Origin of the sequence: Thioclava sp. F36-7, from assembly GCF_002020075.1 — a bacterium.
In the GTDB taxonomy this organism is placed as follows: Bacteria; Pseudomonadota; Alphaproteobacteria; order Rhodobacterales; family Rhodobacteraceae; genus Thioclava; species Thioclava sediminum.
This window is the reverse complement of the sequence record NZ_MPZR01000005.1, coordinates 1-367,454: the sequence shown is the minus strand read 5'-3', so window position 1 is coordinate 367,454 and position 367,454 is coordinate 1. Positions and strand designations below refer to the sequence as shown.

General features: G+C 64.5%; 347 protein-coding genes, 3 tRNA genes and 2 riboswitches. Of the genes, 149 read left to right on the top strand and 201 right to left on the bottom strand.

The annotated features are described in order from the left end of the window. Positions 1-741 precede the first annotated feature (741 nt). Positions 742-2,031: a plasmid recombination protein gene (locus BMI89_RS11935; protein WP_143593896.1), complete on the top strand. Its 1,290-nt coding sequence runs from the start codon at positions 742-744 to the stop codon at positions 2,029-2,031. Next, the gene (locus BMI89_RS11930; RefSeq protein ID WP_143593895.1) at positions 2,018-2,542 is read left to right on the top strand and encodes a hypothetical protein; all 525 of its coding nucleotides are present in this window, start codon (positions 2,018-2,020) and stop codon (positions 2,540-2,542) included. Before BMI89_RS11935 ends, BMI89_RS11930 begins: the two co-directional genes overlap by 14 nt. Before the next feature lie 189 nt (positions 2,543-2,731). On the opposite strand, the gene BMI89_RS11925 is transcribed toward BMI89_RS11930, so the two are convergent. The 4 genes from BMI89_RS11925 to BMI89_RS11910 form a co-directional block, all read right to left on the bottom strand. Further along, the gene (locus tag BMI89_RS11925; RefSeq protein WP_078571093.1) at positions 2,732-3,808 is read right to left on the bottom strand and encodes an ABC transporter ATP-binding protein; all 1,077 of its coding nucleotides are present in this window, start codon (positions 3,806-3,808) and stop codon (positions 2,732-2,734) included. Between the two features lie 11 nt (positions 3,809-3,819). Further along, positions 3,820-4,629 carry an ABC transporter permease gene (locus tag BMI89_RS11920; protein ID WP_078540909.1) on the bottom strand — a complete coding sequence of 270 codons (810 nt, stop codon included), beginning with the start codon at positions 4,627-4,629 and terminating at the stop codon, positions 3,820-3,822. Between the two features lie 7 nt (positions 4,630-4,636). Then, positions 4,637-5,533 carry an ABC transporter permease gene (locus tag BMI89_RS11915; protein ID WP_078571068.1) on the bottom strand — a complete coding sequence of 299 codons (897 nt, stop codon included), beginning with the start codon at positions 5,531-5,533 and terminating at the stop codon, positions 4,637-4,639. A gap of 160 nt (positions 5,534-5,693) precedes the next feature. Beyond that, a complete protein-coding gene (locus tag BMI89_RS11910; RefSeq protein WP_078571067.1) occupies positions 5,694-7,112 on the bottom strand; it encodes a PLP-dependent aminotransferase family protein in 1,419 nt (472 codons plus the stop codon). A gap of 87 nt (positions 7,113-7,199) precedes the next feature. Here BMI89_RS11910 and BMI89_RS20605 point away from each other — a divergent pair, with 87 nt between their 5' ends. Further along, positions 7,200-7,388 (top strand): DUF1127 domain-containing protein, encoded by a 189-nt coding sequence (locus BMI89_RS20605; RefSeq protein ID WP_078550323.1) that lies wholly within the window; start codon positions 7,200-7,202, stop codon positions 7,386-7,388. 87 nt (positions 7,389-7,475) lie between these two features. Here BMI89_RS20605 and BMI89_RS11900 read toward each other — a convergent pair whose 3' ends face one another. From BMI89_RS11900 to BMI89_RS11885, 4 genes are all read right to left on the bottom strand, one after another. Next, positions 7,476-8,213 (bottom strand): Hint domain-containing protein, encoded by a 738-nt coding sequence (locus tag BMI89_RS11900; RefSeq protein WP_078571066.1) that lies wholly within the window; start codon positions 8,211-8,213, stop codon positions 7,476-7,478. Positions 8,214-8,422: 209 nt separating this feature from the next. Continuing rightward, complete coding sequence (locus BMI89_RS21230; protein WP_078571065.1) at positions 8,423-10,699, bottom strand: Hint domain-containing protein; 2,277 nt, start codon at positions 10,697-10,699, stop codon at positions 8,423-8,425. 868 nt (positions 10,700-11,567) lie between these two features. Further along, a tRNA-Leu gene (locus BMI89_RS11890) sits at positions 11,568-11,651 on the bottom strand. A gap of 46 nt (positions 11,652-11,697) precedes the next feature. Further along, positions 11,698-12,564 (bottom strand): neutral zinc metallopeptidase, encoded by an 867-nt coding sequence (locus BMI89_RS11885; RefSeq protein ID WP_078571064.1) that lies wholly within the window; start codon positions 12,562-12,564, stop codon positions 11,698-11,700. A 135-nt stretch (positions 12,565-12,699) separates the two neighbouring features. Here BMI89_RS11885 and BMI89_RS11880 point away from each other — a divergent pair, with 135 nt between their 5' ends. The 5 genes from BMI89_RS11880 (at position 12,700) to BMI89_RS11860 (ending at position 16,432) form a co-directional block, all read left to right on the top strand. After that, entirely contained in the window at positions 12,700-13,278 is a 579-nt protein-coding gene (locus BMI89_RS11880) for a YqaA family protein (RefSeq protein WP_078571063.1), read from the top strand. 8 nt (positions 13,279-13,286) lie between these two features. Next, a complete protein-coding gene (locus tag BMI89_RS11875; protein WP_246831677.1) occupies positions 13,287-13,781 on the top strand; it encodes a disulfide bond formation protein B in 495 nt (164 codons plus the stop codon). A gap of 51 nt (positions 13,782-13,832) precedes the next feature. Next, the gene (locus BMI89_RS11870) at positions 13,833-14,735 is read left to right on the top strand and encodes a PfkB family carbohydrate kinase (protein WP_078571062.1); all 903 of its coding nucleotides are present in this window, start codon (positions 13,833-13,835) and stop codon (positions 14,733-14,735) included. After that, on the top strand, positions 14,732-15,652 hold the full coding sequence (locus BMI89_RS11865; protein WP_078571061.1) for a pseudouridine-5'-phosphate glycosidase: 921 nt from the start codon (positions 14,732-14,734) through the stop codon (positions 15,650-15,652). The genes BMI89_RS11870 and BMI89_RS11865 overlap by 4 nt, the downstream gene beginning before the upstream one ends. 78 nt (positions 15,653-15,730) lie before the next feature. Beyond that, positions 15,731-16,432: a DUF502 domain-containing protein gene (locus BMI89_RS11860; RefSeq protein ID WP_078571060.1), complete on the top strand. Its 702-nt coding sequence runs from the start codon at positions 15,731-15,733 to the stop codon at positions 16,430-16,432. On the opposite strand, the gene BMI89_RS11855 is transcribed toward BMI89_RS11860, so the two are convergent. From BMI89_RS11855 to BMI89_RS11805, 11 genes are all read right to left on the bottom strand, one after another. Then, positions 16,414-17,451, bottom strand: a complete 1,038-nt coding sequence (locus BMI89_RS11855) for a patatin-like phospholipase family protein (protein WP_078571059.1) — start codon at positions 17,449-17,451, stop codon at positions 16,414-16,416. The genes BMI89_RS11860 and BMI89_RS11855 overlap by 19 nt on opposite strands. An 86-nt stretch (positions 17,452-17,537) precedes the next feature. Next, positions 17,538-18,758 carry a cysteine desulfurase gene (locus BMI89_RS11850; protein ID WP_078571058.1) on the bottom strand — a complete coding sequence of 407 codons (1,221 nt, stop codon included), beginning with the start codon at positions 18,756-18,758 and terminating at the stop codon, positions 17,538-17,540. An 8-nt stretch (positions 18,759-18,766) separates the two neighbouring features. Beyond that, positions 18,767-19,360 (bottom strand): YIP1 family protein, encoded by a 594-nt coding sequence (locus BMI89_RS11845; protein ID WP_078571057.1) that lies wholly within the window; start codon positions 19,358-19,360, stop codon positions 18,767-18,769. Beyond that, positions 19,360-19,851 carry a Yip1 family protein gene (locus tag BMI89_RS11840; RefSeq protein WP_078571056.1) on the bottom strand — a complete coding sequence of 164 codons (492 nt, stop codon included), beginning with the start codon at positions 19,849-19,851 and terminating at the stop codon, positions 19,360-19,362. Before BMI89_RS11840 ends, BMI89_RS11845 begins: the two co-directional genes overlap by 1 nt. Before the next feature lie 9 nt (positions 19,852-19,860). After that, positions 19,861-21,138 carry a Fe-S cluster assembly protein SufD gene (gene sufD / locus BMI89_RS11835; RefSeq protein ID WP_078571055.1) on the bottom strand — a complete coding sequence of 426 codons (1,278 nt, stop codon included), beginning with the start codon at positions 21,136-21,138 and terminating at the stop codon, positions 19,861-19,863. Then, entirely contained in the window at positions 21,138-21,911 is a 774-nt protein-coding gene (sufC, locus tag BMI89_RS11830) for a Fe-S cluster assembly ATPase SufC (RefSeq protein ID WP_075774850.1), read from the bottom strand. Before sufC ends, sufD begins: the two co-directional genes overlap by 1 nt. Positions 21,912-21,920: 9 nt before the next feature. Further along, positions 21,921-22,235, bottom strand: coding sequence for a heavy metal-binding domain-containing protein (locus BMI89_RS11825; protein WP_078520716.1), 315 nt, complete (start codon positions 22,233-22,235; stop codon positions 21,921-21,923). Positions 22,236-22,287: 52 nt separating this feature from the next. Continuing rightward, entirely contained in the window at positions 22,288-22,821 is a 534-nt protein-coding gene (locus tag BMI89_RS11820; protein WP_078571054.1) for a hypothetical protein, read from the bottom strand. Between the two features lie 99 nt (positions 22,822-22,920). Then, positions 22,921-24,441, bottom strand: a complete 1,521-nt coding sequence (sufB, locus tag BMI89_RS11815) for a Fe-S cluster assembly protein SufB (RefSeq protein ID WP_078571053.1) — start codon at positions 24,439-24,441, stop codon at positions 22,921-22,923. Between the two features lie 18 nt (positions 24,442-24,459). Continuing rightward, positions 24,460-25,503 (bottom strand): cysteine desulfurase family protein, encoded by a 1,044-nt coding sequence (locus BMI89_RS11810; protein WP_078571052.1) that lies wholly within the window; start codon positions 25,501-25,503, stop codon positions 24,460-24,462. Positions 25,504-25,646: 143 nt separating this feature from the next. Beyond that, positions 25,647-26,105, bottom strand: coding sequence for an Rrf2 family transcriptional regulator (locus BMI89_RS11805; RefSeq protein ID WP_078520720.1), 459 nt, complete (start codon positions 26,103-26,105; stop codon positions 25,647-25,649). Between the two features lie 255 nt (positions 26,106-26,360). Between BMI89_RS11805 and BMI89_RS11800 the strand changes: the two genes are divergently transcribed. From BMI89_RS11800 to BMI89_RS11775, 6 genes are all read left to right on the top strand, one after another. Then, the gene (locus BMI89_RS11800) at positions 26,361-27,038 is read left to right on the top strand and encodes an alpha/beta hydrolase (RefSeq protein ID WP_078540872.1); all 678 of its coding nucleotides are present in this window, start codon (positions 26,361-26,363) and stop codon (positions 27,036-27,038) included. After that, positions 27,038-27,301: a hypothetical protein gene (locus BMI89_RS11795; RefSeq protein WP_198453180.1), complete on the top strand. Its 264-nt coding sequence runs from the start codon at positions 27,038-27,040 to the stop codon at positions 27,299-27,301. Before BMI89_RS11800 ends, BMI89_RS11795 begins: the two co-directional genes overlap by 1 nt. After that, the gene (locus tag BMI89_RS11790) at positions 27,298-27,735 is read left to right on the top strand and encodes a hypothetical protein (RefSeq protein ID WP_078571051.1); all 438 of its coding nucleotides are present in this window, start codon (positions 27,298-27,300) and stop codon (positions 27,733-27,735) included. Before BMI89_RS11795 ends, BMI89_RS11790 begins: the two co-directional genes overlap by 4 nt. After that, on the top strand, positions 27,732-28,322 hold the full coding sequence (locus BMI89_RS11785) for an HD domain-containing protein (protein WP_078571050.1): 591 nt from the start codon (positions 27,732-27,734) through the stop codon (positions 28,320-28,322). Before BMI89_RS11790 ends, BMI89_RS11785 begins: the two co-directional genes overlap by 4 nt. A 146-nt stretch (positions 28,323-28,468) precedes the next feature. After that, the gene (locus BMI89_RS11780; protein WP_078571049.1) at positions 28,469-30,673 is read left to right on the top strand and encodes an NADP-dependent isocitrate dehydrogenase; all 2,205 of its coding nucleotides are present in this window, start codon (positions 28,469-28,471) and stop codon (positions 30,671-30,673) included. A gap of 90 nt (positions 30,674-30,763) precedes the next feature. Next, positions 30,764-31,978 (top strand): NADP-dependent isocitrate dehydrogenase, encoded by a 1,215-nt coding sequence (locus BMI89_RS11775; RefSeq protein WP_078571048.1) that lies wholly within the window; start codon positions 30,764-30,766, stop codon positions 31,976-31,978. 253 nt (positions 31,979-32,231) lie between these two features. Here the strand turns inward: BMI89_RS11775 and BMI89_RS11770 are convergent, their stop codons facing one another. After that, complete coding sequence (locus BMI89_RS11770; RefSeq protein ID WP_078571047.1) at positions 32,232-32,453, bottom strand: hypothetical protein; 222 nt, start codon at positions 32,451-32,453, stop codon at positions 32,232-32,234. Positions 32,454-32,878: 425 nt separating this feature from the next. On the opposite strand from BMI89_RS11770, the gene BMI89_RS11765 reads away from it, so the two are divergent. The 10 genes from BMI89_RS11765 (at position 32,879) to gluQRS (ending at position 44,870) form a co-directional block, all read left to right on the top strand. After that, complete coding sequence (locus BMI89_RS11765; protein ID WP_078571046.1) at positions 32,879-33,496, top strand: YitT family protein; 618 nt, start codon at positions 32,879-32,881, stop codon at positions 33,494-33,496. 119 nt (positions 33,497-33,615) lie between these two features. After that, a complete protein-coding gene (locus BMI89_RS11760) occupies positions 33,616-34,263 on the top strand; it encodes a YitT family protein (RefSeq protein WP_078521032.1) in 648 nt (215 codons plus the stop codon). Positions 34,264-34,281: 18 nt separating this feature from the next. Beyond that, positions 34,282-34,617, top strand: coding sequence for an SMR family transporter (locus BMI89_RS11755; RefSeq protein ID WP_078520728.1), 336 nt, complete (start codon positions 34,282-34,284; stop codon positions 34,615-34,617). Between the two features lie 98 nt (positions 34,618-34,715). Next, complete coding sequence (gene typA, locus BMI89_RS11750) at positions 34,716-36,533, top strand: translational GTPase TypA (protein ID WP_078540857.1); 1,818 nt, start codon at positions 34,716-34,718, stop codon at positions 36,531-36,533. Positions 36,534-36,681: 148 nt separating this feature from the next. Further along, the gene (gyrA, locus tag BMI89_RS11745; RefSeq protein WP_078571045.1) at positions 36,682-39,498 is read left to right on the top strand and encodes a DNA gyrase subunit A; all 2,817 of its coding nucleotides are present in this window, start codon (positions 36,682-36,684) and stop codon (positions 39,496-39,498) included. A gap of 324 nt (positions 39,499-39,822) precedes the next feature. Continuing rightward, positions 39,823-41,433, top strand: a complete 1,611-nt coding sequence (locus BMI89_RS11740; RefSeq protein WP_078571044.1) for a BCCT family transporter — start codon at positions 39,823-39,825, stop codon at positions 41,431-41,433. Positions 41,434-41,630: 197 nt separating this feature from the next. Beyond that, complete coding sequence (locus BMI89_RS11735) at positions 41,631-42,407, top strand: hypothetical protein (protein ID WP_078571043.1); 777 nt, start codon at positions 41,631-41,633, stop codon at positions 42,405-42,407. A 52-nt stretch (positions 42,408-42,459) separates the two neighbouring features. Further along, positions 42,460-43,809: a methylenetetrahydrofolate--tRNA-(uracil(54)-C(5))-methyltransferase (FADH(2)-oxidizing) TrmFO gene (gene trmFO, locus BMI89_RS11730; protein ID WP_078571042.1), complete on the top strand. Its 1,350-nt coding sequence runs from the start codon at positions 42,460-42,462 to the stop codon at positions 43,807-43,809. Then, positions 43,806-44,000 carry a hypothetical protein gene (locus tag BMI89_RS11725; protein ID WP_078520734.1) on the top strand — a complete coding sequence of 65 codons (195 nt, stop codon included), beginning with the start codon at positions 43,806-43,808 and terminating at the stop codon, positions 43,998-44,000. Before trmFO ends, BMI89_RS11725 begins: the two co-directional genes overlap by 4 nt. Positions 44,001-44,021: 21 nt before the next feature. Further along, positions 44,022-44,870, top strand: a complete 849-nt coding sequence (gluQRS, locus tag BMI89_RS11720; RefSeq protein ID WP_078571041.1) for a tRNA glutamyl-Q(34) synthetase GluQRS — start codon at positions 44,022-44,024, stop codon at positions 44,868-44,870. A gap of 28 nt (positions 44,871-44,898) precedes the next feature. On the opposite strand, the gene hisI is transcribed toward gluQRS, so the two are convergent. Beyond that, positions 44,899-45,261 (bottom strand): phosphoribosyl-AMP cyclohydrolase, encoded by a 363-nt coding sequence (gene hisI, locus BMI89_RS11715; protein WP_078540842.1) that lies wholly within the window; start codon positions 45,259-45,261, stop codon positions 44,899-44,901. 61 nt (positions 45,262-45,322) lie between these two features. Between hisI and BMI89_RS11710 the strand changes: the two genes are divergently transcribed. Beyond that, entirely contained in the window at positions 45,323-45,751 is a 429-nt protein-coding gene (locus BMI89_RS11710) for an iron-sulfur cluster assembly scaffold protein (protein WP_078571040.1), read from the top strand. 168 nt (positions 45,752-45,919) lie between these two features. Here the strand turns inward: BMI89_RS11710 and BMI89_RS21225 are convergent, their stop codons facing one another. The 5 genes from BMI89_RS21225 to BMI89_RS11690 all read right to left on the bottom strand — a co-directional run bounded on the left by BMI89_RS21225 (position 45,920) and on the right by BMI89_RS11690 (position 51,543). Continuing rightward, positions 45,920-46,042, bottom strand: coding sequence for a hypothetical protein (locus BMI89_RS21225; protein ID WP_255266459.1), 123 nt, complete (start codon positions 46,040-46,042; stop codon positions 45,920-45,922). 112 nt (positions 46,043-46,154) lie between these two features. Continuing rightward, on the bottom strand, positions 46,155-48,245 hold the full coding sequence (recG, locus tag BMI89_RS11705) for an ATP-dependent DNA helicase RecG (protein ID WP_078571091.1): 2,091 nt from the start codon (positions 48,243-48,245) through the stop codon (positions 46,155-46,157). Then, on the bottom strand, positions 48,242-50,365 hold the full coding sequence (gene ligA / locus BMI89_RS11700; RefSeq protein ID WP_078571039.1) for an NAD-dependent DNA ligase LigA: 2,124 nt from the start codon (positions 50,363-50,365) through the stop codon (positions 48,242-48,244). The genes recG and ligA overlap by 4 nt, the downstream gene beginning before the upstream one ends. A 90-nt stretch (positions 50,366-50,455) precedes the next feature. Further along, complete coding sequence (locus BMI89_RS11695; RefSeq protein ID WP_075774873.1) at positions 50,456-51,169, bottom strand: response regulator transcription factor CtrA; 714 nt, start codon at positions 51,167-51,169, stop codon at positions 50,456-50,458. Positions 51,170-51,264: 95 nt separating this feature from the next. Further along, positions 51,265-51,543: a DUF1153 domain-containing protein gene (locus BMI89_RS11690; RefSeq protein WP_078520740.1), complete on the bottom strand. Its 279-nt coding sequence runs from the start codon at positions 51,541-51,543 to the stop codon at positions 51,265-51,267. Between the two features lie 131 nt (positions 51,544-51,674). Here BMI89_RS11690 and mnmA point away from each other — a divergent pair, with 131 nt between their 5' ends. Then, positions 51,675-52,811, top strand: coding sequence for a tRNA 2-thiouridine(34) synthase MnmA (gene mnmA, locus BMI89_RS11685; RefSeq protein WP_078571038.1), 1,137 nt, complete (start codon positions 51,675-51,677; stop codon positions 52,809-52,811). A 127-nt stretch (positions 52,812-52,938) separates the two neighbouring features. On the opposite strand, the gene BMI89_RS11680 is transcribed toward mnmA, so the two are convergent. Then, positions 52,939-53,310, bottom strand: coding sequence for a phasin family protein (locus BMI89_RS11680; RefSeq protein ID WP_165756948.1), 372 nt, complete (start codon positions 53,308-53,310; stop codon positions 52,939-52,941). A 171-nt stretch (positions 53,311-53,481) separates the two neighbouring features. Here BMI89_RS11680 and BMI89_RS11675 point away from each other — a divergent pair, with 171 nt between their 5' ends. Both BMI89_RS11675 and BMI89_RS11670 read left to right on the top strand, forming a co-directional pair. Continuing rightward, positions 53,482-54,483: a ligase-associated DNA damage response exonuclease gene (locus BMI89_RS11675; protein WP_078571037.1), complete on the top strand. Its 1,002-nt coding sequence runs from the start codon at positions 53,482-53,484 to the stop codon at positions 54,481-54,483. Continuing rightward, complete coding sequence (locus BMI89_RS11670; protein ID WP_078571036.1) at positions 54,480-56,054, top strand: cisplatin damage response ATP-dependent DNA ligase; 1,575 nt, start codon at positions 54,480-54,482, stop codon at positions 56,052-56,054. Before BMI89_RS11675 ends, BMI89_RS11670 begins: the two co-directional genes overlap by 4 nt. On the opposite strand, the gene BMI89_RS11665 is transcribed toward BMI89_RS11670, so the two are convergent. Further along, a complete protein-coding gene (locus BMI89_RS11665; protein ID WP_078571090.1) occupies positions 56,051-57,865 on the bottom strand; it encodes an alpha/beta fold hydrolase in 1,815 nt (604 codons plus the stop codon). The genes BMI89_RS11670 and BMI89_RS11665 overlap by 4 nt on opposite strands. Positions 57,866-58,374: 509 nt before the next feature. On the opposite strand from BMI89_RS11665, the gene BMI89_RS11660 reads away from it, so the two are divergent. The 4 genes from BMI89_RS11660 to BMI89_RS11645 all read left to right on the top strand — a co-directional run bounded on the left by BMI89_RS11660 (position 58,375) and on the right by BMI89_RS11645 (position 63,397). Beyond that, complete coding sequence (locus tag BMI89_RS11660; RefSeq protein WP_078571035.1) at positions 58,375-59,850, top strand: MFS transporter; 1,476 nt, start codon at positions 58,375-58,377, stop codon at positions 59,848-59,850. A 69-nt stretch (positions 59,851-59,919) separates the two neighbouring features. Further along, positions 59,920-60,402: an Lrp/AsnC family transcriptional regulator gene (locus tag BMI89_RS11655; protein ID WP_075775114.1), complete on the top strand. Its 483-nt coding sequence runs from the start codon at positions 59,920-59,922 to the stop codon at positions 60,400-60,402. A gap of 102 nt (positions 60,403-60,504) precedes the next feature. Further along, positions 60,505-61,980, top strand: a complete 1,476-nt coding sequence (locus BMI89_RS11650; protein WP_078571034.1) for an NAD-dependent succinate-semialdehyde dehydrogenase — start codon at positions 60,505-60,507, stop codon at positions 61,978-61,980. 46 nt (positions 61,981-62,026) lie between these two features. Then, complete coding sequence (locus tag BMI89_RS11645) at positions 62,027-63,397, top strand: aspartate aminotransferase family protein (RefSeq protein ID WP_078571033.1); 1,371 nt, start codon at positions 62,027-62,029, stop codon at positions 63,395-63,397. 21 nt (positions 63,398-63,418) lie between these two features. On the opposite strand, the gene BMI89_RS11640 is transcribed toward BMI89_RS11645, so the two are convergent. The 14 genes from BMI89_RS11640 to pyrH form a co-directional block, all read right to left on the bottom strand. Beyond that, positions 63,419-63,682, bottom strand: a complete 264-nt coding sequence (locus tag BMI89_RS11640) for a hypothetical protein (RefSeq protein WP_078571032.1) — start codon at positions 63,680-63,682, stop codon at positions 63,419-63,421. After that, positions 63,682-64,833 carry a lipid-A-disaccharide synthase gene (gene lpxB, locus BMI89_RS11635; RefSeq protein ID WP_078571031.1) on the bottom strand — a complete coding sequence of 384 codons (1,152 nt, stop codon included), beginning with the start codon at positions 64,831-64,833 and terminating at the stop codon, positions 63,682-63,684. The genes BMI89_RS11640 and lpxB overlap by 1 nt, the downstream gene beginning before the upstream one ends. Beyond that, positions 64,830-65,645 (bottom strand): UDP-2,3-diacylglucosamine diphosphatase LpxI, encoded by an 816-nt coding sequence (lpxI, locus tag BMI89_RS11630; protein WP_078571030.1) that lies wholly within the window; start codon positions 65,643-65,645, stop codon positions 64,830-64,832. Before lpxI ends, lpxB begins: the two co-directional genes overlap by 4 nt. After that, positions 65,642-66,439, bottom strand: coding sequence for an acyl-ACP--UDP-N-acetylglucosamine O-acyltransferase (lpxA, locus tag BMI89_RS11625; RefSeq protein ID WP_078571029.1), 798 nt, complete (start codon positions 66,437-66,439; stop codon positions 65,642-65,644). The genes lpxI and lpxA overlap by 4 nt, the downstream gene beginning before the upstream one ends. Before the next feature lie 4 nt (positions 66,440-66,443). After that, positions 66,444-66,905: a 3-hydroxyacyl-ACP dehydratase FabZ gene (gene fabZ / locus BMI89_RS11620; RefSeq protein ID WP_078520753.1), complete on the bottom strand. Its 462-nt coding sequence runs from the start codon at positions 66,903-66,905 to the stop codon at positions 66,444-66,446. Positions 66,906-67,027: 122 nt separating this feature from the next. Next, positions 67,028-67,915 carry an OmpH family outer membrane protein gene (locus BMI89_RS11615; protein WP_078571028.1) on the bottom strand — a complete coding sequence of 296 codons (888 nt, stop codon included), beginning with the start codon at positions 67,913-67,915 and terminating at the stop codon, positions 67,028-67,030. Positions 67,916-67,924: 9 nt separating this feature from the next. Further along, positions 67,925-70,177 carry an outer membrane protein assembly factor BamA gene (bamA, locus tag BMI89_RS11610; RefSeq protein ID WP_143593893.1) on the bottom strand — a complete coding sequence of 751 codons (2,253 nt, stop codon included), beginning with the start codon at positions 70,175-70,177 and terminating at the stop codon, positions 67,925-67,927. A gap of 289 nt (positions 70,178-70,466) precedes the next feature. After that, positions 70,467-70,640 (bottom strand): hypothetical protein, encoded by a 174-nt coding sequence (locus tag BMI89_RS20860; protein WP_166741394.1) that lies wholly within the window; start codon positions 70,638-70,640, stop codon positions 70,467-70,469. 111 nt (positions 70,641-70,751) lie between these two features. Further along, complete coding sequence (gene rseP, locus BMI89_RS11605) at positions 70,752-72,092, bottom strand: RIP metalloprotease RseP (RefSeq protein ID WP_246832023.1); 1,341 nt, start codon at positions 72,090-72,092, stop codon at positions 70,752-70,754. Positions 72,093-72,095: 3 nt separating this feature from the next. After that, positions 72,096-73,274: a 1-deoxy-D-xylulose-5-phosphate reductoisomerase gene (dxr, locus tag BMI89_RS11600; protein ID WP_246832022.1), complete on the bottom strand. Its 1,179-nt coding sequence runs from the start codon at positions 73,272-73,274 to the stop codon at positions 72,096-72,098. Between the two features lie 3 nt (positions 73,275-73,277). Continuing rightward, positions 73,278-74,075: a phosphatidate cytidylyltransferase gene (locus BMI89_RS11595; protein ID WP_281478280.1), complete on the bottom strand. Its 798-nt coding sequence runs from the start codon at positions 74,073-74,075 to the stop codon at positions 73,278-73,280. Beyond that, entirely contained in the window at positions 74,072-74,830 is a 759-nt protein-coding gene (gene uppS, locus BMI89_RS11590; RefSeq protein ID WP_093477136.1) for a polyprenyl diphosphate synthase, read from the bottom strand. The genes BMI89_RS11595 and uppS overlap by 4 nt, the downstream gene beginning before the upstream one ends. A 51-nt stretch (positions 74,831-74,881) precedes the next feature. After that, a complete protein-coding gene (gene frr, locus BMI89_RS11585; protein ID WP_078550245.1) occupies positions 74,882-75,445 on the bottom strand; it encodes a ribosome recycling factor in 564 nt (187 codons plus the stop codon). 89 nt (positions 75,446-75,534) lie between these two features. Beyond that, positions 75,535-76,266 (bottom strand): UMP kinase, encoded by a 732-nt coding sequence (gene pyrH / locus BMI89_RS11580; RefSeq protein ID WP_078550242.1) that lies wholly within the window; start codon positions 76,264-76,266, stop codon positions 75,535-75,537. Positions 76,267-76,384: 118 nt separating this feature from the next. Between pyrH and miaA the strand changes: the two genes are divergently transcribed. Beyond that, positions 76,385-77,269, top strand: coding sequence for a tRNA (adenosine(37)-N6)-dimethylallyltransferase MiaA (gene miaA, locus BMI89_RS11575; RefSeq protein WP_078571026.1), 885 nt, complete (start codon positions 76,385-76,387; stop codon positions 77,267-77,269). Between the two features lie 108 nt (positions 77,270-77,377). Continuing rightward, entirely contained in the window at positions 77,378-78,271 is an 894-nt protein-coding gene (locus tag BMI89_RS11570) for a helix-turn-helix domain-containing protein (protein WP_078571025.1), read from the top strand. A gap of 103 nt (positions 78,272-78,374) precedes the next feature. Here the strand turns inward: BMI89_RS11570 and adh are convergent, their stop codons facing one another. From adh to BMI89_RS11550, 4 genes are all read right to left on the bottom strand, one after another. Then, entirely contained in the window at positions 78,375-79,901 is a 1,527-nt protein-coding gene (adh, locus tag BMI89_RS11565) for an aldehyde dehydrogenase (protein ID WP_078571024.1), read from the bottom strand. 267 nt (positions 79,902-80,168) lie between these two features. Further along, positions 80,169-82,544, bottom strand: a complete 2,376-nt coding sequence (locus BMI89_RS11560) for a S8 family peptidase (protein WP_168176801.1) — start codon at positions 82,542-82,544, stop codon at positions 80,169-80,171. A gap of 482 nt (positions 82,545-83,026) precedes the next feature. Then, positions 83,027-83,845 carry a GNAT family N-acetyltransferase gene (locus BMI89_RS11555; protein ID WP_078571022.1) on the bottom strand — a complete coding sequence of 273 codons (819 nt, stop codon included), beginning with the start codon at positions 83,843-83,845 and terminating at the stop codon, positions 83,027-83,029. Next, on the bottom strand, positions 83,842-84,528 hold the full coding sequence (locus BMI89_RS11550; RefSeq protein WP_078540812.1) for a GntR family transcriptional regulator: 687 nt from the start codon (positions 84,526-84,528) through the stop codon (positions 83,842-83,844). The genes BMI89_RS11555 and BMI89_RS11550 overlap by 4 nt, the downstream gene beginning before the upstream one ends. 228 nt (positions 84,529-84,756) lie before the next feature. On the opposite strand from BMI89_RS11550, the gene BMI89_RS11545 reads away from it, so the two are divergent. The 5 genes from BMI89_RS11545 to BMI89_RS11525 all read left to right on the top strand — a co-directional run bounded on the left by BMI89_RS11545 (position 84,757) and on the right by BMI89_RS11525 (position 89,458). Further along, on the top strand, positions 84,757-85,731 hold the full coding sequence (locus BMI89_RS11545; RefSeq protein ID WP_078571021.1) for an ABC transporter ATP-binding protein: 975 nt from the start codon (positions 84,757-84,759) through the stop codon (positions 85,729-85,731). A 31-nt stretch (positions 85,732-85,762) separates the two neighbouring features. Beyond that, complete coding sequence (locus BMI89_RS11540) at positions 85,763-87,028, top strand: extracellular solute-binding protein (protein WP_078571020.1); 1,266 nt, start codon at positions 85,763-85,765, stop codon at positions 87,026-87,028. A 75-nt stretch (positions 87,029-87,103) separates the two neighbouring features. After that, positions 87,104-87,961: an ABC transporter permease gene (locus BMI89_RS11535; protein WP_078540809.1), complete on the top strand. Its 858-nt coding sequence runs from the start codon at positions 87,104-87,106 to the stop codon at positions 87,959-87,961. Between the two features lie 3 nt (positions 87,962-87,964). Continuing rightward, positions 87,965-88,801 carry an ABC transporter permease gene (locus BMI89_RS11530; protein ID WP_078571019.1) on the top strand — a complete coding sequence of 279 codons (837 nt, stop codon included), beginning with the start codon at positions 87,965-87,967 and terminating at the stop codon, positions 88,799-88,801. Positions 88,802-88,807: 6 nt separating this feature from the next. After that, on the top strand, positions 88,808-89,458 hold the full coding sequence (locus tag BMI89_RS11525; RefSeq protein ID WP_078571018.1) for an aspartate/glutamate racemase family protein: 651 nt from the start codon (positions 88,808-88,810) through the stop codon (positions 89,456-89,458). Between the two features lie 49 nt (positions 89,459-89,507). Here BMI89_RS11525 and BMI89_RS11520 read toward each other — a convergent pair whose 3' ends face one another. The 4 genes from BMI89_RS11520 to BMI89_RS11505 all read right to left on the bottom strand — a co-directional run bounded on the left by BMI89_RS11520 (position 89,508) and on the right by BMI89_RS11505 (position 93,674). Beyond that, positions 89,508-90,479 carry a GAF domain-containing protein gene (locus BMI89_RS11520; protein ID WP_078520769.1) on the bottom strand — a complete coding sequence of 324 codons (972 nt, stop codon included), beginning with the start codon at positions 90,477-90,479 and terminating at the stop codon, positions 89,508-89,510. 125 nt (positions 90,480-90,604) lie between these two features. Beyond that, the gene (locus tag BMI89_RS11515; protein ID WP_078520770.1) at positions 90,605-91,339 is read right to left on the bottom strand and encodes an RlmE family RNA methyltransferase; all 735 of its coding nucleotides are present in this window, start codon (positions 91,337-91,339) and stop codon (positions 90,605-90,607) included. Further along, the gene (locus BMI89_RS11510; protein ID WP_078520771.1) at positions 91,339-92,484 is read right to left on the bottom strand and encodes a Ppx/GppA phosphatase family protein; all 1,146 of its coding nucleotides are present in this window, start codon (positions 92,482-92,484) and stop codon (positions 91,339-91,341) included. The genes BMI89_RS11515 and BMI89_RS11510 overlap by 1 nt, the downstream gene beginning before the upstream one ends. 131 nt (positions 92,485-92,615) lie before the next feature. After that, on the bottom strand, positions 92,616-93,674 hold the full coding sequence (locus BMI89_RS11505) for an ATP-binding protein (protein ID WP_078571017.1): 1,059 nt from the start codon (positions 93,672-93,674) through the stop codon (positions 92,616-92,618). 245 nt (positions 93,675-93,919) lie between these two features. On the opposite strand from BMI89_RS11505, the gene BMI89_RS11500 reads away from it, so the two are divergent. Next, entirely contained in the window at positions 93,920-94,327 is a 408-nt protein-coding gene (locus BMI89_RS11500) for a hypothetical protein (RefSeq protein ID WP_143593891.1), read from the top strand. Here BMI89_RS11500 and BMI89_RS11495 read toward each other — a convergent pair. From BMI89_RS11495 to BMI89_RS11485, 3 genes are read right to left on the bottom strand one after another with little or no spacing between them, the layout of a single operon-like run. Beyond that, the gene (locus BMI89_RS11495; RefSeq protein WP_078571015.1) at positions 94,324-94,845 is read right to left on the bottom strand and encodes a gamma carbonic anhydrase family protein; all 522 of its coding nucleotides are present in this window, start codon (positions 94,843-94,845) and stop codon (positions 94,324-94,326) included. The genes BMI89_RS11500 and BMI89_RS11495 overlap by 4 nt on opposite strands. Beyond that, positions 94,842-95,486: a guanylate kinase gene (gene gmk, locus BMI89_RS11490; protein WP_078571014.1), complete on the bottom strand. Its 645-nt coding sequence runs from the start codon at positions 95,484-95,486 to the stop codon at positions 94,842-94,844. Before gmk ends, BMI89_RS11495 begins: the two co-directional genes overlap by 4 nt. Before the next feature lie 5 nt (positions 95,487-95,491). Beyond that, positions 95,492-96,427: a YicC/YloC family endoribonuclease gene (locus BMI89_RS11485; RefSeq protein WP_246832021.1), complete on the bottom strand. Its 936-nt coding sequence runs from the start codon at positions 96,425-96,427 to the stop codon at positions 95,492-95,494. A 174-nt stretch (positions 96,428-96,601) separates the two neighbouring features. On the opposite strand from BMI89_RS11485, the gene BMI89_RS11480 reads away from it, so the two are divergent. After that, positions 96,602-97,378, top strand: coding sequence for a PAS domain-containing protein (locus BMI89_RS11480; protein ID WP_078571012.1), 777 nt, complete (start codon positions 96,602-96,604; stop codon positions 97,376-97,378). A gap of 104 nt (positions 97,379-97,482) precedes the next feature. Here BMI89_RS11480 and BMI89_RS11475 read toward each other — a convergent pair whose 3' ends face one another. Next, a complete protein-coding gene (locus tag BMI89_RS11475; RefSeq protein WP_078571011.1) occupies positions 97,483-98,853 on the bottom strand; it encodes a 3-deoxy-7-phosphoheptulonate synthase class II in 1,371 nt (456 codons plus the stop codon). Between the two features lie 222 nt (positions 98,854-99,075). Between BMI89_RS11475 and BMI89_RS11470 the strand changes: the two genes are divergently transcribed. The 6 genes from BMI89_RS11470 (at position 99,076) to BMI89_RS11445 (ending at position 105,482) form a co-directional block, all read left to right on the top strand. Next, positions 99,076-100,104, top strand: coding sequence for a GlxA family transcriptional regulator (locus BMI89_RS11470; RefSeq protein WP_093477140.1), 1,029 nt, complete (start codon positions 99,076-99,078; stop codon positions 100,102-100,104). A 191-nt stretch (positions 100,105-100,295) separates the two neighbouring features. Continuing rightward, a complete protein-coding gene (locus BMI89_RS11465) occupies positions 100,296-101,480 on the top strand; it encodes an ABC transporter substrate-binding protein (RefSeq protein WP_078520779.1) in 1,185 nt (394 codons plus the stop codon). A 104-nt stretch (positions 101,481-101,584) separates the two neighbouring features. Next, positions 101,585-102,445, top strand: a complete 861-nt coding sequence (locus BMI89_RS11460; RefSeq protein ID WP_078571009.1) for an ABC transporter ATP-binding protein — start codon at positions 101,585-101,587, stop codon at positions 102,443-102,445. Then, a complete protein-coding gene (locus BMI89_RS11455; RefSeq protein WP_078540796.1) occupies positions 102,442-103,146 on the top strand; it encodes an ABC transporter ATP-binding protein in 705 nt (234 codons plus the stop codon). The genes BMI89_RS11460 and BMI89_RS11455 overlap by 4 nt, the downstream gene beginning before the upstream one ends. A gap of 3 nt (positions 103,147-103,149) precedes the next feature. Continuing rightward, a complete protein-coding gene (locus BMI89_RS11450) occupies positions 103,150-104,157 on the top strand; it encodes a branched-chain amino acid ABC transporter permease (RefSeq protein ID WP_078550208.1) in 1,008 nt (335 codons plus the stop codon). Next, positions 104,154-105,482: a branched-chain amino acid ABC transporter permease gene (locus BMI89_RS11445; RefSeq protein WP_078571008.1), complete on the top strand. Its 1,329-nt coding sequence runs from the start codon at positions 104,154-104,156 to the stop codon at positions 105,480-105,482. Before BMI89_RS11450 ends, BMI89_RS11445 begins: the two co-directional genes overlap by 4 nt. A 101-nt stretch (positions 105,483-105,583) precedes the next feature. Here BMI89_RS11445 and BMI89_RS11440 read toward each other — a convergent pair whose 3' ends face one another. Genes BMI89_RS11440 through dusB form a run of 5 tightly spaced genes read right to left on the bottom strand, consistent with a single transcriptional unit; the run spans position 105,584 to position 112,756 of the window. Then, positions 105,584-106,984 (bottom strand): sigma-54 dependent transcriptional regulator, encoded by a 1,401-nt coding sequence (locus BMI89_RS11440; RefSeq protein WP_078571007.1) that lies wholly within the window; start codon positions 106,982-106,984, stop codon positions 105,584-105,586. Further along, positions 106,981-109,278 carry a PAS domain-containing sensor histidine kinase gene (locus tag BMI89_RS11435; protein WP_078571006.1) on the bottom strand — a complete coding sequence of 766 codons (2,298 nt, stop codon included), beginning with the start codon at positions 109,276-109,278 and terminating at the stop codon, positions 106,981-106,983. The genes BMI89_RS11440 and BMI89_RS11435 overlap by 4 nt, the downstream gene beginning before the upstream one ends. A gap of 59 nt (positions 109,279-109,337) precedes the next feature. After that, a complete protein-coding gene (locus BMI89_RS11430) occupies positions 109,338-110,708 on the bottom strand; it encodes a response regulator (RefSeq protein ID WP_078520785.1) in 1,371 nt (456 codons plus the stop codon). 3 nt (positions 110,709-110,711) lie between these two features. Next, entirely contained in the window at positions 110,712-111,779 is a 1,068-nt protein-coding gene (locus tag BMI89_RS11425; RefSeq protein ID WP_078520786.1) for an ATP-binding protein, read from the bottom strand. Beyond that, a complete protein-coding gene (gene dusB / locus BMI89_RS11420; protein WP_281478276.1) occupies positions 111,776-112,756 on the bottom strand; it encodes a tRNA dihydrouridine synthase DusB in 981 nt (326 codons plus the stop codon). Before dusB ends, BMI89_RS11425 begins: the two co-directional genes overlap by 4 nt. Before the next feature lie 216 nt (positions 112,757-112,972). On the opposite strand from dusB, the gene BMI89_RS11415 reads away from it, so the two are divergent. The 4 genes from BMI89_RS11415 to BMI89_RS11400 all read left to right on the top strand — a co-directional run bounded on the left by BMI89_RS11415 (position 112,973) and on the right by BMI89_RS11400 (position 116,442). Further along, on the top strand, positions 112,973-114,100 hold the full coding sequence (locus BMI89_RS11415) for a bifunctional 2-C-methyl-D-erythritol 4-phosphate cytidylyltransferase/2-C-methyl-D-erythritol 2,4-cyclodiphosphate synthase (RefSeq protein ID WP_078571005.1): 1,128 nt from the start codon (positions 112,973-112,975) through the stop codon (positions 114,098-114,100). A gap of 4 nt (positions 114,101-114,104) precedes the next feature. Then, complete coding sequence (locus BMI89_RS11410; protein ID WP_078571004.1) at positions 114,105-114,614, top strand: phosphatidylglycerophosphatase A; 510 nt, start codon at positions 114,105-114,107, stop codon at positions 114,612-114,614. After that, the gene (locus tag BMI89_RS11405) at positions 114,611-115,084 is read left to right on the top strand and encodes a CinA family protein (RefSeq protein WP_078571003.1); all 474 of its coding nucleotides are present in this window, start codon (positions 114,611-114,613) and stop codon (positions 115,082-115,084) included. The genes BMI89_RS11410 and BMI89_RS11405 overlap by 4 nt, the downstream gene beginning before the upstream one ends. A 179-nt stretch (positions 115,085-115,263) precedes the next feature. Continuing rightward, positions 115,264-116,442, top strand: a complete 1,179-nt coding sequence (locus BMI89_RS11400) for an ammonium transporter (RefSeq protein WP_078571088.1) — start codon at positions 115,264-115,266, stop codon at positions 116,440-116,442. 77 nt (positions 116,443-116,519) lie between these two features. On the opposite strand, the gene BMI89_RS11395 is transcribed toward BMI89_RS11400, so the two are convergent. Continuing rightward, on the bottom strand, positions 116,520-116,978 hold the full coding sequence (locus BMI89_RS11395; protein ID WP_078550191.1) for a type II toxin-antitoxin system RatA family toxin: 459 nt from the start codon (positions 116,976-116,978) through the stop codon (positions 116,520-116,522). A gap of 84 nt (positions 116,979-117,062) precedes the next feature. Between BMI89_RS11395 and hpt the strand changes: the two genes are divergently transcribed. Together hpt and BMI89_RS11385 are read left to right on the top strand one after the other, a co-directional pair. Then, positions 117,063-117,611 carry a hypoxanthine phosphoribosyltransferase gene (hpt, locus tag BMI89_RS11390; RefSeq protein WP_078520791.1) on the top strand — a complete coding sequence of 183 codons (549 nt, stop codon included), beginning with the start codon at positions 117,063-117,065 and terminating at the stop codon, positions 117,609-117,611. Further along, positions 117,608-117,790, top strand: coding sequence for a hypothetical protein (locus tag BMI89_RS11385; RefSeq protein ID WP_078571002.1), 183 nt, complete (start codon positions 117,608-117,610; stop codon positions 117,788-117,790). Before hpt ends, BMI89_RS11385 begins: the two co-directional genes overlap by 4 nt. A gap of 143 nt (positions 117,791-117,933) precedes the next feature. Here BMI89_RS11385 and BMI89_RS11380 read toward each other — a convergent pair whose 3' ends face one another. From BMI89_RS11380 to BMI89_RS11360, 5 genes are all read right to left on the bottom strand, one after another. Continuing rightward, positions 117,934-118,854 carry a branched-chain amino acid ABC transporter permease gene (locus tag BMI89_RS11380; protein WP_078521040.1) on the bottom strand — a complete coding sequence of 307 codons (921 nt, stop codon included), beginning with the start codon at positions 118,852-118,854 and terminating at the stop codon, positions 117,934-117,936. A 94-nt stretch (positions 118,855-118,948) separates the two neighbouring features. Next, a complete protein-coding gene (locus BMI89_RS11375; protein WP_246831903.1) occupies positions 118,949-119,845 on the bottom strand; it encodes a branched-chain amino acid ABC transporter permease in 897 nt (298 codons plus the stop codon). Between the two features lie 63 nt (positions 119,846-119,908). Continuing rightward, positions 119,909-120,616 carry an ABC transporter ATP-binding protein gene (locus BMI89_RS11370; RefSeq protein ID WP_198453301.1) on the bottom strand — a complete coding sequence of 236 codons (708 nt, stop codon included), beginning with the start codon at positions 120,614-120,616 and terminating at the stop codon, positions 119,909-119,911. Positions 120,617-120,627: 11 nt separating this feature from the next. Next, positions 120,628-121,401 carry an ABC transporter ATP-binding protein gene (locus tag BMI89_RS11365; RefSeq protein WP_078540781.1) on the bottom strand — a complete coding sequence of 258 codons (774 nt, stop codon included), beginning with the start codon at positions 121,399-121,401 and terminating at the stop codon, positions 120,628-120,630. Between the two features lie 72 nt (positions 121,402-121,473). Then, positions 121,474-122,691 carry an ABC transporter substrate-binding protein gene (locus tag BMI89_RS11360; RefSeq protein ID WP_078520796.1) on the bottom strand — a complete coding sequence of 406 codons (1,218 nt, stop codon included), beginning with the start codon at positions 122,689-122,691 and terminating at the stop codon, positions 121,474-121,476. A gap of 373 nt (positions 122,692-123,064) precedes the next feature. Here BMI89_RS11360 and BMI89_RS11355 point away from each other — a divergent pair, with 373 nt between their 5' ends. Then, positions 123,065-123,979: a LysR family transcriptional regulator gene (locus BMI89_RS11355; protein ID WP_078520797.1), complete on the top strand. Its 915-nt coding sequence runs from the start codon at positions 123,065-123,067 to the stop codon at positions 123,977-123,979. A gap of 54 nt (positions 123,980-124,033) precedes the next feature. On the opposite strand, the gene BMI89_RS11350 is transcribed toward BMI89_RS11355, so the two are convergent. Further along, positions 124,034-124,474, bottom strand: coding sequence for a hypothetical protein (locus tag BMI89_RS11350; RefSeq protein WP_078571001.1), 441 nt, complete (start codon positions 124,472-124,474; stop codon positions 124,034-124,036). Between the two features lie 315 nt (positions 124,475-124,789). On the opposite strand from BMI89_RS11350, the gene BMI89_RS11345 reads away from it, so the two are divergent. The 11 genes from BMI89_RS11345 (at position 124,790) to BMI89_RS11305 (ending at position 134,711) form a co-directional block, all read left to right on the top strand. Continuing rightward, positions 124,790-125,101: a virulence factor gene (locus BMI89_RS11345; protein WP_078520799.1), complete on the top strand. Its 312-nt coding sequence runs from the start codon at positions 124,790-124,792 to the stop codon at positions 125,099-125,101. A gap of 14 nt (positions 125,102-125,115) precedes the next feature. Beyond that, positions 125,116-126,009 (top strand): 5,10-methylenetetrahydrofolate reductase, encoded by an 894-nt coding sequence (locus tag BMI89_RS11340; RefSeq protein WP_078571000.1) that lies wholly within the window; start codon positions 125,116-125,118, stop codon positions 126,007-126,009. After that, complete coding sequence (locus tag BMI89_RS11335; protein ID WP_078540773.1) at positions 126,006-126,992, top strand: methyltetrahydrofolate cobalamin methyltransferase; 987 nt, start codon at positions 126,006-126,008, stop codon at positions 126,990-126,992. Before BMI89_RS11340 ends, BMI89_RS11335 begins: the two co-directional genes overlap by 4 nt. Before the next feature lie 385 nt (positions 126,993-127,377). After that, a complete protein-coding gene (locus BMI89_RS11330; RefSeq protein WP_246832020.1) occupies positions 127,378-128,868 on the top strand; it encodes a DUF2927 domain-containing protein in 1,491 nt (496 codons plus the stop codon). Positions 128,869-128,920: 52 nt separating this feature from the next. Further along, positions 128,921-129,088 (top strand): hypothetical protein, encoded by a 168-nt coding sequence (locus BMI89_RS20855; RefSeq protein ID WP_165756950.1) that lies wholly within the window; start codon positions 128,921-128,923, stop codon positions 129,086-129,088. A 13-nt stretch (positions 129,089-129,101) separates the two neighbouring features. Beyond that, positions 129,102-130,283 (top strand): VWA domain-containing protein, encoded by a 1,182-nt coding sequence (locus BMI89_RS11325; protein WP_078570999.1) that lies wholly within the window; start codon positions 129,102-129,104, stop codon positions 130,281-130,283. Further along, positions 130,280-130,654 carry a hypothetical protein gene (locus BMI89_RS20850; RefSeq protein ID WP_078540766.1) on the top strand — a complete coding sequence of 125 codons (375 nt, stop codon included), beginning with the start codon at positions 130,280-130,282 and terminating at the stop codon, positions 130,652-130,654. The genes BMI89_RS11325 and BMI89_RS20850 overlap by 4 nt, the downstream gene beginning before the upstream one ends. Beyond that, positions 130,651-131,283, top strand: coding sequence for a DedA family protein (locus BMI89_RS11320; protein WP_168176800.1), 633 nt, complete (start codon positions 130,651-130,653; stop codon positions 131,281-131,283). The genes BMI89_RS20850 and BMI89_RS11320 overlap by 4 nt, the downstream gene beginning before the upstream one ends. Before the next feature lie 34 nt (positions 131,284-131,317). After that, positions 131,318-132,010, top strand: coding sequence for a M48 family metallopeptidase (locus BMI89_RS11315; RefSeq protein ID WP_078521041.1), 693 nt, complete (start codon positions 131,318-131,320; stop codon positions 132,008-132,010). Between the two features lie 56 nt (positions 132,011-132,066). Then, on the top strand, positions 132,067-133,341 hold the full coding sequence (locus BMI89_RS11310) for a hypothetical protein (protein WP_078570997.1): 1,275 nt from the start codon (positions 132,067-132,069) through the stop codon (positions 133,339-133,341). Continuing rightward, complete coding sequence (locus BMI89_RS11305) at positions 133,338-134,711, top strand: cytochrome P450 (RefSeq protein ID WP_078570996.1); 1,374 nt, start codon at positions 133,338-133,340, stop codon at positions 134,709-134,711. The genes BMI89_RS11310 and BMI89_RS11305 overlap by 4 nt, the downstream gene beginning before the upstream one ends. A gap of 61 nt (positions 134,712-134,772) precedes the next feature. On the opposite strand, the gene BMI89_RS11300 is transcribed toward BMI89_RS11305, so the two are convergent. Together BMI89_RS11300 and BMI89_RS11295 are read right to left on the bottom strand one after the other, a co-directional pair. Further along, positions 134,773-135,447 (bottom strand): AAA family ATPase, encoded by a 675-nt coding sequence (locus BMI89_RS11300; RefSeq protein ID WP_078570995.1) that lies wholly within the window; start codon positions 135,445-135,447, stop codon positions 134,773-134,775. Beyond that, a complete protein-coding gene (locus BMI89_RS11295) occupies positions 135,447-136,064 on the bottom strand; it encodes a thiamine phosphate synthase (protein ID WP_078520808.1) in 618 nt (205 codons plus the stop codon). The genes BMI89_RS11300 and BMI89_RS11295 overlap by 1 nt, the downstream gene beginning before the upstream one ends. Before the next feature lie 100 nt (positions 136,065-136,164). On the opposite strand from BMI89_RS11295, the gene BMI89_RS11290 reads away from it, so the two are divergent. From BMI89_RS11290 to BMI89_RS11260, 7 genes are all read left to right on the top strand, one after another. Next, positions 136,165-136,920, top strand: coding sequence for an RNA methyltransferase (locus BMI89_RS11290; protein ID WP_078570994.1), 756 nt, complete (start codon positions 136,165-136,167; stop codon positions 136,918-136,920). 47 nt (positions 136,921-136,967) lie between these two features. Next, positions 136,968-137,669: a hypothetical protein gene (locus tag BMI89_RS11285; RefSeq protein WP_143593890.1), complete on the top strand. Its 702-nt coding sequence runs from the start codon at positions 136,968-136,970 to the stop codon at positions 137,667-137,669. A gap of 69 nt (positions 137,670-137,738) precedes the next feature. Then, positions 137,739-138,788, top strand: a complete 1,050-nt coding sequence (gene alr, locus BMI89_RS11280; RefSeq protein ID WP_078570992.1) for an alanine racemase — start codon at positions 137,739-137,741, stop codon at positions 138,786-138,788. Next, positions 138,785-139,576 carry an ABC transporter permease gene (locus BMI89_RS11275; RefSeq protein WP_078520812.1) on the top strand — a complete coding sequence of 264 codons (792 nt, stop codon included), beginning with the start codon at positions 138,785-138,787 and terminating at the stop codon, positions 139,574-139,576. Before alr ends, BMI89_RS11275 begins: the two co-directional genes overlap by 4 nt. Continuing rightward, the gene (locus tag BMI89_RS11270; RefSeq protein ID WP_078570991.1) at positions 139,573-140,319 is read left to right on the top strand and encodes an ATP-binding cassette domain-containing protein; all 747 of its coding nucleotides are present in this window, start codon (positions 139,573-139,575) and stop codon (positions 140,317-140,319) included. The genes BMI89_RS11275 and BMI89_RS11270 overlap by 4 nt, the downstream gene beginning before the upstream one ends. A gap of 127 nt (positions 140,320-140,446) precedes the next feature. Further along, complete coding sequence (locus BMI89_RS11265) at positions 140,447-141,220, top strand: DNA repair protein (RefSeq protein WP_246832019.1); 774 nt, start codon at positions 140,447-140,449, stop codon at positions 141,218-141,220. Between the two features lie 36 nt (positions 141,221-141,256). Beyond that, the gene (locus tag BMI89_RS11260; RefSeq protein WP_078570990.1) at positions 141,257-141,694 is read left to right on the top strand and encodes a paraquat-inducible protein A; all 438 of its coding nucleotides are present in this window, start codon (positions 141,257-141,259) and stop codon (positions 141,692-141,694) included. Positions 141,695-141,726: 32 nt separating this feature from the next. Here BMI89_RS11260 and BMI89_RS11255 read toward each other — a convergent pair whose 3' ends face one another. After that, on the bottom strand, positions 141,727-141,954 hold the full coding sequence (locus BMI89_RS11255) for a DUF1150 family protein (RefSeq protein ID WP_078570989.1): 228 nt from the start codon (positions 141,952-141,954) through the stop codon (positions 141,727-141,729). A gap of 23 nt (positions 141,955-141,977) precedes the next feature. Continuing rightward, a complete protein-coding gene (locus BMI89_RS11250; RefSeq protein WP_078540722.1) occupies positions 141,978-142,388 on the bottom strand; it encodes an Hsp20 family protein in 411 nt (136 codons plus the stop codon). A gap of 232 nt (positions 142,389-142,620) precedes the next feature. Between BMI89_RS11250 and BMI89_RS11245 the strand changes: the two genes are divergently transcribed. The 3 genes from BMI89_RS11245 to BMI89_RS11235 all read left to right on the top strand — a co-directional run bounded on the left by BMI89_RS11245 (position 142,621) and on the right by BMI89_RS11235 (position 144,483). Then, positions 142,621-142,839, top strand: a complete 219-nt coding sequence (locus tag BMI89_RS11245; RefSeq protein ID WP_078520817.1) for a DUF465 domain-containing protein — start codon at positions 142,621-142,623, stop codon at positions 142,837-142,839. A 101-nt stretch (positions 142,840-142,940) separates the two neighbouring features. Beyond that, on the top strand, positions 142,941-143,426 hold the full coding sequence (gene purE / locus BMI89_RS11240; protein WP_078540720.1) for a 5-(carboxyamino)imidazole ribonucleotide mutase: 486 nt from the start codon (positions 142,941-142,943) through the stop codon (positions 143,424-143,426). After that, positions 143,419-144,483, top strand: a complete 1,065-nt coding sequence (locus tag BMI89_RS11235; RefSeq protein ID WP_078570988.1) for a 5-(carboxyamino)imidazole ribonucleotide synthase — start codon at positions 143,419-143,421, stop codon at positions 144,481-144,483. Before purE ends, BMI89_RS11235 begins: the two co-directional genes overlap by 8 nt. Positions 144,484-144,527: 44 nt before the next feature. Here the strand turns inward: BMI89_RS11235 and BMI89_RS11230 are convergent, their stop codons facing one another. Together BMI89_RS11230 and BMI89_RS11225 are read right to left on the bottom strand one after the other, a co-directional pair. After that, positions 144,528-145,331: a VOC family protein gene (locus tag BMI89_RS11230; protein ID WP_078570987.1), complete on the bottom strand. Its 804-nt coding sequence runs from the start codon at positions 145,329-145,331 to the stop codon at positions 144,528-144,530. Positions 145,332-145,343: 12 nt separating this feature from the next. Then, on the bottom strand, positions 145,344-145,748 hold the full coding sequence (locus BMI89_RS11225) for a DoxX family protein (RefSeq protein WP_078520821.1): 405 nt from the start codon (positions 145,746-145,748) through the stop codon (positions 145,344-145,346). Positions 145,749-145,875: 127 nt separating this feature from the next. Between BMI89_RS11225 and BMI89_RS11220 the strand changes: the two genes are divergently transcribed. Beyond that, positions 145,876-146,769: a LysR family transcriptional regulator gene (locus BMI89_RS11220; protein WP_078570986.1), complete on the top strand. Its 894-nt coding sequence runs from the start codon at positions 145,876-145,878 to the stop codon at positions 146,767-146,769. A gap of 4 nt (positions 146,770-146,773) precedes the next feature. Here the strand turns inward: BMI89_RS11220 and BMI89_RS11215 are convergent, their stop codons facing one another. The 15 genes from BMI89_RS11215 to BMI89_RS11145 form a co-directional block, all read right to left on the bottom strand. Continuing rightward, a complete protein-coding gene (locus tag BMI89_RS11215; protein WP_078570985.1) occupies positions 146,774-147,331 on the bottom strand; it encodes a LuxR C-terminal-related transcriptional regulator in 558 nt (185 codons plus the stop codon). A 30-nt stretch (positions 147,332-147,361) separates the two neighbouring features. Further along, positions 147,362-147,871 (bottom strand): hypothetical protein, encoded by a 510-nt coding sequence (locus BMI89_RS11210; protein WP_078570984.1) that lies wholly within the window; start codon positions 147,869-147,871, stop codon positions 147,362-147,364. Positions 147,872-147,953: 82 nt separating this feature from the next. Beyond that, positions 147,954-148,487, bottom strand: a complete 534-nt coding sequence (locus BMI89_RS11205; protein WP_078570983.1) for a PepSY domain-containing protein — start codon at positions 148,485-148,487, stop codon at positions 147,954-147,956. Positions 148,488-148,626: 139 nt separating this feature from the next. Further along, positions 148,627-149,859, bottom strand: a complete 1,233-nt coding sequence (gene trpB / locus BMI89_RS11200; protein WP_078570982.1) for a tryptophan synthase subunit beta — start codon at positions 149,857-149,859, stop codon at positions 148,627-148,629. A gap of 105 nt (positions 149,860-149,964) precedes the next feature. Next, positions 149,965-150,651: a phosphoribosylanthranilate isomerase gene (locus tag BMI89_RS11195; protein WP_078570981.1), complete on the bottom strand. Its 687-nt coding sequence runs from the start codon at positions 150,649-150,651 to the stop codon at positions 149,965-149,967. A gap of 1 nt (position 150,652) precedes the next feature. Continuing rightward, on the bottom strand, positions 150,653-151,009 hold the full coding sequence (locus tag BMI89_RS11190; RefSeq protein ID WP_152844360.1) for a LapA family protein: 357 nt from the start codon (positions 151,007-151,009) through the stop codon (positions 150,653-150,655). A 6-nt stretch (positions 151,010-151,015) separates the two neighbouring features. Next, positions 151,016-151,303 carry an integration host factor subunit beta gene (ihfB, locus tag BMI89_RS11185; protein WP_075774953.1) on the bottom strand — a complete coding sequence of 96 codons (288 nt, stop codon included), beginning with the start codon at positions 151,301-151,303 and terminating at the stop codon, positions 151,016-151,018. A gap of 301 nt (positions 151,304-151,604) precedes the next feature. Then, positions 151,605-153,284: a 30S ribosomal protein S1 gene (rpsA, locus tag BMI89_RS11180; RefSeq protein WP_078520828.1), complete on the bottom strand. Its 1,680-nt coding sequence runs from the start codon at positions 153,282-153,284 to the stop codon at positions 151,605-151,607. A gap of 197 nt (positions 153,285-153,481) precedes the next feature. Beyond that, a complete protein-coding gene (locus BMI89_RS11175) occupies positions 153,482-154,087 on the bottom strand; it encodes a glutathione peroxidase (RefSeq protein ID WP_168176799.1) in 606 nt (201 codons plus the stop codon). A 96-nt stretch (positions 154,088-154,183) separates the two neighbouring features. Continuing rightward, a complete protein-coding gene (locus BMI89_RS11170; protein WP_078550138.1) occupies positions 154,184-154,750 on the bottom strand; it encodes a hypothetical protein in 567 nt (188 codons plus the stop codon). Positions 154,751-154,759: 9 nt separating this feature from the next. After that, complete coding sequence (locus BMI89_RS11165) at positions 154,760-155,368, bottom strand: d(CMP) kinase (RefSeq protein ID WP_078570979.1); 609 nt, start codon at positions 155,366-155,368, stop codon at positions 154,760-154,762. Continuing rightward, entirely contained in the window at positions 155,365-155,874 is a 510-nt protein-coding gene (locus BMI89_RS11160; protein WP_078570978.1) for a hypothetical protein, read from the bottom strand. Before BMI89_RS11160 ends, BMI89_RS11165 begins: the two co-directional genes overlap by 4 nt. After that, positions 155,871-157,220 (bottom strand): 3-phosphoshikimate 1-carboxyvinyltransferase, encoded by a 1,350-nt coding sequence (gene aroA / locus BMI89_RS11155; RefSeq protein WP_078570977.1) that lies wholly within the window; start codon positions 157,218-157,220, stop codon positions 155,871-155,873. The genes BMI89_RS11160 and aroA overlap by 4 nt, the downstream gene beginning before the upstream one ends. A gap of 59 nt (positions 157,221-157,279) precedes the next feature. Continuing rightward, the gene (locus tag BMI89_RS11150; protein ID WP_078570976.1) at positions 157,280-158,026 is read right to left on the bottom strand and encodes a tRNA (guanine(46)-N(7))-methyltransferase TrmB; all 747 of its coding nucleotides are present in this window, start codon (positions 158,024-158,026) and stop codon (positions 157,280-157,282) included. Positions 158,027-158,059: 33 nt separating this feature from the next. Then, entirely contained in the window at positions 158,060-158,506 is a 447-nt protein-coding gene (locus BMI89_RS11145) for a DMT family transporter (RefSeq protein WP_078570975.1), read from the bottom strand. Between the two features lie 195 nt (positions 158,507-158,701). Here BMI89_RS11145 and BMI89_RS11140 point away from each other — a divergent pair, with 195 nt between their 5' ends. Then, positions 158,702-159,133: a DoxX family protein gene (locus BMI89_RS11140; protein ID WP_078540679.1), complete on the top strand. Its 432-nt coding sequence runs from the start codon at positions 158,702-158,704 to the stop codon at positions 159,131-159,133. Between the two features lie 99 nt (positions 159,134-159,232). Here the strand turns inward: BMI89_RS11140 and queF are convergent, their stop codons facing one another. The 6 genes from queF to BMI89_RS11110 form a co-directional block, all read right to left on the bottom strand. After that, the gene (queF, locus tag BMI89_RS11135; RefSeq protein WP_078520836.1) at positions 159,233-159,694 is read right to left on the bottom strand and encodes a preQ(1) synthase; all 462 of its coding nucleotides are present in this window, start codon (positions 159,692-159,694) and stop codon (positions 159,233-159,235) included. A 310-nt stretch (positions 159,695-160,004) separates the two neighbouring features. Next, positions 160,005-161,171, bottom strand: a complete 1,167-nt coding sequence (metK, locus tag BMI89_RS11130; RefSeq protein ID WP_078550123.1) for a methionine adenosyltransferase — start codon at positions 161,169-161,171, stop codon at positions 160,005-160,007. A 7-nt stretch (positions 161,172-161,178) separates the two neighbouring features. Further along, positions 161,179-161,228: riboswitch (SAM-SAH riboswitch) on the bottom strand. 10 nt (positions 161,229-161,238) lie between these two features. Beyond that, a complete protein-coding gene (lnt, locus tag BMI89_RS11125; RefSeq protein ID WP_078570974.1) occupies positions 161,239-162,804 on the bottom strand; it encodes an apolipoprotein N-acyltransferase in 1,566 nt (521 codons plus the stop codon). 18 nt (positions 162,805-162,822) lie between these two features. Then, the gene (locus BMI89_RS11120; protein ID WP_232621786.1) at positions 162,823-163,590 is read right to left on the bottom strand and encodes a hemolysin family protein; all 768 of its coding nucleotides are present in this window, start codon (positions 163,588-163,590) and stop codon (positions 162,823-162,825) included. Positions 163,591-163,752: 162 nt separating this feature from the next. Continuing rightward, entirely contained in the window at positions 163,753-164,250 is a 498-nt protein-coding gene (gene ybeY, locus BMI89_RS11115) for an rRNA maturation RNase YbeY (RefSeq protein WP_078570973.1), read from the bottom strand. Next, complete coding sequence (locus BMI89_RS11110) at positions 164,240-164,575, bottom strand: DUF6476 family protein (RefSeq protein ID WP_078570972.1); 336 nt, start codon at positions 164,573-164,575, stop codon at positions 164,240-164,242. The genes ybeY and BMI89_RS11110 overlap by 11 nt, the downstream gene beginning before the upstream one ends. Between BMI89_RS11110 and BMI89_RS11105 the strand changes: the two genes are divergently transcribed. The 3 genes from BMI89_RS11105 (at position 164,574) to rpoH (ending at position 168,143) form a co-directional block, all read left to right on the top strand. Further along, on the top strand, positions 164,574-165,626 hold the full coding sequence (locus tag BMI89_RS11105; protein ID WP_078570971.1) for an RluA family pseudouridine synthase: 1,053 nt from the start codon (positions 164,574-164,576) through the stop codon (positions 165,624-165,626). The two genes, BMI89_RS11110 and BMI89_RS11105, sit on opposite strands and share 2 nt — an antisense overlap. Next, on the top strand, positions 165,623-167,065 hold the full coding sequence (gene cls, locus BMI89_RS11100; RefSeq protein WP_168176798.1) for a cardiolipin synthase: 1,443 nt from the start codon (positions 165,623-165,625) through the stop codon (positions 167,063-167,065). Before BMI89_RS11105 ends, cls begins: the two co-directional genes overlap by 4 nt. Before the next feature lie 178 nt (positions 167,066-167,243). After that, on the top strand, positions 167,244-168,143 hold the full coding sequence (rpoH, locus tag BMI89_RS11095) for an RNA polymerase sigma factor RpoH (protein WP_078570969.1): 900 nt from the start codon (positions 167,244-167,246) through the stop codon (positions 168,141-168,143). Positions 168,144-168,237: 94 nt separating this feature from the next. Here rpoH and BMI89_RS11090 read toward each other — a convergent pair whose 3' ends face one another. Further along, on the bottom strand, positions 168,238-168,471 hold the full coding sequence (locus BMI89_RS11090) for a hypothetical protein (RefSeq protein ID WP_078570968.1): 234 nt from the start codon (positions 168,469-168,471) through the stop codon (positions 168,238-168,240). Between the two features lie 118 nt (positions 168,472-168,589). On the opposite strand from BMI89_RS11090, the gene BMI89_RS11085 reads away from it, so the two are divergent. Together BMI89_RS11085 and BMI89_RS11080 are read left to right on the top strand one after the other, a co-directional pair. Then, a complete protein-coding gene (locus BMI89_RS11085; RefSeq protein ID WP_078570967.1) occupies positions 168,590-169,564 on the top strand; it encodes a Gfo/Idh/MocA family oxidoreductase in 975 nt (324 codons plus the stop codon). A gap of 51 nt (positions 169,565-169,615) precedes the next feature. Next, the gene (locus tag BMI89_RS11080; protein ID WP_078570966.1) at positions 169,616-170,524 is read left to right on the top strand and encodes a formate/nitrite transporter family protein; all 909 of its coding nucleotides are present in this window, start codon (positions 169,616-169,618) and stop codon (positions 170,522-170,524) included. A 21-nt stretch (positions 170,525-170,545) separates the two neighbouring features. Here BMI89_RS11080 and BMI89_RS11075 read toward each other — a convergent pair whose 3' ends face one another. Together BMI89_RS11075 and BMI89_RS11070 are read right to left on the bottom strand one after the other, a co-directional pair. Further along, the gene (locus BMI89_RS11075; RefSeq protein ID WP_078570965.1) at positions 170,546-171,346 is read right to left on the bottom strand and encodes an SseB family protein; all 801 of its coding nucleotides are present in this window, start codon (positions 171,344-171,346) and stop codon (positions 170,546-170,548) included. Beyond that, a complete protein-coding gene (locus BMI89_RS11070; protein WP_078570964.1) occupies positions 171,343-171,924 on the bottom strand; it encodes a uracil-DNA glycosylase family protein in 582 nt (193 codons plus the stop codon). Before BMI89_RS11070 ends, BMI89_RS11075 begins: the two co-directional genes overlap by 4 nt. A 155-nt stretch (positions 171,925-172,079) precedes the next feature. Between BMI89_RS11070 and BMI89_RS11065 the strand changes: the two genes are divergently transcribed. Genes BMI89_RS11065 through kdsA form a run of 3 tightly spaced genes read left to right on the top strand, consistent with a single transcriptional unit; the run spans position 172,080 to position 175,402 of the window. After that, on the top strand, positions 172,080-172,733 hold the full coding sequence (locus tag BMI89_RS11065) for an ATP-binding cassette domain-containing protein (protein ID WP_078540654.1): 654 nt from the start codon (positions 172,080-172,082) through the stop codon (positions 172,731-172,733). Beyond that, the gene (locus BMI89_RS11060; protein WP_078570963.1) at positions 172,717-174,531 is read left to right on the top strand and encodes a capsule biosynthesis protein; all 1,815 of its coding nucleotides are present in this window, start codon (positions 172,717-172,719) and stop codon (positions 174,529-174,531) included. The genes BMI89_RS11065 and BMI89_RS11060 overlap by 17 nt, the downstream gene beginning before the upstream one ends. Positions 174,532-174,568: 37 nt before the next feature. Continuing rightward, positions 174,569-175,402, top strand: coding sequence for a 3-deoxy-8-phosphooctulonate synthase (kdsA, locus tag BMI89_RS11055; RefSeq protein ID WP_078570962.1), 834 nt, complete (start codon positions 174,569-174,571; stop codon positions 175,400-175,402). 61 nt (positions 175,403-175,463) lie between these two features. Here the strand turns inward: kdsA and BMI89_RS11050 are convergent, their stop codons facing one another. Together BMI89_RS11050 and BMI89_RS11045 are read right to left on the bottom strand one after the other, a co-directional pair. Continuing rightward, complete coding sequence (locus BMI89_RS11050; RefSeq protein WP_078570961.1) at positions 175,464-176,309, bottom strand: fumarylacetoacetate hydrolase family protein; 846 nt, start codon at positions 176,307-176,309, stop codon at positions 175,464-175,466. A gap of 60 nt (positions 176,310-176,369) precedes the next feature. Continuing rightward, the gene (locus BMI89_RS11045) at positions 176,370-176,831 is read right to left on the bottom strand and encodes a DUF202 domain-containing protein (protein WP_246832018.1); all 462 of its coding nucleotides are present in this window, start codon (positions 176,829-176,831) and stop codon (positions 176,370-176,372) included. A 500-nt stretch (positions 176,832-177,331) separates the two neighbouring features. Between BMI89_RS11045 and BMI89_RS11040 the strand changes: the two genes are divergently transcribed. From BMI89_RS11040 to modC, 7 genes are all read left to right on the top strand, one after another. Then, a complete protein-coding gene (locus BMI89_RS11040) occupies positions 177,332-178,906 on the top strand; it encodes a cbb3-type cytochrome c oxidase subunit I (RefSeq protein WP_244176647.1) in 1,575 nt (524 codons plus the stop codon). Further along, positions 178,903-179,556: a cbb3-type cytochrome c oxidase subunit II gene (locus BMI89_RS11035; protein WP_078540647.1), complete on the top strand. Its 654-nt coding sequence runs from the start codon at positions 178,903-178,905 to the stop codon at positions 179,554-179,556. The genes BMI89_RS11040 and BMI89_RS11035 overlap by 4 nt, the downstream gene beginning before the upstream one ends. 16 nt (positions 179,557-179,572) lie before the next feature. Next, on the top strand, positions 179,573-180,853 hold the full coding sequence (locus BMI89_RS11030; RefSeq protein WP_168176797.1) for a c-type cytochrome: 1,281 nt from the start codon (positions 179,573-179,575) through the stop codon (positions 180,851-180,853). Next, a complete protein-coding gene (locus BMI89_RS11025) occupies positions 180,850-181,950 on the top strand; it encodes a c-type cytochrome (protein WP_078570959.1) in 1,101 nt (366 codons plus the stop codon). Before BMI89_RS11030 ends, BMI89_RS11025 begins: the two co-directional genes overlap by 4 nt. Positions 181,951-182,090: 140 nt before the next feature. Then, positions 182,091-182,840: a molybdate ABC transporter substrate-binding protein gene (modA, locus tag BMI89_RS11020; protein ID WP_078570958.1), complete on the top strand. Its 750-nt coding sequence runs from the start codon at positions 182,091-182,093 to the stop codon at positions 182,838-182,840. Next, positions 182,837-183,532, top strand: coding sequence for a molybdate ABC transporter permease subunit (gene modB, locus BMI89_RS11015; RefSeq protein WP_078570957.1), 696 nt, complete (start codon positions 182,837-182,839; stop codon positions 183,530-183,532). The genes modA and modB overlap by 4 nt, the downstream gene beginning before the upstream one ends. Beyond that, positions 183,532-184,608: a molybdenum ABC transporter ATP-binding protein gene (modC, locus tag BMI89_RS11010; protein ID WP_143593889.1), complete on the top strand. Its 1,077-nt coding sequence runs from the start codon at positions 183,532-183,534 to the stop codon at positions 184,606-184,608. The genes modB and modC overlap by 1 nt, the downstream gene beginning before the upstream one ends. 6 nt (positions 184,609-184,614) lie before the next feature. On the opposite strand, the gene putA is transcribed toward modC, so the two are convergent. Then, entirely contained in the window at positions 184,615-188,034 is a 3,420-nt protein-coding gene (putA, locus tag BMI89_RS11005; protein ID WP_078570956.1) for a bifunctional proline dehydrogenase/L-glutamate gamma-semialdehyde dehydrogenase PutA, read from the bottom strand. 114 nt (positions 188,035-188,148) lie between these two features. Between putA and BMI89_RS11000 the strand changes: the two genes are divergently transcribed. After that, on the top strand, positions 188,149-188,616 hold the full coding sequence (locus tag BMI89_RS11000) for an Lrp/AsnC family transcriptional regulator (protein ID WP_075774978.1): 468 nt from the start codon (positions 188,149-188,151) through the stop codon (positions 188,614-188,616). A 198-nt stretch (positions 188,617-188,814) separates the two neighbouring features. Here the strand turns inward: BMI89_RS11000 and BMI89_RS10995 are convergent, their stop codons facing one another. The 5 genes from BMI89_RS10995 to BMI89_RS10975 form a co-directional block, all read right to left on the bottom strand. Continuing rightward, positions 188,815-190,335: a bifunctional UDP-sugar hydrolase/5'-nucleotidase gene (locus tag BMI89_RS10995; protein WP_078570955.1), complete on the bottom strand. Its 1,521-nt coding sequence runs from the start codon at positions 190,333-190,335 to the stop codon at positions 188,815-188,817. A 206-nt stretch (positions 190,336-190,541) separates the two neighbouring features. Beyond that, positions 190,542-191,966 (bottom strand): GTPase, encoded by a 1,425-nt coding sequence (locus tag BMI89_RS10990; protein ID WP_078570954.1) that lies wholly within the window; start codon positions 191,964-191,966, stop codon positions 190,542-190,544. A 13-nt stretch (positions 191,967-191,979) separates the two neighbouring features. Then, on the bottom strand, positions 191,980-194,121 hold the full coding sequence (locus BMI89_RS10985; RefSeq protein WP_078570953.1) for a dynamin family protein: 2,142 nt from the start codon (positions 194,119-194,121) through the stop codon (positions 191,980-191,982). Then, complete coding sequence (locus tag BMI89_RS10980; protein WP_078570952.1) at positions 194,118-195,194, bottom strand: dynamin family protein; 1,077 nt, start codon at positions 195,192-195,194, stop codon at positions 194,118-194,120. Before BMI89_RS10980 ends, BMI89_RS10985 begins: the two co-directional genes overlap by 4 nt. Beyond that, positions 195,191-197,131 carry a dynamin family protein gene (locus tag BMI89_RS10975; protein ID WP_078570951.1) on the bottom strand — a complete coding sequence of 647 codons (1,941 nt, stop codon included), beginning with the start codon at positions 197,129-197,131 and terminating at the stop codon, positions 195,191-195,193. The genes BMI89_RS10980 and BMI89_RS10975 overlap by 4 nt, the downstream gene beginning before the upstream one ends. 474 nt (positions 197,132-197,605) lie before the next feature. Between BMI89_RS10975 and BMI89_RS10970 the strand changes: the two genes are divergently transcribed. The 5 genes from BMI89_RS10970 to BMI89_RS10950 all read left to right on the top strand — a co-directional run bounded on the left by BMI89_RS10970 (position 197,606) and on the right by BMI89_RS10950 (position 203,258). After that, on the top strand, positions 197,606-198,445 hold the full coding sequence (locus BMI89_RS10970) for a helix-turn-helix domain-containing protein (RefSeq protein WP_078570950.1): 840 nt from the start codon (positions 197,606-197,608) through the stop codon (positions 198,443-198,445). A gap of 10 nt (positions 198,446-198,455) precedes the next feature. Then, positions 198,456-199,454: an ArsJ-associated glyceraldehyde-3-phosphate dehydrogenase gene (locus BMI89_RS10965; RefSeq protein ID WP_078570949.1), complete on the top strand. Its 999-nt coding sequence runs from the start codon at positions 198,456-198,458 to the stop codon at positions 199,452-199,454. Then, complete coding sequence (arsJ, locus tag BMI89_RS10960; RefSeq protein WP_078570948.1) at positions 199,451-200,728, top strand: organoarsenical effux MFS transporter ArsJ; 1,278 nt, start codon at positions 199,451-199,453, stop codon at positions 200,726-200,728. The genes BMI89_RS10965 and arsJ overlap by 4 nt, the downstream gene beginning before the upstream one ends. Positions 200,729-200,817: 89 nt before the next feature. Beyond that, positions 200,818-202,494 (top strand): AMP-binding protein, encoded by a 1,677-nt coding sequence (locus tag BMI89_RS10955; RefSeq protein WP_246832017.1) that lies wholly within the window; start codon positions 200,818-200,820, stop codon positions 202,492-202,494. Next, positions 202,491-203,258 (top strand): enoyl-CoA hydratase-related protein, encoded by a 768-nt coding sequence (locus tag BMI89_RS10950; protein WP_078570946.1) that lies wholly within the window; start codon positions 202,491-202,493, stop codon positions 203,256-203,258. Before BMI89_RS10955 ends, BMI89_RS10950 begins: the two co-directional genes overlap by 4 nt. A gap of 367 nt (positions 203,259-203,625) precedes the next feature. Here the strand turns inward: BMI89_RS10950 and BMI89_RS10945 are convergent, their stop codons facing one another. The 8 genes from BMI89_RS10945 to BMI89_RS10910 all read right to left on the bottom strand — a co-directional run bounded on the left by BMI89_RS10945 (position 203,626) and on the right by BMI89_RS10910 (position 215,911). Further along, entirely contained in the window at positions 203,626-204,468 is an 843-nt protein-coding gene (locus BMI89_RS10945; protein ID WP_078540628.1) for a dipeptide ABC transporter ATP-binding protein, read from the bottom strand. Then, positions 204,465-205,298, bottom strand: a complete 834-nt coding sequence (locus BMI89_RS10940) for an ABC transporter ATP-binding protein (RefSeq protein ID WP_078520872.1) — start codon at positions 205,296-205,298, stop codon at positions 204,465-204,467. Before BMI89_RS10940 ends, BMI89_RS10945 begins: the two co-directional genes overlap by 4 nt. Positions 205,299-205,302: 4 nt before the next feature. After that, positions 205,303-206,202, bottom strand: a complete 900-nt coding sequence (locus tag BMI89_RS10935; RefSeq protein WP_078570945.1) for an ABC transporter permease subunit — start codon at positions 206,200-206,202, stop codon at positions 205,303-205,305. A 5-nt stretch (positions 206,203-206,207) separates the two neighbouring features. Continuing rightward, entirely contained in the window at positions 206,208-207,215 is a 1,008-nt protein-coding gene (locus tag BMI89_RS10930; protein WP_078520874.1) for an ABC transporter permease subunit, read from the bottom strand. A gap of 160 nt (positions 207,216-207,375) precedes the next feature. Continuing rightward, positions 207,376-208,974: an ABC transporter substrate-binding protein gene (locus tag BMI89_RS10925; protein ID WP_078540627.1), complete on the bottom strand. Its 1,599-nt coding sequence runs from the start codon at positions 208,972-208,974 to the stop codon at positions 207,376-207,378. Positions 208,975-209,196: 222 nt separating this feature from the next. Continuing rightward, positions 209,197-210,075: a transglutaminase family protein gene (locus BMI89_RS10920; protein WP_078520876.1), complete on the bottom strand. Its 879-nt coding sequence runs from the start codon at positions 210,073-210,075 to the stop codon at positions 209,197-209,199. Between the two features lie 4 nt (positions 210,076-210,079). Continuing rightward, a complete protein-coding gene (locus BMI89_RS10915; RefSeq protein WP_078570944.1) occupies positions 210,080-212,515 on the bottom strand; it encodes a circularly permuted type 2 ATP-grasp protein in 2,436 nt (811 codons plus the stop codon). 21 nt (positions 212,516-212,536) lie between these two features. Beyond that, positions 212,537-215,911 (bottom strand): transglutaminase family protein, encoded by a 3,375-nt coding sequence (locus BMI89_RS10910; RefSeq protein ID WP_078570943.1) that lies wholly within the window; start codon positions 215,909-215,911, stop codon positions 212,537-212,539. A 231-nt stretch (positions 215,912-216,142) separates the two neighbouring features. On the opposite strand from BMI89_RS10910, the gene BMI89_RS10905 reads away from it, so the two are divergent. Then, positions 216,143-217,144: a Fe(3+) ABC transporter substrate-binding protein gene (locus tag BMI89_RS10905; RefSeq protein ID WP_246831898.1), complete on the top strand. Its 1,002-nt coding sequence runs from the start codon at positions 216,143-216,145 to the stop codon at positions 217,142-217,144. Between the two features lie 85 nt (positions 217,145-217,229). Here BMI89_RS10905 and BMI89_RS10900 read toward each other — a convergent pair whose 3' ends face one another. Then, positions 217,230-218,003: a hypothetical protein gene (locus BMI89_RS10900; RefSeq protein ID WP_078570942.1), complete on the bottom strand. Its 774-nt coding sequence runs from the start codon at positions 218,001-218,003 to the stop codon at positions 217,230-217,232. A 195-nt stretch (positions 218,004-218,198) separates the two neighbouring features. Between BMI89_RS10900 and BMI89_RS10895 the strand changes: the two genes are divergently transcribed. After that, positions 218,199-219,134 carry a nucleoside hydrolase gene (locus BMI89_RS10895; protein ID WP_078570941.1) on the top strand — a complete coding sequence of 312 codons (936 nt, stop codon included), beginning with the start codon at positions 218,199-218,201 and terminating at the stop codon, positions 219,132-219,134. A gap of 160 nt (positions 219,135-219,294) precedes the next feature. On the opposite strand, the gene BMI89_RS10890 is transcribed toward BMI89_RS10895, so the two are convergent. Beyond that, positions 219,295-219,900, bottom strand: coding sequence for a peptidylprolyl isomerase (locus BMI89_RS10890; RefSeq protein WP_078540620.1), 606 nt, complete (start codon positions 219,898-219,900; stop codon positions 219,295-219,297). Beyond that, positions 219,893-220,399 (bottom strand): peptidylprolyl isomerase, encoded by a 507-nt coding sequence (locus tag BMI89_RS10885; RefSeq protein WP_078540619.1) that lies wholly within the window; start codon positions 220,397-220,399, stop codon positions 219,893-219,895. The genes BMI89_RS10890 and BMI89_RS10885 overlap by 8 nt, the downstream gene beginning before the upstream one ends. A gap of 181 nt (positions 220,400-220,580) precedes the next feature. On the opposite strand from BMI89_RS10885, the gene BMI89_RS10880 reads away from it, so the two are divergent. The 3 genes from BMI89_RS10880 (at position 220,581) to BMI89_RS10870 (ending at position 223,886) form a co-directional block, all read left to right on the top strand. Then, on the top strand, positions 220,581-221,777 hold the full coding sequence (locus BMI89_RS10880; RefSeq protein ID WP_078570940.1) for a phosphoglycerate kinase: 1,197 nt from the start codon (positions 220,581-220,583) through the stop codon (positions 221,775-221,777). 223 nt (positions 221,778-222,000) lie between these two features. Continuing rightward, positions 222,001-222,894 carry a fructose bisphosphate aldolase gene (locus BMI89_RS10875; RefSeq protein ID WP_078570939.1) on the top strand — a complete coding sequence of 298 codons (894 nt, stop codon included), beginning with the start codon at positions 222,001-222,003 and terminating at the stop codon, positions 222,892-222,894. Between the two features lie 290 nt (positions 222,895-223,184). Continuing rightward, positions 223,185-223,886, top strand: a complete 702-nt coding sequence (locus tag BMI89_RS10870) for a glycosyltransferase (protein ID WP_078570938.1) — start codon at positions 223,185-223,187, stop codon at positions 223,884-223,886. Between the two features lie 35 nt (positions 223,887-223,921). Here the strand turns inward: BMI89_RS10870 and BMI89_RS10865 are convergent, their stop codons facing one another. Beyond that, positions 223,922-224,596, bottom strand: a complete 675-nt coding sequence (locus BMI89_RS10865) for a hypothetical protein (RefSeq protein WP_143593888.1) — start codon at positions 224,594-224,596, stop codon at positions 223,922-223,924. A gap of 55 nt (positions 224,597-224,651) precedes the next feature. Then, on the bottom strand, positions 224,652-225,569 hold the full coding sequence (locus tag BMI89_RS10860; protein WP_168176796.1) for a glycosyltransferase family 92 protein: 918 nt from the start codon (positions 225,567-225,569) through the stop codon (positions 224,652-224,654). 278 nt (positions 225,570-225,847) lie between these two features. Between BMI89_RS10860 and BMI89_RS10855 the strand changes: the two genes are divergently transcribed. The 4 genes from BMI89_RS10855 (at position 225,848) to BMI89_RS10840 (ending at position 230,138) form a co-directional block, all read left to right on the top strand. Continuing rightward, positions 225,848-226,144, top strand: coding sequence for a septum formation initiator family protein (locus BMI89_RS10855; RefSeq protein ID WP_152844401.1), 297 nt, complete (start codon positions 225,848-225,850; stop codon positions 226,142-226,144). A 182-nt stretch (positions 226,145-226,326) separates the two neighbouring features. Beyond that, positions 226,327-227,352, top strand: coding sequence for a pyruvate dehydrogenase (acetyl-transferring) E1 component subunit alpha (gene pdhA / locus BMI89_RS10850; protein ID WP_078520888.1), 1,026 nt, complete (start codon positions 226,327-226,329; stop codon positions 227,350-227,352). Positions 227,353-227,366: 14 nt separating this feature from the next. After that, complete coding sequence (locus BMI89_RS10845; RefSeq protein ID WP_078570935.1) at positions 227,367-228,755, top strand: pyruvate dehydrogenase complex E1 component subunit beta; 1,389 nt, start codon at positions 227,367-227,369, stop codon at positions 228,753-228,755. 12 nt (positions 228,756-228,767) lie between these two features. Continuing rightward, positions 228,768-230,138, top strand: a complete 1,371-nt coding sequence (locus tag BMI89_RS10840) for a pyruvate dehydrogenase complex dihydrolipoamide acetyltransferase (RefSeq protein WP_078570934.1) — start codon at positions 228,768-228,770, stop codon at positions 230,136-230,138. A gap of 72 nt (positions 230,139-230,210) precedes the next feature. Here the strand turns inward: BMI89_RS10840 and BMI89_RS10835 are convergent, their stop codons facing one another. The 16 genes from BMI89_RS10835 to BMI89_RS10760 form a co-directional block, all read right to left on the bottom strand. Next, entirely contained in the window at positions 230,211-230,651 is a 441-nt protein-coding gene (locus BMI89_RS10835; RefSeq protein WP_078570933.1) for a DUF4174 domain-containing protein, read from the bottom strand. 125 nt (positions 230,652-230,776) lie between these two features. After that, a complete protein-coding gene (gene cysE / locus BMI89_RS10830) occupies positions 230,777-231,583 on the bottom strand; it encodes a serine O-acetyltransferase (protein WP_078570932.1) in 807 nt (268 codons plus the stop codon). Between the two features lie 29 nt (positions 231,584-231,612). Beyond that, on the bottom strand, positions 231,613-231,957 hold the full coding sequence (locus BMI89_RS10825) for a hypothetical protein (protein ID WP_078570931.1): 345 nt from the start codon (positions 231,955-231,957) through the stop codon (positions 231,613-231,615). Between the two features lies 1 nt (position 231,958). Then, complete coding sequence (locus BMI89_RS10820) at positions 231,959-234,424, bottom strand: glycoside hydrolase TIM-barrel-like domain-containing protein (RefSeq protein ID WP_078570930.1); 2,466 nt, start codon at positions 234,422-234,424, stop codon at positions 231,959-231,961. Continuing rightward, positions 234,354-234,719: a hypothetical protein gene (locus BMI89_RS10815; RefSeq protein WP_246832016.1), complete on the bottom strand. Its 366-nt coding sequence runs from the start codon at positions 234,717-234,719 to the stop codon at positions 234,354-234,356. The genes BMI89_RS10820 and BMI89_RS10815 overlap by 71 nt, the downstream gene beginning before the upstream one ends. Positions 234,720-234,876: 157 nt before the next feature. Next, positions 234,877-236,043, bottom strand: a complete 1,167-nt coding sequence (gene mltG, locus BMI89_RS10810) for an endolytic transglycosylase MltG (protein ID WP_078570928.1) — start codon at positions 236,041-236,043, stop codon at positions 234,877-234,879. Beyond that, complete coding sequence (fabF, locus tag BMI89_RS10805) at positions 236,043-237,305, bottom strand: beta-ketoacyl-ACP synthase II (protein ID WP_078570927.1); 1,263 nt, start codon at positions 237,303-237,305, stop codon at positions 236,043-236,045. The genes mltG and fabF overlap by 1 nt, the downstream gene beginning before the upstream one ends. A 122-nt stretch (positions 237,306-237,427) precedes the next feature. Further along, a complete protein-coding gene (locus BMI89_RS10800; protein ID WP_078570926.1) occupies positions 237,428-238,837 on the bottom strand; it encodes a GGDEF domain-containing protein in 1,410 nt (469 codons plus the stop codon). Between the two features lie 121 nt (positions 238,838-238,958). Then, positions 238,959-239,531 carry an RNA 2',3'-cyclic phosphodiesterase gene (gene thpR, locus BMI89_RS10795; protein ID WP_078570925.1) on the bottom strand — a complete coding sequence of 191 codons (573 nt, stop codon included), beginning with the start codon at positions 239,529-239,531 and terminating at the stop codon, positions 238,959-238,961. A 106-nt stretch (positions 239,532-239,637) separates the two neighbouring features. Beyond that, complete coding sequence (locus BMI89_RS10790; protein WP_075775036.1) at positions 239,638-239,871, bottom strand: acyl carrier protein; 234 nt, start codon at positions 239,869-239,871, stop codon at positions 239,638-239,640. 254 nt (positions 239,872-240,125) lie between these two features. Continuing rightward, the gene (fabG, locus tag BMI89_RS10785) at positions 240,126-240,863 is read right to left on the bottom strand and encodes a 3-oxoacyl-[acyl-carrier-protein] reductase (RefSeq protein ID WP_078571083.1); all 738 of its coding nucleotides are present in this window, start codon (positions 240,861-240,863) and stop codon (positions 240,126-240,128) included. Positions 240,864-241,084: 221 nt separating this feature from the next. Beyond that, a complete protein-coding gene (fabD, locus tag BMI89_RS10780) occupies positions 241,085-242,014 on the bottom strand; it encodes an ACP S-malonyltransferase (protein ID WP_078570924.1) in 930 nt (309 codons plus the stop codon). Between the two features lie 64 nt (positions 242,015-242,078). After that, a complete protein-coding gene (locus BMI89_RS10775) occupies positions 242,079-242,633 on the bottom strand; it encodes a sugar O-acetyltransferase (protein WP_078570923.1) in 555 nt (184 codons plus the stop codon). An 81-nt stretch (positions 242,634-242,714) separates the two neighbouring features. Then, positions 242,715-243,146, bottom strand: a complete 432-nt coding sequence (locus BMI89_RS10770; protein WP_078570922.1) for a glyoxalase superfamily protein — start codon at positions 243,144-243,146, stop codon at positions 242,715-242,717. A gap of 298 nt (positions 243,147-243,444) precedes the next feature. Beyond that, positions 243,445-244,851 (bottom strand): type I glutamate--ammonia ligase, encoded by a 1,407-nt coding sequence (gene glnA / locus BMI89_RS10765; RefSeq protein WP_078520902.1) that lies wholly within the window; start codon positions 244,849-244,851, stop codon positions 243,445-243,447. Positions 244,852-244,922: 71 nt separating this feature from the next. Then, positions 244,923-245,261 carry a P-II family nitrogen regulator gene (locus tag BMI89_RS10760; RefSeq protein ID WP_075775041.1) on the bottom strand — a complete coding sequence of 113 codons (339 nt, stop codon included), beginning with the start codon at positions 245,259-245,261 and terminating at the stop codon, positions 244,923-244,925. Positions 245,262-245,447: 186 nt separating this feature from the next. Here BMI89_RS10760 and BMI89_RS10755 point away from each other — a divergent pair, with 186 nt between their 5' ends. From BMI89_RS10755 to BMI89_RS10745, 3 genes are all read left to right on the top strand, one after another. After that, the gene (locus tag BMI89_RS10755; RefSeq protein WP_078570921.1) at positions 245,448-247,013 is read left to right on the top strand and encodes an NAD(P)H-hydrate dehydratase; all 1,566 of its coding nucleotides are present in this window, start codon (positions 245,448-245,450) and stop codon (positions 247,011-247,013) included. A 129-nt stretch (positions 247,014-247,142) separates the two neighbouring features. Further along, the gene (locus tag BMI89_RS10750; protein ID WP_246832015.1) at positions 247,143-248,873 is read left to right on the top strand and encodes a type I secretion system permease/ATPase; all 1,731 of its coding nucleotides are present in this window, start codon (positions 247,143-247,145) and stop codon (positions 248,871-248,873) included. After that, positions 248,870-250,174: an HlyD family type I secretion periplasmic adaptor subunit gene (locus BMI89_RS10745; protein WP_078570919.1), complete on the top strand. Its 1,305-nt coding sequence runs from the start codon at positions 248,870-248,872 to the stop codon at positions 250,172-250,174. The genes BMI89_RS10750 and BMI89_RS10745 overlap by 4 nt, the downstream gene beginning before the upstream one ends. A gap of 184 nt (positions 250,175-250,358) precedes the next feature. Here BMI89_RS10745 and BMI89_RS10740 read toward each other — a convergent pair whose 3' ends face one another. The 4 genes from BMI89_RS10740 to BMI89_RS10725 all read right to left on the bottom strand — a co-directional run bounded on the left by BMI89_RS10740 (position 250,359) and on the right by BMI89_RS10725 (position 255,367). Continuing rightward, the gene (locus BMI89_RS10740) at positions 250,359-250,964 is read right to left on the bottom strand and encodes a hypothetical protein (RefSeq protein WP_078520906.1); all 606 of its coding nucleotides are present in this window, start codon (positions 250,962-250,964) and stop codon (positions 250,359-250,361) included. A gap of 26 nt (positions 250,965-250,990) precedes the next feature. Continuing rightward, positions 250,991-253,408 carry a calcium-binding protein gene (locus BMI89_RS10735; protein ID WP_078570918.1) on the bottom strand — a complete coding sequence of 806 codons (2,418 nt, stop codon included), beginning with the start codon at positions 253,406-253,408 and terminating at the stop codon, positions 250,991-250,993. A gap of 284 nt (positions 253,409-253,692) precedes the next feature. Further along, a complete protein-coding gene (locus BMI89_RS10730) occupies positions 253,693-255,093 on the bottom strand; it encodes a surface lipoprotein assembly modifier (protein WP_078570917.1) in 1,401 nt (466 codons plus the stop codon). 76 nt (positions 255,094-255,169) lie between these two features. After that, positions 255,170-255,367, bottom strand: coding sequence for a hypothetical protein (locus BMI89_RS10725; RefSeq protein ID WP_078550005.1), 198 nt, complete (start codon positions 255,365-255,367; stop codon positions 255,170-255,172). A gap of 215 nt (positions 255,368-255,582) precedes the next feature. Here BMI89_RS10725 and BMI89_RS10720 point away from each other — a divergent pair, with 215 nt between their 5' ends. Beyond that, positions 255,583-256,338, top strand: a complete 756-nt coding sequence (locus BMI89_RS10720) for a Crp/Fnr family transcriptional regulator (protein WP_078570916.1) — start codon at positions 255,583-255,585, stop codon at positions 256,336-256,338. 6 nt (positions 256,339-256,344) lie between these two features. Here the strand turns inward: BMI89_RS10720 and BMI89_RS10715 are convergent, their stop codons facing one another. Both BMI89_RS10715 and BMI89_RS10710 read right to left on the bottom strand, forming a co-directional pair. Continuing rightward, the gene (locus BMI89_RS10715) at positions 256,345-257,076 is read right to left on the bottom strand and encodes a Crp/Fnr family transcriptional regulator (RefSeq protein ID WP_078570915.1); all 732 of its coding nucleotides are present in this window, start codon (positions 257,074-257,076) and stop codon (positions 256,345-256,347) included. 211 nt (positions 257,077-257,287) lie between these two features. After that, on the bottom strand, positions 257,288-257,827 hold the full coding sequence (locus tag BMI89_RS10710) for a Hint domain-containing protein (RefSeq protein ID WP_168176795.1): 540 nt from the start codon (positions 257,825-257,827) through the stop codon (positions 257,288-257,290). Between the two features lie 173 nt (positions 257,828-258,000). Between BMI89_RS10710 and BMI89_RS10705 the strand changes: the two genes are divergently transcribed. The 3 genes from BMI89_RS10705 to tig all read left to right on the top strand — a co-directional run bounded on the left by BMI89_RS10705 (position 258,001) and on the right by tig (position 260,965). Further along, a tRNA-Leu gene (locus tag BMI89_RS10705) sits at positions 258,001-258,084 on the top strand. A gap of 119 nt (positions 258,085-258,203) precedes the next feature. Next, positions 258,204-259,136 carry a hypothetical protein gene (locus BMI89_RS10700; protein WP_078570913.1) on the top strand — a complete coding sequence of 311 codons (933 nt, stop codon included), beginning with the start codon at positions 258,204-258,206 and terminating at the stop codon, positions 259,134-259,136. A gap of 500 nt (positions 259,137-259,636) precedes the next feature. Then, a complete protein-coding gene (gene tig / locus BMI89_RS10695) occupies positions 259,637-260,965 on the top strand; it encodes a trigger factor (RefSeq protein ID WP_078570912.1) in 1,329 nt (442 codons plus the stop codon). A gap of 97 nt (positions 260,966-261,062) precedes the next feature. Here the strand turns inward: tig and BMI89_RS10690 are convergent, their stop codons facing one another. The 6 genes from BMI89_RS10690 to BMI89_RS10665 form a co-directional block, all read right to left on the bottom strand. After that, positions 261,063-261,353, bottom strand: a complete 291-nt coding sequence (locus tag BMI89_RS10690; RefSeq protein WP_078570911.1) for a hypothetical protein — start codon at positions 261,351-261,353, stop codon at positions 261,063-261,065. An 87-nt stretch (positions 261,354-261,440) separates the two neighbouring features. Next, positions 261,441-262,604 (bottom strand): YihY/virulence factor BrkB family protein, encoded by a 1,164-nt coding sequence (locus BMI89_RS10685; RefSeq protein ID WP_078570910.1) that lies wholly within the window; start codon positions 262,602-262,604, stop codon positions 261,441-261,443. 209 nt (positions 262,605-262,813) lie between these two features. Next, positions 262,814-263,437, bottom strand: coding sequence for a 50S ribosomal protein L9 (rplI, locus tag BMI89_RS10680; protein ID WP_078520923.1), 624 nt, complete (start codon positions 263,435-263,437; stop codon positions 262,814-262,816). A 12-nt stretch (positions 263,438-263,449) separates the two neighbouring features. Continuing rightward, positions 263,450-263,674: a 30S ribosomal protein S18 gene (gene rpsR, locus BMI89_RS10675; RefSeq protein WP_038073027.1), complete on the bottom strand. Its 225-nt coding sequence runs from the start codon at positions 263,672-263,674 to the stop codon at positions 263,450-263,452. Between the two features lie 22 nt (positions 263,675-263,696). Beyond that, positions 263,697-264,050, bottom strand: coding sequence for a 30S ribosomal protein S6 (gene rpsF / locus BMI89_RS10670; RefSeq protein ID WP_078520924.1), 354 nt, complete (start codon positions 264,048-264,050; stop codon positions 263,697-263,699). 204 nt (positions 264,051-264,254) lie between these two features. Beyond that, positions 264,255-265,097, bottom strand: a complete 843-nt coding sequence (locus tag BMI89_RS10665; protein ID WP_246832014.1) for a DUF1223 domain-containing protein — start codon at positions 265,095-265,097, stop codon at positions 264,255-264,257. A gap of 307 nt (positions 265,098-265,404) precedes the next feature. Between BMI89_RS10665 and acnA the strand changes: the two genes are divergently transcribed. From acnA to BMI89_RS10650, 3 genes are all read left to right on the top strand, one after another. After that, positions 265,405-268,155: an aconitate hydratase AcnA gene (acnA, locus tag BMI89_RS10660; protein ID WP_078570909.1), complete on the top strand. Its 2,751-nt coding sequence runs from the start codon at positions 265,405-265,407 to the stop codon at positions 268,153-268,155. A 230-nt stretch (positions 268,156-268,385) separates the two neighbouring features. Then, the gene (locus tag BMI89_RS10655) at positions 268,386-268,721 is read left to right on the top strand and encodes a TM2 domain-containing protein (protein WP_078570908.1); all 336 of its coding nucleotides are present in this window, start codon (positions 268,386-268,388) and stop codon (positions 268,719-268,721) included. Between the two features lie 290 nt (positions 268,722-269,011). Next, positions 269,012-269,623, top strand: coding sequence for a thioredoxin family protein (locus BMI89_RS10650; RefSeq protein ID WP_078570907.1), 612 nt, complete (start codon positions 269,012-269,014; stop codon positions 269,621-269,623). Between the two features lie 63 nt (positions 269,624-269,686). On the opposite strand, the gene BMI89_RS10645 is transcribed toward BMI89_RS10650, so the two are convergent. After that, positions 269,687-269,893, bottom strand: coding sequence for a cold-shock protein (locus BMI89_RS10645; RefSeq protein WP_078520927.1), 207 nt, complete (start codon positions 269,891-269,893; stop codon positions 269,687-269,689). 327 nt (positions 269,894-270,220) lie between these two features. Here BMI89_RS10645 and BMI89_RS10640 point away from each other — a divergent pair, with 327 nt between their 5' ends. Continuing rightward, the gene (locus BMI89_RS10640) at positions 270,221-271,039 is read left to right on the top strand and encodes an alpha/beta hydrolase (protein WP_078570906.1); all 819 of its coding nucleotides are present in this window, start codon (positions 270,221-270,223) and stop codon (positions 271,037-271,039) included. Between the two features lie 111 nt (positions 271,040-271,150). Then, positions 271,151-271,735 (top strand): hypothetical protein, encoded by a 585-nt coding sequence (locus BMI89_RS10635; protein ID WP_078570905.1) that lies wholly within the window; start codon positions 271,151-271,153, stop codon positions 271,733-271,735. 9 nt (positions 271,736-271,744) lie between these two features. Here BMI89_RS10635 and BMI89_RS10630 read toward each other — a convergent pair whose 3' ends face one another. From BMI89_RS10630 to BMI89_RS10615, 4 genes are all read right to left on the bottom strand, one after another. After that, a complete protein-coding gene (locus BMI89_RS10630) occupies positions 271,745-272,536 on the bottom strand; it encodes a hypothetical protein (RefSeq protein WP_078570904.1) in 792 nt (263 codons plus the stop codon). 69 nt (positions 272,537-272,605) lie between these two features. Next, positions 272,606-273,358, bottom strand: coding sequence for a protein tyrosine phosphatase family protein (locus BMI89_RS10625; RefSeq protein WP_078520931.1), 753 nt, complete (start codon positions 273,356-273,358; stop codon positions 272,606-272,608). Positions 273,359-273,399: 41 nt separating this feature from the next. After that, the gene (locus BMI89_RS10620; protein WP_078540567.1) at positions 273,400-274,050 is read right to left on the bottom strand and encodes a DUF6691 family protein; all 651 of its coding nucleotides are present in this window, start codon (positions 274,048-274,050) and stop codon (positions 273,400-273,402) included. After that, entirely contained in the window at positions 274,047-274,562 is a 516-nt protein-coding gene (locus BMI89_RS10615; RefSeq protein ID WP_078540566.1) for a YeeE/YedE thiosulfate transporter family protein, read from the bottom strand. Before BMI89_RS10615 ends, BMI89_RS10620 begins: the two co-directional genes overlap by 4 nt. 154 nt (positions 274,563-274,716) lie before the next feature. On the opposite strand from BMI89_RS10615, the gene BMI89_RS10610 reads away from it, so the two are divergent. Next, a complete protein-coding gene (locus tag BMI89_RS10610; RefSeq protein ID WP_246832013.1) occupies positions 274,717-275,607 on the top strand; it encodes a serine hydrolase domain-containing protein in 891 nt (296 codons plus the stop codon). 279 nt (positions 275,608-275,886) lie between these two features. Here BMI89_RS10610 and BMI89_RS10605 read toward each other — a convergent pair whose 3' ends face one another. From BMI89_RS10605 to speB, 9 genes are all read right to left on the bottom strand, one after another. Next, positions 275,887-277,497: an FMN-binding glutamate synthase family protein gene (locus BMI89_RS10605; RefSeq protein WP_078570902.1), complete on the bottom strand. Its 1,611-nt coding sequence runs from the start codon at positions 277,495-277,497 to the stop codon at positions 275,887-275,889. 77 nt (positions 277,498-277,574) lie between these two features. Next, the gene (locus BMI89_RS10600; protein WP_078570901.1) at positions 277,575-278,366 is read right to left on the bottom strand and encodes a cobalamin-binding protein; all 792 of its coding nucleotides are present in this window, start codon (positions 278,364-278,366) and stop codon (positions 277,575-277,577) included. Next, on the bottom strand, positions 278,366-279,112 hold the full coding sequence (locus BMI89_RS10595) for an ABC transporter ATP-binding protein (RefSeq protein WP_078570900.1): 747 nt from the start codon (positions 279,110-279,112) through the stop codon (positions 278,366-278,368). Before BMI89_RS10595 ends, BMI89_RS10600 begins: the two co-directional genes overlap by 1 nt. Further along, positions 279,112-280,095: an iron ABC transporter permease gene (locus tag BMI89_RS10590; protein WP_078570899.1), complete on the bottom strand. Its 984-nt coding sequence runs from the start codon at positions 280,093-280,095 to the stop codon at positions 279,112-279,114. The genes BMI89_RS10595 and BMI89_RS10590 overlap by 1 nt, the downstream gene beginning before the upstream one ends. After that, positions 280,092-280,841, bottom strand: coding sequence for an ABC transporter substrate-binding protein (locus tag BMI89_RS10585; protein ID WP_168176794.1), 750 nt, complete (start codon positions 280,839-280,841; stop codon positions 280,092-280,094). The genes BMI89_RS10590 and BMI89_RS10585 overlap by 4 nt, the downstream gene beginning before the upstream one ends. 103 nt (positions 280,842-280,944) lie before the next feature. Then, the gene (locus BMI89_RS10580; RefSeq protein ID WP_078570898.1) at positions 280,945-282,768 is read right to left on the bottom strand and encodes a TonB-dependent receptor; all 1,824 of its coding nucleotides are present in this window, start codon (positions 282,766-282,768) and stop codon (positions 280,945-280,947) included. A 136-nt stretch (positions 282,769-282,904) separates the two neighbouring features. Further along, positions 282,905-283,099: riboswitch (cobalamin riboswitch) on the bottom strand. 29 nt (positions 283,100-283,128) lie between these two features. Beyond that, on the bottom strand, positions 283,129-284,175 hold the full coding sequence (locus BMI89_RS10575; protein ID WP_078520941.1) for a DUF475 domain-containing protein: 1,047 nt from the start codon (positions 284,173-284,175) through the stop codon (positions 283,129-283,131). Positions 284,176-284,288: 113 nt separating this feature from the next. Continuing rightward, positions 284,289-284,714 carry a DUF1499 domain-containing protein gene (locus BMI89_RS10570; protein WP_078520942.1) on the bottom strand — a complete coding sequence of 142 codons (426 nt, stop codon included), beginning with the start codon at positions 284,712-284,714 and terminating at the stop codon, positions 284,289-284,291. Next, positions 284,711-285,682 carry an agmatinase gene (speB, locus tag BMI89_RS10565; protein ID WP_078570897.1) on the bottom strand — a complete coding sequence of 324 codons (972 nt, stop codon included), beginning with the start codon at positions 285,680-285,682 and terminating at the stop codon, positions 284,711-284,713. Before speB ends, BMI89_RS10570 begins: the two co-directional genes overlap by 4 nt. 337 nt (positions 285,683-286,019) lie before the next feature. Here speB and BMI89_RS10560 point away from each other — a divergent pair, with 337 nt between their 5' ends. Continuing rightward, entirely contained in the window at positions 286,020-286,985 is a 966-nt protein-coding gene (locus tag BMI89_RS10560; RefSeq protein WP_078570896.1) for a homocysteine S-methyltransferase family protein, read from the top strand. 12 nt (positions 286,986-286,997) lie between these two features. Here BMI89_RS10560 and BMI89_RS10555 read toward each other — a convergent pair whose 3' ends face one another. After that, the gene (locus BMI89_RS10555) at positions 286,998-288,008 is read right to left on the bottom strand and encodes an SLAC1 anion channel family protein (protein WP_078571080.1); all 1,011 of its coding nucleotides are present in this window, start codon (positions 288,006-288,008) and stop codon (positions 286,998-287,000) included. A gap of 324 nt (positions 288,009-288,332) precedes the next feature. Between BMI89_RS10555 and BMI89_RS10550 the strand changes: the two genes are divergently transcribed. Then, positions 288,333-288,812 carry an Rrf2 family transcriptional regulator gene (locus BMI89_RS10550; RefSeq protein WP_078520944.1) on the top strand — a complete coding sequence of 160 codons (480 nt, stop codon included), beginning with the start codon at positions 288,333-288,335 and terminating at the stop codon, positions 288,810-288,812. A gap of 557 nt (positions 288,813-289,369) precedes the next feature. After that, positions 289,370-289,729 (top strand): TfoX/Sxy family DNA transformation protein, encoded by a 360-nt coding sequence (locus BMI89_RS10545; RefSeq protein WP_078570895.1) that lies wholly within the window; start codon positions 289,370-289,372, stop codon positions 289,727-289,729. Position 289,730: 1 nt separating this feature from the next. On the opposite strand, the gene ndk is transcribed toward BMI89_RS10545, so the two are convergent. Next, positions 289,731-290,153 (bottom strand): nucleoside-diphosphate kinase, encoded by a 423-nt coding sequence (ndk, locus tag BMI89_RS10540; RefSeq protein ID WP_078520946.1) that lies wholly within the window; start codon positions 290,151-290,153, stop codon positions 289,731-289,733. A 274-nt stretch (positions 290,154-290,427) separates the two neighbouring features. Here ndk and BMI89_RS10535 point away from each other — a divergent pair, with 274 nt between their 5' ends. After that, entirely contained in the window at positions 290,428-292,281 is a 1,854-nt protein-coding gene (locus tag BMI89_RS10535; protein ID WP_078570894.1) for an ABC-F family ATP-binding cassette domain-containing protein, read from the top strand. A gap of 144 nt (positions 292,282-292,425) precedes the next feature. On the opposite strand, the gene BMI89_RS10530 is transcribed toward BMI89_RS10535, so the two are convergent. The 4 genes from BMI89_RS10530 to BMI89_RS20600 form a co-directional block, all read right to left on the bottom strand. Then, positions 292,426-293,892, bottom strand: a complete 1,467-nt coding sequence (locus BMI89_RS10530; RefSeq protein ID WP_078570893.1) for a carboxypeptidase M32 — start codon at positions 293,890-293,892, stop codon at positions 292,426-292,428. Further along, complete coding sequence (gene ctaA, locus BMI89_RS10525) at positions 293,889-295,043, bottom strand: heme A synthase (RefSeq protein WP_078570892.1); 1,155 nt, start codon at positions 295,041-295,043, stop codon at positions 293,889-293,891. The genes BMI89_RS10530 and ctaA overlap by 4 nt, the downstream gene beginning before the upstream one ends. Before the next feature lie 143 nt (positions 295,044-295,186). Next, the gene (locus BMI89_RS10520) at positions 295,187-295,867 is read right to left on the bottom strand and encodes an FAD-binding oxidoreductase (RefSeq protein ID WP_078570891.1); all 681 of its coding nucleotides are present in this window, start codon (positions 295,865-295,867) and stop codon (positions 295,187-295,189) included. A 142-nt stretch (positions 295,868-296,009) separates the two neighbouring features. Further along, entirely contained in the window at positions 296,010-296,993 is a 984-nt protein-coding gene (locus tag BMI89_RS20600) for a hypothetical protein (RefSeq protein ID WP_143593885.1), read from the bottom strand. A 234-nt stretch (positions 296,994-297,227) separates the two neighbouring features. Between BMI89_RS20600 and infC the strand changes: the two genes are divergently transcribed. The 5 genes from infC to BMI89_RS10490 all read left to right on the top strand — a co-directional run bounded on the left by infC (position 297,228) and on the right by BMI89_RS10490 (position 303,679). Then, positions 297,228-297,770 (top strand): translation initiation factor IF-3, encoded by a 543-nt coding sequence (gene infC / locus BMI89_RS10510; protein ID WP_078540547.1) that lies wholly within the window; start codon positions 297,228-297,230, stop codon positions 297,768-297,770. 659 nt (positions 297,771-298,429) lie between these two features. Next, on the top strand, positions 298,430-300,745 hold the full coding sequence (locus BMI89_RS10505) for a glycosyltransferase family 2 protein (protein ID WP_078570889.1): 2,316 nt from the start codon (positions 298,430-298,432) through the stop codon (positions 300,743-300,745). Positions 300,746-300,810: 65 nt separating this feature from the next. Beyond that, positions 300,811-301,476 (top strand): SDR family oxidoreductase, encoded by a 666-nt coding sequence (locus BMI89_RS10500; protein ID WP_078570888.1) that lies wholly within the window; start codon positions 300,811-300,813, stop codon positions 301,474-301,476. A gap of 44 nt (positions 301,477-301,520) precedes the next feature. Then, positions 301,521-302,564: a glycosyltransferase family 2 protein gene (locus BMI89_RS10495; protein ID WP_078570887.1), complete on the top strand. Its 1,044-nt coding sequence runs from the start codon at positions 301,521-301,523 to the stop codon at positions 302,562-302,564. Positions 302,565-302,740: 176 nt separating this feature from the next. Beyond that, a complete protein-coding gene (locus BMI89_RS10490; RefSeq protein WP_078570886.1) occupies positions 302,741-303,679 on the top strand; it encodes a hypothetical protein in 939 nt (312 codons plus the stop codon). Between the two features lie 93 nt (positions 303,680-303,772). Here the strand turns inward: BMI89_RS10490 and BMI89_RS10485 are convergent, their stop codons facing one another. Then, positions 303,773-303,985 (bottom strand): DUF1127 domain-containing protein, encoded by a 213-nt coding sequence (locus tag BMI89_RS10485; protein WP_078540538.1) that lies wholly within the window; start codon positions 303,983-303,985, stop codon positions 303,773-303,775. Between the two features lie 172 nt (positions 303,986-304,157). Between BMI89_RS10485 and pyrC the strand changes: the two genes are divergently transcribed. From pyrC to BMI89_RS10470, 3 genes are all read left to right on the top strand, one after another. After that, positions 304,158-305,198 (top strand): dihydroorotase, encoded by a 1,041-nt coding sequence (gene pyrC, locus BMI89_RS10480; protein WP_078570885.1) that lies wholly within the window; start codon positions 304,158-304,160, stop codon positions 305,196-305,198. Between the two features lie 109 nt (positions 305,199-305,307). Beyond that, complete coding sequence (locus BMI89_RS10475; RefSeq protein WP_078571079.1) at positions 305,308-305,985, top strand: orotate phosphoribosyltransferase; 678 nt, start codon at positions 305,308-305,310, stop codon at positions 305,983-305,985. Positions 305,986-306,220: 235 nt separating this feature from the next. Further along, on the top strand, positions 306,221-307,720 hold the full coding sequence (locus BMI89_RS10470) for a replicative DNA helicase (RefSeq protein WP_078540536.1): 1,500 nt from the start codon (positions 306,221-306,223) through the stop codon (positions 307,718-307,720). Positions 307,721-307,872: 152 nt separating this feature from the next. Here the strand turns inward: BMI89_RS10470 and BMI89_RS10465 are convergent, their stop codons facing one another. The 3 genes from BMI89_RS10465 to BMI89_RS10455 form a co-directional block, all read right to left on the bottom strand. Continuing rightward, entirely contained in the window at positions 307,873-310,440 is a 2,568-nt protein-coding gene (locus BMI89_RS10465) for a PBP1A family penicillin-binding protein (protein WP_078570884.1), read from the bottom strand. A gap of 167 nt (positions 310,441-310,607) precedes the next feature. Then, on the bottom strand, positions 310,608-311,822 hold the full coding sequence (locus BMI89_RS10460) for an N-acetylmuramoyl-L-alanine amidase (RefSeq protein WP_246832012.1): 1,215 nt from the start codon (positions 311,820-311,822) through the stop codon (positions 310,608-310,610). Positions 311,823-311,977: 155 nt separating this feature from the next. Next, a complete protein-coding gene (locus BMI89_RS10455) occupies positions 311,978-313,117 on the bottom strand; it encodes an aminotransferase class I/II-fold pyridoxal phosphate-dependent enzyme (RefSeq protein WP_078570883.1) in 1,140 nt (379 codons plus the stop codon). Between the two features lie 204 nt (positions 313,118-313,321). Between BMI89_RS10455 and BMI89_RS10450 the strand changes: the two genes are divergently transcribed. From BMI89_RS10450 to BMI89_RS10440, 3 genes are all read left to right on the top strand, one after another. Beyond that, complete coding sequence (locus tag BMI89_RS10450; protein WP_078570882.1) at positions 313,322-314,092, top strand: DsbA family protein; 771 nt, start codon at positions 313,322-313,324, stop codon at positions 314,090-314,092. Positions 314,093-314,276: 184 nt separating this feature from the next. Then, positions 314,277-314,573: a hypothetical protein gene (locus BMI89_RS10445; protein ID WP_078570881.1), complete on the top strand. Its 297-nt coding sequence runs from the start codon at positions 314,277-314,279 to the stop codon at positions 314,571-314,573. 112 nt (positions 314,574-314,685) lie between these two features. Further along, positions 314,686-316,329, top strand: a complete 1,644-nt coding sequence (locus tag BMI89_RS10440; protein WP_168176793.1) for a methyl-accepting chemotaxis protein — start codon at positions 314,686-314,688, stop codon at positions 316,327-316,329. A gap of 195 nt (positions 316,330-316,524) precedes the next feature. Here BMI89_RS10440 and BMI89_RS10435 read toward each other — a convergent pair whose 3' ends face one another. The 4 genes from BMI89_RS10435 to hemA all read right to left on the bottom strand — a co-directional run bounded on the left by BMI89_RS10435 (position 316,525) and on the right by hemA (position 321,194). After that, positions 316,525-317,223: a DUF1236 domain-containing protein gene (locus BMI89_RS10435; protein ID WP_078540526.1), complete on the bottom strand. Its 699-nt coding sequence runs from the start codon at positions 317,221-317,223 to the stop codon at positions 316,525-316,527. Positions 317,224-317,378: 155 nt separating this feature from the next. Beyond that, positions 317,379-318,500: a flavodoxin-dependent (E)-4-hydroxy-3-methylbut-2-enyl-diphosphate synthase gene (gene ispG / locus BMI89_RS10430; protein WP_078570879.1), complete on the bottom strand. Its 1,122-nt coding sequence runs from the start codon at positions 318,498-318,500 to the stop codon at positions 317,379-317,381. A gap of 84 nt (positions 318,501-318,584) precedes the next feature. Then, positions 318,585-319,856: a helix-turn-helix domain-containing protein gene (locus BMI89_RS10425; RefSeq protein ID WP_078570878.1), complete on the bottom strand. Its 1,272-nt coding sequence runs from the start codon at positions 319,854-319,856 to the stop codon at positions 318,585-318,587. Between the two features lie 108 nt (positions 319,857-319,964). Further along, positions 319,965-321,194: a 5-aminolevulinate synthase gene (gene hemA / locus BMI89_RS10420; protein WP_078570877.1), complete on the bottom strand. Its 1,230-nt coding sequence runs from the start codon at positions 321,192-321,194 to the stop codon at positions 319,965-319,967. A 222-nt stretch (positions 321,195-321,416) separates the two neighbouring features. Between hemA and BMI89_RS10415 the strand changes: the two genes are divergently transcribed. Next, positions 321,417-322,793: a dipeptidase gene (locus BMI89_RS10415; protein ID WP_078570876.1), complete on the top strand. Its 1,377-nt coding sequence runs from the start codon at positions 321,417-321,419 to the stop codon at positions 322,791-322,793. Between the two features lie 182 nt (positions 322,794-322,975). On the opposite strand, the gene BMI89_RS10410 is transcribed toward BMI89_RS10415, so the two are convergent. The 3 genes from BMI89_RS10410 to BMI89_RS10400 form a co-directional block, all read right to left on the bottom strand. Then, a complete protein-coding gene (locus BMI89_RS10410) occupies positions 322,976-324,367 on the bottom strand; it encodes a peptidoglycan -binding protein (RefSeq protein WP_078570875.1) in 1,392 nt (463 codons plus the stop codon). 3 nt (positions 324,368-324,370) lie between these two features. Then, the gene (locus tag BMI89_RS10405) at positions 324,371-325,567 is read right to left on the bottom strand and encodes a biopolymer transporter ExbB (RefSeq protein WP_078520972.1); all 1,197 of its coding nucleotides are present in this window, start codon (positions 325,565-325,567) and stop codon (positions 324,371-324,373) included. Between the two features lie 62 nt (positions 325,568-325,629). Further along, positions 325,630-326,175, bottom strand: coding sequence for a gamma-glutamylcyclotransferase (locus tag BMI89_RS10400; RefSeq protein WP_168176792.1), 546 nt, complete (start codon positions 326,173-326,175; stop codon positions 325,630-325,632). A 47-nt stretch (positions 326,176-326,222) separates the two neighbouring features. On the opposite strand from BMI89_RS10400, the gene BMI89_RS10395 reads away from it, so the two are divergent. After that, entirely contained in the window at positions 326,223-327,278 is a 1,056-nt protein-coding gene (locus tag BMI89_RS10395) for a DUF2125 domain-containing protein (protein ID WP_078570874.1), read from the top strand. A gap of 3 nt (positions 327,279-327,281) precedes the next feature. On the opposite strand, the gene BMI89_RS10390 is transcribed toward BMI89_RS10395, so the two are convergent. From BMI89_RS10390 to rpsD, 4 genes are all read right to left on the bottom strand, one after another. Continuing rightward, the gene (locus BMI89_RS10390; protein ID WP_143593884.1) at positions 327,282-327,887 is read right to left on the bottom strand and encodes an extensin family protein; all 606 of its coding nucleotides are present in this window, start codon (positions 327,885-327,887) and stop codon (positions 327,282-327,284) included. Continuing rightward, positions 327,884-328,810, bottom strand: a complete 927-nt coding sequence (locus tag BMI89_RS10385; RefSeq protein WP_078570873.1) for a prephenate/arogenate dehydrogenase family protein — start codon at positions 328,808-328,810, stop codon at positions 327,884-327,886. Before BMI89_RS10385 ends, BMI89_RS10390 begins: the two co-directional genes overlap by 4 nt. Continuing rightward, positions 328,807-329,907 (bottom strand): histidinol-phosphate transaminase, encoded by a 1,101-nt coding sequence (gene hisC, locus BMI89_RS10380; RefSeq protein ID WP_078570872.1) that lies wholly within the window; start codon positions 329,905-329,907, stop codon positions 328,807-328,809. The genes BMI89_RS10385 and hisC overlap by 4 nt, the downstream gene beginning before the upstream one ends. A gap of 376 nt (positions 329,908-330,283) precedes the next feature. Beyond that, positions 330,284-330,904 (bottom strand): 30S ribosomal protein S4, encoded by a 621-nt coding sequence (gene rpsD / locus BMI89_RS10375; RefSeq protein ID WP_078540514.1) that lies wholly within the window; start codon positions 330,902-330,904, stop codon positions 330,284-330,286. A gap of 442 nt (positions 330,905-331,346) precedes the next feature. Between rpsD and BMI89_RS10370 the strand changes: the two genes are divergently transcribed. The 4 genes from BMI89_RS10370 to BMI89_RS10350 all read left to right on the top strand — a co-directional run bounded on the left by BMI89_RS10370 (position 331,347) and on the right by BMI89_RS10350 (position 335,775). Then, the gene (locus tag BMI89_RS10370) at positions 331,347-332,528 is read left to right on the top strand and encodes a substrate-binding domain-containing protein (protein WP_078570871.1); all 1,182 of its coding nucleotides are present in this window, start codon (positions 331,347-331,349) and stop codon (positions 332,526-332,528) included. Positions 332,529-332,534: 6 nt separating this feature from the next. Further along, a complete protein-coding gene (locus BMI89_RS10365) occupies positions 332,535-334,640 on the top strand; it encodes an ATP-binding cassette domain-containing protein (protein ID WP_078570870.1) in 2,106 nt (701 codons plus the stop codon). Positions 334,641-334,828: 188 nt separating this feature from the next. Continuing rightward, a tRNA-Ser gene (locus BMI89_RS10360) sits at positions 334,829-334,918 on the top strand. 440 nt (positions 334,919-335,358) lie between these two features. Beyond that, positions 335,359-335,775: a universal stress protein gene (locus BMI89_RS10350; protein WP_078520990.1), complete on the top strand. Its 417-nt coding sequence runs from the start codon at positions 335,359-335,361 to the stop codon at positions 335,773-335,775. A gap of 296 nt (positions 335,776-336,071) precedes the next feature. Here BMI89_RS10350 and BMI89_RS10345 read toward each other — a convergent pair whose 3' ends face one another. From BMI89_RS10345 to BMI89_RS10305, 9 genes are all read right to left on the bottom strand, one after another. Next, positions 336,072-337,121, bottom strand: a complete 1,050-nt coding sequence (locus BMI89_RS10345; RefSeq protein ID WP_078540498.1) for a betaine/proline/choline family ABC transporter ATP-binding protein — start codon at positions 337,119-337,121, stop codon at positions 336,072-336,074. 10 nt (positions 337,122-337,131) lie between these two features. After that, the gene (locus tag BMI89_RS10340; protein WP_078540496.1) at positions 337,132-338,175 is read right to left on the bottom strand and encodes an ABC transporter permease subunit; all 1,044 of its coding nucleotides are present in this window, start codon (positions 338,173-338,175) and stop codon (positions 337,132-337,134) included. Between the two features lie 114 nt (positions 338,176-338,289). Further along, positions 338,290-339,285 (bottom strand): ABC transporter substrate-binding protein, encoded by a 996-nt coding sequence (locus tag BMI89_RS10335; protein WP_078570868.1) that lies wholly within the window; start codon positions 339,283-339,285, stop codon positions 338,290-338,292. A 494-nt stretch (positions 339,286-339,779) separates the two neighbouring features. After that, positions 339,780-340,823 carry an ABC transporter ATP-binding protein gene (locus BMI89_RS10330; RefSeq protein ID WP_078570867.1) on the bottom strand — a complete coding sequence of 348 codons (1,044 nt, stop codon included), beginning with the start codon at positions 340,821-340,823 and terminating at the stop codon, positions 339,780-339,782. 1 nt (position 340,824) lies between these two features. Beyond that, the gene (locus BMI89_RS10325) at positions 340,825-342,093 is read right to left on the bottom strand and encodes a hypothetical protein (RefSeq protein WP_078571075.1); all 1,269 of its coding nucleotides are present in this window, start codon (positions 342,091-342,093) and stop codon (positions 340,825-340,827) included. Positions 342,094-342,099: 6 nt separating this feature from the next. Further along, positions 342,100-343,314 (bottom strand): carbohydrate ABC transporter permease, encoded by a 1,215-nt coding sequence (locus BMI89_RS10320; protein WP_078570866.1) that lies wholly within the window; start codon positions 343,312-343,314, stop codon positions 342,100-342,102. Further along, positions 343,311-344,546: a sugar ABC transporter permease gene (locus BMI89_RS10315; RefSeq protein WP_078570865.1), complete on the bottom strand. Its 1,236-nt coding sequence runs from the start codon at positions 344,544-344,546 to the stop codon at positions 343,311-343,313. Before BMI89_RS10315 ends, BMI89_RS10320 begins: the two co-directional genes overlap by 4 nt. 81 nt (positions 344,547-344,627) lie before the next feature. After that, positions 344,628-345,989 (bottom strand): extracellular solute-binding protein, encoded by a 1,362-nt coding sequence (locus tag BMI89_RS10310; RefSeq protein ID WP_078570864.1) that lies wholly within the window; start codon positions 345,987-345,989, stop codon positions 344,628-344,630. 30 nt (positions 345,990-346,019) lie between these two features. Beyond that, positions 346,020-347,045: a LacI family DNA-binding transcriptional regulator gene (locus BMI89_RS10305; RefSeq protein ID WP_168176791.1), complete on the bottom strand. Its 1,026-nt coding sequence runs from the start codon at positions 347,043-347,045 to the stop codon at positions 346,020-346,022. A gap of 569 nt (positions 347,046-347,614) precedes the next feature. Between BMI89_RS10305 and BMI89_RS10300 the strand changes: the two genes are divergently transcribed. Together BMI89_RS10300 and BMI89_RS10295 are read left to right on the top strand one after the other, a co-directional pair. Continuing rightward, positions 347,615-348,694 (top strand): type III polyketide synthase, encoded by a 1,080-nt coding sequence (locus tag BMI89_RS10300; RefSeq protein WP_078570862.1) that lies wholly within the window; start codon positions 347,615-347,617, stop codon positions 348,692-348,694. After that, complete coding sequence (locus tag BMI89_RS10295; RefSeq protein ID WP_078570861.1) at positions 348,694-349,191, top strand: isoprenylcysteine carboxylmethyltransferase family protein; 498 nt, start codon at positions 348,694-348,696, stop codon at positions 349,189-349,191. Before BMI89_RS10300 ends, BMI89_RS10295 begins: the two co-directional genes overlap by 1 nt. Positions 349,192-349,250: 59 nt before the next feature. Here the strand turns inward: BMI89_RS10295 and BMI89_RS10290 are convergent, their stop codons facing one another. The 10 genes from BMI89_RS10290 to pcaD are packed head-to-tail and all read right to left on the bottom strand — an operon-like array spanning position 349,251 to position 358,004. Continuing rightward, entirely contained in the window at positions 349,251-350,606 is a 1,356-nt protein-coding gene (locus BMI89_RS10290) for a TRAP transporter large permease subunit (protein WP_078521001.1), read from the bottom strand. Further along, the gene (locus BMI89_RS10285) at positions 350,606-351,088 is read right to left on the bottom strand and encodes a TRAP transporter small permease subunit (RefSeq protein WP_078521002.1); all 483 of its coding nucleotides are present in this window, start codon (positions 351,086-351,088) and stop codon (positions 350,606-350,608) included. Before BMI89_RS10285 ends, BMI89_RS10290 begins: the two co-directional genes overlap by 1 nt. A 20-nt stretch (positions 351,089-351,108) precedes the next feature. After that, positions 351,109-352,158: a TRAP transporter substrate-binding protein gene (locus BMI89_RS10280; RefSeq protein WP_078570860.1), complete on the bottom strand. Its 1,050-nt coding sequence runs from the start codon at positions 352,156-352,158 to the stop codon at positions 351,109-351,111. Between the two features lie 47 nt (positions 352,159-352,205). Next, a complete protein-coding gene (gene pobA / locus BMI89_RS10275) occupies positions 352,206-353,375 on the bottom strand; it encodes a 4-hydroxybenzoate 3-monooxygenase (RefSeq protein ID WP_078570859.1) in 1,170 nt (389 codons plus the stop codon). After that, positions 353,372-354,691: a lyase family protein gene (locus BMI89_RS10270; protein ID WP_168176790.1), complete on the bottom strand. Its 1,320-nt coding sequence runs from the start codon at positions 354,689-354,691 to the stop codon at positions 353,372-353,374. The genes pobA and BMI89_RS10270 overlap by 4 nt, the downstream gene beginning before the upstream one ends. Further along, a complete protein-coding gene (locus BMI89_RS10265; RefSeq protein ID WP_078571074.1) occupies positions 354,688-355,530 on the bottom strand; it encodes a 3-keto-5-aminohexanoate cleavage protein in 843 nt (280 codons plus the stop codon). The genes BMI89_RS10270 and BMI89_RS10265 overlap by 4 nt, the downstream gene beginning before the upstream one ends. Before the next feature lie 3 nt (positions 355,531-355,533). Further along, positions 355,534-356,133, bottom strand: a complete 600-nt coding sequence (gene pcaG / locus BMI89_RS10260) for a protocatechuate 3,4-dioxygenase subunit alpha (protein WP_143593882.1) — start codon at positions 356,131-356,133, stop codon at positions 355,534-355,536. Then, a complete protein-coding gene (pcaH, locus tag BMI89_RS10255; protein WP_078570857.1) occupies positions 356,133-356,855 on the bottom strand; it encodes a protocatechuate 3,4-dioxygenase subunit beta in 723 nt (240 codons plus the stop codon). The genes pcaG and pcaH overlap by 1 nt, the downstream gene beginning before the upstream one ends. Continuing rightward, the gene (gene pcaC, locus BMI89_RS10250; protein WP_098411280.1) at positions 356,852-357,202 is read right to left on the bottom strand and encodes a 4-carboxymuconolactone decarboxylase; all 351 of its coding nucleotides are present in this window, start codon (positions 357,200-357,202) and stop codon (positions 356,852-356,854) included. Before pcaC ends, pcaH begins: the two co-directional genes overlap by 4 nt. Before the next feature lie 16 nt (positions 357,203-357,218). Then, positions 357,219-358,004, bottom strand: a complete 786-nt coding sequence (gene pcaD, locus BMI89_RS10245; RefSeq protein WP_078570856.1) for a 3-oxoadipate enol-lactonase — start codon at positions 358,002-358,004, stop codon at positions 357,219-357,221. 76 nt (positions 358,005-358,080) lie between these two features. On the opposite strand from pcaD, the gene BMI89_RS10240 reads away from it, so the two are divergent. Further along, complete coding sequence (locus tag BMI89_RS10240; protein WP_078570855.1) at positions 358,081-359,001, top strand: LysR substrate-binding domain-containing protein; 921 nt, start codon at positions 358,081-358,083, stop codon at positions 358,999-359,001. Between the two features lie 47 nt (positions 359,002-359,048). On the opposite strand, the gene BMI89_RS10235 is transcribed toward BMI89_RS10240, so the two are convergent. Then, positions 359,049-359,978: a hypothetical protein gene (locus tag BMI89_RS10235; RefSeq protein WP_078570854.1), complete on the bottom strand. Its 930-nt coding sequence runs from the start codon at positions 359,976-359,978 to the stop codon at positions 359,049-359,051. A gap of 331 nt (positions 359,979-360,309) precedes the next feature. Between BMI89_RS10235 and BMI89_RS10230 the strand changes: the two genes are divergently transcribed. Both BMI89_RS10230 and BMI89_RS10225 read left to right on the top strand, forming a co-directional pair. Beyond that, a complete protein-coding gene (locus tag BMI89_RS10230) occupies positions 360,310-361,155 on the top strand; it encodes a hypothetical protein (protein ID WP_078570853.1) in 846 nt (281 codons plus the stop codon). A gap of 253 nt (positions 361,156-361,408) precedes the next feature. Then, complete coding sequence (locus tag BMI89_RS10225) at positions 361,409-361,639, top strand: hypothetical protein (RefSeq protein WP_348638853.1); 231 nt, start codon at positions 361,409-361,411, stop codon at positions 361,637-361,639. Positions 361,640-361,789: 150 nt separating this feature from the next. On the opposite strand, the gene BMI89_RS10220 is transcribed toward BMI89_RS10225, so the two are convergent. Further along, the gene (locus BMI89_RS10220) at positions 361,790-362,686 is read right to left on the bottom strand and encodes a LysR family transcriptional regulator (protein WP_078570852.1); all 897 of its coding nucleotides are present in this window, start codon (positions 362,684-362,686) and stop codon (positions 361,790-361,792) included. Between the two features lie 144 nt (positions 362,687-362,830). On the opposite strand from BMI89_RS10220, the gene BMI89_RS10215 reads away from it, so the two are divergent. Genes BMI89_RS10215 through BMI89_RS10205 form a run of 3 tightly spaced genes read left to right on the top strand, consistent with a single transcriptional unit; the run spans position 362,831 to position 367,211 of the window. Beyond that, a complete protein-coding gene (locus BMI89_RS10215) occupies positions 362,831-364,060 on the top strand; it encodes an aromatic ring-hydroxylating dioxygenase subunit alpha (protein ID WP_078549847.1) in 1,230 nt (409 codons plus the stop codon). A gap of 4 nt (positions 364,061-364,064) precedes the next feature. After that, entirely contained in the window at positions 364,065-365,135 is a 1,071-nt protein-coding gene (locus tag BMI89_RS10210) for a hybrid-cluster NAD(P)-dependent oxidoreductase (RefSeq protein ID WP_078570851.1), read from the top strand. A 39-nt stretch (positions 365,136-365,174) separates the two neighbouring features. Then, positions 365,175-367,211 carry an NADH:flavin oxidoreductase gene (locus BMI89_RS10205; RefSeq protein WP_078570850.1) on the top strand — a complete coding sequence of 679 codons (2,037 nt, stop codon included), beginning with the start codon at positions 365,175-365,177 and terminating at the stop codon, positions 367,209-367,211. Positions 367,212-367,454: the final 243 nt, after the last annotated feature.

Sequence of the window (367,454 nt, the reverse complement as noted above, 5' to 3'; positions counted from 1 at the left end):
TCAACCAATCCGGTCAGCAGGTGCAACGAGTAGCTTAATTTACGCCAGATCCTGTCCAAGAGTCGGGGAGTAGCTCAATACCCTGTTGCTCGCGCTCGACAAGAACTACCACGATGACGTTTGGCGATCTCTTCGTGAAGGAATTTCCAACGTTTCTGCGCCATCGTTGGGTCGTGCGATGGTTCTTTGTCCCGAGCTAATCTCGAATGTTGCACAACGTGGAGAGCGAATTATGCGGACTGAGAAAGACAACGTTCTGCGACACCTTCTTGTGCCTGCGCTGGAAGGAAGACACGACAATGCACTTCGGATTTTTGTTGATATGGGCTACTCGAAGCTAAAGGACTTTCAGAACGCTGCCCAGGACAGCACAACGACTATGGTCGAAGGCGCGTGGAAGAACTTTTCTGACGCAGACGTGGACAGAAGTCTTAAGCGCGACTTGGGCGAAGTTTTGCTTGGAAAACGAAAAGCGAAGTCAATTTTGGACCCTAGCTTTTGGTTTTCATCGTCACATGAATAGCAATTCCAACGTTCGCTGTTCGGTGCTCGACCAAACTGTTTTGCGCCCGCAGCGAACTTCCGGATCGCGCCCTTTGTTTCTGAGCCTCCCGTAGTCGCCTAGCTGTCCCGACACCCGCCTCGCAGGCGCCTCCCGGAGAGATACCGGGGGAAATTCACAGCGATTTCCGCGTCAAATGGCATGAACCCACCTCGATCTCACAAGCACGGAGATCGACAATGTCATCAGCAACGAAAACCCGCTACCCAATCGTCATGCGCATGCAAGGCATGCACCCTCGCAATCTTGCCGGCTATGAAAAGCACCGGATGCGCAGTGGGGGCGATCACGGCCATTGCGACACCAGCCGCATGGCGCAAAATCGGCGCCTCATCGGCTCGAAAACCTGGGCACAAGATGCGTGGGACGAGATCCAAGACATGCGCCATGCGAACCATCTCCTCGAACTCGAGCAGTTGCGCCGTCGACGCCGGAAAACGGAGCTTAAGAATGCGCTTTTTCGGGGGCCGCGCGATCCCTGGCGCGCAACCCGGCACGGTCCGCTGCGCGAAATCATTCTGACGGTAAACAAAGAGTGGTTCGAAAAGGATCTTACCGAGTTTTTCGGGGAGAGCGGACCTACGCGAGAGATGCAATTCGAGACGCGAGCCAAGGAGTGGCTCTTGACCAATTTCGGCGACGACTGCGTTCATGCACGCGCCGATCTCGACGAAACAGCATATCATATCCATGCCGTGATCATTCCCCGCGCAGTGACAGCGGATGGTCGGCGTATGCTGCAGCCGGCGGTTCACCCGTTGATCCGCAGTTACGAGAAGGCGCAAGATAGCGTCGGCGAATGGTTCGAGGAGATTGGGCTCCGGCGCGGCGAGCGGCGCAAGCAAGCCATGCGGGAGGCCCTTAAACACAACAGGAAAGTCCGCGAAGCGCGTGCGAATGGAGTGGCCGATCCTGGAACCGAGATCGCGCTGCCAGAACATCGCGAACACGTCAGCCCACGGAAATGGCGCGAGAGCCAGGAGATTGAGCTGGCCAGCCGCGACAAGGCGGTGAAGCAGACCGAGGAAACCCTCGCTGCCGAAAAATCAGCGCTCGCAGATCAAGAGCGTACCGTCACGCGGCAGCAACAAGACGCACAGTCCGTGCTCGATGTCGCGGCTGCGGTGGCCGATGGCCGCGTAGATATCGTAACCGCCACGGACGAGACGTCTCGACAGGACGCTCAATTCGATACGACTTCGCCGGTGCAGGCCATATTTGGGCGCGCGCTAGCAGTTCTCCGGCAACGCGCACGCAAAGAAGCACGCGCCGAACTCGCAGATGAGTTCGCGCAGATTGCGGCGGCGGACGCTGCGCTTCTCGAGATTGCGAAAACGCTGCCCAACAAAGCCCGGCAGCGTCTCGCTCAAGCGCGCAGATCTCTTTCGTTGCCGCTGAATGCGCTTCGGCGCCGCTTGTCGCCCGCCCGGTTCGACGACGTCGATCGGGGCTCTGATGAGAAAACGTGAAAAAGTTCGCGAATTCGATTTCCGCGCGCAGCGCGATGAACCCACCTCATCATCAGCAACCAAGAAGCCTCGCGACAGGCGCGCGGCAGACGCTGCAAAGACCGTCAGAAAAGGATTAGACTACATGGCACAGAAGAACCGACATCCTGTCATCGACTGGAACCGCATGACCGACCGCCAACGGCAAATGAAAGCCCGCGCGGAAAACCTCACGGCCCAGATCGCTCTTGATCAGCACCGCGAACATGACCGCGCGAATAAAGCCCTTTTCGCAAGCCTCGAGAGCGTCTTGGCACAACTTGCGGGTACGCCCAAAGCGGAAGAGTTTTTCCGCCTGTTCAGCGAAACCGCCACGCTCGCGAACGCCAAACGGATCGCGAATCATCCTGACTGCCCGGACGTCGTGCGCGACGAGATCGCGCACCGGATCGAGAAGGCTGGTGCCACCCGTGGCCACGAAGGCGCTGCAAGCGCTGCGCTCGGGAAGCCGGATAACGCCAGCGAAGGCTGACGGGGCTTAAATCATCCAAGACGAACAGAAAGGGCGCGGTGTATTCCGCGCCCTTTCTCGTTGTCACGGGTTGCGCAACAAGTAGCCAAAGACGGAAACGGGCCAGTTCAAGCCGATACCGCCAGTCAGTGGTAGAAAGCGGGAATATCTCGCTGACAACTATCGGTCGGGTTAGGCCCCCTGCCCGGTTCACCGGAACAGAACCAGCGCCCCGGGCGACCATGCGACGCGGGTGCGTGTGCCGACCTCCAGCACGGGCCGTCCGAAGACGTTGCGCATCGAAATGCGGACCGGCTTTTCGGTACCGTCGAGCCGCACATCGTAATAGGTCATGTCGCCGTAATAGACGACCTCGTCGATCGTGCCGGGTGCTTCGCGATCCGAGGCCTGTTGACCTTCGTAAAGGAGCGTTAAGGTTTCCGGTCGGAAACCCACCGCGGCGCCGTCGCCTGCGGGAGCGCTCGAAATCTGGCTCGGCGCGACTTCGAGCCGACCGAGTCCTGCGACCTCGGCCGTGACCGCGTCGCCCGGCCCGTCCGTCACCGAGGCGGGCAGGAAGTTCATCACCCCGATGAAATCGGCCACGCGGCGCGAATTCGGGCGACCATAGAGCACTTCCGGATCGGCGAGCTGAGCGATCTCGCCCTCGAACATCACCGCGATCCGGTCCGACATGACCAGCGCCTCTTCCTGATCGTGGGTCACGAGAACAAAGGTAATACCGACCTCGCGCTGCAGCTTGATCAACTCGACCTGCATCTGCTCGCGGATCTTGCGGTCGAGCGCGGAGAGCGGCTCATCGAGCAACAAAACCTTAGGCTTGAGGATCAGCGCACGGGCTAGCGCCACACGCTGCCGCTGCCCGCCCGAGAGCGCATGGGCTGCGCGGGCGCCATAGCCGGAAAGCCCCACCATCTCGAGCGATTCCTCGACCAGCTTGGCTTTCTCCGATTTCGAGCGCGGATCGCGGCGCAGGCCGAAGCCCACATTCTCGGCCACGCTCAGATGCGGGAAGATCGCGTAGGACTGGAACACCATGTTCGTGGGCCGCTTGTTCGGCGGCACGCCCACCATCGTCTTGCCGTCGATCAGCACCGCGCCCGAGGAAATCTCCTCGAACCCCGCGATGGTGCGCAGAAGCGTAGTCTTGCCACAGCCCGACGGACCGAGCAGCGAGAAGAACTCGCCCGCGCGGATCTCGGCGGTGATGCCGCGCAGCGCGTGATAATCGCCGTAATATTTGTGAACGTCCTGAAAGGCGATCATCGGTTTATCGGTCACAGGAAACCTCCGGTATCCTTGGCGCCGGTCCGTTTGACCCCGCGCCGGCGGAAGAATTCGGCCACGCTCAGAAGCAGGATCGAGGCCGCGACGAGGCAGGTGCCAAGCGCCATGATGACCGGGATCGCCGAGGGGAAACGCAGCTGGGAAAAGATGTAGGTGGGCAGCGTGGGCTGATTGCCCGCGAGGAAGAAGGCCACGATGAACTCGTCGAGCGAGATCGTGAAAGAGATCAGGAAGGCCGAGATGATGCCGGGCATCACCAGCGGCAGAACGATCAGCCGGAAGGTGGACATCCGTGTTTCGCCCAGATCGACCGCCGCCTCTTCCAGCGACTGATCGAGCGTCGCGAAAGCCGTTTGCAGCACCGCGATCGCATAGGGCAGCGAGATGATCACATGGCCCAAAATCACCGTCGCGATCGACAGGTTCACCTTCAACACTTCGAGCATCACCAGAAGCAGCGACATCCCCATCAGAATATCGGGCAGCACCATCGGCAGCAGGATCAGCCCCATGATCCCACCCTTGCCCTTGAAGCGATAGCGCGTCGAGGCGCGGGCGGCGAAAATCGCAAGGATCGTGGCCCCCGCCGAGGAGGTCAGCGCGATGATCAGCGAATTCGACAGCGCGTGGCGCAGCGTGTCGTTCTCGGCCATCTTCGCGAACCAGTCGGTCGTAAAGCCCTTCAGCGGAAAGGCGATGATCGTGCCGTCATTGAAGGCGAATAGCGGCAGCAGGAAGATCGGCGCATAGAGGAAGATCAGGTAAGCGATCGCGTAGATCTTGAGGGACGGGATTTTCATGCGCGGCTCACTTTCCGACCTTCAGGAAGCGGCGGTTGAGCCACAGGAACACCAGCGACAGCGCAGCGACCACCAGAAGCGAGCTGACCGCGATGGCCGAACCCATGGGCCGGTTGTCCAGCGGCAGCATCTGCGCCTGAATGAGGTTCGCGACCATCGGCATCTTGCCGCCCCCGATCAACTCGGGCGTGACGTAATCGCCCACCGTCGGGATGAAGACGATCAGTGTCGCGGCCACCACGCCCGGCATCGCCAAGGGAAGCGTCACGCGCAGGAAGGTGCGCCAGCGGCTCTCGCCCAGATCCTGCCCCGCCTCCAGCAGCGAGCGGTCGATCTTCTCGAGGCTCACGAAGATCGGCAGGATCGCAAACGGCGCATAGGCATGGGCCAGCGTCAGCGCGATCGCCCCCACTGAATTGAGCATCTGCAACGGGTCAGCGATCAGCCCGTTCGGCCCGATGATCCCGATACTTTCCAGCGCCGAGTTGATCACGCCGTTATAGCCAAGGATCACCTTCCACAGGAACACGCGGATCAGGTAGGACGTCCAGAAGGGAATCGTGATCAGGAAGATCCAGCGCGCCTTGCGGTTCGGCGCCAGACCGAAGCTCAGATAATAGGCAATCGGGAAGGCCAGCGCGACCGTGACCAGCGTCACCAGCCCCGCCACCAAGAGCGAGCGGACCAGAATCACGCGAAAGATCGGATCGGTCCATGTCGCGATGTAATTCTGCACGGTGAATTCATGCACCACCGTCAGATAGCCGTCCTGGAAGAAGGAATAGGCAAGGATCGTGACCAGCGGCGCGGCCAGCAAAAGAACGGCATAGAGGAAGGGCGGCGAGATCAGCGCATAGCCCTGCGCGGACTCGCTGCGCAGCCATCTCTCCCCTTTACCCGCCATCCATCTCTCCCGATTTGCACCCGTCTCGGGCGTCGTTGGATGTCACGAAAGCACAAGGTCGCGGGCGTGAAAAGAGGGCAACCGCCCCCGCGCGCGCAAGGGCAAGGCAGGTGCCGTAAATTTGTGCAGTGCGACCGGGTGCCGGGTCTGGCACCGAACGTCAGACCGGCAGATCGTCGGGCATCCGCTCAAGCAGCCCCGTCAGCGTGCGCAGAGCCGAGCGGAAGCGCTCCTCCGGCACCGAGCCCGCCATCGCGATGCGCACCGCGTTGGGCGCCTGCCCGTCCTGCACGACATATTCGTCGGCCGAGCGCAGCAACACGCCTTCCATCTCCGCCATGCGCGCGAAAGTGGAGCCGCGCCAGCCCATCGGCAGTTTCAGCCAGAGGAAGCTCAGCCCCGGCAGCCAGTTGAAATCCTGACCCGCCAGCGATTGCACCGTCATCTGCAGCCGCCGCCCCATCTCCTCCTGCGCGGCGTAACGCAGGCGCATCGCCTCGCCGCTCTCGAACAGCAGCGCGACCATGTCGGTGATAGGACGCGCGAGGCCAAAGAAGCTGTGCTGGGCGGCCAGCCGCCCCACCTCGCCCATGCCCTCGGGCGCGGCCACAATGCCGAAACGCATGCCCGCCGAGATCGTCTTCGACAGCGAGGTCACATGCCAGCTGCGCTCCGGCGCAATGACGCGAAAGCTCGGCAGGCCGGTCACCGGCGCGGTGTAGCAATCGTCCTCGATGATCTGCAGATCGTGGCGGCGCGCGACCTCGGCCAGCGCTTCGCGGCGCGCGGCGTCCATCCGTCCCGCCGTGGGGTTCTGCGCATCGGGCGTGATGCAGACGATTTGGCCGCCATGTTTGCGACACGCCGCGTCGAGCGCATCGGGGATCATGCCCTGCGCGTCGATCGCAACCGGATGCACCTCGGCGCGGTTGAGCCGTGCCGCGTGCCGGAAGCCGGGATAGGCAAGCTCCTCGATATAGACGCCGGGCCGGTCGCCGCGCAGGCAGGTCTGCATCACGAGGTTGATCCCGTTCTGCCCGCCATGGGTAAGTACGAGGTCGTCGGCATTTAATTCCGACGCGAGCGAGCAATCCTTCGGAAACCAGTCCATCACCGCCTCGCGGCAATACGCATCCCGGCGCAGACCCGGATATTGCAGATAGGTCTTGCCGATGTCGCGGGCGGCTTCGGTCATCGCCCATTGTAGCGCTTTTGTCTGGCCGACATCGGGCAATTGTGGCGATCTGAGATTGACCAGATCGTCCGGGGTGGCGTCGATATCCTCTCCGGTATGGCGATAAAGGGGTTCGCGTGGGCCGAGTCGCTGCGTTTGTGTCGATACAAAGGTGCCGCGCCCCACCTTGGCCTCCAGCAACCCCTCCTGCGTGGCGATCTGATACCCCCGCGCCACGGTGCCCGGAGTGACCCCCAAAGACCATGCCAAGTCCCTGACAGTAGGGAGTTTAGTTCCCGGCTTGAGGTCACCGCGGCGGATGCCTTCGCGCAGCGCACGGACCAGTGCGAGATATTTCGGGCCGGAGATATGGGCGAGCTCGGGAGACCAGCTTGTATCAGTCACAATATTTCTCTGGTTGCCAAAAAGGAGTCATTGTATCCCTTATATAGCAACAAAGATCACATTGTATCAATACAGAAAGGCATCGCAATGTTTACCCTGTCGCGGACCCGTCCCGTTCCCGCCCGTCATGGCCGTCTGAGCCTGATCGCGCGCGTTGCGCGCGTCCTCGAAGCGCGCCGTTCGCGGATGGCGCTGGGGAAACTCGATGACCATCTGCTCGAAGATATCGGAATTAGCCGGGAGATTGCCCGGCAAGAAGGGCGCCGCTTCCTGTGACGTGAACGATCCGGGCAATTCCCCTGACCGGAATCGTCTTTTGGCCGGGCCTCGCGCCCGGCTCTTTTTTTGCCGTTTAGTGGTAGTTCAATCGCTGGACTGCATCTCGGCGGGTGCGGCCCCCGCATCGCGCCGTGACAGATCGGGGCGCAGCGACAGCAACTCCGCCCGCTGCGCCGCATCGAAACCTGCCAGCATGGCGGTTTCGGGGCGGAAACTCTCGACCCACAAACCTTCGCAAAGCAGCATCTCCGGCGCGTCGAGCAGCAACTGCAGATAGCGCACGCCGCCCTCCGCGTGATCGACCTCGACCCCGTCCAACCCGACAAGCTCCTGTGCCATAACGACATTTCCGCGCAGCGGCGCGAGCAACCGGTGATTGGGCGACACGCGCAGATCCTGCGCCGGATGCCCCTCGCCAAGCGCGCCAGCGCGGATGCACACCGGGCGCAGCAGCGGATTGAGCGCGAGATCGGTCTCGGTGAAGACGCGCGATCCGATCCAGCGCAGCGCCTGAACGCCGGACTCCCGGGTCACGAGCCGCGCACCGGGGCGCAGTTCGCCCGCCGCGACGCCACCGGCCTCGGTCGCCACACTCGTCTCGGGTGTCACGCAGGGAATGGCCGCGCGGAACGCCGCGATGGAGCCGGAAAACACCGTCTCGCCCGCCGCGTCATAGCCGCTGATATGGCCGTCGGTCTCGTCATGGCTATCGAATTCCAGACGCAGCGCCTCGGTACGCGCCATCGCGGTGCAGCGCAGGCCCTGAGCCGGCGATTGCGCCAAAATCTCCGCGATATCCGTTGCGCGCATGCTCCGCGTCATCCGATCCTCCTGCCTCCCAACAGTCGAGATCCAGAATGCCACGATAGCGACAAAACTCTAAGGCGAAAACGTGTTTTACCACTTCTACGTGTGGAGTAGCGGAAACGAAGTGTTCGAGCCGTGGAAACAACACGAAAGCGCCGCGCCAGGGGAAACCCCGGACGCGGTCGCTATTTTCGCTTGGGCGAGGCCCCGATAGGGCGCGCGACTTAGCTCATCAGCAGCACGTTCGCTTCGTGCTTCTTCAGCGTCTTGCGCGCCGCATGATAGGCATCGCGGCCCTTCGCGGTCTGCAGGTCGGGGAAAATCTCGAAGATTTCCTGACGCTGCGAATTGCCCATGCCACCCAGAGTCTGATCGCCGGGCTGGAAGCTTTCGGTCCAGGAGCCGTTGGCGAGCAGCACTTCGTGGCGGTCGAACATGAAGTGCAGGTAGCTGGTGCCCAGCGTCTCCACCGTATCCACGCCCTGATTGGCGACGAGATGCTTGGCCGCGACGAGAACCTCATGCTCTTCGAAATAGAGTGCGGTCTTGTCGTTTGCGACGAGCATCCGGTGGTTCGGCGAGACCATCATGTCGCGCTCGGGCAGATCGTTGCCCAGCGAGCCTTTGCGGATCAGCACCGGCTTGAGATGCGGCGCGTGCATCAGACGCTCGCGGCTCATCTCGGCGCGGCCCGCCCAGCGAACGACCTGAATGCCGTTATCGCGGGTCAGGACCTTGTCGCCTTCGCGCAGCGTCTCGGCCGGAACCTCGCCGCGCGGCGTCGCGATCAGCGTGCCCGGCGTGAAGCAGGGAATGACATCCTCCATGTTGGAGAATTCAAGCGTGCCGGTGACATTGCCGCTGCCATCGAGGAAATCGACCGTCCCGGCATAGGTGCTGACACCCGAGACCGGATCGTAATCGGTGACCGTCGAATGGACACGCAGCGGGCCCGCGCCTTGCAGGTCGAGCGTGTCGTAATCGTCGCCGCCCTCGCCACCGTCCAGCGTGTCGCCGATCCCGTCCTCGGACGAGCCGACGATGAACAGGTCGCGATCGTCGCCGCCATAGACGGTGTCGGCATCCGCGCCGCCGTCGAGCGTATCGTTGCCTTCGCCGCCGTCGAGGCTGTCCGACCCCGCGCCGCCTTCCAGCGTATCCTCGCCCTGCTGACCGTAGAGCACGTCATCGCCCAGACCGCCCATGATGCTGTCATCGCCGGGCTCGCCCGGGTCATCTTCTACCGGGCAGGTGTCATAGGTCATGTCGGTGATCGAGATCGCCTGATCCGTATCGCCACCGTTCGAGTAGGCGATGGTCAGCTTCGCGGTCGGATCATTGATCGTGACCTTGACCGAACCGATCTTGTCGTCTTGATCGAGATGGCCGGTGTCCTGATCGCCGCCGGTGATCGTATAGGTGCCGTCGCCATTGTCGGTGACGGTCTGGTTGCCCTCGGGGTCGATCGTGATGTCGACCGGGTTGCCATCGGCATCGACCGCGGAAAGCGTCACGATATCAACGTGATCGTCATAGCTGTCGGAGCGGTCGAGATCGTTAATCCGGAAGCTCAGCCCCTGAACTTCGCCGGTGTAATCGCTGTTGTCCGACGAGAAGGTCAGAACGGTCGTCGAAGTCGGCGAGACGCCATCCCCGCAATCGCCGCCCGCACCATAGAGTTGCAGCGCCGAGCAGCTGTCGAAGTTCTCACCCGCTTCGGTATATTGCGCGGCGGTGGTCAGCGTCGCCTTCGCCCCGGCATCCTGCGACTGGAAGTCGAAATGGACCTTGGTCTCGCCCAGGTCGACGGTTTGGTCCTTCACCTCGCCGCAATCGGTCTGGAAATGGCTCCAGTCCACGGTCTCCGAGACCGGATCGCAGGCCGGACCACCCGCGGGATCGTTGTCGCCATAGATCGTGTCGTTGCCAGCATCGCCTTCGAGCGTGTCGTTGCCGCCCTCGCCAAAGATCAGGTCATTGCCATTGCCGCCCTCGACGGAGTCGTCGCCCTGACCGGCATAGACCGTGTCATTGCCGTCGCCCGCGATGATGTAGTCGTCATTCGGCGCAGCCCCCGGCAGGATCGCGTCGTTATTGTCGACCATGTCGCCTTCGGGATCACCGGTATAGTCGTCATCGATCAGATCGCCGCCGGAGGTGCCTTCGACGATGCCGTCGGGCGCGCTCACGTCGATCGTGACGGTCGCGGTGTCGTAGCCGCCCTGCCCGTCATAGATCTGGTAGGTGAAGCTGTCGGTGCCGGAATAGTTGGGATCGGGCGTGTAGGTGATCGTGCCATCGGCATTCACCGTGACCGAGCCATGCGCCGGATCGCTCGCCCAGGTCACCTTGAGCGGATCGCTGTCGGGATCGCTGTCATTCGAGAGCACGGCGATCGTCTGCGCGGTGTTGTACTTCACGTTCGCGCTGTCGTTGACAGCGTTCGGATCGGAGTTCTTGTCGCAATCATCGTCGTCGTGATGATAGTAATAATAAGTCATCCCCAACTCTCCTTTACCGTCCGCTTGGCTCCATGGCCCCGCGCCGTGTCTTCCCTTTGGCGCAAAGCGGCAGCGCCATGACGTGGCCGGACCCGAAGTCCGAACGTGAATGTCGAGAAGAATTGGCCAGCGTCAGCGCGCGCGGGCGCTGCCAGCAAAGTCGCCGCAGATCGCTCCGCGTCTCCTTTGCCCTAAAGGTCGAGGCCGTTATGGATCGGTCCCCTTGGCAGCGCCGGGCGAGCTCTCTTTCGACAACTCTTCTCTTCGGCCACCCCCATGGCCAAAAGCCCCCCAGCAGGGCATGCCTCAATTTGCCCTTCTGATCGCCACAAAGAAAAGGGGAATTTGCCGCTTTCTTGCCTCATTTCGGGGGATTGCTTGGAAAACGAGCACCAATAATCCGAATCGCGAAGTGACTGTTTTCAAACGACGTTTCTATTTTGCAAAAGATCGACCTATCTTTTTGTCGGAAAACTTGCCAAAGTTTTGCCACATTTAAACTAGAGGTTGCGTGGCGATTGTAAGGCGCATCTCTAAAGGCGAAAAACTGTCTTCAATTGAGCGACAATACCATGATCGATTTGTTTCCCGGAGCCGCCCAAATCGCGACCATATTTCTGCCGCGAATATGTCCCAATTGTCCTCAATATCGCCGCAATGCGGCATCTGATGCGCGTTTGTTCTGAGAACGAAACGAGATTTCTCCGAATCATCTTTTGATAACCACGTTTCACAATGCCGGGTTCTGCCCCAATTTCGCCAAATTTGGACAAAGGGGTCCCGGGCACGGAAAACACCCGCGCAGGACATGGCAAAACGCGCCGGTCGGATCACCGTCGGCGCATGGATCTGTCATTTTCGGAAGGTCTGGTGCCCGAGGTCGGATTCGAACCGACACGCATTGCTGCGGCGGATTTTGAATCCGCTGCGTCTACCATTCCGCCACTCGGGCCCAGTTCGAGTCCTCTAGCGCGCAGCCGCGCCCGAGGCAAGTACGCTTAGAGGTTACGCGTTGAAAACGTGTCGCATTGCTTGAGATCGCCGCTCTGATAGCCCCGCTCGAACCAGCGCTGCCGCTGGGCGGAACTGCCATGGGTGAAGCTGTCGGGCATCGGCACCCTGCCCGCCTCGCGCTGCAGCGTATCGTCGCCGATCTGCGCGGCGGCGTTCATCGCCTCGGAGATGTCACCCGGTTCGATCGCGCCAATCTGATCCTCGGCGCGGCGCGCCCAGATCCCCGAGAAGCAGTCGGCCTGCAACTCGATCCGAACCGAGAGCGCGTTGGACTGCGCCTCGGAGCTTTGCGCGCGCACTTCATTAACCTTACCGAGAATCCCCAGCTCATCCTGCACATGATGGGCCACCTCATGCGCGACCACATAAGCGGCGGCGAAATCGCCCCGCGCGCCGAGCTGCTGGCTCAGCGTGTCGAAAAACGCGGTGTCGAGGTAGACCTTCTGATCGCCCGGGCAGTAGAACGGCCCCGTCGCGCCGCTCGCGTTGCCGCAGGGCGATTGCGTGATGCCACTATAGAGGACCAGCACCGCCGGATCGTATTGCCGCCCCAACTCGGATTCGAACACGCCCTGCCAAACCTCCTCGGTATCGGCCAGCGTCACCGAGACGAAATCGCCCATCGCCTTCTCGCGATCGCTCAGCTCACCCGATTGCGTGACCACCTGCCCCGAGCCGCCCGACCCGCCGTCAAGCAGCGGCGTCAGATCGATCCCGAGGAAATAGGCCACGACGACGATCGCGACGACGCCCAGGCCACCGCCACCCAGACGGATTGCGCCGCCCCCTGCCCTGCGCTGGCCGCGCCGGTCTTCGATATTGCGGCTGCCGCGCCGTCCTCGCCATTGCATTCGCGAATGCCTCCCTCGCTTTTATGTGAAGTCTAGCGTGAGGCCGGGAAAAGCAAAGGTGCAACGCGCGTGACTTGACCTTGCGGCCCGCGCGGGAGATGAAGCGAACCGAGCAGCAAGGAAAAGGATGCCGCCATGATCCGCCGCATCTACGACTGGACGATGGCCCGCGCGAGCCACCCGCATGCGATGTGGTATCTCGCCGCTGTCGCCTTTATCGAAGCCTCGGTCTTCCCGATCCCGCCCGACGTGCTGATGATCCCGATGATCCTCGCGCGCCCCTGGGCGGCATGGCGCATCGCGCTGGTAGCGACCCTGTCGTCGGTCGCGGGCGGCTGTCTGGGCTATCTGATCGGCTATGGCTTCATGGATGCGATCGGCAAGCCGGTGCTGGATTTCTACGGCAAGGCCGATGACTTCAACTCGCTCGCCGCCCGGTTCAACGAGATGGGCGGATGGGCCGTGCTGATCGCGGGTGTCACGCCCTTCCCCTATAAGGTGATCACGATCTTCGCCGGTGCCACGAACCTGAGCCCGGTGCTCTTCCTCGGCGTCTCCGTCATCGCCCGCGCACTGCGCTTCTTCGTGGTGGCGGGCCTCTTGTGGAAATTTGGCGAACCGATCAAGACCTTCATCGAGCGCTGGCTCGGTCCGCTCTTCACCATCTTCGTCATCCTGCTGATCGGCGGGTTCTATCTTCTGAAATATCTCTGAGGCCCCCGATGCAAGATCGCATGCAAAACCTGACTTCCTTCCGCAGCCTCGTAGGCCTTGCCGCCGCGGGCTCCGCCTTCGTGCTGGCCGGGGCCTTCGTCTTTCAGGCGTTCGGCTACGCGCCCTGCCATCTGTGCCTGCTGCAACGCTGGCCGCATCTGGCCGCCGCGATCATCGGGATCGTGATCCTCACCTTCCGCCTGCCCGGCTGGACTGCCCTTCTCGGGATGCTGGCCGCGCTGACCACCTCGGTCATCGGCTTCTATCACTCGGGCGTGGAGCGGAAGATTTTCGAAGGCCCCACCGATTGCACCTCGAGCGCCGTCGACACCACCGTCTCCGCCGCCGATCTGCTCAAGCAAATCAACGACGCCCCGCTGGTGCGCTGCGACGAGATTCCGTGGGACATCTTCGGCATCACCATGGCGAACCTCAATGCGGTCGGCTCGCTCGTGCTGGCTGGCATCTGGCTCTGGGCTTTCCTGAAATCGCGCCGCGCCTGAGCGGGGGCAAAGCCCCTTGCTCCGCCCGGGAAACCGCGCCAAGAACCGCGCATGAGCGAATCCAGACCTGATATTCTGTGCATCGGTTCGGTCCTGTGGGACATCATCGGCCGGGCTTCGGTGCATATGCATGAAGGCTCCGACGTGCCGGGGCGGATCGAGCGGCTGCCCGGCGGCGTTGCGATGAATATCGCGATGACGCTGCGCCGCTATGGGCTGAAGCCTGCGGTGCTGACCGCGCTGGGGCGCGACAGTCAGGGCAACGACCTGATCCAATCCGCCGAGGTTATGGGCGTCGATTGCAACTATCTCTACCGCTCCGAGGATCTGCCGACCGACCGCTATATGGCGATCGAGGGCGCGAACGGGCTGATTGCGGCCATTGCGGATGCGCATTCGCTGGAGGCTGCGGGCGAGAAAATCCTCGCGCCGCTCGCGGATGGGCGGCTCGGCACGGAAAACGAGCCATGGACCGGCGCCATCGCGCTCGACGGCAATCTCACCGAAGCGCTTCTGAGCCAGATCGCGCATTCGCCGCTTTTCGCCAAGGCCGATCTGCGCGTGGCCCCCGCCAGCCCCGGCAAGGCGGAACGGCTGACGCCACTGCTGGCCCATCCCGCGGCGACGCTTTACGTCAATCTCGAAGAGGCGGGCATTCTGTGCCAAGGCCGCTTCGACAGCGCTGAACATGCCGCCGAGAGCCTGCTGGAGCGCGGAGCGCAACGCGTGCTGGTGACCGACGGCGGCAAGGCGGCAGCCGACGGCAGCGCTGCGGCAGGCAATGTCATCGCCTCGGCCCCGCCCCCTGTCCTCGTAACCCGCGTGACTGGCGCGGGCGATACTTTCATGGCCGCGCATCTCGTGGCCGAACAGCGCGGCGCGGACCGCATGGAGGCGCTCGAGAGCGCCCTGACCGCCGCCGCGCGCTATGTTTCCGGAGAACTCGCCACATGACCGCTCCCCTCACCTTCGCCGCCGAAGTCGCTGACGCGAAAGCCAAAAATCGTCCCATCGTCGCGCTGGAATCGACGATCATCACCCACGGGATGCCCTATCCGCAAAACCTCGAGACCGCGCAGGCTGTCGAGGCCGAAATCCGCAAGGCGGGCGCGGTGCCGGCCACGATCGCGGTGATGGGCGGCAAGATCCATATCGGGCTGGAGCCGGAAGAACTGGAAACGCTCGCTCAGACCAAGGACGCGATGAAAGTCAGCCGCGCCGATCTTGCGGTCTGCCTTGCGAAGGGCGCGACCGGCGCGACTACCGTCGCTGCGACCATGATCTGCGCGAACCTCGCGGGCATCGACGTCTTCGCCACCGGCGGGATCGGCGGCGTCCATCGTGGCGCGGAAGACAGTTTCGACATCTCCGCCGACCTTCTGGAACTCGCGCAGACCCCGGTCAGCGTGGTCGCGGCGGGCGCCAAGGCGATCCTCGATCTGCCGAAGACGCTCGAAGTGCTGGAGACCCACGGCGTGCCGGTCATCGCCTATGGGCACGACGCCTTCCCCGCCTTCTGGTCGCGCAATTCCGGCCTGCCCGCGCCGCTGCGCGCAGACAGCGCAGCCGAGATCGCCAAGTCGCAGCTCGCACGCGCAGCCCTCGGCCTGCCGGGCGGCCAGCTGATCGCGAACCCGATCCCCGCAGAGGCCGAGATCGCCCGCGAGGAAATCGTTCCGGTCATCGAACAGGCGCTGCAAGAGGCCGAGGCGCAGGGTATCGCCGCCAAGGCGGTCACGCCCTTCCTGCTATCGCGCATTTTCGAGCTGACCGAAGGCCGCTCGCTCGAGGCCAATATCGCCCTCGTTCTGAACAACGCCCGTCTGGCTGCCGCAATCGCGGGCGAAATCATCACAGCGCGGGCCGCCTGATACGCGGCCCATTGCCCATCGTGGCGGCGCTGCCTAGATAGCAGGCAACGCATCGCCACGAGAGGGCGCATCCAGATCATGACAAAAGACGACCCCCATCCGCGCCGCCGCTCGCGTTTTGCCGCGCTGCGCGCCTCCTTCTTCACCGGGTTGATCGTCGTTGCGCCGATCGGTCTGACGATCTGGCTCATGTGGACGATGGCCGGCTGGGTCGACGGCTGGGTGCTGCCGCTGGTGCCGCCAGAGCTTCGCCCCGAACGCTATATCGGCATCAATGTGCGCGGGCTCGGCGTCATCATCTTCCTTGTCTTCACCGTGATCGTCGGCTGGCTCGCCAAGGGCTTCTTCGGGCGCACGATGCTGCGCTTCGGCGAGAGCATCGTCGACCGCCTACCCTTCGTGCGCACGGTCTATAGCGGGCTCAAGCAGATCGCGGAAACGGTGCTGAGCCAGTCCGAGGGCAAGTTCGACCGCGCCTGCATGATCGAATACCCGCGCGAGGGACTGAAAGCGGTCGCCTTCGTCTCCTCGACCGCGAAGGGCGAAATCGCGGCCAAGGCAGAAGACGGCGATCCGTTGATCTCGGTCTTCCTGCCGACGACGCCGAACCCGACCTCGGGGTTCCTGCTCTTCGTCCCACAATCGCAGGTGACCTATCTCGACATGTCGGTCGAGGATGCGGCGAAGCTGATCATCTCCGCCGGTCTGGTTTACCCGCAGCCGAAAGAGGCGAAACCTGCGAAGAAAACCAAGGTGAAACTTCAGTCGAACAAGGCCTGAAGATCGGTAGACGCCTCTTTGCCGATCTTGTCCGCATGGGCGTCGAGCCAACGATCCGCCGCCGCCCGGCCCGCCAGTTTCAGCTTCGCGAGCATCCCCCATTCGGGCAGGATCTTCGACTTTGCGCTCAGCTCGCCCATGACGTCGTCATCGGCGATCATATGGATCAGCACATCCTTCATCGCCCCTTCGGGGAGCCGGTCCTCCCGGATCAGCCGATGTACGAAATTGATCGCTCGCAATTCGCGCAACAGCGAGGAGTTGAAGCTGATCTCGTTGACCCGCTCGTCGATCTGCGCGGGCGTTTTCGGGATCTCGTCGCGCCAGAGCGGGTTGATCGAAATCACCACCACGTCGCGCGGATAGGCCGGTTCGAACAGCGGGAAAAGCGGCGGATTGCCGGTATAGCCGCCATCCCAATAGGCCTCGGTGCGGCCGGTTTTCGGGTCCTCGATCTCGACCGCCTGAAAAATCTCCGGCAGGCAGGCCGAAGCGAGGATCGCATCCGCCGTAATCTCTTCACCCGTGAAGACGCGGATCTTGCCGGTGCGCACATTGGTGGCCGAGACATGCAGCCGCGGCCCTTCTTCGGCGCAGACATCGCGATAGCGAAACCGTTCGACCACCGAACTCAGCGGATTGACGTAGAACGGCCCCGCGTCATAGGGCGAGAAGACCCGCGACATGCCGTCGATGAAGGCCGCCGGCGTGAATGCGTCGAACCAGCGCGTCAACGCCTCGGTGCCGGGCAGTTGCGCAGGCATCAGCCGCTCGAGCCGCAGATCGACGCTTTCGGCGACCTGGCTCCAAAGCTCATCCAGAGACGCACGCGCCCCTTGGCGACCGGCACGGGCATAGCCTGCCTTGAAAGCAGCCCCGTTCAGCGCCCCGGCAGAGGTGCCCGAGATCGCCGCGTAGTCCAGCCAGTTTTCATCCAGAAAACGGTCGAGAACGCCCCAGGTGAACGCGCCATGCGCGCCCCCACCTTGCAACGCGAGGTTAATGCTCTTGCGGTTCATCGGCTCGGCCCTTTCGCTGCCTGCCTCCCTGCCGCAGAGTTATGCTGCATCGCAGCAAAAGCAAGTCCCCTCGCCGAGCGGCGCCCTTAGCCTAGCAGATCGTGGCACAATTCGAGCGCGGAAATCAGCGCATCGGCCTCTTCGCGGGTGTTGTACATCCCGAAAGACGCACGCGCCGTGGCCGTGACCCCAAGCCATTCCATCAGCGGCCCAGTGCAATGCTGCCCCGCGCGCACCGCGACGCCCCGCTTGTCGAGGATGGTCGAGATGTCATGCGGATGGGCCGGACCGTTCAGCGTGAGCGAGAAGATCGCGCCCTTATCCGCCGCGGTGCCCTGCTGGTTGAGCCAGTTCAGCCCGTTCAGTTTCTCGGTGGTGTAGTCGCGCAGATCGCGCTCATGCTCGGCGATATTCTCCATCCCGATCCCCATCAGGTAATCGAGCGCGACGCCCATGCCGATCTGCTGCACGATACCGGGCGTGCCCGCCTCGAACTTCATCGGCGGCGTGTTGTAGATCACCGTGTTGCGGGTGACGGTGTCGATCATGTCGCCGCCGCCAAGGAACGGAGGCATCTCCAGCATCCGGTCACGACGGATGAAGAGCGCCCCGGAACCGCTTGGTCCGTATAGCTTATGTCCAGTGATGACGTAGAAATCGCAGCCCAGATCATCGACATCGACGGGGCCATGCACCGCCGCCTGCGAACCGTCGACCAGCGTCGCGATCCCGCGCGCGCGTGCGGCCTGCGCGATCGGTTTCACATCGACGCGGGTGCCCAGCACGTTCGACATATGGGTGATCGCGATCAGCTTGGTGCGCGGCGTGATCGCCTCCAGCACCTTTTCGGGCGGCAGCGAGCCGTCGGCCTCGGGCTCTACCCAGACCAGCTTCACCCCCTGCCGTTCGCGCAGGAAATGCCACGGTACGATATTGGCGTGGTGCTCCATCACCGACAGGATGATCTCGTCGCCCGGCTCGAGGTTCGGCGCGCCCCAGGCGTAGCTGACGAGGTTGATCCCCTCGGTCGAGCCAGTGGTGAACACGATCTGCTCTTCGTCGGCGACATGCAGGAAGCGCGCGACGATCCCGCGCACGCTCTCGTATTTCTCGGTCGCGATATTGGACAGCGTATGGAGCCCGCGATGCACGTTGGAATAGTCGTGCTCATACATCCGGGTCATTGCATCGATCACAACGCGCGGCTTTTGCGCCGAGGCCCCGTTATCGAGGTAAACCAAAGGCTTGCCGTTCACTTCTCGCGTCAGGATCGGGAAATCCACGCGGATTTTTTCGATATCATACATGGAGCACCTCAGAGTGACGCGGGGTCTGCGGGCATTTGCACGAGGCCGGTCGAGACCAGCACGATCCCCGCGATCATCGCCGAGCCCAGAAAGGTCAGGATAACCCCGAAGCCGGTCGCCACGGGGTTTTCGAACCCGTGCAGAACCATCGTGAACTGCACCAGCAAGTAGAACATCAGCGCCACCAGCAGCACCGACATCAGCGTGGCCGAGATCGGGAAGAAGACCATCAGCACGACCTGGATCATCTGACCGATCATCAGAACGAATTCGATCCAAGTCAGAAGCAGCAGCGCATCCGGGAACTTCCCATGCCCGCCAAAGCGTTGTCCGACGAAAGACATGGCGAAAGCGCCATAGACCAGAAGCGCGCCCTGCAGCCCCACCACGGTCAGCGGCGGCGTCACCGTGCCGATATTCACCTTGGTGATGAAGGAGAACACCAGCTGCGCGAGCGTGCCGAGGATCGCGGTCATCACGACCACCAGCACCATCGCCATGAACCGCGCATTGGCGTTCAGATCCAGCCCGATCAAATCGCGCGCAACCGATTTCGGATCGGTGAAGCTACGGACAAGCCATTCTTTAAGATCGGGCTGCATCAGTTTGTTTTTCCTTCGAATTCTACCACGCGCAACGCTGCGCCCCATAGCAGGACGAAGGCTACGGTCACAAGCGCGGAGACCAGCGAAAGTTCCCCGCCGCGCCCGATGAACCCCGCCACGAGCCCTTGCAGCAGCATCAGCGGCGAGACCGCCAGAAGCGACCAGAACAGCGCGACCCGCGCACCATACCAGCTTCCCTGCCCGCCGAGGAGCCTCAGCACAAGGTGGCTCAGTGCCGCAATCGCGTAGAAGACGGGCACGGTCGCGAGCAGCGCCAGCACCGTGCCCATCATCAACCCGACCATCGGCTGGTCGGGCATCTCATGGGCGATCCGCGACAGTCGCGGCCATTGCGCGATGAAGATCACGGTCAGCGCCGCAAGCAGGAAGACCAGCGCGCGCGGCTCGGAGGCCGGGCGCGCGAGATGCTCGCGCATCACCACGCGCGGACGCCGATAGCTGCGCCGGATATCGTCTGTCGCGGACATCGCAGCGCCTCAGCCGCGATGGCGTGCAAGCCACCCTTCCAACCGGGTCAGGATCGCATCGCGGAACCGCTCTTCCTCAATCTCTTCAATGGCATCGGCCACGAAGCTCAGAACCAGAAGCGCGGTGGCTTCCTCTTCCGGCACGCCGCGCGAACGCAGGTAGAAGAGCGCGGTCTCGTCGATCGCACCAGTGGTCGAGCCGTGCGAACACTGCACGTCATCGGCATAGATCTCGAGTTCCGGCTTGGCGAGGAACTGGCTATTCTCGTCGAGCAGCAGCGACTGGCTGATCTGGTAGCCATCGGTCTTCTGCGCGCCCGGCTTCACGAGGATCTTGCCCTGGAAGATGCCCTCGGCGCCGTTCTTCAGCACTTTCTTGAAGACCTGACGGCTCTCGCCGCGCTCGGCCCCGTGGGTGATGAAGACGGTGTCGTCGTGGTGGAACTTGCCGGTCTTGCCATCGCCAAGAGCCGCGCCCGCGACATGGGCATTCGCGTCGTCGCCCACGATGTCGATCACGCATTCATTGCGCGTCAGCACCCCGTTCGAGGTCAGCGTGAAGCTCTTGAACAGACCTTCTTCCGCGACGCGGGTGAAGATCGAGGTGATCGCCCGACGCTCATGGTCGCGGCCCTGCACGCGGATGTGGTGGAATTTCGCGCCCTTGGCGACATCCACTTCCATCAGCTTGTTGAAGCGCGCGCCAGCCGGGCCGTTTTCCAGAACCGTGATCTCCGCGCCCTCTTCCAGCTTCACGAGGTGATGCAGGATCGGGTCGGAAGTCTCTGATTCATGGGTGTAAATCAGGCTCACGGGTTTCTCGGCGGCACCGGTCACGCGGATCAGCACACCATCGGTGGCGGACGCCGTGTTGAGCGCCGCGAAGGGACGTTTCACCGGGTCCTGACCGTTGGTTTCCAGCGTGCCGTAAAGGCTGCTGGCCCAGTTCACGTCGGGCGCATCGGCCAGACGCAGGATCTCAACGCCGGACATCGACAGATCGTCGGAGGCTTCGGCATCGAACACGCCGTCGCGGAACACGATCTTCAGACGATCGATCTCGCCGAAGATTTCCGGCTCGTCATCGCTGAACGGCGCTGCGGGCACCGGATCGGGCGCGATGAAATCGGTCGGGTTGGTCCAGCGCCAGTATTCATCGCGACGGCCCGGCAGGCCCATCGCGTTCAGACGTTCCAGGGCGGCGCGGCGTTGCGGCCCGAACCCGTCGGGCAGAGAAACGCGCGCCAGCCGCGTCTCGGCGGGGGTCATTTTCTCGACTGCCGACATTACGCCATCACCTCCGAGATCCCGTGTTTCGCGAGCAGGTCGGCATAGCCGTTCTTCTCGACTTCGAGGGCCAGTTCCGGCCCGCCGGTCTCGATGATGCGGCCATCCGCCATGATGTGGACGACATCGGGTTTGATGTGGTCGAGCAGGCGCTGGTAGTGGGTGATCACGAGGAAGGAGCGGCCCTCGTCGCGCAGCGCGTTCACGCCTTCGGCCACCAGACGCATCGCGTCGACGTCGAGGCCGGAGTCGGTCTCGTCGAGGATGCACATCTTCGGCTCGAGGATCGCCATCTGCAGAATTTCATTCCGTTTTTTCTCACCGCCCGAGAAGCCGACATTGACCGGGCGCTTGAGCATGTCCGCGTCGATCTTGAGCGATTTCGCTTTGCCGCGCACCAGTTTCAGGAAGTCGCCCGCGGAGATTTCCTCCTCGCCGCGCGCCTTGCGCTGCGCGTTGAGCGCGGTGCGCAGGAAGGTCATGTTGCCGACGCCGGGGATTTCCACCGGGTATTGGAACGCGAGGAACAGGCCTGCGGCCGCGCGCTCTTCGGGCTCGGAATCCAGCAGGTCGGTGTCGTTGAGATGCGCTTCGCCTTCGGTGACCTCGTAGCCATCGCGGCCCGAGAGCACATAGGACAGCGTGGACTTACCCGAGCCGTTCGGCCCCATGATCGCATGGACCTTCCCGGACTCGACGCTCAGGTTGACGCCCTTGAGGATCTGCTTGTCCTCTTCTTCCAGTTTGACGTGCAGGTTCTTGATATCAAGCATGGTTCTTCCTCAGGATACGGTTACAGCGGTGCCGGAGGCCGACACCATAAGCATGGATTGGCCGACGACCTCGTAGTCGAGATCGACGCCGACAACGGCATTCGCGCCCAGCTCGCGGGCGCGGTCTTCAAGCTCGCCGAGCGCCGTGGCGCGCGCGTCTTGCAATTTGGATTCGTACGCGCCGGAGCGGCCGCCGATGATATCGGTGACTTGCGCGAAGATATCGCGGACGACATTGGCGCCCATGATGGCTTCGCCCACGACGATGCCATGATAGGTCGCGATCGGGCGACCCTCGATGCTGGGGGTGGTGGTGACGATCATGCGCGCCCTCCCGTTTGGCGACCCATGCGGGCCGCGGCGGGCGCGCGAAGGGTCAGAAGCGGATGGTGGTCTCGGCGTAGCGCAGGGTGCGCGGCTCGAATTGCGCGGTCTGCTGCTCCACCCAGTCGGGCGTGAAGGCGAGCGCCGCCATGTCCGGTTGCCAGAAGGCGATATTGTGCAGCCCCACGAAGGCCAGCGCGACGCCCAGCAGCTGCACCGCCATCAGTTTCACCGACGCCAGCCGCAGCACCATTCCCAGCCCGAAGGCCGTCAGCACCGCCGCAACCACGAGGACCAGATCCGGGTTGGAACCGACCTTCTCGGCGAGTTCCGGCGTCAGAAAGCGCATCTTGAGCGCTGTCACGATCACCATTCCCAAGACCCCGACCATCAGCGCCGGCACGACCTTCAGCACAGCGAACCGCGAGTGACGCGGCTTGGCCATGACTTGACGCAACATCTCGGCATCGTTCGCCACCCAAGCTTCCTGATCCCCGATATGCAGCTGAATCCGGCCCTTCGCCGTTTTCCGCGTTTGCTCGATCCGCGCGAGGCGGTCGTTGAAACTGGCGCTCGATACCGTCATGGCCCTCACCTATCCATTTGGACAGGTTAAGACATGCATAAGGATTATGCCCGAAATGCGGCAGATCCTCGGCAATTTCGATATTTGCGCGCGTGAAGATCACCCGACGCTCCCCTCCAGCGAGATCGCCACAAGGCTTTGAGCTTCCATCGCGAATTCCATCGGCAGCGCCTGAAGGACTTCGCGGCAGAACCCGTTGACGACGAGCGCCACGGCCTCTTCCTCGTCCATCCCGCGGGCGCGGCAGTAGAACAGCTGATCGTCGTCGACCTTCGAGGTCGTGGCCTCGTGCTCGACCCGGCTCGAGTTGTTCTTCACCTCGATATAGGGAACCGTGTGCGCGCCACATTTGTCGCCGATCAGCAGCGAGTCACATTGCGTGTAGTTGCGCGAGTCGGTCGCTTTCGGGTGCATCGAGACGAGACCGCGATAGGTGTTCTGCGCCTGACCGGCCGAGATCCCCTTCGACACGATCCGCGAGCGGGTGTCCTTGCCCAGATGGATCATCTTGGTGCCGGTATCGGCCTGCTGCCAGTTATTCGCGATGGCGATCGAGTAGAACTCGCCCTGGCTCTCGTTGCCGCGCAGGATGCAGGACGGGTATTTCCACGTGATCGCGGAGCCGGTCTCGACCTGCGTCCACATCACCTTGGCGCGGTCGCCGCGGCAATCGGCACGCTTGGTGACGAAGTTGTAGATGCCGCCCTTGCCGTCTTCATCGCCCGGGAACCAGTTCTGCACCGTGGAATATTTCACCTCGGCGTCTTCCTCGACGATGATCTCGACCACGGCCGCGTGCAGCTGCGCGGTGTCGCGCTTGGGTGCGGTGCAGCCTTCGAGATAGGACACGTAAGAGCCCTTGTCGGCGATGATCAGGGTGCGCTCGAACTGCCCGGTATTCTCCGCGTTGATGCGGAAATAGGTCGAGAGTTCCATCGGGCAGCGCACGCCCGGCGGCACGTAGACGAAGGAGCCGTCCGAGAACACAGCCGAGTTCAGCGCGGCGTAGAAGTTATCCGCCTGCGGCACGACCGAGCCGAGATATTTCTTCACCAGCTCCGGGTGTTCCTGGATCGCTTCCGAGATCGAGCAGAAGATCACGCCCGCCTCGGCCAGCTTGTCCTTGAAGGTGGTGCCGACGGAGACGGAGTCGAACACCGCGTCGACCGCGATCTGGCGGTCTTCGAGGTTGATGTCTTCCGCGCCTTCGACGCCCGCGAGGATCATCTGCTCCTTCAGCGGAATGCCGAGCTTCTCATAGGTGGCGAGCAGCTTGGGATCGACCTCGTCGAGCGACTTGGGCTTCTCGACCATGCTTTTCGGGCGCGCGTAGTAATACTGGTCCTGAAAATCGATTTCCGGAACCTTCAGCAGCGCCCAGTTCGGCTTGGGCATATCTTCCCAGCGCGAGAACGCCTGCAGACGCCATTCGGTCATCCACTCGGGCTCTTTGTTCTTGTCCGAGATGAGGCGGACGATATCCGTGTTCACGCCTTTGGGCGCGTATTCCATCTCGATATCGGTGTTCCAGCCGTATTTGTAGGTGCCCATATTCTGGACGGTCTCGACCGTCTCGCGATCGACGCCTTCACGTACTTCCACCTGATCAACGCCCGCCATATCCGGCTCTCCCATCTCTTACCCGCGCCGTGCGCGGTGTTTCGCTTCGCATTTCAGCCAGTGTTCGGCGAAACGCATGACATCTTCTTCGCGGCTCTGCGGCCCCAGCGAGACCCGCAAGGCCGATCCCGCCTCGGTTTCCGAAAAGCCCATCGCGACCAGCGCAGCAGAGCTTTTGACCTTCCCGCTCGAACAGGCGGAGCCTGCGGAAACCGCGAACCCGCCCAGGTCCATCTGCATCACCTGCGTCTCGCCCTTCCAGCCGGGCGTGATGAAGCAGGAGGTGTTCGGAAGCCTGTGCGATTCATTCCCGACAAAAATAGTCTCGCTTGCCCGATCCGCAATGGCGTTTTCTAGAATGTTTCTAAGTTTTTCGATCTCGCGCCAGATTCCGCCCTCAAGATCACGCGAGGCGGCTTCGGCTGCCGCACCGAAGCCCGCGATGCCGATCAGGTTCTCCGTGCCGGCCCGCCGACCCATCTCCTGACCGCCGCCTTTGAGCTGCGCCGCGATATCCGTGCCGCGCTTCACGATCAGCGCGCCCACGCCTTTCGGCCCGCCCAGCTTATGCGCCGAGACGATGCCGCAGGTGGTGCCGAGCCAGTTGAACGCAAACGGGATCTTGCCGAAACCTTGGGTGAGATCGCTCAGATACAGCCCCTCGGGCAGTTCCTGCACCACGCCGGTCTCGGAATTGGCCAGCTGCAGGGCCGAATTTGCCGGATCGGTGACGGTGATCCGCCCTGCCCGATCGACGGGCAGATCCTCGACGCACCAGCTGCGGATCGCGTCATGCTCGACGCCCGCGCAATGCACCTCGCGCCCGCCAAGCGCCAGCGCCGCCGCCTCGGTCGCGCCCGAGGTGAAGATCACATCCTGACCTTCGGCCCCCAAAGCGGCCGCGACCTGAGCGCGCGCGCGCTCCATCAGCGCCTTCGCCGCGCGGCCCTCGGAATGCACCGAGGACGGGTTGCCGACCACATCCATCGCTTCGATCATCGCCTGACGGGCCTCTGCCCTCAGCGGCGTTGTCGCGTTCCAATCGAGATAGCTGCGCGCCATGATACGCTCCGCTTAGTTGGGTGTCGGATAGCTGCGGCGGGGATAGGGCAGCCGCGCCCCAGAAGAAAGGGCGTGCCTTCGACTTGGCAAAAATATCCCCCGCGGAGCGTCCGCGAGAAGCCATCACGCCCCGGCGGTCGGAGTTACTCGTCGACGACCGAAAACAGGCTCGGCACGGCCGGACAGGGTTTCATGCGGTTCTTCACCACATCGTCCAGCGTCGTCTGGTGCAGGAAGACGAAGACCTGCGCCGACAGGCTCTCCCACAACCGGTTCGCCATCGACTGCGCCCGCGAGCCCGAGATCGCCCCTGACGCGCCAGCGCCGACATGCATCGCCGAGACGGTCTCGTCCACGGCCTCGAAAATCTCCGAGATGCGGATCTCCGACGGGCAGCGCGCCAGCCGGTAGCCGCCACCCGGGCCGCGCACCGAATTCACCAGCCCCGCCCGGCGCAGCCGCACGAAGAGCTGCTCCAGATAAGGCAGCGAGATATCCTGACGCTCGGACAGCGCCGCCAGAGAGGTCCGGCTGCCTTCGCCCGCCAGCGCGAGATCAACCAGCGCGACCATCGCGTAACGGCCTTTCGTCGACAGTTTCATGCACCCTCCTCGGCCCGAGACCCATCCGAACCCGTATTTAGCCGAAAATCGGCCCGAAAACACCGCCCGCGCAGGAGTGAATCATTGCTAAAGCATTGACGCAAGCGCGAGGGCCGATTACCTCCACCAATGCCCGATCTCCCGGCATGGCGCCGGGGGAGGCTTTCTCCTAGGCCAGCCGCGCCGACCCGTCAAGAAAGGCAGGAGCGCAGGCGCCCAAGGAACCCAGAGCTGGCGCAATAAAAACGAGAGACGATGCCCGAAGTCATTTTTCCCGGTCCCGAAGGTCGCCTCGAGGGGCGCTACCACCCGCAGCCCGCACCCGACGCGCCGATCGCGATCATTCTGCACCCCGATCCGCAATTCGGCGGCACGATGAACAACCGCGTCGTCTACAACCTGCACTACGCCTTCTTCAAAATGGGCTTCACCGTTCTGCGCTTCAACTTCCGGGGCGTGGGCCGCAGCCAGGGCGAATACGATCAGGGCGTGGGCGAATTGTCCGATGCGGCTTCGGCGCTGGACTACCTGCAGACGATGAACCCCAATTCGAAGCATTGCTGGGTCGCGGGCCATTCCTTCGGCGCGTGGATCGGCATGCAACTTCTGATGCGCCGTCCCGAGATCACCGGCTTCATCTCCGTGGCCCCTCCCGGCCCCTCGTCGCCCGGCCCCGGCAATTACGACTATTCCTTCCTCGCGCCCTGCCCGTCCTCGGGTCTGATCATCAACGGCACGAACGACCGGATCGCGCAGCCCAAGGAAACCGAACAACTGGTCTCCAAGCTGCAGGAGCAGAAGGGCATCACGATCACCCATGAGGTCATCGAAGGCGCGGACCACTTCTTCAAGAACGAAGAAGCCCATATGCAGCCGATGATCGACACGGTTCAGACCTATGTCCGCCGCCGCCTGACGGAGGGTACGCGCTAATGGCGCTGATCGACGAACTGGCCGAAAAACTCGCCACCGACACGATGGAGGCGATGCGCAAATACGACGACGAACGCCTCTTCATGGAGGTGAGCAACTATATCGGCACGTCGTCGCCCTCGCTGCAGGAGGCCTACATAACGGCCTGTCGCCTGCATATGGCCGAGCAGCGTGGCCGCGAATTCTTCGAGCGCAAGCTGGTGGAACTGGAAAAGCGGGCGCAGGCAGCGGCGAAGACACCGGATTCCGGGACCGGGTCATGAGCCCGGGGGCCGCGCGCGTCGTTTTCGCGGCAGCCCTCTCCCTCGCCCTGTCGCTGATCATCGCGACAGCCTTTCATGCAAGCCACATGATTTGCGACGGAGAGTGGAGCGGCGCGTCGTCGCGCGGCGCGGCGCTGGTCATGGGCCTCGGCGAACTCCTCGCGAACCCGATGCATCTGATCCTTGTTGTGGCCCCGCTCTGGCTGGGCTGGACCGGGTTGTTGCTCGCGGCCGCGAACCGCGCGATCCCGCCGGTTCTGGGGATGGGCATCGTCGTCTTTTCGATCCTCGCCACGGTTCTGTTCTACGCCTTCGCCGCCCCGAACCTCGACTGTTCCGGCTATACCGACCGCGCGATGAGCTGGCGCGCTGGCGGTCTTTTCGCCTTCGTGGCGCTGCTTTTGCTTCTGCCCCGGCTCTGGAGACGTACATGACCCGGCTCGATCAGCAATTCACCTTCCTCGCCGAGACCGAGAAACTGAAATCGGTGACCCGCGCGACGCCGATCCACGATGCCTCGCGCCCCGAGAATTCCGGAGAGCATAGCTGGTCGCTCGCGCTCTATGCGCTGACGCTGGCCGAGCAGGCGCCCGAAGGCGTCTCGATCGACCGGGTGATCCGCATGCTCCTGCTGCACGATCTGGTCGAGATCGACGTGGGCGATGTGCCGATCCATTCCAAGGGCGGCACGGCGCATGGCGCGGAAGACATCCTGAAAGCAGAAGCCGCCGCCGCCGAACGTATCTTCGGGTTGTTGCCCGGGGATCAGGGAGCGCAGATGCTGGCGCTCTGGCAGGAATTCGAGGCCAACGAGACCCCCGACGCGATCTTCGCGAAATCGCTCGACCGGGTGCAGCCTGTGCTGCTCAACCACCAGTCGGGCGGTGGCTCGTGGATCGATTACGATGTCAGCTTCACCCAACTCGAAGAGCGCATCGGCACCAAGATCGCCCGCGGCGCGCCTGCGGTGTGGGACTGGGTACGGGATCGGGTCGAAGGCTGGTTCGCCGCACGCAGCTAAGCCACACTCGGCCCTTGCCCCCTATTCCGAGGCGTTCCTCCGGGATTTCGCGGAACCTCCGTATACAATCGCATACCGTCTAGCCAAGCGCATCTGAATCGGGTAAGAGGCAGCAAACCGAGGCTTCAACCGAAGAGGGCTGTGCCATGAGCGACAAGAACACTCCTGACATCATTTACACCAAGGTCGACGAGGCCCCGGAACTGGCGAGCGCATCGCTGCTGCCGATCGTGCGCAAATTCGCGCAAGCGGCCGGGATTTCGGTCGGCACCAAGGATATCTCGCTCGCGGGCCGTATCCTCGCCACCTTCCCCGAAGCGCTTACCGAAGAGCAGCGCCAGTCGGACGATCTGGCATGGCTCGGCGATTACGTAAAGACGCCGCAGGCCAACGTCATCAAGCTGCCGAACATCTCGGCCTCGGTGCCGCAGCTGGTCGCCGCCGTGCGCGAGCTGCAGGGTCAGGGTTACGCCCTGCCCAACTACCCCGAAGAGCCGAAGACGGACGCGGAAAAAGCCGTCCGCGCGAAATACGACTCGATCAAGGGCTCGGCCGTGAACCCGGTGCTGCGCGAGGGTAACTCGGACCGCCGCGCCGCCGCTGCCGTGAAGAAATTCGCGCAGAACAACCCGCACCGCATGGGCGAGTGGACCGCCGACAGCAAGACCCGCGTGGCCACCATGTCGGAGGGCGATTTCTTCTCGAACGAACTCTCGGCCACCCTGCCGAAAGCGTCCACCGCGAAGATCGTTCTGGAAGGCGCAGATGGCGAGACCGTTCTGAAGGACGGCGTGAGCTATCCCGAAGGCACCGTGGTCGACGCGACCTACATGTCCGCTGACAAGCTCGACGCGTTCCTCGCCGAGGAAATCAAGAAGACCAAGGACGAAGGCGTCCTGTTCTCGCTGCATATGAAAGCGACGATGATGAAGGTCTCCGACCCGATCATCTTCGGTCATGCGGTGAAGGAATGGCTCAAGCCGGTCTTCGAGAAATACGGCGACAAGATGAAGTCGCTCGGCGTCGATCCGGCTTCGGGCATGGGCGATCTGCTGGAGCGCGTCAAAGGCGAGCCGGAAATTCTCGCCGCGATCGAGGAAGTCCGCGACCAGCGTCCGCCGATGTATATGGTGAACTCGGACAAGGGCATCACCAACCTGCACGTGCCCTCCGACGTCATCATCGACGCCTCGATGCCCGCGCTGATCCGCGCCGGCGGAAAAGGCTGGGGCCCGGACAACAAGGAACACGACTGCGTCTGCGTGATCCCGGACAGCTCCTATGCGCCGGTTTACGATGCGACGATCGAGTATTTCAAAGCCAACGGCAAACTGAACCCCGCCACCGCGGGCACCGTTCAGAACATCGGCCTGATGGCGCAGAAAGCCGAGGAATACGGCTCGCACCCGACCACCTTCGAGATCCCGACCGACGGCACCGTGAAGATGGTGCTCGACGACGGCACGGTTCTGCATTCGCATGACGTGAAGAAGGGCGACATCTGGCGTTCGGCCTCGGCCCGCAAGGCGCCGATCGAAGACTGGGTGAACCTCGCCATCGACCGTCAGAAAGCGACCGGCTACCGCGCGATCTTCTGGCTCGACGAGACCCGCGCCCACGATGCGGAGCTGATCTCCTTCGTGAAGCCGATCCTTGAGGCCAAAGGCGTGGCCGACAAGTTCGAGATCATGGCCCCGCGTGAGGCGACCATCGCCTCGCTCGAGACCATCACCAAGGGCGAGAACACCATCGCGATTACCGGCAACGTGCTGCGCGATTACCTGACCGACCTGTTCCCGATCCTCGAGCTGGCCACCTCGGCCAAGATGCTCTCGATCGTGAAGCTGATGCAGGGCGGCGGTCTGTTCGAGACCGGCGCTGGCGGCTCGGCGCCCAAGCACGTCCAGCAGCTGGTGGAAGAGAACCACCTGCGTTGGGACTCGCTTGGCGAATTCTGCGCCCTCGGCGAGAGCTTCAAGTTCTTCGCCGACCAGACCGACAACGCCAAGGCGCGCGTGCTGGGCGAAACCGTCGAGACCGCGACGCAGGGCATTCTCGACAACGATCGCTCGCCTTCGCGCAAAGTCGGCGAGCCCGACAACCGCGCCAGCCACTACTGGTTCGCCCGCTACTGGGCCGACGCGCTGGCGGCACAATCGAGCGATGCCGAGCTGGCCGCCGAATTCGCCCCGATCGCCAAGGCGCTGGCCGATGGCGAAGCGAAGATCGTGGCCGAACTGGCAGAGGTTCAGGACAAGCCCGCCGATATCGGCGGCTACTACCACGCCGATCCGAAAAAGCTCTCGGCGGTGATGCGCCCGAGCGAAACGCTCAACGCCATCATCGGCTGAGAGCACTGAGACAGAGGGGCGGCGCGGGCCGCCCCTTTCGATTCCCGGCCTCCCCGGAACACAAACCCGTGAATTTTGGAAGGAACGCGCATGACCAAGATCAAGGTAGACAACCCCGTCGTCGAACTCGACGGCGACGAGATGACCCGCATCATCTGGGACTTCATCAAGCAAAAGCTGATCCTGCCCTATCTCGATATCGACCTGAAATATTACGACCTCGGCATCGAGAGCCGCGACGCGACCGACGACCAGATCACCGTCGATGCGGCCGAGGCGATCAAGCAATACGGCGTCGGCGTCAAATGCGCGACGATCACGCCCGACGAGGCGCGCATGGAGGAGTTCAATCTCAAGCGCATGTATCGTTCGCCCAACGGCACGATCCGCAACATCCTCGGCGGCGTCATCTTCCGCGAGCCGATCATCTGCAAGAACGTCCCGCGCCTCGTTCCGGGCTGGACCAAGCCGATCGTCGTGGGTCGTCACGCCTATGGCGACCAGTACAAGGCCACCGATTTCCGCTTCCCCGGCAAGGGCACGATCACGCTGAAATTCGTGGGCGACGATGGCGAAGTGATCGAGAAGGAAGTGTTCAAGGCCCCCGACGCGGGCGTCGTGATGGGCATGTACAACCTCGACAAATCGATTATCGACTTCGCGCGGGCCTCGCTGAACTACGGCCTGCTGAAGGGCTGGCCGGTGTATCTCTCGACCAAGAACACGATCCTCAAGGCCTATGACGGCCGCTTCAAGGATCTGTTCCAGCAGGTCTTCGAGGAAGAATTCGCCGAGAAGTTCAAGGAAGCGGGCATCTGGTACGAGCACCGCCTGATCGACGACATGGTGGCGAGCTCGCTGAAATGGTCGGGCGGCTATGTCTGGGCCTGCAAGAACTACGACGGCGACGTGCAGTCGGATACGGTCGCGCAGGGCTTCGGCTCGCTGGGCCTGATGACCTCGATCCTGATGACGCCCGATGGCAAGACGGTGGAAGCCGAGGCCGCCCACGGCACGGTGACGCGTCACTACCGCCAGCACCAGCAGGGCAAGGAGACCTCGACAAACTCCATCGCCTCGATCTTCGCCTGGACCGGTGGCCTGAAGCACCGCGCCAAGCTGGACGACAACGCGCAGCTCCAAACCTTCGCGGAAACGCTCGAGAAGGTCTGCGTGCAGGCGGTCGAAGACGGTCACATGACCAAGGACCTCGCGCTGCTCGTCGGCCCCGATCAGAAATGGCTGACCACGATGGGCTTCCTCGAGAAGATCGACGAATACCTGAACAAGTCGCTGTCGCTGTAAAGCGCGCGAAACGGGTTGAGGAAGGCGGAGGAAACTCCGCCTTTTTTCGTTTCTGGCACGGGGAGACCAGCCCCGGGCCGCGCCCGACCTCCCCCCGGGAGGGCGCATTGGCGAAGACATCGCAGGCACGACCGACACACGGGCCTGCACGAAAAAGCGTCAAGCCACGAACGAGGCACAGCGCCCACCCGAGGTCGGGCGCGTCCCTCAATCCTTAGTCGGGCCGGGCGCATCACACGCCCGGCCCTTTCTCTTACCGCATCATGCTCCACGGCTCTGGCGGAGGCTCGGCGGGCCCGAGCCCGATATCTCTGCGCAAATGATCGCTGAGCTGCCCCGCATCGAGCGGGCGCGGTTTGCCGCCACGCGCGATCAGCGCAAACAGCGCCGCGCGGAGAACTTTGCCTGCGCCGAATTTGGCAATCGTGGCTTCGATGGTGAATGCGTCGCGCGGACGCTCGAGAGTCTGGATCATGTCATGTCCCGGCGCGGGTCTCCGCCCGCAACCGGCCTTTCTTCTACTGATGTGAAAGAAGACCCGACGGGGACCGCGAGAACGCGGCCAAGATGCGTCACGACAGGATCGGGACGCGGAAATCGGGTCAGTTTGCGGGAGTGGGGCCTAGGCCCCGGGGCGTATCGGGAGGGTCAGTCCTGGCGTCGTGCGACGCGAGTGGTGCCCGAAAAACCGATACGGGTTTCGCACTGCGATGCGAGGGCTTGGCGATATGACATCATGGCGGCCCTCCTCTTGTCTTGGGCATTGCGAATGGCGCCAATTGGCCCGATCCAGAAAGCCGCGGCAACTCACGCGACTGTGATCCGCAGGTATTCGAGCACCTCTGTTGCCGATGCGCCTCAGTTCTTGCACTTGACGTTGCCGCGTGGCATCTGAGCGCCATGAGCGAGACCCGTATCCAAGACCCGCACCGCCACACCCTGCCCGAGGACACCCAAGGGCTTCTCACCGGCACCTTGCTGGTGGCGCTGTCGGTGTCGCTGCTGCATGGCGCGGGGCTGTTCACCGGTCAGATCGCGGGCCTGTCGCTGGTGCTGTCTTACGTCACCGGATGGAGCTTCGGCGCGATCTTCTTCACGCTCAACCTGCCCTTCTACTGGCTGGCCTTCCGCCGCATGGGCGCGCGGTTCACGGTGAAGACGGTGCTCTCGGTCGCACTCCTATCCGGATTTACCGAAATATTCCCGCATTTTCTGAGCTTCGCCATCCTCCACCCCGGTGCTGCCGCCGTGCTGGCGGGCGTGACCGCAGGCGCGGGCCTTCTGGCGCTGTTCCGCCACGGCGCGAGCCTTGGCGGCGTGGGGATCGTGGCGCTTTACCTGCAGGACAAGACTGGCTTCAAAGCGGGCCGCACGCAGATCCTGTTCGATTGCGGCGTGTTCCTCTTCGCGCTCTTCGTGCTGCCGCTCGACAAGGTGCTGTGGTCGCTGCTGGGCGCGATGGTTCTGAACGTGATCATCCTGATCAACCACCGCCGCGACCGCTATATCGCCACCTGATCCGGGCGTGATCTGCGGGCAACGGGTCCGCGCACCCTGCCCCGACCCTTTCGCGCGATGCAAAGCCGACCTGCGCCCAGCGATTTGGTAGGTCAGCTATTATGCCCTATTATTGGGTCATGACCACTGACGCACATATCACCGCCGACCAGATCGCAGCCAAAGAGGCGACCCGTCCGCATTACTCGAAGCTCGAGGATCTGCAGGGCCTTGTCGTGGCCGCCGCACAGGCCGCGCTGGGGATTCACCTGCTGCGCGCCGCAGGCCTCGTGACCGGGGGCACCGCGGGCGCCGCGCTGATCCTGTCCTATATCACCGGGTTCAGCTTCGGGGTCGTGTTCTTCGTGATCAACATCCCCTTCTACGCCTTCGCCTATTTCGCGCGCGGCGCAGGCTTCGCGCTGAAAAGCCTCGTGACCGTGACGCTCGTGTCGCTGATGGCCGAGGCGCTCAAACCCGTCCTGCATGTCGCCGAAATCCACCCCGCCGTGGCCGCCGTGCTGTTCGGGATCTCGGCAGGCGTCGGCCTTCTCGGCCTCTTCCGCCACAAGGGCTCGCTCGGCGGTGTCTCCATCGTCGCCGTGATCCTGCAAGACAAGTTCGGGTTCCGCGCGGGCTGGACGCAGCTGATCCATGACCTGTGCCTGTTTGTCATCGCGAGCTTCATCCTCGCGCCGCCGCTGGTGCTCTACTCGCTTTTGGGCGCACTCGTGTTGAACTTCATCGTTGCGATGAACCACCGTCGCGACTGGTATATCGCCGAGTGATCCGGCAGACTGCCGGACATGTTCAACACCTACCTCTTCCTGCTCATCGCGGTCGCCTTCGAGACCTTCGGCTCGGCCTGTCTGCAGGCGAGCCAGCAATTCTCGCGGTTCTGGCCGACGGTGGGCGTGGCGGTGGGCTTCATCGGCGGGCTCTATTTCTTCACGCTGGTGCTGAAGGTGCTGCCGCTCGGGATCACCTATGCGCTGTGGTCCGGGATCGGCATGGTGCTGATCGCGGGCGTGGGCTGGCTGATGTTCAATCAGCGGCTGGATTTGCCCGCTCTGATCGGGATCGCGCTGATTCTGACGGGGATCATCGTGATCAACCTGTTCTCGAAATCGCATTTCCACTGACGTGATGCCGCATCGCGGCGCGATTGCCGCGCTGGGGGCTAGCCGAGAGGCGATCTTTCCTTTATGGGCGGGGCAACTCAAGAACAGGACGACCTCCCATGGACCTTCGCAACATTGCGATCATCGCTCACGTGGACCACGGCAAGACGACGCTCGTGGACCAGCTTCTGCGCCAATCGGGCGCTTTCCGTGAAAACCAAGCCGTCGCCGAACGCGCGATGGACAGCAACGACATCGAACGCGAACGCGGCATTACCATTCTCGCCAAGGCCACCTCGGTCGAGTGGAAAGGCACCCGCATCAACATCGTCGACACCCCCGGCCACGCCGATTTCGGCGGCGAGGTGGAGCGTATCCTGTCGATGGTAGACGGTGTAGTGCTGCTGGTGGACGCAGCCGAAGGCCCGATGCCGCAGACCAAGTTCGTGACCTCGAAAGCGCTCGCGCTCGGCCTGAAGCCGATCGTGGTGCTCAACAAGGTCGACAAGCCCGCCGCCGAGCCCGATCGCGCGCTCGACGAGGTGTTCGACCTCTTCGCAAACCTCGACGCCGATGAAGAGCAGCTCGACTTCCCGCACCTTTATGCTTCCGGCATCGGCGGCTGGTGCGACGAAGAGCTGGACGGCCCGCGCGAGAACCTCGACGCGCTGTTCGATCTGATCCTGAAGCATGTCGAGCCGCCGAAGCAGGAATTCCGCGCTGACGAGCCCTTCCAGATGCTGGCCACCACGCTCTCGGCCGACCCGTTCATCGGGCGTATCCTCACGGGCCGCATCGAGGCGGGCACGCTGAAGGTCGGCGATCAGCTCAAGGCGCTCTCGCGCAAGGGCGACCGCATCGAAGCCTTCCGCTGCACCAAGATCCTCGCCTTCCGTGGCCTGTCGCAGCAGCCGATCGACGAAGCCGTCGCAGGCGACATCGTCACCGTCGCGGGCATGACCAAGGCGACCGTGGCCGACACGCTCTGTGCGCCCGAAGTCGACACCCCGATCGACGCGCAGCCGATCGATCCGCCGACGATCTCGGTGACCTTCGGCATCAACGACTCGCCGCTCGCCGGTAAGGACGGCTCGAAGGTCCAGTCGCGCATCATTCGCGACCGCCTGATGAAAGAGGCCGAAACCAACGTCGCGATCCGCGTCGAGGACACCCCCGGCGGCGACGCCTTCGTAGTCTCGGGCCGTGGCGAACTCCAGATGGGCGTTCTGATCGAGAACATGCGCCGCGAAGGGTTCGAGCTGTCGATCTCGCGTCCGAAGGTGATCTTCCGCGAGGAAGACGGCCAGCGCATGGAGCCGATCGAGGAAGTCATCATCGACGTGGATGAGGAATATTCCGGCGTCGTGATCGAGAAGCTGACCGGCTACCGCAAGGGCGAGCTGGCCGAGATGCGCCCCGCCGAGGGTGGCAAGACCCGCATCGTGGCCCATGTCCCCTCTCGCGGCATGATCGGCTATCAGGGCGAGTTCCTGACCGATACCCGCGGCTCGGGCGTGCTCAACCGCCTGTTCCACGGCTGGACCCCTTACAAGGGCCCGATTGACGGCCGCCGTCAGGGCGTGCTGATCTCGATGGAGAATGGCGTATCGGTCGCCTACGCGCTGTGGAACCTCGAAGAACGCGGCAAGCTGTTCATCGGCGCGCAGGAGCAGGTCTACACCGGCATGATCATCGGCGAGCATTCGCGCGAGAACGATCTCGAAGTGAACCCGCTCAAGGGCAAGAAACTGACCAACGTCCGCGCTTCGGGCACGGATGAAGCGGTCCGCCTGACCCCGCCGACGCGGATGTCGCTCGAGGAAGCCATCGCCTATATCAACGATGACGAACTCGTCGAGGTCACGCCGAAATCGATCCGCCTGCGCAAACTGCACCTCGATCCGCACGAGCGTAAGCGCGCCGCGCGCGAAGCGTGATCGGTTGCGGCCCGCGCCGCACCGGAACACCGCAAGCTGACGTCACGAAGAAGGCCCCGCGCACCCGCCGGGGCCTTCTCCATGATTGCACCCGCCGCTTGCGGCCTTTATAAGGTTCCACAACAATATCTAGAATATCGAGGCGCGCGTGACCGACACTCCTGAACCGCCGGAAACCGAAGAAGAAGGCCCCGGGCGGCCCGCTTATCTCGGCCCCACTGTGTCCATCGCGGACGAGATGAAAACCGCCTATCTCGATTACGCGATGAGCGTGATCGTGAGCCGCGCAATCCCCGATCTGCGCGATGGTCTGAAGCCCGTTCACCGGCGCATTCTCTTTGCGATGCACGAGACCGGGAACACGTTCGACAAGCCCTATCGTAAATCGGCACGTCCGGTCGGCGACGTGATGGGTCAGTATCACCCTCACGGCGACGCCGCGATCTACGACGCGTTGGTGCGCATGGCGCAGCCCTTCTCGATGTCGCTGCCGCTGCTCGACGGTCAGGGCAACTTCGGCTCGATGGATGGCGATAACGCGGCAGCGATGCGCTACACCGAAGTGCGCATGGCGAAACCGGCCAATTACATTCTCGCCGATATCGAGAAAGACACGGTCGATTTCCAGGACAACTACGACGGCAAGCAGGAAGAGCCGACGGTGCTTCCGGCGCGCTTCCCGAACATGCTGGTCAACGGCGCGGGCGGTATCGCTGTCGGCATGGCGACCAACATTCCGCCGCATAACCTCGGCGAGGTCTGCGACGCGACGCTGGCGCTGATCGACAACCCCGACATGTCGGACGAGGCGATCATGGAGATCGTCCCCGCCCCCGACTTCCCCACCGGCGGCCTGATCATGGGCCGTGGTGGCGCACGCAAGGCTTACCTTGAAGGTCGTGGCTCGGTCATCATCCGGGCGAAAACCCGCGTGGAAGAGATCCGCAAGGACCGCTTCGCGATCGTGCTGGACGAGATTCCCTATCAGGTGAACAAGGCGGCGATGATCGAGAAGATCGCCGATCTCGTGCGCGAGAAGAAGCTCGAAGGCATCTCCAACATCGCCGACGAATCCGACCGCGTCGGCGTCCGCGTCGTGATCGAGCTGAAGCGCGACGCGACTCCGGATGTGGTGCTCAACCAGCTTTTCCGCTTCACGCAGATGCAGACCTCCTTCGGCTGCAACATGCTGGCGCTGAACGGCGGCCGCCCCGAGCAGCTGACGCTGCGCCAATTTCTCAGCTATTTCATCAGCTTCCGTGAGGAAGTTGTCGCACGCCGCACCGCGTTCGAACTGCGCAAGGCACGCGAGCGCAGCCACGTTCTGTGCGGTCTGGCCGTGGCAGTGTCGAACGTGGACGAGGTCGTCGCCACCATCCGCTCCTCGGCCGATGCGGCAGAGGCTCGCGCCCGCCTGATGGAGCGCCGCTGGCCCGCGCATGACATCGTCGAATATCTCAAGCTGATCGACGATCCGCTGCATCCGGTCAACGATGACGGCACCTACAACCTGTCGGAAACGCAGGCCCGCGCGATCCTCGATCTGCGCCTGCAGCGCCTGACCCAGATCGGCGTGAAGGAAGTCACGGATGAGCTCGCCCAACTGGCCGAGAAGATCCGCGAATACCTCGCCATCCTCGCCTCGCGCGAGCGGATCATGGCGATCATCGCCGACGAGCTGCGCGAAGTGCGCGAGCTCTTCGCCGTGCCGCGCCGCACCGAGATCATCGACTGGGCCGGCGACATGGCCGACGAAGACCTGATCGAGCGCGAAGACATGGTCGTGACGGTCACGCAGGGCGGCTATATCAAGCGCACGCCGCTTGCCGATTTCCGTTCGCAGAAGCGTGGCGGAAAGGGGCTCTCGGGTGGCGCGCTGAAGGACGACGACACCGTCACCACCCTGTTCGTCGCCAACACCCACACGCAGCTTCTGTTCTTCACGACCGAAGGCATGGTCTACAAGATGAAGTGCTGGCAACTGCCGCTCGGCTCGCGCCAGTCCAAGGGCAAGGCGATCGTCAACATCCTGCCGATCCCCACCGGCGTCTCGATCGCGGCGATCACGCCGGTCGATCGCGACGAGGCGGAATGGGACGACCTGCAGATGGTCTTCGCGACCTCCAAGGGCACTGTGCGCCGCAACCGCCTGTCGGATTTCACCAACGTCATGCGCAACGGCAAGATCGCGATGAAATTCGAGGACGAGAACGAAGGCATGCGCCTGATCAATGCGCGCATCTGTTCCGAGGATGACGACGTGATGCTGGTCACCGCCAGCGGTCGCGCGATCCGCTTCCCGGTGCCGGAAGTGCGCGTGTTCAACTCGCGCAATTCGGTCGGTGTGCGCGGTATCAAGCTGAAAGGCGATGACGAGGTCGTCTCGATGTCGGTCATCCGCCACTTCGAGGCCACTTCGGAAGAGCGCGTGGCCTACCTCAAGCAGCGTCGCCTGATGGCGGGCGTGACCGAGGAAGAGATCGAGCCCGACGAGGACGAGGAAGCCGTGGCCGAAGGTCAGCTGTCGACCGAGCGCTACGCCGAGATGTCCGCCGCCGAGGATCTGATCCTGACGATCACCTCGAAAGGCTCGGGCAAGATCTCGTCGAGCCATGACTACCCGACCCGCGGTCGTGGCGGTCAGGGCGTGACGGCGATCGACAAGGCGATGCGAGGCGGCCCGCTTCTGGCCTCCTTCCCGGTCGAGATGAGCGATCAGATCATGCTCGCTACCTCGACGGGTCAGTCGATCCGCTGCCCGGTGGAAGACATTTCCTTCCGCTCGCGCTCTGCCGGTGGCGTGCGTGTGTTCAACACCGCCAAGGGCGAGGTCGTGGTCTCGGTCGCGCGGATCGCCGATCAGGGCGATGACGACGATCTGGATCCGGAGGCCGAAGGGCCGACCGATGCGCCGGACGCGCCCGACACGTCGGGTGACGGCGGCACGCCGGATAGCGAAAGCTGATCCCGTACGGGCTGTTCCCAATTCGGAACGGCTTCGCAAAAAGCAATGAAATCAAGCCCCCGCTCCGCAAGGACGGGGGCTTTTTCTTGTTACAGGACGGGGTCGACGTCTGGAACTTCGGCGGGCGCGTGGCGCTCGGCAAAGGCTCGAACAAGAAGCTGTTCCGCTACCGACCCACCTTCTGATTGCAGACGCATTCCGATGTTGCGGCCCGGCCACGCGCCGGGCCGTTTCCATTTTTTCTTTTCTCCAATATCCCGTCTGCGCGGAACCACCCCTGAAGCCACCCGTTGCGGTTGCACTATTAGAAACAGGGAGAGTTTCATGAAAGCCTTTGCAGACAGGCTCGGCCTACGAACCGACCCCACCATTTTTTTCGTATCAGCAGGCTTCACGATCCTCTTCGTGCTCGCGCTTGTCATCTTCCCCGGCCCGATTGGCGATGCGTTCGCCACGGGCCGTTCTTGGATTGTCACCAATCTCGGCTGGTTCTTCATCCTCGGCGTAAACATCTGGCTCGGGTTCCTGATCTGGGCCGCACTGTCGCGCCACGGCCATATCCGGCTGGGTCCGAGGGACAGCCGCCCCGAATATGGCAATCTGTCATGGTTCACGATGCTCTTCGCGGGCGGCATCGGCACGGTGCTGATGTTCTGGGGCGTGGCCGAGCCGATCAGCCATTTCTCCAAGCCGCCACTGCCGGGCGTCGCGCCCTATTCCGACGAGGCCGCGAAAGACGCGATCTCCATCGCGGTCTATCACCTCGGCCTGCATACCTGGACGATCTTCACGCTGCCCGGTCTGGGGTTCGCCTATTTCATCAACCGCTACGACCTGCCGGTGCGGGTCTCTTCGGTGTTCTATCCGCTGCTGAAGGAAGGCATCAACGGGCCGATCGGCAAGGCGATCGACATCGCCTCGATCCTCGGCACGCTGTTTGGCGTGGCCGTCTCGCTCGGCCTCGGCTCTAGCCAGATCGCCGCCGGTCTGGATGCGCTTCTGGGCACGGGTGACGGCACGTTCGTCAAGATCGCGATCCTGACGGTGCTGACCGCCGTTGCGATCACCTCGATCGTGGCGGGGCTCGACAAGGGCGTGAAGCTGCTGTCGAACATCAATATCGGCATGGCCGTGGGCCTGATGGTCTTCGTGCTGATCTTCGGCTCGACCCTGTTCCTGCTGCGCGGGATCGTGCAGACCGTCGGCCTCTATCTCACCAACCTGCCGCATCTGGCCTTCTGGAACGACATGCTGGCCAACGAGAACCCCGACACGCCCGGCTGGGGCTGGCAGGGCTCGTGGACGGTGTTCTACTGGGCCTGGACGGTGACTTGGTCGCCCTTCATCGGGTTGTTCGTGGCCCGCATCTCGCGCGGCCGCACGGTGCGCGAATTCGTCTTTGGCGTGCTGCTGGCGCCCTCGCTCTTCACTCTGATCTGGTTCGCGATCTTCGGCTGGCAGGCGATGGAGTTCGACGGCATCGGTCAGGCCGCCCGCGATGCGATGGGCGATCAGGCGGGGCAATTGTCGCAAGCGGTCTCGGATAGCGTTCCGCTCGCGATGTTCGCCTTCTTCGAGCACTTCCCCTTCGTCCATATCGTCCAAGGCATCGCGGTGATCGTGGTCGCGATCTTCTTCGCAACCTCGTCGGACTCGGCGTCCCTCGTGGTCGATATGCTCTGCACCGGCACACCGACGCCGGGCCCGGTCCATCAGCGCGTCTTCTGGGGCGCAGCAGAGGGCCTCGTCGCGGCGATGCTGATCGTGCTCGCAGGCGATGCGGGGCTAACGGCGCTGCAACAGGTCATCACGGTCGTAGGCCTGCCGATCTTCATCCTCGTGTCGATGATGATCCCCTCGATCATAAAGGGCTTCGCGCTGGAGGATATCGACCACGTCTCGATCGGCAAGCGGCCCAAGCTGGACGATTTCTGATCGCGCGATCCCGAGGGCAGACCCTATCGAACGGCCCGGAGTGGAAACGCTCCGGGCCGTTAACCCATTAGAAAGTTTAACCCTTCCTTAAGACCCACCCGCCTGCCAAAAGAGATCAAAGCCGCAGCGGAGCATGGGCCCGAAGCGCAGCCGGCGAAGATCGGCCTTGTTCAGTTACCGCGTCACGAGGTCCGATCATGCGCCACACTCCTGTCTCTGCCCTGCGGGGCGCCGTATTCTGTCTCGCCGCAGCCGTCAGCGCTGCCCCCGCGCTTGCCCAAAGCGCGCTTGGCTTCACCGGGGCCGAACTGACGATCCAAAACACCACCGGCGACTTTGGAGCCGCCCGCGCCGATCTGAGCGCCGATTTCGCCCTGACCCCGGCGCATGGGCTGCAACTCGATCTCGGCGCAAATGATGCCGGTCCGCGCTGGCGCGGCGATCTCGCGGCGCATCTCTACATGGCGCCCACGGAGCGCGCCAAATACGGGCTCTTCGCCGCCGTCTCCGACACCAGCCACGCTAGCCAGACGGCCTATGCGGCGGGCGCGGAAGCGATCTGGGCTGTCGGCGCGCGCGGCAGCATCTCGGCACGCGCCGGGCTCGGCACCGTCAAACCCGGCAGCAACGATTACGTCTTCGCAGGCCTCGGCGGACGATGGGACGTCAGCCCGCGCACGACGCTCACCGCCGACCTTTCCGTCGTGGACATCTCCGAACTCGCCTTCAGCACCCGCGAGACCACCGCCGCGCTCGGCATAGGCCACCGGCTGGGCGACGGCCCCGCGACGCTCTTCACCCGCATCGAGCGCGCCCATTTCACCGGTCGCCCCGACAGCCGCGACGAGACCCGTCTCGCCCTCGGCCTCACAGTGCACTTCGGCTCGCGCGGCCACGGCGTGCGCAACCAGAGCTTCGCGCCGATCCACCCGCTCGACGGGCTATTTGCGCGCGGCACCTTCGCCCTGGACTGAGCCGCTGCGATCGGCCTTCCCTTTTGCCGCTTTGACCACTACATGAGCGGCCATGACAGAAGAACTCCATATCGTCGGCGGTGGCATGGCGGGCTCGGAAGCAGCCTGGCAGGCGGCGAATGCCGGCATCCGCGTGGTGCTGCACGAAATGCGGCCCAAGGTCGAAACCTTTGCGCACCAGACCGGCAACTATGCCGAGATGGTCTGCTCGAACTCGTTCCGCTCGGACGATCACGAGCGCAATGCCGTGGGCCAGCTCCATTGGGAGATGGGCGCTGCGAACGGGCTGATCATGGACACGGCGCGCAAGCATCGTCTGCCCGCAGGCGGCGCGCTGGCCGTGGACCGCGAGGCGTTTTCGCAATCCGTGACCGAGGCGCTGCGCGCCCATGAGAATATTTCCTTTACCGAGGAAGAAGTTACGGAGCTTCCTTCAAGCGGAAAATGGATCTTCGCGACCGGCCCGCTGACCTCGGAATCCTTGGGCAAAGCGATCCTGCAAGCGACCGGCGAAGAGCGTCTGGCCTTCTTCGACGCCATCGCCCCCATCGTCTATGCCGACACGATCGACATGTCCGTCGCGTGGCGTCAGTCGCGCTACGACAAGGGCGAGACCGAGGAAGAGCGCACGGCCTATATCAACTGCCCGATGACGAAGGACGAATACGAGGCCTTCATCGACGCTCTGCTTGAGGCCGACAAGACCGAGTTCCACGAGGGCGAAACCGCGGGCTATTTCGACGGCTGCCTGCCGATCGAGGTGATGGCCGAACGCGGCCGTGAAACCCTGCGCCACGGGCCGATGAAGCCCGTCGGTCTGACCAATGAGCACGACCCGCAGACCAAGGCCTGGGCCGTGGTGCAGCTGCGCCGCGACAACGCGCTTGGCACGCTCTACAATATCGTGGGCTTCCAGACCAAGATGAAGTACGGCGCGCAAGCCGCTGTTTTCCGGATGATTCCGGGCCTTCAGGATGCCAAATTCGCGCGGCTGGGCGGCATCCACCGCAACACGTTCATCAACTCGCCGACGCTGCTCGATGCGCAGATGCGTCTGAAATCGCACCCGAACCTGCGCTTCGCGGGCCAAATCACCGGCGTGGAAGGCTATGTCGAGAGCGCCGCGATGGGGCTGCTGGCCGGTCGTATGGCCGCTGCCGAGCTTCAAGGCCGCGAACTGCCGCCGCCGGGACCCGAAACCGCGATGGGGGCGTTGATCACACACATCACCGGCGGGGCCGAGGCGAAGACATTCCAACCGATGAACGTCAATTTCGGGCTCTTCCCGCCGATCGACGCCAAGGGCGGGCGGCGTGGCCGCAAAGACCGCTACAAGGCCTATACCGATCGCGCCAAGACGGTCTTCGGCGACTGGCTTGCGCAGCAAGGAGAGACTGTATGAATTACGTTCTGGCCCTGTTTCTGCCGCCGCTTTCTATCGTTCTGATCGGACGCATCTTCCTCGCGATCCTCGTCTTCGTGATCTGGATTCCGGCGATCATCTTCTCGGGCGGGCTGACGCATCCGATGTTCATCCTGCTCGCCTGGATCCTGATCTATCAGGCGCATGCGGATCGCCGCGCGGGCGGCTGATTTGGCGGGGTGCGCGCGTCAATGATCACACGCTTCGCCCCCTCGCCAACGGGCCCGCTGCATCTGGGCCATGCCTATAGTGCGATCTTCGCGCATGACATGGCACGCAAGGCCGGCGGCCAGTTCCTGCTGAGGATCGAAGATATCGACCAAAGCCGCGCGCGACCGCATTGGGAAGAGCAAATCTATGACGATCTGCGCTGGCTTGGGCTGACCTGGGACGGGCCGGTTCTCCGCCAATCGGACCGCTTGAACATCTATCGCGAAGCCCTTGAAACACTTTGGGAAAGAGACCTTCTCTTTGCCTGCACCTGCACGCGGCGTGATATCGAGGCGGCAGCCTCCGCACCGCAGGAAGGCGTGCAATACGGGCCCGACGGTCTGATCTACCCCGGCACCTGCCGCGAGCGCGGCGCGCGTCGCCCCGGGGCTCCGCTGCCCGACAGCGCGCTACGCCTGAACATGATCCGTGCCGCCCGCGATATCCGTTTCGAAGAAATCTGCGCGCTGCACAAAGGCACGCATAACGTCTCCCGCGCCGATCTGATCGACAAGGTGGGCGATGTCGTGCTCGCGCGGCGCGAGATGGGCACGTCCTATCATCTCGCAGTCGTGCTCGACGATGCCGCGCAAGCCATTACTCATGTCACCCGCGGCGCGGACCTGTTCGACGCCACGCAGATCCATGTTCTGCTTCACGCGATACTTGAACTTCCGACGCCAACTTATTGCCATCACGACCTAATTCGTGACGAGAACGGCAAACGCCTCGCCAAGCGCGACGACGCCCGAGCCATCGCGAAATACCGCGAGGACGGGGCCACCCCAGACGACATTCGCCGCATGGTCGGGCTGCCCGCTTCCTCTTGACGGAAATATCCTCCCCGAAGGGCCGGTCTCAATCTTCCATCGGCGTGAGGATCTCGACCTCTTCGCCATCGCGGATCGCGGTATAGAAGCACGACCTGCGATTGGTGTGGCAAGCCGGGCCTTCCTGCTCGACCAGCACCAAAAGCGCATCGCGGTCGCAATCGACCCGCATCTCGCGCAGGCGCTGCACATGGCCCGAGGTCTCGCCCTTCACCCAGAACGATTTCCGCGAGCGCGACCAATAGGTTACGCGCCCTGTTTCAAGTGTCTTCGCGACGCTTTCCGCGTTCATCCATGCCATCATCAGGATATCGCCCGAGAGCGCATCCTGCGCGATCGCGGGGATCAAACCGTTGGCGTCATAGGTCAAGCTGGCGGGATCGAATGGCATCGGCTCTTTCCTTCCTGTGGCTCAGGTTCTATCTACGCCGGACGGGCCGAAGGGGAAAGAGATGAGCGACACCGATCTGATCAAGCTCTATTCGCAGCGTATTCTGGCGCTCGCCGCCGATATGCCGGGCACCGATCCGCTCCCCGCGCCTGATGTGACCGTACGCAAGCGCGCGCCGCTATGCGGCTCCACGGTCGAGGTCTCGCTGACCTGCACGGATGGCCGCGTGACCGGCTATAGCCAGACCGTGCACGCCTGCGCGCTGGGTCAGGCTTCGGCTGCGATCTTCGGGGCACAGGTGGTGGGCCGCACGCGTGACGAGGTAGCAAAGCTGCGCGATCAGCTGGCCGAGATGCTCAAGGGCGGCCCCGTCCCCGATGCGCCTTTTGGCGAGTATGAGGTTCTGCAAGCCGCGCGCGACTATCCCAACCGGCACGGCTCGATCCTGCTCGCGCCCGAGGCGACGCTCGAAGCGCTCGAGCAGTGCTGAGCCGCTAACCCCTCTCTCCATCGCGATGAAAAAAGCCGCCACCCGAAAGAGCGGCGGCTGAAGTTGCGCTTTACGGACAGGCGGGCCTGGGGGACAGGCGAAGCCGCAGGTTTGGGACAGGTGCGGCAGCCAAAAAGCGCGAGGCAGTAACGATGAGACAGGTCGGGCTTAGAGGAGCCCCGGCAGCCAAAGCGCCATGATGAAGCTTGCGCAAAGCGCGATGCCCCCCACGGCGTCGGCCAGCAGCGTGCTGTGATTGCGGTCGAGAAGTTCCTTGATTTCCTTGGCCATCTGGCACCTCCATTCCCTCTGTTGCCCCTTTGTTCTCATAATTGACGTCGCGGGTAAAGAACTTTTTAGGAACATTTGAGAACACTGGGGGAGAACGCGAGTCGAACGGGGCTCAGCCGATGCCGATCAGACGGATCGCGCGGTCCTGTTCCATCAGCCACAGCAGCACCCGCGCCGCCTGTCCGCGCGGGCCGCTCAACTCGGGATCGTCGGACAGGAGCTTGCGCGCATCCGACTGCGCCACCGCCATCAGACCGGCCTGGCGTTCGAGGTCAGCCACGCGAAAGCGCGGCAGGCCCGATTGCGCCGTGCCGATCACATCGCCCGCCCCGCGCATGGCGAGGTCTTCCTCGGCGATGCGGAACCCGTCCTCGCTTTCGCGCAGGATCGACAGGCGCCGTTCGGCCGTCTCGCTCAAGGGCGTCTGGTAGATCATCAGGCAGGTCGAGGCCGCAGCCCCGCGCCCGACCCGCCCGCGCAGCTGATGGAGCTGCGCGAGACCGAAGCTCTCGGCCCGCTCGATCACCATGATCGACGCGTTGGGCACGTTCACGCCCACCTCGATCACCGTCGTCGCGACGAGCACCCGGGTCTGCCCCTTCACGAAGGCCGCCATCGCGGCGTCTTTCTCGGCCGACGGCATCTGGCCGTGAACCAGCCCCACGACATCGTCGCCAAGCGCCGCGCGCAGCGCCAGAAAACGGTCGGTCGCAGAGCTCAGGTCAACCCGCTCGCTTTCCTCGACCAGCGGGCAGACCCAATAGGCCTGCCGCCCCTCGGCCACCGCCTTGCGCAGATGCTCGACCACCTCGCCCATCCGCTCCATCGCGACGAGCGCGGTCTTGACGGGCGTCCGGCCCGGCGGCTTTTCGTCCAAGAGGCTCACATCCATGTCGCCATATTGCGCCAGCGCGAGCGAGCGCGGGATCGGCGTCGCGGTCATCACCAGCACGTCGACCGCCTGCCCCTTGGCGCCCAGCTCCATCCGCTGCGCCACGCCGAAGCGATGCTGTTCGTCGATCACGGAAAGCCGCAAATCCTGAAATTCCACGTCTTTCTGAAAAACCGCATGGGTGCCGACGAGGATGCCGATCGCACCCGAGCCCAGATCGGCGAGCTTGCGCGCCCGCTCCGCCCCCTTGTCGCGCCCGGTCAGGATCTCCAACCGGACGCCCGCCGCCTCGGCCAGCGGCGCCAGACCTTCGAGATGCTGGCGCGCGAGGATTTCCGTGGGCGCCATCATCACGCCCTGCCCGCCAGCCTCTACCGCCGTCAGCAGCGCCATGAAGGCGACCAGCGTCTTGCCCGCGCCGACATCGCCCTGCAGCAGCCGGTTCATCCGCCGCTCGGAGCCCAGATCACCCGCGATCTCGGCAATCGCGCGGGTCTGAGCGCCGGTCGGCTTGTAAGGCAGGCTCGCCAGCACCTGCGCCGAGAGCTTGCCCGTGCCACGCGTCACCCGGCCCTTCTTGCGCCGCGACTGACGCCGCGCGAGCGCGAGCGTCATCTGGTGGGCGAAAAGCTCGTCATAGGCGAGACGCGCGCGCGCCGGCGCGGTGGCCGAAAGATCGTCAATCTTTTCAGGGTGATGCGCTGTTTTCACCGCGTCCTGCCAATCCGGCCAACCCTCGCGGCGTTTCAACGCATCGTCGATCCATTCCGGCAGGTCGGGCGCGCGCGCCAAGGCCCCCTCCGCCGCCTTCGCCATCAGCTTTTGCGTGACGCCCGCGGTGAGCGGATAGACCGGCTCGAACCGCGGCATCTCACCCGCATTTTCGGGCGCCAGGATGTAATCGGGATGCACGATCTGCGCCTGCCCGTCATAATTCTCGAGCTTGCCCGAAATGATCCGCCGCGCCCCGTTGGGCATCTGTTTCGCGAGCCAGTCGCCGCGCGCGCGGAAGAAAACCAGCGTGATGTCGCCCTGCGCGTCATGGCACAGAACCCGATCCGGCGCGCCTTGTTTGCGCGCGGGACTATGGGCGCCGATGGTCACCTCGACGGTGACGGTGGTGCCCGCTGGCACGCCTTGCACGGTCGCGACGGGGCGGCGGTCGATCACCGAATAGGGCAAGGTGAACAGCACATCGCGCGGGCGGGTGATCCCCAACCCTTCGAAATGCTTGGCCGTTTTCGGGCCGACGCCCGCGAGACTGTCGAGCTCGGCGAAGAGCTCGAAAAGCTCTGCGGGCCGCGTGCTCATGCGCCCCTCGCGAGCGCGATCCATTCATCCTCGTCGATGACGCGGATGTTCAACTCGGCCGCTTTCTTGGCTTTCGAGCCCGCGCCGGGCCCTGCGACGAGCAGGTCGGTCTTGGCGCTGACCGAGCCCGAGACCTTGGCCCCAAGCGCCTCGGCGCGCGCCTTCGCCTCGGCTCGCGTCATCTTCTCCAGCGTGCCGGTGAAAACGACGGTGAGGCCCGAAACCGGACTGTCGGATTTCGGCTTTTCGGCCTCCTCGACACTCAGATGCGCGGTGAGACGGTCGATCGAGGCGCGCTCGGCCTCTTGCTGGAACGTCGTCACGACGGATGTTGCGAGCGTCTCGCCGACGCCGTCGATCGAGATCAGATCGTCCCATTCCGCGCCCTGCCCGCACTCGGCCTGCGTCATCGCGGTCTCGAACGCGTTCCAGGTGCCGTAATGCGTGGCGAGCATCCCGGCGCTGGTCTCGCCGACATGGCGAATTCCGAGCGCGAAGATCAGCCGTTGCAGCGGGATCGTGCGTTTCTCGGCGATCGCGGCAAAGAGGTTGCGCGCGGATTTCTCCCCCCAGCCCTCGCGGTTCTTGAGTTGCTGGAGGCCCTGCCCGTAGCGCTCTTCCAGAGTGAAGATGTCGGCGGGCTCCTTGATCCAGCCATCCTCGTAGAATTGCTCGACCTGTTTCGCGCCGAGCCCTTCGATGTCGAACGCCGCGCGGGAAACGAAATGTTTCAGCTTTTCCACGGCTTGCGCGGGGCAGATCAGACCGCCCGTGCAGCGGCGCACCGCATCGCCTTCTTCGCGGATCGCCTCGGATCCGCAGCGCGGGCAATGGGTCGGAAAGTCGTAGGGCACCGCATCGTCGGGACGACGCGTGAGGTCCACATCGGCGATCTTCGGGATCACGTCCCCCGCGCGATAGACCTGCACCCAGTCGCCAATGCGGATATCCTTGCCGCCGCGGATCTCGGCGCCCTTGGAATCGCGCCCGGCGATGTAATCCTCGTTATGCAGCGTAGCGTTCGAGACGACGACGCCGCCCACGGTCACCGGCGTCAGCCGCGCGACCGGCGAGAGCGCCCCGGTGCGACCGACCTGAATGTCGATCCCTTCGAGCTGCGTCCAGGCAAGCTCGGCGGGGAATTTATGCGCGATCGCCCAACGCGGCGTGGTCGAGCGGAAGCCCAGACGCCGCTGCAGCGCGAGGTCGTTCACCTTGTAAACGACGCCGTCGATATCGTAGCCGAGCGTGGCGCGCCTGGCCTCGATCTCGCGGTAATGGGCGAGCATATCGGCCGGACCATCGCAGAGTTCCGTCAGCGGATTGGTCTGGAAACCGAGCGATTGCAGCCGCGCGATGGCGTCGATCTGGGTGTCGGCCAGTGGCGCGGACAGCTCGCCCCAGGCATAGGCGAAGAATTTCAGCGGGCGCGACGCGGTAACTTTCGGGTCGAGCTGGCGGAGCGATCCGGCGGCGGCGTTGCGCGGATTGGCAAAACGCTTTTCGCCCGCGGCTTCGTTGCGGGTGTTGAGCGCCTCGAAATCGGCATGGCTCATATAAACCTCGCCGCGGACTTCCAGCACGTCGGGCGCATCCGCGATCGACGTCGGAATGTCGTCGATGGTGCGGGCGTTTTCGGTGACGTTTTCGCCAACCGCGCCGTCGCCGCGCGTGGCCGCGTGGATCAGCTTGCCGTGTTCGTAGCGGATCGACAGCGACAGACCGTCGATCTTCGGCTCGGCCGTGTAGTTGAGCGGGGCATCCGTTTTCAGGCCGAGGAAGCTGCGGATGCTCTCGTCGAATTCGGTCACGTCCTCGTCGGAGAACGCGTTGGCGAGGCTCATCATGCGGACGGCATGGGTGATCTTGCCGAAGCCTTCGGCCAGTTGCCCGCCCACCTGTTCGCTGGGCGATTGGTCTGATTTCAGCGCGGGGAATTTCGCCTCGATCGCCGCGAGCCGCTGCTTGAGCGCGTCATACTCCGCATCCGAAATCTCGGGCGCGTCATGGGTGTGATAGGCAGTATTGGCCGCCGCGATCTTCGCGATCAGCTCGGGCAGCTCGGCGCGGGCCTCGGCCTCGCTCAGCGCGTCGATCTCGGTGCGGCTTGGCTCGGACATAAAAAGACCCCCTCGTGCTGACCTTGGTTTAGGCAAGCACCGAGGGGGCGTAAAGAGCCGTGACGACGGAGATCATCGGCTTTCGAGACGTCAGGCACCCATCGCGATGCGCCGCTCCAACTCGGACGGGTCGGGATCGCGCAGCACATAGCCGCGGCCCCAGACGGTTTCGATGTAATTTTCGCCCTCGGTGGCATCGGCGAGCTTCTTGCGCAGTTTGCAGATGAAGACGTCGATGATCTTCAATTCGGGCTCGTCCATGCCGCCATAGAGGTGGTTGAGAAACATCTCCTTCGTCAGGGTCGTGCCCTTCCGGAGGCTGAGCAGTTCGAGCATCTGGTATTCCTTGCCGGTCAGATGCACCGGCTTACCATCGACCTCGACCGTCTTCGCATCGAGATTGACCGAGATCTTGCCGGTGCGAATGATCGATTGGGCATGGCCTTTGGAGCGGCGGATGATCGCGTGAATGCGCGCCACCAGCTCCTCGCGATGAAACGGCTTCGTCATGTAGTCATCGGCGCCGAAGCCGAAGCCCTTGATCTTGTTCTCGGTGTCGTCCGCGCCGGTGAGAATCAGGATCGGCGTGTCGATCTTCGACAGACGCAATTGCCGCAGCACCTCGTGCCCGTTCATATCGGGAAGATTGAGGTCGAGAAGGATCAAATCGTAATCGTAGAGCTTCGCGAGATCGATTCCTTCCTCCCCCAGATCGGTGCAGTAGACGTTGAGATTCGCGTGCGTCAGCATCAATTCGATACTGCGCGACGTCGTCGGGTCGTCTTCCACCAATAAAATCCGCATCCTGGGTTCTCCGCATTAATCCCTCGATCGGGGTCGAGACTTACACCAAATGGTTAACACCGGGTTACCTTGTCACGATTCCGTTACGTCGCAATCTAAAGTTGTTTTAATTTCTGGATCGCGGTGACTTTAAGACCTTGAATCCCGTGCCTTTCGACACCCTCGATCCAAAGATCCAATTCCTCGTCAGAGAGCGCGTAACGCTCCAGAACCTCGTCGCGGGCGATCAACCCATGCGCGACCGCCTGCACGATCACCGCTTTCCGGCTCGCCACCCATCGTCGGGTTTTCGGAGAGGGCAGATCCGCGCGCGTCAGGATCGTGCCGTCGGCGAGGGTCACCGCGCGCGGACCATCGACTTTCTTGAGATACATGGGCTCACCCCTTCAAGCTCTTCACGCCGGCCACACTGGCGCGCGGGCCCTTAACACTGCGTGAAACGCGGGGTTGAGAGTGGGTCGCATTTTCCTATATTGCTGCACGTCTCGTTAAAGGACGCTTCATCATGCCCAAGGATCTGCCGCTCAATTCGCTCGGTTTCGCCAAACCGCCCGCGGAAACCCGCGTCGTCGTCGCCATGTCGGGCGGCGTCGATAGCTCGGTCGTGGCCGCCAAACTGGCCGAGGAAGGCTATGACGTCGTGGGCGTGACGCTGCAGCTTTACGACCACGGCGCGGCGCTGGCCAAGAAAGGCGCATGCTGCGCCGGGCAGGACATCCACGACGCGCGCCGCGTGGCCGAGGAGATGGGCTTTCCGCATTACGTGCTCGATTACGAGAACACCTTCCGCGAGGCGGTGATCGACGAATTCGCCGACGCCTATCTTGGCGGCGCGACGCCGGTGCCCTGCATCCGCTGCAACGAGCGCGTGAAGTTCAAGGACCTGCTGGAGACGGCGAAGGATCTCGATGCCGATTGCATGGCGACGGGCCATTACATCCAACGCAAGGACGGTGCGGCCGGGCCCGAGCTGCATTGCGCAGCCGATGCGAACCGCGACCAGAGCTATTTCCTGTTCTCGACCACGCCCGAGCAGCTCGATTACCTGCGTTTTCCGCTGGGCCACCTACCCTCGAAGGATGCGACGCGGGAGCTGGCTGCGAAATACGGGCTGGCGGTGGCCGACAAGCCCGACAGTCAGGATATCTGCTTCGTGCCGAACGGGAATTACGCGAGCGTCATCGAGAAGCTGCGCCCCGGCGCGGCCGATCCCGGCGATATCGTCGATATGGAGGGCAATGTGCTCGGCCAGCATCGCGGTGTGATCCATTACACGATCGGCCAGCGGCGCGGGCTTGGCATCGGCGGGCTCGAAGACCCGCTCTATGTCGTGAAGCTCGATCCGGACACCCGCCACGTGGTCGTCGGCCCGAAAGAGGCGCTCTCCACCCGCACCATCCCTGTGCGCGAGATCAACTGGCTCGGCGACGAGCCCTTCACCTCGCGCAAGGAATGGCATCTGAAGGTCAAGGTCCGCTCGACCCGCCCGCCGCGCGAAGCGATCATCCGGCCCATCTCGGAAACCGAGGCGGAAGTCGAACTGGTCGTGCCGGAGGAAGGCGTCAGCCCCGGACAGGCCTGCGTATTCTACGCGCCCGAAGACAGCCGCATCTTCGGCGGCGGCTGGATCTACAAGAAGTAAGCGCCGAACAGGCCCGCAGACAGCACTGCGCGCAGCGAGCCCACCAGCTTGCCGCGCCTATCGCGTCTTCGGATCACTCAGACCGGCACGTCTCCGAGGCTTACCCCGTGCTTGCCGACCCGAGTCGTCACTTTTTTCCGACCGCCTTGGCGAGCGCTTCGCCCTCTTCGGTGGCCGAGCGCACTGCGCGTTCCGCAATCCCCGTCATCGAGGTCGCGAGCTTCGTCATCTCGGCGGTGTAATCGCTGGCCGTGCGCTGCCAGAATTCGCCCCAGAGGCTCATCGCGCGCATCGGATCGGGCGTTTCCGCCAACTGAGTGACCATCTCCTGATCGCGCTCGAAGCGGGTTTTCAGAAACTCGAGCAGCTCGATATTCTGCGCGATCATCGATTCCATCATCTTGAGCTGCGGTGCCATCACCGAGCTTACCGACCCCATATCCGGCACTGGCATACAGCCAGCCATGTTCATACCGGGTGCGGATTTCTTCTGTGCCATGTCAGCCTCCCTTGTGACTGGATGGCGCGAGCGTAGCATGGGTGCGGCGCACAGCGTTTGATTTGGAACAATCGTAGCGCGAAAAGCTTGGCTCAGGGCAAATGCCGAAAATTTGGGCCGAGAACGCGCGCCCGCGTATGCATTTCACGCATTAGCTTAAGTGAAGGACCGATGGCCGAGCCGCTTCTGATCCCGCGCCCCGAGGGGCTCTACTGCCCTAGCGGCAACTTCTACATCGACCCGAGTCGCCCCGTGGCGCGCGCGCTGATCACGCATGGCCATGCCGATCACGCGCGCGCAGGCCACGGGCATGTGCTGGCCACGCGCCAGACGCTGGAGATCATGGCGATCCGCTATGGCGAGGAATTCACCGGTCAGCGGCAAGCCTATGAGGGGCCGCTCTCCGTAGGCGGCGTGGATGTCAGCTTTCATCCGGCTGGCCATGTGCTGGGCTCGGCGCAGATCGCGATCACGCATCGCGGGCAGCGGATCGTGGCGTCGGGCGATTACGCGCGCGTCTCGAACCCCTCCTGCGCGCCCTTCGAGCCGGTGCCCTGCGATACGTTCATTACCGAGGCGACCTTCGCGCTCCCGGTGTTCAAACATCCCGACCCGGCTGACGAGATGGCCAAGCTGATGGCTTCGATGCGCGCAGCCCCCGAGCGCCCGCATCTGGTGGGTGCCTATGCACTGGGCAAGGCGCAGCGGGTCATCATGCTGGCGCGCGAGGCGGGCTATGACGCGCCGATCTACATCCACGGAGCGCTGCAAAAACTCTGCGACTATCACATCGAGCAGGGCATCCCCTTGGGCGATCTGCGCCCCGCCACGATGGACAAGGCCGAGGCGCGGGCGCTGCGCGAGGCGCTGGTGATCGCGCCGCCCTCCGCCTTTTCCTCGCCTTGGGTGCAGCGCTTCGCCGATCCGGTGATCTCTTTCGCCTCGGGCTGGATGCAGATCCGGGCGCGCGCCCGCCAGCGCGGCGTCGAACTGCCGCTGGTGATCTCGGACCATATCGATTGGGTCGACCTGACGCGCACGGTGCACGAGGTCGATCCGACCGAGCTGTGGATCACCCATGGCCGCGAGGAGGCGCTGATGCGCTGGGCGGAACTGGAGGGGCGCGTCGCCCGGCCGCTGCACCTCGTGGGCTACGAGGAGGAACCGGAATGAAAGCCTTCGCGGTCCTTCTCGAACGGCTGGCCTTCACGCCGGGGCGCAATGCCAAGCTCGACGTTCTGGCCGACTACCTGCGCCACGCGCCTGACCCCGAGCGCGGCTATGCTCTGGCGGCCCTGACCGGAGAGCTGGAGCTGGGCCGCGCGCAGCCTGCGGTCCTGCGCGCGATGGTGGGCAAACGGGTCGATCCCGAGCTGTTCGCGCTCAGCTACGACTATGTCGGCGATCTGGCCGAGACGATCGCGCTGATCTGGCCGCAGGAGAACACGTCGCAGGACGTCGATCTGGTCGAGATCGTCGAGACCCTGCAGGACACGCCGAAAACCCGCGTGGGGCCGCTGATCGCGGGTTGGCTGGATCGGCTGGAGCCCTCGGAACGCTATGCGCTGCTGAAACTCGCGACCGGCGGGCTGCGCGTCGGTGTCTCGGCGCGGCTCGCGCGGGTGGCGCTGGCCTCGGTCGGCGCGCCGGAACTGGAGGAGATCGAGGAAATCTGGCACGGGCTTTCGCCGCCCTATCAGCCGCTCTTCGACTGGATCGACGGCGGCGAGAAACCCGAGCGCGCGGGCTTTGCGCCCTTCCGGCCGGTGATGCTCTCGACGCCGACCGATCTCGACGCGCTGACCGATCTGCCGCCGGGAGACTTCGCCGCCGAGTGGAAATGGGACGGCATCCGGGTGCAGGCCGTGGCGGAGGGCGGCGAGCGGCGGCTCTATTCGCGCACCGGCGAGGATATCTCCGGCGCTTTCCCCGATGTCGTCGCGCATATGGGCTTCGAGGGCGCGCTCGATGGCGAGTTGATCGTGCGGCGCGGCGATCGGGTCGCGCCCTTCGGCGATCTGCAAAAGCGGCTGGGGCGGAAGTCTCCCGGTAAGGCGCTGCTGGCCTCGCACCCGGCGGCGCTGCGGCTCTACGACATCCTGATCGAAGGCGAGGAAGACCTGCGCCCCCTACCCTTCGACGACCGTCGCGCCCGGCTGGAGGTGTTTGTTGCTGACCTCAATCCCGACCGCTTCGACGTCTCGAAGCTGCTGCCTTTCGAGACGTGGGACGACCTTGCCGCCCTACGCGAAGCGCCGCCCGAAGTGGTCATCGAGGGCGTAATGCTCAAACGCCGCGACACGCCCTATATGGCGGGCCGCCCCAAGGGGCCGTGGTTCAAGTGGAAACGCGATCCGCGCATCATCGATGCGGTGATCCTCTACGCTCAACGAGGGCATGGCAAACGCTCGGGCTTCTATTCCGATTTCACCTTCGGCGTCTGGGACGGTGACCGGCTCGTGCCCGTGGGCAAGGCCTATTCCGGCTTCACCGACGAGGAGCTGCGCAACCTCGACCGTTTCGTGCGCAATCACACCGTGGAACGCTTCGGCCCGGTGCGGTCCCTGTCGCCCGATCTGGTGGTGGAGGTCGCCTTCGAGGGGCTCAACCGCTCCACCCGGCACAAATCCGGCGTCGCGATGCGTTTCCCGCGCATCTCGCGCATCCGCTGGGACAAGCCCGCAGGCGAGGCCGACCGGATCGAGACGCTGCGCGCAATGCTGCCCGAGGTCGAGCAGCCCTAGCGGGTCAGCACATAGGACCCCGGCGCGTCGCAGAGCGGGCGATACTTGCGCCCCTTGCCCATGGGCGGCGGCGCGATCTCCTGCCCGTCGCCCGTCTTGCGCAGCCATTTCGCCCAAGGCTCCCACCATGACCCTTCGCGCGGCGCACATTCCGCAGCCCAGTCCGATGCGGAGGGGTGCAACATGCCGGGGCGATGCTCCATCAAGCGGTAGCTCGCCCGCGGCGCACCCGGCGGGCGCACGATCCCGGTATTGTGCCCGCCCGAGACCAGCGCGAAGGTGACGGCGCCCGGCAGCGACCATGTCAGCTTGAAGACCGAATGCCAGGGCGCGATGTGATCGGTCTGGGTCGCGACGGCGAAGACCGGCGTCTCGATGTCCTGCAGGAAGACCGGCGCGCCGCGCGTGTCCATCCGCCCCTCGGCCAGATCGTTGTCGAGGAACAGACGGCGCAGATATTGCGAGTGCATCTTGTAGGGCATCCGCGTCGCGTCGTGGCTCCACGAGGCCATCGCGCCATCCGTCTCGCGCTCGCCCATCAGATAGGTATGAACAGCCTGCGACCAGATCAGGTCCTTCGATTTGAGCATGGTGAAAGTGCCCGCCATCGCGGTCTTGTCGAGATAGCCCTCCTCCCACATCATGTCTTCGATCAGGCTGAGCTGGTCTTCATTGGTGAACAGGCTCAATTCCCCGGCCTCGGTGAAATCGACCTGCGCCGCCAGCATCGTCAGCGAGGCCAGCCGTTCATCGCCATCGCGCGCCATCGCCGCCGCCGCGACCGACAGAAGCGTGCCGCCAAGGCAATAGCCCAGCCCGTGAACCTTCTCCGCCCCGGTGATCTCGCAGACCGCATCGAGCGCCGTCATCACGCCCTCTTCGCGGTAATCGTCGAAGCCCAGATCGCGGTCGCCCTCATCGGGGTTCTTCCAAGAGATCGCGAAGACGGTGAAACCCTGCCCCACGAGCCAGCGGATCAGCGAATTCGTCTCCTCCAGATCGAGGATGTAATATTTCATGATCCATGCCGGGACGATCAGCAGCGGGACCGAATGGACCTTCGGCGTGCTGGGCTCGTATTGCAGCAACTCGATCAGATCGTTGCGCAGCACCACCTTGCCCGGCGTCAGCGCCACGTCGGTTCCCGGGATCAACGTGGGCTCCGGCTTGGTGTCGCCGGTCATCACCTTGAACGCATCCTCGCCCCAATAGCGCGCCCCGCGCATGAGGTTCACGCCGCCCTCTTTCAACGTCTGGGCAAGGACCAGCGGATTGGTCGCGATGAAATTCGTGGGCGACGCCATGTCGAGCCATTGCCGCGCGTAGAACTGCATCATCTGCTCGTGGCGTGCCTCGACCCCGCGCACATCCGTCGTGGCGTTGTGCCACCATTGCTGGGCGTGGAGGAAACTCTGCGCGTAAAGGGAATAGGGAAACTTCTGCCAATCGGGCGCAGAGAAGCGGCGGTCCTGCGGCAGCGGCTCGAGCGGCTGCGCGCCCTCGTCATCGCTCCGGTGCGGTGCCATCTCGCGTAACAGGTGCATCCATTTGCGACCCGCTTTCCAGCCCAACTCGGCCTGCTTGCCGGGGCTGAGCGCAAGATGGGTCGCCCAATCGGAAAACGCGAGCCCGAGCGAAATCGGAGACAGCCCGCCCTCGGCCCGGCCCATCAGCGCGTGAGACAACCGGTCGAGCCGCTCGAACGAGGCCAGTGCAGCGCTATGCTCCTCGGCCTGAGGCGTGTCGGCCTTGGCAGCCTTGCCCGCAGCTTTCCCTGCGCCCTTGCGCGGCGGCGTTTTGTCCCCGGCCATATCCTTCATCCCGCAGCCTCCTAGCGTTGCGATTCCGCGCAGAACTTACCGCAAAAACGATGACAGCGGTTTGACCTGACGCAAGAGAACGCGCCTTCGCGACTCTTCACGCAAATAAGAGCCGATCTCACATGGGCGGGAGGCGCATGAAATATCGGAACTGAGGCATTGCTGCATCGGTTCACCCTGCACATCTCGAGACGCAAGGGCATAGGCGAGATGGCAAACCGGGACACGCCACCCCCGGGGACCGCTGTCCACTGCCGATGCCCGACGACATACGGAAAGACCGGGTTTTCTCTCTCCACCCCTCCCTGCCCGGGTTTCCGACCGACCTGCTTCCGGGTTCTCCTGTCTCTCTTGCCCGGAAGCAGGCCCCTTCACTCCCAACTCCCCGCCCCTCTCGGGCGGGGCTTTTCTTTGCCCGCCTTACCTGCGCGATAGAGCACGCAAGCCTGCGCGCGGCCGCGGGGTGACTCCGTGCGCCCGCGTGCTAGCTATGCCCGGTCATGTTGAGCAGGCTTCGAGACAATATCATTCCGCTGACGGTGGCGCTGTCGCTCCTGATGGAGCTGATCGACGCGACCGTTCTGGCGACCGCGATCCCGGTGATCGCGCGGGACCTGTCGGTGCCGGTGCTGTCGCTCAAGATGGCGATGGCGACCTATCTGATCGCGCTCGCGGCCTTCGTGCCGATCTCGGGCTGGATCGCGGACCGGATCGGGGCGCGGCGGACCTTCCTCGCGGCGATGGGCGTGTTTCTCGTGGCCTCGCTTCTCTGCGCCATCCAGACGAGCCTGCCCGGGCTGGTGCTGGCCCGCGCACTGCAGGGCATCGGGGCGGCCATGATGAGCCCGGTGGGCCGGCTGATCGTGCTGCGCCACACCTCCAAGGAGGAGATGACCCGCGCGATGGTCTATGTCACCCTGCCCGCGCTGATCGGGCCGGCGCTGGGCCCCTTCGTGGGCGCGACAGTGACGACCTTTCTCGGCTGGCGCTCGATCTTCCTGATGAACTTGCCGCTCGGCGCGCTGGCGATCTGGCTGACGCTGCGCCACATGCCCGCCGACGGCCCTCCCGAGCCGAAACCGTTCGACTTCCCGGGCTTCCTGCTGTCTGCCGTGGGGCTGGCGGCGGTGATGACTGGCTTCTCCGCGCTGGGCGAGCATATCCTGCCATGGCAGGCCGCCGCGGGCCTTAGCGTTGCGGGTCTGGCGCTTTTGGTGCTCTACTGGCTACGCGCGCGCAACACGGAGGAGCCACTTCTCGAACTGCGGCTGTTCCGGCACCGTACCTTCGATGTCTCGATCACCGGCGGGCTGATCTTCCGGCTGTCGAACGGGGCGATCTCACTGCTGCTGCCGCTGTTCTTCCAGCTCGGCCTCGGGGCCTCGGTGATGGTCTCGGGCGCGTTGACGGGTCTGAACGCAGTGGGCGCGGTCAGCCTGCGAACCTTCGTGCCGCGCATCCTCGACCGTTTCGGCTTCAAATGGGTGATGATCTGGGCGGCGGTGATCCGGGGGGCCACGATCTTCGGCTTCCTCACCGTGACGAGCATCCATGACTGGCAGCTGATCCCGCTTCTGCTGATCGGCGGCGCGGCGCAATCGGTCGTCTTCACGGCGATCAACTCCATCGGGTTCGCCGATCTCGATACGCGCGAGATGAGCCCCGCCACCGCCTTCACCGCGATGAGCCGTCAGGTCTCGCTCGCGCTCGGCATCGCGCTGGCGGGCGTGGTGCTGGAACTGACCGCAGGCTCGGCGGCGACCACGACAGGGGCCGAGATGATCCCGATCCACGCCTTCCTCTGGGGCTTTGCGATTGCGGGCGCGACGGGGCCGCTCTCGGCGCTCTATTTCCTGCGCCTGCGCCGGGGCGATGCCGACGGGCTGCGCCGCAAGCGCCGGACGGTGGAGCCCTACGGTTCGGCCAAGGAGCGCTTCCGCGCGCCGCAATCCAAGCAACGTGAACCAGCCGAATGAGCAGTGCTGCACCGGACCCGAAAAATCGGGGATGCGCAGGGCGTTAACCCGGTGTAGCGTGGCGCCATGATCAAGCTCGACCCCCGCGATATCGAAATTCTGCGCGTGCTGGCGCGCGAGGGCCGCATCACCAAGGCGGCGCTGGCCGAGAAGATCAACCTCTCGCCCACGCCCGCCTGGGACCGGCTGAAAAAGCTGGAGAAAGCGGGCCTGATCGCGGGCTATCGCGCGACCTTCAACCTCAAGAAGCTCGGGCCGCATGTGACGCTGTTCGTCGCCGCCGAACTGGCCGACCACACCGCTGCCAGCTTCCAGACCTTCGAGCGCTCGCTGGACCAGCACCCCGAGGTCGTGGGCTGCTGGGCTTTGGGCGGCGGCTTCGACTATCTGATGCAGATCGTGACCCGCGACATCGACGCCTATCAGCGGCTCATCGACTCGATGCTGGACGCGCGGATCGGCATCGCGCGCTACTTCACCTATATCGTCACGAAAGAGGTGAAGAACGCCGCCATGCCCCCCTTCGACCTCTTCGCAGACCAAATGGACTGACGGACGGCGCTATTTCAGCCCAAATCCGGGGTGCGCGCAGTCCATTCGGACTATTACCCTGTGAAATCGGGCGCAGAGTGATCTCAACCAAGGAGGTCTCTCATGCTCGATACCGCCATTTCCGCCCGCCCCGATATCGCCGACAAGCGCCTGCTGCGCAGCTTTTCCTATGTGAACGGTCGCTGGATCGCGGGCGAGACGGGCGAGGTCATTCCCGTCACCAACCCCGCCAACGCCGAACGTCTGGGCGATATCACCGCGCTCAACCGCAGCCAGTCGCGCGCGGCGGTCGATGCCGCCCAAGCCGCCTTTCTCGACTGGTCGATGACTCTGCCGCAGGAACGCTCCGCCATTCTGCGCCGCTGGTTCGACCTGATCATCGAGGCGAAGGACGATCTGGCGCGGATCATGGTGCTCGAACAGGGCAAGCCGCTGAGCGAAGCTCTGGGCGAGATCGACTATGCGGCGAGCTTCATCGAATACTATGCCGAAGAGGCCAAGCGCCCGAATATCGAGGGCGTCACCTCGCATCTGCATGACGCCGAGGTGGAGCTGTGGCTCGAACCCGTGGGCGTCGTGGGCCTCGTCACGCCGTGGAACTTCCCCGCCGCGATGCTGACCCGCAAGGCCGCCGCCGCCATCGCGGCTGGCTGCACCGTGGTCGCGCACCCCTCGCACGAGACGCCCTACTCGGCGCTGGCGCTGGCGGAACTGGCCGAACGCGCGGGTCTGCCCGCAGGCGTGTTCAACGTTCTGACCGGCCACGCCCCGGAAATCGTCGAGCCGTGGTGCGACGACACCCGCGTGCGCGCGCTCTCCTTCACCGGCTCCACCGAAGTGGGCCGTCTGCTCTATCGCCAATCGGCTCAGACCGTGAAGCGGCTGGTCCTCGAACTGGGCGGCCACGCCCCGGTGATCGTCTTCAAGGGCGCCGATCTGGATCAGGCCGTGGAAGAGGTGATCAAGGCGAAATTCGCGACCTCGGGCCAAGACTGCCTCGGCGCGAACCGGATCTATGTCGAGCGTCCCGTCTATGACGAGTTCTGCCGCCGCTTCACCGAGGCCACGCAGGCGCTCAGCGTGGGCATCGGCATGGAGGACCCCGATATCGGCCCGCTGATGAACGAAAAGGCGGTGGCCAAGCAGGAAGAGCACGTGGCCGACGCACTGGCCAAGGGCGCGAAACTCGCCTGCGGCGGCAAGCGGCTAGACCGCGGCCCGCTGTTCTTTGCACCGACCGTGCTGACCGACGTGCCCGACAATGCCAAGATCATGCAGGAGGAGACCTTCGGCCCGGTCGCTCCGATCACCGTCTTCGACACGGAAGAAGAGGTCTTCGCCAAAGCCAACGCCACCGAATACGGCCTCGTCGCCTACGTCCACAGCCAGAACCCGAAACGCATCTACCGCGCCACCCGCGCGCTGCAATTCGGCATGGTCGCGGTCAACCGCACCAAGGTCACCGGCGCGCCGATCCCGTTCGGCGGCATGAAGCAATCGGGCTTGGGCCGCGAAGGCTCGCGTCGCGGAATGGAAGAGTTCATGGAAATCAAATACGTCTGTCGCGACTGGGGTTAACTCCCCCGCCCGCCCGGACGCCCAAGACAAGAAGAAGGAGAGAAAATTGCTGACCAATGACCAACTCGACAAGTGGGATCGCGAAAGCTTCTTCCACCCCTCGACGCATCTCGCCCAGCACGCGCGCGGCGAGTCCCCCAACCGCATCGTCACCGGCGGCAAGGGCGTGTTCATCGAGGATCGCGACGGCAACAAGCTGCTCGACGCCTTTGCGGGCCTTTACTGCGTGAACGTGGGCTACGGGCGCACCGAAATCTCCGAGGCCATCGCCGAACAAGCGAAGGAGCTGGCCTATTACCACGCCTATGTCGGCCACGGCACCGAGGCTTCGATCACGCTGGCGCATATGGTCCTTGACCGTGCGCCCGATCACATGTCGAAGGTCTATTTCGGTCTGTCGGGCTCGGATGCGAACGAGACCAACATCAAGCTGGTCTGGTATTACAACAACATCCTGAACCGCCCCGAGAAGAAGAAGATCATCTCGCGCTGGCGCGGCTATCACGGCTCGGGCCTGATGACCGGCTCGCTGACGGGTCTGGAGCTGTTCCACAAGAAGTTCGATCTGCCGCTGAGCCAGGTGATCCACACCGAGGCGCCCTATTACTTCCGCCGCCCCGATGAGGCGATGTCGGAAGAGGCCTTCACCGCCTATTGCGCGTCCGAGCTGGAGCAGCTGATCGAACGCGAAGGCCCCGACACCATCGCCGCCTTCATCGGCGAGCCGGTTCTGGGCACCGGCGGCATCGTGCCCCCGCCCGCGGGCTATTGGGAAGCGATCCAGAAGGTGCTGAACAAATACGACATCCTGCTGATCGCCGATGAGGTCGTGACCGGCTTCGGGCGTCTGGGGAGCATGTTCGGCTCGGATCACTACGGCATGAAGCCCGACCTGATCACCATCGCGAAAGGCCTGACCTCGGCCTATGCGCCGCTCTCGGGCACCATCGTGAGCGACAAGATGTGGAAAGTGCTCGAGCAAGGCACCGACGAGAACGGCCCGATCGGCCACGGCTGGACCTACTCGGCGCACCCGATCGGGGCTGCGGCCGGTGTCGCGAACCTCGAGCTGATCGACAAGCTCGGCCTCGTCGAGAATGCGGGCAAAGTCGGCAAATACCTCAATGACCAGATGCGCGCCGCCATCGGCGAGCACGCGAATGTCGGCGATATCCGCGGCGAAGGGATGCTCTGCGCGGTGGAATTCATGGCCGATCGCGACAATCGCAGCTTCTTCGACGCCTCCGACAAGATCGGCGCGAAGATCGCAGGCGCGATGGTCGAGCGTGGCGTGATCGGGCGCGCGATGCCGCAGGGCGACATCCTCGGCCTTGCCCCGCCGCTGTGCCTCACCGAGGCGGAGGCCGACAAGATCGTCGAAGTCACCGCCGACGCCGTGAAATCGGTTCTGGGCTAAGGCCCCTCGGCAGGGGTCGTCTTACGAGGCGATCCCTGCCAGCCATTCGGCGATCGCCGCGCGGCTGTCTGGATCGGGCGAATGGTGACGCACCATGAAATCGTCGAACCAGTCGCGCCGCGCCTCGGGCGTTTGTATATCTGCAGACCAGTCGATCTTTGCGACCATCCGCTCTGCATCGCGATGACAGCGCCCGCAGGATTGCGCGAAAAGCTGCGCGGGATCGGTCTCGGCCAAGGCGGCCCCGGCCCAGATTGTCAGAAAAACAGTCAAAAAGACGCGCATCACGCCCTCCCGAGAAACTCCAGCACCGAACGCGCCGCGCGCAGGCCGGGCGGCTCGCCGCCCTCGCCCAAACGGCGCATCACTTCTTCCATCGCGGCCATCTGCTCGTCGCGGGTCGCGTCTTCTTCCAGCAATTCCAGCATCTTCGCCGAAATGTCACGCGGTTTGCAGTCGGGGCCGAGGAATTCCGGGATTACCCGGGTATCGGAGACCAGATTGACCAGCGTCACCGTATCGATCTTGAGCATCCGCGAGATCACGTGCCAAGTCAGGAAATTCGCGTCATAGGCGATCACCATCGGCACCCGGTTCGCAGCCAGTTCCAGGCTGACCGTGCCCGAGGCCGCCAGCGCGATATCGGCGGCGGCAAAGGCCGCGCGCTTGTCATCGGCATTCTCGACCACGATCGGGGCGACCGGCCAGCGCGCCGTCATCTCGCGCACCATCGGCGCGACGCCCCGCACGGTGGGCAGCACGACGCGCAGCCCCGGCTCACGGTCGCGCAGCTGCATCAGCGCTTCGTCGAACCGCGCCCCGAGCCGCTTGACCTCGCCGCGCCGCGATCCCGGCAGACACAGCGCGAGCGGTTGTTCCTCGCCGATCATATGGGTCTCGCGGAAGGCTGCGGCATCTGCCCCGGTCGCGCGCGGCTCGGCCACGACCGGATGGCCCACGAAATCACAGCTCATCCCGGCGGCTTCCATATAGGGCGGCTCGAAAGGCAGCAGCGCAAGCACATGATCGACGACCTGCGCCATCTTCGCCGCGCGCCCCGGACGCCACGCCCAAACCGACGGCGCGACATAGTGGATCACCTTGAGATCAGGGCGCTTTTCCTTCACCAGCCGCGCAACGCGCAGGCAGAAATCGGGGCTGTCGATGGTGATCAGCGCCTCGGCGCCGCTTTCGATCACGTGATCCGCCGTCTCGGCGATGCGGCGCTTCAGATGGCGGTATTTCGGCAGGACCTCCATCAGGCCCATGACCGAAAGCTCTTCCATCGGGAACAGGCTGGTCAGGCCCTGCGCGCCCATCTCCTCGCCGCCGATGCCGGACCAGTCCACGCCCGGCGCAAGCCCGTTGATCCCCGCCATCAGGGCGCCGCCGAGCTTGTCGCCCGATGCCTCGCCCGCGATGACGTAGAGCCTCATGACGCTCGCGCCCAGAGAAAGAGACCCGCAGCCTCGGCGGCCTCGATGACCGCATCGCGATCGAGAAGCATCACGCCGCCCGCCTCGAAAGCGATGCCGGACAGGCCAGCCGCGGCGGCGTTCTTCACCGTCTCGACGCCAATCGCAGGCAGATCGGCGCGACGGTCCTGATCGGGTTTCGGCGCCTTGTAGAAGACCCCTTTCACCGCTTTAAGATCGCCGCGCAAGCCTTTGTGGTGACGCACGAAATCCAGCATCGCATCGGTACCCGGCAGGGTCTCGACCGCAAGGCAAAGCCCGCGCCCGACCACTGCGCCCTGACCGATATCCGACGCCCCAAGCGCGGCCACGATTTCGGCCCCACGCTCGGCGTCTTCTTCGTCCACGACGGACGGCTTGCCGCACAGTACGCCCGCCTCGGGCAGCAGCGCGGGCGCGATCTCATGCGCGCCCACGACCTCTAGATCGAACTCCTCGAAGACTTCGATCACCGCGCGCAGCGTCGCATCGTCGCCTGCCTGCATCGCCATCGCGAGCCGCGGCACCAGCTGCGCCGAGCGGGGATCGAACTGCTCGGGATCGATTGCCGGACGCTGCATCGCGCCTGCGAACACCACCCGCTCGATCCCGCGATCAGCCAATTCGTCGAGAAACGGCACCAGCCGCTCGATCCGGAAGCGCAGATGCTCGCCGTCCAGATCGCAAGGTGCGCCGATCATTTCGCAGACCAGAATATCCGGCGCGGCCTCGGTAAGGATCGCGGGCAGACGGCCAGCCCCGGCGATCAGCGCGGTATGCGTGCCCCCGCTCATTTGCCGGGCGTCAGGAAGCTGCGGTCGGACGGACCGAGGATGAAATCGAGCACTTCGCGCGCCAATTCGCCCTCGACGCCCTCTTCCGAGAGGGTTCGCGCGCTTTCGCGGAAGCTGCCCTGACCGAGCGCCTCGACGGTTTTACGCAGCGACGTGATTTCCTCGCGCGGCGTGCCACGACGCTTCAGCCCCACGAGGTTCAACCCTTCGAGCCCCGCGCGCGGTCCTGCCACCAAGGCATGCGGGATCACATCCGCCGTCACCATCGACAGCGCACCGATGATCGCGCCGCGCCCGATCCGGACGAACTGGTGCACGCCCGACAGACCGCCGACGATGACGTCATCCTCGAGCTGACAATGCCCCGCGAGCGCCACGGAATTCACAAGGATCACACGGTCGCCGATCTTGCAGTCATGCCCGACATGGCAGGACGACATGAACAGCCCGTCATCACCCACCTGAGTGAGCCCGCCGCCGCCATCCGTCCCGGTGTTCATCGTGACGTATTCGCGGATGCGGTTGCGCTTGCCGATCTTGAGCCGCGTCTTCTCGCCCTTGAATTTGAGATCCTGCGGGATCTGCCCCAGTGAGGCGAAGGGAAAGATCTGCGTCTCGTCGCCGATCTCCGTCGCGCCCTGAAGCACGACATGGCTTTGCAGGCTGACGCCCCGGCCCAGCACGACCTCGGGACCGACCACGCAGAACGGGCCGATCCGGCAGTCCGGACCGATTACCGCGCCGGGTTCGATCACCGCGGAGGCGTGAATCTGCGCACTTGGGTCAATGCTCATGCATTCAGCCCTGAAGGTCCATCATGGCGGTGAACTCGGCTTCGGCGGCCAGCTCACCATTCACCGTGCCCCGGCCTTCGAATTTCCAGATCTTGCCGCCGCCGCGCTTCACGGTGACATGCAGTTCGAGCACGTCGCCCGGCACCACCTTGCGGCGGAACTTGCACTTGTCGATGCCCATGAAATAGGTCAGCAGCGGCTTGTCGATCACGTCGAGCGAAATCCCCACCACCACGGCAGAGGTCTGCGCCATCGCCTCGACGATGGTGACGCCGGGCATGATCGGCTCTTCCGGGAAGTGGCCCTGGAAATGCGGCTCGTTCGCGGTGACGTTCTTGATGCCGACCGCGCCCTTGTTCGGGACGATGTCGCGCACCTTGTCGATCAACAGGAACGGATACCGATGCGGAATGATGCGCTTGATGAGCGACAGATCGGCTTCGGTATAGGGGGCGGGTTCGGTCATGAGCTGTCCTCGTTCTTGGGCGCACTGCGCCTGCGGCGGTATCAATTTGCCGCATCACGCGATCATCGCTTTTGGATTGTTGCTAGCAATCGCGGCCCCGCTTGGCAAGCAGCGCGCGCCTGCTATTGCGCTGGCGCGGTGTCGGTCGGCGCAACCTGATTGTTATCTTCGACCGGCAGACCGAGCGGTAGTCCCGGCGCGTCGCGGGTCGCCCCGTCGAGCGTAGAATTGCCGCCCGATTTGCCTGCGGAGTTGGGGCTGCTGTCGACAAAGACACCCGCCTCGCCGCTTTGATCCGCGCCTGCGCCGCTTGACGATTGGCCCGAAGCGGGCTGGTTCGAACCAGGCTGGTCCGGCGTCGCGGGCGCGCCTTGAGCCGCATCCGCCGAGTTCCCGTTCGACGTCGGCGGAACCAAGGGCGTCACGCGCCCGGCCCCGTCCCCGATCTCCTTATCGACGCGCGCGCCGAGTTCGGCCGTCACATCGGCCTGCGCGAGCCCGCGAATGATCGCGCGGGAATCGAGCACCACGACTGCGCCGCGCGCCTTCAGCACCTCGTCGAGCAGCGGCACCACGGTCTGCACGAAAGTCTGGTGCTCCTGATTCAACTGGCGCTGGATCGCATCGGCCTTGGCCTTCTGGGCCTTGCGAATATCGGTCGCCCGCGTGTCGAAGGCATCGGCGGCTTGCTGGAACTGATCCGAGGGCATCGTCAGCCGCTCCTCGGTGAGCTTGCGCTCTTCCGCCTCGAGCTGACTGGCGATCCGGTCGTTTTCCTTGCGCAGCGCGCTCGACGCGGACTCGATCTCGGATTGCACCCGCTTGCCCCACAGCGAGTTGTCGTAGAGCCGCTCCCAATCGAGGGTGAGGACCGCGCTTTGCTGGACGCGCGGCCCGGCTGCGGGCGCCTGCGTGTGGGGCGTCTGCACCGCCGATTGCGCGACAGCCGCGCCGGGCCCGAAGGCCAGCGCGGCTGCAATGAAGGAAGCGGTGACGCTGCTCAGACGCATCGCGCGCCCTTAGAACTGCGTGGAAAGCGACAGATCGAAGTTCTGGGTCTTGTCGTAGCTTTCTTTCTTGATCGCCCGCGAGAAGTTCAGACGCAGCGGACCGATCGCGGATTTCCAGAAGATCGAGACACCGACCGCCGAGCGGACATGCATCGAGTCGTCGACTTCGTTGCCGCCGGTCCCGGTCGTGTCGTCCAGACCCCAGACCGAGCCCACGTCCCAGAACACGCCGCCGGTGATGCCGTATTCCTCGGGCAGACCGATCGGGAATTCCGCTTCGACCTTGCCGACCCAGTAGTAATTGCCGCCGAGCGCGTCGGTATTGCCCGCATTGAGGTCACGCGGACCGATGCCGTAGCTCTCGAAGCCGCGGATCTGGCTGCCCGAGAAGCGTTGCAGGATCGTCGAACCGTCCGTGGCATCGACCGCGCCGCCTTCGAGCGAGGCGCGCAACGTCGCTTCCTCGTTGAAGATCTTGCGCTCGCCGACGATCTTCGCGGTGGTCTGGCCGCCTTTCACGTCGCCGCCGACGCCCCAGAACTGCTGATCGACGTTGAACCGCCAGGTGAAGCGCGGGTCGATCTGTTCGCGCGCGGTATCATAGCTGTAGCGCAGACCCGGGCCGCTGTAACGCTGCGTGCCCTTGTCGGCTTCTTCGTTCAGCAGGATTGCCGAGGAGTCGCTCGGCACGTTGTTCAACGTGTCTTCGCCGATCTTGTAGCTCACCTGCAGACGGCCGCGCTCGGAGACCGGGAATTCCAGTGCCGGCTCGACGCTGATGCGGCGCGTGTCGTAAGCGGTGTTCGACGCCGAGCTCGAGGTCGCATAGGCGGCCGAGAACTTCAGCGCCACGTCACGTCCGAGGAACGCCGGCTCGATGAACCGGAAGCTGGAGCTGTTATTGTCCTTGGTCGTGCCGATCGACACGCCGAGATACTGCCCGCGACCGAGGAAGTTCTTCTCTTCCAACGAGGCGTTGAAACCGATCCCGTCCGAATTCGAATAGGAGGCGCCGAAACCAAGCGAGCCGGTGGGCTGCTCTTCGACATTCACGTCCACCACGACCTGATCGGAGCTCGAGCCCGGCTTCGTGTTCACGTCGACCGACTTGAAGTAGCCGGTGCCGCGGATGCGGTCGGCAGCGTTCGAAATCTCGCGCGGGTTGTAGGGGTCGCCTTCAACCGTCCGGAACTCGCGCCGAACCACCCGGTCGAGCGTCGCGGTGTTGCCCTCGATGTCGATGCGCTGCACGAAGACGCGCGGGCCACGGATCAGCACGAAATCGACATTGACCGACTGCGTGCGCGGGTCGTCGGTGATGCGCGGCTCGACGCGGGCGAATTGGATGCCCTTCTTGATCGCAAGCTGCTCCATCCGGGTCACGGCCAGCTCGATCGCTTTCGGCGAGAAGGTCTGACCCTGACGGATCTTGGTAAGCGGCGCGAACTCGTCAGGCGCGACCCCGTCGATCTCGGAACTCGTGTCGATCGAATTGAAGTGGTATTTCTGCCCTTCGATGATGTTGAAGGTCATGAAGAACGCATCGCGCTGGCGCGACATCTGCGAGGACACACCCGTGACCTGAACGTTCTTGTAGCCACGCGCCTGGTAGAAATCGATCAGCTTCTGGCGATCCACCGGGATCCGGTTCGCGTTGAAGGTGTCGTTCTTCACGAAGGTGCGGAAGATCCCCGCCTGCTTCGTCTCGAGCACCTGACGCAGGCGACGGTCCGAATAGGAGCGGTTGCCGGTGAAGGTCACGCGCTCGATCGAGGTGACCTTGCCTTCCTTGATCTCGAAGGCGACGTCGACGCGGTTATTGTCGCGGCGGATGACCTTCGGCACCACACGGGCGGCCATGCGACCATCCTCGGAATAGGCGCGCGCCAGACGCTGGGCGTCGGCTTCGATCTGGGCCGGGTTGTAGACGCGGTTCGGCTTCGCCTGAATGATCGTGGCGAGCTGCTCGTCCTTGATGATCTTGTTGCCTTCGAAATTGATCACGCTGATCGTCGGATATTCGGTCACGGCGATCTTGAGCGTGTTGCCCTGCGGCGTGATTGCAACGTTTTCAAACAGGCCGGAATTCGTCAGGCGCTGGTAAGCGGCATTGAGATCGGCGTCGGTCACGGGCTGATTGCGGGCGATTCTGGCGAAGGACAGAATCGTCGCCGCGTCGACGCGCTCGTTACCGGTGATCACCACCTGCGAGAAACTGTATTGCTGCGCCTGAGCGATCACGGGAACCGCAAGGCAACTCATTGCAACTGCTGGAAATACTACGCTGGCCCGCAGTGCCTTTCGCGTCGCACAGAGTCTCAGCATAGTTTGCACGCTCATAGACATCGCCCTCTCCCGCCGGAAGTTCACTTTTTCCCTTTGATAAGGGTCGTACCGAAGGGCGTAAGCGATGTCAAAGCTGGGATGGGGGCTCAGACCCGAGATTTTGTGGAGCGCGATCATCTTGCCACGAAAGAAAGGGCCGCGAAGGCAGCCCCGGGATCGAAGATGAAGGGATTTTGCGGGCGTTTCGTGCCCTTTTCGGTCCGGCTCAGATGCGCTGGAAGCTGGAAGCGTCGCCGCCGAGAATGTCGATCAATTGAATACCGATCAGCGCCGCGCCGAACAGCGCGACCAGAACCGCCGCGATGAACAGCAGCCGGTCCCCGACGATTTCCACCAACGGGCGAAGTTCGCGATAGTGATGCGCGATGATCTCGGACATGAGCGGTCTCCTTCGCGCGATTTGCGCTAAGAGTTCCCTACCCTGTCTTCGTGACCGCATTGCGAGGCAATTGTGGCGAAATCTGGGCCGCCACCGCCGTCACGGGCCCGCTCAGCAGGTCAGATCGTTCCAGAGCCCGAAGACCATCAGCGTCAGTACCAGCGCCAGCCCGATCGACATGAAGACGTTCATCAGCTGATCGGAGGGCGGCTTGCCCGTGATCGCCTCGTAAAGGTGGAACATCAGATGCCCGCCATCGAGCACCGGAATCGGGAAGAGGTTCAGGAAGCCCACCGCCGTCGACAGAACCGCAATGAACCAGATGAAATCGAGCACACCCGATTTCGCCGCCGCCGCCGAGGTCTCGGCAATGCGCAGCGCGCCGGTCAGGTTACAGCTGGAAATCCGCTGCGCGATCATCGCCTGAATGCCCGAGACCGATTGCGTGATGATGCCCCATGTCTGTCTTGCACCGCCCACCAGCGCATCGACCGGACCGACCGATTGCGTCACCGGCTCGAACATGAACGAGCCCGTCGCCCCGATCAGGAACCGCGTCTCGAACTGCCCGTCGCCCACCGGCAGATCGGTCCGGCGCGGCGCCAACGTCACGGAGAAGGTCTCGCCGCCATCGCCCGCAGGCCGCCAGATATCGAGCGAGACCGCCTTGCCCTCGCCCGCCTTCACCGCGTCCTGCAGATCGACGAAGCGATAGACCGGCTTGCCGTCGATCGCGGTGATCACATCGCCCGCGCGCAGCCCGGCATCATAGGCGGCAGAGCCCGGCTGAACCCCGGCAAACCGCGCCGGGAAGAGCTGCGGCCCCGTCGCGTCGGTTTTGCTTCCGTCGCGGGTCACGGTGTAATCGAGCGTCGGCCCTGCGGGCAGTTGATCGACCACATCAGAGAGCGCCTGATAATCCGGCGTGGGTTTGCCCGCCACCGCGTCGATCACATCGCCCTTCTGCAGATCGCCCGACCCGCCGGGCAGCGCCACGACAGTCTGGATCGCGGGCGTCTCGGTGGCCTGCCCCGTCCAGAGGCTCAGCCCCGCGATCACGCAGATCGACAGGATGAAGTTGAAGACCGGCCCGGCCGCCACGGTGGCCGCGCGTGCCCAAAGCGGCGCGCCATGCATCGTGTGGCGGCGTTCCTCGGGGCTCAGATGGGCCATTTCCTCGGAATCGACCCCGGCAGAGGCCGCATTCGCATCGCCCAGAAACTTGACGTAGCCGCCAAGCGGCACGGCGGCGATCTGCCAGCGCGTGCCATGCTTGTCGACGCGGCTGATCAGCTTCGGCCCGAAGCCGAGCGAGAAGACCTCCGCCTTGATCCCGGAAATCCGCCCGATGATGTAATGGCCGTATTCATGCACCGCGACGATGATCGAGAGCGCGACGACGAAGGCCACAACCGTATAGAGCAGATTGCCGAATTGGGGCAGCAGGTCCAAAACTCAGATCCTTCCGTGTTCACAAATCGCCATCGCGCGCGCCCGCGCTTCGGCGTCGCAGCTCAGAACCATATCGAGGTCTTTTGCGGCGATTCCAAGACCCTGGTCCCGCGACATCTCGCCCAGAACTCTCTCGACCAGCGTGGCCATGTCGAGAAATCCGATCCGGCCCGCGATGAACAGATCGAGCGCGACTTCCTTGGCGGCGTTGAACACGGTGCCCGCCAGACCGCCCGTTTCCATCACCTCGTGCGCCAGCCGCAGCGCGGGGAACCGCTCCAGATCCGGGGTGCGGAAATCGAGCTGTCCGATCTTCGCCAAGTCGAGCTTCTCGACCGGCAGAGGTTTTCGCGCGGGCCAGTTGAGCGCATAGCCGATCGCATGGCGCATGTCGGGCACGCCCATATGCGCCATCAGCCCGCCATCGTGGAACCCGACCAGCGAATGGACGATGCTCTGCGGATGGACGAGGACTTCGATCTGCTCCGGCGCGAAGCCGAAGAACTCTTTCGCCTCAATGACTTCCAGAGCTTTGTTGAACATAGACGCCGAGTCGATCGTGATCCGCTGACCCATGTCCCAGTTCGGATGTGCCGAGGCTTCGGCCACGGTGGCATGGGCGAGTTTCTCCATCGGCCAGTCGCGGAACGCGCCGCCCGAGGCGGTGATGATCACCCGCTCGACCGCGGCGATATCCTCGCCGACGAGCCCTTGGAAGATAGCCGAATGCTCGCTGTCGACCGGCAGGATCGTCGCGCCATGCGCGCGCGCCTCGGCCATCAGCAAGGGGCCCGCGGTCACCAGCGATTCCTTGTTGGCCAGCGCCAGCGTCGCGCCTTGCGAGAGCGCCGCGAAGCCCGGTGCGAGCCCCGCCGCGCCGACGATCCCCGACAGAACCCAATCGGCCGGACGGTAGGCCGCCTCGATCAGCGCCTGCGACCCGGCAGCGACTTCGATCCCGGTCCCGGCCAGCGCATCGCGCAGCGCGGGCAGACACTCGTCGAAGGCCGTCACGGCCAGATCGGCCTCCAGCGCCACGGCCTGCTCGGCCAGTCGCGCGACATTGCGGCCTGCGCTCAGCGCGACCACGTCGTAGGCCTCCGCCCCGCCCTGTGCCATCAGCAGATCAAAGCAGCTTTCGCCGATCGAGCCGGTCGCCCCGAAGACCGAAACCTTCCGCATCGTTCAGCCTTCCGTCAGCGGCAGGGTCATCACCTGCGAAATCAGCATCAGGAACACGACCGCGCCGGTCAGCGCGTCGAAGCGGTCCAGCACACCGCCATGGCCCGGGATCAGCGAGGAGCTGTCCTTCACGCCGGTCGCGCGCTTGATCGCGCTTTCGGCGATGTCGCCCAGCTGGCCTGCGAAGGCCAGAAGCGGCGAAATCCAGATCATCGCGAGCCCGCCGCCCATCTGGGCGAAGAGAAAGCCCACGAGCGCCGCACCGACCCAACCGCCGACCGTGCCCGACCATGTCTTCTTCGGGCTGACCTTGGGCCAGAATTTCGGCCCGCCCACCGTGCGGCCCACGAAATATCCCATGATATCAGAGACAACGACCACCGCGACGATCCATGTGATCGCGCCGAGCCCTGCCCCTTCGCGCAGCGCCACGAGCCCATAGCCCGTCAGCATGATCGCCAGCGCATAGCCCGCGCCAAGCCAGCGCCGCCCGGTGCAGATCACCGCCGCCATGATCGGCACGATCAGCAGGTAAAGCAGGCCATAAGGCTCATGGATCGCGAAAACGAAGGTCAGTGTCGCCGCCGCGACCAATCCCAGGCCGACCGCCTTGCCGGGGCGTTCGGGGCGCAGCATCGCGGTGAGTTCCCAGATCATCAGACCCGTCACGAGCACCGAGAGCGCCGCGAAGACCGGACCGCCCCACCAGATCGCGGCGAGGCCGATCGCGACCATCGCAAGCCCGGAGGCGAGCCGCGGGACGAGATCGCCCCATTTGCCGGACCGCGGCGTCTCCGTCACGAGGCAACCCCGCCGAAGCGCCGCTCGCGCCCGGCAAACCGATCGAGAATATCGGACAGCTCGTCCGGCGTGAAATCGGGCCAGAGCGTCGGCGTGAATTCATATTCCGAATAGGCCGCCTGCCACGGCAGGAAATTCGAGGTCCGCGTCTCGCCCGAGCTGCGGATCACCAGATCGGGATCGGGCATGCCCGCGCTGTCGAGCCGCGACGAGATCATCGCTTCGTCCACCTCGTCGGCCGTGATCTTGCCCTCGGCGACGTCGCGCGCAATCGACTGGGCTGCGCGTTTCAGCTCGTCGCGCCCGCCGTAATTGATCGCAACCGCCAGCGTCAGCTTGGAGTTGCCCTTGGTGCGCGTCTCGATCGCGTCCATCGTCTCGCGCAGCAGCGGGTCGAGCGGCGTGCGGTCGCCGATAAAGCGCAGCTCGACGCCCTGACGCGACAGCTCCGCCGCCTCGCGTTTGATCATCAGCCGGAACATCTTCATCAACCCGAGAACTTCCTGCGTCGAGCGCTTCCAGTTCTCCGTCGAGAAGGCGTAGATCGTCATGTAGCGGATGCCCAGATCGGGCGCGGCCTGCACGACCTTCTTGATCTGCTCGGCCCCTTTGCGGTGACCGGCCAGACGCGGCCAGCCCCGCTGGGTGGCCCACCGCCCGTTGCCATCCATGATGATCGCGACATGCAGCGGCGCCGGGGCGCCCCCCTCATGCCCCTGCGGGGTCTGGGCGATATCGGGAATGCTAGGGGCCATCGGCAATGTGATCCTTTTCGCTCAAGACGCAGGGGGGCTGAGGCAAAAGCCTCAGACCTGCATGATCTCGGCTTGCTTGTCTTCGAGCGCCTTGTCGACCTTGGCGATATGCGCGTCGGTCATGTCCTGAACCTCGCTCTCCCAGATCTTCACGTCGTCTTCGGACATGCCATCGGCCTTGGCCTTCTTGATCTGGTCCATGCCGTCGCGGCGCACGTTGCGGATCGCGACGCGGGCGTGCTCGGCATATTGGGCGGCGACCTTGGTCAGCTCGCGGCGGCGTTCCTCGTTCAGCTCCGGGATCGGCAGCATGATGATCGTGCCATTGGTCTGCGGGTTGATGCCCAGACCGGATTCGCGGATCGCTTTCTCGACCTTGCCGACCATCGACTTGTCCCAGACGTTGATCGTGACCATCCGCGGCTCGGGCACGTTCACGGTGCCGACCTGGTTGATCGGGGTCATCTGGCCATAGGCTTCGACCTGAACCGGCTCCACCATCGAGGCCGAGGCGCGGCCCGTGCGCAGCGACGCGAATTCATGCTTGAGCGAGCTCATTGCGCCATCCATGCGGCGGGCAAGGTCATCGGTGTCGATCTCGATATCGTCGGACATTGGGTATTTCCCCGTTCTTGTTGAGCCTCGGGCCGAGCTTTAGCGCAGCTCGCAGGCGAAAACTAGCATTTGTGACCGTCGCGCGGCGCTCAGCCCTGCACTTTGGTGTAGGTGCCTTCGCCTGCCAGAATGCCGCGGAAGCCACCCGGCTCGTCAAGCGAGAACACGATGATCGGCTTATTGTTGTCGCGTGCGAGCGCGATCGCCGAAGCATCCATCACGCCGAGGTTCTTCTGCAGGACCTCGTCATAGCTGACGGTGTCATACCGCTTGGCGTCGTCGAATTTCACCGGGTCCTTGTCATAGACCCCATCGACCTTGGTGCCCTTGAAGATCGCCTCGCAGGACATCTCGTTGGCGCGCAGCGTGGCGGCGGTGTCGGTCGTGAAATAGGGATTGCCGGTGCCGGCGGCGAAGATGCAGACCCGCTTCTTCTCGAGGTGGCGCACGGCGCGGCGGCGGATATAGGGCTCGCAGACCTGATCCATCGGAATCGCGGAGATCACGCGGGTGAAGACGCCGAGGCCTTCCAGCGCGGATTGCATCGCCAGTGCGTTCATCACCGTCGCGAGCATCCCCATGTAGTCGGCCGTCGTGCGCTCCATCCCCTGAGCCGAGCCCGCAAGGCCGCGGAAGATGTTGCCGCCGCCGATCACCATGCAGATCTCGACGCCCAGATCGCGCACCGATTTCACTTCATGCGCTATACGCGAGACGGTCGGCGGATGCAGGCCGTAGCCCTGATCGCCCATCAGCGCCTCACCCGAGATCTTCAGTAGCACGCGATTGTATTTGGCCGCGGGATGCGTCTCGGTGCTCATCTGATCCTCCGATGGGCTGTTGTCATTGGCGCGCAAAATGATCCAAATAGAGCCGGGGTTCAACCTCTTGCGAAAGCGTAGAGCCCCGAGCCCGCCAGAAAGCCTGCAAGAGCCACCAATGCCGACTGCCCTGCCCGAAATATCGCCGCGAACGCCCGTGCTGATCGCGGGAGCGACGGCGAGCGGGAAATCGGCGCTGGCGCTGTCGATCGCTGAGGCCGAGGGCGGCGTGGTGATCAATGCCGACGCGCTGCAGGTCTGGTCCTGCTGGCGGCTACTGAGCGCGCGCCCGTCGCCCGAGGAAGAGGCCCGCGCGCCGCATCTGCTCTACGGTCATCTCGATCCCGGCGCGGACTATTCGGTCGGCCACTGGCTGCGCGACGTCACCCCGTATCTGGAGGCCTTCCGCGCAGGCGGGCCGCGCCCGATCATCGTGGGCGGCACCGGGCTCTATTTCACCGCGCTGACGCAAGGCCTGGCGGAAATCCCTGAAACGCCACCGGAAATCCGCGCCGAGGCCGATCAGCGGCGGCTCTCGGAAGGCCATGCCGGGATGCTGGACGAGCTCGACGATGCGACCCGCGCGAAGATCGACGCGCAGAACCCGATGCGGGTGCAGCGCGCGTGGGAGGTGCTGCGCGCCACCGGTGAGGGGCTCGCCGCGTGGCAGGCCCGCACCCCGCCGCCGCTTCTGCCGCTCGACACCGTGGCGCCGCTTCACCTCGATCCGGATCGCGACTGGCTGGCCGAGCGCATCGACCGCCGCTTCGATCTGATGCTCGAACAGGGCGCGCTCGACGAGGTCCGCGCGGTGGAGCCGATCTGGGATCCGAACGCGCTCTGGGCGAAGGCGATCGGGGCGCCGGAACTGATCGCGCATCTGCATGGCGAGCTCGATCTGAGCGAGGCGCGAGAGCGCGCACAGGCGGCAAGTCGCCAATATGCCAAGCGGCAACGCACCTGGTTTCGTGGCCGCATGAAGGCGTGGCACAAGATCACGTAGACTGTGACCCTGCGGCAACTGGGCGCCGGGGCTTCTGTGGAAAATTCCTTGGTTCACGCGAGAGTTGCGGGCTATCCTCCCGCCGAAATCGCGTAGGATCAAAGCATCGTGAAGCTCTTTTCGACACCGCCCCTCTCCCAGCTCTCGCAGGCCAAAACCGTGAAGCCCGGTGCAAGCGGCTCGCCCGGCCCGGCGCAGACCGCGACCGACCTGCCGAGCCCCCCGAGTGAGCCGCGGCTGGTGCAGATCGCCCATCTCGCCAAGGGCGGGCGCTGGCGGGTCGAGGCGATGCGCGCCCATTCCGAACCCTGCCTGCTGTGGTTCTCGCGCGGCCAAGGCCGGATCACGCTGGGCGGCGTGACCCGCGGCTACGGCCCCAATAACGCGATCTTCATTCCACCGGGCGTGATGCACGGCTTCGAGATTTCCAACCAGACCCACGGTCAGGCCCTGTTCTTCGGCCGCGACACCGACATCACTCTGCCGCCTGCCGCCCATCACCTGCGCATCCGCGAAGCGATCGCGCAGGGCGAGATCGGCTCGATCTTGGAGGCGATCCAGCGCGAAAGCGAAAGCACGCGCCCTGCTGCCGACCGCGCGCTGCGCAGCCATCTGGGCCTCTTGAGCGTCTGGCTCGAGCGACAGATCGCGAGCAACGCGAACGAGGCGATCCGCCCGAGTGCTGCGCGCCGTCTGGTCACGCGCTACGCCGTTCTGGTCGAGCGCGAGTATCGCGCGGGAACGCCAGTCGCGGATATCGCGCGCGAGTTGGGCGTCACACCCACGCATCTGTCGCGCGCCTGCCGCGATGCCTGCGGGAAATCCGCGCTGGAACTGATGCAGGAGCGTCGTCTGTATGAAGCGCGTCGCCTGCTGCGCGACACGCCCGTCCCGATCAAGGATATCGCACAGCTTCTGGGCTATCGCAGCCCGGGCTATTTCTCCCGCGCCTTCCAGGCCGGAACCGGCAGCACGCCTAACGCCTTCCGCCGCGCGAGCTGACCCGCGCCGCGACAGGCCGCCTGCCCGATCCATCCGCCCCCGCGACACGAAAAAGGGCCGCGCCTTTGCAGACGCTGCCCGGGGTTTGGGGAGGTAAACCCTATCAGAAGAACCCGAGCTTGTTCGGGTTGTAGCTGACCAGCATGTTCTTGGTCTGCTGGTAGTGATCGAGCATCATCTTGTGGGTCTCGCGACCGATGCCCGACTGCTTATACCCGCCAAAGGCCGCATGGGCCGGATAGGCGTGGTAGTTGTTGACCCAGACGCGCCCGGCCTCGATACCGCGCCCGAAGCGATAGGCACGCGAGCCGTCACGGGTCCAGACACCGGCGCCAAGGCCGTACATCGTGTCATTGGCGATCTCGAGCGCCTCGGCCTCGTCCTTGAAGGTCGTGACCGACACCACCGGGCCGAAGATTTCCTCCTGGAAGACCCGCATCTTGTTGTGGCCCTTCAGGATCGTCGGCTGGATGTAGAAGCCGTTCGCCAAATCGCCGTTGAAGCGCGCGGCGTCACCGCCGGTGAGCACCTCGGCCCCCTCTTCGCGACCGATGCTCAGATAGGACATGATCTTGTCATGCTGCTCCTGGCTGGCCTGCGCGCCGACCATCGTCTCCATCGCGCGGGGATCGCCCTGCTTGATGGCTTCGACGCGGGCGATGCAGCGCTCCATGAACTTCTCGTAGATGTCTTCCTGAATGAGCGCACGGCTCGGGCAGGTGCAGACCTCGCCCTGGTTGAAGGCGAACAGCACGAAGCCTTCGACCGCCTTGTCGAGGAAGGCATCATCTTCGGCCATCACGTCCGAGAAGAAGATGTTGGGCGATTTGCCCCCCAGTTCCAGCGTGACCGGGATCAGGTTCTCGGTCGCGGCCTGCATGATCTTGCGGCCCGTCGCTGTGGAGCCGGTGAAGGCGATCTTGGCGATACGCGAGGAGCTCGCGAGCGCCGCGCCGACTTCCGCGCCATAGCCGTTGACGATGTTCAGGACACCATCGGGCAGCAGGTCGGCGATGACTTCCATCACGACGAGGATCGCCGCCGGGGTCTGCTCGGCCGGTTTCAGCACCACGCAGTTGCCCGCCGCCAGAGCCGGCGCCAGTTTCCATGCCGCCATCAGCACCGAGAAGTTCCACGGGATGATCTGACCCACGACGCCCAGCGGCTCGTGGAAGTGATAGGCGACGGTGTCGTTGTCGATCTCCGACATCGTGCCTTCCTGGCTGCGCAGAACGCCCGCGAAATAGCGGAAATGGTCGACGGCGAGCGGAATGTCGGCCGCCGTGGTCTCGCGGATCGGCTTGCCGTTGTCCCAGGTTTCGGCCGCAGCGATCAGGTCGAGATTTTCCTCGATCCGGTCGGCGATCTTGAGAAGGACGTTCGAGCGCTCGGCAGCCGAAGTCTTGCCCCAGGCGTCTTTCGCGGCATGGGCTGCGTCGAGCGCGGTTTCGATATCCTCCGCCGACGAATGCGCGACTTCACAGACCTTGCCGCCGGTGATCGGCGTGATGTTGTCGAAATATTTGCCGTTTTTCGGGGGCACGAACTTGCCGCCGATGAAGTTGTCATAACGGTCGCGGAACGGCGAAACCGAAACGCCCTTGAATTCAGGTGCCATATCGTTGGCCATTGGTCTTCCTCCCAGATTGAACGCAGCCGACAGGGCTGCGCGCCATAGAGATCAGACTGCCCAACCGCGCGCTCTGCGCATAGCCGCTCTGCGCTGGTGGAATGCATCATCTGTCTCGCGCCTGAGACAGGTGCAGCCGCAGCATTGAGGATTTGCAGGCGCGCTGAGACTATCGAAGACGGCGTGTGTCGCGCTCGCGTCAGGAAGCGAAGTCCTGAGACACGTGGATATCACGACGGCAAGTCGTTCAGGACCGCCCGAGCCGGATCAGAAACGCGCCGTCCATCCCAGCGAAACCCCCATCGCCGAACTCTGCCCCGGCTCGTAGACGAGCCCGGCACCGAGGCGCCCGATCCCGGCCTTGCGCGAATAGCCGATCTGCAGGTCGGGCTGGGGGGCCGCGCTTTCAATATTCACCGAGGCTGTCGTCATCACGACCTTTTCGGACCGCGTATTTCCGACGGCTGCGCCGACAGCGGTCGGAACGCTCATCGTCAATTTTCCCGAGGCGAGCGCGATCGGCGTCGAAACCCCGACAGAGAGGCGGTCGTCCCCGGTCAGAAACCCGGACTTGCTCAGGCCAATGGCATAGGCATTCGACCGCAACCCGCTACCCGATTGAAGCAAACCGTTCCCGGAGAAGCTGGAGTTGCCATTCGCTGCGGTAAGCTCGAGAGTCGTCCCGTCGCCGAGAGAGACATTCATCCCCAGCTGTACGAAATGGGTATTGCTCGAAAGCCCGCCGCCGAACGCGCCCCCCACCGAGGTGCCCAGGAAACCGCCGTCTTCGTGCAGGTTGCCGACGGTCATCGAAAGCGTGCTGGCGCCGAACCGGGCATTGAGCGAACCGGCGATATATTGCGAGCTAACATCGCCCGCGCCGCCGCCTGCCTGCGAAATCGAGGCCGATACGCCATCGCCGAGACCGATTTCGTAGTGAAGCGCGGAGGCGGTGTCGAAAGATTTCAAATAAGGCGCGGCCATCGCGGCACTGTCGACCCATTTCGTTCCGGCAATCGCGGAGCTGTCGCCATGCGACAGAGACAGGGTGCCGGTGCCTGCGCTGAAATTGACCGGAGCGGTCGCCCCCATCGCGAAAGTCTCGGTGGAGGCTTGCGCGGCGCGGGCATCGGCATAGTCGGCCACGAAGCTGCTCGCCGCCACGTGATAGCCGCGATCATAGGCATCCGTGACGATCATCCGCTGACTGGAGAGTGTCGCGCGCAGCGCGCCTGCGACGCCGCGGGTTGCGCTGATCGTGCTCTGGGTTGCCGGCACGGACGGGCCGTCGAGCGAACTTGTCGTCTCGACTTTCAGCGTTCCGGCCGGTGCCTGAGCCTGCCGGAGATTGAGCTCGCCCCAACCATAGATCGGGTCGATCCCCACCGCACCGAGATCGGTTGCGCTGTTTTCGAGGATCTGCACGATCTGCTGACCGGTGAGCTCGGGGAATTCGCTCTTGAGCACCGCGACCGCGCCGGTGACATAGGGCGTCGCCATCGAGGTCCCGCTCATATAGGCGTAATCGCTCCCAAGATCGCTCGGGTAGGTCGAGAGGATATCCACGCCCGGCGCGGCGAGGCAGTAATTCATCGCCTCGCCACAGCGGTTGGAAAAACTGGCGATCTGGTGGTTGCTGTCCACGGCCACTACGCCAAGTATCGAGCCTTCCATTTCCGGGAAATACTCCGGCAGGCCCGCCATCAGGCTCGGATTGGCTCCACCGTCATTGCCCGCGGCGAACACGCTGACCATGCCCGCCTTTGCCGCCGCGTCGAGCGAGTCGATGGTGGCCGACCCAAGCTGTTGGCGGATCTGGTCGGCGCTCGAAAACTGGTCGATCGTGAGTGTCTTGTTATTGCCGTCGACATAGGCCCAGCTGTTGTTCATCGAGACCGCACCGGCATTGACCGAGCGCGTGACCGCATCGGCGTAGCTGCCCGCAGGCACCGAGCCTCCGACGCCTTGCAGGATCATCAGCTTGGACCCCCAGGCGATCCCCTCGATCCCCTGCCCGTTCTGCACACCGGCAACGATCCCGGCCACATGCGTGCCGTGCCCGTCGGTGTCGGTGACGTCAGAGGTGTTGTCGAAATAGCTGTAGGAGAGCGCGCCATCGATGTTGTCAGCGAGATCGGGATGGGTCACATCCGCGCCGGAATCGTAGATCGACACGAGCGTTCCAAGCCCATAGGCCCCCTCGGCATAGCGATAGGCCGCCTCGGTCTGCGCAAGGCCGCCGCTTGCATAATACTCGTCAGTCTCAAAACTGCTGACGCTGCCGCCAGTGCCGGTATACGGCGCGTTGCCCGAGGGTGGCGGCTGGGTGTTGCTCGAGGAGCCGGATGAGCTCGAGGACCCGCCTCCTCCTCCCCCCGCAGCGGCGGCCAGCCCCACCACACCAAGGCCAAGGAGCAAGAGCATGCTGTTGGAGCCGGTCACCGATGTCGTGCTGGCCGCGGCAGTGTCCGCAGTATTTCCCGAAGTGGTATCAGGCGAACCGGGCGCGGCGGCGGGAGCCTGCGCGAGTCCGTAGGAGACCGTCGTGCGACCCGCGAGCGCGATCCGTTGAGTGAGATCCTGTGCATGCACCTGTGTGACGGCAAGCGAGGTCAAAGCCGTCGCCGCCAGAATACGTCCCATCGTCATCAAGATCCCTTTCGCGGAAAAATGCCTGCTTCGCGGAGGTCCGGTCTTCTTTTTGTCTGGATAGCCTCAGCGATACTGTGCTTCTCCCCTTGCTTCAACGACACTTGAGTTAAGCATCGGTTAAACGCGCTGGCATGTGTTGATCGCGACGCAGGGAGCCCTCGGAAAATTCATCAGGGCGCGCTTGGAAACGCAGCGGACACGGTGCGAAATCTCAATGTTTCTTGGCCCGCCTTCGCGAAGTCGCGGATGGCGGGACGTCGGATGCGCTGCGCCTCGCAAGCATGCCGGTCGCTTCGGATACACGAACAATTGAAACGTCATCGCGGCGCTCGGTCGGGTTGCATCGGCCCCTTTCGGCACAATCTGCAGCGTAGCGGGTCGCGTTCCGCGGCGCGCTATGTTCAGTGAACCGCGCGCATCTATGACAGAACAGGCGGCCAAACGCCCCGCGTCTGAGCTACGTCGATGCGCGCTCAACCAAGCTCCATCGTTGCGATGGCCTGCAAGGACGCCGTCGTCTTCGGAGCGGTGCCGCGATACATGCGCGCCGTCTCGAAAACCGGGGTGAAGCCGCACTCCGACAGACGGGCCCTGAGTGCCGCGTTGCTCTCGGGCAGATCGATCGAGACGGGCGCAGTCGGAAAGCGGTTTGCCGCGGCGCGCGCCAGCCGCATCGCATCGTCACTCCGCTCGGCAATGACGGGCCCGATCTTGAGCCCCTCACGACATTGCCTGACGGTCGCGAAGCCTGTGCCATCGCTGAGCCGGACGGTCTGACGGGATGGGCTGGGCGCGAGCCAGCGGCTCAGAAAAGCGTCGCGCTGCACGCCACCGGCCTGCGCATCGAGCGCAATGAGCTGCTCGAGGTCGGCATGCTCGGCCAGCACGATGCCCGTGTCGTCTTCGGATGACAGCACCCCCGTGAGCCGCAAGCTCGCGCCCTGACGTCGGAACCCGGAACGCGCGTAATTGTCCTGCTGCGCGGCCACGCCATCGAGGCCGACGCTGCGATCTCCCGCATGGCGCAGCGCATGTTGCCACAGGGCGAACCCGATGCCCTGCCCCCGGACTTCGGGCTTGCAGATGTAGAGCCCCAGAAACGCATTCTTCGCATCATGATTGACCACAGAGATCGCAGCCACCGGCGCGCCATCCGCCTCCGCGACGAAGAACCCTTGGGGATCGGTTGCGTAGAATGCCTCGGCATCTGCGAGGCCGGGATTCCAGCCCTCGGCGGCGGCCCAGTCGAGAACCGTTTCCAGCTCTGAGAGATCGGCATTGCGCAAGATCATGCCCCCAAGGCCTCGCGCAGGCTGGCAGGAGCGGAGGTGCGGTTTCGCAAGTCGAGAGAGCTGAGGAGGTCGAGAAGGTGATTTTTCATCAGCTCCTCCGCCAAATCGGCATCGCGTTCCGCGAAGGCGCGCATCAAGGCATGGTGCGCATGGCTTTCGCACAGGGCCCCGCGCCGGTGCCAATAGAGCGCGATGATCAACGAAGACCGCGCGACCAGCTGGGTGATGAATTCGGTGATCGTGGCCTGATCGGCAATCCGTGCGATCTCGAGATGGAACTGCCCCGAGAGAAAGAGTGCCCGGCCCGCCTCGCCCTCATCAATCGCCGCGTGTTCTTCGTCGATATGACGTTGGAGGGCCGCGAGGTCGTCCTCAGTGATCCGCTCGGCGGCCGAGCGCGCGGTGCGCGGCTCGAGCAGAGCGCGCGCCTCGAACACCTCGCGCGCCTCGCGCACCGTGGGCTGCGCGACATAGGCCCCGCGGTTGCGTTTCAGCTCGACCAGCCGGTCATGGGCCAGCCGCTGCAGCGCGGCGCGGATGATGGTCCGCGAAACGCCATAGATCTCCCCCAGCTCCTCTTCCGACAGCTTGGTGCCCGGCATCAGGCGATGCTCGTGAATCGCGAGCGCCAGATCATTGGCGATCGTATCGGGCATCGGGGCGGCGGGGAGCGGATCGTTCATCTTGAGTTCCTTTCGCTCACACGATGCCCCGGGCGATCTGCGGAGGACAAGCTGGATCGCTTCGATTCGAATTGTATACAATGTTGTGTCGTAATTTTGCGCATGCAGAAAATTTTTCTGCTCAAATTCGAGGCAAGGTCGGATTCACGGCACCGTGAGTTCGGAAAATGATGGCGAGCTGTCCGGTTCGCACCGAAGGCTGAACCCAGATCGAAGGGAAGCGATGCGATGCGAACGGCACATGATCTCGAGTTAGTGAATCTGACGAAGCGCTACGGCGACACGGTCGCGGTGGACGCGATCAACCATGTCTTCGCGCCGGGCAGCTATGTCTGCCTGCTCGGCCCCTCGGGCTGCGGCAAGAGCTCGACCCTGCGGATGATCGCGGGCCATGAAAGCGTGAGTGAAGGCGCGATCCGTCTGAACGGCGTGGATATCTCCGCCCTGCCCCCGGCCAAGCGCGGCACGGCGATGATGTTTCAGAACTACGCGCTCTTCCCGCACCTTTCGGTCAAGGACAATGTCGCGTTCTCGCTGCGGATGAAAGGCGTCGACAAGACCGCGCGCCATGCCAAGGCGATGGAGCTTCTCGAACTCGTCGATATGGCGCATCTCTCCGAGCGTCTTCCCACGCAGCTCTCCGGCGGGCAGCAGCAACGCGTCGCGCTGGCGCGCGCGCTGGTCACCGAACCGGAAGTGCTGCTTCTCGACGAACCCCTTTCCGCACTCGACCCCTTCCTGCGGGTGCGGATGCGTGCCGAGCTCAAGCGGCTGCAGCGCGAGCTCGGCATCACCTTCCTTCATGTCACCCACGGGCAGGACGAGGCGCTCGCGCTCGCCGACGAGGTCGTGGTTATGAACAATGCTGTCATCGAACAGGCCGGACCCGCGCGCGAGGTCTTCAACACGCCCCGGACCGAATTCGTGGCGCGCTTCATGGGCGGCCACAACGTGGTCACGCTCGACGGAAAGCTCCATGCGATCCGCTCGGATGCGGTGCGCCTTGGCGCCGAGGGGATGCCCGCGACGGTCAGTGCGATCGAATATCAGGGCGACCGCGTCGCGGTGACGGCCCAGGCCGAAGGCCAGGAACCGATCATCGCGCTGATGAGCGACGAGGCCTTCTATTCCAACGACATAAACCCGGGCGAGCAAGTGCGTCTTGCTTGGGATGAGGGGCGGCTGCACCGCCTCCGTGCCTGAAATCGACACTCCAACAGAGGGATACGTGACAATGTCGAAAACCGGTTATACCCGCCGCTCGATTCTGAAAACCGGGGCCGCCGCGCTTGGCGCCTCCGCCCTGCCCGCGCCGATGATCTGGGCGCAGGAAATCAAGAACATCACGCTGCGCCAGTTCGGCACGGGCGTGTCGAACCTCAATGACGTGGCCAACAAGGTGAAGGAAGACCTTGGCTTCTCGCTCGAGATGACCGCGCTCGACTCCGACGCGGTGACCCAGCGCGCGGCAACCCAGCCCGACAGCTTCGACATCGCCGATATCGAATACTGGATCTGCAAGAAGGTCTGGCCGACCGGCAACCTGCAGGCGATGGATACCTCGAAGATCAAGAATTACGACAAGATCGTCGGCATCTTCAAATCCGGCAAGCTGACGCCCGAGAGCGAGATCGCCCAAGGCACCGCGCCCTCGACCGTCGGCTTCGTCGAGGGCCCCGGCGGCACCACCTTTGCCGATCAGGAAACCGGCTGGATGACGCTGATCCCGACCATCTACAACGCCGACACGCTGGGCATCCGCCCCGACCTGATCGGTCGTCCCATTGAGAGCTGGACGGAACTCCTGAACCCCGAGTTCAAGGGCAAGGCCTCGATCCTCGACATCTCCTCGATCGGCATCATGGACATGGCCATGGTCTGCGAGGCGATGGGCGAGATCCAGTATGGCGACAAGGGCAACATGACCCGCGAAGAGATCGACAAGACCATGGCGATCTTCACCGAGGCGAAGAAGAACGGCCAGTTCCGCGCCTTCTGGAAGACCTTCGACGAAAGCGTGAACCTGATGGCCTCGGGCGAAGTGGTGATCCAGTCGATGTGGTCGCCCGCAATCACCGCGGTGAAATCGCGCGGCATCGACTGTGTCTACCAGCCGCTGAAAGAGGGCTATCGCAGCTGGGGTGGCGGTCTCGGCCTGTCCAAGTCGCTCTCGGGCATGGAGCTCGATGCGGCCTATGAGTACATCAACTGGTATCTCTCGGGCTGGGTCGGCGGCTACCTGATGCGTCAGGGTTATTACTCGGCCGTGCCGGAAACCTCGAAGGACTTCATGTCCGACAACGAGTGGGGCTACTGGTTCGAAGGTAAGCCCGCGACGGATGTCATCACCAGCCCGACCGGCGACAAGCTGGCCGAAGCCGGCGAGACCCGCGACGGCGGCTCCTTCTACGACCGCATGGGCCATGTCGCATGCTGGAACGCCGTGATGGACGAGAACCAGTACATGGTTCGCAAGTGGAACGAGTTCATCGCCTCGTGATGACCGAAGGTGGGGGGCTGTCCGCCCCCCACACCCCCCGAGGATATTTGAGCCAAGTCGAAGGGCAGGATCGCGATGAAAGTGACCCGCGAGACGGTGACGGGATGGTTACAGGCGGCGCCGCTGACGGTGGTGTTGCTGGGCTTTCTGGTCGCGCCGATCATTACTATCGTGATCGTCAGCTTCTGGCAGGCGACCGAGTTTTCGATCATCCCCGCCTTCAGCTTTGAGAATTACGAGTTCCTCTTCGGCTCGCCGGTGACCTACAAGGTCTTCGCCGCGACCTTCAAATACGCCTTCCTGACATGGGCGATGACGCTCGCGATCGGCTTCACGGTCGCCTATTACCTCGCCTTTCACATTCGCAGCCAGACGATGCAGATCGCGCTGTTTTTGCTGTGCACGATTCCGTTCTGGACCTCGAACATCATCCGCATGATCTCGTGGATCCCGTTCCTCGGGCGCAACGGGATTGCCAACCAGACGCTGATTTCATGGGGCGTGATCGACCAGCCGCTGGAATGGCTGCTCTATTCCGATTTCTCGGTGATCCTCGCTTTCGTACATCTCTACACGCTGTTCATGGTCGTGCCGATCTTCAACACGATGATGCGGATCGACCGCAATCTGATCGAGGCGGCGCGCGACAACGGTGCGAGCGGCTTCCAGACGCTGGTTCATGTGATCATCCCGCTGACCAAACCCGGCATCATGATCGGCACGATCTTCGTGCTGACGCTGGTGATGGGCGATTTCATTACCGTGCGGTTCATGTCCGGGTCGCAGCGGGCCAATGTGGGGCGGCTGATCTCCAACGATATCGCGCTGCTGCAATACCCCTCCGCGGCCGCCACGGCGGTGGTGCTGCTGTGTACCGTGCTGATCGTGATCGGGATCCTGCTGCGCTTCGTCAACATCCGCAAGGAGCTCTGAGCCATGGAGAAACGTCCGCGCAGCTTCTATGTCCTGACCGTCATCTTCGCGCTTTTCGTGCTGTTCCTTTACGGGCCGACGATCACCATCGGCATCCTGAGCTTTCAGGGCCCCGAGGGCGGGCTGACCTTCCCGATGCGGGGCGTCTCGCTCAACTGGTTCCACGAGCTGTTCCAGCAGCAAGCGGTGGGCGATATCTGGGGCGCGTTCCGGCGGTCTTTCGTGCTCGGGTTGTTGGTCATGGTAACGACGGTCGTCGTCTCGGTCATGGCGGGCCTTGCCTTTCGCAAGAAATTCCCGGGCTCCGGCATTCTGTTCTACCTGACGATCGCCTCGCTGGTGATCCCCTCGATCCTGATCTCGCTGGGCGTGGGGCTGATTTTCAACCAGCTCGGATTGAAGGTGCATTGGGCGACCTCGGGCTTCGGCTCGCAGCTGACCTGGACGCTGCCCTTCGGTCTGCTGATCATGTTCGCCGTCTTCAACCGTTTCGACAAAAGCTTCGAGGAGGCCGCGCGCGATCAGGGCGCGAGCGCATGGCAGACGATCCGCTTCGTGGTGCTGCCGATCATCGCGCCGTCGCTAATCGGTGTGGCGCTGTTTGGCTTCACGCTGAGCTATGACGAATTCGCGCGCACGCTTCTGACGGCGGGCAGCTACAACACGCTGCCGCTCGAGATCTTCGGGATGACGACGAATGTGACGACGCCCGTGGTCTATGCCCTCGGCACGCTGACCACGGCGTTTTCGCTGCTGATCATCGGGGCGTTCCTGATCGCCGCCTGGATCATGGCGCGGCGGCGCGCCCGGCTTGGCTCGGATGCCGGAAAAGGCGTTTGATCCCAGATGCGCATTCTCTACATCAACCCGAATTCGACGGCGTCGATGACCGATCAGATCCTGGGCATCGCGCGGGCAGCACTACCTGACGCAGAGATCGTCGGCTGGACGAATGCGGAAGGGCCACCCGCCATCGAGGGGCCCGAGGATGGCGCGCATGCCGTGATCGGGCTGAAGAAACTGCTGCCGGAGGCGAAGGGGATTGGCGCCGATCTGATCGTCATCGCCTGTTTCGACGATACCGGGCTCGAGGAGTTGCGCGCCGCCGCCCATTGCCCGGTGATCGGGATCGGTCAGGCCGCCTATGTGATCGGCGCGCTGGCGTTCGGGGCGTTCTCGGTGGTGACCACGCTGCCGGTATCCGTGCCCGTCCTCGAGGAGAACATCGCGCAGTACGGGCTTGCGGGCGCGTGCATCGCCGTGCGCGCAAGTGGCGTGCCGGTGCTGGCCGTCGAAGAGGGATCCGAGCCGGTCCGTGCGCGCCTCTCCGAGGAGATCGCCGCAGCCAGGCAGGAAGGCGCGCGCGCTGTTGCGATGGGATGCGCAGGCATGTCGCATCTGCGCGCCGATCTCTTCGAGAGAACCCACGTTCCGTTGATCGACGGGGTGATCGCCTCGGCGCATCTGGCGCGGGCGATCCGGGCGACCCTCACTTGAGATCACAAGCGTCCCTGAGGCCTAGGCACCCTGCCCGTCGACCTGCCACTCAGACGCCGAGATTGAGCGCCTTGGCCTTGCGGTAGAAGGTCGCCCGGCCGATGCCGAGATCGCGCGCCGCCGCCGAAACATTGCCGCCGTTGCGGGCCAGCGCGCGGGCCATTTCGGAGCGTTGCGCCTCTTCCAGCCCGTTGCGGATGCCGTGCTCCAGCAGGTCCGACGCCGGAAGCTGGCCGATCTGCCCCGCCTCAATGCCGAGATGCCGCCGCGCGGCGCGGGTGGCGCCGACGACCAGATCGTCGCGGTCGAGCGCCAAGAGCATCACGCCCTGCGCCCCGGTCTCGCCCGAGCCGGTCGAGAGGATGCGCGCGCCGTCATAGGAGGCACGAAACAGGTCCGCCTCGATCCGGTGCGCCGCGTCCTGCACGGTCAGCGCCACGAGGCGTGCATAGCCCTCGGTCATGTCCGAGCGCGCCGAGCTGACATCGATCACCCCCGCGAGATCGCCCTGCGCGCCGAAGATGGGCGAGCCCATGCAGGTCAGCACGGTGTTGCGGGTGCGGAAATGCTGATCGCGCCAGACGGTGACGGGGCGCGCCTCGGCCACGCAGGTGCCGATGCCGTTCGTGCCCTCGACCCCTTCGGACCAGTCCGAGCCGGGTGCGAGGTTCGAGGAATGGAAGTCATCGACATCCGCGTCGCGCAGGCGCTCATCCAGCACCAGCCCGCCCGCATCCGACAGAAGCACCGTACAGCCCGCATCGCCTGCCGCCCGCGACAGCCGATCGAGCACCGGCGAGGCGATCCGCATCATCAGCCCTGCCCGCTCGCGGCGCTCGCGCATCTCGGCCTGTGTCAGGCGCTCGTTGCGCCCGCCGGTTTCGGGGTCGATGCGGTGATGGATCATCGAGCGGCGCCAGCTTGCCGCGAACCCCGCCCGCGTGGCGGATTTCGGCGAAGAGACGACCTCGCGCACGATATCGGCATGTTGGCGCGGAACGCCCGTATGCAGTGACGGCATGCGAAAGCCTCCCTCTCTTGCGCAGCCTATGAAAGCTCAAGCAGGTTAGGCCGATTCGGACCTTACACAACGTAAATTCCCGCTGAGCGGCCCGGCACCTGTCTCAGGCGTGAGACAGTCGCGGCTCAGTCCTCCTCGTGCCGCCGCCCGCGAAAACCTTGGGCGACCACGAATTTCTCCGAGCTGTCCGAGCGCGAGGCCGGTGGTTTCACATTCGCGACCTTGGTGAAGTTTTTCTTCAGGATCGTCATCAACCCCTGCTCCGCCCCGCCTGCGAGGACCTTGGCCACGAAAGTGCCGCCCTCTTCGAGCACGTCGAAGGCGAACTCCGCCGCCGCTTCGCACAGCGTGATGATGCGCAGGTGATCGGTGTTCTGGTGCCCCGAGGAGGAGGCCGCCATATCCGACATCACCACATCCGCAGACCCGCCAAGCCATTCCTTGACCTTGTCGTCGGCGCCTTCTTCGAGGAAATCGAGCACGTGGATCTCGGCCCCCGGGATCGGATCGACCTCCTGCAGATCGACGCCCAGAACGGTGCCGACCTTCTTGCCCGATTTCTCGCCCAAGGCGTTCACGCGCTTGACCGCCACCTGACACCAGCCGCCGGGCGCGCAGCCCAGATCGACCACCCGCGCGCCGGGCACGAGGAAGCGATACTTGTCATCCAGCTCGAGGATCTTGTAGGCCGCGCGTCCGCGATAGCCCTCTTTCTTGGCGCGCTGCACGTAAGGGTCGTTGAGCTGCCGCTCCAGCCAGAGGGTCGAGGACAGCCTGCGCCCCTTCGCCGTCTTCACGCGCACGCGCAGGTCGCGCTGCCCACGTCCGGAAGTGTTCTTGCCGCTGGGTGTCTTCGCCATCATTTCATCTCTTCTAACACGCCGTCTCCGGCCATTTGCGCATAGAGGAGCCCCTCGCGCAGGCCACGGTCGGCAATGGACATCTGGTCGGTGGGCCAGACCCGCATCAGGGCCTGCAGGATTGCAGCCCCCGACATAATCAAAGTGTGCCGGTCGCGCCCGATCCGCGGATCCGAGCGCCGCCCGGCGGGGCCGAGTTGCAGGAAGGAGCGGATCACCGCGTCGATCTCTCCCGAGGTCATCGTCAGCCCGTCGACCCGGTTGCGGTCGTAACGCTTCAGGTTGAGGTGGCAGGCCGCAACGGTGGTGACGGTGCCCGAGGTGCCGATGATCTGGAAACCGTCCTGCGGGCTGCCCGCCGCATAGGGCGTGAAGTCCGCGAGCTTCTCTTCGAAGAACCAGCTCATCAGGGCAAAACGCGCGGCATCGTCCTCGACATCGGCGAATTGATCCTTGAGCGTCGCGACCCCCAGCGGCACCGAAATCCAGTCCACCACCCGCGCCGCCGGGTCCGGCCCGTCGGGCTGGTTGAACCCTTGCGAGAGCCGCATGATCGCGCGGGCGCGGTCGCCGGGCGGCACGTCTTCGAGGTCGATCCAGACCAACTCGGTCGAGCCGCCGCCGATATCGACCACCAGCACCTGCTCGGAATTGGGCGACACCAGCGAGGCGCAGGAAATCACGGCCAGCCGGGCCTCTTCCTCGGGCGGGATGATCTCCAGCGGCAGGCCGGTCTCGCGGCGCACATAGCGGATGAAATCGCGTGCGTTCTTGGCGCGGCGACAGGCCTCGGTCGCCACCAGCCGCATCCGGGTGACCCCATGCGTTTCGATCTTGCGGCGGCAGATTTGCAATGCCTGAACGGTGCGCGACATCGAGCTGCGCGACAAACGGCCATAGGTTTCAAGACCTTGGCCCAGCTGGACGGCTTTTGAGAAGCTATCCACCACCTGAAACTGAGAACCCCTTGGACGGGCAATCAGCATCCGGCAACTGTTGGTGCCAAGGTCGAGAGCGGCATATAGCCCCTCGCCGGACTTGGCGGATTTGGTCGCGGGGGACTCGACCTGAGCCGGTTTCACCGCCCGCGCGGGCGATGCAGCTGTCGGGAGCGCGCCCGCCGACCGGGGACGCTTGGGCGCCATGATTACGCCCTCCGATTTGAAGTTGCTCTAAAGCTATCGGTTTGCGTCTCCCGGTTCAAGGGAGCGCGACGCGGAAGTGATAGAAGGTCAGACGTTTTCGCGGGTCGCAACCGGATCGCCCCGGCGCGCCCTCAGACCGCGGGCAGGATCACCGTGAAGCAGCTGCCCTCGCCCTTCTTGCTGTCGACGCGGAACCGGCCACGGTGGCGCGCCACGATATGCTTGACGATGGCGAGCCCTAACCCGGTGCCGCCCTTCTCGCGCGAGCGGTGGGTGTCGACGCGGTAGAAGCGCTCGGTGATGCGCGGCAGATGCTGTTCGTCGATCCCCTCGCCCCGGTCGATCACATCGACGCGATAGGCTTTGCCGCGAAGCACAGGCTCATGCGCGATCGCCGAGACGCGCAGCCGCACCTCGCCGCCCTGCCCGCCATATTTGATCGCGTTCTCAACGAGGTTCGAGAAGACCTGCGTCAGCTGATCGGGGTCGCCCTGCACCGGCAAAGCCCCGGTCTCGCCCTCGCAGATCAGCTTGACCGACGCCGCCTCTGCCACGGGTTCGAGCGTCTGCGTGATCCCCTTGAGCACCAGCGCCAGATCGACCTTGGTTGTCGGGCGCATCCGTTCTTCGCCCTCGACGCGGCTCAGCGAGAGAAGATCGCCCACCAGTCGATTCATCCGCGCCGCCTCGCGCTCCATGATCGACAGGAACCGATCCCGCGCCGCCGCATCGTCGCGTGCGCTCGAGCGCAGCGTCTCGATGAATCCCATCAGCGCGGTCAGCGGCGTGCGCAGCTCGTGGCTGACATTGGCCACGAAATCGCGCCGCATGGCTTCGGCGGATTCGAGCGCCGTGATGTCCTCGAAACTCGCCAGAACCGAATTCGTGGCAAGCGGCCCTTCCGGCGCGGGCGGCAGCGGCGAGAAATGCACAAGCGTGATCGTCTCGGCCTGACCGGTGGGATGCAGCCGCAGGCGCACCGGATCGGGCCGCGCGCCGCGAAGTGCCGCGCTCACCGCGGCCCCGAAACCGGGCTGGCGCAGCACCGTCACATAGGGCCGCCCGAGAAACTGCGTGCCGAAAAGCCGGTTGGCCGCGACATTGCCCTGAGCGATCCGCTCGTCGCGCCCGATCAGCAACACCGCGCTCGGCAGCGCGTCGAGAACCTGTCCGATCGCCCCTTGGCTCATTGCCATGCCTCCCCGCCTGCCATCGCTGTCGCGGCAAGGTTTGAGCGATGCGACGCAACCTGTAAAGCCTTGCCATGCGCAAAAAATCGAACCCCGCTTCGGTTCTGCAACTCACGCTTCGCGATTAACAATCAGTGCCTTGTGAAATAAGTGAAAAAACGCTAAACCTAGGCGTGTATTTACATGGAGCCTTTCTGGTATCCTGCCATTTACACCATCGGGGGCGATGAGGTTTGTATAACACTATGCCAAGAACCCCCGGTACCCGTCTCGCGTTACAAGCCGTTCTCTTCCAATGTGTGAAGACAGCCGAGAGCAGCAACCTGCTGCTGATCGATCCTGCGCGCGAGCTGCCGTCTTCGCTTAAAGAGATCTCCGGTCAAGCGATCCAGGTGCTTCAATACGACCAGATCACCGCGAAAAACTTGGTGAAGCTGCGCCCCGAACTGGTGCTGGCCCCGCTTTTGACCGAGAGGTTCGACATTCTCGATCTCGCCAAGCGGCTCGAGGAGTTCGGGTTCACCGGCAAGCTGCGGGCCTATTCCCGCCCGCTGCCGAATATCGCCGCCATCCGGCAGGAAGTGCGCGCCGCGCATCCCCAACTCGATTTCGACATCTTCACCCTGCCGACGGATCAGCGTCGCGACAATTAACCGATCGCTTTCAGCCCCTTGGAGAAGCGCGCCGCGTTCTCGCGGTAATGCGCGGCCGAGCCCAGAAGCGCTTTGCGCGCTCCCTCGTCAAGCTCGCGGACGACTTTGCCCGGGGCACCCATCACGAGGCTGCCATCGGGGACTTCCTTGCCCTCGGTGATCAGCGCGCCCGCGCCGATCAGGCAGCCCTTGCCGATCTTCGCGCCGTTGAGCACCGTCGCCCCCATGCCGATCAGCGAGCCGTCCCCGATAGTGCAGCCATGCAGCATCGCCTTGTGGCCGATCGTGCAATTCGCGCCGATGGTCAGCGGAAAGCCCATATCGGTGTGGCAGACGACGTTTTCCTGAATATTCGAGCCCGCGCCCACGCGGATTTCCTCGTTATCGCCGCGCAGCGTGGCGCCGAACCAGACCGAGGCTTCGGCCTCAAGGACAACCTTGCCGATCAGATTGGCGTCCGGCGCGACCCATGCGTCTTCGGCGATTTCGGGGGCGATCCCGTCCAGTTCGTAAATCATCTTGCCTCGAACTCCCTGTTCAGTTTTCGCACGAATTCATTCAGCCCGGTCTGACGGTCGCGGCGGCTGCGCTCGGCGGTCAGGATGGTGCGCAACTGCTCTTCCGCGCGGTCGAGATCGTCATTGACCAAAACATAGTCATATTCCGACCAATGGCTGATTTCGGCGAGCGATTTTTCCATCCGGCCGTTGATCACCGCATCGCTGTCCTGCGCGCGGCTGCGCAGCCGCTCTTCCAGCGCCGCAATCGAAGGCGGCAGGATGAAGATCGAGACCACGTCCTTGCCCAGCGAAGAGTTGCGGATCTGCTGCCCGCCCTGCCAGTCGACGTCGAACAGCGTATCGCGCCCCTCGCCCATCGCGGCCTCCACCGGACCTTTCGGCGTGCCGTAGAAATTGCCGAACACCTCGGCATGTTCCAGCATGTCGCCCTGATCGACCATCTTCTCGAACTCGGCGCGGGATTTGAAGAAATACTCCACCCCGTTGCTCTCGCCCGGACGCGGATCGCGGGTCGTGGCCGAGACCGAGAAGCGTAGCGTCGAGTCCCAGGTCATCAGCCGCTTGGCCAGCGTGGATTTGCCTGCGCCCGAGGGCGAAGAAAGGATAATGAGAAGGCCGCGGCGGTTGGTATCGGGCATTGGAATTACTCTACGTTCTGGATCTGCTCGCGCAGCTGGTCGATCGCGTATTTCAACGCCAGACCGATCCGCGTCAACTCCGCATCGCCCGATTTCGAACACAGCGTATTGGCCTCGCGGACGAATTCCTGCGCCAGAAATTCGAACTTGCGGCCCACGGGCCCGGTCTCGGCCAGAAGCGCACGAGCCGCCTCGACATGGACGCGGAGGCGCTCGATTTCCTCGGTGACATCGGCCTTGATCGCGAGCAAGGCCAGTTCCTGCGCGACGCGATCCGGATCGACATCGGTGGCCTCCATCACCCGCGCAAGCGCGGCCTTCAGCGTCTCTGCAGCCTTCGGGGCACGCGCGGCGGCAGCCTCTGCGGCCTCATCGGTCAGCGCGGCGATCTCGTCAATGCGCGCGGCCAGCAAAGCGCCGGTTCGGGCGCCTTCCTCGCGGCGCATCGCGACGAAACTCTCCAAAACAGGCTCGAAACTCTCCAGCAGCGCGGCCAGCAGCGCCGCGGGATCCTCGATCGTGCCGGCCGAGTGATCGACCACTCCGCGCATCGCCATCAGATCGCTCGGCTTGAGCGGCGCCAGCGCCACGCCCTTGCGCTCGGCGGCGCGCTCGACCTTGTCGACGGCGGCAAGGGCGGCATTGAGCACGTCGGGCTCGATCCGCATCGCGGCACTGCCTGCGGCCTGCGTGAGTTTGAGGTTCAGCGTGACATTCCCCCGCGCGACGCGTTCGCCGACCGCCTTGCGCAGAGCCGGCTCCAGCCCCTCGATATCGGGCAGCCGCAGCCGCAGGTCGAACCCTTTGCCGTTGACCGAGCGCAGATCCCAGCTCCAGTCATGCCCCGCGCCGCTCCCCTGTCCGGCGGCAAATCCGGTCATCGAGACGGTAGCGGCGGCGGGCGCCCCCTCCGGGCGCGGCTCTGGAGCGGGTTTAACCATTTAAGAGTTTCTTTCCCCATGTGACGAAAAAATGGCCTAACTTGGCCTTGGTAAGAGTTCAGTAACGATTTCGCCCTGACGGTCAACCGCAAGGCGGCACATGCCGCCCGATCGCCGGGCGCGAGACAGCCACCCCGCGCCCGTGCCGCGCGGGACGAAGTAAGGGTGATTGAAATGGATCGCGAGACCGACAGCAACGCCGCATCCCCCGCCTCGGCCAAAGGTCGCCGGATCGGCAACGAGCTACGCGCCTATTGGGAGGCGCTGCTGGCAGGCCGCCCGATGCCCGCGCGCGCCGATATCGATCCGCGCGGCATCGACCGTGCGCTGGAATTCGCCTTCATCCTCGAACGGGTCGCGCCGGGCATGGGGCGGTTTCGTCTCGCAGGGCAGCATATCTGCGACCTGATGGGGATGGAGGTGCGCGGGATGCCCCTGACCTCGCTTTTCGCGCCCGAAGGCCGCAAGCAGATCGCCGATCTGACCGAGGCCGTCTTCGCGCGTCCCGCCATCGCCGAGGCGCAGCTGGTCTCGGAGGCCGGGATCGGCAAGCCGGGTCTGGCCGGTCATCTTCTGATGCTGCCGCTCACGGATGATTTCGGGGCTGTGACGCGGGTGCTGGGATGTTTCGTGGCAGAGCCCCTGCGCAATACGGGCGAGGCGGAAGACATTCACGATGCAGGCCGCGCTCCGCGCCGTTTCACCGTCACGGGCGCCCGGATCAAGCCGCTGGAGATGCCGCCGCTGAGCGAGCCCCGGCCCAAACCTGCCGGACGCGATTTCCGCGCCGCGCCCCAATTCGAGCAGCCCGCACCGATGCCCGCCAGCTCGGGCTTCGCCGAGAGCCAGACGCCCTACACGCCACGCCCGAAATCCCGCGCCGAGCATCTGGCAGAGATGACGCCGGACGAGCGCCGCGCGATGTTCAGGGTAGTGCGTCAGGAGGGCTGAGACACTTAATGCATGAGCCCTGCCTCGCGACGCAAAAAAGAAGGCCCGGACACAAAGGTCCGGGCCAATCAATCCGTTGAAACCTGCCGCAGTGCGGCGCGCGCTTATTGCGACGCGGCTTTCGCGAACTTGCGGCGGTCCTGCAGTTCCTCGGCCACGAGGAAGGCCAGTTCCAGCGACTGGCTCGCATTCAGACGCGGGTCGCAGGCGGTGTGGTAGCGCGAGGACAGATCGCCATCGGTCACGGCGCGCACGCCGCCGGTGCATTCGGTCACGTCCTTGCCGGTCATCTCGAAATGCACGCCGCCCGGGATCGTCCCCTCGGCTTTGTGGATCGCGAAGAATTCCTTCACCTCGCGCAGCACGGACTCGAAGGGCCGGGTCTTGAAGCCCGAGGCCGATTTGATCGTGTTGCCGTGCATCGGGTCGCAGGACCAGACGACATTCGCGCCCTCGGCCTCGACCGTGCGGATCAGGCGCGGCAGGTGATCGCCGACATTGCCCGCGCCGAAGCGCGCGATCAGGGTCAGACGGCCCGCCTCGTTTTCCGGGTTCAGCTTCTCCATCAGCACCTTGAGGTCGTCCTCGGTGGTGGTGGGGCCGCATTTCAGGCCGATCGGGTTCTGCACGCCGCGTGCGAATTCGACATGCGCGCCGTCGGGCTGACGGGTGCGGTCGCCGATCCAGAGCATGTGGCCGGTGCCTGCGATCGGCAGGCCGGAAGTGGAATCGATGCGGCAGAGCGCCTCTTCATATTCCAGCAGCAGCGCCTCGTGCGAGGTGTAGAAATCGACCGAAGCCAGCTCATGTGCGGTTTCCGAGGTCACGCCCGCGGCCCGCATGAAGTCCATCGCCTCCGAAATCTGATCGGCGACCTGACGGTATTTCTCGGCGTCGTCGGCATCGGTGAAGCCCGCGATCCAGCTTTGGACGCGGTGGATGTCGGCGAAACCACCGGTCGAGAAGGCGCGCAGCAGGTTCAGCGACGCGGCCGCCTGCGTGTAGGCCTGCAGCATCCGGTTCGGATCGGGCAGACGCGCCTCAGAGGTGAATTCGAAGCCGTTGATGATGTCGCCGCGGTAGCTCGGCAGCTCGGTGCCGTCGATGGTCTCGGTCGGTGCCGAACGCGGCTTGGCGAACTGCCCCGCCATGCGGCCGACCTTGATGACCGGAACCTTCGCGCCCCAGGTCAGCACGACCGCCATCTGCAGCATCACCTTGAAGGTGTCGCGAATGTTATCGGCCGAGAATTCCCCGAAGGACTCGGCGCAATCGCCGCCCTGAAGCAGGAATGCCTCGCCGCGCGCGGCTTTCGCCAGCTCCGCCTTCAGCGTACGTGCCTCGCCCGCGAAGACCAGCGGCGGCATCCGCGACAGCTGTGCCTCGACAGCGTTCAGCGCCCCCTGATCGGGATAGTCGGGCATATGAACCCGCGGTTTCGCGCGCCAGTCCGATTTGCTCCAACCCTTGCCCATCTGATCCTCCAAAAGCGTGGTCGTTTCATTCGGCGCCGCTTATAGACGGCGCGGGTCGGGGAAACAAACCCGAATTTGCATTTCGACAATCCGATGGAACTCTCCGTAAGTTCCCCCTCTTGCGGCGCGCCCCAATTTCCTGTTTCGGTGATTCACCACAGATGACGGATTGAAGACATGCCTGATCCCCGCCCCACCCGTCGCCCAGCCCCTTCGCAGGGGATGATCCGGATCGCCCCGGACGCGCGCCAGCGCTCGGTCGTCTTCATGCTTCTCGACAGGTTCACGATGATGGCCTTCGCCAGCGCGATCGAACCGCTGCGCCTCGCCAACCAGGTCTCGGGCCGCACGCTGTATACGTGGAAACTGGCCTCGGAAACCGGCGAGGATGTCACCTGTTCGAACGGCACGACCTTCCGCACCGATATCGGGCTGGAAGAATTGGGCCGCGATACGATGGTGCTGGTCTGCGGCGGCATCGATGTGGCCGAGGCGGTCACCAAGCCGCTTCTGAACTGGTTGCGGCGCGAGGCACGACGCGGTGCGGTGATCGGGGGCCTGTGCACCGGCTCTTATGCACTGGCCCGCGCAGGGCTGCTCGACGGCAAACGCGCGACGATCCACTGGGAGAATGTCGACGCCTTCGCCGAGGATTTCCCCGATATCGAGCTGACCAAGGGCGTTTTCGTGATCGACGGCAACCGCGTGACGACGGCGGGCGGCACCGCCTCGATCGACCTGATGCTGCGGCTGATCGCCCGCGATCACGGCGAGGAACTGGCCAATACGGTCGCCGATCAGCTGATCCATTCCTCGATCCGCTCGGATCGCGACACGCAGCGGCTGTCGATTCCCACCCGGATCGGGGTGCGTCACCCCAAGCTCGCGCAGGTCATCGGCCGGATGGAGCGCAATATCGAGGACCCGATCAGCCCCGCGACGCTCGCCACCGAAGTGGGCATGTCCGCGCGCCAGCTGGAGCGGCTGTTCCGTCGCTACCTCAACCGCTCGCCGAAGCGCTACTACATGGAATTGCGCCTGCAAAAGGCGCGTAACCTGTTGATGCAAACGGAAATGAGCGTGATCAACGTGGCCATGGCCTGCGGCTTTGCGAGCCCGTCGCATTTCTCGAAATGCTACCGCGCGCATTACCAGACCACACCCTACCGTGAACGCGGCGCGAGCGCTGCGGGCGAAAAGGAAAGCCTCGACTCCACCGTGGATTTAGGGCCGGAAGACTCGCTCGACTGAAAATTGCGCAATCGACCCTCGCGCCTTTCACGAATTTGCACATAACCCCAAATTGCCGTTACGTCGCATTGCGCGCACCTTGACCTTCGGGTCCGTTTTTCGCGTCATCGCGCCACTCGCGGTTCTTCACATTTGACAAACCGCGCACTAACCTCGCGCAAGAACGCGAGTTCCAACACGGGAGTGAACACATGAAAAAACTGCTTCTGGCTTCGGCTGCGATCGCGCTTGGCGCGACTGGCGCATATGCCGATGACGTGAAGATGGGCGTCCTGCTGGGCTTTACCGGCCCGCTTGAATCGCTCGCCCCGCCGATGGCGCAGGGTGCCGAGATGGCGATCAAGGAAGTCTCCGATTCCGGCAAGCTGCTGGGTGGCGACACCGTGACCGCAGTCCGCGGCGACTCGACCTGCGTCGACGCAGCAGCCGCGACCGCGGCAGGCGAAACGCTGGTCACTACCGACAAGGTCGCTGGCATCATGGGCGCAATGTGCTCGGGCGCGACCACCGCTGTCCTGCAGAACGTCGCAATGCCGAACGGCGTCGTGATGATCTCGCCCTCGGCAACCTCGCCGGCACTCTCGACGCTCGAGGATGATGGCCTGTTCTTCCGCACCGCTCCGTCGGATGCGCGTCAGGGCGAAGTCATGGCCGACGAGATCCTCGAGAAGGGCATCAAGAACGTCGCCGTGACCTACACCAACAACGACTACGGCAAGGGTCTCGCCGACAGCTTCGAGAAAGCCTACAAGGCCAAGGGCGGCACCGTGACCATCTCGGCCGCGCACGAAGACGGCAAGGGCGACTACTCCGCTGAAGTCGCCTCGCTCGCCTCCGCAGGTGGCGACGCGCTCGTCATCGTCGGCTATATCGATCAGGGCGGCTCGGGCATCCTGCGCGGCGCGCTCGACACCGGCGCCTTCGAGACCTTCGTCTTCCCCGACGGCATGGTCAGCCAGACGCTCGAAGACAATTTCGGCTCGGAAATCAACGGCTCCTTCGGCCAGCTTCCCGACTCGGCAGGCGACGGCATGAAGACCTATCTCGGCATGGCCGAGAAAGCCGGCTTCGACGGCTCGTCGGCTTATTCGGGCGGTGCCTATGACGCGGCGGCTCTGATGCTGCTGGCGATGCAGGCGGCGGATTCCACCGACCCGAAAGTCTACAAGGACAAGGTCATGGAAGTCGCGAACGGCCCCGGCGAGAAGATCTATCCCGGCGAGCTGGGCAAGGCGCTCGACCTGATCAAGGAAGGCAAGCCGGTCGACTATGAAGGCGCGACCGCTGTCAACCTGATCGGCAATGGCGAAGCCGCGGGCACCTTCCGCGAAATCGCGATCAAGGACGACAAGATCGAGACGGTGAAATACCGCTAAGCGGTCATCAGAGCTGAAGCAGCCCGGAGCGATCCGGGCTGTTTTCAATTATAAAACAACAAGATGTGGCGTGAAGCTAACGCGCCTACAACTCAGGGGACCCTATGATCCGGGTTGAAAACCTAGTCAAATCCTTCGGCGGATTCCGCGCGGTCGATGGCGCGAGCCTCGAAATCGCGACCGGCTCGATCACCGGGCTGATCGGCCCGAACGGCGCCGGCAAATCCACGCTCTTCAACGTCATCGCAGGCGTACACGAACCCACCGCGGGCCGTGTCACGATGGATGGCGAGGACATCACCGGGCTTGCCCCGCACGAGCTGTTCCACAAGGGGCTGCTGCGCACCTTCCAGATCGCGCATGAATTCCCCTCGCTCACCGTGCGCGAGAACCTGATGATGGTGCCCACCGGACAGGCGGGCGAGACGCTCTGGAACACATGGTTCGGGCGAAAACACATCCGCGACGAGGAAGCGGCGCTTCTGAAGAAGGCCGATGAAGTGCTTGATTTCTTGACGATTTCTCATCTAAAGGACGAGAAGGCAGGCAACCTCTCGGGTGGTCAGAAGAAGCTTCTGGAGCTGGGCCGCACGATGATGGTCGAAGCCAAGATCGTCTTCCTCGACGAGGTCGGCGCAGGCGTGAACCGGACGCTTCTGAACACGATCGGCGATGCCATCGTGCGCCTCAACAAGGAACGCGGCTACACCTTCTGCGTGATCGAACACGACATGGATTTCATCGGACGCCTCTGCGACCCGGTCATCGTGATGGCCGAGGGCAAGGTGCTGGCCCAAGGGTCTGCCGAGCACATCATGGAAAACGAGGCCGTCATCGAGGCCTATCTGGGCACCGGGCTGAAGAACAAGGTCAAGGCCGAGGAAACCGCCGAGACCGCCGCCCACGAAGACCACGGCGCGCAGCCCGGTCTGGGCGACGAAGCCGGCCATGGAGGCGACCAATGAGCTATCTCAACGCCTCCAACATGACCGGCGGCTACGGCAAGGCCGACATTCTGCACGACTGCACGCTGACCGTCGAAAAGGGCGAGATCGCCGTGATCGTCGGCCCCAACGGCGCGGGCAAATCCACCGCGATGAAGGCGGTCTTCGGCATGCTCGGCCTGCGCGAAGGCAAGGTCACGCTCGACGGGCAGGACATCACCGGCCTCTCGCCGCAGGACCGCGTTAAGAAAGGTATGGGCTTCGTTCCGCAGGTGAACAACGTCTTCCCGACCATGACGGTCGAGGAAAACCTCGAGATGGGCGCCTTCATCCGCGACGACGATTTCCGGGGCACGATGGATCAGGTCTTCGACCTGTTCCCGATCCTGAAGGAAAAGCGTCGCCAGAACGCAGGCGAGCTGTCCGGCGGGCAGCGTCAGCAGGTGGCCGTGGGCCGCGCGCTGATGACCCAGCCGAAACTGCTGATGCTCGACGAGCCGACCGCGGGCGTCTCGCCCATCGTGATGGACGAGCTGTTCGACCGCATCATCGAAGTCGCCCGCAGCGGCATCTCGATCCTGATGGTCGAACAGAATGCCCGCCAAGCCCTTGAGATCGCGGATAAAGGCTATGTCCTCGTGCAAGGCGCGAACAAATACACCGACACTGGCGAGGCCCTTCTGGCCGACCCGGAAGTCCGCCGCACCTTCCTGGGGGGCTGAGGAATGGAACTCATCAACGCGCTTGTCGCGGTTACCAATTACGTCATCATCCCCGCCACCGCCTATGGCGCGCAGCTCGCGCTCGGCGCGCTCGGGGTCACGCTGATCTACTCGATCCTGCGGTTTTCCAACTTCGCCCATGGCGACACGATGGCCTTCGGCACCGGGGTCGTGATCCTGATCACCTGGGGCTTTCAGGCGATGGGGATCAGCTTCGGCCCGCTGCCGACCGCCCTTCTCGCCCTGCCCTTCGGCATCGCAGTCACCGCGGCGCTGATGCTCGGGACGGACAAGGTCGTTTACCAATATTACCGAAAAGTCAGGGCCGCGCCCGTGGTCATGGTCATGGTCTCGGTCGGCGTGATGTTCGTGATGAACGCGCTCACGCGCTTCCTGATCGGCGTCGACCAGATCAACTTCGACGACGGCACCCGCTTCGTCATCAACGCCCGGCAATGGCGCGACATGACGGGACTGCACGAGCCGCTGACGCTGCGCTCGACCCAGGTCATCACTGTCGTCACCGCGATCATCACCGTGGCCGCGCTGTTCTGGTTCCTCGGCAAGACGCGCACCGGCAAGTCCATGCGCGCGTTTTCCGATAACGAGGATCTGGCGCTGCTGTCGGGCATCGACCCGAACAAGGTCGTGGCGGTCACCTGGATCATCACCGGCGCGCTCGCGACCATCGCAGGCACGCTCTATGGGCTCGACAAGTCGTTCAAAGCCTTCACCTATTTCCAGCTTCTGCTACCGATCTTCGCCTCGGCCATCGTCGGCGGCATCGGCAACCCGGTGGGCGCGATCGCAGGCGGCTTCGTGATCTCCTTCTCGGAAGTGGGCCTCACCTACGCATGGAAGAAGGTTGCGACCTATCTGGTCCCGAGCTGGGAGCCGGACGGCCTCGTTCAGCTTCTCTCCACCGATTACAAATACGCAGTCAGCTTCACGATCCTGATCCTCGTCCTGATCTTCAAGCCGACCGGCCTCTTCAAGGGGAAAATCGTATGAGCAGCAATCGTCAGGCTGGCGAGACTAGCCGTCTCCGCGCCCCCCTCTTCTTCGCCATCATGGCCGCGCTCATCCTGCTCGAGGGCTTCACCTCCGGCTGGAACTCGGCGCTCGGCATTCTCAACATGGGGCTTCTGTCGGCGATCATGGCGCTCGGCGTGAACATGCAATGGGGCTATGCGGGGCTGTTCAACGCGGGCGCGATGGGCTTCCTCGCGCTTGGCGGCCTCGCCCCGGTGCTGATCTCCATGCCGCCCACCCCCGGGGCCTTCTCGGGCGGCGGTCCGGGCATCATGGCGGCCTTCTTCGTGGCCATCGTCGCGGTGCTGGCGGCGGTCTGGATCTGGCGCAACCTGCGCGGCAAGACGCGCGGCCTCGCCGTGACCGCCGTGCTGATCGTCGGCTTTTTCACCTATCGCTGGCTGTTCGATCCGGCGGTCGAGGTGATCGAGGCGATCAACCCCTCGGCACAGGGCAACCTCGGCGGGCTGGGCCTGCCGACGCTGATCTCCTGGCCCGTGGGCGCGGTTCTGGCCGCAGGGGCTGCGTGGCTGGTCGGCAAGACGGCCCTCGGCCTGCGCTCGGATTACCTCGCGATCGCCACGCTCGGCATTGCAGAGATCATCGTCGCGATCCTGAAGAACGAGCAATGGCTCGACCGGGGCGTGCTGAACGTCAACGGCATCCCGCGCCCCTGGCCGGTACCCTACGAGATCGACCTGCAGAACTCGCCCGATTTCGTCGCGCAGATGCAAGCTTGGGGTCTCGACCCGCAGCTGGGCTCCACCATCGCGGTGAAGCTGGCCTTCCTCGTCCTGTTCGTGATCGTCATCCTCGCACTGATCTGGCTGACCGAGATGTCGCTGAAATCGCCCTGGGGCCGGATGATGCGCGCGATCCGCGACAACGAGATCTCGGCTGCGGCAATGGGCAAGAACGTCACCCGCCGCCACCTGCAGATCTTCGTGCTGGGCTCGGCGGTGATCGGTCTTGCGGGCGCGATGATGATCTCGCTCGACGGGCAGATGACGCCGACCTCCTACAACCCGCTGCGCTACACCTTCCTGATCCTCGTAATGGTGATCGTGGGCGGCTCGGGCAACAACTGGGGCTCGATCCTCGGCGGTGTGCTGATCTGGTATGTCTGGGTCAAGGCAGGCGACTGGGGCCCGGATATCATGGGCGCGCTGGCCGCACCCTTCCCCGATGGCGGGCTCAAGGATCACCTGATCCAGTCGGCCCCGCATATGCGGATGCTGGTGATGGGGATCATCCTGCTGATGGTGCTGCGCTTCAGCCCACGCGGGCTCTTGCCGGAGAAATAAAAACGAGGGGCTCTGCCCCTCGCCCGTTCCGGGCTCACCCCGGGATATTTCTTCCAAGCCGAAAACAAACGCGCGCCCCGCAAGGAGGCGCGCGTTTTTCGTTACTCCTCGCCGCCGTCGAATTGGGCGACGCGGGTGCCCGCCTTGTTCGTGGTGACGACGCCGAGCGATTTGAGTTTGCGGTGCAATGCCGAGCGCTCCATGCCGACGAAATTCGCGGTCCGCGAGATGTTGCCGCCGAAGCGGTTGATCTGGGTGAGCAGGTATTCGCGCTCGAACAGCTCGCGCGCCTCGCGCAAAGGCAGCGTGGCGAGCGCGCCGCCCAGAACGATGCGCCCCTCATCCGCCGGGCCTTCCTGACCGGGCAGCTCGCGCGCCTCGATCGCGCCCGTGCCTTCACCGAGGATCAGCACCCGCTCGATCACGTTGCGCAGCTGGCGGACATTGCCCGGCCAATCCATCGTCTGCATCAGCGCCGCAGCCTCTTCCGAGATTTCACGCAGCGGCAGGCCCTGGGTCTCGTTGAAGCCGCGCAAGAAATGATCGGCCAGAAGCGGCACGTCCTCGCGACGCTCCGAGAGCGGCGGCACCTCGATCGGCACGACGTTCAGCCGGTCGTAGAGCTCCTGCCGGAAAAGCCCCTCGCGGATCTGCGTCATCAGATCGCGGGTCGTCGACGAGATCACCCGCAGATCGACGCGGACCTTGTCGGCCCCGCCGACGCGCAAGAATTGCTGCTCGGTCAGAACGCGCAGGATTTTCGACTGCGTGCCGAGCGGCATCTCCGCCACCTCGTCGAAATAGATCACGCCGCCATGGGCCTGCTCCAGCAGCCCCTTCTCGACACCACGCTCGGGGGTTTCGCGCCCGAACAGCACCTCTTCCATCCGGTCGGGCTCGATCGAAGCGGAATTCACGGTGATGAACGGCCCCGCCGCACGGGTCGAGAACTGGTGGATATAGCGCGCGGCCATCTCCTTGCCCGAGCCCGGCTCGCCCGTCAGCATCACCCGGCCATTGGACTTGGTCACCTTGTCGAGCTGATCCTTCAGCCGCCGGAACGCAGCCGAGTCGCCGATCATCTCGCCCGAGGACATGTCGCGGCGCTTGAGCGTCGAGTTCTCGCGCCGCAGCCGCGCCGTCTCCATCGCGCGCGAGATCACCACCATCAGCTGGTCGATGTTGAAGGGCTTCTCGATGAAGTCGTAGGCGCCCTGCTTGATCGCGGCCACCGCGATCTCGATATTGCCGTGGCCCGAGATGATGATCACCGGCACGTCCGGGTTGTCGCGCTTGACCGTCTTGAGGATGTCGATCCCGTCCATCTTGCTGTCCTTCAGCCAGATATCGAGGATCATCAGCGCCGGTTCCTGCGCGTTGATCTCGTCCATGCACTCGTTGGAATTCGCCGCGAGGCGTGTCTTGAAGCCTTCGTCGCGCAGGATGTCGGCGATCAGCTCGCGGATGTCTTTCTCGTCGTCGACGATCAGAATGTCGCTCATGTCACTTCCCCGGGGGCTTCGCCCCTCTCCTTGATGGCTCTGAGCGCTGCTCGGGCGCGTGGGAGCCTGATTTCGGCGAGCGCCCCGCGATGGGCACCCTCTGCAAAGGCGGGCGCATCGCTCAGGGTCAGCGTTCCACCATGTTCCTCAATGATCTTCTTGACGATGGGAAGGCCCAGCCCGGTGCCTTTCTCGCGCGTCGTCACGTAAGGCTCGAACAGCCGCGAGCGATCGGGCGGCAGGCCGATCCCGTTGTCCGCGATATGGATCGTCACATGCTCGGGCGCGACCTGCATATCGAGGCGAACCTCGGGCGCGAAGCCTTCTTCCACGTCCCCTTTTTCCGTATAGGATTCAATCGCTTCGCCTGCGTTCTTCACAAGGTTCGTCACCGCTTGCGAGATCATCGTCGCGTCCAGTTCGACAATCACCGGCTCGCTCGGGACATCCGTCACCAGTTTCGCGCCATGCAGGCTGTCTTGCTGCAGGGTCGCGGCGTCGCGCACGAGCTGCGCCAGATCGTGATCGGCGCGGTCGGGTTCCGGCATCCGGGCGAAGCGCGAAAACTCGTCAACAATGCGCCGCAAGTCATTGGTTTGCCGCACAATCACGCCGGTGAGCTGATTGAGCGTCTCGAGATCTTCGCCCTCGGTCATCTTGCCGAATTTGCGCTTGATCCGCTCGGCCGAGAGCTGGATCGGTGTGAGCGGGTTCTTGATCTCATGCGCGATGCGCCGGGCCACGTCGCCCCACGCCGCCATCCGCTGCGCCGAGACCAAATCGGTCACATCCTCGAAGGCCACGACATAGCCCTCGGGCGTGCCCAGATCGTTGCGCCGCACCGCCATGCGCACCAGCAGGCTTTCCAGCCGCCCACCGCGCGAAACCCGGATTTCCTCTTGCGCGACCTCGTTAAGACCGTCCTGCAAGCGATTGTAAAGTCCGACGAATTCCGGAACGGCGGTGGAGAGTTCGCGGGCATTGTCACGCGCACTATCGAGCGCCAGCAAAGTCATCGCCGCCCGGTTCACGAAGTCTATCCGCCCGTCCGCATCCAGCCCGATCACCCCGGAAGTCACCGAGGACAGCACGGAATCGAACATCCGCCGACGTTCCTCGGTCTCGCGGTGGTTCTCGATCAGGGCCATGCGTTGGCCCTTCAACTGCCCGGTCATCCGGTTGAACGCCTCGCCGAGGGTCGCGATTTCGTCGTCGCCCTCGGCCTCGATGACCCGCGCATCCAGATCGCCCGAGCCGACGCGCTCTGCCGCAGCGGCAAGCCGCCCGATGGGGCGCGACAGGCGCTCGGCGAACCACAGCCCCATCCAGAGCGCGGCGAGGATTAGGATCAGCGCAAAGCCGAAATAGAGCAGCCCGAACTCAAAGATCACCCGGCCGCGCGCGCTCTCCAATTGCTGATAGAGCGTCACCGTCTCGCGCGTCTTGTCCAAGAGCGCGAGGATCTGCCCGTCCACCTTGCGCGAGATATAGAGATAGCGGTCCACGAAGGCATCGAGCCGGATCAGCGCGCGCAGTTCCGAGTTCGGCCAATCCTCGATCAGCACCGTCTCTCCCTTCTGCGCCTCGACAATGTCGCGCGGGGAAGGTTCTTCGTAATCAAAGAGATAGGAGCGATCGCCGCGGGCCACGATCCGGCCCGTGCCGTCGATCACATAGGCCTCTTTCACGCCGCGCTGGATGCCCGCCTGCCCGGTGATCAGCAATTCGCGCAGTTCGCCATCCGACATGAAGGTCGAGGCCTGCCGCCGCAGATTGAGGAAATTCGCGAGCGCCCGGCTATCCTGCACAAGATCGCGCTTATGCTCGGACTGATACGCCTCGGCGGCCTGAAGCGACGTGCCCACGACCGAGCGCACGCGATCCGAGAACCAGCCCTCGAGACCGATATTCACGGTAAGGAAAGCGAAGACCGCGACGAGGATTGTCGGCACCAGCGCGATGCCCGCGAAAACGCCAGTGAGGCGCAGGGTCAGCCGCGATCCGGCGGAATGCGCGCGCCTTGCGGCGATGATCTGCACCAGCCGCATCAGGATCAGACCGGCGAGCAGCAGAAAATAGACGAAATCGGCGAGCAGGATCAGGCGCAGCGCGGTGCTGTCCGCCCCCTGTCCCAAGGGGCCAAGGACTATGAAGGTCGCAATCGCGAGCGCCGGGCCCAAAACGACCAGACCGAAGGTAAACAGGTTGCGCACCCGCTTCTGGCGGCGAAAGCGCGCCAAACGGTCCCAGCCTGAGCGATATGCCGTGCTGCCCTGCACTAATGCCCCCTTCATTCCAGACCGTGGCTCGCGAATCCGTGTGAACGGAAAAGCCACAGGCCCCTGTTGCGGGTTTACATCAGTTTGCGGCGGCGTGTCACCTGAATATCAAGATCGGTGATCTTTTTACGCAACGTATTGCGGTTGATGCCGAGCAGATCGGCACATCTGGCTTGGTTGCCACCGGTCGCATCGAGCGCGATTTCGATCAGCGGCGCCTCCATTTCCTTCAAAATCCGGTCGTAAAGGCCCGGAGGCGGAAGCGTGCCGCCATGAAGGTCGAAGTAGCGCCGCAGATGCCGCGCGATGGAGGCCGAGAGCTTCTCGCCCTCGCCGCCTTGGCGCAGCGGCTCGATCGCGGGCTGGTTGCCCAGCACGAATTCCGCCTCGGCGCGGGTGATCTCTTCCTCGGGCGAGGTCACCGCAAGACGGCGGATCGTGTTCTCCAGCTGGCGCACGTTGCCGGGCCAGGAATAGGCGCGCACGAGTTGCAGAGCCTCGGGCGTGAAGCGGCGCAGGCCCAGCCCGTCGCGCTCGGCGCGGGCAAGGAAATGCTCGGCCAGAAGCGGGATATCCTCGACCCGCTCGCGCAGGCTCGGCACGTTCAGCGTCACGCCGCCCAGCCGGTAGAACAGGTCCTGACGGAACTTGCCCGCCTCCATCAGCCCCGCGAGGTCGATCTGCGTCGTGGCCATGATCCGCGGCGCGGGATCGGGCAGCGCGTCGAGCATCCGCACGATCCGCGCTTGCGTGTCGTCGTCGTAATCGCCAACCTCGTCGAAGACGAGCGAGCCGCCCTTGGCTTTCGCCACCAGCGCCGCCGGGCCGTCCGCACCCTGCAGATCGCCCGCCTGTGCCACCACGAAGGGCAGCGTGCGGCGATCCGAGAAGTCATGAATAGCTTTCGCGATCAGGGACTTGCCGGTGCCGCTCTCACCCGCGATCAGCACCGCGAGATCGGCATTCATCACCCGTGCGACAAGCCGATAAAGCTCCTGCATCGCCGGCGTCCGCCCGACCAGAGGCAAATCGCCCGCATCGCCGCCGCCTTCGATCTCGCGCGGGGCGATCGGGCTACGGCGCTTCTGCTCCAGCGCCTTTTGCGCGCGCTTCATCAGGTCCGGCAGATCGAACGGTTTGGGCAGATAGTCGTAAGCCTCGGCCTCGGCTGCCTGGATCGCGGTCATGATCGTGTTCTGCGCAGAGATCACGATGACCGGCAAACCCGGGCGCTCCTCGGAGATTTTCGGCAGCGCCTCCAGCCCGTTACCGTCAGGCATGATCACGTCCGAGATCACCAAGTCGCCTTTGCCCTCTTCGACCCAACGCATCAGCGTTACCAGCGAAGCAGTGGCATGAACCTTACAGCCCGCCCGGGTCAGGGCCTGGGTCAGAACGGTGCGGATTGTGCGATCGTCATCCGCGACAAGTACGGTGCCGTCCATGGATCAGGCCTCCTTTGGCGCAACGGGAAGTGAAATGCGAAACCGGGTCTTTCCCGGGACCGAGTCGAGCGTGACCCAGCCGTCGTGATCGTTGATGATCTTCGAGACAAGCGCGAGACCAAGCCCCGTGCCGTTCTCACGGCCCGAAACGAAGGGCTCGAAGATTTCGTTGGAGATTTCCGGCGGGATGCCGGGGCCGTCGTCGATGATCTCGATCTGCAGCGGCAGAGGCTGTCCCGATCCATCGGCGCGACGCAGGCGCAGGCTGTGTTCGTAGAAGGTCCGGATCTTGATTTCTCCATTCCCTTCCGAGGCTTCTGCAGCGTTCTTCAACAGGTTCAGGAAGACTTGAGTCAATTGATCCGCATCGCCCAGCGTCGGCGGCAGCGAAGGATCGTAATCCTCCTTGATCGTCATATGCGCGCCGAAGCCGACGCCTGCGGATTTGCGCGCGCGGTCGAGCACGTCATGGATATTGACCGCTTTCTTCTCGGGCGCACGGACGTTTCCGAACTGTTCGACCTGTTCGAGCAGCTTCACGATCCGGCGTGTCTCGTCGACGATTAAGTCCGTTAATTCAAGGTCTTCGCCGGACAAGTTCATGCTCAGAAGCTGAGCCGCCCCGGCAATCCCGGCGAGCGGGTTCTTGATCTCATGGGCCAGCATCTCCGCCATGCCGATGGCCGAGCGCGCTGCCGATTTCACGAGGCTCGCGCGACCCAACCGGTCAGCCAGCTCGCGCGGCTCGATCAGCAGCAGCACCCGGTCGGGGTCTTCGCCCACGGGGGCGGCTTGCAGATTGCATTGCACCGGGGCTTTCTCGCCCGTCGTCAGCTCGACATCGTTAACGAAGAGCGAGGCGCGGTTCTTCCGAACCCGGTAGAAGATTTCCTCCAAAGGCGCGGAAATCGCGAGCCTTTCGCCGATCGCCTTACCTCTCAGCGCCTTGGCGGAGAGGTTAAGGAACAGCTCGGCGGCGGGGTTCACCTCGTCGACAAGATCATCGCCATCGATCAGCAAAGCCGGGGTCGGCAGCGAGGTCCAGATGATGCCGGGGGCCGGAAGGTTCATGCGGCGCACCTTTCCCCGAAAGCGCGCTCGATCAGCGACAAGGTCGCCTCCGGCGTCTGGCTGACCATCATCTCGGCGCGCAGCGGCGCATTCGCCGCCTCGCAATACCAGCCCAGATGCTTGCGCGCGAGACGCAGCCCGAGATCACGTCCGTAGAAACTCAAGATCGCCTCGTAATGCTCTGAAATGTAATCGCAAAGCGCATTTCCATAAGGAACCTGCGGCTTCGGCGATCCAAAGATTTCATGCCCGATTTCAGCCAGCCGCCACGGCGCGCCCTGCGCCCCGCGACCGACCATCACACCCGCCGCGCCCGATTGCGCAAGCGCTGCGCGCGCGGAGCTCGCATCGACCACGTCGCCATTGGCGATCACCGGGATCGAGACCGCGTCGACCGTCTCGGCAATCGCTTCCCAATCGGCGCTGCCCTTGTAGAACTGCATCCGCGTGCGCCCATGCACGACGATCATCTTCACGCCCGCAGCCTCGGCCCGGCGCGCGATCTCGGCCGCGTTATGCGTGTCGTCACACCAGCCCAGCCGCATCTTCAGCGTCACCGGCAGGTCGACCGCGCCCACCGTCGCCTCGATCAGGCGCAGCGCATGATCGGGATCGCGCATCAGCGCCGAGCCTGACGCCCCGCCCGTCACCTTCTTGGCCGGACAGCCCATATTGATGTCGATGATCCGCGCGCCCATGTCGGCGACCATCTTTGCGGCCTCCGCCATCGGTTCGGGCTCGCGCCCGGCGAGCTGCACCGAGGTCGGCAGTTCCAGCCCCATCTCGACCCGCGCTTTCGCGCGCACCGAGGGTTTCGCGGTCAGCATCTCCCCCGAGGCCACCATCTCGGACACGACAAGACCCGCGCCGAAACGCGCCACCATCCGCCGGAACGGAAGGTCGGTGATCCCGGCCATGGGCGCGAGAAAGACCGGAGGGGTCAATGTGATGTCGTCGAGAACCAAAATCTTCGGCACGGAGGTGTCCTGTCACTCGTCTTCCTTCGAATTAGGCGTTTGACCAAAGAATCACAATTGCGTCCACCCCTTTTTAGGTGGGAAAATCAGCATCCGCCTATTTTTTAATCACCTAACTGTGGCCAGTTGTCACATCGCGCGACGTATCGCGTCCAGCGGCACCGATTGCGCAGAGCCGCGTCTTCGCCTAAGCCCTTGGGCGATCAGGGAGCCGCCATGAGCAACGCCATCATCATCGTCGCCGCCGGGCGTGGCACCCGCGCTGGCGGAGAAACCCCGAAGCAATGGCAGAGCCTCGCGGGGCAGCCGGTGCTCGCCCATACCGTTGCCGCTTTCAAAGGCATCGGGCGGATCGTGGTCGTTCTGCATCCCGAAGACATGACGCGCGGCATCGCGCAGTTTCAGGGCGAGGTCGCGCTTTGTGCGGGCGGTGCGACCCGCGATGCCTCGGTGCGCAATGCGCTGGAGATGCTCGAGGGCTCGGGCGTCGAGAAGGTGCTTATCCATGACGGCGCGCGCCCGCTGGTGAGCCGCGCGGTGATCGACGGCGTGCTCGACGCGCTGGACAGCGCACAGGCGGCAGCGCCCGCCCTGCCCGTGTCGGATGCGCTCTGGACCGGCGAGAACGGTCAGGTCACGGGCACGCAGGATCGCAACGGGCTCTACCGCGCGCAGACCCCGCAAGGTTTCGAGTTCGACGCCATCCTCAGTGCGCACCGCGCCCATCCCGGCGGGTCTGCCGATGACGTGGAAGTGGCCCGTGCGGCCGGTCTTTCGGTTGCGATCACGCGCGGCTCGGAAGACAATCTGAAGATCACCTACCCGGAGGATTTCGCCCGGGCCGAGAGACTGTTGGGAGACAAGATGGATATCCGTTTGGGCCACGGCTACGACGTGCACGCATTCGAGCCGGGCGATCATGTGACGCTCTGCGGGGTCGCGGTGCCGCATGACAAGAAGCTCAAGGGTCATTCCGACGCCGATGTCGGCATGCATGCGCTGACCGATGCGATCTATGGCGCGCTGGCCGAGGGCGATATCGGACGGCATTTCCCGCCATCGGACCCGCAGTGGAAAGGCGCCGCGTCGGAGATCTTCCTCGACCACGCGGTGAAACTGGCCGAAGCGCGGGGCTTCCGTCTGGGCAATGCCGATGTCACGCTGATCTGCGAGCGCCCCAAGATCGGCCCGCATGCCGCGGAAATGGCGCAGGCTCTGGCCCGGATCATCGGGATCGAGCCGGGCCGGATCTCGGTCAAGGCCACCACCTCCGAGCGTCTGGGCTTCACCGGGCGCGAGGAAGGCATCGCCGCCATCGCCACCGCCACGCTGATCAAGGAGTAACCCCATGCTGCGCGTCCTCAACACGGTCGGATTTGTCGGCTTGCTGAAACCCGCGCCGGGCACCTGGGGCTCGCTGGTGGCGGTGCTGCTCGGCTGGGCGATCGAGCATTGGCTGGGCTTCATCCCGCTGGTGATCGCCACTGTCGCCGTCACCGCGCTTGGCTTCTGGTCGGTGCGCGCGCAGCTGGGCGACAGCACCGACGACCCCTCCGAAATCGTCATCGACGAGGTGGCGGGCCAATGGGTGGCGCTCCTCTTCCCCGCCTTCGGCTTCTGGCAGCGCGGTCTCTCCACGGGCGTCGATCTGCACATGGTCTGGCCCGGCCCGGTCGCGGCATTCCTGCTGTTTCGGCTGTTCGACATCTGGAAGCCGTGGCTCGTGGGCCGCGCCGATCGCCGCCATGACGCGACGGGCGTGATGCTCGACGATATCTGGGCCGGGGTCTTCGCCGGGATCGTGTCGATCATCCTCGCAGGCCTCTACCACATCGTCTTTCTGGGCATGATGGGATGAGCCGCGCGTCGGACGTTCTCGACGCCTGCAAGGCGCGCGGCCTGATGGTCGCGACCGCCGAGAGCTGCACCGGCGGCATGGTCGCCGCAGCCCTCACCGACATTCCGGGATCGTCTGCGGTCGTGGAGCGCGGCTTCGTCACCTACACCAATGACGCCAAACGCGAGATGCTGGGCGTCAGCGCCGAAAGCCTCGACGCCCACGGCGCGGTCTCCGAGCCTGTCGCGCGCGAGATGGCCGAGGGCGCGCTGAGCCACTCCCATGCCCAGATCGCGGTCGCGATCACCGGTATCGCGGGACCGGGCGGATCGGAGTTCAAACCCGAGGGCCGCGTCTGTTTCGGCCTCGCGCGCGAGGGCGCCGAGACGCAGGTAGAGACGGTCGAATTCGGCGCACTCGGCCGCGACAAGGTGCGCGAAGCGGCCCGCGATCACGCGCTCACCCTGCTGCTGTCGGCGGCGCAAGCCTGACTCCTAACCGCCCACGTCATAAGCATACGCACCCCGTATCGCCCATTTTTCGCGCAGTTACAAAAGTGACGCGCGAATAGGCGGGTTTTGCGCAAAATGTCTCTTTATTGCGCGCGGCGCTTATGGCCCCTGCCCTCCAGAGGGAATTTCGAGGAGGATATGTCGAGATGGAAGCGGGGATGAACGCGGCCGATACCGCGTGGATCATGGTGGCGACGGCGCTGGTTTTGCTGATGACGCTGCCGGGGCTGGCGCTGTTTTATGGCGGGCTCGTGCGGGCGCGCAACGTGCTGTCGATCTTCATGCAATGTTTCTCGATCGCGGCGCTGATGAGCGTGCTGTGGCTGCTGTTCGGCTATTCGATCGCCTTCGGGGACGCCAACGGCTACTGGGGCGGCTTGGGTAAATTCGCGCTGCTGGGCATCACGCCGGACACGCTGTCGGGCTCGATCCCCGAGATCGTCTTCTTCGCCTTCCAGATGACCTTCGCGATCATCACGCCCGCGCTTATCGTCGGCGCCTTCGTGGAGCGGATCAACTATGGCTTCGTGATGGTCTTCACCGGCCTTTGGATGCTGCTGATCTATGCGCCGGTCGCGCATTGGATCTGGGGCGGTGGCATCATGTCCGATGGCGGCATCTGGGGCGCGGTCGGCACCAAGGATTTCGCAGGCGGCATCGTGGTGCACGAAACCGCGGGCCTTGCGGCCCTCGTGCTGGCGCTGATGATCGGCCCGCGGGTGAAGCGCACCACGCCGCCGCATAACCCCGGGATGGTCGCGATGGGCGCTGGCCTTCTGTGGGTCGGCTGGTTCGGCTTCAACGGCGGCTCGGAGCTGGCGGCCGATGGCGTGGCCGGCATGGCGATCACCGTCACCCATATCTCCGCCGCCGCCGCCTCGCTCAGCTGGGCGCTGTGGGAGCGCATCAAGTTCGGTCGCGCCTCGATGGTGGGCCTCGTGACCGGCACGATCGCAGGCCTCGCCTCGATCACCCCCGCCTCGGGCTTCGTGGGTCCGATTGAGGCACTGGTGATCGGCTTCGCCGCCGGGATCATCTGTCAGGAATTCGTCGTGCTGATCCGCGAGAAGCTGCATGTCGATGACAGCCTCGACGTCTTCGCGGTCCACGGCGTGGGCGGCATCTTCGGCACGATCATGATCGCGGTGTTCGGGCATGGCAGCTTTGTCGCCCAACTCGGCGCGCTGGCCGTCGTCGGTATCTTCACCGTCGCGGGCAGCTGGGTTCTGGCGATGCTGGTGCGGTTGGTCTTCCCGCTGCGCGTCAGCGACGAGCACGAGACCAACGGGCTGGACCTGTCGACCCATGGCGAGCGTGCTTATGACATGAACTCCTGATCGCAGGGGTTTGACCCGAAATGGAAATGGCCGCCCCGACGGGCGGCCTTTTTCGTGGCACTTGAGCTGAGATGCCCTCAGCCCTTCGGCCCGTACAGCTCCTCGGCGCGCTTCTCGAAAGCGCGCACGATCCGCTGCATCGCCTCGTTGAAGACGACCCCGATCACGCCCTGCAGGATCGCGTTCTTGAACTCGAAATCGACGTGGAAATCGACCTCGCAGGAGCCGTCGTCGCGATCGGACATGCGCCAATGGCTGTGCATGTATTTGAACGGCCCGTCGAGATATTCGGTCTCGATATGGTGCTCCTCGGGATGCAGCACCACGCGCGAGCCGAACTTCTCGCGGAACACTTTGAACGAGATCACCAGATCGGCCAGCATCAGGATCGAGCCGTCCGGGCGCTCCTCGCGCGAGCGCACGCGGGCTGCCGAATTCCACGGCAGGAATTTCGGATAGCTCCCCACATCGGCCACCAGATCGTAGATCTGTTGCGCGCTATAGGGCATGACCCGGTTCTCGTGATGCTTAGGCATGTCTCTCCCGTTTTCTTGCGCCTCTTGATGCGCTAAAGCTAAGCCCGAGTTCAAGCCCTACAACCCGTTTCGAGGCCCGACATCATGACGCAGCGCCCCTATGTGATCGACCAGATGATTTCGGCCAAGCAGATCGCGGCCCGGGTCGAGGAATTGGCCGCCGAGATCACCCGGACATTCAAGGGCACCGACAAGCTGGTGGTGGTGGGGCTCTTGCGCGGCTCCTTCGTGTTCATCGCCGATCTGGTGCGCGAAATCGACCTGCCGGTGGAGGTCGATTTCCTTGAGGCGTCGAGCTACGGCGACGCGATGACCAGTTCGCGCGAGGTGCGCATCCTCAAGGACCTGCGCGCAGGCATCGAAGGCCGCGACGTGCTGGTGGTCGAGGATATCGTCGATACCGGCTTCACTCTGCACCACGTGATGGGGATGCTGCGCGCGCGCAAACCGGGGCGGATCGAATGTTGTGCGCTGCTCGACAAGCCGTCGCGCCGCGAGGTCGATGTGCGCGCGACCTGGACCGGCTTCGAGATCCCCGACGAATTCGTCGTGGGCTACGGGATCGACTTCGCGCAGCGCAATCGCAACCTGCCCTTCATCGGCAAGGTGCGTTTCACCGAGGATGCTTCGTGAATTACACGTGGCTGCTGCGCATGGCGCGGTGGGCACGTCGCCCGCCGTCGATGACGCAGGTGAAGATCGTGGCCGTCGTGGCGCTTGCCGTGATCGCGATCGTTGTCATTGAAAAGCTGGGATATTGGCCGGACTGGGCGACGGTGAACCCGCACGCCCTGCGCGCGCCCAGACCCTGAGCGCCCTCTTCCTCTTGGCGTAAATATCCCGGGGGGGGGTGAGGCGGAAAGGCGGCCTTCCAGTGGAAGGACGCCCCGCCGAACGCCCGACGCGCAAGCGGCGGGCCGTGACGCGCGGGGGCAGAGCCCCCGCCACGCCGGTTTTACAGCGACGAAATGCGCAGCAGACGCGCGATCTCGCCGACGATGCCGCGGCGGAACAGCAGCACGCAGGCGATGAAGGTGCCGCCGATCACGACCTGCACCCACGAGCCGATGCCCGACAGGAAGTGCTGCAGCGTGACCACGATGAACGCGCCCACGACCGGGCCGAAGATCGTGCCCATGCCGCCCAAGAGCGTCATCAGGATCACCTCGCCCGACATCTGCCAATGCGCGTCCGTCAGCGAGGCGAACTGGAACACCAGCGCCTTGGTCGAGCCCGCAAGCCCTGCCAGACCCGCCGAGAGCACGAAGGCCAGCAGCTTGAACCGGTCCACGTTATAGCCCAGCGACAGCGCGCGCGGCTCGTTCTCGCGGATCGCCTGCAGCACCTGACCGAAGGGCGAATGCACGATGCGGTAGATCGCGAGGAAGCCGACGATGAAGACGGCCGCCACGAAGTAATACATCGTGATCGGATCGCTGAGGTTGAAGATGCCCAGCAGGTTGCCGCGCGGGATGCCCTGCAGGCCATCCTCGCCCCCGGTGAAGGGCATTTGCAGCGCGAAGAAATACACGATCTGCGCGAGCGCCAGCGTGATCATCGCGAAATAGATGCCCTGCCGGCGGATCGCGAGCGAGCCCACGACCCAGCCCATCGCAGCGGCTGCGAGCGTGCCTGCGATGATGCCGAGGATCGGCGGGAAGCCCCAGACCTTCAGCACATGGCCCGCCACATAGGCCGCGCCCCCGAAGAAGGCGGCATGGCCGAAGCTGAGCAGGCCCGTGAAGCCGATCAGCAGGTTGAAGGCCGCCGCGAACAGCGCAAAGCACAGCAGCTGCATCACGAAGACCGGGTAGAGGAAGAACGGGGCGACTGCGAGGAAGCCCAGCAGCACCACCCAGAACACCGCCTGCACCATGCGGCCGCGCTTATGGGTCTCGGGGCTGACGTCGTCCTGTTCAAATTCGCCGATTTCGCTCGTCGTACTTGTCGTATTGCTCATGTCTTCACCCTCACCCTTGACGTCCGAAGAGGCCCGACGGGCGCACAAGAAGCACGATCACCATCAACAGGAAGATCACCGTATTCGCAGCGGGCGCGTAGAAGACCTTGGTCACGCCCTCGATCAGCCCCAGAGAGAAGCCGGTAATCACCGCCCCCGCAATCGAGCCCATGCCGCCGATCACGACGACCGCGAAGATCACGATGATCAGGTTCGCCCCCATCAGCGGGCTGACCGAGTAGATCGGTGCCGCCAGCACCCCTGCGAGACCCGCAAGGCCGGTGCCGAAGCCGAAGGTCAGCATCACCATCAGCGGCACATTGATCCCGAAGGCTTTCACCAGCTCGGGGTTCTCGGTGCCCGCGCGCAGCCGTGCGCCGATCCGGGTCCGCTCGATCACGAACCAGGTCACGAAACACACGACGATCGAGAAGACGATCACGAAGAGGCGGTATTTCGGGAACATCATGAAGCCGAGATTGGTCACGCCCTTCATGCTCTCCGGCATCCCCGGATAGGGCGTGCCCGACGCGTTGAAGAAGTTGATGAACAGGCCCTGCAGCACCAGCGTGATCCCGAAGGTCAGCAGCAGCGAGTAGATCGGGTCGAGTTTATAGAGCCTGCGCAGCAAGAAGCGCTCGATCAGCATCCCGAAACAGGCCACCAGGATCGGCGCGAGGATCAGCGCCGGCCAGAAGCCGATATGCAGGTCCGCCATGCCGATCCACTGACCGACATAGGAATACATGATCAGCGCGAGGAACGCGCCGAGCATATAGAGCGCGCCATGCGCGAAATTGACCACGTTCAAGAGGCCGAAGATAACCGCGAGCCCGAGGCTCAGCATCGCGTAGAACACGCCGTTGTTTAGGCCCAGCATCCCCTGGGCAAGAATAAGTCGGATCATCGGATCCATCGGGGTTGTCCTCCCTGTCGGGTCACGGGCGCCTGAGCCCGGCCCGGTTTCTCGTTACACGCTCAGGTAATGGTTCAGCCGGTCCATCGAGGCTTCGACCTGATCGGCTTCGATCACGTCGATCACCTCGCCATGTTCGATGACGTAATGGCGGTCGGCGAGCGGGGCGGCGAAGCGGAAGTTCTGCTCCACCAGAACGATCGTATAGCCGCGCGATTTCAGGTCGCGGATCACGCGGCCCAGCGTTTTCACGATCACGGGCGCAAGACCCTCGGTGATCTCGTCGAGCAGCAGCAGCCGCGAGCCGGTACGCAGGATGCGCGCGATGGCCAGCATCTGCTGTTCGCCGCCCGAAAGCCGCGTGCCCATCCGCTTGCGGACATTGGCGAGGTTCGGGAACATCTCGAAGAGTTCCTCCACCGACATGCCGCCCTCGCCCACGCTCGGCGGAAGCATCAGGTTTTCCTCGACATTAAGCGAGGCGAAGATGCCGCGCTCCTCGGGGCAATAGCCAATCCGCGCATCGGGCGAGATCTTGTGCGTGGGTTTCGTCAGGAACTCCTCGCCATTGATCTTGATCGAGCCTTCGCGGCGATCGACCATCCCCATGATCGAGCGCAGCGTGGTCGAACGACCCGCGCCGTTGCGGCCTAGAAGGGTGATCAGCTGCCCCTCGCCCAGTTCGAGATTGATCCCGTGCAGGACGTGGCTCTCGCCATACCATGCATGCAGGTTCTCGATCTTGAGCATCGGTTTGATCATCGTTTCGGTGCTCATGCGACCTCCTCCTGCTCATCGGCGGAGACGCCCATATAGGCCTCCATGACAGCCGGGTTCTTCGACACTTCGGAATAGGGCCCTTCGGCCAGAACTTCGCCGCGCGCCAGCACGGTGATCGTGTCGGCCAGTTCGGCCACGACGCCGAGGTTATGCTCCACCATGACGATGGTGCGCCCCTCGCGGACACGGCCGATCAGCTCGGTCACGGCGCCCACGTCCTCGGTGCCCATGCCCTGGGTCGGCTCGTCGAGCAGCATGAGTTCCGGCTCCAGCCCCAGCGTCGTCGCAATCTCCAGCGCGCGTTTGCGCCCGTAGGGCAGCTCCACCGCCTTGAGATGGGCGAACTCCTTCAGACCCACCTGATCGAGCGCCGCCACCGCTTTCGCGTCGAGATCGTGCAGCACCGATTTGGAGCGCCAGAACTGGTAGCTCACGCCCAGCGAGCGCTGCAGCGCGAGGCGCACGTTCTCCAGCGCCGTAAGGTGCGGGAACACGGCGGAAATCTGGAACGACCGAACGATGCCCATATTGGCGATCTCGGCGGGTTTGCGATTGGTGATATCGCGATCGTTGAAGAGGATCTTGCCCGATGTGGGCGTGATGAATTTCGTCAGCAGGTTGAACATCGTCGTCTTACCCGCGCCGTTCGGGCCGATGATCGCGTGGATCGCGCCGCGCTTGATGCGCAGGTTCACGTCATTGACGGCCACGAAGCCGCCGAAACTCTTGGTCAGGTTCTTGGCCTCGAGAATGATATCGTCGCTCATGGTCTCGCTTTCGGACTGATACGCAGGCGCAGGGCGGTCGCAATGCCGCCCTGCGCCAAGGATTTGTTCAGATCACTTGTTGACCAGCTTGCAGCCGCCCGCTTCGAGCGAGGCATAGGCCTCGTTGCCCGGAATCGTGCGTGCCACGTCGGCCACATCCCACGGATCTTCGCCGCCGTCCTTCACCTTGAGCAGATACATGTCATGCTCGAGAAGGCCGTCGGGACGGATGGTGCCGCCCTTGGCGAAGAAGTCGTCGATCTTCATCTTGCCAAGCTGCTCACGCACCTTGTCGGCGTCGTCGGTGCCAGCCGCCTTGATCGCCTCGAGATAGGCCATGGTCAGCGAGTAGTCGGCTGCGTGCACGAAGGTCGGCGCTTCGCCGCCCGAGAACTTCTCGTACTCCGCTTTCCACTTCCGGCTCTCGTCATCCATGTTCCAGTACCAACCGCTGGTGAACTGGAGGCCCTTGGCGACGTCGGTGCCGAGCGACTTCACGTCCGAGATCAGCACGAGCATACCAGCGAGCTGCTGGCCGCCTGCGACGATGCCGAATTCATGCGCCTGCTTGATGGCGTTGACGGTGTCCTGACCCGCATTCGCGAGACCGATCACCTTCGCGCCCGAGCTTTGCGCCTGTAGCAGGTAGGAAGAGAAGTCGGTGGTTGCCAGCGGCACGTCCGAGCTGCCCACAACCGAGCCGCCCAGATCTTCCACGACCGAGGACGTGTTGTCCTGCAGCGCGTGACCGAAAGCGTAGTCGGCGGTGATGAAGTACCAGCTGTCGCCGCCATTCTTCACAACGGCCGTCGCAGTGCCGACCGGCAGCGCGTGGGTGTCGTAGCCGTAGTGGATACCGTATTTCGAGCAGTTCTCGCCGGTCAGGGCCGCGGTGGCAGCGCCGGTGGCGAAGGTGATGGTCTTCTTCTCGGAAGCGAGCTGCTGAACGGCTAGCGCCACGGCCGAGTTGGTCAGGTCGGCGATCATGTCGACATGCTCTTGGTCGATCCACTCGCGAGCGGTGGCCGAACCGACGTCCGCCTTGTTCTGGTGGTCGGCCGAGATCACTTCGATCGGCTTGCCGAGAACTTCGCCGCCGAAGTCGCGCACGGCCATCTTGACCGCGTCGACCGCGCCCTTGCCCGAGAAACCGGTCGAATAGACGCCGGACATATCGCCCAGCACACCGATTTTCACGGAGCCGTTCGAGATCGCGTCCTGCGCCATCGCGCCGCCTGCGGCCAAGCTCAGCGCCGCGGCACTCACACCTGCGTAAATAGCTGATTTCATCAACATTCCTCCCATTGGTTGATAGATTCGGCTCCCCGGCGCGCGGCGCCATGAGAGCACACCGACGGGACGCATTTTCGGTCCCTGCCGGAATAAGATCTTGTGTTTCTCCTCGTGCGGCCGTCCCTGCTCCTCAACGCGGCCGCCAGTGAATTCAGCGTGGAAACGGACGGACATTCAAGTGCTTGCGCCGCCGCGGTTCCCGATGACCCGATAAACTTCCCGTCAGTGCACGCACCTTAGGCAGAAACCGGCCATGTGCAAAAGGCTAGGTGGGAAAATGCACGCGACCATGCCACGTATTGCCAAACGCATGTGCGGAAATGCCCATACTACCCGTTTTTCCGACACGAGACCGCAAAAAGGACCGTCAATGAGCTTCGATTGGGACGATCTCCGATTCTTTCTCTCGGTGGCGCGGGCCGGTCGCCTGACCGTCGCCGCCCGCGCGATGGGCACCGATCATGCCACTGTATCACGTCGGGTCAAATCTCTGGAGACCCAGCTTGGCGCGCAATTGTTCGAGCGCAGCCCGCGCGGCTATGCGCTCTCGGAACATGGCGAGCGGCTATTGGCGAAGGCCGAGCAGATCGAGAATGTCGCGGCGCGCGTGCAGGATGAACTGTCGGGCACGCTCTATGCCTTGTCCGGCACGGTGCGGATCGGCGCGCCCGATGCGTTCGGGGCGTTCTTCCTCGCGCCGCGTCTGGCGGAATTCATCAAGGCCAATCCCGAACTGGAGGCGCAGCTGGTCGCCACGCCGCGCCTCTTCTCGCTATCCAAGCGCGAGGCGGATATCGCGATCACCCTGTCGCGGCCCGAAAAGGGGCGGCTCGTGTCACGCAAGCTCACCGAATACACGCTGCATTTCTATGCGTCCCCCGATTACCTCGCCCGCAATCCGGGGATCAACCGCAAGGAGGATCTGCTGAAGCACCCGTTGGTCGGCTATATCCCCGAGCTGATCTACACGCCGGAGCTGGACTACCTCTCGGTCACGCTGGGCGATCACACGCCGCGCCTGTCCTCGACCAACCTCTTCGCCCATAAGCATGTCGCCGAGGCCGGACGCGGGATCGCGGTGCTGCCCGACTTCCTCGCCCGCCATTCGACGAAGCTGGTGCCGATCCTGCCCGACGAGATCGAGATCCGCCGCACCTTCTGGCTGGTGACCCATGAAGACCTGCACGAGATCGCCCGGGTCCGTGCCGCGATGCGCTTCATTGCCGAGGAGGTCTCCAAGAACCGTGCAGAGTTCCTGCCCCGGATCACCGCCACCAGCACCTGACCACCCGACCGCAAGGCGACCGGGCGTCGTGGCGCTGTCATTCCTGTGCGGGCATTACTGTGCGGGCTTGCGCGCGAAATCGTCGATGGTGATCCCGCCATCGGCATTCTTGTCGAGCTGGGCGAACCACTTGGCCGTGCTGGTCTGGAACTCGGCCAGCGTCACCAGCTTGTCGCCATCGGCATCGGTCGCGGTCATGGTCATGCCATCTGCCATCTTCTGCATCTGTGCGCGCTGCTGGCCCTCGTAGCCCGCCACGTCATTGGCGCGCGCCTCGTCGAAGACCGCGTGTTCCTCGGCGTCGAGCTTGCCGTCTTCATTGGCATCGAAAGAGGCGAAGACATCCGAGCGCATCTGCTCCAGCTCGGCCAGCGTCGCGGTGCCGTCGCCATCGAGATCCCAGGTGGACATGTACTGCTCGCCGGGGGTCTCGGCCTGGGAGGCAAAGGGGAGCGCGGTGAAAAGCGCCGCGATAAGAATGGAGGTCTTGGTCATCTCGGATCATCTCTCTGACTTGGCCGCACAACAGAGGGGCGACCTGTTTTCGGGTTGCCCGGAGGATGTAGACAGTGCCGCGCGTCACAGAATGTGCCAGATCGCCGCGCGGCGTTTGTGCCGCAGGCAGCTTGAGCGGCGCTCATGATCTTGGCGCGGATTATTCCGATGCACAGAGGTGGCCCAGCCCCCTGCCCGGCTGCTATCACCTGCCCCACAGTCACCGGCACGTCGCTCAGCCGCGACGGAATGTCGAAAATCCACCCTGTCCCGCGTCGGTTTCGGGCAATTCTGCGCATACGAGGAGAGATTCGCATGGCACAGATCACCTTGGTCTATTGGCGTGACATCCCGGCCCAGATCATTGCGGGCAAGGGACGGCGTGGCGTCAAGAAACCGCTGCCCGAACGGTTCGAGCAGGCGATCGACCGCGCGGCTATGAAGATCGGCGCCCGCGACAGCGACGCCTATCTGGCCGAGTGGCGCAAGGTGGCTTCGGGTGAAGAGCCCGGCGACGATGCCGAAGCGGCCGAAGCCGTGCTGGCGCGTATTCTCTCTGACTATGACGACGCGCGGTTGCGTGCGTTGATTGCCAATGACGGCTGGAACACCCAGCCCGACGCGTAAGGGAGAATAGGCGCATGGCTCTTGTGAATTTCCGCCGCGAGGCCAAGACCCCGGCCCGTCCGCCGGTGAACGGCAAGATGGCGGCTCTGCTGGAGGGCGCCTCGGTCGAGGTGATGCCCCGCACCGCCGCCAAGGTGGAAAGCTTCGCGCCTTTGTTCGCGAAGGGCTCCCGCGTCTATATCGCCCATATCGACGGCACCCCGATCGAGGAGATGCTCGCCACCGCCAAGCGTCTGCGTGACGAAGGCTTCGAACCGAAGCCGCACTTCCCCGCGCGCATTATCCGCGACGAGGCGCAGCTCAACGACTGGGTCGCGCGCTATCGCGGCGAGGCAGGCGTCGAGCAGGCGCTGCTGCTGGGCGGCGGCGTGGCCGAGCCGAAGGGAGACTTCCACTGCGCGATGCAGATGATCGAGACCGGCGCGTTCGACGGCTTCGCCCGTCTGCACGTCGCCGGCCACCCCGAGGGCAACCGCGACATCGACCCCAAAGGCGGCGAGGCCGAGGTGATGGCCGCGCTGAAGCTCAAGCAGGATTTCGCGAACCGCACCGATGCGGATATGGCGATCGCCACGCAATTCGCCTTCGAGGCCGGTCCGATCCGCGACTGGGCCAAGCGTCTGGAAGCCAACGGCATCGAAATGCCCGTCCATCTGGGCATCGCGGGCCCCGCGAAACTGCAAACGCTCCTGAAATTCGCCATCGCCTGCGGCGTCGGCCCTTCGCTGAAAGTGCTGCAAAAGCGCGCCCGCGACGTGACCAAGCTGCTCATGCCCTTCGAGCCGACCGAATTGCTGGCCGATCTGGCCGCCGATTGCCCGTCGAATATCGAAGCCGTGCATTTCTTCCCGCTGGGCGGTATCACCGCCACAGCCAATTGGATCGCCGAACAGAGAGGCCATGAATGACCCGCACCGTCCTTGAGTCCAAAACCAAAACCGTCGTGATCGGCTTTGACGAGCCCTTCTGCGTCATCGGGGAGCGGATCAACCCCACGGGCCGCAAGAAGCTGGCCGCCGAGCTGGAGCAAGGCGATTTCTCGACCGTCGAGAAAGACGCGCTCGAGCAGGTCGCCTGCGGCGCCACGGTTCTGGACATCAACTCGGGCGCGGTGTTCTCGAACAAGATGGCCGAAGACCCGCGCTATGCGGATAACAACTTCGTCGAACCCTCGCTGATGCGCGACCTGATCAACTGCGTGCAGGGCGTGATCGACGTGCCGCTGTGCATCGACAGCTCGGTTCCGGCGGCTCTCGAGGCGGGTCTGGAAGCCGCCGAAGGCCGCCCGCTTCTGAACTCGGTCACCGGCGAGGAAGAGCGTCTGGAACTGGTTCTGCCGCTGGTGAAGAAATACAACGTGCCGGTCGTCGCGATCTCGAACGACGACACGGGGATTTCCGAAGATCCCGACGTGCGTTTCGCCGTGGCCAAGAAGATCGTCGAGCGCGCCGCCGATTTCGGCATCCCCGCGCATGACATCGTCGTCGATCCGCTCGTGATGCCGGTGGGCGCGATGGCCTCCGCGGGCCGTCAGGTCTTCACGCTGGTCAACCGCCTGCGCGACGAGCTGGGCGTGAACACCACCTGCGGCGCGTCGAACATCTCCTTCGGCCTGCCGAACCGTCACGGGATCAACGGGGCCTACCTGCCGATGGCGATCGGCGCGGGCATGACCTCGGCGATCATGAACCCGGTCCGCAATCAGGAGATGGAGGCGATCCGCGCCGCCAACCTGCTGATGAACCACGACCCGAACGGGATGGAGTGGATCCGCCTGTCGAAGACGCTCGACGCGATGAAAGAGGGCGGTCTCAGCTTCGCCGAAGCCTCGGCAGCCGCAGCGACCTCCTCGGTCGGTGGGCGTCGTGGCGGGCGCCGTCGTCGCGCCTGATCAGCCCTACGAAGACAGTCGAACGCCCGGGGCTCGCTCCGGGCGTTTCGCATTTTGCGCATCGCGTTTCTTTCGCGTTTCTTTCGGCCCGGATTTGCGGCCCATCCAGCGGCGATTGTTGCGAAACCGGGCACAAATCGTCCGCAAATCCACGACGATGGCGATTATCACGGCGCGATTCGCGGATCCGTGATCAATCCGAGCGCCCACGCACAGAAACCGTCTCACTCAGCGCTTTGCAGCCTTGGCTGTGCAGCAAACCGGCGGGATGTCGCCGCTTCAAGGCGCGCAGGCTCAAAATTCCAATTATAAGGCAAAGATTTACTGGCAGGACTTAAACCCGTATGTGTACCTTTGCGGCAACGAACAGGGATCACACGCTGCCATGCGCTTAGCATTCAAAACGCTCAGCGCGGCCTCCCCGGCGCCGATGCGCCTCGGGACGGCACCGCGCACAGGCCTGCTGAAAGGCGCGTCCCCCGGACGTGCTGCGGCGCGGGCGGGCACGCTTGCTGCGCTGATCATCGCGGGCGCCCTCGCCGCCTGTTCGACCAACAGCCCCGAAGTGACGACGGCCCGCGGCACGGCCCAGTTGCTCGACCTGTCCGCGCCCGATCTGGCGCCGGGGCTGAAGAACGGTCCCCCGTCGGAGCGGCTCCCCGATAACAGCCATCTGGGCGCCGACTTCATGGAACTCAGCTTCTTCCTCGAATCCGGTCGCGCCCTGCCGCGCTTCACCCGGTTCGAAGGCCCGGTCTCGATCACGCTCGCAGGCAACGCGCCGCCCGTGGCGCAGACCGAGCTTGGCCATCTGGTCCACCGGCTGCAGAGCGAGGCGGGGCTGAATGTCTCGACCGAGCCGGGCAATGCCAACACGATCTCGGTGCAATTCGTACCCAAACGACAGATGCGCCAAGAGGTTCCAAATGTCGCCTGTTTCGTGGTGCCGAACGTCGAGAGCTGGACGGACTACCGCAATTCGCATGGCGACGAGGCCAGCGATTGGGCCAAGCTGACGCAGCGCCAATCCGCCACCGTATTCATCCCCGCCGACTCCACGCCGCAGGAAATCCGCGACTGCCTGCACGAAGAGGTCAGCCAGGCGCTCGGGCCGGTGAACGATCTCTACCGCCTGCCCGACACGGTCTGGAACGACGACAATTTCCACACCGTCCTGACCAAATTCGACATGACGATCCTGCGCGCCTATTACGATCCGGCGCTGCATACCGGCATGAGCCCCGCCGAAGTGCGTGCGGCCTTGCCCGCGATCCTGTCGAAGATCCACCCGTCGGGCGGTTCGATGCACGCCCTGCCCGCCGATCCGACGCCGCGCGCCTATGTGAAGGCGATCACCACCGCGCTCGGCCATGGGGCAAGCGACAAGCGCCGCCGCGCCGCTGCCGAACGCGCCACGAAGATCGCCACCAGCCGCGGCTGGCATGACAGCCGCGCGGCCTTCGCGTGGTTCGCGGTCGGACGCCTGACGATGAAGACCGACCCCGAGAAAGCCGTCGCCGCCTACAAGAAAGCGGGCCAAATCTATCGCGCGACGCCGGGCGCGGAAATTCAGGCCGCCCATATCGACATGCAGCTGGCGGCCTACGCGCTTGGCACGGGCCGCGCGCAGCAGGCGGTGACGCTGGTGAACCGCGCGCTGGCCTCCGATGTCTCGACCGAGAACGCCTCGCTGATGGCCACCCTCTACATGATCCGCGCCGAAGCCTATGGCCAACTTGGTGACGCAACGAAGGAACATCAGGCCCGTCTCGACATGCAGCAATGGGCGCGCTATGGCTTTGGCTCTGACGCGGCGGTGAAACGCCGCGCGGATGAGGTGGCGGCCCTCGCCAATGCGGGCGCTCGCGTGAACTGACCGCAAAAGGCGGACCGGGCGCGCCCGGACCAAGACCGTAAGGGGGCGCAGCATGTATGTTCTGGCAGGGGTCGTGATCGGGCTGATCTGGGGCGACTGGAAGGCCCGCAAACGCGGCGGCAACAAGCTCGACCGGGCGCAATATGCCGCCGTCCATGCGATCGGGCTGGCGCTGGTGGGCCTCTTCGTCACCGTGATCATCAACCGCATCTGGGCATAATCGGAGGGCGGCGATGTTCCTGCCATTCTTCGATGCTCTGCGGCGCGGCGGTGTCCCCGTCTCTCTACGCGAATATCTGAGCTTCCTCGAAGGGCTGGCCGCTGGCCTGTGCACCTACGATATCGACGGCTTCTACTATTTCGCCCGCGCCGCGATGGTGAAGGACGAACGTTTCCTCGACCGGTTCGACCGGGCATTTTCTGAAGCCTTTTCGGGGCTCGAGGCGATCACGCCGGACGATGTGCTCAACGCCGTCGATCTGCCCGAAGAATGGCTGCGCAAACAGCTGGAGAAACACCTCACCGACGAAGAAAAAGCGCAGATCGAGGCGCTTGGCGGGTTCGACAATCTGATGGAGACGCTGAAAAAGCGGCTCGAAGAGCAGAAAGGCCGCCATCAGGGCGGCAACAAATGGATCGGAACGGGGGGCACCTCGCCCTTCGGCGCTTACGGCTACAACCCCGAAGGCGTCCGCATCGGCCAGAAAGAGAGCCGCCACCAGCGCGCCGTGAAGGTCTGGGACAAGCGCGAGTTCCGCGATTTCGACGACACGGTCGAACTGGGCACCCGCAACATCAAGGTAGCGCTGAAACGCCTGCGCCAATGGGCGCGGCACGGCGCGAACGAAGAACTGGACCTGCCCGGCACGATCCGCGCCTCGGCCGAAGCGGGCTATATCGACGTCAAAACCCGCCCCGAGCGACACAATGCGGTGAAGGTCGTGCTGTTTCTCGATGTGGGCGGCTCGATGGACGCCCATGTGCAGCTGGTGGAGGAACTGTTCTCCGCGGCCAAGTCCGAGTTCAAACATCTCGAGCACTGGTATTTCCACAATTGCCTCTACGAGGGCGTCTGGAAATCGAACAAGCGCCGCTGGAACGAGGCGACGCCGACATGGGACGTGCTTCACCGCTATGGTCCCGATTACAAATGCATTTTCGTGGGCGACGCCTCAATGTCCCCCTATGAGATCACCCATCGCGGCGGCGCGAACGAGCATTGGAACGACGAGGCGGGCCATGTCTGGCTGACCCGCGCGCGCGAGCAATGGCCCGATCACACATGGCTCAACCCGATCCCGGAGCGCGGCTGGAATTACACGCAGTCGATCCAGATCATTCGCGAGATTTTCGAGAACCGGATGCATCCGCTGACCCTCGAAGGGATCACCGCGGCAATGAAGGAACTCGGATGAACCGGCTGCGCTATCTCTGGGGGCATCACAAGATCGCCTCGCTGGGCTTCATCCTCGCGGTCGCCCTGTCGCTGTTCTTCGGCGCAAGGTTCGTCTCGCGCGCGATCTACTGGTCCGACCCAGCCCATCTGCATCAAAGCCCCGAGGAATGGATGACGCCGGGCTATATTGCGCGCAGCTGGCATCTGGAGATCGAGGAGGTCGACGCGATCCTCGGCATCGAGGATGGGCGTGCGCTGGTCGGCGCGGGCCGCCCGACCTTGGAACGCATCGCAAAGGCCAAGGGCGAGCCGCTGCAGGATCTGATCCGCAAACTCTCGCTCGGCCTGCCCAAGACCATCGCCGACAAAGAGGCGCAGCCAGAGCAATGAGCTTCTCCGACCTCTCAGATTGGCTGCTCGCACAGGTGCCGCTCTACGGGCCGTGGCTCTTGGGTCTCACGACCTTCCTCAGCTGCCTCGCGATCCCTGCCCCCTCCTCGCTGATGATGATCGCAAGCGGAGCCTTCGTGGCCTCGGGCGATCTGGACCTCGCGACCGTCGGCGGCGCGGCCTTCACCGGCGCGGTGATCGGCGATCAGGTGGGCTTCCAGCTCGGCCGCCGGGCCGAGCGCTTCCTACCCCATCCCGACACGAAACGCGGCGCACTTGTCGCGAAAGCGATGGCCGCCCTGCGCAAACGCGGCGCGGTTACCGTCTTCTTCACCCGCTGGATGTTCTCCGCGCTCGGGCCTTGGGTGAACCTCGCAGCCGGCGCGTCCGGCTTCGCGCATCGCCGCTTCACCCTGGCCGATCTCGCGGGCGAAGCGGTCTGGGTCACCACCTATGTGGGCCTCGGCATCACCTTCGGAGCCAATCTGGACGCCGCCGCCGAGCTTGCAGGCAACGCGCTGGGTTTGCTGGGCGCGGGTGCTGCCGCCTTCGCCTTCGGCTGGTGGCTGTGGTACGCGGCCAAGCGCGCCCCGAAAATCCCCGATCCGACACCTGATCGCGACGCTTGATCACGGGCCTGCGAGCCGCCATATCCTTCCCATGTTGTTGCGCCTTCTCCCCATCCTGCTGCTGGTCCTCTACGGCTTCGCCATGTGGCATTTCTCGACCTGGCAACTCAAACGCCAGCTGAACGGGAATTCGCGCCGGTTGCGCGACAGCAAGCTGGAGCCCTATCTCGACCGGCTCGCCGCTGCGCTCGAGGTCTCGGAAATTCCGGTCCATGTCTATCAGATCGAGCCGGTGAACGGTCTCGCCGCCCCCGATGGCCGCGTCTTCATCACCGAAGGCTTCATGCGCAAATATCGCAGCGGTGAGGTATCCCCGGAGGAACTGACCTCGGTGATCGCGCATGAGCTGGGCCATGTCGCCTTGGGCCATTCGCGCCGCCGCATGATCGACTTCTCAGGCCAGAACGCCCTGCGCGCCGTGCTGATGACGGTGCTTGGCCGCTTCATCCCCTTCATCGGCCCGTGGATCGCCAATCTGATCACCGCAGCACTCGCCGCCCGCCTCAGCCAGCGCGACGAGTTCGAGGCGGATGAGTTTGCCTCCGCGCTGATGATCAAGGCGGGCTTCGGCACCGAGCCGCAGGTCACGCTGTTCCACAAGCTCGACGCGCTGACCAAAAACGCAGGCCAGACCACGCCCGCCTGGCTGCTCACCCACCCCAAGACCGAAAAGCGCATCGCCGCAATCGAGGCGAACCAGCTGCGCTGGTCGCGCGCAGAGCACTGATTTTCCTTACTTTCGCCGCGCAGGGCCGCTAATCTGCCCGCGAGGAAGGGCAGTGAATGACAAGCGGGTCTCTAGCGCGGGTGCACAGGCGCCGGGTGTTCTACATCCCCGGCTACGACCCGATTCATCCCCGCCGCTACCGCGAGCTCTACCGCAAGGAAGGCGCAGACCAGGCCCGCATCTCCGGCTACGAGATCGCGCTGGCCCCGAAACGCGCGGGCGGCCCCTATGGCTGGCATGTCACGTCGACGCAGGATGGCGCCGAGGTCGAGGCCGATGTCGAGGTGCTGGTCTGGTCCGATATCGTGCGCTCATCCATGGGCAAATCGATCCCCGCGACCTACGCGCAACTGGTCCGCACGGCTTGGGCCTATATCGCCTCCGGCGCGCTGTTCCGGCTGATGCGGTTGCGCAAAGGCCCGGTGATCGCCGCGCTCTACCCGATCGTCGCGCTGATCGTGCAGGCGCTGATCGGGATCGGCCTCGGTTGGGCTGCAGCCGCACTCGCATTGACGCTCCTGCCCGACTTCCCGCTCGACGGGCTCGCAGGCCTCATCCTCGGCGCCGCGATCCTCACGCTGACCCTGCGCTGGTTCCGGGCCAAGGACGGCAAGCTCTTCGCCTATTACCTGATGCATGACTACGCCTTCACCGCGCGCTGGGGCGGCGCGAACCCGCCCGAGCTGGAGGCCCGCATGGCCGAGTTCGCCGCACGCATCGAAGACGCCATGCGCGAGGACTGGGACGAGGTGCTGATCGTCGGCCATTCCTCGGGCGCCCATCTCGCCGTCTCGATCCTCGCCGACCTGATCCGCGAGAACCGCCTCCCCCCTTCCTCTTGGCAAAAATATCCCGGGGGGAGGCCGTCAGGCCGGGGGGCAGCGCCCCCCGCGCTCTCCTTCCTGTCGCTCGGTCAGGTCGTCCCGATGGTGAGCTACCTGCCCCGCGCGACCCGCCTGCGCGCCGATCTCGCCTACCTCGCCACCCGGCCCGAGTTGTTCTGGCTCGACGTCACCGCGCCGGGCGATGGCTGCGCCTTCGCGCTTTGCGATCCGGTTGCGGTCTCGGGCGTGGCCCCGGAGGGCCAGATCCACCCGCTGGTAATCTCCGCCGCCTTCACCCAGACGCTGAGCCCCGAACGCTGGCGCAGCCTCCGCTGGCGCTTCTTCCGGCTGCATTTCCAGTATCTCTGCGCCTTCGACCGGCCGGGTGATTACGACTATTTCCGCCTGACCGCCGGTCCGTTGACACTGGCCGAGCGCTTCCACGGCCGCGCCCCGTCGAAAAGCCGGATCACGACGCCCGCGAACCGGTTCACGAGCGTCACATGAACCAACCGTCCCGCCTGCCCCCGAAACCGACCCCGCGCCCGGATCGCGTGTCGCTCTGGCGCTATTTCCGGCTGTTCAAATCCGACATCCTCTCGGCTCAGCCCGCGCGCCTTTATCGCGCATGGATGGCCGAATTCCGCACGCCATTCTTCCGCTCCTATATGTGCAACGACCCCGATCTGGTCGATCTGGTGCTCAACAAACGCCCGATGGATTTCCCGAAATCCGACCGCGTGCGCGAGGGGCTGAAACCGCTTCTGCGCGAGAGTGTCTTCATCACCAATGGCGCGCAATGGCAGCGCCAGCGCCGGATCATCGACCCGGCCTTCGAAGGCGGCAAGCTGCGCGAGACCTTCCCCGCGATGTGGGCGGCGGGCGAGGCTTGCGTCGAGAGAATGAAGGTGAAGACCGGCGCCGAACCGATTGATATTGAAACGGAAACCTCTCACGTCGCCGCCGATATCATCTTCCGCACCCTGTTCTCGATCCCGATCGAGGATGCGACCGCCAGCGCCGTGTTCGCAGCCTTCAAGCGCCATCAACGCGCCTCCCCGGTGGTCAATCTCGGTGCGCTGCTGCCGCTGCCGCGCTGGTTTCCGCGGTTCCATGCGCGCGAGACGAAACGCACCGCGGCCCATATCCGCGCGCTGATCGAGCAGCTGACGACAGAGCGCGCCGCCCGGATCGCCGCTGGCACCGCGCCCGACGATCTGGCGACCAAGATCATGACGACCGCCGATCCCGAAACCGGCGAGACCTTCGACACGGCCGAGATGGTCGATCAGGTCGCGATCTTCTTTCTTGCGGGCCACGAGACTTCGGCTTCGGCGCTGGCTTGGGCGCTCTATCTGCTGGCGACGCATCCCGAATGGCAGGATCGGCTGGCCGAAGAAGCCGAGAGCGCGCTGGAAGAAAGCTCTGACTTTTCCGTACTTTCCAAGCTGAAGTTGAACCGCGCCACCTTCCGCGAAGCGATGCGGCTCTACCCGCCCGTCCCGATGTTCGTGCGCGAGGCGAGCTGTCCGGAAACCTTCCGCAAGCGAGCGGTCAAACCGGGCAGTCAGGTGGTGATCTCACCTTGGCACATGCATCGCCACGAGCGGCTCTGGGACAATCCCGACGGGTTCGACCCGAGCCGTTGGGAGACCGAGAACGGCAAGACCTGCCAGCGCCGCGCCTATATCCCGTTCTCCTCCGGCGCGCGGGTCTGTCCCGGCGCGGGCTTCGCAATGGCGGAGGGGCCGCTTCTGCTCGCGATGCTGCTGCGGGCGTTTCGGTTCGAGGCTGTCGAGGGGCGCGAACCGGTCCCTGTCGCGCATCTGACGGTGCGCGGCAAGGACGGGATTTACCTTAGGATTTCCGAGCGTTGAGGGGGCTCTGCCCCCGCTGGCCCTCCCAGCCCCCCGGGATATTTCGGCCAAGCCGAAGGGATCAGTCGCGCACGACCAGATCGGCGGCGCGGCTCTCGCGCGTGATGGTGCGGCCATTGGGCAGGTCGTTTTCCTCGACGCGGCGGCGCGTCTCGGCCAGATCACAGCCCTGATCGCGCCAGCGTCGGGTCAGCCGCTCGCGCAGCACCTCTTCGGGCAGGTCGATGCGGATCGTGAGGTCGAAGAGCGGGTAGAGATCGCTCCAACCGGGCCGCGTCAGCAGCAGGTAATTGCCCTCGACGATCAGATATTTCGCCGAGCCCGGCACGCTTGCGCCGCCCGGAACCGTGGCGTCCAGATCACGGTCGAAGGTCGGCACCGGCTCGTCCTGACGGCTCGATTTGAGCCGCGCGAGAAGCTTCGAAAACCCTCCCGTATCAAAGGTTTCCGGCGCGCCCTTCACGTTGCGCAAGTCGCGCGAGTCGAGCCAGTCATTGTCGCGGTGAAACCCGTCCATCGCGACGATGGCCGATTGCTCCCCGAGCGCCTCGGCCAGCTCATGCGCGAGATGCGACTTGCCCGCACCGGGGCCGCCGACCAGCCCGATCAGCAGCCGCTCGCCCGGAAGCTGGCGGATATGGGAGGCCAGATCGGCGCGCGGCACCTGCAGCTCGCTCTCCATGAAGGCCCCATGATCGCCCATCGGGCCGTCGCTATCGCCGAGCCAATCCGGCATCACGACATCGCCTTGATGAACCGTCCCAAAGCTGCGGCCGGGTCGTCCTCGCGCCAGACCTCGTCGCCGAAGGCGAACCAGTCGGTGACGGGGGCGAATTTCGTGACCAATTCTTCGGTGAGCGCACCTTCGGCCACCACCGGCACTTCGATCACTTCCGACCACCAGGCGAACAGCTCATGTTCGGCGGGTTCGGCTGTGCCGAGATTGGTCTCGCCGATCGGGCCGAAGCAGACATAGTCGGCCCCCGCCTCGCCCGCGTTCATCCCCTCATGGCGGGAATTGCCGCAGTAGCTGCCGACGATCGCGTCGTCACCCAGCTCCTTGCGGCCGTAGCGGATCTGCTTCGCGCCGTCGGTGAAATGCACTCCGTCGAGCCCGTGGCGTTCGACGAGGGCCACATGGGATTCGATGACCAGCGCCACGTCGCGCGCATGGGCCACTTCGCGCATCGCATCGGCGATCCGACCGATCTCGTATTCGTCGCGGCTGGCCAGCGACAGGCGGATGCAGGCGATGTCATGCGCATCGAGCACCGAGGCCAGTTTCGGCGCGAATTCCTCGGCGTCGAAAGCGGGCGGCGTGATCAGGTAAATCTGCGGGCGGTCTTCGGCCATGGGCAGGCTCCTTTGCGGGTCTTGGCCGCCTATTAACGCAAGCGGCGCGGCCTTGCCAGTGCCAGCTTGCGCGACTAGGAGAGGCGCGAAAGGACCGCCCATGCCCCACACGCCCGAAATTCCCGACCCCGCCCAGCCCGCCTTCATCCTCGTGCGTCCGCAGATGGGCGAGAATATCGGGGCGGCGGCGCGCGCGATGCTGAACTTCTCGCTGCGCAAGATGCGGCTGGTGGAGCCGCGCGACGGCTGGCCCAACCCGAAAGCGGTGGCGATGGCTTCGGGAGCTGCCGGTCAGGTGCTCGATTTCGCGGGCGTCTATGACAGCGTGGCGGAGGCGGTGGCCGATTGCGATTACGTCTTCGCCACCACCGCGCGGGGCCGCGAATTGCCCAAACCGATCTACACGCCCGAGGCGGCGATGGAAGAGGCGAGGAAGCGCATCGTCGCGGGCCAGAAGGTCGGCGTGCTGTTCGGGCCCGAGCGCACCGGGCTGGAAAATGACGACATCCTGCGCGCCAATGCGATCATCACCGTGCCGGTGAACCCGGAATTCTTCTCGCTCAACCTCGCGCAGGCGGTGCTCCTGTCGGCCTATGAGTATTCGCGCCACACGCTCGAGTCGGTGCCGGTCGATCCCGGTCTTGCGGGCCATGATCCGGCGAGCGCGGTCGAGGTCGAGAAGCTGGGCGATCACTTCGAGCAGCGGCTCGAGGAGGCGGGCTTCTTCCACCCGCCCGCGAAGGCGCCGATGATGAAGCGCAACCTGCGCAACATGTGGACGCGTTTCGCGATGACGCGCTCGGAGGTGCAGACGCTGCACGGCGCTCTGCGACAAATTCTCCGCCCGCGCGACTGACGCTTGGTCAAATACGCCGCTTGCGCCATCTTGGCAGCATGTGGCGCGTGATCCGGGTCTCAGTATTGGCACTTCTGGCGGGTGGGCTTTTGGGTCTGCTCGCGCTGTTGTGGTTCTACCCGGTGCTGGCGGCGGGGCTGTGCCCGCGCTGTTTCGGGATGGACCGGGCCGCGCCGGGCATTTTCGTCGAACATGAGATGAGCCGCACAGAGCGGCGCGTTCTGGTCGAGACGGTCGATGCGGCGCGCGATACCGTCGGCCAATTCTACCCGACGCGCGAAGCCCATACCCGCATTCTCGCCTGCACGAGCGATGCCTGCGACCGCCGCCTTGGCGGACGGGGGGCTGCGGCGGTGACCTATTCGCTCGGGGCCTGGGCGGTGGTTCGCGTGGCTCCGCGCGGGCTGACCGAGACGATCCTCGCCCATGAGTTGACCCATACCGAGACCCATGCCCGGCTGGGCGTTCTGGGTCAGGTGCGCGGTCGGATGCCCGCGTGGTTCGACGAGGGGCTCTCTGTTCTGGTCTCGAACGATCCGCGCTATCTCGGGCAGGGCTCGGGTATCGAGCGCTGTCAGGCGCTGCCGCGCGCCGACCTGCCCAGCTCGCCTTTCGACTGGGCGCCGCAGGCCGGGCGCGACAACGGGCTTTATGCCGAGGCCGCCTGCGCGGTGCTGATCTGGGAGGCGCATCAGGGCGGGCCGGAGGCCATCCTTGCGCGGCTGGAAGACGGGCGCAGCTTTCCCTGAAACGCAGCCATGCGCGCGGCTTGCGCGGATTGCCCTTGACCTGAGGCCGTGTGCGCAGAAAAAGGGGCCATGGCACAGGCAAATCTTCATATCGACCTCGACGCAGTGGTCAGCAATTGGCGCGCTCTCGATGCGCAATCGGGCACGGCGACGCGCACGGCGGCGGTCGTGAAAGCCGACAGCTACGGGCTGGGCGCAGGGCGCGTGGCCCCGGCTTTGTATCAGGCGGGTGCGCGGGACTTCTTCGTCGCGCTGGCCGAGGAAGGCGCGAAGCTCCGGCCGCATCTGGGCGAGGACGCGCGGATCTTCATCCTCGGCGGTCATATGGCGGGCGATGCGGGTTTCCTGCGCGACGCGCGGCTGATCCCGATGCTGAACTCCGCCGAACAGGCGCAGCGGCATCTGCAGGCGATCCCCGAGAGCCCCGTGGGCGTGCAGCTCGACACCGGGATGAACCGGCTCGGGATGGAGGCAGCCGAGTGGCAAGCCACCGCCCCGCAGTTGATGGAGCGCGGGATCGAACTGGTGATGAGCCACCTCGCCTGTTCCGACGAGCCCGATCACCCGATGAACGCCAAGCAGCTGGCCGAGTTCAAACGCATGACCGACGGCATGGGGCTGAGCCGCTCGCTCGCGGCGACGGGCGGCATCCTGTTGGGGCCGGACTATCATTTCGACGTGACGCGGCCCGGCATCGGCCTTTACGGCGGCCGCCCCTTCGAAGACGCGCGCCACGTGGCGACCCTGTCGCTGCCGGTGATCCAGACCCGCGTGGTCCAACCCGGCGAGACCGTGGGCTACGGCAACACCTGGACCGCCGAGCGCGAGACGAAGATCGCGACCCTCTCGGCGGGCTATGCCGACGGGATCCACCGCGTGCTGTCGAACATCACCGCGCTTTACGCAGGCGATATCGCGTGCCCGCTGCGGGGCCGCGTCTCGATGGACCTGTTGACGGTGGATGTGACCGATCTCGATACGGTGCCCGACACGCTCGATCTGCTTAGCGCGCATCAGGGCGTCGATACGCTGGCCGATCTGGCGGGCACGATCGGCTATGAGATCCTGACTTCGCTCGGTCCCCGCTATGCCCGGAATTACGCGGAGCCCACCGCATGAATGCAGCGGCGCTCAGCCGACCGCTGGCCGCGCTGGGGCGGGCTACGCTCGCGCTGATGGCGGCGACGGGGCGGCTGTCGCTCTTTGTGGGCGAGACGCTGAGCCACCTGCTCCGCCCGCCCTTCTACCTGCGCGAATTCTGGCTCGCGTGCCTCAATATCGGCTGGCTGTCGCTGCCGGTCGTGGGGATGACCGCGCTGTTTACCGGCGCCGCGCTGGCGCTGCAGATCTACGCGGGCGGCGCGCGCTTCTCGGCGGAGCAGGTCGTGCCCTCGATCACCGCAATCGGCATGGTGCGCGAGCTGGGCCCGGTTCTGGGCGGTTTGATGGTGGCCGCGCGGGTAGCCTCCTCCATCGCCGCCGAGATCGGCACGATGAAAGTGACCGAGCAGATCGACGCGCTCACCACGCTCTCGACCAATCCGATGAAATATCTCACCGTGCCGCGCGTGCTGGCCGCGACGCTCTGCGTGCCGATGCTGGTCGGCGTCGGCGACGTGATCGGGATCATGGGCGGCTGGATGGTCGGCGTGAACCGCCTCGGCTTCAACTCGGCCACCTATCTCAAGAACACATGGGATTTCCTCGAGTTCTGGGACGTGGGATCGGGCCTCGTGAAGGGCGCGGCCTTCGGCTTCATCGTGGCCACGATGGGCTGCTATCACGGGATGAATTCGGGCCGCGGCGCGCAAGGCGTGGGCCGGGCCACGAAATCGGCGGTGGTCGCCGCCTCGGTCGCGATCCTCGCCGCGAATTACGTGCTGACGGAGGCCTTCTTCTCGGCATGATCACCCTCGACGCCATAACCCGCAGTTTCGGATCGAAACACGTCCTGCGCGGCGTCGATCTCGTGGTGCCGACGGGGCAATCCACCGTCATCATCGGCGGCTCGGGCACCGGCAAATCTGTGCTGCTGAAATGCATCCTCGGGCTGATCGAGCCCGATGGCGGCAAGATTACCCTCGACGGGATCGATGTCCACGAGGGCGAGCGCGACGCGTTCCTCGCCCGCTTCGGGATGCTGTTTCAGGGCGGCGCGCTGTTCGACAGCTTCTCGGTCTGGGAGAACGTGGCGTTCCGCCTGCTGCGCGGCGCGCTGAAACGACCCAAGGCGGAGGCGCGCGAGATCGCGGTGGAGAAGCTGCGCCGGGTGGGTCTGTCGCCCGATGTGGCGGACCTGTATCCGGCGGAACTGTCTGGCGGGATGCAGAAACGCGTGGGGCTTGCCCGCGCCATTGCCGCAGAGCCCGAGATCATCTTCTTCGACGAACCCACGACCGGGCTCGACCCGATCATGGCGGGCGTCATCAACGAGCTGATCCGCGAGATCGTGACCGAGATGGGCGCGACCGCGATGACGATTACCCATGACATGTCCTCGGTCCGGGCGATTGCCGACCGCGTTGCAATGCTCCATGCGGGCAAAATTCGCTGGGAAGGTCCGATCGCGGAAATGGACGAAACTTCAGACCCTTACGTCCAGCAGTTCATCCATGGACGCGCCGAAGGGCCGATCGAAACGCTTCGTTAACACACAGGCTGCGGAACCAAGCGAATTTCCGCGCATTCTCCCCAAGTGCTTGATCCGCCAACGAGACTCAATCTCGGACCGGAACGGGCCGCTATCTTCAATATGGGAACCGGGGGGAGGTCACATCATGCAAACCGAACAGGTAGGAAGCGCCAATCTAGACCGTTTCAACGCGGCGATTGGCCAAACGCTCACCGTCACTGTCGCAGTCACCGCGCTTGCCGCCATCGGCGCGGTCGCAGCCGCCTCGCTCGGGCTGATGCCGTGGCTCAGCCTCGAGGCGCAATTCGGCGAAACCGCCCTGCCCGATTTCGGTGTCTGGCTGCAGGTGGGCGCGGCCTTGCTTGCGCTGATCCTGTTGCTCTATCTGCCCTCCTGCTCGCGCGTGTCGAAGCTCGAAGGCAGCCATCGCCGCTTTCATGTCGGCATGGATGACGTGGCCCGCGCCTATCGCAGCGCGCATGATGCCGACCGCGCGGGTGTCTTCGCGCTCTCGGGCGAGTTCGACGCGGTGCGCGAGCGGATCACCCATCTGCGCCAGCATCCCGATCTGGGCGGGCTGGAGCCGGAACTTCTGGAACTGGCCGCACAGATGAGCCTGCAATCGCGCGATCTCGCTGAGGTCTATTCCGCCGAGAAAGTCAAACGCGCCCGCGCCTTCCTCGAACAGCGCCAGCAAGAGGCCGAGACTCTGAGCGATCAGATTTCTGTCGCCCGCCGGACCTGCTCGGAGCTGCGCGAATGGCTGACCGATGTCGAGACCGAAGAGCGCGAGGTCAGTGCCGAGTTCAGCCTGCTGGAGCGCGACCTGCGTGACATCCTGCCGCTGCTGGGCTACGAAATCGAAGACGGCCCGCAGCCCAACGTGGTGCCGATCGCGAAGAAAGAATCCAAGTCGTAACGGGGCCTGAGCGCCCCTTGGGGTGAGCTCCGGCCGATGCTGAAATACGCCAATCTGGCGCTCTTGCTACTCTTCCCCCTCGCCTGGGCCGCGCCGCTTCTGCGCGCGGGGCTGTTGCCCTTCTTCGGGCTGGAGGAGATTTCGGTGCTCAGTGGGTTGCAGACGTTGTGGCGGACCGATGTGTTCCTCGCCCTGCTCGTCAGCTTCCTCGCCCTGTTTGCCCCCTATCTGAAGGTGATCGGCGTCGCGCTGATCCAGTTCAATCTCGCCTCCGCGCGCCTGCTGCCCACGCTGAACGTCTTAGGCAAGCTGGCGATGGCCGATATCTTCCTGATCGCGATCTATATCGTGGTGGCGAAAGGTGTGGGCGTCGGGCGGCTCGAGACGGCTTGGGGGCTTTACCTGTTTACCGGATGCGTCGCCGCCTCTTTCGCGATCTCGCATCTGGAAATGAAAAAGGCGCCGCGAGGGTAATCCCCGGGCGCCTTTCGCGTCCTTTCAGCCGATCAATGGACCGAGACCGGGTCCAGATCGTTCTGCCGTGCGAGCGAGAAGGCCAGCTTGCGGTCCTTCACCAGCGCGAGCCGCTCGCCATCGCTGTCATGCACCGCATAGAGGTGTTCGACATCGTCCAGCTCGGCCCGGATTTCCTCGGGCAGATCGACGACCGCGACTTCGCGGACATAGACGATGGGATGCTCGGCATTATCGCCGAAATCATATTCCGTATTCATTGCGCGTTTCCTTTCCTGCCTGTTCATTTCCGCTCGATCGGGATGGTCTGCACGATCGTCTCGGGCGGGGCCCGGTTCAGATCGACATGTAGTAGACCGTTCTCGATCGTGGCGGCTGCGACCTCGACCCCTTCGGCGAGCACGAAGCTGCGCTGAAAGGCCCGTGCGGCGATCCCGCGATGTAGGAACAGGCGTTCGCTGTCCTCTTCGCTCTGACGGCCGCGGATCACGAGTGCCCGGTCTTCGAGCGTGATCGCGAGGTCTTCCTCGCGGAAGCCTGCCACTGCGAGCGTGATGCGGAACGCATCCTCGCCGCGTTGTTCGATGTTATATGGCGGATAGGCATCCGATCCCTTGGCGGTGCGTTCCACCAGCCGTTCCAGCTGGTCGAAGCCCAGCAGGTAGGGATGTGCGCCAAAACTCAGTTTCGTCATTCGGCAAGCCCTTGATCAAGCGACGTTGCAAGTTCGGGCCCCGATCTTCGGCAGCCCACTGGTCAAATATGGGCGGCGTGGAAGCCCCCTGCAAGACCCCGCCGACCATTTACGCTGACGGCAAATTTTCTCCTAACCCGTTCGAAACCTGTTATATTGACCCTCCCACCTGACGGCCGAGGCCGAGTCGGGCGGATGATATTTTGCGCAACCAGAACCGGACGATACGGATATGAACGCCCATCTCGAGATGGATCATGAAGAAGTGCTGCGGGTAAAACTGGAAGTGCTGCGCCGCGAACACCGCGATCTGGACGAGGCGATCCTGGCGCTCACGCAGGCCGTGCATTCCGATCAGCTGCGCCTTGTGCGGCTGAAAAAGCAAAAGCTGGCCCTGAAAGACGAGATCGCGCGGATCGAAGACCAGCTCACCCCCGACATCATCGCCTGAACCTGACCTCCGACCAATCCGATCGGCGCCTGCGCGCCTCCGGGGCTTGCCGCGACGGCACAGATTCCTATAGTGCGCGCTCCATCTGCAAAGGGGGCGTCATGAGCGTGAAAGTGGGAATCATCATGGGCAGCCAGTCCGACTGGTCCACGATGAAAGAGGCGGCGGAAATTCTCGACGAACTCGGTGTGGAATACGAGGCGAAGATCGTCTCGGCCCATCGCACTCCCGACAGGCTCTGGTCCTATGGCAAGACCGCGGTGGAGCGTGGGCTGCACGTCATCATCGCAGGCGCTGGTGGTGCGGCGCACCTGCCGGGCATGATGGCATCAAAAACCCGCGTGCCGGTGATCGGCGTACCGGTGCAGACCCGCGCACTCTCGGGCGTCGACAGCCTCTATTCCATCGTGCAGATGCCCAAGGGCTTCCCAGTCGCGACCATGGCGATCGGGGCTGCGGGGGCTGCCAATGCCGGTCTGATGGCGGCTGGCATCCTCGCGGTGTCGGATGAAGGTCTGGCGAAGCGCCTCGACGACTGGCGCGAGAAGCTCTCGGCCTCGATCAAAGAGGAGCCGGAAGATGAATGAGCCCCTGCCCTATGGATCGGTGATCGGCATCCTCGGCGGCGGTCAGCTGGGCCGGATGCTCTCGGTCGCGGCCTCGCGTCTGGGCTACAAGACCCATATCTTCGAGCCGGGCGCGAACCCGCCCGCAGGCGACGTGGCCCATGCGGTGACCACCGCGCCCTATGAGGACGAGGCCGCGCTGCGCGCCTTCGCCGAGGCCGTGGACGTCATCACCTACGAATTCGAGAACGTGCCGACCTCGGCGCTCGATCTCCTGGAAAGCCTCAAGCCAATCCGCCCCAACCGCAAGGCGCTCGCCGTCAGCCAGGACCGTCTGGTCGAGAAGGCCTTCCTCAACGATCTGGGCCTCGCCACCGCACCTTTCGCCGCCGTGGACGATCTCGAGGACCTGCAGGAAGCGATCGCCGAGATCGGCTGCCCCGCGATCCTGAAAACCCGCCGTTTCGGCTATGACGGCAAGGGGCAGGTCGTGATCAACGCGCCCGAAGAGGCCGCTGCCGCGCTGGAGGATATGAAGGGCGCGCCTGCGATCCTCGAAGGCTTCGTGGAGTTCTTCAAGGAGATCTCCGTGATCGGTGCGCGCGCCGAGGATGGCGCGATCTCCTGCTTCGATCCGGGCCAGAACAAGCATGAGGGCGGCATCCTGCGCACGACGCTGGTGCCCGCCGCGATCACCGACAACCAGCGCACCGATGCGGTTCTGCTGGCGGCCAAGATCCTGAACAAGCTCGATTATGTCGGCGTGATGGGGGTCGAGCTTTTCGTCACCCGCGACGCGCTGATCGTGAACGAGATCGCGCCCCGCGTGCATAATTCCGGCCACTGGACGCAGGCGGGTTGCGCTGTCGATCAGTTCGAGCAGCATATCCGCGCCGTGACCGGCTGGCCGCTGGGCGACGGCTCGCGCCATTGCGATGTCGAGATGGAAAATCTGATCGGCGACGATATGGACCGGGTGCCGGGACTGGCGAAGCTCGCGCGGTATCAGGTGCATCTCTACGGCAAGGCCGAGGTGAAGCCGGGCCGCAAGATGGGCCATGTGAACCACATCCTGTAAGTGAAAAAGGCGCCCATCGCGGGCGCCTTTCTCTTATCTCGCGATCACTTCGCGGACCATGTGAAGCGCGTGCCCCACGGGTCGGCCACGCTGTCGCCATAGGCCTCGCGGAAGGCGGCGAGCGGTTCGGCGTCCGCCTTCAGCCCCACTTCGACCAGACCGGTCACGGGTTGGTGACGCTCTTTGGCCCCGCGGCTGTTCCAGACATTGGTCGCGAGGTGGTGGTGATAGCCACCCCAGCCGTGGAAATTCGCCCCCGGATAGCGGGCCATCACATCCGCGCCGAGCGTCTCGGCATAGAACGGCTCCGCCGGATCGAGCGCGCCCACCTGAAGGTGAACGTGGCCGATCACCGTGCCTTTCGGCGCGCCGCGCCACGGGCCACGGGCCTCTGCCATCACGTCGCGCAGGTCGATCGGATCGGTCACCATCGCGATCATCCCGTCCTTGCGCGGCCAGTCTTCGCGGGCGCGGTCGCGGTAGATCTCGATGCCGTTGCCCTCGGGGTCGTGCAGGTAGACCGCCTCGCTCACGAGGTGATCGGACGCCCCGTCGAGCCGGATACTTTTCTCGGCGGCGTGGGTCAGCCACGCGCCCAGATCGGCCCGTTCGGGCAGCAGGAAGGCGGTGTGAAACAGCCCCGCTTCCGACCGGCTCGATTTGCGCGCCGATGCGTCGGCCTTGAGGATCACGAGGACCTTGCCGTCGACTCCGTAGCGTGCCTCTGTTGCGTCGGCTGCGATCCGCTCCAGCCCGAGCACGCTCTCGTAGAACGCACCCACCGCCGGGAGGTCATGCACCACGAGGGTCACATGGCCGATTTCGACATTTGCATCACTGCTAGCCATCGTCTCCTCCTGTCACTTCAGTTTGGTCGGGCGCAGCGCATAGAGGCCGTCACCCAGAGCCGCGAGCGCGAATTGCACGATGGCCCACATCACCGGATATTCCCAGCCGCCGCCCTGGTTCGAGAAGCCGAAGCCGTTGCCCCAGTGTGCCGTGAAGGCCGCGCCGAGCAGGATGAACCCGAGCCCGAAGGATACGATCCGCGCATAGATGCCGGTGATCAAGGCGATACCGCCGAGAATTTCCGCCGCCATCGTGAGGATGCCGAGCCAGCCGGGCAGGCCCAGCGATTCAAAGAAGCCCATCGTGCCGGCTGGGGTGAAGACGAACAGCTTCGTCAGCCCGTGGACGAGGAACAAAGCGCCGGTCAGAAGGCGCAGGACGAGGATGCCGTAGGGGGCGAGTTTGGTGTCGATCATGGTCTGTCTCCTGTAGCCGCAACCTTTGTGCGGTGTGTTCGCGTTACAGCGAGGAAATTAGCCATTCCGTTAGCGAATAAAATGGATATTATCAGGAATGACTTTTACCATTTTGTTCTGAATAGCGATGGACATCACCGAACAACTCCGCGCCTTCGTCGCCACCGCCCGCGCGGGCTCGTTCACCGCGGGGGCTGAGCAGCTGGGCATCTCCAATCGGCTCGCCTCGAAATACGTGGCCGAGCTGGAGGACCGCCTCGGCACACGCCTTCTGCAACGCACGACGCGGCGGATCGGGCTGACCCCCGCGGGCGAGCGTCTGCTGGCCGAGGCGCCAAGCGTGCTCGACGGGCTCGACGATCTTCTGGGCGCGGTGTCGGAACAATCGCGCGGGTTTTCGGGCGTGCTGCGGATCTCCGCGCCGGTCACTTTCGGCGAGGTCTATCTGGCGGAAATGCTCGCGCGCTTCGCAGCCCCCCACCCCGATCTGGTGATCGACTTGACGCTCTCGGATGCGGCGACCGATCTGGCCGCCGAGGGGATCGACCTCGCTTTTCGGATCGGGCAACTGCGCGATCAGGCCCTGCGGGCGCGCAAGCTGGGCGAGATCGGAATGCGCGTCGTGGCCTCTCCCGCCTATCTCGACCGCGCGGGCCGCCCGGACCAGATCGCCGATCTCGCCGATCACCGCTGCATCCATGACACCAATCACAGCGCGATCCCGCATTGGCGCTATCGCGCGGGCGGAGACATCGCCACCCTGCCCGTTCCGGCGCAGATCCGCGTCAATAGCGGGCGCGCCGCCTGCGAATTGGCACTGGCGGGGCATGGCATCACCTATGGGCCGGACTTCGTGCTGGAGCCGGAGATCGTGGCGGGGCGGCTGGTCTCGCTGTTTCCGCCCGAGACGCTGCTGCGCATCCCGCTTCATGCGGTCTATCTCGACGGGCCGCGCCTGCCGCGCAAGCTGCGCGCGCTGATCGATTTCGCCTATGAGGATACGCGCGCCCTCCGGGCCTGAGCGCTCAGCCCTTGGCCACCGCCGTCACGCTTTGCTTCGTCGCCGTATCTTCGCGCTGCGCCGCCTCCGCGCGCTGGTCCATCATATCCTCGACGAAAAGGCTCAGAAGCGCGCCGCGCCCGTTCACCCCCGCCTTGCGATAAATCGCGGCGCTTTGCGCCTTGGCGGTGCCTTCGGACGTCTCGCGGAGCGCCGCGATTTCCGCCGTGCTCAGCCCCTTGATCGCAAAAAGCGCGACCTCACGCTCTGCCGCCGTGAGGCCCCAGTCGGAGAAACGCTCTTCCAGGAGATCCTCAAAAGCCGAAGTCGCCCGGCGCAGACGCGCCTTCGCCCGCGCGCCCTCGCGCAGCGCACCCGCCAGGGCGAACGCGCCAAGCGCGAGCCCCAGAATGAGACCAAGCGCCGCCCCGAGTTCGAGGATTTCGCGGTTCTGCCAGCTGATCGGCGCGGGATAGAGGCCGAAGACCGACAGCAGGATATCGGAGATGAAGAACAGCGCGCAGACCGCCTGAAACAGCAAGATCGCCCCGACAAACACCGCACGGCGCAGCCGCGACGTCATAGCGCCGCTCCCGCCGGTCGGTCCGAGGCGTCAATCATCGTCGCTTTCCCCGCCGCCATCGTCGCCGCCACCGCTGTCGCCGCCGCCGCCACCGCTACTGTCGCTGTCGCTGCTGTCATGGCTTCCGCCATCGTCGCTGCCCGACGCGCTGCTGCTATCGTCCGAGGAGTCGTCGGAGGAGTCGCTATCGGAGGTCGTCGTTGTGCGGTCGGAGGTGGAGGTCGCGGTATAGCTCCCCGAGGCGGTGCCGCCCAGAGGGCTATTGTTCAGGATCGGCGTACGGCTGGAGCGGGACAGGTCGCGCAGAATCTCGCCGCTGCGCGGATCGAGGACGATTTCGCGCTCGACGCCTTTGCGCGTGCCGGTGATGCGCACGCGGCCCAGCAAGGTCCGGTGCACGTCGATATTCTGGTAGCCGTAGGATTTGAGCTGCCGGGTAACCGCTTCGCTCGCGGTCTCGGCCCGCGCGAGCCCTGGCGCCACGGGCACGCTCAGCGCGCCGATCAGCACGGCTATCGCCAGATCTCTGCGCAGTCTCATCGGCAAAACTCCCCCCGCGCGCGAACGCGGCATTTCAGAGGATTATGCCCGGTGCGCATGGCACCGGGCAAGTCCGTTCGGATCAGTCGTCGTCGCCGCCGTCGTCGCCGCCGCTGTCATGCGACCCGCCGCCGTCGGAGCCACTGTCGTGCGAACCGCCGTCGTCAGAGCCGCTCTCATGCGAGCCGCCGTCATCCGAGCCGTGATCGGAATCGGACGTGGTGTGGTCGTCGTCGTGGCTGTCATCCATGTGATCGTCGCTGCCCGAATGGTCGTCGCCGTGATCGTCCATATGGTCGTCGTCGCTGCCGTCGTAGAAATCTTCCGACTGCTGACGGACGCTGACGCCCTGCGTCATGTCATAGCCGGCGCGCGTCCGCGACATTTCCTGCTTCTGGATCTTGCCGGTGGCGCGGTCGTAGACCACTTCGATCTTGGTGCCGTTCGGGTTGTAACCCTCGGCTTTCACCTGGGTCGGGCCGACCTTGATCTCGACATTGGTGAAGCCATTGGCCTGCAGATCGGCAGCGATACCGTCCGTGGACACTTCAGCCTGTGCCATATGCGCCGAGACCGCGAGAGCCGCCAGCGCGGCGAGGGTGGATTTCATTTTCATCTTCTATCTCCTCCGGAACAATTGTCCGCCGCGGGCTGCGACGTCGGAGCAAAGGGTCGGCGGACAACACCCGCCGGTCCATTGCCAATTGGGTTATGGAGGAGCAATAAACCTCAGGTTGTACGCCGTAAACCTGAGTTTATGCGTCCATGTCGAAGCCGAGATGCTTCGCGACCGCGAAAATGTCTTTATCACCGCGGCCACACATGTTCATCACGATGATATGGTCCTTGGGCAGGTCAGGCGCAATCTTCATCACATGGGCCAGCGCGTGGCTGGGCTCGAGCGCGGGGATGATCCCTTCGAGACGGCAGGAGAACTGGAACGCCTCCAGCGCTTCCTTGTCGGTGATGTTCACATATTCCGCGCGGCCGGTGTCGTGCAGCCAGCTATGCTCGGGACCGATGCCCGGATAGTCGAGCCCGGCCGAGATCGAATGCCCTTCGAGGATCTGCCCGTCCTCGTCCTGCAGCAGATAGGTGCGGTTGCCATGCAGTACGCCCGGACGCCCGCCGGTGAGCGAGGCGCAGTGCTCCATCTTCTCGTCGACGCCGTGACCGCCAGCCTCGACCCCGATGATGCGCACGGATTTATCGTCGAGGAACGGGTAGAACAGGCCCATCGCGTTCGAACCACCGCCGATCGCCGCGATCACGGTATCGGGCAGACGGCCCTCGCCTTCCTGCTCTTCCAACTGCCAGCGCACTTCCTTGCCGATCACCGACTGGAAATCGCGGACCATCGCCGGATAGGGATGCGGACCAGCGACCGTGCCGATGCAATAGAACGTGTCGCGCACATTGGTCACCCAGTCGCGCAGCGCATCGTTCATCGCATCTTTCAGCGTGCCACGGCCCGATTTGACCGGGACGACTTCGGCGCCCAGCAGGCGCATCCGGAAGACGTTCGGCGCCTGACGCTCGACATCCGTCGCGCCCATGTAGACCACGCATTTGAGGCCGAATTTCGCGCAGACGGTCGCGGTGGCGACGCCATGCTGGCCCGCGCCGGTCTCGGCAATGATCCGGGTCTTGCCCATGCGTCGCGCCAGCAGGATCTGCCCCAGCACGTTGTTGATCTTATGCGCGCCGGTATGGTTCAGCTCGTCGCGCTTGAGATATATTTTCGCGCCGCCCAGCTCTTCGGTGATGCGGGGCGCAAAATACAGAGGCGACGGACGGCCGACATAGTGCTTCCAGAGATCGTCCATCTCCGCCCAGAAATCGGGATCCGTCTTGGCTTTCTCGTATTCCTCTTCGAGCGAGAGGATCAGCGGCATCAGCGTCTCGGACACGAAGCGGCCACCGAAAATGCCGAACCGCCCGTTCTCGTCGGGCACATTCATGAAGGAATTGATCAGATCGTCAGCCATGGCACACCTCGCGCTATTCGTGAGGATCGGTCTAGCGTCAAAGCGGGGCGAGATAAATCCCCGCCCCTGCATCTGGCTAAAAATACTCGATTGCGCGGGGTCCCGCTACGCCCCGTCACTGCCCTGACGGGCTGCATGAACGAAAGCGCGGATTTTCTCGGAGTCTTTGACACCCGGCGCGCTCTCCACACCGGAGGAGACATCGACCTGCCGTGCGCCGGTCAGCAGGATCGCCTCCGCCACGTTCTCCGGCGTCAGCCCCCCGGCCAGCATCCACGGCTTTTCCCATGTGCGCCCGGCGATCAGCCGCCAGTCGAAGGACAGCCCGTTGCCGCCCGGAAGCTCCGCCTCCTTCGGCGGCTTGGCATCGAGCAGGATCTGGTCGGCCACCGCCTCATACTCCGCGATCTTCGGAAGATCGGCGGCATCGGCCACGCCCACGGCTTTCATCACCGGCAGACCGAACTTGGTGCGGATTTCCGTCACGCGCTCAGGCGTCTCCGAACCGTGAAGCTGGATCATGTCGAGCGGCACGGCATCGAGGATCTCGGTGAGCAGCTCATCAGTGGGGTTCACCACCAGGCCGACCTTGGCGATGCCGGGTTCGACATCCTGCGCCAAAGTACGCGCCTCGGTGATCTCCAGATGGCGCGGGGATTTGGCGAAGAAGACGAAGCCCACATACCGCGCGCCCGCCTCGACGGCGGCGGCGATATCCTCGGCCTCGCGCAGCCCGCAAATCTTGACGCGGGCGAGACCCTGCGCGTTGCGGTCTATGGCGACGGTGGGCATCTCAGCGCGAGGGCTGTTCGAGCAGCGCCAGCACGTCGTCCTTCGGGCCGGTCTTGTCGTGGCGCAGGGTCTGAACCTCAGCCTCGAGCTTGCGCGCCTTGCGGTCCGACTGGCGGGCATTGCGGCGCAGACGCGACTCGCGCGCCCATTCCCAGACGAAGCCGATCAGAAGACCCAGCAGGACGCCCGCGAGGATCACGAGGAACAACGGCACCTGAACCGCCCAGTCCCAGCCAAGGAAGCTGCCCGCCTCGAGCGGCAGCACCCGCAGCGTGACGATTTGACGATTGGCCAGTGCCAGCCCGATCAGGACCACGGCGAGCAGACCGAGAAACAGCAGCCGAAGCGCTCGAATCATTAGCTCTTATTCCTCTTTCCCGTTCAGCCGGTCGCGCAGCAGCTTACCGGTCTTGAAGAAGGGTACGTGTTTTTCCTCGACCTCAACCGCCTCGCCGGTGCGCGGGTTCCGACCGGTGCGCGCGTCGCGCTTCTTGACGGAAAAGGCCCCGAACCCACGAAGCTCGACGCGGTCGCCCGAGGCCAGCGCCTCGGTGATCTCGTCGAAGATCGTATTTACGATTTTTTCGACATCCCGCTGGTAGAGATGCGGATTCTCCTCGGCAATCTTGGTGATCAACTCAGAGCGGATCATCTTGTTATCTCCCCCCACGGGCTTGGCCGGGTGTCCCCCGGCTCTTACATGCGTCATTTCCCAATTATAGGACCAATCGTTGCAACGCGGAACAGCAAAGACCCGGAAAATCCACGTAAAATCGAGCCCCTAGCGGTCTGCCGCCGACGGAAGCGCCTTCGCAAACGCAGAAATTCAGCGCTTCGCCCGCCCAAGCGTCACCCGTTGCGCGAATCGTCGTCGCAGATCGCCAAGGCTTTGCGGAACGAAAAAGGCCCCGCCAATCGGCGGGGCCTCTCGTTGAGCCAAGCGGCTCGATCTCTTATTGGTCGCCCTTGAGCGCAGCACCCAGGATGTCGCCCAGCGACGCACCCGAGTCCGACGAACCGTACTGTTCCACGGCTTCTTTCTCTTCAGCGATCTCACGCGCCTTGATCGACACACCCAGCTTGCGGGTCTTGGAGTCGACGTTGGTCACGCGGACATCGACGTGATCGCCAACCTGGAAGCGCTCGGGGCGCTGGTCGGCACGATCGCGGGCGAGGTCCGAACGGCGGATGAACGACTTCATGCCGTTGTATTCCACCTCGACGCCACCGTCTTCGATCGCGGTCACGGTCACGGTCACGATCGAACCACGCTTCACGCCGTCAACGGCATCGGAGAACGTGTCGGCGTCGAGCGCCTTGATCGAGAGCGAGATACGCTCCTTGTCGGTGTCCACTTCGGTGACAGCGGCCTTGACCATGTCGCCTTTGCGGTAGTCCTGGATCGCATCCTCGCCACGCTGTTCCCAGCTGAGGTCCGAGAGGTGCACCATGCCGTCGATGTCGTTCTCGAGGCCAACGAACAGACCGAATTCGGTGATGTTCTTGACTTCGCCTTCGATGACGGTGCCGACCGGGTGGGTCTCTGCGAAGACTTCCCACGGGTTGCGCATGGTCTGCTTGAGGCCAAGCGAGACGCGGCGCTTCGCGGTGTCGATCTCGAGGACCATGACGTCGACTTCCTGGCTCGTCGAAACGATCTTGCCGGGGTGGACGTTCTTCTTGGTCCAGGACATCTCGGACACGTGCACGAGACCTTCGACACCCGGCTCCAGCTCGACGAACGCGCCGTAGTCGGTGATGTTGGTCACGCGGCCGGTGTGGACCGAACCCAGAGCGAACTTCGACTCGACCGAGTCCCACGGATCCGACTGCAGCTGCTTCATGCCGAGCGAGATGCGGTGGGTTTCCTTGTTGATCTTGACGACCTGGACCTTGACGGTCTCGCCGATCGACAGGATCTCGGACGGGTGGTTCACGCGGCGCCATGCCATGTCGGTGACGTGCAGCAGACCGTCGACGCCGCCCAGATCAACGAACGCACCGTATTCGGTGATGTTCTTGACCACACCATCGACGACCTGACCTTCGGAGAGGTTCGCGATGACTTCGGCGCGCTGTTCGGCGCGGCTCTCTTCGAGGATCGCACGACGCGAGACAACGATGTTGCCACGACGACGGTCCATCTTGAGGATTTGGAACGGCTGCTTGAGGCCCATGAGCGGGCCAGCGTCGCGCACCGGGCGCACGTCCACTTGCGAGCCGGGCAGGAACGCGACAGCGCCGCCCAGATCGACGGTGAAGCCGCCTTTGACGCGACCGAAGATGGCGCCTTCGACGCGCTCTTCTTTAGCGTAAGCTGCTTCGAGACGATCCCATGCCTCTTCGCGGCGGGCTTTCTCACGCGAGATAACGGCTTCGCCGCGAGCGTTCTCGACACGGTCGAGATACACTTCGACTTCGTCGCCGACTTCGATCTGCGGAGCCTCGCCGGGGTTGGCGAATTCTTTGAGTTCGACGCGGCCTTCCATTTTGTAGCCGACATCGATGATGGCCTGGCCCGCCTCGATGGCGATGACCTTGCCTTTAACAACCGAACCTTCGTTCGGGGTGTCGATTTCGAGGCTCTCGTTCAGAAGGGCTTCGAATTCGTCCATGGTTGCATTTTGCGACATGCGTTCAGATTTTCCTTTTCATCTTCGGTTTTCTGGCCTTGCGGTTGGCTCCGCCGGTCTTTCGTTGGAATGTCTGTGCTGCAATAGCATACGGGTCGGGTGAGTCCCAACCTGTCTCAGACCGCGCCCATATAGGCGCGATCGGCCAGTATCGCAAGCATTTATTGCGTCATAGGCATGGCGCGAGCGCCTTTCGCTCAGCCTCGGCTCGCGGTCGCGAGAGCGGCTTTGACGTCGCCCAGCATCCAGGTCGAAAGGGGCTCTGCGCTGGCGGGATAGGTCGCGATCACCGAGCCGTCGCGGCCCAGTAGCACCTTGTTGAAGTTCCAGCTCGGCTCGAACCCCTCGGTTTCGCGCATCCAGCGATAGAACGGATGCGCCTGCGGCCCCTTCACCTTGGCGAGCTGCGCCATCGGCAATTCGGCCCCGAAGGTCAGCGCGCAATAGCGCTTGGCTTCCTCGGCACTGGAGAGTTCCTGCCGGAAATCGTTCGACGGCACGGTGAGGATCACCAGACCCTCGCGGCCATAGGTCTCCGACATCTGCTGCAACTCGGTGAATTGCGGGGCGAAACCGCATTTCGAGGCGGTGTTGACCACGAGCACGACCTTGCCACGGAAATCAGCAAGCGAGACCGTCTCGCCCTCCACCAGATCGAAAGACAAATCCCCCGGCACCGGCATCGCGGACCGGGCTTTCACCGCGATCGGTTCAGGCGTCGCCGCCGGGCCGTCGGCGCGTGCCGGAGCGGTCGCAAAGGAGACGCATGACAACATGCAGGCCAAAATCAGGGACAAGCGCATCGGTCCACCCTCGAAATACATCCACCAATACCCAACGCGAGAGTCGGGAAAAAAGTTCACCACTTCGTGAAGATATATTTCACGCGCCCCTTTTCTTCAATCGCAAATGCGGTCGACGCGGCGGTATTTCGGCTCCGGGAACTCCGGTATTTCCATTGGGTCACGGGGCTTTACGCCGGGGCGCACCGCCTCCGGCGCGGTGTTCACGCTGTCGAAATCGAGCGCGAGGCGCTGACAGATTCCAAGACTTTTCTGGCCGATATCGCCGAGATCGCGCAGATCGATCAGATGCCCACCCTTCCGCGCGTAGCCCGTGACCCCGAAATCGAGCGGCGGGTCGAGGCGTAGCCTTTCCGTCTCGGGGCCGAACAGCGCAGCGCCGCCCTCCCAGTCTTCCGCAGGCCCGAGCGCCACCTGCACCTCGAACCGTCCCGGCGGCACCAGCAGGCGAAAGAATTCACCGCCCTGCGCATAGGCGCCCATCACGTCCTGCCCGGTCTTGGCATCGCGCAGCACGATATAGAGATCGCGATCCGGGGCGGATTTGATCTGCAGCGGCAAGGTGCGCGGCAGGTCGGTCTCGCTCCACAACAGCCCCTGCGGGCGCCCCTCGGCGGTGGCCTGTGAGGCAAGAACCAGTGAGAGGAGAACCCAGCGTAGCATCCCCGCCCCCTAGTCCAGATCGCCCGCGCGGCGGGCCTCGATCTGATCGGCGGCGCGCGCGACCGCCTCTTCGATGCTCAGCTCGGACGTGTCGATCACCAGCGCATCCACCGCCGGGCGCAGCGGGCTGTCGGCGCGGCCCATGTCGCGGGCGTCGCGCTCGCGCACCTGCTCCAGCACGTCGGCCTCATCGCCGCCGAGCTCGAGCCAGCGCCGATGCGCGCGCACCTCCGGTGAGGCGGTCACGAACAGCTTCACCTCCGCCTGCGGGCAGATCACCGTGCCAATATCGCGCCCGTCGAGCACCGCACCGCCCTCGCGCGCCGCGAAATCGCGCTGAAACGCCACCAGCGCCGCGCGCACTTCGGGGATCGCAGCCACGATCGAGGCCGCCTGCCCCGCTTCCATCGTGCGCAGGTCGTCGCGCTTGAGATCCTCGGGGCAAAGCGCCTTGGCCGCCGCGATGGGCTCCAGCCCCTCGGTTTCGGATTTCATGCCGACCGCGCGATAGAGCGCGCCGGTGTCGAGATGCGCCAGCCCGAACCGCTCGGCCACGGCCCGACTGATCGTCCCTTTGCCCGCAGCGGCGGGGCCATCGATGGCGACTGTGAATTTCATCGTTTCATCCGCAAATAAACTGCCCGCAGGATCAATAGCGCCAAGGCCGTCAGGCTCAAAGTGACTGCGACGCTCTTCAGAAGCGTCCATCTGCTCGCGAAGGCGATCATGTCATCCGTTACCGTGCCGGTCCGCAACAATGCGGCGACGGCATAATTTTCGAGATAGTCAAACACAGCACCAAGAGCCGCCACGATCGACAACACCACGGCAAGCCAGCCCTTTGCAAGGGCACGAAACGCGACAATCAGCGTCACCGCCTCCAGGGCTGGAAAGACAAGATCGAGCCGCTGCTGAACCGAGAGGTAATACTGTCGCGCCGGAGCATCGAGCGCATCGAGGAGCGCACGGGCCTGCGCAGCACTGTAGCCACCCGGACGCAAATCGAACGGCGCCAGACCGCCCGCCGCATCCCGAAGATGCGGCAAGGTAACGAGCGTCATCGCAAGATAGACCGCCCCCGTCAGGGCCGCGAGCAGGATAAAGGCGACCTGCGCCCGGCTCACCGGTCCGCCCGGACGATCTCCGCGCCAAGCCCGGCCATCAGGTCCTCGAAGATCGGGAAGGAGGTTGCAATGGGCGAGCCATCATCGACCGAGACCGGCTGTTGCGCGGCCATGCCCAGCACCATGAAGCTCATCGCGATCCGGTGGTCGAGATGGGTCACGGCGGTGCCGCCGCCGGGCACGCCCTCGGGACCGCAGCCATGCACGATCAGCGTATCCTCGTCTTCCTCGATCTTGATGCCGTTGGCTTCCAGCCCACGCGCCATCGCGTCGATCCGGTCGCTTTCCTTCACGCGCAGCTCATGCACGCCCGGCATCCGGGTCACGCCCTCGGCAAAGGCTGCGACGACCGAGAGAACGGGATATTCGTCGATCTGGGCCGAGGCGCGCTCGGCGGGCACATCGATCCCGTGCAGCTTGGAATAGCGCACGCGCAGATCGGCCACCGGCTCGCCGCCCTCTTCGCGCTCGTTCTCGAAGGTCAGATCGGCGCCCATCTCGCGCAGCGTGATGAAGATCCCGTTGCGGGTCGGGTTCTGGCTGACGCCCGGCACCACGATCTCCGAGCCCGGCACGATCAGCGCGGCACAGACCGGGAAAGCGGCCGAAGAGGGATCGCGCGGCACGGCGACCTCCTGGGCTTTGAGTTCCGGCTGGCCCTGCAACGTGATGACATGGCCCTGCTCGGTCACTTCGGTGGTTATCTCGGCGCCGAAGCCGCGCAGCATCCGTTCGGTATGATCGCGGGTCGGGGTCTTCTCGATCACGACGGTCTGACCCGGCGCGTTCAGCCCCGCCAGCAGCACTGCCGATTTCACCTGCGCCGAGGCCATCGGCGTCGCGTAGCGCACAGGCGCGGGGCTCGGCGCGCCGAGGATGGTCATCGGCAGACGCCCGCCATGACGCCCGAAAGCCTGCGCGCCGAACAGCCGGATCGGGTCGGTCACGCGGCCCATCGGGCGTTTGCGCAAAGACCCGTCGCCGGTGAAGGTCGCAACGATCGGCGAGGTCGCCATCGCGCCCATGATCAGGCGCACGCCGGTGCCGGAATTGCCGCAATCGATGACGTCTTCGGGCTCGGCGAAACCGCCCACGCCCACGCCATGCACCGACCAGCTGCCGGGACCGTGCTGCGTGACCTCGGCGCCGAAGGCGCGCATCGCCTTGGCCGTGTCGAGCACGTCTTCGCCTTCGAGCAGGCCGGTGATCTTCGTCTCGCCCACCGAGAGCGCGCCAAGGATCAGCGCGCGGTGGCTGATCGACTTGTCGCCGGGAACCTCCGCCGTGCCCTTCAGGGGCCCGCAAGCGCGCGAGGTCATTTTGATCGGAGTGCCGTGGCCGGACATAGTGCCTCCCTTATTTCAACGCGCCCCTGTTAGCGCGATCTGGCGGGAGGCGGAAGGGCTCAGATCCGCCGATAGGTCAGGTAATGCGGCTTGCGGCCCTCACGCAGCGCTTTCTGCTCGTAGCGCGTCGAGAGCCAGTCCTCCCACGGCGTATCCCAATCGCCGGAATCCGGCTGCGGATCGTCGAAATCGAAGGCGGCGGGCACGTCGAACAGAGGCTCGAATCCGGCCTGCGGCACTTCCTCGACGGTCTGGCGGACGTAATCGGGGATGTCGGTCGCCACGCGGAATTCCGATCCCGGTTTCAGCGCGCGGTGCAGCGGCTCGAGATGCTCCTGCGTCACGAACCGCCGGCGGTGGTGTTTCGATTTCGGCCACGGGTCGGGATAGAGGAGAAACGCCTTCGAGATCGAACCCGCGGGCAGCACGTCCATCAGGTCGCGCGCATCGCCGGGATGGACCGAGACATTCGGGATCTTCTCACGGCGCAGCTTGCCCAGAAGCATCGCGACGCCGTTCACGAAAGGCTCGCAGCCGATGAACTCCACTTCCGGATAGGTCTGCGCCATATGCGCCAGATGCTCGCCCCCGCCGAAGCCCACTTCCAGCCAGACCGGCTTGCCCTTGAACCGCGTCTCCATGTCGAGCGGCTCGCGGTCGGGGTTCACGTCCCAACCGACGGGACCGGGCAGACGGCCCGGAAGGTCCTCGCGCAGATATTCCTTCTGCGCCTTGTTCAGCGTCTTGCCGTGGCGGCGACCGTAGAAGTTGCGCCAGGGCTGTTCGGGGGTGTCATTCTCGTTCATGGGAGGGGCCTCTAGCCGCGTCGCTCGAAAGGTTCAAGCCTTCTGAATGAGGAACAGCCCGAGGCACATGAAGCCGATCCCCGCCCCGCGCATCAAGGTGATGGGCCGCACGAGCGCACCGAACAGGCCGAACTGGTCGATCGCCGCGGCCGAAATCATCTGGCCCAGCAGCACGAAGAACACCGCATTGCCGACCCCGAACCGCGGCGCGATGAAGGTGATCGAGAGCACGTAGAAGGCGATCAGCACGCCAGCGAGGAACAGGTATTTCGGCTGATCGGGGATGCGCGCGAAGCCCGAGGGCCCTGTCGTGACCGCGACGGCCAGCACCGCGCCCAGAAGCGCCACGGAAAACAGCACCACCGCCGCCACCGCGGGCGAGCCGATGCGGCTGCCAAGCTGGGCGTTGAGCGCGGCGAGCACCGGAATGCCGATCCCGGCAGCAAGCATAATCGCGGCATAGCGCAGGGCGTCGGGCATGGTCTTTCTCCTCCGGTTTTCGGCGGAGAGTGGCGCGGAAGGTCTTCGCGTGCAAGGTGGATCGCAAAGCGCTAGTTCTGTTCGTTTTTGCGCATATTTTGTAATTTTATCTGTATTCCAAATTTTTCCGCACAATGTAGATCCTGTCGCCATCGCCTCCGGGCCCATCAGACGACGACACAAAGGATAGATTCCATGACGAAACTCACCGACCTCGCGGCCCCGCTCGGCCGCCTCCTCCTCGCCCAGATCTTCATCATCGCGGGCTTTCAAAAAATCACCGGCTATGCCGGGACCCAAGGCTACATGGAAGCGATGGGCGTGCCCGGCGCGCTTCTGCCGCTCGTGATCCTGACCGAACTGGGCGGCGGCATCGCATTGCTGCTTGGCTGGAAGACGCGGATCGTGGCTTTCCTGCTCGCGGGCTTCAGCCTCATCTCGGGCTTCCTGTTCCACTACGTCCCGAGCCTCGGCATGACTGGCATGGAAGCGCAGGGCCAGATGATCAACTTCATGAAGAACATCTCGATCGCGGGCGGCATGCTGATGATCGTGGCGCAGGGCGCGGGCAAATGGTCGCTCGATGCCCGCGAAAACACCCAGCACAGCGGCCGGGTCACCGCGTAAGCGACAACGCCCGAGGCGACCAGCCAAGGGCAGCGCCCCACCCTCCGAAAAACGGAAAAGGCCCCGCCGATGCGGGGCCTTTCTCAATGGATGATCAGCTCAGCCGCGGCCGCGATAGGGCGGCACGCCCTGATCCGGGATCCACATATCCTCGGGCTTCGGCGCGCTTTGCCAGAAGACGTCGATCGGGATGCCGCCGCGCGGGTACCAATAGGCGCCGATGCGCAGCCATTCAGGCTCCAGCAGATCGCGCAGACGCTGCCCGATCATCACCGAGCAATCCTCGTGGAACGCCCCGTGATTGCGGAACGCGCCGAGGAAGAGCTTCAGAGATTTGCTCTCCACCAGCCAGTCGCGCGGGACGTAATCGATCATGATATGCGCGAAATCAGGCTGGCCGGTCAGCGGGCAAAGCGAGGTGAATTCGGGGGCTGTGAACCGCACGAGATAGCGCTCGCCTTTGCGCGGCTGGGGCACGCGCTCCAGCACGGCCTCGTCGGGCGTTTGCGGCAGGTCGGTCGATTGGCCCAGCTGGGTCAGGCCGGAGGTATCGGTGCTCATGGGATGGTCTTTCCGTCGAGAAGCGTTCGCGCGGCACTAAGGCCACGCAGGCCCGCCGTCAAATCAAACCTCGCTGCGCCGTTTCGAACGAATGGCCCGGGCGGCTAGCCCGGGCCGCGCCCGACCCTCCCCATGGGAGGGCGCTTTGGCGATGATAGCGCGGGCTCTAACTTCGTTCGGGGCTTCCGAGATAAAGCGCCAAGCCTCAAGCGGAGGAAAGCGCCCACCCAAGGGTCGGACGCGCCCCTCACGCAATAGAAAACGGGCAGCGGTTTCCCCCTGCCCGTCGCACATTCCAGAAAAGCACGCCTTACACGGACTTCTTCAGCGCCTCGACCAAATCGGTCTTCTCCCACGAGAAGCCGCCATCGGCCTCGGGCGCGCGGCCGAAATGGCCGTAAGCCGCGGTGCGCTCGTAGATCGGCTTGCACAGATCGAGCGTGTCGCGGATGCCTTTCGGCGTCAGGTCCATCACCTGCGCCACGGCCTTTTCGATCACCTCGTCGGGCACTTCGCCGGTGCCGAACGTGTCGACATAGATCGACAGCGGTTTCGCCACGCCGATCGCGTAGGACACCTGAATCACGCATTTGCGCGCCATGCCGGCAGCCACCACGTTCTTCGCCAGATAGCGCGCCGCATAGGCCGCGGAGCGGTCCACCTTGGTCGGGTCCTTGCCCGAGAACGCGCCGCCGCCATGCGGGGCCGAGCCGCCATAGGTGTCCACGATGATCTTGCGCCCGGTGAGGCCCGCATCGCCATCCGGACCGCCGATCACGAAGGTGCCGGTCGGGTTCACCCACCATTCGGTCTCCGGCGTGATCCAGCCCTCGGGCAGTGTCTCGCGGATATAGGGTTCGACGATGGCGCGGATGTCATCCGAGGTCTGATGCTCATGCGCGTGCTGGGTCGAAAGCACGATCTGGCTGACGCCGACGGGGCGGCCATTCTCATAGCGCACAGACAGCTGAGATTTCGCATCGGGGCGCAGCTCGGGCTCGGCGCCCGATTTACGCGCCTCGGCGAGACGGCGCAGGATCGCGTGCGAATAATGGATCGGCGCGGGCATCAGTTCGGGCGTCTCGTCCGAGGCGAAGCCGAACATGATCCCCTGATCGCCGGCCCCGTCCTTGTCGACGCCCTGAGAGATATGGGCCGATTGCGGGTGCAGGAAATTCGCGACTTTCAGTGTCGCCCAATGAAACTCGTCCTGCTCGTAGCCGATATCCTTGACGCATTCGCGCACGATCTTGTCGATGCCTTCGAGATATTCGGCGAGCTTGGTTTTATCGGCCAGACCGACCTCGCCGCCGACCACGACCTGATTGGTCGTCGCGAAGGTTTCGCAGGCGACCCGCGCGTTGGGCTCTGCGGCCAGGAAAGTATCGAGAACGGCATCCGAAATCCGGTCACAGACCTTATCGGGATGCCCCTCCGAAACGGATTCGGAGGTGAAGACGTAATTCGCGCGTGCCATTGAAGGGTGCTCCGTTGTTGATATCCCCACCCCGTCAGGAAGCCGTTGGGGTGGTTCGGCTTTCTAGCTAGGAGCGCCTGCCGGTCGGGTCAATCGAAATACGCGCAAAGATTGAAAGAAGCGCTAACGCTGCAACAATCAGCGCGATGAACGGTGCGTCACCCAGCTTGGAATAGAGCGTCGGCGGCAGGCTCGGCGGCAATTCGACGTCCAGCTTGCCCATTTTGTCCAACCCGAGGCTCGCCGTGATCCGCCCCTTCGCGTCGATCATCGCAGTGACGCCGGTATTGGCGTCGCGCGCAAGCGGCAGGCCCTGTTCGATCGCGCGCAGCCGCGCCTGCGCGAAATGCTGATAGGGCCCGCTGAGCGTTCCGAACCACGCATCATTCGTGACCTGCAAGATCCAGTCGGGTCGCTGCGCGAAGCCGCGCAGGTCCTGCGGGAAGATCGCCTCGTAGCAAATGAGCGGCGCAACATGGCCGAGCTTGCCCAAGTTCAGCAGCTTCTCCCCCGGCCCGGACGAATAGCCGTTGCCGACCTGTGCGGCGAAGGCGGTGATCCCGATTTTCGCCAGCGCATCGCCGAAGGGCATGTATTCGCCGAAAGGCACGAGATGGGATTTGTCGTAAAGCGCCTCGATCCGGTCATCGGGCGTGATGACGGCCAGCGAATTGAAATAGCGACTGCCTTCACTGCGCTGCACCCCCATCGCGAGCGGAATGCCCCCCGCCGCCTCGGTCGACATCTCCAGCCCGCCCTGCGGACGATCGAGCAGGAAGGGCACCGCCGTCTCGGGCCAGACGATCAGATCGGGTTTCGGCTGACCGGGCGTGGGATCGGCTTTCGTCAGGTCCAGCAGCCGCTGGAAGAATTTCATCCGGTATTCCGGCAGCCATTTCAGGGTCTGCGGCGCGTTGGGCTGTACAAGCCGCAGGGTGATCGGCTCGGGCCTCGGCGCCACCGGCGCGTTGAGCCGCGCCACCCCGCCGAGCCACAGCCCGACCAGCACCACCAGCGCCGCGCCCACGATCCCGAGGGCGGCAGGCATCCGCATTCCGCGCGTCATCGCGGGTGCGCTTGCGATCAGCATCGTGATCAGGCTCAGCCCCAGCGGGCCAATATAGGCCGCCGCCTGCGCGATGGGCGAGCCGATCCAGATATGGCCGACCAGCACCCACGGGAAGCCGGTGAAGACGTAAGAGCGCAGCGCATCCGAGGCCGCCATGCCAATCGCTATTCCCAAAGCGCGCGAGCGCGGCCCCTGCCCCGCATAGGCCCCGAGCCCGTAGCCGATCGCCCAGAACACGCCCATCCCTGCAGCCATCAGGACCAGCGCAAACGGCGCCATCCAGCCATAGACATCGGCCTCGACCATGAAAGGCTCGACGATCCAGAACATCGCGGCCAGCGCATAGCCGAAGCCGGTCGCGAAGCCGATCCAGATCGTGGAGGCCCGCCAGCGTTCGGCGGAGGCGAACCAGACGGAGGCCGCCAGCGCGGGCAGCGCGATCCACCACAGACCCAAGGGCGCCTGCCCGGCGGCGAACAGCACACCGAAAAGCGCTGCCAGAGCCAAGCTCTGCCAGCGCGGGCGCAAGGGGGCACGAAAGCCGTCTCGGAGGGTCGCGATCATGGGCGCGTCATAGCCCGCTCACTCGGCGGGCGCCACTCCCGGCAGACGCACGCGCAGACGTTTGATCCGGCGTGGATCGGCATCGACCACCTCGTATTCGACGCCGTTCTCGGTCACCACGACCTCGCCGCGCGCGGGCACCCGGCCAAGCTGCATGAAGACCAGACCGCCCATCGAATCGATCTCGTCATCGGCCTCCTCGTCAGACAGCCGCATCCCGATCTGCGCTTCGAACTCGTTGACCGGCGCGCGGGCTTGCACGACCCATTGGCCGGGCTTTTCCTCGCGCCAATAGGCGTCGTCGGCCTCGTCATGCTCGTCCTCGATCTCGCCGATCACCTGTTCGATCAGATCCTCGAGCGTGAGCAGCCCATCGACCCCGCCATATTCGTCGATCACCAGCGCCATATGGGTGCGCTGCACCTGCATCTTCTGCAAGAGCACACCGATCGGCATCGACGGCGGCACATAGAGCAGCGGACGGATCAGCTTGCGCAGCGAGAACCGGCCATTGCCCGATCCGAACCCGTATTCCAGCGCCAGGTCCTTCAGGTGAACAAGGCCCAGCGGCGTATCGAGCGTTTCCTTGAAGACCGGCAGGCGCGAATAGCCGTGCTGACGGAACTTCTCTACCAGCTCGTCGCGGGTGATGGAGACCGGAACGGCCTCGATCTCGACTTTGGGAATGGCAACATCGCCCACCCGCATCTTGCGCAGGTTCCCGAGCCCCAGCGGTGCTGGCGCGGGTTTGGGCGGCATTTCTACCTGTGGGGCCTCTTCTTCCATGGGGCGTTGCCCGAAGAAGCGGCTGAGCAACCCGCGCGAAGCGGGCTCCGAAGACTGACCGGGTTCTGCGTTTTCCGAACTACCGGTATTGGCGGAGGTAACTCCGTCGGCGACCTGTCCCATTGTTCCTTTCCGAAAGATGACGCGGCGTTGCGTCTAGTCTTACACATATGGGTTACGAATTCCTACGCTTTCAAGAAGGCGGATTTCGATTTGTTCCATAACTTGCGCATCTTCATCGCGAATATGGTCATAGCCCAACAGATGCAGCACCGCATGGATGAGCAAATGCAGCGTGTGATCTTCGACGGATTTGCCTTGTTCTTCAGCCTCTCGGGCGCAGGTTTCATAGGCAATCGCGAGGTCGCCGAGCTCGATTTCGCCGAAGACATCGGGCGTGGGCGGTTCGGGATGGGTGCCGGGCGCTTCCGCACCGCGTTCCTCGGCAGGCCAGCTCAGCACATTGGTCGGCTTCGCCTTGTCGCGATATTCGCCATTCAGCTCGGCGATGCGGGCGTCGTCGCAGGCGAGAACCGAGAGGCGGCAGAGCTCCGCCTCGATCCCGCGATCCTCCAGCACCAGCGTTGCGGCGCGGGTGATCAGCTCTTCCAGACCAACGGTTTCCCAGCGGGCGTCTTCGATCTCGAGGTCAATTTCCATCGGAATTCCCACCCTCAGCGCCAAGCGTCAGATCACCGACCTTCTGCCCGGCCTTGTCATAGACCAGCACCTGCCCCCCATCGGTCACCACCACCGTATAGTTGCGCGCGAAGGTCACGGCTTCGGCCTGCGCGCCCTCGGGCAGCGTAATCGCGGCGGGCAGCTGCGGCAGCGGATTGGGTTGCTGCAAGCGGATGACAAGCAGCGCCACGATCGCTACAAGCCCGACGATCATCACCGCCGCAAGCGTGGTCACCAGTATCTTGAGAAAGCGAAGATCGGGTGGCAGCGTGGTGGCAGGCTCTTCGTCAGGCAGGTCGGACATGAATAAGGAAATCCTCAGCATCGAGATCGGACCCGGCATGGGTCCCCGCCTTGATAAGGCCTTGGCGGCGGCTGTGCCAGAGGAAGCGGCGCTCTCGCGCTCGCGTCTGGCGAAACTGATCGCGGAGGGCTCGGTCAGCCGCGAGGGCGTGGCCGTGACCGATCAGAAAACCAAGGTCGCCGAGGGCGAGGTCTATCAGATCGCGCTGGAGCCGCCGAAAGAGGTCGAGACGGTGGCGCAGGACATTCCGCTCGAAGTGCTGTGGGAGGACGACGACCTGATCGTCGTGAACAAGCCCGCGGGCATGGTCACTCACCCCGCGCCGGGCACGCCCGAAGGCACGCTCGTGAACGCGCTGCTGCACCATTTCGGCGGCAATCTCTCAGGTATCGGCGGCGAGGCGCGCCCCGGCATCGTGCACCGCATCGACAAGGATACGTCGGGCCTGCTGGTCGTCGCGAAATCGGACCGGGCGCATCACGGGCTGGCGGCGCAATTCGAGGCGCATACGGTACATCGCCATTACCGCGCGCTCTGCCATGGCGTTCCGCAGGCCTCCGATCCGCGTCTGCGCGGGCTGAACGGGGTCAGCTTCGAGCAAGGCGGCGTGCTGAAGATCGTCACCCAGCTCGCGCGTCACAAGACCGACCGGCAGAAGCAAGCGGTGGTCGCCAATGGCGGCCGTCACGCCGTCACCCGCGCCCGGACGATCGAGGATTTCAACGGCACGGCGGCGCTGATCGATTGCTGGCTGGAGACCGGGCGCACGCACCAGATCCGCGTCCACATGGCCTATGCGGGCCACGGGCTGATCGGCGACCAGACCTATGGCGGCAAGCGCAAGATCTCGGAAAAAGCGGTGGGCGCTGCGGCGGCAGAGGGCGTGCGCGCCTTCCCGCGTCAGGCGCTCCATGCGGCGACTTTGGGCTTCATCCATCCGGTCACCGAAGAAGAGCTGTCCTTCGAGGCGCCCCTGCCCGAGGACATGACCGCGCTGATCGACGCATTGCGCGCCGCCTCCGCGCCCCCAGCTGGCGGCACGGGCCAGTGAACGTCTGGTGGGCCGAGCTTCTGACGCTGCTGATTCACTTCGGCTCTCAGGTGCTCGCGCTTTTGCGGGTGCTCACCCGCCCCGACAAACCGCCTGCGGTGCGCGCAAGCTGGACCGTGCTGATCCTGTCGGTGCCGTTTCTGGGCGTCATCCTCTACATCCTGATTGGCGAGACGCGGCTCAACCAGCGCATCGCGCGCAAACTGCAGGCGACGGTGGACGCCCTGCCCGCCCCCGATCCGGTCGAGCCTGAAGACCTCGAGGCCGTCACGCCGGAATATCGCGCGGCCTTTGCACGGGCCGCCGCCATCAACGGCTATGCGCCCAGCACCGGCGATGCGATCACCTTCCTGCCCGACCCGTCCGACCAACTCGAACCGCTGATCGCCGATATCGACGCCGCCACCCAGAGCGTGCACCTCATCACCTATATCTGGCTGAGCGATCTGACCGGCATCGCGATGGCCGAGGCGCTGACCCGCGCGGCGGAACGCGGCGTGAAAGTGCGCGTCCTTGTCGATGGGCTGGGCGCGCGCGCCTTCATCAAGTCGCGGCACTGGAAGGCGATGAAGAAGGCCGGCGTGAAGACCGCCATCGCCTTTTCTTTCCGCTGGCCGCTTTTCAAGCTGGCGACAATGCGGATCGATCTGCGCAATCACCGCAAGCTCGCCGTGATCGACGGGCATGTGGCCTATACCGGCTCGCGCAACCTCGCCGACCCGGAATTCCGCATCAAGGCGCGCTTCGCCCCCTGGACCGATGTGATGCTCCGGATCGAGGGGCCGCTCGCCGCCCAGCATCAGCATATTTTCGCGACCGATTGGGTGACTCATAGCCGCGAGGAAATCTCGGACCTCGTGCTCCCGACCCCCGCCGCACCGACCGCGCGCCCGGGTACGGCGGTCGCCTTCGCGACGGGGCCGATGCTGGACACGCGCGGGGTGCCGGATGTGTTCCTTGCGGTGATCGGGGCCGCGCGCGAGACGCTGACGCTCTCGACCCCCTATTTCGTGCCAGGCGAGGAGATCGCCTCGGCGCTGCGCGCCGCCAAGCGCCGGGGCGTGCGGGTGCAGGTGATCGTGCCAAGGCGCAACGACTCGCGCTTCGTCGCCCATGCCGCGCGCAGCTTCTATCCGGTGCTGGCCGAGGCGGGCGTCGAGATCTGGGAGCATGGGCCGGGCCTGTTGCACGCCAAGACGCTGCTGGCCGACGGCCGCGTGGCGATCCTCGGCTCGGCCAATCTCGACCGCCGCAGCTTCGAGCTGAATTACGAGAATTGCGTGCTGATCGAGGATAACGAACTGGGGCTCGCGCTTGGCGAACGCCAGCGTCACTGGATCGCGCAGGCCCGCCGGATCGGCCCGGAACGCATCGCGGAATGGCCCCTTCACTGGAAAATCATCAACAATCTGATGTCGGTCCTCGCCCCGATCTTGTGAGGCGTCAGATGTTTTTTTACACATGCGCGACGGAAATCCCGTTACGATACGTTGATCTTTCTATGCGACTGCGTCAGGGCGGCTTTCGGTGAACCAATCGCCACTGCCCTGCGTTTCTTGAAAGAACGGGGAGATATCCCCATATTGAGCAGCCGCCAAAAGGGAGACATGGGAGACGATGACGAGCTATACAAACCTTCCGGCCCCGAGTCCTGAGCAGGGGCTGAACCGCTATCTTCAGGAAATCCGGAAGTTCCCGCTTCTGGAGCCGGAACAAGAATACATGCTGGCCAAGCGTTGGGCCGATCATCAGGATACCGAGGCCGCGCACCAGATGGTGACCTCGCACCTGCGTCTCGCCGCGAAGATCGCGATGGGCTATCGCGGCTATGGCTTGCCGCAGGCAGAGGTGATCTCGGAGGCCAATGTCGGTCTGATGCAGGCCGTGAAGCGCTTCGATCCCGAGAAGGGGTTCCGCCTCGCGACCTATGCGATGTGGTGGATCCGCGCCGCGATTCAGGAATACATCCTGCGCTCGTGGAGCCTCGTGAAACTGGGCACCACCTCGGCGCAGAAGAAGCTGTTCTTCAACCTGCGCAAGGCGAAATCCAAGATCGGCGCCTATGAAGACGGCGATATGCGCCCCGAGAACGTCAAACAGATCGCGACCGATCTGAACGTGACCGAGGAAGAAGTGATCTCGATGAACCGGCGCATGTCGGGTTCGGACGCGTCGCTGAATGCGCAGATCGGTGCCGGTGACGAAGGCGGGGCCGCGCAGTGGCAGGATTGGCTCGAAGACGAGGATGCCGATCAAGCCGAGGCCTATGCCGAGTCCGAAGAGATGGAAGCCCGCCGCGAGATGCTGATGGCGTCGATGGACGTCCTCAACGATCGCGAGAAGGACATCCTGATGCAGCGCCGTCTGCGCGACGACCCGGTCACGCTGGAGGAGCTTTCGGGCGTCTATGACGTCTCGCGCGAGCGTATCCGCCAGATCGAGGTGCGCGCCTTCGAGAAGCTGCAAAAGCGCATGACCGAATTGGCGCGGGAAAAAGGTATGAACGTGCCTGACTGACGCGCGATTTGTAACGAGTATTGATGTATATCGCCGTTCCCATCTGGGGACGGCGATTTTCTTTGTGCGGCATCTCTTTGGACAGCGCCTGCAGCTATCGCCGCGCCCGCGGCATGTGCCGCAATTGGTAAAGGAAAACGGCGAAGGCCACGCAGGTGAGCGCCAGCCACACTGCGCCCGATTGCGCATGATAGACCACGCCCTCCTCCGGGTCGAAGCAGCGCCCCATTTCGTTGAAGCAGCTCCGCCAGCGGAAATATTGCGCGTAATAGGCATAGCCGAAGGCAAGCGTCAGCCCAAGGCTGAGAAGCATAGTGATCACCCGCATCTCCGGCGCCCCCTTCCGTTTCGACCCAGCGTAGCGATGCACGACAACCGGTCAACGCGCCCCCGTTGCACCCCGTCCTGATTGCGCTACCATCGCGGCGAGAAAGGGAGGCTATCACATGACCGTTTTGAACTGGGGCATTCTGGGGGCTGCGAAATTCGCGCGCGAGCATATGGGTCGGGCGATCCACGCCGCTGAAGGCGCGCGGCTGGCGGCGCTCGCAACGTCGAGCCCCGAAAAAGCCGATCCGTTCAAGGCCTTCGCGCCCGATCTTAAAGTCCATGACAGCTATGACGCGCTGCTGGCCGACCCCGAGATCGACGTGGTCTATATCCCGCTGCCCAACACCCTCCATGTCGAATGGACGAAGAAGGCGCTGGCGGCAGGCAAGCATGTGCTGACGGAAAAGCCGATCGCGATGAAGGCCGAGGAGATCGACGGGCTGATCGAAGCGCGCGACGCCGCCGGTAAATTCGCGACCGAAGCCTATATGATCGTGCATCACCCGCAGTGGCAGCAGGTGCGCGACTGGCTCGATGCGGGCGCGATCGGCGAGCTGCGTCACGCCGATGTGGCCTTCACCTTCAACAACCCCGACCCCACCAATATCCGCAACAAGCCGGAGATGGGAGGCGGCTCGATCCCCGATATCGGCGTTTATGCCTATTCCTGCGTGCGTTTCGCAGCCCGGGCCGAGCCGCGCGAGCTGCGCGCCGTCATCCAGCGCGAGAACGATGTCGACACCTTCGCACAGGTCACCGGTGAGATGATCTCCGACAAGGGCCGCTTCACCTATGGCGCGATGACCTCGACCCGGCTGCACCCGCGTCAGGAAGCGGTGTTTCAGGGCTCCGAGGGGCTGATCCGCCTCACCTGCCCGTTCAATGCGAATGTCTTCGATCAGGCGGAAGTCACCCTGATCCGCAAGGGCAAACCGGACGAGGTGATCCGCTATCCGGGCGTGAATCAATATGTGATCCAGGTGGAGGCCTTCGTGCGCCACGTCACTGAGGGCGCCCCCTATATGTGGACGCTCGAAGACGCGCGCGGCACGCAGGCGATGATCGACAAGGTGTTCGCCAGCGCGTCGTGACGAGACAATCATGCCTTGGGAACAAAGCACGCCTGACGGTGTTCAGGATGAATGAAATCACATAGTTCCCAAAGTAACGATCAGAACCAGTCCGACGACGAGAGCGGGAAAGCCTCGAACGCCGTACGCGAAAGGCATGAAAAGCGCTCGGTGATGCAGGCGTCGCGCCTCTCGGCGCGGCTGATCTATGCCGTGATCCGCCATGACGGCGACGAGGAGCTGAACCGTCCGCTGATCTCGCTCGTGTGGTCGGGTCTCGCGGCGGGCATCCTCATCAGCCTCTCGGTCATCGCGCAGGCAAGCCTGCATGCCCGTCTGCCCGATGAAGACTGGCGGATACTGGTCGAGTCGCTTGGCTATTCGGCCGGGTTCATGGTGGTGATCTTCGGGCGGATGCAGCTGTTTACCGAGAACACGATCACGACCGTGCTGCCGGTGGTGGCGGATCGCTCGCTGACCTGCCTGCTGAAGATGCTGCGGCTCTGGGCGATCGTGCTCGCCTCCAACGTGCTGGGTTGCGCGATCGCCTCGGGCTTCCTGAGCATCCCGCATGTGATCCCCGACGAGATGACCGACAGTCTGCTCGCGGTGGCCCGTCACGCGACCGATGGCGATATGGGGCAGAACTTCTACCGCGCGATGCCTGCGGGGATCATCATCGCGGCCGTGGTGTGGATCATGCCCGCAGCGCAGGGCAGCTCTTTCCTCGTGATCCTCGCGATGACATGGCTGCTCGCCGCCTCGGGCTCGGCCCACGTCATCGCGGGCTCGGTCGAGGCAGGGCTGCTGGTCTGGGCCGGGCAGATGAGCCTTGCCGAGGCGATCAGCCGGTTCTTCCTGCCGGTGCTCGCAGGCAATGTCGCGGGCGGCACGGCGGTCTTCACACTGCTCACATGGGGGCAGGTGAAGAACGAGGTGACGGGCGAACAGGATGAGGCAACCCCGGCGTCCGACCGATAAGCGAACGCCGCCGGATGCACCTTAGCGCAGCTTCGGCGGCTTGCTCGGGTCCATGCCGGGGGCGGAACCGGGGACGATCTCCTGCACCTCTTCCTCTTCCGGCTCGGGCACATGCAGCACGAGGCCCTTGTCCAACAGAAGCTGCGCGGCCTTTTCCTCGGGCTCGAGGAAGGTCACGTCCAGCTCGCCCGCGTCCAGCCCGGAGAAGGTCAGCGCCTCGCCCATCGCCTTGGCGATCCCTGCGCGGAAATGCTCGTGCGCGCCGATCACCGCGAGCACATGGCCCCGGTGGCCGTCCTCATAGGTCACGCCGCCCAGCACGGCGGCCTGCGCGATGCCAGCGAGCTGATGCAGCTTCGCCTCGAACGCGGGCAGCAGCAGCGCGATCACCGCGGGCGACAGGCCCGGAGCGGTGAATTCCACCGGGCGGCCCTGCGCCTCGGACGGCGTATGCGCGAGCGTCTCGGTCAGCCAGTCGAGCGCCTCGGGCGGCAGAAGCATCGCCGAGTCCGCCACCGCAAGATTGACGCCCAGCCCGATATTCTCGCCCACCAGATGCTGCGCGATCACCCGGCCCGGCAGCGCGGCATAGGGCTGCGGGCCGTCGGCGAATTCGCCCAGACGATCTTCGGTGTCGAAGACGAGGACGAAGTCGCCCTCTTCGGTGGAGAACACCTGCGGCTTGATGTTTTCGTCCTCGGGCTCTTCCTCGAGCAGCAGGAACAACTCGGCATCGGCGAGACGGTCGAACACGGCGAGGCGCTTGGCCTCATTGTCGGGTTCGGCTTCCATCGCGGCATGGGCGCGGTCATAGGGGGTCATGTCAGCTCCTTCACCCGCGCGCGCAGGACCGGCAGCAGGTCGGCCTCGAACCACGGGTTTTTCTTCAGCCATCCCGTATTGCGCCAGGACGGATGAGGCAAGGGGAAGAGGCGCGGCGCGTGGTCTCGCCACCCCATCACGGTCTGGGTCACGTTCCGCGTGCCCAGATGCCAGCGCTGCGCGGCACCACCCACCAGAAGCGTCAGATCGACCGGTCCGATCTCGGCCATCACCCGGTCGCGCCACGTCTCGGCGCAGATCAAAGGCGGCGGCAGGTCCGAGCCCTTCGCGTCATAGCCCGGAAAGCAGAACGCCATCGGCGCGATCGCGATGCGGGACGTGTCGTAGAAGGTCTCGCGATCCACGCCCATCCAGTCGCGCAAGCGATCGCCCGAGCGGTCGTTGAACGGCACGCCCGTCTCATGCACCCGCAGACCCGGCGCCTGCCCCACGATCAGCACGCGCGCCCCCGCCCCGAACCACGCAACGGGTCGCGGAGAATGCCCCGTGGCCGTCGCGCGGAACCGCGCCGCGCAGATGCGACAGGCCCGGATCTCCTCTTGCACGGGTCGGGTCATAGTTTCCTCTCTGGTGTCAATGTGTTCCTCGTTGCATAACCCTCCTCCAAGTGAACATAATCCTGCCCAAATCCAAGGTTAGGTGGGTTCTCAGCCTGCGCCCCCCGTGATTTAGTGGCAAGGCGCGTATAATTGGAGACCCGGACCGAGAGCTTATGATCGTATTCGAGAACGTCTCCAAATCCTTCTGGACCGGTAAGCAGCGCAAGGTGATCCTAGAACGCGCCAGCTTCCGTGTGGAATTGGGCCACAGCCTTGGCATTCTCGCACCCAACGGCACCGGAAAGACCACGATCATCAACATGATGGCGGGGCTGGAAAAGCCCGACGAGGGCGACATTCGCCGCACCAGCCGCGTGTCCTTCCCGCTGGGCTTCATGGGCGGCGTCGTCTCGAAACACTCGGCGCGCGAAAACGCCCGGTTCATCGCGCGGCTCTACGGGCTCGATCCCGACTATGTCGAAGCCTTCTCGCGCTGGCTGACCGGCATCGCGGAATATTTCGACCAGCCCGTGGGCACTTACAGTTCGGGGATGCGCGCGCGGTTCACGTTTTCCCTGCTTCTGGCGCTGGAATTCGACATTTACCTGATCGACGAGGGGATGCCCTCGACCACCGATGTGGAGTTCAACCGCAAGGCAGGTTCGATCCTGCGCGACCGGCTTCGCGATTCCACCGTGGTCGTGGTCTCGCACCAGCCCGCCACGATCGAGAAATTCTGCAATCGCGCGGCGGTGCTGCGCGACGGCCAACTTTATCAGTTCGACACTCTGGAAGAAGCGAAGCGGTTGTATGACTACCAGTCCTAAGGCCCCGAAATTCCGTATCCGCCGCGATGGTCCGGTAATCACGGGGAGCGATGGCTCGCTGCAACTGGGCGCTATGCCGCTGCAATCGGCTGCAGGCTACGCCGCCTCCGAGCCTGCCACGCCGCGCGCCTCCAACGCTTCCGCCGCATCCGCTGCGCAAAGCGCGCCCTCCTCGGAGGCACCGCAGCCGCAACGACAGCGCAAGCCGCACCCGCAGCGCCAGCCGGACGATCCGTCCAACCTGTTCGAGCCGCAGGATGACGGATTCGGCGATCAGAAATTCCCGACCGCAGGCCAGACCGACTCCGAGGTGATCGACGCGGGCCAGCGCACCCCCGAGGAAGAAATCGACGCGATCCGCGCCGAAGGGCTGACCGGCCGCCAGTTGCGCCTCGCGCGCCGCATGGCCCAGAAGCACGGCGTTCAGGCCAGTTCCGATTTCGAGGCCGTGCTGCTCCTGCGCCGCCGCGGGATCGACCCGTTCGACCGCTCGAATATCGTGGCGCTTGTGAAACCCGGCGAGGCGGAAGCGACCTCGCGGGCGCTGGCGCGCACCGACGGGCCGGGCGCCGATACCCGCGTGAACCTGCCGCAGACGATCAAGCAGGGTCAGGTCCCCTCCACCGAGGTAATGAACGCGGACCGCCGCGCCGCCGAAATCCTGCGCATCCAGCGCGACATCGCCAAACGCCGCCGCCGCAAGCTGATGCTGCTGGGCGCGCGGCTGGGCTTCTTCGTGGTGCTGCCGACGCTGATGGCCGCCTATTACTACTTCGCGATGGCCACGCCGATGTATGCGACGAAATCGGCCTTCGTGATCCAGAAAGCTGAAGGGATGGGCAATTCCGGGCTGGGCTCGCTGTTCTCGGGCACGCAGCTCGCCACCAATCAGGACTCGGTCACGGTGCAGTCCTATCTGCAATCGCGCGATGCGATGAAGCGGCTCGACCGCGATCAGGGGTTCAAGCAGATCTTCGAGGATCAGAGCATCGACCCGCTCCAGCGGTTGCCGGAAAATGCGACCGACGAGCAGGCCTACCGGCTCTATTCCAAGATGGTGCAGATCGGCTACGACCCCTCCGAGGGCATCGTGAAGATGGAAGTGGTCGCCCCCGATCCGGCGAAATCGCAGAAATTCTCCGAGTCGCTGATCTCCTATGCCGAACAGCAGGTGGACCAGCTGACCTCGCGGCTGCGCGACGACCAGATGAAGGGCGCGCGCGAAAGCTATGAGGATGCCGAGGCCAAGGTCTTCGCGGCGCAATCCAAGGTGCAGCAGCTGCAGGAAAAGGTCGGCGTGCTCGATCCCGTCAGCGAAAATTCGATGGTGATGGGTCAGGTCGCCAATCTGGAAAACCAGTTGCAGCAGAAGCGTCTCGAACTGGGGCAGCTGCTCGACAATCCGCGGCCCAATCAGGCGCGGGTCGCGGGCGTGCAGGGCGACATCAAGCGCATTCAGGCGCTTCTCGACACCACGCGCAGCCAGCTGACGACCGCACGGCAATCCACGGGGGGCGAGTCGCTCGCCGCCGTCACCGGCCAGCTGCAGATCGCTCAGGGCGAGTTGCAGACGCGGCAGATGCTGCTGTCGGCGGCCGCCCAGCAGATGGAAACCGCCCGGATCGAGGCCAACAAGCAGGTGCGCTATCTGGAGATGGGCGTGCGCCCCGTCGCCCCGGACGAGCCCACCTATCCGCGCGCTTTCGAGAACACGCTGTTGGCTTTCCTGATCTTCTCGGGCATCTATCTGATGCTGTCGCTCACAGCGTCGGTCCTGCGCGAGCAGGTCTCGAGCTGATCCCTGAGCGGCCCGTCACGAGGCTGCGGAGAGAGATATGAAAGACGTGAAAATCGGCGGGCTGACCGTCTCGAACGACCGCCCGCTGACGGTGATCGCGGGGCCCTGCCAGCTGGAAAGCCGCGACCATGCGATGATGATCGCGAAGGAAATGGCCCGTGCCTGCGATCAGGCGGGCGCGCAATTCATCTTCAAGGCGAGCTACGACAAGGCCAACCGCACCAGCCTCAAGGGCAAGCGCGGCCTTGGCATCGACGCGGGTCTGAAGATCCTCGAAGAGGTGCGCGCCGAGATCGGCTGCCCGGTGCTGACCGACATCCACGATGCCGAACAGGCCCGCATCGCGGGCGCCGTGGTCGACGTGATCCAGATCCCGGCCTTCCTGTGTCGCCAGACCGATCTGCTGCTCGCCGCGGGCGAGACCGGCTGCGTCGTGAACATCAAGAAGGGCCAGTTCCTCGCGCCGTGGGACATGCCGAACGTGGCCGACAAGGTCGCCTCGACGGGCAACGAGAAGATCCTGCTGACCGAGCGCGGCACGTCGTTTGGTTACAACACGCTGGTCGCCGATATGCGCGGCCTGCCCGAGATGGCGAAGACCGGCTACCCGGTGATCATGGACGCGACCCATTCGGTGCAGCAACCCGGCGGTCAGGGCGGCTCCTCGGGCGGTCAGCGCGAATTCGCGCCGGTGATGGCGCGGGCCGCCGTCTCGCTGGGTATCGCTGGGGTGTTCATCGAAACCCACGAAGCGCCCGATACCGCGCCTTCGGACGGGCCGAACATGATCCCGCTGAACCAGATGCCGAAGCTGGTGCAGACTCTGATGGAGTTCGACCGGATCGCCAAGGACGACCCGATCCGGCTGTAAGCGCCCATAGAAAAGGGCACGCGAGAGACCCGCGCGCCCTGCCCTGTTCTTTGCGATCGGATCAGGCGTCGGCCACGACCTCGGCGCGTTGCTTGCCCAGACCTTCGATCTCCAGCTCCACCACGTCGCCCGGACGCAGGAAGCGCGGGGTCTCCATCCCCATCGCGACGCCCGGCGGGGTGCCGGTCGAGATCACGTCGCCCGGATGTAGCGTCATGAACTGACTGAGGTAGCTCACCAATTTCTTCACACCGAAGACCATCGTCTCGGTCGAGCCGTTCTGCATCACCTCGCCATTCACGCTTAGCTTCATCGCCAGCTTCTGCGGATCGGCCACGGAGTCGCGCGTCACCAGATACGGGCCGATCGGGCCGAAGCTGTCGCAGCTCTTGCCCTTGGTCCACTGGCCCGCGCGATCCTTCTGATAGCTGCGCTCGGAGACGTCATTGGCGAGCACGAACCCCGCGACGTAATCCATCGCATCCTCTTCCGAGACATATTTCGCGGGCTTGCCGATCACGATGCCCAGCTCGACCTCCCAGTCGGTCTGCTCGGAGCCGCGCGGCAGCACGATCGGATCGTTCGGTCCCTGGATCGCGGAGGTGGCCTTCATGAAGATCAGCGGCTCGGGCGGCACCTGCGAACCGGATTCCGCGGCGTGGTCGGCATAGTTCAGCCCGATGCAGATCATCTTGCCGATCCCGGCCACCGGCGCGCCCAGACGCGTGCCGTCCGGCACGACGGGCAGCTCCGACGCATCGAGCGAGCCGATCGCGGCCAGCCCGTCATCGGAAAGCACCGCGCCCCCGATATCGGCCACTTGCCCCGACAGGTCGCGGATCACGCCCTGATCGTCCATCAGCCCCGGTTTCTCGGCCCCGATCAGCCCATGACGCAGAAGTTTCATGTGATGTCCTCCTTCATTTTGGCGGCATCAAGCCCGTGCCGCGGCGAAGATGCAAGGGCGTCAGCGGACATGAAGGATGAAAATCCCGAGCAGGACCATGAGCGCGATCACCAGCGCGAAGAGCAGCAGATCGGGCCAGTTGGTGCCTTTTTCGTCCGGCGCTTCTTCGGCGTCGATCAGGGCGCGCAGCATGCGCATCCGCACGAAGGCGAGGATCACCACCACCCCGCCGCTCAGCACCATCGCGAGATCGGACCAGCCGGGAATATCCGCCCGGGTCAGCTTTGCGGCCGTCAGCCCGACGCCGACGATCGCAATGGCCGTGCGCAGCCAGGCCAGAAAGGTCCGCTCATTCGCGGCGTGATCCTTGAAATTCTCCTTCGCGGCCACTGTCGTCCCTGCCTTTCCATCGCCCCCGTCGCGGCGCGTCGCGGGCGTGCCCGAGAGACCGCCCTTGTCGCCGTTGCTGCACCAGAATCGCGCCGAGGCCCCGATCGGTTCCCGGCCCCCGAAAATCGGCACGCCGCCCTTCCCCTTGGAACTTCGGCCCACGCTTCAACCCGTCTCACGGCAAACGTGAGGCACGGATCACGCATTCGTTGCCCCGATCAGCACCGCGGGAGCACATTGCGAGCGCCCCAACGACGGCTTTCCGCGTTAAAAATATGACACACCCGGACGCGTCCGCTTTCCGCGCAGGAAAGCATGCCGCAGGGTTCGTTCAACCAAATTCATCATCGCGTGAGGTGAGGTGGTCGCGCCCCCGTGACTGCACCATCCTTAGCGTTCGCGAACATAAGGCCCCGCGCCACATGGTCGTGATCGTCCCTGAGCGGGGGTCGGAGCGCCCGACATCTGCACACATCTGAATGTTTGGGAACCGGTCACGCTGCCGTGCATTGTTCGTGAAAGAGACATGAAAACAAACCGACCAACCGGGCTAAAGGGAGAATGGAACAGTGACGAGCATCCACGCGTCGCACCGGCTCGGCCCGGGTCAAGTCTGACACCGGAGCCAGCCTATGCAAATCACCGAAACGCTCGGCCTGCTGCTCGCGCTCAGCTTCGTCATCTCGCTTCTGGCGTTGACGATCCTGATCTGGGCGATCGCGAACAAGCAGGTCCACACGCCAGACGCCGATGACGCGCGGACCATTTTCGAGCCCGGCGAGGGCGCGGATATCGACTATCCCGACAAGCCCCACCATTTCGACACCGCCCGCAGCGGCATCGATGCGAACTCTTCCAGCGTCGTGATGTGGCTCATCGCGGCGGCGGTGTTCTGGCTGATCTACGGCTCGCTGCACGGGCTGGCCGCCTCGCTCGAACTCCACCTGCCCGACCTGATGTCGGGGACCGCGCAGATGACCTTCGGGCGGATGCGCACGGTCCACCTGAACTCGGTCGCCTATGGCTGGGCGAGCCAGGGCGGGCTTGCGGCCGTGTGCTGGATCATCCCGCGCATCTTCCGCACCAACCTGCGCATGACGGGCCTGCTGAAGGTCGGGATCGTGCTGTGGAATATCGGTCTCGCGGCTGGCGTTCTGGCCATCGCGAACGGTTGGACCGACGGTCTGGAATGGCTCGAGATCCCGTGGCAGATCGACATCATCCTCGCCGCCGGCGCGGCGTGCTTCGTGGCCCCGCTGATCGCGACCGCGAAGAACCGCAACGTCCATCACATCTATGTCTCGGGCTGGTATTTCCTCGCGGGCGTGCTGTGGTTCCCGGTGCTGTTCATCGTCGCCAACATCCCCGGCGTCCATCACGGCGTCGAGCAGGCCACGATGAACTGGTGGTATGCCCATAACGTGCTGGGCCTGTGGCTGACGCCGCTGGGCGTGGGCACGGCCTATTACTTCATCCCGAAAATCATCGGTAAACCGGTCTATTCCTACGCGCTGTCGCTGGTGGGCTTCTGGGCGCTCGCGCTGTTCTACAGCCAGGTCGGCATCCACCACCTGATCGGCGGCCCCGTCCCCACCTGGCTGGTGACGCTCTCGGTCGTGCATTCGGTGATGATGTTCGTTCCCGTCATCGCGGTGGCGATCAACCAGCACGTCACGGTGGCGAGCAACCTCTGGGCGCTCAAGGAGTCGATGCCGCTGCGCTTCATCTCCTTCGGGGCGGTGATGTACACGCTGGCCTCGTTCCAGGGCTCGATCGAGGCGCTGCGCTCGGTCAACACGATCACCCACTTCACCCATTACACGGTGGCGCACGCGCATCTGGGCGCCTATGCCTTCGTGTCGCTGGTGCTGATGGGCGCGATCTACCAGATCGTGCCGCGCGCAACGGGCAAATACTGGCCCTTCCCGCGCATGATCGCATGGCATTTCTGGCTGAACGTGATCGGCTTTGCCGTCTACTTCTTCTCGCTGACCATCGGCGGCATCCTGCAGGGCCTCGCCCAGCTTGATGCGACCAAGCCCTTCGCCGACAGCGTGATCCTGCTCAAGCCCTATCTCGAAGGCCGTTCGCTCGGCGGCGGGCTGATGACGCTGGGCCACGTGCTGCTGGCGATCAACCTCATCGCGATCGGCTTCGCCAAGAAGACCCGTGAGACCGAAACCGAAAACATGGTGGCTGCAGAATGAACCGCTATCTTCCTCTCGCAATCACGGCGCTGGCGATCCTTGCGCTCGCGACCCTGTTCCTGGTGATCGCGCCGGGCATGCAGATCAGCGCGCAAGGCCCGTCGCAGGGGCTCAAACCCTATACCGAGGCCGAGGCTCGCGGACGTGCCGTCTATGTCTCGATGGGCTGCCTTTACTGCCACTCGCAGCAGCCGCGCTCGCTGGCGCAGGCCCCCGATGCCGAGCGCGGCTGGGGTCGCGCCTCGGTCGCGGGCGACTATGCCTATGACGACCCCCACCAGCTGGGCACGATGCGCACCGGGCCGGACCTGATGGATATCGGCGACCGTCTGCCCTCGCAGGCCTGGCAGCTGACGCACCTCTACCAGCCCCGCGCCATCGCGAGCTGGTCGATCATGCCCGCCTATCCCTACCTCTTCGAGCATAAGGACAAGGCCGGGCCGGACGATGTCGTGGTCAAGCTGCCCGCGCAATACGCCCCGAAATCCGGTGTGATCGTGGCCAAGCAGGATGCGCTCGACCTCGTGACGTATCTGCAGGGCATGAAGCGCCAATACGCCCCGCCGAAGGACGGTCTGCGCGACAACGGCTACGCGCTGATCGCCGAAAAGCAACGCGACGCGACCGATGCCACCACGGCCTCGAACTGAGACCAGGGAGACAAGAATGACCGATAAGAAACCCGATCCCCGGCGTCCCGACGAAACCTTCGAGCCGTTCGAGGAAACCCGCCGCATCCCGTGGCCCGTCTATTCGATCGCGATCGCACTCGCGATCTGGGGGGTGATCATGCTGGTTCAGACCAGCACCGCCGTCCAGGTTGCCGACAAGACGCAAAAAGAGGTGGCCAAGGAGGATAGCACCAAACTCGCTCAGGCCGCGGCCCCCGATCTGGACGCAGGCAAGACGCTGTTTGCCGACAATTGCGCCACCTGCCACGGCGATGCGGGCGAAGGCGTGGCCGGCGCCTTCCCTCCGCTGCACGGCTCGGATGTCGTGAAGCTGGGTGGCGCGAAAGCCGTGACCCATATCGTGATGCGCGGCATCGGCGGCAAGCTCAACGTCAATGGCGACGGCTATGAAGGCCAGATGCCCGCCTTCGGCTCGGTTCTCAGCGACACTGAAATCTCCGAAATCGCGTCCTATGTCGCGACCGGGCTCAATGACGACGCCAAGACGATCAGCGCCCCCGAGGTGGCCGATATCCGCAAGGTCGCAGGCGACAAGGACCCGTTCGATGGCGGGGCCGGGCTTGCCGGGCTGATCAACGACCTGCCCGCGCAGCCGAACTCCGAAGCGGCCGATCAGGGCGCCGATTCCGAGCGTGTCGCCCAGCTTGTGGGTCAGGGCACCGACACCGTCTGGGCCTGCGCAAGCTGTCACGGCGACAAGGGCGAAGGCATCGAGACCGTGCCGCGTCTGGCGGGCCTTCCGGCGCCCTATCTGGCCAAGCAGCTGCATGACTTCCAGAGAGGCACCCGGTTCAACGACTCGATGGCCTATGTCGCCAAGGGTCTCAGCGATCGCGAGATTGGCGAGCTGGCCAATTACTACGCGAGCATGAGCAGCCCCTCGGGCGCGAAACCGTCGCTGCAGGGCGATCTCAAGCGCGGCGCACAGCTCGCCAAACAAGGCGACTGGTCGATCGGCGTTCCGGCCTGCTTCACCTGTCACGGGCCCTCGGGCGTCGGCGTCGCGCCGAACTTCCCCGGGATCGCCGCGCAACAACCCAGCTACGTCGCGAATCAGCTCGCGATGTGGGCGGGCGGCGCGCGCCATAACTCGCCGCTCGGCCTGATGGCGGGGATCGGCAAGGCCCTGAACGACTCCGATCGCCGGGCCGTGGCCGATTACCTCGCCTCGCTCGCCCCGATGCCGGCGATGGACAAAACCGAACTGGCCGCGATGGAGAGCAACATCCCGGTCCGTGAAGGAGTGGATCAATGAGTAACAAGCACCCGTCCGATATCCCTCCGCGCGGAGAGACCAAATCCTCCCGCGGGCAAACCGTGCTGCGGGCGATCCTCGCGGTGGGCGGCGGCCTCGTGCTGGTCGTGCTGGGCTCGCTCCTCGTCGATTTCGGCCTCGCCCCCAGCTGGCTGACCGGCGCCACCCGCGACCAGAGCGAAGCCGAGACCGCCGCAGCGCAAAGCGGCGGCGACGGCAAGCAGGCCGCGCTGTTCCAGCCGCCTGCGGAAAGCACCATCCCCGATGACGACTTCGGCAAATCGGTGCGCCGCGGCATGGCGATCTTCAACGATACCGGCACCAACGCGCATGACTTCGTGGGCAACGACCTGTCCTGTTCGAACTGCCACCTCGATGCGGGCCGTCAGGCCTATTCCGCACCGATGTGGGCCGCCTACCCGGTCTATCCCAAATATCGCGGCAAGAACAAAATGGTGAACACCATGGAGGACCGCATCAAGGGCTGCTTCACCTATTCGATGAACGCCCAAGGCTCGCCCTCGGGCGGCCCGCCGCCCTATGGCTCGGATGTCTATCGCGACCTGCAGGCCTATTTCTTCTGGATGTCCAAGGGCCTGCCCACGGGCGAGAAACCGGAAGGCGCAGGCTTCGGCAAGATCGACAAGCCCGATCAGGAGCCCTCGCGCCAGCGCGGCGAAGAGGTCTTCGCCGAGAACTGCGCGGTCTGCCACGGCGCGGACGGTCAGGGTCAGAAAGACATCAACGGCAAGGTCGTGTTCCCGCCGCTCTGGGGGCCGCACAGCTTCAACTGGGGGGCTGGCATGCACAAGGTCGACGCCGCCGCTGCCTTCATCAAGCACAACATGCCGCTGTCGGAGCCGAACAAGCTCAGCGTGCAGGAAGCCTGGGACGTGGCCGCCTTCGTCGACAGCCATCCGCGCCCGAACGACCCGCGCCAGATTGGCGACGTGACGGTGAAGGACGCCTTCGACAAATGGCACCACAAGCACCAGGGCTTCTACGGCAAGGAAGTCGATGGTGAGCTGATGGGGCCGGGCTACCCGTCCGGTGATCAGGCCTCCGTGCCCGCGCAAAACGAAAACTCGGGCGGCTAAGCCTTTCCCTTAGACGACCCGAACGGGCCGGCGCAGCGATGCGCCGGCCCATTTTTTTGCGCCCCTGACAGCCCTCCGTGCGCTTGCCTTTGGCGGCCTGCGCTGCAATATGTATGACGGAACATATCGAAGGAGGCCCCATGTCCCTGCCCCGCATCCTCGCCCTTGCGCTGATCCCGGCGAGCCTCGCGCTGCCCGCCCGCGCCGAGGACGTCACGATCTTTGCCGCTGCCTCGATGAAGACCGCGCTCGATCAGGTGGCGAAAGTCTGGGAGGCCCAGACCGGCGATGTGGCGCATATCTCCTACGCGGGCTCGGGCGCGCTGGCCCGTCAGATCGCCGCCGGGGCGCCTGCGGACATCTACATCTCCGCCAATCCGGGCTGGATGGAGACGGTCGCGAAGACGGGCCGCATCGAGACGCAAGAGGACCTGCTGGCCAATCACCTCGTGCTGATCGCGCATGACCCGAAGGCTGCGCCGGTGACGATCTCGCCGGATCTGGATCTCACCACGCTCCTGCAGGGTGGCAAGCTCGCAATGTCGCTGGTGAACGCGGTGCCTGCGGGGCAATACGGCAAGGCGGCGCTGGAGCATTACGGGCTCTGGTCGAAAGTGGAGCCCGAGGTCGCGCAGGCCGATAACGTGCGCGCGACGCTTGCGATGGTGGCGCTTGGCGCAGCCCCCTACGGGATCACCTACGCGACCGACGCCGTGGCCGAGCCGCGCGTGCATGTCGTGGCGACCTTCCCCGCAGACAGCCACCCGCCGATCCGCTACCCCGCGGCCCGCCTCACTGATACCGACGCGGCCAAAAGCTTCTATGCCGAGCTGAAATCCGACGCCGCCGCGAATATCTTCCACGACCAAGGCTTCGAGACGCTGAAATGAGCTGGCTGTCGCCCTCCGACTGGCAAGCGGTTGTCCTGTCGCTGAAAGTGGCGGGCTGGGCGACCCTGCTGTCGCTGCCGCCGGGTCTGTTCGTGGCCTATGCGCTGGCGCGCTGGCGCTTTCCCGGGCGCAGCCTCGTCAACGGGCTGGTGCATCTGCCGCTGATCCTGCCGCCCGTCGTCACCGGCTACCTGCTGCTGATCGGCTTCGCGCCGAACGGGATAATCGGGGCGGCGCTGGCGAAGATCGGGATCACGGTCGCCTTCTCGTGGCGCGGCGCGGCGCTGGCCGCCGGGATCATGGCCTTCCCGCTGATGGTGCGCGCGATCCGGCTCGCGATCGAGGCGGTGGACCCGAAGCTAGAACAGGCGGCCTCCACCCTCGGAGCCTCGCGCATCGCCAGTTTTGCAACGATCACCCTGCCCCTGATCCTGCCCGGCATCCTCGCGGGCAGCATCACCGCCTTCGCCAAGGCGATGGGCGAATTCGGCGCGACGATTACTTTCGTGTCGAACATCCCCGGCCAAACCCAGACCCTGCCGCTCGCGATCTATTCGCAATTGCAGGTGCCGGGCGGCGAGGCGGAGGCCGCGCGGCTGGTGGTGATCTCGGTCACGCTGGCGCTTGGCGCGCTGTTGGTTTCCGAGTGGCTGGCGCGGCGGATCGCGGCGCGGATCGCGGGGCAGACCTGATGCTGGAAATCTCGCTCAGCCATCGCCTGCCCGCGCTCGATCTGGACGTCAATTTCACCGCGCCCGAAGGCGTCACCGCGCTGTTTGGCCCGTCCGGCGCGGGCAAGACGACGGTGGTGAACGCGGTCGCCGGGCTGCTGCGTCCCGACCGGGGGCGGATCGTGGTGAATGGCGAGGTGCTGCTCGATACCGAGGCCGGCATCTGCCTGCGACCCCACAAGCGCCGCATCGGCTATGTCTTTCAGGACGCCCGGCTTTTCCCACATCTCAGCGTGAAATCGAACCTGCTCTACGGACAACGTTTCAACAAAACCAAGACCGCGCCGGAGTTCGACCGCATCATCGACATGCTCGGTCTCGGCGCACTGCTGGAGCGCCGTCCGGCCGCACTTTCGGGCGGCGAGAAGAGCCGTGTCGCCTTGGGACGCGCGATCCTGTCGAACCCGCGCATGCTGCTGATGGACGAACCATTGGCCGCGCTGGATGCCGCGCGGAAGGCAGAGATTCTTCCTTATATCGAGCGGTTACGCGACGAAGTTAAACTGCCCATCCTATATGTCAGCCACGCCCCCGCCGAGGTCGCACGTCTAGCCACCTCCATCGCGCTGATCGAGACCGGACGCCTGCGCGGCTTCGGCCCGGCACGCGAAATCCTGTCCGACCCGACGCTCGCCCCCGCGCTTGGGCAGCGCGAAGCAGGCGCGGTGATCTCGGGCCGGGTTCAGGCGCAGGAGGCCGATGGGCTGGCCCGGATCGAGACCGCAGGCGGGCCGGTGCTGCTGCCCTATCCGGCAGGCCAGCCCGGCCAGTCGCTGCGGCTGCGCATACATGCGGGCGACGTGACGCTGGCGGTGGGACGCCCCGAGGGGCTGTCCGCGCTCAACATCCTGCCGGTGACGGTCGCGGAGCTGCGTCCTGCCGACCCGCCCAGCGTCTACGTGCGGCTGAGGATGGGGGACGAGCATCTGCTGGCCCGGCTCACCACCCGCTCGGTCGAGGCGCTTGGCCTGACCGAGGGGATGGCGTGCCACGCGATCATCAAGGCGATGTCGGTGGCCTCCGAGGATGTGGGCTAGCGGGGTTTACCCCGCCAGCAGCGCCGCATTGCCGCCCGCCGCCGTGGTGTCGACGCACAGATGCCGCTCATGCAGGACATCGGCCTTCTGCACAGCGCCGGTGGTCAGCGTCAGGATCGGGCCTTCGCGTTTCGCGAGCGCCTTGACAAGCGCGCGCGTGTCGTGGCCCCACCAGATGGCGCCCGCGATATCCTCAAGCGTCTCAAGCACTTCCGGGGCGATCTTGCCATCGGCCCCGACGGCCACGCCGCCCAGTTTCTCGACCGCCTTGATCTGCGCGACCTGCGCAGCCTCGCCCGGCCCGAGGCACAGGATCGGCCCGCGCGGATAGCGACGCAGCGTGTTCGCCTCGCCCGTCGGTCCCGGCAGTTCGAGCGCTTCGAGCGGCTCGCTCGCCTCGGCCTTCGCTGCCGCTTTCGCCAGCTTCTTGCGCAGCGCATCGAGATCGGGCTTGTGACCCCATTCGCCATTCTTCGACGACGCCTCGGGTGCCATCGCGAAGCGCGTGAGATACAGCGGACCGCCCGCTTTCGGACCCGTCCCCGACAGCCCCTCGCCGCCGAAGGGCTGCGAGCCCACGACCGCGCCGATCTGGTTGCGGTTGACGTAGAGGTTGCCGACATGCAGCGCGTCCGAGACCTCCTGCACGCGGTTGTCGATCCGGCTGTGCAAGCCCGCCGTCAGCCCGTAGCCAGTGGCGTTGATCGCGGCGAAGACCTTCTCGATATCCTCGGCGCGATAGGTCGCGATATGCAGCACCGGGCCGAAGACCTCACGCTCCAGCGCCTCGATGCCGGAGACTTTCACCAGCGTCGGCGCGATGAAATGCCCTTTGGACGGCGCGTCGAGCTTGTGCAGCACGCGGCCCTCTTTCTCGGCAGTCGCGATATAGGCGGCGATGTCTTCCTGCGCCTCGCCGTCGATCACCGGGCCCACGTCGGTCGACAGATACCAGGGATCGCCCAGCGACAGCTCGTCCATCGCGCCCTTGATCATCGAGATCAGCCCCTCGGCCACGTCTTCCTGCACATAGAGACAGCGCAGCGCCGAGCAGCGTTGACCCGCCGACTGGAAGGCCGAGGCGATGATGTCGCGCGTCGCCTGTTCGGGCAGCGCGGTGGAGTCCACGATCATCGCGTTTAGACCACCGGTTTCCGCAATCAGCGGCGCGGTCGGATCGAGATTGTCGGCCATCGAACGGCGGATCATCTTCGCCGTCTCGGTCGAGCCGGTGAAGGCGATGCCCGCGATCTTCGGGTTGGACGACAGCGCTGCGCCCACCGTCTCACCCTGACCGGGCAGCAGTTGCAGCACGTCGCGCGGCACGCCCGCCTCATGCATCAGGCGCACGGCGATGGCCGCGACGAGCGGGGTCTGCTCGGCCGGTTTCGCGATCACGCCATTGCCCGCAGCCAGCGCCGCCGAGATCTGTCCGGTGAAGATCGCCAGCGGGAAGTTCCACGGGCTGATCGCCGCGAAGATCCCGCGCGCGGTCGGGTCGATCTCTTCGGCCTGCGCCGAGTAGTAATGCAGGAAGTCGACCGCCTCGCGCAATTCACCCACGGAGTCGAGCTGGCTCTTGCCCGCCTCTTTCGCGAGCACCGCGAAGAAGGGTCCGAAGTTCTCCTCGTAAAGCTCGGCCACGCGACGCAGGACGGCGGCGCGTTCGGAAACCGGCGCAGTCCAAGGACGCGCGGCGTCGATGGCGGCCGCGACACAGGCCTCGTCGGCCTCGGTGACGCGGGCCACCTCTTCGCCGGTCGAGGGGTTGATGACGGCCACGGCCGCGCCCGTCGCCTCGCCCGCCACCAGCGGGCCCGCATCCGGGATCGCCACATTGCGCGCGGCGTCGATGCGCGCCAGCGTGCCCTCGTCGGTCAGATCGAAGCCCATGGAATTCTCGCGGGACTCGGCAAATACCTCCGAGGGAAGCTTGAGCATCGCCGAACGCTCGGCATTCGCAAGCTGCACGAACGGGTCTTCCGCGATGGTCTCGGGCGCCACGTCCTCATCGACGATCTGATGCACGAAGGAGGAGTTCGCACCGTTCTCCAGCAGGCGACGCACCAGATAGGCCAGCAGGTCGCGATGCGCGCCGACGGGGGCGTAGATGCGGCAGCGGGTGCCTTCTTCGCGGTGGACGATCTCGTGCAGACGCTCGCCCATGCCATGCAGGCGCTGGAACTCGTAGGGACGGCCCTCGGCCATCTCGAGGATCGCCGCGACCGAATGAGCGTTATGGGTGGCGAATTGCGGATAGATGCGGTCGGTGTAGCTGAACAGCTTGCGCGCATTGGCAAGGTAGCTGACATCGGTCGCAGCCTTCGTGGTAAACAGCGGGAAGTCCGGCAGGCCTTCGACCTGCGCGAGCTTCATCTCGGTGTCCCAATAGGCGCCCTTCACCAGACGCACCATGATCTTGCGGTCGAGCTTTTCGGCCAGCGCGCCCAGCCAGTCGATCACGAGGCTCGCGCGTTTGCCGTAAGCCTGCACGACGACGCCGAACCCGTCCCAGCCGGCCAGCTCGGGATCGGACAGAACCTCCTTGATGATCTTGAGCGAGATCACCAGACGGTCCTGCTCCTCGGCGTCGATGTTGAGGCCCATATTCCCGGCCTTGGCGGCTTTCGCCAGATCCTTGAGCACCGGCACGATCTCGGCCATGGCGCGCTCTTCCTTGGCGACCTCGTAGCGAGGATGCAGCGCAGAGAGCTTCACCGAGATGCCGGGGTTTTCGGCCACGGGGCGGTCCTTGCAGACCTTCGCGATGGCGGCGATCGCGTCGGCGTAATCCTTCGCGTAGCGCTTGGCGTCGCGCGCGGTGCGGGCGGCCTCGCCCAGCATGTCGTAGCTGTAGGTATAGCCGCGATCTTCGAGCTTCTTGGCGCGACTCAGCGCGTCCTTGATCGTCTCGCCGAGAACGAACTGGCGGCCCATCTCCTTCATCGCGCGGCTGACGGCTGCGCGGATCACCGGCTCGCCCAGACGGCGCACGGCCCCGCGCAACACGCCTGCCATGCCGGGCTTTTCGTCTTCCAGCACGCGGCCCGTCAGCATCAGCGCCCAGGTCGAGGCGTTGACCATCGAGGACGACGCCGTGCCCATATGCTTGCCCCAGTCGGACGGTGCGATCTTGTCTTCGATCAGCGCGTCGATCGTTTCGGCATCGGGCACGCGCAGCATCGCCTCGGCCAGACACATCAGCGCCACGCCTTCCTGCGTCGACAGACCGTATTCCGCGAGGAAATGCTCCATCAGCGTCGGTTTGGCTTCGGTCCGGATACGGCGCACGAGCTTTGCCGCGCGGGCAGAGATCTGCGTGCGATCACTCTCGCTCAGTTCGGCCTGGCCCTTCAGGCGCTCCAGAAGTGCGGCTTCATCGGCGAATTTCGCCTGCGTTGTGAACTGATCGAACGTGTCGCCCATGCGATCCTCCCTTAAATCTGATTGTCCGATATTATGCGAATTCCCCTAGGCGATTGGCTCAAAGATTTGCTAAGCGATGGTCTCTAAGACTTATTTTTGGAGACTCCGCAGCCCATGAGTGAAGAGATCGATGCGATCGACAGGCGAATCCTCAACGAGCTCATCGCCGATGCACGCCTCCCCGTGGCTGAGATAGCGCGCAGGGTCGGCTTGTCGAAGACGCCGGTGGCCGCGCGCATCCGCCAGATGGAGGAAACCGGGCTCATCAAAGGCTACCGGGCGATGATCTCACCGATCAAGCTGGGGCTGACCCATGTGACCTATATCGAGCTGAAATTGAGCGATACGCGCGAGACGGCGCTGAAGGCGTTCAACGCTGCGGTGCGCGCGATCCCCGAAGTCGAAGAGTGCTACATGATCGCCGGGGGCTTCGATTATCTGGTGAAGATCCGCGCCCGCGACATGGCCGATTACCGGCGGATCATGTCGGAGGAGCTGTCCACCCTGCCCCATGTCCATTCCTCCTCGAGCTATGTCGCGATGGAGACCGTGGTAGAGGCGAGCGCGCCGCCGCTAGAGTGAAGCAACGCAGGGCCGCGCCCGATCGCCGGGCGGGCGTTCCTCGCCATGTGGTCTGCACTTAATCGCAGCCAAATCCGGATAACCTCGACCCGCGCGCTTAGCCCTCCAAGCGCCCGCCCGAGGCTCGGGCGCGGCCCTCAGCGCAATAGGAAAAGGCGGCAGATTTCCCCGCCGCCTCTCGATCCGATCAGGCCGAACTCACTCGCCCTGTTTCTTAATCCGCCCGTCGAGCTTGGGCGCAACCGTACCCTTGTTCTCGACATAGGTCATCACGTCATTGGCCATCAGATTACCGTTGCCCGCGTTCACGATGACCTTGCCGCCGCCAAGCGCGCCATACCCATCGCCGCCGCCCAGCATGTAATCGTTGGTCGCGACCTTGTAGACCTTGTCCTTGTCGAGCGGCTGACCGCCCACCTCGACCGAGACCACGCGCGATCCCGCAGGCGCGCTCGGATCATAGACCACGCTCATGCCCGAGATCTGGGGGAAACGACCCGCGCCGTTCTCGACCTGGCTGAACCCGTTCTCCAGCGCGCTCAGCAGCTGCGAGCCGGGGATCTCGGTCACCACCGTCTTGTTGCCGAAGGGCAGCTCGGTCAGCACGTCCTTGCGGGTGATCTTGTGGCCCGCGTCATAGGTCGTGTCGCCCCGGATGCCGCCGCCATTGATCAGCGTCACATCGGCCTTCGTCGCATCGCGCAGCGCATCGGCGATCAGATCGCCCATCGTGCTCTCCTGCGAGCGCACCACGTTGCGGCGCGAGTCCATCTCGGTCTCCGACGTGCCGATCTGCTGGCCGAGATTGTCGTCGAGCTGCTGCTTGAAGCCATCGACCAGTTTCATCGATTCCGGATCCGGCGTGACATTCGCGGTGTCGATCCAGCGGAAATTCGGGGTCCAGCTGATCTTGCGCTTGCCGTCCTTCTCGGAGATGTCGACGGTCAGATCGAGCGGCTGCAGATAACGCGCGTCGATCGAAGTCTCCACGTAAGCCGTGATCCCGTCATAGAACATCGCGTTGAGGTGGTCGTCGCCGGACATGATCACGTCGAAATCCTGGCTCGCGATCAGCTTGCGGTCGTTCGACTGGTCGGTCTGCACGACGCCGATCACCAGATCCGCGCCGTCCTCGCGGGCCTTCTTGGCGGCCGCGATTGCCGTGTCGACGGTGGGCTGGAATTTCAGATCGTCCGAATTGGCGACCTCGGGCGTGGTGTCCTGGGCCACCGGCACCAGCGCGACCTTGAGCCCTGCGATCTCCTTCATCATCACGCCGCCAAGGCCCTGAATGGGCGAGCCGTCAGCTTGCGTGATGTTGATCGCGGCCCAGGGGTATTTCGAGCCTTCCATCTTCTTCTCGAAATTCTCGGGGCCGAAATCAAACTCATGGTTGCCCGGCACCGCGATGTCGAAAGGCACGATATTGGTCAGGTCGATCGTGTTCTGGCCTTCGTCGATCCCCGACAGAAGCGAGGGCGAGAGCATGTCGCCATCGAAGACATAGAGCGTGTTGGGATTGTCCGCCCGCTCCTTCTTGGCGACCGCGTTGAGCCGCGCGAACCCGCCACGCTCGCCATCGCCGTCGAAATTGTAAATATCGCCGACCCCGAGGATCGTGAGCTTCACCGTCTCGGCCTGAATGGGCCCGGCGGCCAGAAGCCCGGTCGAGGCGGCGCCCAGCATGAGGGCAGCCAGACGGCGCTTGAAATCGGACATTTCGGTCTCCCTGCGGAATATACTTTTTTCATAGACCCCGAGCGGCCGCAGTCACCGGCGCGCCGAGGCGTGAGAGAAAGATTAGCCGCACTCTGCCACGGCGCAAACCGATAGTCGGATGACCTTGCGTTCTCGTGAATGACGACGCCTGTTTTCGCGTCACTTCGCGGGCGAAAGAAGATCGCGGAGGCGACCTGCCGCCCCGATCAGATCGACGTGCCCGCCAAACGTGCGAACAGCGCATGCGCCGATGGCTCGTCGATCAGATCGACGGTGAATTGCGCGAAGGTCAGGCCGGTCTCGGGCGCGCTCGCAAACAAGATGCGCACATCGTCGCCCGCCTCCGTGATCGTGTCGAGCTGTCCGCCGAACACGGTGGTGTAGTTTCCGGCGAAGCCGGCCATCAAATTCTCCAGCGCCTTGGCGCAGGCCACAATCTCGTCCGACGACCCTTTGACGGGCCGCAGGATCCGGTCGCTGGGGCCGATCCGCCCGGCAAGCTGCAAGCCTTCGGGCAGCTCGATACCGAGCCTGAGCCGCGTGGTGGCCAGCAGCAGAGGGCTGTCCTGCTTGGGCTCCATCTCGGCTTCGGTTTCGGGCAGGACGGGCCCGGTGACATTCGGCCCCGGCTCACGACCGGGCTCACGCTCCGCGTCACGGCCCGGCTTGGACGAACGCGTGACCCGTCGCGGCGACACTTCAGGTGTGCGGTCGACGGGATGCGGGTCAGGCCGAAACTCGGGTTCGGCCCCGGGCGGCGCGACGGGCGCGCCGGAATTTGCCGGTTGCGAAGCCCGTTTACCCACGCTGCGCGAGCGGAACGGCAGCACTGCGCCCCCATGTTCGGAGAGCAGCGGCGAGGGCGCGTCATGGGTGCCGATCGCCAGATCCGCCTCGGTCTCGGGATCGAGCGTATCGAGCCCGGCCACCGCGCGCCCCGTCATCGCCCCGAGCGCCGCGATCAGCGCCGCACCGCCGCTGCGCTGGAAGGCTTCATCCGATGTCTCGGCCTCGCGCAGGAGATCCCGCGCCCCGTGCAGAAAGGCGACCCGCGAGAAATAGGCCGCCGACTCGCGCTGAACCCGCGCTTTCAGCTTCGCCCGGTCGGTATCGTTGCGCAGCTTGTCGCCGCGCGAGATCGCGAGCAGACAGTCTGACGGGCGCGCTGGCCCGAGCCGCTCGATCATCGTTTTCTCGGTCAGCCGCCATGCCTGCGAGGCGATGGTTACCCAGATCATCACGTCGCAGGTCGCGATCAGGCCGATCTGCTCTTCGTTCACGTCTTCGGGGCGGCTCAGCGGCACTTCGACGAACTCGAACCCCTGCAGATGCGGCTGCGCGGAATAGACGTAAATCTCGGACGGCACGGCCCAGCCTTCTTCGACCTCCGCCGCGTCGATCTCGCGCCCCGTCGCGTCGCGCATCACCACGCCCGGCGTCGCCCGGTAGCGCGCGACGACCGTCGGACGCTCGGTCCGGCCCAGATTGTCGCCGATGCTGCGCGCGCGCAAAATCGCGTTCAGCACGGTGGACTTGCCGGAATTGACCTCGCCGCAGATCGCCACCCGAAGGGGCGCGCGATGCGGATCGGGCGGCGCGTCCTCGCGGTTGAGCTCTTGCTTGAAAATCATTGCCCTTTCGCCCTTACGCTGCGCGCGTCGCGGGTTTGCGGCGCGGCATCATGGTGCTGCTGACCGCGCTCTCGATCGCCCCGAGATTGATCAGACGCCGTTCGAGCACTTCCAACTTGCTCTGGATCCGGGACGCCAGTCGGCTTTGCATCTGCGGATCACGGGCCAGCCGTTCCAACTCGGCCCGCTCCTGCTTGAGCTGCAAGGTCCGCTCGCGCACGATCATCTCCATCATCCGCACCATCACCCGCAACCGTGAGCCGCCTGCGCTGGCGCGTTCCACCAGCGCCTCGCCATAGGCCTGCAGGATCTTCTCGACCGCCGGGCGCAGTTCTTCCGCCGCCACGATCCGCAACCCGTCGAGGGTCTTTTCGATATTCACGGTCGGACCGCGCCAGAAGGCCCAGCCCCGCTCCAGCGCGAAGTTGATGCGCAGCGCGCGCCGGGTCAGCGTCAGCGTCGAGGTGAAAGTGTCATGCGGCATATCCGACAGATCGATCTCTTCGCTGGGGTCGTCGAACCGGTCCGCGACCGTGGTGCGGCACGCATGGATCGCATTGTCGAGCAGCACGTCGATCGCCGCACGCGAGCGGGCGTAGCTTTTCGTCACCTCGCGTTCGAGCGCGATCTGCAGCGCGGTCGTGTCGGTCTCGAAGCTGCGCGGCGGACGGCCGTCGCGGATCCGGTTGGTGCGCAGAACATCCTCGAACCGGTCGCGCTGGCTCAGGACGAAATCCTCGATGCTCTTGTTGAGCCGCGTCTCCAGCGCCGACCAGCCGCGGTTGAGCACCGCTTCGATCTGATGCTCGGCGCTCTCGACATGGTTTTCGAGCGCACCGCGCAGCGATTCCGTCGCCGCGATCTCGCTGCTCATTTCCTCGATCGCGGCCTCCGCCACGTCCGAGCGGATGCTCTCGATCTGCATCTGAAGCGTGTCGCGTTCGCGGCGGGCGACGAATTGCATCCCCGACAGCTCCGCGCGCAGATCGCCGCGCAGCTGGGCGAGCTGCTGACGCCCCACCCCACCGTCGATCACGGCAGAGAGCACATGCTTGACCTCTTCGACGCCCGAGGCCAGCAGCAGCCGGTCGATCGGGTCTTCGGGCACGCGGCCAAAGCGCGAATACAGGTATTGCGCCAGCTCCATCGAATCCATCTCGGCGCGCGCCCAGGCGGCCTCCTCGTCGGAGCGCTGCGTCAGATCGGCGAGATAGGCGCTGCCCGCGACGATCTTGAAGTCGATTTCCGGGATCGCCGCGCGCAGACGGCGCGACACATCGGCGATCACGCGGGGCACTTCGACCGCGTAATCGTCCAGCTCGTCGATCCGGTTGAGGAAGATCAGCACATCCTTGTCGTCCTGCTTGGCGAGGATGCGGATCAGGGCGAGGTCGACATCGGTCAGCGGCTGATGCGCCGACAGCACCATGATGAACACGTCCGAGCGGTCGAGCGAGCGACAGGTGAACTCGTCGCGCACGAGGAACGGGTCGTTCACGCCGGGCGTATCGGTGATGATCGTCGGCACCTGGAATTCGGGCAAGCGCATGTAGATATTGGCGCTTTTCGTGAGCGCGGCATAGCGGCCAAGCGCCTCGCGCTCCAGCCCGTCATCCGCCCCGGGCCCTGCGCAGACATAGCGTTGCAGCAGATCGGGTGCGAGGAAGTCGTAATCGTGATGCTGACCCAGCAGCATCTGGTAATGCTTGCCGAGACGTCTTTGCGCGCGGCGGCGCATCTGCTCGGACTGCTCGCGCAGGATGTCGGTGTCGAACCCCGGCAGCAGCTCTTCGGTCAGCTTGCGGATGCGGGTGCCGCCATTGATGATCTCGTCCCAATCTGCCTCCGAGAAGAACTCGAACCGCGCACCCGTCACCGGGTCTTCGGGCAGGTTGATGCGCATATTCGTCACGACCGAAGTCCACGGATTCACGTCCGAGGGCAGGAAATCGTGCTGGTGCAGGAAGGCGTTGAGGAAGGTCGATTTGCCCGCCTTCACCTGCCCGATCACCGCCACACGCGCCGCCCAGTCATGCAGTCGCAAGCGCAGATCGCGGATGCGCGGACGGGCGCTACGTTCGACGGACGCCTCGATCCGGTCGAGCGCGCCGTTGAGAAAGTCGAGTTCCTTACGCAGTTGCGGGGCAATCTTCATGGCTTGGTCCTCTTGCTCGCGTAGGCTGGTTCGGATTCGGTCGGGGTTTCGGCATCCAGCCGATCAAGCAGATGTTCGACATGGGCGAGGACATCCGCGGCGTCTGTGAACGCGTAGCCCGCCGTGAGTTCCTCCCACAACGCGCGGGCCGGGCCCGGCATCGGGGCGGTCTCGGCAGGCGGATAGTCGGGCAGCGGCGAGTCGAGGATCAGCGGCTCGGCGTCCGTGACCTCGGGCAGCTCCGCGCTTTCCGCCTTGATCAGACGCGCTGAGCGCAGACGGCGCGGCTTCACCGGCGTGCGCGGTTTCGGGAACGCGATCACGTCGCGCTCGCCCACGAATTTCGCGACGATCTCGTTGGCCGCCCCTGTCGGCTGATCGATCTGCCCGACCAGCCGCTCGATCTCGCGCGCGATCTGCGCCACGTCCGAAGGCTCGGTCAGCGCGGCCAGACGGATCGTCGGGAAGACCTCCCCCGCCTCGCGCTCGACCCGGCGCATCAGCCGCGCGCGGGTGCGTTCGTCGGGCAGACGGTCGCCATGGGTCACGACCAGCATCGGCTGTTCCAGCAGCGCCTCGGGCATCTCGTCCCAGACCGCCTTCTCGCTTTGCCGCCACGCTTGCGTCGCGTTGGTGCACCAGATCACCAGATCGGCATAGCGCAGCATCCGCTGCCAGCTTTCCATCGGCATGTTCGGGTCCGACGAACCGGGCGTGTCGATGATGTCGATCCGGTCGAGGATCGGCGCGTTATGGGCGATCACGCAATAGCGCGCCTTCTCCAGATTGAGCTGCGCCAGATCGGAGAGCGGGCGCGCGACATCTTCCTTGTCGATCCAGAGTTGCGCCCGGTCCCCGCCGCGCACCAGCCAGATCGGCGGCAGCGCGGTCGCGGTGACATGCGAGGGCAGAACCTTTTCGCCCAGCAACCCGTTGATAAGGCTGGTCTTCCCAGCAGAGAATTCACCCGCCACCAGCACCCGCAGCTTGCGCGGCTTCGGAGTGGCCTGCGGAGCCTGCGCTTTCGACAGGTCCGGCAAGTCGGGGCGTTCACGTTTGCGCAGCGAGTTCATGCCGAGAGCCTTTCCTTATCGTGACCGGACGCGCCCGACAGGCAGCGCTCGCGCACCGCTTTGCAGAACTGCCCCTGATCGAAGGCGAAGCGCTCCACGATCTCGCGGCTGCGCGCGATGGCGGGGTCGAAATACTCGGTCATCAGATCTTCGATCAGCGGCGTGGTTTCCGCGATGATCACCTCGCGGTAGCGCGCCTGCGCCGCCCCCTTGCGATTGAAGCGCCAATAGCGCCGCCACCATGCGCCCTGCATATCCAGCGTAATCATCCGCGCCAGCACGGTCGGCGCGCGATGTTGCGGCTGTTCGGGGAAGCGGCTGACATCGGCCTCGCGGATCACGCCGAACTCGGCGGCGAGGAAGCTGTCGATCCCGTCGCTGACCATATCGAGCGCAGATTCCCCCTTGCGCCGCAGCCGCGCGCAATTCGACGCGAAAGCCGTCTTCATCGCCATGCGCAGCGCGGTCGGATCATGGGTCCACGCGCCGATCTCGCCATAAGTGTCGATATGCGATTGCAGTGCCTCCAGCGCCGAGGCCACGAATTGCTCCTGCGCGCGGTCCAGCCGCTCGCGCAGCTCCGCGCGCAGCCCCGCCGCCTCGTTATTGAAGGCCGACACCGCCTCCTCCTCGATCTCGGCGAGGCGCAGCATCAGCTTGGATTCGCTGAGAATGGTGGACGGATCGGCCACGCGGGCGACGCTATCGACGGTCTCGGCGCGCTCGATGATGCGCTCCAGTTCGTCCTGCACATCGCCCAGCACGGCCTGCCCCGGCCCCTCGACGATGCGGGTGACGACGGCCTGCATCAGCGCACCGATTCCCGAGGCTTCCATCGCGCGCTGACGCAGCTCGGTCTCGCTGCTGGGCGTGGTGCCGGTCATCTTCTCAAGCGCGGCGCGGCTGGCGGGCGCCATCTCGCTCACATCGCCCATCGCGCAATTGGCCCAGTAGCCCGAGCCGAAGAGGATCTCGATCTCCTCGCCCAGCCCCATGCGCCCCAACGTCTTGCGGATCGAGTTGCGGATCGCGGTCTGCGCCCCACGCGGATCTTCCAGCTCGTCGATACGGTTGACGAAGATCACCACCTCCCGCGCGTCGATCGCGCAGATGATGCGCAAAAGCGCCAGATCCATCGTGGTCAGCGCCTGATGGGCCGAGAGCACGACGATACAGGCGCGGCTGTCCCCGATGGCGTTCAGCGTGATCTGCTCGCGCATCATGAACGTGTCATTCACGCCGGGCGTGTCGCGCAGGCACAGGCCCCGCGGCAGATGCGGCAGATCGAGATAGAGATCGGCGGATTTCGTCAGATCGGCATAGGTGCCCTCACTGGCCCCTTCAGCCAGATCGTCGGGATCGCCGTAGCAGATATATCGATCGAGCACCGCCTTATCGAGCGTCGGGAACGCGCGGCTGGTGCCCAGAAGGTCCTCGAACTGTTCCCCAAGCCGCGCCTCGGTCGCATCGCGCATCGCGGTGACCTGTTTGCGCACGCTTTCGGCCTCGGTCTCGAAGCCCGCCCGGTTGGCCATCTCGCCCAGACGCCCGCCCGTCGCCACAAGCCGATCCCATTCGTGGCGATCGAAGAACCGAAACAACGCGCGCGTGTCCATCGGGCGGTGGCGCGCGTTCAGATGCAGCGCCGTGATGACCGAGGTCCACGGGTTCACATCCGAGGGCAGCATTCCCGGCTTTCCGATCAACGCATTGAGAAGGGTGCTTTTTCCCGCTTTGACCTGGCCGATGACGCTGACGGTCGGCTCGAACGCGTCGATCATCTCGAGAACGGTGTCGAGCTGATCTTCGACAAAACCGAGATCGGCGTCCGAGACGTCCTTTACCGCCTGTTCAAGCTGGTCGAGCGTCTCCCAGTAAGAATTGAGCGCCTCGAAACCACGGCGATGCCAATCAAAGATGGAATTCGCTTCATACACGAGGGAGCTCTCCTTTTCCGCAGGGGCGATGCGGATTTTTGGGTGACGCACGGTCCGGCACGCCCATGCCGACCGCGACCACCAATGTTACAGGGACGGCGCGCGCCCCCTTCTTGGCGACGCACCGGCTGGGTCGGTTCGTGCTTAAAGTTCTCTTGCCCAGTCATGTCCGAAATGCGGCAGAAATTATGGCAGACCGACCATAATTGCCGTTTTCGGCGCAGTTTGCCCTCTCGGCTATGATGCGAAAATGCGTTTGTTCTCTTTGCATTGCTGAGGATTCTGCAATTGCATGACGCAAAGGAAGTCTCGTTTCGGCCCTATTTCCTTGACTCTTCACGAATTTGTGAGTGTTTCCGGCTGCGTCTATATCGCGTGCGTTTCGATGGGATTGTTCACAACTCACGCGTGTAATGCGCCCTGTCATCAAAGCTTCACTTGATCCGACTCTCTTATTTCGTAAAACCTCGAAATATGGATCAGATGACACCTCAGCGGCTCACCGTGCTGGGCCATGCGCAACGCCTTGCGATCTTCCGGCTCCTGATGCGCCGGTATCCCGACCGGCTGCCCGCAGGCGAGATCGGCGCGGCGCTGAAGCTGAAGCCCTCGACGCTCTCGGCCTATCTGGCCGCACTCAGCGAGGTCGGGCTGATCGGGCAGACGCGGGCGGGCACCTCGCTGCGCTACGGGATCGAGATGGAGACCGTGCGCAGCCTCTTCGACGCGCTGCTGATCGACTGCTGTCAGGGGCGCCCCGATATCTGCTCCCCTCTCGCACAGCCCGAGCCAAGCGGAGACCCTGCGATGACGCGATCTACCGCGGGCCGGAAATTCAACGTGCTCTTCATCTGCACCGGCAATTCGGCGCGCTCCATCCTCGCCGAGACGATCCTGCGGGCGCGGGCCGGTGACCGCTTCAACGCCTATTCCGCCGGAACCAAGCCCTATTCCGAGCTGAACCCTTTCGCGGTGCAGGTGCTGCGCGACAAGGGCCATGATGTCACCCCCCTGCGGGCCAAAACCATCGCGGAGTTTCAGGGCGAGGACGCGCCCCTGCTCGATTTCGTCTTCACCGTCTGCGATCTCGCCGCCAACGAGGAATGCCCGCCCTGGCCGGGCCAGCCGATCAGCGGCCATTGGGGGATGCCCGATCCGGTGAAGGCGACCGGCACCGAGGCCGAGCGCGCGCTCGCCTTCCAGCAGGCCTATGGCGCGCTTCACCGCCGGATCGAGGCCTTCGCCGCCCTGCCACTGACCACGCTCGACCGCATCGCGCTGCAATCCGCCGTCGATGACATCGGCCGCAACTGAAGGAACGACCATGACCACCTACGCCCTCAATGGCCTCGGCCGCATCGGGAAACTCGCCTTGAAGCCGCTTCTGGAGTGCGGCGCGAAAATCGCATGGATCAACGACGCGGTGGGCGATGCGGCGATGCAGGCGCATCTGCTGGAGTTCGACTCCGTTCATGGCCGCTGGGACGCGGAGTTCGCGAGCGACGCGGAGAGCGTCACCATCGACGGCACCCGCCTGCCCTTCATCGGCACGCGCAAGATCGAAGACCTGCCGCTGGACGGGGTCGACGTGGTGATCGACTGCACCGGCGTGTTCAAATCCGAGGCAGCACTCGCCCCCTATTTCGCCGCTGGCGTGAAGAAGGTTGTCGTCTCGGCCCCGGTGAAAGACGGCCCGACCGCGAATATCGTCTATGGCGTGAACAATGACGCCTATGACCCGGCTGCGCATAGCATCGTGACGGCGGCCAGCTGCACCACGAATTGCCTCGCCCCGGTGGTAAAGGTGATCCACGAAAACCTGCGGATCAAACACGGGTCGATCACGACGATCCATGACGTGACCAACACCCAGACCATCGTGGACCGCCCCGCCAAGGACCTGCGCCGCGCGCGCTCGGCGCTCAATTCGCTGATCCCGACCACGACCGGCTCGGCCACCGCGATCACGCTGATCTATCCCGAACTGAAGGGGCGGCTGAACGGCCATGCCGTGCGCGTGCCGCTGCTCAACGCATCGCTCACCGATTGCGTCTTCGAGGTGGAGCGCGAAACGACCGCCGAAGAGGTCAACGCGCTGTTCAAGGCCGCCGCGGAGGGCGATCTGACCGGTATTCTCGGCTACGAGACGCGCCCGCTCGTGTCCTCGGATTACACCAACGATATCCGCTCTTCGATCATCGACGCGCCTTCGACGATGGTGGTGAACGGCACGCAGGTGAAGGTCTATGCGTGGTATGACAACGAGATGGGCTATGCCTACCGACTGGCCGATGTCGCGCTGATGGTGGGGGCGTCGCTGTGACCGACAACCCCGCCAGCCGCCCCGAAGGCTTCTCCGCCTATATCGCGGTGACGGCGGCCTATTGGGCCTTCATGCTCACCGATGGCGCGCTCAGGATGCTGGTGCTGCTGCATTTCCACACGCTGGGCTTCTCGCCGGTGCAGCTGGCCTACCTGTTCATCCTCTACGAAGTCGCGGGAATGGTGACAAACCTCTCGGCGGGCTGGATCGCGGCGCGGTTCGGGCTGGTCTCGACGCTTTATGCGGGGCTGTCGCTGCAGGTCGTGGCGCTGATCGCGCTGGCGCAGCTGAACCCGTCCTGGGCGATCGGGGCCTCGGTCGCCTATGTGATGGTGGTGCAGGGCCTCAGCGGGGTTGCGAAAGACCTTGCCAAGATGTCCTCGAAATCGGCGGTGAAGCTGCTGGCCCCCACCGGCAAGGGCGGGCTGTTCAAATGGGTCGCGGTGCTGACCGGGTCGAAGAATGCGGTGAAGGGCGTGGGTTTCCTGCTCGGCGCGGCGCTGCTGGCCGCGCTCGGCTTCGATTACGCGGTGGTCGCGATGGCGGTGGTGCTCGCTCTGATCCTCGCCGCGATCGTCGTGGCGATGCCGCCGGGCCTGCCGCGCGGGCGCAAAGGCGCGAAATTCTCGGAAGTCTTCTCGAAATCGGCCAATGTGAACTGGCTCTCCGCGGCGCGGGTCTTCCTGTTCGGCGCGCGCGACGTCTGGTTCGTCGTCGGTATCCCGATCTATTTCTACGCGGTCCTTTCGGACGGCACACATGCAGGCGACCGCGCGGCCTTCTTCCTCGTGGGCACCTTCATGGCGCTCTGGATCATCCTTTACGGCGCGGTGCAGGCCGCCGCCCCGCGCATCCTGAAGGCCCAATCCCGCCCCGAGGGCGCGCTGATCGGGGCCGCGCAGCACTGGGCGCTGGCGCTGCTCGCGGTGCCTGCGCTCCTCAGCGCCGCCGTGCTGATCGACCCGACGCCGTCGCTGTGGCTCAGCACCGTGCTGGTCGTGGGTCTGCTGGCCTTCGGCGCGATCTTCGCGGTGAATTCGTCGCTCCACTCCTATCTCATCCTCGCCTTCACGCAGGCCGAGCGGGTGACGATGGATGTGGGCTTCTACTACATGGCCAATGCGGGCGGGCGGCTGATCGGCACGCTGCTGTCGGGGCTGAGCTACCAGATGGGCGGGCTGCCGGCCGTGATGATCACCGCGACGGTGATGGTGGGTTTGAGCGCGCTGGCGGCGGGGCGGCTTGGGCCCGATGCGACCCTCACGAGCCCGTGAGCAGAGATGGACATTCCCGGCTCTGCGCGCTTTGGTAGCGCGCGGAGGAGAGCGGCCCCCGCGCCGCTTGCAAAATGGGAGGAGAGCCGGTGCTGTCACGCGGCAAGGATTACGCGGCCACGCGGGCTGCGTTTCGATGGGACATACCCGAACGCTACAATATCGGCGTCGACACTTGCGACAAATGGGCGGAGCGAGAACCAGATCGCGTCGCCCTGATCGAGGTCGAAGAGGACGGCTACGGCGCGGTGCGCGAGACCACGTTTGGCGCGTTGCGCGAGGCATCCAACCGCTTCGCCAATGTGCTGGCCGGGCTGGGCGTGGGCGGCGATGGGCGCGAGACCGGCGACCGGGTGGCGATCTTGCTGCCGCAACGCCGCGAGACCGCCATCGCCCATATCGCGGCCTTCAAGGCGGGCTGCGTCTCGCTGCCGCTGTTTACCTTGTTCGGCCCCGAGGCCCTGCTGCACCGGCTGCGCGACAGCGGCGCGCGGGTGCTGGTGACGGACCCGGCGAGCTACGAGGTAATCGCCGCGATCCGCTCCGAATTGCCCGATCTGCAGACCGTCTTCGTCACCGATGACGGCGGGACCGGCGCGGAAGGCGTGGCCGATTTCAATGCGGCCCTCGCCGAGGCCTCGCCCGACTTCACCCCCGTCGATACCAGCGCCGAGACCCCCGGCGTGCTGATCTATACCTCGGGCACCACGGGCAATCCGAAGGGCGCGCTGCATGCCCATCGCGTACTGCTGGGCCACCTGCCCGGCGTCGAGATGAGCCATGACTTCCTGCCGCAGAAGGGCGACCGCATCTGGACGCCCGCCGATTGGGCGTGGATCGGCGGGCTCTTGGATGTGCTGCTTCCGGCGCTGCATCACGGCGTGCCGGTCGTGGCCTGCCGTTTCCGCAAATTCTCGGCCAAAGCCGCGGCCGATCTGATCCGGCGGCTGAGCGTGCGCAACGCTTTCTTGCCGCCCACCGCGCTGAAGATGATGAAGGCCGATCCCGAGAGCCTGTCGTGGAGCCTCGATATGCGCTCGGTCGCCTCGGGGGGTGAACCGCTCGGCGCGCAGCTCCTCGACTGGGGGCGCAAGGCGCTTGGCGTCACGATCAACGAGTTCTACGGCCAGACGGAGTGCAACATGGTGGTGTCCTCCGCCGCGAGCCTCGATGCGCCCGAACCCGGCGCGATGGGCTGGCCAGTGCCGGGCCACGAGGTCGCGATCATCGACAGCGCCACGGGCGAACGCTTGCCCGATGGCGAAGAAGGCGCGATTGCTGTGCGCGCGCCCGACCCGGTGATGTTCCTTGGTTATTTCAATCAACACGACGCGACAGAGGCGAAATTCGTGACCGGCCCCGAGGGGCGCTGGCTGCTGACCGGCGACCGGGGCGTCAGCGGCGACGGCGGGCGGCTGCGCTTCAAGGGGCGCGACGACGATATCATCTCGACCGGCGGCTACCGTGTCGGCCCCGCCGAGATCGAGGACTGCCTGATCTCGCATCCGGCGGTGCAGATGGCGGGCGTCGTGGGCCAGCCCGATCCGCTGCGCGGCGAGATCGTCGCGGCCTTCGTCACGCTCTGCCCGGGTCACACCGACACCGAGGCGCTGCGCGACGACCTTGCCGCCCATGTCCGCGCGCGGCTTGCGAAATACGAATATCCCCGCGCGATCTACGTGATCGACGACATGCCCGTGACCACCACCGGCAAGATCATCCGCAACGCGCTACGCGCCCGCCTACCCAAGGAGCCCGCCCTATGAGCCCCGTCCTCTTCGAGACCCGCGGCAAGATCGCGATCATCACCCTCAACCGCCCCGGGCGGCGCAACGCGATCAATGCCGAGGCCGGCCACGCCCTGGCCGAGGCGGTGGCCCGTCTGGAAGCGGATGACGCGCTGCAGATCGGCATCCTGCGCGGCGAAGGCGCAGTGTTCTGCGCAGGGATGGACCTCGCCGCTTTCACCGAAGGTAAGGTCGAGGAGTTACTATTCGCTGAAGGCGGTTTCGGCGGCCTGACCGAGTCCCATCGCAGCAAGCCGATCATCGCCGCCTGCCATGGCGCCGCGCTCGCAGGTGGGTTCGAACTGGCCTTGGGCTGCGACATGATCGTCGCCGAAGAGGGCTGCCGCTTCGGCCTGCCAGAGGTGCTGCGCGGTCTGGTGGCGGGCGCGGGCGGCGCGCTGCGGCTGGCGAGCCTCGTCCCCCCGGCCCGGGCGCGCGAATTGCTGCTGACGGGGCGGCTGTTCGACACGGCGGAAGCGTGGGATCTGGGCCTGATCGCCCGGCGCGCCGAGGCCGGACAGGCTTTTGACGCGGCGCTGACGCTGGCCGAGGAGGTCGCGAAGAACGCGCCCTTGGCCCTGCGCGAGACCCTGCGCCTGTCGCGCGAGATCGAGCGCCGCGCGGTCGACCCGCTTTGGGAGGAGAACGCGCGGACCTTGAAAGCCGTGATGGCGAGCGAGGACGCAGCCGAAGGCGCGCGGGCTTTCCTGGAGAAGCGCGCGCCGGCGTGGTCGGGGAGATAAGGGACGCGCCCGAGCCTTGGGGTGAGCCGTGTCTCGGAAGGCTTCCAGTGGAAGGCTTCAGCGGCGAACGCGCCGCGCGTCGCGGCGCAGGGGGCGCTTGTGTTTGGCGAAGAGGGACGCGCCCGAGCCTTGGGTGGGCGCGTTGATGCGCTTGTGGCTGGGCGCTTTATCTCTCAACCCCGCATGTCGGTGATGCTCGCGATGACATCGCCAATGCGCCCTCCCGGGGGGAGGGTCGGGCGCGGCCCGGGCTGGTCGCCCGGGCCAAGGTATGGGCCACAACCCCCTCACAAATAGAAAAGGCCCGAGGCGCATCGCCCCGGGCCCATGTCTCAACTCCAAGCGGCCCTAAGGCACCGCCATGCCCTCAGCTCTCCGCAGCCAAGAACGCCTTGCGGCGCTCGACCCGCTCGCGGATCTTCTCGACATCGGCGATCGGCGTCGCCGCCAGCAGGGTCTTGGTATATTCGTGCTGCGGATTGGCGAAGATCTGATCGCGCGAGGCGTATTCCACCACCTCGCCCGCATTCATCACCATCACATCATCCGCGAAATAGCGCACGACCGAGAGATCGTGGCTCACGAAGATATAGGACAGGTCGAACTCGTCCTGCAGGTCTTTGAGCAGGTTCAGCACCTGCGCCTGCACCGACAGATCGAGCGCCGAGACCGGCTCGTCCAGCACGAGGATCTGCGGGTTCAGCATCAGTGCGCGCGCAATCGCGATCCGCTGGCGCTGACCGCCCGAGAACATGTGCGGGTAGCGGTTGTAGTGCTGCCGCTCCAACCCGACCTTCTCCAGCATCTCCTCGGCGCGCTTGCGGCGCTCCTTGGCGGGGATGTCGGTGTTGATGATCAGCGGCTCGGTCAGAACCTCGCCCACCTTCTGACGCGGGTTGAGCGACGAATAGGGGTTCTGGAAGACGATCTGGACCTTGGCGCGCAGCGCGGAGGTCACCTTGGTTTCCTTGATGTCGATCTTCTCGCCCTGAATATACAGATCGCCCGAATTGGCCGGGTCGATCAGCGTCAGGATGCGCGCGAGCGTGGACTTGCCGCAGCCGGATTCGCCGACGATAGCCAGCGTCTTGCCCTGCTCGAGCGAGAACGAGATTCCGTGCAGCGCCCGGATCGTCTTCGCCCCGCGCAGAAACCCGCCCGAGACGATGTAGTCGCGCGTGATGTCGCGCCCTTCGAGGATCACACTCATTGCACGCCCTCCCAGCCATCGGCGACGGTCAGCAGACGGTCCCCGGTCGCGTTCTCCGGCAGCGCGGCCAGAAGCGCGCGGGTGTAGGGATGCTGCGGGTTCTCGAAGAGTGAGAGCACGTCGGCCTCCTCCAGTTTGCGGCCCTTGAACTGGACCGAGACGCGGTCGGCGGTCTCGGCCACGACGCCCATGTCATGGGTAATCATGATCAGCCCCATGCCGTATTCCTCCTGCAGGCTCATCAGCAGATCGAGGATCTGCTTCTGGATCGTCACATCGAGCGCGGTGGTCGGCTCGTCGGCGATCAGCAGGCGCGGCTTGCAGGCGATGGCCATAGCGATCATCACGCGCTGGCACTGCCCGCCCGAAAGCTGGTGCGGATAGCTGTTCAGCCGCCGTTCGGGATCGGGGATGCCCACCTGTTCGAACAGCTCCAGCGCGCGTTTGCGGGCATGCTTGCCCTTCAGTCCGAGGTGACGCGTCAGCACTTCCTCGACCTGATAACCGCAGGTGAAGGAGGGGTTGAGCGAGGAGATCGGCTCCTGAAAGATCATCGAGATTTCTTTCCCGATGATCTGGCGACGTTCGCGGCCCGACATTTTCAGCATGTCGCGCCCGTCATAGGTGATCTCGTCGGCCGTGATCGTCGCGGTGGGCGGCAAAAGCCCCATCACCGCGAGCATCGAGACCGATTTGCCCGAGCCGGATTCGCCCACGATGGCGAGCACTTCGCGGCCCGAGACTTCGACATCGATCCCGTCCACGGCGCGGAACGCGCCCTGAGCGGTGTCGAATTCGACGGTGAGATTGCGGATTTTCAGCAAGGACATTGGCTTAGCTCCGCTTCAGTTTCGGATCGAGCGCGTCGCGAAGGCCGTCGCCCATCAGGTTGATCGCCAGCACGGTCACGAGGATCGCGAGACCCGGGAAGGTCACGACCCACCAGGCGCGCAGGATGAACTCGCGCGCTTCCGACAGCATCGTGCCCCATTCCGGCGTCGGCGGCTGCGCGCCCATGCCGAGGAAGCCAAGCGCCGCCACGTCGAGGATCGCGTTCGAGAAGCTCAGCGTGCCCTGCACGATCAGCGGCGCGAGGCAGTTCGGCAGCACCGTGCGGAACATCAGGCGCATATGGCCCGCGCCCGCGACCTGAGCGGCCATGACGTAATCGCGGTTCTTCTCCGACAGCACCGCGGCGCGGGTCAGACGCGCGAAATGCGGCTGATAGACGATGGCGATGGCGATCATCGCGTTGATCAGCCCCGGCCCCAGCACCGCCACGAAGACAAGCGCCAGCAGCAGCGACGGGAAGGCGAGGATGATATCCATCACCCGCATGATCACGGTGTCGACCCAGCCGCCGAACCAGCCGGCGAGCAGGCCGAGGATCACCCCCACGGAGAGCGCGAGCAGCACGACCATCACGCCGATGAACAGCGAGAAGCGTGCGCCGAACAGAAGGCGCGAGAGGATATCGCGCCCGACCGCATCAGTGCCCATCAGGAAGGTGCTGTTGGCATCATGCGTCAGCGGCGTCGCCAGAAGCGCGTCGCGGAACTGCGTGTCGGGGTCGAAGGGCGAGATCAACGGTGCCGCAATCGCGGCCAGCGCGATCAGGGCGAACACCACCAGACCGATCACGGCCCCACGGTTTTCTTTGAAATAGAACCAGAACTCGGCGAATTGCGCGCGGCGCGTGCCGGCCGGAATATCGGTTTCGGTCACTTCGGACATGTCACTCACCTATGCCGGATACGCGGGTTAATCAGACCGTAGAGCAGGTCCACGATCAGGTTCACGAACATCACGATCAGCGCGATCATCAACAGCCCGCCCTGCACGGAGGGGTAGTCACGCCGCGAGATCGAATCGACCATCCATTTGCCGATGCCCGGCCAGGAGAAGATCGTCTCTGTCAGGATCGCGCCCGCCATCAGCATACCGACCTGCAGGCCGATCGTGGTGATCACCGGGATCATCGCATTGCGCAGCGCATGGACGCCCACGACGCGGCGCGGCGGCATCCCCTTGGCGCGTGCGGTGCGGACGTAATCCTCGCCCAGCACTTCGAGCATCGCCGAACGGGTCTGGCGCGCGATCACCGCGAGCGGGATCGTGGCGAGCACGACTGCCGGCAGGATCAGGTGGCTCAGCGCCGAGGTCAGCGCGCCGGATTGCCCCGACATCAGCGCGTCCCAGATCATGAAGCCCGTGCCGTTGGGGAAATAATACATCAGCGAGATGCGCCCCGAGACCGGCGTCCATTGCAGGATCCCCGAGAACAGGATGATCAGCAGCAGGCCCCACCAGAAGATCGGCATCGAATAGCCCACGAGCGCCGTACCCATCGTCGCCTGATCGAACCACGAGCCGCGCTTGATCGCGGCCAGCACGCCGATCGGCACGCCGATCACGACGGCGAGGAACATCGCGCAGACGCCCAGCTCCAGCGTGGCCGGGAACAGCGCGAAGAACTCGCCCAGCACCGGCTTGTGGGTCACGAGGCTGTCGCCGAGATTGCCGTGGGCGAGTTGCCAGATGAAATCGAGATATTGCTGCCAGAGCGGGCGGTCGAAGCCGAGCTGATGCGCCAGCTCGGCATGGCGTTCGGGGCTCAGCCCGCGCTCGCCTGCCATCAGCAGCACCGGGTCCCCGGGCAGCACCCGAACGAACCCGAAGGCCACGATCGTGATGCCGATCAGCGTGGGGATCAGCCAGAGGATCTTGCCGATTATGAAACGTAACATGTCACCGGTCCTGTTTGCGGTTCTCTTCGGAACCTGTGGGGAGCCCCTGCCCGCCGCACCCAGTTGCGCCAGCGGTCATCGGTCTCCGATGTTTGGCCCCTAAAAGTATTGCGAGGCGCCCGGTCTCCCGGACGCCCCAATCACGCGGGTATTCTCAGGATCACTCCGAGATGTCCACCCCGTAGAAGTCGTGACCGCCCAGCGGGCTCATCACGTAGCCGCTGACTTTGGTCGACATCGGCATGAACACGGTCGAGTGGGCGATGGTGTCCCACGGCGCCTGCTCTTTGAAGACTTCCTGAGCCTGCTCATAGAGCTTCGTGCGCTCGGCCTGATCGCTCGATTGACGCGCCTTGGTGATCAGATCGTCGAATTTCTGATCGCACCAGAAGGCACGGTTCGCACCGCTTTCAGCCGCCGAGCAGCCCAGCAGAACCGCGAGGAAGTTGTCCGGGTCGCCGTTGTCGCCGGTCCAGCCGAGGATCACCGCACCGTCACGGGTCGGATCTTTCGACTTCTTCAGATACTCGCCCCACTCGTAGGAGACGATGTTCGCAGTCACGCCGACCTTGGCGAGATCCGATTGCATCAGTTCCGCGGTGCGGCGTGCGTTCGGCATGTAGGGCCGCTGCACGGGCATCGCCCAGATGTTCATCTCGAGATCTTTCACGCCAGCCTCGTCGAGCATTTTCTTAGCCTGCTCAGGATCGTAGGCGTCGTCCTTGATGTCCTTGTTATAGGACCACATGGTCGGCGGGATCGGGTTCTTGGCAACCTGGCCAGCGCCCTGGAAGACCGCGTCGATGATCGCGTCCTTGTTGATCGCCATGTTCAGCGCCTTGCGGACTTCCGGCTTGTCGAACGGCGCCTGCGTGGTGTTGTAGGCGAGGTAAGCCACGTTCAGACCGGGCTGCTCGTCGACCTTGATGTTCGAGTCGTCCTTGAGCGCCTGAATGTCGGCCGGCGACGGGTACGGCATGATCTGGCATTCGCCCGCCTGCAGCTTCTGCATGCGCACCGCCGGATCGGGGGTGATCGCGAAGATCAGATCGTCGACCGGGGTCTTGCCCTTGAAGTAATCCGGGTTCGCTTTGTAGCGGATCACGGCGTCCTTCTGGTAAGCCACGAAGGAGAACGGACCGGTGCCGACCGGCACGTTGTTGATGTCGGCCTTGCGGTCTTCACCGGCGAGCTTGTCGGCATATTCCTTCGACATGATCGACGCGAAGTCCATCGCGAGGTCGGCAAGGAACGGCGCGTTCGGCTCGGACAGGGTGAACTTCACCGTGTAATCGTCGACTTTCTCGATCGATTTGATGATCGTCGGCATGTCCATGCCGGCATAGTATTCATAGGAAACGCCCGGCGCGTAAGCGTAATAGGGGTTGTCCTTGTTGCCCTGACGGTCGAACGAGAAAATCACGTCATCGGCGTTGAAATCACGGCTCGGGGTAAAGCCCTCGACCGAGTGGAATTTCACGCCCTTGCGCAGGTTGAACGTGTAGGTCAGGCCGTCGTCGGAGACGTCCCAGCTTTCTGCGAGGCCCGGTTCGATCTCGGTCGTGCCCGGCTTGAATTCCACGAGCTGGTCGTAGACCGGGTGCGACGAGGCGTCGAACGTCGTGCCCGAGGTATAGGGCGCGGGATCAAAGCCTTCCGGCGACGCTTCCGAGCAATAAACGAGCGTCTTGGCGCCGGCTCCGCCTGCGGTCATCATCACCGCGGCAGCCCCCGCCAAAAGCATCGAGCGAATGGTCATGGTCTGTCCTTCCTGTTGGTTGGTCTTTTCGTGAGTGCTGCCGCCCCCTCCGGTCGCACAGTCGCGACATCGTGGGACGGTTCAAACACAAACTGGTGAGGAGTAAATCGTGCTTTGATCACGTGGTCAATGAATGCCGCGACGTCGCGGGTCACGAGCCAGTGAAGCTTTCGTGCGAATCCCTCGGCGCGCCGCACCGTCGCGCGCCGGGGTTGCGCGGCCTCAATCGAGCGGGATTACATCCACCGCCTGCGCGCTTTGCTGACCGCCCGCGCCGCGCATCGCCCCGCGCAAAGGCGGCACGTCGTCATAGTCGCGCCCGTAGCCGACGGTGATGTAATCCTCGCCCGCATATTGATTGTTGGTCGGATCGAACTCGACCCAGCCGGTCTCGGCGCCCGCCCAGGCCCGCACCCAGGCATGCATCGCATCCGCGCCTTCCAGCCGGGGCTGGCCGGGCGGCGGATAGGTGCGCAGAAAGCCCGAGACATAGCCCGCAGGGATCCCCACCCCGCGCAGGCAGGAGATCATGATATGGCTGAAATCCTGACAGACGCCGTGGCGGTTCGCGAAGGCCTCGGCTGCGGGCGTGTTCACATCGGTCGCGCCCGCATCAAAACGCATCTCGCGGTGCAACGCGCGGCCCACCGCCTCGATCGCGCCGCGCGCGGTCTGGCCCGGCTGCAACTGTGCCTGAGCGAACTCCGTCATCTCTTTCGTCGGCGCCGCACGGCGTGAGGCCGCGAGGAAATGATGCGGTGCATTGGGCGCGAGGCTGCGGAATTGGGCGATCTCCTGCGCCAGCTCCTCGCGCGGCGAGGACAGGTCCAGCCCCGGCTCCGCGAGCCCCCGGTCAATCTTGGCGTTGAGGGTGACGCCAATCTCGGCAATCGGCGCGTGCCAGACCGCCGAGGTCATCGTATTGCCAAAGAAATCGCGCGAGTCGTGGCGCTCATCGGGCGGCGGATCGAAGCTGAGCAGGCGCGACGTGACCGTCTGCATCCCCGCAATGTCCGACGGCAGCACCCGCAGCAGCGTCCGCGCGTGATCGGAGGGAGCGTTATACCGGTAGCTCAACTTTAACTTCACCTCGTAACGCATGCGCTTACCTCAGATATTTCTGCGACACGAGATCGGAGAGCCGGAACAGGTCCGACCGGATCTGCTGCAACATCTGGGGCGTGACCTCTTCTGGTTCGATCACCGAGAGCTGGGTGCGCAACGGCATCAGCGCGCGCAGCAGATCGCCCGGACGCCCGGCCACCTCAGCCTCGGGAAGTTCATCAAGAAGACCCTTCAACCGATTGAGATGAAACAGAATTGCGCGCGGGTTGGCAGCGTCGAGCACCAGCAGGTCCAGCACCGTCTCCAGATTGGTGCGCACCCGGTAGCGGCGCTGGTGGGTGATGACGCTGTCGGCCACCTCCACCGTCAGATCGAGCGCGCCTTCCGGCGCATCCTCGGCGGTGAAACGGATGAGCAGCGCGGCAATCCCGTCGGCGCGCTCCAGCGCCCGCCCGATCGACAGGAAGCGCCAGCCCTCGAAACGATACATGTTTTCGTGCACGAGACCGGAGAACCCGGTGATCTTGCGCAAGAGCACCCCCATCGCGCGCGCCGTATCGTCGCCGGGGCGCGCGGTGCTCACCATCCCGCGGGCGGTCTTCGACAGGTCCTTCAGCGCCAGCCAGCCATCGGTCGAGAACCGGTCGCGCACTTTCGACGCACAGGCCTGCGCCGCATCGAGCCGCTGCAAAAGCGCATCGGGCACGGGTTGCGAGATGTCGAAACCATGCGCGCCGAGGAACTCCGCCAGACGGGCCAGCCGCGCGTCTTCCGGGCTGCCTGTCGCGGCGAGGCGCAGGTGATAGGCGCGGATCACCCGGATCGAGTCTTCGCAGCGTTCGATATAGCGGCCGAGCCAGTAGAGGTTGTCGGCTGCCCGCGCGGGCAGCGTGCCGGGGATCTTGCGCCGGAAGGCGCCGGTCTGACGCGGTGCCATGCTCGCCGAGGGCACCGGCTTGTCCGAGACGATCCAGACATCGGCCACGGCGCCGCCCTGCTGCATCGACAGCGCGGTCGCATCGCCCTCCGGTCCGATCCGGGCATAGCCGCCCTTCATGAACTGCCAGCCCTGCGGCGTGCGCGCCGCAAACACCCGCACCGTCATCGGACAGGGCCGGACCGAGCCGCCGCCCTGCCCGTCGTCATGCCATGCGGGTGTCGTGGACAGCGTCACCGCCTCCTGGCCCACCAGATGCCGACCCTCGGCCTCCAGCCAATCCGCGATCGGCGCCTCCGCGCCCGAGCGGAACTGCCCGCCCAGCGCGGTCGCGGCATCCAGATCGAAGGGCAGGTTCACCGCCATCGCAGGGCCGATCATCATGGTCTCGGCATTGGCGCGGACATGAGCACGCTCTGACGCGCCGCCGCACCACCATGTCGCGATATTGGGCATGGCGAGCGGCTGCCCCGTCAGCACCCGCGAAATCTTCGGCAGGAAGGCCATCAGCGCGCGGGTCTCCAGTACGCCCGCGCCCAGCGCATTGACCATCGCGAGATTGCCCTCGCGCACCGCCTCCATCAGCCCCGGCGTGCCGATCTGGGTGTCGGGGTCCATCTCGAGCGGATCGACGAAGCCCGCATCCATCCGCCGCCAGAGCGCGCCCAGGGGTTGCGGCCCCTCGATCGTGCGCACCATCGCCTCGCCATTCTGCACCAGCAGATCCTCGCCTTCGAGAAGCGACAGGCCGAGGTAGCGCGCGATATAGGTATGCTCATAGTAGCTGTCATTGGCCGGGCCCGGCGTCAGGATCGCGGCGCGGCGCATATCTCCCTCGCCCCGCCCCGCAAGCGTCTCCAGCGCGGCGCGGAAATCGCCAAAGAAGGTGGCGAGCTTATGGATATGATCGCGCGGGAAGCTCTCGGGGAAGATGCGCCCCGTGGCCATCCGGTTCTCCAGCGCAAAACCCGCCCCCGAGGGCGCCTGTGTGCGATCCCCCAGCACGAACCACGACCCGTCCGGTGAGCGCCCGATCTCGAAGGCGAGGAAATGCAGGTAATTCCCCCCCTTGGGCTCCACCCCCACCATGGGGCGCATCCAATGCGCGTTGCCTGCGATCAGCTCGGGCGGCAGGTGCCCGTTCGAGACGAGATTTCCCGGCCCGTAGAGGTCGGCCATCACCGCCTCCAGCAGATCGGCGCGCTGTGCCAGCCCCTCGCAGATACCCGACCACTCGCTTTCATGCAGGACGACGGGGATATGGCTCAGCGGCCATTCGCGTTCGGCCAGAACGTCATTGGAATATTGCCGGTAATAGACGCCCGCGTCCCTCAGGTACTGATTGGCGCGCTCGAAGCGCTGCGGGATTTCCCCGGGTTCGAGCTGCAGGAACTTCTCCACGAAGGGCCGCCAGACGCGCCGCATCGCACCGGAGCGTTCGAACAGCTCGTCGGCCACGCCCGGCACGGGCGCATAGCCCGCCAGAAGCGGGTGCTGTTCGAGCGGGCTCGCAGCGTCGGACGTATCGGGGCTTTGCATCGGGTCTCCGTTAGGCTCGGATCAACTCAGCCCGACAGGACGTCGCAGGTCAAGCGTCAGGGGAAACTCCGGGTGGGGGGTCTCCGGTTCCGGACGATATGCGCCCGGCGTGTGACCGTGCCCCTCGAACCGCGCCAGTCGGCGGGCTTCCGCCTCGTTGCCGTTCACCGGGAAGGTATCGTAGTTGCGCCCCCCCGGATGGGCCACGTGATAGATGCAGCCCCCGATCGCCCTGCCCGTCCAATCGTCATAGATGTCGAAGGTCAGCGGCGCATTGACCGGCAGCGTCGGATGCAGCGCCTCGGCAGGTTGCCACGCCTTGAAGCGTACCCCGGCGACCGAGACACCGCTTTCCTGCGTCCGAGCGAGCGGCACGGGACGCCGGTTGCACATCACCTTGTAGCGGTCCTGATGGAGCGAGGTCATCTTCACCTGCAAACGCTCGACCGAGCTGTCGGTATAGCGCACCGTACCGCCAATGGCCCCGGTCTCTCCCAACACATGCCACGGCTCCAACGCCTGACGGATCTCGAGATGCACGCCTTCCGCCTCGATCTGACCGCAGAAGGGGAAACGGAACTCCGATTGCGCCTCGAACCATTGCGGATCGAGGTCGAAACCGTGACGGCGCAGATCGGCGAGAAGATCGGTGAAATCCTCCCAAAGGTAATGCGGCAGCATGAAGCGGTCATGCAGCACCGTCCCCCAGCGCACCGGACGCCCCTCTACCGGCGCATTCCAGCACCGCGCGATGATGGCGCGCAGCAGGAGTTGTTGCGCGAGCGACATGCGCGGGTCCGGCGGCATCTCGAAGCCGCGGAACTCGACGAGACCAAGGCGACCGGTCGGCCCGTCGGGCGAATACATCTTGTCGATGCAGATCTCGGCCCGGTGGGTATTGCCGGTCACGTCCGTCAGCATGTTGCGCAGCAGCCGGTCCACCAGCCATGGCGGCGGGACGTTCCCGGCCTCGGGCGGGTGAATCTGGCTCAGTGCGATTTCCAGCTCATAGAGCGTATCGTGCCGCGCCTCGTCGATCCGGGGCGCCTGCGAAGTCGGGCCGATGAAGAGGCCCGAGAACAGGTAGGACAGCGACGGATGCCGCTGCCAAATCAGGATGAGCGATTTCAGCAGATCGGGGCGACGCAGGAAGGGGCTGTCGAGCAGCGTCTCTCCCCCGACCACCACATGGTTGCCGCCCCCCGTGCCGGTATGGCGCCCGTCGATCATGAACTTGTCGGCGCCTAGCCGCGACTGGCGGGCCTCTTCATAGATCGCCTCGGTGGTGGCGACGCAATCCTCCCAGCTATGAGCGGGATGGATATTCACCTCGATCACACCGGGATCGGGCGCGACCCGGATCACGTTGAGGCGCGGATCATGCGGCGGAGCATAGCCCTCGATATGGATCGGCAGGCCCATCGCCTTGGCGCTTTCCTCGGCGGCGGCGATCAGTTCGAGGTAATCCTCCAGATCCTCGGTCGGCGGCATGAAGACGCAGAGCCGCCCATCGCGCGGTTCGACCGAGATCGCGGTGCGCACGACGCCGTCGATGGTATCGAGATCCTGCTCGACGATCCGCTGCCCCGGCTCGGCCGATTGCGCCTCGGAGACGGGTTGGCTGTGTTCCTCCGTGGGCTTGTCGACCAAACCCTTCTCGGCAGCCTTTTCCATCTCGGCATGGAAGTCGGGCAAATCGCCTTTGGGCAGCGAGGTGTCGGTGACGTAGTGATAGGGATATTGCGCGGGCGGCACATAGGGCAACGCACCCAGCGGCAGGCGGAACCCGGCAGGACTGTCCCCAGGGATCAGGAACAGCTTGCCGCGCCGGGTCTTCCACTTCTCCGAGCGCCAGCGATGGCCGGGCTTCGCCTTGGCCTGCCAGCGCTGCACCGGCAGGATGTAACCCGTGGGCGTCTCCAGCCCGCGATTGAAGACGCGGGCGAAGCGCGCGCGATCCTCGGGGTTCTTCAGCTTGCTGTCATCGGGCGTGACATTCTCCGGCAGATTGCCCTCTTTCAGCATCCATTCGGCCGGGTCTTCATAGGCGGGCTGGGCGTGCTCGGGCTCGATCCCCAGATGTTCGGCGATGCCGCGCATCAGCGTGCCTGCCTCCTCGGGCCCCGCTCCGGTCTTGTCGCACTCCTTGGCGATCAGATCCTCATCGCGCCAGATCGGCTTGCCGTCGCGCCGCCAGTAGAGCGAGAAGGTCCAGCGCGGCAGGCTCTCGCCCGGATACCATTTGCCCTGCCCGTAATGCAGAAAGCCCCCCGGCGCGAAGCGATCCCGCAGCCGCCGGATCAGTTCGTCGGCCAGCGCGCGCTTTTGCGGGCCGACGGCGGCGGTGTTCCACTCGTCGCTCTCGAAGTCGTCGATGGAGACGAAGGTCGGCTCGCCCCCCATGGTCAGGCGCACATCGCCCGCTTTCAGGCTCTCATCCACCTTGCGCCCCAGCGCATTGAGCCGCTCCCAGGCCTCGTCGGAAAACGGCTTGGTGATGCGCGGATGTTCGGCCACTCGGTTTACCGTCATATCAAAAGCGAAACTCACCTCCGGGCTGCCGACCGAGGAAAAGCCCCCGGAGATCGGTGCGGCATTGCGGAAATGGGGCGTCGCCGCCAGCGGGATATGGCTCTCGCCGGTCAGCAATCCGGACGTCGGGTCCAGACCGATCCAGCCCGCACCGGGGATGAACACTTCGCACCATGCATGCAGGTCGGTGAAGTCGTGATCGGTGCCCGATGGCCCGTCGAGCGCCTCCAGATCGGGTTTCAGCTGGATCAGGTAGCCTGAGACGAACCGCGCCGCGAAGCCGAGATGCCGCAGCACCTGCACCAGCAGCCACGAGCTGTCCCGGCACGAGCCCGAGCGTTTCTGCAAGGTCTCCTCGGGCGTCTGCACGCCGGGGTCCATGCGGATCGTGTAATCCACGACCTTGGAGACATGCGCATTCAGCGCGACGAGGAAATTGACCGTCCCTTTGATCGTGTAGTCGATCTCGCCGATGAACTGCGCCAGCAGCGGGCCTTCCGGCTCGGGGGTGCGGTAGATCGACAGGTCGTCGCGCAGCTCCTCGGGATAGTCGAAGGGCCATTCCTCGGCGAATTCCTCGGTGAAGAAGTCGAACGGGTTGTAAACGGTCATGTCCGCCGTCAGGTCCACCTCGATCTTCAGCTCGGTCACCGGCTCGGGGAAGACGAAGCGCGCGAGCCAGTTGCCGTAGGGGTCCTGCTGGTGATTCACGAAATGCCCGCCGGGCGAGACCTTGAGCGAATGCGAGATCACGCGGGTGCGCGAATGCGGCGCAGGCCGCAGGCGAATGATCTGCGGGCCGAGCGTCACGGGGCGGTCATAGGTGTAATGGGTCAGGTGATAGATGCTGGCATGGATCGCCATAAGTCTCGCTCCCGCAATAGGTCTTCGCCAGATCACGATGACGGAGCAAGGGCTTCGGTAAAAGCCGCAATTTCGAAAAATGCGCCCTGCCCCTGCCTGTCGGGAAATCGAACGCCCAAAAAGCGGGCAGGAAGCGGGCGGCAATTTATTTCCGATTGTTTCACTCAGGCATTGACGCGTTCGTGAACGCCAGCTACCTCTTCGCTCACGAAAACGCGAATGGAGACTTCAATGACCCGGACCCTCGCCCTCGCCCTGATGGGCACGGCCCTCGCCACGCCGACGCTTGCGGATGTGAACATCTACTCCCACCGTCAGCCCGAACTGATCCAGCCCGTGCTCGACGCTTTCACCGAAGAGACCGGGATCGCGGTGAACATCGCCTATGTCGAGAAAGGCATGGTCGAGCGCCTCAAAGCAGAGGGCGACCGCTCCCCCGCCGATCTGGTGCTGACCGTCGACATCGCGCGGCTGAGCGAAGTGGTGAATGCGGACGTGACGCAGGCGGTCGAGGACCCGGCGCTGCAAGACGCGATCCCGGCCGAATTCCGCGATCCGCAGAACCACTGGTTCGGCCTGACCTCGCGCGCCCGCATCGTCTATGCCTCGAAAGAGCGCGTGGCCGATGGCGAAGTGACGACCTATGAAGACCTCGCCTCCGACAAATGGAAGGGCCGCATCTGCACCCGCTCCTTCACCTCGGATTACAATGTCGCGCTGACTTCGGCCTATCTCGCCCATCACGGCGAAGAGGCGACCAAGGAATGGCTCGAAGGGCTGAAGGCGAACCTCGCCAAGACCCCCGAGGGCAACGACCGCAGCCAGGTGAAGTCGATCTGGGCAGGCGAATGCGACATCTCGCTGGGCAACACCTATTACATGGGCCAGATGCTCGCCGATCCCGAGCAGGCGCAATGGGCCAATTCCGTGCGCATCACCTTCCCGGTTTTCGAGGAAGGCGGCACCCATATGAACGTCTCGGGCATGGCGATGACCAAATCCGCGCCGAACCGCGAGGACGCGCTCAAGCTGATGGAATTCCTCGTCTCGGACGAAGCGCAGGAAATCTACGCCCAGACCAACCACGAATTCCCGATCAAGCCGGGCGTTGCGCGCTCCGAACTGGTGCAAAGCTGGGGCGAGTTCACCCCGGACACGCTGGACCTCGCGAAGCTGGCCGAGCTGCGCCCGACCGCGCTGAAGCTGATCGACGAGGTCGATCTGGACGGTTGATCGCGATCAGACCTGAAACAGAGAAAGCGGCGTCCAACGGGCGCCGCTTTTTTCATTCTCCGGAAAAGGTGAGCAACCGCAGCGCTCACTGGGCCGCGATCTGCAGCGCCTCGTCGGGGCCGATGCGCACGCCGTCGATCGCGGCCATCTGTTCGAGATCCTGCTCGTAGCGCCGCTGCAGCGAGGCCCGGTCGAGCGGATCGAACTCGGCGATCGGCGTGCCTTGCGGCTGCTGGTGATGGAACCGCGCCAGACGGCGTTTCTGCTTCGGCCCGATCACGACGCCCGAATGGTGCAGGCGCTGCATCATCGCGATCACCGTATCGGCATGCGCGGCCTCGGCATCGGGCGCGGGATCGAGCGAGGCGCCCGGCACCAGCGCGGCCATCGCCTCGCCGATCTTCGAGCCATGCGGCAACACGATGATTTCGCGCGGGTTGAGACCGGCTTTCAGATCGCGCACCACGTTCACCCAGCGGCGCGGACGCGCCATCAGGCGCGGCGTCAACTCTGCGAAGGGCTTGAGCGGACGGCGCGCGGCGAGATCACGCCAGAGCGCCGGGTAATAGTCTTCATAGCTCGGTGCGTAGAGCACCACGCGCCCGACCGAACCGCTCAGCGCCTCGCGGAACCGCTCGGCCCGTTCCTGAGCCCGGGCGAAAAGGTGATAGAGCCCCGCCGCCGCATCGCCGATCAATTGCGAATCGAGATGGACACGTCCGCCAGCCGCAGCCCCGATCACCGCCGGACCATAGCCTGCGCGGGCCAAAGCGTCCTGCCCACAGCCAAGCGTGCGTGCCATCTGGCCACTCATTCCACCCGAAGCGGGCGCTGCGATGAAGATGTGATGCTGGTTCATGTCTGGGTGTCCTTCCCTGCACTTAGTGGTCTAGAGACCGAATGTGGCCAAATGTGGCCGCCCGCAGGAAAGCTTCGCGGCGAACACACGCATAGGTAATGTCGATTTGGTGTGCCCGAGGGTCACCCCTCCCCATATCTGGACATCGCCGCGCCGCCGCGCCAAGGTCGCGCCGGACCCGCGAAGGAGGCGAAAATGGCGCGCAAGATCATCATCGACACCGATCCCGGACAGGATGACGCGGTGGCGATCCTGCTGGCGCTGGCGAGCCCCGACCTCGAAGTTCTGGGCATCACCTCTGTCGCCGGGAACGTGCCGCTGCCGCTGACGTCGAAGAACGCGCGCGTGGTCTGCGAATTGGCCGGGCGAACGGATGTGCCGGTCTATGCGGGCTGCGACCGACCGCTCGCACGCGACCTGGTCACGGCGGAATATGTCCATGGCAAGACCGGGCTCGACGGGATCGAACTGCCCGAGCCTCAGATGCCGCTGCAGGACCAACACGCGGTCGACTTCCTGATCGAGACGCTGCGTGCCCATCCCGCGGGCAGCGTGACGCTCTGCCCGCTGGGCCCGCTCACCAATATCGCGACCGCGCTCCAACGCGCCCCCGACATCGCCGAGAAGATCGCAGAGATCGTGCTGATGGGCGGCGCCTATTTCGAGGTGGGCAACACCACGCCCGCCGCCGAGTTCAACATCCATGTCGATCCGCAGGCCGCCGAGATCGTGTTCAAATCGGGCGTGCCGCTCGTGGTGATGCCGCTCGACGTGACGCATAAGGCGCTCACCACCCGCGCCCGCGTCGAGGCGTTCCGCAATCTCGGCACCCGCGTCGGCCACGCGGTCGCCAGCTGGACCGATTTCTTCGAGCGCTTCGACATGGCAAAATACGGCTCCGAGGGCGCGCCGCTGCACGATCCCTGCGTGATCGCCTATCTGCTCAAGCCCGACCTGTTCACCGGACGGCATATCAATGTCGAGATCGAGACCACGTCCGAGCTGACCATGGGCATGACCGTCGCCGACTGGTGGCGCGTGACCGACCGGGCGCCGAATGCGATGTTCATGGGCGATCTGGATGCGGACGGGTTCTACACGCTGCTGACAGAGCGGATCGCGCGGCTGTAACGCGCAGGGGGCACTGCCCCCCGTCGCCGTAGGGCGACAAACTTAAGGGAGAGGGGGCGCTGCCCCCGCTTCGCTGACGCGAAGCCCCCCGGGATATTTGGGCCAAGCCGAAAGCGGCAGCCTGCGCAAGAGAAAGGGGGCCGAAGCCCCCTTGCCCGGTTTACTTGTCTTCCACCGTCGCCTTGACGATGTAATCGGGGTCATCGACCACGCCGTTGCGCGCCGCGTCGCCCTTCTTGATCTTGTCGACCACATCCATGCCGCTCACGACATGGCCCACGACGGTATATTGCCCGTCGAGATGGGGCGCGGGCGCGAACATGATGAAGAACTGCGAATTGGCCGAGTTCGGATCAGCCGAGCGGGCCATGCCCACGATGCCGCGTTGGAAAGATATGTTCGAAAACTCCGCCGGAAGGTCGGGCAGATCGGAGCCGCCCATGCCGGCCATCGACGTATCTCCGCCCTTCTTGCCGAATTGCACATCGCCCGTCTGGGCCATGAAGCCGTCGATCACGCGGTGGAAGACGACATCGTCGTATTTGCCTTCCTTGGCGAGCGTCATCAGGCGTTCGGCGGATTTCGGGGCCTTGTCGGTGAGCAGGTCGATCACGACCTTGCCCTCGGTCTGACCGCCGATCTGCAGGACGAGCTTCGGCCCGCCGGTATCGGCCACGCCCGAGCTGTCTTGCGCGAAGGCAGCGGGGGCAGCGACGACGAGGCTGGCGGCGGCGGCGAGAACGGTGCGGCGCAGGATATTACGCATCGGCGGCCACCTTCACCGAGATCATCCGGTCGGGGTTCTGCGGCGGCTCGCCGCGCGCAATCTTGTCGACATTCTCCATCCCGGAGATCACGCGGCCATAGACCGTGTATTGACCGTTGAGGAAATGGTTGTCCTTGAAGTTGATGAAGAACTGCGAATTGGCCGAGTTCGGGTTCTGCGAGCGCGCAGCGCCCAGCGTCCCGCGATCATGCGGCAGCTTCGAGAATTCCGCCGGAAGATCGGGATATTGCGACCCACCCGTGCCCGCGCGGCCCGGATTGTAGTCCTTTTCCATATTGGCGTTCGCGACATCGCCGGTCTGGGCCATGAAGCCCTCGATCACGCGGTGGAAGGCCACGTTGTCATAGGCGCCGTCGCGGGCGAGTTGCTTCATGCGCTCGGCATGTTTCGGGGCGACGTCGCTGAGAAGCTCGATCACGACCGGCCCGTCCTTGAGCTCGATGATGATCGTGTTCTCGGGATCCTTGATATCGGCCATTGGGTCCTCCGTTGAAAATTTGGGCCGACCATAGGAGCGAGGCCCTTGCGCGGCAAGGACAAAGCGCCGCAGTTCGGTCAGCCGTGTTGACGCGACCCATCGCCGCAGGCATGAAGAACGCAAGCCGCGGGAGCGGGCCACATTCATGATGGTCCCCTGCGCAGATAGGGAGAGTGATTTCATGGCTTGGAAAACCCTCGACGAGGTCGATCTGGACGGCAAGGTCGTGCTGGTGCGCGTGGATATCAACGTGCCCGTGGAGAACGGAAAAGTGACCGATGCCACGCGGATCGAGAAGATCGTGCCAACCGTGCAGGACATCATGTCGAAGGGCGGCAAGCCGGTGCTGCTGGCGCATTTCGGTCGCCCCAAGGGCCAGGTCGTCCCCGAAATGAGCCTCGAGCCGCTGGTGCCCGCGCTGGAGAAGGCCTTCGGCTTCCCGGTGAAATTCGCCAAGGACTGCGTCGGCGGCCCCGCGAAGGAAGCCGTGGGCGCGCTGCAGAAAGGCGAGGTTCTGCTGCTGGAGAACACCCGCTTCCACGCCGGCGAAGAGAAGAACGATCCGATGCTGGCCGCCGAGATGGGCGCGCTTGGCGAGGTCTATGTCAACGACGCCTTCTCGGCTGCGCACCGCGCGCACGCTTCGACCGAAGGCATCGCGAAGATCCTGCCCGCAGCCGCCGGTCGCCTGATGGAAGCCGAGCTGAAGGCGCTCGAGGCGGCCCTCGGTGACCCCGAGCGTCCGGTGACGGCGGTCGTGGGCGGCGCGAAGGTCTCGACCAAGCTCGACCTGCTGGGCAATCTGGTGGCCAAGGTCGATCACCTGATCATCGGCGGCGGCATGGCCAACACTTTCCTCGTGGCGCAGGGCATCGATGTCGGCAAATCGTTGGCCGAGCGCGACATGGCCGACACGGCGAAAGAGATCATGGAGAAGGCCAAGGATGCGGGCTGCAAGATCCACCTGCCCGTCGACGTGGTCGTGGCGCGCGAGTTCAAGGCGGGCGCCGAGAACGAGACCGTGGCCAATGACGCCTGCCCGGCGGATGCGATGATCCTCGACGCCGGTCCGAAATCCGTCGAGGAAATCACGAAGGTCTTCGAGAACTCGCGCACGCTGATCTGGAACGGCCCGCTCGGCGCGTTCGAGATCGCGCCCTTCGATGCGGCGACCAATGCAGCGGCGGCGAAAGCGGCTGAACTGACCCGCGACGAGAAGCTGATCTCGGTCGCGGGCGGTGGCGATACGGTCGCGGCGCTCAACAAGGCCGATGCGGCGAAGGACTTCTCCTATATCTCGACCGCGGGCGGCGCCTTCCTCGAATGGATGGAAGGCAAGGTCCTGCCGGGCGTGGCCGCGCTCGATCAGCAGAACTGAGCTTCGCGCCCTGTGACAGGGCGCAGAGACCGATCGGGCCGGGGCCGCGAGAGCGCCCCGGCCCTTTTCATTTGCGCAGCTTTTCGCGGCGCAGGACGGCGTGCAGCGGCGAGGTCACGCCAAAATTCACGCCATTTCGCGATGTTAGCGTCACCAGCGTTGCATCGCCCCGGCGCGGAAACTATCCCTTCTGGCAACACCAAATCCCGCAGGAGGAATTCCCATGTCCAACGCCAAGCAGACCGAGCAGATGCGCGAGGGCAACGGCTTCATCGCAGCCCTCGACCAATCGGGCGGCTCCACCCCCAAGGCGCTGCGGCTCTACGGGATCGAGGAAGACGCCTATAACGGCGAAGAGGAAATGTTCGACCTGATCCACCAGATGCGTGCGCGGATCATCAAATCCCCCGCCTTCACCGGCGAGAAAGTTGTCGGCGCGATCCTGTTCGAGCAGACGATGGATCGCGAGATCGACGGCACGCCCACTGCCACCTATCTTTGGGAAAAGCGCGGCGTGGTGCCCTTCCTGAAAATCGACAAGGGGCTGGAAGCCGAAGAGAACGGCGTGCAGCTGATGAAGCCGATCCCGAACCTCGACGATCTGCTGTCGCGCGCGGTCAAGGCGGGCATCTTCGGCACCAAGGAGCGTTCGGTGATCTCGGCGGCCAATGTCGGCGGCATCAAGGCGATCGTCGATCAGCAGTTCGAGCTGGGCATGCAGGTGCTGAGCCACGGGCTCGTGCCGATCCTCGAGCCGGAAGTGACGATCTCGATCTCCGACAAGGACGAGGCCGAGCAGATGCTGCTGGCCGAGATCCTCAGCCATCTCGACACGGTGCCCGAGGGCAAGCAGGTGATGCTGAAGCTTTCGCTGCCGACCGAACCGAACCGCTACAAGCCGCTGGTCGATCACCCGAAGGTGCTGAAGGTCGTGGCGCTCTCGGGCGGCTATTCGCGCGACGAGGCGAACGAGAAGCTGGCCAAGAACACCGGAATGATCGCCTCCTTCTCGCGCGCACTGACCGAGGGCCTCTCAGCCCAGCAGTCGGATGAAGAGTTCAACGCGATGCTGGAAGAGGCGATCACCTCGATCCACGCAGCCTCGGTGGCGGGGTAAGGTCGGTTAACCGATCAGGGGGCTCTGCCCCCACTCCCTGCGGGAGTTCCCCCGGGATATTTGAACCAAGCCGAAGCGGGGCGTCGGGCGGCGGCCCGCTTTTTCGCTTGTGGCGTTTTCTTTATTTGTAGTGTAGGAGTTCGTGGACTGAAGGCTCCACTCCATCGCTCTCCAAGACTTGCTGCCCATCAATGTCTGAGTGTCCAATCATTCAAACAAGCCGCGACAAGAAGAGACAAATGAAGCTTAGAGTTTTGAGCAAACACTCGATGCGTTCTTGAGGATAGCTCGTGCAGATACCGAAAAAACTAGGTCACATCTGGATTGGGCCGTTGGACGCGCCGACTAACTGGATGAACACTTGGAAGCATTTCCATCCCGAGTGGGAATACACGCTCTACGATGAAGAATTTCTCCGCGACGCGGATTTCGAAACTTCCAGCCAGATACAGGAATACATCCGTCGCGGCCACTATTCCGGCGCTGCTGATTTAATGCGCTATGAAATCCTATGGAGACATGGTGGCTTTCTCGCAGAAGCCGACAGTGTTTGCTTGAGGGCAACCGATCAACTTTTTGAGGATAACGCCGAGCTCTACACTGTATATGAGAATGAGTTCGTTAGAGGGAAGCTAGTATCGCCGATTCTTGCAGCAAAGCCGAAGAACGATTTCCTAAGGCACTTGATCGACACATTGAAAGAGGTTCCTCCAACAGAGCTCGACCTGCCCTGGAAAGAGACAGGAAATCTATTCGTCGCGAGAAAAATTGAAGAATTGCACCCGGAAATAGTTATCTGGCCTTCGCATTATTTTATCCCGATTCACTTCACCGGGGTTGAATACAAAGGCAATGACCCAATCTACGCAGAGCAATACTTCGGCAGCACAAAAAAACTCTACAACTCTAGCTTCCTTAGAAAGCAATGGCTCAAAAGAAAGCGTCGTAGGCATGAGAAGTCCCTTCAAAAACAAAGGTCTCAAGAGAGTTGAGAGAAAGTATTTCCAGAACACATCTCGAAGCAACTTCAGTATCTGAATTCTTTTTTTCGTCCGGAATCCCGCACAATTTTACCCGAAACGTGCGGGGTTAAATCTTCTTCGACATACTGCCCGTGCATGACCTCTCGGGTGTAATTCATTCTTTCATGATCGAGGCCAGGTGCCGTCCATTGCGAGGAGCAAAACCCCTCCCAAGTCTCGACAAATCGCAGTGACGCAACTGTCGGCTGAAACGCAATACAAACAGCAGCTTTCTTATTGATCGCGGACTCCCGGTTATTCGAGAGCGTCGCAATATCCCATTCGGATTCGGGTAATGAAACCTCACCTTCAAGCAACGCATCCGCATCGAGCCAAATGACCGGACGATTAAGCGTAAGTAACTTGAACTTAATGAAGCTGGGCTTGAATAGGCACGCGTTTATGCGCCCGCAGGGCGGGATCGTCTCGATCGAGTGTTCCATACCATGCTCGTCACAGGATTTCCTGAGCGCCTCGCAGAAGCGATCGTAAAACCCGTCGCGTGTCCCGAAAGAGATCACGCAAGGCTTTGCGGTCGAAGCTTCCTGGTCAGCGCCGATTTCAGAAAGATCGATCGTAAGCCCGGGTGTCGGCGCGATAAGGAAATGCCGCCCCAAGGCTCTCGATTTCTTACGCAGTCGCCTAGCATCGTAAGAACGTCGGATTTTTTCGAGTATCACCGGTATCACCTTCCGCCTACATTAGCGATCTTCCCCGGGAGGCAAACTACTCCGCTTAGCCCTCGCGTACACCCTCATAATACGCCACCGCCTTGCGATCCTCGACAGGCGCGCGTTCGATCTCGGAGACTTTCGCCAGCACGCGTTTGCGGTAGCCCTCGGCGCCGCCGAAATTGATCGGGCCGCGGGCGAGTTTGGTCTCCAGCTCGGCTTTCGAGAGCAGGTAGTAGTGGTTCAGCTGCAGCGGGCTCGAGGTGAAGAACGCCGCCTGCTTGCGCGCGCGGTTCGACACCACCTGCCCCGCCGCGTTGGCGGTGCGCTCGCCCATGTCCACGGTCTCGAAACTATGCACGCCCACAGCGGAGACGCAGGACGGGTCGACGATACATTTGAAGCGCAGAAGATCGCTGTCGCGGGCATAAGGCACCGGCGCGCGGGCGGTGAAGGCGCGGGTCACCCAGCCGTCGGGGCGCGTCTCGTGGCCCGCATGGCCGAACATGTGCCAGGGCAGCGAGATGTTCGAGTGATCGCCATTCTGCGTGATCGCCTCCATCAGGCTCAGCCCGGGATCGGGGACGAGGAATTCGTCAATATCGATGAAGGCCATGCGCTCGAAATCGGCGCCGAAGGTGGTGACCGCATGGGCATAGGCCCCGACCTGCTGCGAGATGCGGCGGTGCGTCGCCGGATCGTAGCCCGCCATACGCCAGGGGGTCACGGTGACGGACGTCGCGAAGGGCGACGCGGCGATCTTGGCCAGCGTGTCGTCACTGCAGCCATTGTCATAGAGAAAGACGTGGCGCGCGCCGGCAACCGTGTGGAATTCCAGCCATTCGAGGATGTAGTCGCTCACGTTCTTCACGATGGCGACGAGGGCCAGCCCCTCGCGCCCTTCGGCTGCGGGCGGCGCGGTGATGCCGAAGAGTCGCATCTTCTTCGACCCGATCGCCTTGATGAACCCGGAGATACTCACATACGCGCCTTTCCTGCTGCGAAACCTGCCTAGCCAGATGCGCGCGCCGGGGCAAGTCCGCGCGCATGCGCGGCCACGCGTGCGAGGCAGACCGCTGAATACGCAACCCGGTGCGCAACCCAGAGCGCAACGGCATGCGAAATCTTTGCAGAATTGATCATCCGGGGGATTCCAATGACGAATCACATGTGACATGATTCGAGGCACAGGGCCCGTCAGAGGCCGTGGCGCGGGTCTGGGGGACAGGCACGCGACCAGCTAAGAAGCGAGGCAGGACAATGGTGATGAGACGCCCCACGATCGGGCCTCTGATTTTCGTGACCGTGGCGGTGGTGCTGGGCGCCTATTTCGCCTTTGCCGCCGTGCAGGGGCGTTACGGCATCCTCAGCCGCGTGCAGATCGAAGCGGAGATCGACGCCAAGCGCGCCGAGCGTGATGCCCTGCGCGCCAAGGTCGACCGGATGGCCAACCTGACCCATCGCCTCTCCGACGATTACCTCGATCTGGACCTTCTCGACAGCCGGGCGCGCGAAGTGCTGGGCGCGATGCGCTCGGACGAGATCGTGATCCGCTGAGAGGCTTATAGGCCTGCCCATTTTCGCGGCACAAACATCGCTCGAAAACCGCCTCACCGGCCCTAGTTGAAACGTGAGCGCCATTCCTGCCCTGCGATACCGCAGGGTCATTGCCTTCGGCCCGGCATTGCTGTAAGGAATGGTTTAACGCTAAACTATTCCGGCCAAGGGAGGTCTGACCAATGGCAGCACGGAAAGGCTCGGCGAGCGGCGCCAAAGCGGGCGCGAATGTCTCGGCCGAGGAACTCAAGCAATATTACCATGACATGCTGCTGATCCGGCGCTTCGAAGAGAAGGCGGGTCAGCTTTACGGCATGGGTCTGATCGGCGGCTTCTGCCACCTCTATATCGGGCAGGAAGCGGTGGTCGTCGGCCTCGAGGCTGCGGCGAAGGAAGGCGACAAGCGCGTCACCTCCTATCGCGATCACGGGCATATGCTCGCCTGCGGGATGGACCCGAAAGGCGTGATGGCCGAGCTCACGGGCCGCGATGGCGGTTACTCGAAGGGTAAGGGCGGCTCGATGCACATGTTCTCGAAAGAGAAGCATTTCTACGGCGGCCACGGCATCGTCGCGGCGCAGGTGCCGATCGGCGCGGGCCTCGCCTTCGCGGATAAATACAAGGGCAACGACAACGTCACCTTCACCTATTTCGGCGACGGCGCGGCGAACCAGGGTCAGGTCGCAGAGACCTACAACATGGCGCAGCTCTGGGACCTTCCGGTCGTCTTCGTGATCGAGAACAACCAATATGCGATGGGCACCAGCGTGAAGCGCGCGACCAAGTCGCCCGACTTCTATGAACGCGGCATCGCCTATGGCATCGCGGGCGAAGAAGTCGACGGGATGGACGTGCTGGCTGTGAAGCAGGCCGGCGAGAAGGCCGTCGCGCACTGCCGCTCGGGCAAGGGCCCCTACATCCTCGAGATCAAGACCTATCGCTATCGCGGCCACTCGATGTCGGACCCGGCGAAATACCGGACCCGCGAAGAGGTGCAGAAGATGCGCGAAGAGCGCGACGCGATCGAGCATATCCGCCAGCTTCTGCTGACCGGCAAGCATGCGACCGAGGACGAGCTCAAGCAGGTCGACAAGGATATCAAGGCGATCGTCAACGGCGCCGCCGATTTCGCCAAGGAGAGCCCCGAGCCCTCCGCGGATGAACTTTACACCGACATCTATACCGATGTCGCGCCGCAGAACGCCTGAGGGGGGAAAGACAGATGGCAACCAAGATTCTGATGCCCGCGCTCTCGCCCACGATGGAAGAGGGCACGCTGGCGAAATGGCTCAAGAAAGAGGGCGACGAGATTTCGGCCGGTGACATCATCGCCGAGATCGAGACCGACAAGGCCACGATGGAATTCGAAGCGGTCGACGAAGGCACGCTGGGCAAGATCCTCGTCGCCGAAGGCACCTCCGGCGTGAAGGTCAACGACCCGATCGCGGTGATGCTGGAAGAAGGCGAAGACGCCTCCGCCGCCGAAGAGGCCGAAGCGCCCGATACCGGGTCGGACGCCGCCGAGAGCGACGACGAAGGCGAGCCCGCGAAGGCCCCCGCTCAGGCGAAATCCTCGGACGACGACATGCCCAAGCCCGACACCACGCCGGATTGGCCCGAAGGCACGCCGATGAAGACGCAGACCGTCCGCGAGGCGCTGCGCGACGCGATGGCCGAGGAAATGCGCTCCGACGACACCGTCTTCGTGATGGGTGAGGAAGTCGCCGAATACCAAGGCGCCTACAAGGTCACGCAAGGGCTGCTCGACGAGTTCGGCGACCGCCGCGTGATCGACACGCCCATCACCGAGCATGGCTTCGCCGGTCTCGGCGTCGGTGCGGCTTTCGGTGGCCTGCGCCCGATCGTCGAATTCATGACCTTCAACTTCGCCATGCAGGCGATGGACCAGATCATCAACTCGGCGGCGAAGACGCTGTACATGTCGGGCGGCCAGATGGGCGCACCGATGGTGTTCCGCGGTCCGAACGGCGCGGCCGCCCGCGTGGCAGCCCAGCACAGCCAGGATTACGGCGCATGGTATGCCAGCGTTCCGGGCCTGAAAGTGGTGCAGCCCTACTCGGCAGCCGATGCGAAAGGCCTGCTGAAATCGGCGATCCGCGATCCGAACCCGGTGATCTTCCTCGAAAACGAGATCCTTTACGGGCGTTCGTTCGAGGTGCCGGATCTGGAGGACTTCACCATCCCCTTCGGCAAGGCGAAAATCTGGCGCGAAGGGTCGGATGTCACCATCGTCAGCTGGGGCATCGGCATGAGCCACGCTCTGGAAGCGGCCGACAAGCTCGAGAAAGAGGGCATCGACGCTGAAGTGATCGACCTGCGCACCCTGCGCCCGGTGGATTACGACACGGTGCTCGCCTCGGTGCGCAAGACCAACCGCTGCGTGACCGTCGAGGAAGGCTTCCCCGTGGCAAGCTTCGGCAACCACCTGTCGGCCGTGATCATGGAGCGCGCCTTCGACTGGCTCGACGCGCCGGTGATCAACTGCACCGGCAAGGACGTGCCCATGCCCTACGCGGCGAACCTCGAGAAAATGGCGCTCGTGACCTCGGACGAGGTCGTCGATGCGGTCAAAAAAGTCACCTACCGGTAAGGGGATAGCGCAATGGCAACCCAGATTTTGATGCCCGCCCTGTCGCCCACGATGGAGGAAGGCACGCTCGCGAAATGGCTCGTGAAAGAGGGGGACGAAGTCTCCTCTGGCGACATCATCGCGGAGATCGAGACCGACAAGGCCACGATGGAATTCGAGGCCGTGGATGAAGGCGTGATCGGCAAGATCCTCGTGGCCGAAGGCACGAGCGGCGTGAAGGTCAACGACCCGATCGCCGTTCTGCTGGAAGAAGGCGAGGACGCAAGCGCCGTGGACGAGGCCGAGAGCCCCGCCCCCGCCGCCGCCCAAGCTGAGGGCGCCGAGGACGCGGAAGAGACCAAGGAAGCCGACAACGCGCCCGCCGAGAAAAGCGGCGCGAAAACCGGTGGCTCGAAAGGTGCAAGCGCCGCACCGAAGACGGAAAAAGCGCCCGCCGCGCCGCAGGATGCGGATGGCAAGCGCGTCTTCGCCTCGCCGCTCGCACGCCGCATCGCCGCCGACAAGGGCGTCGATCTGGCCGCGCTCAAGGGCTCGGGTCCGAAAGGTCGTATCGTGAAGGCCGATGTCGAAGCCGCCGAAGGTGGCAAGGCAGCCCCGGCCAAGGCGGACGCTCCGAAAGCGGAGGCTGCGGCCCCTGCCCCGGCAGCGGCATCCGTCTCCTCCTCGACCATCGCGAAGATGTATGAGGGTCGCGAATACGAGGAGATCGAGCTTAACGGGATGCGCAAGACCATCGCCGCGCGTCTCACCGAGGCCAAGCAGACGATCCCGCATTTCTATCTGCGCCGTTCGGTCAAACTCGACGCGCTGATGAAATTCCGCTCGCAGCTCAACAAGCAGCTCGAGGGGCGCGGCGTGAAGCTCTCGGTCAACGACTTCATCATCAAGGCTTGCGCGCTGGCGCTGCAATCGGTGCCGGATGCGAATGCGGTCTGGGCCGGCGACAAGGTGTTCAAGCTGAAGCCCTCGGACGTGGCCGTTGCGGTCGCAATCGAAGGCGGGCTGTTCACCCCGGTGCTGAAGGATGCGGAGATGAAGTCGCTCTCGACGCTGTCCGCGGAGATGAAGGACCTCGCCACCCGTGCCCGCGACCGCAAGCTCGCGCCGCATGAATATCAGGGCGGCAGCTTCGCGATCTCCAATCTCGGCATGTTCGGGATCGAGAATTTCGACGCGGTCATCAACCCGCCCCACGGCGCGATCCTCGCTGTCGGCGCCGGGATCAAGCAGCCGGTCGTGAATGCCGAAGGCGAGATCGAAGTGGCGACCGTCATGTCGATGACGCTCTCGGTCGATCACCGTGTGATCGACGGCGCGCTCGGTGCGGAGCTGATGAAGGCGATCTGCGAGAACCTCGAGAACCCGATGCTGATGCTGGCCTGAGGCCACGCCATTTGCTGAAAATGACAGAAGGCCCGGACCGCTAGGTCCGGGCCTTCGTTTATCCTCAACAGATTAGTCGTCTCGCATCTCACGCTGACGCATCGGCATTGCGTCGATGGTGGCGAACAGCGTCTCAACCGGGATCGGCTCGGCGCGGTCCATCTTCACACCGCCATCCTTGCCGATCAGCAGCATCCGGAATCCGTCGACCCCGAGCTTGTCGCGCAACGCGCCGCCCGCGTTCGGCGCGGTATCGGCCAGCACGGTGATGTCGCGCTCGGCGACACCATCCGCTTGCGCGGTCACCATCTTGCGCGCCGCGCGAAACTGCGGATCGGCCTCCGAATTGGCAAATATCAGCACCACGCGGCGATCCCAGCGATAGGGCGCGAGATCGCTCTGATCGGCTGGCAGCGTCTGCAGTTCCCTGCTCGCGCTGGCGCTGGCGCTGGAAAGCCCCATCGGCGCGCAAACGAGAAGGGCCGAAAGCCCAGTCATCCAAATCGGTTTCATGTCGCTCTCCTGTGATCTGTCAGTAGAGCTACGCCCCAAGCCCCTGCCCGGGTTCACTTTGGTCAAAGCCAGTCATGAAAAAAGCGGGGCCGAAGCCCCGCCTGTCTATTCCATGAGAGATGCGCTCACTTGCTGTGCAAAAGCTGATCCATCTCGCGCGCGGGACGGTCGCAGCCCGCCTCGCCGACGATCTTCGCGGGCACCCCGGCCACGGTCTTGCAGCACGGCACGTCTTCCAGCACCACCGAGCCCGCCGCGATCCGGCTGTAATCGCCAACATGGATATTGCCGAGCACCTTCGCGCCAGCCCCGATCAGCACGCCATTGCCGATCTTCGGGTGACGCTCCTCGTCTTCCTTGCCGGTCCCGCCAAGCGTCACCGAATGCAGCATCGAGACATTGTCGCCCACGACAGCCGTTTCCCCGATCACGATCGAATGGGCATGGTCCATCATGATGCCGCGCCCGATCCTCGCGCCGGGATGTATGTCCACGCCGAACAGCTCGGAGGTACGCATCTGCACGAAATAGGCCATGTCGCGGCGACCGTTCGTGAACAGCCAATGCGCGATCCGGTAGCTTTGCAGCGCCTGAAACCCCTTGAAGAACAACAGCGGCTGGATCAGCCGGTGGCAGGCCGGGTCGCGCTCGTGCACGGCCACCAGATCGGCCCGCGCCGCCTGCCCCAAGGCAGGATCGGCAGCGAAAGCTTCCTCGGCGATCTCGCGCAGAAGCTGCTCGCTCATCTCCGCCGAGGCCAGTTTCATCGAGAAACGATAGGCCAGCGCCCGTTCGAACGTCGGGTGATGCAAGAGCCCGGCATGGATCAAGGACCCCAGAAGCGGCTCGTCACGCACCGCAGCCCGCGCCTCGTCGCAAATCTGCGTCCAGACCGGATCGACGGTTGCAACCTTGGCCATCTGCTTGTTCATCGGATTACTCCCTCTTCGCGCGCAAGAACTTAACACATAGGCTTTCCGGCGAATAGAGGAAGGGACGTTTCGTCATTTCGCTTAAGGGGCTGTCGCGTCAAGCGCCACGCGGCCATCCCCGCACAGACACAGCTCAGCGCGTGCAGATAACGCGGATCGCCCGGCCCGGCCTTCGCCCGAGGCAGGCCCAACGCCATGCTCAGAACCGAGCCGTTCCCCCAGTGCGGATGCGCGCGGCGGAATCGCTTGCAATAGAGGTCCGCCGCGTGAACCCGGTCGAGGAGTCGCTGAAGCTGGTCCGGACGCTGCTCATCGGGCCAAAGCATCACCACCCGCGCGAGCGCCATCAGATCGCCGTCCAGCACCGCGCGCATCTCACCCGGTCCAGGTCAGCGGTGCTGGCAACCCCGGCCCGAAGACATCCGATATCTGCGCCACCTCGAAGCTCGGCGCGCCGATCATCCCGTCTTCCTTGCGCTCTGCCGCGCCATAGGTCCAATCCGGTGCGCTTACGACAACCTCGCGCCGGATCGCCTGCCCCTCAAACACCCGCACCCGATAGCGCTCCGACACCTCGCCCAAAGGCACGTCCAGCGCCTCCCAGTCGTCGCCCCCGATCCGCGTCCGCCGCACCCAACTCAGCCGCAGATCCCCGCCCAGCGACTGCGCGCACAAATGACAAGGCGACAAGGGCCGCAGCCCGATGCCCGCAAAGGCTTGAACCGTATGAATATAGGAGGGATCATCATAGCCACGACCGGCGGGCCCCACCCGGTAGTGACGCGCTTGATTTCGCGCCGACGGCGGCACCTCGATCTGGCGCGGCGTCCCGTCGAGCAGCACGACCACCGAACCTTCCGGCCACGCACCGGGCATCAGCGCATCGCTCCCAGCCTGCCCGCGCAAGCGCATCGAGACATCCCAGACGCCCGGCTCGACCGGCTCGGCGGCCCGGAACTGGAACACCTCCCAGCGATCAGACGAGCCATCCCCGATCGCCATCGCGTTCAGCCCCGCCAACACACCCTCTTCGCTCACGCTCTCCAATGCCCCCGACAGCATCTTCACCCGCAGGCTCGGCCCGCGATCCCAGAGCCCGGTCTGCGCATGCGGCAAGATTGTCTGTGTCACACCGATCGCCGCTTGGGTTTCGGCCTTGGTATTAAGCGCATAGCCCGCATCCTCCAGCGCCGAATACAGCGCGGCCGCCCCCGGCCAGGGGCTGGCCGTGGCGGCCAGATGCGGCGCATAAGGGTCTTCCGTACCTGTCAGCAACGGCAAATCAAGGAATACCGGCGTCACCGGCACAGGCGGCGTGAAGCTCTCGATCCGCGCCACCTCGTCGGTTTCCTCCGAGGCCTCATAGATCCCCGGCTCGACCCGGACCGCCTCCACGCGGATCGCCTCGGCACGCTCCATCCGGTCGATCCGGTAGCGCCGCGCGCCCTCCTCGGTCTGCAGCACCACGACATCCCCCGGCCCGAGCCACCCCATCGACGGCGGAAGCGTGAACTGCGCCGTATCGCGCGCCACCCGCGCCTCCGAGAGCCAGCGGTTCACGACACGCATTCCCTCCGCCCGCGTCAGCGCCAGAGGCGCCTCGCTCGCAGAGGCGGGACCGTTTTCCTCGTCGGGAAAAATCGCCTCCACGGCGCGGGTCTCGAAGCTACCATCGGCCTCGACATAGGCCAGTCGCACGCGCCCCGCGATCTCCGCCTCCGGCGCACGACGCGTCTCAAGACTCTGATCGTCGCCATCCAACGCCAGCAGCGGAGGCAGCACCTCCGCATCGACCGACGCATCGCGCATCCGGAACACCAGCACCCCGTCGCGCTCCACCGCATCGAAACCGTAGATCAGGCTCAGCGTCTGCAGCGCACCGCGCGGTGTGATCCCCCCGGGCATCGCATATCCGCGCACCACCCCGTGCAGCGCGCTCACATCGAACACTTCGACCCCCGCGAGCGCACAAATCTCGCCTACGACATGCGCCAGAGGCTGCGCCGTCGCCCGCCCCGAAATCCAATGCCCCCGCGCGTAGTTCGCCGCGTCGTCCCATACCTCCGGCAGACCGGGAAATTGCGGATAGGGCCGCACATCCCACGCCCAGACATGGGCGCGCGCCATATCCACCATCGGACCGCCGTAATATTCCGAAATCGGATTGTTGGCCGCTTCCCCCCAATACTCGGTCATCGCCCGCAGATATTGCATCTGGATGTAGTCATCGCGCCGCCCATCCGAGTAATGCGGCAGCGCGCTTTCCGAGCTTTTCGGATCGAGGAACTTGTTCGGCTCGTTCGTCCCCTTGTCGATCGCCGCACAGCCCAGCTCATCGACCCAGGCCGCGTCGAATTGCGGGCCCCGCAGCGACTCGGGCTCATAGGCCGAGAAGGCCTGCGCCGTGGCCCCGTTCGGCCAGACGAGCCGGCGCCGCACCGCCTCCCAGTCGGGCCTGCGGTCGGGCGGAGAGCAGGCCAAGATCCCGCTCTCCCCCATCACCATCACATCGCGCACCTGATCGAAGGTCTCGCCGACCAGCGCCACGCGCCGCGCCTTTCCGGGGTCGAGCGGGCGTGCGCCTTCCACCTGCGCACGCACCCACTCGGCCCCGGCCCGCGTCTTGCCCGCGCCGCGTCCGCCCATGATCACCCAGGACTTCCAATCCCCTTCGGGCGGAAGCTGATGATCCAACGCCCAGAATTCGAAGATCCAGGGCAGCGCGAGCAATGCATTGTCGTCGAGCCCGTCTAGAAACGCCTCGACGCTCTCAGGCTTCGCGGAGGCGAGCCAGGCGGCGCCCGATTTCAGCTCTGGCGGCATCGAAGTCGAGCGCGCCATCGCGTCCGGCGGCGACACCTGCCAGCTGTCTGCGGAGTTTCTCGACACGCGATCGTTCCTCCATCACCAAATGAAAAGCGGTGCGGAGGTCCTTGACCGCCTGCACCGCCGCTTTCGCCTCGGATATGTCGCCGCGCCGCACCCCCTGCAGCGCCTGCGCCAGCTCCTCGGCCACGTCCCGATAGAGCGCTTCGGTCTGATCCAGAAGATCGACCGGCGCCCCCGCCTCGTTCACTTTGTTGTCTTGCATCACTGACGAACCCACCCGTTCCAAGTTGGTCCGTTCGAGAGACATGAAAAAACGCCGTCGGGTTTCCCCGCGGCGCTTGCCCACTTCTCCTAGCATGTCAGATATCTACCCGAGAGCGTTCGCAAAGTCAAGCTCTAAATTCTGGGTTGTGCGCTCCAGTCAAAAAAGAACCCCGGCGCAAACCGGGGTTCTTTCTGATTTATCAGTTGCTTGACGCATCTTCCTGACGCTGCTTCTCGATCTCGCGCCACTTCGCTACATTCTTGTTATGCTCCTCGATCGTGCTCGAGAACGCATGTCCGCCGGAGCCATCGGCCACGAAGAACAGGTAGTCGGTCGAATCGGGATGCATCGCCGCCTCGATGGCCGCCTTGCCCGGATTCGCGATCGGTCCGGGCGGCAACCCGTCGATGACATAGGTGTTGTAGGGCGTGGCCTTGCGCAGCTCGGACTGGCGCAGACCGCGGCCCAGCACACCCTTGCCTTCGGTCACACCGTAGATCACCGTCGGGTCGGTCTGCAGCCGCATCCCCTTCTCGAGGCGGTTGATGAAGACGCTCGCCACTTCCGGGCGCTCTTGCGGCACACCGGTTTCCTTCTCGACGATCGACGCCATCGTCAGCGCCTGCTGCGGATTGTCATAGGGCAGCCCCTCGGCGCGTCCGTCCCAGGCATCCGCGAGGATCTTCGACTGGCGATCTGCCATCAGACCGATCAGCGCCTGCCGGTCGGCCCCGCGCGTCACCTCGTAGCTGTCAGGTGCGAGCGTGCCTTCGCCCGGCACCCCGTCGATCTTGCCCGACAGGAAGCTCGCTTCCTGCAGTCCCTGCACGATCTGCCAGCTGGTCACACCATCGACCACCGTCACGCGGGTGCGGACATCGGCACGGTCGGCCTTGTCCTCGAACCCTTCGGGCGGCTTCTCGCTCTCGGGATTGTATTCCGCTACCTTCTGATAGTCGCCCGTGGTCGGGTCCAGCTCGCGCAGCAGCACTTCGTTGCCGTTCACCCCGATCCGGAACACCAGTTCCGACCCGCAGGTCGACGGACCACCGGAGGTGATCTGCCCGACGATGGACTGCATCGAGGCGTTCGGCTCGATCAGGTAGGAGCCGAATTTCAGCTTGTCGGCCTTTTCCTCGTACTGCGCACCCGTGCGGAACAGATAGGAGGACGAGATCGCCCCCTTGTCTTTCAGACTGGACGACACGCCCTGCAGGCTTTCGCCCGGCGCGACGCGCAGGCACATCGCCTCGGCCAGCGGGCCGGGCTCGACATATTGGTTCTTCGCCCAGGCGACCAACCCGCCAAGCGCGACGAGAATAACGATCAGCAGCGTCAGGAAATTCGAGACGATGTTACGCCACATCAGCTATCCACCTTGCCCATCACGAGGCTCGCATTGGTGCCACCGAAGCCGAAGCTGTTGGACAGCGCGACGTCGATCTTGCGCTTGACCGCAGCCTTCGGCGCGAGGTCGATCACGGCCTCTTCCGGCGGATTTTCCAGATTCAGCGTCGGCGGTGCGATCTGGTCGCGGATCGCAAGGATCGAGAAGATCGCCTCCACCGCACCGGCAGCGCCCAGCAGGTGGCCGACCGACGACTTGGTCGAGCTCATCGTGGCCTTGCTTGCCGCGTCGCCCAGCAGGCGCTGCACCGCGCCCAGCTCGATCACGTCGGCCATGGTCGAAGTGCCATGCGCGTTGATGTAATCCACCTGATCGGGGTTCAGATCGGCCCGCTCCAGCGCGGCTTTCATCGCGCGGAAGCCGCCATCGCCATCTTCGGACGGCGCGGTGATGTGATAGGCATCGCCCGACAGGCCATAGCCCAGTACCTCGGCATAAATCTTCGCGCCGCGCGCCTTTGCGTGCTCGTATTCCTCCAGCACGACGCAGCCCGCGCCCTCGCCCATCACGAACCCGTCGCGATCGGCATCCCACGGACGGCTCGCAGCTTCCGGCTCGTTGCCGCGCTTCGTGGACAGCGCCTTACAGGCGTTGAAGCCCGCGATCCCGATCTCCGAGATCGGGCTTTCCGCGCCGCCCGCGACCATCACATCGGCATCGCCCAGCATGATCAGACGTGCCGCGTCACCGATCGCATGCGCGCCGGTCGAACAGGCGGTCACGACCGCATGGTTCGGCCCCTTGAAGCCGAACCGGATTGAGACCTGCCCCGAGACGAGGTTGATCAGCGCGCCCGGAATGAAGAACGGGCTCACGCGGCGCACGCCCTTTTCCTTGATCAGTACGGCCGTGTCCGCGATCGAGCTGAGACCGCCGATCCCCGAGCCGATCATCACACCGGTGCGCAGACGGCTTTCCTCGTCCTGCGGCTCCCAGCCGGAATCCTTCACCGCCTGCGTCGCCGCGGTCATCCCGTAGAGGATGAAATCGTCGACCTTGCGCTGCTCTTTCGGCTCCATCCAGTCATCGGCATTGAACGTGCCGTCGGACCCGTCGCCCAGCGGAACCTCGCAGGCGTATTTCGTGGTCACATTGGACGCATCGAAGCGCGAGATCGCGCCCGCCCCCGATTGTCCCGCGATAAGCCGCGACCAGGTCTCCTCGACGCCGCAAGCCAGCGGCGTGACCATTCCCAGACCCGTGACTACTACCCGACGCATGCCCGACCTCTTTCTCAGCCAAATATCTTGGCAGACCTGATACACGGGGGCGCGCAAAGGCGCAATCATAACCCATTGTGACAAGCGGGTTGTCGTTCAGCGCAGAACTGCGCGCGAGGGCGCTAGCGCATCGGCGCGCGAACCGGTTCAGGCTGCCGGGCCGGACGCTTCGGCGCAGCCAGCGGCGCCCGCCCGGTGGTCAGGGGTGGCAACGCCTGCGCGGTACAGCGCATCTGAGCGGTGGGCGGCGCCAGCAACACCCGGTCGCGCCCGCCATTCTTCGCCGCGTAGAGCGCCCCGTCGGCGCGCGCATAGAGGCTCCGCAGCTCCTCGCCGCGCTCCCATTCGGCCACCCCGATCGAGACAGTGACCTGCAGCGCCGCGCCGTACTGATCCTCGAAACGCAGCCCCGCCACACAGGCGCGCAGCCGCTCCGCCACTTCGAGCGCCTCGACCAGCCCTGCCCCCGGCAGGATCACCGCGAATTCCTCGCCGCCGACCCGCGCCATCGTATCCTCCAGCCGCAGCTGCGCCCGCATCGCCCGCGCCGTGCGGCGCAGAACGCGATCGCCCAGAGAATGCCCACCCAGATCGTTGATCCGCTTGAAATGGTCGAGGTCGACCATCAGCGCCGTGAAAGGCACCTGCTCGCGCATCCCCTGCGTGAAATACTGCGCGAAACGCCGCCCGAGCATCTCTCGGTTGAACAGCCCCGTCAGCCCGTCGCGCATCGCCCGGTTCACCAGCTCCCGCTCGGCCTTGCGCCGTGCATGATCCACCCGCTCCAGCGAGACGGCCATCAGGATGATCAGCCCGATATTCACCCCCACGATGGTCGCGACCAGCAACAGCAGCTCCGCGCGCACCTGACTTCCCTGATCGCTGAGCAGGTAGAACGTGCCCAGCAGGAAGGGCGCGACGACCCCCAGAAGCATCTGCGCCCGTGCCTGCCGTCCCGAGGCATGCTCGTTGAGCAGCACCCGCATCACCCCACGATCGCTGCGGCAGATGAGCCCCGCATAGGCGAGACACATGATCGCCAGCGCCGCCCCGATCGACACGCCCTCCGCCAGCCGACTGGTCGCGATACTGTGCGACAGCAGGTACATCAAAGCGCCGCCGAACACCGTCAGATAGGCAATCGTTCCAAACAGATAGGCGCCCGCCTCCAGCGCGAAGAACCCCGCCGCGGTGATCCCCAGGAGCGCGGCCGCGCCTCCCCCGATCGCCCCCGGGCCGCTCAGGTCATAGACCTCTGCAAAGTTCGAGAACAGGCACAGCAACAGCGTTCCCGCCGCCAGCCCGCGCGCCACATTCGGCGCCTCGCGCCGAAACGCGATAGCCCCCGCCATCGCCAGAATTGCCAGCGCCGTCCACGCGCCCATCGCGTTCCACGACGTGAGCGCGCGACCGACCATGTCCGCACCCGACAGCGCGGTGGCTACCTGCGCCAGCAGAGCCAACCCCGCAAGCGCGGCGGCGAAAACCAAAAGAGGACGGATCAGAACCCGAGCCCGGCGAAACACAGACATAACGTGACCTCAACTGCGCGGGCAGAAGGGCATTTTTCATAAGGCACCCGCGACCTCTCCAAGGGACGCCTAATTCGTTAACGAAGGGTTAACAGCCGCGCGGGCACGATTGCACTTTCGGTCAGGTCTTCGCGAATTGCACAGATTTTTCATCCGGATAGCGCATCAACACCTCATGCCGTGGCGGCCCGTGTCCCAGCGTGGACTGGATCAAGGCCACCTGCTCGGGCGTGAAAGCGGGCAGCTTCACAGCGCCTTCCGCCGCCATGAGTCGCCCCAGCCGCAGCAAATCCCCCGGGGATGCGCGCTTGCCGAACCGCGCCAGGGTGACATGCGGACGAAACCGCCGCCGCGGCAGGTCGATCTCCGCCAGACGCGCAGCGCCCATCACCGCACGATGCCAGCGATCGAGGTTGGGATCGGGATGCACACTCAGAACCAGCGCCTCCGGTCGCGCGGCACTGCCGAAAATCTCCAGCCCCGCCAGCACCACCTCCGGCCCGGGCGCCAAGTCGATGGCCCGCAGCCCCTCGTCCAGCGCCTCGAGCTGGCCTGCGTCGATCTCGTCGAGAAAGGCCAGCGTCAGATGCAGGTTCTCGGGCTGCACGATCCGACCCGCACCCAGAGCCTGCTGCAACCGCTCGATGGCCTCGACATGCGCGTCGGGCAGCTCGATCGCGACGAAACTCCGCATCTACCCTCCCCCCAACGCATGCGCGCGTCTTGCGCAAAAGAAAAGCGGCGCTCCGGTTCCCCGAAGCGCCGCCCTTAACTCTCTCTCAGCGTCAGTCGTAAAAGGCTTACTGCGCTTCCGAGATGAATTTCACCGCATCGCCGACGGTCTGAATGTTCTCGGCGGCGTCATCGGGGATCTCGATGCCGAACTCTTCTTCGAAGGCCATGACCAGCTCGACCGTGTCGAGGCTGTCCGCACCGAGGTCGTCGATGAACGAGGCGCTCTCAGTGACCTTGTCCTCTTCCACGCCGAGATGCTCCACGACGATCTTCTTCACGCGATCAGCGATGTCGCTCATGTCAATTCCTCAAAGTTTATAGGGCCTAGCCCGTTCATGCTTGCTCGAATACGAGCGTCTCAACCCGCGCGCCCCGGGTCAACCCGAAGACCGCAATTCAGAGCTGTGGCGACCCGCCAAGCTCATCTGCTGCGCTCTTAGCGATTGCGATGCGCCATGGCAAGACGTTTCTCTAGCCTAGCAAACGCCTTAGTGCCGTTGGGTCACAAAGCTGTGTCACGCCAGCCGCAGTCAGAATTTGACCGGCATTGCGCTCAGGCCATCGTCCCGCCGCCATTGACGTGCAGCACCGCACCGGTGACGTAGCCCGCCTCGGGACTCGCGATGTAGCGCACCGCAGCCGCGATCTCTTCGGGCGTGCCCATGCGCCCGGCCGGGATACCCGACAGGATCGCGTCCTTCTGGGCATCGGTGAGCTTTTCCGTCATCGGCGTCTCGATGAAGCCCGGCGCCACGCAGTTCACCGTCACACCGCGCGTCGCAACTTCCTGCGCGAGCGATTTCGACGCGCCGACGAGACCCGCCTTGGCGGCCGCATAGTTCACCTGACCGGGGTTGCCGGTCTGCCCGACAACGGAGGTGATGTTGATGATCCGGCCCCAGCGCGATTTCATCATCGGGCGAAGAACCGCGCGCATCAGGCGGAACGCCGCCGTCAGGTTCACGTCGATCACCGATTGCCAATCCTCGTCCGACATCCGCATCGTCAGCTGATCCCGCGTGATGCCAGCATTGTTCACGAGGATGTCGAGACCACCCATCGCCGCGATCGCCGCTTTCGGCAGCGCCTCGACCGATTCCGGATCGCTCAGATTCGCGGGGCAGACATAGGCGCCCTCGCCCAGCTCGGCAGCCAGTGCCTCGAGCGGCTCGACCCGCGTGCCCGACAGTGCCACCGACGCACCGCCCGCATGGAGGGCTCGCGCGATCTCGGCGCCGATCCCGCCAGAAGCCCCGGTGACAAGCGCGCGTTTGCCTTTCAGATCGAACATCATGCTACCTCTTATCTAAGTTGGCGCTCTCTTAGCAGCGAATGCGCCGTTAGGGAACTCTAAGTGCCACACGCCATGGTTGCGCGCATCAAAGCGACAGGCGCATCGCGATCACAAACGTATGAAAAAGCCGACCAATTCGCTTTCGAACCGGTCGGCCTAAGCTTCCTCTTGGCGAAAATATCCCAGGGGGTCCGGGGGAGGATCCCCCGGCGCGGCCCTCAGCCTTTCAGCGCAGCGATGTCCTCCGGCGTGCCGACCGCGCGGCAGGTCACCTCTTTCGCGATCCGGCGGATCATGCCCGACAGCGCCTTGCCGGCGCCGATTTCCCAGATCTCGTCGACGCCCTGACCGGCCATCCACGCCACGCTCTCGCGCCAGCGCACCGAGCCCGTGACCTGCTCGACCAGCAACTCGCGGATCAGGGCCGGGTCGCTCACCGCCTCGGCGCGGACATTGGCGACCAGCGGCACCACCGGCGCCTTGATCTCGACACCCGCCAGAGCGGCATCCATCGCATCGGCGGCGGGTTGCATCAGCGCGCAGTGGAACGGTGCGGAGACCGGCAGCATCACGGCGCGCTTCGCGCCCGCTTCCTTGGCGAGCACCGTGGCGCGCTCGACCGCCGCCTTGTCGCCCGAGATCACGACCTGACTCGGATCGTTATCATTCGCCGCCTGACAGACCTCGCCCTGCGCCGCCTCGCCCGCGACTTTCGACGCGGTCTCGAAATCGAGCCCGAGGATCGCGGCCATCGCGCCCACGCCCACCGGCACCGCCGATTGCATCGCATCGCCGCGCACCCGCAGCAGGCGCGCGGTATCGGCCAGGCTCAGCGACCCCGCCGCGCAAAGCGCCGAATATTCGCCCAGCGAGTGACCCGCGACATAGGCCGCGTCAGTCACCGCATAGCCCTCGGCCTCCAGCGCGCGCAGGGCTGCGATCGAGGTCGCCATCAGCGCGGGCTGCGCGTTGGCGGTCAGCGTCAGCTCGTCCTGCTCGCCTTCCCAGATGAGCGAGCTCAGCTTTTGCCCGAGCGCGTCATCGACCTCTTCGAACACCGCTTTCGACGCGGGATAGGCGTCGGCCAATGCCTTGCCCATGCCGATGACCTGTGCGCCCTGACCGGGGAATACGAATGCGCGGCTCATGCCTGATCCTCCTGATTGATCTTTGGTTTCCCTTAGCGAGAAGGGCGCGGCGGGGCAAGTTTCGCTAAGCCTTGCCGATGATCCGCGCCGGGTTACCCGCGACCGTGGCACCGGCAGGTACATCGCGCGTCACGACGGCCCCCGCACCGATCAACGCGCCATCGCCCACCGTGATACCCGGCAGAAGGATCGCGCCGCCGCCGATCCAGACATCTTCGCCGATCCGCACGGGCCGTCCGAATTCCAGCCCCGTCCTGCGCGCCTCCGGATCGCGCGGATGATCGGCGGTCAGGATCTGCACCTTCGGCCCGATCTGCGTCCGATCGCCGATCGTGACCGCAACCACATCGAGAATGACACAGTCGTAATTCAGGAAAACCCCGGCCCCCAGCCGGATATTGCTGCCGTAATCGCAATGAAATGGTGGGCGGATACGCGCGCCCTGCCCCACGTCCGCGAACAGCTCCGTCAGCTGCGCGTGGCAGTCCTCGGCACTATGCGCGACGGTAGCGTTGAACCGATCCATCCACGCAGCAGCCCGTGCCACATCGGCTTCGATCTCCGGGCCCTCGGCGCGATACAATTCGCCCGCCAGCATCTTGTCCTTCTCAGAGCGCATGATCCCTCCCCGCCATCTCGCCGGACGATCCTGCCCCAGCCGCGCGCAAAGAAAAAGGGGCGCTGGATGCGCCCCTTCTGCTCAGTCCAGTTCGAGATGCGCGACCCCGTCGGAGCGCCGCCCGATCGAACGCCCATCCGCGCCGATGGTCGCACGCACGCGCCGCCGCATCGAGGAAAAGGCCGGGCTTTCAACCACATCGACCGGCTCGTCCAGCGCGATCTCGATGTCGTAATGGGTCGCGCCCTTGCGGCGCAGCGCATGGACGCGCCCGCTCACCGGATGGCCCAGATAGCGCCCGCGCACCGTATCGCCCAAGGCATAGCCCGGCGTTTGCGTCGCGGGTTCGGCGCGCTTGAGCGCCGCCACCATCGTGTTCCAATCGGCATGACCCGCCGCCTGCGCGGTCAGCTCATAGGCTTTCGACAGCGCAACGGGATTGCCCGCGCGCGCCATCGCATCGGCCAGACGGCGCGCCTGCGCCTTCACGTCTTTCACTGTATTCACAGTCATCGTCTCGTCTCCACGGGGATAATCCACCGCCTCGGGGCCCGCATTGCCGAAGAGCCCCCGAAAGAATGGAGAGCGATCGTGAACCGGATTTCACCAAGGGAAACACCCCGCGGGCGGCAGGCATCCGGCAGCCAAGGCCCGACAGATGGGCGGCGCGGGTGCGTCTGTCAAGTGGCGGGGCCTTACCCGGCGTCCGCCGATGCGAAACCGCCATATCGGAGGCCCAAAGATATCTCAGGCTCAAAAGCGAAAGGGGCGCCCGACCGGACGCCCCTTCCCATCACTGTCCCTCTCCCGTTTAGCAGGAGTAGTAGTACTTGTATTCCACCGGGTGGGGGGTGTGCTCGAACGCGTACACTTCTTCCCACTTGAGCGCGATGTAGCCCTCGATCTGGTCCTTGGTGAACACGTCACCGGCCAGCAGGAACTCGTGATCGGCTTCCAGCGTCTCGAGCGCTTCACGCAGCGAGGCGCAAACGGTCGGGATCGAGGCCAGTTCTTCCGGCGGCAGATCGTAGAGGTCCTTGTCCGAGGACGGGCCCGGATCGATCTTGTTCTTGATGCCGTCGAGACCAGCCATCAGCAGAGCCGAGAAGCACAGGTAGGGGTTCGCCGACGGATCGGGGAAACGGGCTTCGACGCGCTTTGCCTTGGGGGATTCAGCCCACGGAATACGGACACAACCCGAGCGGTTGCGAGCCGAATACGCGCGCAGAACCGGAGCCTCGAAGCCCGGGATCAGACGCTTGTAGGAGTTGGTCGACGGGTTGGTGAAGGCGTTGAGCGACTTCGCGTGCTTCAGGATGCCGCCGATGAAGTACAGCGCTTCCTGCGACAGGTCGGCGTATTTGTCGCCTGCAAACAGCGGCTTGCCGTCCTTCCAGATCGACATGTTCACGTGCATGCCGGTGCCGTTGTCGCCCGCGATCGGCTTCGGCATGAAAGTCGCCGATTTGCCATAGGCGTGCGCCACGTTGTGGATCACGTATTTGTACTTCTGGATGTCGTCGGCCTGCTTGGTCAGCGTCCCGAAGATCAGGCCCAGCTCGTGCTGGCACGAAGCCACTTCGTGGTGGTGCTTGTCGACCTTCATGCCCATGCGCTTCATGGTCGAGAGCATTTCCGAACGCAGGTCCTGCGCGTCATCCACCGGGTTGACCGGGAAGTAGCCGCCCTTGACGCCCGGACGATGGCCCATGTTGCCCATCTCGTAATCGGTGTCGGTGTTCCAGGCTGCGTCGAGCGCGTCGACCTCGTAGGAGACCTTGTTCATCGAGACCGAGAACTTCACGTCGTCGAAGAGGAAGAATTCCGCTTCCGGACCGAAGAAGGCCGAGTCACCGATGCCCGAGGCGACGAGATAGGCTTCGGCCTTCTCGGCGGTGCCGCGCGGGTCGCGGGCATAGGGTTCGCCGGTGTCGGGCTCGACCACGGTGCAGTGCACGCACATGGTTTTCTCGGCGTAGAAGGGGTCAATATAGACCGAGGACGCGTCCGGGATCAGTTTCATGTCGGACTGATCGATCGACTTCCAGCCCGCGATCGAGGAGCCGTCGAACATGAAGCCTTCTTCGAAGAAATCTTCGTCGACCTCGGTATGCATCAGCGTCACGTGCTGCAGCTTGCCGCGCGGATCGGTGAAGCGAACGTCGACGTATTCGACGTCTTCGTCCTTCATCAGTTTGAGAGCGTCCTTGATGCTCATGTCACATTACCCTTTCGTTGAGCTTGGGTTATCCCCGGACCCGCAACGAGGCCCGGCGGGAATGGCGGAAGTTACAGCGCGTCGTCGCCCGACTCGCCGGTGCGGATACGGATCGCCTGCTCCATCGGAGAGACGAAGATCTTGCCGTCGCCGATCTTCTCGGTGCGCGCGGCATTCGTGATCGCTTCGATGGCGGCGTCGACGAGGTCGTCGGGCAGCACCATCTCGATCTTCACCTTGGGCAGGAAATCCACGACATATTCGGCGCCGCGATAAAGCTCGGTATGGCCCTTCTGGCGTCCGAACCCTTTCACCTCGATCACCGAAAGGCCCTGAATACCAACTTCCTGAAGTGCTTCTTTCACTTCATCGAGTTTGAAGGGCTTGATGATCGCCTCCACCTTTTTCATGCCGCCGACTCCTCCATCAGGTCTTCGTTCCGACCCCCTCAGACCACTTTCCCAAAGCCCCCGCAATCGGCTAGGCTGGACGGGAGCGGAATGGGGATCGGAATTCCGAAAGCCGCGCCCGCAATTCGTGCAAGTAGCACAAAAAAGCAGCAGTTTGAAAACGATTCCTTTGAAGACCCGAGGACCATGCCCGAAATCCTGACCGCGAGCCAAATGCGCCAATGCGAACGCGCCGAGATCGAGAGCGGCGCGGTGACGGGCCTTGAATTGATGGAGCGCGCCGGTGAAAGCGTCGTCACGGCGATCTTCTCGCGCTGGCCCGATCCGGGGCCGTCGCAGGCGGTGGTGCTGTGCGGACCGGGCAATAATGGCGGCGACGGCTGCGTGATAGCGCGTCTTCTGGCCGAGCGCGGCTGGACCGTCGCCTGCTACGCCTATGGCGACCCGACCCGCCTGCCCCCCGATGCGCAGACCAATCACGACCGCTGGGCGCAGATCGGCGCGGTCCTGCCCTGGGATGATGCCGCGATCGAGGACCGGATCGACGAGATGGAGGGCGGGCTGGTGATCGACGCGCTGTTCGGCACCGGCCTGACCCGCCCGATGCCCGACGACACCGCGAAGACATGGCGCGGGATTTATCCGCGGCGCTTTTCCAATCCCTCGGGACCGCGCCCGCGCTTTGTCGCGGTCGATATTCCCAGCGGGATTTCCTCGGATAGCGGGCGCAATCTCGGCGGCGCTTTCCCCGCCGATCTGACGGTCAGCTTCCACCGCGCGAAATGCGGCCATTACCTCGACCCCTCGGACGGGCCCGACCGGCCCGGCGGCGGCGCGTCGATGCGCGGCCATCTGGTCGTGACCGATATCGGGCTGCCGCAGGATGCGACCCCCGGCGCCGCGCGGCTGATCGACCGCCCGTCGAATTTCCTGATGAAGCAGGCGGGCCACAAATACAGCCACGGTCATGCGCTGGTGCTCTCGGGCGGCGCGGGCAAAGGCGGGGCTGCACGGATGGCGGCGCGCGCGGCGCTCAGGATCGGCGCGGGGCTGGTGACGCTCGCCTGCCCGCCCAAGGCGCTGACCGAGAATGCCGCCCATCTCGACGCGATCATGCTGAGCGCCCTGCCCGACGCCTATAGTTTGCGCGGGATGCTGGGCGACGAGCGGCTAAACGCGCTCTGCCTCGGCCCCGGTCTGGGCATGGCGCGCGCGCAGGAGATGGTGCTGGCCGCGCTTTGGGGCAAACGGGCGACGGTGCTCGATGCCGATGCGCTCAGCGCCTTTGCCGAGGATCCGAGCGTGCTCTTCGGCCAGCTCCATGAGGCCTGCGTGCTGACCCCGCATCCGGGCGAGTTCAAACGGCTGTTCCCCGATCTGGCCGAGAAGCTGTCGGGCGACGACCCGACCTACTCCAAGCTGGACGCAACCCGCGAAGCCGCTGCGCGCGCGGGCTGCACGGTGCTGCTCAAAGGGGCCGACACCGCGATTGCGGACCCCGACGGGCGCGTGGCGCTGCATTCGGCGACGCAGGACCGCGCAGCGCCTTGGCTTGCGACCGCGGGCGCAGGCGATGTGCTGGCGGGGCTGATCGCGGGGCTGCTTGCACGCGGGTTCAAACCCTTCGACGCCGCGACCTCCGCCGCCTGGCTCCATGTCGAGGCCGCGCGCAGGTTCGGCCCCGGCCTGATCGCCGAGGACCTGCCCGAAGCGGTCCCGCAGGTGCTGCGCGCGCTGATGGCGCAGGGTTGACGCTACCCGCGCGCCCGGCTGCCCGCGCAGCTTTTTCGACCCGCCTCGCGCAAAATTGATATCAATCAATGATACCCCTCACCGCGTCGTGAAAATGAACGCGGGGATACGCAACTTTGGGGTATTGGCGTGGGACTTTCTTCTTCGGGCGCGCGGTCGGAAATGCGGCGCGCTTTTTCCGGGAGCCGGGGGCTGATCGGCTCGGCTGTTCTGTTCAGCTTTTTCACCAATCTTTTGCTGCTGACCGGGCCGCTTTTCATGTTGCAGGTCTATGACCGGGTGATCGGTTCGCGCTCGGAAGAGACGCTGGTCGCGCTGTTCGGCCTCGTGGTGTTCCTCTACCTGTTCTACACCATTCTGGAATTCGTCCGTGCCCGCGTGATGGCGCGGGTCGGCGCACGGCTTCACGCCAACCTCTCCGACCGGGTCTTCCGCGCCTCGCTGGAGCGCGCAGCGCTCGGGCGCACCGACAAGGGCGCGAGCGCGTTGCAGGACCTCGATGCGGTGAAAACCGTCTTCGCCTCGCCGGTGCTGCTGTCGCTCTTGGACATTCCGTGGACGCCGGTCTTCGCCGCGGCGATCTTCATCTTCCACCCGCTTCTGGGCTGGCTGGCGCTGGCGGGCGGTGCGCTTTTGGTCGTGACCTCGCTGCTCAACCACTGGCTCACCCAGACCCGCCTGACCGAGGCGCAGGGCACCTCTTTCGCGGGCAACCAGATCGCGCGTCAGGTCGAGGACGGGGCCGATTACCTCTGGGCGCAGGGCATGGGAGAGACCATGCGCGCGCGCTGGCAGGACACCCAGACCGAAGGTCAGCGCAAGATGCTGCGCGCGGCCGACTGGACCGGCGCGTTCGGCGCATTTTCCAAGGGCTTCCGGATGCTGCTGCAATCGGCAGTGTTGGCGGTGGGCGCCTATCTGGTGCTGCAACATGAGATGACGGCGGGCGCGATCATCGCGGGCTCGGTCCTGCTGGGCCGCGCGCTCGCCCCGGTCGAGCAGGTGCTGGGCCAATGGACGCTGCTGCACCGCGCGCGCAACGGCTGGGCCGCGCTGCGGGCGTTTCTGGGCTCGGTGCCCGAGGCGCGCAAGCCGACCGAACTGCCCGCGCCGACCGGCAATCTCTCCGTGCGCGGCGTCTCGGTCTCGCGCAAGCGCGGCGAGCGTCCGATCCTGTTCAATGTCAGCTTCGATGTCGCGCCGGGCGAAGCCATCGGCGTGATCGGCAAGAGCGGCTCGGGCAAGACGACGCTGGCGCGGGCGCTTGTGGGTCTCGTCTCGCCCACTGCGGGCGAAGTGCGCCTCGCCGCCGCCAAGCTCGACCAATACAGCCCCGAGCGGCTGGGCCAGTTCATCGGCTACCTGCCGCAGGTGGTGAAAACCTTCGATGGCACCATCGCCGAGAACATCGCGCAGATGGCGCAATCTCCGGATGCCGAGCGGGTCGTGGCCGCCGCAAAGAAAGCGCATATCCACGAGATCATCCTGCAACTGCCCAAGGGCTACGACACCCATATCAGCGCGCGCGACGCGCAGCTTTCGGGCGGCCAGCGCCAGCGGCTGGGTCTGGCCCGCGCGCTCTACAACGATCCGGTGCTTCTGGTGCTCGACGAGCCGAACTCGGCACTCGATTCCGAGGGCTCCGAGGCGCTGAACGCCGTGGTGAAGGCGATGACCGAGGAAGGTAAATCGGTCGTGCTGATGACCCACCGCACCAATGCGATCAAAGCCTGCTCGCGCCTCGTGATCCTCGAAAGCGGCCAGATCACCGCGCAGGGGCCGCGCGACGAGGTCATCCAGTCGATGATCAAGAACGCGCAGGACGTGCAACGGATTCTGACGATGAGGGCCGAGAAATGAGCAAATCCTCCGATTTCGCAAATAGCCGACTTCTGCTCGCCGCAGGCTTCGGCGCGATCACCCTCCTCGTCGGCGGCATGGGCGCCTGGAGCGTCGGCGCGAAGATCAACGGCGCGGTCGTGTCGCGCGGCGTGGTCAAGGTCGAGAGCGAACGGCAGGTGATCCAGCACCCCGATGGTGGCGTCGTGGGCGAAATCCTCGCCCATAACGGCGATCAGGTGCATGCGGGCGACGTGCTGCTGCGCCTCGACGGGACCTTCCTGCGCTCGGAGCTTGCGATTGTGCAGGCACAGCTTCTGGAGATCGCGGTGCGCAAGGCCCGGCTCGCCGCCGAGCGCGACGATCTGGCAAAGGTCGATTTTACCGTATTGCCCGACTTCCCGATGCTCGATCCCGAGCAGGTCGCCCAGCAACGCGAGGGCCAGAGCAACCTCTTTGCCGCGCGTCAGGCGACGATGGCCAAGAAGATCAACCAGCTACGCGAGCAACAGCAGCAGATCGAAAAGCAGATCGAAGGCGTCGAGGCGCAGCGCGTCTCGCTAATGGAGCAGCTCGACCTCGTGTCGCAGGAGCTGAAGGACAAGCAGAGCCTTTATGAACGCAAGCTGATGGAAGCCTCGCGCGTGCTCGCCACCCAGCGCGAACATGCCAAGCTGACCGGCGAGATCGGGCGGTTGAACTCGGTCATCGCGGAGGCCCGCGTGCGGATCTCGTCGCTCGAGATCGAGGTGGTGGGCCTGTCCGAGGATCGCCGCGAGGCCGCGATCACCCAGCTGCGCGACCTGCAATATAACGAGATTTCTCTGGTCGAACGCGAAAACACCCTGCGCGAGAAGCTCGCACGGCTCGACGTGCGCGCGCCGGTCGATGGCGTGGTGTTCGGCTCGCAGGTCTTCGCGCTGCAATCGGTCATCCAGCCGGCTCAGCCGATGATGTTCCTCGTGCCGAGCGATCAGCCGCTCTACGTCTCGGTCCGCGTCGATCCGACGAGCATCGATCAGGTCTATTCCGGCCAGCAGGTCTCGCTGCAATTCTCGACCTTCAATCGCCGCACCACGCCCGCGATCCCGGCCGAGGTGCTGCGGGTCTCGCCCGACGTGCAGACTGACGAGGCGAACCGCGAGACCTATTACGAGGCGACGGTGGAGCCCGACCCGGAAGCGCTGACCGCCCTGCCCGAGGTCAAGCTGATGCCCGGCATGCCGGTGGAAGCCTTCCTCAAGACTGACGCGCGCACGCCGCTCTCCTACCTGACCCAGCCGCTGACGGTCTATTTCAACCGCGCCTTCCGGGGGGAATGAGGGGGGCCAAGGGTTCCGCTTCACGCAGCGTCCCACACGATCAAGATGAACGGCCCGGCGAGGTATCCTGCCGGGCCCTTTTCGTGATCGGGGTCAGGTTACTGCGCCGCGAGGGAGGAAAGAGAAAGGCCCGGCGGATCGCTCCGCCGGGCCTTTCCGGTACCACTGATGAAAGTGGGGTCGGTCAGGGCGTTTGCGTGGTGATGAACGCCCCGGTGAACGCATCGTTCGTCACCCCGTCATCAAGCGTGCCGTCTGCATAGCCAGCAATATTGTCGGGCAGCGTTGCTCCGCTCCCGCCAACGAATTCGCCGTCGAGCAAAATCGAGGTGGTGTAATCGGTGCCACCGTTGGAGAGCGTCCCATCGAGGCTACCTCCGAAGGTATCGGCCGTCCCGACAACGCCGCTATCGGTGATCGTCCCGCCGGAAAGCGTAAGCGAGCCGGTATAGGCGTCCTTCGTCGAGTGCTGGAAATTAGTCGCCGAGCCGGTGACCGTCCCGCCCGAGAAATTCGCGTCGAGCGATAGCTCGCCGATTAACGTCCCGCCGCTGTCAAGGTCGCCCTTGACGTAACCGGTGTAGCTGGCCGTACCCGAATTCGGCACATCGTCGCGTCCGCCAGTCACATCCCCGGTACTCAGATCCACGACCCCAGCCGCCGCCGTATCGGCGCGCGCCACGAGTTCCGCATAGGTGGGGGCGGTGTTGACCGTGGTTCCGCTGCCGCCGCAGGCCGAGAGAGTGGCGGCCGCAGCCGCCAGTGCGATGAAAGTTACTTTGTTGTTCATTCGTATTGTCCTTCTAGAAACCCGGATCAGACGCTCACGAGCGTCATGTCGGCGACAAATTGATCGACAGTTGTGAAATCATCCTCGGTGATCAGGCTCACATCCACATCGCGCAGGATCATCCGGTCGTCACCTGCGGTGATTTGAGTGCCCGTCGTGCGGTAGCTGGTGATCTCGAGGTCGGCGAAGGTCAGCCCCCCGTCGAGTGCGATCATGTCGACCCCGTCTTCGAAGTCGTAGACGATGTCGAGCGTGGTGCCCTCTGCGAAGACGAACCCATCCGCGTCCAGACCGCCATAGAGACGGTCGAGCCCGGCACCCCCGTCGAGCAGGTCGGTGCCCGCAAGGCCGTAGAGGATATCGTTTCCGCCCAGCGCCGTGATGATGTCGTCGCCCGGGGTCCCCATCAGCGTCTCGCTCGCATCGGTGCCGATGATCTCGTTGGGGCCCGTTGTGCCCGGATCATCGCCCGCACCCGGGTTGGCCAGAAGGAAGTCTTCCTCCATGACAAGCCCTCCGCTCGGCCCGAGATCGCCCGCCACGTCGGTCAGCGTCGCGATCAGAACCGGGTCGGCACCGATTTCGGCCCCATCCGTGTCGAGGTAGATTTCAAGATTGGTCCCATTCACCACTTGCGAGATGTTGTCGGCGAAATTCGTGTCCGAGACGCCCAGCCCGATCAGGCCGATCGCATCGGTGCCAACTTCGAAATCGCTGATCGTGCTCGCGGTCAGCGGCACGCCCCCGACCGAGGAGCCGTAGCTGAGCACGAAGAGATCGGTGCCCGCGCCGCCCGTGAAGGCGTTCGAGCCGATCCCGACAAGGAAATCATTCCCGTCCGTGCCGACGACATTGGCCCCGACCGCGTAGGGCGTGACTAGCTCGTAATCCATCAGCAGCTCGGCGCTGTAGATCGTCGCGGGCTTGATGTCGCCCTTGATGTAGACCGCCATATCGAAGCCGTCGGAATAGTTCATCCCGTTGACAGACACCTCGCCGGGCTTGTCCTGCCAGCCCGAGCTGACCGAGAGCGGCTGGGCGGGATAGCCCCAATCGAGCAGGTTGATCACCGTCTGGGTCTCTGCGCCGACCTCGTATTTCACCTCGTCATTGGTGGGAGGCGGCTCGTCGCTCGGGTCGATCGGGATCACCACCGAGGGCAGATCCTGCCCATATTTGTCGGTCTTCAGACGCCAGCGCGGACCGCTATCGGCATATTCGGTGCCATCTTCGTTCAGCACCGGCTCGAAGGGCTCGCGGTCCATCGTGGTGTACCAGGCATTGGTGAAGCCCGCCGCCCCATCCTCGGCCCCGATCGTCGCGAGATCGCTCGCTGCCCATTGCTGCGCCAGAAGATCGTCGCGCAGGATCGTGCCTGCCTCGTAGAGCGTGCCATCCCCCGCATAGTAGTCATCGGCGGTGATCCAGACCTCACGGGCGCCCTGCCCGTCGAGGTTGTAGTCCGGCACGATGATATATTCCGGCAACGTGCCGATCGCGGCCTCGTTCTCGAAATCCTCGGGACGGATCTGGTCGTTGGGGTTGTTGGTGATCGTATGATGCACGACCAGCTCGGCCTCGGTCACGTGGTAGATGTTACGCAGCGAGGTGTAGGGGTTATACTCGCTCCACTCGTCGGGCAGGTCCATCGTCGCTTCAAGACGCACGTCATTGGGCTTCTTGATCGTGTTACCCCAGCGATAGAGCAGCTTTCCGTCATCCTTCAGCGTCACCGAGTAGTCGCTGCTGACCGCGATATTGCTGTCGATCTCGGTTTCGTTGGCGGAGAGGATATCCTTGATGTCGACCTTGCCGTCACCGTTGGTGTCGGTGATCGTGATGCCTTCATATTCTCCCTCGAGCAGGCCGCGCACCGACTTCCCATCATATTCACCGCCGACGATGAAAAGCTCGTCGTCGAGCGGATAGAGCGCCTCGGTATCCCCCGGGAAACGCTGGTCCGACAGGATGTTCTGCATCACGACGTAATGCTCGGTCGAGGCCTTCACCGTGTTGCCGCCCAGACCCGCGAGCCAAGTGCCGTACACGGCGGGCGTCTTGAACGTGTCGGTGGGTGAATCCGAGATAACGAGACCAAGCTGATTGCCCTCGGAGTCGTAGACATCACCCGCCCAACCCTCGGCATAGTCGCCATCGAGCTCTTTCTGCTCGGCATTCTGAAAATCACTGACGTAATAGCCGAATTCACTGTCGATCGGATAAAGCGTCACGCCCTCCTTGGTGGTCTTGGTATCCTCGGGATCGTTCGGATCGTCGACGGTATCAAAGACCGCCTGCGGGTCTTCGGAGTTCCCGACCGTCATCCCGTCGAAGGTCACCGTGATATCCGCCGTGCTGAAAACATGCGACGAACGGAACATCGGGTCGGTGTTCAGCGGTTCGTCCCAATCGTCGACGTTACTCGGGTCAATTTGTGTCGCCATATCTGCGTCCCCTCTATCCATATGAGCGAACCGATGACCCCTCAGGCACCTGCCCTCCCGTCATCCGCCGCGTCCCCACGTCAAATGGCGTCCAGTCAGGAAATAGAGACTTATCTCTCTGATTTCACTGCGAATTTACCGTCAGCCACGGCTCACATTCCCGTGAGTTCTTCGTGATTCGCATTGATGTGTGTCAACGAAATCGAGAGGAGATGGGCAGCGTGGCCATTTAGTTGCAGAAATCGCAATATTTACAGATGAAAGCCCCAAACCGGGGCGCGAGGTCAGAAATTCGACCGCAGTCCGAGCCGCAATTTCACCTGCGAGCTGTCGTAGAAATCGACATTTGAGCGGGTCTCTTCGCCCTCCAGCCGCAGGGTGGGCGAGATGCCGTAGAACTCGAGCTTCGGGAACCCGAATTGCAGCGCCAGCCGCCCGCGCGTGTCGCGCCGTGCGCCGGGCCCGTAAAGCGTCGCGTCATAGTCGCGCCGTTCCAGTTCCAGCGCCGCGCCGACGGTGACGGTCCCGGCCAAAGGCTTGGCGAAATCGTAAGACACGCCCGCAAGCATCGCCCGATGATCGATCTCGACCGCCTCCGAGGACGCGTCGCGCAGGGCAAAGGACAGCCCCAGCCGATCCCCTCCCTCAAGCCGCCGGTGATGGCTCAGGCTCGCGGTGACCACATTCGCCGAGTTGCGGAAATTGTCGAGGCGCAACTGTCGTTCGCCAGAGAGCGTCACCTGCGTGAGCGAACGCCGTGGATCGCCCCACTGCGCGCTGCCCGAAACCCGCAGATAGTTGCTCAGGTCGTCGCCGCCATACCAGTTCTTGCCCGCGAGAAGATCGAGGCGATAGCGCAGCGGCGCATCGGCCGGGCTGAGCGCCTGCCCCAGCGTCACCTCGATCGCGCTGAACGCGTAATCCGAGCCATGCGCATCGGGCACCGAGTCCTTCGCATCGCCCGACAGGACCACCTGTTTGGTGTAGATCTGCGCCCCGAAACTCGCGGGCAACTCCCCAAACCCTGCGAATTTGTAGCGCGCCTTCAGCGACAGCGAAATTTCATAGCCCGACAGCGCCTTCGCATCGGGATTGAGCGTGAAGTCGATGCCGCCGATATCGACCGTATCGGCCAAACTGCCATTGTTGACATTGCTCGACGCGCCCGCGTCGAAAGCGACGGAGAAGCTCCACGGATTGGCCGCGGACAGGACGCGATAGTCCCGCACGCTCGACGCGCGCACCGCATCATTGGGCGCCATTTCGATCGCGCGGCGTTGCCAGAGCTGGGCTGCGAACGGATGCCCGAGATCGTAGCTCGCCGCCACCATCTCGACCGCGCTGACATATTTTTCCTGCTGCGTCCGGGCCTGCGCATTGGCGCGGGTGGCCGCCGCCTTCGCGCCTGCCGCGTCGCCCTGCCCGCGCAGCGCCCGCGCCAGCACGACAAGCGCGCCCACATCGTCTGGATTGCGCGCCAAGCGCGCGCGCGCCGCTGCCTCCGCCGCGGGCCAATCGCCCGACCGCAGCACCTGCAACAGCGCCGCGTCGGTGATAGCACCAGCGACGGGAGCCTCCGCGACCGCGGGACCGGGCCCCAAGACAAGCAGCAGGGCCATCGCCCCGCCGCACAGAAAACGCCAGGCGCGCCGCAGTTTGCGCCCGTCGATATGGCCTTCGGTCATTGTCACCCCTTTGAGGTCGCGCGCCCCAGACAATGCGGGCGGCGAGATGCATCAGCCCCTCGCCGCCCGTGTCAGATTATTGCGACGCTTGCTCGCGCGAACGATCTTGCGTGTTCGTGTTGGTGTGCGTACCCGAGGTGTCCGTGGTGTCCGTCGAAGTGCCCGCCGGGGCCATCATAGCCTCATCGGTCATGTCGGACGCTGCCGGACCGGTCATCGTCTCGCAGCCAGCCAGAGCCGCAGTCACGCCAAGAATGATAAGCAGGTTTTTCATCTGTCTCTCCTTTGTTGCAAGATATTTTACCGCGACTGTTCAGCGTGATTCTTTGATGCCGATCAACGTGCTACCCGTGCCGCGCGATTTTTCCTGCAACTTCATGATCAGAGGCGCAGAAAAGAGCGGCACATTCCCGGCTTTTCGACCTCGTAGCTCTCGCATCCCGGTCTGACCCGGACTAGAATCCTTCCCGCGACAGGGAGAGGAGACGCATGAACGAGCATCCGAAATCCGGACAGCCGGTCGAGATCGAGGGCGTGGTGGCGCAGGGCAAATTGCAGCGCCTGCTCGACGTACTCCCGGAGGATTTGCGCAGCGAGATGATGCCGCTCTGGCAAAGCATTCGCTTTTCGCCGGGCGATGTGCTGATCGAAGACGGCGAGGTCGCTGACCGGATCGGCTTCGTGACCGACGGGTTTCTCGCCATGTCGAAAACCCTGCAGGACCGGCACCGCCACATCATCGGGCTGATCACGCCGTCGGACATGTTCGGGCGCGCCTTCAACGGCCCATCCGGCTACCGGATCGAGGCGCTCAGCGACGGGGCGGTTCTGACCTGCGACCGGCAGAAATTCGAAGCGATCATCGCCCGCTCGCATGAGGCGGAGCGGCTGTTCCTGCTGAGCATTCTCGACGAGCTCGACGCCGCGCGCGAGTGGGTGATGGTGCTGGGCAGCTCGAAAGTCGTCGAGCGGCTCGCCTCGCTCCTGATCATCCTGAGCCGCCACAAATACCGGACCCTGGAAGGCACCGCGCATGCGCCCATCCAGCTGAATCTGCATATCCATATCAAGCGGGTCGATATAGCGCATCTGCTGGGCACCTCGCCGGAATCGCTGAGCCGGGCGTTTCACCAGCTCGAGCGCGCGGGCGCGATCCGGATCGTCACGCCTTACGATGTCGAGCTCGCCAATCTGGAGAGGCTCATCGAAATCTCGGGAAATTCGCTGGAGATGCGCGACGAGTGAGCGCGCTCAGTGGTGCAAGATCTCCTCCAGCCCTTCGGACAGGGCCTCGAGGTCGTTCAGGCGGAATTGCCTAGCGTTCAGGATATCGATCAGCCCGTCTTTCTGGAACTGATGCAGCGAGCGGCTGACCGTCTCCTGCGTCGTGGCGATGAGATCGGCGATGTCCTGACGCGGCAGCAGCATCGTCAACACGCCACCCCCGTCAGGCAGGGCTTTCCAAGGCATGATACTGGGCGCCAGCAGCAGCAGCGCGCGCAGTCGGCTCGCAGGCCCATAGGCACCCAGAAGCAAGCTCAAACGCCGCGCTTTCTCGGTCCAGTTTTCCGCCTGATGACATAGCGCGCGGCGCAATTCGGGCTCCTGCTCGATCAGCTGAGCGAAATTGGCCGACTCGAACAGGCAAAGTCTGGTTTCGATCACGGCTTCGATCGCGGTGTCCCGCGTGCCCCGGATGATCTGACCGATGCTGTCGCCCGGAACGACGAGCCCGGTGATCTTGCGACGCCCCGCGAGCGAATGGCTCTGCATCCGCAACATGCCGCTCTGAACCAGCGCGATGTGGTGGCAGGAGACATCTTCCTCGCAAAGCCGGTCATTGGCCGCGACGGAGATCGCGCGCGCCCGTTGCGCGACCCGGGCGAGGGTTCGATCCGAGAGGGATCCGCAAACGCCATGGTTACGTCCAGCGCAACCCGCGCAATGCAAGATCGCCTCTGCATTTCGCAAAGGTGCCGTCATCAAAATCTCCGAACAGATTTAACCACGCGTTTCGCAGCGAAACTGCGTACTCGTCCCCTAGTGCATAATAAGACTATGCAAATGACATATCATCCTGTCAACACAAGCGCGTGATCAGGCACGTTTATGTCAAATCACTATCGCAGATGTGACGAGACGACGCCTCGCAACCCTCTGAGACTTATGAAAATTGTCGGGAATTCCGCGTCGATCAGGCGTCGACGCTTGCCACTGCAGCGGCCATTTCCACACCATCGACATAGATCACTTCGGGCGTCTCGAATTCCAGCACGAAGAGCCGCGCGCGCCCCTGGCCCAGCGTGACATAGTGCCCGTCGACGACCGATTGCGCGGGCAGAAGTGCCTCGCGCTTGCCGTAGATCACCTGCACCCGCCAGTCGCGCATCATCAGCTGCGCCCCCTGCGCGATCAGGAGCGGCGCCCCGGGCCGATCATGGCCAAGCGCGCCGGGCGAGATCCGGATCAGCGCGCCCACATAATCGCCCGCCCGCAACGCCTTGAGCTTGCATGTCCCGCTGCGCGTCACGATCCGGTCGCCGGGTTCGAGAAACTCGATCGGAATGGCGCCGTCCAGCGTGTAGACCCGCGCCCCGGCGGCGATCCCCGCGCTGAGATCCGGCTTCGGCTTGCGCGCCTCGGGCGGCGTTGCCCGCTCGGTCACATTCGGACCGACCGCGCCCGGAAGACTGTGGCGTGGATTGGATTCGATGATCTGGCGGAGCATGGCCATGCCATCCCCCCGCCCTGGTGCCTGTCTCATGGCGATACCTGCTCTTGCCTACTCGTAACTTCGGCGTCTGACGCGCCTTTGGATAAAGGCTAACCCTCACCATCGCGTTAAGACGAGCAAAATCGCATCTTCCTCTTTCCGAGCCCGCAGGCTGTTGCTATTACGCCCCTGATGCGGGTGTGGCGGAACTGGTAGACGCACCAGATTTAGGTTCTGGCGCCTTTGGCGTGGGGGTTCGAGTCCCTTCACCCGCACCACTCCCCACTTGCGGAATATCACAAGATACCCTCGCCTTATCACGCGAGCGTGCTAATTTCGGATGGCTGCGCGGGCCTGCTACGCCCCCGCTTTGGTGACCGAAAGCGTGGGAGGCGTGATGGTCGAAGGCCCGCAAATGCCGCCCCGGCGGCCTGTCGAAGACGCGCCGGAGTCCGGCTCGCGCTCCCCCAATTCCAGCCACGCGCTCAGCCGCGACGCGATTGCGAGTAATCCGCATTTCTTCGCCGCGCAGAAAGTGGTGGCGACGATGCTGCTCGACGTGCAGGCGCAGACGCCGCGGATCGCGCGGCACATGGCCTCGCATAGGCGCTGGCTCGTCAGCCAGACCAGTTTCGCGCTGGCGATGCGGGCGAAGACGGAGCCGGACGCTCCGGAACTGACGCCGGGCCGGCTTATCGCGGCGCTGACGCCCCATGTTGAAATCAACCGCAAGACTTTGAGCCAGTATCTGGGCGAGATGGAGGTGCATGGCCTGCTCGCCCCGCCGAACGAGACGCGGGGCGACCGGCGCCTGCGGCCCGTCACCACCACGCTCATGGCCGAACAGGGGATGCGGCGCTGGTGCGAGGGGCATCTGCATTGCCTCGACATGCTCGACGGCGGCGCGCGGCTGGCAGCGGCGCGCAACGATCCCGATCTTCCCTTCGCGATGCAGCGGCACATGGTCGAGATCATCCGCGCCGATCCCGAATGGTGCGCGCCTCCGCCCTCGATGGCGCATTTCCTCGGCTCCGACACTGGCGGCATCCTGCTCCATGCGCTGATCCGCATGCTCATCGACCTGCGCGAGACCGACGGGCGCATCTATCTCGAACCCGTCAGCATCGCCGCTCTGGCAGAGCAATTCCTGATCTCGGTCTCGAAGATCAAGCGGATGATCCAGAAGGCCGAAGAGGCGGGCCACCTTGGGTGGGAATTGCCGCGCAGGCGGGGCCGGCTCTGGCTCTCGCCCGGGTTCGTGCGCGACCACTTCCGCAGACAGGCGGTGAAGTTCGAATGCGTCGAGCGCGGCTGGCGCGCCGTCGCGTGAGGACGAGAGAGCGGTTTTCCGGGCGCAACACGGGCCGCAAAGACGCGATCTGTCCGAAAATGACCGCTGAGTTTCAAACACTTCCGACTTAGAGTGGACCTTCAGGGAGATCGTGACGTCTTCGCTTGGGCTCCGCAAACAAGGGGGCGGATCCGCCGAAGCGGAGAGAGATCACGACAACGCGCCCGTTCGGCGCAATCCCGGATTCGCGGCCGGGGCGACCATTGTGGGGTGGTGCGTCCCGGCTGCATCTTCCTCCCGATCTGCCGCAGCAGCGCGCCGCACCTTGCACCGCTTTGTCAGCGCCCGCCCTGCCCGCTCTCGATCCTGTGTTCCCGGCATCTCCTCGCACGCGCCCGCCCGCGCGCGCATTTCACCGCCCGGAGGCCGCCCCGCAGCCCCTTTTCGCCTTGCCACCATGGCTGAGGCTCAATAGAAGGACGCCTGAAATTCGAGAACCGGCCGCGATCCGCGCGGCGCCCAGAGACAAAGGACAAACCATGCAGGTCACCGAGACCCAGAACGACGGCCTCAAGCGCGGCTACGAGATCACCATCACCGCCAAGGAACTCGACGAGAAGGTCACCGCGAAGCTTTCCGAAGCGCAGCCCGAGATCGAGATGAAGGGCTTCCGCAAGGGTAAGGTTCCGATGGCGATGCTGCGCAAGCAATTCGGCCCGCGCATCCTCGGCGAAGCGATGCAGGAATCGGTCGACGGCGCGATGAGCGAGCATTTCGAGAAAACCGGCGACCGCCCCGCGATGCAGCCGAAGATCGAGATGAAGGACGGCGAAGACTGGAAAGAGGGTGACGACGTGGTCGTGACCGTCGAGTACGAAGCGCTGCCGGAAATCCCGGATGTCGATCTGTCGGGCGTCAAGCTCGAGCGTCTGGTAGTGAAGGCCAACGAGGGCGAAGTGAACGAAGCGCTGGAAAGCCTCGCCGCGACCGCCAAGAACTTCGAAACCAAAGAAGGCAAGGCCGAGAACGGCGATCAGGTCGTGATCGACTTCGAAGGCTTCGTCGACGGTGAAGCGTTCGAAGGCGGCAAGGGCGAAGGCTACCCGCTGGAAGTCGGTTCGGGCTCGTTCATCCCGGGCTTCGAAGAGCAGCTCGTCGGCGCGAAAGCCGGTGACGACGTCGAAGTAACCGTGACCTTCCCGACCGAATACGGTGCGGAGCATCTCGCGGGCAAGGAAGCGCTGTTCAAGTGCAAGGTCCACGAAGTGAAGGCGCCGAAGGCTGCCGAGATCGACGACGAGATGGCCAAGCAGTTTGGTGCCGAAGACCTCGCCGCGCTGAAAGCCCAGGTCGCAGAGCGTCTGGAAGCCGAGTATCAGGGCGCTGCGCGTCAGGTGATGAAGCGTGGCCTGCTCGACCAGCTCGACGATCAGGTGAAGTTCGACCTGCCCCCCTCGCTCGTGGAAGCCGAGGCCAAGCAGATCGCGCACCAGCTCTATCACGAAGAGAACCCGGACGATCACGGCCATGACCACGGCGAGATCGAAACCACCGACGAGCACAACTCGCTCGCCGAGCGTCGCGTGCGTCTTGGCCTGCTGCTCGCCGAAATCGGCCGCAAGCAGGAGATCGAAGTCTCCGACGCCGAGATGACCCAAGCGATCATGAACCAGGCACGTCAGTACCCGGGTCAGGAGCGCGCCTTCTTCGAATTCGTGCAGCAGAACCCGCAGATGCAGCAGCAGCTGCGCGCGCCGCTCTTCGAAGACAAGGTCGTCGACTACATCGCTGGCGAAGCCAAGGTGGACGACAAGGAAGTCACCAAGGAAGAGCTGCAGAAAGAGATCGAGAAGCTCGACGAGCTGTGATCTCCGGGCGCTTAGCCTGAGAATTGCGAAGGCCGCCTCTCGGGGCGGCCTTTTGCGTTCGCGGATGGGATGTGGCGCGACTCGAGCCTACCCCGGCTCACTCCGCGGACGGTACTTTCAGAAATTTCGCGTTCGGGATCAGCGAGGGAAGATCGGTCGCGGTCGCCACCTCGCGCAGCTTCTGGGCGGCACGATCCACCTGCAGGGACGCCGTGCGATCCGCCGCCGGATTGCCCGGTTCGATCCGGTCGTAGATCGCCGTGCGCAGCACCTCGCCCGCCGATGCGAGCCGGTCGCGCGCGCCTTCGGGATCATGCAGGTACAAAAGCCCGCCCGTCACGAGGATCGTGTGGGTCAGCGCGAAGTGCAGGATCGAAAACAGCCGCATGGCAGGGCCTCGTCAGGGTTGCTTGCCCGGACAGGATTCCCTGTAAAAACGGCGATTTTGAGGCCCGTTTCGCGCGCCCTGCCGCACTCAGCGCTTGCGCGAGGGCGCAGGCGCCACCGCATCGGCCACCACGGCGTTGCGCGCGCCCAAGGGACGCGGGTCTCCGATGGTGCTGTCCTGCGCAGTTTGGTGCTCGGCCTCGGAATTGATCTCAGCGCCCAGAAGCACCGCCGTCGTCGAGAGCCAGATCCACATCATCAGCACGACCACCGCGCCGATCGAGCCGTAAGTGCTCGAGTAATTGGCGAAGTTCGACGTGTAGAACGAGAACCCCGCCGAGACGATCAGCAGCAGGATCGACGCCGCGATCGCCCCCGGCACCACCCAGATCCAGCGCGGCGCGTTGCGTGCGGGCGCGTAGCGATAGAGCAGCATCAGCATCCCCACCAGCACCAGCGCCATCACGGGCCAGCGCCCCCAGCGCAGCACCGCATCCAGCGCCCCGCCCATCGGGATGTAATCGAGCATCACGGGCAGCACGGCCGCCACGAGGATCAGCGCGCAGACCATGACAATCCCGGTGATCGTCATGCCCAGCCCGAAGGCGTTGAGCTGCACGAAGCTGCGCCGCTCCTTCTCGCCATAGGCCACGTTGAGCGCACCGATCATCGCCTTCGCGCCCCCATTGGCCGACCAGAGCGCCAGAAGGATGCCGAAGATCGAGGCCAACCCGAGCGCGTTGGAACTCGACCCGATCAACTGCTCCAACTGGTTTCGGATCAGCGTCAGCGCCTCGGGCGGGATGACGTTCTTGAGCGCATCGAGATCCTGCAACATGGTCTGGCGGTCCGCAAAGATGCCGTAGATCGAGACGGTGGCGGTCAGGGCCGGGAACAGGGCGAGCAGCGCGTAGAAGGTCACGCCCGCGGCGACGGCCAGCACGCGGTCCTCGTCGATCTGACCGTAAGCGCGCTTGGCGATGGCCTTCCAACCTGCGCGGGGGATCTCGAAGGGGCTTTCCGCCTGACGTCCCAGCGCGCGATCGGCGGGCCGGTCATAGCGGTCGGTGCGGGTCGCGGGGACATGACGGGCGCTGCGGCCTTCCGTGGGCCCGTGGATCGCGGCCTGCCGATCGTCCTGATAGCGCCGCCACATGAGATAGGCGCCGAAGCCCAGAAGCCCCGCCTGCACGAGCCGGTCGCGTCGGCTCGATGCGTCATCGCGTGGGCCCTGCCCCGATCGTTTCGTCATGCATGTCCCCTGTTTTCAAAGCCCTGAGGGCCATTTAGGGGCCAACGCCGGATTGCGGCACGCGGTTCCGGGGTCTGCGCCGCACGTCGCGGCCCGACTATGTCATTAGACATATTTCAGCAGAACTACCCTGACAGGCAAGCATGAAAAAACCGCGCCCCGGAAGGCGCGGTTCTCTGTCTTTCGGACTGAAAGGTCGAAGCGACCGATCAGGCGTTGTTTTCGTCTTCGGCCGACTCGGGGGTGGCAACGGGGCCGCCCTCGTCGTCGTCGGAGGTCGCGCCGCCGATATCGTCGAACAGTTCGGCGATCTCGAATTCGGCTGCAGCCTCTTCTTCGGCCGCCACGTCCTGGATCGACTTGCCCGACGCTTGCAGTTCGGCCTCTTCGGGCGAACGTGCGACGTTGAGCTGGATCTCGGCGACGACTTCGGGGTGCAGGTGCACTTCGACGTCATGCAGGCCGAGAACCTTGATCGGCTGGCGGATGATGACCTGCTTGCGGTCAACCGAGAAACCCTGCTCGGAGGCGATGTTCGCCGCGTCGCGGGTGGTGACCGAACCGTAAAGGTTGCCGCCGTCCGAAGCCGAACGGATCACGACGAAGGTCTCGCCGTCGATCTTCGACGCCAGAGCTTCGGCTTCTTTCTTGGTTTCGAGGTTGCGGGCCTCGAGCTGCGCCTTGCGCTCTTCGAAGCTCTTGATGTTGGATTCGTTGGCGCGCAGTGCCTTGCCTTGCGGCAGCAGGTAGTTACGGCCGAAGCCGTCCTTGACGGTGACGACGTCACCCATCTGGCCGAGCTTGGCCACGCGTTCGAGAAGGATCACTTCCATCGGTCGGTCTCCTTATTTCACGGCGTAGGGGAGCAGGGCGAGGAAACGGGCGCGCTTGATCGCGCGGGCCAGTTCACGCTGCTTCTTCGCCGAAACGGCGGTGATGCGGGCGGGGACGATCTTGCCGCGCTCAGAGATGTAGCGCTGCAGAAGACGGGTGTCCTTGTAGTCGATCTTCGGCGCGTTCTCACCCGAGAACGGGCAGACCTTACGACGGCGGAAAAACGGTTTTGCCATGGTGTCTACTCCTGTCTACCGATCAACGGCGCTCGCGACGGTTGTCGCGTTCGTCACGTTTCTGCATCTGGACCGAGGGGCCCTCTTCGTGCTCGTCGACCTTGATGGTCAGGACGCGCATCACGTCGTCATGCAGACGGGCCAGACGCTCCATTTCCTGCACGGCAGCCGACGGGGCGTCGGTGCGCAGGTAGGCGTAGTGGCCCTTGCGGTTCTTGTTGATCTTGTAGGCCATGGTCTTCACGCCCCAGTATTCGGAATCGACGACTTTGCCGCCGTTGTCCGACAGGACCGTGGAGAAATGTTCGACAAGGCCTTCGGCCTGCGCGTTGGAGAGATCCTGACGCGCGATGAGGACATGCTCGTAAAGCGGCATGCGAACTCCTGTATTTCGAGGCGGCTTCAAAGTTGGGCGTCTGACACTTCCGCAACCCAACACGAGAGGCTCCGCCGGTTCATAGCAAACGCGGAAGATGCGGCCTTATACGGGATGCGCGTCTGGATGCAAGGAAAAATCAGGGTACCGAAGGGACGGCTGCGCCCTGCCCTGACGGCCTCGGCGCAGCTCGATCCGCCCCGGTCAGTCCAGCTGACCCGCGGCGAGGATCGGCCCAGGCAGCGGGCCGTTCTTGCTCGGACGGGATTCCTGAACGATCACCACGGCGGGCGCGTCCCCGTCGAGATCGACCGAGAGCGTCACAGGCTTGCGCCCGTCCCATTCGGCGATGCCGGTCAGGCTGGTGACGATGTTCTTGTAGGTAACCGTGCGCCCGGCATTCTCGCCGCGCAGGATGTCGACCGTGGCGGAGGGCTTGTAGCGCACGAGCTGCACCATCGCGGGCGTCTCCAGCTTATCGACCGGGCTCAGCGCGATCTCATAATGATCGCCCTCTCCCGTGATCTTCAGATCGACCTCGGGATGGGCGTCGCTCTCGCGTGCGATGGCGGTATCGAGCGCCGCTTCCTGCGGCCCGATCAGAGCCTCGCGGCCGGCGATGATCATCTGCGGGGTGTAGACCGTGCGCTCGCCCGCGGCGATCGCATAGGATTTCTGCCGGGCGGAAAACTCGGGCTTTCCAAAGGGATCCTTCCAGCCGAGATAATCCCAGTAATCGACATGCAGCGCCAGCGCGATCACGTCGTCCCGATCCGTGAGCTCCTTCAAGAGCGCATCCGCCGGCGGGCAGGACGAGCAGCCCTGCGAGGTATAAAGCTCGACCACGACCGGGTCGTGCTCGCCTTCGGTGTCGGGATCGGGCGCCACGGGGTTCGGCTTCGCGGGCGTGTCGGATTTCTCGGAGGCCATCTGGTCGAGAAGCGCCTCGGAGGCGTTGAGACGCATCCCGGGCGGCGCGTCGGCTGCCCCTTGGGCAGACGCAAATTCCGCAAAGCTTACCAGCCCTGCGGCGAAAGCAGCTCCCATCGCGGTCAAACGTCCTGCGCGCACTCGAAAAACACTCCTCACTTCGCCGTCTTTATACCTAGCGTTTCTGCTCAGACCATGCCTAATCAATGTTTTGAGAGATTTCTTTCTGTCCGGGCGCGCGAAACGATATATGCCCAACGTATACGGCCCATGCGCGGTTCAAGATGACGCTGGGTCGCTCCAGTCGCGTGTTTTTGTGTGCAATGGTATACTAAAAATGCCCCGACCCTCTTGAACGGATCGCGCGCTTGGGGCAAACACACGCCAGCGACACCCTTAGGACCCTTGAAGGGAGGCCATTCTCATGCCCATCGTTACCGGTAAGGATACCGCAAAGACCCGCCGCGAACTCAGCGTCGGTTCGAAAACCTATGCTTATTACTCGATCCCCGCCGCCACCGAGGCTGGCCTGGGTGATTTCTCGAAGCTGCCCGCTTCGCTGAAGGTGGTTCTGGAGAACCTCCTGCGGTTCGAGGATAACGGCTTCACGATCTCGACCGACGACATCAAAGCCTTCGGCGAATGGGCCGAGCAAGGCGGCAAGAACCCGCGCGAGATCGCTTACCGCCCCGCCCGCGTGCTGATGCAGGACTTCACCGGCGTTCCGGCCGTGGTCGACCTCGCGGCAATGCGTGACGGCATCAAGGGTCTTGGCGGCGACGCACAGAAGATCAACCCGCTCGTGCCCGTCGACCTCGTGATCGACCACTCGGTGATGATCGACGAATTCGGCAACCCGCGCGCGTTCCAGATGAACGTCGACCGCGAATACGAGCGCAACATCGAGCGCTACAAATTCCTCAAGTGGGGCCAGACCGCGTTCGAGAACTTCCGCGTGGTTCCGCCGGGCACCGGCATCTGCCACCAGGTGAACCTCGAATATCTCGCCCAGACCGTCTGGACCGACAAGGATCAGGACGGCACCGAAGTCGCCTACCCCGACACGCTCGTGGGCACCGACAGCCACACCACCATGGTCAACGGCGCCGCCGTTCTCGGCTGGGGCGTGGGCGGTATCGAAGCTGAAGCCGGCATGCTCGGCCAGCCGATCTCGATGCTGATCCCGGAAGTCGTGGGCTTCAAGCTGACCGGCGCCATGGTCGAAGGCACCACCGGCACCGACCTCGTGCTGAAAGTCGTCGAAATGCTCCGCGCCCATGGCGTGGTCGGCAAGTTCGTCGAATTCTACGGCGACGGCCTCGACAACCTGCCGCTGGCTCAGCGCGCGACCATCGCCAACATGGCGCCCGAATACGGCGCGACCTGTGGCTTCTTCCCGGTCGATGACGAAACCCTGCGCTATCTCGAGCAGACGGGCCGCGACAAGGACCGCATCGCGCTGGTCGAAGCCTATGCCAAGGAAAACGGCATGTGGCGCGACGCGGATTACGCGCCGGTCTACTCCTCGACGCTCGAACTGGACATGAACACCATCGTTCCGGCGATCTCGGGCCCCAAACGCCCGCAGGACTATGTCGCTCTGACCAAAGCCGCCGACGCCTTCGAGAACGTCGTGGCCGACTATCGCGGCATCGACATCTCGGAAGACGCCAAGGACATGGCCGACGAAGGCCCGATCGCGACCAAATCGGTCACCATCGGCAAGACCGCCAAGGTCGAAGGTGAAGATTACGAGCTGCGCGACGGCTCGGTGGTGATCGCCTCGATCACGTCCTGCACCAACACCTCGAACCCCTACGTGCTGATCGGCGCGGGTCTCGTGGCGCGCAAAGCGCGTGAACTGGGCCTGAACCGCAAGCCCTGGGTGAAGACCTCGCTGGCGCCTGGCTCGCAGGTCGTGTCGGAATATCTGGAAGCCGCTGGCCTTCAGGAAGATCTCGACGCGGTGGGCTTCAACCTCGTGGGTTACGGCTGCACCACCTGTATCGGTAACTCGGGTCCGCTCCAGCCGGAAATCTCGAAGGCGATCAACGACAACGACCTGATCGCGACCTCGGTGCTCTCGGGCAACCGGAACTTCGAAGGCCGGATCTCGCCCGACGTGCGCGCCAACTACCTCGCCTCCCCGCCCCTCGTGGTGGCCTACGCGCTGGCCGGCGACATGAACATCGACCTGTCGAGCGACCCGATCGCGCAGACGCCGGACGGCAAGGACGTCTACCTGAAAGACATCTGGCCCTCGGACAAAGAGATCGCCGATCTCGTCGAGAAGGTCGTCACCCGCGAGAAGTTCATCGAGAAATACGCCGATGTCTTCAAAGGCGACGAGAAGTGGCAGGGCGTGGAAGTCGAAGGCGGCGAAACCTATGACTGGCCGCCGCAGTCGACCTACATCCAGAACCCGCCCTACTTCAAAGGCATGTCGCCGGAAGCTGGTACGATCTCGAACATCAAGGACGCGGGTATCCTCGCCGTGCTGGGCGATTTCGTGACCACCGACCACATCTCGCCGGCGGGTTCGTTCAAGCCCGACACCCCGGCCGGGAAATACCTGGTCGAGCGTCAGGTCGCGCCGAAGGACTTCAACAGCTACGGTTCGCGCCGTGGTAACCACGAAGTCATGATGCGCGGCACCTTCGCCAACATCCGCATCAAGAACGAGATGCTGGACGGCGTCGAGGGCGGCTACACCAAGGGCCCCGATGGCGAGCAGACCTCGATCTTCGACGCGGCAATGGCCTATGAGAAAGCCGGCAAGCCGCTGGTGATCTTCGGTGGCGAGCAATACGGCGCAGGCTCCTCGCGCGACTGGGCGGCGAAGGGCACCAACCTGCTCGGCGTCAAGGCCGTGATCGCGGAGAGCTTCGAGCGTATCCACCGCTCCAACCTCGTGGGCTTCGGCGTGATCCCCTTCGAGTTCACCGAAGGCCAGACCCGCAAGGATCTGAACCTGACCGGTGAGGAAGAGGTCTCGATCGAAGGTCTTGAAGGCGAAATCAAGCCGCAGTCGATCGTGCCCTGCACCATCACCTACAAGGACGGCACCACCAAGGAGATCAAGCTCAAGAGCCGGATCGATACCGCGGTGGAGATCGAATACCTCAAGAACGGCGGCGTGCTGCACTACGTGCTGCGCAACCTCGCCAAAGCCTGAGGCTGACGGTTACGAGATTGGAAAAGGCCCCGCGAGCGCGGGGCCTTTTTCATTTGTTGAACAAGTTTTGGAGAACCGTGCGTTCGGCAAGCATTGCAAGGCGCAATGAACCCGCGCGACTACTTCTCCCAGACCAAAATAAACTAAGTTCTTTTTCTCGCCTTGCTTTCACCCTGAAGTCTTCACGAAACCTTGAGATTCAACCTCTAGAGGCAATTTTTGAGGACATCATGGCTCTGACAACTGAACAACAAATTCTTATTGAACAACGCATTGCGAATGACGCGAAATCCCCCGTCGTTGCGTATCTTCTCTGGTTTTTCCTAGGAATGCTCGGCGCGCATCGTTTCTACCTTGGCAAGACCGGGACTGGGGTCGTTCAACTTATTCTGTGCATTCTCGGCTGGCTAACGCTCGTCGTCTATGTCGGCATATTTCTCCTGCTCGCGCTCGGCGTGTGGGTTCTTGTCGATGCGTTCCTAATCCCCTCGATCATCACGCAGTCGCGCGAAAAGATGCGCATGCAGCTAGGCGGCACGATGGCTCCGGCCATTCCGACTGTCTGAACGCATTCGAAGAAATCTATGGCCCCGCCGAGTGCGGGGCCTTTTTCGTTGCGGGTCAGCCCCTCGCTCGCCCGGGGCGACCAGCCCCGGGCCGCGCCCGACCTCCCCCCGGGAGGGCGCGACTGCACTGCACCACTGAGACTAGGCCGTCGGGGCGATGGAGAAATAAAGTTCCCTCGCCCACATCTCGCGAACGCCCACCCGAGGTCGGGCGCAGCCCTCAGCGCGTAATTCCCGCCATTCGCCCGGCCTGTGCTATACTCGACCTCTCACGAAGGGAGGACGACGCGATGAACAGACGCGAGATGTTGGCCCTGACAGTCGGGGCGATGACAGTGGGAGGCGCGTTGGGAGGCGCGCGGCCCGTGCAGGCCGAGGCGGTGATGGGCGATGGAGGGCTCTATCAGCAGCCCTTCTTCCACGAAGGCTTTCTCGATCTGGGAGAGGATCTTCAGGAGGCCGCCGATCAGGGCAAGGGGCTTCTGGTACTCTTCGAACAGCGCGGCTGCCCCTATTGCCGCGAGATGCATCTGGTGAATTTCGCCAAGCCCGAGATCACCGAGCTGATCGAGAAGAGCTACATGGTCGTGCAGCTCGATCTCTGGGGCGCGCGCGAGGTCACCGATTTCGACGGCGAGGCGCTGGAGGAGCGTGCGCTGGCGCAGAAATGGGCGGTGAACTTCACGCCGACGCAGGTGCTGATCCCGGCCGCGAATGCAGGGGCACAATCCGTGCGCGAGGCGGAAGCCTTCAGAATGCCGGGCTATTTCAAGCCCTTCCACCATCTGTCGGGACTCGAATACGTGGCGAGCGGCGCTTACGCGGATCAACCGTTCCAGCGCTTCTTGCAGGACAAGTTCTCGGAACTCAGCGCGAAGGGCATCGACCCGGACGTGTGGTAAGGCCCAAATGAAAACGGCCCGCGCGATTGCACGGGCCGTCTCAAACCGTCACACGGGCTCAGCTTACGCGAGCGCGATGTTACCTGCCGACTGGCGGCCGTCACGGCCGGTTTCCAGATCGTAGGTCACTTTCTGACCGTCATCGAGACGCTGGATGCCAGCGCGCTCAACGGCGGAGATGTGAAGGAAGATGTCTTTGCCGCCATCGTTCGGTGCGATGAAGCCATAACCCTTGGTGCTATTGAACCATTTCACGGTGCCTTCGGCCATCGTGAGTCTCCTATTAAATTATGCTGCCTGCGAAATGCGTCAGCTCGGCGTAGTCAGTTCTTGAAAGCAAACTGAAGCCGTAAGGAGACAGTGCATCTGGGAATCAAACGTAGCGAGAGAATACATAAGGCGAACGGGTCCTAATTGCAATGATCAAAGCATGTGAGGGGGTTGCACGGCACCGCGATCGACGGAATTCGGCGCGCTCCCGCCGAGGCGTGAAAACATGCAAAAAATATATGAGATTTCGGACCTTTGCCCGCGTCGCCCGCGTTACTTCAGTGAACAGGTGAGATCTTCAAACGCTGAAGACGCAGGAGGACCCCCATGACAGCAGCCCCGCTCGGCCCCGGCCAACTCAACGCAATCGACCATGGCGGCTCGGGTCGGCCCGTGGTCCTGATCCACGGCTGGCCGCTCTCGGGCAAGGCGTGGGAAAAACAAGTCCCCGCCCTGATCGCTGCCGGTCACCGCGTCATCACCTATGACCGTCGCGGCTTCGGTCTCGCGGAAAAACCCACCGAAGGCTTCGATTACGACACGCTTGCCGCCGATCTCGATGCGATCCTCACCGCGATGGATTTGCGCGACGTTACGCTGGTGGGCTTCTCGATGGGTGGCGGCGAGGTCGCGCGCTACATCCGCAACCATGGCGAGGACCGGCTGCGCGCCGCCGTCTTCGCCTCCGCCGTGACGCCCTGCCTGATGCAGAGCGAGAACAATCCCGACGGTCCGCTGACCAAGGAAGCCGCGGGCGAGATGGAACAGGGCCTGCGCGACGGGCGCGAGGCGTTCTTCCCGCAATTCGTCGAGAATTTCTACAGCGTCGACGGAAATCTCAAAGCCTCTGCCGAGGAATGCGAACAGGCGGTGACCCTGTGCAACCAGTCCGACCAGAGCGCAGCACTTGGCTGCATGGAGGCATTCGGCACCACCGATTTCCGCGAGGATCTGGAGGCGGTGCGCGTACCCGTTCTGGTGATCCACGGCGACAGCGACGCGATCGTGCCGCTCGAAGGCTCCGGTGCGCGAACCTACCACGCGATCCCCGACAGCCAGTTCTTCACGATCAAAGGCGCGCCGCATGGCTGCAACGTGACCCATTCGGAAGAGTTCAACATCGCGCTGCTCGAGTTCCTGCGGTAACGCCCCGCCGCTTTCGACATTCTGTTTGCCCGGCCTGCGATCCCTTGCAGGCCGGGTTTCTCTTGCCTACAATGTTCATGTTTTGTTTCACCCTGACCACCTGCCGCTCCGATGACCACGCCCCACCCGTTCCCCCTGCGCGAAGGCCGCACCCATGAGGTTTGCGGCATCGGCACCACGAGCTTTGCCTGCGCGGTCTGCGCCAGCACCACGGGGCCGATCATCTGGGTGAACGAACGCCACCGCCGCGAAGGGCTCAATCCGCGCGGGCTGCTGAGCTTCTTCGATCCGGCGCGGCTTCTGCTGGCGCGCGGCAAGGACCAGACCGACACGCTCGCCGTGATGGAAGAGGCGCTGCGCGACGGCTCGGTCCCGCTGGTGATCGGGGAATTGCCCCGCGAGATCGGGCTGACGGCGGGGCGACGGCTGCAACTGGCCGCCAAGGAGGGCCGCGCCACGGGGCTGTGCCTGATCCTGCCCGATGGCGGCTCGAACGCGGCGGAGACGCGCTGGCACGCGATGCCCGTCTACGACAAGCTGCTGCGCGAGGGGGTGGACTCGCCCCGGCTGCGCTGGCGGCAGCTGAAGAACAAATCCGGCCCCTGCCGCGCCTGGGAGGTGGAGTGGAACGCGAAGACCCGCGCGCCAGAGATCCTCTCGGTCAATGACTGCGCGCCCTCGAGCGTGCCGGTGTGACCCCGCAGCTCAGAGGTCGAGCTTGTCCTCGATCGCGCCGATCTGGGCGACCGGATCGACGGGCCACTGACTGATATTCTGCAAGCCGCGATCCTCCAGCACCTCGCTGCCCGGATGATCCGCAAGCCATGCCTCGATCTGCGCATCCCGCGCGCGCAGGAGCGCCGCGAATTGCGGACGGTAGAGCGTGACCATTCCGCTCAGCCACAGGTTCACCGCCCAGTTCGGATGCGCCAGTTCGATCGCGAAATGATCGAGCAGCCGGATCATGTCCTCGGCGCGGTAGAGGCATTCATCCGTGACCCAGCGATTGGTGGTGAAAATGCGGATCGCCCGGCCCTTCGCATCCACGCTGATCGCGCCGATATGGACGAAGCGCGCCGCACGGTCCTCGGGGATCTTCGCACCCGGCAGGTCCCACGGCTCCAGCCCCGGAATGATCCCTTCGGGGCGCATGAACAGGTGGAAATGCCCGTTCTCGCCCTCGGCCATCTCGCGCGCATCGTGGGCGTGGTAGAAATAATGGCAATGCGTCTCGGTATCGAAGACGTCGCCCTGCGGATAGCGCGACCAGACGAGGAAATCCCCCTGCCCGCGCAGCACTTCCGAGACGACGCTCATCCCCGACTTCGCCAGCACCGTCTCGCATTCGAGCACAGTCTCGGCCGCGTCATGCATCTCTTCGAGGCGCGCACGCGGCAGCCCCTCGATCCCGGGATTGGCGATGCGCAGCGTGGGCGCGGGCGTCGCCGGGTTGGCGCTGTCGGGTGACATCTCGGAGGGCGTTTCGGGTCGGGTCATCGGTCTCTCCTCATGCGAACGGGGCCAGCCTAGGCGCTGACCCCGTCCTTGTCATCGCGGCATCTGCGCTCAGAGCGGCTCCATGCCGAGCATTTCACGCACAGCCGGTTCGCGCGAGGTTTTCAGACCGACCTGACGGCCTTCCTCGATGGCGATCTCGTTCGGCACGCCTTTCGACGCACGGTAGAGCGCCCACATCGCGCCCACCCGGTTCGAGCTCTCGCAATGCAGCAGGATCGGGTAGTTCGCCGGATCTTCCACGATCTTCGCGAATTCGGCCACCTGTTCCTCGGTCGGCGCCTTGGTCGGCACGGAGATCTGGATGTAGTTCATCCCGGCCTTCTGCACGAGATCGCCCTCGTTCGGCGCGCCTTCGTCGGGCTTGAGCAAGCTCACGACGGTCTTGAAGCCGAGCATCTTGAGCATCGGAATGCCCGTCGGATCGATGAAGCCACCGGTGCCGACATAGGGCGTCGCGCGCAGATAGTTGTCGACGATCGGGGGCATCTTGTCGCCATAGGGCGCCTGGGTTGCCTTGACGGTGGTGTCATAGGGCCCGCTGGCCATCGGTGCCGCGTCGCTGCCCGCATCCGCGGCCTTCGCCGCCGAGGGCGCACAGGGGTTTGCCGCAGCCGGTGCGCAAGGGTTGGCGGCCGCCGGGGCGCAGGGGTTGGCCGGCGCACAGGGGTTCGTCACAGCCGGAGCGCAGGGGTTGGTCGCCTGCGCGCTGGAGGTGGCGGGAACGGCGGCGCTCATCGCGACCGCAGTCACCGGCACCATCGCGGCGCGCAGCAGGCTCTTGCGTTTCTTATGCAGTTTCATGGACTTTTTCCTCCCTAGAATTTCGTCCGTATTACAAACCGTTACCCGCGCGCATCTGCCGATGCGGACGTCAGGGCGAACTCGTCGGCCTCGTCATCCGGGGCGCAGACCTCTTCGGCGGTGAACGGACCACCGCGCGACCGCTCGAGGATCGTGCCGAGGCGGAAGCCCACGGCGGCGATGATGATCAGCGCCAGCAGGATCACCCATTCCGGCAGCCCGAAGAGCTGCGGCAGGGTCTGTGCCGTCGGCCCCTGACCTGCGAGGTAGAAATCCTTGATCGGGTCGAAGACCCAGGCGAAGACCGAGGTGCCGAGCACCATGCCGATCGCGAAGACCACCGCGTCGATCCGGCCCGAGGCCACGCCGACCACGGAGGTGCCCGGGCAATAGCCGCCCACCGCAAAGCCAGCGCCGATGAAGACGCCGCCCAGCAGGATCGCCCAGAAGAAGAGCGTCGGAATGAAGACCGCAGCCGGGCCCATCCAGCCCATCGTCCGCAGCACGTAAAGCCCCACGGCGCAGACGATCACGGCGGTGAACATCACCTTGAAGACCGAGAAGTCGCGCAGGGTGAACTGTCCCGTCAGCTTGCGCGGAGAGCCGAAGCCCGCCGCCTCCAGCGCGTAGCCGAACAGAATGCCCGACAGGAGGCCCGAGGCTATGCCGCTATCGTAAAGAGGGATGCTCATTGCCAGATCCTCCGCATCATCATGGAGACGGCGAAGCCCGCCGCGAAGAAGCCGATCAGGAAGACGAAGCCCGCCACGGCGAGCGTAGCACTACCCGACAGGCCCAGACCCGAGGTGCAGCCGCGCGCCAGACGCGCGCCGAAGCCCACGAGCGCGCCGCCAAGCAGCGCGTAGACGAGGCGATTGCCGCTCGTGGTGCGCGGGCCGCGCTCCACCTTGACCGAGATTCGGCCCGCGCCTTTCGCGCCGAGCCACGCACCGATCAGGACGCCGACCACTTCCCAGGTGATCCAGCTCAGAAGCGGGCTACCTGCCGCCATGAAAGGCCCGAAATAGGAATTGTCAGCGGTCGCCTGCGGGGCGACCCAGTCATTGGCCTGTGCCGCGAAGCGGGTCACGAAGCCGGATGCGCCGAGCCCATGCCCGGTCACGACGAAGGTCAACAGCAACGCCAGGCCGAGCGCGGTGCCGGCGGCGAGCGGTGACCAAAATGCTTTGGGTGCGTCTCTCATGAAAGCCTCCCTTCCTCCCATGATCATATTCATAGGTGATGATACAAATAGCCAAAGCCGTTTCAACTTTTTTCAGCGCCGCGATGCGGCAAATGACATATCATTGGAAAGCGCCCTGCCCGATCCATCTGAAAAATCATATAAAGACAAAGCTTTGACCCAATCCCCCGCCGCCTTCACCGCGACGATTGACCGCGACGAACGCTGCCAAGCGGCCCAGTCAGGGGCGCGGCTCTTTCCCTATTGGAGCTTCACCAAGCCCGTGATCGCGGCGCTGGCGCTGATGCTCGAGTCTGAGAAGCGGCTCGATCTGGACGCGCCGCTCGATCTGCCAGAGCTGCCCGAAGGCTGCACGCTCGCCCATCTGCTCGATCACAGCGCGGGTCTGCCCGATTACGGCACCCTGCCCGCCTATCACGCGGATGTCGCAGCGGGGCGCACGCCGTGGCCACGCGATCTGCTCGTGGCCCGGACGCTCGCGCAGCCCGCGCAATTTCCGCCCGGCGAAGGGTGGCGCTATTCCAACCTCGGCTACATGCTCGCCCGCGAGGTGATCGAAGGCGCGGCGGCGATGGGCCTCGCGGAACTGGTGCAGGAGCGGATCACAGAGCCGCTGGGGCTGGAGAGTGTCCGGCTCGCCCAAACGCCCGCCGATTTCACCCGGCTTCACTGGCCCGAGGCGCGTGATTATCACCCCGGCTGGGTCTATCACCGCACGCTGATCGGCACGGCGGGCGATGCCGCGCGGCTGTTGCACGGGCTGGGCGGGCTGCTCGCGCCACGCGCATTCGCCCGCATGACCGCCTGTCGCGAGTTGGGAGGCGCGTTGCCCGACCGCCCTTGGACGCGGCATGGGTACGGGCTGGGGCTGATGTGCGGCGACTCGGGCGACACCCGCGTCTTCGGCCATTCCGGCGCGGGGCCGTTCAGCTCCAACGCCGTCTATCACTGCCCCGAGACAGGCCGTACCGCCACCGCATTCACGCATGGCCCCTTCGAAGGGCCAGCCGAACACACCGTGGCCAAGCTCGTGGCGGGGCGGTGAGGGCTGCGCCCGACGCTGGGTGGGCGCATGCGCTCCCTAGGTGGATTTCCGTTTATCGATCCACCTCTCCCCAACCTGCGTTCGCGCGGCACCGGTGCAGATGCGCCCTCCCGGGGGGAGGGTCGGGCGCGGCCCGGGCTGGTCGCCCGGGCAAAGGCACGGTTTCAGGCGCGTTCTGACGCCTCGGGCGCTCCCCTCATCGCAAACAAGAGACGTCGGCAAAAAGAAGAGGCGGCAACCTCCGTCGCCGCCTCTCCCAAGATACCGTGAAATCCGATCTTACACGCCGCTGTCGAAGGGCTCGAACGCCTCGGCGCGGGCACGCTTCCAGCGCTTGAGATAGCCGAAGCGGTCGTCATCCTCGCGCAGGAGGAACCCTTCGGGCATGTAGTGGTAGATCTCGTCGCCCACTTTGAAATCGCGCTCGCGGTCGCGCACCAGCAGGTGATGCGGCAGGAACTGCCCCGGATGGGTGAGACCCGCGGCCCCCGTCATCTCGGCCAGCGCCTTCATGGTGTTGCGGTGGAAATTCGCCACGCGCTGCGACTTCTCAGGCACCACCAGCGCGCGCTGACGGATCGGGTCCTGCGTCGTCACCCCGGTCGGGCATTTATTCGTGTGGCACGACTGCGCCTGAATGCAGCCGATCGAGAACATGAAGCCGCGCGCCGAGTTCGCCCAATCCGCCCCGATCGCCAGAACCTTGGCGATATGGAAGGCGGTGACGACCTTGCCCGAGGCGCCGATTTTCACCTGATCGCGCAGCCCCGCCCCGCGCAGCGTGTTGTGCACGAAGCTCAAACCTTCCACGAGCGGGAAGCCCATGTGATTGGCGAATTCCAGAGGCGCGGCCCCGGTGCCGCCCTCCTTGCCATCGACCACGATGAAATCGGGGGTGATGCCGGTTTCCAGCATCGCCTTGACGATGCACATGAATTCGCGGCGGTGACCGACACAGAGCTTGAAGCCCACCGGCTTGCCGCCCGACAGCTCGCGCAGCTGGCCGATGAATTCCATCATCTCCAGCGGGGTCGAGAAAGCCGAATGCGAGGCGGGCGAGATGCAGTCGCGATCCATCGGGATGTCGCGCGCCTCGGCGATCTCGGGGGTGATCTTAGCCGCGGGCAACATGCCGCCATGGCCCGGTTTCGCGCCCTGGCTCAGCTTCAGCTCGATCATCTTGACCTGAGGGTCCTGCGCGCGTTTGGCGAATTTCTCGGGGTTGAAGCTGCCATCATGGTTGCGACAGCCGAAATAACCCGAGCCGACCTCGTAGATCAGATCGCCGCCCTCACGGTGATAGCGCGAGATCCCGCCCTCGCCCGTGTCATGCGCGAACCCGCCCATCTTCGCGCCCTTGTTGAGCGCCATGATCGCATTGGCCGACAGCGCCCCGAAGGACATGGCCGAGATATTGTAGATCGACGCCTTGTAGGGCTGCTTGCACGCCTCGCCGCCGATCTCGACGCGGAAATCGCTATCCTCGATATGGCGCGGCTTCACCGAATGGGTGATCCACTGATAGCCGGATTCCGAGACACGGATACGGGTGCCGAAGGGTTTGGCGTCCTCGATATCCTTGGCGCGCTGATAGACGATCGTGCGCGTCGCGCGGGAAAACGGAATGTCTTCGTCGTCCCCCTCGATCAGGTATTGGCGGATCTCGGGGCGGATTTCCTCGAAGAAGAACCGCAGATGGCCGAGGATCGGATAGTTCCGGGTGATCGCGTGCTTGGTCTGGATCAGATCGTGGATCCCGACAAGCGTCAGGAAACCGAAAAGGATCGCGACGACCAGAAACCAATCGGTAAGGATCAAACCGGAAACTGCGGCGAGCGTCAGCAGAGCTGACAAGACGAGTGGTGAAAACCGTATAAAACGCGTGAACATGCCCCCTCCCGCGGGGTAAGTAGCCTCTGTTCCTGCGCGGACACTCTAGCGCGCGAGGGCTCTATGTCTAAGAACTATTACGCCCGCAACCCCGGATCGGACCAGATCGCGGCCTCCAGCGCGTCGAGCCCGTCGGTCAGCGCTGCAGGCCCGGGCTGCAGGATCAGGGTGGATTTGACCTCGTGCAGCCGGTTTCGCGCAACAGCCGGAACGTCCTCCCAGCCTGGCCTTGCGGAAACTTTCTCGGGCCGGAACTTCTTGCCGCACCACGACCCCACGATGACCTCGGGCGCGGCGTCGATCACTTGTTCGGGAGTGACGATGCGGTCCTTGGCTTTGCCCTCTTTCGCCAGATCGGCGAAGATATCACGTCCGCCCGCGATCTCGATCAGCTCCGACACCCAGCCCACGGCAGAGATCAGTGGCTCGTCCCATTCCTCGAACCAGACGCGCGGACGGTTGGGGCGCGGCTTGGCGGCGATCTCCGCCAGACGCGTCTCGTAACCCGCAGCGAGCAGTTCTGCCCGCTCGGTGCAGCCCACCAGCGCGCCCACCGTGCAGATCATGTCGAGGATGCCCGCGACCGAGCGCTGGTTGAACGCGTGAACGGCGACGCCCTCGCGCACCAGCCCCGCGACGATATCGGCCTGAAGGTCGGAGAAGGTCAGAACGAGATCCGGCTCCAGCGCGAGGATTTTCGGCAGATCGGCGGAGATGAAGGCCGAGACGCGCGGCTTTTCCTGACGCACCCGTTTTGGCCGCACCGCATAGCCCGAAACGCCGACAATGCGTGCGTCCTCACCCAGAAGATAGAGCGTCTCGACCGTCTCCTCGGTCAGGCAGACGATGCGCTCGGCCGGAAATGCCATCAGACCCCCAAGGTGGAAAGCGGTTGAAAAACGGGGCCTTCCGGCGTGATCTTGAAGTGCGCGCGGATGTGGAAGACCTCGGCCAGAAGCGTCTCGGTCAGAACCTCTCCGGGTGCACCGTCCGCGACCAGCCGCCCGCGATCCATCACCCAGAGCCGGGTGCAATGGCGCGCCGCCAGCCCGAGATCATGCAGCGAAGTGACCACCGCGCCGCCCGCCTGCGCATGGGCTGTGAAAACCTGCATCGTCGCGATCTGCGCCGCCGGATCGAGCCCGGCGATCGGCTCGTCGGCGAGGATCAGCGGGCTTTCCTGCGCGAGCGCCCGCGCGATCAGCACCCGCGCCTGCTCGCCGCCCGAGAGCTGCGTGGCGGCACGGTCGCGGTAGTTGTCGAGCCCCATCCGGCGCAGCGCCTCCTCCACTGCAGCCGCCCCGCGCGTCGCCTGATCGCGCCCATGCGGCAGCCGCCCCAGCGCCACCAAGTCGGCGACCGACAGCCCCCAGGCAATCTCGCGCGCCTGCGGCAGCCACGCCGCCGCCCGCGCCCGCGCCATCGGGTCGAGCGCCGAAAGCGAACTGTCCCCGCGATGCGACAAAAGCCCCATCGCGCCCCGCAACAGCGAGGTCTTGCCCGCGCCATTGGGCCCGATCAGCCCGATCACCTCGCCCGGCCCGACCTGCGCCGAGACGCGATCGACCACCGGACATTCTCCGCGTAGAACGGTGAGATTTTCCAGCTCCAGCATCAGCCCTCGCGCCCCATTTTGCGGATCATCGACAGGAAGAACGGCGCGCCGACCAGCGCGGTCAGCACGCCCAACTTCAGGTCACGCTCGGGCGCGATCACCCGCGTCGCAATATCGGCCAGCGTCAGCATCGCCGCCCCGCCAAGCGCCGAAGCCGGAAGCAGCCGCGAGGGCCGCGCGCCCACGGATTTGCGCAACAGATGCGGCACGACGAGGCCGACGAAGCCAATCGCGCCCGCGACAGCCGTGGCCGCACCGACCATCAGCGCCGTGCCGAAGACAATCTGAAGCCTGAGCTTTTTCAAAGAGATACCCATCGAAGCTGCAGCATCTTCCCCAAGGCTCAGCGCATCGAGCCCCGCGCCCGCGCGCAGCAGGATCAGCGCGCCGACGATCAGGAACGGCAGCGCCAGCGCCACATGTGTCATCGAGCGATCGGCGAGCGAGCCCATCATCCAGAACACGATCTCGGCCGCGGCATAGGGCGACGGCGCGAGGTTCAGCACCAGCGCGGTCGCCGCCGCCGCCAGCGCCGAGACGGCGATGCCTGCAAGGATCAGCACCAGCGCCCGACCCTCGCGCCCCGCAAGGATCAGGATCAGTGCGACGGCCACGCCCGCGCCCGCCAATGCGGCCAGCGGCAGTGCCAGTGCGAAGAGCGCGTAGAGCCCGGTCTGGATCGCGATGACCGCGCCAAGCGCCGCCCCTGCAGAGGTGCCGATCAGCCCCGGCTCGGCCAGCGGATTGCGCAGGAAGCCCTGCATCGCGGCGCCCGACAGCCCCAGCGCGGCGCCGACGCCGATCCCGAGGATCGCGCGCGGCAGGCGCAGCTCGCGCATCACAAGGCCCGCCGCGCCATCGCCAGAGAACAGCGCGGAGACGCCGTCGATAGGCGAAATCCCCGACGGCCCGATCAACAGCGAGGCTGCGAACAGCACCGCACAGAGGGCGGAGAGAAGGATGAGGATCGTGCGATAACTCATTGCGTCAACTTCTCTTTCTCGATTTCACGCCCGAGCTTTGCCAGCGTCTCCACCGCATTCAGCATCGCGGGCGCGCCACAGGTCCAGCTTGCATCGCGCAGCCCCCGCACGACCGGCAGATCGCGCAGCACCGGATGCGCCAGCACCTCCTGCGCGCGGCTCGTGCCGGTGCCGCCTTGCGAGCCGCCGACGACCACCAGATCGGGGCGATCCATCACCAGATCTTCCAACGGCAACCGCCCGCCCCAGTCGAGCCCCGGCCCGCTGACGACATTCTGAAACCCTGCCATTTCAAGGAATTGCCCTTCAAGGGTCCGCGGCCCGTAGCCATAGCCCGAGGGCCCGATGATCGCAGCTTTCAGCCCCGGCGCAGGCGTTTTGATCGCCGCAAGCCGCGCATCGAAATCCGCCAGCATCTTCGCCGCGCGATCCGGGTGACCGAGCAGCTTGCCCATCGTCTCGATCCGGCCGCGGATCTCAGGCAGCGAGGTGCCGGGCGGCAGTTGTTCGACCCGGATTCCGAGCGTGCGCAACATGCGGATCGTGTCGGGGTTCGACCATGTATCGGCCAGAACGAGATCGGGATGGAGAATAGATATTTCCTCGGCACGCCCGTAGTTTACGGGAAGATCTTCAGCTTTCTTCCAATGCACAGACATCGACGGATCGGTCGCGAAATGGCTGACCGAGACGATCTGCGACGGATCGGCCAGCGCCAGCGCCAACTGATCCGTGCAGAGGTTCATGGACACGACCCGTGCAGGCAAATCGCGCGCAGGTTCCTCCGCCCACGCAGAGGAGGTCGCCGCCAAGGCGGCGAAAAGGGCGGCGCAAACCGCCCCTTTCAGATCAGAACCGCGCACGCAGCCCCACATAGGCGGCGCGACCCGAGGTGCCGTACCCTGGCCAGAGCTGGTAATCGGTGTCGGTCAGGTTCTCGATACGCAGATAGGCCTCTTTGTCATTGCCCAGATCGTAGGTCATCTGCGCGTTCAGCAGGCCGTAATCGGGCTGGCTCTGACGATCGGTGACCACGCGCATATCGGCGGCGAGCGTGAGCTTGTCAGTCACCTGCGCGTCGATCCCGACGGTCAGCGTGTGGCGCCCGAAGGCCGAATTCCACGTCGAGCCTGCGGACAGCCCATCGGGGTTCTTCGAGTCCAGATAGGTATAGCCGAGGCTATAGTTGACGTTGTTGGAGATCGGCCCTTTCAGACCCAGTTCCAGACCCTGCCGCTTGGCGGTGCCCGAGGTCTGGTAATAGCTGTAGGTCGTGTTGCTGTAGTCGATCAGATCGTCCACCTCGATATGGAACAGCGTCGCGGTCAGCTTATGCGCACCGAAATCACGCTCGACCCCAAGGTCGTAGCTCAGCGATTTCTCCGGCTTGAGATCGGGATTGCCCGCATAGCCGTCATAAAGCTCGTAGCCCGACGGCGCGCGGAACCCGTTGCCCACCGAGGCACGCAAGAGGGTCGCGGCATCGGCCTGCCAGGTGACGCCCAGACGGCCCGTGGTGTTGCCGCCGAAATCCGAGTGATCGTCATGGCGCGCCGAGGCGGTCACGTTCACGCCGTCCATCGGCGAGAAGGCATATTCGCCGAAGACGCCCGTATCCGCGGTCAGGACATCGCCCGTGACATAGGTACCGGTATAGGTTTCCAGCGTGCGATCCGCGCCGAAGGTCAGCCGCCCCGGCCCGAGATCGGTCGAGGCTTTCCAGTCGAGTTTGCGGCGTTTGCCCTCGTAGCCATAGTCATAGACCGGATACCAGCGCGAGGTGGTGTAATAGGTCAGACCGAGCTCGTGATCGAGCGGACCGGTCGCAAATTTCGCAAAGAGACGCCCGCCCCGCTCCTTGTGGACGGTGTATTCGTTGCTGTCCGTGGGCGGCGAGCTGAAGCCGTTATCGAACTCGCCCCGATCGTTCTGCGCAAAGCCGTTGAAGCCGATCAGCAGATTGTCGGAGATGCGCTTCTGCGCGCGCAGGCTCACGCGATCGGCGCGGTAGCCGTCTTTCTCGGTATTGCCGTTCTTCTTGTCGGCGGCCGAGAAGCCTGCGGTGTAGACTTTCGACAGCTGGATCGCGAGCTCGTCGTCACCCTTCTTCCAACCGAAGTTATAGGCCGCATTCGCGGTGTGGTAGGAGCCGAGCTCGAGCTTTACGCTCTGGGTCACGCCATCCTCGGTCGGGCGCGGCGTGTCGAGGTTGATGACACCGGCGACCGCCTGCCCGCCATAGACCGCCGATTGCGAGCCGCGCATGATCTCGACCCGGTCGTAGTTGAACGTGTTGAACCGGCCCAGATCGGGCAGCACCTGCGGCGCGGAGGGATCGGAGACGTCGATCCCGTCCACCATAACCTTCACGTAGTTCTGCGACACGCCGCGGATGGTGAAGCCGGTCTGCGCGCCCATCGGCCCGCGCGACAGGATGCCGACGCCCGGCGATTGCGCGATCAGATTGGCAAGGCGGGTCTGGCCCGAACGCTCCAACTCGTTGCGCGACAGCACGGTGACCGCCTGCGCGGTCTTGTCCGACGATTGCGGCTCGAGCGCACCGTGATAGATCACGATCTCATCGAGTTGGTAAGGTTGGCTGTCTTGCGCAAGCGCGGGGGCTGCCAGCGCGGTGGTGAGCATCAGGCCCACGGTCAAACGGGTGCGGATCATATCCAATTCCCTCGTATCGCGACTCTGTGGTCGCGTGAACTTCGTATCGTAAGTCTTTGGAAATTTGGAATTTCCGCCGACGGTGAGAATGTCACCACTGACGGAAGACCGCCTCCGCTGCGCGCCCCGCACAGGCAGAAAGGATGAGCGCCTCGGCAGGTCTCCTGGCTCGCGGGTCTTGGTTTCGGCTGGCCTTCCCGGGTCGCCCCAGTGGCTCAGTCAGCCGTCACTCGCCGCTCACAGTTGCGGGGGCAGCCCCGGAATGAATGCACGCATCGCACCGGGTTCCCTTTTCATCCGCCAAGGCGGAACCGAAGTGCCCCTGCTGTGCCGCGCGCGCCGCAGTCTGTCAAGAAAATTTCAACTCTCGACGGCGGCTCTGCTGCGCTTGTTGAAACGGATCGAGGACAGCAGCGCCAGCCCGATCAGCCCCGCCCCGATCAGCCCGGTAATCACCTCGGGCACTTCCACCAGCGTCTGCGCGAACATGACGACCGAAAGGATCAGGATCGACCAGAAGGCCCCGTTCTCGAGATAGCGGAATTCGCTCAGCGTGTTGCGCTCCACCAGCATCAGGGTCATCGACCGCACATACATCGCGCCGATCCCCAGACCGATCGCGATCAGGAACAGGTTCTGGGTCAGCGCGAAGGCCCCGATCACCCCGTCGAAGCTGAAGGACGCGTCGAGCACTTCGAGATAGAGGAACGCGCCGAGGCCAGCCTTGGCCGTCTCGGCGGCGATATTCGTCCGGTCGAGCACGTGGCTGAGCACTTCGACCCCGAGGAAGGTCGCAAGCCCGCAGATGGAGGCGAACATAAACTCGTCCTCGCGCCCTTCGGGAAGGATCCAGGTAAAGGCCAGAATGACGAGCAGCACGAGGCCGATCTCCAACCCGCGGATCGAGGCGAGCGCGCGCAACCGGCGCTCCAACGCTCGGATCCAGTCGACTTCCTTGCCCTCGTCGATGAAATAGGTAAGCGCGACCATCATCAGGAAAGCGCCGCCGAAGCCCGCGATCGACAGATGTGCGTCCTCGATGATCTCGGCATATTCCGCCGGATGTTTCGCGGCCAGTTGCACCGCCTCCCATGGTCCGATCCCAGCGGCGATCACGACGATCAGCAGCGGGAACAGGATACGCATCCCGAAGACCGCGATCAGAATACCCCAGGTCAGGAAACGACGCTGCCATTTCGGCGTCATCTGGTGCAGTTTGTTGGCGTTAACGATGGCGTTGTCGAAGCTCAGCGAGATTTCCAGCACGGCGAGCACCGCCGTGATCATCAGGAAAGAGACCGCGCCGCCCAGCCCGCCGGTCTGGGCAAAACCCAGCGCGAATGACCCGACCAGCCCCGCAATAGTGACGGCGATGGCCCAGGAGAAATAACGGTACATGGTGGTCATGCTGGCTCCGGCTGCATGGAGCCTCACTTAGGCTTCGCCCCTTCTCTTCGCAAGGGAGCGCGCCGTCAGAGTTGATCGCTGTGACCCGGCGGGCGCGCCTCGTATCAGACCCCCTACAGCCCCGCCTCGTCGAGCCAGCCCATGATCCGGGCTTTGTTCACGCCGAGATCGGATTTGCCGTAGACGAGATGGCCGCGGATTTGCAGCGTGTTGCCCTCGACCCAAAGCGTGGTGACGTCTGGAAAGCCGAAGAAGGCGGAGCGGGTGACATAGGCCACATGCCCCTCATCGACGCTGCCGGCCACCTGCTTCGTGCGCGCGGTGGCGCGGATGATCTTGTCGAGCGCGGCCATCTGCACCAGCGGGTCGGAGACCTCGCGGGCCGCCTGAAACCCGCCCGTCTCGGGATGATCGCCGGGCGCTTTCGCCAAGCCTTCGACCTTGTAGCGCGCAGGATCGATCGGGGCGAAGCGCACCCAGCCATCGGCCACGGCAACCGCGGCCAGTCCGAGAGCGAGGATCGTCACGGCCCGGTTCATGCCGCGCCCTCCCGCAGCCCCCAACCGGCCAGCGCGATCAGTTCGGTCGCGACATGCGCGCCCGCGATGGCCGTCACGCCGGTCGGATCGTAGGGCGGAGAGACCTCGACCACGTCGCCGCCGATCAGGTTGATGCCCTTCAGCCCGCGCAACAGCTCTGCCGCCTGCCAGCTGGCCAGACCGCCCCAGACCGGCGTGCCGGTGCCCGGCGCAAAGGCCGGGTCCAGCCCGTCGATGTCGAAGGTGATGTAGCAGGGCTTGTCGCCCACCACTATGCGGATGCGTTCCAGCGTGGCCTCGACGCCCTCGCGATGCACCGAAGGCGCGTCCACGATCGTCACGCCCAGCGTATCGGGATTGTCGGTCCGGATACCGACCGAGACGGTATTCTCGGCTCTCACGACGCCCGACTTGATCGCCTTGTAGAGGAACGTGCCGTGGTCGATCCGGTCCATGTCGTCATCGGCCCAGGTGTCGGAATGGGCGTCGAACTGAATGAGCGCGACCTCCCCATGGGCGGCAGCGGCCGCACGCAGGATCGGCAGGGTGATGAAGTGATCGCCGCCCAGCGTGATCGGCACGACGCCCGCCCCGAAGATCGCGCCCAGATGCGCCTCGATCCGGCCAGGGACCTCCGGCACATTGGCATAGTCGAAGGGCATATCGCCGTAATCGACGATGGCGAGTTCCGAGAACGGGTCATAGCCCCAGCCATAGGGCGCGTCGAACGCCTGCAGCGTCGAGGCTTCACGGATCGCACGCGGCCCGAAGCGCGTGCCGGGGCGGTTCGTCACCGCCTGATCGAAGGGGATGCCGGTCACGGCGATCTGCGCACCCGCGAGGTCCTTCGTATAGCGCCGCCGCAGAAAGCTGGTGGCCCCGCCGAAGGTGTTCTCGAAGCTCAGGCCACGCGCCTCTGCCCGCGTAAAAGCCTGATCCACTTGCGTTTTCGCATCTTCCAGAGCCATGATCGCCCCTCCTTTTCGCCCGCGAAATCTGCGCTCGCCCTCGCGGGAGGTCAAGCGCCGTCGAAAATGGGCGGCAGCATACCGCGCCCATCAGAGCTCGGGATGGAGCCCGTGTTTCATCCGTCAGTTCAAGAGGTCACCGCGCGACCGAATCCGAGCCGACAAGAGGCGACGTAGCCACACAATGGACGGCGTGATAAGGTGACCCAACGTCACCCTACCAAGACAAAGTCCGGCACGACCGGATCGACGACCTGCGCCGCGTGCTGATTTCGCCGCCTCTCATGCGCTTTGAAAGAGTTTTCCGAACCGAACCGCGTCACACAAGGAGAGCGTCATGACGTTGCAGAGCACCACGTTTCCCCGAGAGGACGGCATCCTCTACCTCACCGAAGGCGGCACCGAGACCGAGGTGATCTATCGCCACGGCCACGAGCTGCGCGACTTCGCGATGTTCGAGTTGATGAACAAGCCCGAAGCGGTGCGTGACATGGAAAACATGTATCGCCGCTATCTCGACAAGGCAGCTCAATATGGGTTCTCTGCGTTGATGTCGGGATTCGATTACCGCGCGAGCCCGGACTGGGGCGCCAAGCTCGGCTATTCGGCGGAAGGCCTACGCGAGATGCAGCACAAATGCATCGACTTCCTGCGCGGTGTCTCGCGCGCATACGAGGACCAGATCGAGCGCATCGCGATCGCGGGCTGTATCGGGCCGAAAGGCGATGCCTATTCGCTCAACCGCGACATCACGGCCGAGGAAGCCGAAGACTACCACGCCACCCAGTGCGAGACGTTGAGAGATTGCGGCGTCGATCTGATCTGGGCTGCCACGATCAACAACATTCCCGAGGCGGTCGGGATCAGCCGCGCGGCGGCGCGCGTCGGGCTGCCGGTGAACATGTCTTTCACGCTCGACAGTTCCCACAAGCTGAAATCGGGCCCCAGCCTGAAAGAGGCGATTGAGGCGACCGATACTGAGGCCGGGCCTGCGCGCCCGGATTCCTACGGAATCAATTGCTCGCATCCGCTGGAATTCGAACCCGCGCTCGAACCGGGAGATTGGGCGCGGAGGTTGCGCTCGTTGCGGCCAAACGCGGCGAAAATGGACAAGGTCTCGCTCTGCAAGCTCGGCCATATCGAAGAAGGCGATCCCGAGGAATTGGGCCAGATGATGGGAGATCTGGCAAAGCGCTATCCCGACATCGACATCTGGGGCGGCTGCTGCGGGACATGGGACAAGCATTTCGACCGCATCGCGCATTACGTGCGACAAGCGCGACAGGAGCCGCTGCCTGCGTGAACTCCGGCCCCCTCACTTCGGCTGGCAAATCTCTCCGCGCAGGATCGCAAGCCCCGTGCGCCAGACGAGCCCCACGATCACCACGGCAAGGATCGCGAGGAAGGCCACCGCCATGCGCAGATGCGGCTCGGAATGGGCGTATTCGGCATGCAGGAACGTCGCGATGGTCAGCGCCGCAATGGGGAAGCTCAGCGCCCAGAAGCTCATCGCGAAGGGCAGCCGCAGAATGCGCGGCAGCTGCACCGCGACGAGCGCGGCGAAGACGTAGGCCAGCGACAGAAGGATATGCGCGAAAGGATCGACGCCCTGCCCGATCCCGGCCCCGGGCACGATCTGCTCGCCGGTCAGGCGCAGCCACGCGATGAAGGCCACCGCGGGCGGCGCGATCAGGATCACCAGCGTCGGCTGCAGCTTGCTCGGCAAGGGGTCGTGGAAGATCAGCCGGTTGAACACCAGCGTCAGCAGCACGAGCCAAAACAGCATCCCGGCCGAGAAGAACAACCAGCTGATCTCGATGAAACCGAGCTGCGCCCCCGCAACCGGCACGATCACATTGCCCACCGCCGGGATGAACCATGCCGGGTTCAGCTGCCCGTGCTTGAAACTGCGCGTCCCGATCCAGTTGGTCACGACCGCGAGCGTCATGATCCCCTGCAGGGTCGTACCCGCCAGCCACAGCAGGAGCGCAAGCGAGGTCGAGATCGTCAGCGCCCCGGTCGCCAGCAGCAACAGCGAGATCGCGACGGTCGGGAAGAAGGCCAGCCGGATCGGGTGATGCCATTCCGCGCTCACAGCTTGCAGGTGCCGCACGGCCTTGGCGAGATAGAAGGCAGAGATCAGCACGAACACGGTCGCGGTTAGCGCGAACATCACCTGATAGGGCAACGGCCCGAGCCCGAGCGGCTTGGCCGCCGCACGCAGCGCCAGCGTGAAGCCCCCGAGCCCCATCGTCGTCGCATAGAAGGTGATCGGAAAATGCTCGAGCCGGCTATGCGCGGCGGGTGCCTCAGCTTGAATGCTCATCTTGCCCTCCCGGTGGCCATCGCCGCGCGGGGCCGAACGGCCCACAACGCGACGGATCAGATCACCCGCGCCGCGCCGGACCAACCCACGCGGCGGGATCACACCTCTCATTTACTCACGCATCCGTGTGTGAGGAGTCTGGCAAATGGACGCATTCGCCGCGCCGGGTGCCGCGCGCGTCTACGTCCCGCGCGTATTGCCTCTGGCGGATCCCCGCTTGCGCCAGACCCGCTCTGTGACGAAAATTTTCAAGGAACGTGACATAGGTCAAACCTGCGAGGTAAACTTACCTATATCACCGCTTCGTGAGCTGGAGGAGTTGCGATGCGTCTGACCACACGAACCAATCTCGCGATGCGCGTGCTGATGTTCTGCGCGGTCAATCCGCATCGCACCGTGCGCAAACACGAGATCGCGGAGGCCTGTAACGCGTCCGAGAACCATCTCGCGCAGGTCATCAACACGCTCGCGCGCGAGAATTTCATCACCACCCTGCGCGGTCGCGCCGGTGGGATGCAGCTTGCCCGCCCGCCCGAAGAGATCGGCGTGGGCAAGGTGCTGCGCGCCTTCGAGGCCGCCCTGCCCTTCGCCGAATGTTTCGATACCGAGACCAACACCTGCCCGCTCCGCGACGCCTGTCTGTTCCGCGATGCGCTGACCGATGCGCTCGAGGCCTTCTACGGGACGCTGGACCGCAAGACGCTCGCCGATCTGGTCGACAACAACACCGCGCTGGAGGCGATGCTCAGCCTGCCCGGCCTGCAGCCGCTGTCGATCTGCGCAACCGCACGCGCCGCGGAATAACCGCCGCGACATGACGCTCCGGTAGGTCCATATTTCTGACGCATTGCCGTGCGCAGCAGCGCTTTCGTGGCGCCAACGTCACAGTTTCATGACACCCGCTCACGGCAAAGAGATCAAAATTCAGTTTCGCTTGACCACCCCTTTTCCCGGCGAGAGCCTGTGTCTACTTGTCGCACCAACGGGAAGACCCCGCTAAACGCGACTCATCACAAGGCTTAGGTCATGCAACAGCAATCGGGCACTCAATCAGGCCAGCAACAGCAAGGCGGCACGAACCGTCCTGGCCAGCAACAAGGCCAAACGGGCAATACGACCCAACAGAACGGCACCGTATTCGACGACTGGGCGTCCATCTGACGCCCTTTCTCGCGTCGCTATGATAGCGGCGCAGGCAGGCCCCGCAACCGGCATCTTCATTCACTGCCGGTTTTCGCGCCGCCCGCCATTCGACCTCTCCTTCGCGCTGCTCTTGCGTGGCGCGAAGTCCGCTCTCAAACTGTCCCGACGCCAGCCCGCGCGAAACTGACACCGCGCGCCCCGAAGGAACGTCCGGAACGATGAGCACCTCTCTCACATCCATCAAAGGGATCGGCCCCGCCACCGCCGAGGGCTTTACCCGCGCCGGGATCACCTCGGCCGAGGAGCTGCGCGAGATCGGCGCGGACGCCGCCTATGCCGCGTGGATCTCGGTCGGCAACCCCGCCCATTTCATCGGCTATTACGCGTTGCACATGGCGCTGCAAGGGCGCCCGTGGAACGACTGCCGTGGCGCGGAGAAAGCCGAATTCCGCAAGAAATTCGATGCACTTAAGGCGCGGATCGCGGCGCGCGACAGCACCACCCAGTCCGCAAAAGAGAAGGGCCGCGCCCGGCTGGACGCGGCCCTCTCGGAAATTGGTCTGATCGCGAAACGCTAGATCAGCCGACGATCTCGAGACCCGAGAAGAAGAACGAGATTTCTTCCGCAGCGGTTTCCGGAGCGTCGGAGCCGTGCACCGAGTTCTCACCCACGGAGAGCGCGTATTCCTTGCGGATGGTGCCCTCGTCGGCTTCCGCCGGGTTGGTCGCGCCCATCACTTCGCGGTTCTTGGCGATCGCGCCTTCACCCTCGAGCACCTGAACGACGACCGGCTCGGACGCCATGAACTCGCACAGTTCGCCGTAGAAGGGGCGCTCTTTGTGGACTTCGTAGAACTTGCCGGCCTGATCCATGGTCAGCTGGATGCGCTTCTGCGCGACGATGCGCAGACCTGCTTCCTCGAACTTGGCGTTGATCTTGCCGGTGAGGTTGCGCTTGGTCGCGTCGGGTTTGATGATGCTCAGCGTGCGTTCGATGGCCATGTGTGACCCTTTCCTTGTGGTTCGTGGCCGGTATCCGGTCCGAAATATCTGCCGCGCCTGCTACCATGCAGGGGAAGCCTTGAAAAGCCCTCATGGGCGGGGCTGCGGCGACTCTAGATTGGGTTTGTGACCGTTTGGTCAAGGCCGATCGGCAGGTCGTTGCGCGGGTTTGCGCCCGCCGATGCCTCCGGCGGGGATATTTTTGCCAAGCCGAACGGGCCGCAGCGCGCAGCAGCGATTGACTGTTGCCCGCCCCTGCGCCAAGTCAGGCCCCATGTTGCGCATCTCCGATATCTCCTTTTCGATCGAAGGCCGTCCGCTCTTTGCGAACGCCTCCGCCACCATTCCCGAAGGCCACAAGGTCGGCCTCGTCGGCCCCAACGGCGCGGGCAAGACGACACTGTTCCGGCTGATCCGGGGCGAGCTGACGCTGGATGGCGGCGAGATCGGCCTGCCCTCGCGCGCCCGGGTCGGCGGCGTGGCGCAGGAAGTGCCGTCCTCCTCGACCTCGCTGCTCGATACGGTGCTGGCCGCCGACGAGGAACGCGCGAGCCTTCTGGCCGAGGCCGAGACCGCGACCGACGCGCATCGCATCGCCGAGGTGCAGACGCGGCTGGTCGATATCGACGCGTGGTCGGGCGAGGCGCGAGCGAGCGCCATCCTGAAGGGTCTCGGCTTCGACATGGAGGCACAAAAGCGCCCCTGCTCGGATTTCTCCGGCGGCTGGCGGATGCGCGTGGCGCTCGCGGGCGTGCTGTTCGCACAGCCCGATCTGCTGCTTCTGGACGAACCGACGAACTATCTCGATCTCGAAGGCGCGCTCTGGCTGGAAAGCTACCTGATGCGCTACCCGCATACGGTGATCGTGATCTCCCACGACCGCGATCTTCTGAACCGCGCCGTGGGCTCGATCCTGCATCTCGAGGATCGGCAACTCACGCTTTATCAAGGCGGCTACGACACGTTTGCCCGCACCCGCCGGCTGCGCCGCGAGGCGCAGGCCGCCCAAGCCAAGAAACAGGAGGCCCGCCGCGCCCATCTGCAGGGCTTCGTGGATCGCTTCCGCGCGCAGGCCACCAAGGCCAAACAGGCGCAGGCGCGCGTCAAGATGCTCGAGAAGATGGAGCCGATCACCGCCCCCGAAGAAGCGGCGAAACAGGTCTTCACCTTCCCCGCGCCGGAACAGCTCTCCCCGCCGATCATCGCGATGGAAGGTGCCGCCGTGGGCTATGGCGGGCCCGCGATCCTCAAGCAGCTCAACCTGCGCATCGATCAGGACGACCGGATCGCGCTGCTGGGCCGGAACGGCGAGGGGAAATCCACTCTTTCCAAGCTCTTGGCGGACAAACTTCAGGTGATGGACGGCAAGATCACGCGCTCGTCCAAGCTGCGGATCGGCTATTTCGCGCAGCATCAGGTCGACGAGCTGGACCTGAAAGAGACGCCGCTCACCCATCTCAAGCGCGAGCGCCCCGACGAGCATCCCGCCAAGCTGCGCGCGCGGCTTGCGGGCTTCGGCCTCGGCGCGGATCAGGCGGAGACGGCGGTAGGCAAGCTCTCGGGCGGGCAGAAGGCGCGGCTGTCGCTGTTGCTGGCGACGCTCGATGCGCCGCATCTCTTGATCCTCGACGAGCCGACCAACCACCTCGACATCGAGAGCCGCGAGGCGCTGGTCACCGCGCTCACCGAATATTCCGGCGCGGTGATCCTTGTCAGCCACGACATGCATCTGCTGGGGCTGGTGGCCGACCGGCTCTGGCTGGTCAAGGGCGGCGCGGTGGCGCCCTATCAGGGCGATCTGGAAAGCTACCGCGCGGAGTTGCTGGCACCGCCGCCCGAGGACAAGCCCGCGAAGTCGGCCGCACCGAAAGCCGCGAAACCGTCGCGCTGTGCAATGACCACGATGAAGCGCGAGGTCCGCGACTGCGAGGCCCGGGTCGAGAAGCTGAGCGACATGCTCGAGAAGCTCGACGCGAAACTCGCCGATCCCACGCTCTACGAGCCTGAAAAAGCCCGAGATCTCGCGATCTGGCAGGCGAAGCACACTGAGGCGACCAAGGCGATGGAGAAGGCCGAGGCGCTTTGGATGGCGGCGCTGGAAAAGCTGGAAACCGCCGAGCAGGACTGAGATCATCGAAGGGGGCGTTGCCCCCGCTCGTTTCACGGGCCCCCCGGAGTATTTCGGGCCAGATGAAGGGACGGTTGCGCGCCCCCTTCCTCTTGGCAAAAATATCCCCGCCGGAGGCGCCTGCCCCTCAAGCAGCGCTGCGGCTCACAGCTTGTAGATGCCCTCGAATTTCCGCGTCAGATAAGCCAATAGCGGCGTCTCGGTCGGCTCGAAGCCGCAGGCATGCTGGATGGTCTCGCGCGGGGTGCGCAACCCGCCGTGGACGCGCAGGTTCTCATCGAGCCATTGCTTGGCGGGCGTCGCATCACCCTCGGCCAATGCGGCGTCGATGCCGGGCGTGACCGCGCGCATCGCCTCGTCGAGACAGCCCGCATAGACATTGCCCAGCGCATAGGTCGGGAAATAGCCGAACAGACCCACCGACCAATGCACATCCTGCAGGAAGCCCTGACTGGGCTTGGTGACCTTCACGCCGAAATCCTGCTCGAAGCGGGCATTCCACGCCTCTTCGAGATCCGCGACCTCGAGCTTGCCCGAGATCAGATCGCGCTCCAGATCGAAGCGCAGCATGATGTGGAGGTTGTAGTTCAGCTCGTCCGATTCGGTGCGGATGAAGCCCATATCGACGCGGTTGACCAGCGCGTGGAAGGCCTCCGTATCCATGCCTAGATCGCCGAACGCATCGGTCATGCGCTGATGCAGCCAGCCGGTGAACGGGGCCGAGCGGCCAAGCTGGTTCTCGTAGATCCGGCTCTGGCTTTCGTGCACGCCCATCGAGACGCCATGGCCCAGCGGCGTGAAGCGATAGGCCGGGTTGATCGCCTGCTCGTAGGTGGCGTGGCCGACCTCGTGGATCGTCGAGTAGATATTGCCGAACGGATCGCTCTCGGAGATCCGGGTGGTGATGCGCGCATCGTCGCCGCCGCCCGAGGAGAACGGATGGACCGACATATCGAGCCGCCCGCGCGTCCAGTCATAGCCGAAGGCGGAGGCGCATTTGCGCGCCAGCCGCAGCTGCGCGTTCTCGGGGAAGACCTTGTCGAAGGGTTGCGGCGAGACCTCCGAGCCCAGTACCCGGTCGCGCAGCTCCACCAGCGGGCCGCGCATCCGGTCGAAGACCGTGGCGATTTCCTTCGACGTCGCGCCCGGCTCATAGTCGTCGAGCAGCGCATCGTAGAGATTGCCCTCGGACAGGCATTCGGCCTCTTCACGCTTGAGACGCACAACCTCTTCCAGCGTCGGCAGGAAGGCGGAGGCATCCTCATTGGCGCGGGCTTCCGCCCAGATGCCCTGAGACAGCGAGGTCAGACGCGCCATCTCGGTCGCAAGGCGCGCCGGGATGCGGGTCGCGCGGTTGTAGCTGCGTCCCACCAGATCGAGGACGCGCGCGCTGACCGCGTCATCGGCCTCGGCGCGGGCCAGCCAGTCCTCGATGCGCGGATCGGTGCGGCGCGCATGCAGCACCGATTCCAACGCGGCGGATTCCTCGGCGCGCTGATCGGCGGCGCCGCGCGGCATCATCACCTCTTGGTCCCAGCTTAGCAGCCCGGCGATATTGCCCAGCGCTTCGGTTTCGCGCTGATGCGCGAGCAGGTCCTGATAGGCGCTCATACGCGGCCCTCCCGGATGGAACGAACAAGGGGGAAGCGCGCCATGTGACGCGCGCGGATCACGAGGACCCAAGTGATGATAGCACCGAATTGGTGGATGAGCCCCAGCCACCAGTAATTCACCAGCTCAAGCGCGGTGGTGATGCCCAGCACCATCTGGAAGAAGATCATCGCCGCCATCAGCGCGAAGGCTTCCTTGGTGCGCGGATGGGCCGAACTGCGCGCGCGCCATGCGGCGTAAAGGCCCGAGGCGAAGACGAAATAGCCGACCATGCGGTGCATGAATTGCACCAGCGCCGGATTCTCGAAGAAGTTGCGCCAGATCGGCGTGTAATCGAAGCTCTCCGACGGCAGGAACTGACCGTTCATCGAGGGCCATGTCGGGAAGGCGAGCCCTGCATCGATCCCCGCCGTGAGCGCACCGAGGATGATCTGCACGAACACGAGCCCGATCAGCACAGAGCCGATCCGGGTCAGGCGCGGCTCGGCCAGACGGCGGGCCTGCAGAAGCGCCGATTCCGGGCGCGAGAGCTGCAGTGCGAACCAGGAGATCAGACCGAGGATGATGAAGGCGAGGCCTAGGTGCGTGGCCAGCCGGTAGGACGCGACCGAAGTCATCCGCCCGACGAGGCCCGAGGACACCATCCACCAGCCGATCGCGCCTTGCAGACCGCCCAATATCCCGAGGCTGAACAGTCGCCCGGTCCATCCCGTCGGGATTTTCTTGGTCAGCCAGAAGCCGATGAAGCCGATGAACCAGACCACGCCGATCAGGCGGCCCAGCTGCCGGTGGCCCCATTCCCACCAGAAGATGCCCTTGAATTCGGACACGGTCATGTTGGGGTTCATGTATTTGAACTGCGGGCTCTCTTTGTAATGGGTGAATTCCGCCTGCCAGTCCGCATCGCTCATCGGCGGGATCGCCCCTGAGATCGGATCCCAGCGGGTGATCGACAGCCCGCTATCGGTGAGGCGCGTGGCCCCGCCCACGGCGATCATCGCCACGACCAGCGTGAACAGCACGAACAGCCACATCCGGATCGCCCGGCGCGCACCGCGGGGCTTGGCGTCGATCATGCCGCCCTTGGGTTCGGCCCGCGTGGTGGTGCCCTCCGATCCAACTTCCTCGAAGATGCTGCGTTTCTCGCTCATGCGTGCGGACCCCCGGCTTGTCTGTCGCCTGTTCTCGGCAAAAATTTGCGCGAGGGCAAACTAGGCCGCCCCCTCACCGGGGGCAAGGGGGCGGGAAGGCGCAGGGCACTCGGTCTCGGGGCACTTAGACGTGATCGGACGAGTCAGTCGAAATCCTCACGGATGATGCGATCTTCCTCGACGCCGAGCTCCTTCAACGTGGCCTCGATCTCATCGACCATCTTGTCGGGACCGCAGATGTAGAACTTGCCGCTCTCCTTCTCGACGAAGGGCGCGAGGAAGCCGCGATCGACATGCATCGAAACGACGCCCTTGCCGGGATCGCTCTGACCGGTGACGGTCCAGACGGTCTCCAGCCCCTTCATCGCCTCGAACTCGTCGCGCAGGATGATGTCGGCTTCCGTCTTATTCGAGAAGATCAGGCGGCAGCCCTCCAGCGTCCCTTCGCGGGCCAGACGCGCGCGCAGGATCGAGATGAAGGGCGTCACCCCTGCCCCGCCTGCAATGAAGGTGCCGGGGCCTTCGTCCTTGATCGCGCCCCACGGGTCGGAGACCTCGACGGTCTCGCCGGGCGTCAGCGTCGCGATTTGCTCGGTCACGCCGTCATGGTCGGGATAGGATTTGATGACGAATTCCAGCGTGTCGCCATCCACCGGGTTGGTGAAGGTGAAGGGGCGCTGCTCGTCAGCCCAGCCCTCGCGGGTCAGGTTCAGATCGACCGCCTGACCGGGCGCGAAGTCGAACCCCTCGGGGCGCGGGAAGACGAGGTGATGCGTGTCATGGGTGACGGGGGAAATGCTTTGCAATTCGAGACGGGTGCTCATGGAGGGCTCCTTTCGTTGAAGAGCGAACGCGAGGCTTTGCGCAGACGTTCCCACCCCGCCCGACGAATGCGCAAAGAAAAGGGCCGCGCGAGGGAATGTCGCGCGGCCCTTCGGTCTCAGCGGATGTGGCGGCAGATGGGGATCAGAAGCCCAGCGCCGCGCGGATCTGATCGACCACACCTTCGACGAGTTGGGGATTGTCGCGCGCGCTTTGCACCGCTGTGCGCAATTGCTCCTTCGTCGCTTCGGGCAGCTCGGAGGTGTCGACGATATCCATCACCCGATCCGCGTCGAACCCTTCCACGGTCAGCGCCTTCGCCGCGCTCATCACGCCCTGCGCGGGCACCGGCATTTGGGTGTCGCCACCGCTCGCGGTACCTGCGGGGGCCGCCGACTGTGCGGCATTGGTCGCGGCGGCTGCGGCGTCGGCTGCAGCATTGGCGGCTTGGCTGGCGGCATCGGCTGCCGCTTTCGCCGCCGTGCTCGCGCCTTCGACCGCGCTATCGGTGGCATCCTCTTGCGCGCCGCTGGCCGCCGAGGCAGCCGCATTCGCAGCCTTCGCCGCCGCTTCCGCCGCCGCCGTGGCGGCCTTCGCGGCATCGGTGGCAGCCGCGCTGGCCGTATCGCTTGAGGAATCCATCGTGGCAGTCGCCGCCTTGCTTGCAGCGGAGGCGGCATCCTTGGCCGCATCGCTCGCGTCGCCCGCCGCCTGCTGCGCGGTCTCGGTTGCTTTCGAGACGGCGTCGGCGGCGCTTTCAGCGGCGTCGGTGGCGGCGCTTTGTGCCTGATCGGCTCCGCTCTGCGCGGCCTCTTTCGCGGCATCGGCGGCATCCGCCGCCGCATTCGAGCCCGTATCCATCGCGCCCGAGGCCTTTTCCTTCACGCTATCGGCCGCGTCGGACGCCGCCTGGCTCGCCTTGTCAGCGGCGGCCTTCACCGACTCGCCCGCAGACTTCACCGCATCGCTGGCCTTGTCCGCCATGCTCTTGTCGCCAGACTCAGTGCCAGCCGCTGCGTTGGTCGTCGTATCGGTCGCGTCGGGCGAGTCCGTGATATCGGTATTGAGGATGATCAATCCGGCGGCCACCGCCAACACCACGATCGCCGCTGCCACAATCTTGTTCATCACGCTTTTTCCCTTGATTGTCTCTCTCTGCGGGCGCTATTCACCCCGCCTCGACCACTGGGCACAGCCACGCATACGGACCGCTAATGCGCCGCAAACGCCTTTGCCCTGCCCGGCAGGACACAACGCGTTTCCTCCCTGCCCGGTTCCCGTGCCTTTGCGGTTGAATACGGCGGCACTCGGGACTATCTTTTCCGCCCGAAATTACTCAATGGCTACAGAAGGATTCCCACCATAGCCCGCAGACCCCATAACGCCCCGCCGACCCGTGACACCGGCCCCCGAGTGAACGGCCGTATCCGCGCGAACGAGATTCGACTCATTGGCGCGGAAGGCGAGAATGTCGGCGTGGTTACCCCGCGCGAAGCGATGACCATGGCCGAAGAGGCCGGGCTCGATCTCGTCGAGATCTCGCCCAACGCCAATCCGCCCGTCTGCAAGATCATGGATTTCGGCAAGTTCAAATACGAACAGCAAAAGCGCGAAGCCGAAGCCCGCAAGAAGCAGAAGACGATCGAAATCAAGGAAGTCAAATTCCGCCCGGGCACCGATGTGCACGACTATGACGTCAAGATGCGCAACGTGGTGAAGTTCCTCGAGAACGGCGACAAGGTGAAGGTCACCCTGCGCTTCCGTGGTCGCGAAATGGCGCACCAGGATCTGGGTCTCGAGCTGCTCAACCGCGTCCGCACCGATGTGGGCGAGTTGGGCAAGGTCGAGAACATGCCCAAGCTCGAAGGCCGCCAGATGGTGATGATGATCGCGCCGGCGAAATAACCGCCAGAGCATCGCGAGATGGTTTGAACCCTCCCCTCACCGGGAGGGTTTTTTCATGGCCCGTCGCGGGTGGCTCGTGCATTTCGAGGGGAGGAAAAATTAAAGCGCCGCGGGAGGGAGACCCGCGGCGCATTTTGGGGAAAAGACGAGGGAGAACGTCTGTTCCTCTGGTCGGGTTCTGTGCGGTTTGGGCCGCGTCAGGGAGATCAAGAACCCGATGCACTTGTGATATGGGAGTATCCGTGTGCTGAACTTGACTTAGGTCAAAACTCAGTCGGTTTGAACTGCGACAAACTGTTCCAATGGTCACGTTTCTGGCAGGGTCGGTGAGCCGCGTGTGAGGAAAACCTTACCCGAGGCCTGACGCCCCGCCTTCGGACCTGTCTTTTCGGGCTCTCAAAGCACACGGTGCGATCACGCGAGCGACTCGCCCCGATCGAACTTTCAGTGCCTTTTTCTTCCCGTCCCATCCGGTCTTGCGCGCGCTCCTCCGCGATTGCCCCGGTTTCGCCATTCCCACCGCGCGAAATCGCCCCGTTCGGAGGCGAAATCGAACCCTGGACAGGCACGGCCCGGAATCGGGTTGCCGGCGGTTGCGCGCTCTTTATCGCGTCACCCCCTGCGTGCTAGTTGGAACGAGAGGCAGTTTCGAGATCGATATGGGCAAGCAACGAGTGATCCGGCGCATCATGCAGGCGCAGACGGGCAAGCCCGCGCTGCTCGACGCCGTGGGCTGGACCGAAGAGACCGATCTCGGGCCCCGTCACCATCTGCGCGCCTTCTTCGCCGCCCCGTCTCACGCCGAGGATCTGAGCTTCGATGCCATGCCCGGTGCGGCGCATCTGGCCGAGGGCCGCAATGTCGCGGGCGCGGTGATGGCAATCTACGAGCCGACTGAGCCGGGCCCGATTCAGGCCGCGATGTCCGGGCCAGACGGGCCAAGCCTCCGCGAGATCACCCCGGCTAGCCCCGATTGGGAGATGTTCGAAGGCCGCAACTGCCTGTTCGGGCTGCGGCTGGAGGAAAGCGTCGAGACGGTGCTCGATTGGCTGAGCTGGCATCACGACCATCACGGCGCGACCGGCGCGGTGATCGTGAACCGCGCGCCCGTGGACAGCCCCGCAGGCACCGGTGAGAGTTTCGCCGATGCACTGGAGGCCGGCATGGCGCTGCGCGAGCTGGACCTGCCGGTCGCGATCTTGGAAAGCCCGCTGCCGCTGGGCAAGCTCGATCAGGGGCCGGAAAACCACGTCTTCCTCGCCCCCGACGCGCCCGGCAAGGACCGGATGGAGCCGCCTGCCCCCGATCCGCAGCGCAGCCCTCTGGGTCAGGCACTGATCTTCGAGATCGCGAAATGGCGCTTCTTCGCGAAGGCGGCCTCGGTGCTGGTGCTCGACGTGACCGATCTGCTGGCGGCGCGCGAGCCGGGCCAGCCCTCGGCTTTCGAGGCCACGCAAGAGGCCGAAAACGGCGTGATCCTTCTGGTGGGCCGCCGCATCTACCCTTGGCGCGTGCGCAACGATCAGCCCGCGCGCTTCCCCGACCATATCTGCCGCCAGTTCGACGCGCGGCGCGGTATCGCCCGCTGGGGCTGCGCGCCGCAAAAGGCAGGGCTCGAGAATACGTGGCGGCTCTTGCGCGTCAGCTATTGTCGCCCCGATCCGGGGCTGACCTACGGTTTCTGGCGCGCGATGGCGCTGCGGGTGCCGGGAACCTCGCCTGCGGAACTGGCCCCCAAGACTTCGCTGGTCGAGGATGAACGCCTGCTGCACCTGTCGCGCGACATCTGGGGGTTCAAGCCGGTGCGCCCGCCGGTCTCCAAGGTGAAGGACGCGCCCGCGCAGGCCGTCGAGGCAGGCCGTACCGCCATCGTCACCACGATGAAGAACGAAGGCCCCTTCATCCTCGAATGGATCGCCTATCACCGCGCGATCGGCGTGGATGATTTCCTCGTCTACACCAACGACTGCACCGACGGCACCGATACGATGCTCGATCTGCTGCAGGCCAAGGGCTACGTCCAGCACCGCGAGAACCCGTTCCGCACGATGGTCGACATGAAACCGCAGCACGCGGCGCTGGCGGCGGCGGAGAATGAGCCGGTAATCACCAAGGCGGGCTGGTCGATCTGCATGGATGTGGACGAGTTCATCAATGTGAAGATCGGCGACGGCACGCTGAAATCGCTCTACGAAGCGATGGGCGAGGCCAACATGATCGCGCTCACCTGGCGGCTCTTCGGCAATGCGGATGTCCATGCATACGAGGACAGCTTCATCACCGGGCAATTCACCCGCTGCGCCCCCGAGATCGTGCGCAAACCGCATCAGGCCTGGGGCTTCAAGACGCTGTTTCGCAATATCGCGCTCTACAAGAAGCTGGGCGTGCACCGGCCCAAAGGGCTGAACCCGGACCTCTGGGATCAGGTGAACTGGCTCAACGGCTCGGGCCAGCCGATGCCGCGCGAGATGTTCCGCAACGGCTGGCGCTCGACGCTCGACACCTATGGCTATGACTGGGTGCAGCTTAACCATTACGCGGTGCGCTCGGCCGAGAGCTTCCTTGTAAAGCGCGACCGGGGCCGGGTGAACCATGTCGATCGCGATCAGGGGCTGAACTACTGGTTCCGGATGAACCACAACGCGGTCGAGGATCGGTCGATCCAGCGGATGCTGCCCGCCGCCCGCGCCGAGTTCGACCGCATGATGGCCGATCCCGAGATCGCCGCCGCACACAATCACGCTGTCGCCTGCCATCGCGCGAAGATCGAAGAGCTGATGGCGCGCCCCGATCAGCGCGAGTTCTATGAGACCCTGACGTCCGCGCGTTTCGAAGCGCTCTCGCGGATGCTGCATGTCTTCGGCTCGGCCGTATTCAACACCGGCCCGCATGTGATCCCCGACGACCTGCATGCCCGCGATCTGCCCGACGATTTCTTCTTCACCGTCGACGCCCCTGACGAGGCGACGCACTAAGCGCGGCACCTTTACCCCTGCGCGTCCTGACCCAGCTCTCCGAGCAAAGGAAAGGATACGAAAACATGGCACGCATTTTCATCATCGGCGCGACAGGCGGCGTCGGGCATCGGCTGGTCCCGCTTCTGATCGAGGCAGGCCACGAGGTCACCGCGCTGCACCGCAAACCCGAGCAGGCCGACAGCCTCCGCGCGATGGGCGCGACGCCCGTCCAAGGCGACCTGATGGAACTGACCGCGGGCGATTTCGAACCGATGTTCGAGGGCCATGACGCGGTTGTCTTCTCGGCGGGGGCTGCGGGCTCCGGGCTGGAACGCACCACCCGGATCGACGGCGAGGCACCGCTCGACGTGATTGCCGCGATGAACCGGATGAGCGTGCCGCGGCTCTACCTCGTCTCCGCTTTCCCCGATGCCGGGCGCGGCAAGGAGATCAAGCCGGGCTTCGAGCATTACATGCTGGCGAAGAAGACCGCCGATGCTGCCGTGGTCGCGAGCGGGCTCGACTATGTCATCCTGCGTCCCGGCACCTTGATGGACGAGGACGGCGACGGGCGCGTGGCGCTGGCCCATGCGCTCGATTACGGCTCGGTCGCGCGTGGCCATGTCGCAGCGGTTCTGGCCGCGCTGATCGACACGCCCGAGATCAGCCATGAAATCCTCGAGCTGACCGACGGCACCGAGGAGATCGCGGCAAGCGTGGCCGCCCTGCCGCGCCACGTCGCCGTGTGATCCCAGACACTTGCGGGCGCGCGCGGCCTCACTACAGTGGCGAAATGCGTGCGCTCGCGATCACATCCGTCAAGAATGAAGGCCCGTTTCTGCTGGAATGGCTGGCCCATCACCGCGCCATCGGCTTCACGGATTTCCTTGTCTTTTCCAATGACAGCGAAGACGGCACCGATGCGATGCTGGATCGGCTGCAGGAGATCGGCTGGCTGACCCATGTGCCCAATCCCGGCCCGTGGAAGGAAGGCCCGCAATGGGCCGCACTGAAACAGGGCGATGCGCATCCGCTGGTGGCTCAGGCCGACTGGATCGCGGTGATCGACGTTGACGAATTCGTCACCATAAAGACCGGCGACGGCACGCTGGACGCGCTGATCGAGGCCGTCCCGCAGGCCACCGCTTTCGCGATGACATGGCGACTGTTCGGCAATTGCGGCGTCGTCGGCTTCGAGGATCGCCCCGTCACGCAACAGTTCCCCCGCTGCGCGCCGCCGGACATGCTCTGGCCGTGGCGCGCGTCGATGTTCAAGACGCTGTTTGCCAATACCGGCGCCTATGCCAAGCTCGGCGTCCACCGCCCCCGCGCGCCACAGGACGACAAGCTGCCGGGCACGCTCTGGGTCGACGGATCGGGACGCAAACTGCCGCCTCACTATCAGCGCCAGAAACTGTTCACCCCGCCCGGCAGCGCGCCTTACGATCTGGTGCAGCTCAACCATTATCCGCTTGGGTCGATGGAGGGCTACCTCGTGAAATGCGACCGGGGGCGGTCGAACCGACAGGCCGGGGCCTTCGACATGTCCTACTGGGTGGAGCGTAATTTCTCGGACGTGGAGGACGATTCGATCCGTCGCCACGATGCGGGCACGCAGGCGCGCCTCGCCGAGCTGACCGCCGATTCCGACCTGCCCGGCCTGCACAATAAGGCGGTTATGTGGCGCAAAGCGAAGGCCCGCGCGCTTCTGCGCGAGGAGCCGTATCGCGCGCTTTTTGGCAGGCTTCTCCTCTGTCCGCAGAGCCGCCCGCTCTCACCGCAGGCCGCTAAACTCATGGTCCGCCTCGCAAAAGCGGCAATTACCGAGAACCCGTGAACAAACGCCGCCAACTAGGCCGATTGTTGCCCATTAAGAAATGTGGCGGCAGATTCCTCGCTTGGCTCCTATTTGTGCCCCTTTCTTGCGGTGATACGTTGGTTGAGCAGAACTGGCGGTGTCCCGCCCGCGCTCGCAGCAAGCGAAGCGCGCACGAAAGCTGAAAAGAGGCGAAGGTGAACAAGGCAGACACGGACTGGCGTGCACAGCTGGAAGCGATCGCGGACGAGACCGGCTATTACGAGCCGCTCGGCGCCGATCATGAAGTGCTGTTCCACGACGACTCGCCCGTCCTGATCGTCAGCTTCGAGACCCGAGCGCAGATCGAGGCCGATCGCGAAGAGGCCCTGCCCTTCGGCTACAAGATCGCGCGCGATGAGGGCTGGTCCGCACTCAGCGTGATCGCTTCGGACGAGAGCTGGTTCCGCGACCCCGCCATCTATGCCTATTTCGACCGTCTCGTCGACGAAGCCTTCTTCGAAGATTTCGACCGTGTGGTGTTCTACGGCGCGGGCCCCGGCGGCTATGCGGCAGCCGCCTTCTCGGTCGCGGCGCCCGGCGCCACGGTGGTCGCGCTTGCCCCGCAGGCGACGCTCGATCCGACGCTCGCGGGCTGGGATGACCGTTTCCCGCAGACCCGCCGCATGTCCTTCACCGATCGCTACGGCTTCGCGCCCGAGATGCTCGATGGCGTGGAGCAGGCGTTCATATTCTATGACCCGTTCGAGCGGCTCGACGCGATGCACGCGGCGCTGTTCGCGCGGCCTTGCGTGACGCTGATGCCGTGCCGGCATATCGGCCCGGACCCGGCGGCGGGGCTGCTCGATATGGATATTCTCGACGAGGTTCTGATCGCGGCAGGCGCGGGCAAGCTGACCCCGTCCCTGTTCTGGACCTTCTTCCGCGCCCGGCGGCTCTCGAAACGCTACGTGATCCGGCTGGTCGACCATTTGCGCCGAGCGCGCCGCCCAGTGCTGGAGGCGATCCTGTGCCGCGCGGTCGGGACCAGCCAGAACCGTCCGAAATTCCGCAACCGCTATGAGGCGCTCGCCCAGAAGCTCGCCGAGCAGGGGGTCGAGTTGCCGGAGCCACAAGAACGGGCTGGCGCGGCCTGAGCCCCGATTGAGAGACTGAAACGTAAAAAGGGCGCGCCCCGGCTGGGGCACGCCCTTTTTCAATGCGAGACGCCCGGGCGCCCCGGACTGCGATCAGATGTAGAAGCGGTCGCGGAACACGTGGCGCACGATGCCGTCACGGGTCAGACCCATATCGGCCAGTTCGGCGTCGCTTTTCGCGTCGAGCGCACGGATCTGCTCTTGGCGCGACTGGCGCTCCATATAGGCGACGAGGCCTTGCGTGATTGCGTGGCCCATACGGGCAAAGATCGATTGTTCGCCATGGGCGGTGGTAACGAATGCCATTGGAAACCTCCTGAGGTTCAGCGTTCAGGTCGTTTTCTCCCTTGGCACTGAATTTAGGTCAGCTTTGCTGCCAGTGGTACCGCCATCTCCGCATCCCCGCCATGCAATTGCTGCAGCGCGGCATGCGCGCTCCCTCTGGATTTGCACGCAGCCTCGGGCTAAGGACTTTTTCATGAGCACGATCACCCTGCCCCGCCCCGACGACTGGCACCTGCATCTGCGCGATGGCGCGATGCTGGAAGGTGTCGCCCCCGAAACCGCCCGTGATTTCGCCCGCGCGATCATCATGCCGAACCTCGTGCCCCCCGTGGTGCGCGGAGACGATGCTGCCGCCTATCGCGAGCGCATCCTGAAGGCGCTGCCCGAGGGGAGCGATTTCGAGCCGCTGATGACGCTCTACTTGACCGAGAAGACCGATCCGCAGGATGTGGCGCAAGCCGCAGCCTCCGGTCTGGTCAAGGCGGTGAAGCTCTATCCGGCGGGCGCCACGACGAACTCGGACTCGGGCGTGCGCGATTTCGACAAGGTGCGCGGCGTGCTGGAGAAGATGGCCGAGATCGGCTTGCCGCTTTGCGTCCATGGCGAGGTGACCCGCCCCGAGGTCGACATCTTCGACCGCGAGGCCGTCTTCATCGAGACCGTGCTCGACCCGATCCGGCGCAAGACCCCCGGCCTGCGCGTGGTAATGGAGCATATCACCACGAAAGACGGCGTGGATTACGTGGCCGCGCAGGGCGAGGACATGGGCGGGACGATCACCACGCATCACCTGATCATCAACCGCAACCATATCCTCGTGGGCGGGATCAAACCGCATTACTACTGCCTGCCGGTGGCCAAGCGCGAGACGCATCGGCTGGCGCTGGTTGAGGCCGCGACCTCGGGCAACCCGCATTTCTTCCTCGGCACCGATAGCGCGCCCCATGTAGACGCCGCCAAGGAAACCGCCTGCGGCTGCGCGGGCTGCTTCACCGCGACCCATACGATGCCGCTTCTGGCACATGTATTCGAAGCCGAGGGCGTGCTTGATAAACTGGAGGCCTTCGCCTCGCGCAACGGCCCCGCCTTCTACCGCCTGCCGGTCAACGAGGGCACGCTGACGCTCGAGAAGACCGACCAGCCCAACATGTGGCCCGCCAAGATCGAGACCGGCGCGGGCCCCGTCACCCTCTTCGATCCGGGTTTCCCGGTCCATTGGCATGTAAAACGCTGAGTTTCGCCTTGGCGCAAATATCCCCGCCGGAGGCTCCCGGGCCAGCCGACGGACGCTCCGCGGGGGATATTTAGACCAAGCCGAAACCAGCCTTGATAAGGACGAGATGATGATCCCCAGCTCCTTCCCCAGCAAAGAAGAAATTGCCCGCCTGACCGCGCGGATGCTTCTGGAAATCGAAGCGGTGCATTTCAACGCCGACGAGCCCTTCACGCTCGCCTCCGGTCTGCCCTCGCCGACCTATATCGATTGCCGCAAGCTGATCTCCTTCCCGCGTATCCGTTCGACGCTGATGGATTTCCTCGCGGTGACGGTGATGCGCGAGGCGGGCTTCGAGGCCTTCGACAATATCGCGGGCGGCGAGACGGCGGGCATTCCCTTCGCCGCGATGGTGGCCGAGCGTCTGGCCCTGCCGATGACCTATGTGCGCAAGAAGCCCAAAGGTTACGGGCGCAACGCGCGCATCGAAGGCGCGATGACCGAAGGCCAGCGCGTGCTGCTGGTCGAGGACCTGACCACCGATGGCGGCTCGAAGCTGAGCTTCGTCGACGCGATCCGCGACACCGGCGCGAGCTGCGGCCATACGGCGGTGATCTTCTACTACGGCATCTTCCCCGAGACGGTCCCGAACCTGCGCGAGCATGGCGTCGAGCTGCATCACCTGTGCACCTGGTGGGACGTGCTGGCCGAGGCGCGCGAACAGGGCAGCTTCTCGAAAGAGACGCTCGACGAGGTCGAGGCCTTCCTGAGCGATCCGCGCCCGTGGCAGGACGCACGCAAGGGCTGAAACAGCCCGGAGATTCCTGTGGATGATCCTGTGGATGCTCTGGGGAGCGTTTTAGCTCCGAATCTCGCGCTTCGAAAATAATCGCGAGATGTGGTAGGCTCCCTACGGGCAAACACCATAAATTCCGAAAACTCCGCTGAAACAGCGGGGTTTTCCCCAATCTTATCCAGATTCCCTTTTCCCCCGACTGCGGCTAGAAGACCGCGCAGAGGGACGGGGACACCGAGGCAGGTACATGAACGATCAGGCACAACGACCCGATGAGGGACAGCCCGGAAATTTGCCCGCAGAGGGCACCGCACTGCCCCATAATATCGAAGCGGAACAGCAGCTTCTGGGCGCGATCCTCACCAATAACGACATCTTCGACCGGATCGCCTCCGTCATCAAACCGGAGCATTTCTACGAGCCGGTCCACCAGCGCATCTACGAGGTCGCGGCGGCGAAGATTCAGAAGAACGCGCTCGCCTCGCCGGTGACGCTGAAAGCCTATCTCGAAGACGACGCGGGCCTTCAGGAACTGGGCGGCCCGGCCTATCTGGCGCGGCTGGCGGGGGCGGCGATCTCGGCCTATGCGGCGCGCGACTATGCGCTGATGATCTACGAAATGGCGGTACGGCGCGGGTTGATCGAGCTGGGTCAGGACATCTCGTCGCGCGCGGGCAAGCCGCAGATCGACGACGACCCGAAGGAGCAGATCGCATCTGCCGAACAGCGGCTCTACACGCTCGCCGAAGAGGGTCAGGCGCAGAAGGGCTGGACCTCGTTCCTGTCGGCGGTGACCGAGGCCGTGCAATCGGCCAACGCCGCCTATCAGCGCGACGGGGGGCTCGCCGGCGTCTCGACCGGGCTTGTCGATCTCGACAAGAAGCTCGGCGGCTTCCACCCGTCGGATTTGCTGATCCTCGCAGGGCGTCCCTCGATGGGGAAAACCTCGCTTGCGACCAACATCGCCTTCAATATCGGCAAAGCTTACAAGAAGGGCATGCGCCATGACGGGGTCGAGGGCGCGATCGAAGGCGGCGTGGTCGGGTTCTTCTCGCTCGAGATGAGCGCCGAACAGCTGGCCGCGCGTATCCTTTCGGAAGCCTCGGAAGTGCCCTCGGAGCGCATCCGGCGCGGCGACATGACCGAAAGCGAATTCCGCCGCTTCGTCGAGGCCGCGAAGGCGCTTGAGAAATGCCCGCTGTACATTGACGACACGCCCGCCCTGCCGATCGGTCAGGTCGCCGCGCGGTGCCGCCGTCTGAAGCGGACGCATGGGCTCGACGTGGTGATCGTCGACTACCTGCAGCTGCTGCGCGGCTCGGGTCGCGGCGATAACCGCGTGCAGGAGATCGGCGAAATCTCGATGGGTCTGAAGGCCATCGCGAAGGAGTTGAACATCCCCGTGGTCGCGCTGTCGCAGCTTTCGCGGACGGTGGAAAGCCGCGAGGACAAGCGCCCGCAGCTCTCCGACCTTCGGGAATCGGGCTCGATCGAACAGGATGCCGACGTGGTCATGTTCGTCTATCGCGACGAATATTATCACGAGCGTCTCAAGCCGCCGGAGGACGATCCGAAATTCGCCGAATGGATGCAGAAGGCCGAGCGCGTGCATGGCAAGGCCGAGGTGATCCTCGGCAAGCAGCGTCACGGGCCGATCGGCACGGTCGAATTGGCCTTCGAGAGCCAGTTCACGCGCTTCTCGGATCTGGCCAAGCCTTGGCAGGGCGACGGCAACGAAGGCTTCTGAGCGGGGTCTGGGGGCGCGGCCCCCGCCCCTTACGAGATATCCGGGCAAGCCCGAACCGCCAGAGCTCTGGCACGCATAATCGAGCAAAAACGGAAAAAGGGGGGCCAACGCCCCCCTTTTTTAATGTCTGTCGGTTGTGACGCGCGGCGCGCTCAGTAGAGGCCGCCTGCCGAGAGCGAGCCGAAATCGGCCTTCTTCTTCGGAATGACTTTCTGCTGGCCGGTCGAGGTGGTGACCGTGGTGGAGCCCGCATCGTCGCGTTCGCCCTGCGCAAACAGCGGCAGGTTCGAGCCCATCGCGAAGCCGCCATCGACGACCAGCGAGCCGAGACCCGACATGTCCTGACCGGGGCGCAGATATTCGGCCTGCACGAATTCGCCGGTGGCGGAATCCGAGAGACGCTCGCCGGTATAGCGGTTGAACTTCGCCCAGGTGCCGCCCGGCGGAACCTTGAACTTCGAGCCGCCGAATTCCTTGATCGCCTCGCGCATGAATTCGTTGAACACGGGCACACAGAGCGTGCCGCCATAGGCGTGACGGCCCAAGCTACGCGGGTTGTCATAGCCCATGTAGCACGAGGCCACGATGTTCGAGCTGAAGCCGGTGAACCACACGTCCTTCGCGTCGTTCGTGGTGCCGGTCTTGCCCGCGATCGGAACCGGAAGATCGACGCCGTAGCCGGAGCCGCGCTTCACCACGCCCTCCATCAGCGAGATCATCTGATAGGCGGTGATCGGGTCGATGATCTGGTCGCGGTGGCTGACGATCTTCGGCCCCTGCCCCTCGGGCAGGTTCGGATCTTCGCAATTGGCGCAGCTGCGCTGGTCGTGGCGGTAGATCGTGCGGCCATAGCGGTCCTGCACCCGGTCGACCAGCGTCGGCTCCACGCGCTCGCCGCCATTTGCGAACATCGCATAGGCCGAGATCAGGCGGAACATCGTGGTTTCCTGCGCGCCGAGCGCATTGGCGAGGAACTGGCGCATATGGTCGTAGACGCCGAATTTCTCGGCATAGGCCGCGACCGTCTCCATGCCGATTTCCTGCGCGATCCGGATCGTCATCAGGTTCCGCGAATGCTCGAGGCCGGTGCGCATCGGCGTCGGGCCGTAATATTTGTTCGACGCGTTCTTCGGCCGCCACATGCCTTGGGGCGTGTTGATCTCGATCGGCGCGTCGACCACGATCGTCTCGGGCGAGAAGCCGGAATCCAGCGCCGCCGCATAGACGAAGGGTTTGAAGTTCGAGCCCGGCTGGCGCATCGCCTGCGTGGCGCGGTTATAGACCGAGGACTGATAGGAGAAGCCGCCCTGCATCGCCAGCACGCGGCCGGTATTCACGTCCATCGCCATGAAGGCGCCTTCGACCTTCGGCACCTGGCGCAGCGTCCAGCGGATGAAGGAGCCATCGCTATCCTTCGTCATCGCGCGGACCTCGACCACGTCGCCGGTCTCCAGCAGATCCTGCGCCTGTTTCGCGCGCGGACCGAGCTTGCCGTCATCCTTCAGTTTGCGCGCCCAGGTCACGTCCTCGGGCGGGATCCAGTGCCCGTCTTTGTCTTCCTCGATGCCTTCGATGCCGATGCGGGCCGAGCTGCCTTCGAAGCCCAACACCACAGCCGGGTGCCAGCCGTCGATGTCGCGCGGGGCTTTCGCGGTCGAGACATCGGAGAGCGCGGCGCGCCAATCGGCTTCCTTGCCCAGCTTGTCCTCGGCGATCTTCGCACCGGTGCCGCGCCAGACGCCCTGCTCGCGGTCGTATTTCTCCAGCGCATGTTGCAGCGCCTTCGTCGCATGAGATTGCAGATCGGGGTTCACGGTCGCGCGGATCGTCAGGCCGCCGCCGAAGAATTCCTCTTCGCCGAAGCTTTTCGAAAGCTGGCGGCGGATTTCGTCGGTGAAGTAATCCCGCGGCGGAAGCTGCGCGCGGAACGGCGCGTAATCGCCGTTCTGAACAGATTTCAGCGGCTTGTTCTGCTCCGCCTCCATCGTCGCCTTGTCGATCCGGCCATCCTCGTACATCCGGCGCAGCACGTAGTTGCGGCGCTCCACCGCGGTCTTGTAGTCGCGCACGGGATGCAGATCGGCGGGCTTCTTCGGCAGTGCCGCGAGATAGGCGGCCTCGCCCACCGTCAGATCGGCGAGCGGCTTGTTGAAATAGGTCTGCGCGGCAGCAGCGACCCCATAGGAGTTCTGGCCGAGATAGATCTCGTTGAGATAGAGCTCGAGAATACGGTCCTTGCTCAGCACATGCTCGATGCGCGAGGACAGGATCAGTTCCTTGATCTTGCGCTCCACCGAGCGGTCTGCAGAGAGAAGCAGGTTCTTCGTCACCTGCTGGGTGATCGTCGAGGCGCCGCGCACGTCGCGCCCGCCCGACTTCACGGCCGTAAACATCGCCGCGGCGATCCCGCGCGGGTCGAAACCGGGGTGGATGTAGAAATTCTTGTCTTCGGCCGAGACGAACGCGCCCTTTACCCGGTCGGGAATGTCGCGGATCGGCACGAAGAGGCGGCGCTGCTCGGCGAATTCGTCGATCAGACGACCGTCGCCGTTATAGATGCGCGAAATGGTCTTCGGGCGGTATTGCGCAAGCTGGTCATAGCTCGGCAGATCGCGCGAATAGATCCAGAAGATCGCCCCGATGGTGAGCGCGGCAAAGAACAGCCCGGTCACAACCCAGGAAAACACGCCGCCGATCGAGCCGAGAATGAAACGGATCACAGATACACCCCTTGCCTCGGGGCAGATCACCCCATCGCGCCAGCCTATACATCGCGCCTTCGTGACGGTCAAAGTAATGTGCGCTCACGCTTCCGAGAAGACTCCGGATGGTCACAATCCCGCTCAATGGGCGGATGACCGCGCGTCAGACCGGGAACAACCCGCGATTACTGGCGCAAAAGCTTCGCTTCCGCTGCATCGCCCTGCGCCCATGTCTCGACGCCTTTCGTGATCGCCTCGGCCATTCGTGCGCGCCAATCGGGATCCTTGAGCCGCGCGCGATCGGCGGGCGACGACAGGAAGCCCAGCTCCACGAGGACCGAAGGGATATCGGGCGATTTCAGCACCGAGAAATTCGCGCCCTGCACCGGGCGTTTGTGCATATGCAGTCCCGCGCCCTTGATCGCGCCCGCCAGCACCTGCGACAGCCGGACCGAGCGCGGCTGCGTGTCGCGCCGCGCCAGATCGACGAGAATATGGGTGATCGCATCGCCCTGCCCGTTCAGATCGACGCCCGCGAGGATATCGTCGCGGTCGTGGCGCTGCACGAGCTTGCGGGTCGCCTCGGTTTCGGCGTGATCCGCGAGCCGATAGATGGTGGAGCCGGTCGCCTTCCCCTCAGCGATGGAATCGGCATGGAGCGAGATGAAGAGATCCGCGCCCGACGCCCGCGCCACCGTCACGCGGGTTTCGAGCGGCACGAACACGTCCTGATCTCGGGTCATCACCACCTGCATCCCTGCCCGGCGCATCGCGTCACGCAGTTGGCGGGCGAAACCCAGCACGATATCGGCCTCATGCGCGCCGCCATCCTCCGCCCCCGGATCGATGCCGCCATGGCCGGGATCGAGCACCACTTTCAGCGGTCGCGTCCCGTCCTGACGGCGATGCGGCGCGACGGTCGGCGCGGGTTGCGGCAGATCCCACAGCGCGGAATCGGCGGCCCCCTTGCGCGGGGTGAACTTCGCCGCCGGCACCTGCGCCAGCGTCAGCGCGATCTCGGGGTCGCCCTTGGTGCGCTCTTCCGAAGTGACGAGGCGCATCGGATGGGTAAGCTCGGCCACCATGCGCGACCAGCCGGGACGGAACTTGCCCCAGCGCAGCCCTTTGATCTCATCGCTGCCTTTCAGCAGATTTTCGGGCGGGTTGGCCCCGAAATTCACCTCGCGGAAGTCGATGACGAGCCGGTAGGGATCGGCCAGAAGAAAGGCGCGATACGGCACGGGCTGACTGATGCCGAGCGTGATCGCGACCTTATCGCCGCTTTGCGCGATCTGGCTGCGCTCGGGCGCATATTGCGCCAAGGCCGACAGGTCCTGCGCCCGCGCAGGCAGAGCCAGCGCGAGAGACATCGCGAGAAGAAGAATGAACCGCCCGATCATACGCGCCCCGTTTTTATGCGCTTTCGTTTTGCGGGCACTATAGCGGTCGGGGTCGCGCGGAGCAAAGGGCGAATGGGCACGTTGGCGCGAGCGCCCAGCCACCGACGAGGCGGCGCGCCCACCCAAGGGTCGGGCGCGCCCCTCATCGCAACCGCTCAGCGGTTTTCCATGAAGCTCCGCAGCCGCTTGATTCCCTCGGCGACCCGCTCGGGGCTTTGCGCATAGGAGAAGCGGATCGTCTGCGCGCCGCGATGGGGGTCGAAATCCATCCCCGGCGTGACCGCCACCCCGACGCTCTCGAGGATTTCCGCAGCGAAGGCCGCGCTATCCTCGGTCAGCTCCGACACGTCGGCATAGAGGTAGAACGCCCCGTCAGGCGGCGCGATCCGGGTGAAGCCCATCTTCGGCAGCTCTTCGAGCAGCATCTGCCGGCTTTCGCCATAGCGCGCGACATTCTCGGCCATCTCGTCGAGGCTCTCCAGCGCGCCCAAGGCCGCAACCTGGCTCGCATGGGGAGCGCAGATGAACATATGCTGCGCGAGGCGCTCCACGGTGCGCAGATGGCTTTCCGGCACCACCATCCAGCCCACGCGCCAGCCCGTCATCGAGAAGAATTTCGAGAAGGAATTGATCACGAAGACGTCGTCGGAAATCTCCAGCGCCGAGACCGCACGGCCCTCATATTGCAGCCCGTGATAGATCTCGTCCGAGATGAAGGCGATGTCGCGGGCCTGACAATGCTCGATCAGCGCCTGCAGCTCCGGCTTGCCCAGCATCGTGCCCGACGGGTTGCCCGGCGAGGCCACGATCAGTCCGGCCAGATCGTCCGGAATTTCCTCGGGCGTCGGCTGGTAGCGGTTCTGCGCTTCGGTCGGAATGCCCACCGGCTCGATCGAAAGCGCCTTGAGGATCTGGCGGTAGCTCGGATAGCCCGGCTCGCCCAGCCCCACCTTGTCGCCCACATCGAACAGCGCCGTGAAGGCCAGCTGGAACGCCCCGGAAGAGCCCGACGTGATGACCACCCGCGCAGGATCCAGATCGATGTCGTACCAACGCTTGTAAAGCTTCGCGATCCCCTCGCGCAAATAGGGCAGCCCCAGCGCCACCGTGTAGCCCATCGGCTGGCTCTCCAGCGCCTCGGCCAGACGGCGCTTGGCGGCTTTCGGAGCGGAGGTACCCGGCTGGCCCACTTCCATATGCACGATGTCGCGGCCCGCAGCCTCCGCCTCTGCCGCCATGCGCAGCACATCCATCGCGATGAACGGTTCCACCTGCCCGCGTTTCGACTGCCGCATCCTGCCAACTCCTTGCCGCTTGAGATTTCGCCCAAGGGGTTAGGCTGAAGCCGCCCGAGCGTCAATGCGGCGTCACTGCACGCATATGTCGCCGCGCGCCACCAGATGAAGCCGCGCCCTGCGCGCTAACGCCCTCTTGATCCCGCGCGCCCGAGCGGTCAGGTTGCTTGCGAACCAACAGGACCCGATCCAAAGGATACGCCCATGCTCCGCACGCTTCTGGCCGCGACCGCCTTCGCCGCGATCGCCACGGCCGCCCCGCTCACCCCGGCAGCCGCGCAGGATTTCGACTTCGCCAACATGTCCGACAGCCAGAAATCCGCCTTCGGCGACGCCGTACGCGAGTATCTGATGGCCAATCCGCAGGTTCTGGTCGAGGCGATCAACGAGCTGGAAGCCAAGCAGCAGGCGCAGCAGGCCGATAACGACAAGCAGCTGATCAAGACCAATGCGAAGGACATCTTCGAGGACGGTTACAGCTGGGTCGGCGGCAATCCCGATGGCGACATCACTGTCGTCGAGTTCATGGATTACAAATGCACCTACTGCAAAAAAGCCTATGACGAAGTCTCGGACCTGATCTCGAAAGACGGCAATATCCGCTTCATCGTCAAGGAATTCCCGATCCTCGGGCAGCAGTCGGAACTGGCGGCGCGCTTCGCGGTCGCGACGAAGCAGATCGACGGCGACGACGCCTATGCGAAGATGCACGACACGCTGATGAAGGCGCGCGGCAATCTCACCGTCGAAAGCCTGAGCCAGATCGCCAAGGATCAGGGCCTCGATCCCGATCCGATCCTCAAGCAGATGAACGATGACAAGGTGACCGAGGTGCTGCGCCAGAACTACCAGCTGGCACAGCGCATGGCGATTTCGGGCACCCCGGCCTTCGTGATCGGCGGGCAGCTGCTGCGCGGCTACGCGCCGGAAGCGGCGATGGCGAAAATGGTTGCCGAAGAGCGGAACGCCGAGTGATCCGCATCTGAAGAACGCCGCGCAAGGCATTCTTTGGATTGAGATTTTTAAGATAGCAAGCGCCGTCCGGGTCCATCGCGATCCGGGCGGCGTTTTCATGTCGTTTACCGTGCGAGTCCGAAGTTTTCACGTCTTAGGGGGCCGTTAATGGATCGGGCGTAGCCTGCCCTCGAAAAGGACTGTGATGCGACTCGAACTGCTGCTTATGACCCTCTCGGTGCTCTGCGCGCCGATCGCCGCCCTCGGCATGCTGCCAGAGGACCGACCGGGGCTTTACCTCGTCGTGGTCGCGCCCTGGCGCGCCGCCGATCAGGTGATCGCCGCCGCAGGGGCGCACCCCGTGGGACCGGTGAGCGCGCCCTTGGGGGAATTCGCGGCAGCAGATGCGCCGGGCACGCTCGCCCGGCTGCGGGCGGCGGGTGCATGGGTCGTTCTCGACGCTAAGAAAATGGCCTGGCTCTGCGGGGCGGCCGAGATTTGAGGGACCTCTGATGATTGACGGGAACACCGCTGGGCCGACCATTGTGCAAGCGCCACAAAAAGACGCGCATATGCGTCAGGTGCGGAAATTGCTGGCCTTCGGGACAGTCGCCATGGCCGCGATCGTCACGGCAACCGCCTATCTGGTCAGCACTGCCTTCCTCGTGGCCAGCGTGACCGCCTGGGTCTTCGCCTCTGCCGCTCTTCTCGGGTGGCGGATGCGCGATCGGCGGCGCGGCAACACCATCCTCGCGCAAGGGGTGATCGGTCAAGCCGTGGCCCTCACCGCCGCGCTCTCCGGGCATCCGTGGCAAATCGATGCGCACCTTTCGTTTTTCGCGCTGATGGCCGTGCTGATCGTGATGGTCGACAACCGCGCGATCTTCTTCGCCGCCGCGACTGTGGTGGTGCATCACCTCACGCTCTCGGTCCTGATGCCCAGCCTGATCTATCCCAGCGCGGATATCTGGGAAAATGTCTCGCGCTCGCTTTTCCACGGCGCGACCGTCGCGATCGAAACGGCGGTGCTCGTCTATGCCGTGCTCAACCGTCGCCGCATGGAAGGCTCGATGGAAGAGCGCATGGCGGAGGCGATCGACGCCACCGCCCAAGCCGACGAAGCCCGTCGCCAAGCGGAGGGAGAGACCACGCGCGCCCAGCAGATGCAGGACGCCGCCAGCGAGGCCGCCCAGAAGGCAGAGGCTCTGCGCGTCGATGCGGAACGCAACGCAAGTGAAGTCGAAGAAGCGACCCGCCTCGCCCGCCTGGCCGAAGAGGATCTCGCCCAGGAACGTGCCGAAACCACGGCGCGCCAGACTCGCGTCGTCGAAGCACTCGAAATCGCGCTGCAGCAACTCTCGCGCAAGGACCTCAAGGCCCGGCTTGGCGAGGTGGATGCGGATTACGCGGGGCTCGCCGTCAATTTCAACACGGCGATCGAGCAGCTCGAGGGCGCCATTGCCCTCGTCACCGGCCACAGCGTCGACATCCGCCAACAGATCGGCGAGATCAGCGCCGCCTCCGCCTCCCTCTCGACCCGGGCCGAGAAGCAATCGGGCACCCTTGCCGACGCAGCCGCCTCGCTCAACGAATCGACCTCCTCGGTGCAATCGGGCGCGAAAATGGCAGCCGAGGCCGCGAGTGCCGCCAGCAATGCGGAAACCGTCGCCAAGGAAAGCGCTGCGGTGGTCAGCGAGTCGATCCGCGCAATGAATGAGATCGAAACCAGTTCGAAGCAGATCGAGCGCATCACCTCGGTGATCGACGATATCGCCTTCCAGACCAACCTCCTGGCGCTCAACGCCGGTGTGGAAGCTGCCCGCGCAGGTGAAGCCGGTCGCGGCTTCGCCGTCGTCGCCTCTGAAGTGCGCGACCTCGCGCAGCGCTCCTCCGCCTCCGCAAAAGAGATCACCGCACTGATTGAAGCCTCGGGCCAACAGGTCAGCACCGGCGTCGAACTCGTCAGCAAGACCGTCGCCTCGCTCGAAGGCATCGTGAAATCGGTCGAAGAGATTTCGCAGCGCGTCGCCCAGATGGCCCGCTCCTCCGAGGAGCAGTCCCGCACCCTCGCAGCGATCAACGGCTCGGTCGAACAGCTCGACCACGCCACCCGCCAGAATGTCGCGATGTTCGAAGAAACCACCGCTGCAAGCAAAATGCTCGACGACCTCGCCGAGGCACTCCGCAAAGCCGTGACGCAGTTCTCGACATCTCCCGCTGTTCTGGAGGACCGAGACGCGCTTCCGCGGGCGAGCTGACGATTGGCCCGGCTCAATAGCCGGAGCGCTCGAGTCGCCAGCGGCGAGGACCATGCCGCTTGCCGAGGCCCGCGACGCGGCAAGCCGATCGCGTTGGGCTGCGAACCGCGTAGAACTGAATGCGAAGCAACCACCCAGACAAAAAAGCCGGCGCGGTGATGCGCCGGCTTTCTTGGTGGTCTTTGTCATCAAGCTTTACGAGGCCGGCACGACGTAGACGATCGCGCGGCTATCAGGGTTCACGAAGACCGTGTTGTCGTTGATGTTGCCATAGGCATAGGTGCTGTCCGGCACCGGCGTCAGCGTCACCATGTCCGGAATGACCTTGCCGGTCGCGACTTCCCCGTCGAGATAGACCGGCGCGACGGGATGCTTCTCGACCCAGGTGATCGTGGTGGGCTCGGGCTTGGCCGCAGCGCCCACACCGGCGGAGCCGATCAGCGCGCCGACCACGGCGCCCACGGGGCCACCCACGGCCGCACCGGCTGCGCCACCAGCAGCTGCACCGGTCAGGGCCGCTGCGCCCTGGCCATCCTTGTTGGCGTTATCACCCGGGACTTGGATCTGGTTCACGGTGACCGATTGCGGGCCGGTCGACAAAAGCGCCATCTGGCCATCGACCATCACACCCAGCTGACCTGCGGGCGCATAGCCATTCATACCATCGAAAGTCACCTGACAGATCGTGCCATCAGGCAGACAGCCTTCCACCGGAACGATGGTGCCGTCGGAGACCGTCGCGATCGTTTTCGACGAGGCCTCGACCCCGGCGTGGATATCGAACTCGCCTTGGGCGGTGGCCATCAGCGGCGGGCTGGTCTCGGCAAAAGCGGTACCGGCGATCATGGTGGTGCTGGCGGCAGCAGCGAGAATAGTAGCGAACTTGCGGGTCATTGGAATTACCTCCTTTATTACCCTGACCGTCGCGAGGAACGGCCTCTCTCCGTTGTGGGGAGGGAAATGAGGAGGGAGGCCAATTCGTTCCCCCGGAACCCTATCACGGCAGCGTGATAAGGGCCGATTTTGGGGGCACTGCGGCACTTTTCCGCTTATTCGGCGGCGGCTTTCTCCGCTTCGATCTCGGAAGCCTTTTTCTCAACCAATTCAACGATATGGTCGATCATATCCGCGTTGGACTGCTTGTGATCCTGCTTGCCGGCCATGTAAACCATGCCCGATCCGGCACCACCGCCGGTAAAGCCGATATCGGTCATCAGCGCCTCGCCGGGACCGTTCACGACGCAGCCGATGATCGACAGGGAGATCGGCGTTTTGATGTGTTCGAGCCTTTCTTCCAGCTCCGCCACGGTCGCGATCACGTCGAAGCCCTGACGCGCGCAGGATGGACAGGAGATGATCTGCACGCCGCGGGTCCGAAGCCCGAGCGATTTCAGGATCTCGAAACCGACCTTCACCTCTTCGACCGGATCGGCCGAGAGCGAGACGCGCAGCGTGTCGCCAATGCCCATCCACAGGAGGTTGCCCAGACCGATCGCGGATTTCACCGTGCCGGAGGTCAGCCCCCCTGCCTCGGTGATACCAAGGTGGATCGGCGCGTCGGTCGCCTCGGCGATGCCCTGATAGGCAGCGGCGGCGAGGAACACGTCCGACGCCTTCACCGAAATCTTGTATTCGCGGAAATCGTGATCCTCGAGAATGCGGATATGGTCCATCGCGCTCTCGACCATCGCCTCGGGGCACGGCTCGCCGTATTTCTCCAGCAGGTGCCGCTCGAGCGAGCCCGCGTTCACGCCGATCCGGATCGAACAGCCGTGATCCTTGGCGGCGCGCACGACCTCGGCCACGCGCTTCTCATCGCCGATATTGCCGGGGTTGATGCGCAGGCAGGCCGCCCCCGCCTCCGCCGCTTCGATCGCGCGTTTGTAGTGGAAATGGATGTCGGCCACGATCGGCACCGGGCTTTCGCGGCAAATCTCGCGCAGGGCGCGGGTGCTGGACTCGTCCGGGGTCGAGACACGCACGATATCCGCGCCGACATCGGCCGCGCGGATCACCTGATCGAGCGTCGCGCGCACGTCCGAGCTGTCGGTATTGGTCATCGTCTGCACCGAGATCGGCGCATCACCCCCGACGGGGACATTGCCGACCATGATCTGGCGAGACTTGCGGCGGTAGATATTGCGCCACGGACGGACCGGGTTGAGAGACATGCAAACGCTCCTTCGAGACCTCGGCTCCTGATACGCCAAGGCCCGCTGCGGTGCAACGGGCCGGGGCGGATCGTGATCTGCGGTTTATTGCTGGTCGGTCTGGGCCGGCGCGGCGGCATCGCCCGCATCGGCCACGGCGATCATCTTCGCGAGGTCCTTATCCTGCGCGAGATTGGCGACCGGATAGTCCTCGTCGAGTGCGGCCGAAGACAGCTTGATGTTCTTCGTGACCTGACCGCGCTTGCCGACCGGGCCATGCGTCACGCCGTTGACCGCGAAATAAATCGCGCCGGATTCGCCGGTGCGCATCGTCGGCGCTTCTTCGAGCTTGGGCAGCACGTAACGCTCGCCCGCATCCATGACCTTCTCGAACAGGGTCGCGCCATCGGCAGACTTGATCCGCACCCAGGACGGCCGCACGGCTAGCACGACGACGTCGGGCTGATCCGCTCCCAGCGCCTTGGCGACGGCGGATTGGATATTGTTCTCGGGGCCTGCCGCCGAGGCGAGCTGCGTGCCCTGCGGCGTGTTCGGGGAGGTGCTCGGCTGGGTCAGACCGATGAGATTGGGCGTCAGGCCCGGAGCGGCCGCGCCCACGCCCTGCCCAGCAAGCGCGCCGGTCGCATTGGGGTCGATCGAAGCAATCGGCCCGTCGCGCGAGACCAGAACCGGCGCGTCGAGGGCCGCCGGACGGTAGATGCGCGCGGAACGCTCGGGTTGGTTGACCTCGGGCAGCGTGTCGTCGGCCTGCGCCATCTCCGGCCCGTCCTTGACCGAGTCGAGCGGGTCGAGATCGGCCATCACGCCGGGCGCCTGATCCACGGGCGTCAGCTGCACGCGCTGCACTTCCTGCAGCACCGTCCAGCCGCCATAGCCGATACCGCCACCGATCAGCGCCAGCACGAAAAGCGCACCGACGGCGCGCGGCTCGATCTTGGTCCAGAGCGATTCCTTGCGCGGAATGAAGGCGGGATTGGCGAGCGCCTCGGCCATGTCCTTCGGGTCGCGCTGCGGCTTCGGGCCGGAGGCGGCTTCGGACATGCCATGGGCGGGCGAATAGCCAGCCTCGTTGCAGAAGCGCTGGAACGACCATTCCGGGTCGAGACCGAGATAACGCGCGTAGGAACGCACATAGCCCGCGATGAAGGAGGGCGTATCGAAAGCCTCCACGTCGCAGGCTTCGATAGCGGCGATATAGGCTGCTTTGATCCGGAGTTCACGCTGGACATCAAGGAGTGATTTGGCGAGCGTCGCCCGCTCGCCGCGCATCACATCGCCAAGACGAAGTTCGAAATCGTCGAACCCTTTAGGTTTGACTTCGTCCCCCGTCGAAGGTTTAGCCCTTCGCCCGATCATGCTGCCTGTCCCTGCCGTTTTCCCGCCTGCGTCGATTCGGAGCCAATAGCCCCTTCGATTAACAAAGGCTTATCACAAGCAAGCGAGCCGCGCACGCGCCTATGTGGCTTACGCGCTGGCTTCGGCGCGATTTAGCTCACAGCGCGCCCAAAGCGCGTCCATGCCCTTGACCAGACCGTCAATCATACCGGTGTCGTGCACCGGCGAGGGCGTGAAGCGCAGACGCTCGGTGCCGCGCGGCACGGTCGGGAAGTTGATCGGCTGGACATAGACCCCGAACTCGTCGAGCAGCATGTCCGACAAGGCCTTGGTATGTTTGGGATCTCCGATGATCACGGGCACGATATGCGAGCCGTGGTCGATGATCGGCATGCCCATGCCCTTCAGGCGCATCTTGAGAATCTTCGCGTGCAGCTGCTGCTTGTCGCGCAGCTCCTGACCGCCCTCGCCTTTCAGGAAGGCGATCGACGCGGCAGCGCCTGCCGCAACCGCCGGCGGGATCGAGGTGGTGAAGATGAAGCCCGGCGCATAGGAGCGCACCGCATCGACCATCTTGGCCGAAGCCGCGATATAGCCGCCGAACACACCGAAAGCCTTGCCCAGCGTGCCGTTGAAGATGTCGATGCGGTCCATCTCTCCCAGCTTCTCGGCGATACCGGCACCGCGCGGTCCATACATGCCCACCGCATGCACCTCGTCGAGATAGGTCAGCGCGCCGAATTCCTCCGCCAGATCGCACAGCTCGGAGATCGGGCCGAAATCGCCATCCATCGAATAGACCGACTCGAAGGCGATCAGCTTCGGCGCGGCCGGATCGTCGGCGGCCAGCAATTCGCGCAGATGGTCGACGTCATTGTGACGGAAGATGCGCTTGGCGCCGCCATTGCGGCGGATGCCTTCGATCATCGAGGCGTGGTTCAGCTCGTCGGAATAGATGATGAGGCCGGGGAACAGCTTGGGCAGCGTGCTCAGCGTCGCGTCATTCGCGATATAGGCCGAGGAGAAGACCAGCGCGGCCTCTTTGCCGTGCAGATCAGCGATCTCATACTCCAGCCGCTTGTGATAGACCGTCGTGCCCGAGATGTTGCGCGTGCCGCCCGAACCTGCGCCCGTGGCGTCCAGAGCCTCGTGCATCGCCGCGAGGACGACCGGATGCTGGCCCATGCCAAGATAGTCGTTGCCGCACCAGATGGTGATGTCCTGCTTCGACCCGTCCGGTTTGGTCCAGACGGCGTGAGGGAAATTACCCTTCTCGCGCTCGATGTCGATGAAGACGCGATAGCGGCCTTCCTCGTGCAGCTTGTCAATCGCCTGATCGAGTGCGCGGTCGTAATCCATCTCGTGCTTCCCTTGCATGACTGTTCGCTGGGTCTGCCCTACCGGGCACCACAAAGCGCGACATTGATAAATGTCAAATTCCTCTCCCTGAAGCGCAAAAATGTCGCAAATAGTCATGAAAAGCAAACATTCAGTTTTCGCAATTTGTCGCGCCCTTGCGTCACCCCCTCTGGACAGTCCCGCGCGCAGCCCTAGGCTGAGGCCAAAATAAAGGAGGCCTGCATGGCACTAAACGAGGTTCTCACCGAAATCGATAGCGGCTTGGATGCCGCGATGGACCGTCTTTTCGAGCTGCTGAAAATCCGCTCGATCTCGACCGATCCGGCCTATCGCGAAGAGACCCACGAAGCTGCGGAATGGCTCGTCAAGGAATTGAAATCGCTGGGTTTCGACGCCGAATTGCGCCCGACCACGGGGCACCCGATGGTGGTTGCGCATTCCAAGGGCGAGGGCCCGCGCCTGCTGTTCTACGGTCACTACGACGTGCAGCCGGTGGACCCGCTGGAGCTGTGGGACACGCCCCCCTTCGAGCCGCAGATCGAGGATACCGAGAACGGTCGCGTCATCCGCGGTCGCGGCGCGTCCGATGACAAGGGTCAGCTGATGACCTTCATCGAGGCCTGCCGCGCCTACAAGGCCGTGAACGGCGAGTTGCCTGGCAATCTTGTGATCTTTCTTGAAGGCGAGGAAGAATCGGGCTCGCCCTCGCTGGTGCCCTTCCTCGAGAACAACCGCGAAGAGCTGACCTCCGATCTGGCGCTGATCTGCGACACCTCGATGGTCTCGCCCGGCGTGCCCTCGATCGCAGGCTCCTTGCGCGGGATGCTGAAGGAAGAATTCACCCTGCACGGGCCGCGCATCGACCTGCATTCGGGCCATTACGGCGGCCCTGCCCTGAACCCGCTGCGCGAGATTTCCAAGGTCATCGCGAGCTTCCATGACGATCAGGGCCGCGTTGCGGTGGATGGCTTCTACGAGGGCGTCCACGAAGTCCCGGCCGAACAGCTCGAAGCGTGGAAGACCTGCGGCTTCGACGAGAAGGAATACCTTCAGCACGCGGGCATGACTGTGCCGCATGGCGAAGAGGGCTATTCGACGCTGGAGCAGCAATGGGCACGCCCGACGCTGGAGATCAACGGCCTCTGGGGCGGCTATCAGGGTGCGGGCTCGAAAACCGTGATCCCGGCCGAGGCGCATTGCAAGATCACCTGCCGCCTCGTGGGCGACATGGACCCCGCCCATGTCCGCAAGGCGCTGCGCGCCCATGTCGAGGCACGCCTGCCGGTCGATGCACGCATCACCTGGGACGGCGATCTCGACGGCGCACCGGCCTCCGTGATGGACACGTCGCGCCCCGAATTCGAGGCCGCACGTCAGGCACTGAGCGATGAATGGAACCGCGAGGCGGTCATCGTCGGCATGGGCGGCTCGATCCCGATCGGCTATTACTTCAAGTCGATCCTCGGCATGGATGCGATGCTGATCGGCTTCGCCAATGACGACGACGCGATCCACTCGCCGAACGAGAAATACGACGTGAAAAGCTTCCACAAGGGCATCCGCTCCTGGGCGCGCATCCTCGACCGGATCGCGAAATAAGCACATGGCGGGGGCTTCGCGGCCCTCGGCAGACGCGATTATCGCAAAAGGCTGCCGGAGCTTGGCCCGGCAGCCTTTTCATTTGTCATTGGGGCGCGATCATTTCGCAGCCTGCAGGGCAGTGCCGAGGGGCGGCTCGGCGCGTTTCTCGACTGGCGGACAGAACCCAGCTGACCGACGCCTCAGCGCTCGGTCAGTTTCAGCTCGATCCGGCGGTTCTGGGCGCGCGCTTCGGGCGTGTCGGCGGTGTTCACCGGGTCGAACTGCGCGAAGCCGGCGGCGGCGAGGCGTTGCGGCGGGAAGCCGAGGCTCTCGACCATGTATTTCACCACCGACAGCGCGCGGGCCTGGCTCAGCTCCCAGTTATCCTTGAACTCGCCCTGCCCCGACAGCGGCGTGTCGTCGGTATGGCCATCGACGCGGATGATCCACGGGATGTCGCCGGGGATTTCCCCGCGCAGCTGGTCGAGCAGCGATGTCACCTGCTTGATCTGTGCTCGGCCCGCGTCAGACAATGTCGCGGAAGCGGGCGCGAACAGCACCTCTGAGGAGAACACGAAGCGGTCGCCTTCGATCTTCACGCCCTGCTTGCCCTTCAGAAGCTGCGACAGCTTCCCAAAGAATTCAGAGCGGTAGTTCTCCAGATCTTTTGCCTTGGCCTCGGCCTCCTTGCGCATCTTCTCCTGCAGATCAGCGCGCTTCTTCTCCTCAGACGCCGCACGGGCGAGCGCCGCGTTCAGCTGCTGGCCGAGATTGTCGAGCTGCACCTTGGCCGCGGCATCCTTCTGCTGCGCCTCGTCGAGCACGTTTTGCAGCTGCGCGAGCTGGCCCCGCAACGCCGCGACCTGCTGGTTGAGCAGCGCGACTTTCTTCTGTGCCCCTTCCGAGATCGCCTGCTGATCGGCCAGCGCCTTCTGCGCGGTGGCTTTCAGCGCAGCCTGCTTCTCGGCCTCGGACAGCTGCTTGCCGAGTTGCTTTTCCAGATCGTCTTTCGCGGTCTGCGCGGCGGCGAGCTTGGTCAGCGTGTCCTCGGCCTTTTTGCGCGCCTCTTCGAGCTGCAGCGTCATCGCCGCGACCTCATCGCCCGATTTCGTCAGCTTGTCGCGCAGATCGGCGATGGTTTCCTTGCTCAGCCGGATTTCGTCGGCCTTGGCGCTCGCATCCTGCTGGGCGGCGTTGCGCTCGCCCACCAATTGCGCGACGCGGGCCTCGAATTCGGTGATCTTCTGCTTGGCATCGGCGAGCGCAGCCTTGCGGTCATCGAGCTGCGAGGTCAGCGTCGCGATCAGCGAATCCTGCTGGTCGGCCTTGTCCTTCGCATTCTCCAACTCGCCGGTCAGTTGCTGCGTCTTCGTCTGTTGCAGCGACAGCGCCTTGGCGAGGTTCGAGACCTGCTCGTTGAGCTGGATCAGCTCGCCTTCCTTCGTGCTCAGCGTGTCACGCAGCACCGATTGCACGATCATGAAGATCGACAGGACGAACATCAGCACCAGAAGAAGCGCCGTCATCGCATCGACGAAACCCGGCCAGATATTGGTCGAGAACCGATTGCCGCCGCGCCGTGCCAGAGCCATGAATTAATCCTCGCGATGCGGTTTGTAGCCGAGGATCGCCCGGGTGAGACCTGCGAAATCATGGCGCAGCTCGGCCATGCTTTCCTGACGCCCGGCGCTGACTTCCTCGAGCATCCGCATCATCTGCTGGTCGATCGAGCGCAGCCGCATCCGGGTCTCCATCAGCGCCTCCGCCTCGGGAGCGCCCTCGGCCGTGCGTTGCGCGAGGTGATCGAGCGCGCCGATCAGCCGCTCCTGCCCCTCGGCCATCTGCTGCAGCGCGCCTTGCTGGCGGTGCCGCGCATCCATCTCTGCCGAGAGCCGTTCCGACAGGTCGTGAATGGCGTTCGACAGATGCGCGATCCGCGCCTCGGTCTGCACGCGACCGGCATCGGAGCGCACGAACAGCGTCTGGATCTGGTCCATCTGCTCGGACATGTGATCAAGGACGCCCGCCACCATCGAGCCTTCGCCATCGCCCCCTTCGAGCGCGGTGAAGCTGAGCCGCGTGATCGAGGAAATCCATTCCTCCAGCTCGCGGTAGAACCGGTTCTGACCGTGGCTCGCGAACAGTTCCAGCAAGCCCACCACCAGCGAGCCCGCAAGACCCAGGAGCGACGAGGAGAACGCCGTGCCCATGCCGCCCAGCTGCGCCTCCAGACCCGTCATCAGATTGTCGAACACGCCGATCGCGCTCTCGCCTTCCTTGGGCGCCAGTGCGCGGATGGTCTCGACCACCGCAGGCACGGTGGTGGCGAGGCCGTAAAACGTCCCGAGAAGGCCGAGGAAGATCAGCAGCCCGGCGATATAACGGGTGATGTCGCGCGCCTCGTCGATCCGGGTCGCGACGGATTCGAGGATCGAGCGCCCCGAGGACGACGACACCGCGCGGCGCGCCTCGCGCGAGCCCAGAAGGGACGCGAGCGGCGCAAGCATCGACGGCGGGCGCACCTGCGGACGACCGGGACGGTCGGCGGCGAAGCTCTCGATCCAGTTCACCGCCTTCACCAGCTGCACCACCTGCCAGAAACAGGCGAGGATGCCGAAGACGAAGACCGCGAGGATCACCCCGTTCAGCCAGGGATTGGCGAGGAAAATCGGGAAGATGCGCGAATAGGCGAAATAGCCACCCGTAGCGACCAAGCCGAGCACCAGAAGCATCAGGATCACCTGACGCACGGGTTGTGAGAATTGCGGCTCCAGCCGGATCGGCTCTTCCATTATTGCCCCTCTTGCCTGTTTGCGCAGAGCCTAGCGAGGGTGCAGCCCTTCGCCAAGGGCTATCACGACAAGTCGTGCAGCCGTGCCACCAATGCATCAAGATGGGGATCGGGGATGCCCAATTCGTGCAGATGCTGGGCAGTATTGAACAGATAATCGCGGTTCGGCCCGCGCCCGCCGGTGGCGCTGGCGATGATCCGGGCCTGCTCGTCATCGCTGAGCCCGCCGCAATACTGGTCGTGATGGCGGTCGATCACATAGGTGACCGCGCGCACGCGCCGCCCGTCATCCAGATCGACGTCGATCTCTCGTTCCAGATAGGCCGAGGTCACCAACTCGCGCTCGCGCAGATAGGCCATTACCTCGTCTTCCTGTCCGGTCCGGATCGCGAAGGCGAGCCCCGCGCAGCCGCCCTGCCCCTCGTCGAGCGCCAGCACCAGCCCCGGCGCTTCGGGCGTGCCCCGATGCACCAGCGAGCGCAGGCAGAAGCTGCGCTCCCAACCCGGCGCACGGGCAAGCATCCGCTCGTCAAAATCGAAGCCGGGGTTCCAGATCAGCGAGCCGTAGCCGAAGACCCAGATCCTGTTGTCGTCGCACTGGTCCTGCATGAGAACACGGCTTACATGGGGTTCACCCGATTTGCAAAGAGGCGAAGATGCGCAAACTGATCATTCTGGTGCTGGTCGCGACGCTGGCCTATTGCGGCTACTGGTTTTACGGCGCGCATAAGATCGAAAACGGCGCGCGCGACATGCTCGCGCAGGCCCGGCAGGAAGGCTGGGGCGACGCGCAATCGGTCTCGCTGGCGGGCTTCCCCTCGCGCTTCGATCTGACCTTCGACAAGCCCGAACTGAAGGATCAGGGCGGCCTGTGGCACTGGAGCGCGCCCTTCGCGCAGCTCTTCGCTCTGGGATACGAACCCAATAAAGTGATCGCCTATCTGCCCTCGGGCCAGTCGCTGCAACTGGGCGATCAAAGCTACAAGCTGACGCAAGAGGACATGCGCGCCTCGCTGACGGTGGGCTATTCGACCGCGCTGCCGCTGGAGCGGGCGATTGCCGTGATCTCCGCGCCGGTGCTGACGCCCGCGGGCGAGACGGCCCCCGCGCTTTCGGCCGATCAGCTGCGCCTCGCGATCGAGCGTAAGGACAAGGCGCAGGGCGCGCTCGGCGGCTCGGCACAAGCCGCCGATCTGGTAATGCCCGCCGCCGCCTATCGGCTGGGCGCGGAGGCGAAGTCGCTGAAACTCCCGGCCGATCTCCTGGAGCGGGTCGACCCGAAGGGCGAGCTGTCCGACACCATCGCGCGCGTTCATTTCGACGCGCTGATCGGCACGCGCGAGCCGATCGACCAGACCGCGCTGGAGGCAGGCATGCCGGGGCTGATGACGTTCTCGGTTTCGGACCTTTCGCTGAGCTGGGGCGGCAACGATGTCTCGGTCGAGGGCAACCTGACGGTCGATCCCTCGGGCTATCCCGACGGCACGCTGACGATCCGCTCCGCCTCGTGGCGCAACTGGGTCGGCATCGCGCAGAGCATGGGTCTGATCGGCAAGGACCAGATGAAGCTCGTGACCGGGATCGGCGCGATGTTGGCCGCGAAGAACCCCGACGGTGCGCTGGAAGTGCCGCTTGTCTTCAAGGACGGGCAGATGAACCTCGGCCCGGTGCCGCTCGGCCCGGCACCGCAACTGATCGCCCAGCGTCAATAAAGGTTAACGGCAGTAAGCCCCGCCGCGGTAGCTGGCCACGTCCACGTGGATGTGGTCCTGATGGAAGCGATCCGATTTCGGCCCCAACACGGTGCCGAACGGGCCGCAGGCCGATTTGTGCATCCGCTTGATCACCCGGCCCCGGCGCCAATCCTCCAGCACGCTCAGCGTCGCGCCGTTGCGCAGGACCACGCCCGAGACGTCGATCGCGTTGCCCTTGGCATGTTCGGAAAGCTTCGCCCCGGGCTGCGAATTGCGGCTCCGGCAGGAATAGGAGGCTGCGATGCGGATCGCCTCGATCCCGCCGCCGCGCCGCCCCACCGCCGGTTTGATCCCGCGATCGACCCAGCGCTTGAAAGACTTCGCCGCCGAGCAATTCACTCGCACCGGCGAAGTCAGACGGATACCGGAGACGGAGGTGATCTGCACCGGATCGGCGATGCCGCAGCGCCCCGGCCCGTCGATCGGCGCGATATGCGCGCCTTCCAGCCCGGCAATGCCGCAAAGCTCGCCCGAGGAGGAATAGCGCGCCGAGCGCCGATCTTCACCGCGCCCGCAGGACCCAAGCGCCACTACAGCCGCAAGTGCGATCAGCGCCGCTACTCTCATGCGTCTTTCTTCGGCGCACCGCGCCCGAAATCGGGTGCATCCGTATCCTGCCCGGCCTCGATGATGCCGCGGCGGATCGCGCGGGTGCGCGTGAAATAGTCGTGCAGCATCTCGCCATCGCCCATGCGGATCGCGCGTTGCAGCATGAACAACTCCTCGGTGAAGCGGCCGAGAATATCGAGCGTGGCTTCCTTGTTGGTCAGGAAGACGTCACGCCACATCGTCGGGTCCGAGGCCGCGATCCGGGTGAAATCGCGGAAACCGGTGGCGGAGTATTTGATGACTTCTTCGTGGGTTACACGACGAAGATGATCCGCCACGCCAACCATCGTATAGGCGATCAGGTGCGGCGTGTGCGACACGACCGAGAGCACGAGATCGTGGTGATCGGGCGCCATCTCGTCGGTATTCGCGCCCATCGCCTCGACCAGCGATTTCAGCCGGGTCAGCGCCTCGGGGTCCGTGCCCTCGATCGGGGTGAACAGCCACCAGCGATTGGCAAACAGCGTCGCAAAGCCCGAGCGCGGGCCGGATTGCTCCGTCCCCGCCAGCGGGTGGCCGGGAATGAAATGCACGCCCTCGGGCACATGCGGGCCGACCGCGTCGATCACCGCGCGCTTGACCGAGCCGACATCGGTGATTGTAGCCCCGGGGGCCAGATGCGGCGCGATCTCTTCGGCGATCTTCGCCATCGCGCCGACCGGCACACAGAGCACGACCAGATCCGCGCCCGCGACAGCCTCGGCGGCGGTCTCGTAGACGGCATCGACCAGCCCGATCTCCAGCGCGGTGTCGCGCGTCTCGGCGGAGCGCGCATGACCGACGATCTCGCCCGCCAGCCCCTTCTCGCGCATCGCATGGGCCATCGACGAGGCAATCAGGCCGAGCCCGATCAGCGCGACCCGCTGGTAGAGTTGGCTCATCTGGGCACCTCGATCCCGCCTGCCTTGAAGACGCCGATCAGATGCGCCACGCGGCGGCACGAGGGCTCGTCGCCCACGGTGATGCGCAGGCAGTTGGGCAGGTTATAGCCCGCCACCCGGCGCACGATGATGCCTTCGGATTTCAGATAGATATCGCAATCGGCGGCCTCCTGCTCGGAAGCCAGCCGCGCGAGGATGAAGTTCGCCGTGGAAGTGTCTGACGGCACGCCCTTTTCTGCCAGCGCTTCGGCCAACCAAGCGCGCAGGCGCGTGTTGTCATCGCGGCATTTGTTGACCCAGTCCTGATCGCGTACGGCGGCCTCTGCGGTCTCCTGCTGCGCGGTCGAGAGGTTGAACGGCCCACGGATGCGGTTGAGCACGTCGATCACTTCGCGCGAGCCGTAGCCCCAGCCGACGCGCAGCCCGCCGAGACCGTAGATCTTCGAGAAGGTCCGCGTCATGAAGACATTGGGCAGGCGCGTCGCCAGCTCCGCCCCGCCGTCATAGCCTTCGACATATTCCGCATAGGCCGCGTCGATTACCAGCAGCGCGCCTTTCGGCAGCCCCGCCGCCAGCCGCTCTAGTTCCGCCAGCTGGATCATCGTGCCGGTCGGGTTGTTCGGATTGGCGAGGAAGACGAGTTTCGTCTTCTTGGTGCAGGCGCTCAGGATCGCATCGACATCGGTCGTGCGGTCGCGCTCCTTCACCTCGATCGGGGTGCCGCCCGCGGCCATGGTCGAGATGCGATACATCAGGAAACCGTGCTCGGTGAACACCACCTCGTCGCGCGCGCCGACATAGGCCTGGCACAGGAAGTGAATGATCTCGTCCGAGCCCACGCCGCAGATGATCCGGTCGGGGTCGAGCTTATGAACCTCGCCGATCGCCGTGCGCAGCTTGGCATGGTCAGTCGGGGGGTAGCGATGCATCGAATGGGCGCATTTCGCGAACGCGTCCTTGGCCTTGTCAGAGGGGCCGAACGGGTTCTCGTTCGAGCTGAGTTTGACGGCATCGGTGCGCCCCGCCACATGGGAGGCGCCGCCCTGATAGAGCTCGATGTCCATAATACCGGGCTGGGGGCGAATATGCGTGGTCATTGTGCACTCCTGAATCGTGGCCCGAGTTCTATCCGCCATGGCGCGACAGGGCTAGTGAGAAGATCACCCGCATAGCAGACGCGGCAGGGATGCAACGGATGTCATAGCACGTCGATGAGAGATGTATTGCCCAAGGGTGCCGCAGGGCAGCGCCCGACCGCCGGGTGGGCGCGCTTCCTTCAGAGGTCGTCCCTTTATCTCACCACATCCGCAAGACATCGCCGCGCGCGGTGAGGCTATAAAAGCGCCCGCCCGAGGGGGCGGTCGGGCGCTGCCCGGGCCGCTGCGCGGCTGTTCCGGGCAAAGGCGCGCCCAAAAGAAAAAGGCCGCGCCCCGGGGGCACGGCCTTTCCGAATGATCGGCGAAGACTGAGAGATCAGTTCTTCGCGTAGAATTCGACCACGAGGTTCGGTTCCATCTGAACCGCGAAGGGCACGTCGGACAGAGCCGGGGTGCGCACGAATTTCGCGGTCAGTTTGTTGTGGTCGACTTCGAGGTAATCCGGAACGTCACGCTCGGGCGACTGAACGGCTTCGAGAACCAGAGCCATTTGCTTGGACTTCTCGCGGACTTCCACCACGTCGCCTTCTTTCAGGCGGTAGGAGGGGATGTTCACTTTCTTGCCGTTCACGAGCACGTGGCCGTGGTTCACGAACTGGCGCGCTGCGAAGACGGTCGGGACGAACTTGGCGCGGTAGACCAGCGCGTCGAGGCGGCGCTCGAGCAGACCGATCAGGTTTTCACCGGTGTCGCCCTTCACACGCTCGGCTTCGGCGTAGATGCGGCGGAACTGCTTCTCGGTCAGGTCGCCGTAATGGCCCTTCAGCTTCTGCTTGGCGCGGAGCTGGATACCGAAGTCGGACAGCTTGCCCTTGCGGCGCTGGCCGTGCTGGCCGGGGCCGTATTCACGGCGGTTGACGGGCGACTTGGCGCGGCCCCAGATGTTCTCGCCCATGCGGCGGTCGATTTTGTACTTGGCAGACGTGCGTTTGGTCACGGCTGGTCTCCTTCTCTGTAGTTTCGAAGGGCGTTGTCCTCCTCCGGGCCTCGCGGCGACCGGCGACAGGTTTCCTCTTGCGAGGTCCACCAACACCAATGAATAATCCCGGCAACTCGCGTTACCGGAATGGCGGGCTTATACAGCGGCGCGCGCGGGTGTCAACCACTCCGGGCGCCACATCGGTGCCGCGCGAAGCCAGCCGCTCGTTCCCCCTACTCTTCTGAGTCGCCCCGGAACGCCACAGCCTCGCAGTTTCGTGAGTGTTTTGTGTTCGCCACCCCCCTGTTCAGAGCAACATTTCAAGCCATGATTGCGCTAACGGGACGCGTACCGGATGCGCGCCCCGGCGCTGCCCTGTCCGCAACCGGCACAGGCGGCGCGCTGGGGCAAGGCGACGCCACCCCACGGGAGGAACCCATCCGGCCTTAGGAGGATTATAATGAAAGACATTCGTCGCTCGACGTGCGGAACCGCCGCGCGTCTCGCTGGAACCAGCGTTCTCGCGCTTGGCCTGATTGCAGGTGCCGCGCAGGCTCAAGGCGTCACCGCCGACAGCTTCGGCGCTGATTTCGCCGCCATGGGCCAGCTCAAGGACATCGCCGCCAAAGGCAAAGGCAAAGTGGGCGTGCTGCTGCCCGACACAGCAAGCTCGGCCCGCTACACCTCGTTCGACGAGCCTTACCTGAAGAAAGCCTTCAAGGCAGCGGGCCTGTCCTCGGACGACCTGATCATCACCAACGCGCAGGGCTCCGAAGCCGACCAGCTCACGCAGGCGCAAACCGACATCAGCCAGGGCGCGACCGTTCTGCTGATCGACCCGATCTCCTCGGGCGGCGGTGCGGCTGTCGAGAAATACGCGAAAGAGCACGGCGTCGCGGTCATCGACTATGACCGGATCACGCTTGGCGGCTCGCGCGACTATTACATCAGCTTCGACAACGAATATGTCGGCGAACTGATCGGCAAGGGCATGGAACAGTGCCTCAGCGACTGGAACATCGAGAAGCCGAACATCCTCGTGATGGCGGGCTCGCCCGATGACAACAACGCCACCCTGTTCAAGCAGGGCTACATGAGCGTGCTGAAGCCGAAATTCGACGATGGCAGCTACACCAATGCGGGCGAGCCCGCAGGCACCTGGGATCCGTCGGTCGCACGGACCACCTTCGAGCAGCAGTTCACCGCGCATCAGGACATGAACGCCGTCGTCACCCCGAATGACGACAACGCAAACGCGGTCATCTCCTATCTCAAGACGCTGAAGGTTCCGCCGAAAGCCTTCCCGACCACCGGTCAGGACGCGACGGTCACCGGCCTGCAGAACGTGCTCACCGGCTACCAGTGCGGCACCGTCTACAAGCCGATCTACCTCGAAGCTCAGGCGGCAGCGGCGCTCGCGCTCTACATGCGTGCTGGCGACACTCCGCCCGACGGCCTCGTCAACGGCAAGGTCAATGACAGCCAGGGCGGCATGGACGTGCCCTCGATCCTGCTCAAGCCGATCTGGGTCACCCCGGAGAACATGGCCGACACCGTCGTGAAAGACGGCTTCGTCGACACCTCCAAGCTTTGTGCGGGCGACGCGGCCGATGCGTGCAAAGCCGCTGGCATCGGGAACTGATAGCCAATGATGGACACGGGTAACGGTACCGGGTCCCTGACGGAGGATCGCGATGCGATCCTCCGTATTTGGGGTCTCGAAAAGAGCTTCGGTGCAGTGCAGGCGCTCAGCGGGGTCGATTTCGACGTCCGCCCCGGCGAGGTAACGGCACTGGTCGGTGACAATGGCGCGGGCAAATCCGTGCTGACGAAAACCATCGCTGGCATCCATGAAGCCGATGGCGGCGTAATTGAATGGGAAGGCAACGAGGTCCGCGTCCGCTCGCCCCGCGACAGTGCGGAGCTGGGCATCGAGGTCGTCTATCAAGACCTCGCGCTGTGCGACAATCTCGACGTCGTGCAGAATATGTTCCTCGGTCGCGAAATCCTGACCAACGGGATGCTCGACGAGGACGCGATGGAGCGCGCCGCGGCAGAGACGCTGCAAGGGCTCCGCGTGACCACGCTGCGCTCGATCCGCGCGCCGGTCTCGGCGCTTTCGGGCGGCCAGCGGCAATCGATCGCGGTCGCCAAGGCCGTGATGTGGAATTCCAAACTGGTGATCCTCGACGAGCCCACCGCGGCGCTCGGCGTGGCCCAGACAGGTCAGGTGCTGCAACTCGTGCGCCGCCTCGCCGATCAGGGCCTTGCGGTGGTGATGATCTCGCACAACCTCAACGACGTCTTCGCGGTCTCCGACCGGCTCGCGATCCTGCGTCTGGGCGAGATGGTCAGCCAGGGCCCGATCGAGGAATACGACACGCAGCGCGTGGTCGAACTGATGACCACGGGCAAATCCGATCACGTCGTCGAAGCGGGCGCGATGCGCGCCGCCGCCTCGATCGCGGCGGAGAACGCCAAGGATGTCGCGGCCCAACGCGAGGCGTCGGGCGACAGCGGCCCCTCCGCCGTGGTGGGCGCCACGACCGAGGATCAGAGCTTCTCGAGCTACCTCTCGCGCACCTGGGCGAAGATCAAGGCGGGCGAAAGCGGCGTACTTCCGGTTCTGCTGGGCTTCGTGCTGATCTCGCTGATCTTCCAGTTGCAGAACCCGAAATTCCTCTCGCCGGGGAACGTCGTGAACCTGCTCGTTCAGGGCTCGGTCTTCATGATGATCGGGATGGGACAGGTCTTTGTCCTCTTGCTGGGGGAAATCGATCTGTCGCTCGGCTTCGTGGCCGGGATCGGGGCGACGGTGGCGACGCTGCTGGTGGCGCCGGGTACCGACTGGCCCTGGTGGGCGGCTGTCGTGGCGGGCCTGGCCGTGCCGGCGGTACTGGGCATCTTCCAGGGCTCGCTGATCACGCGGCTCAAACTGCCCTCTTTCGTCGTCACGCTGGCGGGCCTTCTGGGCTTCAACGGTCTGATGATCCAACTGCTGGGCGCCGGTGGGACAATCCCCGTCGCGAGTGACACGATCAACAACTTTGCCAATGGCACGCTGAGCCCGCTGATGGGCTGGCTGATGACCGGGGCGGTGGTTCTGGTCTTCGCGATCATGACCTTCCGCAAGGATGCGAAACGCCGCCAAAGCGGCCTCGTCGCGCCGCCGATGGGCCTGACCATCGCGAAGATCGCAGCGGCCGTAATCGCGGGTATCGTGCTGGTGACGATCTCGAACATGAACCGCGGCGTTGCGCGCTTCCCCCTCTCGGGGATGCCGTGGGTGATCCCGATCGTCTTCGCGGTGCTGCTGGCATGGTCCTTCCTGCTGGGACGGCTGAAATTCGGCCGCTACGTCCTCGCGATCGGCGGCAATGCCGAGGCTGCGCGCCGGGCGGGCATCAACCTGCGCCTGATCCGGACCGCAGCCTTCACGCTGGCGGCGACGACGGCAGGTCTGGGCGGCATCATCTACGCTTCGCGCCTGCGCTCGATCTCCACCAGCTTCGATGGCGGCACGATCGTGCTCTACGTCGTCGCGACCGCGGTGATCGGCGGCACCTCGCTGTTCGGCGGGCGCGGCCATCCGATCCACGCGATCCTTGGTGGTGTCGTGATCGCAGCCATCGTCAACGGCATGGCGCTTCTGGGCCTGCCGGCGGCGGTGCAACTGATGGCGACGGCAGCAGTGCTGCTGGCCTCGATCACGGTCGACGTGGTGGTGCGCCGGCGCGGCGAGACGACCCGCTAAGCCAAGCGAAACCCCTTGAAAACGAAACGCGCGCGAGACATCTCGCGCGCGTTTTTCATTGCACCCGGCGCCCCTGCCCCACGCCGACCCGCGCCGCCACCGCCCCACGCGAGGGAAATCGCAAACCACCCGAAATTCCGCCGAAAAACCGCTTGTCTCCCCCCGAGACGATCCCTATACGGGTCCGCGGAGACGTGGCCGAGTGGTCGAAGGCGCTCCCCTGCTAAGGGAGTAGGCCCGGAAGGGTCTCGAGGGTTCGAATCCCTTCGTCTCCGCCATCACCCAGTGCGGAAAATCTAATCTGTTCCTGCCAATCGGTTATCGGAACAGAGCAAAAGCCCTTCGCCACGCGTGAACACCCCACATCATCCTCGGCCACATCGTCTTGAACGATCAGGCCGGCGCGTCTTCTATTGCTTGATCGGCCACACGCTCGACGACCTTCGGGTCGATCAGATGACCGGGATCATCCGGCGCGGGATGCGGTGGACGGCGCGCGGGTCTGCACAACCGACCTGCCCCCGAGCGATCCGGGACTGAGCCGTGCTATGCGCTGCGGGAATACGCGCTCATCGATGTCGCATCGGGGCATTGGAGCGACGTATGTGCTCGATTGGAGGATGAAAAATCGTCGTAGGCGCGGGGCTCGTTCAATCCGGGTTTGCGCCCGGCCGCCACGCGGTTCATTCTCCGCCTCGAATTTCCCCCGGAGGCCATCATGGCACGCCAGACAAAGCTCATCCTCTGCCCGATCAACCTGCGCCACGCACAGGTCGAGCATCATGCCTATATGGAAGCCGTCGAGATGGCGCGGCGGCGTCGTGCGAAGCTGATCGTGGCGACGATCGCGCCCGAGATCGAGCGTAACCTCAACATCTACAACTCGGATACCTACTGGGGCCAGCAGCTGCGCAAGTTCCTCAACGACAATCCCGCCAGCGGGGTGACCGAGGTCGAGATGGTCGTGCGCAAGGGCGCGGTGCATCGCCAGATCGTCAAGCTGGCGGATGAGCGCAAGGTGGACCTGATCGTGATGGAAGCGGCCAACCCGAAGGTGCAGGACTACCTTCTGGGCACCACGGCGTCGCATGTCGTGACCCATGCGGAGTGCTCGGTCTACGTCGTGCGCAGCTAAGGGCTGGCCCGGGGTGCGACCAGCACACCGGGCAGCGCCCGACCTCCCCCCGGGAGGGCGCTTTTGCGCCACCTGCGCGCGGATGAATGTCGGAAGGGTGCGGCGGGATAAAGCGTAGACCACCAAGGTCGGGGACATGCGCCCACCCGAGGTCGGGCGCTGCCCTCTCGATGCGCCACCCCACGGGCCGGCGCGCGCCCCGCTTCCACGGCAGCACAAGCTGATATTCGGGAAAAGCCCGCGCCTGTCGCGCGGCGGGTCGGACCCGCCCCAATCAGGGGCGGATCCCTTTCTTCTTACCTCTTGGCGGTCTCGCCCGAGGACTGCGCGGGCACCAGTGCGCGCATGATCGAGGGCATGGTGAGGCTGCCCACCGGTTCGCCCCTCATCATGACGCGATAGCGGCGGTCGAGCGCCCCCTCGGCCTTGGCGATGACGCTCTCGAGATTGTCGTTGCCGTCGATATCGCCCGACATTTCGCCTTCCGGCGCGCCGCGCTCCATCACCGAGCGCACACGCAGCACGCGGGCGCGGTTGATGTCGGCCACGAAGTCCTCGATGTAAGGATCCGCCGGGTTGAGCAGAATCTCCTGCGGCTCGCCCTGCTGGACCACCCGACCGTCATTCAGGATCACCAGGTGATCGGCGAGCTTGAGCGCTTCGTCCAGATCGTGGGTGATGAAGATGATGGTCTTGTGCAACTCGGCCTGAAGCTCGAGCAGCAGATCCTGCATGTCGGTCCGGATCAGCGGATCGAGCGCCGAGAAGGCTTCGTCCATCAGCATGATGTCCGAGTTCGACGCCAGCGCCCGGGCGATACCCACACGCTGCTGCATCCCGCCCGAGAGCTGGTGCGGGTGGTGATCGCCGTAGCCCCCGAGCCCAACGCGGTCGAGCCATTTCTCGGCCTCGGAGACATAGTCGGAAGCCGGGAAGCCACGGGTGGCCAGCGCCATCGCCGTGTTCTCCGCCACCGTGCGGTGCGGCAGAAGGGCGAATTTCTGGAACACCATCGACATCCGTTCGCGCCGCAGCTTGCGCAGCTGCGCCTCGTTATAGTCGAGGATGTTCTCGCCATTGACGATCACTTCGCCAGCGGTGGGCTCGATAAGCCGGTTGAGATGCCGGATCAGCGTGGATTTACCCGAGCCCGAAAGCCCCATGATGACGGTGATCTCACCCTCTTTCATGTCCACGTTGATGTCGTTGAGCCCGAGCACGTGGTTGCGCTTCTCGAGCAGTTCCGGCTTGCCCATGCCCGCTTTGACGTCTTCGAGCGCCGCTTGCGGATCCGACCCGAAGATCTTGTAGAGGTGTCGGATCGAGACTTTGATTTCTTTCGTCATGCCTGTCTCCTCACTTCCGGCTCTTGCTGGTGTCGATCCGGGCGAGCGAGGCTTTCGTCACGCGGTCGAGCAGGATCGCGATGATCACGATCCCGAAGCCAGCCACGAGGCCCGTGCCCAGTTCGAGCGACCGGATGCCGCGCAGCACGAGCACGCCGAGACCCGGGGCCGAGACGAGCGAAGCGATCACCACCATGGCGAGGCTCATCATGATCGTCTGGTTCACGCCGGCCATGATGTTGGGCAGCGCGAGCGGGATCTGCACGCCGAACAGCTTCTGGCGCTTGGTCATGCCGAAGGCGTCTGCCGCCTCGATCACGTCGGGATCGACCAGACGGATACCCAGATCGGTCAGGCGCACCACGGGCACGATCGCATAGAGGATGATCGCGATACCGTAGAGCTTCGGCTCGGTGACCGAGAACAGGAAGATCAGCGGAATCAGATAGACGAAGGGCGGCAGCGTCTGCAGCATGTCGAGGATCGGGATCACGGTGCGCTGGAGCCGGTCGCTCCGAGACATCGCAATGCCTATGGGCACCCCGAAGAGGACGCATATGAAGGCACAGACGAAGATGATCGCCAGCGTCTGCATCGCCGCTTCGTAGTGATTGATGAAGGCGAGGAAGGCGATCGAGACCAGCACGAAGACCACCAGTCTCCAGGAGCGCGTCACCAGCCAGGTGATCAGCATCAGGATCGGCACCATCAGCCACCACGGCGTGTTGGTCATGATCCAGAGCATGTCGCGCAGGGCCCAGCTCAGCGGCTGTGTGAGCGGGTCCACGACGGCGCGCAGCCCGCCACGGATCGCGAGGAACCCGTCCTCGAGGCCTTGCGTCACGTCGCGCGAGGGCGGGATCGCCCCGCAGGCCTTGTTGAGGGCGTCGAGCGAGGGGAAGGGCCAGTTCCAGAGGCTGGGGCCCTGCGTCGTGGTGCCGTCGGTCTGCGCGATCAGGTCGGCCATCGACGTCATGCCGCCGCCACCGTCGCCGCCGGCCGAACACCAGTCCTTCAGCCCCACCGCGTTGAAGAAATTCTCGTAAGCTGCCATTGGTTTTCCGGGTCGCACAGGGAGACCCGTCCCATATTGTTGCGTGATTGATCGAAAAAGGACGGGGCCTGTCCCGGCCCCGTCCATGTATTGCGCGTCAGGCGCGCGTCACGATCATCCGCCGATCAGCTTCGAAAGCTTCTTCTGGGCATCGGCATCGAGCCAGTTCTTCCAGGTGTCCTGGTAGTTCTTGATGAAGTAGACCGCCGTCTCTTCACCCGAGGCTTTGTTCTCGTCCTGCCAGGCGAGCAGCTTCGACATGGTGTCGGTCTTGAAGCTCATCTTCGAGAAGAACTCGGTCTCGGCCGGGTGGGTCTTCGCGAAGTCGCTCGTCACCGAGGTCAGCACCGGAGCTGCCGGGAAGTCCGAAACCTGCGGGTTCGACGCGTCCTTGTTCTGGAGATTGTCGAACTTGGCCTTGTCGTAATCGCCAAGCTTCACGCGGGTCATGTCGTAGTTGCCCATGACCACGGTCGGGCCCCAGTAGTAGCCGAACCACGGCTTCTTGTCGGCAAAGGCCGAACCGATCGACGAGGCGAGCGTCTGGCCGGAGCCGTGGTTGAACACCTCGATGCCCGAGCTCTTGAGGTCGAGCGCCTTGATCAGGTTGTCGCTCACGACGCGGCAGCCCCAGCCGTCGGGGCAGTTGTTGAACGTGCCGCCGACCCAGTCGGGGTGCGCCATCACGCCCTCGATGGTCTTCAGCTCGGGGTGCTCTTCGGCGAGGTAGGTGGGGATCCACCAGCCTTCGACGCCACCCGGCTGGAGCGTCTTGGCGACGCGCTTGATCTTGCCTTCGCTCTCGAGCTTCTTGTAGGCGTCGCCAGCCGAGTTCAGCCACAGGTTGGTGACGACGTCGGGGCGGCCGTTTTCGGCGATCGAGGTGATCGCGGGAATCGTGTCGGATTTGACCAGGCTGGTGTTACAGCCGTAGCCTTGGTCCAGCATGAACTTCGCGATGTTGGTGGTGACCTCGGCAGCGGCCCAGTTCATCTGGGCGATCGAGATGTCACCGCATTGCTCGGCGGCACGGGCGGTTCCGGTCTGGGCTGCAAAGCCGGTGACCATAGCGGTCGCACCGGCGACCGCGAGAAGTGTCGTCTTCCGCATATGTTTTCCTCTCATCCGTTGGATTGTTCACGATCGTTTTCGGATCGCATTCGCCTTGCGCGTGATGAGACCGTCCGACCTCCCCGCGCGGGCGTGCTTCCACCCGGGGGAGCGTCTCGGCCCATCGTCGATCTTCAGGTTGCGCAGTGCACGCGAATGCGCCCGTTCGACGATTGCCGCGAACGGTAGCGCCGGTGCTCCCGATCAGCAATCGTCCGCCGGTCACATTAATTTGAGAAAAGTGTCAGGGAACCCAATGATAACTGAAGGAAATTTTGTAAAAGGAGACACTTGAGCGGCGACAGAACGGCAAAGAGATCCGGCACCCGGGGGATGCCGGACCGACAATTTTTGAGCATGTGCGCGCGAAGTCGCTAGGCGCGCCTCTGTTGCGTGAATTGACGCACTGACGCGCCTGCACGAGACGACGTCGCCTCGCCCCCTGCCCGCGCAATTTTCCGCGTTGCCCGGGCCGCACGCCCGGGCGCTCGGGATCAGACTGCCATGCCGTCCGCGTCGAAGAAGACCGTGCGATCCGGCTCGAAGCTCAGCCCCGAGACATCGCCCGGACGCAGATCGGTATCGCCAGCGACGCGCACGTTCACCGCGCCCAGGGGGCCGCAATCGAACAGGATGAACGTGTCCGCGCCGAGGAATTCCACCACGTCGACGCGCCCGTCGCATTGCCCCTCGCCCTCGGCCACCAGCGAGATGTGCTCGGGCCGGATGCCAAGCTGCGTGGCTTGCGGTGCGGGACAGGCCCCGCCGCGCCCGCCTTCGAGGCTGTAGCTGCCGCCCGAGACCGCGCAGGGCATCACGTTCATCTTCGGGCTGCCGATGAATTGCGCCACGAACAGGTTCGCGGGTTTCTCGTAGAGCTCGCGCGGGGTGCCGACCTGCGCGATCCGACCGTATTCCAGCACTACGATCCGATCGGCGAGCGTCATCGCCTCCACCTGATCGTGGGTGACGTAGATCATCGTGCGCTGGAGGTTGCGGTGCAGCCGCGCGATCTCCAGCCGCATCTCCACGCGCAGCGCCGCGTCGAGGTTCGACAGCGGCTCGTCGAAGAGGAACGCCGTCGGGTCGCGCACGATCGAACGTCCGATCGCCACACGCTGGCGCTGGCCGCCCGACAGGTCCTTGGGCCGCCGGTCGAGGAAGCTCTGCAGCTTCAGGATATCGGCCGCCTCGTCGACCTTGGCCCGCCAGTCTTCCTGGGGGGCCCCCGCCATCTTGAGCGAAAAGCCCATATTCTCGGCCACCGACATATGCGGGTAGAGCGCGTAGGACTGGAACACCATCGCGAGGCCGCGCTTGGAGGGCGGCTGATCGGTCACATTCGCACCGTCGATCTCGATCGCCCCGCGCGAGGTATCCTCAAGCCCGCCGATCATCCGCAGAAGCGTGGACTTGCCGCAGCCCGAGGGGCCTACGAAGACGACGAATTCGCCATCCTTGATCTCAAGGTCGATGCCCTTGATGACCTGAACGTCGCCGAACCACTTCTCGACACCGTTTAGCGTGATCGAACCCATTTCACCCCTCCTTGCCGGCCCAGGCGAGCCAGACGGCCGCCGTCCAGGTAAATGCCTTGCCGCCCGCGGCCGCGCCCGTCATCGGGTCGAAATACTCGACGAAGCCGTAGCGCCCGATCACCTCGCGGGTGCGCTTGCGGACCTCTTCGCCAAGCGCGACGCCCCGCTCGGAGGCGCCCTCGCCGATCATCATGTTCATCATCCCCCAGGTCGGGCCGCGCCAGTAGCGCTTGGCGTCGAACCGCGGATCGAAAGGTGCGAGCGACGGCACGCCATAGGGGGCCGCATCGAGCACGCGGGCCAGATGCTGCTCCATATGCGGCGCGTCGAGCCCGCCGAACCAGCACAGGAAGGAGGCGTTGCTCAGCGCGTTCGACCAGATGCCGTTGTTGCAGTTGTAGCTGTCGTAATAGCCCATGCCGGGGTTCCACAGCGCCTCTGCTCCGGCTTCCAGCTCGGCCAGCTGCGTGGCCATGTCGCCGGTGTCGAGATCCTGCGCCTCGCCAGCCGCCAGCAGGTCGCGCAGGCCGCGCATCAGGATGAAATGCATCGTCGGATCGGCCACTCTGAACGGGTTGCCCTCGGCGACTTTCGCGTCGTCCCAATCGAGCGCCTTGGCGCGCTGCACCAGCCAGATGTAGCGGTCGTAATCGTATTTCGTGGGCCGCATCGAGGCGTCGACATGCTGGGTATCGCGGCGCTCGTAATAGCCCACGTCCTGCGGGTCGATCCCGCTCATCGCGTCATCCCAGTCCGGCGCGTTGTCACGCCCCGATTCCCACGGATGGATCACGAAGATCGCGCCCTTCTCGTCGCGGCGCCATTTCAGGAACCACTCCGCCCATTTCTGCATCTTCGGATAGAGCGCGGCGAAGCGGGCCGCGCCTGCCTCCGGATCAGCCGCCAGAAGCCGCGTCGCGAAGCTGAGTGCGACCGGCGGCTGGGTGATTCCCGAAGACGCGATCGGCCCGTTGCAACCCCAGACGTCGGGGCCGGGGAAGTAGCCCGGATCGGGCTTGTGGAAGATGATATGCGGGACCATGCCGTTGTCCCACTGCCCCGAGAACAGCGTCTCGATCTCCTGCCAGGCGCGGTCCAGGTCGAACTCGGCGAAGCCGAGGCTCGCGAAGGCGCTGTCCCAGTTCCACTGGTAGGGATAGAGGCCGTCGGTCGGCACGGTATAGCCGCCCCGGTCGTTCTGGGTGAGGATGTCGCGCGCCGCGGCGTCCCGGTCGGAGAAGTCGTCTGCGGCAGCCAGAGTTTCGGTCATCATATCTTATCCTTTCACCGCGCCGGCCGTCAGGCCGCGGGTCATGAAACGTTCGAGCCCGAGGAACAGCGCCATGATCGGCACCGTCGCGATGACGGCGCCCGCCATCAGGTGCTGGCGCGGAATCTCGGAAGAGTTGAGCGAGGCAATGCCCCGCGTGAGGGTGAATTTGCTGGGATCGTCGAGGAGCATGAAGGCGAGCAGGAACTCGTTCCATGCGATCATGAAGACATAGAGCCCGACCGAAGCCATCGCGGGCAACGCCAGCGGCAACGTGATCTTCCAGATCACCTTGAGCCGCGAGAGCCCGTCCATCAGGCCCGCCTCCTCGACCTCGACGGGGAGGCCACGGAAATAGCCCTGCAGCATGTAAAGCGCGACCGGGATCGTGGTGACCGGGTAGATCATGACGATCCCGAGGATCGAATTGCGCAGACCGACCATCGAGTAGGCGATGTAGATCGGCAGCGCGAGCACGATCATCGGCACCATGTAGATCAGCAGAATGCCGCGCGAGAACACTTTCTGCCCGCGGAAGCGCAGCCGCGCGACCGCATAGGCGCCGGGCACCGAAAACAGCAGCGTCAGCAGCACGGTCAGCACTGAGACATAGAAACTCGTCCAGAGGTAGCGCCCGAAATGGAACCGCGTCATCAACTCGTAATAGCTGTCGAACAGGTGCCAGCCCCGGCTCAGGTCGATCGAGAAATCGAGCGGATTGAGCATCAGCTGCTGCTGCGACTTCATCGAGGTCATGACCATCACGTAGAACGGGATGACCACGATCGCGGTGAAGAAGATGTAACCGAAGCCGGTGAGGAAGCGGATGACCGCATCCTCGAACTGGTGGCGCGTGAGCGCACCGAACCGCAGCTCGCGCAGGATCGAGTTGAGCGGGATCGAGACCGCTCCCGCCAGCACCACGCTGAGTGCGACGCGCCAGACAAAGTTGAAGCTGTCGTCGAATTGCAGCGCGCCGAGGCCCACCGCCATCAGCGCCAGCGCCACGATCACCGCCACCGCATCCGCGACCCAGCGATTGGCGATGCGCACGCGGGCAAACCCGGTCGCAAGGCCGAGGATCAGCGACCCGATCAGAGCGGGCTTGGCCGCAGCGCCGGTCGCAAAGGAGATCGCAACCCCCAGCGTGACCGACATGACCAGCGCCCAGAGCGCCCCGATGATCGGCCCGGTGAGATAGCCTTTATGCAGGATTTTCATAGCCCTTCCTCCCGGCTCATGGTGCGGAAGAACAGACCAGAGAAGACCAGAAGGCAGGCGAAGATCACCACGGCAACCGCGGCACCCGCACCGATATTCGACACCGCGAAAGCCTGTTCGTAGACATTGACCGTCAGGACCCGCGTGCCGGCATTACCGCCGGTGAGCAGGAAGATGTCGTCGAACTTGTTGAAGGTCCAGATGAAGCGCAGCAGGAACAGGACCGACAGGATCCCCAGCAGCTGCGGCATCGAGAGATACCAGAATTTCTGGAACGGAGAGGCCCCGTCCATATCCGCCGCCTCATACATATCCGTGTCGATGCTCTGCATCCGCGCGAGGATGAAGAGGAACGAGAGCGGGAAATAGCGCCAGATCTCGAACACCGTCACCATGATGAGTGCGAGCGGCTTGGCCCCGAAGAAGTTGATCGCGCCTTCGCTCACGCCCATCTGCACCAGCAGCGCGTTGGCGGAGCCCGAATAGGGATCGAACAGCGTGATCCATGTGAAGGCTACCGCGATCACCGGGGCCACATAAGGAAAGAGGTAAAGCCCGCGCAGGATGCCCTGCCCGCGGAAGCTCTTGTTGAGCAGCAGCGCCGCGAACAGCCCCACGACCAGCGCGCCCAGCGTCCCGAAGACCGTGTAGAACAGCGTGATGCCCAGAACGCTCCAGAACTCGCTGCCCGAAAAGAGCTGGCGGAAGTTGTCGAGCGTGAAGGTGGAATTCGTCAGAACGTTCGAGACGTGACCGGTCGCTTTGACCTCGGCGTCACGCATCGCGCGCTCTGCCTCGCGGGTGTCCCCCGTCACCTGCGCATCGACGCGGAAACGTTCGTTCGCGCCGGCCTCAAGCGTGCCGAAATCGCAAGACAGGTCCTGCCCGTCCATCGCGCAGCCCTGCGGCAGATCGCCGGTCAGCGCAACGCCCTCGGGCAGGGTCACGTTCAGCGCCGCCTTGGTCATCTCCTGCTCGCGCGAGGGGTTGATGACGCGCAGCTCCAGAAGTGCCTGATCGCCGCGTTCGCGCAGCGCGACCCGCGTGCGGATCTCGGCGGGACGCAGATCGCCCAGCGTCACCGGCTTGAAGGAGATCCAGAAGATCGCCAGCAGCGGCACGATCACGACAAGCGCCACGATCGCGATGGTCGGGAACAGCAGGCCCCAGGCCAGACGCGCCTCGCGACGAGCAAGCGCGCCGCGCCCCTTGGGCGGCGATATGTCAGTCATGACAGTCTCCAATCCATGCAGTCAGAGCGGGCTTTTGTCCCGGGGCAAGGCGCAACCGCCCTGCCCCGGCCAAAGGTCGGATCAGTTGATCTTGCCCAGCTCGTCGTTCATCTTCGCGACCGCATCCTCGGCCGAGATGTTGCCGTCGATGAAGTCGCGCACAACCCGGTTGATGACCTGGCTGTTGAGCATCTTCGAGGCCAGCGCGAGCTGCCCGTCCTTCACGCCCCAGCGCTGTGCGGTGTCGAGACCCTTGGTGATCTCGTCGACCACGGCCGGCGCGTAGAGATCCTTGAGCGGCGCCTTGCGATCCACGCCCACCGGCAGGGTCGCCCAGAGCTTGGTGAACTTCTCCGGATCCGCATCGGTGCCGCGACGGGTCGGGAACTTGCCCTCCGGCGCGATCGACAGCGTCTGCTCGTAGCCGTCATTCATCGAGTAATCGACGAATTGCTCGGCCGCTTCGGTGTCGGCATCGGCGGTGATGGTGAAGTAACGCAGGTCCGCCCAGCTCGCACCGTCGGGGTTCGACGGGCCCGCGAGGTTGGTCACGACGCCGGTATCCTTCGACAGCTCGGTCGAGGTCGGATCGTCGTTGATCATCGGCGGGGCGCTGTCACGCAGACCGGCCAGCTCGTCGAGGATGAAGGGCGACCACATGATCATCGCCGCCTTGCCCGCGAAATACAGTTCGCGCGACTGCTTCCAGTAGTTCTCGCCGGGCGGGGAGGCGTCGGCCAGCTTCTTGTAGAAGTTCAGCACCTCGACCGTCTTCTTCTCGTCGAGCGGCTTGAAGCCGTCCGGCCCCACCGGCGAGACGCCGTTGGCGAGGAAGATCTGTTCGAGGATCTGGCTCATGTAGTTTTCGTCGACCTTGGTCGCGGCAACGAAACCATACATGCTCGGCGGATTGTTGAGCTTGTCGAGCGCGGCTTCGATCGACTTGAAATCGGTCGGCGGCGCGAGGCCCGCCTTGTCGAACAGATCCTTGCGATAAAGGATCATCTGGGTCCAGCCATCGACCGGCACGGCGGCGTAATCGCCATCCGTCTCGACCATTTTCAGCGCACCGGGCGCGAAGGTCGCCGGATCGAGCTTGGCGACCACATCGGTGCTCGCCAGCGTGTCGACGATGCCCGCATCGGTCCAGGGCAGCACGTTTTGCAGCGGCGTGTAGATCACGTCGGGCAGATCACCCGCCGCGAAAGCCGCGGTGGCGCGCTGGTTCAGGTCGCTTTCCGTCACCGGGATCACGTCGACGGTGATGCCGGTCTTGGCCTTGAAGTCGTCGGCCATCTGCTGCTGCTTGGCCAGACGCTCAGGCTGTTCCTCGGTGGTCCAGAACTTGATCGTCTCGGCCTGCACCGCGACGGCGCCCGCCATCAGCGCCAGCACGGTCGAGCCCATCAGCATCGCCGTTTTATGTCCTCGAATTAGCTTCATTTACTTTCCTCCCGGTAGATTGCGTTTCTCTTATGGGTCGACGGGTGGCCCGTCGGAGCCTCCCGGTTCCAGTTGCGCCGCCACCAATTCCGTCAGCTCTCCGGGCGGCGCACCGCGGAGCTGCGCGATCAGCAGTGACGCGAGACGCGCGCCCGCGTGCTGGCTGTCGACTGCGAATGTCGTGAGGGGCGGATCGACCATCCGGCCCTCGGGAATACCGTCATAGGAGATGATCGACAGGTCGCGCCCGATCGTCAGCCCCCGCTCGCGCGCCACGTCATAGGCCCCGAGCGCAGTCGCGTCGGTGGAATAGACGATCGCGGTCGGCGGATCGGGCAGATCGAGCAGATCGCGCGCGGCCTGCGCCCCTTCCGAACGGTCGGAAATCTCCATCACCTCGAGCGCGGAATCGAAAGGCAGACCGGCCTCTTCCAACCCGTCGCGGTAGCCGTCTCGGCGCAGCAGCGCGAAATTGTAGCTTGCGTGCGACCCGGCGAAGGCGATGCGGCGATGACCGAACCCCGCCAGCCGCGCGACCGCGGCACGCATCGCGCCCTCGCCATCCACGTCGTACCACGACAGACCCGGATCGGGCTGGCCGTGGCCGGTGCGGCCGAACAGCACGAAGGGCACGTGTTTTGCCTGCAGGAACTTCACCCGCGGGTCCACGACCTGCGTCCGCGGCAGGATGAAGCCGTCGACCTTGTGCTCCTGCAAGAGCCGCGTGACCGTATCCTCCATCTCCTCGCGCGAATTCGACGAGGCGATCGTCAGCGTCCAGCCTTCCAGCGAGGCCTCCTGCGTGATCCCGCCAAGGAAATCCGTGAGGAACGGCCCGTAGCGGTCCGGCGCGTCGAGTTCGAGCACCAGACCCAGCGCCCGCACCCGCCCCGTGCGCACGGCCTGCGCATAGGGCATCGGCGCATAGCCCATCTCGGCGGCGACGCGCGCCACGCGCTCGCGGGTCTCGGGAGAAATATCGGAATAATTGTTGAGCGCCCGCGACACGGTGCTCTTGGTCAGGCCCAGCGCCTGCGCAAGATCAGAAATCCGCACCCGGCGCGGCGCCGGTTCGGACGGTTTCTTATCTGTGTCGCGAATCTCCTCCATGGCGAGAGACTAGGTTAACGAAACCGATTTCGTAAAGCCGAAACCGGTTTCGAAACACGAATTCGGCCTCAAGTCGCCGTGTGCTGCACCGCGGCAATGTGGCTATGGGCGCCCCGTGCTTAGCCCCGAGAGTTTTTGGAAAACCCCGCGGAATCAGGTCATTAAAGGACGACTTTGACACAACGGCAGACCGTGCGTTGGCCGACCTCTTTCGCGGCACCGGTAGTCCGCCAGCGCCCGGCCCGGGAAAACATCGCCCCATTGCGATCACAGCTTGGTGTTGAAGACAGAACCGCCACGCGCGTCTATCGGAGAAAATCCCCTATTCACATGCTGTTACGCGCGCCTGTTAAACGACCCGGCTTCGCCGCCCGGCGCCAGCTCACTTTCCTGGCGGCTGAACCAAAAGCCCATCTCGTCCGTTGACTTGCAGGGCAATCCAAACGCGCCCCCGAGTTTTTCAAAAGTTTCCTCAAGGACTGACCAGCATCAGCCTTCAGCGGAAAGGAATTGCCATGTCAGTTTATCTCCACGGCCTCTCGACTGCGCTGCCGCCGCATTGTCTCGCGCAGTCCGAGGTGCGTAAGCGCGCCGAGATCATCTTCGGCGAGACCTACCCGCAATTCGAGCGGCTATCGAAGACCTTCGACACGGCCGGGATCGATCGGCGCTATTCGGTCGTGCCGATCGATTGGTTCTCGGAGCCGCACGGCTGGGCGGATCGCAACGCGGCTTTCATGGAGGGTGCGAAGGCGCTGTTCGTCGACGCGGCGCAGGCGGCCCTCGACACCGCAGGCTGGCAGGGCTCGGAGGTCGATTGCGTGGTCACGGTCTGCTCGACCGGGCTCGCGACGCCCTCGCTCGAGGCGCAGGTGCTGGGCGAGATGGGCTTTCGCGACGACATCATGCGCGTGCCGATCTTCGGTCTGGGCTGCGCGGGCGGCGTCTCGGGGCTGTCGACGGCGCAATCCATCGCGGCGGGGCGTCCGGGGGCGAAGGTTCTGCTCGTCGTGGTCGAGACCTGCTCGCTGTCCTTCCGCGCGGACCGGATGCAGAAGGCCGATATCGTGGCGGCCGTGCTGTTTGCGGACGGCGCGGCTGCGGCCTGTATCAGCACCGAAGCGCCCGGCGCGGGTCAGGTAATCTCGCTTGGCCAAGGCCATCAGAAGACATGGCCCGACACGCTCGACATCATGGGCTGGGACGTGGACGAGATCGGCTTCGGCGTGATCTTCGACCGCTCGATCCCGGGCTTCGTCACGTCCGAGTTCGCGGAGGCAGCCGATGGCGCGCTCAAGGCAGCGAACCTTAACCATGACGAGATCGACCGCTATGTCTGCCACCCCGGCGGCGCGAAGGTCGTGGAGGCGATCGAAGGCGCGCTGCATCTTGAACAGGGCGTTCTGGATGCCGAACGCGCGGTGCTGCGCGAGGCGGGCAACATGTCCGCACCGACGATGCTGTTCGTGATGCGGGCGGTGTTGGACGCGGGCAAGACCGGGCAGATGATGGGCTGCGCACTCGGCCCCGGCTTCACCGCTTCCTTCCTGCCCTTCCATGTCGGCCCGGCCCAAAGCGAGAGGGAGGCCGCCTGATGGTCCTCCCGAGCCTCCTGTTCCTCGCTTTCATCGTCGTGCAACGGCTGAGCGAGCTGGTCATCGCCAAGCGCAACACCGCCCGGCTTCTGGCGCGCGGGGCCCATGAGGTCGGCGCGTCGCATTACCCGGTGATGGTTGCGATGCACAGCGCGTGGATCCTCTGCCTGATCGTCTTCGGGCTCGGCCAGCCGGTCCACCTCGGTTGGCTCGCGATCTTCGCGGTCCTGCAGGTTCTGCGCGTCTGGATCCTCACCAGCCTCGGCGGACGTTGGACGACGCGGGTGATCATCCTCGACGAGCCATTGGTCGCGCGCGGCCCGTTCAAATACGTCTCGCATCCCAATTACATGCTGGTCGTGGCCGAGATCTTCGTGGCCCCGATGGTGCTGGGCCTGCTCTGGGTAGCCGTGCTGTTCACCGTTCTGAACGCGGCGATGCTCTGGGTGCGGATTGGGGTCGAACACAAGGCCCTCGCCCCGATGCGCGCGGGCTGAATATGAAACGGGGGGCGATTGCGCCCCCCGTTTTGTCTCATCCGCTTGTCTGAGGTGTCTCAGCCGCCCAGCACCCGCGGCAGCCACAGCGTCAGCGCCGGGAAGCCCAGCAGAAGCGCGACGCGCACCAGCTCGGACAGGAAGAACGGGAAGACGCCCCGGAAGGTGGTGCCCATCGGCACGTTCTTCGCCAGCGCCGAGATCACGAAGACATTCATCCCCACAGGCGGCGTGATCAGCCCTAGCTCCACCACGACGAGGGCGAGAATGCCGAACCAGACCTTCAGCTCGTCGGTCGAGAGGCCGAAGCCAGAGCCGTCCGCCATCTGGTAGAGCCCGCCATTGATCTCGACCAGCACCGGCCAGAAGAAGGGCAGCACCAGCAGGATCATCGACATCGAGTCCATCAGGCAGCCCAGCACGATCAGCGCGATCAGCAGGATTGCCATCACCATCATTGGCGGCAGGCCCGAATTCACCGCCATATCGGCAGCCGCCTGCGGCACCCCTGCCCGCGACATGAAGATCTTCAGCAGCTCGGCCCCCAGCAGGATCAGGTAGATCATGCCCGTGGTGCCCGCCGTCTCGAGGATGGACGAGCGCATCGCCTCGCGCGACATCAGCCCGCGGAAGAGCCCGTAGACGAAGACCGCGAAGACGCCGATCGCAGCGGCGGGCGTCGGGTTGTAGAAGCCCGCATAGATGCCACCGATCACCACGCCGAAGATGCCCAGCACCGGCAGCACGCCGCGCGTGGCCGCCCAGAACTCCGCCTTGTCCGACACGCCCTGCGCGGGGCCCGCGCTCGGCACGAGGCGGACATAGATTGCGATGGTCATCAGGAACAGCACGACGGCGATCAGACCGGGGATCAGCGCAGCCATGAACATGGTGACGATATTGGCCTCCACGATCACCGCGTAGATCACGAGGATCACCGAGGGCGGGATCAGGATGCCCAGAACGCCGCCTGCCGCGACCGAACCGGTCGCCAGCGCAGGCGAGTAGTTGTAGCGCTCCAGCTCCGGCAGGGCGACCTTGCCCATCGTCGAGGCGGTGGCGAGCGAAGACCCGCAGACCGCGCCGAAGCCCGCACAGGCGGCGATCGAGGCCATCGCGGTGCCGCCGCGCATCCAGCCGAACCACGCGTTGGCGGCGCGGAACATATCGCGCGACAGGCCCGTCTTGGTGGCCAGCGCCCCCATCAGGACGAACATCGGCACGACGGAGAGGTCATAGATCGAGAATTGGCCGTAAGCGAGCGTCTTGAGCTGGCTCAGTAGGATCGCCGGACCGTTGATGATCGCGGTGCCGCCAGCGCCCACGACGATCATGGCATAGGCGATGGGCACACGCATCACGATGAGCCCCACGAGAATGGCGAGGCCCAGCAGGCCGAGAGTAATCGGGTCCATCAGGCACGCCCCGTCCAGTTGTCCCGCAGGCTCAGCGCTGCGGCGATGAAAAGTAGCGCCAGCGAAGCAAGCGCGGGAAGGTAGGCCCACCAGACCGGGATCTGCAGGATCGTGGTGGCGAGCGAATAGGATTTCTGGTCGAGCATCCCGAAATACATCCGCCACAGCAGAAGCGCCGCGAAGCCCAGCGCCAGCACCGAGCCGATGGCCGAGAAGCGGCGCTGCACGGCGGCGCTCAGTTTCGAGGTGAAGATGTCCGCCGTCACGTTCTGATCGGCGAGTTGGCAGTAAGGCAGGAACATGAAGGCCGCGATGGCGACCCCCATCTCCGTCAGCTCGAAGTCTCCCGCGAAGGGCAGCCCGATAAAGCCGCCCACCACGGTCCAGACGTTTACGGCGACGATCGCTGCAAGCACCCCGCCTCCCGCGAGGGCCCAGGCATAGATCGCCTTGCGCAAGAAAGTCTCGGTTGCAGAATGCATGATCGTCGCCGCTCCGTTGGTTACTGGCTCGCCAGGTTCTTTTCTTCTTCAGCGGTCAGCTCGCGGGCTTCTTTCACCAGCGCCGGACCGTCGATGCCTTGGCCTTTCACCTCGTCTTCCCAACGGGTGACGACCGGCTGCATCGCATCCTTGAAGGCTTGGGTCTCATCGGCCGAGAGCGTGATCAGCTCGTTGCCATCCGCTTCGGCGGCCTTGATCCCGTTATTGTCGCTGGTGCGCCAGATATCACCGACCTGCTTCAGCCACTCCTCGTCGGAGGCCTTGCGGAACGCGGCTTTGACGTCGTCAGGCAGGCTGTCCCATTTCGCCTTGTTCATCGACACCTGGAAGATCGAGGTGCCCAGGCGCCAATGGTCCTGACCTTCGATCTGGTACTGGGTCTGCTGCTGCAGCTTCAGCGCGGGGATGATTTCCCACGGGATCAGCGCGCCGTCCACGACCTTCTTCGACAGCGCCTGCGGCAGTTCCGGCACCGGCATCGCGACCGGCTGCGCGTTCAGCGCCTCGATCACCCAGGCCCCCGTGCGCGACGGCGTGCGCAGCTTCATGCCCTTCACGTCGGCGGGGCTGTGAACCGGGGTATCCACGGTGTGGATGCCGTTACCCGCATGGGCATGCAGGAACATCACTTCGAGGCCCTTGTCCTCGTATTCCTGCTTCAGTTCCTTATCGAACATGTCGCGCATCGCGAGGTTGGTCGCGGCCGGGTCGTTGTTGAAGACGGTCGGCAGTTCGAACACTTCGGTGCGCGGGAAGAGACCCGGCGTGTAGCCGTTGAGCGTCCAGATCAGATCGACCACGCCGTCACGCGCCTGCTGCACCAGCTCGGGCGGGCGGCCGCCCAGCGTCATCGCCGGGTAGATGTCAATCTTGACCTTGCCGTTCGAAAGCTCTTCAACGCGCTTGGCCCAGGGCTCCAGCATCTGCGTCTGCACCGGCGCTTTGGCGCCAAGGAAATGGTGCAGCTTGAGGGTGATCTCCTGTGCGAAGCTCCCGCTTGCCCAAAGCATGGCCGCGGCGCTCAGCCCCAGCAGTTTCGTAAATTTCATCGTTATTTCCTCCCTTTATGCCCCGCGCGCGGGGGCGGTTCGGCCTGTCAGTAAGGCAGGCCCACGTAGTTTTCGGCAAAGCTCTTGCGTGCGGTCTCCGACATCTGGAGATACTCGAACTCCGCGCGCTGCATCCGGCGCTCGAACGCACCCGTTTCCGGGAAATCGTGCAGCATCGAGGTCATCCACCACGAGAAACGCTCGCATTTCCAGACCCGCGACAGCGCCGTCTCGGAATAGGCGTCGAGCCCTACGGACGTGCCGTGGTTGTAGAACCGATCGAAGGCGCGGTGCAAATAGTAGACGTCGGACGCCGCGAGGTTCAGACCCTTCGCGCCGGTCGGCGGCACGATATGGGCGCTGTCGCCCGCAAGGAACAGACGCCCGTGGCGCATCGGCTCGGAGACGAAGCTGCGCAGCGGCGCGATCGACATCTCCAGCGGCTCGCCGGTGACCAGCGTCTCGGCCACATCGGCCGGGATGCGGGTGCGCAGCTCGTCCCAGAACCGCTCGGCGGGCCAGTCTTCCAGCTTCTCGCTCAGCGACACCTGCACGTAATAGCGGCTCAGCGTGGGCGAGCGCATCGAACACAGCGCAAAGCCCCGATCATGGGCCGCGTAGATCAGCTCGGGCGCAGCGGGCGGCGTCTCGGACAGAAGGCCGAGCCAGCCAAACGGATAGGCGCGCTCGAATTCCTGACGATGGCTTTCCGGGATCGCCTTGCGCGAGGGCCCGTGGAACCCGTCGCAGCCCGCGACGAAATCGGCGGTCAGGGTCTTCGCCTCGCCCTCATGGGTGAAATGCACGGTGACGCCGTCGCCTTCGATCCCCTCGATTGCGGTCACCTCGGCCTCGTGCAGCACCGTACCGCCGCGCTCGTCACGCGCCTTGTACAGGTCCTGCGTCACCTCGGTCTGGCCATAGACCATCACGCCGCGGCCCGTCAGGTCCTTGATGTCGATATTGAGCCGCTCGTCATGCCACGAGATCTCGACCCCGTCATGGATTTCGCCCTGACGGTCCATCCGCGCGCCCACTTCGGCGGCGCGCAGCAGATCGACCGTGCCCTGTTCGAGCACCCCGGCCCGGATCCGCGACAGAACATAGTCGCGCGAGCGCCGTTCCAGCACGACGCTCTCGATCCCATGCAGGTCGAGCAATTGCGACAGCAGCAGCCCGGCCGGGCCTCCACCGATGATAGCGACTTGGGTCTTCATGCGTCTCCTCCGCAAAGGTCATTGCAGCGCTGCGCAAAAGCGCGCGCCTGCGCCGGGGCCTGCCCTGCCGCGAGAAGCGGATCGGTCAGGGTGTCCCCGTCGAGTTCGGGATGGGCGGCCAGCAATGCCGCCACCGGATCGGGTGCGGCCATCGCCTCTTGCACCGCTGTCTTCGCCGCGTTGCGCGGCAGCGTCTTGGCCAGCGTGAAAATCGCGCGCTCTGCATAGGGACCGAAGCCCGCCGCCTCGAGATTGGCGCGCATTCGGGGGCCGTCGGCCTCGAGCCCTTGCAGCATCTCTCCGGCGAGGCGCAGCGACGCGCCACAGGCCACGAGGATCGGGCGCAGGCTCATCCATTCCAGCGCCCAGGCGGCACCGTCGCGGAACTGACCGTGCAGCGCGGATTCGAACAGGCTCCCTTGCAGATGCGCGGCGTGACGCGCCAGCGCCACCAGCGCCTCGGCGGCCACGGGGTTCGACTTATGCGGCATGGTGGACGAGCCCCCGCCCGCGATCCGAACCTCGTTGATCCCCGACTGCGCGAGCGTCACGACATCGGTGCCGATCTTGCCCAGCGAACCGGTCAGCAGCACCGCCTGCGCCCCGGTCGCGGCCATCGCGTCACGGCGGCTGTGCCAGGGCTGATCCTCGGCCTGCAGGCCCAGCGCCGCGGCCATGCGGTTGCGCACCGGCTGCGCCCTGTCGCCCAGCGCCGCATCGGTACCGACCGCGCCATGCAGAGAGACCCGGCCCGCACCTTGCATCACGGCCATCCGGGCCGTCGCATCGATCAGCGGCTGCCCCCACGAGGCCACCAGCGCGCCGAAGGTCACCGGCAGGCCGATCTGGCTGCGGGTGCGTCCAGCCATCACCGTCTCCGCCTCACGCCCGGCCAGCGCGCCGGTCACGCGGATCACACGCCGCAGCCGCGCCGCGATCACGGCGAGCGCCTGCGTCATCAGAAGCGCCGTAGCGCTGTCGATAATGTCCTGCGAGGTCGCCCCCCAATGGAGCGCCAGCCCCGCCTCTTCCGACAGCTTGCCGCGCAAATCGCCCAGCAGCGCCGGAACCGGCACGCCATCGCGCGCGGCTCCTGCGGCCAGCGCGGCGGGATCGGGCTGGTATCCATGCAGCTTTTCCGCAATCTCGGCAGCGGCAGCCTCGGACACGACATCTTCGGCGGCGCAAGCCTCGGCCAATGCCACCTCGACACGCACCATTGCAGCCAGCAGCGCAGCATCGCCAAGCATCGCACCCAGTTCCGGATCGCCGTAGAGACCGGACCAGAGCGGGCTGTCGAGGGGCGACAGGCTCATGCGGCCCCCTTCATCGGCAGCGCGAGGATCTCGCGCGCCTGCTGCCATGTGGCAACCGGACGGCCCGCCTTTTCGCACAGATCGACCGTGCGCTGGACCAGCGCCGCATTCGACGGCGCGAGCGTGTCCCGATCAAGCCGGATGTTGTCCTCCAGCCCGGTGCGGCAATGCCCGCCGGTCTCGATGCACCACTGGTTGATCACCACCTGCCCCGGCCCGACGCCCGCCGCGCACCATGTCGCCTCGGGCAGAACGCGCGCACGGGTCTCGCGCATGAAATCAAAGGCCGCGCGGTCGACCGGCATCGCGTTCTTCACGCCCATCACGAATTGCACATGGACATTCGCGGGCAGCCGCCCGTCGCCGACCAGTTTCGCGGCCTGAAAGATGTGGCTGAGGTCGAAACATTCGATCTCGGGGCGCACGTCGTAGGTCTTCATCTCGGAAGCCAGCCAATCGACCAGATCCGGCGGGTTCTCATAGACCCGCGTCGGGAAGTTGTTCGACCCGACCGAGAGCGAGGCCATGTCGGGCCGCAAGGGCAGCATCCCGCCGCGCGTCTTGCCCGCGCCGGAGCGCCCGCCGGTGGAGAGCTGCACGATCATGCCGGGGCAATGCTGGTGCAGCCCCTCCATCAGCCGCGCGAAGCGGTCGGGGTCGGAACTCGGCGAGCCGTCCTCGTTGCGCACATGGCAATGCGCGATGGTCGCGCCCGCCTCGAACGCAGCCTGCGTCGACTCGATCTGCTCTGAGATCGTGATCGGCACGGCGGGGTTGTCGGATTGCTGCGGCACGGAGCCGGTGATCGCGACACAGATGATGCAAGGGTCCTGGGTCATGGCTCAGATATCGAAGAAGACGGTTTCGCCTGCGCCCTGCAGACGGATTTCGAAGCGGTATTCGCCCGGGCCGGTCGCTTCAGCGACCATCGTGGCGATCCGGTCGCGATGCTCGATCCGCGCCAGAAGCGGGTCGCCCGACAGGTCGTCCTCGGGGAAATACATCCGGGTATGGAGCCCGTGATTGATCCCGCGCGCGAAGATCCAGAAGGAGATATGCGGCGGCGTCTTGCGGTCGCCCGAAAGCGCAATCGCGCCGGGCTTGATCGTCTCGAAGGTGATCTCGCCGGTGGTGAAATCGGCGGGAATACGGCCGAAACCGGAGACAGCCGGGTCGGCCCCCTCCTGCCCCGGATAGATACCGGCGGCGTCAGCCTGCCAGGTCTCGACGAGACAGTCGCGCAGCGGCAGATCGCCCCCGTCGACGACGCGGCAGGTGATCTTGATCCGGTCGCCTTTCGCCTCCTCCCCGGCAATCTCGCGGCCCAGCGTCTCGAAGGGCACAGCCTCGATGCCGCAGGCTTCGGGGGCGAGACCGATATGGACGTAAGGCCCTGCCGTTTGCGAAGGCGTCAGGATCGGCTTGTCGAATTTCTGCACCATCACAATCCCTCCGGGCGGTTTTCGAAATGGGTCTGGCGGTGGCCGCGCAGCACGATGTCGAAGCGATAGGCAATCGCGTCCATCGGTTTCGTCTCGCCCATGTCGAGCGCCGCCACGAGCCGGTCGAGCGCGGCCTTGTCGGGGATCGTCTGTGCGATCGGGCAGCGCGCGATCAGCGGGTCGCCCTCGAAATACATCTGAGAGATCAGGCGCTGGCCGAAGCTGTGGCCGAAGATCGAGAAGTGGATATGCGCGGGACGCCATTCGTTCGGACCATTGGGCCACGGGTAAGCGCCGGGCTTCACGGTGCGGAACGCGTAGGAGCCGTCTTCGCCTGTGATCGTGCGCCCGCAGCCGCCGAAATCGGGATCGAGCGCCGCCAGATAGCCGTCTTTCTTGTGGCGGTAGCGCCCGCCCGCATTGGCCTGCCAGATCTCGATCAGCGCGTTCGGGATCGGCCGGTTGTTCTCGTCCAGAAGCCGACCGTGCACGATGATCCGCTCGCCGATGGCACTCGTGCCGGGGCGGGCATAGTTCAGCAGCAGGTCGTTATCGAGCGCGCCGAGCTTCATATGGCCGAAGGTCGGGCCCGTCTCCTCGCTGGGCGAGCTGTCGAAGGCGATCAGCGCGCGCTGCGGGCTGCGCAGCACCGAGGTCTTGTAGGCTGGCGTGAAGAGAGGCGGATGGATACCGGCCTCGCGGGGGATCAAACGACCGGTCATTGGCCCATCTCCTTCAGCGTTTCCTTGATGATCTTGATCGCGTGATTGGCGCGGGGCACGCCCGCGTAGACCGCGACATGCAGCATCGCTTCGCGCAGGTCCTCGGGGGAGGCGCCCGTGTTGGCGGTGGCGCGGGTATGCATCGCGATTTCCTCGTGATTGCCCTGCGCGGCCAGAAGCGCGATCGTCACGATGGAGCGTTCGCGCGGCGTCAGGTCGGGCCGCGACCAGACCGAGCCCCAGGCGCCTTCGGTGATGAATTCCTGAAACGGCGCGTCGAACTCGGTCTTGCCCGCATCGGCGCGGTCGACATGGGCGTCGCCCAAGACGCGACGGCGCGTTTCCATCCCTGCTTCATATCGCTCAGACACGCTCATGCTCCTTCAGAAATTCAGTGATGAGGCGCGCCACCTGCTCGGGCGCCTCGATTGCGGGAATATGCCCCGCGCCTTCAATCAATTCGGCCCGCGCGCCCGGAATGGCGGCGGCCATCTCCATGACCTGCTCCGGCGGGGTCGCGCCGTCATGGCTGCCCGCGATCACCAGCGTCGGGGCGGAAATCTCGGGCAGCGCGTCGCGCAGATCGGCCCCGGCGAGCGCCGCGCAGCAATTCGCATAGCCCTTGGCGTCGGTGCGCGCGACCTCCGTCACCCAAAGCGCGCAATCGGGATGGGCGCGGAAGGTGGGGCCGAACCAACGCTCGATCACGCCTTGCGCCATCGCGGGCAGGCCTTGGCTTTCCAGGGTGGCGATCCGCTCGGCCCAGCTTTCTTCGGTGCCGATCTTCGCGGCGGTGTTGCTGAGCACCAGCGCACGCACGCGTTCTGGGGCGATCCGCGCGATCTCCTGCGCGATCATGCCGCCGATCGAACAGCCGACGAAAACCGCCCGCTCGATGCCAAGATGATCGGCCACCGCCAATGCATCGCGCGCCAGATCGGTGATCGTGGGGGCAGCGTCAGAGGTCGCGCTGAGTCCGTGGCCGCGCTTGTCCATGCGCACCAGACGATAGCCGGAGAGCGGGGCGACAAGCCCATCCCACATCCGCAGATCGGTGCCCAGCGAGTTCAGACATATAACCGGAACGCCCTGTGCCACACCGTCTTCGCGGTAATGGATATGGCCCCAGTCGCAAATAAGTGCGTGCATCCTCTTCCTCCCACCATAATCTTTTCTGAAGTTTTCGCTTGAGCCAAATATAAAATGCACGTTAATCCATAACCCCATGGCTATGCATAAAGGTCTCAAGCTGCGGCACATCCGCGCCTTTCTCGACACGATCGAGGCGGGCGGCGTGTCGGCTGCGGCACGCAAACAGGGGATTTCACAGCCTGCCTTGTCGAAAACCCTCTCCGAGATGGAGGCGATGCTGGGCGGCGCGCTTCTGGAGCGACGCGGGCGGCGGCTGACCGTGACGCCCGCGGGCGAGGCGTTTCGCCGCCATGCGATACAGGCGCTGCAGGAACTGGAGGCAGGCGCCGCTGCACTGAGCGGCGACGGGATCGGCGACGTGATCAATGTGGGCGCGCTGCCGACCGTGGCGGGCTCGATCTTTCCGGGCGTCGCGCTCGACTTCAGCCGCGCCCATCCGGGCACGCGGCTCTCGATCAGCACCGGGCCGAACCTGTATCTGCTCGACCGGATCCGCTCGGGTGCGCTGGATCTGATGATCGGGCGGATGCCGGCGGCGGGCGACATGCCGGGGCTGCGCTTCGATTTCCTCTATGAGGAAGAAGTCATTCTGGCCGCCCGCGCAGGCCATCCCTTCGTGAACAGCCCCGCCCCCGAAGCGCTGCGCCAATGCGACGTGATCCTGCCGACGCGCGGCGCGATCATCCGGCGCATCGTCGACGATTATCTGGGCGCGCAGGGCATCACCGAGCCGCGCTGCCCGATCGAGACCGTGTCGCTCGCGACGGGGCTCGGGCTTCTGGAGGGGTCGGATATGCTGTGGTTCATCTCGCGCGGCGTGGTGGCGCGCGAACTGGCCTCGGGGCTTCTGGTGAGCCTGCCGCTGGGCGCGCAGTTCATGTCGGGCGCGGTCGGGCTGACGATGAAGCACGAGATGACCGAGCGCCCCGAGGTCGCCCGGCTGACCGCGATGATGCATGAGGCCGCCCGGCTGCGCGAGGCGACGTCCGCCTGAGGCGCGGGCAAGCCGCCCTGCCCCGGCGTATTACACCTCAAAAGGCGTTATGATCCGGGCGAGGTCGCCGCAGCGCGCGCCTGTCTTTGCGCCTGCCTGCGCGCCTTGAAGGCCGCGACCAGACGCGGGATGCGATGTTCCTTGCCACGGCTGGCGAGATGGTCCTCCATCACCTTGCGGTAAAGGTAGATGTCCTTGCGACCGCGGGTCGACCGATAATACCAATCCTCACTCAGTTCGCCCGCAACCGCGCGCGCAATGACCGCCTTCAGAAGCTCCATCCGGCGCAGCACCAGCGCCGTCTTGTGCCCCTGCCCGAACGCCTTGAGCAGCGTGACGTTATCGCGCGGCAGACGCTCGACTTGTTGCATATCCTCTTGCAAGAAAGGATCGCAGATCACCCAGACCTTGGCCGCAGCACCGCTATGTTCAGCCGCATCCGAGCGCGGCAGCGACCAGTCCTGATCGCGCCCACGGGCAAAGCGCCGCTCCCACGGGACCAGATCGCGCGCGAGCGTCGTCTGCGGACTGAAGGCCACCACCTCGCAGCCCGGCGCCAGATCGGCGAAGGCCAGCGCGCCGAAGCCGCCCATCGAGGTGCCCGTCATCACGACCCGCGCGTATCCTTCGAAAAAGCCCTGATCGCGCAAAGCATCCATCCGGGCAATCAGCCGCGCGTCGCGAAACCATGTCGGGCCCTGCGCGACCACGCCCAGATGGCTCCAGCCATTGTCGCGGATGAATTTCTCGGCCCAGGGCCGGATGTCATAGCCGGGATAGCCCGCATCCGAGAGGTTGTCGAACGTCACGACCAACGTGCCCGGATCGCGCGCGACATGGATCAGCGCATGAGCCCCGAGCTTTTCATAGAAGCCGTCGCGGGGACCGGCGGGAAAAATCTCGCGATACCAATCGGGCAGCTTCTCCTCGAGCCCGGTTTCGCCCCCTGCGGCGTCGTCTTCGAAATCATCGGCCATCGAGATCGCTTTTTCCTGCTCGGGATCGATTGAGGTCTGACATTTTTTCTTGCGCCGATCAATTACATACGGATGGTTTGGTGCTATCGTTTCGGCGAGGGCGAGATAAGAAAAACCAGAGAGATCGGGCACATTTATGGCAACAGCGAAGCGGAGCGCAGAACGTGGCCTGAGCCGCAGGATGCGGAGTGGGTCGACCCCGTCATATTGTGAACGAGATTTCGTGCATTCTCGCGCCCATTGGACGCCCGACGTCTCCACCGAACTTACCGGATACCGCCCCCACGCCGCCTGACCGCCGCGATAGACCTTTCCAAACAGGAGCCTACCCTTGTCCCAACTGCCGACGATCGCGACCCTGTGGATCGGAGACCGCCTGTCCTGGCTCGAACAGCTGAGCCTGAAATCCTTCGTCGACGCGGGCCATGATACGCTGCTCTATTGCTACAACCTGATCCCGAACGCCCCGCCCGGCGTGACCCTGCGCGACGCGCGCGAGATTTTCCCGGGCGACGAGATCATCCGCCACAAGCGCACCGGCAGCCCTGCGATCCATGCCGATCTGTGGCGCCTGCATCTGATGGAGAAGACCGATTACATCTGGGTCGATGCCGATGTGCTCTGCGTGAAGCCCTTCGATTTCAAAGATGATTACGTGTTCGGGCTGGAGAAGCCGCACCTGATCTGCAACGCGGTGATGCGCTTGCCTGCAGAGTCGCAGACGCTGCGCGGGCTGCTGGATTTCGTGGCCGACCCCTACGCAATCGGGCCATGGCTGAAGGAAGAGCAGCAAGAGGAACTGCGCGCGGCCCGCGACCGCGGCGAACCGGTGCATTTCTCGGAACAGGAATGGGGGCTGACCGGCCCTGCCGCGTTGAGCCACTTCCTGCGCGAGACCGGCGAATGGGACCATGCGCTCTCGCAACAGGCCTTCTATCCGATCCCCTTCAAGAACCGGAACAAGATGATCATGTCGCGCTTCGACGTGGAGACGGATTTCCTGACCGACGACACCTATGCGGTGCATATGTGGGCACGCCGGATGAAGCCCCGTCTGGAAGAGGCAGAGAACAACCGCCCGCGGCGCGGCAGCTACATGCACAAGGCGTTGCAGAAACACGGGATCGACCCGTCCGAGGCCCCGATCCCGCCCAAGGTGAAACCCGTCGACGCCTGAGGCGGCGGGGTCTCCGGCAGTCGACGCGGGGTGCGAAAGCGCAGTCCCTGCCCGCGCCCAGCCTTGACCTCGACGTTCCGCTGACCCATCTTTTTTGCTCAGATGCAGGTCACAATGAACGCCCGAGTGCTCGAACCTGCATCCAGATGATGTTAGCCTGCTGTTTCATTGACCCGGCTTGCAGCCACAGACAATCCGCCTTTGCTGTTCAGCCCGGAGGAGGTCCGCCATCAGCGCTCAGATACTTGCTGCAGTGATACTTTTGCCCTTCCTGTTCGTCGCTCTCTACGCGGGCATTCACGAGTTTCTCCGGTTCAGATCGGAGGGACGGGCGAATTACGGTCTGATCTTCGATGAGGAAACCGGAACCTCCTACGTGACCGGCATCGCGGAAGAAGAGGACGCGTTCGACCCTGACGACTTCGATCCCAACGACTACAACGATCCCGAAGTCGCCGGGGAAACGGATGAGAGCAAAACCTGAGAATTGCGGCCTCTGAGCCTTCTTTGTCGGCGCGACCGCTCACGGGCGGTGCCCCCCCCGGCCCTAAACCTTCACGCTTGAGCGCTTAGGAACGTGGCGCGTGCCTGTGCGATGCGTTCGAAGCGAGCGAACCCTCGCGATTATCTCTGGTCAGCCATCTACCTTCGTGACGCTCTGCGCGACCAGCCAGTCGCGGAATTTCTTCGCCTTTGCGGACGCGCGGCGGTGAACCTTGATGTAGAAGCACTGTGGCGACACGACGCTTTCTGACCCGAGCGCGACGAGCTCTCCGGCCTCGATCAGGTGGCCGACCAGGCCGTCCCAGCCAAGCAGAGCGCCGACGCCTTCCCTCGCCATCTGCAGCCCGATCATGTAGTTATTGACGGTGATCCGTTTGCCGGTCGGCTGCGGAGCGCCGAGCTCGGACAGCCAATCGGGCCATTCGGTCCAACGATGGCGCTCACGCGTGATGTGGATCAGCGGGACGCGGTGCAAGTCATGCGCGGAGGTGATGGCATAGCGCGCAGCAAAAGCCTCCGAGCCCACCGCGCAGATACGGTCCTGAAAAAGCTGCGTGCAGCTTTCGTCCCCCTCGGGAAACTCGCCGTAATGCAAGCTGAGATCGACGGTCGCCTCTAAATCCACCGCGTCGCTCACGATTTGCGAGACGTTGATATCCGAATGGTTCAGCCAGAATTCCGTCAGTTTGGGAGTGAGCCACAAAGAGCTGACCGCGGTCGAGGCCAGCACCATCACGTCGTCCTCCGCGACGGGCCCGCGCATATCCCTCACCACGTCGGATATCGCTTCAAAACTGCGCTGCACGGCGTTGAACAGATAGGCCCCGGCCTCGGTCAATTCGACGCCGCGATGCTGGCGGCGGAACAGCTGCTGACCGAGCTCCGTCTCGAGCGCCCGAATCTGATGGCTGACGGCCGTCGGGGTCACGTTCAGCTCTGACGCCGCCGCCTTGAAGCTTAATTTTCGGGCAGCAGCCTCGAAACAATTCAGTGAGCTAAGCGAGGGAAGATCATAGGGGCGCTGCATGATGTCGGTTTCGAACCATTCCGTGTCGAAATATGTCTTAGGTGAGCTGAACTCACCCGGGATGAATATTTATGACGTTGAGAGGCACGAAAAAGCAAATTTGAAATGAGGTGAAATCACGCTTGGATAGGAAAGGCCGCGCCCGTGACACCTTCTCTTGCCGATCTGCTCGCACATCGCAAACCCGGATATTCGCTCGACCGGGCTTTCTATACCGACCCGGGCATCTTCGAGGAGGATCTCGAGCATATCTACTACCGCGAGTGGCTTTATGCGATTCCGGCCTGCCAGCTGGTCAAGACCGGCGACTATGCGCGGCTGAAGATCGGGGCTTATGACGTCATTCTGGTCAAGGGCAGCGACGGCGAGATCCGGGGCTTTCACAACACCTGCCGCCACCGCGGCTCGATCCTGTGCAAGGCGTCCGCGGGCCGCGTCGCCAAGCTCGTCTGCCCCTATCACCAATGGACCTACGATCTCGATGGCAGCCTGCTCTGGGCGCGCGAGATGGGGCCGGAGTTCGACCCGAAAGAGCATCGCCTCCATGCCGTTCAGACCCGCGATCTCTGCGGCCTGATCTATATCTGTCTGGCCGATGACGCCCCGGATTTCGAGGCCTTCGCCGCGATGGCGCGCCCCTATCTGGAGGTCCACGACCTGCACCGGGGCAAGGTCGCCTTCACCTCGTCGATCATCGAGGAAGGCAACTGGAAGCTGGTCTGGGAGAACAACCGCGAATGCTATCACTGCTCGAGCAACCACCCCGAGCTGTGCAACTCCTTCCCGCTGGATCCGGAAGTCGCGGGCGTCTCCGCCGATGGTTCGATCTCCGCCCGGCTTCAGGGGCATTTCGACCGCTGCGAGGCATCCGGCGCGCCGGCGCAATTCCGACTGGGTGGCGACGGCCAATACCGTCTGGCGCGGATGCCGCTGCAAGACAATGCCGTCAGCTACACGATGGACGGTCAGGCGGCGGTGCGGCGTCCGCTCGGGCGCGTCGCCCTGCCCGATGCCGGCTCGCTGCTGAAATTCCACTACCCGTCGACCTGGAACCACTTCCTGCCCGACATCACGCTGACCTTCCGGGTCATGCCGATCAGCCCCACGCAAACCGAGGTGACGACCTGCTGGATCGTGGATCGCGATGCGGTCGAAGGCGTGGATTACGATCTGGATCGCCTCACCGAAGTCTGGATCGCCACCAACGATCAGGACCGCGAGATCGTCGAGGACAACCAGCGCGGCATCAATTCTCCGGCCTACACGCCGGGCCCCTACAGCCCGGATTGGGAGTCCGGCGTGATCCAGTTCGTCGACTGGTATGCCGACACCATGACCCGCGCGCTTGCCCCGCGCAGCGTCGCGGCGGAGTAGGCTCATGGCTGCAACTGCTCAACCGCTCCTTCAGTTCTGGACCGATGACGAACCGCTGGAATGCGTCAACTTCCTGCCCGAGGCCCCGAATACGGCGAGCTTCACCTTTCGCCCGCCCTCGGGGGCGCTGTTCCACTTCAACGCCGGGCAGTTCGTGACGCTGGAATTGCCGGTGGCGGGCGGCCCGCTGCACCGGACTTTCACGATCTCCTCCTCGCCGTCGCGCCCCACCTCGCTCACCGTCACGGTCAAGGCGCAGCCGGACTCGCTTGGCACGCGCTGGATGCTCGACAATCTGCGCCCCGGCATGCGGATCAAGGCCTTGGGACCAGCAGGGATGTTCTCGAACGTCGTTCATCCGGCGTCGAAATACCTGTTCATCTCGGCCGGCTCCGGCATCACCCCGATGATGTCGATGACGACGCAACTCTATGACGCGGGCAGCGACCCGGACATCGTCTTCATCAACTGCGCGCGTCGTCCGTCGGAGATCATTTTCCGCGAGCGGCTGGAGCATATGGCCTCGCGCTTGCCGGGGATCGCGCTGACCTGGGTGGTCGAGGAACAGGATCGCTACGCGCCCTGGACCGGGATCAAGGGGCAGCTGAACCAGCTCATCCTCGGTCTCGCAGCCCCCGATTATCTCGAGCGCGAGGTGTTCTGCTGCGGCCCCGAGCCTTTCATGCGCGCGGTGCGCGAGGCGCTGACCGGTCTGGGGTTCGACATGGACCACTACCATCAGGAGAGCTTCAACGCCCCGATCGCCGATCGCCCCGTCGAGCCCGAAGACGACGTGACCCCCGACGAGGATGCCGCCGTCGAGGTCACCTTCGCCAAATCCGGCAAGACCGCGAAGATCAAGGAGACCGAAACCCTGCTCGCCGCCGCAAGGGCCGCGGGCGTGCCGCTGCCGTCGGGCTGCACCTTCGGGGTCTGCGGGACCTGCAAGGTCAAGACCAAGGGCGGTCAGGTCCACATGGTCCACAACGGCGGCATCACCGATGACGAGATCGAGGAAGGCTACGTTCTCGCCTGCTGCTCGAACCCGATCGGCGACGTCTCGATCGACGCCTGACGCCCCTACCCTCAAGACCCGACCTCAAGGAGTCCGCCCATGTCCAGTGATCCGCTTCTGCAGCCCTATCAGCTCAAGCATCTGACGCTGAAGAACCGCCTGATGATCACGAGCCACGAGCCAGCCTACCCCGAGGACGGGATGCCCAAGGATCGCTACCGCGCCTATCATGTCGAGCGGGCGCGCGCGGGCGTGGCGCTGACGATGACGGCGGGCTCCGCCTCCGTCGCCCGCGACAGCCCGCCGGTCTTCAACAACATCCTCGCGTGGAAAGACGAGGTCGTCGGTTGGATGAAAGAGCTGACGGATGCCTGCCACGAGCACGACTGCGCCGTGATGATCCAGCTGACCCATCTCGGGCGCCGCACCCGCTGGGACAAGGCCGACTGGCTTCCGGTCGTCTCGTCGAGCCATGAGCGCGAGGCCTCGCACAAGGCCTTCCCGAAGAAGGCCGAGGATTGGGACATCGCGCGCATCATCGAGGACTATGCCGACGCCGCAGAACGCATGAAAGCGGCAGGGCTCGACGGGATCGAACTGCAAGCCTATGGCCACCTGATGGATCAGTTCTGGTCGCCTCTGACCAACGATCTGGACGGCCCCTATGGTGGCAGCTTGGAGAACCGTCTGCGCTTCACTTTCGACACGCTCAAGGCGATCCGCGCGCGGGTGGGCGAGGAATTCATCGTGGGCGTGCGGTACACCGGCGACGAGGGCCTGCCCGGCGGCATCACCCGCGAAGAGGGGCTGGAAATCTCGCAGCGGCTGAAAGACAGCGGCATGGTCGATTTCCTCAACGTGGTGAAGGGACATATCGACACAGATGCGGGCCTGACCGACGTGATCCCGGTGCAAGGCATGCGCAGCGCGCCTCATCTCGATTTCGCCGGAGAGATCCGCGCCGCCACCAAGTTCCCGACCTTCCACGCCGCCAAGATTCAGGATGTCGCCACCGCGCGCCATGCCGTTGCGGAGGGCAAGCTCGACATGGTCGGCATGACCCGCGCCCATATGGCCGACCCGCATATCGTCGCCAAGATCATGCGCGGCGAGGAAGAGCGTATCCGCCCCTGCGTCGGCGCTAATTACTGCCTCGACCGGATTTATCAGGGTGGCATGGCGCTGTGCCTGCACAACCCCTCGACCGGGCGCGAATTGGAAGTCCCACATGAGATCGCCAAGGCCGATGCGCCGCGCCGCGTGGTCATCGTCGGCGCCGGTCCGGCCGGGCTCGAGGCCGCCCGTGTCGCCGCGGAGCGCGGCCATGAGGTCATCGTGCATGAGGCCGCCAACGATCCCGGCGGACAGGTGCGACTGACCGCGCAATCCAAGCGCCGTCACGAGATGATCCAGCTGATCCAGTGGCGGTTCGCGGAGTGCGAGCGCCTCAGCGTGAGTTTCCGGTTCAACAGCTATGCCGACGAGGACACGATCCGCGCTGAACAGCCCGATGTCGTGGTGATCGCGACCGGCGGCCTGCCGCATACCGAGGTGTTGGATGCAGGCGACGATCTCGTCGTCTCATCTTGGGACATCCTTTCGGGAGACGCCCGCCCCGGCAGCAACGTGCTGATCTATGACGACGCTGGCGACTACGCCGCCCTGCAGGCCGCCGAAACCCTCGCTGCCAGCGGCGCCAAGGTCGAGATCATGACGCGCGACCGGAATTTCTCCTCCGAGGTCATGGCGATGTCCCTGACCCCGTCCTTGCGCGAATTGCAGGCCCGCGACGTCACCTTCACCGTGCTTTGGAAACTGACGGGCGTCGCGAAGGACGGAAATGGCTTGGTCGCGCGTGTCGGCAGCGATTATGGCGCCTTCACCCGCGAGCGGCAGGTCGATCAGGTCGTCGTCAATCACGGCACCCGCCCGCTCGACGAAATCTATTTCGATCTGTGCGAAGACGCGACCAATCAGGGCGAAGTCGATTACGAAGCCCTGATCGCCGGCCAGCCGCAGAGGGTCACGCGAAACCCGAGCGGCGCCTTTCAGCTCTTCCGCATCGGCGACGCCGTCGCCGCGCGCAACACCCACGCGGCAATCTACGATGCCCTGCGGCTGATGCGTACGGTCTGATCGTGGAACAGGGCGAGCGGTGCGCTCCAGTCTCCCACGGCACGGGAGCCTGGGGCATACTGCGCTAGCTGTGGTCAGCGCAGGGGCGAGGTCTGCAAAAAGGCCATCTCAAACGCAAAAAAGCCCTGCGAACTACAGGGCTAAAGCATTGTTTTATCTGCATATGTTTGGTTGCGGGAGTAGGATTTGAACCTACGACCTTCAGGTTATGAGCCTGACGAGCTACCGGGCTGCTCCATCCCG

Bases quoted from the DNA above. Each gene is read 5' to 3' on its own strand.
- BMI89_RS11935 (WP_143593896.1), top strand. From the start codon at position 742: ATGTCATCAGCAACGAAAACCCGCTACCCAATCGTCATGCGCATGCAA.
- BMI89_RS11930 (WP_143593895.1), top strand. From the start codon at position 2,018: ATGAGAAAACGTGAAAAAGTTCGCGAATTCGATTTCCGCGCGCAGCGC.
- BMI89_RS11925 (WP_078571093.1), bottom strand. From the start codon at position 3,808: ATGATCGCCTTTCAGGACGTTCACAAATATTACGGCGATTATCACGCG.
- BMI89_RS11920 (WP_078540909.1), bottom strand. From the start codon at position 4,629: ATGAAAATCCCGTCCCTCAAGATCTACGCGATCGCTTACCTGATCTTC.
- BMI89_RS11915 (WP_078571068.1), bottom strand. From the start codon at position 5,533: ATGGCGGGTAAAGGGGAGAGATGGCTGCGCAGCGAGTCCGCGCAGGGC.
- BMI89_RS20605 (WP_078550323.1), top strand. From the start codon at position 7,200: ATGTTTACCCTGTCGCGGACCCGTCCCGTTCCCGCCCGTCATGGCCGT.
- BMI89_RS11900 (WP_078571066.1), bottom strand. From the start codon at position 8,213: ATGACGCGGAGCATGCGCGCAACGGATATCGCGGAGATTTTGGCGCAA.
- BMI89_RS21230 (WP_078571065.1), bottom strand. From the start codon at position 10,699: ATGACTTATTATTACTATCATCACGACGACGATGATTGCGACAAGAAC.
- BMI89_RS11885 (WP_078571064.1), bottom strand. From the start codon at position 12,564: ATGCAATGGCGAGGACGGCGCGGCAGCCGCAATATCGAAGACCGGCGC.
- BMI89_RS11880 (WP_078571063.1), top strand. From the start codon at position 12,700: ATGATCCGCCGCATCTACGACTGGACGATGGCCCGCGCGAGCCACCCG.
- BMI89_RS11875 (WP_246831677.1), top strand. From the start codon at position 13,287: ATGCAAGATCGCATGCAAAACCTGACTTCCTTCCGCAGCCTCGTAGGC.
- BMI89_RS11870 (WP_078571062.1), top strand. From the start codon at position 13,833: ATGAGCGAATCCAGACCTGATATTCTGTGCATCGGTTCGGTCCTGTGG.
- BMI89_RS11865 (WP_078571061.1), top strand. From the start codon at position 14,732: ATGACCGCTCCCCTCACCTTCGCCGCCGAAGTCGCTGACGCGAAAGCC.
- BMI89_RS11860 (WP_078571060.1), top strand. From the start codon at position 15,731: ATGACAAAAGACGACCCCCATCCGCGCCGCCGCTCGCGTTTTGCCGCG.
- BMI89_RS11855 (WP_078571059.1), bottom strand. From the start codon at position 17,451: ATGAACCGCAAGAGCATTAACCTCGCGTTGCAAGGTGGGGGCGCGCAT.
- BMI89_RS11850 (WP_078571058.1), bottom strand. From the start codon at position 18,758: ATGTATGATATCGAAAAAATCCGCGTGGATTTCCCGATCCTGACGCGA.
- BMI89_RS11845 (WP_078571057.1), bottom strand. From the start codon at position 19,360: ATGCAGCCCGATCTTAAAGAATGGCTTGTCCGTAGCTTCACCGATCCG.
- BMI89_RS11840 (WP_078571056.1), bottom strand. From the start codon at position 19,851: ATGTCCGCGACAGACGATATCCGGCGCAGCTATCGGCGTCCGCGCGTG.
- sufD (WP_078571055.1), bottom strand. From the start codon at position 21,138: ATGTCGGCAGTCGAGAAAATGACCCCCGCCGAGACGCGGCTGGCGCGC.
- sufC (WP_075774850.1), bottom strand. From the start codon at position 21,911: ATGCTTGATATCAAGAACCTGCACGTCAAACTGGAAGAAGAGGACAAG.
- BMI89_RS11825 (WP_078520716.1), bottom strand. From the start codon at position 22,235: ATGATCGTCACCACCACCCCCAGCATCGAGGGTCGCCCGATCGCGACC.
- BMI89_RS11820 (WP_078571054.1), bottom strand. From the start codon at position 22,821: ATGACGGTATCGAGCGCCAGTTTCAACGACCGCCTCGCGCGGATCGAG.
- sufB (WP_078571053.1), bottom strand. From the start codon at position 24,441: ATGGCGGGCGTTGATCAGGTGGAAGTACGTGAAGGCGTCGATCGCGAG.
- BMI89_RS11810 (WP_078571052.1), bottom strand. From the start codon at position 25,503: ATGGCGCGCAGCTATCTCGATTGGAACGCGACAACGCCGCTGAGGGCA.
- BMI89_RS11805 (WP_078520720.1), bottom strand. From the start codon at position 26,105: ATGAAACTGTCGACGAAAGGCCGTTACGCGATGGTCGCGCTGGTTGAT.
- BMI89_RS11800 (WP_078540872.1), top strand. From the start codon at position 26,361: ATGCCCGAAGTCATTTTTCCCGGTCCCGAAGGTCGCCTCGAGGGGCGC.
- BMI89_RS11795 (WP_198453180.1), top strand. From the start codon at position 27,038: ATGGCGCTGATCGACGAACTGGCCGAAAAACTCGCCACCGACACGATG.
- BMI89_RS11790 (WP_078571051.1), top strand. From the start codon at position 27,298: ATGAGCCCGGGGGCCGCGCGCGTCGTTTTCGCGGCAGCCCTCTCCCTC.
- BMI89_RS11785 (WP_078571050.1), top strand. From the start codon at position 27,732: ATGACCCGGCTCGATCAGCAATTCACCTTCCTCGCCGAGACCGAGAAA.
- BMI89_RS11780 (WP_078571049.1), top strand. From the start codon at position 28,469: ATGAGCGACAAGAACACTCCTGACATCATTTACACCAAGGTCGACGAG.
- BMI89_RS11775 (WP_078571048.1), top strand. From the start codon at position 30,764: ATGACCAAGATCAAGGTAGACAACCCCGTCGTCGAACTCGACGGCGAC.
- BMI89_RS11770 (WP_078571047.1), bottom strand. From the start codon at position 32,453: ATGATCCAGACTCTCGAGCGTCCGCGCGACGCATTCACCATCGAAGCC.
- BMI89_RS11765 (WP_078571046.1), top strand. From the start codon at position 32,879: ATGAGCGAGACCCGTATCCAAGACCCGCACCGCCACACCCTGCCCGAG.
- BMI89_RS11760 (WP_078521032.1), top strand. From the start codon at position 33,616: ATGACCACTGACGCACATATCACCGCCGACCAGATCGCAGCCAAAGAG.
- BMI89_RS11755 (WP_078520728.1), top strand. From the start codon at position 34,282: ATGTTCAACACCTACCTCTTCCTGCTCATCGCGGTCGCCTTCGAGACC.
- typA (WP_078540857.1), top strand. From the start codon at position 34,716: ATGGACCTTCGCAACATTGCGATCATCGCTCACGTGGACCACGGCAAG.
- BMI89_RS11740 (WP_078571044.1), top strand. From the start codon at position 39,823: ATGAAAGCCTTTGCAGACAGGCTCGGCCTACGAACCGACCCCACCATT.
- BMI89_RS11735 (WP_078571043.1), top strand. From the start codon at position 41,631: ATGCGCCACACTCCTGTCTCTGCCCTGCGGGGCGCCGTATTCTGTCTC.
- trmFO (WP_078571042.1), top strand. From the start codon at position 42,460: ATGACAGAAGAACTCCATATCGTCGGCGGTGGCATGGCGGGCTCGGAA.
- BMI89_RS11725 (WP_078520734.1), top strand. From the start codon at position 43,806: ATGAATTACGTTCTGGCCCTGTTTCTGCCGCCGCTTTCTATCGTTCTG.
- gluQRS (WP_078571041.1), top strand. From the start codon at position 44,022: ATGATCACACGCTTCGCCCCCTCGCCAACGGGCCCGCTGCATCTGGGC.
- hisI (WP_078540842.1), bottom strand. From the start codon at position 45,261: ATGCCATTCGATCCCGCCAGCTTGACCTATGACGCCAACGGTTTGATC.
- BMI89_RS11710 (WP_078571040.1), top strand. From the start codon at position 45,323: ATGAGCGACACCGATCTGATCAAGCTCTATTCGCAGCGTATTCTGGCG.
- BMI89_RS21225 (WP_255266459.1), bottom strand. From the start codon at position 46,042: ATGGCCAAGGAAATCAAGGAACTTCTCGACCGCAATCACAGCACGCTG.
- recG (WP_078571091.1), bottom strand. From the start codon at position 48,245: ATGAGCACGCGGCCCGCAGAGCTTTTCGAGCTCTTCGCCGAGCTCGAC.
- ligA (WP_078571039.1), bottom strand. From the start codon at position 50,365: ATGTCCGAGCCAAGCCGCACCGAGATCGACGCGCTGAGCGAGGCCGAG.
- BMI89_RS11695 (WP_075774873.1), bottom strand. From the start codon at position 51,169: ATGCGGATTTTATTGGTGGAAGACGACCCGACGACGTCGCGCAGTATC.
- BMI89_RS11690 (WP_078520740.1), bottom strand. From the start codon at position 51,543: ATGTATCTCAAGAAAGTCGATGGTCCGCGCGCGGTGACCCTCGCCGAC.
- mnmA (WP_078571038.1), top strand. From the start codon at position 51,675: ATGCCCAAGGATCTGCCGCTCAATTCGCTCGGTTTCGCCAAACCGCCC.
- BMI89_RS11680 (WP_165756948.1), bottom strand. From the start codon at position 53,310: ATGGCACAGAAGAAATCCGCACCCGGTATGAACATGGCTGGCTGTATG.
- BMI89_RS11675 (WP_078571037.1), top strand. From the start codon at position 53,482: ATGGCCGAGCCGCTTCTGATCCCGCGCCCCGAGGGGCTCTACTGCCCT.
- BMI89_RS11670 (WP_078571036.1), top strand. From the start codon at position 54,480: ATGAAAGCCTTCGCGGTCCTTCTCGAACGGCTGGCCTTCACGCCGGGG.
- BMI89_RS11665 (WP_078571090.1), bottom strand. From the start codon at position 57,865: ATGGCCGGGGACAAAACGCCGCCGCGCAAGGGCGCAGGGAAAGCTGCG.
- BMI89_RS11660 (WP_078571035.1), top strand. From the start codon at position 58,375: ATGTTGAGCAGGCTTCGAGACAATATCATTCCGCTGACGGTGGCGCTG.
- BMI89_RS11650 (WP_078571034.1), top strand. From the start codon at position 60,505: ATGCTCGATACCGCCATTTCCGCCCGCCCCGATATCGCCGACAAGCGC.
- BMI89_RS11640 (WP_078571032.1), bottom strand. From the start codon at position 63,682: ATGCGCGTCTTTTTGACTGTTTTTCTGACAATCTGGGCCGGGGCCGCC.
- lpxB (WP_078571031.1), bottom strand. From the start codon at position 64,833: ATGAGGCTCTACGTCATCGCGGGCGAGGCATCGGGCGACAAGCTCGGC.
- lpxI (WP_078571030.1), bottom strand. From the start codon at position 65,645: ATGAGCGGGGGCACGCATACCGCGCTGATCGCCGGGGCTGGCCGTCTG.
- lpxA (WP_078571029.1), bottom strand. From the start codon at position 66,439: ATGAGCATTGACCCAAGTGCGCAGATTCACGCCTCCGCGGTGATCGAA.
- fabZ (WP_078520753.1), bottom strand. From the start codon at position 66,905: ATGACCGAACCCGCCCCCTATACCGAAGCCGATCTGTCGCTCATCAAG.
- BMI89_RS11615 (WP_078571028.1), bottom strand. From the start codon at position 67,915: ATGCGTCTGAGCAGCGTCACCGCTTCCTTCATTGCAGCCGCGCTGGCC.
- bamA (WP_143593893.1), bottom strand. From the start codon at position 70,177: ATGAGTTGCCTTGCGGTTCCCGTGATCGCTCAGGCGCAGCAATACAGT.
- BMI89_RS20860 (WP_166741394.1), bottom strand. From the start codon at position 70,640: ATGTCCGAGATCATCGCGCATCACTATCGCGAACTTCGCCCGTTGGTG.
- dxr (WP_246832022.1), bottom strand. From the start codon at position 73,274: ATGCGGAAGGTTTCGGTCTTCGGGGCGACCGGCTCGATCGGCGAAAGC.
- uppS (WP_093477136.1), bottom strand. From the start codon at position 74,830: ATGGCCCCTAGCATTCCCGATATCGCCCAGACCCCGCAGGGGCATGAG.
- frr (WP_078550245.1), bottom strand. From the start codon at position 75,445: ATGTCCGACGATATCGAGATCGACACCGATGACCTTGCCCGCCGCATG.
- pyrH (WP_078550242.1), bottom strand. From the start codon at position 76,266: ATGAGCACCGAGACGCATCCCGCGGCCAAATACAATCGCGTGCTACTG.
- miaA (WP_078571026.1), top strand. From the start codon at position 76,385: ATGCCGACTGCCCTGCCCGAAATATCGCCGCGAACGCCCGTGCTGATC.
- adh (WP_078571024.1), bottom strand. From the start codon at position 79,901: ATGGCCAACGATATGGCACCTGAATTCAAGGGCGTTTCGGTTTCGCCG.
- BMI89_RS11560 (WP_168176801.1), bottom strand. From the start codon at position 82,544: ATGGGACGTATTCTGGCGGCGACGGCTTTGACCTCGCTTGCCGTCACA.
- BMI89_RS11555 (WP_078571022.1), bottom strand. From the start codon at position 83,845: ATGATCTTGCGCAATGCCGATCTCTCAGAGCTGGAAACGGTTCTCGAC.
- BMI89_RS11550 (WP_078540812.1), bottom strand. From the start codon at position 84,528: ATGAACGATCCGCTCCCCGCCGCCCCGATGCCCGATACGATCGCCAAT.
- BMI89_RS11545 (WP_078571021.1), top strand. From the start codon at position 84,757: ATGCGAACGGCACATGATCTCGAGTTAGTGAATCTGACGAAGCGCTAC.
- BMI89_RS11540 (WP_078571020.1), top strand. From the start codon at position 85,763: ATGTCGAAAACCGGTTATACCCGCCGCTCGATTCTGAAAACCGGGGCC.
- BMI89_RS11535 (WP_078540809.1), top strand. From the start codon at position 87,104: ATGAAAGTGACCCGCGAGACGGTGACGGGATGGTTACAGGCGGCGCCG.
- BMI89_RS11530 (WP_078571019.1), top strand. From the start codon at position 87,965: ATGGAGAAACGTCCGCGCAGCTTCTATGTCCTGACCGTCATCTTCGCG.
- BMI89_RS11525 (WP_078571018.1), top strand. From the start codon at position 88,808: ATGCGCATTCTCTACATCAACCCGAATTCGACGGCGTCGATGACCGAT.
- BMI89_RS11520 (WP_078520769.1), bottom strand. From the start codon at position 90,479: ATGCCGTCACTGCATACGGGCGTTCCGCGCCAACATGCCGATATCGTG.
- BMI89_RS11515 (WP_078520770.1), bottom strand. From the start codon at position 91,339: ATGGCGAAGACACCCAGCGGCAAGAACACTTCCGGACGTGGGCAGCGC.
- BMI89_RS11510 (WP_078520771.1), bottom strand. From the start codon at position 92,484: ATGGCGCCCAAGCGTCCCCGGTCGGCGGGCGCGCTCCCGACAGCTGCA.
- BMI89_RS11505 (WP_078571017.1), bottom strand. From the start codon at position 93,674: ATGAGCCAAGGGGCGATCGGACAGGTTCTCGACGCGCTGCCGAGCGCG.
- BMI89_RS11500 (WP_143593891.1), top strand. From the start codon at position 93,920: ATGCCAAGAACCCCCGGTACCCGTCTCGCGTTACAAGCCGTTCTCTTC.
- BMI89_RS11495 (WP_078571015.1), bottom strand. From the start codon at position 94,845: ATGATTTACGAACTGGACGGGATCGCCCCCGAAATCGCCGAAGACGCA.
- gmk (WP_078571014.1), bottom strand. From the start codon at position 95,486: ATGCCCGATACCAACCGCCGCGGCCTTCTCATTATCCTTTCTTCGCCC.
- BMI89_RS11485 (WP_246832021.1), bottom strand. From the start codon at position 96,427: ATGGTTAAACCCGCTCCAGAGCCGCGCCCGGAGGGGGCGCCCGCCGCC.
- BMI89_RS11480 (WP_078571012.1), top strand. From the start codon at position 96,602: ATGGATCGCGAGACCGACAGCAACGCCGCATCCCCCGCCTCGGCCAAA.
- BMI89_RS11475 (WP_078571011.1), bottom strand. From the start codon at position 98,853: ATGGGCAAGGGTTGGAGCAAATCGGACTGGCGCGCGAAACCGCGGGTT.
- BMI89_RS11470 (WP_093477140.1), top strand. From the start codon at position 99,076: ATGATCCGGATCGCCCCGGACGCGCGCCAGCGCTCGGTCGTCTTCATG.
- BMI89_RS11465 (WP_078520779.1), top strand. From the start codon at position 100,296: ATGAAAAAACTGCTTCTGGCTTCGGCTGCGATCGCGCTTGGCGCGACT.
- BMI89_RS11460 (WP_078571009.1), top strand. From the start codon at position 101,585: ATGATCCGGGTTGAAAACCTAGTCAAATCCTTCGGCGGATTCCGCGCG.
- BMI89_RS11455 (WP_078540796.1), top strand. From the start codon at position 102,442: ATGAGCTATCTCAACGCCTCCAACATGACCGGCGGCTACGGCAAGGCC.
- BMI89_RS11450 (WP_078550208.1), top strand. From the start codon at position 103,150: ATGGAACTCATCAACGCGCTTGTCGCGGTTACCAATTACGTCATCATC.
- BMI89_RS11445 (WP_078571008.1), top strand. From the start codon at position 104,154: ATGAGCAGCAATCGTCAGGCTGGCGAGACTAGCCGTCTCCGCGCCCCC.
- BMI89_RS11440 (WP_078571007.1), bottom strand. From the start codon at position 106,984: ATGAGCGACATTCTGATCGTCGACGACGAGAAAGACATCCGCGAGCTG.
- BMI89_RS11435 (WP_078571006.1), bottom strand. From the start codon at position 109,278: ATGAAGGGGGCATTAGTGCAGGGCAGCACGGCATATCGCTCAGGCTGG.
- BMI89_RS11430 (WP_078520785.1), bottom strand. From the start codon at position 110,708: ATGGACGGCACCGTACTTGTCGCGGATGACGATCGCACAATCCGCACC.
- BMI89_RS11425 (WP_078520786.1), bottom strand. From the start codon at position 111,779: ATGAACCTTCCGGCCCCCGGCATCATCTGGACCTCGCTGCCGACCCCG.
- BMI89_RS11415 (WP_078571005.1), top strand. From the start codon at position 112,973: ATGAGCAACGCCATCATCATCGTCGCCGCCGGGCGTGGCACCCGCGCT.
- BMI89_RS11410 (WP_078571004.1), top strand. From the start codon at position 114,105: ATGCTGCGCGTCCTCAACACGGTCGGATTTGTCGGCTTGCTGAAACCC.
- BMI89_RS11405 (WP_078571003.1), top strand. From the start codon at position 114,611: ATGAGCCGCGCGTCGGACGTTCTCGACGCCTGCAAGGCGCGCGGCCTG.
- BMI89_RS11400 (WP_078571088.1), top strand. From the start codon at position 115,264: ATGAACGCGGCCGATACCGCGTGGATCATGGTGGCGACGGCGCTGGTT.
- BMI89_RS11395 (WP_078550191.1), bottom strand. From the start codon at position 116,978: ATGCCTAAGCATCACGAGAACCGGGTCATGCCCTATAGCGCGCAACAG.
- hpt (WP_078520791.1), top strand. From the start codon at position 117,063: ATGACGCAGCGCCCCTATGTGATCGACCAGATGATTTCGGCCAAGCAG.
- BMI89_RS11380 (WP_078521040.1), bottom strand. From the start codon at position 118,854: ATGGTGCAGGCGGTGTTCTGGGTGGTGCTGCTGGGCTTCCTCGCAGTC.
- BMI89_RS11375 (WP_246831903.1), bottom strand. From the start codon at position 119,845: ATGATCCGACTTATTCTTGCCCAGGGGATGCTGGGCCTAAACAACGGC.
- BMI89_RS11370 (WP_198453301.1), bottom strand. From the start codon at position 120,616: ATGATCAAACCGATGCTCAAGATCGAGAACCTGCATGCATGGTATGGC.
- BMI89_RS11365 (WP_078540781.1), bottom strand. From the start codon at position 121,401: ATGAGCGACGATATCATTCTCGAGGCCAAGAACCTGACCAAGAGTTTC.
- BMI89_RS11360 (WP_078520796.1), bottom strand. From the start codon at position 122,691: ATGAAATCAGCTATTTACGCAGGTGTGAGTGCCGCGGCGCTGAGCTTG.
- BMI89_RS11355 (WP_078520797.1), top strand. From the start codon at position 123,065: ATGAGCTTCGATTGGGACGATCTCCGATTCTTTCTCTCGGTGGCGCGG.
- BMI89_RS11350 (WP_078571001.1), bottom strand. From the start codon at position 124,474: ATGACCAAGACCTCCATTCTTATCGCGGCGCTTTTCACCGCGCTCCCC.
- BMI89_RS11345 (WP_078520799.1), top strand. From the start codon at position 124,790: ATGGCACAGATCACCTTGGTCTATTGGCGTGACATCCCGGCCCAGATC.
- BMI89_RS11340 (WP_078571000.1), top strand. From the start codon at position 125,116: ATGGCTCTTGTGAATTTCCGCCGCGAGGCCAAGACCCCGGCCCGTCCG.
- BMI89_RS11335 (WP_078540773.1), top strand. From the start codon at position 126,006: ATGACCCGCACCGTCCTTGAGTCCAAAACCAAAACCGTCGTGATCGGC.
- BMI89_RS11330 (WP_246832020.1), top strand. From the start codon at position 127,378: ATGCGCTTAGCATTCAAAACGCTCAGCGCGGCCTCCCCGGCGCCGATG.
- BMI89_RS20855 (WP_165756950.1), top strand. From the start codon at position 128,921: ATGTATGTTCTGGCAGGGGTCGTGATCGGGCTGATCTGGGGCGACTGG.
- BMI89_RS11325 (WP_078570999.1), top strand. From the start codon at position 129,102: ATGTTCCTGCCATTCTTCGATGCTCTGCGGCGCGGCGGTGTCCCCGTC.
- BMI89_RS20850 (WP_078540766.1), top strand. From the start codon at position 130,280: ATGAACCGGCTGCGCTATCTCTGGGGGCATCACAAGATCGCCTCGCTG.
- BMI89_RS11320 (WP_168176800.1), top strand. From the start codon at position 130,651: ATGAGCTTCTCCGACCTCTCAGATTGGCTGCTCGCACAGGTGCCGCTC.
- BMI89_RS11310 (WP_078570997.1), top strand. From the start codon at position 132,067: ATGACAAGCGGGTCTCTAGCGCGGGTGCACAGGCGCCGGGTGTTCTAC.
- BMI89_RS11305 (WP_078570996.1), top strand. From the start codon at position 133,338: ATGAACCAACCGTCCCGCCTGCCCCCGAAACCGACCCCGCGCCCGGAT.
- BMI89_RS11300 (WP_078570995.1), bottom strand. From the start codon at position 135,447: ATGCCGGATTGGCTCGGCGATAGCGACGGCCCGATGGGCGATCATGGG.
- BMI89_RS11295 (WP_078520808.1), bottom strand. From the start codon at position 136,064: ATGGCCGAAGACCGCCCGCAGATTTACCTGATCACGCCGCCCGCTTTC.
- BMI89_RS11290 (WP_078570994.1), top strand. From the start codon at position 136,165: ATGCCCCACACGCCCGAAATTCCCGACCCCGCCCAGCCCGCCTTCATC.
- alr (WP_078570992.1), top strand. From the start codon at position 137,739: ATGGCACAGGCAAATCTTCATATCGACCTCGACGCAGTGGTCAGCAAT.
- BMI89_RS11275 (WP_078520812.1), top strand. From the start codon at position 138,785: ATGAATGCAGCGGCGCTCAGCCGACCGCTGGCCGCGCTGGGGCGGGCT.
- BMI89_RS11270 (WP_078570991.1), top strand. From the start codon at position 139,573: ATGATCACCCTCGACGCCATAACCCGCAGTTTCGGATCGAAACACGTC.
- BMI89_RS11265 (WP_246832019.1), top strand. From the start codon at position 140,447: ATGCAAACCGAACAGGTAGGAAGCGCCAATCTAGACCGTTTCAACGCG.
- BMI89_RS11260 (WP_078570990.1), top strand. From the start codon at position 141,257: ATGCTGAAATACGCCAATCTGGCGCTCTTGCTACTCTTCCCCCTCGCC.
- BMI89_RS11255 (WP_078570989.1), bottom strand. From the start codon at position 141,954: ATGAATACGGAATATGATTTCGGCGATAATGCCGAGCATCCCATCGTC.
- BMI89_RS11250 (WP_078540722.1), bottom strand. From the start codon at position 142,388: ATGACGAAACTGAGTTTTGGCGCACATCCCTACCTGCTGGGCTTCGAC.
- BMI89_RS11245 (WP_078520817.1), top strand. From the start codon at position 142,621: ATGAACGCCCATCTCGAGATGGATCATGAAGAAGTGCTGCGGGTAAAA.
- purE (WP_078540720.1), top strand. From the start codon at position 142,941: ATGAGCGTGAAAGTGGGAATCATCATGGGCAGCCAGTCCGACTGGTCC.
- BMI89_RS11235 (WP_078570988.1), top strand. From the start codon at position 143,419: ATGAATGAGCCCCTGCCCTATGGATCGGTGATCGGCATCCTCGGCGGC.
- BMI89_RS11230 (WP_078570987.1), bottom strand. From the start codon at position 145,331: ATGGCTAGCAGTGATGCAAATGTCGAAATCGGCCATGTGACCCTCGTG.
- BMI89_RS11225 (WP_078520821.1), bottom strand. From the start codon at position 145,748: ATGATCGACACCAAACTCGCCCCCTACGGCATCCTCGTCCTGCGCCTT.
- BMI89_RS11220 (WP_078570986.1), top strand. From the start codon at position 145,876: ATGGACATCACCGAACAACTCCGCGCCTTCGTCGCCACCGCCCGCGCG.
- BMI89_RS11215 (WP_078570985.1), bottom strand. From the start codon at position 147,331: ATGACGTCGCGGCTGCGCCGTGCGGTGTTTGTCGGGGCGATCTTGCTG.
- BMI89_RS11210 (WP_078570984.1), bottom strand. From the start codon at position 147,871: ATGAGACTGCGCAGAGATCTGGCGATAGCCGTGCTGATCGGCGCGCTG.
- BMI89_RS11205 (WP_078570983.1), bottom strand. From the start codon at position 148,487: ATGAAAATGAAATCCACCCTCGCCGCGCTGGCGGCTCTCGCGGTCTCG.
- trpB (WP_078570982.1), bottom strand. From the start codon at position 149,859: ATGGCTGACGATCTGATCAATTCCTTCATGAATGTGCCCGACGAGAAC.
- BMI89_RS11195 (WP_078570981.1), bottom strand. From the start codon at position 150,651: ATGCCCACCGTCGCCATAGACCGCAACGCGCAGGGTCTCGCCCGCGTC.
- BMI89_RS11190 (WP_152844360.1), bottom strand. From the start codon at position 151,009: ATGATTCGAGCGCTTCGGCTGCTGTTTCTCGGTCTGCTCGCCGTGGTC.
- ihfB (WP_075774953.1), bottom strand. From the start codon at position 151,303: ATGATCCGCTCTGAGTTGATCACCAAGATTGCCGAGGAGAATCCGCAT.
- rpsA (WP_078520828.1), bottom strand. From the start codon at position 153,284: ATGTCGCAAAATGCAACCATGGACGAATTCGAAGCCCTTCTGAACGAG.
- BMI89_RS11175 (WP_168176799.1), bottom strand. From the start codon at position 154,087: ATGCGCTTGTCCCTGATTTTGGCCTGCATGTTGTCATGCGTCTCCTTT.
- BMI89_RS11170 (WP_078550138.1), bottom strand. From the start codon at position 154,750: ATGCTACGCTGGGTTCTCCTCTCACTGGTTCTTGCCTCACAGGCCACC.
- BMI89_RS11165 (WP_078570979.1), bottom strand. From the start codon at position 155,368: ATGAAATTCACAGTCGCCATCGATGGCCCCGCCGCTGCGGGCAAAGGG.
- aroA (WP_078570977.1), bottom strand. From the start codon at position 157,220: ATGTCCGGCCACGGCACTCCGATCAAAATGACCTCGCGCGCTTGCGGG.
- BMI89_RS11150 (WP_078570976.1), bottom strand. From the start codon at position 158,026: ATGAACGAGAATGACACCCCCGAACAGCCCTGGCGCAACTTCTACGGT.
- BMI89_RS11145 (WP_078570975.1), bottom strand. From the start codon at position 158,506: ATGCCCGACGCCCTGCGCTATGCCGCGATTATGCTTGCTGCCGGGATC.
- BMI89_RS11140 (WP_078540679.1), top strand. From the start codon at position 158,702: ATGACGAAACTCACCGACCTCGCGGCCCCGCTCGGCCGCCTCCTCCTC.
- queF (WP_078520836.1), bottom strand. From the start codon at position 159,694: ATGAGCACCGATACCTCCGGCCTGACCCAGCTGGGCCAATCGACCGAC.
- metK (WP_078550123.1), bottom strand. From the start codon at position 161,171: ATGGCACGCGCGAATTACGTCTTCACCTCCGAATCCGTTTCGGAGGGG.
- lnt (WP_078570974.1), bottom strand. From the start codon at position 162,804: ATGATCGCGACCCTCCGAGACGGCTTTCGTGCCCCCTTGCGCCCGCGC.
- BMI89_RS11120 (WP_232621786.1), bottom strand. From the start codon at position 163,590: ATGGAAGAAGAGGCCCCACAGGTAGAAATGCCGCCCAAACCCGCGCCA.
- ybeY (WP_078570973.1), bottom strand. From the start codon at position 164,250: ATGGAAATTGACCTCGAGATCGAAGACGCCCGCTGGGAAACCGTTGGT.
- BMI89_RS11105 (WP_078570971.1), top strand. From the start codon at position 164,574: ATGAATAAGGAAATCCTCAGCATCGAGATCGGACCCGGCATGGGTCCC.
- BMI89_RS11110 (WP_078570972.1), bottom strand. From the start codon at position 164,575: ATGTCCGACCTGCCTGACGAAGAGCCTGCCACCACGCTGCCACCCGAT.
- rpoH (WP_078570969.1), top strand. From the start codon at position 167,244: ATGACGAGCTATACAAACCTTCCGGCCCCGAGTCCTGAGCAGGGGCTG.
- BMI89_RS11090 (WP_078570968.1), bottom strand. From the start codon at position 168,471: ATGCGGGTGATCACTATGCTTCTCAGCCTTGGGCTGACGCTTGCCTTC.
- BMI89_RS11085 (WP_078570967.1), top strand. From the start codon at position 168,590: ATGACCGTTTTGAACTGGGGCATTCTGGGGGCTGCGAAATTCGCGCGC.
- BMI89_RS11080 (WP_078570966.1), top strand. From the start codon at position 169,616: ATGAAATCACATAGTTCCCAAAGTAACGATCAGAACCAGTCCGACGAC.
- BMI89_RS11075 (WP_078570965.1), bottom strand. From the start codon at position 171,346: ATGACCCCCTATGACCGCGCCCATGCCGCGATGGAAGCCGAACCCGAC.
- BMI89_RS11070 (WP_078570964.1), bottom strand. From the start codon at position 171,924: ATGACCCGACCCGTGCAAGAGGAGATCCGGGCCTGTCGCATCTGCGCG.
- BMI89_RS11065 (WP_078540654.1), top strand. From the start codon at position 172,080: ATGATCGTATTCGAGAACGTCTCCAAATCCTTCTGGACCGGTAAGCAG.
- BMI89_RS11060 (WP_078570963.1), top strand. From the start codon at position 172,717: ATGACTACCAGTCCTAAGGCCCCGAAATTCCGTATCCGCCGCGATGGT.
- kdsA (WP_078570962.1), top strand. From the start codon at position 174,569: ATGAAAGACGTGAAAATCGGCGGGCTGACCGTCTCGAACGACCGCCCG.
- BMI89_RS11050 (WP_078570961.1), bottom strand. From the start codon at position 176,309: ATGAAACTTCTGCGTCATGGGCTGATCGGGGCCGAGAAACCGGGGCTG.
- BMI89_RS11040 (WP_244176647.1), top strand. From the start codon at position 177,332: ATGCAAATCACCGAAACGCTCGGCCTGCTGCTCGCGCTCAGCTTCGTC.
- BMI89_RS11035 (WP_078540647.1), top strand. From the start codon at position 178,903: ATGAACCGCTATCTTCCTCTCGCAATCACGGCGCTGGCGATCCTTGCG.
- BMI89_RS11030 (WP_168176797.1), top strand. From the start codon at position 179,573: ATGACCGATAAGAAACCCGATCCCCGGCGTCCCGACGAAACCTTCGAG.
- BMI89_RS11025 (WP_078570959.1), top strand. From the start codon at position 180,850: ATGAGTAACAAGCACCCGTCCGATATCCCTCCGCGCGGAGAGACCAAA.
- modA (WP_078570958.1), top strand. From the start codon at position 182,091: ATGTCCCTGCCCCGCATCCTCGCCCTTGCGCTGATCCCGGCGAGCCTC.
- modB (WP_078570957.1), top strand. From the start codon at position 182,837: ATGAGCTGGCTGTCGCCCTCCGACTGGCAAGCGGTTGTCCTGTCGCTG.
- modC (WP_143593889.1), top strand. From the start codon at position 183,532: ATGCTGGAAATCTCGCTCAGCCATCGCCTGCCCGCGCTCGATCTGGAC.
- putA (WP_078570956.1), bottom strand. From the start codon at position 188,034: ATGGGCGACACGTTCGATCAGTTCACAACGCAGGCGAAATTCGCCGAT.
- BMI89_RS11000 (WP_075774978.1), top strand. From the start codon at position 188,149: ATGAGTGAAGAGATCGATGCGATCGACAGGCGAATCCTCAACGAGCTC.
- BMI89_RS10995 (WP_078570955.1), bottom strand. From the start codon at position 190,335: ATGTCCGATTTCAAGCGCCGTCTGGCTGCCCTCATGCTGGGCGCCGCC.
- BMI89_RS10990 (WP_078570954.1), bottom strand. From the start codon at position 191,966: ATGATTTTCAAGCAAGAGCTCAACCGCGAGGACGCGCCGCCCGATCCG.
- BMI89_RS10985 (WP_078570953.1), bottom strand. From the start codon at position 194,121: ATGAAGATTGCCCCGCAACTGCGTAAGGAACTCGACTTTCTCAACGGC.
- BMI89_RS10980 (WP_078570952.1), bottom strand. From the start codon at position 195,194: ATGAACTCGCTGCGCAAACGTGAACGCCCCGACTTGCCGGACCTGTCG.
- BMI89_RS10970 (WP_078570950.1), top strand. From the start codon at position 197,606: ATGGATCAGATGACACCTCAGCGGCTCACCGTGCTGGGCCATGCGCAA.
- BMI89_RS10965 (WP_078570949.1), top strand. From the start codon at position 198,456: ATGACCACCTACGCCCTCAATGGCCTCGGCCGCATCGGGAAACTCGCC.
- BMI89_RS10950 (WP_078570946.1), top strand. From the start codon at position 202,491: ATGAGCCCCGTCCTCTTCGAGACCCGCGGCAAGATCGCGATCATCACC.
- BMI89_RS10945 (WP_078540628.1), bottom strand. From the start codon at position 204,468: ATGAGTGTGATCCTCGAAGGGCGCGACATCACGCGCGACTACATCGTC.
- BMI89_RS10940 (WP_078520872.1), bottom strand. From the start codon at position 205,298: ATGTCCTTGCTGAAAATCCGCAATCTCACCGTCGAATTCGACACCGCT.
- BMI89_RS10935 (WP_078570945.1), bottom strand. From the start codon at position 206,202: ATGTCCGAAGTGACCGAAACCGATATTCCGGCCGGCACGCGCCGCGCG.
- BMI89_RS10930 (WP_078520874.1), bottom strand. From the start codon at position 207,215: ATGTTACGTTTCATAATCGGCAAGATCCTCTGGCTGATCCCCACGCTG.
- BMI89_RS10925 (WP_078540627.1), bottom strand. From the start codon at position 208,974: ATGACCATTCGCTCGATGCTTTTGGCGGGGGCTGCCGCGGTGATGATG.
- BMI89_RS10920 (WP_078520876.1), bottom strand. From the start codon at position 210,075: ATGCGTTACGAGGTGAAGTTAAAGTTGAGCTACCGGTATAACGCTCCC.
- BMI89_RS10915 (WP_078570944.1), bottom strand. From the start codon at position 212,515: ATGCAAAGCCCCGATACGTCCGACGCTGCGAGCCCGCTCGAACAGCAC.
- BMI89_RS10910 (WP_078570943.1), bottom strand. From the start codon at position 215,911: ATGGCGATCCATGCCAGCATCTATCACCTGACCCATTACACCTATGAC.
- BMI89_RS10905 (WP_246831898.1), top strand. From the start codon at position 216,143: ATGACCCGGACCCTCGCCCTCGCCCTGATGGGCACGGCCCTCGCCACG.
- BMI89_RS10900 (WP_078570942.1), bottom strand. From the start codon at position 218,003: ATGAACCAGCATCACATCTTCATCGCAGCGCCCGCTTCGGGTGGAATG.
- BMI89_RS10895 (WP_078570941.1), top strand. From the start codon at position 218,199: ATGGCGCGCAAGATCATCATCGACACCGATCCCGGACAGGATGACGCG.
- BMI89_RS10890 (WP_078540620.1), bottom strand. From the start codon at position 219,900: ATGCGTAATATCCTGCGCCGCACCGTTCTCGCCGCCGCCGCCAGCCTC.
- BMI89_RS10885 (WP_078540619.1), bottom strand. From the start codon at position 220,399: ATGGCCGATATCAAGGATCCCGAGAACACGATCATCATCGAGCTCAAG.
- BMI89_RS10880 (WP_078570940.1), top strand. From the start codon at position 220,581: ATGGCTTGGAAAACCCTCGACGAGGTCGATCTGGACGGCAAGGTCGTG.
- BMI89_RS10875 (WP_078570939.1), top strand. From the start codon at position 222,001: ATGTCCAACGCCAAGCAGACCGAGCAGATGCGCGAGGGCAACGGCTTC.
- BMI89_RS10855 (WP_152844401.1), top strand. From the start codon at position 225,848: ATGGTGATGAGACGCCCCACGATCGGGCCTCTGATTTTCGTGACCGTG.
- pdhA (WP_078520888.1), top strand. From the start codon at position 226,327: ATGGCAGCACGGAAAGGCTCGGCGAGCGGCGCCAAAGCGGGCGCGAAT.
- BMI89_RS10845 (WP_078570935.1), top strand. From the start codon at position 227,367: ATGGCAACCAAGATTCTGATGCCCGCGCTCTCGCCCACGATGGAAGAG.
- BMI89_RS10840 (WP_078570934.1), top strand. From the start codon at position 228,768: ATGGCAACCCAGATTTTGATGCCCGCCCTGTCGCCCACGATGGAGGAA.
- BMI89_RS10835 (WP_078570933.1), bottom strand. From the start codon at position 230,651: ATGAAACCGATTTGGATGACTGGGCTTTCGGCCCTTCTCGTTTGCGCG.
- cysE (WP_078570932.1), bottom strand. From the start codon at position 231,583: ATGAACAAGCAGATGGCCAAGGTTGCAACCGTCGATCCGGTCTGGACG.
- BMI89_RS10825 (WP_078570931.1), bottom strand. From the start codon at position 231,957: ATGCGCGCGGTGCTGGACGGCGATCTGATGGCGCTCGCGCGGGTGGTG.
- BMI89_RS10820 (WP_078570930.1), bottom strand. From the start codon at position 234,424: ATGGCGCGCTCGACTTCGATGCCGCCAGAGCTGAAATCGGGCGCCGCC.
- BMI89_RS10815 (WP_246832016.1), bottom strand. From the start codon at position 234,719: ATGTCTCTCGAACGGACCAACTTGGAACGGGTGGGTTCGTCAGTGATG.
- mltG (WP_078570928.1), bottom strand. From the start codon at position 236,043: ATGTGGCGTAACATCGTCTCGAATTTCCTGACGCTGCTGATCGTTATT.
- fabF (WP_078570927.1), bottom strand. From the start codon at position 237,305: ATGCGTCGGGTAGTAGTCACGGGTCTGGGAATGGTCACGCCGCTGGCT.
- BMI89_RS10800 (WP_078570926.1), bottom strand. From the start codon at position 238,837: ATGTCTGTGTTTCGCCGGGCTCGGGTTCTGATCCGTCCTCTTTTGGTT.
- thpR (WP_078570925.1), bottom strand. From the start codon at position 239,531: ATGCGGAGTTTCGTCGCGATCGAGCTGCCCGACGCGCATGTCGAGGCC.
- BMI89_RS10790 (WP_075775036.1), bottom strand. From the start codon at position 239,871: ATGAGCGACATCGCTGATCGCGTGAAGAAGATCGTCGTGGAGCATCTC.
- fabG (WP_078571083.1), bottom strand. From the start codon at position 240,863: ATGTTCGATCTGAAAGGCAAACGCGCGCTTGTCACCGGGGCTTCTGGC.
- fabD (WP_078570924.1), bottom strand. From the start codon at position 242,014: ATGAGCCGCGCATTCGTATTCCCCGGTCAGGGCGCACAGGTCATCGGC.
- BMI89_RS10775 (WP_078570923.1), bottom strand. From the start codon at position 242,633: ATGCGCTCTGAGAAGGACAAGATGCTGGCGGGCGAATTGTATCGCGCC.
- BMI89_RS10770 (WP_078570922.1), bottom strand. From the start codon at position 243,146: ATGACTGTGAATACAGTGAAAGACGTGAAGGCGCAGGCGCGCCGTCTG.
- glnA (WP_078520902.1), bottom strand. From the start codon at position 244,851: ATGAGCATCAAGGACGCTCTCAAACTGATGAAGGACGAAGACGTCGAA.
- BMI89_RS10760 (WP_075775041.1), bottom strand. From the start codon at position 245,261: ATGAAAAAGGTGGAGGCGATCATCAAGCCCTTCAAACTCGATGAAGTG.
- BMI89_RS10755 (WP_078570921.1), top strand. From the start codon at position 245,448: ATGCCCGAAATCCTGACCGCGAGCCAAATGCGCCAATGCGAACGCGCC.
- BMI89_RS10745 (WP_078570919.1), top strand. From the start codon at position 248,870: ATGAGCAAATCCTCCGATTTCGCAAATAGCCGACTTCTGCTCGCCGCA.
- BMI89_RS10740 (WP_078520906.1), bottom strand. From the start codon at position 250,964: ATGAACAACAAAGTAACTTTCATCGCACTGGCGGCTGCGGCCGCCACT.
- BMI89_RS10735 (WP_078570918.1), bottom strand. From the start codon at position 253,408: ATGGCGACACAAATTGACCCGAGTAACGTCGACGATTGGGACGAACCG.
- BMI89_RS10730 (WP_078570917.1), bottom strand. From the start codon at position 255,093: ATGACCGAAGGCCATATCGACGGGCGCAAACTGCGGCGCGCCTGGCGT.
- BMI89_RS10725 (WP_078550005.1), bottom strand. From the start codon at position 255,367: ATGAAAAACCTGCTTATCATTCTTGGCGTGACTGCGGCTCTGGCTGGC.
- BMI89_RS10720 (WP_078570916.1), top strand. From the start codon at position 255,583: ATGAACGAGCATCCGAAATCCGGACAGCCGGTCGAGATCGAGGGCGTG.
- BMI89_RS10715 (WP_078570915.1), bottom strand. From the start codon at position 257,076: ATGACGGCACCTTTGCGAAATGCAGAGGCGATCTTGCATTGCGCGGGT.
- BMI89_RS10710 (WP_168176795.1), bottom strand. From the start codon at position 257,827: ATGGCCATGCTCCGCCAGATCATCGAATCCAATCCACGCCACAGTCTT.
- BMI89_RS10700 (WP_078570913.1), top strand. From the start codon at position 258,204: ATGGTCGAAGGCCCGCAAATGCCGCCCCGGCGGCCTGTCGAAGACGCG.
- tig (WP_078570912.1), top strand. From the start codon at position 259,637: ATGCAGGTCACCGAGACCCAGAACGACGGCCTCAAGCGCGGCTACGAG.
- BMI89_RS10690 (WP_078570911.1), bottom strand. From the start codon at position 261,353: ATGCGGCTGTTTTCGATCCTGCACTTCGCGCTGACCCACACGATCCTC.
- BMI89_RS10685 (WP_078570910.1), bottom strand. From the start codon at position 262,604: ATGACGAAACGATCGGGGCAGGGCCCACGCGATGACGCATCGAGCCGA.
- rplI (WP_078520923.1), bottom strand. From the start codon at position 263,437: ATGGAAGTGATCCTTCTCGAACGCGTGGCCAAGCTCGGCCAGATGGGT.
- rpsR (WP_038073027.1), bottom strand. From the start codon at position 263,674: ATGGCAAAACCGTTTTTCCGCCGTCGTAAGGTCTGCCCGTTCTCGGGT.
- rpsF (WP_078520924.1), bottom strand. From the start codon at position 264,050: ATGCCGCTTTACGAGCATGTCCTCATCGCGCGTCAGGATCTCTCCAAC.
- BMI89_RS10665 (WP_246832014.1), bottom strand. From the start codon at position 265,097: ATGGGAGCTGCTTTCGCCGCAGGGCTGGTAAGCTTTGCGGAATTTGCG.
- acnA (WP_078570909.1), top strand. From the start codon at position 265,405: ATGCCCATCGTTACCGGTAAGGATACCGCAAAGACCCGCCGCGAACTC.
- BMI89_RS10655 (WP_078570908.1), top strand. From the start codon at position 268,386: ATGGCTCTGACAACTGAACAACAAATTCTTATTGAACAACGCATTGCG.
- BMI89_RS10650 (WP_078570907.1), top strand. From the start codon at position 269,012: ATGAACAGACGCGAGATGTTGGCCCTGACAGTCGGGGCGATGACAGTG.
- BMI89_RS10645 (WP_078520927.1), bottom strand. From the start codon at position 269,893: ATGGCCGAAGGCACCGTGAAATGGTTCAATAGCACCAAGGGTTATGGC.
- BMI89_RS10640 (WP_078570906.1), top strand. From the start codon at position 270,221: ATGACAGCAGCCCCGCTCGGCCCCGGCCAACTCAACGCAATCGACCAT.
- BMI89_RS10635 (WP_078570905.1), top strand. From the start codon at position 271,151: ATGACCACGCCCCACCCGTTCCCCCTGCGCGAAGGCCGCACCCATGAG.
- BMI89_RS10630 (WP_078570904.1), bottom strand. From the start codon at position 272,536: ATGACCCGACCCGAAACGCCCTCCGAGATGTCACCCGACAGCGCCAAC.
- BMI89_RS10625 (WP_078520931.1), bottom strand. From the start codon at position 273,358: ATGAAACTGCATAAGAAACGCAAGAGCCTGCTGCGCGCCGCGATGGTG.
- BMI89_RS10620 (WP_078540567.1), bottom strand. From the start codon at position 274,050: ATGAGCATCCCTCTTTACGATAGCGGCATAGCCTCGGGCCTCCTGTCG.
- BMI89_RS10615 (WP_078540566.1), bottom strand. From the start codon at position 274,562: ATGAGAGACGCACCCAAAGCATTTTGGTCACCGCTCGCCGCCGGCACC.
- BMI89_RS10605 (WP_078570902.1), bottom strand. From the start codon at position 277,497: ATGTTCACGCGTTTTATACGGTTTTCACCACTCGTCTTGTCAGCTCTG.
- BMI89_RS10600 (WP_078570901.1), bottom strand. From the start codon at position 278,366: ATGGCATTTCCGGCCGAGCGCATCGTCTGCCTGACCGAGGAGACGGTC.
- BMI89_RS10595 (WP_078570900.1), bottom strand. From the start codon at position 279,112: ATGCTGGAGCTGGAAAATCTCACCGTTCTACGCGGAGAATGTCCGGTG.
- BMI89_RS10590 (WP_078570899.1), bottom strand. From the start codon at position 280,095: ATGAGTTATCGCACGATCCTCATCCTTCTCTCCGCCCTCTGTGCGGTG.
- BMI89_RS10585 (WP_168176794.1), bottom strand. From the start codon at position 280,841: ATGAACCTCTGCACGGATCAGTTGGCGCTGGCGCTGGCCGATCCGTCG.
- BMI89_RS10580 (WP_078570898.1), bottom strand. From the start codon at position 282,768: ATGATCCGCACCCGTTTGACCGTGGGCCTGATGCTCACCACCGCGCTG.
- BMI89_RS10575 (WP_078520941.1), bottom strand. From the start codon at position 284,175: ATGACCACCATGTACCGTTATTTCTCCTGGGCCATCGCCGTCACTATT.
- BMI89_RS10570 (WP_078520942.1), bottom strand. From the start codon at position 284,714: ATGAACCGGGCCGTGACGATCCTCGCTCTCGGACTGGCCGCGGTTGCC.
- speB (WP_078570897.1), bottom strand. From the start codon at position 285,682: ATGGCTCTGGAAGATGCGAAAACGCAAGTGGATCAGGCTTTTACGCGG.
- BMI89_RS10560 (WP_078570896.1), top strand. From the start codon at position 286,020: ATGACGTTGCAGAGCACCACGTTTCCCCGAGAGGACGGCATCCTCTAC.
- BMI89_RS10555 (WP_078571080.1), bottom strand. From the start codon at position 288,008: ATGAGCATTCAAGCTGAGGCACCCGCCGCGCATAGCCGGCTCGAGCAT.
- BMI89_RS10550 (WP_078520944.1), top strand. From the start codon at position 288,333: ATGCGTCTGACCACACGAACCAATCTCGCGATGCGCGTGCTGATGTTC.
- BMI89_RS10545 (WP_078570895.1), top strand. From the start codon at position 289,370: ATGAGCACCTCTCTCACATCCATCAAAGGGATCGGCCCCGCCACCGCC.
- ndk (WP_078520946.1), bottom strand. From the start codon at position 290,153: ATGGCCATCGAACGCACGCTGAGCATCATCAAACCCGACGCGACCAAG.
- BMI89_RS10535 (WP_078570894.1), top strand. From the start codon at position 290,428: ATGTTGCGCATCTCCGATATCTCCTTTTCGATCGAAGGCCGTCCGCTC.
- BMI89_RS10530 (WP_078570893.1), bottom strand. From the start codon at position 293,892: ATGAGCGCCTATCAGGACCTGCTCGCGCATCAGCGCGAAACCGAAGCG.
- ctaA (WP_078570892.1), bottom strand. From the start codon at position 295,043: ATGAGCGAGAAACGCAGCATCTTCGAGGAAGTTGGATCGGAGGGCACC.
- BMI89_RS10520 (WP_078570891.1), bottom strand. From the start codon at position 295,867: ATGAGCACCCGTCTCGAATTGCAAAGCATTTCCCCCGTCACCCATGAC.
- BMI89_RS20600 (WP_143593885.1), bottom strand. From the start codon at position 296,993: ATGAACAAGATTGTGGCAGCGGCGATCGTGGTGTTGGCGGTGGCCGCC.
- BMI89_RS10505 (WP_078570889.1), top strand. From the start codon at position 298,430: ATGGGCAAGCAACGAGTGATCCGGCGCATCATGCAGGCGCAGACGGGC.
- BMI89_RS10500 (WP_078570888.1), top strand. From the start codon at position 300,811: ATGGCACGCATTTTCATCATCGGCGCGACAGGCGGCGTCGGGCATCGG.
- BMI89_RS10495 (WP_078570887.1), top strand. From the start codon at position 301,521: ATGCGTGCGCTCGCGATCACATCCGTCAAGAATGAAGGCCCGTTTCTG.
- BMI89_RS10485 (WP_078540538.1), bottom strand. From the start codon at position 303,985: ATGGCATTCGTTACCACCGCCCATGGCGAACAATCGATCTTTGCCCGT.
- pyrC (WP_078570885.1), top strand. From the start codon at position 304,158: ATGAGCACGATCACCCTGCCCCGCCCCGACGACTGGCACCTGCATCTG.
- BMI89_RS10475 (WP_078571079.1), top strand. From the start codon at position 305,308: ATGATCCCCAGCTCCTTCCCCAGCAAAGAAGAAATTGCCCGCCTGACC.
- BMI89_RS10470 (WP_078540536.1), top strand. From the start codon at position 306,221: ATGAACGATCAGGCACAACGACCCGATGAGGGACAGCCCGGAAATTTG.
- BMI89_RS10460 (WP_246832012.1), bottom strand. From the start codon at position 311,822: ATGATCGGGCGGTTCATTCTTCTTCTCGCGATGTCTCTCGCGCTGGCT.
- BMI89_RS10455 (WP_078570883.1), bottom strand. From the start codon at position 313,117: ATGCGGCAGTCGAAACGCGGGCAGGTGGAACCGTTCATCGCGATGGAT.
- BMI89_RS10450 (WP_078570882.1), top strand. From the start codon at position 313,322: ATGCTCCGCACGCTTCTGGCCGCGACCGCCTTCGCCGCGATCGCCACG.
- BMI89_RS10445 (WP_078570881.1), top strand. From the start codon at position 314,277: ATGCGACTCGAACTGCTGCTTATGACCCTCTCGGTGCTCTGCGCGCCG.
- BMI89_RS10440 (WP_168176793.1), top strand. From the start codon at position 314,686: ATGGCCGCGATCGTCACGGCAACCGCCTATCTGGTCAGCACTGCCTTC.
- BMI89_RS10435 (WP_078540526.1), bottom strand. From the start codon at position 317,223: ATGACCCGCAAGTTCGCTACTATTCTCGCTGCTGCCGCCAGCACCACC.
- ispG (WP_078570879.1), bottom strand. From the start codon at position 318,500: ATGTCTCTCAACCCGGTCCGTCCGTGGCGCAATATCTACCGCCGCAAG.
- BMI89_RS10425 (WP_078570878.1), bottom strand. From the start codon at position 319,856: ATGATCGGGCGAAGGGCTAAACCTTCGACGGGGGACGAAGTCAAACCT.
- hemA (WP_078570877.1), bottom strand. From the start codon at position 321,194: ATGGATTACGACCGCGCACTCGATCAGGCGATTGACAAGCTGCACGAG.
- BMI89_RS10415 (WP_078570876.1), top strand. From the start codon at position 321,417: ATGGCACTAAACGAGGTTCTCACCGAAATCGATAGCGGCTTGGATGCC.
- BMI89_RS10410 (WP_078570875.1), bottom strand. From the start codon at position 324,367: ATGGCTCTGGCACGGCGCGGCGGCAATCGGTTCTCGACCAATATCTGG.
- BMI89_RS10405 (WP_078520972.1), bottom strand. From the start codon at position 325,567: ATGGAAGAGCCGATCCGGCTGGAGCCGCAATTCTCACAACCCGTGCGT.
- BMI89_RS10400 (WP_168176792.1), bottom strand. From the start codon at position 326,175: ATGCAGGACCAGTGCGACGACAACAGGATCTGGGTCTTCGGCTACGGC.
- BMI89_RS10395 (WP_078570874.1), top strand. From the start codon at position 326,223: ATGCGCAAACTGATCATTCTGGTGCTGGTCGCGACGCTGGCCTATTGC.
- BMI89_RS10390 (WP_143593884.1), bottom strand. From the start codon at position 327,887: ATGAGAGTAGCGGCGCTGATCGCACTTGCGGCTGTAGTGGCGCTTGGG.
- BMI89_RS10385 (WP_078570873.1), bottom strand. From the start codon at position 328,810: ATGAGCCAACTCTACCAGCGGGTCGCGCTGATCGGGCTCGGCCTGATT.
- hisC (WP_078570872.1), bottom strand. From the start codon at position 329,907: ATGACCACGCATATTCGCCCCCAGCCCGGTATTATGGACATCGAGCTC.
- BMI89_RS10370 (WP_078570871.1), top strand. From the start codon at position 331,347: ATGAAAGACATTCGTCGCTCGACGTGCGGAACCGCCGCGCGTCTCGCT.
- BMI89_RS10365 (WP_078570870.1), top strand. From the start codon at position 332,535: ATGATGGACACGGGTAACGGTACCGGGTCCCTGACGGAGGATCGCGAT.
- BMI89_RS10350 (WP_078520990.1), top strand. From the start codon at position 335,359: ATGGCACGCCAGACAAAGCTCATCCTCTGCCCGATCAACCTGCGCCAC.
- BMI89_RS10345 (WP_078540498.1), bottom strand. From the start codon at position 337,121: ATGACGAAAGAAATCAAAGTCTCGATCCGACACCTCTACAAGATCTTC.
- BMI89_RS10340 (WP_078540496.1), bottom strand. From the start codon at position 338,175: ATGGCAGCTTACGAGAATTTCTTCAACGCGGTGGGGCTGAAGGACTGG.
- BMI89_RS10335 (WP_078570868.1), bottom strand. From the start codon at position 339,285: ATGCGGAAGACGACACTTCTCGCGGTCGCCGGTGCGACCGCTATGGTC.
- BMI89_RS10330 (WP_078570867.1), bottom strand. From the start codon at position 340,823: ATGGGTTCGATCACGCTAAACGGTGTCGAGAAGTGGTTCGGCGACGTT.
- BMI89_RS10325 (WP_078571075.1), bottom strand. From the start codon at position 342,093: ATGACCGAAACTCTGGCTGCCGCAGACGACTTCTCCGACCGGGACGCC.
- BMI89_RS10320 (WP_078570866.1), bottom strand. From the start codon at position 343,314: ATGAAAATCCTGCATAAAGGCTATCTCACCGGGCCGATCATCGGGGCG.
- BMI89_RS10315 (WP_078570865.1), bottom strand. From the start codon at position 344,546: ATGACTGACATATCGCCGCCCAAGGGGCGCGGCGCGCTTGCTCGTCGC.
- BMI89_RS10310 (WP_078570864.1), bottom strand. From the start codon at position 345,989: ATGAAGCTAATTCGAGGACATAAAACGGCGATGCTGATGGGCTCGACC.
- BMI89_RS10300 (WP_078570862.1), top strand. From the start codon at position 347,615: ATGTCAGTTTATCTCCACGGCCTCTCGACTGCGCTGCCGCCGCATTGT.
- BMI89_RS10295 (WP_078570861.1), top strand. From the start codon at position 348,694: ATGGTCCTCCCGAGCCTCCTGTTCCTCGCTTTCATCGTCGTGCAACGG.
- BMI89_RS10290 (WP_078521001.1), bottom strand. From the start codon at position 350,606: ATGGACCCGATTACTCTCGGCCTGCTGGGCCTCGCCATTCTCGTGGGG.
- BMI89_RS10285 (WP_078521002.1), bottom strand. From the start codon at position 351,088: ATGCATTCTGCAACCGAGACTTTCTTGCGCAAGGCGATCTATGCCTGG.
- BMI89_RS10280 (WP_078570860.1), bottom strand. From the start codon at position 352,158: ATGAAATTTACGAAACTGCTGGGGCTGAGCGCCGCGGCCATGCTTTGG.
- pobA (WP_078570859.1), bottom strand. From the start codon at position 353,375: ATGAAGACCCAAGTCGCTATCATCGGTGGAGGCCCGGCCGGGCTGCTG.
- BMI89_RS10270 (WP_168176790.1), bottom strand. From the start codon at position 354,691: ATGAGCCTGTCGCCCCTCGACAGCCCGCTCTGGTCCGGTCTCTACGGC.
- BMI89_RS10265 (WP_078571074.1), bottom strand. From the start codon at position 355,530: ATGACCCAGGACCCTTGCATCATCTGTGTCGCGATCACCGGCTCCGTG.
- pcaG (WP_143593882.1), bottom strand. From the start codon at position 356,133: ATGGTGCAGAAATTCGACAAGCCGATCCTGACGCCTTCGCAAACGGCA.
- pcaH (WP_078570857.1), bottom strand. From the start codon at position 356,855: ATGACCGGTCGTTTGATCCCCCGCGAGGCCGGTATCCATCCGCCTCTC.
- pcaC (WP_098411280.1), bottom strand. From the start codon at position 357,202: ATGGAAACGCGCCGTCGCGTCTTGGGCGACGCCCATGTCGACCGCGCC.
- pcaD (WP_078570856.1), bottom strand. From the start codon at position 358,004: ATGCACGCACTTATTTGCGACTGGGGCCATATCCATTACCGCGAAGAC.
- BMI89_RS10240 (WP_078570855.1), top strand. From the start codon at position 358,081: ATGGCTATGCATAAAGGTCTCAAGCTGCGGCACATCCGCGCCTTTCTC.
- BMI89_RS10235 (WP_078570854.1), bottom strand. From the start codon at position 359,978: ATGGCCGATGATTTCGAAGACGACGCCGCAGGGGGCGAAACCGGGCTC.
- BMI89_RS10220 (WP_078570852.1), bottom strand. From the start codon at position 362,686: ATGCAGCGCCCCTATGATCTTCCCTCGCTTAGCTCACTGAATTGTTTC.
- BMI89_RS10210 (WP_078570851.1), top strand. From the start codon at position 364,065: ATGGCTGCAACTGCTCAACCGCTCCTTCAGTTCTGGACCGATGACGAA.
- BMI89_RS10205 (WP_078570850.1), top strand. From the start codon at position 365,175: ATGTCCAGTGATCCGCTTCTGCAGCCCTATCAGCTCAAGCATCTGACG.